This is a genomic window from Chryseobacterium carnipullorum (genome assembly GCF_003815695.1).
Classification (GTDB): Bacteria; Bacteroidota; Bacteroidia; order Flavobacteriales; family Weeksellaceae; genus Chryseobacterium; species Chryseobacterium carnipullorum.
This window is the reverse complement of record NZ_CP033920.1, coordinates 4,634,685-5,096,057: the sequence shown is the minus strand read 5'-3', so window position 1 is coordinate 5,096,057 and position 461,373 is coordinate 4,634,685. Positions and strand designations below refer to the sequence as shown.

The window sequence follows — 461,373 nt, the reverse complement described above, 5'->3', positions numbered from 1 at the left end:
GGAAATGCTGGTATTGCATCCCAAAAAGTTTTGGCTCCTTTAATGGTGACCAATTCCGGAATTATTACTAAAATTAAAGTCATTCCTTCCATTACTCATACGTATGTTAAAGATTTATCAGTAGGAATAGAGGGACCTATGGGTACATCAGCTCTTGTTTGGAACAGACAATGCACCAATCAGGATAATATCACCGCGACATTCAGTGATGCGGGATCTGCTGCTGTATGTGTTACTCCAATTCAGGGAGAAGTAAAGTCTAATGAATCACTAGGAATTTTTGTGGGACATCAGGCTCAGGGACAATGGAAATTATTTGCCTCAGATAATTACACCGGCGATGTTGGAAGTATTAATGGATGGTCCCTTCAGGTATGTACCCGCCAGACACAGGCTTTAGGGGTACAGGATGCCGTTTCTCCGCTGGCAGATGATATCAAAATTTATCCTAATCCAAGTGACGGTAACTTCTTCATTAAGTCCAGAAACTTAAAAGGAGAAGTAAAAGTAGGCATGTTTGATGCCAGTGGAAGATTGGTGTTTTCATCGGCTTATCAAAGTGAAGGAAACAATACAAAAGAGTTCAATGTTAACGTTCCAAAAGGAGTGTATGTCATCAGCATTAACTCTTCAAAAGGAGCTTATAACACGAAGCTTGTAATTAAATAAAAGCTTGTAATTTCTGAATACAGGACCTGTGAAAGCAGGTCCTTTTTTTATGCAGATTTGCGTTATGATTCTTTTTACAGTACTTTTATACATTAACTAAGATCTGTTTTATTATCAGTAATGAATTCTATCTCTGTCCTTCATATTGAGCTTTTCCAGTCCGGCAGGAATACCTCAGATTTTTATTTCAATAATATGAAAGAACATCTTGTTGTAGGACACTGGCATATTGAAAAGCCACACCGGCATGATTTCTATGCAGCTGTTCTTTTTACAAAAGGAAAAGGAACTCATGAAATAGATTTTCAGAAATATGATGTTTCTAAGGGAAGTCTTTTCTTTCTGTCTCCGGGGCAGATTCATAGCTGGGAACTTTCTGACGATATTGACGGATATATTTTTTTCTGCTCACAGGAGTTTTATGAGATGCATTATGTGAGCCAGAAACTGCGGAATTTTCCTTTTTTCGGTTCAGTCTCTTTTCCCAGAAAATTGCAGCTTGATGCTGATGAGCTGGAAAAAAACAACACGATATTTCAGGAATTGGGAAAAGAACATCAGTCTCAGAATGCGATGAAAGAAGGACTGATCCTTTCTTTTATGTCTCAGATTTTCATTAATGCTACCAGACTGTTTTCAAAAGATATTGATCTACGTTCTTCCTCTGCGAGTCTCTCTTATTTTAAACATTATCAGGAGTTTGAAAACCTTATAGAACAATATTTTAATGAGCAAAAATCCATTTCTTATTATGCGTCTTTACTCGGTATTACTCCAAAGCATCTGAACAGAATCGCTCAGACAGTTGTTCAAAAAACAGCGACCGATGTCATTACCGAAAGAGTAGTGCTGGAAGCTAAAAGAATGCTGATGTATCTGGATGAAAGTCTCGTGGAGATTGCTTTCAGACTTGGATACGAAGAATATTCCTACTTTGTAAGAGTATTCCGGAAAAGTTCCGGAATGACTCCTACTCAGTTTATGAGAAAATACAAGGTTTAAAATTATTTAAAAAAGATGGTAGAGGAAAGGCTGAAGATGGAAGTTACCGGAGTCTCTTATCTCATGTCTCAAATCTGACATCTCCAAATCTTGTCTCTTGCCTACAGCGTCAGTTTAAACGGTCCTTCAAATGTGGTGTCAAACGAGTCCAGCATTTCACCCTTCTCATCAAAAACGCCAATCACCATATTTTGCTTCGAAAACTTAATATCTTCTTCAGGGAAGCTGATATTGATATTTCCTTTCAGAATTTCATCACCTTTTAATATGATTTTCTCTGAACCAAAATACGTGATTTCTGCATTGGTTGGTGTCATTACTTTAATGGTCAATATCTTTTTCTCGTTGGATTTGTTTAAAAGGGTATAAATAAAAGTATTCGTTATCTTACCGTCTTTGACAAAAAAGGTAGAGCCTGCTGGTTTGATAAATTTTGCTTCCATAGATCCGCGGTCATACATTAAGAATCCTAAAAATCCGATCAGTAAAGCAAGAAATACAGTGGTAGCTTTCATTCTGGAGGTAAATTTGAAAGTTTCCTGATTTTCAATTTCGGCTTCCGTAGCATAGCGCACCAATCCTTTTGGAAGTCCCACTTTTTCCATTACCTCATCACAGGCATCAATACAGGCTGTACAGTTGACACATTCCAGCTGCTGTCCGTTTCTGATATCAATACCGGTAGGGCAGACTACAACACACTGATGACAGTCGATGCAGTCTCCTTTTCCTGCTGCTTTACGGTCTTCATTATTTCTCCATTTTGAGCGGCCTTCTCCTCTTTTGAAATCATAATATACATTAATAGTCTGTTTATCAATCAGTACTCCCTGAAGTCTTCCATATGGACACACCAATGTGCAGACCTGTTCGCGGAGCCATGCAAAAACAAAGTAGAAGGTCATCGTGAAAAATAACATGACAAGGAATTTCATGGAATGATGTTCAGGACCTTCAGCCATGATCCGGAATACTTCCTTGTAACCAACAATGTACATGAACATGAAATGGGCAATCGTTAATGAAATGAATGCAAAGGCAGACCATTTTAATAACCTTTTTCTGATTTTTTCGGCATCCCATTCCTGTCTGTCTAGTTTCATTTGTTTATTCCGGTCACCTTCAATCCAGTATTCAATTTTTCGGAATACCATTTCCATAAAAAGCGTTTGCGGACAAAGCCATCCGCAGAATATTCTTCCGAAAACTACCGTGAACAGCATCACAAAGATTACAGAGGTTACTGCTCCCAGCGCCAGGATAAAGAAATCCTGAAGATAAAAAGGTTGTCCGAGAATAAAGAATCTCCTGTCGATCACATTAATTAGCAGAAACGGATTACCGTTGATCTTTACAAATGGCAGTCCGAAAAATATAGCCAGCATAAGATAACTCGCGTAATTCCTGTAGTTGGTATATTTTCCTTTAGGTTTTCGGGGAAAGACCCATTTTCTTTTCCCCGTTTCATCCATGGTTCCCACTGAATTCCTAAACGTGTCGTTTTCTATTTCTACAAATTTGCTGCTGCCGGATTCTGCACTCATTGCGGTACTTTTGTTAAGTTAAAAAAAGTATTAAGGTGATATTTGAGGCCGGATCAAACTGTTTTTTCAGTCAGTTTTAAAAAGGAAAAAGGAGTATTGATCTTACCATGGCAAAGGTCAGGATAAAACCGTTTTTTAACTAATACCATCTGCTTCAAAAATAGGACAATTGAGACATTGGTTGTTTTTGCTTTTAATACATCAAAGTGAGAAAATATATTTGATTCTTAGAGGTGATGTTGTAACTTGCCATCATTAAAAGGTGAAGAATGAAAAATATATGCAGAATAAGCATGGTTGGTTTGGTTTTCGCATTGCTAAACTGTCAATCAGTAAATTACAACAAAATGTTTTATGAAGATGCACAGCCGAAGAAGATTTCGGACCGATTCACTTTTACAGAAGGACCGTCTTCGGATAAACAAGGGAATGTTTATTTTACTGACCAGCCTAACGACAAGATCTACTACTGGGACTGGAAAACCAATAAGGTGATAGAGTTTTTAGGAAAAACAGGCAGGGCAAACGGTACCCACTTCGATAAAGATGGAAATCTGATTACCTGCTCCGATGATCAGGGCGAGATCTGGAAAATTTCAAAAGATAAAAAAATAGAAGTTATTCTGAAAGGTTTTGAAGGAAAAAGACTCAACGGGCCCAATGATGTATGGAATGATTCATCCGGTGGAATGTATTTTACAGATCCTTTGTATGAAAGAGATTATTGGGTAGATTTTAAACAGGAAATTGCCCATAAAGGCCTTTATTACAGAACCAAAGAAGGAAAGACTGTTAGACTGGAAACCTTTACACAGCCGAACGGCATAGTAGGAAGTGAAATATTTAAGAAACTCTATATTTCAGATATTGATGCAGGAAAAACCTACGTATACGATATCCTTGGCGAAGGAAAACTTTCTGAAAGAAGACTGTTCTGTGAAATGGGTTCAGACGGTATGACTCTGGATAAACACGGAAACCTTTATTTAACAGGCAAGGGTGTGCATATTTTCAATCGTAAAGGAAAAAAGATGTATCATATTCCGATAGAGGAAGAATGGACCTCCAATGTGACTTTTGGAGGTGAAAATAATGATGTATTATTCATTACAGCCTCACAATCTGTTTATATGTTACGAACCAAAGTAAGAGGAGTGAAATAGGGTTGTTGAAATCATGATTGAATTGAAGCACTATTTGATCATGCCTTTATTTCAGAATTTTAATAGATCACGAATATGTTTGATATAAAAAAGAAGCCGTCTCACAACTGAGGCGGTTTTTTTCTTGTTAAAAAGTAAATAATTTTTATATATTTTGATTTGTTTTTTTTGTATATTTATTTGGTAATCAATTATATGTATGGCTTTTAAGCATTATAATCAAAATCAGCTGGTTTTATTTCCGCATACTTTTGACGATCTGATTCCTATGGATCATTCTGTACGGATTGTAAATGAAGTTTTAGATAAGATCAACATCAGCACCTTATTAGATGCATACCGCAAAGAAGGCAACCCTAGCTATCATCCCTTGATGATGCTCAAAGTGATGGTTTTTGCATATATGGAAAATATTTATTCCTCCCGTAAGATAGAAAAGGCCATGCGGGAAAATGTTTTGTTCATGTGGCTTTCCAATATGAATATTGCCGATCATAATACCATTGCCCGTTTTCGGAGCCAGAAACTGCAAACTGCATTTAAGGATGTCTTTACACAGGTGGTTTTGCTGTTGGCGGAAGAAGGTTTGATAACTTTAAAGCAAATCTATACCGACGGAACTAAGATTGAAGCGCAGGCAGGGCGCTATACCTTTGTGTGGGGGAAATCGATCAAAACCAACAAAGAAAAAATGCTAAAGCAGCTGGAAGAGTTATGGGAGTATGCCCAAAGCATCGCTTCGGATGAAGATAAAGATCCCGAACCTCCGGAGTTCAGAGAAATCAACAAAGAGAAAATCCAAAAAACGGTAGAAAGCATCAACCAGAAACTGAAAGGAAGTAAAATCGCTGATAAGAAAGGGGGAGCTAAAGCTAAAGCCAAGCTGAACTACATCAGGAATAATTTTGAAAAGAATCTTGATAAATACCAGCAGCAGGAAGAGATTCTCGCAGAGCGTGGCTCTTACAGCAAAACCGATACAGATGCTACTTTTATGCGGATGAAGGAAGATCACATGAAGAACGGACAGCTCAAGCCTGCTTACAATACGCAAATCTCCACCGAGAACCAGTTTATTCTGAATTATACGCTTCATCAAACCCCTGCCGATACTAATACTTTAGCTTCCCATCTGGAAAATTTTAAAGACAACATAGGCCAGGAAAAATTCTACGAAATAGAATCCCTTACCGCCGATGCAGGTTACGGAAGTGAAGAGAATTATGAGCTTTTAGAGAAACTTGAAATAGAGGCTTTTGTAAAGTACAATACGTTTGATAAAGAACAGGACGAAAACTATCAGAGTAAAAACAAAACCTTTAGCAAAGAGCATTTGCACTACAACCAGGAGAAAGACTTTTACGTTTGTCCAATGGGACAACGGATGGAAAAAACCCACGAAAGCAACAAAACTACCAAGACCGGTTTTGAGCAGACCTTATCGCATTACAAGGTCAAAAACTGCCAAGGGTGCCCATTAAGAAGCATGTGCCATCAATCCAAAGAAAACCGAAGCATAGAGAGAAATCACAATCTGGAACGTCATAAAGAACTCACACGAAAGCGACTGAAAAGTGAAGAAGGGATAGAAAAACGTAAAAAAAGATGTTACGATGTAGAGCCTGTGTTTGCCAACCTCAAACACAATCACCATTTTAAGCGATTTATGCTAAAATCACTAAAAAAAGTAGAAATTGAGTTCGGTTTACATGCTTTAGCACACAACTTAAGAAAGAAAGTGGCATAAAAAGGTACTCCAAATCAAAAAAATCATCCTAAAAAAATAATATTGACAGTTTATAAACAAAAACCGCCTCAAGGAAAATGAGACGGCTTCTTGTATTTTTAACGGTTTGCTTATTATTAATAGGCAACTTCCATTTTTACTTTTTTACCTTTCAGTTTTTCAGTGCTTAATTTCTTCAAAACAAAACTCACTTTATTTCTGGAAACCGCAACGTATGAAGTAGTATCTTTCACTTCAATAATTCCGATATCTTCTTTCTGTAATTCTCCTTTTTTGATAAGGTAGCCTACAATATCCACTTTATTGACTTTATCCTTTTTTCCCGCACTGATATAGATGGTCTGAAAAGGTGTTTTTTCAGGAACTGTATTAAAATCAGCAACACTTTCTTCCGGTGTATTGCTTTTAATGAATGGAAAATTTTCGTCTTCAGTCATGATCAGGTAGGCGAAACCTTTTGCATTCATTCTTGCTGTACGGCCATTTCTGTGAATAAAGGCATCTTCTTTTGAGGGAAGTTGATAATGGACGATAGATTCCACTTCAGGAACGTCAAGTCCACGTGAAGCCAGATCGGTAGTAATCAAAATTCTTGCAGAGTCATTTCTGAATTTCAGTAAGGCACGCTCTCTTTCGTCCTGTTCCATTCCCCCATGGAAAGTTTCTCTGTCGATTCCTTTGTCAGCCAGAAGGTCAGAAATACGGTCTACCGCTTCACGGTGGTTACAGAAAATCAGTGTTCTTTTATTTCCTATTTTACAGATCAAATGAAACAGAGTATCTAATTTTTCTTCAGAAATCGTCATTACTTTTCGCAATTGAATATCCGGTTTTGCGTCTCCTAACTTTAAGAAATCAATGATCTTCTCATTTTTCAATCCTGTGAACGTAGGAATTTCGTCCATAGCAGTTGCAGAAGTCAGAATCCTTTGGGACAGGCCTCTTAAAGAACCGGTAATGAATTCCATATCTTCATGAAAACCTAATTCCAAAGCTTTATCAAATTCATCTAAAACTAAAGTCTTGATCGTTTTAGGATCAAAATTGTCATTTCTTAAATGATAGGCAACTCTTCCGGGAGTTCCGATCAAAACCGCTGGAGCCTCAATTAAATTATTGACTTCAATTTTTTTATCATGTCCGCCATAACAAACAGAAACTTTAAAATCTGTCCCCATAGATTTGAAGACCTGCTCAATCTGTAATGCCAACTCTCTTGCAGGAACTAAAATAAGTGCCTGAATTCCTGAACTCTCTTTTTTCAGATTTCTAAGAACCGGAAATAAAAAAGCAAGGGTCTTCCCTGAACCCGTAGGAGACAGCAAAACAACATCGGTATTGTTCTCCGTAGTTTTATATGTAGATTTCTGCATCTGATTCATATCCTGAATCTGCAGTTTTTGATAAATTGATTCTAATTCCATGGTGCAAAGGTAAGAGATTTTGTTTTTTATTAAAATTTCAATCAATAATTATTTAAACTACGGTTTCCCATAATTTTTCATTACTGATTGATAATATTTTTGAAGCATAAATTTTTTTAAATATTATGCCATGAAGCTATATCAAACACTTGAAAATCAAATAAAAAAAGAATCCAATTATGTTTCCGACAATGGAGAAGTTAAAAAATGGGTGGTACTCAACAAAGCACAAAATTTTGATGAAGAATTGATTGAATTGTTATTACACGATTCAGATTTGAAAGAAAAATTTTTTATTATGGTAAAAGATGTTTTAGTATTTAAGCAAAATCTTTTCATCCAGTTTCTTGAACAGAAAAATTATCTCAACGACAGCTATACACAGTTTAAGAATAAAGTTGGGTTATCGATTGATGGTCAATATCTGAAACAGCGCAACGAAGTAGCGTTGGTTTGGCCATTTAAAGATTGTGTTCTGGAAGGGGGGCAGAGCCGTGAAGAGGATAAAAGAGAAGAAATTTTTTTTAATGAAACTTTAGCACAGGACGAGATTACCGAATTACTTGATCCGAAAGTTTTTACCAATGCCAAAGTATTTGATAAAGATGGCGAAAAGAGTTTTGATCAATTGAATAGAAATGAAAAAGGAACCATTACGGATAACCTTATTATCAAAGGAAATAATCTTTTGGCATTACACTCTCTAAAGAAAGAATTTACAGGAAAAGTGAAGTTGATTTATATTGATCCGCCTTATAATACTGGAAATGATGGTTTTAAATATAATGATACCTTTAATCATTCTACTTGGTTGACATTTATGAAAAATAGATTAAATGTTGCAAAAGATTTGTTAAGTGATGATGGGGTTATTTTTGTTCAATGTGATGATAATGAGCAGGCCTATCTTAAAATTTTAATGGATGAAATTTTTGGCAGAGATAATTTTATCAGCAATATAGTTTGGAAAGGCAGAGGAGGAAGACAAGATAGTAAGTTTATTGCACAAATTCATGAAACAATCGTTTCTTTTTCAAAGAATATTTCAAGATTAGAACTTTTTAAAGTTACGATTGAAGATAATTCTAAATATTCCTTACAAGATGAAAAAGGAAAGTATAAAGTTCAATTAATTAGAAAATGGGGAAGTAATAGCAGGAGAATTGATAGACCTAATTTATATTATGGTATAAATTTTAGAGATGAAATTATTTTTCCTATTCTTCCAGATGGAACAGATGGTTGTTGGAGATGGAGTGAGGTTAAACTTAAAAAAGCAATTGAAAATAATGAAGTGATTTTTGTTGAAAAAGAAGGCAGAAAGGAGTTGTATGAAAAAATATATGAAAGAGACGGAACAAAACAAGTGGTTTTTAATTCGTGGATTGAAGAATCTTTTTCTGGTCAAGGAGCTAAAACTCTTCAAAACTTATTCAACAAAAAAGTATTTGAATATCCTAAACCAGAGCAACTAATTGAAAAAATTATAGAAATTTCGACTTTGGAAAATGATATTGTTTTAGATTATCATTTCGGAAGCGGAACGACTGCTACAACTGCCCATAAAATGAATCGTCAATATATCGGAATTGAACAGATGGATTATATAGAAACCGTAGCTGTTGAACGTTTAAAGAAAGTAATCGATGGCGAACAAGGTGGCATTTCCAAATCCGTCAACTGGCAAGGCGGCGGTTCATTCATTTACCTCGAGCTCAAAAAATACAACCAGATCTTTATCGAGCAGATAGAAGAAGCTAAAGATTCTGAAAGTCTCTTGAAAATTTGGGAAGAAATGAAAACCAAATCCTTCCTCCATTACAATATTGATATCAAAAAACAAGAGCAATACCTCGAAGATTTTAAAGCATTACATCTGAAAGAGCAAAAACAGCATCTTTGTGAGCTGCTCAACAAAAACCAACTATATGTGAACCTCTCTTCACTTAACGACGAAAATTTTGAGTGTACACCGGAAGAAAAGAAAGTAACAAAAGATTTTTACCAAATAAAACACTAGCAAATGGCATTTCTATACGATACACTTTTACAGGAATTCGGAAAAAGAGCCATATCTCAGGTGACCGTTCCAACGCACATTTCAGGTAACTTGAAATTTGGCCAAAGACCTTATCAGCAAGAAGCATTTCAGCGTTTTATTCTCTGTCATTCAGAAAATTTTGTTGGGAAACCCAATAAACCACTTCATTTACTGTACAATATGGCAACAGGAAGCGGAAAAACTTTGGTAATGGCAGGTTTGATGCTTCAGTTGTATGAAAAAGGATACCGGAATTTTTTGTTTTTTGTGAACAGCAACAATATCATTCAAAAAACGAAAGATAATTTTCTCAATCCGCAAACCTCTAAATATCTGTTTAATGATAAAGTTGTCATCAATGGGAAAGAAGTCTTTCTGAAACAGATTCATAATTTTGATGAAGCCGATCATGAGAATATCAATATCAAATTTACAACCATCCAACAGTTGCATATTGATTTGAATAATACCAAAGAAAACAGCATTACTTACGAAGATTTTACAGATAAAAAAATAGTAATGATTGCCGATGAGGCGCATCACTTGAGCAGTGGTACAAAAGCTGGAAATCTTTTTGGAAGTTGGGAGGAAACTGTTTTAAAAATACTTCACCAGAATTTTGATAATATTTTGTTGGAGTTTACGGCAACGCTTGATTATGAAAGTCGTGAAATTATCAATAAATATAAAGATAAAGTAATTTATAAATATGACCTTTCACAGTTCAGAACAGACAAATTTTCTAAAGAAATCAATCTTGTCCGGTCCTTGTATGACGAAAAGGAACGGATCATTCAGGCATTGATTCTTAATTTATACCGTCAGGAATTGGCAACTACTAATAATATTAATTTAAAACCCGTTATTCTTTTTAAAGCGAAGAAAACGATTAAAGAATCGGAACAGAATAAAGACAATTTCCACAAACTCATTGATGATTTATCGGAGCAGATGATCGAAAAGATAAGGAAAACTTCTACGGTTCCCATTGTACAGAAGGCTTTTCAGTTTTTTGAAACCAAAAATATTTCATTGAATGAGGTAGCACAGCGAATTCATATCAATTTCCGGGAAGAAAATTGTCTGAGTGCGAATAACGATTCTGAGGCTGAGAAAAATCAGATTTTACTCAATACTTTAGAAGATGAAAATAACCCGATTCGTGCTGTATTTGCGGTCCAAAAACTGAATGAAGGCTGGGATGTTCTTAATTTATTTGATATTGTAAGGTTATATGAAGATCGTGACGGAAAGGATGGGAATCCAGGCAAAACAACGCTTTCGGAAGCTCAATTGATTGGGCGTGGAGCCAGATATTTTCCTTTTGCACTGGAACAAGGCGACGATAAGTTTGTCAGGAAATATGATGATGATGTTTCAAACGATTTAAAGATTTTAGAAGAATTATACTACCATACCAAAGAAGACAGCCGTTATATTTCAGAATTAAAAAAAGCATTGGTAGAAACAGGAATTTATGAAGATGATATCAATCTCGAAACCAAGAAACTTACCCTAAAGCCAATATTTAAAAATTCTGAATTATATAAGAAAGGGTATGTTTTTTCTAATAAAAAGCAGCCTAAAAATTTTGATAAAGTAAAATCGTTTATGGATTTGGGAGTTACCAAAACAAATTATCGACATCAGCTCTCTTCTGGAGGCGGAAGAGTTTCAAATGCGTTTTTTGAATTAGAAAGTCTCATCTCTTTTGATGAAGTAATAAAGCCTCAGGATATTCAACTTAAAGATATTCCAAAACATGTTATCGGATACGCATTAAGCAGGAATCCTTTTTATTATTTCGATAACCTTTCTCGGTACTTTCCTAATATCAGGTCACTTTCAGATTTTATTGAGGATAAAAATTATCTGAGTAACTTGGAAATTACATTTCTCGGAAGTTATAACCGTCTTCAGGAGATTTCGCATTTTGATTACCTTCAGGCATTGAATGGACTTCTGCAAAGTATAGAAGTTGAAATTAAAAATAACTCTACGGATTATGAAGGTTCAGAATATTATCCGCAACCTATTCATCAGGTATTCAGGGATAAGGAAATCAGGGTAAATAAATATAGCGAAAGAGCAAAAAGTCAATCAGAAACTAGCGATAGGTTTAGAGTCAATTTAGATAAAGAAGATTGGTTTTCTTTCAACGATAATTTTGGAACGATTGAAGAAAAGGCGTTTGTCTCATTGTTCTCCAGACGTTTTGAAGGTTTCAGTCACAAGTTTGAAAATATTCATCTCATTCGGAACGAAAGAGAAATTAAAATTTTTGATAAATACGGTCGTGCATTTGAACCTGATTTTTTACTGTTTTGTAGCGAACGAGCCAACAAACAGCTAACTTTTCAAGTATTTATAGAGCCAAAAGGAGCTCACCTGATAGGATATGACAAATGGAAAGAAGATTTTTTGAAGGTTATAGGAAACGAACAAAAATCTATCAAAATTTATACAGATACCTACAAAATTACGGCGGTTCCTTTCTATAATTATGGTAATGAAAATGAATTTAAGAAGGTTTTAGAAAGTACATTTGAAAAATAAATTTATTATACTTATCTTAAATAAATTTCATATCTTTGCACCCACTTTTGTGTGAAAGGTTTGATAAGGTAAATTATTAAAAATTAATTACTTCCGTATTTTTTAGATCCACATTCATTCAGACCATTAAAAAAGAAGGAATACAAATTTTATTAGAAAATGTCAAAAGAGACAAATTCAGCAGAGGTTTTATTAAACCAAAACGTAGCACCAGAACAATTTGATTGGGATTCTTTCGAATCAGGTCTTGATGCAGACGCAAGAAAAGAAAAAAGCGATTTAGAAGAAATCTACAATGGATCTCTTAGCAGTTTAAATGATAACGACGTTATCACTGGTAAAGTTGTAAGATTAACTGATAAAGAAGCTATCGTTGACATCGACTTCAAATCAGAAGGTGTTATTTCTCTTAACGAATTCCGTTACAACCCAGGCCTGAAAGTAGGTGATGATGTGGAAGTAATGGTAGACAGAAGAGAAGACAAAACTGGACAATTACAGTTATCTCACAGAAAAGCTAGAACGCTTAAAGCTTGGGATAGAGTAAACGAACTTCACGAAACTGGAGAAATCGTTAACGGTTTTGTTAAGTCTAGAACTAAAGGAGGTATGATCGTTGACGTTCACGGAATCGAAGCATTCTTACCAGGTTCTCAAATTGACGTTAAGCCAATTAAAGATTACGATCAGTTCGTAGGTAAAACTATGGAGTTCAAAGTTGTGAAAATCAACCCTGAGTTCAAAAACGTAGTAGTATCTCACAAAGCATTGATCGAAGCAGATATCGAAGGTCAGAAAAAAGAAATCATCGCTCAGCTTGAAAAAGGTCAGGTTCTTGAAGGTACTGTTAAGAATATTACTTCTTACGGGGTATTCATTGACTTAGGAGGTGTTGATGGATTGATCCACATTACAGATCTTTCTTGGTCTAGAGTGAACCACCCATCTGAAATCCTTGAGGACGGACAGACTGTAAAAGTTGTTATCCTTGATTTTGATGACGAGAAAACAAGAATCCAGTTAGGTATGAAGCAATTAGAAGCTCATCCTTGGGATGCTCTTTCTGCTGACATGAAAGTTGGAGATAAAGTAAAAGGAAAAGTAGTAGTTCTTGCTGACTATGGTGCATTCGTAGAAATCGCTCCAGGGGTAGAAGGATTAATCCACGTTTCTGAAATGTCTTGGTCTACTCACTTAAGATCTGCAGGTGATTTCGTGAAAGTAGGGGATGAAGTTGAAGCTGAAGTACTTACTTTAGACAGAGAAGACAGAAAAATCTCTTTAGGTATGAAACAATTATCTAAAGATCCATGGGAAAATATTGAAGCTAAGTATCCTGTAGGATCTCAGCATGTAGGAACGGTAAGAAACTTCACTAACTTTGGTGTATTCGTAGAGTTAGAAGAAGGTATCGACGGTTTGATCTACATCTCTGATCTTTCTTGGACTAAGAAAATCAAGCACCCATCTGAATTCTGTGCAGTAGGTGATAAATTAGATGTTATTGTTCTTGAATTAGATATTCAGGCTAGAAGATTATCTTTAGGTCACAAGCAATTAACTGAAAACCCTTGGGATAAATTCGAAACTAAATATGCTGAAGGTACAATCCACGCTGGTAAAGCTGTAGAAGTTCACGATAAAGGAGCTTCTGTGCAGTTTGAAGACGTTGAAGTAGAAGCTTTCTGCCCATCAAGATTATTAGAGAAAGAAGATGGATCTAAAATCAAGAAAGGGGAAGATGCTCAGTTCAAAGTAATCGAATTCAACAAGGAATTCAAGAGAGTAGTAGTTTCTCATACTGGAATCTTCAGAGACGAAGAAAAGAAAAATATGAAAGACTCTTCTTCTAGAAACGTATCTTCTTCTTCAAACAACGAAGAAAGATCAACTCTTGGAGATATCGATGCATTAGCAGAATTGAAAAGAAAAATGGAAGAAGGTAAATAATCTTTAACCCATTTGAATATAGGAAGCCGCTCGGAAGAGCGGCTTTTTTTGTTTCTGGGAAAAAGGGGATTTTGAGCGTAATCCTCTGATGGTATGTGGGTTGAGTTTCCTTCGTTTGTTATTTTTTTTATTTCTCATATAGTTTTATTGTGAATTGTTTTAATTTAATTGATTATTCTTAAATTATTTCATCAAATAGAGAAAAAAATATTATTTTTAGCCAACTAAATTTAAATAATAACCATGAAAAAAACATTCTTATTTTTCGTCGTGGCATTTATCATGTCATGGAATAATTTTAATGCCCAGCAATCCTCAGATTATATTATTATGCTCGATAATGGAGGATCTACGACTAATGATAGCTACGCTCACATGAAACGCGGCGCAGTTAAACTGATAGAGCAACTTTTAGCCTGTAATCCCAGAAACAGAGTGGCTGTTGTACAATACGGGGCAGGAATATACGGAGATCCCGCCGGAGCAAATAAAGCCTTGATTTACATTGAAAGTGATTTTACCAATGATGGTTTCATCGCACAAAACTTTAAAAGACGTCTTGATTTTGGGGATTATTTTAATGAATCCTTGGATCTGATTGGAACTGCTTTCAACGGAGCTTTTACGCCGGATATTGTAAGCAGTCAGAATACCTTAAATCTTAGTCAGCCTCTAAAGATTGTCATATTTACTGATGCAGAAAGGAATTCAGGAACCCCTAACGATTCATATCTTGTCAATTATAATAATACTGGCTTAAATAGCCCTTTGGCATTTGAGGATGTGGTGAAGTTTAAAGTTGACTATCAGACACAGTTTACAATGATTCATGCCAATACAGATACTCAGGCATTACAGGCGGCTGCATCTATTTCCAGTGCAGGTGGCTTATATAGTGGACCATTGGAAACCAATATTGCAGATCCTGATAACGGTGCTTTGTCAAGACTCTATTATAACAGACCCAATGGCTTTTCTGTAGGGCATACTGAAGTAGATTACTGGAAGGAGCTGGCAACCAATATCTGTGACCCAGGTAGCTTAGCGACTGTGAATTTCAGATATGAACCGGGAGAATGTATAGAGAGTACATCTGGTATTGGTGGGTATTACAACCTTCCTGCAGGAGCTACTTTGGTGAATTTTAAACTGGAGATAGTAAGTGTAGAGGATGGAACCGTGTTTCCAGTAACATTTAATCCTTCCTTTGGAGCCGGTAATTTTTTCAATTATTATTTTCAGCCGTCGGATTTTAATTATCCGGTAAATAATGGAGCAACAGGCGAGCAGAAGTTCAGATTGAGTATGGTGTATCTTCAAAACGGATCATATAAGATTGCGTACAGCTGGAATAACTATCCTTATTTTGATTACGATATCACAATGAAATGTCCTCCTGTGCCGAGAGCTGCGAAGCCATTGGCAGGAGAAAAGATCTTCAAACTGACACCCAATCCTACTACCGGACTGTTTAAAGTTATTTTGAAAAATAAACTTGAATCAGCAAGATTGGAAATCAGAGACTTGAGTGGAAATGCAGTGTACAGTAAAATGCTGCGTAATGAAAAAGAAATAGACATCGATATCAGTTCCCGAAAAGAAGGAGTTTATATTGTTAATGTTATAAATAATAAAAACGAAATCTATTCAGAAAAGATCATCAAAAAATAGAAAGGTTAAGCTGTCTTTTAAGGCAGCTTTTTTTATGAGACGATGTAGTACTGCCTGTTTGCATAAATGATAAAAATCCCTGTAATGAGATTTCTTTTGTGTAATTATTTTATTTTTCTAAATAATTTACCTAAAAAACGAATTAATTGTGAATTATTTGTACATTAGCGCCTTTATTAGTAAAAATGAAAAAGATAACTCTACCTCTTTTATTTGCTGTATTCGCAGTATTTCCTTCTAGTTTATTTGCACAAGATAACGAGAAGTTAGTTAAAGATTATATTTCTCAAAACAAGACAAGAGAATATAAGAAGAATGATCTTACCAATTTCGTCATTGATAATATTGATGCTTCAAAATCAATGAACGGAAATGTTGTAAAGTTTCAGCAGACTTATAATGGACTGCCTGTTTATGGTTCTGCAGGAACGGCCTTGATTCAGGATAGTAAAATTACGTATTATTCAGATAACTTTCTCAAGGACTATAAAGGGTCAACTTCCAATACTGTAGGAATAACAAAAGAGTCAGCGTTGCAGAAAATAGCTGCTGATTTAGGAACTGATGCTATTTCTGATCTTCCGATTTTTGCTTTTTTTGAAAAAGGATCTAATAAATTAACTGTTGCTAAACAGAGACTGGTATATACTACGGATGAAAGTCAAAACCTGAGATTGGCATATGAATTCTTATTACACGAGCCTAAAACAACAAATCACTGGAATATTCTTGTCGATGCGAATACAGGGAAGATTTTAAGTAAGCTTAATTTAAACCTTTCATGTAATTTCCACGATGAAGCGTATGCTCATGACGAAAATACAGTGGCTTCATTACCTCAGGCTGAAAGTGCTTACCGTATGAATACTGGCAATTTGGTTACTTTAGCACCAGACAATGCATCTTACAACGTTTTTCCTTTACCGATAGAAGCACCTACCTTTGGATCAAGAGCTATTGTAAATAATCCTTGGATTCTTTCCTCCTCTCCGGAAGGTTGGCACTCCAATGTCACAACACATTATACTATCACACGAGGAAACAACGTATATGCTTATGAGGATAAAGATGCCAATGAGCTAACTTTTGGGATCTCTCCGGATGGAGGAGCAGCCAGAAATTTCAATTTTCCTTATGATCCGAATGCTTTAACCTACAATAACTTATCTGCAGCTACGACGAATTTATTTTATATAAATAATATGATGCATGATGTTTTCTATAAATTCGGATTTACAGAATCAGCCAGAAACTTCCAGAGCAATAATTTTGGAAACGGTGGTCTGGATGATGATGAGGTTTTTGCACAGTCACAAGATGGAGGAGGTTTTAATAATGCCAATTTTGCATCTTATCAGGACAATTATAACCCGGTTATGCAAATGTATCTGTGGTTAGGTTCAAATCGTAAATTATTTTATAAAGCTCCATCTGATGCAGTTGGCCGTGTTGTAAATGCAGGGGTTGCTCAGTTTGGACCTGCCTTAAATGATGTTGGAATAACAGGAGATGTAAAGCTGGCAAGTATTATTGACGGATGTACAGCCTTACCGGCAGGTGAAATGGCAGGCAAAATAGGACTGATCGAAAGAGGTGGTGGAACCAATTGTGGTTTTACGGTGAAAGTGAAAAATGCACAGAATGCAGGAGCTATTGGCGCAATCATTTATAATAATACAGCCAATGGCGCTACCATTGGAAATATGGGAGGTACTGATGCTACAATAACAATACCTTCAATATTGATTACCAATGCTGAAGGAGAATTTATTAAAACAAAACTGGCTGCAGCTACCACGGTAAATGTAGACCTGAGAGCTGATACAAAATATGACGGAAGTTTCGATAACGGAATTGTTGCACACGAATATGGTCACGGAATCTCCAACAGAATGACAGGAACTGGTTATAACTGCTTAAATTCAAATGCAGATAAAGAACAGATGGGCGAAGGATGGTCTGATTTCTTTGCATTAATGCTGACCAACAGGCCTGGAGATAATGCGACGGTAGCCAGAGGAATTGGGACATATGCTAGCGGACAGACAACTACAGCCCTTGGAATCAGACCTGCCAAATATTCACCTGATTTTGCTGTGAACAACTATACCTATGGAAGAACCAATGGAATGGAGTACACCAATCAGAATGGAGTTTTGGTCCCGGATGTTCACTCTATCGGATTTGTATGGGCAACAATGCTTTGGGATCTGAACTGGAAATATGTTGAAAAATATGGCTATGCATCTGATGTAACTGCTAATGCGAATAGTGGAAGCGCAAGAGTGCTTCAGCTGGTAACAGACGCATTAAAACTGCAGACTTGTAATCCAACTTTCATTGATGGAAGAAATGCAATACTTCAGGCAGAATTGGCAACAACGGGAGGAGTAGATAAATGTATGATCTGGAGAGTTTTTGCTAAAAGAGGTTTGGGATCAGGTGCTACTGCAGGATCGATGACGAACATCAATGACCAGACAGAAAGCTTTACCCTTCCTGAAGGATGCTCTGCATTATCAACAGAAGAAGTAAAAACGGCTAAAAATAGTATTTCTATCTATCCGAATCCTGCTAGAGATGAGTTCTATATCAACTTCCCAAGCAGTACCATAGGAAAGGTAAGCCTTGAAATCTATGATATGTCAGGAAAGCTCGTTTCTTCAGAAGATAAAATTTCTCCTGCAGAGAAGAAAGCTGTCTCTACAAATAACTTAGTGAACGGAACCTATATGGTAAAAATAAAAGGCCTTGGTTTCGAAGCTTCATCCAAAGTAATCGTTAAGAAATAATTATTGACATCAATAATTTTTGAGAATCGCCGCAAGCTTGCTTGCGGCGATTTTATTTATCTATCATATTGACGTCTCCGGGTATTTCCATTATTATGTCGTAACTTTGCGGGCTGTAAAAAAAATTATGAAGAAGAAAAATATACTCAAGGGAGTGTTATTCGTAGGGATCGGGGCCAGTATATACGGAATGCTGGCTACATTTGTAAAAATGGCTTATCATGATGGTTATACCACCTCAGAAGTCACTACTTCTCAGTTTTTACTGGGCATTGTCGGACTTCTGATCCTGAATTTTATTCAGACGATCACATCAAAACAGAAACTTTCATCACCGAGTTCCAAAGAAGTGAAGATGCTGATGATCGCAGGGACATCTTTAGGCTGTACCAGTCTCTTTTATTATATTGCAGTTCAGTATATCAATGTTTCTATTGCCATTGTGCTGTTGATGCAGTCTGTCTGGTTTAGTGTAGTGGTAGAAAGTTTTATAGCAAAGAAATTACCAAATGCCAGAAAAGTGGTTTCTGTGATTATTGTATTGGTAGGAACTGTATTGGCTACCAATCTGATCAATATGGATATAGAATTAGACTGGCACGGAATTTTTTGGGGCCTGATGGCTGCCGCTTCATATACCATGACCATGTTTACCTCCAATACGTTGGCTACTCATCTTCCGGTATTCAGGAAAAGTATTGTCATGCTTTGTGGTGGATCAGTCGTGGTCTTTGCATTTTTGTTTTTTGCTCAGATCGGGCCTATGTATTTTGACGGTTTAAAATCATTATACCTTAATTTTACAGAAAATACAGAGCACATTCATTCCTTTAACTATTCCATATTCTGGACCTATGGATTTGTATTAGCTTTGTTTGGAACCATTGTTCCTCCGATCTTATTCAATATCGGTTTCCCGAATGCGGGACTGGGTTTGGGAAGTATTGTTTCATCATTGGAACTTCCGGTTTCAGTAACGATGGCTTTCGTTTTATTAGGGGAAAAAGTACTGCTCATCCAGTGGGGAGGAATTATTCTTATCCTTTTTGCTATTGTTCTGATGAATCTGCCTTCAAAAAAAGAATTGAAAGTAGTAGAAGCTGTTTAAAAAATAATCCATAAAATAATAGTAAAAACCGTTCCTTTTGGATCGGTTTTTTTAATTTTAGTCTTTAAATAAATTTTCACATGAAATATTTCAGAAAGGCAATTGTCGTGAGCATGCTCTCAGCTTTCCCGGTGTTCGTATTTTCACAGATAAAGCCATTGGATGCCATGTTGTCCAACTATCAGTATCCTTACGAAGTGCATTTTATTGATCTTAAGTCTCAAAATAACAATCTGAAGATGGCTTATATGGATGTACAACCCCAAAAGCCCAATGGAAAAACAATTATGCTTCTCCACGGGAAGAATTTTAACGGGGCTTATTGGGAAAAAACGGCAAAAGATCTTTCGGAAAAAGGATTCAGAGTCATTATTCCGGATCAGATAGGATTTGGAAAATCTTCAAAACCTCAAAGTTATCAGTTTTCTTTTTCGCAGCTGGCTGAAAATACAAAAGCTATATTGGATCAGTTGCAAATAGAAAAAACAATAGTTCTCGGGCATTCTATGGGCGGAATGGTGGCAACAAGATTTACCCTCCTGTATCCCGAAAAAGTACAGAAGCTTATTCTTGAAAATCCTATAGGTCTGGAAGATTATAAAGCTTTTGCGGGCTATCAAACTATAGATCAGGCCTATCAGTCGGAACTCAAAAATACGGCTGAAACCTATAAAAATTATCAGATGAAATTCTATTATGACAACAAATGGAAAGCTGAATATCAGCCCTGGCTTGACCTTATTGCCGGATGGACTTTACATAAAGAATATCCTCAGGTAGCATGGGATGCCGCCCTCACTTCAGATATGATCTATAACCAGCCTGTCTGTTATGAATTTAAAAATATAAAAACACCCACATTGCTTATCATCGGAACAAGAGACAGAACAGCAATAGGAAAAGACAGAGCGCTTCAGCCTAAGATGGGGCAGTATCAGGAATTGGGTAAAAAAACGCAACGTGAAATTGCAGGTTCAAAATTAGTGGAACTTGAAAATGTAGGGCATCTTCCCCATATAGAGGTGTATCCAAAGTTTTTTAGTGCGCTGTATGATTTTATTAAGTAACACCGTCATTTTATCAAAATAAAAAGAGACTACCTGAATTAGATAGTCTCTTTTTGTATGTATTGTTGTCTGAATTACTTTTTCTTGTAAGCAGCATCCTTGATTCTAGCTTTTTTACCTCTAAGGTCTCTGAAGTAATAAATTCTAGATCTTCTAACTCTACCTCTTCTGTCAACTTCAATTTTCTGAAGTGCAGGCATGTTGATAGGGAATACTCTTTCTACACCTACATCACCACTCATTTTTCTGATAGTAAATGTTTTGGTAGCTCCAGTACCTCTCAATTGGATAACGGTACCTTTGAAGAACTGAGTTCTTGTCTTTTGTCCTTCTTTAATTTCGTAATACACAGTAATTGTGTCTCCTGCTTTGAATTCAGGGAAATCTTTTTTAGTAATGTACTGATCTTGTACGTACTTTAATAAATCCATTTTTAATAAAATAAAATGTTAAAGCTAAGCAACTTACACGTTCTTCGTCAGAGGTTGAATAACAGGTCGCAAAGATACAAAATACTTTTTAATTCCACCAAATAATTACTGTACTAAAAACTATAATTTTTTCACCCCGAATCCGGCTTAAAGTTAACAGTTCCTTTAAATTCCCGACAGGCACAGTTTATATACGAAGTCTACTTTTGCCCGAAATTAAAAAATCAGCCTATTTCTTTTTTAATAGCCTGATTTACAAATCAAAATAAATCTATACAAAAGTAAACTATTATGAAACATTATTTCTTCTTTTTCTGTTTTGCCGTCCAGATGGCATTCGGGCAGGCCTTGTTTCCCTACCTGCAGAATCCGACGCCGAACTCGATGATTGTCAACTGGAAAACAGCTTCAGACAATGAAACAACCGTTATCTACGGAACATCTCCAACCAGTCTGAATGTAACGGTGACGGGAACAACCCATATTTTTTCCGATATCGGTTATAATAACAACTATTACTATCATACAGCAAAAGTGGCAGGACTTCAGCCGAACACCAAATACTATTATAAGATAAAGACCGGGACCAGCGAGTCATCGATCTATAACTTCAGAACACTTCCTCTGCCGGGACAACCTGCTACTGCAGATGGAAAAATACGTTTCCTGATCATGGGAGACAACCAGATCAAGGCAGAACCCAGGTATGATTCCCTTACTTTGAATGCTTTTAAAAAATTAAAGCAAAAGTTTGGAGCCGGCTCAGATCCTTCAGATAATATTGCCCTTACTTTTATGGTTGGAGATCAGGTGGATGTCGGTACGCTCGATCATTATGAGAACGTCCATTTTAAAAAGAACATCAAATTATCCCCTTATCTTCCTATTCAGACAACGGTAGGAAACCATGAGACCTACGGAACTCTTGGGATGAATTCCTACTATGCCCATTTCTATATTGATGAGATTAAATATAAAAATATCGCATCAGGAAATGAAAACTATTATGCACAGCAAGCAGGAAACGTTTTGTTTGTAAGCTTAAGTTCTGAACATACCGGTACTGCACAACAGACCTGGCTTTCTCAGATCCTGAACGAAGCCAACGGAGATCCTACTGTAGACTGGATCATTTCTTTAAGCCACAGACCGTATCAGGCAGAGCAGTATGTAGGCGATATTTCGACCTGGGTAAGAAACAATGCAGTGCCGTTGCTGACGACTTCCAATAAATATTTAATGCACGTTGGAGCTCACCATCACCTGTATCACAGAGGCCAGTTGAAAGAAACCCCTAATTACCAGATTATTTCCGGAGGAACGGCATGGGATCAGTATTGGGGAATGTCTAACGAAAAGGATTTTGATGATGTACAGAAAACCCTTACAGACTGGACTTACCAGATCGTGGAAGTAGATGTACAGACCGGAAAGGTAGATATAGAGTGCTACTCGATAGGAGGAGTCTATAATAGAAAATACAATGAACTGGTAGATACTTTCCACAGGTATAAAAATCAGCCAAAACCTTCAAAACCTAGTATTGCCAATACTTTTTCAGCTCCGGTAACATTACCTTTAACCCTGAACGGAAGTGCTTTTGCATCATCCAACGGAGAGCTCCTGAACACCACCCAGTTTCAGATCAGTAAAGCAGCTAATTTTTCAGTCATTGAAAAAGAATTCTACCGTGATTATGAAAACTGGTTCGGAAAAGACGGAAACGGAACTCCGGATCATACGAAAAACTTAAATGCAGGAATTGATATTACCAAGGCTACCATTGCGGCAAACTCTATTTCAAACGGAAATTATTATGTAAAAGTCCGCTACAGAGACAGAAACCTGGAATGGAGTGACTGGAGCGAGGTAAAACAGTTTGAGGTGACCGGAAGTGTAGTTTCAAACCCCACATTTACATTAGATAAAACAGAATACACACAAGCTGAACCCATCACGGCCACTTATACCGGAGGTCCCGGAAATCAGCAGGATTGGGTAGGAATCTATAAAAAAGGACAGACCCCTGCTACAACGACTTCCCAGGGATTTATTTATACGAATGGACAATCTGCAGGAACAGCCGTTTTCACCAATGGCCTGGCCAGTAAAGGCCAGTATTTTGCAGGTTTCTTCGCGAATAATGGGTATACTGAAATTACGGGTAGAAAAAACTTCTATGTAGGCCCGAAAGTACAGCTGCAGGCTACCGCAGACACTTATCCGGTAGGAGGAACAGTAGTCATCAATTACAGCAACGGACCGAATCTGGTGAAAGACTGGATCGGGGTTTATAAAATGGGACAGACTCCCGGAACCAATACGGCTATTCAATGGAGCTATGTAACAACGCCTTCAGGAACACTGAATTTTACAGGCCTTCCGAAAGGATATTATTATGCCCAGTATCTGCTTGAAGACGGGTATACAGGAATCGGAGATAAAGTATTCTTTAAAGTAGGGGATATTGTAACAGACCTATGGATCAACAAACCGGTCTATACATTAGGTGAAAATATTACCGCTTCATGGACGGATTCTCCTGGAATTATCAAAGACTGGCTGGGAATTTATCCTCAGAATATTCAGACTCCTGATGATAATTTTGTTTCTTATACGTATTTCGATGGAGTTACGCAGGGAACAAAAACAATCCAGGGAACAGCGCTTCCCGCCACTCCGGGGAACTACTATATGGTGATGTTTACCAATGACTCTTACACTGAAGTTTCAAACAGAAAACAATTCCAGGTGACCTCAGGATCACTGGGAACGGATGAAGTGAAGAGTACAGAAAAAAATGTGGTTTTATATCCGAATCCTACAAAACCGGGGGAACCTACCTTCATTAAGAGTGATTACCCGATTGAGAAAATAGAACTCGTTTCAGCATCAGGGCAGTTGTTGTATGAATCAAAAAATATCAACAACCAACGCTTTTCTCTGGTCAATGAAAACCTTCCGAAAGGCATATACTTCGTGAAAGTTCATACAAGAAAATTATTTACTTTAAAACTGGTAATACAGTAATATTGTAAAAACATATTTGGAAAAGCGGGAAAATTACTTCCCGCTTTTGTGATCATTCCCAATATATAGGAAACAAGAGCTTTAAAATAACTGGCGATCCTTGACTTATCGAAGAATTGTCCTACCGCCCAGGAAAAATAAACAAATACAATCACTGCAGCAATCTGCATTAAAGGATATTTCGTTACCCCTTCAAAAATGGCAAAAACAGAAAACATCAGCATTTCCATTCCCAGGATAAAACACAGGAGGATTAATATTTCAAAAAAATTGTAATCATATTTTTTGAAAAATATTTTTAACCAAAAAGCAATAAATCCGCCCATAATTATATTGGAATACCCATAATGACTTTGAACCCAATGATTGATGGTGTTGAGCTGCATCCCTTTTGCAGCATCTATTTTTATATAGCCTTCTTCGATATGAAAAAAATGACTGATAATCGTATAAATAAGGGATGTGACAATAATAAATAGTACAGGCTTGACAAGCCTGCTCCTGTTCTCACTGATAAAATTTCTGATGTTTTCTCCAGGTCTGATCAGTAATTCTCTTATGGTATATAAAATACCTCTGTCGAAATGTAAAACATGTTCAATTTCATGGAGGATATAATGTCCGTCGATCCGCTTAGGTTTGATATTTTGTTTACAGTTCGAGCAAAATTCTTCATTCATAGTAGTATAAGTTTTAAATGCAAAAAACGATAAATGATTTGAAATATGCTTTACACTTTTGTTTAGTTTTTGGTACTGAAAATGTCACAAAGCAAAAATCGGCCATGACAAACAACCGATTTTCTGCTAATATTTAGGTGATATATTTTTTAAAACTCGTAAAGAAGATCATCTTCCTGTAAAGTCGTACTCGAAGCATTATAAAGATCCTGTGGTTCGGTATCTGCAAGAATTTTTGAATCCTGAATAAGCTTTCCTTCTGCAGTATACACTTTTAAAAGAATCCATTTTCCGCTACGTTCCATTTCCTTTAAACCTGATTCTGTTTTATACTTTATTTTTCCACTCTGAAGGATTCCTTCTTTTACAACGGATTTATTCCCGGGCTTTCCTTTCACATACTGTACAATCTGCGCAGTGAAACCTTCTCCTTCTTCCAAAGGGTGGGTGTAGGTATAAGCAATTCCTCCTTTTTCATCATAAACAGTAGAATCATATCCCGTCTGCTTGGCATTCAGTTTTTTCTCTGATTTTATTTTTTCGTCTTCTCTGAAAGATTTTGAAAGGACTAAAATACCCTCTTTATACTGCTGTTCATTAAGTTCTTCAAACAAAGTTCCGGTGTAAGGCATATCATCTTTGTACGTTAGGGCTCCTTTAAGTCTTCCGTCCGGATGATAATATTTGATCTCCTGGATCATATCATCTTTTACTACTTTTTCAGAAGATAGTTTTCCGTCTTCATCAAAATATTTATTCAGTACAACCGAACCGTTTTTGTACACGTCAATCACACTGTAGCCGGAAAGATCATAATTAAACTGATAATCTTCACCATCCTGAGGCTTGTAATAGTTGGATTCCTTCTCGTAAACATAGGTTAAATTTCCTATTTTCTTACCTGTTTCATCATAGGTTGTCTTGTAGCCGTCTTTTTTGTTTTTCTTTTCTTCCTGGAGTATTTTACCGTTTTTTGAATAGATGATGCTCTCCTTTATTGTTCCGTCACTTTTCTGTTTCTCGATTTTGGATACCCTCATCGGATGATAATAATACTCAACGAGCAGATTGTCATCCGAACTGTTCGCATTGCTGGTACCAATATGTTTTCCCTTATCGCCGTAATATTTAGTTTCATACTTTCCTTTACTGTCTGTCGTGATCTCGTACCGTATTCCTTTAATATCCTCATCATAAGCTATTGTTTTGAAAGTATCAGAATTCTCATAAATCGTAACGCTGTTATAAAAAGAGGATAACTCCGGATCTTTATAGACGTACATTTTTCCCTTAAAGGTACCATCCGCTTTATACACAAGATCCTCCACAGGTCTTCCTTTCTCATCAAACGTCTGAGCCGGTCCTATTTGCTTTCCTCCGGAAAAGGTTGCGGTGCTTAAGATTTTACCTTCAGGACTGTACCAGATCACTTTACCTTCATAGACTTCGCTGCCAGGAATTGTATTGGATGCGAGACCCTCCATCTGAAGTTTGCCGTTTTTATAAAAATCTCTGATTAAAGTGAGTTTGCCTTTATTCTCTGTTTCACGGTAGAATTCCATTTTATCCTGAGTGGTTTTTTCCCAGTTTTCGTCAAAATAGACTTTTTCCTGTGCACCGACACTGATGCTGAGAATCAGGACCAAAATGGCTGACGTAAATAATTTTTTCATGTTTTATTAAAGTTTAAATGATTCGGTAATTAAAAATATAAAATAGGATTGGAAATACAGAAACGGTCGTAGAATACAGTCAGATTTTACAGGATCAAATATAAATCAATTTACTGAGAAATAGAAAGCGCTGACAGTATTTTGGATCCGTAAAAACCCGGAATTTTTCATGATTTGTCTTGTTGATTGTTCTTATGAAAAACAGTACGAATTCCGTTCTTAGGATATTTGATAAAATTTATTAAATTTAACGGACAGAAAAATCTAATATTTCATGATAGATAAAAGAGTAAAAAATGCGAAGGAAGCCATCGAAGGAATTCAGGATGGAATGACTTTAATGCTGGGCGGATTTGGTCTGTGCGGTATTCCTGAAAACTCAATCAATGCTTTGGTAGAGAGCGATGTGAAAGATGTAACGTGTATTTCAAACAATGCAGGGGTTGATGATTTCGGATTAGGATTACTGCTTCAGAAAAGACAGATCAAAAAAATGATCTCTTCGTATGTAGGAGAAAATGCAGAATTCGAAAGACAGATGTTGTCAGGAGAACTTGAAGTGGAACTTACCCCACAGGGAACTTTAGCGGAAAAATGCAGAGCGGCACAAGCTGGAATTCCTGCTTTTTATACACCTGCAGGTTACGGAACTGAAATTGCAGAAGGGAAAGAAGTGAAAGATTTTGACGGAAAGCCTCATATTCTGGAACATGCTTATAAAGCTGATTATTCTATTGTAAAAGCCTGGAAAGGAGATCATGTAGGAAACCTTATTTTTAAAGGTTCAGCAAGAAATTTCAACCATCCAATGGCCGGTGCTGCAAAAATTACCATCGCTGAAGTAGAAGAGCTCGTAGAACCGGGAGAATTAGACCCTAACGAAATCCATATTCCGGGGATCATGATCCAGAGAATTTTCCAGGGGGAGAATTTTGAAAAGAGAATTGAGCAGAGAACAGTGAGAACAAAAGAATAAAATTCCTGTTTTTAACCACAAAATTCACAAGAAATTGATCAGGTTTACTCCAATGAAAATCTTATATTTTCTAACAAAGGTAAGTGTGCTTGATCCTTACTCTTAATTGAATGTTTTAGGGTTAAAATTTGAATAAAAACAAAAGCGCTGAACGAAAGTTCAGCGCTTTATTTGTATTATGCTTCCGGTGAAATGAGCATTTTTCTTTCCCCGATCTGCTGTCGCCACATGGCGTAGTACAAGCCTTTTTCAGCAATCAGATTATCGTGAGATCCCATTTCTATTACTTGTCCGCGTTCAAGCACATAAATCCGGTCTGCATGCATGATTGTACTGAGACGATGCGCAATAAGAACCGTGATCTGTTCCTTTTCTTTTGAAATATTTTTAATCGTAGACGTGATTTCTTCCTCGGTAATACTGTCCAAAGCTGAGGTAGCTTCGTCAAAAATCAATAAATGAGGTTTTCTTAAAAGGGCTCTTGCGATGGCGATTCTTTGTTTTTCTCCGCCACTCAATTTCAGTCCGCCCTCACCAATCACCGTGTCTATCCCTTTTTCAGCTCTTTGTAACAATGCAGTACAGCTCGATTTTTGTAATGCAATTTCCAAATCCGATTCTGTAGCCTCAGGATTCACAAAAAGAAGATTTTCCTTAATGGTTCCTGCAAAAAGTTGGGTATCCTGAGTGACAAAACCAATTTGATTTCTCAGTTCATCAAAATCAAACTCTTTTCCATTAATGGTATTGAAGAAAACATTGCCTTCCTGAGGTCTGTACAGCCCAACCAGCAATTTAACCATTGTACTTTTCCCCGATCCGCTTGGTCCCACAAAAGCAATGGTTTCTCCGTTTTTAACATCAAAGGAGATATTATTCAGGGCTTTATATTGAGCAGACTGGTGTTTAAAAGAAACATGTCTAAACTCCAATTCTTCAATAGCCCCAATTTGTTTGGGATGAAGAGGCTTTTCTTCCACCTCTTTTTTCATTAACTGATCGAAATTCTGAAGAGAAGCTTCAGCCTCGCGATAAGAAATAATAATGTTCCCTATTTCCTGCATTGGTCCGAAAATAAAGAAACCATAAAACATCAGAGACAGATACTGACCCGGAGTGACAATATTTTTAAAAATCAGGAATAACAAGGTCATGGTAATGGTCTGTTGAAGAAAATTGACCATCGTTCCCTGAATAAAGCTTAATGAACGGATACTTTTGACTTTTCTCAGCTCAAGCCCCAGAATCTTATACGTATTATTATTTAGACGGATCACCTCTTGATTCGTTAACCCCAAACTTTTGACAATTTCTATATTTCTTAAACTTTCTGTAGTACTTCCGGCTAAAGCCGTCGTTTCTGAAACAATATTTTTCTGAATGCCTTTTATCCTTTTACTTAATAAATTAGTGATGAAGGCAACAAGAAAAATTCCGCAGATATAGACAGGCATGATTGACCAATGCAACCGAATGGCATATACAGACACGAAAATAATACTGACCAGGATTCCGAAGAAAATATTAATGAAACTGGTGATGAATTTTACAGTATCTTCTCTCACTTTTGTTAAAATTGATAAAGTTTCTCCACTTCTCTGATCCTCAAATTCCTGATAAGGCAGTGCCATTGAATGCTTTAACCCGTCTGTGAAAATTTTTGCACCAAACTTTTGTGTGATAACGCTTACCGCATAATCCTGAAAAGCCTTGGCAATTCTGCTTACCATTGCTGTTCCGATAAGTAATCCCAGAAAGTAAAAAACACCGTGATAAATTCCGCTTCCGTATAAATATTCATTCAGATTTCGGGGTAAGAGTTTTTCCTTATCAAAAAAATTGGGATGCGTAACCAGCTGATCCAGAATATTCCCTGTAATAGCCGGAGCAAATAAAGAAAAAACCTGATTAACGGTTGCCAGTAGTAAAGAAAGAGCAATGAGCCATTGGTAGGGCTTAAGGTATCTTAAAAGTATTTTCATTCTAATAAATAATGATGCAAAATTAGAGATATTATTTTGACTTACAGTATTAACCTGAGCTCTGGTTAAAAAAAATAATATAATGACGATAAAAGCTGATAGAAACGAGCGAAAGACGATATCCCTGGCAAGATCTTAAACCTTGTCAGAGATACTTCCTGTATGCTTTGCTTCGGTACATCATTACATTGTCCCGAAATCAGGGAAATCTTAATAATTTTCAGTAACAAAGGCCTTTTGTATTCAAGTGAAAAGATTTAAATTGCAGTTTAAGTTTTTATTATGCTTACAAAAGAACAAATTGCTAAAAGGATTTCAAAAGAACTGAAAGACCGTTATTATGTAAACCTGGGAATCGGAATCCCAACTTTGGTCGCTAACTACGTTCCAGAGGGTATTTCCGTAGAATTCCAGAGTGAAAACGGAGTTCTCGGGATGGGACCTTTCCCTTTCGAAGGTGAGGAGGATGCCGATATCATCAATGCCGGAAAACAGACCATTACTATTCTGCCTGGGGGGTCATTTTTCGACTCAGCCTTCAGTTTCGGGATGATCCGCGGTCAGAAAGTAGATCTTACCATTCTGGGAGCGATGGAAGTTTCAGAAAACGGAGATATTGCCAACTGGAAAATTCCCGGTAAAATGGTCAAAGGAATGGGCGGGGCGATGGACCTTGTAGCTTCTGCTGAAAATATCATCGTAGCCATGATGCACGTAAATAAAGCCGGAGAAAGCAAAATACTGAAAAAATGCAGCCTTCCGCTTACAGGGGTTAACTGCGTGAAAAGAGTAGTGACCGAACTGGCAGTGTTAGATGTAACTCCTGAAGGATTTAAACTAATAGAAAGAGCACCGGGGGTTTCAGTAGAACATATTGTAAAATCAACCGAAGCAGATCTCATCATCGATGGTGAAATTCCTGAAATGCAATTTTAATATAATTGAAGACGCTTCGTGAATTTCATTCATAAACCTTCAATCTATAAATCAGAATAACACTGCTGAAAACTGACTGTTAACGATGACAGATCGTACCGGAAATATCATGCTGAGCATAGTCGAAGCATATAAAATAATTTTCGTTTCAGAGCAAAAGAAAAGGCTGTTTCAGAAATTGAAACAGCCTTTTTTATATTTTAATGTCTGATAAATTTTAAACCTCCAATGAGAAGTCTCATATCCGACATCTATTTCGCATCCTGAGCGCCAAAAACCTTCTGTAAAATAGAAGTTGTTCTCATAGCCGGAGTATTTCTGATTCCGCTTTCTTTGTCCGCTACCATTTTGAAAACACCGTTGATGGTTTCTGTCGTCACATACTCATTAAGATCCGTTGTGACAGACTGTCCTGTAAACGTGTTGTATTTGGTGATCAGGTTTTTCCAGACGGTATCAGCACCTACTTTTCCCAACGAAGCTTTCACTTTAGGCTGGAAAGCTGTAAACAACTGGCTTTGCGTTTTGGTCTGTAGATAATTCGTAGCCGCATTGTCATTGCTTAATAATATATTTTTAGCATCAGTGATGGTCATGGAGGTGATCGCTTTTGTGAAAATAGGAGCAGCTTCGGTTACAGCATCCTCAGCAGCTCTGTTCAATAACTTTACCCCTTCATCCGCCAGGCTTCCCATTCCCAGAGAACGCAAAGTCGTATCAATCTTTCTTAATTTTTCAGGCATTAAAATTTTAACCGCTTCATTTTTAAAGAACCCATCTGTTAGTGCCAGTTTTTTTACCCCATCAGTAACTCCAAGACTTAAAGCTTCCTTTAATCCTGAAGAGATCTGTGTGGAAGTAAGATTTCCAAGGTTCACCGGAGATGTTTTGGCTGGAGTTGTGGTCGTACTGGTTGTCGTTGCAGAACTATTAGTTTTTGACGGATTGTCAAGATCAACCCCTGTTTTAGTTTTAACAGTAGATTTAATGATATCTAAGAGCTGTGCCTGCGAAGAAACTGAAAATAATAATCCTGCGGCCAGTAAAATGCTTTTTCTCATTGTATTTTTTTGCAAATTTAGATGTTTTATTATTTAATAGGTTAAATACGTAAAAGAGTTTTGGAAAATAATTATATTAGCTAACACCTTAATTATACTCAAATGCGACGTTTTCTTTTTGTATTTTCTGTTCTTTTTTTCAGTGTTTTTTCCGCTCAGACAAAACCAAATTTAGTTCCTTATCCCCAAAGTGTTGAGTTTTCAAAAGGAGAATTTATTTTAAGTAATACAACAGCTGTAAAAGGCAATGAAAAGTCTTTTGAGTATCAGTTTTTTCTTAAATCTTTAAATAAAAACTATCAGTTGGATCTGTCAAAAAATGAAAGAACTCATGGAACAGATGTCATTTTTGTATCTGTAGATAAGGACAAAAAAGAAGATTATGAAATTAATGTAGCAGAAAACTTTATGTCTGTGATTGGAAAGGATGATGCAGGGCTTTTTCACGGTATTCAAACGATGCTTCAACTTATTCAGAATTCTAAAGACGGTAAAATTCCTGCTGTAAAGATCAAGGATTATCCAAAATTTGCCTGGCGCGGAATGCATTTGGATGTCTGCCGCCATTTCTTTAACGTTGACGAAGTGAAGCAATACATCGATTATCTGGCCATGTACAAGCTGAATACTTTTCACTGGCACCTTACAGATGATCAGGGCTGGAGAATTGAAATTAAAAAATATCCAAAACTTACAGAGATCGGTTCAAAACGTAAAGAATCAATGGTGGGTGCGTATGTTGACAATACTTTTGACGGAAAACCTTACGGTCCCTATTTCTACACTCAGGAGCAGATCAGGGATGTCGTTAAATATGCCCAGCAAAGACATATCACTGTCGTTCCGGAAATTGAAATGCCGGGACATGCTTTAGCCGCTTTATCAGCATATCCGGAACTGGCCTGTACAAAAGGGCCATTTGAATCCGCTACAAAATGGGGTGTTTTTGATGATGTTTTTTGTCCGAAAGAAGAAACATTCACCTTTCTCGAAAATGTTCTCGATGAAGTCATGAAACTTTTCCCTTCCCAGTACATCCACATCGGCGGCGATGAATGTCCGAAAACAAGATGGAAAGAATGCGCCCACTGTCAGGAATTAATTAAGAAGAATAATCTGAAAGACGAACATGGCCTGCAAAGCTATTTCATTCACAGAATTGAAAAATATGTAAACAGTAAAGGCAGAAAGATCATCGGCTGGGACGAAATCCTTGAGGGAGGTCTTGCTCCAAACGCCGCTGTCATGAGCTGGACGGGTATAAATGGAGGAATAGAAGCCGCAAAATCAGGACATTTCGCAGTGATGACGCCTGGTGCGTATTGCTATTTTGATCATTATCAGGGAGATCCACAGTCGGAACCTAATGCTTTCGGAGGTTTTACACCTTTGGATAAAGTCTATTCGTATAATCCCGTTCCCTCAGAATTGAATCCGGAACAGGCAAAATACATTCTGGGGGTTCAGGCCAACTTATGGACGGAATATATTACAGATTTTAAGCAGGTACAGTACATGATATTCCCAAGACTCATGGCACTTTCCGAAGTAGGATGGGGAACAGCAGATCCTGAAAATTATAAAGAATTTGAAAGCAGGGTCATTGGCCAGTTCAAAATTTTGGATGGAATGAAGGTTAATTATGCAAAAAGCATTTACAATATCTCCGGAAAAGTAGTTCCTGCCAATGAAGGTATTGCTTATGAGCTCACCGTATCACAGGATCCGGCAGGGATAAGATATACCACTGACGGAACAGAACCTTCGCTGGATTCACAGGTCTATCAGAATCCTGTCAGAGTTAAAAAGTCGATGACGGTGAAATCCGCCTATTTTGAGGATGGAAAACTGAAAAGTGCAGTTTCTTCACAGGAATTTACAGTTTCCAAAACCACAGGAAAAAAAATCACATTAGAACAGCAACCAAGTGAAAACTATTCTTTCGGTGGTGCTTTTACCTTAGTAGACGGAATAATCGGGAATACAAGGCAGTTGGGTAAAACATGGCTGGGCTTTCAGGGTAAAGATGTTGTGGCAACTATTGATCTTGGTCAGAAAACAAGCTTCTCGGAAGTGTATTTTAATACCCTGGAAAATAAAGGAAGCTGGATTCATCTGGCAAAATCTGCACAAGTTTTTGTTTCCGATGATGGCAGGAATTTTAAAATGATTAAGGAGATCGGAACACAAGAAATTCAGGATTCAAAAGGAAAAATAACACTGAACGTAGGAAACCAGACCTCACAATACATTAAGCTGATCATTGAAAATGCAGGCATTATTCCTGCCGGAAATCCCGGTGCCGATTCAAAGGCCTGGCTTTTTGTAGATGAAATTGGTGTAAATTAGACTTAATAGATCAGACTTCATGCAGAACGATATCCTTTCCTCAGAATTAATTTGCCAATTCACCCAAACTTGTTGAAAAGCTCTACCAATATGGCATAGCCAAAACCTACTGTGAAGGAGACCGTATTCTGGATGAAAATGCTTCAATACGCTCTATCCCGATCATCATGAAAGGAATGATCAAAGTCATCAGAACAGAGGAAGACGGACGGGAGATTTCAAACAATTGGAAGAAGCCGGAAAACTAAAACTCGGCAGAAACCGGATTATCCTTCTATAAATAAACCTATAATTTCCCGTTCCCACGATAGTCATTCCCCTCCCGTGGAGGGGTGGCAAAAATTCTTTGAATTTTTGACGGGGTGGTTCAAAAAGAAAATAATTTTGAAACGCAAGAATAATCATCAGAAAATCCCTGATTTTCAAGAAACCAGAACTATTTTTCCTTTAAAACTTTTGTAAAAAAAAATCACCAAAAACACCTTATGTAACAAAAGTAGCTGTAAGTCTCCCCAGTTATTCCCATTTTTACTCAGAATTAAATTAAGACAAAATAAATGATTGACATTATAAAAGAACCATGGCCGTGGTATGTAGCCGGACCATTAATAGGACTTACCGTTCCTGCTTTGTTGATTCTGGGGAATAAATCCTTTGGAATCAGTTCTTCTTTAAGGCATATTTGTGCTGCATGCATTCCAGCTGGGATCAGCTTTTTCAAATATGACTGGAAAAAGGAAGCCTGGAATCTTTTTTTTGTACTGGGAATTTTCTTAGGAGGAATGATTGCCTCCCATTTTCTGCTCAATACCGCTGAAATTACCGTTAATCCCCAACTTAAAACCGAATTGGCAGGCTATGGAATTACTGATTACACCAATCTGGTGCCTGTACAGCTGATGAATTTTGAAAGTCTGCTGACCTTACGAGGATTTATAATGTTGATCGTGGGAGGATTTATGGTAGGCTTTGGAACAAGATACGCAGGCGGATGTACCAGTGGCCATGCCATTATGGGACTTTCCAATCTGCAATGGCCGTCACTGGTGGCAACAGTATGTTTTATGATTGGCGGTTTTATAATGGCGAATTTTATTTTGCCTATCATTCTTTCCCTTTAGTTCAATTTTAAACAGAATAATAATGACAGACCTTAAAGAAACCGATATTCATCAGGATACAGCCTGTACCAATGAAAGCAGTCTGAATCGTCCATGGTATTATTATATCAGATACCTTATGACCGGAATTATCTTCGGAATTGTTTTTGTGAAAGCTGAGGTCATCAGCTGGTTCAGAATACAGGAAATGTTTAGACTCCAGTCTTTCCATATGTACGGAATTATTGGGAGTGCCGTTTTCGTTGGAATGATTTCAGTATGGATAATTAAAAAATTCAGGATTAAAACATTAGATGGTGAATCTATCAATATACCCTTTAAAAAATTTAGTAAAGGCCAGATTTACGGTGGCTTGATCTTTGGTTTTGGTTGGGCAATGACAGGAGCGTGCCCCGGACCACTTTTTGCACAGATCGGAACTGGTGCATTGGCAGTGAGCATGACCCTTCTCAGTGCCATTGCAGGAACGTGGGTATATGGTTATGTAAGAGATAAGCTACCTCATTGATGATAAGAAAATAATATAAATACCATAGACCGCTTACCGTGGTCTTTTTTCTTTTCTGCTAGCGGGAAATTTGCTAATTTGGGAGGCAAATACATCTTACATGCAAAGTAGACGAAACTTCATCAAAAAAACGGCCGCTGCTTCTCTGGCACTTGCCGTAAACCCACTGGATCTCATCGCGAAAGATCTGCCTGATAATCATAATAGAGTAGGTAAGCCCATCGTTCTTTCCACCTGGAATTTCGGACTGAAAGCCAATGAAGAAGCATGGACTATTCTTGGAAAAGGCGGAAAAGCTCTTGATGCAGTAGAAAAAGGAGTTCGTCTTGTAGAGCTGGACCCAACTGAAAGAAGTGTAGGATACGGAGGGCGTCCGGACAGAGACGGAAGGGTGACTCTGGATGCCTGTATTATGGATGACAACTATAATATTGGTTCAGTGGCATGCTTGGAGCATATTAAAAACCCTATTTCCGTAGCAAGATCTGTTATGGAAAAAACGCCGCATGTGATGTTGGTAGGAGATGGAGCGCTTCAGTTTGCTTTATCACAGGGATTCAAAAAAGAAAACCTTCTTACTCCGGAATCAGAGAAAGAATGGAAAGAGTGGCTGAAAACCAGCGAATATAAACCTATTGCCAATATTGAAAATCATGATACTATAGGAATGATTGCTCTGGACGCCCAGGGAAATCTTTCCGGAGCCTGTACCACCAGTGGAATGGCGTTTAAAATGCATGGTAGAGTGGGAGATTCCCCAATCATTGGTGCAGGTTTATTTGTTGATAATGAAGTAGGAGCAGCCACAGCGACCGGACATGGTGAAGAAGTTATCCGTACCGTGGGGACCCATCTTGTGGTTGAATTGATGAGACAGGGCAGGAATCCTCAACAGGCCTGCAAAGAAGCCGTAGAAAGAATTGTCAATATTACTAAAAGAAGAAATAAAAATTTAAAAGATATCCAGGTTGGCTTTATCGCTTTGAATAAAAAAGGGGAGTACGGTTCTTACTGTATTCAGGACGGATTTAATTTTGCCGTTCATGATCAGAAGGGAAACCGTCTTGAAAAGCCGGAATTTGCCTTGAAATAAAAATATTTTTCTTACCATTCAATAAACAATAAATGTCAAAAATAGAAATAGCGTGTTTCAATCCTGAATCTGCAATCATAGCTTTTGAAAACGGAGCAGACCGAATAGAATTATGTGACGGATTAAGCGAAGGCGGAACAACTCCGGATTTTGAAACCTTAAAAGATCTCAGAGCAAAAATTAATATCCCAATTTTTGTAATGATCAGACCCAGAGGCGGTGATTTTACCTATTCAAACGCTGAGTTTGAACAAATGAAAACGGATTTGATCTATTTAAAATCGTTAGGGGTTGACGGTTTTGTTTTTGGTATTCTCGACGGAAATGATGAGGTAAACCTTGTGCAGAATAAAACATTAGTAGAATTGGCAAATCCTCTTCCATGTACCTTTCACCGGGCTTTTGACAGAGCTAAGGATCTTGAAAACGCTCTGGAAAAGGTAATCGGATGTGGTTTTAAAACCATTCTTACTTCAGGTCAGAAACCCAATGTTTCAGAAGGTAAAGAAAACCTGAAAAAACTCGTTGAACTTTCTGCGGGAAGGATCGGGATTTTGGTTGGAGGCGGACTTCGTTCATCCAATATTAAAGAGATCCGCGAATTCACCAATGCAGACTATTTTCATTCATCAGCGATTACAGATGGTGGCGCTTTTGCGAGCGCGGATGAGGTGGTTGCCTTGAAAAATAAATAAATTCGTTTTTTAAACGCAAAGTTTTTACGTAGATAACGGTGAGTTTTAAGGAAGACAAAGAATGCGACTTTGTCGCTGATGAAGTTGAATGGAGCGTCCTCTTAATCGAATCAATGCTAATTGATTCTTTCTTGGCAGGCTTAAAGTATGCCGTTTTAAAATTAATCTTTGTTATATTTTAAACGCAAAGTTTTTACGTAGATAACGGTGAATTTTAAGGAAGGCAAAGAATGCGACTTTGTCGCTGATGAAGTTGAATGGAGCGTTCGCTTAATCGAATCAATGCTAATTGATTCTTTCTTTGCAGGTTTAAAGTATGCCGTTTTAAAATTAATCTTTGTTATATTTTAAACGCAAAGTTTTTACGTAGATAACGGTGAATTTTAAAGAAGGCAAAGAATGCGACTCTGTCGCTGATGAAGTTGAATGCATGAGCGTCCGCTTAATCGAATCAATGCTAATTGATTCTTTCTTGGCAGGCTTAAAGTATGCAGTAGTAAAATAAGCCTTTGCGTCAAAAAATAATAAGAAACAAAATATAAAAACACAAATGAATGACAGAAAACGAATTGTCCTACAAGATAATAGGAGCCGCTATAGAAGTCCATAGAAATCTTGGTGTCGGATTATTGGAAAATGCCTATGAAGCAGCTCTTGCGTACGAATTGAAACAACAAGGAATGGATGTACAGCAACAGAAAGCTTTGTCTTTAAAGTATAAAGAAATTACAGTAGAAAATGCCTATAAAATTGATTTAATCGTGGAAAATAAGGTGATCATTGAAGTAAAAGCTGTTCTTGAACTGGATCCTGTTTTTTACTCACAGGTTTTGACCTATCTTAAACTGACTAATATCAGACTGGGACTTCTTATCAATTTCAACAGTGAACTTATCAAATACGGTATTCACAGAATTGTAAATAAACTTATTAATGAATAAATCGATCCTGCTAGCTTTCCTTTTGATCCAAACCATGATAACTGCACAAATGACAGAAAGAAGTTTGTCTTCAGAGAAATGGCAGTTCAAAAATACAAAAGAGCAGAAATGGTTGCCTGCAAAAATTCCGGGTACCGTTCATCTTGATCTGATGGACAATAAAATCATTCCCGATCCTTTCAAAGATGAGAATGAAAAAAAAGTACAGTGGATAGAAAATGAAGACTGGGAATATCAAACAACCTTTAAAGTTTCAGCAAATGAACTAAAAAATGATCATATTGATTTGATTTTTAATGGTCTCGATACCTTTTCCGAGATCTACCTGAATGGAAAACTGTTGAAGAAAACAGACAATATGTTCAGGAAATGGAATGTTCCTGTGAAAGAATTCCTGAAACAAGGGGACAATGACTTACAGATTAAATTCAAATCGGCCGTGAAACAAGGCAAGGAATTGGCGAAAAAAGTTCCGTTTGCTATGCCGGAATCACCCCGCAGCTTTGTAAGAAAGGCCCAATATCAGTTTGGTTGGGATTGGGGACCCAGACTGGTGACCGCAGGAATCTGGAAAGAGATACAATTGGAACTCTGGAATTTCGCGAAAATTGAGAACGTTAAATACCATCAGAACTTTTCAAATGAAGTTTTGGATTTTAATTTTGAAATTGAAATTAATGCACAGGAAGCCGGGGATTATCGTTTGAATATTAATCAATTGAACAAAACCATTGCTCTCAAAAAAGGAATCAATACAATTCGTGTTCCTTATAATGTGAGCGGTTTCAAACTCTGGCAACCCAACGGATGGGGAGAAGCCAATCTCCATGATTTTAAAATTGAACTTTCCAAAAACAGTAAAGCGTTAGATCAAAAGAATATAAAAGTTGGTCTTAGAACGGTAGAACTCGTTCAGGAAAAGGATGCTGCTGGAAAATCCTTCTACTTTAAAGTCAATGGCCAGCCATTGTATGCTAAAGGAACCAACTGGATTCCTGCTGATAGTTTTTCACCCAGAATAACCAAAGAAAAATACCGGAAGCTCATCAAAGATGCCAAAGACGCCCATATGAATATGATCCGTATCTGGGGCGGTGGAATCTATGAAGATGATGAATTTTATAAAGCCTGTGACGAAAACGGCATTTTAGTCTGGCAGGATTTTATGTTTGCCGGAAGCTTTTATCCGGCTGATGAAGCTTTTTTAAACAACGTAAAAGAAGAAGTAAAAGATCAGGTTAACCGACTGCAGAATCATCCCTCGATTACTTTGTGGTGTGGAAATAATGAAATTGATGAAGCGATTGTCAACTGGGGATATCAGAAGCAGTTCAAATACTCAAAAGATGACTCCCTTCAGGTCTGGAAAGACTATAAAAAATTGTTCCATGAAGTGATTCCCAATGCATTGAAGGAGAATCTTACTCCCGATAAAAATAGATACTGGCCGAGTTCGCCATCCATTGGATGGGGACATAAAGAAAGCCTTACAGAAGGAGACTCCCATTATTGGGGCGTTTGGTGGGGAGAACAGCCATTTGAGATCTATAACGAAAAGGTGGGCCGCTTCATGTCCGAATATGGTTTTCAGGGGATGCCAGGTCTTGAAGCTGTAAAATCCATGTTTTCGGGAACTCCTGATCTGAATCTTCAAAATCCAACGATTAAAGCCCATGAAAAACATAGCAGAGGCTGGGAGATCATCAATGAATATATCAAAAGAGATTATCCGCTTCCCGTAGATTTTGTAAAATACAATTACATTTCCCAATTGCTTCAGGCAAGAGGGATGAGAATCGCTGTAGAGGCCCATCGCCGTGCAAAACCTTTTAATATGGGAACTTTATACTGGCAGCTGAACGACTGCTGGCCTGTTGTTTCATGGTCTTCCATTGATTATTCAGGAAACTGGAAGGCGCTTCAATATCAGATGAAGAGAAGTTTTGAACAGCAGGTTATTCTGACGGAAGAAAAAGAAGGAATGTTAAACTTTTATGCGGTTAATGATGGACTGAATGATGTCAATAGGGTCAGCTTGAAAATCGAAGTTTTAAATTTTGAGGGAAAGGTTTTAAAAGAAATCAGAGGCGTTTCAAAAGAGCAAACATTGGGAAGCATTCTGAAATTTGATCCGGTTGAAATTAAAAATGTACTGAATGAATCCGATAGAAATACAATCTTTTTACAACTTACCCTGAAAGATAACGGTGGAAAAGTCATTGCGGCCAACCAGCATTTCTTTGCCAGGCCTAAAGATTTACAACTTTCAAAACCTGCCATTAAGATGAAAAGAGTGGCAGCAGATGAGATTGAAATTTCTACAGATGTTTTGGCAAAAGACGTCTATCTGATGGGAGATACGCATTATAGTGATAACTTCTTCGACCTCCTTCCCAATACCTCAAAAAAGATCAAACTTTCAAAACCTTTACAAAACATTGAAGTCATGAGTCTTTGGGATACGATGCAACATCAATAATGCGTCTGAAAAAGAAAAGCCTTCCACAACTACGGAAGGCTTCTTTTATATAAAATAATGTGGTGCTGTATGATTATTGAACATAGGCTACATAACTCTCATTAATGGCTCCGTTAGAGGTTTTCGCAAAGAATGAATAGTCGATCCAGAAATGTCCGCTGCTTCCCCATGACGGCCCCCATGAATTCTGAACCTTAAACGCCTGCTTGCTGTCGTCATACCCGACAACACAAATGGCATGTCCGCCATAATTCTGTCCCGAATGGGCTTTCCAGATCCATCCTGTACTTCCCATATTGTAAAAACTGTCATCCACGCTTACTGCAATAATGACAGGAAGATTCATGCTTAGTAAATTTTTTACCCCTGTGATATCCGTTTTATTGACGGTTCCCCAGCTCGTAAACTTATGCGTACTTGCTGCAGCCTTCTGTGTTGCATTAGGTTGTGTGGAACATCCGGCATCCGTATAAGGCATTTCATTCCAGCTGCAGACTCCCTGATTTTTTATCAGATTAAGTCCCGCAGTAACATAGGCCCCCTGAGCACATGTTCCCACTTTGATCTGGTTGTAAACATACTCAGGACTTCTGCTTTGAGTAACCCCTTTAAAGTTGCGTTCAAGTGAACTTGCCGCCGCGTACGCTGTGGCCCATGCAACGCAAGAACCTTCGGAGCCCTGATTTCCCACTGCTGAACTGGGAATCGTGTAGCTGCCTGGAAGAGCAACTTTAGCAGCATCCAGACTTTTTCCTTTAAATTTCAGTGTCAATGCCTCTATATCTGCTTTTTGATAAGAGTTAAACGTCTGCTCATCTACAAGTTTTGCTCCCAATGCATATTGCTTTTGGGGAGTAGGCTCAGGATTTGAAGTGGTGATGTCCTCATTGGAATTGCAGGAGGACAGGAATAGCACGCTTAGTGCTAAAGACATTAATTTACTTTTCATATTAAATATATTTTGTGGTTAGTAAATGTAATAATTTATTCAATATTTTGTGATTTATTTAGTAAAAAATATTAAAATTTAACATAAGTTCTTTAGTTTATTTTGTAATTAAAGGAGAATTAAATAGTATTAAAGTATTATGTTTATTGAATTATATGGATGCTATTCTCTCTGAAATTATTTTAAATAAAATTGTTTTTTTGAGTCTGTAAATAAAAAATCAACCGTAACTTCGTATCATATTTTAAAATAGTATGGTCAATTTTGTTCTGATTGCAGTATGCATTATAGCCGGAATGGTATTCAAAGCAACAAAATCTATCCATCCCGATGCTCATAAAGGCATCAATACCTGGATTCTCTATCTTGCGCTGCCCGCAGTGTCCTTTAAATACCTGCCCAAAGTAAAATGGACCACAGAAATGCTGTTTCCGATTGCAGCTACCTTCCTGATTTCCGTTTTCTGTTTCTTCTTTATGCTATTTTACAGTAAAAGCAAAGGCTATTCGAGGCGTTCAAGAAGTACATTGGAATTAACAAGTGGTTATAGTAATACTTCCTTTATAGGATTTCCGCTGATCAGTGCTTTTTACGGAGAAAGCCTTTTAAGTATTGCTATTATTTGTGATCAGACCATGTTTTTTGCCCTTTCTACCTTAGGAATCATTGCCGCAGTAAAAGGAGGAAGCAGATCCGGAAAAGTAAGTGCTCTGTTTATTCTTAAAAGAGTGATTACCTTTCCGCCACTGGTAGGCTGTATCGCAGCACTGACATTATCTCAGTTTATTGATTTTACAGCGGCTGAACCGTTTTTTGATAAACTGGCTGCCACGGTAAGTCCATTGGCATTATTCTCTGTAGGACTTCAGTTGAAATTCAACGGATGGAAAAAACTGATCCCGCAGATGTCTGCTTCCATGTTGTATAAATTGATCTTAGCTCCGGCAATCGTTTTAGGATTGGCACTGCTTCTCAATATAAAAGGAGATGTAGCGAAAATTACCGTGTTTGAAGCCGCTATGCCTACCGTGGTTACCTCAAGCATTATTGCAGAACAGTTCAGACTCAATACCAAGCTTACCAATCTCATCATTGGTTTCAGCATTATAGTGGGATTCCTTACTTCAGCAGGTTGGTATCACATCACCGAATGGCTTTTCTAAAATCAAAATTGAGTCAGATACTTATCATTCAGAGCGAAGCGAAAGTATCTCAAAAAGAGAATTGATTTTTTGATGCCAGGATTAATTTTAAGACCTTGTTTTTAGTTAAACAAAGAGTCAAACTAATGAGCCCTGATTTGATTAAGCCAACGTTTTATCAATAAAGCTTCATCAACAATGCAGCCAGACGCATTGCTTTCCTTAAAATTAAAAGCTTTCAACATCAGACTTTGCGTTTGAAAAACTACATCGTATTATATTTTGAAATAACCTCCCGCAGATTGCATAGATCTTGCAGAGATACACATTATTTTTAATCTGCTTAATTTGCTAAATCTGCGAGAAACAGAAAGCCTTCTGGTGCCATTTAAAATACGAGAAAAAGATTTTTTACTTTATTTAAGTTAACCTCACTACACCTCCTTACAATGACAGCATACAATCTCAATAAAAAATTGCAGTTCTCTAAAGAAAAATCTAATTTTACACTTTAAAAATTTCCCTTGCAGTACGCTCAAATCGTTTTACCACTTAATTTAAAAGGATCTTTCACGTATAAAGTTCCGGAAGAACTAATAACTGATATCCAGCCGGGAATGCGGGTATTGGTACCGTTTGGAGGGAAGAAAATCTATACAGGAATTGTTTTTGAACTTCACGACAATACACCTGAGAATTTTGTGGCTAAAGAAGTGATCAGTATTTTGGATGATCAACCCATCGTGCCTGAAGAACAGATCAATTTCTGGAACTGGCTTTCAGATTACTATCTGTGCAAATTGGGTGAGATCTACCGTTTTGCCTTTCCATCCTCTTTAAAACTGGAAAGTGAAACCTATCTCAAGTTAAAGCCCGGGATTACAGTTGATTTTGAAAATCTTGATGTCAATGAAATGTATTTGATCCAGGCGTTGGAAGTACGCCAGTTGATCAACCTTACCGATATTGAAGCCTTTGTTCCTAAAAAAGATATTATTAAAACCATCAATTCACTGATCGATTTGCAGTATATTGAAATTGATGAAAAAATTGATGAAAAATATAAAGCAAAAGAAGTAGCCTACATAAAAATCAAAGATGAGGTTTTAGGCAACCAGAACCTTACTGAAATTCTTCTGAAACTGAACAAGGCACCCAAGCAGAAAGACCTTTTTCTGGCGATTTTGGAAAAGCAGACGGAACATCCCGATATTCCTATAAAAAAGGCTGAACTTTTTGAGGATGGATATTTCGGCAGCTCCCATTTTAAACCACTTACCGATAAAAATCTTGTCGAGGAATATTACATGCAGAAAGACAGGATCGAAAGTTACGAAGGTGAAATTGAAGCGCTGGAAGAACTTTCCGAACAACAGAAGGAGGCCAAAGTTGAAATCGATGAAGCCTTTGATGAAGGTAAAAATGTATTGTTGCATGGCGTGACTTCCTCTGGAAAAACCCATATTTATTTAGAAAAAATAGAAGAATGTATTGAAGAAGGGAAAAATGTTCTCTTTCTGCTTCCTGAAATTTCGCTTACCAAACAGATTACCCAAAGATTAGAAAAGAAATATGGAAGACAGCTTGGTTTCTATCACCAGAAACTCACCGATTTTGAACGCGTAGAAGTCTGGAGGAGAATTAAGCAGAATGATATCAAAATCCTTATCGGAACACGGAATGCGTTGTTTCTGCCTTATCACAATCTCGGATTGATCGTGGTGGATGAAGAACATGATTCCGCTTACAGACCCAGAGAAGCTTCACCCAATTTTAGCGCAAAAGATGCAGCCCTGGTTTTGGGAAATCTTTACGGTGCCGGAGTCATTCTGGGGTCAGCCACTCCTTCTGTAGAAAGCTATTATAACGCCAGAAAAGACAAAATAAAATATATTTTCCTCAATGAGAGATTTGGGAATGTAGATCTACCTGAATACGAACTGATTAATTTTAAAGAAGCCCAGGAATCTAAAAAAGTTTCCGGTAATTTTTCTTTACAACTCATTGATGAGATCAAAAAAACACTTGATGAAAAAAATCAGGCCATCGTACTTCACAACCGTCGTGGCTATGCCAATGTAATCGAGTGTGAAAGTTGTGGCTATGTCAATTACTGTTCGAACTGCGATGTCGTGATGACCTATCACAAAGCAGCCAATGAAATGAAATGCCACTATTGCGGGCAGAGAGCATCAAAGCCCAAAAGCTGCCCGAAATGTCAGTCGGAAAAGCTGAATGAAAGAGGAGTAGGCGTAGAACAGATTCACGAGGAAGTTTCCAAGCTTTTTCCCGACAATGAAGTAGACCGGATGGATGTAGATTCCATGCGTAAGAAGTTTGCTTACGAAAAGCTCTACGAAAAGATAGAAGAAGGCGAAACAGATATTATCGTGGGAACACAGATGATTTCTAAGGGCCTTGATTTTGACCATATCGAACTGGTTACCATTCCCAAAGCTGATTCATTGCTGTATGTACAGGATTTCAGGGCTGAGGAAAGAGCGTACCAGCTGATCACTCAGGTTTCAGGAAGAGCAGGAAGGGTTTCTGGAAAAGGTAAAATTTTAATTCAAACCTATAATCCTGAGCATTCTGTTTTTCAGCTGATCAAGATGAATAATCCTGCCAAAATCTATAAATATATTCTTACGGAACGTCAGAAATTCCATTATCCGCCATTCACAAAACTTATCATGATCGAGCTTAAGCACAGAAAAGAGGATAAGGTGAACCGTGCTTCCCAGTTTTTAGGGTCTATTTTAAGAAAATATCTGCCGGATGAATGTGTTTTAGGACCGGAAAGGGCTCAGATTGCAAGGCTTAATAATCTCTACCAGTTTCAGATTATGCTCAAACTTCCGCGGGGGAAAAACTATGATCCGTTCAAGAAAATGGTTTTGTTAAGTTTGAATGAATTTGATGAAATTACTGCTTATCAAAGTATTAAAAAAGATGTTATTGTAGATTTTTAACAGTTTTTAACAAACTTTACGGTCTTTTATAAGACCTCGGTACCCCTTTATATGACAATAATTTCTACTTTTGGTCGTTGATTAAGTGTTTGGCTCTTTAATTGGATGATTTAACTTATCCTTTTTTACGGTGTCAAACTATTGAAACAAAAAAAAGATCGATGGTAAATTACAGAAAATATATTTCAAGTGCAGCGGTATTGGCTTCTGGTTTTTTCCTTGCTCAATCTACCGTTTCTACAGTTCTTTACTCACAGGCCTACGACAATCAAAGGAGTACTTTGAATTTGCCTTCTCCCGTTACTTCGGTAGCAGAGAAAACATTTTTGTCGGCCAAAGAGCTTGTAGACATTAATGTAAACACAATGATGACGGATCCTGTGCTGAAAAATGCAACCTGGGGATTCGTAGTGTATGATCCCAAAACGAAGAAGATCATCTCTTCGTACAACGAAAATACTCCTTTAGTTCCAGCTTCTACCACCAAATTATTAACAACAGAAACAGCTATGAACCTTTTAGGGGAGAACTACCGTTGGATGACGCAGCTGGAATATTCAGGGACTATTGATGAAAATGGAGTTTTAAATGGAAATTTGTATCTGATCGGCAGTGGTGATCCTTCCTTAGGAACCAATAAAGCCGGAGCATGGTCTTACAGAGACATTATTTCAGACTTCATGGGCGGACTTTCCCGCGAAGGTATCAAAAAGGTAAATGGTGATATTATCATTCAGACAGCGCTTTTCAAAGGCAATATTGCAATGCTTCCGGAAAATGTTGTATGGCTTGAAAACAATAATTACTATCTGCCCGTAGGAACTACCCGCGAGATCAATCCAGCCAACGAAAAACTGATCGTCAAAAAATCAGGTTTTACTTCTGATAAAAAGTATTTCTATGTTTCTCCTTACGTAAAACAGATGGTATATGCTGAAAAGTATGAAGGAAACGGAACTTTAACAACCAAACTTCCAGATGCTCCGGCATATCTTGCCAATACTTTAAGAACGACACTGGTAAAGAGCGGAATTGGAGTGACAGGAAAAGTAACCCCTAAAATGACGGATGCTACCCCTGAAACCAGAAAACTTGTTTCAGCATATAAATCTCCAACATTAGGTGATATTATATTTTATACCAACCAGCACAGTGACAACTCTTTGGCAGAAGCGCTCCTGAAAACGGTAGGCTTCCAGAAAATGGGAGATCAAACTTCAGAATCAGGAAGAGTAGTGGTAACAGAGCATCTTAAGAATGAAAGTTTCGACATGATCGGGCTGAATTATATGGATGGTAGCGGACTTTCAAGAAGCAATAATGTAACCCCGATTTCTCAGGTGAAGTTTTTGACCTCATTAATGGATGAGAAATATTATAAAACGTATTTAACATCACTTCCTGTAGGAGGGCAATCCGGAACATTGAAAAGAATGTTCATCGGAACCGGAAACGGACAGGTTTTTGCTAAAACAGGAACTTTAAATAAAGTAAAAACCTTAGCAGGATATCTGAAAACCAATTCAGGAAAGACACTGGTGTTTTCTTTAATGGTCAACAACTACGCAGGATCTGTAGACATGGTAAAGAAAAGAATGGAAAAAATTCTTGAGCCGGCTCTGGATCTTTAAAAAATAATAATTTCAACAGTATAAAAACCTTTTAATCCATGATTAGAAGGTTTTTTTTATCTTTGATTAAATCTAATATCCTGAATATGAGAAAATTTTATCTTTTAATTCTGGGGCTTTTCCTTTCCCAGCAGTTCTCCGGCCAGATACAGGAAAATATTGAAATGAAAGGACTCATTGCGAAAGAAATGAATACTTTTTCGAAGAAAATGATTGCCTACAACATCAATCCCAACACCTTAAACTATGATCTTCAGTATCAGAGAATGAATCTGAATCTTGATCCTGCAGTATATTATGTTTCAGGTTCAGTGACTTCTCATTTTAAGCCCAATCAGAATATGAGCAGCATTTACTTTGATCTGTCCAATGTTCTGGTAGTTTCACAGGTGCAGTATCATGGAGTTGATCTTACATTCCAACAGCTGGCGACCAAAGAAATCAAAATAGATTTTCCGGCCTCGATTCCTGCCAATACACTGGATTCATTAACGATCCATTACTCAGGAGCTCCTGTAACGGGAAATGGTTTCAATACGACCACCCAAAGCGGAATTCCTATCCTCTGTACTTTGAATGAGCCTTACTGGGCACAGGACTGGTTTCCCACCAAACAGAGTATGAATGACAAAATTGAAAGATTTGATTTCAAGATCACCACTCCTTCACAATATAATGTGGCAGCCAACGGAAAGCTGATGTCTGAAACTGCTCTTCCCGGCAGTCAGAAACTTACGTTCTGGAGAACAGCGTATCCTACCGCAGCCTATCTGATCGCACTCTCCATTACCAACTTTGTTAAGCTAAATGATACCATAGGCAATCCGCCATTTCCCTTTGTCAATTATGTATATCCCTCCACCAATGCCAATGCAACAAGCATGGCGAATATAGAATGGACCAAACAGGTCATGAATACTTTCGAGACCTATTTTGGTCCGTATCCTTTCCGTAATGAAAAATACGGGCATATGGAATTCAAATTCGGAGGTGGTATGGAGCATCAGACCATGTCGTCCATGGGAAGCTGGAGCAAAGGTCTTATTGCTCATGAGCTGGCCCATCAGTGGTTCGGCGATAAAGTGACATGCGGGGCATGGAATGATATCTGGCTGAATGAGGGGTTTGCCACGTTCGGAGCTACCCTCGCAAATGAAAAATTACTCATGACCAGTGCTGAATTTAAGAATTTTCTGCTGGGAGAGATCAATAATATCACTTCTGCTCCGGATGGACCTACCTACGTTCCGGATGCTGAACTTTCCAATGTAAGCAGGATATTCAACAACAGACTGACGTATGCAAAAGGGGCTTATATTTTAAGGATGATCAAGTGGATTCTTGGTGATACCGCTTTCTACCAGGCTTTAAAAGACTATCATGGCAGACCCGCTTTAGCCTATAACTATGTAAGAACGGTAGATTTCAATGCGTCACTGCTGCAGTCTACAGGAAAAGATTTTACAGGATTTTTTAATGATTGGCTGTATGGAGAAGGTTATCCGACTTATGCGACAAGATGGAGACAGACAGGAAATCAGATCCTTTTTAAGGTTTCACAGACGCAGAGCAGTCCTTCCGTAAGCTTTTTTGAAATGCCATTACCGATCAAGGTGAACGGAACGGGAGGACAGACTGCCCGTTTTGTGTTGAATCATACCGCTAATAATCAGAGTTTCGTGGAAACGGTTTCTTTCCCGGTCGCCAGTGTTGAATTCAATGATGAATACCAGATCCTGGAGAAAAACTCTACGGTTGTTCAGGATAATACATTAAGTGTGTCCTCTGTGGAAAAAGAAGGCTTTACGTTGTATCCGAATCCTGCAAAAAATGAATTATATCTGAAGGGAGTTTTGAAATCTGCCGGGTATTCAATTCATGCTCTGGACGGCCAATTAGTAATGAAAAATAAGTACCAGCCCGGGAAAGCCATAAGCATTTCAGAACTTGTTCCGGGAACTTATATTTTGAGTATTCAAGGTCAGCAGATCAAATTTATAAAATATTAAAAAATTACAATAATATAGGAATTATGTTTAATAATATCTAACTTACTGTTGCTATTTGTTAATTTAAATGTAGAGTTTCTGTAATTTTTGATTTAAAAAATTATGTATTATTGATAATATGATGAAATAAATATTATTATCATTATAAACTTTCATTGTTTTTTATATAAATATCTATATTTGCGAAAAATTAACCTTTTAATCATTGATTGAAAGGTTTTTATCTATATTTAGCGCATAATTTTATCGGATATGAAAACACTTTATCTTTTGATTCTGAGCCTCTTGCTTCCGCAGGTATTCTACAGCCAGAATAAACATGATCACAATATTGAAAAAAAAGGATTGGTTGCCAGGGAAATGAAATCCTTTTCTCAAAAAATGACGACCTATAATATAAGCCCCAATACTTTAAATTATGATCTTCAGTATCAGAGAATGGATATTGCGTTGGATCCTGCAGTGTATAATATTTCAGGTTCCGTAACCTCTCACTTTAAGCCCAATCAGAATATGAGCAGCATCTATTTTGATCTTACGGATGCTCTTACGGTTTCTCAGGTGAAATACCACGGCGCTAATTTAACGTTTCAGCAGCTTCCAACAGATGAAGTGAAAATAGATTTTCCTGCTTCTATTCCTGCCAATACACTTGATTCTCTGACGATTACTTATGCAGGAGCTCCTCCTACCGGGTACAATGCTTTTTTTAATGGCACTCAGGGCGGAGCGGCTGTTCTTTCTACGTTAAGTGAACCTTATGGCGCACAGGACTGGTTTCCTACCAAGCAGAGTCTTAATGATAAAATTGAAAGATTCGATTTTAAAATCACAACACCTTCACAATATAACGTTGCAGCGAATGGTAAGCTGATGTCTGAAACGATACTTCCCGGTTCCAAGAAACTTACTTTCTGGAGAACGGCTTATCCTACAGCAGCTTATCTGATTACCCTTTCCGTTACCAATTATACAAAAATCACCAGCACCATCGGAAATCCTCCTTTTCCGTTTGTGAATTATGTATTCCCGTCCACCAATTCCAATACAACAAGAATGGCTAATATTGAATGGACTAAACAAATCATGAATACGTTTGAAACCTATTTTGGACCCTACCCATTCCGTAATGAAAAATACGGACATCTGGAATTTCAGTGGGGTGGTGGCATGGAACACCAGACGATGTCTTCTATGGGGAGCTGGAGTAAGGATATTATTGCTCATGAGCTTGCTCATCAGTGGTTTGGCGACAAAGTTACCTGTGCCACGTGGAATGACATCTGGCTGAATGAAGGTTTTGCGACTTTCGGGGAACATGTAGCCAACGAAAAACTTCTGATGACGAATGCTGACTTTATGAATTATCTTGTGGGTCAGAAAAACTTAATTACAAGCAGTACAGGTGGTAGTACCTATGTTTCAGATGGAGAACTTTCCAATTCCAACCGTATCTTCAGCAGCAGGCTTTCCTATGCGAAAGGTGGATATATCGTAAGAATGATCAAATGGATATTGGGAGACGACGCTTTCTACCAGGCAGTGAAAGACTATCACGCAAGACCGAATTTAGCGTACGGCTATGCCAGTACTGCGGATTTTAAAGCTTCATTTCTTCAGTCGACCGGAAAAGATTTTACAGAGTTTTTTAATGACTGGTTATATGGACAAGGGTATCCTACGTATTCCATTAAATGGAGACAGACCGGAAATCAGATTTTGTTCAAAGCAGGACAGACTCAGAGCAATGCTTCTGTAAGCTTTTTTGAAATGCCGCTTCCGATCAAAGTAAACGGAACAGGAGGACAAACCGCTTATTTTGTTTTAAATCATACTTCTAATAATCAGGGATTCCTGGAAACAGTACCTTTTACGGTTGCCAGCGTTCAGTTTAATTATGAAAATCAGATTCTGGATAAAAACTCTACCGTGGTTCAGGATAATACATTGAGTGTCTCTTCTGTAGAGAAGGAAGACTTTGCCCTCTATCCAAACCCTGCAAAGAATGAAATGTACCTGAAAGGACTTGACAAGCCGGCTGATTATTCCATTCACTCTATCGATGGAAGACTGATCAGAAAAGAGGCATATCAACCTGGAAAAGCAATTGGAATTGCAGAGCTTGTTCCGGGAACTTACATCTTTACCGTTCAGGAGAAAAATATAAAGTTTATCAAACATTAAAAATACTTCCACTTAAACAGCAAAAACGGACCTAAGGACCGTTTTTGCTGTTTTCGGGCAAGAGCCGGATAAAAATTTGATTGGTAAAAACCAAATTGGATGAAGATGCTCACAAGCCAGAACAAGGCAAAAAAATTGGATAACAGAAATAGTGAGAACGTTCAGAGCATGTTATGGCATACAATAATTCCATCGTTAAAATAATTTATTGATTAAACATCTATTGAGGACGCTTTCAGATGATAAAGCTTTTTTGTTTTCTGGTAGCCCGTACAGCTCTTTTTCTGGCGGTTTTTACTTTGTACCTGAACCATTTTTCCTTAAAGATTTTGCGCATGATGTTGTCAAAATTCCTTGTCACCACCATGTTTTTGAAACCACGCCACTTCTCCAGAAGACTGGAAGGAAGAGCTCTTACAGAAACTGAATAGCCTTCGGTTTCGTATTGAATGTAATGCCACCATCCGGAAGGAATATAAAGAGTTTCGCCCGGATTAAGGACTGTTTCATAGCCGTCTAAATAAAGCAGTGCGGGAAATTCTCTGTAATCGGGATCTTTGATATTAGGCAAACTGTGGAAATTATAGGGAAGTTTGTACATCAGATCCGACTGCTCCCATGGGAAAAGCCAGATTCTTTTAATACCGTGAAACTGGGTAATAAACACATGGGACATATCGATATCAATATGATTTCTGGTGATCGAACCTTCACCACCAAAGAACATAAAAGGCAACCATTTGATGAGTTTGCCGTTGGTGACATCGTTATAGTGAAGATCATCTTTAAGCTCGGTTCTGATATTGAGGAGATTAAATAAAAAAAGCCTGTGTTCTGTAGGGGTCGTACTGATCAGATCAAGATATTTTGAAAATGTCGTCTGTCCGATAGGGCTGCTGGCCACTCTGTCCAGAGATTCCAGTTCACTTCCATAGATATTAACCTTGTGATCACCAGCTATTTCTTTGAAATATTCATAACTCCACTTTTTAAAAGCAGGACTTTCCGGATCGATAAAATCTTCCATGACTACAGGTAAGCGCGGCTTCATGTAATGGGTGTTGAAGTTTCTCGTACTTATTTTGCTTAGTTTTTCTATCGGAGTCAGTCTCATATTCCTGAAATTTAAAGGACAAATATAAATATTATCCTACTAAATTAGTGGACTAATAGTGTTAAAACTGAATTTGAATTCTATTTTTAGAATAAAACTCATAAAAGCTGATATTTTACCGCCTTTTTATTAAATTAGCGCATCTAAAAATTTACTAAAAAATGATCTCTGAAAAATATCTTCAACATTTACAGAACGAACTGCAAAACATTGAAAATGACGGTCTTTATAAAAGAGAAAGAATCATCACTTCCCAGCAGAGTGCGGAAATAGAAGCTAACGGAAAAAAGCTTTTGAACTTTTGTGCCAATAATTATCTGGGGTTGTCCAACAATCCGGAGGTGATGAAGGCCTCTCGGGACATGATAGAATCTCATGGTTACGGAATGTCATCTGTACGTTTCATCTGCGGAACCCAGGATATTCACAAACAACTGGAGAAAAAGATTGCTGATTTCTTAGGTCTTGAAGACACCATTTTATATGCTGCATGTTTTGATGCGAACGGAGGGGTTTTTGAACCTTTGTTTACTGAAGAAGATGCGATTATTTCAGATGAGCTGAATCACGCTTCAATCATTGACGGAGTACGTCTTTGTAAGTCAGCGAGATACCGATATAAAAACAATAATATGGCTGATCTGGAAGCACAGTTGATCGCTGCTTCTGAAAAAGATCACCGTTTCAAAATCATCGTTACAGACGGCGTTTTCTCTATGGATGGGATTGTAGCTGACCTGAAAGGTGTATGTGACCTTGCGGATAAATACAATGCTTTGGTGATGGTAGATGATTCTCACGCGACAGGTTTTATCGGAAAAACAGGCCGTGGAACCCATGAAGCCAATGAAGTAATGGGCAGAGTAGATATCATCACTTCAACTTTAGGAAAAGCTTTAGGAGGTGCTCTGGGAGGATTTACTTCCGGTAAAAAAGAGATCATCGATATGCTGAGACAGCGTTCACGTCCGTATTTATTCTCCAATTCACTGGCGCCGGGTATCGTAGGAGCTGCCCTTAAAGTTTTGGATATGATCTCCGATGATACTTCACTTCGTGACCAGGTTATGGAAAATGCGGAATATTTCAGAACAGAAATGATGGCAAAAGGATTTGATATTCCTGAAGGCGATGCCGCAATCGTTCCCGTGATGTTATATGACGCTCCTCTTGCTCAGAAAATGGCTGAAAAGCTTATGGATGAAGGGATTTATGTCATCGGATTCTTTTATCCTGTCGTACCTAAAGGAAAAGCGAGAATCAGAGTACAGCTTTCTGCAGCGCACACAAGAGCACACCTTGACAAAGCGATTGCTGCTTTTGAAAAAGTAGGAAAAGAACTTGGTGTTATTTCTTAATTCAACACCTAATCATTTAAAACAGGTTTTATGAAAAAATTACTCTTGATCATCGGTTTTGTATGTTTTCAGAGTTTCTCTGCACAGAGCATTATGGATTTCGATCTTAAAAATGTAGAACTGCAGGGGATGAAACCTGCGACAATAGATAAAGAAATGAAAGATATCGGGATTACAAAGATTCCTTTTGTGACGAGTGATCCCGATATTATTTCAAAAATAGAAGGCCCTGAAACGGCAGCGACCATCAAAAATTTCTACACTTTCACCTATAATAACCCAAAAGGAGATGACGGTGGCGTGATGGTGTATGAGTTTAAAACAAAACCCGATCTGGAGGTCTTTCTTGCGAAAAATTTTGAACAGTCCAACGCCCGGATTTTAGTGAAAGGATTGTTTTGCATTAACATCTGGAGCGACTACAGCCTGTATGTAAAAGGAAAAGAGAGCAGCGAAGATCATCTGAATAAACTGGAGAAATACTACGTCAATCTGGGCGCGAAAAGAGTAAAACTACAGGAAATGCAGCCCATCGACGCTACAGATCAATAATTTTTATATTCACTCATGCTTTATACCATAATCAAAGCACTGCATATCATCTTCATGGTAAGCTATTTTGCGGGAATTTTTTATCTCGTAAGAATTTTCGTTTACTATAAAGATACGGACGAGTTTGCAGAAGAAAAAAAGAAAATCCTCAGAGAGCAGTATACTTTCATGGCCAGAAGGCTGTGGAATATCATTACAGTTCCTGCTGGGATCATTATGGCAGTCTGCGGAATTGTCATGATTTTTCTGAATACAGGGTTGATGAAAATGCCGTGGTTTCATTTGAAGCTGACTTTCCTGATTGGTCTGGCTGCCTATCACTACTGGTGCTGGAAAAAAGTGCTTCAACTGAAGGAGCTGAACGGAGCAACAATCGAAACACCCAACATCAAACTTAGGCAGGCGAACGAAATCGCTACTTTCATTCTGTTTCTGGTGGTTTTCACAGTGATCCTGAAATCTTCCGTGATTGAATACTGGTGGCAATTAATTACCGGATTTTTCGTTCTTGTATTTCTGATCATGATGACAGTAAAACTCGTTAATAAAAATAAAAAAAACAAATAACTGTTGAAAGTAGAATGGGTACATGAATGCATTTTACTTTTTACATTGTACAGAAAAACTATGATTGCAATTTTAAAAAAGGAACTCTGGAGTTACTTTGGCAACTGGAGCGCGTGGGTCATTATCGGCGCATTCAGTTTGATAACGGCTCTTTTCCTGTTTTTTTTCGAGAATGATTCTAATATTTTCGATATAGGAATGGCTTCTCTGCAAAGCTATTTCGTACTGGTTCCATGGCTGCTGATGTTTATTATCCCAGCACTATCTATGAAAACTTTTGCGGAAGAGCAGCAGACGGGAACGCTGAACTGGCTTTTTTCACAGCCTTTAAAGGTTTCAGATCTGGTAGCAGGAAAATTTCTTTCGGTGTGGATCGTTGGGGTTTTATGTCTTATTCCCTCACTCATTTATCTTTATACCGTCTATGTTTTAGGGGTTCCGGCCGGAAATATTGACCTTGGAATGACCTTCGGAAGCTATATTGGTCTGATTGTTTTAATTGCTGCTTTTTCAGGAGTCGGGATTTTAGCTTCTTCAATTTCGCAGAACCAGATCATGGCTTACCTTTTAGGCGTTTTCATGTGTTTTATCATGTACTTCGGAATAGAGCAGCTGGCGAGCTATAAATTGTTGGGAGGGGCAGATTTTATTCTTCAGAATGTAGGATTTTATCAGCATTTTCTGGGCTTTACCAGAGGGCTTATCGATCTTACGGATGTGGCTTATTTTATTCTGATCATCGGTGCTACACTCTTATTGTCCAACCATTTTATCACTAAAAAGAAGTAGCATTATGAAGAAGTTCAATATCAAATCTCCATTAGGAATTTTCCTTATTGCAGTGGTTCCTTTGGTTATTCTGCTTGCCTATTCGGGAATCAGATTAGACTTAACAAAAGAAAAAAGATACACGCTTTCGGACAGTACGGTAAAAGTACTGGAGTCGATGAAAAAGCCGCTTACCGTAGATGTTTATCTTGAAGGTGACTTCCCGGCAAGCTTCAAGCAGCTTCAGAGCGAAACCAGATTTATGCTGGAAGAGTTCAGGAAGATCAATCCGAAGATCGATTTCAAATTCATCGATCCTATAAAAACAAAAATGTCTCAGGATACCCTGATGGCGATGGGGATGCAGCCTTCTGTTCTTCCGGATATCAAAGACGGGAAGATTTCACAGATCACGCTTTTCCCTTATGCCGTTATAAAATATGACAAAAGAGGCGTTTCTATTCCGTTGGTGGTACAGCAGGCAGGAATAGATGCAGATCAGCAGCTGACGAGATCTATAGAAGGTCTGGAGTACAGTCTGGTTTCCAATATCAAAAATATCGCAGCAGATAAAAGAAAGAAAGTAGGAATCCTGGTGAATCAGGATGAGCTTGGTCCTGAAGAGTTCCATGGTTTTATGCAATTGGCAATGGAAAATTATGATGCAGGTCCCGTGGTCCCAAAAAATCAGACAGAACTTACACTGGAGGATCTTCCTTTGCTAAAACAGATGAGCGCTCTGGTGATTGCAAAACCCAGAAAAGCATTTACAGATAATGAAAAGGTTATTCTTGACCAGTTTATTATGAATGGCGGGAAAACGCTTTGGATGATTGATGCAGTGAATGCTGAAATGGATACGCTGACAAGATCTCAGAAGGTAATGCCTTTCCCGGTAGATATCAATATGACGGATTTCTTTTTCAATTACGGAATCAGGATCAATCCGGCTTTGGTGAAAGATGTAAAGAAATTTGCACTATTGAAACTGGTTACCGGTGAAGTAGGAGGGAACCCTCAGTATACCAGCCTTCCGTGGCCGTATTTCCCACTGGGAATTTCGGAGAATGATAATCCGATCACGAAAAACATCAATCCTGTAAAATTTGAATTCCCGACTTCTATTGATACTTTGGGAGGAAGAAAAAATATTAAAACAAAGGTTCTTTTTGAATCCAGTGAACGAACGCTTCTTAAGCAGGTTCCCAATTATGTGGATCTTAAAGAAATTGCAAGCGTAGACAGCCTTGGCCAGATGGAAAAACCAAGTACGCCTAAAATTTTCGCTGTTGCGCTGGAAGGAAAATTTACTTCCGCCTATGCATCAAGAATTGAAAGAAAAGGATATCCGGGCTTCAAAAGCCAGAGTCCTGAAAATAAAATGATCGTGATTGCTGACGGAGATGTCGGAAGAAATAAAATGCATAAAGGTGAGCCGCTTCCGATGGGAATTGACCGTCTTACGAATCAGGAGTTCGGAAACGAGCAGTTCCTGAGAAATGCTTTAGATTATCTTCTGGACGACAGTAATCTGATGGCGCTCCGAAACAGAAATATTGAAGAAAGGCTTCTGGACAGAAACCGTATCACGGAAGAAAAAGCAAACTGGCAATGGCTGAATTTACTGCTGCCTTTAGTAGTGATTGGCCTGCTGGGAGGCCTGTTCTTCTGGATGAGGAAAAGAAAGTTTGGATAAAAATAAAAAAAGAGAAGCCGTAAGGTTTCTCTTTTTTGTTTATCGGGGAATATCAAATAAGGGTTGAATTTGATACTGATTTTTTACGTATTTGGATATTTAAACGGAAGATGGACGATGTCAATTACTTTTTCGCCACGGTTATTTTTCCCGGCTTCCCATTTAATATTGTACGTGGCTTTTTCAGCTGCTTTTTTTACTTCTGTATTGAATGCTTCATTCCCTCCGTAGGTGGAAACATTCACTACATTGCCTTCTGAATTCACCTTCAGGATGATTTTTGTTTTTAAATCCTTACCAAGATTTTTTAGAGCGCTGGCATCTAAATTCTTTTTGACATTGTCAATAAATGCCTTATTACCTTTAGGATACTGAGCGGGAAAAGCGACCATTGGAGGCGGAGGAACAGACAGGTCCTGAGGCTGCCGCGATTCAAATTTATCTTTTACCTTTTCTTCTTTTTTTACTTTTTGCGCATACCCAATTCCGAAGATCAGCATCAGGATGAGTAAGATAATTTTTTTCATAATAATTGTGATTGTTGTGGAAATGACAGAACTCAATAGGGAATTAAAAATAAGAGAAGAATGAATAGCCTTCTGAAAAACTATTCATTCTCATGCTTTTAATTAGCACCAAAATCCACCTCCGCAGGCGTAATTATGGCAGCTTGTTCCTCCTGTTGACGCAGGACACATTCCCCAGCCATAACTGCCGTCATCGTTGGCATGGCATAATTTCCATCCGTCACAAGGTGCTTCGATTGCTGCTGCTACTGCCCCGGATAATGATCTCATTTGGTCTCTTGAAAGTTTTTTTAAGTTTTTCATGGTATTTAGTTTTTTGGTTTTCCTACTCTTTTAAAGCTTTTCGGATTCCGCTTATCTAAATCCTAAGGTAGTGAATTTATGATTCCGTTTTTACTTTTTTTACAAAATTCATTAAATAAATTCTTATGTAAGGTGTTGTAGTGTAGTGTTTTATCGTGTTGATGGTGTTTTAGGTAGGTAATGATTAATTTGAAAAAAATAAATGAGGCAGCGGAATTTGCTGCTCGTTTTTGTAATGATTTTTTGGCAGGAAAAGGTGCAGTTTTTATTGAGGAACAGGAGTTTTGTATAGCCTGTAAAAAGAAAAACTACTGCTTTTTTGCAGTGGTTTATTATATATTCTGGTCAAGAGAATTATTTTACCTTTTAGACTTTAATTTCTTATTTTCTTCCTTTAAAGCTTCTATCTGCGCTTTTAAGACCTTGATATAATCCTGAAGATTTTCTACAATATCACCTGGAATATTATTATAGTGATTAAAGTTTCCGGAGTTATCATTATAAATTGGATTTTCATTATTTACAATGCCGGATTTTCTTTCTTCTTTGATCTCCTGTACCGGAACATCAAGTGCTTTGGCCAGCTTTTCCCATTCGTCATCATATATTCTGACATCACCGCTTTCCTTTCTGCAGTAGTTGGAAACATCGGTTGAGATGATTTTAGACATATAATCCTGAGTATATCCTCTTTGTTTTCTTAGATTTCGTAGCTTTTCCATAATGATATTTTATCTGTGTTTTGTACAAATATAAATAAAATGAGTCGAAATTTTTAAGGTTAGGAAATAATAAATTTAGCTTAGCTGAAATGGTTTTCTCAATTAAATAGCTTCCTGAATTCCACGGGCGACTGATTGATCTTTTGCTTAAATAACTTACTGAAGGATTGCGGATGCTCAAAACCCAGTTCATAAGCAATTTCACTTACCGAGAGGTGAGTGGTGCTGAGGTGTTCTTTGGCTTTTTCTATGAGTTTATTCTGGATGTGCTGCTGGGTGTTTTGCTGCGTATGAATGCGCAATAAAGATCCAAGATAGTTGGGCGAAATATTCATCTCTCCGGCAATGGCTTTTACCGAAGGAATTCCGCTTTCGATCAGGGTTCCACTGTCAAAATAACGCGAAAGGACCTCATCAAATCTTTCCAGAAGTTCGTGGCTGGATTTTTTTCTGGTGAAAAACTGGCGTTCATAAAATCGTTCAGAATAGATCAAAAGGAGCTCAAGCTGGGCGGCAATAAGTTCCTGCGAGAATTTATCGATGTTCGACTGGTATTCCCGTTCGATATTTTTCAGAATATCCACGACAATTTTTTCTTCTTTATCCGAAAGGAAAAGCGCTTCATTGATGTCATATTTGAAAAAGTCATAAGATTTTATCTTTTTCGCAAGTGCAGTATTCCACAGAAAATCGGGATGAATGACCAGCAGCCAGCCTGTGGGTTCCACTACCACTTCCGGTTTTATTTCCAGTTTCAGAAACTGTAGCGGGGAAACAAAGCACAAAACTCCGGAATCAAAATCATACTCCTGCTGGCCATAGTTGAATTTTGCATTCACGTTACGCTTCAGTCCGATGGAATAAAAATTCTGGATCCATTTCAGTTCAGTGTCATCCGTGGGGTAGTTCACCTTGCTGTAATCTATGAGGCTGATCAGCGGGTGATCAGGATTCGGAAGATTGCAGAAGGCGTGAAACTCAGAAATTGAATTAAAGCGGAATGGAGGTTTCATTATGCTAATTTAATTTTTTTTGTACAATACACTATGTTTGATGTGAAAAGTAGATCTGTTGTTGATTGAAGCAGTTAATAAAGGCTTCGACTCCACTCAGCCTGATACGCAAACTAGACATTGCTATGAGTAATAAAGCCGTGTAGAGCAGCATTGTCATCCTGATTGAAGTCGAAGGATTTTGGATTTAAAAAAACTATATCACCGTAGACATGGTCAGTGTTTCCCATTGTTTTGCATCAGCGGTAATGGTTTTCATTTTATGATCCAGAAATTCAGCAGTGCCGCTTCCCAATAAAAAGTGAACCGGTGGATTCTGTTCTTCACTGAGTGCGATCATTGCTGCGGCTCCTTTTTCCGGATCATTGGGCTGATTGCCGTTAATTTCATTCAGATGGGCATGCTCGGAACTTCTGGCTGTTTCATAAACCTGAATCGGATTGGCCGGTGTTTTTACGGAATCTTTACTTAAAAAATCTGTGCGGAAGTATCCCGGATACACTACCGTGGCATGAACTCCGAATTCTTTGATTTCTTCGGCTAAAGCTTCAGTAAGTCCGGCTACTGCAAATTTGGTTGCACAGTAAATTCCCCAGCCCGGAAAATTCCCGGCATAACCTCCGATAGACGAGATATTGAAGATGTGTCCGGATTTTTGCTCACGAAGATAGGGAACAGCATTTCTGATCACATTCAGGGTGCCGAATACATTGACATCGAAGTTGGCTCTGGCTTCCTGATCTGTAAGTTCTTCCAACGTACCAATCTGCCCATATCCTGCATTGTTGACCACCACATCAAGCTGACCAAAATGATCTATAGTTTTTGAAATCGCTGACTGCACCTCTTCGTTATTGGTTAAATTGAGTTCAATCGGTAAAAATACTTCAGATCTCTTTCCGATTTCTGCTATTAAGGATTGTACATTTCTGGAAGCTGCGGCTACCCGGTAGTTTTTTTCTAATAATTTTTTCACTAAGGCCTGTCCCAGGCCTTTTGAGGCTCCTGTTACGAACCATACTTTCTTTGTTTGCATTGCGTTGGTTTTTAATAATGATACAAAGATCGTGGGATTGGTAAGAGTGTACGTAGCCCAATCCATGAATGATGTAACCAGATCGTGGATTGGGATGATAAAGGAGAATTTTACCAAAAGGGAAAATCTTCATAAAGGCCTGTCCTTTTTTTTAAATTGAATAGGAATTGAAGTGGACAGTGATATTAGTATTTTTCAGGGTTTAACCGGATTTCTACTTAAAGGTCTTTGCTTTTTTTAATTAAATGTTATTGTATAATTTTCCTTGCCCATTAATATCAAAATAATATTCATCATGGTCGGCATTATCAATCTGACAAATAAAATAGTTAAAATTATATTTTATTTGAAATTCTTCTATCCAGTCTTTTAAATAGTCAAGGCTCATTTTAAAGTTAGATTCCTTCAAATCCTTTAAATCAAAGAAAAATAAGATTTCAATTTCGTCATTATTTCGTCCTAAATTAATAAATACCCTAGGAATAATTTTCCCCCTTATATCTAAAAAATCTGTACTCATCACCAAATCACAATAAGAATTTGAATTGATTACATTCATTATTTCATCGAAATCTTTGATTGAATTAATTTCAGAATCATTAAAACGAGCTTCTTTTGCAGTTAACAATAATTTTTTTAAAAAATTAAAATTCAAAGTAGGGTACAATCCTTTACATATTATTTCTATTAACCTATTTTTCATTTTATCGTGAAGGTTGTTCTGTTTTTAAGAAAATATTTCTGATTAATTGTACTATACTGGAAATGATCATCAGTTATTTTTATGCGTCTTCATTTTGGAGAGTTGCTGCCATCCAAACCGCGATATTTACTCTTCCAGTTGTAAAATGTTGGCTGGCTGATGCCGTTTTCTCGACAGATCTTTTGTCGCTTTCCCAGATTCATATTCTTTCAGAATATTGATAATCTGATATTCTGAAAATTTGCTCTTTTTCATAGTCTTCCAAATTTAAAAACTATATTTTTAAATGTTCCGGTTTTTGGGGAAGATTACACCCCTAAAAATGTAACATCTTAGAGGCATTATATTTTAAAATACTTTATTTATTAGTATTGTAACTTTTAAAAAATGTATAACTACCATTCTTCACCCTAAATATGTCAAAGCTTTTTGTGTTATATTCTTTGGAAATGGAATCACCAACTTTTAACGTATTGAAGCCTTTCCCTTTTTGAAGACTTTCCCTTTTTCAAACAGTTAATAAATATAAAATACACTCTAATACACTAAAACTTCTTTAGCATACAGCCAAGGACTAAGTCCATTTAACGATTTATGCGGATGATTACTGTTGTAATCGATCTGCCACTCATAAGCAATTGCATTTACTTCTATTAAAGATCCGAACAGATATGCATCTAAAACATCTTCTCTGAATGTGCGGTTTAAGCGTTCAATATATGCATTTTGTGCGGGCTTCCCCGGTTGTATATATTGCAATTCAATGTCATTATCTTTACAGAAGTCCACAAAAACCTTGGATAAAAACTCAGGACCGTTGTCGGATCTTATGCGCTTGGGCTTAGTTCTGTATGTGATTAATTCTTTTAATCTTTGTACCAATCTGACACCTGGAATTGAATAAAATGCTTCATTAACCAATGACTCCCTATTATAATCATCAATGACATTCAGAACCCTAAACCTTCGTCCATTAGACAAAGCATCGCTCATGAAGTCAATTGACCAGGTCTCATTGACTGCACCTGGGACAATCTTCTCTTTAATCCGACACGGAATACGACGTTTGCGCTTAACTCTTAGTTTTAAATTAATATTTCGATAAACACGGAGGACTCTTTTTCTGTTCCAAAGCAGACCTTCCAAACGTATCTTACCATAATAGGTTTCAAATCCCCTTGTAGGATACCTCGCTGCCAAATCCAGTAATTTTGAGATAACGGGTTGGTCGTCTTTTTTATGCCCATAATAATACATACTGCGGCTCATGCAGACGATCTTGCAAGCCCTATGAACACTGATTCCTGTTTCGCTAATAACCCCCTCTGCCAGTTCTTTTCGTTCACAGAGCTTTAAAGCTTTTTTTCAATGATATCCTTTAAGATACGATGATCCAGGCTCAGATCTGCAAACATGCGTTTAAGACGTACGTTTTCCTCCTGTAGAGCTTTAAGCTCCTTAAGATGCTGCGCATCCATTCCTCCATACTTTTGCTTCCATTGATAGAAAGTAGGTGCAGAAATCCCATGTTCTCGACAGATGTCTTTTGTCGCTTTCCCAGATTCATATTCTTTCAGAATATTGATAATCTGATGTTCTGAAAATTTGCTCTTTTTCATAATGTTTAACAAACTAAATTTAATAATTTTAATTGGTCTGAAAAACAGGGAAGTTTACCCATAGGCCATTAGCGCTCTCATATTTTTAGAACCGCTACCTGCATAAAACCACCATAAAGATGCCTGTGGCGCATTATATTCTTCTTCCTGTCCTGGAGCCTCTGCCTTTCTACCATCCGGATCAATAAACATGACAGGATTATTTAAAGCATAGTTATAGGGAGAGTACCTTCTCATTTGCTCTGCCAAAGGATCTATGACGCCCCATCTTCCCAGATCAGACATATAGAACCTGGCTCCATAATCATACATTCCTGTCTCTTGGAGTTCCTTTCCATTGTATTTATAGCTTTGCCAGCTTCCAAAACCTGAACTGTTGATTCCGTTTCCTCCGGTATGATTTAAACCAAAAGGGTAGTAGTTGTTGGTATCTAAAATTTCAGGAGCGCCTGCGCTGTTTCTGGCGAAACTTATTTAATTTAGATTAGGGTATTGATTTCAATACCCTAATTATTTATAATGCCTCCAAATTTAGAAAATAAAAAAAAATGTATAACTTGCTGTTATACAAAATATAACATTTTTATTTTTTATTATCTTCACCGTATATCTTTTTTAAATTTTCAATTTGCTTAGCTTTCTGTAGAGAATCTTCTCTTCTTTCTCTTGCTACAATCTCTGGAGTATAAGGACCAGTTTGATCTTTTCTAGCTTGTTGGTCCAAACAGTAGAATGAAAAAATAAAATTCGCAATTATTAAAAAAGTTACTCCAAAAACTACCCAACTTCCAATCATATTTTTCTTTTTGGATAATTTATCAAATTCCTGATTATATCTTTTCCATGTATCTAAGTAATCTAAGGAATAATAATTAAAACTGAGAATAATAATTAAAGGTATATATATAATTGGCATAAAGATCGATAGTTCTATTTTCGTTTTAGTTATAATAGAATAATAAATTCCTATTGATGAGACAAGCCAAATTTCTAAGGCTATCATTACTAATCCTGCTTTGAAATTGATTAGATGGTCTCCAAAAGGAGCAGATGCATATTGAATTGCTTTGTATATTTTATAGAAAAAATAATAATAAATTTTATTGAACATGATTTAAAATTTTTGTGAACCATATGGAGCTGTTATAAATCCAGGAATGATTGCTGCATTTTGAGATTGAATACTTTGGTAATCATTACCGTAACCTTCCCATCCTCCAGGATAAAAAGCATCTACCCCAAAATACAATAGTGCAGGTATAGTACCAGCTCCAGTTAAGCCATAAGCTCCAATTGTTGTATTTAATCCAGCCTTTGCAGGGTGTACTTTATTTTCAGAATCTGGATTGTAATAATAATTATAAACACCTATGCCATCCATAACAACACCAATACCAAAACTTGCTTTTCCTGCAAGGCTTCCAAATTTAGTAAATTTAGAAATAGGCAGAGATGCTTTTGTTGGCGGCATTTTTCCAAATAGACTAAGATTTCTTCCAGTTAAAGCATAATTTTCAGATAAACCTCTTCGGAGACCTTCTCCATACATTCGTTCTGAATTTAAACCTCCTTTTATACCAGCTAAAGCGGCTCCAGCACCAAAAAACCAGTTTCCTTTTCCTCCAGAGCCATACCAGTCACTATTTTCTATTAGTGAAATTTGCTTTTCAACGTTTTTCATAACTCTTTCAAACGCTATCAACATAGCATTCATAACAGCTTCAGAATTAAAGGTTCCTTTCTTGCCTGTTATAACAACTGGATCAAGATTAACATTCACACTACCATCATCATTAGAACTTGTTGTGGCAGATCCTGTATCACCACCTCCTGAAGAGTTTGAAGATGAAGATGAATTTGAAACTCCTCCTGAGCTTTCCATAATCTTCATTATGTTTTGAAATGATCCGACTCCATTATTCTGTGCAATAAAATCTATAAGAGCTGTAGTGTCTTTCTGTCCTCCTTGCATAAAGAAGCCCCAAAGTGATTTTGGATACATAACCGATGCTTCTTCAGCATCATGTGTCCGTGGCTTTCTACCATCCGGATCTATAAAACTTACCGGGTTGTTGAAGGCATAGTTATAGGGAGAGTACCTTCTCATTTGCTCTGCCAATGGATCTATTACACCCCATCTTCCTATATCACCCATGTACATCCTTGCTCCAAAATCACTCCAGCAAGTTTCTTTTTGGATTTCTTTTCCACCGAACTGTTAATTATAAGCAGGATTACCTACAAGTTGATTATAGCTATTATGCGTCATTTATCCTATAATCCATAAGTCTTTGTGCGATTTCAGAATGTGACATATTTTTATATGTATTAACATAGTCTGTTGCCATTTCCTGAACCATTTCTAAAGGGAATAACTCAATAAATTTTACGCCATCCTTCTCAAACATAAGTTTTCCATCTGTTTCTTCAATTCCAAAAATTGAAACTTCTGAATTTATATCTAATGAATCTTTTAAACAAGCAATAAATGCTTCTGATTCTCTATCTACATTAAGCTCAGTTAATAAATTATCAAGTTTTTCAGGACTAATTAAATAATCAATAAAGTTTATGAAGTTCATTTCTATTTTTATTTGTTAATATTATTTGTAACCACCTCCCCAAATAGACATTCCTCCTTTACCTCCAGGGTGTAAAGTATTCCAAAAAATACCTCCAGGTATATTTGGATGTTGACTTTTAGGAACCAACTGCATAACTCCTTCTCCAACATCATGATGCCATACCCAATTGGTTGGACTTTTCCCCAAAATAGTACCTGTCGATGATTTAGGAACAACTATTCCCAATTCAGACATAGCTTCCGCTGACATTCCTGCTTCTAAAGCGGTATTAGCTGTTTTAAAGTGCATATATGAACTCACGCCAGGATACATATCATCAGGTAATACCATTTCAAAGGCTGTAGAATAAAAGTTTCCGTTTGCAACTGCTTCTTCTGCGACTTCTACAGCACCTGCAGCATTTTTAAATGATCCATATCCTCCAAACATTAATCCGCCACCACTTCCTTCATCTCGCAGTATCTCCATATGAGAACTGTTTACATTTCTGGCAAATCTATCAAGCCAACTTTCTCCTGCGTGATATGATGGGTTATCTCTCCAACTTCTATACTGTTCTAATGGGCTTTCACCATTAGCGTTTACATTTGCATTTCTAATAAGTCCAAACAATGCTGTTTGTCCATAGCTCATCGAAACCCTCTCCACTTGCCCAACTTCTAGCCTTCCTGCTTTTTTCTTCCCCCCAAACAGCCAACTTATAAATCTTTCTATAACTCCGGGACCTGTGCTGCTTTTTGGAGTGGGGGCACTTCCTCCACCGCCACCTTCTGCAGAATTTACCAAGTTCTGAAATGATCCCACTCCATTATTCTGTGCAATAAAATCTATAAGAGCTGTAGTGTCTTTCTGTCCTCCTTGTATAAAGAAGCCCCAAAGTGATTTTGGATACATAACCGATGCTTCTTCAGCATCATGTGTCCGTGGCTTTCTACCATCCGGATCAATAAACATGACAGGATTGTTTAAAGCATAATTATAAGGAGAAAATCTTCTTGATGCTTCAGCTAAAGGATCAATTACGCCCCATCTTCCCAGATCAGACATATAGAACCTGGCTCCATAATCATACATTCCTGTCTCTTGGAGCTCCTTTCCATTGTATTTATAGCTTTGCCAGCTTCCAAAACCTGAACTGTTGATTCCGTTTCCTCCGGTATGATTTAAACCAAAAGGGTAGTAGTTGTTGGTATCTAAAATTTCAGGAGCGCCTGCGCTGTTTCTGGCGAAGCTGACCCTCGTATTGCCTAAGTGGTCTTTATACTGGTAAATATAACGGTTTTCTGTGAAACTGTAAAAACCTTCTGCTGTAGGCACAAAATCAAGCTTCCATTCCGGTGCTCCACCACCGGGAATTACCATTTTTTTATATGCCTGTTCTTCATAGGCTGATTCTGTTCGGCAGGTCAGACAAGGTTGCAGACCTCCTCCCAGATCGTTGTAACTGTACTGGAAGCCATCCAGATAGTCGGTTATACTGGTCGTATCTGAAGATCCTCTTCTGCTTGATGGTGCGAAATAAGTTTTTCTCAGCTTTGTTCCGTCTGCACGGTACAGATAATCAAGACTGTAGGAGTTGGTTCCTAAAATGGTAGTTTGTGTAATAGCGTAGTGATCAGGCAGATTCAGGAAGTTATAGCCAATACTTTGGATTCCCTTATCCTTCATGGTGGTCATATTGCCATTGACATCATAGTCGATCACATTATTTCCCCCTTCGTAGCCGGTATCGTTCATGGCATTTTCAATCACTTTATCCAGTCGGTTTCCGGTATATTCGTACACCAGATTATCAACCAGGGTAGAGGTGGTTCCAAAAACAGGGAAGGCATTTCTCTGCAGGGTTTTGATATTTCCATGCAAATCATAGGTGACGTATTCATTATAATTATTGTTATGCGGAACGGTAGATCCGGGCTCTGCATAAATAGCATCTTTCAGCCTGTTCAGAGGGTCGTATACATACGAATATCTTTTCAGGATGCCATCTGAAGCAGACTTCCAGTCTACTTCAGAAATATTCCCGTTGCTTTTCCCCGGAGCTACGTTGGCATATTCCGGATTCTGGTATTTTAATGAATACCCGAAAAGCCTGGTTCCCAGAGCAGCCGGATCATTGACCTTTGTAAGCGCCCCGCGGATGTCATACTGATAATCTATACTCTCCAAACCGCCACCTACTTTTTTATTGGAAAGCTGGGAAAGTTCATTATAGGTATTTTCTGTTAAAAGTTCTACAGGACCACTGTCTACCTGATGACGGTGTTTCATCATCCGGTTTTGGTTATCATACTCAAAACTCTGGGAGATTACCTTTTCTGTGTCTGTAGTAAGCCTTTTATGGTAGACTTTGGACTGTTTGGCGACTCCTGCAAAATCCAGTTCTGTTTCTGTTCGGGTATATCCACCCAGATGATTAATGGTATAGGTACCTACAGATCTTCCTTTTTTATCATAATACACATAACTTTTAGTCCAATTGTCGTCCTCCATATTTTTCACAAGACCTAGGGTAGGCATTGCCTGGGTATTCACTGAAGCGTTCTGGTTGTCAGTCATGATGGCCTGTCCCAATATTGTAGTAGGAAAAGCAGGATTAAAGCTGTAGTTTGGATAAGTATCGTAATAGTTAACACTTAGAATAGACTTTGTATCAGAGGGAAAATAATCGTTTGTATAATAAACAGTCATTCCACTTTGGGTAAAACCTCCGGTGTTCAAAGATTCTGTAATCACTAGATCTTTGATCAGATTTTGTAAAGTTATTCTTTCTCCACCTGTAATCATTCCTGTATAAATTACTCTTCCCCATTTATCATACTTGGTCAGAGTCCATTTATTTTGTGATTTCATAACAGCATCTTGGGCAAGAATCAGCCTGTCTGCTTTGTCGTAGACCATATATTCCCAACCTTTCCCCGGAACTTTTTTCTCCACGAGCCTTCCCAATCCGTCATAGCGGTACTGGTAGCACAGCTTATCCAGCAATGCCTGATCCGGAATGGTCTCCGATACTGCCAACGGTGGAATCACATAAGCCAGTTGTCCAAATTCATTGTAAAGATAGTAGGTGTCTACATTTTGCTGTCCATCATTTTTCCTCACCAGAATCGTCTGTCCTTCACCGTTCTGGAATTCTGTGGTGGTATTTCCATCCTGATCGGTAATAGAGGTTTTATTAAGCTGGTTGAGGGCATAACTTCCCGTTAAACCGATTGCAGAATTGGTTCTGCCTTCTGTCCAGTCGGTAGTGAGTACATATTTTTTTACTTCACCGTCAGCATTGGTATTATACGTCATATTAACAGGTTTCTGGGACCAAATGGTTCCAGCAGAAACCATTTGATTGACCCTGCCTGTGTAGATGTTGTCATAAATCTTTTCGGAATAGATCTTTTCATTTCCGTATCCTGCTGAAGAGGCATTGCCTAATGGATTGGTATAGATGGCTCCGTTCATCGTTCCGGCCTGAGGAACCGGAAGGTAGCTTTTGGCCTCCCTGCCTTTGGAATCATATTCTACAGGCATCACCACATCTCTTCCAAGAGGTGTTGCTTTAATGGCTACAGTCTGGATGGGTCTTCCTAATCCGTCAAAATATTGGACAGTTTCTGACTTTTTGATACAGTCTGCATCCAGACAGTTTTTGGTATAAACATAGTTCTCAGTGGTGCTGAGATTGGTTTGAGCAAAAACCGTGGTGAATGAAAAGAGAAAAGTGAAGAGTGAAAAATGATTTTTCATTTTTATTTTTTCACTTTTCATTCGGGTTTGGGTTTTTATTTTTTCATTAGGTGTAATCATTTGTTCAGTTTTAGTTTTGAGGTTTTAATGCTTGCTACCAGCATACTGACAAGCTCATGGCTTTGTTCCGAATATGTTCTAAAGCGATCATCACCCATATAATGGGTTTGGTGTAGAAGTTCAAGCCAGTAATGGGTTTCATTGGCTTCTTTTAATGCAATCGAAAGTTTACTGATAAAGTCCGGTTTGCTTTGGGCAAATTCTGCTTCTCTTATTAATGCTCCTACTGCTGTTCCGCGTCGAAGGAGTTGCTTAGACATGACGAATTCTTTATTTTCAGTCAATTTTTTATACAGTTCCACCATACCAATGCTGAAAGAAAAACTCTTATCTTTCAATACATTCTTACTTTTCATTTTTAATTCTTCATTCATCATTTTCATTAGTGTTTGTAGTTGTACTGGCTTTCCTGTAATGTTTTCCCTTCTGCATCGGTCACTTTCACCAACCTGTTAGCGTTATCATATACATTAATAGTTCTGATCCCGTTGGCTGAAATAGAATGGGTTACCCCTATCATAGGGTCATACGTTGTGGCTGTTACGCTGTAATTTTTCAGTGCAGGATCTTTTCTTAACGCTTCCAGGGCTTGCAGCAGGGCAGGTTCGGTTGCCGGGTTATCACGGTCTGCATTGGATGCCGCGATAGCAGCAGTCACCGTAGCAAGGGAAGCGATCTGGGAATAGGCTGCTCCTGAAATCACGGCAATAGGTTTGGTCTGGTAATATCCCCATATCGTTGTGGTAGGAATTCCATTTTTTCCGGTGATCTGGACAAGGTTTCCTTTGCTGTCGTACAGATCAAGCGTAGACGCAGTAAAAGGGCTTTGGGTCTGCATATTGTAACCAATCACAGAGGTAGGGTAGAGATGGGAAGAATCATCAAATTTGGTTTCCGCTTTCCCAACCAGCTTTCCGTTTCTTTTGGTAGAGGTTTCCAAAGGGATGTCTATCATGTTAGCAATGAGTAATTTCTGTACTCCTTTGTCTGCCGGATAAAGAAGTGTTTTTTCTACAACTGTGCCATCAGATAATATTTCCTTAGAAGAAGTCATATTATTGTACGTATCTTCAAAATTGCTTTCAGAGCTGGAAACCAGTTTTTTTGCCATCCCTGAAATATAGTTTTCTGTGGTAGATCCCTGTTTTGAGATTACAATCTTTTTTACAGGCACAGGAGGAGACAGATTCTCTAAAATATTAGCTAATGGAACTTCCTTAAACTGATAACTCATTTCTGTCTTTTGAAGCAGTTGACCTTCGCTATACGTTTCTTTCTTCTGAAGAAGGCCCATATCACGGAGGTAAGTATTCATTTGTTCATCCTGCCACAAATAGGAAGGAGTAATGCCGGGTGTAATATCATCCGGATTCTTAAAATAATATTTGGAATAGCTGCCGTTGATCATATCGGTCACCTTGATATTGGTATACCCGATAGGTTTCACTTCATTTCTGGATGCTTCCATGAAGTTTAGTTCCATACTTTGATCCAATATGGTTCCACTGGAACGGAGGGGATTGTCGAATAAGTTATATTCATACTTCGTATAGCTTAATGGAGAGGAAGCTCCGGAATTGAAGTTTTTAATGCTTTTGATTCGCAGGCCGTGTCCATAATCATTTTCATCAATACGTATTTTTTTAAATGCATAAAGCTCTATCGTTCCTTCACTTTTCCCCTGAAATGTAAAATTAAGGGTTCCTTCCCCCTCAAATGTCAACATCCCGTTCGGACAATATAAGTTGTTATTGTTACCGTAAGTATACGGCTGAGGTTCTACACCGTTGATATATATGGAATATTCAGGAGTTCCCGGTCTAACTGGGGGACCATAATGTAAAGCATCAATTTTTACCATGGCTACCCTATAGTCTGCCGGTAGGGTAAAAGGTGCAGGATATTCTCCGGGTTCGGTACGGTACGTTATGGTCTTAATTTTTTCAAAAGGATAATGATCATAATAATTAGATGGACTGGAATTGTTATAGGGCAATGCCTGGGATTCAAATTCATATTCTGTTCTTCCTCCCGAAGGAAGCGTAATGCTTTTTAAAGCTCCATAGCTACAGGCATCCGGGTTTCTTGCATCCGGTGAACGAAGAATACCACTGTCAAAATCACAAGCTTGGTATTCACTTGGATAACCAAAAGGATCTGTTCCTCCCGCATTTCCTTGGGAATTATATTCAAAAGAAAATTTCTGGATCTGGTTGCCGTTTTTATCAAGGTTAATGAGTCCCATCAATTGATCTCCGGGTCTTTCAAAAGCATATTGATTGACGACCGCATTTCGGGTATCTTTAAGAACAAGTTTATCCACAATATACCAGTCTCTGTCCTTTTCAGCACTTAGTAATGGAGCAGGTCCTGTGTGCCTGTAAAGGTATTCGATAGTTCCTTCACCAGGAACTGTAATTTTCTTAATCTTCTGCTGCTGTAATAATATAGCCTGACTAAACTGCTCTGTCGTCGTCTCATATTCAATAGTAGCGACTTCTTCATTTCTGATATTGAAGATCTTCGAAAGGAAAAAACCACTGTTAATCAATTTGGTAACCGGAGTGATCATTTGTTCCACATTCATTTTATTGATATTCAGCTTATCAAAAAGATAGGTATTACCCTTGGTATCGGTAATGGTAAAAGATTTGATTTTACCTTCCTTTGTATCTTTGGTTATGGTTATTTTATCATTCGACGGAGAAGCATGTACCGCTGTCAATTCATGGGTGGCATTATTATCTGTAATAAAGAATTTTCCCCCTCCCCCTGGATAATTGTACGAAAAAACATCAGAATCCACCTTGCCATTACTTGCTTTGTAATAATCTTCTGCCATACGGGTTTTGGCTCTTACAATACTTCCAATACTGGAAAGGTTCCAGCCCTGGCCTACATCACTTACTAAACTGAAGCGGGCAAGGCTTTCAGTGGTGTAATTGACAGACAGATTTATGCCAATACCTGTTGTGGGAACGTCCAGACCCATCAGCGGAAGACCTATATTAGGAATACCCTGGAATACATTGGCATCACCATTCGTGACATAGTCATATTTCTGAAGGCCTATTTTATCCTGTGCGGAAATGCTGATATTTCCTAAAAGAGCAGTTAATAAAAATGCACTAAGAATTATTTTTTTCATCTTTGTTTTATTTCTTGATTAGTTTTGCGTTGGCTGTTTTATTCGTATCCGTTTTTATCGTCACCAGATAAGCCCCCTGAATCAGATTCTGAGTATTAATTTTGGTCACCTTGTTTTTGGTTTTCACTGTCTGAAGCTGTCTTCCACCCATATCGTACAGCACTATATCAGCCTCTTTGAAATCGTAGCCTATTTCTACATAAGCATACTCTGATACCGGATTCGGATAGATCTTCATGTTTTGTTTCTCGATTAACTGATCGATTTGTTTGTCACCCAGCTTCACAATCTTCCAGTTTTCTTTTCCGAGTTCTTGAGCGCTTGTTCCTGCCAGAATAATGGAACCGTCCCGGTTGAGTTTTAAGTCTGAAAGTCTCTCCTCTCTCTGTCTCTTGTCTCCTGTCACATGTTTTCTCCACTGCTCATTTCCGTCCTGATTCAGATAGAGCATCCAGAAAGTTTCATCCTCTGCTTCAATCCGGCCTTCTGCCTGGGTGTATCCTCCTAGTAAAATCCCTTTGGTAAAGTCTTTATTCTTTTCTCTTTCATCCTGGCTCTGAATCACACTCATTCCCATTAAAATATCACGGTTCTTGAAATTGTAAGATTTTTGCCAGATCTCTTCGCCCCTTTCATTTAAAGAAATAAGCCATAGATCTGTTCCTTCTTCAATTCCAACGGTTTTATTTCCTGATCTTTCTGATCTTGATTCTCCACCGATGATGTAACCAGTCGAGGTTAAGGCCAGCGTTCTCAAGTGGTCATCGCCTTTTCCACCGAAGTTTTTTTCCCATTCTACCTTTCCGGTTTTATCAAGTTTTATTATCCAATAATCTCCTTCACCATAGTTTTCAGTTTTCTTGGAACCTCCAATATTGCTTCTTGAATAGATTCCCAGCAAAGCACCTCCATCTTTCGTAGGAATCATTTTCTCGACTTCATCCAGACCTTTTCCTCCTAAAATAGATTGTGAGAGTTCTTTTCCGTTCTTATCAAGTTTTACAATCAAAACATCCTTTGAACCATACCCGCTGGTTGCCTGAGGCTCTCGAAGGGAACTCTGTCTATTTCCGGCCACAAAAAATCCCAGATCAGTGGTTTGGATAACAGCTCTGGATTCTTCATCGGAAGAAGTTCCCAGGGTCTTTTGCCACAGTTCATCCCCGAATTCATTAAGCCTTATGAGCCAGATGTCTGATCCTCCTTTGGAATCCTCTTTTTTATCAAGACCTTTCCCTGAATACGAAGTGCCTGAGACTAAAAAACCTCCGTCCTGCGTAGCAACGGTTGCAGACAGATAGTCATGATTAGCTCCGGAGAAGTATTTTTCCCAAACCTGTTCGCCTTGCTGGTTGAGTTTTACCAAATGGAAATCGTAGCCATTGTTTTGCTTTTTTTCCGTTGAAAATTTCTGGGATTGGATCGAGCTTCCTGTAATTAGATACTGTTGATCAATGGTCGTAGTCACCTGGCTTAGAAAATCCTGTGTAGAAGATTGGATATCTTTCTGCCACAATACTTCCTGGGCAGAAAGCCCAAGGGTAGTGCATAGAATACATGCACCAAAGTAGAATTTATTCATCTGTTTGTGTATTTAAGTTAATGATAGTTTTTATATCTAAAACGCAAATTTAACAATATTTAACACATCTGCAAGTCTCAGACATAAGATTTAATGTGAATTTTACCACTTGCTGAGGTTGTTTGTCATGTGTTATTTCTTAATGATACAAAGATATTCCGGTAAGGCGACAGAACCTGACGTATTATCAGATTAGTAATTATTTTCTGATTTTTGAGATTCTGTAGTCTGGCGAAATGAAATTTCGAAATAGTATGTGATATCTTTATGCAAATGTGTGGGAAATGGTGCAAATTTTTTATTGATAAAAATGTATTATCTTGAATAATCTATAATATAAAAAAGAGAAGCCCGAAAGATTCTCTTTTATATAATATGTATTAAATTATCAGCTTTTATTCTTTAATAAATTACGAATCCCGTTCTCCTATTTTATAAAGGTAAAGCCCCTTTGCAAGAGTTTCTACATTTAAAGAAAAGGTATCATCCTGATTGGTGAATGTCTTTGATAAAATCAATTTCCCTGTGGTATCAAAAACATCTACTTTATCGGTGCTGTTTTTAGGATTTGCGATCTTCAAAACCGTTTTAGCAGGATTAGGAAATGCTATTAATTTATTTTTTAAAGTAGCAATTTCTTCAGTCGCAAGGGGAGAGGTAGGAAGCGAATAGATATATGTTATGTTGGTAGTACGGTTTAAGAGCTTTATTTCATTCAAGTTATGAGTAGGATTGTGGTATACCTCCATATCTGATGAATGATAGATGCCTGAAAAATCTTTTATAATAGTCTTGTCTTCATCAATGATCTGGACCTTGGAAGTCTCTGGGCCGATTATTGGAATCAAAAAAGAAAATAAATTCTATTTTATCATTGGTATTAAAGATATACTTATAAATTGGAAACCCCTGTTTCATTGTTCATATGTACGGTATCATAGCCAGAAGGAATAGTGATATTTAATGTCTTGATTAAAACAAAATTGGAGTTGTAGATTTTACGGGCTGATCCCAAATCTGGGTAATGTAAAAAAATTGGTTTCCACTTGTGAAAATCGTAGCGTCATCATTTTGTGGAAACAAGTGCTTTAATGTAAGTTGGCTGAAACGTAAAAGTATTTTTGAATTTTGGTTTTCATCACGGTGTTATAATAGTTTTTGGGTTTGCTAAAATAAAGAAAAAGCATTGATTTTATGTGCTAAAAGTACTAAACATATGTTTGTTAATTTTTTATTTAAAATTAAAAATTTTAGCGGGTAATAAAAAAAGAGAAGCCCTTGGTTTCTCTTTTTTGAAAAACTGTTATTTACCAGATAATAAAGAATTTAGCTTCTCTAAAACGGTATCTTTATACAGATCAAGTTTTGATGTTAGGTTAGTAACATATACCAAGTCGGAACTTTTTCCATCCTGGCCACCTACATAGGTTCTGAATTGATCACCTTTTACCGCATTATAAAATTCTTTTTGATTAAAAATCAACAGGGTATTGAGATTACTTTCAGTAAGATTCTTTTCATTCTGCAAAATAGAGTTTTTGACTTCACTATAATATCTGTTTTGCAGGTCTGCAATACGACTGTGTGAATAACTTATAGCATGATGGGTTTCAACAAATTTTTTTTCTTTTTTAGCCTGTCCGCTTATAAGGGATACAGAGCCGGCGATACATAAAAAACAGATTATTTTTTTCATGGTATTGACATTAATATTACTGGTTGTGATGCTATAATTCAGCTTAGCCAATTTATAAAAAAAAATCTATATAAGAATCCTTAACGTTCTAAAACAGGAATAATATGTTCCCAATTCAGTTGTTTTGCATAATCCAATGCTGTTTTTCCCATTTCAGATTTTATATTTCTGTCGGCTCCGGCATCCAGTATAATTTTTACAGAGGTCAGGTTTCCGGCAATGGTTTCTTTGTGAAGGAGAGTAAGGCCCTTTTCATCTGCATGCGTAATTTCATCAGGATAGTCCTTAATAAATTTAATAAATTCCCCTTCCATATTTTTGCTCATTGGATGTTCCACCAGATTTTCCGGTTTCTCTTCCTGGTCATTCACGACAGGGATCTTATTGAAATCTCCGAAATCAAGCTGCCACGCATCATCATGCTCTTTTCTTTCATCCTCAGGCATGTCAGCACGCATTTTATGAATGGTAAATCCACCATAAGCTCTTGGTATTACCTGTTCGGGAGATGAAAACAGTTTAGATAATCCTTTCGGTTTCTGTTCCGCAGGAGTGATGGCAAAAAGCCAGTCACTGATTTCGTTCAGTGGAATTTCAAAATAATCTCCGGGCTGTATATTGGTGAGATTGTTCGGTTCATTCATCAGGAATCCACTCACGGTATCACCATCAAAATCAATTTCATTGATCCACATGTGCTCTACCGTATTCTCTCCTGTTTCAGGATCTTCCTGACTGAATGAGGCTTTTACACAGGCAAGATCCAGCGCAGGTATAATCCTCCTGTTTTCCCAGGACTGCTCCCGCCAGAAATATTTGAACGTTTCTCTTGCTTTTTCATATGCTTCGATCATTTTAGGGTCTGTCCCATCAGTAAATATAAACGAATTCTCTTCCATTGTGATTGGGTTTGGTAAAGTTAGAATTTGATGTTGATAATGATGCCGGATTTAAAAGTGTTCTGTAACGCTTTTAAACCCGGCATTTTTTTATTTTGACTAAAATACAAAAAAATATAAACAGATGTTTGGTTTTTTCGGGAAATTTTCAATGTTTTCTATTCTTTATCGACCGTTTTGGGGAGTAGTGCTGCTGTTTTATAATAGCTTATATCGGTGTCTATATGATTCTGAAGATTCTTAAAAGTAGAATATTCATAATGTTCCCATTCCAGATCATTACCCGGATTGGGAGTTTTGTCTATGGCAAGTTCAAGCTTTCCGTCTTCCTGATAACTAAATTCAATGGCTGCATATTTTTCTCCGTTTTCATCAAGCGTATACCAGCATTTTGTGGTTCTTTCCGGTATGGGTTGTAATGTTTCATTATCAAGAATTTGCGAGCAGATAAAGTTTTCAGGATCATCGTGATAAAAAACAGTTTTTGAAATCAAAGGCTGCTCATCTACCGATAAAGAGTACATCTTGTTGGTGGCAATAATAAAGTCTCCCGCAGATTCTCTTATTTCAATATCGAAAAGGTCAGATTTTTCTTTCAGATAATTAACGATCTGTTCTTCATCTTCATCCGGGCTCATAAAATAATTAATGCTGTATATCTCATCTTCGGTAAGAAATTCGATTTCTTTAAGTACCTCAGTATCTTTGTCATAATAGTATAAATGATAGTCGTCCAATTTCTCAGCTTTCGCTTTTGAAATCACTTCTCCAAAAATGTTTTTATATACTTTTTTCATGTTTAGTGGTTTAATGTAAGGTTGTGTTATCATAGTGTTTGTACCAAAGTAAACTTGGGATGATCTTACCTATACTGAATTCCGCAGTCTTTAGATAAAATTATCATCCTTTGGTTAAAGTTGACTTCAGAAAAATATGCACAGTTTAATGCAGTATTTTTTCAGGATTATTTTCCTGAAGTTGAAAGCCGTTGATATGTACAGTTGTGAGAGAAATTCGTTGATAGTGGATACAATACCTCTATCTTTAGCGGAATCTTCATCCGCTGAAGGTATGATTAACGTTTTATTCTGGTAGTCTGTATAACATACCATTTGTACTTTTTCCCATAAGTATGGATGCTGTCCATCAGTTTAAAATTTTTACCTCTGTAATCAGTTTTCATGGGGTTGTTTTTTTGTGAGTTCAAATATATTTAAAATCAGAGAATTAAGGAATTATATCTGAATTTTTATAATAAGGATTTTTTGCTAAGAAGCCGGGACATAGTAAATCCATCTCAGAAGCATAAATATAGGGAATCTCCGGGTTACGATTTTCAATAGCGGAAAATTCACCTTTTTCATTGTATAAAAGTTCAAAATGGTAGGAGATCTGTTCATCGAAATAATACTTACGTACCACAACTTCGGATCCTCCTTTAAAATAATTTTCCTCCTTTTCATAGATCATCATTCCATTTTTGTCATAAAGGCAGGTAATATAGAATTCATCAGACTTTCCCTTTGTATAGCCTGCACTAAACTCTTTTCTGTATTCTCCGATATTCTCACCTCTGATCAGCGTAAAGTCTATTTCGCTGAATGTTTTTACAAGAGACAAAGCTATTTCCTGTTCAGATTCGTATTCTTTCAGATGATAGCAGAACTCCGTTCGGTCATCTAAAATGGTCCGGTCAAAAGGGGGTGAATGTATAAAATTTTTCCATAGTAAAAGGATTTCTGTGAATTCTGAAAAATGAATTTCCTGAAGATAAGATCTATTGATATCCGTATCTTCAAACACGACAGAAGTATCCGTGTACCTCATGGTAAGAAAATGAAGATAGATTTCTTCGCAGGATCCAGGATCATAGAAACCTTCTGAAATAATACAATCGATCTGGGTAATGATTTCATCGATAGCTTCTTCATCAGGGAAAGAGTTCAGAAAATATCCCAGAAAATCATTTTCAATACGGTGTATCGCTATTTTTTTATTAACCGTTTTGTCACCGGGAAAAGTGAACGGGCGGTTGACAAATAAAAGCTTATATTTCTCTAAAATATTGACATATTGAGTGGTCATACCTTAAAAACATTTAAAATGTATTCTAATTTTCAGTGATCATACAAAGGTAAAAACGGATTAAACGTCCTTGATAAAATCTTCATATTCATAATAAAACCGCTCAAAACCATCCATTTTTTCCCAGAAAAATTCGAAAATTTCCTGCCACGAATTTTTATTGAATATTGAAACATCATGTTTTTCAATCCAGATTTTACTGATTACTTTTCCATTGTCCAGCGTAAAATATTCATCTTTATGAAAATCTCCGATGAAATCCTGAAGAATATCTTCCAGAGACCAGATCTTTTCATAATAAGCATTCCGGAAAATTTCATCCTTCATTTCTATATCCAATGACACTTCCGCCTTTTTATTATCGGCATTAAATTTAAATGAAAAATCCTTGATCTTGGTATCATACAGGAGCCATTTTCTTGGAAAAGACTTTCCAAATGCCGTCCAAAACTCCTTTTTTAACTGCTGTGCTTCTTGTTTACTGAACATATGAACAAACTTAAGGATTTAATGGGAAAAGGGCAAAAAGGCACATACCATACCTGTGAATTTTACTGTTTTTATTTTTTTACCTTCTTTGCCGGTGAAACTACATTGATCTAATTCAAAGTATTTTCTTATTTTTGCTATAATGCTTTCAAAAAAATCTCAATATGCTTTTAAAGCGCTTTCGTACCTTGTAGAGAAAAGGAATGATGGCCCGGTCCTTATTTCCGAAATTGCGGAACATAAGAAGATCCCTTTAAAGTTTTTAGAAAATATTCTGCTGGAATTAAAAAAGGCGGATATCCTTGACAGTAAAAAAGGAAAGGGAGGAGGATACTTTCTTAGGGAAAATCCTGAAAATGTGAAACTTGCAAAAATTATCCGTTTGGTGAACGGGCCTATTGCCATGCTTCCATGTGTAAGCTTGAACTTCTATGAAAAATGCGATGACTGTAATGAAGACCATTGCGGGCTGCATGATGTACTGATAGAAGTCCGGGATGCATCGCTGAATATTCTGGAGAGTAAAACTTTAATGGATCTGGTCGACTGACCCGGTCCTTTTTTTTGAATAATTAGTCTACTCATTTGGTAGGATAATATTTTTATTTGATATTTGCAGTGCACCAAATGACTCAATCAAATTGAAAACTCTTCTCCTGAAGGCTTTTAAAGGTTCAGACCAATAGATAAAGGAAAGTATCTTATCTAAGAACCAGAATTGTAGATCAAGGGCTGTAATGATATTGTGATATGATAATTTCAAGAAAAATCCAGATAAGACTCAATGTATTCTTTATTACAGCGGCAATACTGCTGATTGCAATGGTATCCATGTACGAACTAGGTTATATGGATGAGCTGCTGAATATTTTAGCCAAAGACCATTATATTTTTTACTGGATGCTCCTGGTCGGTGTATTTGCAGAAATCGTAGCCGGATCCATGGGAATGGGATATGGGGTGATCTGTACGACCACCCTTTTGTTTCTGAATATTCCGCCTCATATCGTCAGTGCCAGTATCCATTCTGCAGAAAGTTTTACCACAGCTGCCGGAAGTTTGAGCCACATCAAACTGAAAAATGTAAGTAAAAGTCTGGTTAAAAAACTGGCCATTCCTGCCGTGATTGGAGCGGTCATCGGGGCATTAAGCCTTACGTATCTGGGAGAGTACTATGCGAAGATCACGAAAACACTTATTGCGTTCTACACTCTTTATCTGGGAATTCAGATCCTTTCCAACGCGTTTAAAAAGAAACAAAACAGGGCCATGAAAAGAAAGACTCATCTGACAAGGCTTGGTTTAATTGGTGGATTTATAGATTCATTTGCCGGAGGAGGCTGGGGACCACTGGTTACCGGAACCCTTATTAAAAATGCATTTACCCCAAGATTTGCAGTCGGCAGTTCTACTGTAGCCAAATTCATACTGACCATAACAGCGGCTGTTACTTTCTTCCTTACTTTGGGAATCCAGCACTGGAACATTATTCTTGGCCTTCTGATAGGCGGGATTATCACCGCTCCATTTTCTGCGATGCTCACGGCAAAGCTTCCTGTGAAGAAAATGTTTCTGGTCATCGGGATCCTTGTTATTGTCATGAGTTCTATAACTATTTATAAATCAGTTTTTAATTAAAACAAATGAAATTCGTGAAAAAATAAAAGCTTCAAAAACATTTTTAGCTTCGAAAATATTTACATTTACATCATTAAATAATAGACAATGAATTTACATGTAATAGCGCTTTTTAAGTTTAACGAAAACTATCTGATGGACGCTGTAGAATTGTTTCAAAATCTTGTAAAAGAGACGAGAAAAGAAGAAGGATGCCTTCAGTACGACCTGATCGAAGACAAAGACAATAAAGGAACTTTTTTTATGGTTGAACTTTGGGAAAGCGTTGAGCATCACAACAGACACAATGGACAGGATCATCTTCTGGATTTCCGTAAAGATGCTTCAAAAATCATGGAAAGTGCTGTAGAAGTGTATAAAGGGTTTAAAATTTATTAATTTTAAAGAGGTAAGCATTTAAAAATTTAAAGAGGCAGGGGTTACAAAAATTGTTATCTTTTAATTCTCTAATCTTTCAATCTTTGAATTAAAAATACCATATAAAAGGCGGTTTCAGAATTCTGAAACCGCCTTTTGATTAGAAAAAATAGAAAGTATTAAAATTTTGAGTTTATTTTACGATAAGTTTCTTTGTTTCCGTACTGCCGCCAAAAGTGATTTTTACCAGATAATTTCCTGCAGTAAGGTGGGATAAGTTAAGATCCTGCTTGTAGAAACCAGCCTGATTGGTCAGTTCTGCAGTATAGACTTTTTTTCCTGTAAGATCATAGACTTCTATGCTCCCTTTGTTGTTGGCTTTTTCTTTAACATCAAAAAGAACAGTTACTTTTTTGTCTGCCGTCGTTGGGTTGGGATAGATCCCGAAAGAAGCTTTTTTGCTTACTTCTGTAATTCCCAAAGTGGCGGTGATCTTTTTGTATTTGAAATACATGTCTCCTGTAGTAGCGCCTCCGTTGGTTGTGAAGTACATTCTGTAATAGTCATTCCCTTTTTTCACGTAATACACTACATTGTTGTAAACGTTTCCAATCCCTTTCCATGAATGACCTATCGTGGTAAGATTTGATGAGAAATTGGTGTCAGCAGGAGTCGTAAAAGTCGCTGTTTCCTGGGTTTCAGACTGCACTTTGGCTACTTTTACACTGGGTCCCTGAATAGCCCCGGTAAGAGGGTACATCATCATGTTGTTATAGAAAGTATAATATTTGGTAAACATAAGATCCCAGCCGCTTTTAGAAGGTTCCATGTTAGGAACTTTTGCTCCTGTCGTGAAGGAGAAGTAGTTAAAGTACGCATCATCCGATCCGTTGGCAAGGGTTCTGGTTTCAGTAGGGCCCCATGCTGTTCCGTTCCATTTTGAATATTTAAAAGTGTATCCTGCAAAAGCATCTTCAATAGCAAATTTTACGTAGGTATTGGAGGTGGTATATTTCAAAACAAAAATTGCTTTCCCTTCAATGTGGTGATTCAAGCTGTTATATACTCCCCAGCCCGTTGAAGGAAGAGTAGGATGGGTAACAGGCCCTTGTTCAAAAGCTCCCTGGCTTATGTCTGTCGCCTGATCGGGATTGTATAAAGGCTCACCCCAGCTTCCTATATTGCTGATGTTGATATTATCCCAATCTGCCATGTTGGTAGAAGCAGTATATACTTCGATACTCATCGCATCATTCACTCTCGAACCAAATGCAAAGTTGGAATTTCTGTAAAAAGCAACATCCCACGTATTGGCTGGCTGAGAAACCATATTACCGTTGGCAAGATTAAAAAACACACGATTCTGGTATGAAGGGCCCATCGTCATATTTGCCTGCATATATCCTAATGCATCAGTTTGTGCTAAAACAGTCTGTTGAACAGAAAGAGCAAGAACTGAAGCCAATAATAGTTTTGTTTTCATAACTGATTTTTTAAATTATTATTTAGAATGATTCTACAAAAGTATATAATTATTTTTAATCAGTCTAAATAAAAACATGACATTTGTCTTGTTTCATAATAATCGATCGAAAAAATAATTGTTTTCAGTACAAAAAAAGCCGGCTGGAAATCTTCCGGCCGGCTTTGTAAAGGGATATACAGTCTGATAAATCTTATTTTTTAATGAACTTAGATTGAACTGCTGATCCTTCAGCGGTTTCCACAAGCATATAATAAACTCCTTTCTGAAGAGTACTGATGTCAAATTTCTGTCCTTTTAATTTTCCTTCAGCTACTTTTTGTCCTGCTGCAGAGTAAATCTCAATATTTTTAGGTTCTGTTCTGGCGATAAATTCTAAAGCAGTATTGTCAGAATTTACAGCAAATTTAAAGTTCTCTTTTATTTTAGAAGTATCATTGACTGCCAATGAGGTACTTGGCTTATAGGCTACATCATCAATCTGGATAGCGACGTGCGTAGCCGTTGGAGTAAATTTAAAAACAATATAAGAACCTGTAGTCGAAGGAATATTAACACTGATGTTCTGAATAACTCCAATGGTCGTTACATTGATAGGAGTTCCTACCCCCACAAAAGTGGACATATCGCTAGGGCTTGTTGCTAATCCTATCTGAATCGTTCCGGGCCCTGGAGATGGAGATACCAACGTAGCTGTAAATGTCAAAACCTTATTTCCTGTTAGATTTTCAATCAGAGGAGTAACAAGATAAGAAGGAGTGGTCGCGTTATTACCCGCATAAGATTGGATAAATCTCTGTGTATTATCATTTTCCAGAGCAGCTACAATCATTCTTGGGGGTGCCGGTGGAAATGCACCTGTAATAGGAGCTACTACTGCGGACCAGCCTCCCTGAGGAAAAGTAGTCGTTCCGGTAGTAAAGTTGTTGAAATTTTCATTAAGCGTCGCTACTTGTGCATTCGCTGTAAAAGCCGTCAGCATTAATGTTCCTAAAAGTAGTTTTAATTTCATAACGTTATTTTTATTTAGAATTATTCTACAAAAATAAGTATTTATTTTTAACTATTCTAAATAAAGCATTATATTTGCCAAAATTTTTACTCTATGAAGAAGAAGGTGCTTTCCGTTCTGTCACTATCCATTGCCTTTTGGATGAACGCACAAGAAAAAGATTCTCTTACTAAAAATAAAATAGAGGAAGTTGTCATTACCGGGCAGTATACCCAGCAGTCCATCAACAAATCAATATATAAAGTTGATGTCATCGATGCCCAACAGATCAAAAATATGGCGGCAACCAATGTGGCAGATGTTCTTAATCAAAGTCTTAATATCCAGATTACGCCAGACACCCGTTCGGGTAATTCTACAGCCAATATGATGGGACTTGATGGAAATTATGTAAAAATATTAATTGATAATATTCCGGTAGTTGGAGATACAGGACTTGGAAGTAACATCGACCTTACCAAACTCTCTCTGAACAATATAGAAAGGATTGAGATTGTCAAGGGAAGCATGGGAGTGGAGTACGGGAATGGAGCAGTAGCAGGAGTAATCAATATTATTACAAGAAAAACAAGTGCAAAAAAGGTTGCAGTAAAAGCATCTCTTCAGGAAGAAACGGTAAGAAATAACTACGACCTTAAGAAAAAAGGAAACGGTAGACATATTCAGAACTTTAACGTAGATTATAATATAGATTCCAATTGGTTTGCGAATATCAGTTTCAACCATAATCAATTCATGGGATATGAAGGTGAGAGCAGAGGGTATAAATATTTCGGAACAGATCCTGAAATAAAAAGAGGCTATGAATGGAATCCGAAGGATCAATATGATGCTTCAGCATTGATAAGATACACCAAAAACAAAACTTCATTCTACTATAAGCTTTCTTATCTGAACGAAAAATTTAATTTTTACAATCCGGAAATGAGTAGAATTCCTCTGAACGACGGGCTGGGAGGTGTGGTGTATCAGAGCAGGGATAGAGAATACAATACCAACCGATGGATTCATCAGTTCAACATCCAGGCAAATTTAGGAAATATCCGCTATATGGGAGACTTTTCTTACCAGACGCAGGATAGAAAATACTTTGATTACAACTACGATATTCCTAACAGATCGGTTACAAGTAAGGATGAAAAAAGATCTTATTATCAAACCGATATCGTCTATTCAAGAGGAATGTTCAGTAATTTCCTGAACAATAAAACCTTTGATTTTCAGCTTGGTTATGAATTAGATTATACGAACGGTCAGGCAGCCCTTATTGCAGGACAGTTTTTTGGGGATTCTGTGAAAAGAAATATCTTCACTTACTCCAATTTCGTTTCAGGAGAATGGAACATTTCAGATCAATTCTCAGTAAGACCAGGAGCCCGACTTTCGGTCAGTGATAGGTTTGATAATCAGTTTAATTACTCTCTTTCCGCAAGACTTAAAACTTCTGAAAATTCAAATCTGAGAGCTGTTGCCGGTACGGCCAACCGTTTTCCTACCTACGACGAGCTGTTTACCTACTTTGTGAATATTAATCATGACCTTCAGGGAAATCCTGATCTGAATCCTGAAAAAGGTTTTTCGGCGGGTCTTTTCTGGGATCAGAATTTTTCGGCGGGTAACGATTGGAAAATAGCGTATGGCGTTAATGCACTTTACCTTGACGTACAGGACAGAATAGAAATGGTGATGGTGAAAAAACCTTCCACCTATAAATATATGAACCTCAATACTTATAGAAACATGCTTCTATCTGCTAACGTAGATTTTAGAAAAGACCAGTTAGCATTTTCTTTAAGAGGTTCGGTTAATGGGACTTCAGTATCAATGAATGAATTGGAGCACACTTCTCCTACAGATTTCCAATATCTTGTACAGGCAGGAGCATCGGCCAACTACAAACTGAAAAATTCAGGGACAGGCTTTTCATTGTATTATAAATATACAGGGCCTGGAAGAAATTATGTGCTGGAAAGTGATTCCGAAGGCTTCAGACTGGGTAAAACAGATGGTTTTCATATGATGGACTTCATTGTCAGTCAGCCTTTCTGGAAAGATCATCTGGAAGTTTCGGTGGGGGTTAAAAACATCTTCGATGTTACCAGTCTGAATTCTACAGCCAATGCAGGATCGGCTCACACTGCCGGGGCAGACCGTATTAATTTATATTACGGAAGAAGCTATTTTGCAAGATTAATCTATCAATTTTAAAACATAAGCGATCATTATGAACTATTTAAAAATTCTATCCCTTCTTTCTATTGTTGCTTTGCAGTCATGCCTTGCAGCAGATGAAGATCCGGTGCCGGTGGCTCCCCTTACAGGATCAATAGTAGATGTTGCCGTTGGAGGACCTACAGAACCTAATCAGGTGTGGATTGATTTAAGTGATTACCAGAATGCTGCCACCAATACCAGAACCAGCTGGGATCTTGGGTTTTACACAGGAGATGCATTCCGTGTAGTGATCAATGGATCTATAGCGATGACCGTTGCCAAAATTCCGAATGCTACAGATATCAATCTTGTAAAGGAATCAGACGTTACTGCATTGAAAGCAGAAGCTCAGGTTGGAACATTCAGTGTATCCAATATGCAGTATGTTGATAATCCAATTGGAAATTTCCTGACCCAAACCACAGGAATTGATGCCATTAAAGAAAATGATGCAGAGAACCCAATCTATCTCGTCAACTTAGGAAGAGATATTCCACCTTCAAATAACATCGGAGCCGGATCTGTCAGTTTATCCGGAGCTTCAAGAGGCTGGAAGAAAATTCAGATTTTACGTGCCCTGAACGGCTATAAAATAAGGTATGCTGATGTATCAGCAACGACTTATCAGGAATATGTTATTCCAAAAGATACCGAATATAATTTTAGCTATTTCAATCTTAAAACAGGTACTCCTGCTAAGGTACAGCCGAAAAAGAAAAAATGGGATCTGGCCTTTACAACGTTTACCAACGAAGTATTCTCTGCCCCCACTACAAGCGCTGGAAGCTATTTCTACGCTGATTTTATTATCACCAATACTTTAGACGGAGTTGGAGTATATCAGATCAATGCAGGAGGTAATCTTGAACAGGCTTATAATGCATTCAAATTAAGCGATGTAGATCAGTCTAAATTTATTTTTAATGATCAGCGTGCGCTTGGAGATAAATGGAGAACCACTACAGGAACGCCCGATATACCACAACCCTTTGTATACTCAGACCGTTTCTTTGTCTTAAAAGATGCAGAAGGATTTTATTTCAAACTGAGATTCAATGCCATGAAAGACAAAAATGGAAACAGAGGTTCTTCCAATTTCGAATTTGATCCTTTATAATCAATCTAATAATAGTATATCATGAAAAAAATTATCCTTGCAGCTTCCATTCTGATGGCAGTCTATTCATGCAAAAAAGAAGAAGGTGCTAAAAAAGAAAATACAACAGAAACATCTGCTGAAGCTCCGAAAAGCAACAACAAGATCGTTACATTGAGCGGTGGAGTTACAGAAATTGTAAGTGCACTGGGCCATGAAAAAGAAATTGTTGGAACAGATGTTACCAGTACGTATCCTGAAACATTAAAAACTACAGCCAAAGATCTTGGTCATGTAAGATCTATGACGATCGAGCCGATCATGGCGGTGAGTCCCACTTTAATTTTAGCTTCAGAAAAAGATATCAATCCTGAATTAATGGCTAAAATTAAGTCTTCAGGGATTAAAACTGAGGTTTTCAAGCAGGAATTTACGGTAGAAGGAACCAAAAAGCTTATTGCCGATGTAGCCAAAGCAGTAGGGAATACAGATTATCAGAAATTGAACGATAAAATCGATGCGGATTTAAAACAGGTTCAGCCCATTGCTAAAAAACCAAAAGTATTGTTCATCTACGCAAGAGGAAACATGCTGATGGTTTCAGGGACAAAAACTCCAATGGATGCTCTCATCACCCTTGCCGGTGGACAAAATGCAGTAACCGATTTCGAAGATTTCAAACCTTTGACACCGGAAGCAGTAGTAAAAGCTAATCCTGATGTTTTATTCTTCTTCTCAACAGGACTTCAGGGTGCCGGTGGAAATGAAGGAGCCCTTAAAATGCCGGGGGTAGCTCAGACGAACGCAGGTAAAAATAAGAAGATCATCGCAATGGACGGAGGATTGGTTTCAGGTTTTGGACCCAGACTAGGAGAAGCAGCAGTAGGATTAAACAAACTTTTAATTGAGAACACAAAGTAAATTATACTTTTATCTGACTATAGGTGCCGTACTGCTTGCGATCATAGCAGTACTGGCACTTAATACAGGAGTCTACGACTTTGGAGGAACATCACCCTTCAAAGTTTTATGGCAATACATAAAAGGTGATCCGGGCTTATCTTTAAGCGATCAATATGTAATTTGGGAAGTAAGAGCATCCAGAATTGTCATGGCTATTTTAATAGGAAGCATGCTCGCAGTTTCAGGGACGAGTCTGCAGGGATTATTTAAAAATCCTTTGGCAACCGGTGAAGCAATAGGTCTAACTTCCGGGGCAACATTACTTGCGGCAATTGCCATTGTTTTAGGAGGACATTTCAAGCAATATCTTCCTGAAGTGGTACAGTTTTCACTCGTAGGTATATCTGCTTTTGCAGGCGCCTTACTAGCCATGATGCTGGTATACAGGATTTCTACAAGCGCAGGGAAAACCAATGTTGTCATGATGCTGTTAAGCGGTGTCGCCATCACATCCATCGGCTTTTCGATTACAGGCTTTTTGATTTATATTTCAAAAGATGAACAGTTAAGAGACCTTACGTTCTGGAATATGGGAAGTCTTGCTGCAGCTACCTGGACAAAAAATATAATTTTGGCGGTAGTGATCGTTATTTCTTATGCGATCTTACTTCCGAAAGGAAAGGCACTGAACGCGATGATGTTAGGAGAAAGAGATGCTCAGCATTTAGGAATAAACGTTGAGAAACTGAAAAGGCAGATTGTGATTATCACCTCTTTGATGGTAGGAACCTGTGTGGCATTTTCAGGAACGATTGGTTTTGTAGGTCTTATTGTTCCTTATATTTTAAGGCTTTTATTTAAATCAAATTATGTGTTTATTTTACCATTATCCGCAGTTTTAGGAAGTATTTTACTGTTGATCGCCGATACCTTCAGCCGAAGTATTGTGGCACCATCAGAATTGCCGATCGGTATTTTGACTTCATTAATCGGAGGACCTGTTTTTATTGCTATTTTAATTAAATTTAAAAAATCACTCTAATGATAAAAGCACATCAGATCAATTATCTTCACAAGGATTTCCATATTCTTGAGGGCGTTGATGTCTCTTTAGGCTATGGGGAATTTTTAGCGATTGTTGGACCCAACGGAGCCGGAAAGTCAAGTCTGCTCAGTATTTTGGCTAATGAAATAAAACAGGGAAAACAGGAAATTTTATTCAAAGACCAGTCGATTGCAGAATGGGATGTGAAAGAATTATCTAAGCATAAGTCTAAATTTTCCCAGCACAATTCCAACGAGATTCCTCTCGACGTAAAAGACGTAGTCATGATGGGACGCTATCCGTACTTTGATTCACAGCCCCGTAAAGAAGATTTTGAGGCGATGAATACAATGATGAACGAAACAGATGTTGAGCATCTGAAAGACAGAGAATACAATACACTGTCCGGCGGTGAAAAACAACGGGTTCATCTTTCAAGAGTAATGGCCCAGCTGGAAAATAAAATCGCCCATAAACTGGTATTTCTGGATGAACCTCTGAATAATTTAGATGTAAAACATCAGTATAAAGCTTTGGAGATTATTAAAAACTTCACCAGGAAAGGCAATAGCGCGATCGTTGTGCTTCATGATCTTAATCTTGCAGCGCAGTTTGCAGATAAAATTTTATTAATGAAATCAGGAAAGGTATCTGCTTACGGAACACCGCAGGAAGTCTTTACCGCTGAAACAATCAGTGAGGCGTACAATTTTCCCTGCACCATTTGCGGACACCCTATTACCAATAACCCAATGATCATTTTTGGATAACCATGGAAAAAGATGAATTAAAAATCCTCGCGCAGAATCTCGCCAATCCACAGGGAAAAAAAGGAATAGAGATCGGTGAGATGATGAATGCCACCAACATCAGCATGACCTTAGAAAGCATCAAAACGCTTTTGATAGAAGATGATGAGTACATCCTTGAAATAGGACACGGAAATGCCGGACACCTTAAAAATATTTTAAGCAGAGCTCAAAATCTGAAATATACAGGCGTTGATATTTCTCAAACCATGCATGATGAAGCTAAAAGGCTGAATGAAGATTTTAAAAGCCAAGCTGATTTTGTATTGTATGAAGGAAAAGAACTTCCCTTTGAAGACCAAACTTTTGACAAAATATTTACGGTCAACACAGTCTATTTCTGGGAAAATCCGGTTGAGTTTCTCAATGAAATTCATAGAGTTTTAAAGAAGGACGGCATCTTCGTTCTTACTTTCGGACAGAGACAATTCATGGAAACACTACCGTTTACGGAATACAATTTCACTCTATACAGCAACTCTGAAATGGAAGAGCTGGTTTCTGAAAGCCACTTCAAGAGAATGAAAATTTCCGAGAAAGAAGAAGATATACAAAGCAAGTCAGGAAAAGAAACCATCCATAGAATTTATACAGTTTTAACCATAAAAAAATAAAATAATGAGCACGTTAGTGAATGACCTAAAGGAAAAATGGGAGGCTCTGAAGGCAGAAAATCCACATATCAGAATACGAAATGCAGCAGTACAGTTAGGCGTAAGCGAAGCTGAATTATTAGCCACCAGCATAGGAGAAGGCGTAACCGTTTTAAACCCTGAATTTCCGGCTATCCTTACCGAGGCAGAGAAACTAGGAAAGGTGATGGCGCTTACCCGTAATGACGAATGCGTGCACGAAAGAAAAGGAATTTATCAGAATGGAGACTTCAGCAGCCCGCATGCACAGCTTTTTGTAGGCGAAGATATTGACCTCAGAATATTCCTGAACCACTGGAAATCTGCATTCGCAGTTGTGGAAGGAGACAAAAAAAGCCTTCAGTTTTTCGGAAAAGACGGTCTGGCGCTTCATAAGATCTATCTGACAAAAAACAGTAACGAAGCCGCTTTTGATGCGATTGTAGAACAATTCAAAGCAGAAAATCAAAATGATGCTCTAGCAGTTGAGGTAGTAGCTCCAAAAGCACCAGAAAAGGCAGACTCTGAAATTGATGCTGAAGGATTCAAAAAAGCATGGACAGAATTAAAAGATACCCACGACTTTTTTATGATGACAAGAAAATTCGGGGTAAGCAGAACTCAGGCTTTAAGATTAGCACCGGAAGGATTTGCTCAAAAGATCGACAATGCTAAAGTGGTGAATGTTCTTGAAGATGCTTCAGAAAAGAATATTCCGATCATGGTATTCGTTGGAAACAGAGGAATTATCCAGATTCACACAGGAAACGTAAAAAAAACACTTTGGCACCAGCAGTGGTTCAATGTCATGGATCCTGACTTCAACTTACATTTAGATGTTACCAAAATTGCTGAAGCATGGATCGTAAAGAAACCTACTGAAGACGGAGAAGTTACAGCTATTGAAGTTTTCAACAAAGAAGGAGATTTTATCGTTCAGTTCTTTGGGAAGAGAAAACCGGGAATTCCTGAGCTGCAGGAGTGGAAAGATCTTGTAGCAGAATTAGAAAAATAATAATTAGGTGATTTTGAATGGGCCGTTTTGTTTTTTTATTCAAGGCGGTCTTTTTGTTTTGATGCAGATCGCTGGATTTGCTAAAGAATAAATCAATTGTAATTTTTTTAAACCACTAAAGTCACAAAAGTTTTTATTTAAACACTTTAGAGCACTTTAGTTTTAAAAGTTTTACCATCCTGAAAATAATAAGAGCACATAAGCTGAAAATCAAAGATTTTCATAGAACTTAAGTGTACTTCTTGTACGTAGTGTATTTAACTTTCGAAATAACTAAAGTGTTACAAGTCTTTTGTGACTTTTGTGGTTTAGAATCAACATAAAAAATGGTGATATTTGTAAAAAATCATTTGTGTAATTTGTGTTTAAATAAAATAAAAATGAAAAATATTTTCATAGCCATTTTACTGGCTGGTTTCTGTTCATTAAGGGGACAGGATTTCAAAGCTTACCAGTTTTATGACAAAAAAGGAAAAGGAGTAAAAACAGACCAGCTGATTAAAGAACTGACGGAATACGATGTCGTTTTCTTTGGTGAAAATCACAACAGCTCTATCAATCACTGGCTTCAGCTGAAACTGACAGAAGGTTTGTTTGAAAAGAAAAACGGTCAGATCATTCTGGGGGCGGAAATGTTTGAGAGAGACAATCAGGGTCAGCTGAATCAATATCTGGAAGGAAAATTTGATGCTAAGACATTCAAAGATTCAGCCCGTTTATGGAATAATTATGCGACGGATTATAAACCATTGGTAGATTTCGCTAAAGACAAAAAAGTGAAATTCATTGCCACCAATATTCCAAGGAGATATGCTTCCCAAACCGCAAAAGAGGGACTGCAATCTCTGAATGCATTAAGCGATAAAGAGAAAACCTATATTGCTCAGCTTCCTATTAAAGTAACTTTGGACACTCCGGGTTATCAGGAAATGAAAGCGATGATGGGAGACCATGCGGAAGGAACAAAAGTGATGAATTTCATTTCAGCACAGGCTACAAAAGACGCTACCATGGCTGAATCTATCCTGAAGAGTATGCAAACAGGAAAAACATTTATTCACTATAACGGAAACTATCACAGCAAAGAATTTGGTGGAATCTATTGGTATATTAAGCAGCAGAATCCGAATCTGAAAATGGCGGTGATCTCGGTTTTTGAATCTGAAGATCCGGAACTGAAAGTACCTGCTAAAGACTATATCCCTACAGATTTCAATCTAATCATTCCGACTGATATGACGAAAACATTTTAAAATTCAATAGAAACGGGCTTAGGTCCGTTTTTTTGTTTAAAATATTCTGGCGAGTTGTATAAAACTTCTATTCCACTTATCTGTTTAAAGGGACATTATCTATCTTTGTAACTCCAAATAATAAAAATGAAAAAAATACCTTTTCTGTTCATCCTTTTTATCGGTTTTATCAATGCGCAGAAACTGACTTCCCATGAGATTTCTCTGATCAACAACGGAGATGTCAATACGGCACTTCCTATTTATCAGACTACAGACGCCAATCAGCATAACACATTATTAAGCTTATCTTCAGAGATTAATCCTGTTGATCCGAATACCGCAGTTTTAGTGAAAAGAATGAAAGAATCCTTTTTGTCTACAGACGGTGGAGTAGGCATTGCAGCCCCTCAGGTAGGAATCAACCGCAAAATCATCTGGGTACAGCGTTTTGATAAAGAGGGAAATCCTCTGGAATACTTCATCAATCCTGTCATTGTCTGGAGATCAGAATTGCAGAATCTTGGCCCTGAAGGAGACTTATCCATTCCCGAATTCAGAGACCAGTTTTACAGAAGTAAAGTGATTCAGTTAGAATATGTGGATCTGAAAGGGCAGAAGTATTCAGAAATCGTAGAAGGTTTTACTGCGGTAATCTTTCAGCATGAAATTGACCATCTTTTTGGAATTTTAATTTCAGATAAAAAGGAAAAAGAAAAGAATGATTCCTATAAAAAAGTAGATGCTTTTAAGAAGAGTGATTCTGTAACGAGATAATGGTTTTGTCTGAATATCACTTCAATCTTTCGTTGCGTTTTTTATCCTGCTTTTTGAGTAGATTGGTTACTTTTTATTTCTTGTATACTTACATCTTGGAAAATTTATACATCCCAAGAAAACGCCATACTGACCTCTTCTCTCCATAAGATATCCACCACAGTTGGGGCATGAAATATTTTTATTCGTGTTGGAATTAGCTCGTAGTGCTTTATCTTTATTTCGACGGTTTATTTTTGCAGCCAGAATTTTTGCGACAATTTCTTGCTTAGTGTATTCGTTAATGTGATCGTGATCATACTTTTTAATTGTTTTGACCAACTTATTGATATAAACAACATCTGTATAGGTTTTGGTTTTAAGCGTTGCTCTTTTTGTAAAGGTAATGATGGAATAATACCTCAGATATTGATAATTTTTCAATACGTGTTTTAAAGCATAAATATGCCCTTGATTCTGTAAAATAGGGTTATAAAACTTACGTCTGTATTTATAAATAGCCTGAATCCAGGATTTATCTTTTTCATACCCTAAAATCCAACCTTTGTAATTCTTGGTTTCAATAACAAATATTCCATAATTTGAAACAATAATATGATCGATCTGTGAAGAGGAACCTTTAATCTTCAACTCAATATTATTCAGAACAGTATATTTTTCAGTATTCAGCCTTTTGAGAGCCTTTGAAGCTTTATTCTCACCAATATATCCTTTTATTTTTGGACTATAGTATTTAATTGCCAAGAATACAATCACTAAAAGACAAATAAGTAAAAAACTATGATCCATGATATTCATATCCTATTTCTGTTGATGTTTTTTGGTTTTATACTTGGATGAATGGAAAGTTGTTAGATGGATGTCATTAAGTTGACCAGGAAATTCCAGTCCTGTTTGCTCTGGTTATGATTTATAATATAAAATAAGGCCTGTTTTTTTGTTTTCCATAAGTAAAGAAAAAATCTGTCTCCAAAGAAACAGATTTTTTATTAAAAAGCAATTGATCTTAGTTATTCGTTACTGCAAGCTTCACTTCAATATTACCTCTTGTTGCATTAGAATAAGGGCAGATCTGGTGAGCCTGGTCTGTTAATGCCTGCGCTTCTTCAATAGATACGCCCGGAATATTAACATCCAATTCTACGGCTAATCCGAAACCTCCGTTGTCAAGTTGTCCAATGCTTACCTGAGCAATGACCGTTGTTTCTCCTGTTTTTGCTTTAGATAAACTGATTACTCGGTTAAGAGCACTGTCAAAACAAGCTGAATATCCTGCTGCAAAAAGCATTTCAGGATTCGCAAAGTCATCATTACCGCCACCAAGGGCTTTAGGCATTCTTACTTCAACATCCAAAACTCCGTTTTCACTTTTTACGTGTCCGTTTCTTCCTCCTTGTGCTGTTACTTTTGTTGTATATAACGTTTTCATTTATTTTTCTATTTTGTTTAATATTTTTAAGATGGTTTCTTTAAGGTGTAGCAGATCTTCTGTTTCTATCCCTATTTTAGTTTGAATTTTTCCCGGAATTTCACAGGCTTTCTGTTGAAGTTGTCTTCCTGACTCCGTTAGAAATACTTCGACCACTCTTTCGTCCTCTTTTTTTCTTTTTCTATCGATGATTCCTTTAGCCTCAAGCCTTTTCAGAAGAGGCGTTAAAGTTCCACTGTCCAGAAAAAGCTTTTCACCAATATGGTTCACTGCAAGACCGTCATTTTCCCATAACACCATCATCACAAGATATTGTGGATAGGTAATATCAATCTCATCCAGGAACGGACGGTAAAGTCCGGTAATCTCTTTCGCAATCACATAAAGCGGAAAGCAGATCTGGTTTGATAATTGTAACGATTTTGAATTTTCCATAAGATTGAAGATGAAAGAATAGAATGAGTATATTATTTTTTAATGATGAATTCCTCCATAGGAACTCTTACTTTCTTCATGGTAGAAAGCCAGTCATTCGCTGCATCTCTGTAACCAAGATATAACAGGCTTACGCTTTTTAATCCTAAGTCTTTAAGATTAAGAATTTCGTCAACTACTGCATTGCTGAAACCTTCTGCCGGTGTACTGTCGATTTTTAATTCTGCAGCCTGAGCCATCGCTAAACCTAATGCGATATAAGTCTGACGGGCCGTGTGAGCAAAATGCTCTTCAGGAGTCTGAGCACCATACATTTCCTTGATCTTATCAGTATAACTGCTGAAACGTCCTCTCGGTAAGTCTCTTACATCGGTATGATGATCATATACTTTATCAATTTTTTCATTAGAATAACTGTCCCATGCAGCAAATACCAAAACAAGTGAACTGTCTCTCATCACTTCGGGATTAAGGGCTCCCTGTACCATTTTTTCTTTTAATTCCTGGTTTTCTACCACCACAACTCTGAATGGCTGAAGCCCGGACGAAGTGGGAGCCAGTCTTGCAGCTTCCAGAATAGTGTTAAGATCTTGTTCTGATACTTTTTTTGAAGGATCATATGCTTTTACAGCATGTCTCCATTGTAGGTCTTCTATTAATGACATTTCTTTTATTTTAGATTATATTTATCTGTGTTTATCATTTCCGAAATTAAGTTCGCTCTAAATGACAACACAAATGTAGACTTATTTATATTGTGCGCAATTTAATTTTGATAGATTTAATTGATGGCAATAGTAGAGATTAACTAAATAATAAATATATTACTGATAATCAGTGTGTTGTTTGCCTTTTTTTTCTTTTACAGAGCTGAATTAAAAATCCCCATTATAAAAGCATAATGGGGATTTTAATGAGGTTCATCTGATTATTTTAGTCAGTTTTTTTCAGTGCAGTATATTTGAGCAAAAAAGAAACTATTTAGTTGAAGGAATTTCATTAATTTGCTTAATAATATTGGTGTTTTTTTCAATACCTATATGGTATGCTTTTCCTTTTTTATGGCTCTGACTTGTTTTTTCAAGAAGAGTTTTATAATCATCTGCTTTTTTAGACAGATAAAAAATCTGAGGACTTATGCCAATAGATACCCGAGTGAATTCTTCCGGTTTTTCCGGATCTTCTGCTACATTGGTGATAACTGAATGATTATACCAGGTCAGGTTCTGCGAACTTGAACTGCCGGAACAGGATGTGATCATAAATAAGATTAATAGGAGATAAGTCCAGACTTTCATAGAAAAAATATTTGATAAACAGCCCCTGCAGCTTTTGATGATAAAAAAATACAGGAGCTGTATAAGTTAGTTAGAATCCGCAGCCTCCAACGTTTGGAGCTGGTGAAGGAGAGCATCCTGAAAGTGATGAGAAGATATTCAGTACACAATTGGTGTTCACTAAATTGTTATCATACAGATAAGAGGCAGTAGGGCTTCTGTAATAGACATTTCCTGCTGTATTGGCATAAGAGGATACAGAGGCAGATCCGCAGCTTGTATTGATGCATGCATTTCTCCATGCGGTATCTGTAACAGGTCCGCTAGGGAAGAGCGATGGATCAATAATTCTTTTTTCAGTAACCCCTGAAGCATTTTTGTAGCTTACAAGGATTGCAACGTGATAGCTCCATGATACACAACAAGTTCCTGTTGATGCTCTCAGGTTTCCGTAAACAAACTGCTTCTCACAGTCGTAGCCATTGTTGATCAGGATTTGTCTCATTTTGTGAGCTCTTGCATAACATCCGTCTACAGGATATCTGAAGGTGATGCATGGTGAAGACGCCGTTGAAGTACCGCAAGCCTGGTTTTTAATCAGCGTAAACATGCTGTTGAGGGTAGCAATGTTAGGAAGAACGCTTGTTAACTTATTGGCTTCATTTTTAGCTTCTTTCGTAAAAACAGATTTGAAATAACGGATATCATCCTCGCTTCCTTTTTCTACTTTTGCAATTTCATGCGTGTTAGGCTTGATAAAAACCTGGATAGGAGATTCGTTTTTCAGCGCTTCTCTGATCAGGCTGATGTACTTTTCATTCTCTTTGGTAGGGGTAATTGTATAAAACTGTGCAGTAACAATAAATGATACTTTCAAAGTTCCATTTTCATCTTCTATCCCTACCGGAACCGTTTTCCCAAGATCCGTAAGATTTTTACTGATGGTTTCATTCTGACTCATTTGCTGTTCCGCGTTTGAATCATTACAGGCATTAAATGACAGGGCTGCCACAAATACCATCATTGATAACAGAAATTTTCTCATAATTTTCATAGTTTGGTGGTTAATAATAAAATATATTAAGTTTTTGGTGTGTTTTGCATTATTTTCAATGAAATACAGGGCGAAATAGTTCACTTTAATGTGATATTAAAAGTAAACAAAAATAAAATACCAACAAATTATTTTATGATAAAAAAATAAAAATTTTAACATATACTTAAACAAAACCAATGTTTTAGGGCTTTACAGTATGGGTTCGTTACCGATAGGTTAATAAAATTTCAGTAATGATAAAAAAAATCCCGCCATTTATTTGTGACAGAATATTTTTATAGTAGGAGCAAACTATCGATCAGTCTTTGCCCAATCGCTTCTTAAAATAAAATCTTTGATCAGAGTTTCATAATAATAGAATAGACGACTGTCTTCACTCATCTGATTTTCAAGAACAATAACACTTACATCCGAACCGGGAATGTATATGTTCAAAGAAGCGAAACCATCACCCAAACCGGTGTGCCCCAGATAAGAAATACCCTGGTCTTTAACGATCCGAATATTGTAACCATATCCCATCTTATCTTTTCCAAATACATCATGTTGTGACAGGATAGAAGAAGTCGTCATGAGCTGGTACGTTGTAGAATTTAAAATTTTTCCTTTATGAAGAAGGGAATTCCATAATGCCATATCTTCAGCGGTCGAAATTACACCGTCAGCAGGCATATTTTCATCATTGATAAATGAATTTTCTACGGGAGTGAAAACATGATCTTTATTCATATGGCCGGAAACCAGGTTTCTGCGGTTATTTTTTGAATAGCAGAAGGTATTGTTCAAATGAAGTTCTTTAAACAGATCGGTTGCCAATTGGATATAAGATTTACCTGAAACCTGTTCAATGATCTTTCCTAAAAGGATATTTGATAAATTACCATACTTAAATTCTGTACCGGGTTTAAAGAGCAATGGTTTTTCTGTATCCACAATTCCGTGGCTATGATTGAGTAGGTGGTGAACCGTGACCGAATCTGCCCATGGCTGTGTCAGAGAAGGAATATATTTTTTGATTGGAGCCTGAAGATTCACATTGCCTTTCTCAAACTGTTTTAGCAATAATACAGAAGTGATCTGTTTGGTATTGGACATGATTTCAAACTGATCCTTCATTTTTAAAGGGACTTTTGTTCTGCTGTCTTCAAAACCATAGGCTTTGGAGTATTTTATTTTTCCGTTTTGGGTAATCAGAACCACTCCGTTGAAAGGTCTTGGAGACGCAGGAGATTCTATTAAACTGTCGATCCGGCTTTTATAATCGTTTTTACTTTGGGCGCATGATTGAGTTGCCGTGAAAAGCATTCCCGCAGTGAAGAGAATTCTGATAAATGATTTCATTTGGTTTTTTAACTTAAAAATTACAGGTGATATAAAAAATTATAGAAGCATCAAAAATAAGTTTTAAAATAATACATTGAATGAAAATTTTGAATTTTAAGCGGTCACTTATAACTCGTCTATTGTTACAAATGAAAAAGACCGACTGTAGAATCACGGCCGGTCTTTATTTCTATTGTGGAGGTACTTATTTCTGAATAAGCTCAGCTCCGAAAACATCTGCAAAATGCCTTCTGATATTTGCTTTAAGATCTTCCACTTCCCCGGTGGTCAGTTCTCTTTCAAGTTCTCTTTTTACAGAAGTCACCTGTTTGTCTTTGATCCCGCAAGGAATAATGTATTCAAAATATCGCATATCGGTATTCACATTCAAAGCGAAACCATGAAGAGTTACCCATCGTGAAGCTTTTACCCCCATCGCACAGATTTTTCTGGCGTAAGGTTTTCCCACATCCAGCCATACTCCGGTTTCTCCCGGTGAACGTTCCCCTTTAAGACCAAAATCACCAATCGCTCTGATGATCACTTCTTCCAGATTTCTCATATACAAATGAATATCCGTAAAAAAGTTTTCAAGGTCCAGAATAGGGTAGCCCACAATCTGTCCGAAACCATGATACGTGATATCACCACCACGGTTAACTTTCACGAAAGTAGCATCAATCTCTTTCAGTTTGTCAATCCCGGCAAGCATATTTTCTTCGTGACCGCTTTTTCCTAAGGTATAAACATGAGGATGTTCTACCAACAAAAAATGATTAGGCGTTGTGATATGCTCTTCTGCAGGTAAATCACGGTTTTTTATTTTAGTATCAATGATATTTTTCATCAGACTCTCCTGATAATCCCAGGCGGGCTGATATTCTTTGATACCCAGATCTTCAAATTCTACCGATTTATTTTGATTTGTATTCATACGTTGCTGTCTGTTTTCTTAATGGACCAATGGAATTGCCATTTCCTGCCATTTTTTGGACATACAAATTTAGTGAATTTTAAGCTTTTATAGAATGGATAAAATCTATGGCAGCATTCTTCCAGTCTTTATGGTTTAACAGCGTATGAACGAAGGCTGTTCCTATAATTCCTCCGTCTGCTTTTTCGGTAACATTCTCAAAATCTTCTTTTGATTTAATTCCAAAACCAATCATCACAGGATTCTTAACAGGAAGGGAAGCAAGTCTTGACAGGTAGTTTTCATTTTTAAGAACGGCATTTTCATTTCCTGTGGTGGATGAAGAACTTACCGCATACAAAAATCCGGAACTTAAAGAATCCAGATACAGAATTCTTTCATCTGAAGTTTCAGGGGTCACCAGAAACGTAAAATTAAGGTTATACTTTTTTAAAATCGGCTGATAATTGCTTTCAAATTCAATTGGAGGAAGATCCGGAATGATCAGTCCTGAAACTCCACTTTCCGAACATTCACGGCAAAATTCTTCAAATCCGAAACTGAGCACAGGATTGATATATCCCATCAGAATTATGGGAATCTGTATTTTGTCTTTAACGGTTTTCAGCTGGGAAAAAAGTTTTTCAATCGTCATTCCGTTTTGTAAAGCCTGTTCATGAGCCTGCTGGATCACCGGACCATCTGCTACGGGATCTGAGTAAGGCATTCCGATTTCCATCATATCGGCACCGGATTGCTGGATCAGTTGTATAATATCAGCGGTATCTTCCAGTTGCGGAATTCCTGCTGTGAAGTATATGTTGAGTTTTTTCATTTTTTATTGTATTAATGTATAGAGTCAAAAGTACAAAGTATAATGTACAAAGTAATAGGTAGAGATACATGGTACATTTTACATCCGACATTTTACAGATTCTTCAAATACGTTTCCATATCCTTATCTCCACGTCCGCTCAGGCAGATCACGACAATATCATTTTCATTGAATCTCTTTTTATCTAAAACTGCCAGGGCGTGAGAACTTTCCAGCGCTGGAATAATTCCTTCCAGTTTCGTTAATTCAAAAGCAGATTGTAAGGCTTCCTCATCATTAATACTGAAAAATTCAGCTCTTTTTTCCTTAAATAAATGCGCATGAAATGGCCCGATTCCAGGATAATCAAGTCCTGCCGAAATAGAGTGGGGTTCAATCACCTGTCCGTCTCCGGTTTGCATCACAAGACTTTTGCTTCCATGCAGAACGCCTAAAGTACCAAGGAAGGTTGTAGCTGCGGATTTTCCGGAATTAACCCCCAGTCCACCGGCTTCTGCTGCAATTATTTTCACGTCTTTTTCTTCTACGAAATGGTAAAAAGTTCCTGCAGCATTACTTCCTCCTCCCACACAGGCAATAACATAATCAGGATTTTCTCTCCCTATTTTCTCTTTCAATTGTTCTCTGATCTCCTTTGAGATGATGCTTTGAAATCTGGCTACCAAATCAGGAAAAGGATGAGGCCCCACCACACTTCCGATGACGTAATGCGTCGTTACAGGATTATTGATCCAGTCTCTAAGCGCTTCGTTTACTGCATCTTTTAAAGTTTTGGAACCTGAGGTAGCAGGAATCACTTCTGCGCCAAGCATTTTCATTCTTGCTACATTCGGCGCCTGTCGCTGAATGTCTATTTCACCCATGTAAACAATGCATTCCAGCCCCAGTAATGCGCAGGCTGTAGCAGTGGCTACACCATGTTGTCCGGCTCCTGTTTCTGCAATAATTCTTGTCTTGCCGAGACGTTTGGCCAATAGCACCTGCCCCAAAGCGTTATTGATTTTATGGGCTCCGGTATGGTTGAGGTCTTCTCTTTTTAAATAAATCTGAGTATTGTACTTTTGACTTAAATTCCTTGCAAAGTAAAGCGGGGTAGCACGTCCTACATAGTTTTTAAGCAGGTCCTGATACTCATTCTGAAACTCTTCAGATTCTATGATCTGAAGATAGTTTTTCTGCAGTTCATCTACATTGGGATAAAGCATTTCAGGGATAAAAGCGCCTCCGAATTCACCGTAATATCCGTGTTCATCAGGGTTTTTATAATTCATTTTTTATTCTTTATTAATTAAATAAGCTTTTTTTTCAAAAAATGGGAAGGGTTCTTTGTACTTCCCAAAGGTTTAGAATATGTTCTGTTTCGTGATCTGTCAGTTCATCTGTTTTTTTAATTTGATATTTCATCGGTCAGACTGCTGATAAATTGAATATTATAATTTCGTTGCTGTCTTGTGATCAGTTTTTTATGATGCATGAATTCAATTTTACTGATCAGATCAATTAATGTCGCCGTATCTATTTTCGAGTCATACATGGTAACAGCAATTTCCAGATTGTCAATTAAAAAATAAGGATCTGAAACTTCATAAAGCAAAAATATCTTAGCATAAATCTTTCCAAGATCATATTTAACATGCTCTCGCACATGACTGTCCAAAAATTTGTCAGAAATAATGACCAGATAATAGCTGTTCCAGAGATTGATCCTTTCAAAGAAATACTGAATATCATTTTCATCAAAGCTTTTGATGATTCCAATGAATTCCTTTAGCGGTCCGTCCAGAGTCCAGTATTCCGTATCACTGTCATTTTGAGAAACAAAATTATACAGCGACTGGATTTTTTTATTTCCAAACTTGGGCGGAAATAAGGTTTTATAAAATGTTTTTTTTAACAGATGGATGTTCATCATCTTTATATGTGTAATTTTTTTTAAGAGAGTCCCAAAGGGACGATCTAACCTTCAGTAAAGGATTTTATCCTTATTCTTATCATTCTGCATCAAATTCAGTCCCAGATCTATTTTTCATTATATTCAACATCATGTTTTTTTTTTGTGTTTTTGTTTTTTAATGGGACTGCGTTCAATTTTTTGTTAAATCGTCCCTTTGGGACTCTTTCGAAATGAATTTTTTTATTTTTTCAAGGTCTTTATCTCCTGGTTTCAGCTCAAATTTTGAGTTGATATCGATAGCAAATGGCTGTTGGTTCAAAAGACAGATATTTTCAATGTTTTCCTCTGAAATTCCACCGCTCAGAAAATAGGGAAGTGGGATTTTGAATTCATTCAATAAGGTCCAGTCGAACTGTTTTCCGGTTCCTCCAAATGCTTTTCCGTCTGTGTCGAAGAGGAAATAATTGACCAATGAACGGTAAGAATTGAGCGTGCATTTTATTTTCTCCCGGGTTTCATCGTCATTGTTCCCAATTCTGATCACCTTTATAAGAGTAACGTCCGGCTGCAGTTTTTGTTTTAATTCAATCAGAAAATCTTCACTTTCATCGCCATGTAACTGAATTAATTTCAATCCCGCCTTTTCTGTGATATCCGTAATCTTCTCAATTCCGTCATTGACAAAAACCCCTGTTTTTCCCGGATGACCGATCTTCAAAATTTCCTCTAAACTCAATCTGTCCAGAACGTATCTTGGTGATTTTTCATAGAAGATGAAACCAAGAAAATCCGTTTCCATGGAAATCAATTCATGAATTTGATTTAATTGAGTCAATCCACAAACTTTTATTTTTGGCTGCTGATTTCTATTCATTGCTAGATTGATAAACTGTTACATTGCTACATTGGAAATAAATTCAGCGAATTTGTCTGCAGGATTTTCATTCTTCATAAAATATTCTCCCATCAGAAATCCGTCAAATCCTTTTTCCTTTAAATATTTAAAATCATCGATATGATAAATGCCGCTTTCTGCTACAGATAAAACCTCTTTTGGAAGCTGGTCTTTTAAAAGAACCGAATGCTGAAGATCAACTTTGAAATCTTTTAAATTTCTATTATTAATCCCTACAAGGTCAATTCTAGTATTGAAATGCTTCAGTTCTTCTTCTGTATGGATTTCCAGCAGAACCTCCATATCCAAATCATGCGCCAATTCTGTGAATTCCTGAACCTGATCCGGAGAAAGGCAGGCTGCAATCAGTAAAACAGCATCTGCACCTATACTTTTAGCTTCATAAAACTGGTATTCATCTACCATAAAATCTTTTCTAAGAATCGGAATATTGATGTGCTTTCTTACATTCAGAATATCATCAAAACTTCCTCCAAAAAAATCACGGTCGGTAAGGATTGAAATTCCTGATGCCCCAAAATTTTCGTAGGCAGAAGTCACTTCCAAAGGCTGAGCCCGATCATTGATAATCCCTTTTGAAGGAGATTGTCTTTTAAACTCAGCAATAATTCCGCTTTTATTTTTTAGAGATTCTTTCAGAGAAAAACTTTTTCTTCCAAAAAACTCAGAATTTTTTAGATTTTCAATTGAAATTTCTGCTTTTGAAATTGCAATCTCTTCTCTTTTTCTTTTAATAATTGTATCAAGTATTGTCATTTTTTTAAACTAGAAGTTAGATTGTAGACGTTAGAAATCAGAGGTGTCGGGAAATAGTTTAAAGATTACAATATCAACTGTTTATTAATGATTCAAGGCTTCTTAATGCTTTTCCACTCTCAAGACTTTCTTTGGCTGCTAAAACACAATCTTCGTAGCTTCCGAATTTTTTGGTATGGAACAGAGCTGTTGAGGAATTGGCAAGAACCACAGAATTTTGCTGTAATGAGCCATTTCCTTCGAGAATATTTCTGAATATTTTTGCAGACTCCTGCGGGGTTTCGCCTCCTAGTATACTTTCCGGATTTACAGAGTCAAATCCAAGATCTTCTGCTGAATAAATCTCTTCCCCGATTTTCGTAATGATCTTGCTGTCCTGAGTAAGGCTTATTTCATCATATCCGTCCAAACCATGAACCAGAATAAACTCCCGTTCTTCTTTTTGCAGAAGGTATTGATAGATCCTTGCAATTTCCATGTTATAGACTCCTATGACCGAATATTTTGGTTTGGCAGGATTTACCAATGGGCCCAGAAGATTGAAAAATGTTCTCAACCCCAAAGCCTTCCTTAAGGCACCCACAGACTGAAGGGCAGGATGAAAATAGGGAGCATGCAGAAAACAGATGTTGGCTTTCTCAAGATCCTCATTCAATTGGTCTGAATTATTTTTGAACTGATATCCCAGTTCTTCCATGACATTTGATGATCCTGTAGTAGCAGATGCTCCGTAATTTCCGTGTTTGGCAACTTTCTGACCAGCTCCGGCAACTACAAAGCTTGCCAGTGTTGAGATATTGATGGTGTTTTTCCCATCCCCTCCGGTACCAACAATATCCAAGGTATCTTCAGAGTTAAGATGTACAGGAACCGCCATCTGTAATAGAGCTTCCCTGAAGCCTTCCAATTCTTTTAAAGTAATATTCCGCATCAGAAAGACACTGATGAAAGCAGTAACCTCGGCGGTATTAAATTTATTCTGAGCAATCTCGATCATCGTTGCTTTTGCCTCAGATTTGGACAAAGTGTGGTGATTGAACAGGTATTGTAGTATTTCTTTCATTTGTGGCGTTTTTATGGTTGTCGGGTAATCGTTTTCTATTGGTTTCATAACTGATGGTCAACAAATTGAATTAAAGCTTCGGTGCTGAACTGAAATTGAGTTTCTCTTAATCTTTCGCTTGCCAGCTTTATTTTAATTAAGCAAAAAATTTCTGATAATCACTTCTCCATCAGGAGTTAAAATGCTTTCCGGGTGAAACTGAACTCCGTGTACATCATAAGTTTTGTGTTGCAGGGCCATGATCATTCCGTCCTTATCCACCGCTGTGATTTCAAGCTCTTCCGGGAAACCTTCCGGATTAACTGCCCAGCTGTGATATCTTCCTACTTGCATTCCTGAAGTCAGATTTTTGAAAATTTTAGTGTTTTCTTTAATCAATTCAGCAGAAGTGGCTACACCATGGAAAATTTCTGAAAGATTGATCAGGTTTCCTCCGAAAGCTTCTGCAATAGCCTGTTGTCCGAGACATACGCCCAGAATACTTTTAGTAGGAGCATATTCTTTAATCAGTTCCAGTAATATTCCAGCTTCTTCTGGAATTCCAGGACCTGGAGAAAGGATAATTTTGTCATATTTCCCGATCTCTTCCAACGTGATCTGATCATTTCTTACGACATCTACTTTTTGATTTAAAATTCTTTCAATGATTTGAACCAGATTATATGTAAAGCTGTCGTAGTTATCAAAGACCAGAACTTTAAGTTGAATAGATGTTGATGGTTGGTTTATATTGTTGCTCATTTTTTGTTTTTTTAATTGTTGGATAGTAATTGTTAATTGATCAGTTATTACTTTTAACTCATCACTATTTTGCCTGCTTTGTCTACCGCTTTTTTCAGTGCATTCAATTTGTTATTCACTTCCTGTAATTCATTTTCAGGGATAGATTTTGCCACTAATCCTGCTCCCGCCTGATAATAAAGGGTATTGTTTCTGCTTAGAAAGGTACGGATCATAATCGCCTGGTTGCACGTTCCGTTTAATCCGATCATCCCGATACATCCGCCATAATACCCGCGGGAATCTTTTTCATATTGATCGATAAGTTGAAGAGCTTTGTGCTTAGGTGCACCGCTTAGAGTTCCCTGAGGGAAAGTTGCAGACACCATGTCAAGAGGATTGATGTTTTCCGGAAGGTCAGCGGTCACTTCACTTACCATATGAATGACGTGGGAAAAGAGTTGGATCTCTTTAAGTTTGGTAACGGTTACATTTTTGCCTAATTTTCCAAGATCATTTCTGGCAAGGTCTACCAACATCGTGTGTTCCGCATTTTCTTTTGGATCATTTTTTAATGCTTCAATCGATTCAAGGTCAGTTTCCAGATGCCCGGTTCTCTTGAATGTTCCTGCAATAGGGTGGATGATTGCTTTATGATCTTTAATAATTAACTGGCTTTCAGGACTTGATCCGAATAATTTGTAGTTCCCATAATCAAAAAAGAAAAGATAAGGGGAAGGATTGATATTTCTAAGCGCGCGGTACACATTGAATTCGTCTCCTTTGAATTTCTGTTCAAATCGTCTGCTTAGGACCAGTTGGAAAACATCACCCCGCATACAGTGTTTCTGAGCAGTTTTTACCAGCTCAATATATTCTTCATCTGTAAGATTAGAAGTTTCATCGCCGGTTTTCTCGAAAGGGTAGACCGGAGTGTTTTGATTTCTGATCAGATTTTCAAGCAGATAAAGTTCGGACTTTAAACCGGGGATTTGATTTTCAATAATATGCATTTCATCATTGTAATGATTAATAGCAATAACATATTGGTATAATCTGTAACGGAGAATAGGAATTTCTACTTCAGGACTCTGTGGTTTTAAATGGATGCTTTCAAAGAACTGTACCGCTTCAAAACTAGTGTATCCAAAAAGGCTCTGAGCCGTCTGTTCAATAGGATCGTGAGTGGTTTCACATTCGAAAACACTTTGGAAATCATCAAAAATATCAGCAATATTACGTTCTCCGATCAGTTGTTTCACAGGATCTGAACCCGGGAGCTTGATTTCAAACTCGCTAAGGTTCTTCACTTCAATTCCTGCAACGGCATTCACGGCAATAAATGAAAAGTTATTGTCAATATTTTTAGAATCTGAACTTTCCAGAAGGATTGTATCCCGGAATCTGTCTCTGATCTGAAGATAGATATTCATCGGAGTATAAAGGTCTCCCAATGTTTTTTTAGAATCTGTCTTTATTTTAATTTTTTGAATGGACATCTTACTTGTATTTTTTTGTTTTGGATTAAATAAAAAAAAGGCTTCAACGGAATCCGTCAAAGCCTATATATTGTGTATTTTAATTATTCTGCTCTATCTTTAGCAACATGACAATACCTCCAGACCCGACGAAGAGTTTGAAAGCCACCACCAAATATTGTTGCTCATATTAAACATGGGACAAATGTAGAAATTTTTTTATTATTAAAACAAGAAAAATATAGAAAATTAAAAAACTTAAAACGAAAATCCTTTATTTAAGGTGTTTCAGCTCTGCTTTTAATTCTTTAATTTTTACTTTGTACTGTTCATTGTCATAGTTTTTTACATAATCTTCAAGGGCGGCAATATATTCTTCAGTAAATTCTTTATTCTTGCGATCTGCTTCATACTTAATTTTTGCAGAATTCACTGGAGCTAGTTTTTCATATTCTAATAAAATTTTCCCCTCTATAGATTGGTCATAAAGCATGACTATGTTTTTTTCATATCCGGGAATATATTTTACAGGAAGATCCTTTTGACTAGGGATTCTGATTGAATTTCTGATAGGGTAAATCGTCGCAGTAGTAGTGGAAAAAAAAGTTGTCGTGTATTTTCCATCCTGTTTCTTTACAATGGCTTCATAATCATGAATATACATGTCATTCAATGTGGAATTTGTTTCTACATCAGAAGTGATAATAGCGGTACTTTCAACGCCGTATTTGTTTAAAAACCAAGCGTTAAGGTATTGTCCTGCAAAACCATTCAGAATAGCTAAAGGGATGATAGGAGCAAGAAACCATGCTTTTTTGGTGACAAAAGAAAGCAGCCCGAAAAATATAAACAATAAGATCACCGTGTAAAAACCGTGATGGCTGGTGAAAAACAGAATTTTAGAGATCAATATCATAGCTTAAATTTAAAATTATTGATGCACATAATCATTATCTAATCATTAATTTTTCGGAAAAATATCAGTAATGGGAACATTTGTCATGAGTTTAAAAGCTTATTTTTTATATTTTTGTCTAAATTTTATAGAAAAAATAATGAGAAAAGTATTAGCAATTGCATTCATTGGAAGTTTATTAGTCGTAAACTGTTCTAAGAAACCAGATCAAACATTACAGGACAGCAACACGATGCTTGAAGAGCCTGAAACTACCACTGTAGTAGACTCAACAGCGAAGAAAGCTGCTCCGGCTGCTGCAACAACTCCTGCACCAGCTACTCCTGAAGCGGCTAAAACAGATTCTACTGCAGCAAAAAAATAATGAAAAAACTCCTTTTGGCAGGAGCTATGGGATTGTTAATCCTTTCCTGTTCTAAAAAAGAAAATACGGAGGCACAAGATGTACCCTCTGAAACATCCGCTGTTTCGGAGCCGGTAAAGACTAATCTTTCAGGTGATCAGATCATTGAAACATTAGACTGTTCAGGATGCCATGCTGTCAATGAGAGAATGATAGGACCTTCTTACAAAGAGATTGCAGAAAAATATTCTGATAAGGATATTGAAATGCTGGCCTCGAAGATTATAGAAGGCGGAAGCGGAGTTTGGGGAGGTGTTCCGATGGCTGCCCATCCACAGGTGTCTAAAGAAGATGCTAAAAAAATGGTAGAATATATTTTGAGTCAGAAAAAATAAATATGACTACTGAAAAATCAAGTCTGCACACAAGAAATCTGCATCGCAATCCCTATGATTTTGATCAGCTTATTTCTTGTGTGCCAGAACTGAAACACTATGTTTTTGTTAATGCTTACCAAACGGCTACCATTAATTTTAGCCTTCCGAAAGCGGTTAAGCTTCTTAATCATGCATTACTCTTACATTTTTATAACATTAAAAACTGGGATATCCCCGAAGCCAATCTTTGTCCTCCTATTCCGGGACGCGCAGATTATGTGCACTATATTGCAGATCTTTTAACAGAACATCAGAATAAAATCCCTACCGGAGCTTGTATATCAGGTTTGGATATCGGAACAGGGGCAAATCTTGTATATCCTTTACTGGCTCAAAGATCTTATGGCTGGAAAATGCTGGGAACAGATATTAATCAGAACTCATTGGAAAATGCACAACGTATTTTAGATCACAATACGGATTTATTGCCTTTTATTCAATTAAAACAGCAGCCTGATCCCAATCATATCTTCAAAAATATTATTGAGGATGGAGACCGTTTTGCCTTTTCAATGTGTAATCCTCCTTTCCATGATTCCGAAGAATCTGCTCTGAAAGGAAACCTTAGAAAGACAAAGAATATTAATAAATCAAAGGCTAAAAAGCCTTTACTTAATTTTGGCGGGCAACAGTCTGAATTATGGTGTGAAGGCGGTGAAATTGCTTTTATCTCTAAAATGATTCAGGAAAGTGCTCAGTATTCCTCACAGGTCCTTTGGTTTACCTGTTTAGTATCTAAAAAAGATAACCTATACAAACTCACCACACTTTTAAAGAAAGTCAAAGCCTTAGAGATCAAAACCATTGATATGGCTCAGGGCCAAAAAGTAAGCAGAATGCTGGCATGGTCGTTTATTCCTCAACGGGACCTGAAAGATTGGCTTTAAAATTCAATGATGAATTAAAAAAAAATCACGGCGAAGCATATTCACAATTGACCATTCACTTTTAACCTGCTAAGAAATAGACCGCATAGCAAATTCCCAATTCACGTTTCATCCGGTAGTAATATCCGCTAAACCATTCACTGCGAAGCAAATTCACAAATCATCATTGACAAATCACCAAAAATGCCTAAATTTGTACGCTTTTAGAAAAATAAGAAATGCAATTATCAGAACAAGAAATCATTAGAAGAGAAAAGCTGAATAAGCTTACTGAAATGGGAATTAACGCATTCCCTGCGGAAGAGTATACCATTACAGATACTACAGAATCTATAAAACAGGATTTTTCTGAGAATAAACAGGTGAAGATCGCTGGTAGATTGATGTCCCGCAGAATTCAGGGAAAGGCTTCTTTTGCTGAATTGCAGGACTCTAAGGGTAAGATCCAGGTTTATTTCAATAGAGACGAGATCTGTCCTGGTGATGATAAAGAATTGTACAATGAAGTGTATAAGCACCTTTTGGACATCGGGGATATTATTGGTATTGAAGGAACTTTATTCACTACTCAGGTAGGAGAGATGACGATTTTAGTAAAGAACTTTACGCTTCTTACTAAAGCGCTTCGTCCGCTTCCTCAGGCTAAAACTGATGAAAATGGAGTAGTACACGACGGATTTACAGATCCTGAACTGAGATACAGACAGCGTTATGTAGATTTAACGGTGAATCCGCAGGTGAAAGAGATCTTCGTAAAAAGAACAAAAATGTTCAATGCGATGAGAACTTTCTTCAATGACGCGGGATATTTTGAGGTAGAAACCCCTATTTTGCAGTCGATTCCAGGAGGAGCGGCAGCAAAACCGTTTATCACACACCATAATGCTTTAGATATTCCATTATATTTAAGAATCGCTAACGAACTATATCTGAAAAGACTGATCGTTGGAGGTTTTGACGGAGTTTATGAGTTCTCTAAAAACTTCAGAAATGAAGGGATGGACAGAACCCACAATCCTGAATTTACTGCGATGGAGATTTATGTAGCGTACAAAGACTACAACTGGATGATGGATTTCACGGAAAAACTTCTTGAATTCTGTGCGAATCAGGTGAATGGAAGTTCAGAATCTACTTTTGGAGAACATACCATCAACTGGAAAGCGCCTTATCCAAGAGTTTCCATGACAGAAGCCATTCAAAAATATACAGGTTTCGATATCACGGGTAAAACTGAACAGGAACTGTTTGATTTTGCTAAATCTATCGGAATTGACGTCAATGAAACGATGGGGAAAGGAAAATTAATTGATGAGATCTTCGGTGAAAAGTGTGAAGGAAACTTCATCCAGCCGACATTCATTACAGATTATCCGATCGAAATGTCTCCATTGACAAAGAAACACAGGAGCAAGGAAGGCTTAACAGAGCGTTTTGAATTAATGGTTTGCGGAAAGGAGATTGCCAACGCATATTCCGAGTTAAATGACCCTATTGATCAGAGAGAACGTTTTGAATCCCAAATGGCTTTATCTGAAAGAGGAGATGACGAAGCAATGTTCATCGACCAGGATTTCTTAAGAGCATTGGAATACGGTATGCCTCCAACTTCCGGATTAGGAATCGGGATGGACAGACTGATCATGTTCCTTACAAACAATGCATCGATCCAGGAAGTTTTATTCTTCCCTCAGATGAGACCGGAAAAAACGGTTCCTCAGATTGAATTGGGTGAAGATGAAAAAGTAATCCTTGAGATCCTTAATTCTCAGGAAGAGCCATTTACATTAGCTGAAGTAAAAGAAAGAAGCCAGTTATCCGGTAAAAAATGGGATAAAGCATCAAAGACTTTGACTAAAAATAATTTGGTAAAAGTGGATAAGATTGAGGATGTCCTTATGATTAAACTGGCTTAAAATAAAAAATATTTTAAGTTTAGAAAAGTGAACGTAAGTTAGCTTTTTTTTGTTCCCAACATAAAGAATTAATCTATATTTACATTCAATAAAAAACACAAATTTTGATGAAAAAAATTATTACAACAGGCTTCGCCTTTTTTTGTGCATTATGTTCCGCACAAATTACTCTTACAAAAGATGTAAGTTTCGGAAATAACGGGACTGTACAATTAGGAACAACCGATATTTCCAGTTACCATTTGTCTCATTACAATGCGCCTATATTTCAAGGTAATAAACTGTTTGTTAATCAACCAATTTATGATGCTTCTGGAAGTTTGGTTGGTCGAAAATTTTACAGACTTAACCATAATGGGAGCTTAGATGCAACATTTGGAACTAACGGAGAGGTTACCGTCCCAACAACAAATTATAATTCTAATAACTTCTATGCAGACACGAATAAATTTTACTTAGATTCCGGAGAAAAATATTTTTCTAACGGATTGCAAGATACAGGATTTGGAAATGTTAATACTCCTTTAGCTAACAATGATTTATCGCACTATAAAATAGTTCTTCCAGATGGTAAAATAATTGCAAGAAATCCGCAAAATATAAAAAAATATTTATCAACAGGAGCTCCAGATACAACTTATGGAAATAATGGAGTTGTAGCTCTTGATCCATCATTAGAGTTCACTTTAGACAAACCTGGTGGTCTTAAATATTTTGATCAAAATTTTTTGTATGAAGTTGTGTTAGATGTTGATAATCTACCTGCATACATTAGAAAAATAAATGTCACGACAGGTAATTTAGACTTGTCTTATGGGCAAAATGGGAATTCATATTTTTATGGCACTTTAACCTCTCCCATTTATTCTCTTGGAAGTGCATACGTGCCTCAAAGTAATGCCTTATTTATACATAATACCGACGGTACAATGAGTGGAGTTGGAATGGCTGGACAGCTTACTCGTACCAACGCTGCTGGTATTTTGGATACTAGTTTTGGTGTAAATGGAGTAATAAATTATCCTTCTTTTCATACATTTAATGGAGACGATTATATAGTTACAGTAAATGATCCTATATTATATGAAAATTATATTTTTATACTTTTTTCTAGTTTTGATAATGCAACTGGAGATCAAAAATTTGAACTTATGAGTTACGATTATTCAGGGAATCCAACTACAATTAATAATAATCTTCACCATATATTTCAAATTTTTTATAATACTAATAATTTTTATAAAAATTTGGTTTTAAAAGTTAAAGATAATTATTTATATGCCTTTGCTGAGAACAAGATTTCTAGATATATCATTTCCAATGCAACGCTTTCTACTTCAGAAAATATAGAAACAAAAGAATCGCTTCAGTTTATCAACCCTTTCCAAAACGAACTTAATTTCACCTCGAAAGAAAAAATAAAATCTATAGAGATTTACGACGAAACTGGACGTCTGGTTTTGGAAGGTAAAAATTCTACATTAGATACTTCTGCTTTAGAAAGGGGTGTTTACATGATTAAAATTACCATGGAATCCAACAAAGTAGTTTCTAAAAAAGGAATTAAAAATTAGGCAATAGGACATAGCTGTAAAAAATAAACCAATACAGAATCATTCTGTATTGGTTTATTTTTTATAATTGGATCGTTTATATCTTACGGTATCAAATACTCATTTTCTCTGCCTGCTAAACGAAGCCATCAGATAAAACAAAAACGGCAGAATAAACAGAGAACCAAGCATTAATGCCCATCCTAATGCATCAATTGTTTTTGGTGGCGCCCTATGTTCTAGTAATGAAAGATGTTGTCCATTTCCTAATAAAATAATATCAGGATTATGTTGATAGGTAGCGGCAACCAGGATCATTACCATCTGAAAGCCTGCCAGTGCTCTTACAGGAAGAAGTTTTCGCTGATGGAGGGCGCGAAGAATCAAGGCTAAAGCTACGGTAGCAAAAGAGATTGCCATGACCCCTAATGGTTTGGAAAATACCCACATCACAAGAGGAATGTCGGAGATATAAGCTGTAAAAAATACCAGCACCCCTGTGATCACTACAAAAACCATTGTCTGTCTCGATTTTTTGATCATCAATGTAAGGTCAGCTTTGTCACGGGTTTCTCTTAATGAAAAGATAGAGGCAAGGTAAGCGCATAACGCCACAGTAAACAGTCCAACCGAAACACCAAACCAGTTTAACCAGCTGAAAATATATAAGTCTACAAATCCTACAGCATCAGGATTGATGGAATGAGAAACCGTAGCGGCTGCAATCAATCCTAAGAAAAATGGAGTAAGCAGGCTTGCGTAGTAAAATATCTGTGTGTACACGACCTGCATATTATCTTTTACGGCATCATAATGCCTGAAGGTAAATGCGGTTCCTCTGGCAATAATGCCTAAAAGCATCAACACCAAGGGAATGTGAAGGTAGGTGGACATTGTTGTGTAGATCTCCGGAAATCCCACAAAAAGAATTACGATCGCAATAATCAGCCACATATGATTAGCTTCCCATACAGGCGCTATCGATTCATACATAAGCTCCTGGGTTTTGTGACGCGCTTTTTTATGCGTGAAAAGTTCTACTATTCCGGCTCCGAAATCAGCGCCGCCCAGAATGATATACAGGCAGATAGAAAGCCATAGAAAACCTATAACAACGTAGATCATGATTTTTTGTTTTTATCGTTAAACTGAGCGTCTGTAGGATCGTAAAGTTTCGGTACCATCTGAATCTGTCTCCTTAGAAGAAAGATAATAATCAGTGATAATGACACGAAAATAGCGGTGAAAAAGTAAAAAGAGTACTGAATTCCTGGCATAGGCGTCACCGCATCAATTGTTCTCATGACTCCATAGATGATCCATGGTTGTCTTCCCACCTCGGTCACCGTCCATCCTGCTTCCAGGGCAATATATCCAAAAGGCGTTGCAATCAGAAAAGTTTTTAAAAGCCAGTTTTTATTCAGCCATTCCTTTTTGAAGAAGAAAGAATAGAGATAGATACTTCCAATACAGATCATCACAACCCCGAAGAAGATCATGATCTGGAAAGCATAATGAACAACCGCTACCGGAGGCCATTCGTCTCTTGGGAAATCATTTAATCCCTTGACTTCATGATTGAAATCGTTGCTCACTAAAAAGCTTAATACTTTTGGAATTTTAATGGCATATTTCACTTCTCCTTTTTCCTGATCAGGAATCCCTCCGATAATAAAAGGTGCTCCTTTCTCCGTTTCAAAGTGGGCTTCCATTGCGGCAAGTTTAATCGGCTGTCTCTCAGCAACAGATTTTGCAGCCACATCACCACTTAAAGGCGCTCCAAACGCCCCGATTAAGGCAAATCCGGCCGCAATCCTGAACGCTTTCGTATGGAATTCCACATTCTTTTTCTTCATGATTAAAAAAGCGTGAACCCCTGCAACAACAAATCCTGTAGCGCAGAATGCCGCCACCGTCATATGAAGCGCCTGAGGAAACCAGGCATCGTTGAACATTGCTTTAATAGGATCTATATTAACATATTGTCCGTTGATATAATCAAATCCTGCAGGTGAATTCATCCACGCATTGGCAGCTACCACGAGAATACCCGAAGCCAGGCCGCTTAATCCCACAAGAAATCCGCAGAACCAATGGAACCATTTATTAAATTTATCCCAACCGTATAAAAAGAACCCGATGGCAATCGCTTCAATAAAAAATGCAGTTCCCTCTAAAGAAAACGGCATTCCGAAGATCGGTCCTGCATGTTTCATAAATCCCGGCCACAGAAGCCCAAGTTCGAACGAAAGCATCGTTCCTGAAACCGCACCGGTAGCAAAGAGGATCGCTACGCCTTTACTCCATGCCTTAGTAAGGCCTTTATATACTTCATTATTGGTTTTAAGATATTTCCAGTGGGCAAAGGCCATTAAGAACGGCATTACCATTCCCACACAGGCGAAAATGATATGAAAGCCCAGCGACAGGGCCATCTGCGCGCGGGCTGCAATAAAATCATCCATATTATCAACTTTTGAGTAAATAAATTTAAGCATAAAATACGGATGTATAATATGATTTAATACAGTTGACGTTTAAGAAATAGATCATAACTTTAAACCTTTTTGTGTGTTAGAAGTTCTTTATTTCTACTTTGAAATGGATTATTTTTAATGTCTTGCTGCAAAGGATATTTTACTTAAAATAAAGGATGTTTTAGAATATAATTTATTTTGAAGAGGAGTTTTATTTTTCTGCCCTAAAACTTTATATTTGTTATTATGATTGACACAGATATGCAAAATAAAAAAATACATCAGGGGAGAAATATCAAGCGTTTCAGAGAAATGCTCGGCATTAAGCAGGAAGCACTGGCTTTTGAACTGGGGGAGGACTGGAACCAGAAGATGATTTCACTCCTTGAGCAGAAGGAAACTGTAGAAGCCGATATTGTAGCAAAAGTTGCGGGTATTCTCAAAGTTCCTGCTGAAGCTATTGAGAATTTTGATGAAGAGCAAGCAATCAGTATAATTTCAAATACAGCCTCTTTTGATAATTGTCAGCAACCAGCTTTTTTTAATTTTCAACCTACATTCAATCCTATTGATAAAATTGTGGAATTATATGATGAAAAAATTGCTTTGTACGAAAGAATGCTGAAGGAGAAGGATGATATGTTCGGGAGACTTGAAAAATTGATCGAAAAGAAGTAAAGGTCACGATGATCATTTAAAATGATAAAAAATTGATCCTGAAAAACATAAAGTTCGTTGGTACAGGAACCATCAAAAATAGAGCAGGCCAAGGTCTGCTTTTTTATATTGAAAACAATCCTTTTTTGACATATTTTAACTTTCATAAGTCGAAAAAAATCACGATATTTGTAGGTCTTTGCATTAGGCAAAATTTATTAATTTTATATGAGTCAAAAACAATATACAGCTAGTAGTATCCAAGCCTTAGAAGGGATGGAACACGTTCGACTAAGACCATCAATGTACATTGGAGATGTAGGAGTAAGAGGTCTTCATCATTTGGTTTATGAAGTAGTAGATAACTCTATTGATGAGGCTTTGGCAGGGTATTGCGATACCATTCTGGTAACCATCCACGAAGGAGAAAGCATCTCTGTAAAAGATAACGGTAGAGGGATTCCTGTAGATTTTCACGAAAAAGAACAAAAATCGGCTCTAGAGGTTGTCATGACTAAAATTGGAGCAGGAGGAAAATTTGATAAAGATTCTTACAAAGTATCCGGAGGTCTTCACGGAGTGGGGGTATCGTGTGTGAACGCGCTTTCCACTTTATTGGTGGCTACAGTAAGCCTTAACGGTAAATTATATCAACAAAAATATTCAGAAGGTAAAGCCCTTGCAGATGTTGCGGAAATTGGAACTACCGACGAAAGAGGAACAGAAGTTTTCTTTCAGCCGGATGCTACCATCTTTCAGGAAACGGTTTATAACTATGATACCCTGGCTACAAGACTACGTGAACTGGCTTTCCTTAACAAAGGAATTACGATTACGCTAATTGATGAAAGAACACCTAACGATGACGGATCATTCCCAACGGAAGTTTTCCATTCTGAAGGTGGTTTGAAGGAATTTGTTGAATTTATCGACGGAAACAGAGAATCGATCATGGAGAATGTAATCTTCATGGAAGCAGAAAGAGATGATATTCCGGTAGAAGTTGCCATGCGTTACAACACGTCATTCAGCGAGAACCTTCACTCTTATGTAAACAATATCAACACGCATGAAGGGGGAACTCACCTTGCGGGTTTCAGACGTGCTTTGACAAGAACATTGAAAAAGTATGCTGATGATTTAGGAATTCCACAAAAAGAAAAGGTAGAAATTACAGGAGATGACTTCCGTGAAGGATTAACAGCTGTGATTTCTGTAAAAGTAATGGAGCCTCAATTTGAAGGACAGACCAAGACCAAATTAGGAAACTCTGAAGTTTCAGGGGCTGTAGATAAAATTGTAGGGGAAATGCTTTCTAATTTCTTAGAAGAAAACCCTAATGAAGCGAAAATTATTGTTCAAAAAGTAGTTTTAGCAGCAAAAGCAAGACAGGCAGCGAAGAAAGCCCGTGAAATGGTTCAGAGAAAATCTCCAATGGGAGGTTCCGGACTTCCGGGGAAACTATCTGACTGTTCATCCAAAGATCCGGCAGAATCTGAATTGTTCTTGGTAGAGGGAGATTCCGCAGGTGGTACGGCTAAGCAGGGTAGAGACAGACATTTCCAGGCTATTTTACCATTGAGAGGTAAAATTCTGAACGTTGAAAAATCAATGCTTCATAAAGTATATGACAACGAGGAAATTAAAAATATCTACACCGCTCTTGGAGTTTCTGTAGGAACTGAAGAAGACAGTAAGGCCCTGAATATGGCTAAACTGAGATATCATAAAGTAGTGATCATGACCGATGCCGATATTGACGGATCTCACATTTCGACTCTGATTCTTACGTTCTTCTTCAGATTTATGAAAGAACTTATTGAGAACGGATATATCTATATTGCTCAACCTCCTTTATATCTATTGAAGAAAGGAAACAAAAAAGTATATGCTTATAACGAAAAAGAGCGTGAAGAATTTACTTTAGAAATGGCTCCGGACGGAAAAGGAGTAGAGGTTCAGCGTTATAAGGGTCTTGGGGAAATGAATCCTGAACAGCTTTGGGAAACAACTCTAAATCCTGAACACAGAATCCTGAAACAGGTAACGATTGACAATGCCGTAGAGGCGGACAGTATATTCTCAATGTTGATGGGAGATGAGGTTCCACCAAGGAGAGAGTTTATCGAGAAAAATGCAAAATATGCTAAGATTGATGCATAATTGTTATTAAAAATATATTGAGAAAAGCTTCTATTTATTAGAAGCTTTTTTTATATTTGGTGCAAACCAATAAAAAATATTACAAACAGCCCCTTATGAAGGGGTTGATGCAATGTCCGGTGCCGCTGCTGCAAGACTGGGAATGGGCTCTATGATCTTCGGATTGCTCATCTATTTATTTTATGGATACTGTATGTATAAAATATTTCAGAAAGCGGGAAGAGAAGATGCATGGGCAGCTATTGTTCCGATCTATAATATCATTGTACTGCTGGATATTGTTAAAAAGCCGATCTGGTGGTTCATCTTATTCCTAATCCCTTTCGTTAACCTTTATGCCTCATGGGTGGTTAATGACAGATTAGCAAAAGCTTTTGGAAAAGATACCCCGGTTTATACCATTCTTTTGTTTTTCTTCGGCTTTATTTTCGTCCCGGTTCTTGCTTTCAGTAATGATAAATACGATAGTAGCAGAATCCCAAATGATCAGTAAGTAATAAAAAATAATACAAGACTTCAGCAATGGAGTCTTTTTTTGTGTTTTACTCTGTAGTTGAAAATAATTAATATCGTAATTCTGAAAAATGAATTTTATGAAAAAATTACAAAAAATCCTTATTTAGAGAGATATTATAGTGAAAATGTAATATAAAAATATTTTATTGGTGAAGCTTTTTCTGTGTCATAAGTATTTATATTAAAATAAAAAATTAACATTTATTAAGATTTTATTATTTTTGCTCAATTTTAATAACCATGATGAAAATTTTAGTTATAGGTGCTCTGTCTACTGCCTCTATATATTTCGCACAAACCTATCCGGTTTCGGCCATCCCTGAAAACTTAAAGAAAAATGCTGACGTGGTCATCAGAAAGGACTTTACAACAGTTCTAATCAATAAAATCGATGAAATTAAATACCAATATAATACAGTAACGACAGTTTTAAATAAAGATGGTGATTCTAAAGCACTCATTTATATCCCCTACAAAAAAGGAGATAACATTTCTGATGTGAAAGTTACTGTTTATGATGAATCCGGGAAAAAAGTAAAAAGTTTTTCAAAATCTGATTTTGGAGACTTTGCTAATAATGCTCAAGGCGTTTTTTATTCAGATAACAGGATTTTAGCATTGTCTTATACTTCCGCCTATTATCCGTACACCGTTGATTTTTCTTACCAAAGAACAGATGAGAATACCATTTTCATTCCTGATTTTGTGCCTTTTTCTTCTCCAAACGAATCTTTGGAAGAAGCCCAGTTTAAAATAATCAATAAATCCGGGATTGACCTCAGAACCAAAACCTATCCGTCAAAATATAATTACACCTCAGTTTCTATTGCAGATAATGGGAATGAAAAGACCTATTCCTACAAGAATGTTCCGGCTATTGATGATGTCCTTATGCTACCTAAGCCTGAAAAAATATTACCGAAAGTAAGTTTTGCTCTGGCTAAATTCAACCTGGAAGGTAAGCAGGGAACTCTGAACAACTGGACAGATTTTGGAACCTGGTATTATACTAATCTTGTGGAGCCGGTTTCTGCATCTACTCCTGCAATTAAAGCTGAGGTCGCTGCCTTGAAACTCGCAGGGTCAACAGAGGATAAAGTAAAGAAACTATATCAGTATATGCAGTCGAAAACCAGGTATATATTTGTAGGGCTGGGAATAGGAGGGTGGCTTCCTATGTTTCCTGAGGAAGTACAAAAAAAAGGGTATGGAGACTGTAAAGGACTGACCAATTATATGAAAACCTTGCTGAATGAGGCAGGAATTCCATCGCATTATTGTGTCATCAATTCAAGCTCATCCCAGATTTCCTTTGATCCGGACTTTCCATCGATGGGAGGAAATCATGCGATTCTGATGGTGCCCACTGAAAAAGGAAATATCTGGCTGGAAAATACGTCACAGCAGACTGCCTTTAACCATTTAGATTACTCGACTACGGATAGAAATGTTCTTGCTGTAACCAAAAAAGGAATTGAACTTATCAATACTCCAACATACACAGCCGAGCAAAATAGAGAAAAACAGATCTTAAAAATTAATCTTACGGAAGACAACAGCATCAATGGAGAAATTCAGTTTGCTTACACCGGAAGCCAGTACGATAATAATCTGCCTTATACTTATCTGTCGCCAAAAGAAAGAATTGAAGCAATGAAAAAGAGGTTTGATGTCCTGAATTTTGAAAAAGTGGAAATGAAAGACTTTGTCAACGATAAAGACCATGCAGTAGTAAAATTCACTATGGATTTTAAAGCTAATAATTATTCTAAAACAACAGGGGAGAATTTGATTTTTAGAGCGGTTCCCATTTTTACCAATAATTATTATAAATCAGATGAGAACAGAGAGTTGCCTTTTGAAGTGGGGCAATCCTTTGAAGATGAATATGAAATCGACTTTATCATTCCTAAGAACTATAAAATTGACGAGGTTCCGGAAAATGTGACCGTCAATTCTGAATTTGGAACCTATAAGCTTACTGTTCTGAAAAACGGAGAATCATTAAAAGTAACCCGATTCATTAAAGTAAACAAAGGAATATTTCCAAAAGAAAAGTATAACGACTATGTCAGCTTCAGAAAAAAGACCTTAAACGGTGATAACTCTAAAATCTTATTGACTAAAATTTAAGCATAATTATGAAAAAAATATTTTTAACAGCCTTCTTTTCAGGAGTTTTGATTGGTGTCAACGGTCAGAAACATGAATTTTTGGATCCTCCCAAATTTGACAATGCTGATTTGACGAAAACAAAGTCCTCTCTTGATGAGAATGCACCTGCAGAAATCATTTATAAATCTGTACATTTTGCGATTGATAATTCAACGGGAGATCTTCGCAAAAATGTTTTTTACAGAGTAAAGATTTATGATAAAGATAAAGCAGAAGACTGGTTGAATCTTGAGATTCCATTGCATAAAAACTCCGCTGGTGATGAAGAGCTTCTGAATAAGATGAAGGCTTTTGTATATAATCTTGAAAATGGTGCTGCAGCAGCAACAAAGGTTGATAAAAGCTCAAAATATAAGAGTAAAGAAAGCAAATATACAACCATAACGAAATTTGCTTTTCCTAATGTAAAAAACGGTTCCGTCATAGAATATCAATATGAAGTTTTATCTCCGTTTTTATATTCAATACCGCAGATTGTCATAGAATCTGATACCCCTTCAAAATATGTGGAATATATTCTGGATTCCCCTTCCTACGTGGCTTACAATGTAAATTATACAGGTTCATTAACTCCAAAATACAGGATGGTAGAGGACAAGACAATGTATGGAACCTTGTTTAAAACGTATAGATTCGCCTACGAAAACCTGAAAGGATTCAAAACGGAAAAATTTGTAAAGAATGACAGGAATTACCGTACAAAAATAAGTGCAGAACTTCATTCTTCCAATTTTGGACAGTTGAAGATGCATTCTTCTTCATGGGAGGAAATCAAAGAAAAACTCTATAAAGACGAAGATTTTGGCGACGAACTCAAAAAAACAAAACTGGCTAAAGAAAATATGCCTGCGACAGTTTCTGGGTTGAAATCTGACGCAGAAAAAGCAGACGCTATCTTTAATTATGTGAAAAATACATTCACCTGGAACAAAGACCGGGGAATCTATACCGAAAACGGAATCAAAAAACTATTAGAAACCAAAACAGGAAATGCTGCTGAAATCAACCTTTTCCTGATCATGATGCTCAGAGAAGCCGGATTAAAAGCAGAACCGCTTCTTATTTCTACAACAGACAACGGTTTGATCAACCTGGTTTCTCCAAGTATTGTAGGAATGAATTTTGTGATTGCGGCCGTTAAAATAAAGGAAGGATTCAACCTCTATGATGCCACCTCAAAACAGTCTTCTATGAATAATCTTCCCCCTAGAGACTGGAATCAGTACGGTGTGCTCATCGCTAAAGATAAAGCATTGTTAATGCAGATGGGAAATGCCACAACCAGTTTCAATTACCTTACCACAGAAGCAAAGATCAACGATGACGGCAGTATTTCCGGAACCTATTCAGATAAAGATACCGGTTCATACGCAATGGCTGTCAAAGAAAGTTATGATGAAAATGCTGAAAAATATAAAAAACAGTACAAAGAAAATTATTCAATAGATTTTACAGGAATTGATTCTAAAATTTTGGAAAACGGAGATTTTGAAAGTACGATGAAATTTTCCTCAGACAATCTGATTGATAAAGTAGGAAAGAAAATGATCATCAATCCTATGCTGTTTTTAAGCAAAAGTTCCAACGAATTTGATCAGGCAGATGAAAGAAAATATCCCATCGATTTTATTTCTTCATTTACTAAAGTTAAAAAAGTAATTTTGGAAATACCGGAAGGCTATGTGATAGAAACGATGCCTAAAAATAAAAAAATTGTTACAGATGATAAAGAAATTGAATACAGTTATGTTGCAGAGCAGAAAGGCAACAAACTTGAAGTCATTTCCACTATAAAAACGGCTAGTCCGGATTATCCTAAAGAATATTATCCTGCATTCAAACAGATTTGGGGAACCGCTTCAAAAAGTGAAAATCAGGTCATAAGTCTGGTTAGAAAATCATAAAAATCATTTAGAATTTCATATTAAAAAGAAAATTTGCAAAACCATTCATTTTTTGAATGGTTTTTGCATTACTATCAAAAATTAAAATTATTAAAAATACAATTGCCGTTCTGGCAGTTTCTTCTCTTATTGCTTTATCAGCATGTAAAAAAGGTGAAAATACTGCTGCTGCTACTGATAAAACAGAAGCCTTGCAGCCTGAAAAACTTGTGGTGGATTCCGTTAAAGTCAATGACTCTGTAAAAATAGCAGATTCTCTCACTGTACGTTTCACTTCCAAAATGCTCGTTTTTCCAACCCTTAAAGACAAGACTCTGCTCGACAGTATTTATTTTCATCATCAGGGAATCAAAGATTTTTCTAAAAAAGGAATCGAAGCTTATCTTGATAAGGATAAAAACGAATATTTCAAGTCCGTTAAAACAGACAGTAAAGACTGGCTTTCAGATATTTCATATGCCCAGAGCTGGTATGCAAATTCTCAAATGAATCTGGTCTCCACTGATCATGATTTTATGCACATCGAATATGTATCCAGTGCCTATCAAGGTGGAGCACATGATAATTTTGGATTTTCAGAAAGGGTTTTTGACCTTAAAAATAATAGAAAACTGGAGCTCAAAGACATTACTTCAATGCCAAAAGACAAACTTGAAGCTTTGCTGATGAAGAATCTCAATAAAGAAAATAGCGGAACAACAGACAGTGACGGGGATGTAAACAATTCTGAAATGCTTTTGGTAGACGTCATTCCGGCCACAAATAATTTTTATTTTGATCAGAAAAACCTGTATTTCCATTACAGTCCTTATGAGATCGCTGCTTTTGCTGCCGGAGACATTGTGATTCCGGTTTCGTGGGACGAACTGAAGGGCACACTGAAAGAAGAATTTAAAGAAAGAATGAAAATAAAGTAAATTAATGCTTCCGGATCAGGAAGCATTTTCTATTTTTGCGGTAATGGAAAAAGCAGCTTTTATCATTAATCCCTTTTCGGCCAAAAAAAATTATCAGCCGTTTCTTGACGAACTTAAAAAAAAGGTTGACAATCCTTTGTATTATATCTCTGAATCTATTCCGGGGACAGATGATTTTATTAAGGAACATTTTGACAAGGTAGATATCTTTGTGGCCATCGGTGGTGACGGAACGATCTCTACCGTAGCCAGGAAACTGATTAATACCGATAAAATTCTGGCCATATTTCCTGCGGGATCAGGGAATGGTTTTTCCAATGAGACTAAATTTAATAAGAATTTAGATGAGCTTCTGGAAAAGATTAAAGCCAAAGCATACAGAAAGATTGATACTTTTACTGTTAATGGGAGACTGTCGATCAACGTTTCAGGAACCGGATTTGATGGAAAAGTAGTCAAAGAGTTTGAAAAAACGAGCCGCGGATTCAAAAATTACATCAAAGTGTCCTTAAAGACATTCTTTAATTATAAACCCATCAAAGTTCAGTTTTTAGATGAAGCTTACCAGCAGTATAACGGAAGATATCTGATGTTGAATATTGCCAATACACGCCAGTTTGGAAATAATGCCTACATTGCTCCCAATGCAAGTAAAAGCGACGGGCTGGTAGATATGGTTCTGGTGAAAAAATTTCCGCTGACCTATTCAGCGCTTTTTGCTTTCAGGATGTTCACCAAAAGATTGAAGGATGATGAATATGTTACCTATCTTCCGGTTTCAGAAATTTCTTTTAAAGTAACCACCAAAAACTGGCATCTCGACGGTGAGTTTAATACAATAGAATCACCTGTGCATGTGAAAGTATTGCCTGCCAGTCTGAATATTTTAGTGTAGACTAAGGTCATTGCGAGGAGCAAAGCTCTGAAGCAATCTCAAAAAAAGGGAATCATTTTTATTAAAATAACAATTCCCATTCGGTTTTCTTTTGCCTTAAAATAAACTCTTTTTACGAGAAAACTTGAGCCTTTACGCTTAACCAAAGCTAAAATCAACCTTTAGATTTTCGGGAGAATTCTTCCAAAAGTATCAGACCTCCAGTTTCTTCTCAATTTCAGCAGGATGATCAAGACAATACTGTAACTGCTTTTTATCCAGTTGTTTTTCCCAGTTCGCTACGACTACCGTCGCTACAGAATTCCCGATCACATTGGTTAAAGCTCTGCATTCACTCATGAATTTATCGATTCCCAGAATCAAAGTCATCCCCGCGATCGGGATTTCAGGAACAACGGCTAATGTTGCTGCCAATGTCACGAATCCTGCTCCTGTAACTCCTGCGGCACCTTTTGAACTTAACATGGCGACCAAAAGCAGCATCAATTGTTTATCAAGAGGCAAATGGATATTCAGAGCCTGAGCGATAAATAAAGAAGCCAGAGTCATATAAATATTGGTACCGTCCAGATTAAATGAGTATCCGGTAGGAACTACAAGCCCTACAATAGCTCTTGAACAACCCGCTTTTTCAAGCTTTTCCATAATTCCCGGAAGTGCTGATTCTGACGAGCTTGTTCCTAAAACCAATAAAAGTTCCTCTTTCAGATAAAACATCAGCTTAAAAATACTGAATCCGTTATACCACGCTACCGATCCTAAAACGATGACCACAAACAGAATAGAAGTAATATAAAATGTTCCTACCAAAAAGATAAGATTCAATACCGAATGCAGACCATATTTACCGATAGTGAATGCCATCGCACCAAATGCGCCGATCGGTGCCAGCTTCATCAGCATATGAACAATTTTAAAGATCGGTGTAGAAAGATCCTGCAGGAAATCTGTTACTTTCTGGCTTTTTTCTTTGGTTAAAACCAGAGCAACACCCATCAGGATCGCAACCAAAAGAACCTGAAGTATATTTTCACCCACTAACGGACTGAATAAGGTTTCAGGGATGATATTCATGATAAAACCTGTCAGCGTAGTATCATGGGCTTTTTGCTGGTATTGCGAAACATCGCCGGATAGGGTAGCAGGGTCTACATTCAAGCCATGTCCGGGCTGTAAAAGGTTTCCTACAATCAATCCGATAATCAGAGCCAGAGTGGAAAACGTAAAGAAATAAATCATTGCCTTTACTGCGATACGACCTACTTTTTTAAGGTCAGTCATATGAGCAATTCCTAAGGTTAGGGTAATAAAGATCACCGGAGCAATGATCATTTTCACCAATTTAATGAATCCGTCGCCCAGTGGCTTCATTTTTTCACCCAGTTCAGGATAAAACCGTCCTAATAATATACCCGCTGTTATTGCAATAATCACCTGGAAATAAAGCTGCTGGTAGATTTTTTTCGTTTTCAATTTTTTTAATTTTAAAGACAGGAAATTAAGAATTTTTATCTTAACTCATGGTGAATGTCAGTTTAATTGAAGATTTTAGCAAAGAAAATGATAATAGTAAAAAGAGTTGTTAAAGTAGATTTTGTTAGCTATTAAGGTATATGATTAATATTTACAATTGTTATGGGTAGTGTGTAGAGATTTTTCCTGTAAAAATTAATTTTAGCTTAATTAATAAAAAATGCTTCGGCTTGGCTCAACATGGCAACTTTGATAATAAGGTGTATTATGCTGAGCGAAGTCGAAGCGCAGGTGTTAGAGTTTTATATCTCAATTACTCGACTGCAACAGAATCATCGCCACGGCCATCGGCCACCGCATGGATATTTCCATTGTCGTCCATCAGGATCAGTTCTGTTTTTCCGATGTATTTTATTTTTTCAATCACATAGTTTTTATTTTTAAGCGCTGTGATCGTACTTTCAGGAAAATTATTTTCTACCGTAATCTTTTCCGGAAGCCACTGATGGTGAAATTTTGGCGCATTGACGGAGATATTCGCATTCAGTTTAAAATCTACCACATTGACGATAGACTGGTAAACAGAAGTTGGAATCGTGGTTCCACCCGGTGTTCCAACGACCATATACGGTTTGCCATTTTTAAGCAGGATCGTTGGAGTCATCGAAGAAAGCATTCTTTTATTAGGCCTGATAGAATTGGCTTCTCCGCCTACAGCTCCAAACATGTTGGGAACTCCAGGTTTAATGGAAAAATCATCCATCTCATTATTAAGAAAGAATCCGGCTCCTGAAACCACCACTTTACTTCCGTAATATCCGTTGAGAGTAGTTGTTACAGAAGCGGTATTTCCATCTTTGTCTATCACAGAAATATGAGTAGTCTGTGTTGATTCATTCGGCTGCGAGATAATTTTTCCAACTTCAGAACTTGGCGTTGCTTTGCTGAAGCTGAAACTTTTCCATCTGCTTTTTAAATAAGCGTCAGAAGTAAGGTAAGCAGTTTTGTCTTCAATGAAATCGGGATCACCCATGTATTCTGCCCTGTCTGCAAACGCTCTTCTTTCAGCTTCAGTCATAATCTGTACAGCCTCCGTTGAGTTTTGCTGGTATTTTTCAAGATTTTCATAGCCCGCCATTGTCAGCATTTGGGCAAGTAATACTCCTCCGCTTGATGGAAGAGGCATGGTAACCACACGGTTTCCTTTATAATCAAATTCCAGCGGTTTCCTTTCTGCGGTCTTATAATTTTGAAGGTCATCCAGGGTAATGATTCCGTTGCCTTTTTTCATCTCAGAAACCATCAGATTGGCCGTTTTCCCTTCATAAAAACCCTTTTCTCCCTGTTTTTGAATTAATCTGAGTGTCGCAGCCAGTTCTTTCTGAATTAAAATATCGCCGGCTTTCCATGGGGTATCTTTTACAAAAGCGATGGAAGAGGTATTGTTTTTAAGGAATTTCTCTTTATGGGTATTCAGCATTTCGGCTTCCATTTCAGTGATGGCAAATCCTTTTTCCGCCAAATCAATCGCTGGCTGAATGATTTTGTCCATCGGAAGTTTACAATATTTCAGAGTGGCAAAAAAACCGGAAATACTTCCCGGAATACCTACAGCCAGTCTTCCATATTGAGAAAGATCCGTGTTCGCCTTTCCGTTTTTATCTACATACATATCCCGGGACGCCTTTTTCGGAGCTGTTTCCCTGTAGTCGAGTGTAAATTTTTCACCATTATTTTTAACCCCTACCAAAAAACCACCGCCACCGATATTTCCAGCCTGAGGATACACTACAGCGAGAGCGTACTGTGTAGCAACAACAGCATCGTAGGCATTTCCTCCCATTTTCATAATCTGTGTTCCGGCTTCGCTGGCAAGTGGATGGGCAGATACAACCACACCTTTATTTTTTACTTTTACTTCTTTTACAATATTGAAAGCCGTAAACTGAGCCCAGTAGGCATTACCTACCAACAGAACTGCCGCAATGAAAAACTTCTTCATAAGATTTTGTTTAACACAAAAATAGCTATTTTTTTAATGTAAACAGTTGCAGATTAATCGGGTGGAATATTTACGTCTGATAGTATTAATAGAGAAATAAAAGGTAAGGCAAGGTATGATTGAGAAGTTTTTATGGAATGATCATTATCATTGATTTCTTGTAAATAATACTTCTTTTCTGGCTGATGTGAATACCTGTTTTTTTAGCGCACCTTTTTTATTATGATAAGCTTGATTTTTTTACTTTTGTACAACTCTAAAAAAAATATCTAAAAATGGAATCCTATACGGAAAGAATACTGATTACAGGTGCTCTGGGACAGATCGGCACCGAGTTAACGAACAGACTTGTTGAAATTCACGGAGCTGACAATGTTGTAGCATCAGGACTGGACAGATGGCAGAAGGGAATTACGGCTGCAGGACATTATGAAAGAATGGATGTTACCAACACCCAGCTGGTAAGACAGGTTATTAAAGATTATGAGATCACCACAGTGTATCATTTGGCTTCTCTTTTATCAGGGACTTCGGAAAAACAGCCTGTTTTCGCGTGGAAACTTAATCTTGAGCCTCTTCTTCATTTTTGTGAAATGGCAAAGGAAGGGCTTCTTAAAAAGATCTTCTGGCCAAGTTCTATCGCTGTATTTGGGAAAGGAATTCCGAAACAAAATGTAGCGCAGGATGTTGTTTTAAATCCTACCACAGTGTATGGGATTTCTAAAATGGCTGGAGAAAAATGGTGTGAATACTATTTCGATAAATATGGAGTAGATGTAAGAAGCATCAGATATCCCGGACTTATTTCATGGAAGACCCCCGCAGGAGGTGGAACTACAGATTACGCCGTTGAGATTTTTTATGAAGCGATAGAGGAGGGGAAATATACAAGTTTCATTTCTGAAGATACAGGAATGCCGATGCTTTACATGGATGATGCCATCAATGCAACATTGAAATTAATGGAAGCTCCGAAGGAAAGTCTTACCGTACGTTCGTCTTATAATTTGGGAGGAATGTCATTTACTCCGAAAGAACTCGCAGAAGAAATCAAGAAAGAAATACCGGAATTTACGATCGATTATAAACCTGATTTCAGACAGGCGATTGCAGATTCATGGCCGGCTTCAATTGATGATTCTGTAGCAAAAAAAGACTGGGGACTCACCTACGATTTCGGAATTTCTGAAATGTCAAAAGACATGATCAAGAATCTTAAAGTGAAACTGAGTAAAAACTAATTACTTAAAGTTTAAGTTTAGATGTATTTTATTTTAACATCTGATTTTTAATTAATTAAATCTATTATCTAAAATTTAATTTAAATGATTTTACTAACTTTTAACATCGTTAATATTGAGGCTGAAGCCAAAAAAAGCCTACAGATTTCTGATGAAGAGAGACTGAAAGTCACCGAGGGCAATACCAAAGCCATTCTTCGGATTTTAGATATTCACGACATAAAAGCAAGTTTTTTTGTAGAGATTTCCATTGCAGAAAAACTTCAGAATTTAATAAAAGCAATTTCATCCAAAGGGCATGAAATTGCTTTTTATAATTTGAATTCAGATCTTCAGGATATTGAAGAAGTCAAAAAAAATATTCAGAGTCTTCTTGAAAAACAGGTAAGAGGAATCAGGCAAAAAGATTTCAAACTCGCTCCGGAAAATTTGAAATTGCTTGAGTTCAATTATGTGTCCAATATCGATCATGCAGATCTCCTTTTTCCATTCAAAAGACTGAAAAGAGATACAGAGATCAACGAACAAAATGGACTTAGTATTGTGCCTGAAAGTATCTCTCCTTATTTTCAATTACCGTATAATGATTTTATGTTTCAGATCCTGCCCATGAAATATTATAAGAATATGGTATTTGAAACATTGAAGAATGACGACTTTGTATTAATCTATATTAATTCTTGGCAGTTCACAGATTTTAAGAAATATCAGTTTGACGTGCCCTACTACAGAAGCTTGTTTTCGGGCAAAAAAATGGAGGACAAACTAGATGCCCTCCTTAGCTGGATCAACGAGAATGACATGGCCACTTCGCGTATGAAAGATTATATTTTTTAGCTTGCAGGTGATAGCTTGCAGATCATAGAGATTGCGACGCAGTTTGAAGCGCTGTCTTTTGATTGGGGATTCAGACGTTATTGATGTTGTTACTGGTGTCAATGGTGAATTTTGCTTCGCAAGTGAAAGATGAATTTTTAAGAATAAAGATGCTACTGGACTACTTGTAGCTTTTTAAAGAAAAAAACACTATCTTCAACAGTGATCAGCATTTATCTATTTCATTCTCAGACTCTAAACCCCTAAAACTTTCCGTGCCACGCAATTCGTAATTAGCTCAACTCAAAGAGCGTAATTTCCGGCAATACACCCACTCTTCCCGGATAGCCCAGAACTCCAAAACCTCTGTTGACATACAACATCTTTCCTTCACTCTCATAAAGATCTGCCCATTTTGGATAACGGTACTGTACCGGCGACCATTTGATGTTTTTCAGATCCAAACCGAACTGCATTCCATGGGTGTGTCCCGAAAGGGTCAGATGAATGTTCCCAGGGTGTTTTTTGACTACATAATCAAAATGGGTAGGGTCATGACTCATCAGGATTTTAGGAGCAGATTCCGGCACTCCTTTTAAAGCATCATCGATTTTTCCAAATTGAGGGAATGGTTTCAGTCCCCAGTTTTCGACACCGAGAATGTAGAGTTTTTCCCCATTTCTTTCGATGACTCTGTTTTCATTTCTCAACATATCAAATCCGGCCTGTTTTTCATATTCGATCAGCGTATCCAGGTTTTTCTTCTTAGCATCCGGTGAGGTCCATGTTACGTAATCACCATAATCATGATTTCCCAGGACTGCCAATTTTCCGTCTTTCGCTTTGATTTTTGAGAATAAAGGGATGAAAGGTTTGAATTCGTCCGATACATTATTCACCATGTCCCCGGTGAAAAGCACAAGGTCCGGATTTTGTTCATTAATCAAATCAATAGCGTGCTGAAGCTTGCTTGGATCTGAAAAACTACCGCTGTGAACATCGGAAATCTGGATCACTTTATATCCTTCAAAGCTTTTCGAAAGGCCTGGAATCTTTACTTTTATTCTTCTTACCGTGTGCCTGTACTTTCCAAACGTAATCCCGTCAATAAAAAGAGCAGAAAGAACACCGCCGAGGCCCAATCCTACAATACTCAGGAATTTTCTTCGCTCAGGGAAAAAGTTTTCTTTCGGTTGGGTAAATCCTATTAAATACCCTCCGGTTCTGAAAATATCATCAATTAATAAAAACAGAACTACGAAAATTTTAGGAAGAATGAAGATCAGAAACAACGAGATCATGATTTGAGCCCTCATGGTGCTCCTGTCTGATCGCTGGAAATGAGTTACTTCATAGGCGAAGATTCCGTAAACAGTGAAAGATAGCACCCAGTATCCGAGTCTTACCCAGAAGTTGTCGGTTAATGTTTTGATAGCCTGATAGATATATACCTCTAGAAAGAGGAAGATAGCGGCAATGATTAAAAAATTTCTCTGCATGATAAATCTAAAAAAAGCACAAAGAATATGTTTCCCTGTGCTTTATATTTTTTATTTATTAAATATTTTAAGGAAATCTGTAAACGATAGCATTGATGTTCATTCCGGCACCTACCGAAGTCATCACAATGTTACCTTTATCTTTAAACGTTTGACCCTCCATTTTTCCTTTAATGATTAAATCATACATCGTAGGAATGGTTGCTACAGAGGTATTTCCAAGGTTCTGAATGGTCATAGGAGAAATGGCATGGTCGTAATCTTTCACATCATAAAGCTTGTGAAGTCTTTCAATCATGGCATAATCCATTTTTGCATTGGCCTGGTGAATCAGGATCTTGTCAATGTCTTCCAGAGAAAGTTGGGCATCTTCAATGGTTTCCTTGATGGCTGAAGGAACATTTTTAAGCGCATATTCATAGATTTTTCGTCCCTGCATTCTTACATAAAGACGTCTCTGATCTACGTTGGCGTTAATAGAAGGTGCATTTTCAAGGTAATTGAGCTCAGGACCGTTATCACAGATCGTATTTCGGGAAATAATCCCTACATTTTCCTGGTCGGTAGCCTGTACAACAACTGCGCCGGCGCCGTCAGCAAAGATCATTCTGTTTCTGTCATGCGGGTCCGTAACACGGCTTAACGTTTCTGCTCCTACCACAAGAATGGTTTTGGCAGCTTTTGCTTTGATCAGATTGTCTGCAAGGATCATGGCTTCCACCCATCCCGGACATCCGAAGATCATATCATAAGTAATGCATTTTCTGTTTTTAATGCCCAGCTTATTTTTTACTCTCGCTGCCATATTCGGCATGAAATTCACATATCCGTCTACAGTAACTTCTCCAAAGTTGCTTGCGTAAATGATATAATCCAGTTCTTCGCCGTCTACTTTTGCATCCTCTAGGGCCGCTTTGGCAGCTTTAGAACCGATCTGTGAATTGGAAAGATCGTCTTCTATAAATCTTCTGTTTTCTATTTCTGTGATTTCTACAAACTTAGCGATGGTTTCTTCAGCAGGTTTTTCAATCTTAACTCCGTCTTCAGTGTAGAATTCAGAATCCATGAAATAATCTCTACCAATAACTCTGTTAGGAATATAGGATCCGGAACCTATAATGATCGTATTCGGCATTCGTTTAAATGATTTTTTAGAGATGCAAAGTTAATAATTAATATTAATAACGAAGAATTAAAAATATTATTAAATTTGCAAAAATTGTACTTTACAAGCGTATGAAAAACAACTCGTCCTTAAAAGGCTTACTTATTGCAGCTGTGGTGTTTATCGTTGCCTTTGGGGTCTACTTCTTTTTCTTAGCCAAGAAAAACTATTTTGTCGTAGACAATCCTACCCCCAATACTTATTATTTTAAGATCAATAACGGTTCCGAAGGAATTATATCAGCAGGACAGTACGTTCATGTAGATGTGAAAAAGGGCAAAAATTCGATCAAGGTTTTCGACCAGAATAAAAAAATGCTCTATGATTCTGCCTTTGAAGTGAATAAGATTCGTGGGCTGATTAACATCGCTCATCAGGATTATTATATTAATGATCAATATTATGGGTACAATCTTAAAAAAGATTCATTACTTTTGGCCCTGGACAAAATCACCATTGACGGAAAAGATTATTTCGGAGGCGCAAAACGCTTCAACAAGCTTTATACTGAGGATTTTTATTACAATGTAGATGAAGATTACGACAAGGTAATCAAAAACATCCAGCAGGTAGAATCAAGATCAAAGATCTTCAGAAAGCAGGATTTCCTAAATTATTACAAAGAATATTACAAGTTTTAAGTTTTGACAAAAGATATTACCAAAGTTACTCCCTATAATTCCGAGGCTACCAAGAAGAGCCAGGTAGAGGATATGTTCGACAATATTGCACCGAAGTATGACCTTCTGAATCATGTTTTATCTATGAAAATTGATGTTTTATGGAGAAATACATTGGTGAAAATGATGAAAAAAGACAACCCGCAGGAAGTGCTTGATGTGGCTACAGGAACGGGAGATTTGGCCATCACCATTGAAAAAGGAACCGATGCGAAAGTAATTGGTTTAGATTTATCACAACAAATGCTGAATGTTGGCGTTATTAAAATAAAAAAACTTAAATTAGACGGCAAAATTTCCATGCAAAAAGGAGATGCAGAAAATTTACCTTTCGAGGACAATAGATTCGATGCTGTTTCCGTTGCATTTGGAGTGAGGAATTTTGAAAACCTTACCAAAGGTTTGGCAGAATTAAGAAGAGTAGTTAAAGATAACAAGAGTGTTTATATACTGGAGTTTTCAAAGGTTGAGGGGTTCTTAGGTCCATTTTATATGTTTTATTTCAGAAACATATTACCTGCCATCGGCAGACTGGTTTCCAAAGATAATAGGGCGTATACATACCTTCCGGATTCTGTAAATGCTTTTCCTTTCGGGGAAAAGATGAAGCAAATTCTTTTAGATACAGGATTTAAGAAAGTAGAATATAAAAAGCTAAGTTTAGGTATAGCCACAATTTATAAAGCAACAAAGTAACCTATGAATAAATTTCTATTAAGAGCACTGGTTTTAGCCTCAGTTAATATTGCAGTTTTTGCAGATGCACAATTCAGAACCCGAAACAGAATGGATAAGTTGGAAGACTTTGACGAGCAGAAATTCAGTTGGGGTTTTTATCTGAACGGCAACAGGCTAGACTACCGTATCGTCCTTCATCCAAGATATGGTGCGGAAGGTAATCAGAATCTTGTTAAATCTAGAGAAAGCTACAGCTTCGGAGCGGGATTGATCGCCAAATGGAGACTGAATGACTATCTTGATTTAAGATTGGAGCCAGGCTTGCAATTTGCTCAAAGGCAGTTGACTTTTAATACCCAGTCTAATGACCAGTACGCTGCTGGAACATTGACTAATCCACCTTTCCTTCCAATTCCTTTAACGGAAAAAGACAAAGTAAGAGAGATCAAATCTACTCTGGTAGATGTTCCCGTTTTGCTGGAACTTCACGGCCAGAGATGGTACAATTCCAGACCTTACATTGCAGCAGGGGTGAATTATATCGTGAACCTTCAGTCCAATTCAGATTCGGAAGATGATAACTTGCAGCAGGTATTCAGATCTACGACGCATAACTTTGCATGGTCTGCTGAATTAGGAATCCAGTTTTATTTCAATAAATTCAAACTTACGCCAGCGGTAAGAGGAACATTCTTCATGAATAACGAGAAAGTAGCAGATAATGCCAACACTCCTCCTTACTGGGCCACAGCAATGTCTACTCTTCAGACCAGAGCGGTCATGTTTGTTTTGAAATTTGAATAACAAATCGCAGTAAAAATACAAAAGGAGGTGCTTATGCATCTCCTTTTTGCATACCTGATCAAAATATAGAGACTTTTATTTTTGTTACTGTTATTATTTTTTTACTTTTGCTATTAGTTAGAATATAGAAAACCTGAAATGCTTCAAGATTTAGAAAACAATTTTTCAGAATTAGAAAAAAAGATTTTGATTTTACAAAAGAATTATAAAAATCTTACTGAAAGATTATCAGAATTAAATAATGAGCATGAAGAACTGAAAATGAAATATGATGAGGAAAGAAGAAGAAATCAGGTATTAGCAGAAGAACAAAAAAATATAAAACTTTATTCAGCAATATCAGGGAATCCTGAACACAACAGATTAATGAAAAACCACATCAACCGATTGGTAAAAGAAATTGATTTCTGTATTGCACAGCTTCAAAACAGTGGATTATAATGGATGTAAGAAGAATAACCATCAACATTGCAGGAAGGGTATATCCGCTGAACGTACCGGCCGCAGAGGAAGAAACTCTGCGTAAAGTAGGAAAGCAGATTGAAAATATGATTAAAGATTTTGAACAGAACTTCGATGTAAGAGACAAGCAAGATGCTTTGGCCATGTGCGCCCTGAAACTGGGAACCAATGCTGAAGTAGTTTCTCTCAACTACGAAAAAAATATAAATTCTACCAACGAAAGATTAGTGAAGATTAATCAGTCGCTGAATGAAATTGGGAAATAGATTTTTTTCCCGAAAAACTGCCTACAATAATTCTAACACATTTAAGGTAAACTCAACGCTAAACAATTACCGAGCAAATGTCCGCTGAATGGCGTGCCGGGTCTCCCGGATTACAGACAGTGGAAATCAGTTCAAATCGTGTTGATTAGGAGTTTACTCTCAATCCCTGAATTGTTGTAGGTTTTTTTATTTAATAAGTGTAAGACAATTAAAACTCAATATATATTATGACAACAGCCATTATAGTCGGCGTTATTTGCTTAGTTGTAGGGGCGGTAATAGGGATACTTTTCTCTAAGAGCTCACTCAATACTAAGGCAAAATTTATTGTAGATGATGCAAAGAAAAATGCCGAAAACCTTATAGAAAAAGCGAATGTTCAAGCTGAATCCATAAAGAAAGAAAAGAACCTACAAGCCAAAGAAAAATTTTTGGAGCTGAAATCTCAGCATGATGCAGATATTCAATCCCGTGAGAGAAAAATGCAGGAGATCGAAAAAAGAACCAAAGATAAAGAACACAAGCTTAACGATGAGCTTAGCAAGACCGGAAAACTTGAAAAGGATCTTGACAAACAGATTGCAGATTACGCTAAGAAAAATGAAATCTTAGACAGAAAGCAGCAGGAACTGGAAGTGGCTACCACTAAAAAAGTGGAGATTTTGGAAAAAATCGCTAATTACACTGCAGAAGAAGCTAAAGCAGAATTGGTAGAAACCATGAAAGCAGAAGCTAAAACAAGAGCTCAGGCACACGTGCAGAGTATTATGGAAGAAGCCCAGTTGAATGCTAAGAACGAAGCCAGAAAAATCGTTGTTCAGACCATCCAGAGAATCGGGACAGAACAGGCTATCGAAAATTCAGTATCTGTTTTCAACATTGAATCTGACGAAGTAAAAGGAAGAATCATCGGTAGAGAAGGTAGAAATATCCGTGCGTTAGAAGCGATGACAGGTGTGGAAATTATCGTTGATGATACTCCTGAAGCTATTCTTCTTTCATGTTTCGATCCGGTAAGAAGAGAAATTGCAAGACTATCCCTTCACAGATTGGTAACGGACGGAAGAATCCACCCGGCAAGAATCGAAGAAGTTGTAGAAAAAACAAAAAAGCAAATCGAAGAAGAAATCATTGAAGTAGGTAAAAGAACGATCATTGATTTAGGAATCCACGGATTACACCCGGAACTGATCAAGATTGTCGGAAGAATGAAGTACCGTTCTTCTTACGGACAAAACCTATTACAGCACTCAAGAGAAGTAGCGAATATTGCTGCAACAATGGCTGCTGAATTAGGATTAAACGTAAAATTAGCGAAAAGAGCAGGTCTGTTACACGATATCGGTAAAGTGCCTGAGCAGGAATCTGAACTTCCTCACGCTTTACTGGGAATGCAGTGGGCTGAAAAATATGGTGAAAACGCAGAAGTTGTGAATGCAATCGGAGCTCACCACGACGAAATTGAAATGAAGTCATTATTATCACCGATCATCCAGGTTGCCGATGCGATCTCAGGAGCAAGACCGGGAGCAAGAAGACAGGTACTTGAATCCTATATCCAGAGACTGAAGGATCTTGAAGCTGCAGCATTAAGTTTCGATGGCGTATCAAGCGCTTATGCGATTCAGGCAGGTAGAGAACTTAGAGTAATGGTAGAAAGTGGAAAGGTAAATGATGAAGTAGCCAACCAGCTATCTTATGACATTTCTGAAAAAATACAGAATGAACTGACGTATCCGGGACAGGTAAAAGTAACGGTTATCAGAGAAACAAGAGCTGTGAATATTGCAAGATAATAACAGAATAAAGATATTGTATAAAAACCTTTCAAGAAATTGAAAGGTTTTTTTTTATATACTTTGTCTAGTCCTGAAATATCGATACACAAAAAAAGCATCGTTATGGAAGAACATTTAGAAACCCAGTACGTCAAGCGTACGCAGCGAGATTACAATTTGAGTTTGAAGCTTCAAATAGTAAGAGAAATAGAAGCGGGAAAATCAGGAATTACCGACTGTCGGAAAAAATACGGTATACAAGCACGCTCTACGATTGTTAGTTGGCTTAGAAAATATGGTAACTTTGATTGGGAAAATCAAAATTCATTTACCATGAAAAAGACTCCTGAACAGCGTATTATGGAATTGGAAGCTGAAGTTAAACTGCTGGAAAAGCAGAAAGCATTTTTAGAGAAACAGGCTTATATCGCGGATAAAAAGGTGATATTTTTCGATATGATGATTAATCTTGCTGAGAAAGAATATGATATTGATATCAGAAAAAACTTATCACCCGGACAATCACCAGCTTCCGCAGTGAAGAGAAAGAAACCTTAATCTTTACCTGCGAATTGTTCGGATTGGATAGACAAGTCTATTACAGAAGTATCAAGCGGTATGAAAACTCACAAACCAAAGCTTCAAAAGTGATAAAACTCGTAGAAGATATTCGCGTAAAAATGCCAAAATTAGGAGGCAGGAAGCTGTATTTTCTATTAAAGGGAACTTTAAGATCCCTGAAAATAGGCAGGGATAAGTTTTTTGATATTTTGAGAGCCAATCATTTGCTCATAATACCCAAGAGGAGCTATCATATCACAACGAATTCTCATCATCGATTCAGAAAGCATAAAAACCTGATTCTGGATTATAGTATAAACAAATCCAACCAGGTTTGGGTGGCAGATATTACTTATATCGGGAACAGAAAAAAGCCGAGTTATTTAAGTTTGATAACCGATGCCTATTCAAAGAAAATCGTTGGATATTATGTTGCAGACAACCTTAATACAGAAAGCAGTCTCGTAGCATTGAGAAAGGCATTAAAAAACAATAACATTGAAAAAGAACCACTGATTCATCATTCTGATAGAGGCTTACAATATTGCTCAAATGAGTATCAAAGGATTTTGAAAAAATATCAATTAAAATGCAGTATGACGCAGAATTCCGATCCTTATGAAAATGCTGTCGCAGAGAGAGTGAATGGTATTTTAAAACAAGAATTTGATATCGATAAATATGATATTGAAACTTCGCTCAGAAGAAAAATAGTAAATGAAGCTATTGGAATTTATAATGAATTACGACCTCATTTTTCGAATCATTATTTAACCCCAAATCAAATGCATCAACAAAAGAAAATCAAAATGAAAACTTATAAAAACAAAAACCAAAGCAAAAGGTAGTGTCTCACTAACTGTGTAAGTTGAAAAGTTATTCTGGAAAATTTTGAGCCCTTAGAGCTCAAAAAATTTTACGGAAATAACTTTTTATTATTTTTAACATTACATAGTTATGATTGACAAAGAAGATTTATTAAACAACAAGGATTTCTACAAATCCTTTAAGAATGGGGAAGATTTAACATCCTTCTTCAAAGAACTGCACAAAAAAGCCGTGGAGCATATGTTGGATGCAGAGCTGGACAGTCATCTGGATAACGAAAAGCATGGTAAAACAACTAATGGAAATTATCGAAACGGTCATGGAACCAAAAAGATAAAATCGTCTTTTGGGGAATCCGAGATTAAGGTTCCCAGAGATAGAGAAGGTAGTTTTGAGCCCGCATTAGTTCCCAAAAGGCACAACATTATCGATGGTTTAGAAAACATCATCATCTCATTCTATGCCAAAGGAATGAGCGTATCAGACATTGAGGAACAAATCCGTGAAATGTATGATTTTGAGGTTTCTACTTCTACCATATCACGAATAACCAATGCGGTTGCAAGTGAAGCAGTAAGTTGGCAGAACCGCCCGCTTGAAGATTTGTATCTCATTGTCTGGATGGATGGGATTGTTTTCAAAGTAAGGGAAAACTCCAAAGTCATTAATAAAACAGTTTATCTGGCTGTTGGATTAAGCCGTGACGGGAGAAAGGAAGTATTGGGAATGTGGCTTGGAAAAAATGAAAGCTCAGCATTCTGGATGAGTGTTCTCACAGATTTAAAAGCCCGTGGTGTGGAGGATATTCTCATCACCGCCACCGATAATTTAAACGGATTTACCCAGACGATCCGCTCTGTCTTTCCCGAATCTCAAACCCAGATTTGTGTTGTGCATCAGATCAGAAATGCCTGCAAATATGTGGTATGGAAGGACAGAAAAGAATTCTCTGCCGATATGAAGCATATTTACACCGCTCCAACAAAACAAGCAGCTGAACAAGCACTCAATGATTTTGCAGATAAATGGGAAAGTAAATATTCTTATGCTATCCAATCCTGGAGAAACAATTGGGATGAACTTACTGTATTTTTTGATTTTCCTTTAGAGATCCGAAAAATCATTTATACAACTAATTTAATTGAAAATCTAAACGGAAAAATCCGAAAATACACCAAAAACAAAATGTCTTTTCCTACCGATGATGCCGTAATGAAATCAGTGTATCTGGCATTAAAAGAAGCTACTAAAAAATGGACGATGCCTATCCAAAATTGGGGCATTGTTCTCAATCAATTTATCCTTATTTTTGAAAAAAGGCTCAGATTATAAAATCCAAGCCTAACTTTTTAACTTACACACTTTGTGGGATAGTGTCAAGCAAAAACAAATTTGCTCTGGTTTAATTATTATTTTTGTCCTTTAATCTGTATCAGATTTTCAGGACTAGTCACTTAGATGTTATTCTAAATTATACAGCAAGCTTTATAAATCTGAAATTTATCGCAAAAATTTTAAGATTTTAGACTTTTAATTTCTTCTTTTAGTTCTTCTACTTGCTTTTTTAGATGATCAATATATTCTTCCATATTTTTTAATAAAAATTCTGGAATATTATAATTGTTATTTATGTGGGGATAATAGCTTCCTGAACTATTATCATAATTATTAATAATACTTTGAGGTACATCATCCTCTTTAATATCTTCTACCGTTGTATCCAATGCTTTCGCCATACGTTCCCATTCTTCATCTGAGATTTTAATTTCTCCTTTTTCCCTTCTTTGATATTGAGATTGTGTCATATGCAATATTTTAGCCATGTTTTCTTGAGTATATTTTTCTTTACGGACCTTTATCAACTTATTTTTTATCATAATCATGTTTTTTGTTTTACAAATATATTATTTTATGGGCTGAAATTCACATAAAATTCACATAAAAACCTTGAGCTTATTTCAACAGTGCTTGATATATTTGTTATGTCAATAAGACACAAAACAATTAAAAAAAATTATTATGAAAAATTCTCAAAAAAAAGATGCTTTGATGATTAAGTTCCAAAATTCAAGAATTGAGAGAACTAAGCTTGACAGTATTAATGGTGGAAAGCTTATACGTACTGGTAGGTCAGATGTTCAAACTGGTTTAACATCTGATGGTAATCACGATAATAATACAACTCCTTCAGATGATTATTATAACGGTACTTTATAGAAATAACTAGAATTGTATAATTCATTAAAAAAGGATAGATTTTTTTTATCCTTTTTTATTTTTAGTACTTTCTAAATTTCGTTGTTTAATCCTGATTATCTAATGAAGTGGAAATCTTGTCCCATTGAACCCTTAATACTATTACAAAAAATGCGTTTAAAACATAATTATCTATTATTAATCCTTCCTCTTCTTCTTTTCTCTTGCAAAAAAAAAGAGCCTTACCTTGAAGTAAGAAAAACTTTAGAAAAAGTCTTAGCAGATGACCAAAAGTTTAGACAAGCAAACTATGATGAGACTAAACAAAACCCAATAGATAGGAAGAATATTAAAATCGTAACAAAGATTATCGACAGCTTGGGATGGTTAGGAAAAGATAAAATTGGAAATGATGCAAATCTTGCTCTATTTGCAGTTATTCAACATGCTGATCAACTATCAACAATGGAAAAATATCTACCTATATTAAAAGAAGCAGCAAAAAAAGGGGATGCTGAAAAAGAACAAGCGGCCTATCTGATTGATAGAGTTGAATTGTTAAATAATAGAAAACAGATCTATGGAACACAATATTCAATGAAAAAAAATGGAACTGCTTTTATAGAAAATCTTATTGATTCTGTAAATGTGAATACCAGAAGAAAGTCTATGGGTCTATATCCTATTGAAAAGTATATTAGAATGATAGATTCCTCAAACAATGTAGAGTACAAAAAAAACAGCAGATTGTAAAATGATAATTATTTATACTGAAGACAATGATATTACCACAAATATTGTAATGGACTGGCTTTCCTTTCTATATAATGGTGAAATAAAAAGAATTAATACTGATTTTTTTCAAATGCCAAAAAGTGAGGAATATTTTGTTGATATAAGTGAGAGTATTGATGTAAAAGCTATTTGGTATAGACGCCCTGGAAGAAGACCGCTTCCCATAAGAACCATCCCTCAAGATTTAATTACAGAAAAAATTGATAACAAAAAATTAGAAACATTATTATTGTATTCTGCCAATAAAGAAATTGAAAATATTAACGCTCATGATTTGGCAAACACATACAAAGCAAAGAATATGTTGGGAGGCCCTATGAAATATGAAGTTAATAAATTTCAGGTTTTAAAAATTGCAAAAAATATAGGTATAGACATCCCTAAATCTATTTTGACAAATAGTAAATCCAAATTAGTAGATTTTTTTAACGAGTGTAATAGTGAAATCATCTCTAAAATGCATGATATGTTGCTGTGCGATATATATGAGACACATTCTACCTATGCAACTTACACTGAAAAAATAGAACTAAGTTTTATTAATAATCTACCTGATTATTTCTTTATAGGGCACTTTCAGGAGAAATTAGAGAAAGAATACGAAATTAGAAGCTTTTATTTAGATGGAGAAATATTTTCAATGGCCATGTTTTCTCAAAAAAATAAACAAACTAGTGTAGATTTTAGAAGATATAATAGAGATAGCATGAACAGGCGTGTTACTTACAGGCTCCCTTCCGTTTTAGAAGATCAAATTCGAATGTTAATGCAAAAACTAAATTTAAATTGTGGTTCCATAGATATTGTAAAAACAAAAGATAGATATGTTTTTTTAGAAGTTAATCCCGTTGGTCAGTTTGGTTTTGTTACCGGTGCCTGTAATTATCATCTACATAAAAAGATCGCTGAATACTTAATACAATAAATAATGAAAAAAAAAGAATTTGTAACACTTTTTGTATCTGGAAGTTATAAATATCTCCCGATTAATTATCATTTAATTAGGAATGTTTATTATACAAAAGAAGAAGTAAAACGATTTAATTTGCATTACTCAGCACACAGTGACTTTCACCAGACTAAAACATTTGATATTTTTTATAATTATAAGCCAATACTAATTCTCTAATGAATAGATTTTTTAATTTATACTCAAATTGCATTCCAGTAAAGGGGATTGAAGAAAGTATAATTGTTGATTTACAGAATAATGAACATATCAATGTTCCGAACCTATTACTTGAAGTTCTAAAAAAAACTCGCACTAGTACAGTAAGCGAAACAAAAAATTTTTACAATAATGATTTAGACGAAGGTATAGATCATTATTTTAATTTTTTGAATGATATAGATTACGGTTTTTTCTTAGATAATGTTGAAAGTTTCCCAGAATTAAATTTAGAATGGTATTCTCCGTTAAGAGTTAATAGTGCAATCTTAGAAATTCACGAAGGCTGTAAATATGACTATAATTCTGCAATTGAAGAATTAAGTTCCTTAGCCTGTTCTACTATTCAAATAAGAATAAATAATTCAAATGTTAATAGCATATTCTCTAACATAATTGATGCAACACTAAAATCAAGGATTAGGAATGTTGAAATTTTTCTACCTGAAATATTATTTGAAAAGAAATTATTAAAATATCTAGATGATATTGAAAATAGAATTACCACATTTATAATTCATAGTGTTGCAGATGAAAATTTAACTAAAGACCTTTATAAAAATTTAAAATATTTTAAAAATAAAAAATTAATTTTCACATCAAAGATTATTAATAGTTCAACCTTAGATTCTATAAGAAAGGAAAATTTTATTATTAATATGGAATTTTTTACTGAATCTCAACATCATAATGTTGCTTTAAATATGAAGATTTGTATAGACAACGACGGGAATTTTAAAAATTTTTCAACACATAAAAATACTTTTGGGAATTTTAAAGATAAAAGCATTACACAATTGATTGAAGATTCTGATTTTACTAGGAAATGGTTTATTAACAATGATAGTATAGATATTTGCAAAGACTGTCAATTCCGCTATATCTGCTTTGACAATTCAGATATTGAATTTAATGGCTCTTCATGGAGAAAATTAAATCAATGTCCATTCGATCCATATACTAATAAATGGAAAACAGAATAAAGATATTCTATAAAAACCTTTCAAGAAATTGAAAGGTTTTTTATTTTTATCAAAACTTAAAAATGAAGGAACTGTCTTTGTCTTCAAAACTGAAGTACATCTTTTCAATCCCCGTTATCATTTCAGCCCTCGGCTATTTTGTAGATATCTATGATCTGCTTTTATTCGGTATCGTAAGAATTCCCAGTTTGAAGGCCTTGGGCCTGAATCCTGATGCAGACGGAACCTTTATTCTGAACTGTCAGATGGTAGGTCTTCTCATCGGAGGAATATTTTGGGGAATCTTTGGAGACAAAAAAGGGAGACTGTCCGTACTTTTCGGTTCCATTCTGGTCTATTCCCTGGCTAATATAGCCTGTGGATTTCTGCCTTATTTCCCAAAAGAGAATCTGGTCTATCAATATGCGGGTTTAAGGTTTATTGCCGGAATAGGACTGGCCGGAGAACTGGGAGCAGGAATTACGCTGGTTTCTGAAAGTCTGCCAAAGAGTCTGAGGGCGATAGGAACTTCCGTAGTAGCTGGTTTTGGGCTTATGGGTGCTGTTGTAGCCCAATTGACTGTTGAATTGGCTGGCGGATGGAATATTTCCTATATCATCGGAGGAATTATGGGGGTGATGCTTCTCCTGCTCAGAATAAGCGTATCCGAATCAGGTATTTATAAAAATATAGTCCATAAAAATGTTTCCAAAGGAAATTTTCTTTCCTTTTTTACCAATAAAGAACGTCTGGTCCGGTATCTCAAATGTATCGCAGTCGGATTGCCTACATGGTATTGTATAGGGATTCTGGCTGTTTTAGCCAATCAATTTGCTCCTGAATTGGGAATAAAGGATATCAACCCGGGAAAAGCTATTATGTGGGCTTATATAGGTATTTCTGTTGGCGACCTTATGAGTGGTTTTATTTCTCACGCACTGAAATCCCGTAAAATGGCAATTTTTTATATGTTGCTGTTTACCATTGTGGGAGTCGCTATTATGCTTTTCGGAAATACCGATACTGAAACAAAATACTATATGTTCTGTGTCTGGCTCGGCTTAGGAACAGGCTATTGGGCCATGTTTGTGACGCTGGCTGCCGAACAGTTCGGAACCAATATCAGAAATACAGCAACCACTACAGTTCCCAATATGGTAAGAGGTCTTGTACCCGTGATGATTCTGGCCTTTGATCTTTTGAAAAATAATTTTACGGTCATCATCAGTGCAGCCATTGTAGGTATTGTGGTGTTTGGGCTCGCTTTTTATTCATCGCTCACCATTTCGGAAACGCATGACAAAGATCTTGAATTTACTGAGTAATACAACGGTTTGATAGGAGTAGATATCTTTTTAAGTATAAGTAAATGAATAAATTAACATTTTATTGTGCTTTGAATAATTAGTAATTGTTTACTTTTGAAAGTAAAGGAATCTGATTCTATTGTTTAATTAAAATCAAAACATCATGTCACAGGAAATTTTAAAAAGAGCAAAAAAGTTAAAGAAAGAAGACCTTAAAAACATTGTTGGGGGAATCTCAGGAGTAACCACTCCGGATCTTTCAAAATGTGGCTGTAGCTGTACAGGAGCAGTGACGGGCCCGTCATATTGTGTAAAATACAAAAAATGTCTGCAGGTAATAACCTGTTAGCGAAAACATTTAAGTAAAACCTTTCGAGTCATTGAAAGGTTTTTTTTAAATTAAAACTTGAAAGTCCCGGAAACACTTCACAGCCTCTTTCAAGAGATCTGTTGTCATCCTCCCCAACGCTGGGTTACATAGCAGTTAAAAAATACCAGGTAATAAAACTGTTTAAGAAATACGATGTTCATCTATTGCGTTATGCTGCAATAAAAGCAATGAAACAGGACTATTATTAAAATTTTAATTAATTATGTTGCGAATAATTAATATTTGTTTAACTTTGGAAGGTAACTAAACGCTATTGTTTAATCTCAAAACTATAACACATGAACATTATGAAAAATGCTAAAAAACTAAAAAAAGCTGATCTTAAAAACATCTCAGGAGGAGGTTTAAATACTTCCGGGACAATCGAAAATCCTAATTTGTCTCTTTGCGGATGTAGTTGCTCAGGTTCCGTTACAGGACCATGGTACTGTGCACAGTACATTGCTTGCCCACAAGTGTATACTTGCAATCAGTCAGCAGTTTAAGAACTATTTCAGTCAGAAGAATAAACATTTCCACATTTAATACGCAAAAGCCTTTTGGACCTTCCAAAAGGTTTTTGTCATTTAACTGATGATATAAATAAGACTTCCTACGCTGATCGTAATCCATAAAATAACAGCAACAGCCAGAGGTTTAACACCTATCGTTTTTAAAGTCTGAACCGACAGTGTAGATCCTATAAAAAATAAAGTAAGATGGAGTCCGGATTTTGCCAAACCAGTCACATAATTGCTCAGATCATCAAAAACAGGGCAATAAGTATTGACAAGAATAGCGAGAATAAACCATCCTATAAACCAAGGAATTTTGATTTTCGATTCCTTATTTTTAAAAATAAACATCGTGATCACAGAAACCGGAATGATCCATAAAGCACGGGCCAGTTTTACCGTTGTCGCTATCTTTAGCGCTTCATTTCCGTATTTTCCGGCAGCACCTACTACAGAACTCGTATCATGAATGCCTACCGCACACCAAAGCCCAAACTGCTCCTGAGACAAATGAAGAACATGTCCGATCGCTGGATAAATAAACAGCGCAATGGAATTTAAGGTAAAAATAATAGCAAGTCCCAGTGAAATTTCCTTTGTAGTCGGTTTTATAATGGGAGAGATGGCGGCTATAGCACTTCCTCCGCAGATCGCTGTTCCTGCAGAGATCAGATAAGCTAATTTATTCTCTAGCTTAAATATTTTCCCTAAAATCGTACCCAGAACCATGACGATCAGTATACTGGCAACCGTTAAAAAGAAGCCCGTTTTTCCTGCCGTTAACGCTTCGTTCAGCTTAAGTCCGAAACCCAGCCCTACAATTGAAATCTGCAGCAGCAGGTGGATATATTGGTGAAGATTTTTTTCAAAAGGGTTGCCTATCAAAACAGCCAGGCCAAAGCCCATAATCAGGGCAACCGGAGAAGAAATGAATGAAGTAAGACATACCAGCGCAAGTATTATAAAAATAGTTTTCCGTATCGTTTCATTTTGGAGAAAGCCTGTCATATAATCAATTTTAGACTCCAAAATTCCGAAAAATAGTATTACGAAGTATATCGTATTTTATTATGATGGATAACTTTTAGTTATGGTTTAAGACCTGTAAGTTGCTGTTTTATCATAGGAGAATTTGAGTTTCTAAAGTTTTAGAGTAGATAAGTTTGGATTGGCCAGTTGCTAGTAGAAAATAATACTTTCTTTCGGTAAAAAGCTGTAAATAGTTCAGTAGTATCTTCACTCTTCATTTTTCACTCTTTACTCTTTTTTCTCCACTCTCAAAAATTCACGATTCACTTGCGAAGCAAAATTCACGATGTACATCAATCCTTTCTAAATTCCCGATCAAAAGACAGAATCTCAACCTGCGATCTGCAAACTCATCTCTAACTCCTCACAAATCTCAGAAAAAGCTTAATCATCTCCGATTGTTCTCCCTTTGGAAGAATAAAATGAAAATCTCTTTCAATACTGAAGTTTTTGATATCTACAATGGTAAGGGTATTGTTTTTTAATTCATTCAAAATGGTACTGATCGACAAAAAAGCCATACAATCTGAATGTAGGAGATAATTTTTAATGCTTTCACTGCTTCCCAGCTGCATGACCGTATTCAGTTCTGCAATATTGATTCCTTTTTCCTTTAAACGGTTTTGGATGAATTCCAGAGTTCCCGAGCCTTGTTCACGGAAGATCAGGTGTAAACCATAGAGATCTTTTAAACTTAATGTTTTATGAGCTAGTGGATGATCAGCCTTGGCTGCAAGAACGATTTCATCAGCTTTGAAAATTTTATAGTCAAAAAACGAAGACTGTGATTCTCCCTCAATAATTCCAAGGTCGATCTTTCCTTCCTTGAGCAATTCGGAAATAATTTCTGTATTGTGGGTGATCAGTTCGATCTTAATATCTTTATAATAGCTATTGAATTTGGCCAGTATCTCAGGTAAAACATATTGGGCGACACTGGTACTGGCTCCAATGATCAGTTTCCCCTTATGCTGTTCATTGATCTGGCTGATCTCAAATTCCAGATCCCGGTAGAGATGACGGATCTTTTCTGCATATTCATATAGAACCCGTCCGCTCTGGGTAAGCTGAACAGAAGTGCCTTTTCGGTCAAACAATTTTGTACTAAGTTGACTTTCAATTTCTTTGATGTGTTTGGTTACGGCCGGCTGTGAAATATGCAGTTCCTCAGAAGCTTTGGTAAAACTCAGTCTCGATGCAGCCCTATGGAAAACTTTTAATCTGTAGTCAAACATGGAAATAACTTATGATGAACAAACTTAATGAAATTATACGGGACGTGTTTTAGAATTTGAGAGTAGAGGATCGGTAAATTTAGTGGAGTGGAGTTTAGGGTAAAAATAACATCCTAAAATTTCATTAATCTAGAGCGCTTTGTTTCTCAACTTCTCAGACTTTATAGCCCTCAGACCCTCACAGATCCGAAATAGAGCTGTCCCGGTCACGTTCAAATCTTCTGTTTTTAGCTTCTCCTATCTTTTGTTTCGTGTAAATACTGGTATGGCCGGAAAGTAAATACGAAACTACGCAGGCAATCGCGATATACACCCCGGATTCAGCTCCGAATAATTCTATTCCCATCAGCAAACAGGCCAGCGGAGTATTGGTAGCTCCGGCAAAAACGGCTACAAAACCCATTCCGGCGAGCAGTCCGAATGGTAATGGAATAATGAGCGATAAAGCACTCCCAAGAGTCGCTCCAATAAAAAATAAAGGAGTTACTTCACCACCTTTGAATCCTGCAGAAAGGGTAACGATGGTAAAAATCATTTTTAGAGCGAAATCATACAACGGAAGCTGCTTTTCAAAAGATTCTACAATCACCGGAATTCCCAATCCGATATATCTTGTAGTTCCCATCGCAAAAACTGCCAGAGCAACGATAATTCCACCCACTACAGGACGGAATGGAGGATATTTGATTTTAGATTTAAAGACAGAACCTGTCCAGTGAATGATTCTACTGAAACCTGCCGCACAGATCCCGAAAGCAATTCCGGCCAGAATACTGTATAAAACTGGCAGAAATTCTATTTTGGGAACAAAATCGATAGAGTAGTGGGTATGTTTAACCTTCCAAAGGCTGGTGACCAAATCTGCAAAAATTGCCGAGGCAAATGCCGGAAAAATAGCATTATACCGTATTCTTCCGATCAGAAAAACCTCCAGTCCGAAAACAGCACCCGCCAAAGGTGTCCCGAAAATAGATCCAAAACCTGCTGCAATGGCGGCAATGAGTAGAATTCTTCTTTCATTCTTGTCAAGTTGCAGTGGTTTGCTAAGCTGATCTGCAATAGCTCCCGCCATCTGAAGTGCGGTTCCCTCACGTCCTGCAGAACCTCCAAAGAAATGCGTAATCATCGTACCCAGATAAACAAAGGGCGCCATTTTTAAGGGAATGATCTCTTTCGGGTCATGAATACTCTCAATCAGTACATTGTTTCCTGCCTCTACATCTTTTCCGTAGTAATAATACAAAAGACCAATAAAAAACCCGGCAACAGGGAGCAAGGCAATCAGCCAGATATGACTTTCCCTGAACTGAGTGGCCCATTCCAGAGACTGTAGAAATCCGGCAGAAGCCGTTCCTACCAAACCACCAATGATTATGCTGATGCACAACCATTTTAAAATATAGGGCAGAGCAGGGTACTTTCTAAAGAATATCTTAGTGTGAAAAGTTGTTTTTCTGCGAAGTGTCCATTGTTTTTTTGACATAATAATCCTGATCAGTTATTGGTTAATAATCTCTTAATCAGGCGTCATCAGCTTCTGTAAAGCGGTTGGGTAAGGAAGAGCACCATTTCCTTTGTATCGCAAATATAATTATTCTTTATGAATTTTAAACGAAAAAGTATTCCAGTTTTATAAAAACGGTTTCATTTCATCCTCAATCTGCGTTCTTAAGTCCATCAGACGTTTTGCGTACCGTTCCTGTTGTTTTTCCTCTTCAGTCTCAGGGACCCATACAGGGACCGGTAGTTTTTTGCCATTTTCATCTACCGCTACAAAAACAATGATGCAATGGGTCTTTTTGTCGAAAGTAGGTTGCTTCAGATTTCTTGAAAAAACATTGATCGAAATATGCATGCTTGATTTTCCGGTGTAGATCACCTGCGCATCTACCCGTACAACTTCCCCGATCTTGATCGGTTCATAAAAGCGGATTCCACCCACATAAACAGTGACAGAGTAATTTCCGCTCCATGTGGTGGCACATGCATAACCTGCCTGGTCGATCCATTTCATGACGCTTCCTCCATGTACATTTCCTCCATAATTCACGTCTGAAGGCTCCGAAATAAACTGAAAAGTAATAGGCTTGTTCTGCATCTTTATAAAATTTTAATAAAGTTATTTAATTATTTCCGGAATTTTGGATTAAATCCTACTTTTGAAAGACCAAACTTCAATGAAGAAGAAAATTTAACGAACAACAGATTTAAAAAATAACAATGAAGAAAGTATTTTATCTTAATACATGTGATACCTGCAGAAAAATTTTATCTCAATTTGATCTTAAAGACTGGGAACTTCGTGAGATTAAAAAAGAACCGGTTACGAGTGAGGAACTGGAAGCAATGTATAAAAAAACAAAGTCATACGAAGCTTTGTTCAGTAAGAAATCAACACAGATCAAATTAAGAGGTTTGGATGTAAAAACCCTTCAGGAGAAAGACTTTAAAGACCTTTTACTGGATCATTACACTTTTCTGAAACGTCCGGTTTTTATTACCGACAAAGAAATATTTATAGGAAATGATAAAAATAATGTGGAGGCTTTAAGAGAATTCTTTGGAGTAGAAGAATTGTGATTTATCGTGTAGACTGAATGTAGACAACTATAAGTTTAACAATGCTTCGGCTCCGCTCAGCATGACATTTCTATTATTCACTGTATTTAGGATAACGCCATACAGAGCAGAGTTGAAGCATTTCTTCTTTTAAATAATCTTCTTGATTTTTTTTATCAATATTTTGTGATTTATTTTAAAAGATTCATTATTAAATACTTATCTTTATAATAACCAAAAAATAATATCATGAAAAAAGACTTTTTAAAAACAAAGAATCTTAAAAGATCAGCATTAAAAGAAATTATGGGAGCAGGTAAAGTTCCGGTTGTCAATTGCTTCACACTTTGTGGACCCGGAGGCGGAGTTATTTCCAACAGACCTGGAATAGGGGATGCCTGCAATCCGGACAGATCTGTATGCTGTATTTGTTATTAACCACAAAAAATAGGCTGTAATTTTTTACAGCCTATTTTATTTGTATATCTTTTTTGAACGATTATATGAAAGGAGCTTTCACTACTTTTGCTGGAATGTTCTTGTTTCTTACCTGAATAAAGATTTCAGAACCCAGTTTGAAGTGAGGTTGGTCTACATAAGCCAGACCTAAACCGATCTTTTTCATTGGAGACTGTGTTCCAGAAGTTACTTTTCCAATCACATTTCCTTCTGCATCTACTACCGGATAATCATGTCTTGGAACCCCTTTATCCTGAAGCTCAAAACCTACCAGCTTTCTCGTAATGCCTTCCTCTTTTTGCTTCGCGAAAGTATCTTTCGAAACAAAATCTTTATCAAATTTCGTGATCCATCCCAATCCGGCTTCAATAGGAGAGGTCGTATCATCGATATCGTTTCCGTATAGACAGAATCCTTTTTCCAGTCTTAAAGTATCTCTTGCAGCAAGTCCGGCAGGAACAATTCCTTCCGCTTCACCTGCATTGATAATCGCATCCCAAAGCTGTTCAGCATTCTCATTGTTGAAGTAGATCTCAAATCCACCGCTTCCGGTGTAGCCTGTGTTTGAAATAATCACATTATTGACACCGGCAACGCTTCCCAATGCAAAATGATAGTAAGGAATCTCAGAAAGATTGGTTTCTGTAAGCTTCTGAAGGATTTCCGTAGCTCTTGGTCCCTGGATTGCCAATAATGACATTTCATCAGACGCATTCGTCATTTGAGCTCCGAAAGTGTTATATTTTGAAATATGATTCCAGTCTTTTTCGATATTGGATGCATTGACCACAACGAAATATTTATCATCTTCCATTTTGTAAACAATAAGGTCATCCACAATTCCTCCGTTCTCATTAGGAAGGCAAGAATATTGAGCTTTTCCGTTTTCCAGAGCATCTACATTGTTTGTCGTAACAAACTGTAAAAGATCTTTAGATCCCGGTCCTTCAATAAAAAACTGTCCCATGTGTGACACATCAAACAATCCTGCTTTCTCTCTTACTGCAAAATGCTCTTCCGTTACACCAGAATACTGTACAGGCATTTCAAAACCTGCAAAAGGTACGATTTTAGCGCCCAAAGAAACGTGTTTATCGTATAAGGCTGTTTTCTTCATATTTAATTTTTATTTCTTTATTTTAAAGCTGTTGAAAGTTTCGTTAAATAGGTTCATATAATTTCCGTTCCAGAACTTTTGGCCACAGTTGATGGAGACAAGATACAGATCTTTGTCTTTCTGAAATGCCCTGGTGATCCAGAACAGTTTTTCTTTTTCATCAAAATACTCGTAGAAATATTCTGTGTAGCCTTTTTTACCTTTGCTTTCCTTTATTTTATTCTCAGGTTCCTGGGACTGGTAAAGGGCAAGGATAAATTTTTTCATGTCTGCTTTCGGAAGTTCCAGACCATGGTATTCAGAAATGGTAATGGCTCCCACCTCGTTGGCAGGGAAAATATTGACAATCTCACTGTCATTGGTAGATCTCCATCCTTCCGGAACCTGAATAGAGTAGCCGGGACTGTCATATATTTTTGCTTTTTGGGCAAAAAATAAACTTGCCGATAAAAAAGCGGATACAAGCAGTATTTTTTTCATCAATTAAAAATGGTGTTTATATTCTTCAAGGATAATTTTGAACCACTCCGTAAAATTTCCTGGATTTTCAGCAATTTCCTGATCAAGATCCTGCATGGAAATAAATCGAACTTCTTCCACTTCTTCCTTATTCAGATTGAAATCAGATTCATCTTCATAGTGCCCTACAAATACGTGGTCGAGTTCGTGCTCCCAAAGACCGCCTCCTACATCTGCTTTATAGATAAAATAGAATTTTTCCGAAAGTTCAGATTGAATTCCCAGTTCTTCACGAAGCCTGCGTTGAGCACCTTCAAGATAAGTTTCCCCATCTTTTGGGTGAGAGCATACAGCATTGGTCCATTGATTGGGGGAATGGTATTTTCCTGATGCTCTTTTCTGAAGAAGCATCTCACCTTTGCTGTTGAACAAAAATACAGAAAATGCACGGTGCAGAAGACCGTTGATATGAGCCTGCTGCTTTTCCATAAGGCCCAAAACGTCATCTTCAGGATTTACTAAAACTACAAATTCTTCCATTTCTACAAATGTAAGCCTAATAAATGTATTTTGAAAATTTTTGGATAAACATCATAGGATATGCAATCACGGTACAAAAAACAGATAGAGCCGTCGTAAGCAGAAAGACGAAAGCCTGAAGGTAGAGTATTGTGCTGTGATCGTTGATTAAAAAACAATAAAATTGTATAACTTTGACCCTTAGGGGCTCGTAGCCTATTTTTTCAAGCCTTAGACTTCCTTACCTGTTTGCATAACTGAAATTTTCTCCTTTCTTACAGCAGATGATGTTACCCCAAAATGCTTTTTCAGAGATTTCAAAGAAAACAGTAGGATCAGCTTGGGAGATCAATTTTAAAAACATCATCTTAAAGCCTTCATTTTTTGTTAAACAGATAACATTAGAATTAACATATAAAACGGAATAAAATTAACCATATCTGCATTAATGATAAAGTATTGTTGATTTTATTCGTTAAACAGTATTTTTTATAGCGTATTTTTAATATAAACTAAATTTGATATGGAGGTTCAATCTAAAAATTGTAACTTTGCCATTCAAATTTTAATGATGGAGTTAGAATATAAAGAGCATATAAGTCCGATTCTTAAGGACGGGGTGAAAAATTACTTAATAGACATCGACGGTACCATTACAGAGGACGTTCCGAACGAAGAGCCAGAAAGAATGGTCACCTGTGAGCCTTACCCGGATGCACTTGAAACAGTCAACAAATGGTATGACGAAGGGCATCAGATCTGTTTCTTCACATCCAGAACAGAAAACCTGAAACAGATTACGATCGACTGGCTGGATAAGCACGGCTTCAAATACCACAGCGTACTCTGCGGAAAACCTAGAGGAGGTAACTATCACTGGATAGACAACCACTTGGTGAGAGCTACAAGGTACAAAGGCAGATTTACAGACCTTGTAGAAAAGCAGGTAACCATTGAAGTTTTCAAAGAAGATTAAGAAAACATATACGAAGATTTAAAAATTGAACAATGAAAGTGTACGCACTGAAAATTCTTTAATTTTTAAATCTTTTCACTTTTTAATATCAATTGTATTTATGAAAGTTTTAGCAAATGACGGTCTGGATCAATCTGGAATTGATGCCCTGACTGAGAAAGGGTTTGAAGTGATCACTGCAAAAGTTCCGCAGGAGTTTTTGGTAGATTACATTAATGAGCATAAGATCCGCACCCTCTTGGTAAGAAGTGCCACGCAGGTAAGAAAAGATATTATTGACGGATGCCCTTCGCTTGGGATTATTGGACGTGGTGGTGTAGGAATGGATAATATTGACGTGGACTATGCAAGAGAAAAAGGAATTCATGTGATCAATACACCCTCAGCTTCTTCAGAATCAGTTGCTGAACTTGTTTTTGCCCATTTATTTTCAGGAGCAAGATTTCTTCAGGATTCCAACAGAAAAATGCCGTTGGTAGGAGATACAGAATTCGCAGGTCTTAAAAAGGCCTATACTGCAGGTATCGAACTAAGAGGAAAAACCATTGGTATTGTTGGAATGGGAAGAATAGGACAGGAGGTTGCCAGAATTGCTCTGGGATTGGGAATGAGAGTGGTTGCTGCAGATAATAATGTGGGAAAGGCAAGCATCAAAGTAAAATTCTATAATAACCAGTTCATCAATGTGGATATTGAAACTGAACCGCTTCAGGAAGTTTTGAAACATTCAGATTTTATTACCCTGCACGTTCCGGCTCAGAAAGAAGGATATATGATCGGAAAAAATGAATTTGACATCATGAAAGACGGTGTTGCCGTAGTGAATTGTTCAAGAGGTGGAGTTATCGATGAGTCTGCCTTGATCGAAGCATTGGATTCAGGCAAAGTAAAATTTGCAGGATTAGATGTTTTCGTCAATGAGCCTACACCTTCCAAAGCTATATTGAACCATTCAAAGATCTCTCTGACTCCTCACACAGGAGCCTCTACTTTAGAAGCTCAGGACAGAATCGGACTTTCTCTGGCAGAACAGATTTCAAGTATTTTACAGATTCAGTAATCACTGAAACGGATAAAAATAATGAAGCACCTCAATTTGAGGTGCTTTTGTGTTATATATTATTTTTGCTTTTTAGAAGATCTCTGATTTCAGTCAGCAACTGTTGATCTGCAGTAGGTCCTGCCGGAGCTGCCTCATCTTTTTTAATGATTTTATTGGCTCCTTTAATAATCCAGAAAAGGACCAAAGCGATACACAGAAAACTGATCAAAGCAGAAAGGAAATTACCGTAAGTGACTCCATTCCATGAAAGTTTTGAAATGTTTTCTGCACCTGCTGCTTTCAATGCCGGATTCAGCAAAAGTGGAGTGATGACATCTTCTACCAATGAGGAAACAATTTTTCCAAAAGCCCCACCGATAATGACACCGACAGCCAGATCAAGTACATTACCCTTAAAAGCAAAGGCTTTAAATTCATTAACAAATCCCATAATTTATATTTTTTTTAATTAGTATACACACAAAAATATAATTAAAAAATGTAAAAAACGTTACTTTTTAGAGTTTTTTTATTCCATAATTATTGAATTATGGACTGTAATTAAGAGTTTTTTTAAGTAGAGTTAATATTTTTAATTAAATATTTATCACAGTAATAATTTGCATGCATTTGTATAACTAAGAATAGACCGTCAAAGAAATCTTTCGTAATTTGGTTAAAAGTTTCACACTATCTTATGAAAATATTTACCGCAGAACAAATACGCCGCTGGGACAGTTTTACGATTTCGCAAGAACCTGTTTCTTCAATACAGCTTATGGAGAGGGCTTCCGAGACTTTAGCAGGCTGGATTTCCGAAAACTGTAAAAACCATAAAAAAATTGCTATCTTCTGTGGTACCGGAAACAATGGCGGTGATGGACTTGCCGTGGCGAGAATCCTTTATACCAAAGGTTTCGATGTAGATATTTTTATAAAAAACATCAGAGGTAAATTATCAGATCAGGCGTCGGTCAATTTAAAAAGGCTCAGGGATTTTTCTGGAATTTCTATTAGAGAGTTTAAAGAAGCAGAACACTATAATTTTGATGCCAGGACCATTGTTATTGATGCTCTTTTTGGGACGGGGCTTTCACGACCCTTAGAAGGTATTTATACAGAATTGGTCGAACTGCTGAACGAGCAGGATTGTATTAAAATTGCAGTCGATATTCCTTCCGGTCTGCCTGCTGATAATATATTTGAAGATCATCCGGTTATTTTTCAGGCTCATTACACTCTGAGTTTTCAATCCTGGAAAAAGAGTTTTCTTCATCCTGAAACAGGGCCATATGCAGGAACTGTCATTATTCTCGATATAGGGCTTCATACGGGATACCTGGAAACAGAGAAGGCTGAAGATTTTACAGTTGATGACAAACTTATCGATCGTATTTTTAAACCAAGAAAAGACTTCTCTCATAAAGGAACTTATGGAAAAGTAACTATTGCAGGAGGAAGTTATGGTAAGATAGGAGCAGCAGTACTGGCTACAAAATCGGCTTTAAAAGTCGGAGCAGGACTTACTTTTACTTTGGCACCAGCGTGTGGGTATGAAATTCTGCAGATCTCATGTCCTGAAGCAATGTTTATAGAAAGCGGAACAAGATTTATAGAAAATTTCAAATCGGAAGACCATACAGTATATGGTATCGGACCCGGTTTGGGCACTCATGGAGAGACAGAAAAAGGCCTGCTGGATTTCTTAAAAGAATACACCCATCCTGTGGTCCTGGATGCTGATGCATTGAATATTCTTTCAAAAGATAGTAAAAATCTGAAACTGATTCCTCAACAGTCTGTCATAACGCCGCATCCTAAGGAATTTGAACGATTATTCGGAAGCACTGAAAATTCATTTGAAAGACTGGCGCTTGCCCGTGAAAAAGCTGCAGAATTTAATGTCTATATCGTTTTAAAAGACCATCACACCCAAATTGTGACTCCGGAAGGAAATGTATTTTACAATGTTACCGGAAATGCCGGGCTTGCCAAAGGTGGGAGCGGGGATATCCTTACAGGTATTCTTACTTCATTAATAGCGCAGGGATATACTCAGGAAGAGGCTTGTATTTTGGGAGTCTGGATTCATGGCCGGGCAGCTGATTTAGCAGCTGAGAAATGCTCTAAAGAATCGATGCTTCCTACAGATGTGATCAATGAATTTGGAGCTGTTTTCGAGGAATTGACCAAAAGAACCGCAATGAAATTATGATAAAGTAAAAAAGGCATATTAGACGGTCCAATTTATAAAAAGAAAAAGGGCAAATTCGCTTCTCCGCAAATTTGCCCTTTTATTTTATCATCTGTTATTACTCAGGTTTTTCATTTTCTGCCTGGGTAATCTTGAATTTTTTAGAAATAATCATGATAACCACACCTGCAATCATAAACGGAATAGAAAGTACCTGTCCCGTATTCAGTCCTCCGATACGGATAAACTCATCGCCCTGAGGTTCTTTCAGGAATTCAACAAAGAATCTTACCGCCCAAAGGATAATGAAGAATAATCCAAAAAGCCATCCCTGCTGATATTTTTTGTTTGTTTTTCTGTACAATATCCATAACAATACGAACAATAGAAAATAGCCCGCAGCCTCAAGAAGCTGACCAGGGTAGCGGGGAACTGTAGGCCCATATTCGCTGCTCTGCTGTGGGAAAAGAATGGCAAACGGAGAATTGGGGTCCACTGCTTTTCCTACAATCTCAGAATTGAAAAAATTACCGATTCTTACAAAGGCACCTCCTAAAGCAACCACAATTCCGATCCTGTCATACACCCAGAATGGATTTTTTTTAATAATCTTAAATGAATAATATAAAGTGGTAAAAATAAGTGCTATTGTTGCTCCATGACTGGCCAGCCCGGAGAATCCTGTAAATTTCAATCCGTTTTTAGTGCTTATCGGCAAAAATACACTCCAGAAATCTTCTTTAAAAAGCTCCGGCTGATAAAAGATAACATGCCCTAATCTGGCTCCTAAAATAGTTCCGATCAGCGTCCATGTGAAAAGAGGTTCCAGATATTTCTGATTAACATTATCGATTTTAAAGATTCTCAACATTAAAACGTAACCAAAACCAAAAGCAAAAACAAACATTAAGCTATAGAAATGTAATGTAACCGGCCCTAGCTGAATCCCTTTTGAAGGATCCCATATTTTGAAAGGTGTTTCCAGTGCAACATTGTCAGACTCTGTGATGGGTTTTGCTGATTTTACTGCATATTTAAAAGCTGTAATATTGTCCTGAGTAATTGGGCTGTCAATCAGTTTAAAATGTTTATCGAAAAACTGATATTTGAAAGTCTTGTATTTCGTTAGGATGAGCGTCCCTGAATCAAAGTGTGCCGGTTCAAAATTGGAATCATTGAAGATAACCAGGACATTATTGTTAGTGGTTTTTTCCGGAAAAGCGCTGAGATCAATGATCTCGGTAGTAGAATAGATTTTTACCGGAATTCCCGCTCCGTTTACTTTCAGAGTCCCGTCAGATAAACCTCCGGGATATTCCTGGGAAAAGGCAAACTGCGTGATCAATGCAAATACGACGAGATAAATTCTGAAAAATAAGTTACTCATTTCTATTGATTTAATACTTTGTTACTGATTTATTTTTTTTGGAGGAACAGGGTCATAGCCACTGCCTCCCCATGGATGACATTTTGAAATTCTTTTGATTCCCATCCACAATCCTTTGAAAATACCATGCACCTGAAGAGCTTCCACCATATAATGAGAGCAGGTAGGTTCGTAACGGCAGTTTTTAGGAAGTAGGGGCGAAATAAACCACTGGTAGAATTTTATCAAAATTACCAAGGGAAAACTAATGATTTTATTGAATGTAAGTTTCAAAACAATGCAAAAATAGGGTAAAAAAATTAAAATTAGTTTAATTTTGTTAGAAGTTTCAGAGATCAAAAAACTGAATCTGTTTACCGAAAAAATAAATTATCTTGAGCCAAAATACTCCATTAGCCGAAAAATTAAGACCCAAAACCCTGGATGAAGTTCTTGGACAGGAACATCTTACCGGAGAAAAAGGCACGATCAGAAAGATGATCGAAAATAATGCCCTGAACTCACTCATCCTTTGGGGACCTCCGGGGACAGGAAAAACAACATTAGCAGAAATTATTTCTGAAAAATCAGGCAGGAAGTTTTATAAACTCTCAGCAGTTTCTTCAGGGGTAAAAGATGTGCGTGACGTGATTGAAGATGCTAAAAAACAAAACCTGTTTTCAGGTAAATCTCCTATTTTATTCATCGATGAGATTCACCGTTTCAATAAATCCCAACAGGATTCCCTGCTTCATGCGGTTGAGAAGGGCTGGATAGTTTTAATAGGGGCTACCACAGAAAACCCCAGCTTTGAAGTTGTATCTGCCCTTTTATCAAGAAGTCAAGTGTATATTTTGAAAGCACTCAGCTATGAAAAGCTAGAAGAATTGATTGATACTGCTTTTCAACGATACAATAAAGATGAAGGGACTCATTTTAAAGTTGCAGAAAAGGAAGCATTGATCCAATATTCTGGAGGAGATGCAAGAAAGTTGATCAATTCTGTTGAATTGGTGCTTAACCAGTACATGAATTCAAATAAAGAAGAGATCAGCAACGCAGACGTTCTTGATATTTTGCAGGAAACAATGGCGCTCTATGATAAAAATGGAGAGCAGCATTATGATATTATTTCTGCCTTCATCAAATCTATGCGGGGCGGCGATCCGAATGGTGCGGTTTACTGGCTGGCAAGAATGATTGCAGGAGGGGAGGATATCAAGTTTATTGCCCGGAGAATGCTTATTCTGGCAGCAGAAGACATAGGCCTTGCTAATCCTAATGCTTTGGTGATCGCCAATAACTGTTTCCAGGCCATCAATGTGATTGGTAATCCGGAATCAAGAATAATTTTAAGTGAAACTGCAGTTTATCTGGCCGTTTCACCTAAGAGTAATTCAACCTATATGGCAATTAATGATGCCCTGGCTCTGGTAAAGCAGACCGGAAACCTTCCAGTGCCCCTGCATTTGAGGAATGCGCCTACCAAACTGATGAAAGATCTGGATTATGGTAAGGAGTATAAATATGCTCATTCGTACGAAGGAAACTTTGTAGATCAGGATTTTCTGCCTGAAGAAATTAAGCATGCGAAACTTTATCAGCCTGGCAACAATGCTACGGAAAAGAAAATTTACGAAGAGCTTAAGAAAAAATGGAATAACAGATATTAAAGACAAAAGGATACTTTTTAAAGTATCCTTTTATTATAATGTAATTCTCTGTAATTTACTTTAGGTTGCTTGAAGTCATGAATACGGTCTTTTTTCCGTTGTAATCCTTCACTTCAACGTTGCCCATCATATCGCCGTAGATTTTCATATCGGTATCCGGAAACTCGTAGCCTTCAATAATTACAGGAGTGTTTTCAGGAAGTCCGTATTGTTCATTCAGCTGAGCAAGAGAGATTCTGTCCAAACCTTCATAACCACTTTTGATTTTAAATTCCGTAAGGCCTTTTTCGGCTATAAAACCGTATTTTTTTAAACCCTGAGGCAGCCCGGCAGCACTTTTATAGGTGTTTGAGCTTTGAACGATCGCTTTTCTGGCATTGAACATGCCTACCGTCCCCACAATATCATTGGCAACAGCAAACTTGACAGAAGGATTCTTCTGAGCAGATAATACTGAAGATGATACTATTAAAAAAGAATAAAGTATTTTTTTCATAACCGGAATATGTAACTGTTAAAAACTGGATAAATATAATTAATTTTTATAAAATGTGAATGAATTTTTATGATATTTTAAATATTGATTAGAAATAAAAGGTTTTGTTGAAGTTTTTTAATTTTATAATAACATGGTTAACTATTTAATCATGCTTCCTTAGTTTTTCTTCTCCTCTTCCTTTTTATCAACCATATTTTTAATAATATTCTTCAGTCTCTGGAATGTAAATGAGCTGAGTAATAAAATCACTCCGAGGATAATAAATGCAGTGATTCTTGAGATATTATCCATCTGCCAAACATCATAGCTGTACAATTTGAGCACCATAATTCCAATCAGGATAAAACCTATTCTGCTGTATTCGGGAATATTCTTCTTTAAACTTACATAAATGAAGATGCTTGCCAGAACAGTCCAGATGATAGGAAGGTAAAGAATGGTAAAATGTTCTTTTATTTTGTAGATACTGGAAATATCAGTTGAAGAACTTAAGATATAGGTATTGTAGAATCCGTAGCTTATTCCAATAACAAGGGAAACTGAAATCGCCAGGTAAGAGGTCTTTGTTTTATAAAAGTCCTTCATAACAGCGGCATTCCATAAAATATAGACAAAAGGAATCCATTGCAGCAGGTGGATCGTATAGAAACCGAAGGTGAGTTGTTTACGTAAGACGACCGTCACAACTTCAGATGCTGCCAAGGAAGAATTGAAAGCAATCAGGATAAGAAACAGATAAATAAGACCGACTTGGATCCTTCCGTCAATATCAAGCTTTTTCCTCAATAAAATTAATATAAATAGATAGTAGATGCTAAACAGGAGTCCGATGCTCAACATCGCTGCCCATGGCATATCCGAGATATGATAAATGATTTCCAAAAGTAACGCAATATAGATAACCCCATAACTTACAACAGCGAAAACATTTTCGAAAAAATGATCGTCCTTTTTTCCTGGCTCACTGGTTTTTTTTAATAAAAAGAGATTAAGGACCGTGGTAGAAACAGTCACAAGACTCGTTAAAAAGACAGGGTTAAAAATAATACCCATATGCTCTTTATGAAAATATTCTGTCCACGTCATCATTTGTGCAATAATCATCAGTGGAAACAAAACGTAAAAACAGGTCTTGAAAATGGGGTGTCCGCTTTTTTTCCAGAGATAAACAAGAAGGGATGCTTCTATAGCCCAAACGCTTGTAATAAGATGAGTTTTGAACTGAAGCGCTACTGCAACGGTGACGAGACTGATCGTGAGCGCTGCAAAAATGGAATAACTGAAACCAAAACTTTTCTTCCCATATTCTCTTAATAAAAGCACACCGTTGCCTGCGGCGAAAACAAGCGGAAAAATAATAACCGGTTCATAGCTTAATGTTTTAAATGTATAAACGAGCCCGATAATACTTGAAAAATTAATTAAAACAAGCATTAAAGTATCCGAAGTTGAAAGTGTATTCTTTTTGATATAGTCCTGAAGCGCAAAAATGTAGAAAATAATATAACTGATGATATAAAAGACGATGCTCAGCAGCTCCGGCTTTTCAGAAGTCCAGTAAAAAAGATACATACTTGTGAAAATGTAAGCTGTCCACCCCACACTTTTCCAGTGTTTGAGTAACGAGGTGGCAAGCATGCCAATATTTAACAGCGTCAGATAGGTAAACAGGAAAAGATAGTTGCTTTTTCCCGTGCTGATCATCAAGGGAGCAAGGAAACCTCCAAGCATCGCAAAAATAATTAAGATCTCACTTTTGTAATAATGCGCAAGGGCGATGGAAATAATAGTAATCAAAGTCGTAATCACAAAAGCTGTATTCTGGGTAAACAAATGATATTCCTGAAACCCAATTGTAGCGGTGAAATATAAAACTGAAATTCCGCCACCCGTGATGATCGAGGCAAAAACAGCATAGTTTTTCCGTAGAAAATGTCCCAGCAGCATGATTCCCGTTCCTGCAACAAAACCTATTCCTGCTCTGGAAGTTTCTCCTATCCAGTTTTTGTCGATCGCATATTTTACAAAATAGCCCAATCCGAGAACAAGCGTGAAAATACCGACGATCGTAAGAATGTTTTGTTTCAAAAAGTCAAACACAGGTTCCAGCCAGTCTTTTTGTGGTGGTGAAGGTCTATTGTCTGCAAGGATTTTCTCATGCACATCAGGTTGTTGTGCTGTATTTTGAGTTTTGATTTCCTCTACAGGTTTTTGCTCATGTTGTAAAACTTGAATTTCTCTATCTTGTAAAGGTTGATTAATTTTAGTGGTAAGATCAGATACTTCCTTCTCCAGTCTTCTGATCTTGTTATTTAGATTATTGAAGATAAAAAAGATGATGGCTATGATGAACAGGACCAATAGAATTTCACTCATTCTCTAGTTTTTATCAAATATAAAATAAATGTTTGTAACACTTGCACTACAAAAAATTAATCCACCACATATTCTGTGATGGATTAATTGTGCAGAGTGATTAATTGTATCTTTTAATTAGAAACTTTATAAATGTAGAAAGAACCGATACTTGTTCCCAATAATCCGACATCAAGAGCAGAAGATCCGGTAAGTCCAAATGAGATTTTGTCTCCGGCCTGGAACGAGTACAATGAATTTAGGGTGCTTTCTGAAATGGTTAAACTTAAAACCAGCGGAACAGTCAGGCCACTGAATACACGGCTGTCAATAAGCGTTGCCACTCCTCCTCTGGTTCGCAGAATGCCAATCCCTGGGGTATTGGTCAGGATCGCGGCCTGAAGACCTGCTCCATAACGGAAAGTAAATCCTACATGGTAAACTCCGTTGGAAGGTATAGTAAAAGTGTTGTCAGTATCGGAGAATAATGCAGCAGATCCAACTGATCTCTCAGCGGCTAAAAAGTTAACGGCTCTAAACCCTGTCGGAAAAAGACCTAAACTCAAAAGAGTGATTCCTGTAGTTTTCTTAGCAGCATACACAGAAGTATTGGTTCCAGATGCGGCGGTTGCAGCATCAATAATAACCTGTGGGTCTACTTTAGCAACCTGAAATGTGCCGTCATTCACTGCCATAATGGTGTATCCTGGCAAAGCCGGCGTCATAGGCGTGTCACGAATCTTTAATGTTCCGTTGACGTCCAATGTGGCGGTCGGGTTAGGTGTATTAATACCAACTTGGGAAAATGCGCTAACCGTAGATAAGGCTAGAATTAGGGTGTAGATTTTAGTTTTCATGTGTAAGTTTTTTAATTAGTTTTCAAGATTTATAATGCAAAAACTATGCCTTATTTGTGATATATTTAACTAAATATTAATAATATTATGAATAATTTAAACAGATGTTTATTTTTTATTATTGATTATTTCGTAATATGGTTATGGGTCTTTATTTCGCAAATTAACTCTTGGGTGAAATTAAAAAAAATATTTATATATTTCCCAATTTTATGAATAATTAATATGCAAAGATTAGCATATTAATGTCATTAAATACGCCACATTGAATGTAAATTCTGTCCGAAATTCTTAAGGAGTGTTGAATGTAGGGTTGTAAATAAAAAAAAACACTGCTTTTTAGGGCAGTGTCATGAGGGTAAGATGAATATTTTTTAACTTTCCAGAAGGAATTCTTTGTAGTTTCCAAGAAAATCTACTCCGGCATTGATTGATTCAAGTTCCAGAATGGCATTGCCATGCAGGACATCTTCCCATTTTCCTACTACATTGATGAAGAAGAAATAGTTGCCAAGACCTGTTTTCAGCGTTCTGGATTCAATTTTGCTGAGGTTCATTTTTCGCCATGCAAAAACCGAAAGAACCTGGTGGAGTCCTCCCGCGTGATCTTCCGGAAGATTGATCAGCATACCTGATTTTTCTCCTAAAACTTCAAGATGGTCATTTTCGTATTTTGTTTGATTTTTAGAGATCACAATAAAACGGGTATGATTCTGTTCAAAATCCTGAATATTTCTGTTGACGATTTGAAGTCCGTATAAGTTAGCTGCAAACTGATTGGCGACGGCAGCAATCTTCAGATCCTTATTTTCAGAAACATATTTGGCAGCAGCGGCTGTGGATGAAAAATCCTGTCTTCCTACCTCTTTATAAGTGGTATCCAGAAAATGGAAGCTTTGCGCCAGTGCCTGAGGATGTGAATATATTTTTTCAATATCCTCCATGTGGTTCTCCGGATGGATCATCAGATGGTGGGCGATAGGCATTACTCCTTCTGCTTCTATTTTGATTGAGGGTGTTTTGTATAAATAGTCCAGCGTCATCGAAACTGTTCCTTCAATGGAGTTTTCCAGGGGTACCACTGCCTTTTCAGCTTCTCCGGTATCAACAGCATTAAAACAATCTAAAATATTTGCCTGCGGCAAAAGTTCTTCCCCCGGGAAAAGTTGGGTGGCCGCCAGCTGGGTGAAGCTTGCATGAGGCCCTAAAAATGCGATCTTCATACGTATTATATATATGGGTAGATAATATTGACAATTATTTAAGCTGCAAAGATGCAAATTAGTTTAAAAATAAACCTCTTTAATTGGATATATCGTTCCTTTACCATTTATTTGCCTGCAAACTGCTCGCTATAAACTCTTGCCTAAAATTTCCCCCTTGTTCCAGTTCTCTTCAATGAGCTTCATCAGAAAATCCGGACACTTGATAATTTTATTGGTTTTTGCATCCAGAAAAAATAGAGTAGTGGATGCTTCCGTGATCTTTTCTCCTTTTTCATTATAAATTTCGTAGTCAAATTCAATTCTTACCCCGGGAATTTTTTTTACATAGGTATGGATTTCCAGTTTTTGGTCATACAGGGCCGGGCGGATGTATTTAATTTTGTATTCCGAAACCGGAAGCCAAATTCCTTGGTTTTCAATTTCATCGTATGACATTCCGATGTTTCGGAAGAGTTCTACTCTGCCAATTTCCAGGTACTCTGCATAGTTCCCATAGTACACATATTTCATAGGGTCTGTTTCTCCGTAACGTACTCGTAATGAGTTAGTTGAATGTATCATTTTTAGTCTATATTTATGCATACAAATATATTTTTAAATAATCAATACCTGCAATATTTTTTTTTGAAAAGAAAAAATTGGACCTTTGTCTTCCTTCTACAAAAAGTACTAACAAAGAATAATCGGGGCATAAATATGGATGAAAATTTAATGATGATATGGCAGAAGTGCCTTCAGTTCATGCGGGATAATTTGAACGCAGCTGAAGATAATTCTGATCTTAAGAAGCTTGAAAAATCCTTCGACATGCTATTCGATAAGGTACAACCACTTTCTTTGGTTGCGAATAACCTTACGCTTATAGTGCCGAGCGATTTTTACAAGGAATATATTGAGGATAATTACCTGTCCCTGCTTTCTGCTGCCCTGAAGAAAAATCTTGGAAAAGGAGTTAAATTGTGGTACTCAGTAATGGAAAACAGGCCTACCGGAGAGGAAAAGCCAGTGACAATGAATATGAAGGGAAAAAGCGTTCCTACACCAAAAATGCAGGAAACAATGCCGCAGGGATTCTCTGCGAATATCGTCAACCCCTTTGTAGTTCCGGGAATAAGAAAAGTAAACATAGATTCGAACCTTAAGTCTGATTATTCTTTTGATAATTATATAGAAGGAGAGAGTAATAAATTCGCTGCTACCGTAGCAAGATCTATTGCTAAAAGACCGGGAGCAACAGCTTTCAACCCATTGTTCCTTCACGGAGGATACGGAGTGGGAAAGACTCACTTGGGACAGGCTGTAGGTCTAGAAGTAAAAAGCCAGTTTCCGGATAAAGTCGTTCTTTATCTGTCTTCTGAGAAGTTTATCCAGCAGTTTATTTCTGCTGCAAAAGCGCACAAGCAGACAGAGTTTGCCAACTTTTACCAGATGGTGGATGTATTGATCATTGATGATATTCAGTTCCTGTCAGGTAAATCTGCTACACAGGACAGTTTCTTCCACATATTTGATCATCTTCACCAGAACGGAAAACAGATCATCCTTACATCAGATAAGGCGCCTGCAGATATTATGGATATTCAGGAAAGGATTGTTTCCCGTTTCAAATGGGGACTTTCTGCCGAAATCAAATCTCCGGATCTTTCTACAAGAAGACAGATCATCGTAGATAAACTAAGCAGAGACGGAATTGTTCTTCCAGGAGATATGCTTGATTTCCTTGCCGCTGAAGCTAAAACCAACGTAAGAGAGCTTATCGGAGTTATTAACTCTGTAATCGCTTACTCTACCGTTTATAAAACAGACTTGAGTCTTGAATTACTGAAAGATACCATCAACAAGATTGCAGCAAACCAGAAGAAAGTCATCAATATTCCTTACATCCAGGAAGTGGTATGCGATTATTTTGGAATCAAAAAAGAACAGCTTCTTTCTAAAACCAGAAAAAGAGAAATTGCCCTTCCAAGACAATTGGCGATGTATTTTTCAAAAGAGCTGACCAATGCTACTTTTACAAAGATCGGTGAAGAAATGGGCGGAAAAGACCATTCAACGGTAATGTACGCTTGTGATACCATCAAAGATGTGTCAAAAATCGATAAAGAAGTTAAGAAGTATGTTAAAGATCTTGCAGAAAGAATTAAAAAATAAAAATAATTTAATCTGAATAAATTGAAATGGAGAATAGTTTTATTCTTCATTTTTTTATTTAGTTTTGTTGCTTATGAAAGCGATTAAAATCTGATAATAAGTACATCATTTAACCTTTCAATGATAATAAACGGATATGAAAATATTGATGGTCTGTCTCGGTAATATTTGCAGAAGTCCTTTAGCAGAAGGAATTATGAAGACAAAGCTTCCTGAAAACTTCTTTGTGGATTCAGCAGGAACAATTTCTATGCATGAAGGAAAACACCCGGATAAAAGAGCGATAAAAACAGCGTCAAACCATCATATTGATATTTCAAATCAAAAATCAAGACCGATTACCAAAGCTGATTTTGAAACGTTCGACAAAATCTACTGCATGGATGTTGATGTTTACGGGGATGTCATCTCGAAGACACGAAATGAAGATCAACGCCGGAAAGTATCATTATTTCTGGAGGCAGCGGGCAATCAGAAAAATGCTGAAGTTCCGGACCCTTACTGGGGCGATTTGAATGATTTTGAGGATGTTTTCCAGTTACTTGACAAAGGCTGTGATGCTATAAAGAATCAAATTCTATCATAAGTGAAGTCACTCATTTTTTTGCTTCTCCTAAGCTTTAATCTCTCTTTTGCTCAGACGCAGGATGAAATTAATCTTCGTCGTCTTGCCAATGAATATACCTCTTTATTGAATTCTGCAGGAAAAGAAGAACAGCTTTATAAAATGTTCTTCGGAGACGTTCAGGTAAGTGGTATTTTTACACAGAGAAGTTTTGCTAAACGCAGAGAGCGAATACCGGATGTTTCTCAAATCTATACTCAGGACTATAAGACTTTTATTTCTGGGTTTAAAAAATACCAGTCTGAAAATAAAACAGACCACGTTAAAATAATGACAGATGGAGAGATTGCCTCTGTAGTTTCAGATTACAGTTGTTTTTATAAAGACGTCATGGAACATTGGGGTAAAGAAATTCTTACCTTTGTTAAAATAAACGATGAATGGAAAATTTCAGCCATTACATTCTCCGTTGAACTCGCTCATCATTTCAAACAACCCTCTTTGCAAGAAAGAACTAAAAAACAATAAAATGCTTTTTTTACTCCCAGCCTATTTATCTGAAAACACTTCTATTACTCATTTTTCACCCGTTCTGAAAGAATATATTATGCAGACGGACTACTTCTTTGTTGAAAATGAAAAAACAGCCAGAAAGGTTGTTAAATTCTTTGCTCCCGAAAAAAAACAGTCCGATCTTAAATTGTTCTTACTGGACAAATACACTGAAAATGCAGACATCAAAGAAGCTCAGAATCTGATGCTGCAGGGACAGGATTTTGGATTGCTTTCTGAAGCTGGTCTGCCATGTATCGCAGATCCCGGAAACCTGATCGTGAAATGGTGTCATGAAAAAAATATCAGAGTAATCCCTGTTTCAGGGCCTTCGTCTATTATCCTGGCTTTAATTTCCAGTGGATTCAATGGTCAGGAATTTACCTTCCATGGTTATCTTCCGATTGATAAGGGAGAAAAGAAAAAACAGATTCAGCGCCTCGAAAGCCTGGTACAGCAAACCGGATATTCCCAGATCTTTATGGAAACGCCCTACAGGAATAATCCGCTTTTTGAAGACCTGACGAAGTTCCTATCTCCGAATACAAAACTCTGTATTGCAGCCAATATCAACGATCCTGAACACGAATTCATCCAGACCAAAACCATCAATGACTGGAAAAAAGCAAAACCTGAACTTCATAAAATTCCTGCTGTGTTTGTCCTTGGGAAATAAGCAGGGAAGTGCAGTATGGTAACACCAACAGTCAAATCGGTAACATTCCCCCTTTTTGTACGCTGGCCTGTAACTTTCCCCAAATATTATCACGATCAATATCAATAAAGTATAAGGCAAAAGGCGAATTCTTCCTTTTGCCTTTCTCTTTTGTGCCTTTATTATACCCATTGACATCATAATAACGTTTACAATGCTGAATTTAATTCATTTTCAGGGATGAAAATTATTCTCTTAAAACATTTAAAATGAGAGAATGTGTAAATATTAGCGGTTATGTTGTTGAATATTTAATATAATTGTCATTATTTAAATGAATTTTTTATTTAAGGAAGGTTTTTTAAGAGGTTTTTATTAATTTGGACACTGATCTGAGACGTTAAAATAAAACATGCACAGGTGTATATATGAACTAAATAGACTGGGATTCCCCAATAGCTTCAGGCACCTGATTAGATTTTTCCGGCAGATTGAGCAGAGAATAAACCAAACATCTTAAATAATTACATATGATTAAACTTAGAAATTTTTTCTCAGCAGTACTTTTTTTATGTACTCTGGTCTTTTCTTCAACTCATCTCTCAGCCCATGGTTATGTGATAAGTCCTGCCTCGAGAGGCTATCAGGGGAGTCTGGATAAGACTACACTCGGGTATAACACCGCATTGGGATTGTATGGCACTGTTATTAATGAGCCGGGATCTCTGGAAGCTAAAAAAGGATTTCCGGCACTCGGTCCGGCAGACGGAATGATCGCTTCTGCTAATGGAAGCATAGGAGGGAACACGATTCTGGATCTTCAAACCGCTGACCGATGGAAGAAAAGCAATATCACAACCGGTGTGAATACCTTTATCTGGAAGTATCTGGCTTATCACGCTACGGCGAAATGGCATTATTATATGACCAAACCAGGCTGGAATCCCAATCAGCCACTTGCCCGTCAGGATCTGGAGCTTATTGGTGAGGTTGTTCACAATGGTACACCTCCCCAAGATAATACACCGCATCACATCACCATTCCTGCTAATCGTCAGGGGTATCATGTTATTCTTGCCGTTTGGGACGTTGCAGATACGGCTAATGCATTTTATAATGTCATCGATGTGAACGTACAGTCCTCGGTAACCCCTGCACAACCTTCGATACCAACAGGATTAGCCAAAATAAGCGTAACGAGCTCTTCTGCAAAAATCGGATGGACAGCTCAGGCTGACGCGGCGTCTTATAATGTTTTCCGTAACGGACAAGCGCTACAGAACGTAAGTGTTCCGGAATTTCAAGATCAGGGTCTGGCCGCCAATACCAGTTATACTTACGAAATACAGGCGAAGGGCTCTACAGGTCTCACTTCACAAAAAAGTGCACCCCTTATTGTAAAAACAGATGACCAAAATACTCCTGAAAAACCTGTAGCGCCGTCCAATCTCCACTCGATGGGAGCCACTGAAAATTCTGTTTCACTGATGTGGATGCCTTCAACTCATACACAGGGCATCAAAAATTATCAGGTCTTTGAAAATGGAGCCCAGGTTGCAGAAACTACACAAACGAGTTTCGTACGCTCAGGTTTAATCCATGATACTGAATACCGATACACTGTGAAAGCTGTTGCCCAGAACGATCAAATCTCCGATGCCAGCAACGAATTGACAATCATAACTAAAAAAATAGAAGGAGGAAATGGACAAACGTACTGCGGAGCACAGCAATATAATCCCGCAAATGCCTATCCAACAGCTCAGACAACCGTATTTTATAACTGTAAAATCTGGAAAAACAAATGGTATGCAAATCCCAATGAAATTCCCGGAGCCAATATGGTTTGGGAAGAGATCAGCGCGTGTACTGAAGGGCCGGGTTGTCAGTCAGGCGGTACTATTACCTATTGCGGCTCAACGCTGTATAACCCTGCAAAGGCATATACTGCAGCCGGTGCAAAAGTTTTTTATGCCTGCAAAATTTGGGAAAACAAATGGTACGCTAATCCGGGAGAAACTCCTGGAGATAATGAGGTATGGAAAGTGGTAAGCCATTGCAATGAAGGTCCCGGTTGTACAGTTGGTGCAGCACGTAACGGTCAGGAAGACGGTTTATCGGTGATTGTCTCAGACCAACATATTAATTTTGCACCGGAAACCTACTATGGAAAAATCAGTGAAATGTCTCTGTTTAATACCCATGGACTTCAGGTGTTATCTTTAAGAAATCCTGCCAGGAACACTATAAATATAGGTTCTCTTCAGCCGGGAATTTATTTTGTGAAAATTGATTACAAAGATGGTGGAAGCGTAACTAAAACGATCAGGAAATAGTCAGGTATTGAAACTTGAATAAAAAATAATCAACAGAAGCCGTCTTCATAGTAAGGCGGCTTTGTTGATGCTAATCGATCAGTCAGCAGATTCAAAGAAGATGTTTTTTCAATTCTTTTAAACATTTAACAGCCCTTAACATCTGCTTTGCACCATTATTGATCTACATGGTTCATAACACCAAAAAAATAAATTATGTCAGACAAGAAATTAGCAGGACTTTGGATCGATACAGAAAAAGCAATAGTAGTAAAAAATCATGATGCTCAGAATGCATTTAAGTTTTTTCTTTGCAGCCCTGTAAAAGCTGAAATACAGCATGGGAATTCAAGTGAAAATGCAGCCAATAATGCAGAACGAACCAATAGGGTGAAATTCTTCAAAGAGATAGAACACCTATTAACAAATTCTCAGGAAGTTTATATTACAGGACCCGGAACGATTCAGGAAGAACTAAAAAAATATCTCCATGATACAGCTCAGTTTAAAAATCTAACGATAACCTTAGATACTGCACAGAAAATGTCGGATGAGCAGGTTCTCGAAACTGTAAAAGATTATTTCAATGCTTAAATTATAGATAATGCAGTAAAAATCCGGATATCACTGATATCCGGATTTTTATTATTTACCAAAAAACTTGCGCTATTTTTTTCTTCCCGTTCTCCATTTTCTCCATAGATAAATAAGGATAGGAATGAGCAATAGAAACGGCCAGAATGAAATAATTCCCAATAAAAAACTCACGAAACTGTTCCAACCTTCTGTCACAGAATCCGCAAAACGGCTTCCGAAACCAATTTTTGAAGTGGCAGAACTTCTTACTTTTTCTTTATATAAACTCAGGTTAAGGGTACTGTAATTCACCCGGTCATCGATGAAGCGTAGCCTGCCCTCTGCAACATCAATTTCATCCTCCAATTCACGGATGGTTTCCTGAATCTCGATCATGTCTTTTGTGGTAGAAGCACTTCTAAGCATATCGCGGTACTTTTCCAGATAAATCTTTTTATTGGCTAGCTTAACAGAGACATCAGTATATTCTTCGGTAACATCATCAGAGGAAATATTTTTCGACAAAACAGAGCCTACTCCTTCAGAAAATGAATTGATCAGTGCGTCAAAATTTTTATGAGGAATACGGATCACAAGATCCAGGTTATCATCTAAATCTGTATTTTGAAATTGTTCATTTTGAATATAGGCCTCATTTTTCTTCAGAATATCTGCCACCTGATTCTGGGCTTTTTTAATATCTCCCACCTGAATTCTCATATTCCCGTTTTTAATGACCTTTTTGGCAATCGTGTCCAGCTTTTTGGGGGCTATGGACGGTTGGGGAGACTTATTTTTATCGGGTAGCAATTTTTCAGATATAGAATTTGGCGGTGCCACCTGATAGACTTCTTCAGCCACTTTATCTTCTGACATCATTTTGATTGCAGGTGAGTTAGCAGCTTCCATTTCGGATTTATTGCATGCACTCATTAAAAGGAGTATACATAAAGGTAAAAATAATTTTATCATGAATATTTTTTAATGTACCTTATCAAAAATTATGCTTAAAGCTTTTTTTTATTCAAAATTGGTATCGTTTTATTGAAATGATTGGGATTTAATTATTTTGAATCAATTTAAAAACAATGTGAAATCTAAATTATTTTCTATTTTTAATGAATGAAAAAAAGTCTTTTAGTATTTGCGTTTTCTCCATTTTTGATGTTTGCTCAGGAAGTTCCGAAACTGACCGATGAGATGGCTCTCAAATTATTGGAAAAACCGCTTCACTGTATCAATCAGGAATATCCAAACAAAACAGCACATATCATCAACAATGCGGGTGAGGTTACTTTAACCCCAAAAGACCTTCATCCAAGTTTCTATGGCTGCTTCGACTGGCATAGCTCGGTACATGGACATTGGATGCTGGTGAGATTACTGAAGACAAAGCCTGATCTGGCCAATGCAAAAGACATTGAAAAAATTCTTGACATTTCTTTAAATAAAGAAAATCTGCAGGTTGAAGCCGATTATTTCACAAAATTTCAATTAACGACTACATTTGAAAGAACCTATGGTTGGGCCTGGTTGCTCAAACTTGATGAAGAGCTGACCACATGGGATCATCCCAAAGCTAAAATCTGGCATCAGAATCTAAAACCTTTAACCGATAAGATTTTACAATCATGGAAAGCTTATCTTCCTAAGCAAACCTATCCAAACAGAACCGGAGTACATCCCAATACGGCTTTTGGTTTGGCATTTGCGATCGATTGGGCTAAAGCCAACCATGATCAGGAATTCGAGAATCAACTTAAAGAAAAAGCAAAGTATTTTTATGGAAAAGATCAGAAAACACCAGCTTATCTGGAGCCGGACGGATCAGATTTTTTCTCGCCAAGCCTTGAAATTGCAGACCTCATGAGACGGGTACTGCCCCAGAAAGAATTTGTCCGGTGGCTGAATAATTTTTATGAGAAAAGAAGCCTGGATAATATTGAAAAAATACCTGTTGTAAGTGATCTGAGCGATTATCAGACGGTTCACCTTGTAGGTCTTTCTTTTTCCAAAGCATGGTGCATGAAAGGAATATCAAAAGCACTTCCTGACGGACATCCTTTGAAAAAGGACTTTAAGAGAACGGCCGATGTATTTTTAGCCAACGGGCTTCCTTTATTATTTCAGGGGAATTATGGCGGAGACCACTGGCTGGCGAGTTTTGCCGTTTATTCACTCGAAGACTAAAAGGTTGTAAGCACAGATTATATTGGTTACATTTGTCTTATGTCAGCCTTAGAAAAATTTGGTGTCGAAATTTTTACCCAACATAATATTTTCGAGAGAATTTCTGCGGATAAACCTTTCCGTCCGGAAAATCCTGCCTTTATTTTTATTAAGTCGGGAACTATAAAGCTGCGCCAGCATTTCAGCGATCTGGAACTTTCCGCCAATATGTTTATGGTAACCGACCCGCAAACGATTTATGAAATGGTTTCCGTAAGTGATGATTTTCAGTCCAGAATGGTTTCTTACAAAAGAGAATTTATTTCTGCTTTATCACTAAAATTCAACAGACTGATTACGTACAGGTATTTTCGCCAGCAGATGAACAAAGGAGTTCCTTTTCCCGAAAGCGAAATGGAAGTCGTGTGGAAAAGCGTTAATTTTCTAAAGTATATTCTGGATTCCGAGACCGAAATGCTGTATAAAAAGGAAATGATAGAACATCTTTTCTCTGTTTTCTGCTATCAAATGGCGGGGATTATTTCCAAGGAAGATAATAATTCCATGAATCAGATGTCCAGACAGGAAGAAATTGTATTTGTATTCCTTACAGATCTCGCGGAACATCATCTGACAGAGAAAACCGTTGAGTTTTATGCCGAACGGCAGTCGATTACAACCAGACATCTTTCCTCAGTCGTGAAATCTATTACCGGAAAGTCTGCCAGTCAGATCATCGCCCTCATCGTCATGAACGAGGCAAAGGTACTTTTGAACTCCTCTAATAAACCGGTTTCGGAGGTTTCTTCAATCCTTGGTTTCAGTGATCAATATGCATTTTCCCACTTTTTTAAAAAACATCTTGAAGTAAGTCCCAGACAGTACAGACATCAGTTTGAAAGTTAAAATCTTACATTTGAACATCTTTTTCCAAAATTCAAACATTTGATTGAATTGGTTGCTGCTGTAACTTTGCCTTTGTAAAACAAGGTAAAATGACAAATAATGTAAAAACAGCACTATCACTAGTGATAGCTCTATTCCCTGCGCTGTTTTTTTCTCAACAGATCAAACAGATGACCGCAGGTGAGGCCGCCGATATGGCAGTGAAAAACCACCAGCAGTTAAAAGTGGCTGTCCAGAATATTGACATTGCAAAACAAAGTACAACTATTGCAAAACTTCAGAAGCTTCCTAATATTACAGCTTCTACCAGTCAGTTCTATTTGGGTGACGCTGTAGCAATCGACAAAGATTTTTCGACCTCAACCAATATTCCGATGCCTCACTACGGAAGCTCCTATGCGGTACAAGCCACGCAACTGATCTTCAAAGGAGGTCTGGTGAACAGATCCATTGAAATGGCGGGTCTTCGTGAACAGCTTTCTGAACTGGATTTAGAAAAAAACAAGCTTGATGTAAAATTTCTCGTGATCTCCAATTATCTGGATGTCTATAAAATGGGCAATCAGGAAACTGTGTTTCAGAATAATAAAAAGCTGGCACAGGAACGTCTGAAAAATATTCAGAAGTTCTATCAGCAAGGAATGGTAACCCGTAACGAGGTCATCCGTGGAGAACTGGCGATCAAAAATCTGGATCAGGGAATCCTGACCCTGATGAATAATAAAAAAATTCTTAATTATAATTTAAACATTGCCTTAGGACTACCTTCTGAAACAGAGATTGTTCCTGTTGAAAGTTTAACGGACAAAGAATCAGTTATTGGCATGGATTATTACATAGAGCTTGCTCACGACAGTAATCCTCAGCTAAAATCTGCTAAGAAAAACATAGATGTTGCCGATAAAAATATCGAAATCATTAAAACAGATCAGATGCCAACGCTATCCGGGTTTGGAGGCTATACCTTACAGCGTCCGGTCATGACAAGAAATCCTGTTCTGGATATGTATTCGGGAGGATGGCAGGCTGGTGTTTCACTGAGTTACAATATTGATAATTTATACAAGACAAAAGAAAAGGTAAAGCTTGGTGAATTACAGAAAACACAGGCAGGTGACGCCGTGACGTTGGTTCAGCAGAATGTAGATATGGCAGTGAATGCAGCGTATGTGAAATACCAGGAATCGATCCAGCAGGCAGATATTCTGAATGATTCAAAAAGACTGGCAGAAGAGAACTACAAAATCACAGAAGCCAAATATTTGAATCAATTGGCTGTACAGGCTGAAATGATTGATGCGCAGAACCAGAAACTACAATCAGAGTTGGATTTTGCCAATGCTGAGATCAATGTATTGTATCAATATTACAACCTGCTGAAGGCTGCAGGAACGCTTTAATTTTAAAACTGAAAATCAAGACAATGGACAACAAGGAACAAACTACTCAAAATACTCAGGCCGCTCCCGCACAGTCAGGGGCAGCTGTTAAAAAGAAACAGAATAAAAAAAATAAAATCAGAGCCATCATTTCCAATACGATCGTTTTTCTGGTCATAGGATTCGGTCTTTTCTGGCTGGTCCGCGAATATTTTCACATCGGAGATAAGACCTATACGGAAGCAGCTCAGGTAGAGGAGTTCATCAACCCGATCAATACAAGGGTTTCGGCTTATATTAAAGACATAAAATTCATTGAGCATCAAAAGGTTAAAAAAGGTGACACCCTTGTGATTTTAGATCAGAATGAAATATTAACCCAGTTGGGTCAGGCGGAAGCTGCTTATCAGAATGCGATGGCACAAAGATCGGCCACAAGCTCATCTGTCAATACCGTTTCCAACAACGTGAGCGTGATGGAATCCAATATCGCAGGAGCAAAAGCAAGACTATGGAATGCTGAGCAGAATTTAAACCGATATAAAAACCTGCTGGCCGCAGAAGCAGTAACCAGACAGCAGTATGACCAGATCAAAACAGAGTACGATGCACAGAAAGCAGCCTATGAGACCTTAGTGAATCAGAAGCAGTCTGCCAATCTTTCTACCACTGAGGTGAAAAGTAAATTAGGAATCAATGATGCAGAAATAAAAAGAACAAAATCAGCCCTGGATATGGCTAAGATTAACCTTTCTTATACCGTGATCACAGCACCTTATGACGGAATTATGGGACGTAGAACCATTTCTGAAGGACAATTGATTCAACTAGGTCAACAGGTAGCCACCATCGTTCTGAATGGTCAGAAATGGGTAACTGCTAATTTTCTGGAAAGCCAGATGCCTCATGTGAAAATTGGGGAAAAGATGACAATGACTGCTGATGCGTTGGGAGGAAAGAAATTTGAAGGGATTGTCACTGCTGTTTCTGCAGCTACAGGATCAAGATATTCAAGTGTTCCTACAGATAACTCTACAGGTAACTTTATCAAAGTACAGCAAAGAATTCCTGTAAGAATAGAGTTCACGGCTTCCAATAAAAAAGAAGACCTGGAAAAACTAAGCGCGGGAATGAATATGAATGTAAATATTAACTAAGACAAAAGAGATCAGATCTCAGATTTCGGACATTGGATGTTGAATGAAGATGTGAAAACGGAGTTATAAAGTCTGTTATCTGTTATCTAAAATCTGAAATCTAGTATCTAAACAACATGTACAACAAAGGATTATATAGCGACTGGGTGCCCAAACCCATACAGATGCTGCTCATTGTGCTGCTATTGGCAGTAGTGATGCCGCTTGGTGGGGTCTATACCGGAAACATCAGTTATCTGGTGAGCGGGACAGGAGCGATGACAGAATATTTTATTTGGGCCAACTATGCTACCACAATAGGAATGGGGGCCTGTATGCCCATCGTTCTGAGAATGAAAATGCGCTTCAAGGTGCGGGATAAAATGACAGTACTTCTTGTGCTTCTGGGTTTGTTGAGCTATATCAATGGAACCACAATGCAACCTATGGTCTTTGTATTTACCGCCCTGTTTATCGGGTTTCTAAAGATGATGGTAACGATAGAGCTGTTTCTGCCGCTAATGATGATGATCGGAAACAGAGGAATGTTTTACGGCCTTTTTTACACCTTTGTTTTGGTGATGAACCAGGTGGCAGCTTATTATGCTGTGGTAGTTTCTATTCACTACAACTGGCAGCAATTTTATCTGATAGCGGCGGTATTATGTTTCATTCTCGCTCTGATACACTGGATTTTTATGCATGACAAGTACTTTGCATTAAAAGTTCCGCTGCATTATATCGACTGGATGAGCATTATGTTTTTCGTTTCTACATTTATGTTTTCTGCGTATGTTTTTTCTTTCGGGAAGCAGCAGGATTGGTGGAATTCGAAAAATATTATGAATGCGAGTATCGCTGCTTTCGTAAGCTTTGCTTTGCTGGTCGTTCGCCAGTTCACCTTAAAAAGACCTTACTTATCATTTAAGATATTTACAAAAAATAATGTGCAGCATGGACTGTTTATGCTTTTGTGGCTGGGAATGTTCTTAGGAACAACTTCACTTCAGAATACCTTTGCCGTAGGAGTTCTTGGGTATGATCAGCTGACCAATGCAGGACTGAATCTGCTTATGGTCCCCGGAATTATTCTGGCAGGAGGGATTGCTGTCGTTTGGTTTAAAAAAGAAATACCATTGAAAATGTACATCTTCTCGGGATTTTCGGCGATGATGGGATATGCATTGATTATGTACTTTTCGATGGTTTTAGAATTCAATTATGAGAACTGGTACCTTCCTATGTTTTTAAAAGGATACGGAATGTGCTCATTGTTTATTTCAGTATGGTTTTATACCCTGGACAAACTTGAAATGGATGATATGTTGGCTGCAATCGGGCTTGTTTTGGTGTGGAGAACGTTTCTGGCTGTAGGATTCTTTTCAGCATTGTATTCATGGTTTCAGTACCGTTTTCAGATTACAGCAGTAGGAGATCTTGCAGTGTACATCGACGGTATGACCGTTAGTCCTCAAACATTAGCTGCGAATATGAAAACAATTCAACTGAATGCCATCCTTGTTTCCGGCAAAAAGATCTTCGGATATATTATTTTGACAGGTTTTGGAGTATTGCTGTATGTAATGACGCATCATTTTGGAAGAGAAAGATTCCAGTATTTGAGGTTCATCAGAGTTCTGGGCGGTAAATCTGTGATTGCCAGAAGAAGACTTCGGGAAAGAAAAAAATTAGTTGAAGAAATAAAAGACGCAGCCGGGCCTGCGGTTTAAAGATACCTTGTTTTTCACGAGTAAAGCTCTGCTATATATTTTTAGTGGGGCTTTACTTTTTTTTAACTAATTATTTTTATTTAGACAAAATAAAATTAAATTTGTATGAATAAAAATTAGAATATATGACAAGAATTCAAACCGGACGAATTGTTGCAGAGCTAGTTAGAAAAGAATATATCACTGATCATTACATCAGAGTGTATCTGTATTCTCCCGAAGCTTATTTGTTTAAAAACACCACTATCGGTGATAATAATAAGATTGCCGTACCTCCTTTGGGCTTGGATGAGGTCCATTTCCCCACTCTGGATGAAAACCGTCAATGGGTATATCCTCCCAAAGAAGTGGCACCTGCCATAAGAACCTACACTCACAGAGGGATTGATCTTGAAAAGAATGAACTGATCATTGATTTTGTTGATCATGGTGATGGCGGCCCCGCATCAAAATGGGCCAGAGAAGCGGGACCAGGTTCCAAATTAGGAATCATGATGCGTACGCAGGCAAAAGAAATGTATCCAGAAGTTGAATGGTACCTGTTTGCGGGTGATGCTATAGCTATTCCGGTGTTGAGTGCTATGCTGGAAACCCTCCCGGAAACAGCAAAAGGAGTCTGCATTATCGAAGTTCACGGAAAAGAAGATGAACAAATTCTTCCGACTCAAGCTGATATTGAATTCAGGTGGCTTCATAACGCTACACCCCATATCAGCAGTGAAATGGCAGATACTGTAAAAAGTATTGCTATCCCCGAAACCACTAAATTCGGATATGTGGCAGCTGAGTTTTCAAGCGTCAAGGAAATCCGTACCTACCTCAGAAAAGAAAAAAACTGGACTGCTCAGGAGCTCAATGCTTACTCTTACTGGAAAGCGGGCGTAGCAGAGAATGAATCGGAAAAGGATAGACATAAAGAGAAGGATTCGATGGGGTAGGTTGCAGATACTAGGTTTTAGGTATTTTGCAGTATAAAACGATGTTCTTTGATTTGGATTTTACACGATATGGATGTAAATGGTGAATTTTGCTTTGCAAGTGAATGGTTAATTCAAGAGCAATAAGCAAGATGTATAAGTCAGAAGCGAGATCAGGCATAGATGTCAAACATGAGACGATTATTCATTAACTTAATGACTACAAACCAGCAACAGGCAAGTAAAAACGCTGTCACTCAAACTCTGCATCTCGAATCCCGAAATCTGCAACTTGCAATCAGAACCCGAAACTCTTATCTTTGCCACTTTTAAAGACCACAATGAAAGATTTAATGGGCAAAGCAATCTGGGATTATTTTCACAACGAGAATCCTGAGGATCTGCAGACAGAAACTTCAATCTCGGAACTGGATGAGCTTCCGGTAGACTATCTTTTCAGAGATTTTGAAGATATGAATGATATTGAGCAAAAAGCACTTGAACTTGCTCAGGGAAGAGTGCTGGACATTGGTGCTGGCGCAGGCTCCCATGCTTTGTATCTTCAGAATGAAAGAGATCTTGATGTTTTGGCACTGGATATTTCACCCAAATCTATTGAAGTCTGTAAATTGAGAGGGATCAAAAAAGCAGTATGTGTAAATATGCTGGATTTTTCTGCAGATCCCTTTGATACGGTTCTGCTTCTGATGAACGGAACCGGAGTTTTTGAAAGTCTTGAAAAAATTGACACCTATCTCAAAAAGCTGCATACTTTAGTGAATGAAGGCGGACAAATCCTTATCGACAGTACAGATATTCTGTACATGTTTGACCGTGATGAAGACGGAGGCGTTTATATTCCGGCAGGTGGCTATTATGGCGAACTGGATTATATCGTTCATTATAAAGGAGAATCTGAAAACCCAATCAAATGGCTTTATCTTGATTTTGCAACCCTGAAAAATGCGGCAGAAAATAACGGATTTGCCATAGAAAAAGTAATACAGGAGGAAGATTCTTACCTGGCAAAACTGACGAAAATATAAATAGTCCTTCGTCATGGCGAACACAGCGAAACAATCTTAATACTCTTAATCACTAAACTCTTTCTTAAGGGTTACTCTTTTAGACCATTAGATTAAAATTAAGTTTTTAAGATCATTAAGTTTAAACTGCGTTTTTTAAGGACGGAATAAAAAATACAAAAGACACATGAAAAAATCATGTGTCTTTTATTCTATCTGAAATGTAGGGTTTATCCTATCTCAATACCATTTTCTACATTGCTGTCATCCGGTGTTACGAAAGACAGTTTTCCGTCTGGTTTTGTCGTTAATAAGAACATTCCCTGAGATTCAATTCCTCTGATCTTTCTCGGAGCAAGGTTCAGTAAGATCATCACCTGTTTTCCAATCAGTTCTTCCGGTGTGAAGCTTTCTGCAACCCCTGAAACCACAGTTCTGATATCAACCCCGGTATCTACTTTAAACTTCAGTAATTTATCCGCTTTTTCAACTTTTTCAGCTTCTAAAATGGTGGCAGTTCTAAGGTCTATTTTCGTAAAATCATCAAAAGAAATTTCTTCTTTCATAGGGTTGGCGTTAGGGTTTGTTTTTTTATTGTTTTGTTTCGTTTGTTCAAGCTTTTCAATCTGAGCTTCGATGACACTGTTTTCAATTTTTGAGAAAAGAAGTGGAGCTTTTTCTACAATCTTATGTCCGGCTTTAATTAGAACTTTCGAATTTTCTAATAAAGTCCAATCAAGCTGTTCAGTATTAAATATATCGTAGATTTTTTGAGCCGTAAATGGAAGGAATGATTCGGCTAAATTTCCTAAAGCAACAGAAATTTGAGCCCCAATAAACAATGTATGTTTAGTTTTTTCAACATCAACTTTAATCGTTTTCCAAGGTTCTTCATTTTGAAGATATTGATTCCCAAATCTTGCTAAATTCATGAATGCTGATAAGGCATTTCTAAATTCATAATTTTCAAGAAAATTTCTTACCTCAGATGCTCTTTTGCTAATTTCTTCAAGTTCAGGAGCATTAATATCTCCTTCAGGAATTTTTCCTTCAAAGTCTTTATTAATTAAGACAGCAACTCTATTGATAAAGTTCCCGAAAATACCTACCAGTTCAGAATTATTTTTAGTCTGGAAATCTTTCCAGGTAAAATTATTATCCTTTGTTTCCGGAGCGGATGAAAGAAGCGCATATCTTAAAACATCCTGTTGTCCCGGGAATTCTTCTACATATTCATGAGCCCATACTGCCCAGTTTCTTGACGTTGAGATCTTATCGTTCTCAAGGTTTAAGAATTCAAAAGCAGGAACATTTTTCGGCATGATATAATTTCCGTGAGCCTTCATCATCGCAGGGAAAATAATACAGTGGAATACAATATTATCTTTTCCTATGAAATGAACAAGGTCGCTGCTTTCACTCTGCCAGTAATCTTTCCAGTCTTTTCCGTTTTTCTCTGCCCATTCCTTAGTGAAAGAAATATAACCAATTGGAGCATCAAACCAAACATAAAGCACTTTCCCTTCTGCATTCGGAAGCGGAACAGGAACTCCCCAGTTCAGGTCTCTGGTCATGGCACGTGGCTTAAGACCGTCGTTTAACCATGATTTAACCTGTCCGTATACGTTAGGTTTCCAGTCATCTTTATGACCTTCTATGATCCACTCGTTTAAGAAGTCTTCATATTCATTTAAAGGAAGGTACCAGTTTTTAGTGTCTTTCAAAATCGGAACATTTCCGCTTAACATCGATTTAGGATTGATCAGCTCTGAAGGTGACAGAGTAGAACCGCATTTTTCACACTGGTCTCCATAAGCATTCTCATTGCCACAGTTTGGGCAAGTCCCAACAATATATCGGTCTGCTAGGAATTCTCCGGCCTGCTCATCAAAATACTGCTCTGAAACTTCTTCCGTGAATTTCCCTTTATCATAAAGAACTTTGAAGAAATCCTGGCTCGTTTCATAATGCTTTTTAGACGTCGTTCTTGAATATTCATCAAATGAAATTCCAAGGTCCGAAAAAGATTTTTTAATGATCTCGTGGTACTTATCTACGATATCCTGAGGAGTTACTCCCTCTTTTTTTGCTCTGATGGTAATAGGAATTCCATGCTCATCCGATCCGCAGATAAACGCTACATCTTTTCCTAATCTTCTTTGAAATCTTGCGTAGACATCCGCAGGAATATATACACCTGCCAAATGTCCTATATGAACCGGTCCGTTTGCATAAGGCAAAGCTGCCGTAATCATCTTTCTGTTTGACATTTTATAGTAAAGTTTTAACTGCAAAGATAAGGATTATCTGCCGAAAATGCCGTAAGCTTCCTGTTTAATAAATTTTTTGATCTCCGGAAACGCTTGAATATTACATTTAGTTAAACAATTGTTTAACTTATTGTTAAGTTTTAATAGTGTTATGTTTTGCATATAGTAATGCAATGTTTTGTAAAACAGATATTTAATGTTTTATCGACCAATAATTTACGGAAAATTATCTTAATTTTTGATAATATTATAATAATTCTAATTTTTTTATAAATTGCAAAGCTGATCAGACAGCTTTACTTAAAAAACGAAACTAAAAAAACGATATTGTGAAAAATTTTACAACGGTATTAAAAATTGCACCTGCTTTTCTATTGGCGGGCTCAATGATACATGCACAGACCCAAGACTCTACAACCAAGGAGAAAAAAATCGAAGAGGTTGTATTGATTGGATACGGGAAGCAGAAGAAATCTGACCTTACAGGTTCTATTACTTCAGTAAGTTCCAAAGACTTCAACGGAGGAGCTGTTTCTGCAGGACAGTTAATCCAGGGTAAAACACCAGGGGTACAGATCACCAACAACAGTGGTGCTCCGGGGTCAGGAACCAAGATCAGGATCAGGGGTACTTCTTCTTTGAGTGGAGAAAACTCACCACTGATTGTCATTGACGGGGTTCCACAGGATTTTGTTGGAATGAATGGAGTATCAGATCCTTTATCATTAATTAATCCCAATGATATTGAAACATTTGACATCCTGAAAGATGCGTCTGCTACGGCAATTTATGGGAACAGGGCTTCCAATGGGGTTATTTTGATTACGACCAAAAAAGGAAGTGCAGGAAAATTTAAGATCAATTTCTCAACAGTAGCTTCTCTGTCTACTAAAATGGGGACTGTAGATGTATTGAATGCACAGGAGTTCAGAGATTTTGTCAATACCTATGCGCCTGCTAATTACAAAACAAAGCTGGGAAATGCAGATACCAACTGGCAGGATCAAATCTATCAGATGGGATGGGGAACAGATAATAATCTTGCCCTTGCCGGAGGAATTAAAGGTCTTCCTTACCGTTTATCTGTAGGCTATAACGAGCAAAATGGTATTGTAAGAACAAATTCATTCCGCAGAACTTCAGTAGGATTGAATTTAAATCCTAAATTCTTTGACAATCATTTATCTGTGAATGTGAATGCCAAAGGAACTTTCACCGATAACCGATTTGTAGATGGCGGAGTGATCAAGGCAGCAACCTATTTTGATCCTACACAGCCAATATATTCAGGGAATTCTAACTACGGAGGATATTATGAATGGCTGGATTCAGGATCTGCAACAGGATATAATGTGAATGCAAGCTCAAATCCCGTAGCCATGCTGGCTGGTGTGCGTGACGTATCATCAGTGACAAGAGGATTGGGAAATATTCAGTTGGATTATAAACTTCATTTTCTGCCTGATTTACATTTCAATGTAAATGCCGGATATGACTATACAAAGAGTGAAGGGCATAAATTTAAAGATGCTATTTATAGACAGGGTTATGGTGATAAAGGCAGCTCGAATTTCTATTCAATGGAAAAGAAGAATAAGCTTTTGGAAACCTATTTTAATTACGTTAAGAATATAACTGCTATCAATACAGGAGTGGATGTTACAGCCGGATATGCTTATCAGGATTTCCATACCATTATTCCTGGCGCTATTACTTACAAAGGAACCGGAATCAATGCGCAGGATCTAAATTTTGAAACACAAAACACGCTGATCTCTTTTTATGGAAGAGCCATTTTTACAGTGGCAAACAAATACATCATTTCAGGATCTGTACGTAAAGATGGTTCCTCAAGATTTTTCAACGGGACAAGAGATAATGTTTGGGGTGTATTTCCTGGAGTTTCTTTAGCCTGGAAGCTTAACGAAGAAAATTTCATCAAAAATATTTCAGCAATCAGCACACTAAAACTGAGAGCAGGATGGGGAAAAACAGGACAGCAAGAATTGCCGGCTCTGAATGGTAATAAACCCAATAACTATCCTGCATTCGCAGCTTATAATCCAAGTTATCCCGGAGCAGGTTACCAGTTTGGAAATGAATTTTATTTTATGTACAGACCTGCCAATTATAATCCAAACCTTACCTGGGAGACTACTGTTACTAAAAATATAGGATTGGATTATGGTTTTTCCAATAACAGAATTACCGGATCTATCGACCTTTTCAGAAAGGATACCAAAGATTTATTGGTATATGCTGACGAGCCTGCCGGAGGTTTAAGTAATGCCAGCTGGCAGAATGTTGGAGATATGAAGAATGAAGGGATTGAAGGAAGCATTACATTGGTTCCTGTTAAAAATGAAAGAACAACCTGGGAAGTAAGTTTTAATGCTACGCACTACAAACCTATAGTGACCAAACTGAAAGACAGAGCAGATGAATCATTCAATATGGAAGTTGGAGGCATTGAAGGAGGTTCGGGAAATAAGATACAGGCTCATGCAGTGGGATATGCACCCAATTCTTTCTGGGTATTTCAGCAGGTATATGATGCGAGCGGAAAACCTGTGGACGGAGCCTATGTTGACAGGAATGGAGATGGCGCGATTACGCCAAAAGATATGTATTATTATAAATCTACTACCCCGGATGCTATTTTAGGTTTTTCTACTAAGGTATCCCATAAAAACTGGGATTTTGCTTTGAGCGCCAGAGCGGTATTGGGAAATTATGTATACAATAACGCAGCATCAAACAGTTCATTGCAGTCTGCTTCTACCAATGAATATCTTCAGAACGTATTCTATACAGCACCGGAATATAAATTCTCTTTACCTCAATATAAATCAGATATTTATGTAGAGAATGCTTCGTTTTTAAGATTGGATAACATCAATGTTGGATATAATTTTGGAGAAATTTTCTCTAAAGGCAGTAATCTGAAAATATATGGTATGGCGCAGAATGTTTTCGTTATTACCAAATATACAGGCATAGATCCTGAGGTTTTTGGAGGAATAGACAACGGATACTATCAGATGCCCAGAATCTATTCTTTAGGCTTTAACTTTCAATTTTAAATAATAATTACGATGAAACTACATACAATCAAACTTAAAAATATAGTACTTCCTCTTTCTGCCGCGTTTTTGCTTTCTGCCGCGTCATGTGTCAGCGATCTTGAAAGAGAACCTATCACAGATGTTACTTCTGCAAGTATCTATAAAGACTTTTCGAACTATAAGAATATTCTGGCAAAACTTTATGGAGGTCTTGCTATGGGAGGACAGATCAGTGGAGACGGGGATCAGCCTGATAGTGATATCAATGGGATCAACGGAGGTTTTTCACAATATACAAGATTACTCTACAATCTGAATGTATTAACTACGGATGAGGCGGTGATCGGCTGGAACGATGGAAACCTGCACACCCTTCACAAAATGACATGGGATTCTTCCAATGAATTTATTGCGGCCATGTACTATAGAGTCTATACGGAAATTGCTTTCTGTAATGAATTCCTTAGAAATCTGACCGATGAAAAACTGGCGGCTAATAATATTACCGGTGACAATCTTGCTCAGGCAAAATTAATGAAAGCAGAAGCCCGTTTCCTAAGAGCTCAGTCTTATTATCATGCTATCGATATGTTTGGGAACGTTCCTTTCGTAGATGAAACATACCTGCCCGGATCTGCAAACCCACCTCAGAGAATTGAAAGAAAAGCATTATTTAATTTTATTGAGTCCGAATTGATCGCAGTGGCAGCAGAATTGAAAGACCCTAAAACCAATGAGTATGGAAGAGCAGATAAGGCTGCAGCCTGGTCATTGCTCGCGAAATTATATTTAAATGCAGAAGTATATACCGGAACCCAGAGAAATACGGATTGTATTACCTATTGTAACAAAGTTATTGCAGCGGGTTATTCTTTGAAGCCAAAATATGATGATCTATTCCTTGCAGATAACAATATCAATAATCCGGAGCAAATTTTAAGTGTCAATTTTGACGGGATCAACACACAAACCAACGGCGGTACAACGTATATGGTTCATGCCGCAGTTGGTGGGGATATGAAGGCTTCTGATTTTGGAATCAATGGAGGATGGAGTGGCCTCAGAACGACAAAAGCATTCGTCGCTCTTTTTCCAACCAATGGAAATGATAAAAGAGGAAGGTTCTTTACTGCGGGACAGAATTTAGAAATAAACGACCTGGGATCTTTTACTGATGGGTATGCATTTATCAAGTATAAAAATATCAAAAGCAACGGATCTGTTGGTGCTCATGATAACTGGGTGGAAGCTGATATTCCTTTGTACCGCTTGGCAGATATTTATCTGATGTATGCTGAAGCCGTTCTCAGAGGTGGTGGTGGTAGTCAGGCGACTGCTGTAAGCTACGTTAATCAGTTAAGAGAGCGTGCTTATGGTAATACGACCGGAAATGTAACCTCAATCAATCTGAATTTCATCTTAGATGAAAGAGCAAGAGAATTATCTTGGGAATCAACCAGAAGATCAGATCTGGTACGTTTCAACAAATATACTACCGGAGATTACTTATGGCCTTGGAAAGGAAATGTCAAAGATGGAAAAGCGGTGGAAAGCTTCAGAAACCTTTTCCCTATTCCGAATAAAGACATTATTGCGAATCCTAATCTGATCCAGAATCCTGGATACTAACGTTTAAATACTGTTGAAAATGAAAAATATATTCAGAATATTATCTCTTGCCCTATTGGGAATCCTGGTGATTTCCTGTGAAAAGGATGAAGACAGAGCAGTTATCAATGAAACGGTAACAGGTAAAGTATCTGCTGATAAAAGTATATTGACTCTCAATGAACTTACTGCAAATGATGCTGTTATCAATTTTACATGGACGAAACCCACATTTAATATTGCTGTAGTTCCAAGTCAGGAAATAGAATTTGGAATTAAAGGAGACAATTTTAAAAAAAGCGCTGCTATTGATTTTTCCAATGATGTCACTACAGGTTCTGCTACCCACGCCGCTGTGAATGCTGCCATGTTTAATATTGGAGCAACTCCGGATGTGGTCAATGATATTGAGGCAAGATTAAAAACATCTGTAGGATCAGCGTATTTTTATTCCAATGTAATAACGCTTAAAATAACCCCTTATACTCCAAATCCGGATCTCGTCTATCCTAAAATCAATGTGCCGGGTGCCTATGCAGGGGCAGCAGGTTATGCAAACTGGACTCCGGCTAATTCTCCTAACCTGTTTTCCCCTGAAAAAAATGACAGTTACAGAGGATTTATTTGGATTAGCAATCCAACAGGTGATAACGGGAAGTACAAATTTGCGATCAATCAGGATTGGCCGGGAAATAAAGGTGATGACGGAACAAAAACCGGAAAACTGGTTGCGGACGGGGCAGATATTGTGCCGGCTTCTGCAGGAACCTTCTACATGAAAGTTGATTGGGCTGCCAACACTTATTCTTCTGTGCTTGCCAATTTTGGAGTAATTGGTGATGCAACCCCTACAGGATGGGGGTCAGATACAGATTTTGTTTATAGTCCGGCTACAAAAACCTATGTCATCAACTCCATTATGCTGAGCAGTACCGGAGTGTTTAAATTCAGGGCTAATGATGATGGGGCAATGAAATTCCAGCCTAAAAAAGATGATCAGGCTTTGGTCTCAGGAAAAGCTGTACAAACCTATTTCAATGCTGAAAATACAGTAGAAGGAGATCCGGGTTATAAAGTATCCGAAGCAGGAAACTATAAAATAGAGTTGGATCTGCACAATTCAGCGTATTACAAATTAACTGTTACAAAGTTATAAAATATACCAATTAAGTTGATAAAGTGTTGCATTACCGCAGCACTTTATCTATTTTTAAGTTTATAAATAGTCATTATGAAGAAAATTACAGTTGGAGCAATGTTGCTCTCAATGATGTTCGTAGGGGTGAAAGCACAGTCTTTGAAATCACCGGATGGAAAATTTGAAATGAATTTTCAGCTGAAACAGGGAGTACCTTATTACAATCTGAAGTATAACGGAGCTGTGGTGGTGGAAGATTCTAAGTTAGGATTAAGATTATTTAAAGACTCAGCCATTAAATTCGCATCTGAAATTGCCAAAGCAGATGATGCCAAATTTGATTTGAACAACGGATTTACCAAAACAGATGAAAAACGTGACTCCAAAAACGAAACCTGGCAGCCGGTTCTGGGCGAAAAGAAAAATTATATCAACCATTACAACGAACTTGCGGTGACGCTGGATCAGTCTTCTACAAGCAGGAGTATTGTCGTAAAATTCAGACTGTTTAATGATGGCCTTGGATTCAGATATGAATTTCCACAGCAGAAAAACCTCAATTATTTCGTGATCAGGGAAGAAGATTCTGAAATTGATTTTCCAACCGATATGAAAGCCTGGTGGATCGTGGCAGATTACGATTCTCAGGAATACCAGTATCAGGAAACAAAAATTTCTGAAATTCCTGCACAATGGGACAAAGCATTTGATGCGAATGCTTCACAGGCGTTGGTGAAAAATGCAGTACAGTCTCCGTTAATGCTTAAAAAAGAAGGCAAAGATCCTTTATATGTCAATGTTGCAGAAGCAGCCGTTTTAGATTATCCCGCTTCCCATCTTGAAGTGGATGCTCAGAATTTTAAATTCAAAACCCATCTTACTGCCGACAGACAAGGAGCGAAAGGATATATTCAAACGCCTTCAGTAACGCCCTGGAGAACCATTATTGTTTCTCCAAAAGCAGAAGAGGTGATGGAGTCTAAAATGATTTTCAACCTCAATGAACCTACAAAATATACCGATACCTCTTATATTCATCCTACAAAATATATGGGCGTATGGTGGGAAATGATCATCGGAAAATCACAGTGGGCTTATTCTACAGCTGAAAACGTTCATCTGGATAAAACCGATTTTTCAAAGCTTACCCCGAACGGAAAACACGCTGCCAACAATACAAAAGTAAAAGAATACATCGATTTTGCCGCTGAAAATGGCTTCAAGGGATTATTGATCGAAGGTTGGAATATCGGTTGGGAAGACTGGTTCGGTCATTCAAAAGAATTTGTTTTTGATTTCATTACTCCATATCCAGATTTTGATATCAAAATGCTGAATGATTATGCCCATTCAAAAGGCATCAAGTTAATCATGCACCACGAAACTTCAGGTTCTGCCACCAATTACGAAAGATGGTCAGACAAAGCCTTCCAACTGATGAATAAATATGGCTACGATGCTGTAAAAACAGGGTATGTAGGTGACATTATTCCAAGAGGGGAACACCATTATTCTCAATGGACCATCAACCATTTTTACAGAATTGCTGAAAAAGCAAACGAATATAAGATCATGGTCAATTCCCATGAATCAGTTCGTCCTACTGGAGAAAGCCGTACCTATCCCAATTATATTTCTGCAGAAGCAGCCAGAGGAACCGAATATGAAGCATTTGGAGGAAACAAGCCGGATCACCAGACCGTTCTTCCTTTTACAAGATGGATGGGAGGATCTATGGACTATACACCCGGGATTTTCCAAACCAAACTGGACTATTATTTCCCTGGAGATAAACGTTTTGTAAAAACTACCCTGGCAAAACAGCTTGCGCTGTATGTAACAATGTATATGCCTCTTCAGATGGCAGCAGACCTTCCTGAGAACTATAAAAAACATATGGATGCATTCCAGTTCATTAAAGATGTTGCGGCAGACTGGGATGATACTAAAATTTTATCTGCTGAGCCTGGAGACTACGTGATCACGGCCAGAAAAGAAAAAGGAACTGAAAACTGGTTCGTTGGAGGTATTACTGATGAAAACAAGCGTGAATATACGGTAGATTTCTCTTTTCTTGATAAAGGAAAAAAATATGAAATAACAGTGTATGAGGATGGAAAAGATGCAGATTACATCGATAATCCTCAAAGCTATAACATCTACAAAAAACAGATCAACAGCAAATCTAAACTGAATTTCAAAATGGCCAGAAGCGGCGGTTTCGCTATTTCTGTTAAGCCTGTTAATTAATAGGTAAATTTATATGAATTATGCCCCGGCTCATTCTGTCTTAGGAAAAATGATTCGGGGCATTACTTTTTTATTGCACCCAATTGACCCTGCTTTTCAAAATATAATATTAAATTGAAATCAGATTTCGAATCATGAAAAAAATATTTGTAGTCATCGCGCTTTCAATAGCTGCCACAGCTTTTTCCCAAACAAAGCCTTTAGAAAAGGTGGAACCCGCCTTTTGGTGGAAAGGAATGAAAAATCCCGAACTTCAGATCCTGGTGTACGGAAAAGATATTGCCCGTAATGAAATTGAACTTTCAGATGGAATCAAAATAAAAAACATTCAGAAAGTTGAAAACCCCAATTATGTATTTGTTACGGTCGATACCCATGAGATCAATGTCCCCAAGTTTAAAATCAATCTTAAAAAAGGAAAAAAAAGCATCAGTTCCTATACCTATGAACTGAAAGAAAGAGCACCCGGATCTGCAGACCGTGAATCTTTTACCTCAAAAGATGTAATGTATCTTATTATGCCGGACCGTTTTGCCAACGGAGATCAAAAGAATGACTCCAGACCGGATCTTATTGAAAAAGCAGACCGAAGCTTGCCAAACGGAAGACATGGCGGCGATCTTCGGGGAATCATCAACAATCTTGATTATATCCAGAACCTCGGGGCAACTTCTGTCTGGCTTACACCCGTCAATGAAGACAATGAAAAAGTATATTCCTACCACGGATATGCCCAAACGGATTTGTATAAAATTGATGGTCGCTATGGCACCAACGAAGAATACCGCGAACTTTCACAAAAACTGAACCAACGCAATATGAAGCTGGTCATGGATTATGTGACCAATCACTGGGGAGTGTCCCACTGGATCATCAAAGACCTGCCTTCAAAAGACTGGATTCATTGGTTTGACGAAGGGAAAAATGGTTTTTACCGCTCCAATTACAAAACAACGACCCAGTTTGACACCAACGCCTCAGAAATTGATAAAAAATATGCACTCGATGGCTGGTTTGATACCACGATGCCTGATATCAATCAAAAGAATCCGCTGGTCTTAAAATATCTGACCCAGAATGCCATTTGGTGGATTGAGTATGCAGAATTAGGCGGTCTTCGTGTAGATACCTATCCATATAATGATAAAGAAGCCATGGCCAGCTGGGCAAAAGCAATTACCGATGAATATCCCAAATTCAATATAGTAGGTGAGACATGGCTGTATACAGCGGGGCAGATCTCTGCATGGCAGAAAAACTCTAAAACAGGAGAAGCAGCGAATTACAATTCAAACCTGCCTTCTGTGATGGATTTTATGCTCTTCGCCGATATGCCAAAAGCCCTTAAAGAAAAAGAAGGCTGGGATACTGGAATGATCAGACTTTACAATGTTTTTACCAGCGATTTCCTGTATCCGGATATCAATAATCTTCTGGTCTTTTTTGAAAATCACGACACCGAAAGATGGAATGAGATCTTCAATGCCGATCCTAAAGCCTATAAAATGGCATTAACCATGATTTCTACGGTCAGAGGAATTCCGCAAATCTATTATGGTTCTGAAATAGGCATGAAAGGCGATAAGAACAAAGGCGGTGATGCGGATATCCGCAGAGATTTTCCCGGAGGATGGACATCAGATTCAAATAATGCATTTAATCCGTCATCACAGACTCCGGAGCAAAAAGAATTTTATCAGTTTAGCCAGAAATTATTAAACTGGAGAAAAGGAAAAGAAGTGATTCACAGCGGGAAAACTAAAAATTACGTTCCTCAGGATGGGGTCTTTGTTTATTTCAGGTATGATGATAAGGACAAGGTAATGGTTATCATCAACAATAATGAAAAAGATCAGACGTTAGACTTAAAGCGTTTTGCTGAATCTTTGGACAACGTTACCAAAGGAAAAGACATTATTTCAGAAAAAGAATTTTCTATAGAAAAAAATCTTACGGTACCTTCAAAAACTCCAATGGTGATTGAACTCCAAAACTAAATTAATTATACAATGAAAAATATAACAATGATCTGCACGATGGTGCTATTGGTACTTGGTTTTACAGGAATGAATGCCCAATCTAATAGTGCTCAATCTGAAAAAAACAAAACAGAAATAGGAATCATGCTCGATGGTTTCAATACCGCTGCTGCAAAGGCTGATTTCAATACCTATTTCAATTATTTCGCAGATGAATCTACTTTTATTGGAACAGATGCCACCGAAGTCTGGGATAAAAAAGCCTTCATGGTTTGGGCGAAACCGCATTTTGACAAAAAGAAAACCTGGAATTTCACTGCTCTGAAAAGAAATATCTATTTCAGCAAAGATGGAAAACTGGCATGGTTTGATGAACTGTTGGATACCCAAATGAAAATATGCAGAGGTTCAGGAGTCGTTGAAAAAATAAACGGGAGCTGGAAGGTAAAACAATATGTGCTTTCCGTGACCGTTCCCAATGACGTTGTTGATAAAGTAGTTGCAGAAAAGACACCGATTGAGGAGGTATTAATTAAACAATTAAAAGCAAAATAATGGAGCCACCGCACAGTTCACTTTCAAGAAGAATAAAACCCAATCTTTCCATGCCTCAGATCATCAATATGAGTATGGGTTTTTTGGGAATCCAGATGGCTTTCGGTTTGCAAAATGGTAATGCCAGCAGAATTCTGGCCAATTTGGGCGCTGATGTTCATGAACTGTCATGGTTCTGGCTGGTAGCACCCATTACTGGACTTATTGTGCAACCGATCATCGGACACATGGGGGACAATACCTGGAGTCCTTTGGGAAGACGAAAACCGTATTTTTTAATTGGAGCGATCCTTTGCGCCCTGGGTCTCGTACTCCTTCCTAATGCCGCCACGGTGACCCATCTGTTTGCTGCTAACGCACTGCTTCTTGCTGTACTATTTCTGGCGATGATGGATGCTTCCGTTAATATTGCAATGGAACCTTTCCGGGCTTTGGTAGGAGATATGCTTCCCAAACATCAGGGAACCCTGGGCTTTTCTGTTCAGACTATTCTGATTGGGATAGGTGCAGTAGTCGGATCATATATCCCGAGTATACTGACTTCATTAGGCGTGTCCAATGAAGCACCTGAGGGCTTTGTAGCAGATAATGTGATCTACTCGTTTTATGTGGGAGCCGGTATATTGCTACTGACCATTTTGTATACTATTTTTATAACTAAAGAATATTCTCCGGAGGAATTTGCAGCTTTTGAAGACGGAAAAGAGGCCCCGCAGGAATCTTCCAAATTCACGGATATTTTTAAAGATTTTGCAGGCATTCCGGCACAGATGAAAAAACTGGGTGCTGTCCAGTTCTTCTCGTGGTTTGCATTGTTCACGATGTGGGTATTTACGACAAGTGCTTTAGCCACTCACCATTTTGGCCTTTCTCCTGAAGATACCCATTCCAAGGCATTCAATAATGCAGGAGATCTGACCGGGAAACTATTCGGAATGTATAATCTTTGGGCTATTCCCTTTGCATTTTTATTAACCCCGATCGCCAAAAAAATAGGAAAGAAACAAACCCATGCATTGGCCCTTTTGTGCGGCGGATTTGGTTTGATTTCCATGTATTTTATTAAAGACATTAATTTTCTATGGATTTCTATGATAGGCCTGGGATTCGCCTGGGCGAGTATTCTTGCCATGCCTTATGCAATGCTTATTGAAGTAATTCCACAAAGGAAAATGGGAGTATATATGGGAATCTTCAATTTCTTTATTGTTATTCCGCAAATTATCAATGGTTTGTTAGGAGGCCTCATTGTAAGCAATGTCTTTGGAAATCAGGCTATTGATTATGTTGTAGTTGGCGGTGTCTGTATGCTGATTGGAGCAGTCGTTACTATGATCTTCGTCAAATCAGAAGACGAAACCCCTAAGGAAATAGAAGGAGAGATCAAGCAGGTGCATTTTTAGGGAATAGAGGTTAGAAGATGGCAGATTTTCAACTAATAGATCACAGTAAAAATTCAATAGGAGCGGGCTTTAGCCCGCTTTGTTTTATTAACGGTATTTAAATCTACTTAATCTAAAAAATAGATTTCTACATCATCTATCCCCAAACAATTTTATCGAAGATAAAATTTTAGCATCTTAAAACAGAAGAATTAGGAATAAACTTGCACCTTTGCATTTAACCAAAATAATTACATTTCTCACCTCTGCCACAGCCAAAAATCCTTTCTTAACTTACATCAACACTTTAAAAGGCCTCCAGTCCCTACATTTGTACCATAAAATAATCACAGTATGAAAACAGTATATCATAAAGCAGATTCAAGAGGACACGCAGATCATGGTTGGCTAAATAGCTACCACACCTTCAGTTTTGCCAACTATCAAAACAAAGACAGAATGAATTTTGGTGTTTTAAGAGTATTGAACGACGATACCGTTTCACAGGGAATGGGATTTGGAACACATCCGCACAGGGATATGGAAATTATATCAATTCCCTTGGAAGGAGATCTGGAACATAAAGACTCAATGGGAACTACTGCTGTTATCAAAAAAGGAGAGATCCAGGTCATGAGCGCCGGAACCGGAGTAATGCATAGCGAGTACAATAAAAATAAAGACGAAGCAGTGAAGTTTCTGCAGATCTGGATTTTTCCTCGAGAAGTCAATGTGGAACCGAGATATGATCAGAAAAGCATCAAAGAAGGTGAAAAAATCAATGGATTCCAGCAGATTTTGTCTCCTGATAAAAATGATGACGGAGTTTGGATTCATCAGGATGCCTGGTTTAATTTGGCTAATTTCAAATCAGGAAACGGCAAAAATTATATGTTGAATAAAAAAGGAAATGGAGTTTATGCCTTCGTTTTAAAAGGAAGCGCCAAAGTAGGAGACCGGGTTTTGAATGAAAGAGACGGATTGGGCATATGGGATACTCAGAGCTTTAATATCGAAGCAGTAGATGACGCTGAGATCTTATTAATGGAAGTACCCATGGACTTGCCAGCTTATTTGAAATAATAATCAAAAACATTAAATAGATAAACAATAAATGAAAGTTTTAGCAATAGCAGGAAGCAATTCAGATGCTTCAATGAACAGACAGTTGGTAGCCTATGCATCATCTCTTTTTGACAATGCAGAAGTAGAAGTAATCGATTTGAACCCTTTCGAAATGCCCATTTATAAGCACGAAAGAGAATTGACCGGAGGTGTTCCTCAGGAAGCAAAAGATTTTGCCTCAAAAATTGATGGAGCTGATCTTCTTTTGGTGTCATTACCTGAGCACAACGGAACTTATTCTACAGCATTCAAAAATGTGTTCGACTGGGTATCCAGAATCAAAGACAGAACGGTATTTAATCAAGTGCCAATGTTATTAATGTCAACCTCTCCCGGAGGCAGAGGCGGAGCTGGCGTTTTAGAAGCTGCATCGAAGCGTTTTCCTTCCCATGGTGGAAATATTGTAGAAACTTTCTCACTTCCTTTCTTTAATGACAACTTTGATAAAGCTGCACAGAAGATTTCCAATGAAGAGAAAGACAATGAATTAAAGGATAAAATAAAGAAGATAGCAGCCATTGAAACCATCCTTGAAAAATAGAGTTTGAATATTAATTTAAAATTACTATTTTTGCAAAAAGAAAAAAGATGAAAATTCAGACCACTTTTAAAGAATGTTTCTCAGAGAAAGGGAAAACTGTGGACTCTGAAATTCTGAGATAAAATAACGGCCGATAATCTACCAAGATTGTCGGCTTTTTTATTTTCAAAAATCGATATAAAAAGTAATTATAGAAATAAAATGTACCAATATATCAATGTATCAATAGACCCGTTTTTTGGTTTTCCAAACAAAATGATTGTTACATTGTTAAACTGATACATTGCTACACTAATAAAATTATTAAACATGAGCAACACTTACAAATCAGCAGGCGTAGACAAAGAAGAAGGGTACAAAACAGTTGATAAGATCAAAAAAGCAGTAGGCGAAACCCATAACTCAAATGTATTGAACCATTTGGGGAGTTTTGGAGCTTTCTATGAGATCGGAGGATATAAAAATCCGGTGCTGGTTTCAGGGACAGATGGAGTAGGAACCAAACTGAAAGTAGCTTTGGATACTAAACAATATGATTCTATCGGGGTCGACTGTTTCGCAATGTGTGCCAATGACATCCTTTGCCATGGTGCAAAACCTTTATTCTTCTTAGATTATCTGGCTTGCGGAAAGCTGGATTCAGAAATTGCTGCTGAGATCGTTCTTGGAATGGTGAAAGCTTGTAAAGACAACAACTGTGCATTGATTGGCGGTGAAACTGCTGAAATGCCGGGAATGTACCAGCCGGGAGATTATGATGTTGCAGGATTCTGTGTAGGAATCGTTGAAAAAGATCAGATTATTGACGGTTCTACCATCAAAACAGGAAATAAAATCATTGCACTTCCAAGCTCAGGATTCCACTCCAACGGATTTTCACTGGTAAGAAAAGTATTCCCTAACTTCGAAGAAGAGTTTGAAGGAAAACCTTTATACGAAACCCTTTTAGTACCTACGAGATTATATTACAAAGACATCCATAAAGTATTGGAAGAAGTAAAAGTTTCCGGTATTGCCCACATTACAGGAGGAGGTCTTTATGAAAATGTTCCGAGAATTATTCCTGAAGGACTGTGTGCTTCTATCGATGCTGCCAAGATCAAAATTCCTAGCATTATGCTTGAACTGGAAAAAAGAGGAGGAGTATCCCGTGAAGAAATGTTCGGAACCTTCAATATGGGAGTAGGAATGATCATTGTTGCTGATCCAGATCACGCAGAAAAAGTATTGCACCTTTTAGATGATGCTTACGAAATTGGTGAGATCACGGAAGGAAGCGAGAAAATTAATTTAGCAATATAACAATCGATCAATGTACCAGTGTACCAATTAAACGCATTGTTACATTGTTAAACTGATACATTGTTACATTAACAACATGAAAAACATCGTTATACTCGTTTCAGGTTCCGGGACCAATCTGCAGAGAATCATAGATACCATTGACAGCGGAGAAATCCAGAATGCAAAAGTATCTCTGGTAGTGGCAGACAGAGAATGTTACGGACTTGAAAGAGCCAAAAATCATCATATAGACCATGTTCTGATTCCAAGAGGAAAGAACTTCAGCAATGAATTGGGACAGGTGATTCCGAAAGATACAGATTTAATCGTATTGGCAGGATTTTTATCCATTCTAAAACCTGAATTCTGTGTAAACTGGACCGGAAAGATTATTAATATCCATCCTGCACTGCTTCCTAAATTCGGAGGAAAAGGAATGTGGGGAATGCATGTTCACAATGCCGTTATTGAAGCCGGGGAAAAAGAAAGCGGCGCAACCGTTCATTTTGTAACTCCGGGAATTGATGAAGGGGAAGCGATTCTTCAAAAATCATTTGAAGTGACCGCAGAAGATACGCCGGAAACGATAGCAGAGAAAGTACATCATATTGAATATGAAATATTCCCAAAGGCAATCAATAAAGTTTTAGGAAACAATTCATAGAATCGAAATTCCCCTCCCTTGGAGGGGTGGCAAAAATTCTTTGAATTTTTGACGGGGTGGTTATAAAATATTTATCCTTTGCTGAGTGAAACGCCTCTGCGTTTGTTCAACTTGAAACAGATAAAACTTAGCTTGCTTAGCGCTAAAATAATGATGGCGACGACTTCGCGCAGCCTGACCAATAGAATAGCAACAGGTTTTTTTAATGTCTGATTGAGCGAATTTGAAATATATATTAAAAGAAAACACTTTGGATTTTTGATGAAAGAATTTCGAAAAAATTAAAAAAAATCTAAGTAAATAAAAGTAAGGCCGGGGGGTGAAAGACCGGGCTACAGTTTGAAATAGCTGTGAAAAGTAAAAAATTGAAAGTAAAATGAGTAAAAAGAGAGTTTTAATCAGTGTTTCTGACAAAAGCGGCCTGATCGAGTTCGCCCAGTTTTTGGAAGCCCAGAATTATGAGTTGATTTCTACGGGAGGAACGTTCAAGTATTTGAAAGATGCCGGTTTAAATCCGATTCAGATCGATGAGGTCACCAATTTCCCTGAAATGCTGGACGGAAGAGTGAAAACCCTTCACCCGAAAGTACACGGAGGTCTTTTAGCAGTACGTTCCAATGAAGAACACATGAAAACCGTTCAGGAACATGGAATTGATCTGATCGATATGGTGATCGTCAACCTTTACCCTTTCTTTGAAAATGTAAACAAAGACATTTCTTTACATGAGAAAGTAGAATTCATCGATATCGGAGGTCCTTCAATGCTTCGCTCTGCGGCTAAGAACTTCGATTCTGTTACCGTAATTACCGATGTAGAAGATTATGCAACGGTAAAACTTGAAATGGAACAGAACGGTGACACATACATCGAAACGCGTAAAAAGCTTGCTGGAAAAGTATTCAACCTTACTTCAGCTTATGACGGTGCTATTTCAAGAATGCTTTTAGATGAAGAATATCCTACGTATCTTAATGCTTCATATAAAAAAGCATCTGATCTAAGATATGGTGAGAACCCTCACCAAACGGCTGCTTATTACGTTTCTACTTTTGAGAACGGTGCGATGAAAGATTTCGAACAGCTGGGTGGTAAAGAACTTTCTTTCAACAACCTTCGTGATATGGACCTTTGCTGGAAAGTAGTAACCGAATTCAAAGAAGAAATGGCGTGCTGCGCAGTGAAACATTCTACACCTTGTGGCGTAGCGATCGGAACTTCAGCATTGGAAACCTACCAAAAAACTTTCGAATGTGATCCTGTTTCTATTTTTGGCGGAATTGTTGCAATGAACTACAAGATCGATGCAGCCACAGCCGAAGAACTGAACAAAACATTCCTTGAGATCGTAATGGCTCCGGAGTTTGATGAAGCAGCTCTTGACGTTTTAAGAAAAAAGAAAAACCTTAGAATAATAAAAATCGTTAATCCTGTTTCCGACAAGCAAACCTGGGTGAAAATTGACGGAGGTATCCTGGTTCAGGATAATGACTCCCATTTTTCAGACGATATTAAAGTGGTAACTGAGGTACAGCCTTCAGAAGAACAGAAAAAAGCCCTTCTTTTCTCTCAGAGAGTCGTGAAGTATGTAAAATCAAACGCGATTGTTGTTTCCAACGGTATTCAGGCCTTCGGAATCGGTGGCGGACAGGTCAACAGAATCTGGGCTACTGAACAAGCCATCGAAAGAGCAAAAGAAAAATTCACAGGAGATCTTGTACTGGCTTCGGACGCATTTTTCCCTTTCCGTGACGTGGTAGATTTCTGCGCTAAAGAAGGAATTAAAGCAATTATCCAGCCGGGTGGAAGTGTAAAAGATCAGGACAGCATTGAAGCTGCCAATGAGCACGGTATCCCAATGATGTTTACCGGGGTTAGACATTTTTTACATTAATTAAAATAGAATTAAAAAATAATTTGGGATTGTATTTATAGCATTCAAAATTATATATTTGTAAAATAGACTAGATAATAAATAAAGTATGAGAATATTAATCATAGGTGAAGGCGGTAGAGAATCTGCTTTAGCAGCAAAGCTTCAGAATGACCCAAGAATTTCTAAAATGTTTTTTGCTAACGGTAATGCTACTACCGATGTAATAGGGAAAAATGTTCATTTATCAGAGATTAAAGAACTGAGAGATTTTGCCATTAAAGAAAAGGTGGATCTTACGATTGTAGGTCCTGAAGCACCTCTTGTAGCAGGTCTGAAGGATGAATTCAAAAAGCACGATCTTAAAGTTTTCGGTCCGAACCAAAAAGTAGCGAGCCTGGAAGGAAGTAAGGCTTTCTCTAAGAAATTTATGCAGACCTATGATATCAAAACGGCTAAAGCGGTAGTATTTGATTCATACAACGATGCTAAAGAATATGTTCAGACACAGCAGTATCCTTTAGTGGTTAAGGCGAGTGGTCTTGCAGGCGGAAAAGGTGTTGTTATTTGCGACAATATTGAAGAAGCTGAGGCTACGATCCACGATTTCATGATCAGAAGAATTTATGGAGATGCTGGAATCCGTCTGGTTATTGAAGAATATTTAGAAGGTTTTGAAGCTTCAATCATTGCATTCTCAAACGGTGAAAAGATTTTCCCTTGTATTGCTGCAAAAGATTACAAAAAAGCTGGAAACGGTGACACAGGACCCAATACCGGTGGTATGGGATCTGTAGCGCCAAGCCCTGATTTTACTCAGGAGCACTATGCTGATTTTGAAAAAAATATCTTACAAACGACCATTAACGGTCTGAAAGGTGAAGGATTCAGCTTTAAAGGAATCATTTTCTTCGGATTAATGGTTACTAAGAACGGAACTTACCTTCTTGAATACAACATGAGATTCGGAGATCCTGAAACTCAGGTATTAATGGCATTAATGGAAAACAATCTTCTTGATGTGATCCAGGACTGTATGGATGGAAAAGATATCGAGCTTAAGTTTAAAGACGAAAAGGCAGTATGTCTTGTGATGTGTTCCGGAGGTTACCCAAGAAACATAGAAACAGGGTACGAAATTGTAGGAGAAGACAAAATGAAACATTCTAAACTTCTATACGCAGGTGCCATAAGAAAAGCTGACAAAGTAGTTTCTAACGGTGGAAGAGTTCTGAACATCGTTGCTACAGGAGCTACCTATGACGACGCCCGCAAAAAGGTATACGAAGATGCAGCCCACATTCATTTCGATTACGGCTTCTACAGAGAAGACATCGGAAAGTTTTAAAATAAATCACGAAAAAAGATTTGGAACCTTTCCAAGTCTTTTTTTGTAAAACAGTCAATATTAGATACCAGATGCAAGATCTCAGATTTCAGACACCCAAGTCTGATATCTGACATCTCAAATCTCATATCATTAATCAATCATCAATTATCATTTACAAAATGAACAACGGTATTATCATATTAGATTTCGGATCACAGTACAATCAGCTTATCGGAAGAAGAATCCGTGAGATGGGCGTATATTCTGAAATTCTTCCTTTCAATACACCTTTGCAGGATATTCTTGCCAAACAGCCCAAAGGAATTATCCTTTCCGGAGGACCAAGCTCTGTGAACGCAGAAAATGCTCACCTGGTAGAAAAAGAATTGTATGAACAAGGAATTCCTGTATTGGGAATTTGCTACGGAATGCAGCTTACCGCTCACCTTTTAGGAGGAAAAGTAAACAAAGGTGAAAAAGGAGAGTACGGAAAAGCTCATTTGGATATTATTAAAGAAAATGCTTTGTTAAAAGGAGTTATTCAGAATTCTATCGTATGGATGAGTCACTTTGACGAAGTAGGAGAATTACCTGCAGGGTTTGAATTAAACGCAAAATCAGGGGTCATTGCTTCTATCTCCAATGAAGACAAAAAGATATACTGCGTTCAGTTTCACCCGGAAGTTTCTCATACAGAAGAAGGAGGAAAAATGCTTGAAAACTTTGTTTTCCCAATCTGTAATGCTGAAAAAAACTGGAAACTGACGAACTACATCGAAAAAACAGTTGAAGAAATCCGTGAAAAAGTAGGAGACAGCAGAGTGATCCTTGGTCTTTCAGGAGGAGTTGACTCTTCTGTAGCAGCAGTTTTAATTCACAAAGCAATCGGTGATCAGCTGACTTGTATCTTCGTGGATACTGGTTTATTGAGAAAAGAAGAAGGCCAGAAAGTAATGGATAACTATGGAGAACATTTCCATATGAACATTAAAATGGTTGATGCTAAAGAAAGATTCCTTTCAAAATTAGCTGGAGTAGACGATCCGGAACAGAAAAGAAAAATCATCGGAAACGAGTTTATTCATGTTTTTGATGAAGAGTCTCATAAAATTGAAGGGGCTAAATTCTTAGCTCAGGGAACCATCTATCCTGATGTTATTGAAAGCCAGTCTGTGAACGGACCCTCTGCAGTGATCAAGTCTCACCACAACGTAGGAGGACTTCCTGAAGATATGGAATTCGAATTATTGGAGCCTCTAAGAGAGCTTTTCAAAGATGAGGTAAGAAAAGTAGGTGAGGAGCTAGGTATTCCACATCATTTGGTACACAGACACCCATTCCCGGGCCCTGGATTAGGAATCAGGGTATTGGGAGCTGTAGACGCTGAAAAAGTGAAAATCCTTCAGGAAGCTGATGATATTTTCATCGAAGAATTATACAAAAATGATCTTTACGAAAAAGTATCGCAGGCTTTTGTAGTCCTTCTTCCTGTAAAATCAGTAGGAGTAATGGGAGACGAAAGAACCTATGAGTACACTGCTGTAGTTCGTTCTGCCAACACCATCGACTTTATGACGGCAACCTGGAGCAGACTTCCTTACGAGTTCCTGGATACAGTATCCAGCAGAATCATCAACGAAGTAAGAGGAATCAACAGAGTAGCTTACGATATTTCAAGCAAACCGCCTGCAACGATTGAGTGGGAGTAATTTTCACTTAAATTAATATACATAGATCCTGCCTCTGGTGGACTGCCCCCAAAAAGTTAGACACTTTTTAGGGGCATTTTTTATGTATAGAAAAGAAAAATTTAGCGTTGCTTTCAAATTAGAATGTATTAAACTTCACAAAAATTCTCATCGTTCGATTGAATCTATAGCAACAGAGAAAGGATTTAATGAAAGCAATCTGCGCAAGTGGATCGGTTTTTATAACAAGTACGGAACCTTGGGACTACAACCAAGAAAAAACAGGAGCTACTCGTTGAATTTCAAGATTAAAGTTTTGAAAGCCATCGAAACAGAACATCTCTCACAAAGGGAAGCATGTATCCGATTCGATATCGCAGCGCAGTCTACTGTGTTGAGTTGGCAAAGGGATTATGAAAAAAGTGGTATTTTAGGGTTAAAGAATACCCCCAAAGGAAGACCCCGCATTATGAGCGATTACAAACGTAAGAAAAGAAAGTCCGATAAGCCATTAACCCGAGAAGAAGAACTTTTATTGGAAAACGAAAGGCTGCGGGCCGAAATTGATTTTCTAAAAAAGTTAGACGCCTTAACTCTCAAAAAGAACAAACAGAGGCCATCGAAGGATTAAGGCGAAAATATGATCTGTCGGTCCTTCTGGATTGTACAGGTATGGCCAGAAGCAGTTTCTATTACCATCAGAAAGTACTTAAGAAAAAGGATAAATATGGAGAGATAAAAGCTTTGATAAAACAGATTTATCATAGGCATAAAGGACGGTTGGGATACCGTCGTATCACTTTGGTCATGAAACAACAAGGAATTATAATCAATCATAAAACGGTATTGAGATTAATGAAGACCCTGGGATTGAAAAGTATCATTAGGGTTAAAAAATACAGATCTTACCGGGGAGAGCAAGGCAGGATAGCGCCAAATATTCTTGAGAGGAACTTTAAGGCAGATCTGCCCAACAGAAAATGGGCCACTGATGTGACAGAATTTAACGTCTCGGGCAGTAAATTATACCTTTCACCGATAATTGATCTGTACAACGGCGAGATCGTGAGTTACGATCTCTCGGAAAGACCTGTTTTTGCACAGGTCATAAATATGCTCAAAAAGGGGTTTAGAAAAATCAAGAATACTGAAAACCTCATTATCCACTCTGATCAAGGCTGGCAATATCAGATGAAAGCCTATCAGCATCTGTTAAAAGAAAAAGGAATTATCCAAAGTATGTCCCGCAAAGGAAACTGCCTGGATAATGCGGTAATAGAAAACTTCTTTGGGACTTTAAAATCTGAAATGTTCTACACTAAGAAATTTAAAACCATTGATGAACTCAAAAAGGAAATAAAGGAATATATTAATTACTACAACAACGACAGGATAAGACTTAATCTAAAAGGAAAGAGTCCGGTACAGTACCGAACTCTTTCATATAATAATATTGTTTAATTTTGTCTAAACTTTGGGGTGCAGTCTATGGGCGGGATTTTTTTATGACATTGAATTTAAAATTGTTTGATACACAATAGGATCAATATAATATTAATCATAATAAGTAGAAGATACAGTAGTTTCAATAATTTGTGTTGATCAACGATTAAATAATTAAGAAATACAGAAAATCCCGAAATAAAATAAATAAAATTTTTCCCATCACGGCTATTAAGATTTGAACTGAATAATAAATTTAAATGATGGGATACGTTACCTGCCGAAGCCCCGTATGAAAAATTCAACATTAAAATTATAATAATTGTTACAGAATGAATCAGACGATATATTTTCATTTTTGAGACTGTGTTTTCATAATAAATTTCTCTGCTGATTATTTTTTCCTAAATTTAAGTAAAATTACGTCAAATGCAAATAGAAACAAGAGCCCTGACCCTTCAGGATTATGATGAATTGGTAATAACGATGAAACGCGCGTATCCGCAGATGTCCGAATCTATTTGGTCTAAAAAGAGCATCGAAAAGCTCACCAGAATATTCCCTAAAGGTCAGATCTGTATCACCGTAGATGGAAAACTGGCTGCTGTAGCACTCTCCATTATTGTGAATTATGACGAATTCGGAGATGACCATACCTATGTAGATATTACAGGAAATTATACCTTCAATACCCATCTCTCCACAGGAAATGTACTTTATGGAATCGAGGTCTTTGTAGACCCTGAGTTTCGTGAATTGCGTCTCGGAAGAAGATTGTATGATGCCAGAAAAGAATTATGTGAACTGCTTAACCTGAAGTCCATCATTCTGGGCGGAAGAATTCCGAACTATCATAAATACAGTGATGAGCTTTCTCCAAGAGAATACATCAGAAGAGTGAGAGACAAGGAAATTTACGATCCCGTATTGTCATTCCAGCTTTCCAATAACTTCCTGCCTATAAAGATCCTTAAAAAATATCTTCCTGAGGATGAATCATCACTGGAAAATGCCGTTTTGTTGCAGTGGAACAATATCTACTACAGCAAAAAGCCCAATACCATGCAGGACAGCATTATCCGTTTGGGATTGGTGCAATGGCAGATGAGGCATTTTAAAAATATCGATGCTTTTTACGAACAGGTAGAGTTTTTTGTTAATGTAATGGGGGATTACAAATCCGATTTTGTCCTTTTCCCAGAGCTTTTCAATACTCCGCTGCTGGCCCCCTTCAATAAGCTTTCAGAAAGAGACAGTATGATAGAATTGGCTAAACTGAGTGAAGAAATCAAAAATAAAATTTCTGAACTGGCCATCAGCTACAACGTCAATATTATCTCAGGAAGTATGCCTGTTTTTGATACAGATACTAATGATTTGTATAATGTGAGCTACCTCTTGCACCGTGACGGCCGCATTGATGAATACCGTAAAGTGCACATCACGCCAAACGAAAGAAAATATTACGGGATGAAAGGCGGAAACGAAATCAGGGTTTTTGATACCGACTGCGGAAAAATTGGTCTGGTGATCTGCTATGACGTAGAATTTCCGGAACTGCCAAGGATTCTGGCAGATCAGGGGATGAAAATCCTTTTTGTGCCTTACCTTACCGATACCCAAAATGCCTATATCAGAGTACGTCATTGCGCAGCAGCAAGAGCTATCGAAAATGAATGTTATGTTGCTATAGCAGGATGTGTCGGCAACCTTCCGGGAGTCAACAATATGGATATCCAGTTTGGGCAGGCTGCTGTATTTACCCCTTCGGATTTTGCTTTTCCTTCCAATGCTGTGAAAGGTGAAGCTACTCCCAATACAGAAATGACCCTTATTGTGGATGTAGACCTTAATCTTCTGAAAGATCTCCATCATAACGGCTCTGTTCAGGTAATGAACGACCGTAGAAAAGACCTCTATGAAACCTACCTGAAGTAAAAATGTTATCATTTTAAATAAAAAATATCCTGTCCGGGTGGCAGGATATTTTTTTAATGTGTACAACCTTCCGGTATAAAAATAAAAAAAGAGCAGATTAGGTTCTGCTCTATAATAGTGATTTTATATTTCCTATAGATATTGCGGGCATACCACAGCAGGGCAGATCAGCCTTGGACATCTGGGTCTTCCGTCATCCGGACAGCACTTGTTTGAACAGTTACCGATAACGATGGCGCTTCCTGAAATTCTTTTTAATTGTTCTCTTGAAAGTTTGTTGTTGCGTAAATTTTTCATTTTGTAATATTTATAGGTTAGTCTGTAATTTGATGTTTATAAAGATAAAAAAATACTTTAAACAAGATGATAAAGAGATTTTTTTTTATTTGTATTTATTTTGTTATCTGGGTATTAGAAAAAATAATGAATTAAAATTGTTATTTTTTTTTCATGATATTCTTGAAATTTACTATCTTCACTGATCAATTTAAATAAAATATAATGACAGGAACAGTAAAATGGTTTAACGAAACAAAAGGTTTTGGTTTTATTACACCAGACGGAGGCGGAAACGATATTTTTTGCCATCATTCAGCCATTCAGTCTTCAGGCCTTAGATCTTTAAAAGAAGGACAGGCAGTAGAATTTGATATTAAAGAAGGTAAAAAAGGACCTGAAGCAGACAATGTTAGAATAGTAGGATAATAACTTATTAAGATATTGTTGAAATAAAGCTGCCATATTATGGCGGCTTTTTTTATGGCTTATCTCAGGCTGCAGATTGTTCTGTTGATCGCATTAGCATTGATTCAAATTCAAATAAAAATAGCAAAAGGAACAATTTTTGGAGTAATTTGCATCAACTATCTACAAATATATGTTTGACAAACAGCAAAGAAAACTGAAAAGATCAGCCAGACTTATTTCCGTACTCAGCAAATACGGATTTAAAGATATGCTGGCAAGAATGAATACAGGAAATAAACAGGAACCGGTTTCTGCCGGTCCCGATGAAGTTGTTTCAAAAGGCACTGTCTATGAAAGAATCAGACTGGTGCTGGAAGAATTGGGACCTACGTTTGTAAAACTGGGTCAGACATTCAGTAACAGGGAAGATCTGCTTCCACCCGAGCTTATTCAGGAATTACAAAAGCTTCAGGATAAGGTAGACATGGTAGAGATGGATGTAGAAGAAATTCTGGAAAACGAATTTAATATATCCGTCAAAGATCATTTTCTTGAAATACAGAAAGAACCTCTGGCAACGGCATCTATTGCTCAGGTATATAAAGCTGTTTTGCTGGATGGAAGTCCTGTTATCCTCAAACTTAAAAAAGCTGAGGTACAGACCCTTATTGAAGACGATTTGCTTCTCATCAAGGACCTTGAAAAATTGGTCTCTGCTTATTCTGAGATAGGAGAAAAACTAAATCTTAAACAGGCGATCTCTACTTTTGAAAAATCTTTGCTGGAAGAGGTCTCTCTGATCAACGAGAAAGAAAATATCCTGCATTTTGCCAGAAATTTCAAAAATAACAAAGAAACCTATGTGCCGAAAATCTATGAAGAATTTTCGAATAACAATATTCTTTGCATGGAATTTATCGACGGGATAAAAGTAACTGATAAAGCTGCTCTTTTAGCTCATGATATCGATCCCGTAAAAGTTTCTGAAGTGGGTTTAAGACTATTCGTATCCCAGATCCTGGATTACGGTTTTTTTCATGCTGATCCGCATGCGGGAAATATTTTAGTAAAAAAGAATGGAAAAATTGTCTTTATCGATTTTGGTGCTGTAGGAAAGATACAGCCTAATGATAAAGAAATCCTTGAAAATCTGATCGTAAGTTTTGTAGCTAAAAATCCTCATAAAATAGTCCGGTATCTCAAAAAAATGGCAGTCAGTTATGAAATTCCTGATGAAAGAAGATTTGAGAGCGATGTAGAAGATATTCTGAATTTTGTTCACAGCTCATCATTGCAGGACATCAACGTTCAGGTGATCATTAATAAAATGAAGGATATTCTAAAAGATAACAGGCTTTATATGCCGGATTATTTCTACCTTCTTTTTAAAGGAATCAGCCTGATAGAAGGAGTGGGAAGAACCATTAATCCGGATCTGGATATTGTGAAAAGCCTCCATCCGTACACCAGAAAAATAGTAACAAAAAAAATAAGTCCAAAGAATCTTTTAAAGACGGGAATGGACAGGATGCTGAATTTTACAGATAATGTAGATGAAATTCCTAAAGAACTCCGGTCTGTTCTTCAGAAACTGGATGACAATAAATTCACCATATCCAGCGAGATTAAAAATATTGAGAAGACGAACCAGCTGATCAAGTCTAGTATCATCAATTTAATTTTGGCCATGATCCTTGGTGCTAATATTATTGCTACCGCTATCGTATTTACTTCAGAATCGGGACCCAAAGTAGGAGAGATGTCTTTGGTTGCTGTTTTGGGATTTGTATTTTCTGTTATATTGGTATTGGTCATTTTATTAAGAATAACCAGGAAGTAAGAAGAGTTTAGACAGGAGACAAGACATAAGATACATCATATTTCTGACTTCAATCACTCTCTTTAACTTTTCATCTTCACTAACACTAAAACATACAAATAAAATAGAGCTTTCAATCACGAAACCCGAATCCCGGAAAAAAACTATTCTATGAAAAAACTAATCTTAATTGCTGTGACTTTAACCGGTTCATTATGCATGGCTCAGGAAACTGCTGAAAACGGTATTTTGGGCGACTTTGATGGCAATGGAACGAAAGAATATGCCTATACTAAAGTAAGAGACTGTACTGATGAATGTGACGGAAAGTGTGAAACAACCATTTATTTTAGCGACAAAAAGATAAAACCTTTTATGGTTTCCCCGGCTTATGACGGTACTTTATATAATCTGGGAGATCTTAATGAAGATGGAAAAGATGAACTTGGGTTTTATCCCGGATGGTGTACCAGCTGCTGGCGCGGTTTCCTTGTGTATACCTTAACTAAAACAGGGTGGAAGACTTTAGTTCCTTCTATTTCTACCCATTGTTCACAGTGGGAAGATGAAAAATTTCCGATCAAAAAGGATCCAAAGAAGAAAGGATATGTCATCATTACCTCCAGCCAATGGGAAGATGATGATATTAGAATTAAAAGCACAAGTGTAAAGGTGAATTGAGTTTCGTGTTACGAGATGCAAGATAGGAGAGTTAGAGTGTTTTAGAGTTGGAGTGTTGCTGATTTATTGTGTTAGTTGCTGGATGGAATGTCTGAAATCTGAAATCTGATGTCTACCATCTTGGTTCTTGGCTCTTGATTCTTGATTCTCACAACTTAAAATTCACCACCGACATTAAGTTTAACCTATAAATTTAAATACCTATCTTTGCATCATGGAAAAACTCACTTTTGCGGATTTTGACCTGCCGGTTAAAATTCTTGATGTTTTAGCGGATCTGGAATTATTCGAACCTACCCCTATTCAGGAAAAGAGCTTGGGCCCTATACTTTCCGGGAGAGATGTAATGGGAATCGCGCAAACCGGAACCGGGAAAACATTAGCCTATCTTCTGCCCGTTCTTAAAACATGGAAATACAACAAAGCAGGGAATCCAACTGTTTTGATTCTTGTTCCTACAAGAGAATTGGTAGTACAGGTAGCCGAAATTGTTGAGAAACTGACAGAAAATATTACCGCCAGGGTAATTGGAATATATGGAGGGAAAAATATCAATACGCAGAAACTGTTATTTAATGCAGGATGTGATATTTTGGTAGGAACTCCGGGAAGAGTAATGGACCTTGCCATTGACAATGCCATTTCATTGAAAGAAGTTCAGAAGCTGATCATTGATGAGTTTGATGAAATGCTGAACTTAGGTTTCAGACCACAGCTTACCCATATTTTTGAAATGATGAAGCCTAAGAGACAGAATATTCTTTTCTCGGCCACGATGACGGAAGCGGTAGATGAAATGCTGGACCAGTATTTTGCCAATCCGATTGAGCTTTCATTGGCTAAATCAGGAACACCTCTTGAAAAAATTGAACAAACTGGTTATAAAGTTGAAAACTTCAATACAAAAATCAATCTTCTTGAGCATTTATTGAAGAATAATGAAGACATGTCTAAAGTTTTGATTTTTACCAATAATAAGAAAAACTCTGACCTTCTTTTTGCTAAAATTGATGAACTTTTCCCTGAAGAATTTGATGTCATTCACTCAAATAAATCTCAGAACTACAGGCTTAAAGCCATGAAGAGGTTTGAAAATGAAGAGATCAGAGGATTGATTACTACCGATGTAATGGCCAGAGGTCTTGATATCTCAAATATCACCCATGTTATCAATTTTGAAACGCCTGAAATCCCTGAACAGTATATTCACAGAATAGGAAGAACGGGTAGGGCAGACAAAGACGGTAAGGCAATTACTTTCGCCACTAAAAAAGAAGAAACTTCTATTCTGGATATTGAAGTATTAATGGATAAGGATCTTAAGTTCCATGATTTCCCGGCAGAAGTGAAAATAAATCCTAAGAAAATCGCTTCCGAAGAAGATGTGATCATTATGAAGAATCCTGCACAGGTAAAACTGTACGAAGGAGGAGGAGCATTTCACGAGAAAAAGGATAAGAACAAAAAAGAAAACTGGGGTGGTCCTTCAAAAAGAAAAGCACCTAAGAAATTTGGAGCCAACAGAGCCCAACAGAAATCGATATCAGTATCAAAATCTACTAAGAAAAAGAAATAAAAAAAGCTCCCAAAATTTCGGGAGCTTTTTTGTTACAGCTTTTTCAGAAAGCCTTTACTATTTCATATAAGGTTGCATCACTTTTGCCCATATCGTATATCCTTCCGGAGTCAGGTGGAGCATATCTTCCACGAAAAGATCTCTTCTTACATTTCCACTGGAATCTTCCATAGCTTTTGTAATATCAATAAATTCTGCATTCGGCTCTTTTTTCATGAAAGCAGCGATCTTTTTATTCGTCTCCTTCATCTGTGGCCACAGAACTTCGCGGCTGGGAGAATATTTTATTGAAATAAAATCCACTTCAATGGTAGGAAACTTTTCACGAATCTTTTTGTAGAACGTTTTAAACCTGTTGACCACTACTTTGGCTTTCAGGTCATGATTGTCTGCAAAATCGTTATCACTACAATAGATAATGATCTGCTTAGGCTGATAAGGGCTTAAAAGATCATCGGCAAAATCATTCAGATCCGTCATTCTTGAGCCGCCAAAACCTCTGTTGATAATCGTTTTGCCAGGAAAATAGCTGGCGACGTCTGTCCATTTCGTAAAAGAAGAACTTCCTATCAGAAGAATGGCGTCTTTTGGAGGTGGATTTTCCTGATCAATTTTTTTGAAATTCTGAATGTCTTGCCAGAACATTGGCTTTTTTTCCTGTGAAAAGGACAGGGCGAAATACAGCAATAGAAATGCTGAAAGAATCTTCTTCATTGTAATCAAATTTTAAATGTCTTATAAAAGTAATAAAAAACTCCCGATAAAATCGAGAGTCTGTGTTTATCTTTTGTAGGTAACGTAGATCAGATCGTCGGTACCGTCATTGTTGAGATCCGATGCTGCGAACAGCTGTGCCAGTTTCAGATCCTGACTTGTCAGCACTTCCACTCTGTATAGTCTTTCAGTGTCATTGTCATTTTTAATGCTTAGCAGTTTAGACTCTTCAGTGTAGGTATATTTACCTTCTGTTTTTCCGGCTAGCTGGCATTCAAGCCCTACTGCGGAATAAAAAGTATTACTGGTGTAATAATCAGTTCTGAAGTACAGGATATTTTTAGCTTCACATTCAGAAGGAGTTTCAGTCTTAAGTACTGTTTTATTGTCTTTTCCGGAAATAGTTTGTATTTTACTAATCTTCCAGTCTCCGCTCATCATTTCCAATTCATAAGCTTCTATGTTGTCATCTTTACAGGAAGTTAGTGCCATAGCTGAAAAGGCAAATAAAAGTAGCTGTTTTTTCATTTTCACAAATTTAAGAATATGCTAAAATATAAATAAATTTGAAATATTTACAATGAAATCCTGCTTTTTTAAACGAATGTTTATAAATAACAGGATTTTATATGATGAATTTTTGAAAGCGATGCATTTTTATGGGAGTAAATAGTCTGTTGCAGGCAATAAGAATCATATCAAAGTTGGCATACTGAGGTCAATGATCAATTTTGCTTTGCAAGTAAACAGTCAATTTTACATGGCAACAGATAAGAATAAAGAGCCTGGGTGAAAGATGTCAGACACTAACTCACTAACTTCAAACCAGCAATTGACAATCCGTCAATAGATTGACTCTTAAACGCTCTAACCCCGATCAAACAAACCTAATAACTCATTTCCACAATCTTATAAGCATCCTGAGGCGTCAGTTTTTTATACTCACCCAGGCCGGACCATTTTCTGTCTGTAAATGCTTTTTCTACTCTTTCAGCGGTACCTTTGTAATCTTCTGTATATTCGGAAAGTTTAGTTTTGATATCCAGGCTGTGGAAGAATTCTTCCATCTTTTTGATTCCTGCTTCAGCTTTTTCTTCCAAAGTTCCGTCTTTGATTCCCCATACTCTTTCAGCATACTGGGCCAGTTTTCCTTTTTTGGTTTCAAAGTTATAACGGTAGTGAGAAGGAGCGATAACTGCTAAGGTTCTTGCATGATCAATTCCGAAATAAGCAGTCAGCTCATGCCCCATAGCGTGTACTGCCCAGTCTGTGATCACTCCTTTCTGGATCAGTCCGTTCAGAGCCATTGTACAGCACCACATAAAGTTTCCGGCAGCGTCATAATTAAAATCATCAGCCAAAACTTTTGGAGCTGTTTCCTGAAGGCTGATCAGGATACTTTCCGCAATTCTTTCCTGAAGATCTGCAGAGGAAGGGGCCGTCATATATTGTTCCAGTACGTGTGTGTAAGCATCTGTAATTCCGTTGACGATCTGGTTTTTAGGAATTGTTCTGATGACTTCCGGATCTAAAACAGAAAACTGAGGGAAAAGGCCCGGTCCGCCCGAAGATAATTTTTCATTGGTTTCTCTTCTTGAAATCACATAGCCTGAATTCATCTCAGAACCAGTTGCCGGAAGCGTCAGAATAGTTCCGAAAGGCATTCCTTCCCCTTCAAATGTTCTCACTGAATTTCTAAGGATTTCCCACGGCTCCCCATCATAATTGGCGGCTGCAGAAAGAAATTTAGTCCCATCAATCACCGATCCTCCACCTACAGCCAGAAGATAATTGATGTTTTTTTCTTTAATAAAGCTTAAAGCATTGATCAGTACTTCATACTCAGGATTCGCAGGAACACCTCCGAATTCATGTATATCATGATCTTTCAGCGCCTCCTTTACCTGATCGTAAACACCATTGTTCTTGATGCTTCCGCCTCCGTAAATCATTAATATTTTGGCGTCTTTTGGAACTTCACGGGAGATCTTGGCGATTTCACCTTTTCCAAAAAGTATTTTTGTGGGATTTTTAAATTCGAAATTAAGCATTGTTCTAAATTTATTTAATTCAAATTTACGCAAAGCAATGCGAAAACTGAGTTAATGAAATTTTAAAATTACTATCACCCTATTTTATAATAACAATTTAAATTTAATTCAGGTTGGGAATAAGATGTTTGGAAAGCGATAGGGGTATGATTAAATTCAGAAGCAAGACATCAGACATCAGATTTCAGACTGAGGACTTTGAACCGTTGTGGAATTTGAATGGTGAATTTTGCTTTGCAAGTGAATGGTGAATTTATATGGTAAATATGAGATCACGGATAATATTTATCCAATGCTGAACGGGTAACCTTTAGACTCTTTTGGAATGTGAATGGTGAGTTTTGCTTTGCAAGGGAATGATGAATTTATATGGTAAATATGAGATCACGGATAATATTTATCCAATGCTGAACAGATAAACTTAATAACAATCATTTGTCAACCAATCACTTAGAATTTTCTAACTGCCCTGAGAAAGAAAAATTTTAGCGTCCCGGATAAACTTTTCTTTGTCTTTTTTTATGTTTTCCACCAATTTCTTCCTTTCATCCGGAATACCCAGATATTTTTCACCCCAGAGATTAATTTCAACAATGATGGGAATCAGGTCAATCCCTTTTTCCGTAAGGTGATACAGAATTTTTAACTTGCTATCCGGGTGATCTTTTTTATCAATAATATCTGATTCCAGTAAATGCAGCAGCCTGGAAGCGAGAATATTGGTCGCGATCTTTTCATCTGCTTTCAGAAAATCTCCATACGTGCATTCTTTCTTTAACATAAGGTCGCGGATAATCAGCAGAGACCATTTATCCCCCCAGATTTCCAGGGAAGAACTGATAGGGCAGTCCGATCTTTTTTTGCTCATAGCCATATATTTTAAATAACACTTGCGAAATGCAAGTATTTGTTTTAATTTTACTTTCGTTTTGCAAGTAAATTTAACTATAAAAAATGAATAAATCAAATGGAGAATTTTGATATTGCCGTTATCGGATCAGGACCCGGCGGTTATGTAGCCGCGATAAGAAGTGCACAACTTGGATATAAAACAGTGATCATAGAAAAATATGATACTCTGGGAGGCACCTGTACCAATGTAGGATGTATTCCTACCAAAGCTTTACTGGACAGCTCCCATCATTATGCTGAGGCATCTCATCAGTTTCGAGATCATGGGATAAAGCTGGAAACTCTGGCTGTAGATTTCCCGCAGATGTACAAAAGAAAATCTGAAGTCGTATCCAAAAATACATCCGGGCTTGATTATCTGATGAGTAAAAATAAGATTACCCGTTTAAAAGGTACAGCGAGTTTTATCAATAATTCTCTGATCAAAGTTACTGATGGAGATCAGATTATTGAAATTAATGCCGGAAATTATATAATAGCAACAGGTTCCAAACCTTCATCCATACCCGGAGTAGAGATTGATAAAAAAAGGATTATTACCTCTACAGAAGCGCTGTCTTTAAAAGAACGTCCAAAATCCATGGTCATCATAGGAGGTGGAGTGATTGGAGTAGAAATGGCATCCATATTCAGTCGCATTGGAACTCAGGTGACGATTCTGGAATATGCCGATCATCTGATTGCCGGAATGGATCATGAGTTAGGCAAAAGCCTTCAGAAAACCATGAAAAAGGAAGGTGTTGACATCCGTTTGGGCCAGACTGTGTATAAGACGGAAACTTCAGGTTCCTCTGCCAAAGTGTTTTTTAAGGATAAAAATAATGAAGACCATGAACTTGAAGCGGAATACGTTTTGGTTGCGGTTGGAAGAAGCCCTTATACAAGTGGATTAGGACTTGAAAATACAGGAATACAGATGGATGACCGTGGATTTATAAAGGTTGACGAAAAGAGAAAGACTTCCGTTTCCCATATCTACGCAATAGGTGATGTGGTTGGAGGGGCAATGCTTGCTCATAAAGCTGAAGAGGAGGGCGTTCTTGTTGCAGAAACAATCAATGGGCAAAAACGTCATATCCATTATGACCGTATTCCTTCGGTGGTATATACCTGGCCGGAAGTGGCTTCTGTAGGATTTTCTGAAGAATATTTAAAGAAAAACAATATAAGCTATCATGTTGGGAAATTCCCCTTTTCTGCCAGTGCAAGAGCAAGAGCGTCCATGGATACAGAAGGTTTTGCAAAAGTCCTTGTCGATCCCAAATACGGTGAAATACTCGGCGTGCACATCATTGGAGCCAGAGCCGCAGATTTGATTGCTCAGGCTGTCATAGCGCAGGAATATGAAGTTACGGCAGAAGATATGTTCCGGATATCCTATGCGCATCCTACGTATTCAGAAGCGTTGAAAGAAGCTTATTTAATAGCTTCCGGCCAGGGAGCCATCAATATTTAATGAAAGAAAGAGGTTGTTTCAAAAGGTTGCAGGGAAATTTTTAATCTTTTGAAACAGCATTTTTATTTGTCAATAACCTGAGCTGAAGTATTGCAGTTCTCACCTTTAAAATAAACCCCATTATTTTTTGACTCCAGCCTGCCTGTTTTTCTATTGATTTTGATGACGTAGGATTCTTTAATTTCAGGACAGCCTTTAGGTTTTGAGACATACAGGGATATATAGTTGTCTTCAATTTTATAGGAACCTCCTGCCTTATTGCTGGTATCTATGGAAAAACCATACGTTTGGGCCAGTAAAATAGCTTCCGGAAGATTATCTACCGTTCCGATAAAGTCGCGTAGTTGCTGTTCACTGGAAAAATAGACAGACCTTTCTTTTTTACAGGCAAGGATATAGGAAAAGCATCTGTTGCCCATACATTGCTGGAAAAAACCTCTCTCAGGAATCGGCTCATTGATGGTCATAAAGTCCGGCATCTGGCTTTCATAGATCACTGCTTTTTCAGGGTCAGTGTCATTGGTAAGCACCCTCCAATAACCATAATCTTTATCAGGAATAATAAACGGGTATAAATATTCTGTGGTATCCAGAATATCCGGAATCTTCCTGTAGTCATCCGGAACTGCAGTCTGTGCAAAGAACAGATGGGATAGAAGCAGCGAAGTGATGACCATGAGTTTCATAAAGTAAATACTTTACGGCAAATTTACGAAAATGAATGATGATTTATTTTTTATCCTTTAAATAATTAGCAGCATTGGTATTATCGGGATTGAGAAGCAATGATTTTTTATAATTCATAATGGCTTCTTGTTTACGTCCCAGTGCATCTAATATTTCACCATAACTGTCAAAAACATTGGAACTGTTGGGAAATAATTCCGTATTCAATTTAAAAACAGCTAATGCTTCATTTTTAAGATCACGTCCCATCATCTGATAGCCCCATGAATTGATCTCATCCTCAGACACCTTAAAGCTTTTGTTTTTCTTTTTGATTTTCTGATAAACCAAAGCTACATTTTGATAACCGTCTGCACGAGTTTGTAAGTACAGCATTTTCATGTTGGGACTGAGCCCAAAACCATTTTCAGCTTTCATATCAGGAATATAGTAGCCTGCAATTTCATCAATGAACCATTCAGGATTTGAGCCTTGCAGATTAGTTAAAACGACAATAGACAGGTGATCCTGAGGATATACAAATAGGGCAGAGCGCATACCGCCCACAGGAGCAACAGCAGGATGTTCAGTTCGTACAACAGTCGGCCATCCCAGAGCATAACCATTCGTGAGTTTATTGAAACCACCTATATCACCGTTATTGAGTTTTATGGTCGTGAAAAGTTCTCTGATGCTTTTTTGATCCTTAAGCAGTTTGCCTTCCTGTAAAGCTAGTATCCATTTGCTTAAGTCTTCTGCTGAAGACAGAATTCCTGTAGCTGTCCGGAAAAAGAGTGGGAAGTGGCATAAGCGTTGTGAAGTTTTCCATCGTTGATCCAGTGGCCGTCGTTATTGATAATGGTAGAGTAGGCCCCTGCACTGTTCTCAATGATATCGTTGGAATCTCCAAATTGAGTGACCAGCAGTTTGGAAGGTTTGAATTGATTGTCTTCAATAAATTTTGTGAAATGAACTCCACTTAACTGCGTAATTATTTTTCCTAAGATAAAGTATCCGGTTTGGTTATAACTGAATTTTTCACCGGGTGAAAACTCCATCGGGAGGGTCTTGACGATTTCCCAGTTTTTACTTTCAATGCCTTCACCCAATACCTGTTCTTTTTCATCAATATTATTGGGAAGTCCTGAGGTATTACTCAGTAGCTGTCTAATGGTTATTTTTTTCCAGTTTTCAGGAATGTCAGTGATGTATTTTGAAATAGGATCATTGGTTTTTAATTTTCCCTGCTCCTGAAGCTGCATCACAGCAACCCCAACAAAAGCTTTTGTCATTGAATTGATAGAAAATACCGTATTGTTTTTTGTCGCGATCCCATGTTCTATATTGGCAAGTCCGTAATGACTCAGGTGATCAATTTTTTCATTTCTGATGACAGCCAATTGAAGCCCCGGGATTTTCAGTTCCTTCATTTTATGGGTGATGAAGGCATCAATGCTGTCAGAACGCTTTTGTGCAGTATAGTTTTGTATCAATAAAACGATAATAACAAGAAATGATTTCAATGAGGTTTTCATAAGGCAGTTTATTCTAAGACAGTGTAAGATAGCTTTTTATTACATTGGACCTGTTCTTTTTCAATCTGACCTTCATCTGCTGCGGATTAAATTCATCATGAAGACTATTGAAGTACGATTTTATAATATCCTTTTTCATCCGTTACGTTGATCCCTACCCCTGTAAACGTTAATTTATTGATCTCAAAACCATCACAACCTCCTTTAAACTCTGACGACTGTATTGAAAAATTAAAAGACTTAATATTAGAAGAGAAAATATAATTTTTTGTTCCATTATAAGCACCTACATTTTCTAAAATGATCAGATCTTCGGAGGTTTTAGTTAATTGTACCCCAACCTGATGGTCATCTTTAATAGAATAAGCGGTAAGGGTTCCATTCGTGATCAGATTTTCATCATTGGAATTCACCAATTTAAATGCTATAGTCTGAGGAGCATTGTAGCAATCATCACCACAGCCTGTGAAAATAAAGGTTATTAAAAGGAATATAAATAGATGTTTCATTGGATGTTGATTAATTTCTATGAAAGTAAAATTAATCATTAAACTGATTTAATTCAAAATTGTTATAAAATTGAATAGTAATAATTTAAAATCTTGTTGATATTGTATTTTTTGCAGTGATGTATTTGGAAGTCTGTCGAAATTATTATCTTTTAATCTCGTTTATTTTTAAATATGTTCCATGTTGAGAACCCTTGCCTATAAAGTAGCCTATTTCAGTCCTGTAAATTTCCATATTTATCTTAAGATAAAAGGGATTAGCTGTAGCGTTTTCTTTAATGGGAGTAGTTTTTAGAAAATAGTAAAATAATTTTATTTCCGGTAATGCATTTTTTGTCATTTATCAATTCATTTAATTCCAAAATCCGTTACATTTGTTATATGATACACGACGAACGAGCAGAAAAATTCAGGCAGATCGTGGAGAATAAGTTCCAGATCTACAATTCATTATTTATGAGCCTGCCTTATGATAAAATGACCAATATTGGGATGCTTCTTCCCTTCCTTTACGAGGAAAGCCGAAACGGATACGAAGAAGGAAAAACGCCTGAGGAGATTGTTGAAGAATTCTTTAAAAACCATACCGATCTTCAGACGGAAGAGCAGAAATTGGAACTGCTTTTTAAAGTCATACAATACATCGAAAGACAGGTGGTTTTGTTTGACAGTATTGAAGATGCTGCATTCCCCAATCTTCATTCCGAAAGCGACAGCGGAACAGTAACCAATCTTTTTGAAAGGTCGTACCAGGATCAAAAACTTGAAAAAGTCCGTGAAAAGCTGGAAGACTTTACGGTAAAAGTGGTGTTTACAGCACACCCCACCCAGTTTTATCCAAGCTCGGTACAAAGAATCATCCAGGATCTCAGAGGCGCTATTACCAGCGATTCTGTAACGCAGATTGATATGCTTCTGCAGCAGTTGGGAAAAACTCCTTTCGTGAATAAAGAGAAACCAACACCCATTGATGAGGCATTGAGCATTATTTCCTATTTGAGATATGTGTATTATGATACGATCGGGGAGCTGTTTACCAAGATTAAGAAGACATTTGGAAGCAGTCATTTTCATCTTCATGAAGATATTATTCAGCTTGGTTTCTGGCCGGGTGGCGACAGAGATGGAAATCCATTTGTGACCGCGGATGTTACCAAAAGAGTCGCGGAAGAACTCCGTTCTGCCATTCTGAAATCCTATTACAGCCATTTGAAATTTATCAGAAGAAGATTAAGTTTCAGAGGTGTTTCTGAAGTATTGACTCAGTTAAGCGATGACCTGTACAGAGCCATCTTTAATGGAGATATCATTACCGCAGAAGATATTCTTAAAAAGGCAGATGAAGCCGAAAAAATACTCGTGAATGAACACAATTCTCTGTTTTTAGATCTTCTGGCTAACTTTAGAGACCGGGTGAAAATTTTCGGAACTCACTTTGCAACGCTGGATATTCGCCAGGACAGCAGGATTCATCAGAAAGTCATTGATGATGTTTTTACAAAAGTATATGGAAATACAGAGGTTTCTCATGAAGAAAAATTCAATAAACTGATTCAGCTTGATGAAAAAGTCGATGCAAATCAGTTTGAAGATATCATCAAAGATACCTTATTGACAGTTTCGCAGATTGCTGAAATTCAGGATCTGAACGGACAGCGGGGCATGAACCGTTATATTATTTCAAATTCTGATGCTGTAAAAGATGTGATGAATGTCTATGCATTTTTTAAGATCTGTGGTTATCAGGAAGATCAGATCAAAATGGATATCGTTCCGCTTTTTGAAACGATGGAAGGTCTTGCCAATTCTGAACAGGTCATGAACGAACTTTACCAGAATCCTGTTTATAAAAAGCATCTTGAAAGCAGAGGGAATCAGCAGACCATCATGCTTGGCTTTTCAGATGGAACCAAAGACGGTGGATACCTGAAGGCAAACTGGGAAATTTATAAGGCTAAAGAGGTCTTAACTAAACTTTCCGTTCAAAATGGTATTAAAGTGGTATTCTTTGATGGTAGAGGAGGGCCACCCGCAAGAGGAGGAGGGAAAACCCACGATTTTTATGCTTCACAGGGAAATACGATTGCCAACAATAAAATTGAGCTGACTATTCAGGGACAGACCATCACCAGTATTTTCGGAAATAAAGAACAGGCCAAGTACAATTTTGAACAGCTATTAACTGCCGGGGTAGAAAATGATGTCTTTAAAAATTCTAAAAAAGACCTTACAGAAGAAGAAAGAAAATTGATTGCCGAGCTGGCTGATATCAGTTATAAAAAATATTCAGATCTGAAAGCTCACCCGATGTTTGTTCCTTACCTTCAGGAGATGAGTACACTCGAATATTATGGGAAGACCAATATTGGAAGCCGTCCATCCAAAAGAGGAAGCGGCAGTGAACTGAAATTTGAAGATCTCAGAGCCATTCCATTTGTAGGTTCTTGGGCACAGTTGAAACAGAATGTTCCCGGATTCTTCGGATTCGGATTTGCCATGCAGCAGATGAAAGAACAGGGCAGACTTGAAGAAGTAAAAGACTTGTATAAAGGTTCTGATTTCTTTAAAACTCTGGTTCTTAATTCAATGATGAGTATGAACAAATCTTATTTTCCTCTGACCTATTACATCAGGAATAATCCAAAATTTGGTGCATTCTGGAAGGTGCTTTTTGATGAATATACCCTTTCAAGAGATATTATGCTTGAACTTACAGGATTCAAAATGTTGCAGGAAGAAGATCCGCTTTCCAGAAAGTCCGTGAAGATCCGTGAAAAGATTGTCTTGCCATTATTAAGTATTCAGCAATATGCACTGATGAAAATCCAGAAAGGAGAAGGGAATAAAGAAGCTTATGAAAAGCTGGTGACCAGATCACTGTTTGGAAATATTAATGCGAGTAGAAACTCAGCATAAGTCCTTATAAAGAACGCCTCTCAATTTGAAAGGCGTTTTCTTTTAAATATACTATTCCTTTAAAAATTTTTCATAAAAGCTTTTGTCCTTCATCTGAATTTTAAGATAATAAGTTCCTTTGGGGAATTCTTCTACTTTTATAGATTTCTGGCCGATGTTTTTTCTGACCAATTTCCCAAGATTATCATAGACTTCCAGGGATAATACCTCACTTTCAGAAGCAATATTCAAAATGTTTTTAACAGGATTCGGGAAAATGGCAAATTTCTCTTTTTTCACTATTTCAGAAGTATTCAACACCTGATTATAGACACTTCCAAAGTTGAGAATACCGTAGCCCATCTGGTCTGTATGATTGGGATAAAGGGAAGCCGTTTGTCTTAATTTTGTTCTCATGAGCTCTCTGTTCATCGAAGGGAAAGCCTGAATAAAACATGCCACACCGCCAGCTGCAATAGGGGTTGCAATGGAAGTTCCATTGACAGAAGTTAATGTACTGTTGTTGACTGTTGCTGAAGCAGTTCCCCTTGCACTTCCGTCAGGTTTTACAATCCCCAGCGAATTGGGCCCATAAGAGGAGAACCCTGATGAATTCCCCGTGGCATCTACAGAACCTATACTAAAAACCTTAGCATTATCAGCCGGGGTCATGAGGTAATGCCATGCCTGCTGGCCTGCATTTCCTGCCGCAGCGAGAACGAAAATCCCTTTATTTGCCGCTATTTCAGCTGCTCTTGCGATGAAAGAAGTAGTTCCATTCATATCCGAGTAGGTATAACTGTATCTCGGGTCATCAAAAATATTATATCCCAGAGAAGCTGTGATAATATCAACCCCTTTTCTATCAGCTTCTTCGGCCGCTTCTATCCAGTATATTTCCTCTTCCGGAATCTCACCAACAGCATTTTCACTGCGGTACAGATAAAAATCAGCATCAGGCGCGGATCCTACAAACACATCTTTGATGTATCCACCGATAGCTCCCAATACTGCGGATCCGTGATTACTGATCGAGTTACTGTAGACATTATTGGTTTTGGTAACAAAGTCATAAACCGCTTTGATCTGATTATTAGTCCTCAGTCTGTCAAAAGCAGATCCTGTATCTACATAAGGAAATCCTGCATCTATAACAGCAATAGAAACTCCTGTTCCTGTAAAGCCTGCCAGATGAAGAGGCCTCACATTGATCTGGTCTATTTGGGCAGAACCTGAGCCATAATCAAAAACAGTCAGTGTTTTTTGACTGTCAGTAGTGGTGTTCCATTTATTCTGAATCGCTGTTTTAGGTATGGATGGGTTGTTTTTGGCAAAACGGCCCACGGAAGATACGTAAGGCTGTGTCTGTAATACTGCAATCTGTGCCGGAGTGGCATTCACGGCCGCTCCATTTAGCCATTTAGAATAATCAATGACGGTAAAACCAAGATTCTGAAGATTCTGGATATAGGATTGTTCAATTGGGGCATCCTGATCATTCAGCGGAATACCTAGTGAAGTACGTCTGTTAAGTGATTTTTGAGTCAGTTCTGAAAGAGGATTGGCATAAAAAGCAGCTTTATTCGGTTTGCCTGTAAAATAAACAAAAACAAGCTCTGTCTGTGCATTTGCTATAGAGTAACCCACTAAAAGACAAAAGAGTAAAAGTTTTTTCATGAAGTTATTTTTTATAAAGATAAAACAAAATGAATAAAATTTTTGAAAGGATTTTAAATTCCTTATTTTTACACAAATATTTATTTATGAAAAAAATTCAGATGGTTGACTTGCAAAGTCAGTATTACAAAATAAAGAATGATGTAGATAATGCAGTTTTAAATGTAATGGATTCTGCGGCTTTTATCAATGGCCCCGAAGTGAAGTCTTTCCAGAATGAATTGGAATCTTATTTAGATGTAAAGCATGTGATCCCGTGTGCTAACGGAACGGATGCTTTACAGATCGCGCTGATGGCTTTGGACCTTCAAGAAGGAGACGAAGTGATCACTGCTGATTTTACTTTTGCTGCTACAGTAGAAGTTATTCATCTGCTTAAACTGAAATCAGTCCTGGTAGATGTAGATTACGATACATTCACCATCTCTCCCGAAGAGATCAGAAAAGCAATCACACCCAAAACAAAAGCAATCATTCCGGTACATATCTTCGGACAGTGTGCCAATATGGAAGAAATTCTGAAAATTGCAGAAGAACATAACCTTTATGTCATTGAAGACAATGCACAGGCAATCGGAGCAGAATATACATTCGCAGACGGAACTCAAAAATATGCAGGAACAATGGCAACTGTGGGAACCACTTCATTTTTCCCTTCTAAAAATTTAGGTTGCTATGGGGATGGAGGTGCCATTTTCACCAATAATGATGAGCTTGCTCACCGTTTAAGAGGGATCGTCAATCATGGAATGTATGAAAGATACTATCACGATGAGGTAGGAGTGAATTCAAGATTAGACAGCATTCAGGCGGCGGTTTTAAGAAAAAAACTTCCACATCTGGATTCTTATAACGAAGCGAGAAGAAGAGCTGCAGATTATTATGATGAGGCTTTTTCAGGTCTTACCGATATCCTTACTCCAAAAAGGTCAGAAAATTCAACCCATGTATTCCATCAGTATACACTAAGAATTACAAACGGAAAACGTAACGAGCTTCAAAAGTTTCTTACAGAAAAAGATATTCCGGCCATGATCTATTATCCTGTAGCATTGAGAAAGCAGAAAGCGTATTATCAGGAAAGCAATGATGCCGATTTTGTGAATACTGATAAGCTTTTGGATCAGGTAATATCTCTTCCAATGCATACGGAATTAGATGAAGAGCAGCTGAAGTATATTACCGATGCAGTGCTTGAGTTTATGAAATAAAACCATGCTTCACGACGAAAGAATACTTAAGAATAAGTTTGCTTATTTTTTTACAATTGTTTTTATTTTAGGGTGGATTATTTATTATGGAGTATTCGTAATTAATGTTTTACTTAAAGGTTATAGATTAGTAGAAAAGTACATTCAATTTAGAATTCCGATCTATTTTTTAAATTTCATAGCATTTGTATTATTGATTGTGACATTTGTACATGTGTTCAAAGAATCAAAAAAAATGTTTATATATTTAAATATTACAGGTGTTTCAATTATAATTTTAGGTTTAATGAGCTTTTATATTAATTATGATGAGAAATGGGGAGCGTATATTTATTCTTTTTTATTTGGACTAACTTTATTTTTAATAGGACCGATATTACTTATAAATTACTTACGGCATACGCCTACAAAGAGCGAAATAAACAACATAGGCAAACACACAGATTAAAAAAAATATTAAAAAAAAATGGCAGTACTTGTTACAGGCGGGCTTGGATATATCGGTTCCCACACAGTAGTGGAGCTACTTAACGACGGTTTTGAAGTCGTTATTGTAGATGATTTATCCAACTCGGAAAGATTTATTTTAAAGAATATCGAAGAGATTACAGGCAAAAAGCCGTTTTTTTATCCTTTTGACTTAAGACGCAGAGAACTGCTTACTCAGGTTTTTGATGCGCATAAAATCGAAGGATGTCTTAATTTTGCAGCTTCTAAGGCGGTTGGAGAGAGTCAGTTAAAACCTGTTGATTATTATGAAAATAATTTATTTACCCTCATCAATGTTCTTCAGGAGTTTAAAGAAAGAGGAATCTCTAATTTCATTTTCAGTTCTTCCTGCACCGTATACGGCCAGGCAGAGACCATGCCGATTGATGAAAATACGCCTTTGAAACTTCCTGAAAGTGTTTATGGTAAAACAAAGCAAATGGGAGAGGAGATTTTAACAGATTTTGCAAAAGCATATAACAGAAGAATTTCTCTTTTGAGATATTTTAATCCGATCGGAGCCCATCCATCAGGAAAACTGGGAGAACTTCCGATTGGTGTTCCCAATAATCTCATCCCGTATGTTACTCAAACAGCAGCTGGGATTCGTGAGAAACTTAATATTTGGGGTGACGATTATGATACGGAAGATGGAACGGCAGTTCGGGATTATATTTATGTTGTAGATTTGGCTAAAGCTCATGTAAGTGCGCTTAAGAAATTAATGCAGAGTAATGAAGAGACCGTCATTGATATCTTCAATCTGGGAACAGGAAAAGGATCATCGGTATTAGAAGTCGTGAAAGCTTTTGAAACAGCTAATGATGTAAAAGTTCCCTATCAGATTTGTGAGAGGAGAGAAGGCGATATTACAGTTGCCTATGCCAATGCTGATAAAGCTGAAAAAGAACTCCACTGGAAGTCTGAGACCACATTGGAAGAATCATTGAGAACAGTATGGAAATGGCAGATGTATCTTGATGCACAAACGGTATAAAGGATATATTGAAAAAAGATAAAAACAAATCATCGAATCATCAAATCTTTTCCCCTCAATTTCTTTTTTTTAACACTTTTAAAAAGACAGATATTGTTTCGGAATTTTAATTGAAATTAATATGAAAACACAGAAAATAGGTATTACATTTTCCTCATTTGATTTGCTTCATGCGGGACATATTAAAATGCTTGAAGAAGCTAAAACAATATGCGATTATTTAATCGTAGGACTTCAGATTGATCCGTCTCACGATCGTCCAAACAAAAATAAACCGAGCCAGACTATTGTTGAGAGGTATATTCAGCTTAAGGCTGTCAATGCTGTTGACGAGATTATTCCTTATTATACGGAAGAAGATCTGTTGGATATTCTGAAGTCATTCGTGATTGATGTAAGAATCATCGGTGATGATTATATGGATAAAGATTTTACGGGTAAACAATATTGTGAGGAAAAAGGCATCGAGATCTTTTACAATAAAAGAGACCACAGGTTCTCAACCAGTGATCTTAGAAAAAGAATCTATGAAGCAGAAAAAGAAAAATACGAAAAGGCTGAAACCGTAAAATAAAAAAATCCCGAAAATATTTTCGGGATTTTTTGTGGTATTACATTGGACCTTGCTGGTCGTCTCCAGATGCATTGGAGTTAATATCTTTTTTCCTTTTAGGCTGTTCTACCTTCTCACCCTGTTTGAATCTGTAGGTAAGAGAAACGGAGAATTGCCTTGGTTGCCATTGCATATAAGAATCCCTTACACTATTAGCTGTATAAGTCGTAGATCTCATTGCTCGGGTATTAAAAATATCCTGAACGTTGAATGCTAAAGTTCCGTCACCTTTCCAAATGGTTTTAGAAGCACCGAGACTGATGGCATACATGTCTTTTCTATCCTGATAAGCCGTTTTCTGGCCCCCTCTGTAGAATCCTTGTAACTGGAAGCTGAATGTTTTATCCACTTTAATCGTTGAAGAAAGTCTTGCTCTTGTTGAAAAACCTTTACCATTAAAATCAGCAACCGCCTGAATAGGATTGCCATTTTTATCAAAGGTGTCATATAGTGTGCTTCCTTTCGTATTGTAACCAAAAAGATCTACATTTCCTAAGAATTTCAACCAACTTGTTGCATCCCAGTTGAAGTTTAAATCTAAACCGAAACGGTCATCTGTACCCAGGTTAATAGGTTTTGTATGAGATTCTATACGCTTTGGATTAATAATAACTCCATTTTCATCTGTAGCCAAAATATTATACACTAACATTTTTGTGTCATCAGTCTGATGTCTGTAATATAGCGTAGGGTTAATCGTAAATTTCTTTTTTGAAATACTGTACCCAAATTCAAAAGAGTCTACATAGGATGGATTAAGATCAATGTTTCCGTCAAAAATATTTTGGTTATCATTATAACTCGGGTTAGGAATCATAAAGAATGATCTTGGACGGTCTATTCTTCTTGTGTAGTTTAATAGCAACTGATTATCCTTAGCGAATTCATAACTTAAATATACGCTTGGGAATAAGTTATTGTAATTTTTAGTAGTTGCAGGTACACTTTTCTTAGGGTCAAGGCTGACGTAATTAATATCTACATTCGACAATTCGTCTCTTACACCTACCTGATACCCTAATTTTCCGATTTTACTTTTGAATTGTAAATAAAAAGCATTAAAAGTCTCCTTATAGGTTGCATCGTAAGTATATGGCTTAAGAAAATCTAATGGCTTTGTTGCGGTGCTTTCACGCACATCATTGCTATAATCATTGGTATTGATATCAATTCTATATCCTGCTTCTAATTTTGAATATTCACCAATAGGCAACTCATAATCAGCTTTACCAATAACAGATCTGTTCGTGGTATTTTGATTAATGATATCTTTCAAATTATCAATAGTATCATCAATATTGGTATCATTGTATGATCGGCTTCTTTGTAAACTTAATGATAATGATAAATTTTGTCCTTTATCATCAAATTTATGATCTAACCCAAAATCACCTTGAAAAGCGAGGTTGTTGTTTGTTCCGAAAGTACTTCTGTTTGATGTATAAAAAGGATTTTTAAAAGGAGTATAAAGATAATCAATATTTCCAAAATTTTCACTGTCAAAAGTTCTTACGGTTCCGGATGCATTTACTGAGGTTTTTTCAGAAATGTCATAAACGATACCTGCAGAAGCATTATAGTTGTTGTTTTTACTTTTAGTTTCAGAGTTCGTATTTCTTTGTACCAAATCATCATCTAATACGGCATTGTTAAAATAATCATCGTTTCTGCTGGTGTTTTTTGATTCCCTGTAACCACCTCCGCCATTGAGAAACCATGTAAAGTTTCCTTTTCTCCAGTTAAGGTTGGCATTCAGGTTGGTTTGAGGAAGATATCCTAAAGTTCCGATCACACTCCCGTTGAAACCTGTCTTCTTGGTTTTCTTTAAAATAATATTCAGAATACCCGCTGTACCGCTTGCTTCAAATTTAGAAGAAGGGTTGGTAATCACTTCAATTCTGTCGATCTGGTCTGCAGGAATACTCTGAAGCGCATTGGCACCATCATCTATCCCAAGCAGGGCAGAAGGTTTTCCATTGATCAGAAACCTTACATTGGAACTTCCCCTCATAGAAACTGTACCGTCAGTATCCACAGAAACGGAAGGAACGTTCGAAAGGACATCCTGAAGATTCCCTCCTTTACTTACAATATCCTGAGAAGGATCATACGTTCTTTTGTCCAACTCTACCTTATAGGGTTTTGTAGCTGCAGCAGTGATCACAACTCCCTGGATTTCCTGAGTTTTATTACCGGCAGTACTTGTTGACTCAGCCTCTATAGACAAAGCTCCGATGTTTCCCGCGCCTGCAATGCTTTTATTGATAGTGCTCTTTTTGTAGTCGATGGCTTCTACAATAATATCGTAATTTCCAGCTGCTAATTCCAGTTTGTACTGTCCTTTTTCGTCGGTCAGCACAGCATCGCTTAACGATTTGTTCGTTTTATTGCTGAACGTCACCGAAGCATAAGGAACCGGTTGGTTGTTTTTGTTGACAATCATTCCCGTGACACCTGCTTTCTCCTGACCAAAAGCCATTACAGCGGCTGAAAGTACAAAAGTAAGGGCTAGCGTTTTTTTTGTGAAAATGTTGACAATTTCCGTCTGATTCATAGGGTATTTTTTGTGTAAAATCGTAAAAGTATAACTGTTAATATTGTGAAATTATGAATTGGGTTAATTTTCAAAATATTAAAATTATGTATTGTTTATAGATGTATAAGTCGTATAAAAGTGTTAAAAGTTAATTATGAAATTGTTAAAATAAAGTTAAATTTGGTTTTTATTTAATATTTTTAGAATTTAACCAGTCCTGGTAAGCTTTTGCATTGATGGCATGCTCTTCTGCGCTGGCTGTAAATTTGTGATAACCAAACCTTGCAGGATCAGCACACATAAATATATAATTGTTGTGTTCTGCATTTAATACAGCATCTACTGAATTTTTGTCTACCACACAGATAGGTCCCGGAGGAATTCCTGCGTTCGCATATGTATTGTAAGGAGATGGTGTAGACAAATGTTTATAAAGTACTCTTTTGATCGGTTCTTTGAAATTAGTCTGCTTATTAATGGCATAAATTACCGTAGGATCGGACTGAAGCTTCATTCCTTTTCTATATCTGTTCAGATAGAGTCCTGCAATGGTTTTCATTTCATCTTTCTTGCCTCCCGATTCTTTATAAACAATAGAGGCCAGCGAATAGATCTGATCTCTGGTAAGCCCTGACTTTTGCTCCTGGTTTTTTCTTTCGCTGGTCCAGAATTCATTGTATTGTTCATCAAACTTCTTGAAAAACTCCCTGGGACTTACCGTCCAGAAAAAATTATAAGTATCGATGAAGAAATACTTTTTTAAATCCTCTGCATTTTTATATCCTTTTTCTACCGCTACCTGATTCAGATCATTCACAAAATGTAAAGAATCCAATTCAGTCTTTTTGGTTACTTTCCCGATCATCTGGTACATATCTCCGAAATCTCCGATTCTGAAACTGTTTTCAGCCTGATTTCCGGCCTTGATCATATTCACAAGTTTCGTGTTTCCTTCCCCCGATCGGAAATGGTAACGTCCCGGTTTAAAATATTTATCCAGATCTTTATCCCTGGCTACAGCCTCAAAAGCTTCCTTATCTTTTACATAGGGAGTCACGGAATCTAGAATTTGTTTGAAATCCGCTTTGTGGGGAATCAAAACGTAACCGTCTTTCTCCACATTGTTTCCATAATATTTATTATAAAATCTCAAACCAAAAAATCCTGCCGCCCCAAAAATAATGAGAGCGATAACGAGAACCGTTTTTTTCATTCTTAAAAAATTGATTAAAAGTTTGTTTTTAAATAAGATCTATTTTACCTCTAAAAACTTGCTTCGCAGGACCTTCCAACCAAATGTTTTGAAAAGAATTTCCGTTTTTCTCAGCATGAACCTTCAGATTTCCGCCTAAGGTTGTAACTTTTACAGAGATTAGATTATGTTTTTGCAGAAAAGTTAAAGCAGAAGCTGTAACTCCTGTTCCACAACTGAAAGTTTCGTCCTCAACGCCTCGTTCATAGGTTCTTACAAAGATTTCATCATCCGTAATTTTTTCAACAAAATTTACATTGATGCCTTTTTCTTTATACTTTTCTGAATTTCTTATGCTGTTTCCTTGTGCGAAAACATTGTAATTCACCAGATCTTCTACATATTTTACATAATGTGGAGATCCTGTATTCATCACCGTATCTTCTCCATCCATCGAAGTGGAGTCTACATCAATCATTTTTAATTTAATAACCCCATTATGGATCTCCGCTTCATGCTCTCCGTCAGTCGCAATGAATTTACATTTATCTTCAAATATATCAAGGAAGAAAGCAAAGGCTACCAGACATCTTCCGCCATTTCCACACATCGTGCTTTCGCCGCCATCTGAATTATAGTACACCATTTTGAAGTCATAATCCCCTTCGTTTTCCAAAAGGATGAGTCCGTCGGCGCCAATTCCAAAACGTCTGTCACATAGTTTTTCAATAAGATCTTTCTCCTTTGGAAATTGCAGATCCCGGTTGTCGATCATCACAAAATCATTTCCAGTCCCCTGATATTTATAAAATTCCATATTCTTTTAGTGTAAAATTAACGAGCAAAATTAATATATTTAAAATGAAAAACGAACAGTGTTAGCTGTTCGTTTTCTTATTTATAATCGTTTTATCTAAATCCACCTCCGCTGTTCTGCTGTCTTGTGGAACCGCTGTTCTGCTGGGTATTGGCTGGAGTACTTGTACTGCCTCTGAATCCGCCATTAGAAGATTCTGTTGATCGGGTTGTATTTCTGTTTTGGTTCTGATTAGACTGTTGTGTATTTCTGAAACCGCCACTGTTTTGATTATTCTGAGAGCCTTGGTTATTCTGATAATTTCCGCTTTGATTTCTGAAGCCTCCGCTGTTCTGGTTGCTCTGTGGTCTTTGGTTGTTATTAGAATTGCTGTTATTCGGGTTTCTGAATCCGTTACCATTACCATTGTTACTTCCATCTACAGGCTGACCTCTGAAGCCATTACTCGGTCTCTGTGAAGTTACCGTAGTTCTCCTTTCTACATATACTTTTCTTCGGTTGTTTCCTGAATTGTAGTAATAATAAGGAATACCGTTATCATAATAATAGTTGACGTCGTTTCTGTAATAGTAGCCGTCGTTTCCGTAATAACCACCATTCCCGTAATAACCGGAAGGAGCATAATAGGCTCCATTATTATAATATGGATCTCCATAGCCATTGTTCGAATAGCCATCGCTGTAAGCTAAACATGATGACAAACTCGCAATAGCAACGATGCTGAGTGCTATTTTAAATAAATTTTTCATGACTTTATTGTATATTTTTTTCTTTTAAACTTTTTTTCCAATTGAGGTATCCAAGGATAGCCATTATAGTAAATACCAAATATTGAACCGAAGTGATTCCAAGCTCCTTAAAAATCATCATTGGGATGCATATAAAATCTCCGATAATCCAGAAAATCCAGTTCTCAATGCGCTGTCTGGCCATCAGCCACATTCCCACTAAAAATATAGAAGTTGTGATCACATCCAGCCAATTGGCCCAATCCAGATGATACAGTCCTAAGTTGGCGCCATCCATAGAAAAGTGATTGTCTATATAAGGTTTGTAATAGTAGATAAGCGTAACAAGAGCTATACTTAGTACAAAAAGAAATCCCGCGAACATTCTTTCTCTTCTTGTAGCCCAGCTTACATCCACATGAATATGATCTTTAGAGTTCTTTGACCATAAGATCCAGCCATAAATGCTCATGGCGGTATAGTATACATTGATCATACAGTCTCCCAACAGACCGAAATTAAAAAGAATGTATACATAAATCAACGTAGATATGATGCCTGTAGGGTAAACCCAGATATTCTTTTTAATTGAAAAATAGACGCTCAAAATTCCGAAAACCGTACCAGTAGCTTCCAGCAGAATTTGTACAGCGCTGTAGTTTTCATACGGCTTTACAAAAAGATCATATAAATTCATGCGATCAAAAATAAACAAAAATTAACACTTTTGGAAATAAATTAAATAAAGTGTAAATCAGTTTTTTAAATATTTTAATGTAAAATAAATCACGAAAGTTTGTCAATAAACGTTAAGGTTTGTAAAATTTTTATATTTTCGTAAATCTTTAATTAAATAAAAAAACATGTCTAAAATTTGGGTTAAGAAACCAATGAGTGCTTATGAAGCTGATATCAAAAAGAGCCAGCTGAAACGCGTTCTGGGTAAATGGAGCCTTACTGCTATCGGGATCGGAGCAATTATCGGAGGAGGAATTTTTGTACTTACAGGAACCGGTGCATATTATAATGCCGGGCCTGCACTGGCACTTTCATTTGTTATTGCAGGGATTGCCTGTGTATTTGCAGCACTGTGTTATGCAGAGTTTGCTTCCATTCTTCCGGTAGAAGGTTCAGCATATGCCTACGCGTATGGAACAGTAGGGGAAATTTTTGCATGGATCATTGGCTGGGGACTGATATTAGAATATGCTATGGGATCTATGACCGTTGCCGTATCCTGGTCAGGATATTTTGCCAAGCTCCTCAAGATGTTTGGATTGCATTTGCCAGCCTATCTTACCTCAGACCCTCAGACTTATATTGCTGCAGGAAACTCAGGATTCTCAATGAATTTACCTGCGTTTTTGATCGTATTCTTTGTGATTTCTATTCTGGTAAGAGGAACGAAAGGTGCTGCTAAAGCGAATAATTTTATTGTAATACTTAAAGTTTCCGCGATTATCTTCGTGATCATTGCAGGAGCTTATATCATTTTAAATTCTGCTGATCCATTTAAAAACTGGATTCCTTTTATTCCTGAGCCTACAACCATTACAGAAAACGGAGTCTCACATTCCGCATATGGTCTCGCTGGAGTAGTAGCAGGAGCGTCCGCTATTTTCTTTGCTTATGTAGGTTTTGATGCCGTTTCTACTCAGGCAGGAGAGGCTATAAATCCTAAAAAAGACGTACCATTTGCCATCATCGCTTCATTGATTATCTGTACCCTTTTATATATTCTTGTTTCTCTGGTATTAACCGGAATGATGCATTATACAGACTTTAATCCTCTTGGAAAATATCCGGATGCGATCAAAGCTCCTGTTGCCTATGCATTTGATATTGCCGGATACGCCTGGGCTGGATACATTATTACCATTGCTGCTACGGTAGGATTAATTTCTGTATTGATGGTAATGATTATGGGACAGTCAAGAATTTTCTTAGGAATGTCTAAAGACGGGTTGATCCCGGCTACATTTTCAAAAGTAAACCCTAAAACAGGAGTGCCTACAAAAAACCTTCTTATTTTGGGAGTCGTTATTGCGATTGTTGCTTCTCTTACGCCTATTAACGATCTGGCACATATGACGAGTTTCGGAACTTTATTTGCCTTCACAATGGTATGTGTAGCCGTTTGGGTATTGAGAGTGAAAGAACCTAATTTGCAGAGAAACTTTAAAGTTCCTGCTTTACCGGTCATTGCATGTTGTGGGATCGCGATCAATGTTTATCTGATCTTTAACCTGAGCAAGGAAGCACAGATGTATTCTTTCGCCTGGCTGATCATCGGATTTTTTGTTTACTTCCTGTACAGTAAAAAACACTCTAAACTTCAGAAAGGAGAATATGGTGAGACTTTTAAAGCTGAACAGGAGCCTTTAGAAAAACCTGATTTAGATTAAAAAAATATACACTCAAAATCCGCAGTAATCTGCGGATTTTTTATTTTTGTTCATTATGAAAAAAACTTTTTCCATTTTATTTTTAAGTCTTGGACTGTTGGTGTTTTCACAGCAAATAGAAAGCTTTACCACGATTCTGAATGATAAGATAAGTATAAGAGCTCTTGAGGTTGATGGTGACAAGGTCTGGTATAGCGGAACAGATTCAAAGTTAGGGTTCGTTGATTTAAAAAAAATCAAAAATCAGAAACAAATCAGACTCTCTGAAATAAAGCTGCAGTTCAGAACTCTTGCTCAAGACAAAGATTCACTTTATGCTGTAAATATCGAAAGTCCGGCTTACTTTTATAAGATTGATAAGAAAAATTTAAAGTATCAACTTGTTTTTACTGATATGAGTAAGGCAGCATTTTATGATGCTTTTCATTTTGTGAATGAAAAACTGGCGTTCGCATTTAGTGATACAGATGATAATAGATTGAAACTTACTAGGTATAAAAATGGAGAATGGAGTTTTTTTGAAAATAAAGTAAAATTAAATCCTGGTGAAGCAGCATTTGCAGCCAGTAATACCAATATTGCTTCAACAAAAAAATATCTGTGGATCGCTACGGGAGGAAAATCTTCACGAATTTTAAGATTAAATTTTAAAACTGAAGAAATCGAAATCTTTAACACGCCTTTTATTCAGGGAGAGTCTTCTCAGGGAATGTATTCAATAGATTTTTACGATGATAAATTCGGCGTTGCAGTCGGGGGAGATTATACAAAACAAGAGGCCAATGTCGATAACATTGCAACAACAGATGACGGTGGGCAAACCTGGCAAATACAAGCTTCAGGAAAGAATGCAGGCTATACGACCTGTGTGAAAATAAAACCTGGTTCGAAGGGTAAAGAAATGATATCAGTAGGAGATCAACATATCAGCTATTCTTTTGATTCCGGGAAAACATGGAAGAAAATTTCCGATGAAAAAGGTTTTTTTGTTTGCCGTTGGATCAATGGAACTACCATTGTTTTTGCAGGAAAAGACAGGATTTCTGTGATGAAGTTGAAATTTTAGGCCTTTAAAAATAGTAATGGCAACGGCTTGAATATCGCGTCCACTAATTATATCAGAATTTTAAATCTTACAAATAGAATTTATCATTCTTTTAAAAATCCCAGTAAAGACCGTATTTAGACTCATTATAAAATACAGGCTAATATATTTCATGGTTTAAAATTCATAAGGAATGGTTAATTTTGTACGGTGAAATTTTTTAGGCTAAATTTCCTCCTTCGATAATATTTTAAATTTTGAAATGAATTCTTTAATAGATAAGTATAATATTCCCGGACCACGTTACACGTCTTATCCTACCGTTCCTTACTGGGATGAAACTACATTTTCGCCTGAAAAGTGGAAGGAGACGGTGATCAGGTCTTTTCATGAAAGTAATGCAGAGGAGGGGATTTCTATTTATATTCACCTGCCTTTCTGCGAGGCATTATGTACGTTCTGTGCCTGTCATAAGCGTATTACAAAACAACATAGCGTTGAAATTCCTTACCTCGAAAGTGTTTTAAAAGAGTGGAAACTTTATCTTGCTCTTTTTGAAGAAAGACCAAAGCTGAAAGAACTTCACCTGGGAGGGGGAACACCAACATTCTTTTCGCCCAAAAACCTGAAAACGTTACTGGAAGGAATCTTTGAAACGATAGACATTGCAGAGCATCCAGAGTTTTCTTTTGAAGGACACCCCAATAATACAACAAGAGATCATCTTCAGACTTTATATGATCTTGGATTCAGAAGAGTGAGTTTCGGAGTTCAGGATTACGATCCTAAAGTTCAGAAAGCAATCAACAGAATCCAGCCTTTTGATAATGTGAAAAATGTGACGGAATGGGCGAAGGAAATAGGGTACAGCGGAATCAGCCATGACCTGGTATTCGGACTTCCACACCAAACCTGGGATGCGATGGAACATACGATCAGAAAAACAATGGAACTGAAGCCGGACAGACTTGCCTTTTATTCTTACGCACACGTTCCGTGGGTAAAAGGAGTAGGACAAAGAGGTTTTGATGAAAATGACCTGCCAAGTGGTGAAGAAAAACGCCGTTTGTATGAAGATGGGAAAAAACTGCTTCAGGATTTAGGATACATTGAGGTGGGAATGGATCATTTTTCTCTGGAACACGATGATCTGTACCAATCTCTGATTCATAAAAAACTTCACAGGAATTTTATGGGTTATACCTCAAGCAATACCCAATTGATGGTAGGCCTCGGTATGTCTGCCATTTCAGATTCATGGTATGCGTTTGCCCAGAATGTCAAAACGGTGGAAGAATATCAGAAAATGGTAGAACAAGGAGAAATTCCTGTGGTAAAAGGTCATATTCTGAATGAAGAAGATCTTACCGTGAGAAGACATATCCTGAATCTCATGTGCCAGCTTGAAACCACATTTAATGATAAGAATTCATTCCCCGAACTGGAAAATGCATTTGAAATGCTGGAAGAAATGGAAAGGGATGAATTGGTGGAGATCTATGACAATCAGATTAAGATTACAGAAAAAGGAAGAGCATTTACGAGAAATGTCGCTATGGTTTTTGATCTCAGAATGATGAGGAACAAACCCGAAACGAGAATTTTCTCTATGACGATATAAAATAAAGCGGTTCAGGTTGAACCGCTTTTTTATTGAAAATGGATAGAATTTCTACAACTAATAGTTTCAGGATTGAGTAAAAGTGTTATTCAATAATAAGTTTCTGACTATAAGATTTTACATCTCCTGATTTGAGGATAAGATAATAAGCTCCGGCAGGAATTCCTGTAATATCTACACTGCCATCATTTTCGATTTTCACACTATCCAAAACGATTTTTCCTTCCGTGCTGATAATTCCGGCGGTACTTTTATTTTTGCCGTCTGCAAAACCTTCAATAAATACTTTTTCAGAAGCCGGATTAGGATAAACCCTGATGGAAGGCTGGCGGCTTGATTCTTCCGTTCCCAGAGTGCCGGTGGTGATTTTAAATATTTTTCCGCTTGTAACTGCAGCTACAAAAAGCTCTTTCTGAGAATTCTGTCCGAATGTAGAAAAATTGTTCCCCGTACTTGCAGGACTCCAAACGATAGAGTTATCTGGATTTAACATTCCAATCTGGGTAGAGCAGTAGTCTGCAAAGAAATATTTCCCTTGAAGGGAAGGATATTGCGTTCCCCTGTAGACATAACCTCCAGTGATAGAGCATTTTCCTCCGGAATGATCATAGACCGCTACCGGGAAAGTCATGGTGCCCATCGCAGCACATCCTGATGTATTGTAGGCATTATTGCCTTCATAACATCGCCATCCGTAATTGACTCCGGCTTGCGTAACAGGGATTTTATTAATTTCTTCAATGGCTCCCTGACCTACGTCTGCAATCATTGCATTTCCTGTGGTAGTATCAAATGAGAATTTCCAGGCATTTCTTAGTCCGTAGGCCCAGATTTCATCAGCTCCGTCAATTGCTCCGGCAAATGGATTTCCGGCAGGAATAGTATACGGTCCGGTTGCATTGACATCAATTCTTAGCATTTTTCCCAAAAGTGAATTTTTATTTTGAGAGTTGTTATTGGGATCTCCGCCACTTCCGCCATCTCCCGTAACAATCCAAAGATTTCCATCCGGAGCGAAATGAATACTTCCCCCATTGTGATTGTCAAAAGGCTTTGGAATGTTCAGTAAAATTTTTTCTGTAGCAGGATCTGCAATGTCCGGATTCGCAGGATTTACAGAATACCTTGCTACGACAATATTTCCCGCAGTGTTGTTATAATAAACAAAGAAATATCCATTCGTTGAATATTGCGGGTGAAAGGCAAGGCCCAAAAGACCTCTTTCTCCACCATACAAAACTTTGGAACTGATATTCATGAAATCAGCTCCGTTAATCGTTCCGTTGGGTTGAATAATTTTGATAATTCCGTTCTGCTGGACCACGAAAAGCCGGGCGTCATTGGCGTTCGTAATTTCGACGGGACTGGTAAGCCCGGAAGCAAATTCAACTAAATTAATGCTTTGAGCATTAGCAATTAAAGAAGAAAAGATGCTTAAGGTAAAAAATAGTTTTTTCATAATATTTTGATATTTAGTGTATTGATAAATGAATGAAAATTTTATACCAATCAGGATTTGAAAATTTCATTACGATATGTAAGAAAAATTATTAAATCTTAAATAGAAATTAAAACCCGGATATATCTGAAAATAAACCATTTCTGCTGTTAAAAAATTCATAAAATAATAATAAAATCATTATATTTGCCGACTTAATTTAACGTAGTTATAACAAAATGCAAGGAAAAGGACTTATTACAATTGTTGCTATTGTACTAGGGTTAATTTGCTTAAATGAGCTATTACCAACTTGGTACGCCAGCAAAATTGAAAGGCAGGCGACTGCTGTTGCAGGAGACAATCCGGAAAAGTATCAGAAAGAACTTTTAAGACTTTCTAAAGATACTTTGAACCTGGGATTCACAAAACTTTATTACACTAAAGCCAAAGACAAGGAAATGAAACTTGGTCTTGACTTGAAAGGTGGGATCAACGTTCTTTTGGAAATTAACCAAAGAGACTTGGTGAATGATTTAACTAATTATTCTACAAATCCTGTGCTTATCGAGGCTTTAAACAAGACAGATGAAGTTCAGAAGAATTCTACAAAATCTTATATTGATAATTTCTTTGATCAGTTCGAGGCGATCAATAAAGCGAAAGGAACCAACCTTAAGCTTGCCGATCCGGAACTTTTCGGAAATACCAATTTGTCAGAGATCAAGTACAATACTTCTGATGATCAGGTAAAAAGTATCATCAAAAGAAGAATTGATCTTTCTGTAGGTACAGCGTTCGAGGTCATCAGAACCAGAATCGATAAAATGGGTGCGGTGCAGCCAAACGTTCAGAGAGTACCGGGTACGGCAAGAATTTCTGTTGAAATGCCTGGTATGAAGGATATCGATAAAGTGAAGAAAATGCTTCAGACTTCCGCAAAACTTCAGTTCTGGGAAGTACAGCAGGTTCCTGAAATTGCCCCTTATTTCCAGACATTGACTACCATGGTGGCAATCAAAGGTGATTCTATGGGCGTTGCGAAGAATACCAACTTCATGAATCTTTTAAACCTAGACAAATTAAGATCAAACGGTGTTGCAAGCGTGAAACTTTCAGATACTGCTGCGGTAAACAAAATTTTGAGCAGCAAAGTAGGTCAGTCATTGCGTCCTGCCAACATTAAATATACTCAGTTCATGTGGGGTTACAAGCCTGAAGCTACAGATGCTCAAAGTTTAGTATTGTATGCGATCAGAGGTAACATCAACCAGAAAGCTCCGGTAGACGGTGCTGTTGAAACTGCAAGCATTGGCTATGATGAGCTAAGCAGAGTAGTAGTAGACATGCAAATGGATTCTAAAGGGGCTAAAGAATGGAAAACATTAACAGAGAAAAACGTAGGTAAGCCAGTAGCGGTAACGTTAGATGGCAGAGTATATACGGCACCAAATGTGGTGGGCGCTATTCCTAACGGTAGAACTCAGATCTCCGGTAACTTCTCTCAGGAAGAAGCTAAAGAGCTGGTAGACGTTTTAGGAGCGGGTAAATTACCGGCAGGAGCAAAAGTAGTTCAGGCTACAGTAGTAGGACCTTCATTAGGACAAGAGTCTATTGATGCAGGTGTTATTTCATTTGCCATTGCCTTCCTGATTATTATTGTTTATATCATTTTCTATTACGGTGGAGCAGGAATCTACGCAGTAATTGCAATGATTATTAACTTATTCTATATTTTCGGAATTATGGATTCCGGAGACTTTACTTTAACACTTCCTGGTATCGCCGGTATTGTTCTTACGATGGCCATGGCGGTCGATACGAACGTAATCATTTACGAAAGAACGAAGGAAGAATTATTCGCAGGAAAAAGCATTTTAGAAGCTTATAAAGATGGTTTCAAACATGCATTAAGTGCAATTGTTGATGGTCACTTAACAACTTTACTGACAGCGGGTGTACTTTTCTTATTCGGAACAGGACCTATTAAGGGATTTGCTTTGACTTTAGGAATTGGTATATTAATGACATTCTTTACTTCTGTATTGCTTTCAAGAGTAATGATCTTCTCAAGACTGAACAAAGGAAAACACCTTTCTGTTTGGACAGCTCCAACGAAGAACCTATTCAGAAATACCTGGATCGATTTTATCGGAAAGAGAAAATATGCCTATATCATTTCTGGTATTTTAACAGTGGTGTGTGTGGCATCTATCACTATGAATGGGTTCAAATACGGAATCGATTTTACGGGAGGTAGAAACTATGTGGTAAGATTTGATAAAGCTGTAAACGCTGAAGATGTTGAACAGAACTTAGTAAAAATATTCAAAACTGAAGATGGTAAAAACTCTTCTGTTGAAGCTAAGACTTTTGGAAATGACAGACAATTAAAGATTTCTACCGATTACCTTATCGAGGATGAATCTTTAAAAGCTGACCAAACGGTAGAACAGAAATTATACGAGGGATTAAAATCAAACTTACCTGCTAATACGACTTTGCGTGATTTCAAATCTGCAGACAAAGAACACGCAGGAATTATTTCTTCTGAGAAAGTAGGACCTACAGTAGCAGATGATATCCAGACTCACGGTATTCTTGCGGTAGTAGCTGCTTTGGCAGGAATCTTTATCTATATCTTGTTAAGATTTAGAAAATGGCAATTCTCACTGGGTGCTGTTGTGGCATTATTCCATGATGCGGTAATTATTTTAGGAGCTTATTCATTGCTTCATAAATTTATGCCGTTCAACATGGAGATCAATCAGGATTTCGTTGCAGCGATTCTTACCGTATTGGGGTATTCAATCAATGATACCGTTATTATCTTCGATAGAATCAGAGAGTATCTGAGAGAGAAAAAATCTCTTACATTGGCTGGATTATTTGATGACTCTATCTCTAGTACGCTAGGTAGAACCTTCAATACTTCATTCACAACAATCCTTGTAATTTTAGCCATCTTCATCTTCGGTGGAGACAACTTGAGAGGATTTATGTTTGCAATGCTGATTGGTATTGGATTTGGTACTTACTCATCTATCTTTATTGCATCGGCTATCGCGTATGACTTCCTTAAAACAGGAAAAGAAGACGAGGTGCACGGTAAAACGACAAGTACAAAAGAAGTACTTTCTTCAAAATAAGATTAACTACAATAAATAAGTAAAGGCCGCTTCGAAAGAAGCGGTCTTTTTTGTTACTTGTTCAGGATACAAGTTGTGAAGTTTCGTTTAATATATTAGTTTCCTGATTTAAAAATTTAATACTTAAAGTTCAAAGTTTGAATTTATATTTACAAGTCTGATGTCTGAAATATAAAATCTAATATCTGATATCTTACCATTGGTCTTTCAATTCTATTCCAAAGTCGAAATTTAGAACCATTATATTTCAGATTTGATTAATTTTGCAGCATTATGAAAAACTCAAATAAAAAAGCGGCCATCAGCTTTATATTTATAACCTTACTGATTGACATCACAGGGTGGGGAATCATTATTCCTGTTGTTCCCAAATTAATTGAGGAACTTATTCATGCCGATATCAGTGAAGCAGCGAAATATGGTGGCTGGCTTGGTTTTGCATATGCATTTACCCAGTTTATTTTTTCTCCTGTTGTGGGAAATCTGAGTGACAAATACGGAAGACGGCCTATTATTTTGATCTCTCTTTTTGGATTTGCTGTAGATTATATTTTCCTTGCCCTTGCGCCAACCATCTGGTGGCTCTTCCTCGGAAGGATTATTGCCGGGCTCACCGGAGCCAGTGTAACAACAGCAAGTGCCTACATTGCCGATATTTCCACAGATGAAGACAGAGCCAAAAATTTTGGTCTTATCGGTGCTGCATTCGGGCTTGGTTTTATTATAGGACCAGTGCTGGGGGGGCTTTTGGGACATTACGGAGCCAGGGTACCTTTCTATGCAGCAGCAGGTCTATGTCTTTTAAATTTCCTGTACGGGTATTTTGTTCTGCCGGAGAGTTTGGACAAAGATAAAAGAAGGGAATTCGACTGGAAACGTGCCAATCCTGTCGGTTCATTTAAATTTTTAGGTAAACATCCTGAAATTTCAGGATTGATCTTTGCTCTTATTTTAATTTATATTGCAGGACATGCGGTACAGAGTAACTGGAGTTTTTTCACGATGTATAAATTCAGCTGGACCGAAAGAATGGTCGGGATTTCATTAGGAGTCGTGGGTCTTTTGGTTGGTTTGGTTCAGGGAGTTCTGATCCGCTGGACAACTCCGAAGCTGGGAGAGCAGAAAAGTATTTATTACGGATTGGCTCTGTATGCATTGGGAATGTTGCTCTTTGCTTTTGCTTCGGAAGGCTGGATGATGTTTGTGTTTCTCATTCCTTACTGTTTGGGAGGAATTTGTGGACCGGCACTTCAATCGGTCATCACGAAAAGTGTTCCTTCCAATGAGCAGGGAGAACTTCAGGGCGCATTGACCAGTTTAATGAGTGCAACTTCCATCATCGGACCGCCATTGATGACCAATCTTTTTTACTATTTTACACATGATGAGGCACCGTTTGAGTTTTCAGGAGCACCGTTCTTTCTTGCATTTATTTTAATGGCTATAAGCGTGGTAATGACCTATAATGCCTTTAAGAAAGAGAATAAAAATGTGATCAAAAAACTGTAAATAGATAAATTATTCCGGGCCAGCTTTAACAGTTCTGTTTTTGGAAAAAATTAAAAAATAAAACAGGGAAGCCATAAATGCTTCCCTGTTTTATTGAAAAAATCTAATAATGTGTTGAAAATTTTTACGGATAAAGTGATTTGGTACCATTACTTACCACATTACTTCCCAGTCCCGAAAAAGATACAGAAAAGTTACTGCTGTTAAAGCTTAAGGAACCTGTAGGCGTACACAATCCAAGTGCATATCTGCATTGTCCGTAGGCACCGGTTCTCTTGGTTACTTTACTTTCACTTTTAGCTTTACCTAAGCTGATATTCCCCCAGTCGCTTACATCAACATTAGAAACGCTGGAACCCGAATAATAGATCGTGATCTTATATCCTATTTCACCTCTTTTAGAACCCCAAAGCCAATTGGCCGTCCACCATTCTTTAAACCATTTAGAAGATACTTTAGCCTGAGATTCATTAGAAGAAACCTCAGAATTTCCTCTTGCATCCATCATAACAAGTCCGGCAAATACATTATCCCAGATAATCCCGGACTCATTATAAAAGCAAAGAGACGTAAATGTTTCTCCTTTATAGTTCCACGAAATTTCAAGAAGATCAGTCCCTGTTTTGATCTGCTCAGAAGCTGATTCTTTAAGGCCTTTTTGAGCTTCTGTCAATTGATCTCCGGAAAACAATACTCCGATTTTTCCAACTTTTACGGTTTCAGGATCAAGGATATTTCCTTCAGCGACAAATTGTTCTTTGTCAGAAATCAACTCCTGAGAGATTTCAATCCCTTTCTGTGTAGAAAGTTTCCCTAAAATAGTAATGCCCGTGATCTGCAGATCATTTTTCAGATACTGTTCAAGGTTTTTCTTAGAATCACTGATCTGGATCTGTACATTCTCCGGAATCGTCTTCAATCCGGGGGTAATTTCCTTTTTCAGATCAGCTGATGATGACTTAGATACAGTAGAATCCTGAATCATTTCACTGTTGTCGTCCTGACATGCAGTAAGCGTTAATACCGATATCACGGCAAAAAGCTTGAAAGTAGTAACAAGTTTTTTCATAGTGCAATATTTAATGGTTTTGTGTCTACTAAATATAATAAAATTCATCATAAATCCCATTTATTTGAATTAAATATTTATGAACTGAATGTTATAGGGAAGTTAAAAGAGTAGAGAGCTAAGATCTCAGATTTCAGATATGAGATGTCAGACATCGGATAGTAGATATTGGGCCTTACATAATTCACTCCACAACAGGCAACGCTCCAACCCATTTACCCTCTCAATCAAGCCTTCCAGCCCGGAAAAGTCCTAAAATCTTAAAATTTGTTTAAAATTTTAGTTTACTGCGAAATAAATGTATAATCTTTCGTAATTTTACCTCATGGAATTAAGCATTGGAGAAATGGCACTGATCGCGATAGCGATTGTTGTATTATTCGGTCCGGATAAGCTTCCTCAGATAGCACGTGATTTAGGCTCAGGTGTAAGAAAAATGCGCGGCGCAGTGGAAGACATTAAAACTGAGATCATGAAGGAAACTGATAATCCGGTTTCTGAGATCAAGCGTGAAATTGAGAAGGTAAAAGATGCAGCAAAAGATTTCAATCCTATGAAGGATATTGAAAAAGATGTTGTAAAGGAACCTTTAGCAACTAATGAACCTCCAAAAATAAAGCCTGCCGACGATGAGACCTACGAAGGGCCTGTAAGCAGATAATTCATGGAGGAGATCATTCAGGAAGATAAAAAGGTATTTCTGTACCTTAATAATTTGGGCGATACTTCTTTCGACCAACTGTGGATGCTCATTTCCAGTACATGGATCTGGGTGCCTCTGTATATTATATTTCTTTACTTTTTATACAAAAATTACAAACTAAAATCTTTAGTTTTCATCCTTATATTTATTGCTCTGGGAGCTACCGTTTCAGATCAGCTCGCCAGTATTTTCAAATACGGCGTCGCCAGACTCAGACCATGTCATGATCCCAGTTTGGAACATTATATGAGGATTGTAAAATGTGGAGGACAATACGGGTTTTATTCTGCCCATGCTTCCAACACATTCTTTTTAGCCGCTTATTTAAGTATTTTATTGAAAAAGAAGCTCAATTGGTTTCCATATGCTATATTTGTATGGGCTGTAGTAGTTTCTTACAGCCGAATATATTTAGGAGTACATTTCCCGATAGATATTTTGGTGGGGGCGTTTGTTGGATCTTTATTGGGAGTGATATTTGGAGTACTCGCCAAAAAAGTCATCAACAAACAAACTATAACTTCATGAAAAAAACTTTATTACTCGCAGCATTAATATGCTCCTCATTCAGCCTTTACGCACAGGATAAGAAAATAGCCGAAGAATGCTTTAAAAAAGCAGACTATAAATGTGCAGAAGAACAATATACCAAACTGGCAGAAAAAGAACAGATTCAAAAGTATCAGTCTGAATATTACAACAGTCTTGGTACAGCTCAGAGAAGGTTAGGAAAGACTGCATTAGCTTTGAAATCTTATGAATTTGCTTTGAAAGCCAATCCTTTATCAGCTCCGGTATATGCTAATCTTGCTTCGCTCAACAGTCAGAAAGGAAACAAAACAAAAGCGTTGGAATACATTTCCAAAGGACTTTCGATTGATGCTGAAAATCCCGAATTTTACCTCACCCGCTCCAAGATCTACGACAGTCAGGGCAAAAAAGAGCTCGCGATTAAAGACCTTAAGCAGATCCTTACGTTTGCTCCGGATAATATTTATGCAAAAACAGGACTGGCAAATCTGAAGAAAAACAGCGGTGACCTGGACGGCGCTTTAAAAGATTACAACCAGCTGATTTCCGAGAAACCGGAATCACTTCTTTATAATGGAAGGGCAGACGTTTATTTCAAAATGAAAAAGCCTAAGGAAGCCCTTACAGACGTTAACAAAGCAATTTCCATCGATCCTAAATTTGCGCAGTCGTATGTTACCAAAGCACTGGTTTTATTTGATACGGCGAAACCTAAGGAAGCCTGTGAAAATCTTAATAAAGCAGTAAGTTTAGGCTATGAAAAAGCGGTGCTGGCAGATTATTATACGAAATGTACGGTAAAATAATCTTATTTTGATCGTCCGTTTTTTTGCGAAAACCAATTTTAACCATAAAACTAAATAGATTTTATTCTCAGTTTTAATTATTTTGAACCCCATAAAGATATAGAGATGTTGAATATTGTTCTTGTAGAACCCGAAATACCCAACAATACAGGTAATATAGGACGATTATGTGTAGGAACAGAGAGTAAATTGCACTTGGTTCACCCGTTTGGATTTGTGATCAATGATAAGAACCTGAAAAGATCCGGCCTGGATTATTGGGTGCATCTTGATGTTACCGAATATGCCAATGTGGAGGAGTGGATAAAAAGTATTCCTGATCCGTCGCGTGTTTTCTTAATGAGTTCCCATGCTGAAAAATCATATCTGGAAAACGATTTTCAGGATAGCGACTGGCTGGTTTTTGGAAAAGAGAGTGTGGGGTTGAGTAAGGATGTTCTGGATCAGTTCCAAAATCATTTGACCATTCCGATGTCCAAATTAATCCGAAGCTTTAATATTGCCAATTCTGTAGCATTTGTCATTGGTGAAGCCAAAAGGCAGATTGGTGTAAAGGGTTAGCAGTCAATTACGGTTTTGAAAACCGGGAATTTTAGTCATTATGATAGGGTTTCCCCTGTAAAATCTGATCAGCCCGGTACAGCTGTTCAACAATAAATAAACGGATCATCTGATGCGTGAATGTCATTTTAGATAATGACATTTTTTCGTTGGCTCTGTTATAAATCTCTTCTGAAAAACCATAGGCACCTCCAATCAGGATATGGACTTTTTTTACTGATGAATTCATCCAGTTATCAATTTTCTGGGCAAATTCGCGGCTGGTGAACTGTTTTCCTTTTTCGTCAAGAATTACCACCAGGTCATTTTTATCAATATGATTGAAGAACAGCTTTGCTTCTTCCTTCTTCAAAAGGTCCGGCGAAAGATTTTTTGCATTTTTCACATCAGGAATTTCAGTGATTTCAAAATTCCAGTGTTTGGGAAGTCTGGTAAGATAATAACTGATCAGAGAAGTAATCTCTTTGTCATCTGTTTTGCCGATACAAAGTAAGCCGATTCGCATGTATAGAAAATTTCAAAGGGCAAAGATACCAATTTTACAGGTGAAAATAAATGAATAAGGATGAAAGCCGGACCTGAAATGTTAAAATAGGGAGCACTTTTCATTTTCAAGGTTTTTAATATTTTGCTCATTTAATTTTAAAATCTGTTTATTTTGGATGGATTCTATTGGTTGAGCAGCCTATGAGCTCCTGATCTGTTCAATAATTGCCATTTTTTAGCCTGGCAGGTATGGGAAAAAGGATGGATAAAATGTTTATATTTGTACAAAGACTTAGGTAAAAGCGGTAATGTTTCTCCGGTTAAGGAGATAAAAATAGGCTGTTTTTTTAAGTGAAATGCACCAAATCGATGAGTATAAAAGTTCCCAGATTTATCTTGAAGATTCAAGAGTTTTTTGAAGGTATTCATATTCCTGTTTTAGGAATATCATTATGGCAGATGTTTCAGATCTATATTTCCGGCATTTTTAAAGGAAATATAGGGAGAAAAGCAGCCGCTATTTCCTGGAGCTTTACCATCAGTCTCTTTCCGTTTCTTCTCTTTCTTCTTTCCGTTTTGCCTTATATGCCGCATTATGACAAGCTGCAGTTTTATATTTTTGAAGTTCTGATGCACAACGTTTTTCCTTCTAATATGGAAAATGATGTGAGAGGCTATATTGAAACCAATATTATCCCGAATATGAAAGGGATCAGCAATCTGACAATCGTACTTGCCCTGGTTTTTGCAACCAACGGAACTTTTTCCCTTATCAATGGATTCAATGAAAATTCAGATGAAAAACTCACAGATGTAAAGGAATTCATTCTTTCCTTTTTTATCACCATAGGCTTTATTACCATTGTTTTTCTGGCACTTTTCGGAGTCTATTATGTGGAAGTTGTGATGAAACTTTTTACCCCAGCTTACGATATTTCGTGGCTCGTAAAAAACCTTTCCAAGATCATTGGATTTGTTTCTTTTCCACTTTTCTATTTTATTCTTCTCACGCTTTTTTACTGGTTGGGAACGGTAAAAATAGCAAGATTCAGACAGGCTGTTCCCGGAGCTATTTTAACCACAGTTTTATTTGTTCTCACCACGTTTATCTTTGCGATCTATGTGAAAGATATTGCGCGGTATAACGTACTTTACGGATCCATTGGAAGCATGATCCTGCTGATGGTTTGGGTGAATGTCAATGTGTATCTTCTCCTGTTCGGAAACGAACTGAACATGGCTCTCAGAAAGCTGAGGATAGAAAAACTGATGTCCGACGAAATCAAAAGAGAAGCCGTTCATTATCAAACAAGGATTACAGAACCCAATCTGGAAAGTGATGAGGAGCACAGAAGAAAGATAGAAGAAAAGAAAAGAGATTAATTTTCTATCTCGTTCATATCTTTTTTAGAACTCATACTTAATATGATAAATCCTAAGACTGCTGCCAAGAAAGACGCGATCAGAATCGCAAATTTAGCTTCGTCCTGAATGGGAATATCATCTTTAAAGGAAAGCAGCGCAATAAAAATAGACATGGTGAATCCTATTCCTGCCAGTAATCCAACACCGGCCATTTGGGTCCAGGTACTGTTTTGAGGCAGTGAGCTTAGTTTTAATTTGATAGCTATAAAAGAAAACAGATTGATCCCGACCAGTTTTCCTAACACCAGCCCGCAGATAATACCCAAACCTAACGTACTTGTAACTCCTGCTACCATTTCACTGGTAAAAGCAATATTGGTATTCGTTAAAGCAAATATCGGCATGATGAGAAAGCTTACCGGAAAATGAAGGCTATGCTCAAGTTTTTCAAGAGGGGAGATTTCTACAGTAGACACATTGGTAGGAATTGAGAAGGCCAGTAAAACTCCCGCTATTGTTGCATGGATTCCCGAATGATGCAGGAAATACCATAAGAACAATCCTGGAATAATATAAAAAATAAGTCGGGTAACTTTTAAAAAATTGAGTAAAAACAATAAGGCCGCTGTTCCAAAAGATAGCAACAGATAAGTCCAGTGAATCTGTTCGGTATAAAAAACAGCAATCACCAGAATGGCACCCAGATCATCTACAATAGCCAATGCTGCGAGAAATATTTTAATGGAGTTCGGAATCTTTTTGCCCAGCATCGAAATGATAGCCAATGAAAAAGCAATATCTGTAGCCATGGGAATTCCCCAGCCACTGCCATATTCTGTTCCGGAGTTGAAGAATGTATAGATGACGGCCGGAACGAGCATTCCTCCAACCGCTGCAAAAATAGGCAATGAAGCATTTTTGAAAGAAGAAAGTTCGCCTTCTACCATTTCTCTTTTGATCTCAAGCCCTACCAAAAGGAAGAAAACGGCCATCAGTCCGTCATTAATCCATATGCTGACAGGATAGGTAAGGTGGAAAAGGTGAGTGCCGACTTCTTTGTCTAAAAAGTTCTGAAAACCTTCGCCTGCAGACGAATTAGCGATTAATAATGAAACAAGGACACAGAAAATAAGTATAATTCCTGATGCCTGATTACTGCTGAAAAATTTTTTAAAATATAAGGATAAATTCATGTTTATGATTGTAATCGTCTCACAATGGAAACGCCGTCGATGCTTTTAAGTTTTTTAAATGTTTCTTCAAGCTGACCTTTGTTTTTAACTTCAAGATTGATATTTCCTGTAAAAATACCATTATTGGATTCTATAGACATGCTTTTCATATCCATTCCCATGCTTCCGCTGATCACGGTTGTAATATCGTTGATCATTCCCATTCTGTCAAGACCTTCAATTTCGATCTTCACTCTGTTCTTAAAGCTCTCTGCATTCACCCACTTGGCAGGGATTACACGGTAATCATACTGTGCTCTCAGATTGATGGCATTCGGGCAGTTGTCACTGTGGACTTTGATACCGTCAGAAATGGTAATAAATCCAAAAATTTTGTCACCGGGAATTACCGTACAGCATTTCGCATAGCTGTAGTTGAGCTTTTCCTCATCCTTCCCGAAAATAATCATGTCAAGGTTTTGCTCTTTCGGCTCCTCAAAATGCTGATTTTTTGTTGGCGATTTTCTGAATCTTGAAAGTAAGTTGTTGAATACATTTTTACTTTCTATATATTTTCTCAGACTGCTGACATCCAGTTCATTGCTCTGGAATTTCAGGAACAGATCCTGAGAGGTTTTTAAATTAAAGAATTTCTGAAGCTTGTTGATCTCTTCATCGTTAAAGTTGATCTTTGCATGTCGCAGTTTTCTCTGAAGAATTTCTTTTCCTTCTTCTACCAGCTGATTCTTCTGAGAATTCAGATAACTTTTAATCTTAGACTTCGCTTTGGAGGTTACTACAAACTCCAGCCAGTCAGACTTAGGTTTCTGGTTCTGTGAAGACAAAATATCGATCTGATCACCATTTTGGAGAACATATGAAATAGGGACCAGTTTTCCGTTGATTTTAGCGCCAAGACATTTCATTCCAAGATCAGAGTGAACGGAAAAAGCGAAATCCAGAGCTGTGGCATTGGTGGGAAGAATTTTAATTTCTCCTTTTGGAGTAAATACAAATACTTCTTTAGAATATAAATTGAGTTTAATATTATCTAATAGTTCAGAGGTAGAGAGGTTTTGCTGTTGTTCAAGAACTTCACGGATCTCAGTGACCCATTTTTCAAAATTCCGGTCATCGGAGCTCTGTTTGTAGCCTTCTTTATATTTGTAGTGGGCCGCAACTCCTTTTTCTGCAATTTCATCCATTCTCTCCGAACGGATCTGAACTTCTATCCATTTTTTATCTGGTCCAAGTACCGTTAAATGGAGACTTTCATACCCTGTAGAACGGGGCTGTGTGATCCAGTCTCTCATTCTTGAAGGGTTACTGTGGTAAACATCCGTTACAATGGAATAGATTTTCCAGGCTAAGAATTTTTCATTTTTAGCATCCGATTTATAGATAATCCTGATGGCATAATTGTCGAAGACTTCCTCAAAAGAAACGCCCTGTTTAAGCATTTTTCTGTAAATAGAGGAAATGGCTTTCGCACGGCCTTTGATCGTGAAATTTAAGCCTTCTTCTTTTAATCTTTCTGAAGCTTCAGTCTTAAATTCTTCAATGTATCGTTCCCGGCTTTCTTTGGCTAATTCCAACTTTTCCGTGATCTCATTGTACACTTCCGGATTGTTGTATTTTAACGAAAGATCTTCAAGCTCTGATTTAATGTTATAAAGTCCCAGACGGTGAGCCATCGGGGCATAAATATATACTGTTTCTGAAGCAATTTTTTTCTGCTTGTCCGGAGCCATGCTTTCCAGCGTTCTCATATTATGAAGACGGTCGGCAATTTTGATCAGAATAACTCTGAAATCTTCGGATAACGTCAGCAATAATTTCCTGTAGTTTTCAGACTGTACAGAAATATTCTGATGATTCATGATAGAGATCTTTGTGAGTCCGTTCACAATGTTGGCGATCTTTTCTCCAAAAATCTTTTTCAGATCTTCGTAGGTATAGTCCGAATCTTCTACAACGTCGTGCAACAGGGCACAGGCTATGGATGTAGCGCCAAGTCCGATCTCAGTTGCTACAATTTTAGCAACAGCAATGGGGTGGTAGATGTAAGGCTCGCCGGATTTTCTCCTTTGATCCTTATGGGCATCCAATGCAATATCAAATGCCTTCCGGATGAGTTTATTATTTTCCTCATCCAGAGTTCTGTAGGTGTTAGAAATCAAGTCCTTATATCGGGCAAGGATCTCTTTGTTTTCCTGTTCTAAATCGTAACTCATTTGTGTTAATGCCTATATTTAAACGAAAATACGAAAATTTTTAAACTTTTCATACATAAAAAATCCACAGAACGATCTGTGGATTTCCGGTTATTAGATTTTATGTTTTATCAGAATTTTACTTCTGAATCCATACCGCTGCTTGATGCCTTTATTTTTACATCGGGGCTGTTATGGATTTCTGCTCTGTTTCTGGCATCGATAAATTTTCTGATGTGATCATAATTGGCCTCTCCGATACCCATATTCTCGAATAAATAGGTCTTCAGTACTGAATTTTGGCTAAAAACATTCTTAGCACCGTCAGTTTGGTTATTATCTTTTACCGCAACACTCGCCAGATACTGAGAGGTACCAGAGTCGTTATTAACATATACTATGTAATCTGAATTTTCAAATCCTGAATTTTCCAGATCAGCTTCAAGCTTTTTGTAATCGCTGTGATGTGCAAATAATCCAGCTAATATATTTGACATAAGCAATGGTTTTTAAATTATACTTAAAGGTAATAAATATTTTTTAATATTGTTGGTAATAATTTATTAAAATTTACGTTTTACTATTTTGTCTATATTTTTATGTTAAAATGTTTGAGAATATCTATTGAACAGGAGTTTAAATTTGATGAATATGTACTACTCCATAAAGACCGATAATATCTATTCATTAATTTGCATTATCCGTGAAATCTACACGAATAAAATACACATTCTTAAGTATCATTATTTACAAAAAAAACGGACCGAAGCCCGTTTTTACAGTATTGTTCAAAAATCTAATCTATATCTTTTCATTCTTAATTTCCTCCACAATTTCAGGATTCAGTAAAGTAGAAATATCTCCAAAGTTGCTGAAATCTCCTTCTGCAATTTTTCTCAGGATTCTACGCATGATTTTCCCTGAACGTGTTTTGGGAAGCCCGGAAACAAACTGAATCTTATCCAGTTTGGCAATAGGTCCTATCTGATCTGAGATCAGCTGATTGATTTCCTTTTTAAGGTTTTCCTTGTCGCGGCCTTCTCCTGTTTCTTTCAAGATCACAAAACCATACAAGGCATTTCCTTTAATGTCGTGAGGATAACCCACAATCGCAGATTCTGCAACAGCAGGATGTTCGTTGATGCTGTCTTCAATAGGGGCTGTTCCTAAATTATGTCCGGAAACAATAATTACATCATCTACACGGCCCGTAATTCTGTAGTATCCTACTTCATCTCTCAATGCGCCGTCACCCGTAAAATATTTCCCCGGGAAAGCTGTAAAATAGGTTTCTTTATATCGCTGATGGTCGCCCCAGATAGTTCTGGCAATTCCCGGCCATGGAAAACGGATGCATAGATTTCCGGTTACCTGGTTTCCTGTAATTTCGTTGCGTTTATCATCCATTAATACAGGTTGAATTCCCGGAAGTGGAAGTGTGGCATAGGTAGGTTTGGTAGGGGTAACGAAAGGAAGCGGTGAGATCATGATTCCTCCTGTTTCTGTTTGCCACCAGGTATCAACGACCGGACATTTTTTCTTTCCGACATGGTCATTGAACCAGTGCCATGCTTCTTCATTGATGGGTTCACCCACAGAGCCAATCACTTTCAAAGTGCTGAGATCATGCTTGTCAACCCATTCCGAGCTTTCTTTGGCCAATGAACGGATGGCCGTCGGTGCGGTGTAGAACTGGGTAACCTTATGTTTTTCGATAACCTCCCAGAAACGGTCCGGTTCAGGATAAGTAGGCACCCCTTCAAAAATTACGGTGGTTGCTCCGTTAAGAAGGGGCCCGTACAGAATATAGGAATGTCCGGTAATCCAGCCGATATCTGCTGTACACCAGTAGATGTCGTTTTCCTTGTAGTTAAATACATTTTTAAAAGTATAGGCGGTATACACCATATAACCTGCGGAAGTGTGAAGCATTCCTTTGGGTTTCCCCGTAGAACCTGAGGTGTACAGGATAAAAAGCGGATCTTCAGCATCCATGATCACGGTAACGAAATCAGCGGAGGCTTTTTCATAAAGATCAGCCATCCAGTGATCTCTGCCTTCTTTCATTTTGATCTCGTTGTGGGTTCTTTTTACGACCAGAATAGATTCTATGCTTGGTGTTTTCTCCGCAGCTTCATCTACGATACTTTTTAGGTCCAGAACTTTGTTTCCTCTGTAGCTTCCATCTGACGTAATGATCATTTTAGCATGACAGTCGTTTACCCTTGAAGCTACTGCTGAAGCTGAAAATCCTGCGAAGATTACAGAATGCACTGCGCCCAATTTAGCACAGGCAAGCATCGTTATCGCTAGTTCCGGGATCATGGGAAGGTAAATGCAGACTCTGTCGCCTTTTTCAATTCCCATTTCACGCAAAACATTGGCAGTTTTATTGACGCGCGTGTATAATTCATTGTAGGAAATATGTTGTGCCTGTTCTTTAGGGTCGTTGGGCTCCCAAATGATCGCTGTTTTTTCTCCTCTTACTGCAAGATGTCTGTCGATACAGTTTTTAGTGATATTTAATTTCGCATTCTTAAACCAAGTGATTTTGGCTTCATTCATATCATACTTAACAACCTTGCTCCATCTTTGGTACCAGACAAAATTTTGATCAGCAATCTTATCCCAGAATTTTTTAGGATTTTTAATAGACTTTTTGTACTCTTCAAAATAATGTGGCAGATCTTCAATTAAGTAATTTCTCATATCCCTTCTTTTTTTGAAATTTGAATTTTATTAATATTAAATATATGTTTAATTTATGGCTTAAGCCCTGTATTCATTGATTTTTTCCTGAATTTCTTCAATGATTTTTTCGTCATCTATGGTAGACGGAATCTGAAAATCTTTCCTATCGAGTAATGTTCTGATCAATTTTCTTAAAATTTTTCCTGAACGTGTTTTAGGTAAACGTTTGACAACCATCGCGTTTTTTAGAAATGCCACGGCGCCTATTTTCTCCCGAACCATACGGATAATATCCTTTTCTACATCTTTTTCGGTTATAGGAGAGCCATTTTTTAACACAACCGCAGCAAAAGGAATCTGTCCTTTCAGCTCGTCATCGATGCCTACCACAGCGCATTCTGCAACGTCGGGATGTGACGACACAATTTCTTCCATTTCTGAAGTGGATAGTCGGTGTCCGGCTACATTGATGACATCGTCAACTCTTCCGGTAATGAAAATATAACCGTCCTCATCCTGAATGGCACCGTCTCCGGAAAAATAATACCCTTTGTATTGGGACAGATAGCTGCTCTGAAAACGTTCGTTGTCATTCCATATACCTAAAAGCGCGCCGGGAGGAAGTGGAAGTTTGATGATAAGGTAACCTTCCTGATGAGCATCAAGTTCATATCCATTTTCGTCAAAGATTTTAATGTCATATCCCGGAATAGGTTTTCCGGCAGACGCTCTTTTGATTTTATACTGATCATCTAAAGTCATTAGACCTAGCATGGGCCATCCGGATTCTGTCTGCCACCAGTGATCAATAGCCGGAACTCCAATATGTTCAGCAAACCAATCCAAAGTCGCCACGTCACATCGTTCACCAGCCAGAAACTGCTTTTTAAAGTGGGAGAGATCATATTTTTTAACTAATTCTCCGTTCGGATCTTCTTTTTTAATGGCTCTGATGGCGGTTGGTGCTGTAAACATGGTAGAAACTTTATATTCCGAAATAATCCTCCAGAATGTACCGGCGTCAGGGGTCATAATAGGTTTTCCTTCAAAAATAATTGTTGTATTCCGGTTGATCAGCGGTCCGTAGACGCTAAAACTGTGCCCGACTGCCCATCCGAAATCAGATGCTGCCCAATAGGTTTCGCCGGGTTCCACACCATAAATATATTTCATGGAAAACTTCAGCGCGGTTGCGTAGCCTCCGGTATCCCGTACAATTCCTTTTGGTTTTCCCGTGGTTCCTGACGTATAAAGCAAATACAAAGGATGAGTAGATTCTACTGAAATACAATCTGCAGGTTCTGATTTTTGAACTAATTCTTCATAATCAATGAGTCCCTCAAACATTTCGTGCTGATTATCTACTAATTGTCTGTTGTAAACAATAATATGGTCTACTTTATCCTGTGCCAGTTCAATAGCCTTTTCAACAAGCGGTAAATAGGGAATTCTTCTCGCTATTTCTACGCCTGCAGTAGCGGTGATTAATGCTTTTGGCTTACAGTCATCGATTCTCACGACCAGTTCATGCGGGGCAAAACCTCCAAAAACAACATTGTGAATCACTCCAATCCTTGCGCAGGCCAGCATCGCAAAAAGAGTTTGTGGAATCATAGGCATATAAATAACAGCGGTATCTCCTTTTTTTAAACCCAATGATACAAGTCCTCCGGCAAATTTTGAAATTTCTTCTTTAGCCTGATTAAAAGTGTATGTTTTCTTCTGATCTGTAACAGGAGAGTCATAAATAATAGCCGTCTGCTCCCCATAACCATCTTCAATATGCCGGTCAATACAGAGATGGCATATGTTGAGCTTTCCGTCGGCGTACCATTGCGGATAATCATTTTTATCTTGACAAAGAATCTGTTCCGGAAACTGAAACCAATCTATTTCTTTGGCTTGTTCTTTCCAGAAACGTTCTTTATCTTCTATACTTTGTTTAAACAGAATATCTGCGTCCATATTAATTTTTTTGTTTCATGTTTTTTTTGTTTTTGCGGAGAGACGAAAGGTCAGGGTTTTGTTTTCAATCTGCTGTCTCACATTTCAGTTGTAAGTCTGAATTCCCTATCCTTGGCAAGGTTCAAAACCTTGCCAAGGATTTCTTAAGTCTCAAGTCTCACATCACGTGTCTGAAATCTGATGTCTAGCATCTAAAATCTCCCTACCCAAACATCTCCTCAATCTGCTGCATCAGTTTTTTTATAGAGTATGGTTTTGTTACATAAGCATCGGCTCCCATTTCTATTCCTTTTTCAATGTCTCTGGGGTTGTTTTTAGCACTCAGAAATATGACTTTTGTGTCTTTCAGTTTTTCCTCTTTTTTAATGGCTTCCAAAGCGCTGTATCCATCCAGGTTGGGCATCATAATGTCGAGGAGGATGACGTCCGGAACCATGGTTTTAAGAAAATCAAGAACTTCTGTTCCGTCTCTGGCGATATACACATCATAGCCATTTTTCTTAAAACTGTATTCAAGCGATATTAATATCTTGTGTTCGTCATCGGCAATAATTATCTTTCTCATAGAATGTTATTGGTTGTGTTCAACTTCATTTTTTGTTATATTGTAGGGAATGTTTATTGTAAAGGTTACGCCAAGACCGCTGTTTTCTGCTCTTATCGTACCGCTGTGTGCCTGTACAATTTTCTTGGAAATAGCCAATCCGAGTCCGCTTCCTGTAGGTTTCAGAATGTTCTGATTTTTTGACTGATAAAATTTGTCAAAGATCATTTCCAGATCCTCTTCCGGAATATGCCTTCCGGTATTGAAAATCGTAATCATCAACTGACCGTCTTTTTCAGATAATTTCGTTTGTATGGTTCCCTGCTTATCTGTGAATTTTAAAGCATTTCCCAAAATATTCTGGAAAAGCTGGATCATTCTTGCTTCATCGTGCTCCAATACAGATTGATTCAGAAGATTCACTTCACTTAAATGAATATCTTTTTGCTGGATCAGATGGAGTAGTGGGTTTAAGGCTTTTTTATACGTTTCAAGAATGTTATTTTCTTTGATGTTTAAAGCAATTTCTCCATGTTGCAGTTGATCCAGATAGAGAATATCATTGATAATTTCACTCAGTCTGTCAGATTCTGTGATGATATTATTTAAAAATTCCTGTTTAATGTCCAGTGGAATGTCATCATCGTCCGCTAAAATTTCTCCTGCTGAACGGATAGAGGTGATAGGGGTCCTTAATTCATGGGCAACGGAATCTAAAAAGTCATCTTTCTGGCGGTCTTTAACGATCAGGTTTTCATTGGCTGTCCTCAGATCATCAGAAAGTTTTTGTAATTCTTCAGACTGTTCTGTCAGTTTTTTATTGAGTGTAATATTTTCTTTAGATTCCTCTAAAATATTTAAAACTTCCTTCAAAGATATTTTATCCTCTTTGGTCACCCCTTCAATCAGAATTTTTGCTGATGCAGTTCCAATTCTCCCTGCCAGAAGATTTTCAGAAAATTTGATAAACCTTGAATCTGCAGTTTCGGTTTTAGAATCGATATTATATTTCAAATTAAAAATCCTTAAAGCCTGCTCCGTTTTATTTTTACCCAAAAACCTTTCCAGAATGTTTTTAATGTCTGATACATAGGCGGTTCCGCGCCAGATGAATGCGTTCTCATGATTTTGGATGTGTTTATCAATATCTACATACAATTCTGCAAAATTTCTTTCCCTGTAATTTCCCTTCACGCTTACGGAAATAATAGTGAAAAGGGAGGTATTGACTAACGTCGACCAGAAGAAGATTTCCGGGATACTGCTTAAAAAAGAAATATTGAAAAATCCGAAAACGTCATATATTTCCCGGATAACTCCTTTGAATTCCTGATTATAAGAAAAATAATACTGGGGAATAATCAGCCCGAAGTAGCAGATTGCCAATCCTGCAAGAAGTCCTGCTACAGCACCCTTATAACTTCCTCTTCTCCAGAATATTGCTCCGAAAAAAGAAGGAGCCAGCTGGGCAATGACAACAAACGAGATCAAACCTACAGAATCCAGCGATGTTTTAAGAATGAAATATTTATAGAAGACAAACGCCATGATGATCAGAGCGAAGATGCTGAATTTTCTGATATTAGTAATATTTCTCGTATTCTGAACTTCATTGTCAGATTTGAATTTTCCCAATAAACCGTAAGGAATGATAAGGTTATTGGAAAGCATGATGGATAAAGTGATTGCAGAAATGATGATCATAGAAATACATGAACTCAAGCCGCCAAGGAATACAAAAACGGTAATTAAAGTATTGTCAAAATGTTGTGGAATCAGAATAGAGTAGAATTCCGGATTGACCTTCTGTCCGTCGAAAATAAGTCTTCCGCCCCATGCAATAGGAAAAATAAAAATAGTGAAGATCAGTAAATAAAGCGGAAAAAACCAGATGGCTGTTTTGATGTGCTTTTCCTGTCTGTTTTCGATGATGGCCGTATGAAACTGTCTTGGAAGAATGCAAATGGCTGTAGCGGAAATCATGCAGAGAACCATCCAGTTCATTGCGCCCTCGATTCCGTTGAATGTATTTTTTTCCTTGAAATCTTCAAATCGGCTGGCTTTCTCATAGATATCCGAAAAACCATCAAATACAAAGTAAATAACGAATATACCCAGAATAATGATGAAAAAAAGCTTCAAAAAACTCTCCAAAGCAATCGCTGAAATAATTCCTAACCGTTTTTCCGATGCATCCACATATCTGGTTCCATAATAGGAGGAGAACAGTGCAATCAGAATAACGACAAATGTTGCGTTGTCAGTCAGTATATTGCTGGACATTGAAGTTTCCGTCACCAAATGAAAGGTTTCGGAAATTGCTTTGATCTGAAGTCCTATATAAGGAACAATAGCCAGCAGGCAGACGATTGTGATTATCGCACTGAAACTTCTGCTGTTTCCATATCTTAAGGAAATAAAGTCCGCAAGACTACTGATTTTGTTGATTCTGGAAATTCTTATGATTTTCGTATTGATGTAGATCCATGCAGGAATGATCATAATCGGTCCGATGTAAATGGGAAGATAATTCAGTCCGCTTGTTGCTGCAACGCCGATACTTCCGTAATAGGTCCATGCTGTGCAGTACACGGCAAGAGACAAGGCGTAGATATACGGATTATTGATCCACCGCTTGCTCTTTTTCTTCTCTGCCAGATGGGCAACTAAGAACAAAAGAGCGAGATAGATTAAGACCACAAAAAATAATGCGAAGCTACTCATCATACTTTTTTATGATTACAAAAGAAATAATGATGGAGATCGTCCAGACCGCAAACAGGTAGATCAGAATCATCGGGTAGCCAAAAACATTTTTTTCACTGTTGAATAGCAGTGAAATAGGGATGCTGAAAGCCAACATCAGTCCGATGCTCAGGATAATCAGTTTTTGTTCGTGTCTTTTTTTCATATCTATAATAGTTCTTTACCAAAGCAGACAGCTTCTTCGCGCCCTACGTATATTCCGTAGTTTTCAATTATTTTATATCCGTTTTTAAGGTAAAATGACACAGCATTCTTATTGTTCTTTCGGGTTTCAAGGTAGATATATTGGTAATCTAATTGCTTAGCTGTAATTTCGAGTGCTGAGAGAATTTTCAGACCTAATCCTTTTCTTTTTTCTGTAGAGAACATTCTTTTAATTTCACAGGTCTGTGGAAAAAGTGGACGAATACCTCCACAAGCAACAGCATCTTCTCCACATACAGCAATGATGAATCGAGCTTTTTCTTGAGTAAAATCATCTAAATTGGCACTTTTAGCTCCGTCACTTCCAGAAATATCAATAAGAGAACTATTTAATTTATTGATTAAATTAATAACTCTTTTGTCTAGTGCTGGATGTCTAACTGCTTCAATTATGATACTCATTTTTATCTATAGGTAAATTTTTATATGCAGTATTTTCTTTTTAATTTAAAAATAATTGATGAATGACTTATAAAGCATTCATCAATTATCATTTGAAATATTTTAAATCTTATCGTCCGAATACTCTCCCGTCAGCGAATAATAGCCGAAAATGGCCAGTCCGCCAGAGATAATCGGCATCAGTACAAATAAGATGATGATTCCGAATACCAGATCTTCCTGCTTTCCTGAAGTAATTTTTGGAATTCCAAGAACCGTTGTTCCGAAATATCCTACCACCAGGGCTACTGCAATCCAGAGTATGCCTAATATTTTTTTGATTCCGTTCATTTTAGTAGTTTTAAAATTAGTGAAAAATTAAGTGATTTGCTATCTAATCGTGAATATTATTATTCTTATTTTTAAGATAAAATAATCCGATGATCAGACAGACTGCGGCAACTCCAATCGGATACCAGAGTCCTTCCAGGTACCAAGTTGGATGTCCTGCATCTTTTCCCTGAGTAACAAGATACGTGGCCACTGCCGGAAGAAGTCCCCCGAACACTCCGTTTCCGATATGATAAGGTAGTGACATCGAGGTATAACGGATCCTTACCGGGAACATTTCAACAAGAAAAGCAGCGATAGGGCCGTAAACCATGGTGACAAAAATCACCTGAATGAAAACCAGAAACACCAGATACCATCTTGTATCATTGCTTAGCGTGATTGATTTTGTGACTTTGGGTTCTTCCGCTTTACCGTCTTTCATCACAGGGCCAGTTGCAGACCAGTGTACAATGCTGTCTTTTTTAATGAAAGTCCCGTCTGTGTATGTAGTTTCTTTGTGAAAAGTAATTAAGCTGTCTGATGCAATGTCTTTATGAATGGCGGCACTTCTTGTCTCTTTGATTCCGTCGCTTGCAACCGTTTTAGCTTCAATATTGACACTTTTATACATGCTGTCATAAATCGGCCTGTAGGCTAGAATAGCAACCAGCATACCGGTCATCATGATTGCTTTTCGTCCGATTTTATCGGAGAGCCAGCCGAAAAATACGAAGAATGGGGTTCCCATTAATAGGGCAGTAGCCATTAAATAATCAACCTGCATGGAGTCTATATTCATTACTTTCTGCAGGAAGCTCATGGCGTAGAACTGTCCGGTATACCAGATAACCCCCTGTCCCATGGCAGCACCGAACAGTGCCAGTAAAACAAATTTGAAATTAAATTTATTCCCGAAACTCTCTTTTAATGGGTTTTTAGATGTTTTTCCTTCACTTTTAGCCTTTGCAAAAAGCGGAGATTCTTTCATATTTTTTCTGATGAAATAAGATACACCCACCATTAAAATTGAAATCCAGAAAGGAACTCTCCATCCCCAGGAATCAAATTCTGCAGCAGATAATGTGTTTTTAGTAATTAAAATCACGATTAATGAAATGAAAAGTCCTGCCGTAGCTGTCGTCTGAATCCATGATGTCCAGTATCCTCTTCTGTGTGGCTGAGCGTATTCTGCGACATAGGTTGCAGCACCTCCGTACTCTCCTCCCAACGCTAAACCTTGTAAAAGTCTTAAAATTAAAACTAAAACCGGTGCCATGAATCCGATGGTTTCGTATCCCGGAATACACCCGATCAGGAAAGTAGAGAACCCCATGATCAGAAGCGTCACAAGGAATGTGTATTTTCTTCCGATAATATCGCCTAATCTTCCGAAGAACAAAGCTCCGAAAGGTCTTACAACGAACCCGGCTGCAAAAGTAGCCAATGTAGATAAAAATGCTGCAGTAGGATTGTCAGCAGGGAAAAACTTCGTCGCTAAAACGATAGCTAAACTTCCAAAAATATAAAAGTCATACCATTCTATCAGAGTACCGAGGGATGAGGCAGTGATCACACTCCAGATGGTGCGGTTTTTCTGCCGTTCGGTCATATTCTCGTAGTTTTCGTGGTGATTGTCGCTCATGTTGAATTGATTTTTGATGTTAATGGATTAAGATATTGAGTTCATCCTGGGTTTAAAGGTAAATCTGGAACTGTACAATGAATTCACCTTTTGAGGAAGGGCTTTCCGTAGGGCTGGTATAAACCGGTCTTGTGGAATATTGCGTAGTAATCTTGGCATGATGGCCGTCTATAAACCAGTTGGTACCTACATCGAATTGTGAAGACGACTTGTCGAATGCTTCAAAACTTTTATGCGTGTACGCCGCGAAAGGCTGTATTCTGATCTTTGGTTTTTCGGCCTGGCTTGGAAGCAGTAATCCGGCTTGGGCGTACACTACATTGCCTGTTCCTATCATCGGTTGTAGATTCCCGGGACCCGCAATAGCTCTGCTTCCTGCAAAATTGGGATCATTGGCGGCAATATTCATCGTTCCCAGATTTCTTATGTAGTTAGGACCGAAATTGTAGTTATAATATCCGGCATAAGCAGAAACGGCCATTTTATTTTTCGCATTTCCCAAAGGAATATCAGCGAAAGCATCTACTGCTAAAAGAGTGATATCATGTTTTTCGATATTGGAATTCACTGAAGTCCTTGTTCCGTCGGCCTGATGGTAGAAACCTGCACCTACATTGAACACTTTCTTGGTTCCTAAATACGAGCCCACTTTGAAAGGAAGGGTATTGGATTCTTCATCAAGAAACTGGTATTCAACATAACCGGCTTTAGAAAAGCTTGGATTTCCATTGTTGTCAACAGCTGCAGCTCTTGAAGGATCTGTAACATTAACAGGGACCAGGTCTGTCGCGAAAGGTTTGTTTAAACTGAAACGGTATTCCAGTTTCCCATACTTTCCTTTAGCGAACATCCCGAGTTGTCTTGCGAATTGATCGGAATTATCAATTAAAGGCCATGAGAAAATAGGAGAGTCTACGGTAAGGAAATTCAGGGTAGATGCCATCGTCATACGGGAAAGTCCCATGTAGTAATGAAGGCCTGCTCCTAAAGATAAACTGAATTTTCCCGCTTCTCCGGGTAAAATAACTGCGTACTCATTCCATGCATCATGAAAAAAAAGCTGAGGTTTCTTGCCGTTTCCGTAACCTCCGGTTCCTGTGGTGCCCGTAGCTCCGCCGTTGATGAAGGTTTGATTATTGATCCCAAAGTGAGCAAGGATCATGTATCTTTTAGAGATTTGGGCATACATTAAAGCACGCAATCTTCTGTTTCCCAGGTTCCAGGAATTGTCGGCAGGTTCTCCGCCAACCATACTTCCCGGGTTCATTTGGGTGTTTCTGAGCCAGAACTGGTCCCATAATATAAATCTGATGTACTTATCTCCTTCAGGATTGAGGTTTAATTTTAATCCGCCTCCGTAATCAGGAGAACCCTGTCCGTATAAAGAACTGCTTATTAAGGCTAATCCAATAAATGAAAGTAATTTCTTCATAAATTATCAATTTTTGGCGTTGTTTTTTGTGAAAGCCAAATTGTAATTAATAATTTATTTACAAAAATTTAATATATATTAGTGGTAATGATATAGTTTTTTTGTAACCAACTGGTTTTTAGTTGAGAGTTACTAGATTTGAGTTATGGGTTTTAGTGTTAGAGAGCCTGAGTGTTGGAGAGTGAATGTGTCAGGAGAAAGTTGTGAGTTGAGTTTTGATTAATAAATGACAGGTGCTTGGTGGCTGAGGCTCCCGAAGCCACCACTCCTAATGTTTGAAATCTGAAATCTGATGTCTAGCATCTTGGCTCTTGGTTCTTGACTCTAATATCTCAGCTACTTCTTAAACCTCTCCCACTTAATCAGCATATACTTATCCGCAAACTGAGTAATGATAAGTCCGGAGTTTTTGATATTTTCTTCTTTTGCGATATATTCAATTAATTCGTTCTGTTTTAGAATTTTATAGACAGGGTGGAATTCGGAATGAGGAGGTCTTGTGATGTTGTATTTCTTGATCCAGGAGCTGATCGTGACGTGGGAGACCCCAATGATTCTTTCTATTTCACGGAAACTTAAGCCTTCAAGATATAGCTGAAGAGCTTTGGTGACATAGTAGTCATCGATCTGTTTTCCCATTTTTTTAACGGTAAAATAATACGTGCAGTCTTTGCAGAGAAAACGTTGTTTTTCGTTGATAATTCCGCTTTTGACAATCTTATCGCCGCCACATTTTGGACACTTGTTTTCCATAGCTATATGTTTTTAGCAAATATATAATAATTTAGCAAAGTTATATTTCTGAATAAAGATAAAATTACCTGTGTATTTAATTTAAACAAAAAAAATATCTTTTTAATTTGGTTTTTAAAGTTATTATGCTTTAAATTTGCCAAAAAAATTAGATAAATAAATGGAAATAGAAATTTCCTCATGCGAACATCTCATGTATGTGAGTGAAATACAGCAGGAAATGTATGATTCTGCACAGCGCAGAGGAACGGGGATCGCAAAACGTTCCATCGAATATTTAACGAAAAAGATTTCGGATGGTAATGCTGTGGTTGCCACTGAAAATGGCGAATGGGTTGGCTTCTGCTATATTGAGACATGGTCACATGGTCAGTTTGTAGCCAACTCAGGACTTATTGTATCTCCGAATTACAGAAACAGAGGAGTAGCCACTTTGATCAAGAATAAGGTTTTCCAGTTATCTAGAGAAAAATATCCCAATGCAAAGGTATTTGGGTTGACCACAGGACTTGCTGTCATGAAAATTAACAGTGATCTGGGTTACAAGCCGGTGATCTATTCTGAATTGACTCAGGATGAAGAATTTTGGAGCGGGTGTAAGAACTGTGTGAATTATGAGATTTTAATGAAAAAGGAACGTAAAAACTGTTTGTGTACAGCGATGCTTTTCGTTCCTGAAAATAATAATAAAGTGAACGGGACTGAAATTCAGCAGTCCGAAATTGATGAGTACAATGGAGAAAAAGAAAGTAATCTTAGCGTTTAGCGGAGGTTTGGATACCTCTTACTGTGCTAAATATCTTAGTGAAACACTGGGATATGAAGTATATGCAGTGACTGTAAATACCGGTGGTTTTTCTAAAGAAGAAGAAAAAGAACTGGAGAAAAAAGCCTTCCAACTTGGGGTGAAGGAATACAGGTGCGTGGATGCTCAGGAGGATTACTATAATTCTTGTGTGAAGTATCTGATCTTCGGAAATGTACTGAAAAACAACACTTATCCATTATCTGTAAGTGCTGAGCGTACGGTTCAGGCGAAGGAAATAGCAAAATATGCCATTGAGACAGGTGCTGATGCTATTGCTCACGGAAGTACGGGAGCTGGAAATGATCAGGTACGTTTTGATTTGATTTTCCAGGTGATGTGTCCGGAAGTAGAGATCATCACGCCGATCCGCGATATGAGTCTGTCCCGTGAAGAAGAAATTGAATTCCTGAAAAATCATGGGTATGAAATGGAGTTTCACAAAGCACAATATTCAGTCAATAAAGGCCTTTGGGGAACATCAGTTGGAGGAAAGGAAACATTAACATCCCGAAATTATCTTCCGGAAGAAGCTTTTCCATCGCAAATTAAAGAAACACTGCCTTCAGAACTCGAAATTGAGTTTAAAAACGGTGAGGTTGTAGCGGTAAACGGACAGAGTTTTGAACATTCTGTGAAGGCGATTCAAAAAATTGAAGAACTGGCTTCCGCTTATGGAATCGGTCGTGATATTCATGTTGGAGATACCATTGTGGGGATTAAAGGAAGAGTAGGATTTGAAGCAGCGGCTGCATCAGTGATCATCAAAGCGCATCATTTATTGGAAAAACATACGCTTTCAAAATACCAGCAGATGATGAAGTCCCAGCTTTCCGACTGGTATGGAAACTGGCTTCATGAAGCGCTTTTCTTAGATCCGGTGATGAGGAATATTGAGTCTTTCTTAACAGATTCTCAGGAAACAGTCAGCGGAAAAGTATTTGTAACCCTTCATCCGTACAGATTTATTTTAAATGGGATTGAATCCAAGCATGATCTGATGTCCGATAAATTCGGAAGCTATGGCGAAGCCAACAGAGCATGGACGGGACAAGATGTAAAAGGATATACAAAAATTGTAAGCAATTCCTTAAACATATACCATCAGATCAATTCAAAATAAAGAGTTCCAACGGAAAGGCTTATCCAGGATAGGACGCAGTCCTATCAATTATCAACATCATCATATCATTAAAATATGAAAAAAGTAGGAATTGTAGGTGCCAACGGCTACACAGGAAGCGAATTGATTCGTGTACTGGCTTTTCATCCCAATGTGTCATTGAGTTTTTTATATAGCCGTTCCAATCCGGGGACAAAAATTTCAGACTTGTACCCAGATTTAACGGCAGTTTGTGAGCAGGTTTTAACAGATAAACCTGAAGACGTAGATATTTTATTTCTGTGTCTTCCTCATAAAGAAAGTCAGAATTGGTTAAATCAAAACCCTGTTGAAGATGAGACCTTAGTCATTGATCTTGGAAATGATTTCCGTCTGGATGGAAATTTTGGAAATAGAAATTTTATCTACGGACTTCCTGAAATCAATAAAAAAAATCTGGCAGAAGCAAAAAGTATTGCCAATCCCGGATGTTTTGCAACGGCCATTCAGCTGGCTCTTTTTCCATTAGCGGAAAAGGGTTTATTGAATGAAGTGTATACAACAGGAATTACAGGTTCAACAGGGGCGGGTCAGTCTTTACAGGCAACGACTCATTTTACATGGAGAAATGATAATATTTCAGCATATAAAACTCTGACGCATCAGCATGTCGATGAGATTTTACATCAGTTAGTTTCATTGAATAATAAAGAGATCAGTCTGAATTTTGTTCCATGGAGAGGCGATTTTGCAAGAGGAATTTTTACAAGTTCTACAGTGAAAACGGAATTAGTACTTTCAGATATGGTTCAGTTGTATCAGGATTTTTATGAAAAGGAGCCTTTTGTAAAGGTAAGTGATAATGCAATTGATTTAAAGCAGGTTGTCAATACCAATCGCTGTGTGATTCACATAGAAAAGAGTGGAAATGTAGCGGTCATTCACTCAGCGATTGACAATTTGTTAAAAGGAGCTTCCGGACAGGCCGTTCAAAACATGAATATAGCAATGGGCTGGGAAGAGAATCTGGGGTTGAACTTAAAGCCGATAGCGTTTTAAAGTGAATAGTCAATAAATCAGTAGTGAATTTTTAAACTCAAAGTAAAACTGACTTAGGAAAATGAAGCGTTAAGAAAATTAATTCTGTGAACGTTAAGAAAATTCTACTGTTTGAAGCGCGAGATAAATATTAAGTCGAATAACAGATGCCGAATTCGCGCAAGTTTTAGAATTTTTAGAGAACAGAAATAATTTTTAGCGGAAGTTTCCAGGTCTTGAACTTTTGTTTCTTTTGTTTCAAGACAAAAGAAATTAATTAAAAACAAAAAAATGAATTTATTCAACGTATATCCATTATTCAATATAAATCCGGTAAAAGCCCAGGGCTCATTCCTTTGGGATGACAAAGGAGAAAAATATCTTGATTTTTACGGAGGTCACGCAGTGATTTCAATCGGACACAATCATCCGCACTATCAAACTCAATTAAAAGAGCAGTTAGAGAAAATCTCTTTCTATTCAAATTCTGTTCAGAATGAGTTGCAGACTGAATTGGCTGAAAAATTAGGCAAGCTTTCGGGGTATGAAGATTACAATCTGTTCCTGTGTAACTCAGGAGCGGAAGCTAATGAAAATGCACTAAAACTGGCGTCTTTCCATAACGGAAAAAGCAAAGTGCTTTATTTCTCAGGATCTTTCCATGGAAGAACTTCTGCAGCGGTTTCTGTGACGGATAATCCAAAAATTGTTGCTCCGGTTAATTTCTCTGAGAGGTTCATTAAATCTGATTGGAACAACATCAGGCAGCTTGAAGAAATCATTGAAATACAAGGAAATGAAATTTCATCGGTGATCATAGAAGGAATTCAGGGAGTTGGTGGAATCATGATCCCAACGTTTGAATTTTTATCCAAAATTAAAGAACTGTGTGAAAAATATGATGCAGCATTGATTCTTGATGAAGTTCAGTCAGGATACGGAAGAAGCGGATATTTCTTTGCTCATCAGGAATTTGGAATTGAACCGGATATGATCACGACAGCGAAAGGAATGGGAAATGGCTTCCCAATCGGTGGCGTTTTGATACATCCTAAGTTTCAGGCAAGCAATGGTTTGCTGGGAACAACTTTCGGAGGGAATCACTTAGCCTGTGCAGCAGCCATTGCGGTTTTGGATGTCATGAAAGAGGAAGATTTGATGACAAACGCTCAGAAAATGGGTAATTATATTGAAAACGAAATTAAAGATTTTCCGCATATCAAATCGATCCGAAGGAAAGGATTAATGATTGGAGTAGAGTTGGATCAGGACTGTGCAGAAGTGAGGAAAAGTCTATTGTATGATCATCACATTTTTACAGGAAATTCCAATGACAAAAGCGTATTGAGGATCCTTCCGGCTCTAAATATCAGCAAAGAAGAAACAGATCTTTTTGTCGGTGCTTTAAAAACAGTTTTAGATAAGATTTAAACCACAAAAATCATAAAAGATATAAACACTTAAGCAATGTAAAGAAACGACTAAGCGCTTAAGAAGAACATTTTAGTTTTCTGAAAATCTTTGATTTTCATCTTATGTGAACTTAAATAAGTATCATCATTTTAAACTTACTTATGTGTTCTAAAGTGTTTAAATAAAAGAAAACTTTTCTGCCTTTTGTGGTTAAAATTATCCAAGTAATTAAAAAAAATATCCAATGAAAAAATTCACCTCTGTAAGCGATGTAAAAAACTTACAGGAAATTATAAAAAAAGCGTTACAAATTAAAGAAAATCCTCATTCCGAAACAGAAAAAGGAAAAGGGAAAACAATAGGCCTAGTATTTCTAAATTCAAGTTTAAGAACCCGTTTAAGCAGTCAGATCGCTGCACAGAACTTAGGATTAAATGTCCTGACATTAAACGCAGCTCAGGAAGCCTGGAATCTGGAATTTGCGGATGGAGCCGTAATGAATGGCGATACCGTTGAGCACATCAAGGATGCGATAGAAGTACTCAATCAATATTGTGATATCATAGCAGTACGTTGTTTTGCAGGAATGAAATCTAAGGAAGATGACGTTAATGAAAGTATTTTAAGCCAGTTTGAGCAGCATGCAAAAGTGCCTGTTATTTCTCTGGAATCGGCAACGCGGCACCCATTGCAAAGTCTGGCAGATTGCATTACCATTACAGAAAACTGGAAAGAGGACCGCAAACCGAAAGTAGTTTTAACATGGGCACCACACATCAAGCCGATTGCTCAGGCTGTTGGAAATTCTTTTGCAGAATGGATGCAGGAAATGGATGTTGATTTTGTGATCGCTAATCCCGAAGGGTATGATCTCGATAAGAAATTTACAAAAGATAGTAAAGTGATCCATAACCAGGATGAAGCTTTAAAAGATGCGGATTTTATCTATGTCAAAAACTGGTCTTCCTTCGATGAATATGCAACAATGCCGGAAGTAAAAGAAAACTGGATGCTGACCGGAGAAAAACTGAAAAACACAAATAAGGGTAAAGTAATGCACTGCCTTCCTGTTCGCCGTAATGTAGAATTAAGTGATGAAGTCATGGACGGAGAAAACTCCATTATCTATCAGCAGGCCAAAAACAGAATTTTCTCTGCACAAGCCGTCTTCAGCGAAATTTTGAATGAAATAAATTCGTAAAGAGTCCTAGTGGAACGATGTAGAAAAGGATAGGATTTAGTCCTATCAATAAAAATATAAACCGATAAAGAGTTCCAACAGAACGATTTAACCCAAGATAGGATGAAATCCCGCCAATCAAAATGAAAGAAAAATTATACATCATAAAAATAGGAGGAGCCCTGATCGACGATTCAGAGTTGCTTAACCAATTTTTAGAGCAGTTTTCTGAAATTAAAGAAAAGAAAATTCTGGTTCACGGTGGCGGAAAATTAGCAACTACTTTGGCTGATAGGTTAGGCGTTGAACAAAAAATGATCAACGGACGAAGAATTACAGATAAAGATACGCTGGATATTGTGGCGATGGTGTACGCCGGAAGTATCAATAAAAATATTGTGGCAAAACTCCAGCAGAAAAAATGCCAGGCAATAGGCTTTTCCGGAGCTGATGCGAATTTGATTAAAGCCAAAAAAAGAGAACATCCCGAAATAGATTTTGGATTTGTGGGAGATATTGAGAAAAAAAGTGTGGACAGAAAATTGATCTCAAAGTTGATTAAACTTAAACTTGTCCCGGTTTTTTCAGCCATTACCCATGACAAAAAAGGAAATCTTTTTAATACCAATGCAGATACGATAGCTTCGGTCATTGCTCAGGCTTTATCTTCAAAATACGATGTAGAATTATTGTATTGTTTTGATAAAGAGGGAGTTTTGGAAAATATTGAAGACCCTGGATCAGTTATAAAAAGTGTATCTGCAGAAGAGTTTTCTGTTTTAAAAGAAGCGGGAAAACTTCATAAAGGAATTTTACCCAAACTTGAAAATGCTCTGGGAGCTGTAAAAAATAAAGTAAATAAGGTATTCTTAATTAAAGAAACCCAATTAAAAAATCATATAGAAAACCATCATGGAGGAACTGAAATCTGTTTATAGTAAAGAAGAGCTACTGAGTCAGGCAGTTGATTTGCTTAAAAAACTGATTGCCACTCCTTCATTCAGTAAAGATGAATACAATACGTCCGTAGAAATTGAGAACTTCTTCAAGAAAAATCAAATTCCTACGAAACGTTTTAAAAACAACATTTGGGCGGTCAGTAAAAACTTTGACGTATTGAAGCCATCCATTTTACTGAATACCCATCATGATACCGTAAAACCCAATAAGGCCTATACTTTAGACCCGTTTCTTCCGGTTGAGCAGGATGGAAAACTGTATGGATTGGGAAGCAATGATGCCGGAGCATCTCTCGTATCAATGGCTCAGGTTTTTGTACATTTTTATGAAAAAGAAGATTTAAAATATAATTTAGTTATTGCTTTTACGGCTGAGGAGGAGATTTCAGGATTTGATGGAATTGAGGCCTTGTTTCCACAGCTTCCGAACATCGAACTCGCCATTGTAGGAGAACCCACGCAGATGAATCTGGCGATCGCGGAAAAAGGACTTTTGGTGATAGACGGGGAAATGAAAGGAACTCCTTCTCACGCTGCTCATCCAAATGACGATAACGCTATTGTAAAATGTATGGAAGATATTCAGAATGTTCTGAATTTCAGGTTTTCGAAAGTTTCCGATTATTTAGGCGAAGTGAAAGTGACACTGTCAGGAATTCACGCAGGCGTTCAGCACAATGTAGTTCCGGAAGCCTGTACTTTTACTTTGGATGTCAGGGTTACCGATGAATATTCCAATAAGGAAGCTTTTGAAATCATCCAGGGACAAATGAAATCAACATTGACGGCCAGGTCTTTCAGATTGAATTCATCAAAAATAGAAATGGATCACCCTTTTGTAAAGGCAGGCTTGGAAATCGGAAGGACAACCTACGGTTCGCCAACATCATCCGATCAGGCCATTATTCCATGTACATCCGTGAAAATAGGTCCGGGCGACAGCAGGCGCTCTCACACAGCAGATGAATACATCTATATCAAAGAGATTGAGGAAGGAATCGGGATTTATATAAGGATCTTGGAAAAAGTTTTATAAAGACTTCATATGTCAGATGTCAGACACCAGGTTTTCAAAAGTCTGATATCTGATGTCTGAAATCTATTATCTAAAAAATAAAGTTTTAACCCCGCTCAGCAGGCAGATCAAAGTTCAGTTTTTAATAAGGATTTATGCAAAAAAGAAAATTAAAGACGAAGACTTTTCAATGTGGAGATGTTTTTTTATAGTTAAAGATGCTTCGCTGAGCAGGTTGAAACGAATTGAATAACATACAGAAAACCAGTATAAAATCATTTTTGATTACTATTCTGGTCAATTAATACAGGTCAGGACCTCCATTATGAGGGTCTTGGAAAAATAAATAATTACCTATGAAAAAGATATGGCAAAAGGATAACCTGGCCACCAATATATTAGTCAACAAATTCACCGTCGGGAAAGATCTTGACTTCGATGAGCGTTTAGCAAAATATGACGTTAAAGGTTCTATGGCGCATTGCCAGATGTTGGCAGAAACCGGAATTATATCCGGTGAAGAATCCAAACAGATGCTTTCTGTTTTAGCAGATATTTTAAAAGATATCGAAAGTGGAAATTTTGAGATTGATACAGACGCAGAAGATATCCATTCTCAGGTTGAATCCATTTTAATTGAAAAATTAGGCGATACCGGAAAGAAAATCCATACCGCAAGATCACGAAATGATCAGGTTTTACTGGATATTAAGCTCTATCTATTGGATGAAATTCGTGAAATTACAGCTTTGACGGACGAGTTTTTCCAAATTTTAATCAAACTCGCTGATCAGCATAAAAGTAAATTACTTCCCGGCTATACCCATCTTCAGATTGCCATGCCATCTTCGTTTGGATTATGGTTTGGAGCCTATGCTGAAGCATTGCTGGATGATGTTGAACTGTTGTTTTCGGTGAAGAACATTATCAATAAAAACCCTCTTGGTTCCGCTGCAGGTTATGGTTCTTCTTTCCCTATTGATCGGGAGAGTACCACGTATAACTTAGGTTTTCAGTCCATGAACTATAATTCTGTATACGCACAGATGACGCGTGGGAAATCTGAAAAAATGCTGTCTATGGCAATGGCTACTTTAGCGGGAACGCTTGGGAAATTTGCTTATGATGTCTGTTTATATTTAAGCCAGAACTTTGATTTTATAAGCTTTCCGAAGGAATTTACAACCGGAAGCAGCATTATGCCCCACAAAAAGAATCCGGATATTTTTGAACTGGTTCGTGCCCGATGCAACAGAATTCAGTCTTTACCGAATGAACTTATTTTACTGACAAACAATCTGCCGTCAGGGTACCACAGAGACGTACAGTTGACAAAGGAAATTCTTTTCCCTGGCATCGATTCCCTGAAAGAATGTCTGGAGATTTTAAGCTATACGCTTCCTAATATTCAGGTAAAAGATGGAATTCTGGAAGACGAGAAGTACAAATATCTTTTCAGTGTGGAAAAGATCAATGAAGAAGTGAAAAAGGGAAGTTCATTCCGTGATGCCTACGTGAAAGTAGGGCAGGAGATTGAAAATAATGAATTTGAGTTTGAAGTTGGAAATCTTCAGCATACCCATCAGGGAAGCATAGGAAATCTATGCCTGGATAAAATAGAATATCAGTTTAATAAGCTGAAGAATAAATTATTGGGTTGATTTTGAACCATTAAGATTATTGAAGCTTTTAAGTTGAGTTAAGAAAATCTACGATTTTTAAAAGCAGTTAGCTTGTTAGAATTCGCTAGCGAATCCTTAATCACTTAAAGAAATCTTAATGGTTTAATAAATTTAAAAGTAGTTATTCCAGATCAATTTTAAACTTAGTCGATTTTTTAACCTCGTGAAGCACGATAGAACTGTGGTACTGGCCGATATTAGGAATGTTTGAAATCACATTGACAGCGAAATCATTATAAGAATTGATGTCTTTTGCAATGATCTTAAGCATATAATCATACTCACCGGAAAGACTGATGATCTCTTGAACTTCATCATGTTTCATAATGTTTTTCTCAAAGGTTTCCAGTACTTTCTGCGACTGTTCCTTAAGGCGGACATTACAGTAAACCACGATATTCAAACCCAGTTTCTCACGGTTCAAAAGACCGACATATTTCTCAATGATGCCCTGTTTCTCCAGCTGTTTGATTCGTTCATAAGTAGGAGTAAACGTAAGACCTATCCTTTCTGAAATTTCTTTTACCGATAGCGTAGAGTCTTCCTGAATAATGCTGAGAATCATTTTGTCCTTTAAATCCATAGGGTGGGTTGAGTTTTAACAAAAATATCAATTATAAATGAAAATAAGGAAGGAATGCCGGTTTTAATTTATTTGGAACTTTAGTTTTGCAGATTCGTAAAAATAGTATATCTTTGCACCTAATGAATAAAAGAGCATTTATATCATTAGATTTACCGGGCGAAAGCGCCCTTTACGATATTTATTATTATTAAGCGAAGATCCTGTCTTCGCTTTTTTTATGCACAAAAATTAAGAATTATGTTTACGATCACAGAACTAAGTACCGAGAGAATCAACAGTATACTGACCGAAGCACTGGCTTTTGCCAACGGGAAAACTGCAAAAATTGAAGGAGAAGTTTTCTGCTCAAATCTTTTCTTTGAAGACAGTACAAGAACAAAGACAAGTTTTGATATCGCAGAAAGAAAGCTTGGCCTTCAGGTAGTACCTTTTGATGCTTCACACAGTTCTGTAAACAAAGGGGAGAGCCTTTATGATACCGTAAAAACGATTGAAAGTCTGGGAGTGAATCTGGTCGTTATCAGAGATAAGAAAGACCGGTATTTTGAAGAGTTAAACAATATTACTATTCCGGTAATCAACGGAGGAGACGGAACAGGAAACCATCCTTCCCAATGTATGCTGGATCTGATGACCATCTATCAGGAATTTGGAAAGTTCGAAGGACTAAAGATAGGAATTGTTGGAGATGTAAAACACAGCCGTGTGGCCAATTCAAATGCCGAAGCCTTAAGAAGACTGGGCGCTAAAGTATACTTCTCAGGACCCGAACACTGGTTTGATGAAGGCGCTTTGATTAACGGAACTTATTTGTCAGTAGATCAGCTTACTGCTGAGGTAGATGTTCTGATGCTGCTAAGGATTCAGCACGAAAGACACGATGCCCAGATGAGCTTCTCAGCTTCCGAATACCACAGAAAATATGGTTTGACGAAAGAAAGAGAAAAAGTAATGAAACAAGGAGCGATCATCATGCATCCCGCACCGATCAACAGAGGGGTTGAAATTGATACAGACCTCGTGGAATGCGAACGTTCAAGAGTGTTTAAGCAGATGCAGAACGGTGTCTTTGCAAGAATGGCTATTCTCAAAGAAGCATTGGAAAAACAAGGATATACCTTTAAATAGATAAAGGGTTTTGAGATCCGGATTTCCGGTCTTGAACCTACAAAAATTCCCCTCCCATGGAGGGGTGTCAAAAAAAAAGAATTTTTTTTGACGGGGTGGTTAAAAAGAAAAAATAAAACAGAACGAGGAAGTCTAACTTCTCAATTCTTAAATCTAATATCTAATTTTTAAAAATGAAGAAAAAATTAATACTGGAGTCCGGTGAAGTGTTTCATGGAGAAGGTTTCGGAGCAGAATTGGAAACTGCCGGAGAAGTAGTTTTCAATACCGGAATGACAGGGTATCAGGAGTTGATCTCAGATCCGTCATACTGCGGTCAGATTGTTTGCATGACCTATCCGCTTATCGGAAATTATGGTATTAACCGTGATGATTACGAAAGTATCGAGCCGGCTATTAAAGGACTTATCGTAAAAGAACTTTGCGATCTTCCTTCCAATTTCCGTACCCAGATGACTTTAGAAGAATTATTTAAAAGGAAAAACCTTTCAGGAATTTCAGGAATCGATACCAGAAGATTGACCAGAATTCTACGTAACTCCGGGGTGGTAAAAGGAAAGATTGTGAATGCAGACACTGATGAAAATGCAGTGGTAGAAGAATTGAAATCTACAACTTTTCCAACCAATCAGGTGGAAATGGTTTCTACAAAAACGTCTTATGCCAATCCTGGAAGAGGATTAAAAGTAGTATTGGTAGATTTTGGTTCCAAATTAGGAATCATCAGAGAATTGTCTCAGAGAAACTGTGATATCACCGTAGTTTCACAGGACACCACAGCAGAAGAGATCTTATTGATGGATCCGGATGGAATTATGCTTTCAAACGGTCCAGGTGACCCGGAAGACAACCCTCAGGCTTTAGAAATGATCCGCGGATTATTAGGAAAAGTTCCGATCTTCGGAATCTGCCTGGGACATCAGTTAATCGGTTTGGCTTGTGGTGCAAAAACGTTCAAACTGAAATTCGGACACAGAGGAGGAAACCACCCGGTACTGGATCTGGAGAAAAACAAAGTATCTATCACTTCTCAGAACCACGGCTATGCAGTAGATCAGGAAAGTCTTAAAAACACAGACTTAGTTGAAACCCACATCGCTCTAAACGACAGAACCAACGAAGGTCTGAAACACAAGATCCACCCTTGCTTCTCCGTTCAGTATCACCCGGAAGCAAGTCCCGGTCCTGAAGATGCAAACTATTTGTTTGATGAGTTCATCGATTTAATGGAGGGCTTCAAAAAATAAGAACCAAGAATCAAGATACAAGAACCAAGACGCAAAAACAAAATTAATAGACTACAGATGCACAACTTTGAGGAACTACTTTTTTGGCAAAAATCGATTGTACTGGCAAAAAATGTTTACATTATCTGTCAGGAGGTCAGTAACGATGAAAAGTTTGGTTTGATTTCTCAAATTAAAAGATCTGCAGTTTCTATTCCTTCAAATATTGCGGAAGGTTCTGGTAGAAATGGAAGTAAAGAATTTAATCATTTTCTAACAGTTGCTCTAGGTTCAGCTTTTGAACTGCATACACAGCTGATTTTGATTAGAGAATTAAATCTTTTACCTGAAGAAAAAATAAATGCTTTACTAAGTGAAGTTTCTGAAATTCAGAGAATGATTTATTCATTTAAAAATAATTTAAAATAAAAGTCTGGAATCTTGGCTCCTGGCTCTAGAATCTTGACTCTACAATAAAAAGAAAAATGGCAAAACGTACAGATATAAAAACAATTTTAGTAATCGGTTCAGGACCCATCATCATCGGTCAGGCAGCTGAATTTGATTACGCAGGAACGCAGGCTTGTTTGTCTTTGAGAGAGGAAGGCTACAAGGTGATTTTGATCAACTCAAACCCTGCAACCATCATGACGGACGTGGAAATCGCAGATAAAGTATATATCGAGCCGATTTCTCTTCAGTTTGTAAGCCACATTATCAGAAAAGAACGTCCTGATGCTTTGTTACCAACATTGGGAGGTCAGACAGGTCTGAATATGGCAGTAGAATTGGAAAAATCAGGAATTCTTGAAGAATGTAAAGTGGAAGTTTTAGGAACTACACTTTCTGCCATCAACAGAGCGGAAGACAGAGATCTTTTCCGTGAGTTGATGAGAGAACTGAACGAACCCGTTCCTGAATCAGATATCGTGACTACAGTAGAAGGAGCCATCCGTTTTGCTGAAGAAATCGGATATCCGGTGATTGTTCGTCCTGCCTTTACAATGGGAGGAACCGGAGGAGGTATTGCCTCTACCGAAGCTGAATTGAAAGAAATTGCTGAATTAGGATTGAAATACAGTCCGGTGACGCAATGTCTTATCGAAAGATCCATTGCAGGTTTCAAAGAAATTGAATACGAAGTAATGCGTGATGCCAACGACAACGCGATTGTGGTTTGTAACATGGAAAATATAGATCCGGTAGGCGTTCACACAGGGGATTCTATCGTAGTAGCCCCTTCTCAGACGCTTTCTGACAGAGAGTATCAGCTACTGAGAAACGCTTCTCTGAAGATCATCAGAGCCTTAGGAATTGAAGGAGGATGTAATGTTCAGCTGGCTTTAGACCCACATTCATTCAACTACTATATCATCGAGGTGAACCCTAGAGTTTCCCGTTCATCAGCACTGGCAAGTAAAGCGACAGGATATCCGATTGCGAAAATTGCAGCGAAGATCGCTGTAGGTTTAACATTGGATGAGATCATGAACCCTGTGACAGGAAAAACATACGCATGTTTTGAGCCTGCCCTTGACTATGTGGTAACGAAATTCCCAAGATTCCCATTCGATAAATTCGAAACGGCGGACAGGAGATTGTCTACCCAGATGAAAGCTACCGGAGAAGTAATGGCCATCGGAAGAAACTTCGAAGAATCTTTACAGAAAGCCGTTCGTTCTTTAGAAACAGGTTTAAGACACCTGGGATTAAAAACAAAACAGGCAGCCGCTTTAACGGATGAAGATATTGAAAGAAGAATCAGAGTTTGTGACGACGAAAGACTGTTCATTATTTGTGACGCTTTAAGAAGAGGGTACGATTGGGAACAAATTGTAGAATGGAGTAAGATTGATAAATTCTTCATCTGGAAATTAAAAAAACTTGTTGACTTTGAAAAAGTAATTGCAGCCAATAAATTCGATAAAGAAACTTTAATTCAGGCTAAAAAATTAGGGTTCTCAGATCAGAATATCGCTCATTTATGGGAATCCAAGCAAAGAGAAGTTTACAATTTCAGAAAAGAAAATGGGGTGATCCCTGTTTACAAGATGGTGGATACTTGTGCCGCAGAATTTGAAAGTGAAACTCCTTATTTTTACGGAACGTATGAAGAAGAAAATGAAAGTGTAGTAACCGACAAACAAAAAGTAATTGTTTTAGGTTCAGGACCTATCAGAATTGGTCAGGGAGTTGAATTTGACTACGCAACCGTTCACTCGGTTTGGGCGATCAAAGAGATGGGGTACGAAGCGATCATCATCAACAACAACCCGGAAACGGTTTCTACAGACTTCTCGATTTCAGATAAATTATACTTCGAACCTTTAACGGAAGAAGATGTAATGAACATCATCGATCTTGAAAAACCAACGGGAGTGGTGGTTCAGTTTGGAGGTCAGACCGCGATCAACTTAGCGGATAAACTGGCAAGCTACGGAGTGAAAATTCTGGGAACTTCATTAGAAGATTTAGACAGAGCTGAAAACAGAGATAAATTTGAAAAGGCCCTTCAGGAAATGGGAATTCCACAGCCTTTAGGAAAAACGTCAACCTCAAAAGAAGAAGCTATTGCAATTGCCAACGAAATCGGTTATCCGGTTTTGGTTCGTCCGAGTTATGTACTGGGAGGTAGAGCCATGGAAATTGTTTACACTGAAAGCGAATTGTCTCACTACATGGAATTTGCGGTAGATGCAAGCCCGGAACACCCGGTTTTGGTAGACCGTTATATAACCGGAAAAGAAGTTGAAGTAGATGCCATCTGCGACGGTGAAACGGTTATTATTCCTGGGATTATGGAACACATCGAAAGAGCGGGAGTTCACTCCGGAGACTCCATTGCTGTGTATCCGCCTCAGAATGTTTCTCAGGAGGAAATAGACACTTTGGTAGATTACACCCAGAGACTGGCCAAAGGATTGAATGTGATTGGTTTAATGAACATCCAGTACGTCCTTTTCGAAGGAAACGTATATGTGATCGAAGTGAATCCACGTTCATCAAGAACAGTTCCTTTCTTATCTAAAATTACTGAAGTGCCGATGGCGAATCTGGCAACAAAAGCAATATTAGGTCAGAAACTGAAAGATTTAGGATACAAAAACGGATTAGTTCCGAATAAAGAAGGCGTCTTCGTAAAAGTTCCCGTATTCTCATTCTCAAAATTAACGAAGGTTGATATCTCTCTGGGACCTGAAATGAAGTCTACAGGAGAAGTAATGGGGAAAGATACAACGCTGGAAAAAGCCCTGTATAAAGGATTGATCGCAGCAGGAAGAAAAGTTCCGATGCACGGGTCAATTTTGTTCACAGTTGCCGATAAACACAAGCAGGAAGCTGCAGATCTGGCAGCAAGATTTCACGAAGTTGGCTTCAGAATCTGGGCAACAGAAGGAACGGCTAAATTCTTTGAAGAAAAAGGAATTCCTTGTAAAATAGGATACAAGATCGGAGAAGATGATGTCAACCTGATCGACCTGATCCAGAAAGGAAAAGTACAATACGTAGTGAATACCATGACCAAAGGAAAGCAGGTAGAAAGAGACGGATTCCAGATCAGAAGAATGAGTGTGGAAAACGGCGTTCCTTGTTTAACATCCATGGACACGGTAGAAGCTATCCTGAAAGTTATTGAAAGCATGAGTTTCAAAATGGAGACGATGTAATTTCGGATTTAAATGATATATTTCAAACCCCGTAAGTTTTCTTGCGGGGTTTTTTGTTTGGTGAAAATTAAATTTTTGTTGATTAATGGAAATTTGTATACATTCGGAAAATGATACATTGATAGAACGAAAACGATGATGCAAAAACGGGGGTATCAAAAATTAACTTAATGCTTATCGAATACAATGAAATTTTTAAAATACCTATTACCAGTTTATAGTTTATGTATAATAGTATCCTGTAATAAAGGAACAGACAATATTCCCGAAATTTCAAAAGGGACATTAACAAAAGATTGGAAGTATCACAATGAGTCAATGAATTTCACCATTCAGCTTCCGAATAGTTGGAGCTTTATTGATAATGAAAATGGATTTTCTAAATTTATACCAATGAACCAAAATGCACCCGGTACGATTCTGACGGAAGGTAAAATCAAAATATCTAAAGAACTTAATATCACTCAGGAAGATGCTGTGTATCCCTTATTTTCAATTTCGAATAATAGTTTGGATGAGGTTAAATCAGGTTTAAGAAAAGGAGATCTTGTATTTGCCGTTGTCTCTTCTCCAAGTGAGAATGCTGAAAAAGACATTAAACTCATAAAAGAAGAACTGAAAAAACAGTTTGAATCTAATTCTGATTATCTAAAGCTTAATAAAGAAAATTTAGAAGCAACAAATAATTTACAGTTTGGAAAAAATGATAAAATCCCCTATCTAAAAGTATCAATTCCTGATATAAACGGAAATATAACGGGAAACAGAATGTATGCTTTGAAAAATTATGAAAGCTATAACCTGCTTATCATCATAACTTATACCACAGAAGAAGAATTACAGAATATACAATCTCTATTATCTGAAGTTGTATAATAATTGAAAACACGAATTTCAAAATGGAGACAATGTAATAATCGAAACCAGACGATATATTTCAAACCCCGTGAGTTTTCTTGCGGGGTTTATTCTTTCAAATAAATAAAAAATACTTGTCCGTTTTTCGGTTGTACTATGAATGGTGTCAATTTAAATTTGTAAAAAAAGGAAATGAATAATTTTAAATTGGAAGCATTGAATTATTTAGATTTTGAATATTTGAATGATTTATCAGAAACTGAACTCGCAGAGAATCATATTAAAAAAATAATAGCAGATAAATTCCCGGGATTTCCATGCAGGGTTACTTTGGAAGATGCTGCGATCGGGGAGACGGTTTTCCTCCTCAACTATGATTTTCACAATGTCAACTCTCCGTATCGGGCCAGCGGACCTGTTTTTGTACGGGCAAATCAATTAACAAAAAAGTATGCACAAAATGAAATTCCCGTAATGTTCAATCATAGATTACTTTCTATTCGAGGTTATAATAAAGAGGCAATGATGATTTTTGCTTATGTTTCTGAAGGTAGGTTTCTAAAAAACAAACTTTTGCAAATTCTGGAAAATCCTAAGATTGAATATATACATTTGCATAATGCAAAACCAGGATGTTTTAATTGTACCGTAAAAAGAATATAAAAATACTTGTCCGTTTTTCGGTTGCATAAAAATAAGATCCCCAGTACTTTTGATAAAAAAATAAGATGACAGCAATTCAGAGATTCAGAGCACTGCATGAGCAGGATGATCCACTATTAATAGGAAACGTTTGGGATGCCCAAAGCGCAAGAGTATATGAAAAACTGGGCTATCAGGCAGTAGCAACTTCAAGCTCGGCCGTGGCATTTACCCTGGGATATGAGGACGGTGAGAACATGAGTTTTGATGAATACTTTTATATCATTGAAAGAATTTTGAAATCTATATCAATTCCCTTGTCCGTAGATCTGGAAGGAGGATACGGGCAAACTGCGGAGGAGATTGTTCTAAACATTTCCAGACTGGCAAATGCTGGCGTTGTTGGGATCAATATCGAAGACAGTGTCATCATTGACGGAACCAGAAGACTATTAAGTACAGAGGATTTTTTTGAAAAATTAAATACCATTATTAAGAAACTTGAAAAACAGGATATTGAAATTTTCGTCAATGTAAGGATAGATCCATTTCTGTTAGGAGTAGAAAATGCAGTAGAAGAAAGCCTTCAGCGGATGAAAATCATTGAGGAAGTGGGAGCGGATGGGATTTTTGTTCCATGCATTACAGAAGTACAGGATATTGAACACGTTATTCATGCTGCGCAACTTCCGTTTAGTGTGATGTGTATGCCGGATCTTCCTGATTTTAAAACCCTTCAGGAATTGGGTGTAAAAAGAATCTCTTCCGGTAACTTTTTAAATGGGTATATTTACGATCAGTTGGAGACTGCTGTCCTGAAAATCAGTGCCGGACAAAATTTCTCACCAATTTTTATATCATGATGAAACTGACGGAAGATAGGATGTATCAGGCATCTTTAGACAAAGATTCCTCATTTGAAGGCAGCTATTGGATGGCGGTAAAAACCACAGGCATATTCTGCCGGCCGACCTGTACAGCCAGAAAACCCAAAAAAGAAAATGTAGAATTCTTTTTTGATCCCGAAAAAGCGATAGAAAAAGGCTACAGACCCTGTAAAATATGCAAACCTTTGGATAAACTGAATGAAACTCCGGCTTATATTCATGAATTATTGGAGGAATTACAAAAGGATGCATCCTTAAAAATCAAAGACTTAGATCTTGTGGAAAGAAATATTGAACCCGTAACTGTGCGCCGCTGGTTCCTGAAAAACCATGGAATGACGTTTCAGGCTTTCCAAAGACAATTCAGAATGAATAAAGCATTTAAGAAAATAAAAAACGGGGAACGCATCATAGAGGTAGCCCTGGAATCAGGTTACGAAAGTTTAAGCGGATTCAATGAGCGGTTCAAAGACATCATTGGGACCACTCCTAAAAATACAGGCCACCAGAAAATCATTGATCTGAAAAGAATAGAGACTCCATTGGGCCCTATGTTCGCCTGTGCCTGTGAAGAAGGAATCTGCCTGCTCGAATTTACAGACCGGAAAAATATAGACCAGCAGCTTACCCGGCTCTCCAAGACAATGAATGCAGAAATCGTTCAGGGTGGAAATAAGCACTTCAAACAGCTGGAAGAAGAGCTGAACCAATACTTTGAGCGAAAAAGGACCAAGTTTGAGGTACCTCTTTATATTACTGGAACGGATTTTCAGAAGAAAGTTTGGAAGCTTTTAACAGAGATCCCCACAGGAGAAACCCGCAGCTACAAACAACAATCAGAGTTTTTGGGTAACCCTAAAGCCGTGCGTGCTGTAGGAACGGCCAATGGAATCAATAAAATTGCCATCATTATTCCGTGTCACAGGGTGATAGGTTCAGATGGAGAACTGGTAGGCTATGCGGGAGGAATATGGAGAAAACAAAAACTGTTGGAATTGGAAGGGGCTATCTTATTTTAAATAGCTTCGCTAATTAATCTTATAATAAGGTTCCGAAAAATACTTACTCGGTTGGATATACGCTGTTTTTCGGTCTGCATCAAAGATCCAGTTGAATCTTCGCAACAGATCGGCACCAAAATAATTGACCGTCTGTTTTTTTAGGTCACCGATAAAAAATCCTGCTGAAACATCTTTTAGGACACTATTTCCCACTTTCAAAAAAGGAAGTATGCCCTGTTTGGTGATGATGCTTTTCCCGCTGGAGTTTTTTAATGTCTTTTCTCCTGTGATCTTCAGTTTTTTGTCCAGCTCTTTTTCGGCAGCGAAATCATTACTGTACAACAACCCTCCTGAATATCCGGATTGAAGGACAAAATAAGCTTCCTGTTGCTTATTTCCGTCAATAACGTTATCAGCTACAATATAAAAAGCTTCATGGTCATACATCGTGTTAATAGGTTGGAAGTCTTTTACGTCCGGTGTTTTGTCATAGACAATGAACTGATTATGGTCATAATCGATCTTAAATGCTTTTCCTCCAAACAGGACTGTTCCTATCTTTCCGTCAGCCTCGTGGCCAGCCAGCTGATTATCCGAAAAACGGACATTATTAAGAGTTAATTTTCCAATCTGTACCGTATTATTTTCGCTGATTTCCTCTTTATTGAAAATAATATGATCTGCTTTGCGCTGTCTTTCCGGAGAAATGGAAGCATCTTCCATAGCGATCTGGAACATCAGATCCAAAGAATCCTTTTTATTGACCAGTGTTTTCACAATGATATTATTATGTTTGGTGATTCTGAAAGGGATGGTTTGCTGTGCATGTATGTTGAAAAGACCCGCAGAAAAGAGGAGAATAAAGCTTGTTTTTTTGAACATTGTAAAGTGATTAGTGGTTAAAATCAGGAATTTTAAAATTACCTATTATCTTTGAAACAGCAAACAGGAATGTCAAATGATTCAAAAACTACTTAATAGTGGCCTTCATTGGAGGGAAAAAGAATTCAAAAGAAATGAATTTCTCAAGATGGCAGGAAGTACAGATACCGATATTTATTTTATAGAAAATGGAAGCATCAGGATCTATATGATGGATGAAAATGAAGAACGCATCATCCGCTTCGGATATACAGGAAATATTATTGTTTCACTGGATTCATTTTTGTCCGGAAAGCCTTCCGGTTTTTATATGCAGGCGATCAAAAAAACGACTGTAAGAGTAGCGCCTCAAAAAGATTTCTACCAATTTATTCAGTCAGGTGAAGAAAATCTTAAATTTTGGAACCGTATTTTGGAGGATCTTGTGTTGCAGCAAATTGAAAGAGAAAAAGACCTGCTGATCAATTCTCCACGAGAACGTTTTAACAGAGTATTGAAAAGAAGTCCGAAGCTTTTTCAGGAAGTTCCTAATAAATACATCGCCAATTACCTCAGAATGTCTCCGGAAACTTTGTCCAGGCTCAAAAAATCTTGAGTTCGGTCAAGATTTAAGAAAAAACGGATCCCGAAATTTGTATAAAAATCATCAATGAAAATTTCTACATCACAATTATTGAATGAATTGAAAATACAGGTTCAGGAACATAGTCATGTAGCGGAAAATCTTCTGCATGAGTCTGAGGCAAAACTCAATTCCAGAGCCTCACATGAAAGCTGGAGCGTATTGGAATGTCTTGAACATCTGAACCGGTACGGAAACTTTTATATCCCTGAGATCAGTCATAGAATCTCAGCTTCCCAAACTTCTCCTGCGCCAATTTTTAAATCAGGAATTTTAGGAAACTATTTTGCTCAATCGATGCTTCCCGGGGAAAAATTAAAGAAGATGAAAACTTTTAAAAGCATGAACCCTATTAACAGCCAACTGGATAAAAGGGTGGTGGAAGAGTTCATCAGACAACAGCAGCAATTACTGGAATTACTCGAAAAAGCAAGGAATATTGATCTTAGTAAAGTTAAAACTAATATCAGCATTTCAAAATTGGTCAAACTTAAATTGGGCGATACCTTTCGTTTTGTGATCTATCATAATGAGAGGCATATTCTTCAGACAAAAAAAATGATGAAGAATTTTTAAGTACAATTAATTATAGAATTTACTTACAGGTTGAATATAAAAGAGTAAATCACCGGAACTGAGTTTCAGGAGAAGGTTTGTCTGCTGTTGCGCGAGATTCCGATGGGAGAGACCAGAACCTACAAACAGCCATCTGAGTTTTCAGGAAATCCCAAGGAAATACGTACCGTAGGAACGGCGAAAGGTATTAATAAAATTGCTATTTTGATGCCCTGTCACCGGGGTCATTGGCTCAAACGGAGAGCTGGTGGGCTATGCAGGAGGATTCCGGAGAAAGCAAAAATTATTGGAATTAGAAAAGGCTATTTTATTTTGATTTTTGTAAATTTAGGCAAAAATTTACACGTGAAAAAGTTACTATTTGCACTTTGCCTATCAGCTTCGGCTTTAAGTTTTGCTCAGGATTACTCAGTACCGGCTGCAAGTCCGCGTCAGAAGGTAGAGCAGCAGTTTTCAATGTCTAAAATCAGCATCGATTACGGAAGACCGGGAGTGAAAGGACGTAAGATATTCGGAGAACTTGTTCCTTACGGACAGGTTTGGAGAGCAGGAGCGAACTCATCTACTAAAATCACATTCGGACAGTCTGTTAATTTCGGTGGAAAAATGGTTCCGGCAGGAACTTACGGTCTTTTCATCGTTCCTACAGAAAAAGAATGGAAGGTGATCCTGAATAAAGATTTCCAGCAGTGGGGCGCTTATACCTATGATCCAAAACAGGATGTGGTAGATATTACAGTACCTGTCAATAAACTGGCGGATAAGCAGGAATGGTTTGAAATTACTTTGAACCCTACCGACGAAAATTCAGGAAACTTAGTCATTAAGTGGGATATGGTTCAGGCAGAAGTGGCTCTGAAGCCAGCAAAACCTGATGCGGTAATCAAAATTTCAGATAAACTGAAAGAAATCAAGAAAATAGAATCTGACGCAGCAAAAGCAAAAAGCTAAGCAATGAAATTTTCAATCCAACCTGTTTTAGAAAATCAGGAATACCAATTAATCCCCTTACAGCAAGGGGATTTTGAGTCTGTATATGAAGTGGCTTCCGATCCGCGGGTTTGGGAGCAGCATCCCAACAAAGACCGCTACAAAAGAGAAGTTTTTGAAAGTTTTTTTCTGGGAGCGATGGAAAGCGGAGGCGCTTTTAAAATCATAGAAAAATCTTCCGGTGATGTTTTGGGAAGCACCCGGTTTTATAACTTTGATGAAGAGGAAAACCGTATTTTCATTGGCTATACCTTTTATGGAACAAAATCATGGGGTAAGGGAATTAATCCGCAGGTAAAGAAACTCATGCTCGATTATATCTTCCAGTTTGTAGATAAAGTGCATTTCCACATCGGTAAGGAGAATTTCCGCTCCCAAAAGGCTTTGGAAAGAATTGGCGGAGAGAAGATTGCAGAAGAGGAAGTCGCCTATTTCGCAGAGCCTACAAGAACCAATTTTGTGTATGAAATTAAAAAAGAGAATCGCTCATGAAAAAATATAAAATCCAGAAATCACCCTTTGTAGTTCCTACTACAGACGGAAAACTGATCGAAGAACATTGGGGAAACTCCACAGGAAACTCTAATGTATCCATTGCCCACATGGTGGCACCACCGGACTGGAGTGAGCCGCATCAGACTCCTGAATTTGATGAATTTACCCTTATTATTTCGGGAAAAAAGCAGTTTGAAATCGATGGAGAAATTGTCATTCTTGAAAAAGGACAGAGTATTCTGATAGAAAAAGGAGCAAGAGTGCGTTACAGCAACCCGTTCTCAGAACCTTGTGATTATGTTGCTATCTGTCTTCCTGCCTTTTCTATGGAATTGGTGAATAGGGAAGATTAAAAATATACCAATTAAAAATGTACCAATATAGCAGTGTAACAATGTACCAATGATATTTCTCGGTAAAACCATTGTTGCACTGCTGCATTGTTAAACTGTTACATTGCTAGATTGTTACACTGATACACTGTTACATTAAAATAAATGAAATTTATTTCAGTATTTCCTTCAAAAATAGCAGCGTATGATTCCACGCTCTTTTTGCCATCACTTCATTATAATCAGGTGATTTCGGATCGGTGAAGGTATGCTTTGAGTGAGCATAAGTGATGATCTGCCAGTCCGCATTGCCTTCGTTCATTTCTTTGATTAAATTATTATAATCTTCCGGAGTGACTCCCTGATCGTCCGCTGGATTTTCAACTAAAATCTTCGTGGAAATAGGTCCGTTTTTTCTGGTCTGATCTTTTCCGATGCTTCCATGAATAGAAACTGCTCCCACAACCGGAAGGCTTCCTCTTGCAGATTCTAAAGCACCCGTTCCTCCGAAACAATAGCCAATCACAGCAATTTTACTGGAAACGGCTCCATTCTTTTTCAATTGGTCCAGAGCCAGAGAAATACGCTTCTGGTAGGCCTCATAATTCTGTTTGTAGTATCCCGCAGTTTTACCGGCAGAAGCATTGTCTGTTGGAATATTTCCTTCTCCGTAAATGTCGGCAATAAAGGCAATATACCCTTGCTTTTCAAGTTCGGCAGCAGCGGTTTTAGCTTCGTCATCAATCCCTTTCCAGGCTGGAAGAATCAAAACACCGGGAAGTTTTTTTCCAGCGTTGGAAGTGACAAGGCCATTTAGTTTCTGTGTTCCGTCCTGATAGGAAACGGTTTTAAGTTTCTGGCTGAAAACGGTTTCTGTGCTCATTATACAAGCGGTTAATAAAAGGGTACGTATCATATTTTGTAATTTACTTAAAGGATCAAATGCATGCCTGTTTTCATGGCGAAGAGGTCATTTGTAATGCTTGACCGTTATCGGACATAAAAAATCCTCATCTAAATTACTGAAAATAACTGATCATGAGGATAAATATAAATGTTAAAACTGCAAGCCAATCAGAGCTTAACGCCTACGTTTTCGAGTTCCTGTTTCAGATCCGTATCTGGATTGATTTTGATGGTGATAAAGCCTAGCGACTTAGCCATTTCAATATTCTTAGGATTATCATCAATGAAAAGAGATTCACCGGCCTGGATATCATATCTTTCCAATAGTACATGCCAGATTTTCGGATCAGGTTTGATTAATTTTTCTGTTCCTGAAACTACGATTTTTCCATCAAAGATTTGAAAAAAGTCATAGTTTTCCAATGCGTACGGAAAAGTTTCTTCAGACCAGTTCGTCAATCCGAACAAGTGATACTCCGTATTTTTTAAACGTCTTAAAATCTCTACATTCTCGGGAATATCACTTTTCAGCATCACTGTCCAGTTGTCATAATAGGCTCTGAGTTCCTTTTCCCATTCAGGGAATTTTGTTACCTGGATATCAGTCCCTTCAGCAAGACTTCTTCCTTTGTCCTGTTGTTCGTTCCATTCAGACTGAGCAATGTTTTCCAGAAAGTATTCCATTTTTTCATCATCATTGAAATAATCTTTAAAGAAATATCTGGGATCCCAGTCCATTAGTACGCCGCCAAAATCGAAAATGATATTTTTAATTTCCATAGATGTTTTTAAACTTTTTTAATTTTATTTAACCACAAAAGTCGCAAAAGTTTTGATATTTAAACCCTTTAGAATACATAAATTTCAAAAGATTTTTATTCTGAAAACATTAAGTTCATATCAATAGAAAATCAAAAGAAATTATAAATCTTACCTATACTATTTAGCCATAAAAGTCCCAAAATTTTTTAATGTAAAACAGTTTAGATCAATTTGGATTTAAAAGTTTTACCATCTTGAAAATAATAAGCTCCCATAAAGAGAAAATCAGAGATTTTCATGAAAACTTAAGTGTACTTCTTATGCGTAATTTATTTAACTTAAATAACTAAAGTGTGCAAACAAAAGGCTTTTGTGACTTTTGTGGTGGATAGTTGTTCTGTTTTAAACCACCCCGTCAAAAATTCTTTGAATTTTCGCCACCCCTCCGGAGGAGGGGAATGGGAGAGAGACCCGGGAATTGGTGTTTGGATTAACGGGTTTTCTTATGGTTTTAAATTTTTGTGGTTGAAAATACTAAGCGTTTACTCAGGTTTATAAAACTGATACTGTTCGTTTTCGTAATAGGCATTGATATGATGAAGGCCATTCGTAAGGATAATTTCTTTCGCTCCGATAATGGAGTTATACCGTGCAGTCTGTTCAAATGTTTTCTCTGTCAGTTTGATCTGTGGGGCTTTGCATTCGATCAGGATGATAGGTTCGGTTTTCTCCGTCACCAGAAGGTCGATTCTTTTGGTGAGGCCGTTCAGAAGGATCTTTTTTTCAGTAATGAGGGCAGAGGCAGAATACCCTTTTACCGTAAGATAATAGTGGATCCAGTGCTGGCGCACCCATTCTTCAGGAGTGAGCAGAAGGTAAGTTTTGCGGACCAAGTCATAAATAAAAAACTTATCTTTGTCTTTCTTGAATTTAAAATCAAAAGTTTCCTGAAAATTCAGTTTTGGAAGTTCCATTAATAAGATGAAAGAATTAGATTTAATCCTCAAAAATATTAAAAATAAAGAAGTTTTACCTATTTATTTTTTCCACGGAGAAGAACCTTACTTTATTGATGCTGCTGTAAAAGTGCTTGAACACGACTTTCTGGAGGAAGATGAAAAAGCCTTTAACCAGACGGTGGTGTACGGAAAAGATACTTCTTATCATGAGATCCTTTCTCTGGCCAGACAGTTCCCGATGATGGGGGACAAGCAGCTGATCATCGTCAAGGAAGCTCAGGATCTGAAATTCAATGAGGAAGAAAACCGGGTGCTGGAAGCCTATGTGGACAATCCTGTTCCTTCTACGGTACTGGTTTTTGCCCATAAACACAAGAAACTGGACAGCAGAAAAAAAGCGACAAAAGCTTTAGACAAAGCCAAAGCCCTTTTCTTAAGTGAATCCGTGAGAGATTCCAACCTTCCCAAATGGATCGCTGATGAATGTACACAATTGAAAATCAAAACAGCCCCGAATATTGCCCACCTGCTTGCAGAATATCTCGGAAACGATCTTTCAAGAATTGCCAACGAACTGAACAAGCTAAAAATCATCCTTAAAGAAGGCGAAATCCTGGACGGAACGATCGTAGAAAATCATATCGGAATCAGTAAAGAATACAATGTTTTTGAGCTTCAGAAAGCTTTAGGAACCAAAAATGCAGATGCCGCTTTCAGGATCGCTCATTTTATGGGTAAAAATCCAAAGAACAACCCATTTGTCATGATGCTGGCCAATCTTTACAGTTATTTTTCCAATGTGATTATTTACCAGACGATGTCCGGACAGTCGCCGCAGGTTATCGCTTCACAAATGGGTGTCAATCCCTATTTTATCAAAGATTATGCGGAAAGTGCAAGACTGTATCCGCTGAAGCACGCGACCAGAGTAATTTCGATCTTAAGAGAATTTGATATGAAAGGAAAAGGCCTTGGAGCGGTTAATATGGGAGAAGCGGAACTCATCAAGGAATTGGTGTATAAGATCATCAATATTGATAAAATTAAAATGAAGGTGTAGGGAGTTTTGAGAGTATTAGAGTGAGAGTGTTTTAGGGTTTTATTTTTTTGTTACGATGAGAAAAAGTTTTTTCCTGATTGTTTTAGCTTTTGTTTTGATGCTTTTTGCAGCTCAGAATCTTTGGGGACAGACGATAAAAGGCCGTCATTATGAATTAACGATTGCACAGGATCAGAAAGCGGTCCTTATTTTATTTCCCTGCTTTCCCTGTACTATTGAACATACGAAAACTGAAGCCGGATTTTTAAAAGGCATCGAAAAGAAAGGGATTACCACGATTCTTTTAGACTATAATCAGAAATTATTTTTAACGGAATCTGAAAAACAGGAATACACAAAAACGTTACACAAAATATTTAAGCGCAATGAAATTTCCACAGATCATATATACATCGGAGGTTTTTCCGGGGGTGGAAATGTCGCACTTCTTCTGGCTACTTTTTTAATTAAAAATCATGATCCTATACAGCCCAAAGGTCTGCTGATCGTAGACTCTCCAATTGATCTTGAAAAGCTGTACGATAATGCTAGAAAAGATGTAGCCAAAAATGCTGATCCCGAAGCCGTAGAAGAAGCAAAGTTTTTGACTGAACTTCTGGAAAAAGAAATAGGAAAACCGGATATTAACCGTGAAAAATATAAAACGTTTTCACCCTATTTAATGTCTGCACCCGCTGATGAAGGTAATATCCAATATCTTAAGAATATTAAAACAAGATTTTACTGCGAACCAGACCTGAAATGGCAGCTGGAAAAGAAAAACAGAACCTACGAAGAACTTAATGCCTACGTACTGGAAAAAGCCAATCAAACATTACTGAAAGCAGGAAATAAACATACGGAACTCATCCAAACCCAAGACCGCGGAATTCGGGCAAACGGAACAAAACATCCGCATTCATGGAATATTGTGGATGGGAGTGAGCTGGTGAAGTGGATGGTGGAGTAGTTGGTGTGGAGGGTTTTAGAGTGAAAAGTGAAGAATGAAGAGTGAAAAATTATATTTCATTCCCCTTAACCCAGCGATCTATATCACTTTACCCAATCTCGCACTCAGTAAACCATTCATCGACAGTCCATATATTTCATATTGACAAGTATCATTAAAAATACTTTAATAAAACATTAAAAATTACGAAATTAGCGGACTGAATTAAAATCTTTTTGAACAAAGTAAATTATGGAACAAAACATTTTAGATTGTGTGATCGTTGGATCCGGGCCTTCTGGCTTTACAGCGGCTATTTATGCAGCAAGAGCAGACTTGAAACCAGAATTATATACAGGTTTGGAGCCGGGCGGACAATTAACCACAACTACGGAGGTTGATAACTTTCCAGGATATCCGGCAGGAATTACAGGACCTGAAATGATGATGGATCTTCAGAAGCAGGCGGAAAGATTTGAAACGAAAGTTCATTACGAAATGATCACCAAAGCTGAGTTCTCCAAAGAAGAAGGTGGTGTTCACAAATTATACGCAGGAAATAAAGAGATCTTCGCCAAAACGGTGATTATCTCTACCGGGGCTACGGCAAAATATCTGGGTCTTGATGACGAAAAGAAATATGCAGGAGGCGGTGTTTCAGCATGTGCTACGTGCGACGGATTCTTCTACAGAGGAAAGGATGTGGTAGTTGTAGGAGCGGGAGATACAGCGGCAGAAGAAGCTACTTATCTTGCGAAACTTACGAGAAAAGTAACGATGTTGGTAAGGAAAGACGTGTTCAGAGCTTCTAAGGCGATGATTCATAGAGTGGAAAACACACCGAACATTGAAGTGAAATTCAATCATGAGTTAATTGGGATTGAAGGAGAGAACAGCCTGGTAGAAAGAGCGATGATCATCAACAACCAGACTCAGGAAAAATCTTCAGTTGATGTAGACGGGATCTTCATCGCGATCGGTCACAAGCCGAATACCGATATCTTCGTGGGACAGATCGATCTTGATGAAAACGGATATATCCTTACTGAAAAAGGATCTACAAGAACCAATCTTCCGGGAGTATTTGCTGCTGGAGATGTTCAGGATCATATCTACAGACAGGCGATCACGGCTGCAGGAAGCGGATGTATGGCTGCGATGGATGCAGAGAAATATCTTGCTGAATTACATTAATATCCAGATTTTTACAATACAGAGCGTACCCACCGGGTACGCTTTTTTTATGTCACTTACTCCCGATTCTTCCCACAAAAATTATAACTGGCGAGCATCACATTCCCCTCCACTGGAGGGGTGTCGAAAATTCAAAGAATTTTTGACGGGGTGGTTTAAAACAGAACAAACATCCACCACAAAAGTCACAAAAGTTTTTAAACACTTTAGTTATTTTTAATTAAATACATTACGCAAAGAAGAACACTTAAGTTCTTATGAAAATCAAAGATTTCCTTCATTATAATAGTACATCTGTTAAACCCATTTTAGTTAGCAGGGATCTACATTCCCCTCTTTCGGAGGGGTGTCGAAAATTCAAAGAATTTTTGACGGGGTGGTTTAAACAGAACAAATATCCACCACAAAATTCACAAAAGCTTTTAAACACTTTAGTTATTTTAAGCTAAGAGATTACGCATAAGAAGTACACTTAAGTTTTCATGAAAATCAAAGATTTTCTTCATCATAATAGTACATCTGTTAAACCCATTTTAATGAGCAGGGATCTACATTCCCCTCTTTCGGAGGGGTGTCAAAAATTCAAAGAATTTTTGACGGGGTGGTTTAAAACAGAACAAATATCCACCACAAAAGTCACAAAAGTTTTTAAACACTTTAGTTATTTTAAGTTAAAAGATTGCGTACAAGAAGTACACTTAAGTTTTCAAGGAAATCTTTGATTTTCTGCTTTTGTATTTTTCTTATTTTCATGCTGATAAAACTTTTAAAACTAAAGTGCTTTAAAGTGTTTAAATAATTAAAAAGCTTTTGTGATTAAATAATAATACGGGGTAACGGCCACAAACAAAAAAACTGCTTCCGGTCTGGAGCAGTTTGGATATCATGATCTGTCGTACAGATTTATTTTCTGGATTTTAATCTTTTATTTTCCGCTTTTAGGGCTTCTATCTGCTCCTTCAGAAGGTTGATATATTCTTGCTGGTTTTCTAAGATATAATCAGGAATGTTGTAATTATTGTTAAGAATTGCAGTTCCAGAATTGGTAGATGAGTCATTAAAATTGACTGTATTTCCCGGTTTATCTTCTTTAATATCCTCTACTTTAACGTCCAGAGCTTTAGCCAGCTTTTCCCACTCATCATCAAATATTCTTACATCACCGCTTTCTTTACGGCTGTAGTTGGATACATCGGTAGCGATAATATTGGACATATACTCCTGCGTATAGCCTCTTTGTTTTCTTAGAGTTCTTAGCTTTTCCATAGGGTGTGGGTGTGTTTTGTACAAATATAGAAAATTCAGTTTTAAATTTTTATTAAAAAGAGAAAAATAGGAATAGCCTATATTCTTTGATAAATAAAACCCGTTGTGCATTTTAAAATATACTTGACTTTAGATTGTTGATTTTTTTGTTTAAATAGTTTTTATTAATAAATTGAACAATTGTAAGAGCTGTAATCTTTGCTAAACCGCATGAAGTTTGTAGCCAAAAAAAGACATTTGCTGTGATGCGCAAAAATCTCTGTTTGGATAACAATACTGTTCATCTTTACATATTTTATTCCGACACTTAAAAATAATTCCTATTTTTACAAGTGATTTTTAACCAAAAATGGTCAATCTATTTTGGAATATGAAACAAAAATAGAAATGAAAATAAAAAAAATATTATTTAGCATATTAACCGCTCTTGTTTTAATGATATCAATATTCCTTTATATGAATAAGGATAAATTTGTCTATGTAGGTTCAGTAGATATTATTGAAGTCGATTGCAGCAAAAAACGTCAAATCTTGAGCGAAGTTTTAGAAAGTGACCAAAGGATTAGAAAATCAAATGAACTCATCAAATACGCTAAAGAAGATCATAGGAATCAAGAATTAGTGATTAGCATTATTGAAAAGTGTGGTATGCCAACATTGAAGGAGGTGAGTCAAAAACAAATGGATGCAATCTGGTTGGGACTGCAACATAGTACTGAAGAAATCAGAAAAAAGTATTTTCCACAAATAGAAAAAGCGGTAAAAAATGGAGACTTATCTAAACAGCAATATGCATTGATGAAAGATAGGATGTTAATGGACGAAGGAAAACCCCAAATATATGGTTCACAAATAGAAAATGGTAAATTGTATAAATTAGAAAATCCTGAAACTGTAAACGAAAGAAGAAAAGAAATGGGATTGGAACCAATAGAGGATTATTTAAAGTATTTTAATATTCAGTTCAATCCGAATTAACAACACAACATATAATCACGTAGACGACTCCGGTCATAATTATTTGGAGTTTGTCTCTCACATAAATTTTATTAAAAAAAACATCAACCTAGAGCAGGATAATACAAGAAATTGTAAATAACCAATGGATAACTTCTTTTATCTTTTATTAAAACTCTTAAATTCTTTTGATTATACCTATCAAACAAGCTGTTAAAGAACGGCTGTTAGTGAACCCAATAAAAGCGCTCTTTCAATTACAAATACGCTTGACTTTTTTGGTGTAAAAATGTAGTTGCTAATGACCTTCATAGAACCTATTATAGAGCTTGAAAATCAAAATACAACGAAATTACACGATAGACACACTGATTCTATTTTTAAATAGAGAATATGAGTCATTTATTATCAAAAACAGCAATAGAGTGTTATTTAGTAAATTTCAATTTATAGTTTGCTGATCATAGGTAATAGAGTTATTTCCGTGACTTTAGTGTTGTTAAACTTTGATATTAAAGTAATTATTATTTAGTGTAAATACTGTAGAAACAAAAATTTTGTCATACGGTTATTTTTCCCTAGCTTCATTTTTAGTATAGTTTTGCTTTTCAGAAAAAACATGCCCCTACCTAATGTATAATCCCTAAATTGATCACCCAATCAAAAAATACCATGCACAACAAAATCATAAAAATAAAACACGTCACAGGAACCTACACCATTGATGTAAAGGAGGGAAAACTGAACGAAATGCAAACCCAGCTGGACAAATGCCTGAACGATGAACAAGGCGCCATTGTGGTGAAGGGAGAAAACGGAGATCAGTTTGTATATCCGTCGGATTTTCTGAAAAATAGTTTCATTTCTATAGTAGACAGGGAAGAGAAGAAGGAAAGCTAAACAAAACAAAAGTCCCAAACGTAGTACAAAGACTGTACTTTTAGTTCCGGAACGTAATATTAGGGATCTGTTTTAAAGAAATGAGTGAAAATAATTCGCCTGATTTTAAGCTTATTATTAAGTTTTGTTAAAATTTATCAGGGAAAAGTTTTGCAGAAATATAAAATCGTTTTATATTTGCACCACTGAAAACAACGGTATCACCGGGATTCAGGAGAGATGGCAGAGTGGTCGATTGCGATAGTCTTGAAAACTATTGACTGTAACAGGTCCGGGGGTTCGAATCCCTCTCTCTCCGCTAGTTGAGAAACTAAAATAAGCTAAAACGCTGTAAACATCAATGTTTACAGCGTTTTTTGTTTTGCGCTAGAGTCAAAAAAAAACAAAATAGGTCACGATTTTTATGACCTTTTTAGTGACCCATCCTGAAAATTTGAAAATGGGTCACGAAAAATTCAGGAAAACCCGACCAATAGGCAGTCTAACGATTGTACATCTTGCAGAAAGTGGTAACAAAAAGTAAATTATTAACAATTAAGGTTACCACACTATGAACAAAACATTCAACCTGTTATTCTTTATAAAAAAGAATAAAATCAGAACCAACGGAACCGCTCCCATCTACTTGCGAATCACGATAGATGGCAAGGCAGCGGACATTGCTGCTAAGAGATATATCGATCCCCAGAAATGGGATGGCAAAGCGCATAAGGCAATGGGTAACTCTCAGGAGGCTAAGACGCTTAATGTCTATCTTAAGACTTTAGAGCAACAGGTTTACGATTCACACTACGTAATGTTAAAAGAGGATAACAATGTAACGGCAGTTGGTTTAAAATCTAAACTGCTTGGAACTGATATCGAGCAAAGAATGCTCATTCCTATCTTTCAAGAGCATAATGATAAAGTAGAAGCCCTGGTCGGTCACGATTTTGCTCCCGGAACATTGGAGCGTTACAAAACATCATTAAAACATACACAGGAATTCATTAACTGGAAGTATAAAACTTCTGATATCGATATCAAGGCTATTGATCACGCTTTCATTATGGATTATGATTTCTGGCTTCGAAGTGTACGTAAATGCGGAAACAATACCGCGGTGAAATACATTAAGAATTTCAAAAAAATCATCAGGCTCTGTATGGCACACGGCTGGCTCAACAAAGACCCTTTTCTTGGCTATAAAGCAAAGCTCAAAGCTGTAGAACGACCGTTTCTCTCCAAAGAAGAAATCCAGACAATGTATGAAAAAGAATTTGTTTCCGATAGATTGACACAAGTAAGGGATGTTTTTCTTTTCTGCTGTTATACGGGTTTAGCTTATGTTGATGTGAAGAAATTGACAAAGTCTCATATCAATATCGGCATTGATGGCGACCAATGGATATTTACCCGTCGTCAAAAAACCGACACCTCAACCAGAGTTCCTTTACTGCCGCTAGCTAAAGAACTGGTTTTAAAATATGAGAACCATCCCCAATGTATAAACTTAAATGTTCTGTTTCCTGTTGTAAGTAATCAGACTATGAATTCTTATCTCAAAGAAATTGCGAGTGTTTGTGGAATCAATAAAGAGTTGACATTTCATATCGCAAGGCATACATTTGCTACTACAGTTACATTGTCTAATGGCGTTCCGATTGAAAGTGTAAGTAAAATGCTTGGTCACACGAATATCAAAACCACTCAACACTATGCTAAAATTTTGGATAAGAAAGTGAGCGATGATATGTCGGTTTTAAGAAGTAAACTTGAGGGCAGTGAGTTTAATTGAGATTAAAATAGTTATGGAGATATTAAATGTAATCCCGCCTTGGGACCAAGACGAGCGTATCTTCAAACACTTTTATAGATGATTTGGTTCGTTTGAGCCATATTAAACATGAATTACAAAACTCTTCATTAACAAGAAATTTCTTTTAGCTAACATTGATTGCAAATTAGCTTAAAAATTAATAAAAATCTTTATTGGAAAAATCAGTCTTCATTTGGCTTTGTTTATCTTATAGTCATAACCTTCGAAATATCTAAAGGATTTGCAGAGGATTAGAACAGATTCTGAGATAAAAATAAATTATCTGTCATCTAAAACTATGAAAAGTCTATAGAGGTCATTTGAAGACATTGATGATAGTATTGTTATTAGTAATTAATAAAATGTACAAAATTCATTAATTAATTAAAACGACAATTTTTTAGTAGATTTGTTTTATTTGCATTCGTGCAAGTAAAATATATAAAAACTAATAGTACTAAAAACTAAATTAACGAATGGAGAACCAAGTTTATTATGGGCAATACTCTCTGCAACATTGGATTGACTTAATATTGAAAGAAAATATTATGCTTCCTGTTTACCAGCGATTGTTCGTATGGGATGAAGAAAAAGTGAAAACACTTATCGAAACCTTCAAAAACAAGCAGTTTGTACCGCCAATTACTATCGGTGCATATAAAAATGCGAGTAGTGTAAATCAGAATTTAATTCTAGACGGTCAGCAACGACTTACAAGTGTTCTTCTTGCACATCTTGGTCTGTACCCGGATAAGGCTACATTCCGTGCAACCATGGATCAAATAAATCTAGTAGCAGACGAAAATGATGATGAAGATAACGATCCTGTAATTCTTGACAATATTCTTGAGTGGAACTTAAAAAAACTGGTTGAAAAAGGAAGAAATAAAATGGATATTCTTTCGCAAATAGTCGCTGGTAATTATAAAACTGTGAACTTTGGTATTGATGATAACTTTTTGAAAAATACATTTCTTGGTTTTTCATATTTAGTTCCACAAACAAATGACACACAGGAACAGCAAAAATATTACTCATCTGTATTTAGAAATATCAACGTTCAAGGTGAAAGATTGTTGGCACAAGAAAGCCGTGCCGCTTTATATTTCTTAAATGAAAATTTGGCAGGATTTTTTGACCCTGAGTTTGGCAAACATATTTCCGTCAAAGTAGTGAGTCAGGAAACAAAAGCTGATTTTGTTCGGTTTCTAGCTCTGTTGTCTCAGTATGCAAAAGATGGAAATAGCAATAGAATTGCTGCGGGATATAAGCCAAAAATGGAATCCTATTATGAAGATTATATTTATTCAGTTATTGGTTCGCGAACATCTTCACTATTCAAAAACTTTTCAGCGATTTTCCCTGATGAAAATTATAAACCAAGGCTTGAACGCTTAGAAAAAACTATTGATGATTTAGGTTTTCCAAAACAATTTCCATCGATTATAGATATGGACGTTTACCTTTTGGGTTTAATTCATGTAATTGTATTTGAAGACAAAAGTATTGATCTTACTCAAAAAGATCAATTAGAACAAGCAGTAAAAGATAAAATATCCCAACTTAAAGTCAACGAGGCACATAAAAAAGCACCAAGCGCACTAAAATATCTACAGGAGCGTATTCAATCTTCAATTGAAATCTATAATAATTATACAGACGATGAGTGAACATAAAGATTTTATCCTAATGCCTATTACCAAAATACTTCACGAAGTGATTTCTGCCAATTATGCTATAGGCAATGGTATGGAAACTTTTCCCTTAAGCGAACATATTTTCCAATCAACATTTTTAAGAATGACCGGCGCACAGGAGCAAAAAATGAAATGTATCTGTTGGGAAATAGCAACAATTGATTACGAATACAGATATTATAGATATAATCAAAACACATTGGGAGAATGTTCTTCATATGCAGAAAAAAAGTCAATTTTTAAAGACTTGTTGGATGCTATACATAAGTATGAACCTAATTATGATGTCTCAACAGCAATTGGCAAATCGAGCATAAGAATAAGTACGATTGATGATGTAAAGACTGTATTCGTAAATTCTAACTTATCAATATGGGCCCAAAGTAGTTTTCTTGATTTTAAAATGAATAATAATACTTGGATCAAAGAGATTCATTTTGCTGTCGGAGATAAACTATTTGAAAATGTTTTACAAGATAAGTATAGCTTGCTTTATAGACATAGAAATAGATGTGCACATAACACTTTTTCATATCAACAAAATCTTCCAACACTAGCAGCATTGCTAAATGAAAATCATCGGTATGATAATTATGTCATGAGGTTCGCCTTGCTTATTTTAATTGATAAAATTTTTATAGCACTATATCAAAAATATTTGATTGTAATTGAATAAAAATTAAATCTGCTTATTGACATAAAATATTGACCTCTCCAATAATTTTCGATATTTAGAAAGATATATATTTTAACAATTGATATATAAAACATTAAAATTGGTTAAGAAAAATCCTAACAGTTCCATTAGAAGTGGCTATAGATATGAAGATCTATATGTTTTGCAACTCTGTATAGAATGGCTTAGCGAGCCGCAAAAGTTCAAGAGTGTTAAGATACAATACGTACCTGAAGGAACAAAAGGCTTTGCTCTTGACGATGTAGTGGTAGAATTTCCAGACAATGCAAGTAGTTTTTACCAACTAAAATACAAGCAGAATCCAGATGTTGATTTCTGGACTTTTGATCATATTTTAGAGAAAGGATTAGTAAGATGGATCAGATCATTTCAAATGTTAAACGGACGACAAAACGATAAATTTTATTTGATTACTAATGGTTCTCCAGCTGCTGATGTTAAAAAGTGCCTGAATGGGAATTATCTTGATTACGAAAAGATAAGTCAACACTTCCCGGACATATTAGAAATATTGCGCTCACAAATATCTGAGGATAATTTATTAGAAAATTTTTTTTCAAACTTTAGATTTGTTTTTAATCATCCCAATAAAAATGAACTGGAAGTAAAATTAAGAACTACACTTTATGAAGATTTAAAAGTTACAAAGGCAGGAGTTGACAGTCTTTTGATTTATTTAGCTATACAAGGTTCAGAGCAATATCCAAAGGTTATTACTCTAAATGAAATACGTAAACATTTATCATGGGACAATCCCAGAGCATTAAATCAAAGTTTTCAAGTGCCGTCTGATTTCGAATTTTTCAGTCATCATACTCACCGACAAATACTTACTGAATTAAAATCTGCTACAGGTGGTACAAAGATAGTTGTCGGTAAGCCAGGAGCCGGAAAGAGCACATACTTATCAAAACTATTTGAGATATTAGTTGATGAGAAAGTGACCGTTTTTAGACATCATTATCATTTAAATCCAAAAGATCACACTCAATTTGAGAGATTAAATACAAATAGGGTTAAAGAAGCATTAAGAGCAGAGTTCAAAAAACTTAATTCAAAAGTTCTCGAAGAGCTAAGCTGGGAGAATACAGAACATACTCCGCTATGTGATTTTATTTCTAAAATTGCTTCCTACTATAAAGACAAAGGAAAAAGCTTTGTACTTATTATTGACGGTTTAGATCATGTAATAAGAGAAGGAAACAGCGAAGCGCAATTACAGCAATTTATTAATGAGATTTTTTTTCCTCAGGAAGGATATTGGCTAGTTTTTGGAACACAAGAGCTGGCAATAAAATGCATGCCGAATGCTGTGATTAAAGCTGCTCCTGAAGAGAAGTGGATTACTATAAAAGGTCTGAGCAAAATAAATGTAGGGAAAATTCTTTCATCCAAAATACATAAGATTACCAATAAAAAAGAAGCAATTGAAAAGCAAGTTCTCCAAAAGGTTTTTGAGATTACTTCTGGCAATCCATTACATCTGCGATATGTTATTGATGAGATCGTCAATATTGATGGCTTCATTTCCACATACGATTTGGAACGCATTCCTCCCTATAAGGGGGATATTGAGATTTATTATCAAGATCTGTGGAGGAATCTCTCTGATTTGGCCAAGACATTTTGTTTTGCAATTACTGCATTAGATTTTAAGTTACATAAAGAGCAACTGATAGAGCTTGGAGCCCACCTTGCATCATATCCAACAGAGATTACAAAATGTTTTAAAGAAATAAGGCATTTATTATCGTTCGAACTATCGGGAATTTCCGTTTATCACAACAGTTTTTCTGTGTTTATGGGGCATCAACCTGAAATAGAGGAGCAAAAGAAGCTATTGTATAAAAATATTAAAAAATGGCTTTCTGATTACGATGATGAAGACTTGAAATGGTCTGAATTGGCAAAAATCGAATATTATCTGGGCAATCCATCTTTATTATTAAATATTGATAAAGAATGGGTTATCAACAGCTATCTGCAATGTAGAGATGAACATCAAATTCAGAACTTACTGGATCTTGCGACCGAAGCAGCATTCCGTTTCAAGGATATTCGTAAAACAATCTTTTTCGGAAATATAAGCATGAAATTTGCTAATAGATCTTATAATCTTTGGGATGATAACTTAAAAAAGGTTTGGGTAACATCTTTTAGGACTAATCCAGAAATCTTCATAAAATACCCTGAATTTTCTCGACTTACCTATTACCAAGCTAAAGAGTTGCTTCTCGCTTTGAAAGACAGAGGAATGATTGAAGACATTCCGGAGGAAGCAATGGATAGATTCAATGTTTTATTTCAAGAAGATTACAGTGAATCTGACAACATTGCTAAAGCTTGTTTAGAAGTTTTGATGAATTTTGAAACTGTAAGTAATCAAAGGATTATTTCATTCCTCAATCAATTTCGAAAAGATGACACTTCGTCCCGTTATTACGGATACTTCGTAAGAAAAGCACTTGAAGATTCAGAGCGCTTTGGTTATAGATTAGATCCATTATTTAAATCCAAATTGACTGCACAGGAAAAGATGAGTATAGGTTCTGAACTGATTCACGATGATCTGAGAAATGGTACATCTATATGGAAACAGCACCTGGAAAATCTTCCAAGAATTGAAAATTATAATTCTATAATATATAATTATCTGATTAATGAGCGACAACCATCAGTTTTACAGCTTAAAAAAAGAGAAGATTTCTCAGTTAAGTACGATATTGCATCTGATTCCTTAGGTGCCAAAAAGGAATGTGTTGATCTTTTTTTCGATTCTTTATTTCTAACGCTCTCTAATCAAAAGGAACAGATTGGCCAATGGCTGGAACAAAAAAATATTGATAAGCAGAGTCAAGTACTGAAGTCAATAATTAAAATGGCTGAGAAATTGGGAGATTGTCACTTAAGTCATAAACGTATACAGATTACTGAAGTGATTGATTGCCTAAATGAAGTTGATGTATTGGACTTTTATAAAGATCACGATATTTTTGAATTGCAAAGATCAGTTATTCCAGGGATTATTACCGAAGTAATTTGGATGGCCCATGTTTTTAACCGACATAATAATTTTGATCCAGAAATTCAAATAAGTGAAATTAAGACTTTATCAAGTCATTCTTGGTATTATCAGTCAAATTTATATACACTTTTACATAGTCGCAGTGTTAAACTTTCTGAAGATGCATTTTCTTTTTTTGCAGGTCAAGAAATCGAAAAACTCAATGATGATCTTACCGAATACAAGGATAAAACCGAAAGGATGGCTAATCTTGCGATATTGGCAGCTGATCTCCAAAATCGCAAAATCCTTCCGACTTTACTTTATAGAGCTGCAGAAACACTACTGGCATATGGTAATCATAAAGACATGTTGCTATATGATATCCTCGTAGGTATTGAAAAACTAAACGTGATCGAGCCTAATTTCTCCAAGCAACTATTACAAAGTATTTCACCTTATGTCTATCATATTGAAAAATTAACGGATGGTGATGAAACAGGATCTTTTATTTATACTTATTCATCGCAGCTTGCAAGAGTCGATGTTCCTGCCCTATACAATTTTTACATATTAAGCCTTCATGAACGTAGTTACTATCTAGCCGAAAGTCTATTTTCTGATCTTCTTACAACCCTTGATTTTTCAGATTCAGTCTGTCAGGCGGTTGCATCTACAGCGGTAGGACATCATTCACATATCGAGCTGGAAAGAATAGCATCTGATAACATGGCAGCCTCTGAAATACTGGAAAATATACACCAATCTCTAGGTAAGATCGATTATAGCTATAATCAAGAAAAGGAAGATTATAAAAGTATAAGTGCTAAAGATAAGACTGAATTTGATTATAGCACTGTGGAGCCAGATAATCTTAAAAAGTATCTCGACGAGATGCCAGTCAGGAACATTTACAGAAACAATGATGGATTGATATTCCTACGAAATTGGTCAAAATTTTGGATAGAGAAAGATACGTCGGATAGGCAACTTTTAGTAAAATCAATAAAGCCGATCATTCAAGAAAGTTTTGAAGAGATAGACTACGAGTTCCTTGATTACTTATATTCCCACCTTATTAATATAGACAGGAATTTTGCTTTCCAATGTATTTGTTGGGCACAATCTAATAGTGGTTCTTGGACCAGTGATTACCACTCTAAACCTGAGCAGGCTAGAACCAGGTGGTTCAAAGTCATTAAAGAATTCCCATCTAGACTTCAAGAATTTTTTGATCTTAGCATCAACAATTCGGGACTAAAGTACAGTTCGACCAAAGAAAAAAATTACACTTTTTCTGCTCCCAAGGCTATTCAGTTTTATACTGATGCTGGACAGATTGAAAAAGCGAAAGACATTGCACGATGTTATGTTGAGCTACTGCCATCTCTTTTTCCTAATGTTAACTTACCAAATCCAGATTTCTATTTAAATCAGCAAAAGTTTGAACCTTTTGATCTTTTGATAAAGCGTTTCGAATGGATAAGCCCTCTCGTAAGAGAGCGAGCTGCAAAAGGCCTGGTCAAGATTCTAAGTGAAGACAATTCTGGATATTATCATCAAAAATACTTTACATGGTTGTCGGAACAGATGTTAGAATCAATGGCTTCTCAAGGATTGTTAATATTATTGTTATCTGTAAAAAAAGAAAATAGTAATTCTCGAAAATTTGTTAACAGTAAGAATCTTGGTAATTTGTTAAGTTTGCGTTGTATGGCTACTGATCTCCTTGCAGAATCTATAGGTAAGGAATTAAAACTAGCTTTTAAATTTTCTCAAATCAACTATGTTTCTATGACATTCAAACAAAATTCAAGGACGAAAAAGGACTTTGAGGAACTGATTGGTAGGAATCTTCCTATTGTATACTTGAATCACATCGAAAATCTTCAAAAAGATTGTCCTGTAAAAGTTTGGTCATGTTGGAATACATTATTCGATGACTATGTTGATGAATTAAATTTACAATATCAAAGAGATGACGAGACTTTTAATAATGATTTTAATAATGTTATGATTGGGAGGGCAACTATTTTTTCTGAGGTACTTCGATCAACATTTTTTAGGCTTCTGGATTATTTACTTAATCAAGGCTTTTTAGATTCACAGCAACATTATTTTTTAACCATCTCTAATTTTACCATAGAACCATCTATGTGGGCAATAGATTTATCAGTAAAACCATCATGGTGGCCTCGGCAAAACAATTCAAAGAAAATCAGGTATGACGAAGAACCTCCGGCTCTTGAATTAGATATATCTGAATTACTTGCGCATAAGGATAACCAGCAGATCCTATGCTTAAAAGCAATTATTCCTAATAAGGAAAACTTTTATCACAGCGATTATTATTATAGTCTCAATGTTTTACCTTTTGCATACAAAGGAAAGTGGTTGGAAAATGATGATGCAGCTGAAATTTATAATAGGTTAGATTTTGATGCCGGATTTTATTATCCAGAAATCACCGATTTACGAAACTTTGGTGTTTTCTCAAACAAACACAGGTATATAAGTGATGAGGAATCTTACCTTATGAAAGGTAATAGAATTATACCGCTAATGATTCCGATACGACCATTGAATACTAATATGCTGCAATATTACCGAGCATTCCATAGTTTTAAACTGCTGGCACCATTCATAAAACGAAAATTGAATCTTACTATATCAAAAGGTGTTTTACAGTATTCCGAAAACGATAGGGGAGTTGGCTTTTTTTATGACTTCTTAGATGGTCTTAGAGAAGCAACAGAAATGCCCGAGCTACTGCCGTACAATTCATTTACTTCTTTGGACAAAGAGTTCTTGTCGAAAATTCTGGGTCAAGAAAATATAAACTTAGGGTATGTGATAAAAAAGACGCTTTATAAAAAAGAAAAACATGGTCGGTCAGGAAGTTTTGATGAAAGCGAGGAGTTTAGCTGTTATTTCAGGGATAAAATATAGATTGATAATAATTATTTAAACAATGCGTACCAATTATGGAAGTGCATTTAAATCCAAATTAACAGTTTGAATAAATAATAATAAGGCAAAATTCTATAGATATAGTACCTGAAAAAATTGAAAAGCTTTTGAGATAGCATCGAAAACAGTGTTCTTCGTATTTTTTAATTTGATGAGTTAGTATCAATTTGAAGAAAATCTTATTTTTAGATAAAAACTGAGAGGATATTTGCTAGTTTTACGCTCCATCCCATAGCAAAAAAATATGAAGCCCTTAATATTAGACTATAAAATTATTCGTCCTGAGTTAAAATTTGCTACAAAATATAAATACGATCATTTCGAATCGCTGAGCGTAGTCGTCTTTAACGGTAAAAAAGTTCCGCTAATTAGTACTCCAGCTGATATTATTGTAAACTTGAACACTGTGACCAAAGTCAAGTCTGAAGCTGATAGTTCTCCTGTGTCTTTTGATCTTACCACAAGAACAAAGATAGGTGGAGAAAAAGATGATTACCATTTCGATTATGTAATGTACACCACTAAGACTCTTGTGAAATTAGAAAACGATGATACCCGTACTCCTTATAACCAATAAAGCAGACATTACTACAGATTTCGTAGTGAGAAGACTTAAAGAGAGCAATATAAAATTTTATAGGTTTAACACAGAAGATTTAGGTTGCAGCGTTGAAGTCAATTTTAATTTTGAGAGTGATAGCTTTAAAATTTTTGAACGGATGACTGGTATTGAAATAGATCTTCTAAATGTTAAAAGTGTATATTTCCGAAGACCAGAATTACCTGACGACAATCAGGAGCTCACTAATGCTGAAAGTCATTTCATTAGAAATGAAATCAGTTATACTTTAGAAGGCATTTATAAAATTCTGAATTCTGCATTTTGGCTAAATAATGTAAATGATATTAGAAATGCAGAGAATAAAATTTATCAACTCCGGGTTGCCAAGAGATTAGGTTTTAATATGACAGCGAGCTTGATAACTGTAAATTCCAGTGATATTGACCACCCAATTTCAATTCAAAGTGACCAGGTAATTTCGGTTTAAATTGACCACCCTTAATTTTGATAAAAACTCTTGTTTTTCATGTGTCAATTAGTATTCAAATATAATAAATAATTACTCCCTGTTAACTCCTCTCTTTTTTCTCATAGATTCCCCCTGGAGTTCCAGGCGGTGGGACTGATGGATAAGTCTGTCCAGAATAGCATCAGCAATGGTCTTTTCACCAATAATGTCATACCAGCCCTGCACCGGGATCTGCGATGTTACAATGATGGATCCGTTGTTGTGACGGTCTTCTATGATCTCCAGAAGGGTTATCCTGTTGGCACTGTCCAAAGCCTGAAGACCAAAATCATCAAGGATGATCACATCCTGTCTTTGTATTTTTGCAAGTTCGCGCAGGTATGACCCGTCTGCTTTTGCCATTTTTAGTTTGGCAAACAGCTTGGAAGTATTAAAATAATTGACCTTGAAGCCTTCGATACAGGCCTGATAGCCCAATGCGGTTCCCAGGTAACTTTTACCCACGCCTGTACTTCCTGTGATCAGGATGTTCTCGTTTTTCTCTACGAACTCACATCCTGCAAGACGCATTACCAGATTACGGTCGAGATTGCGGGTGTCATCGAAGTTGACACTTTCAATACTGGACTTGTAATGGAACTTTGCATTTTTGATGCTTCGCTCTATGCGCCTGTTGTGCCTCTCATCCCATTCGGCATCGATGAGCATCGATACAAACTGGTCGAGGGTATAATGGTCTGTCCTTCCGCTTTCAATAGCGGTCTTAAAGGCATTGTGCATGCCGTAAAGCTTCATTTGCTTCATTTTGCTCACTGTCGGTTCGTTCATAACTGTTGATATTTAATGATAATATTGTTTTCCTCTGATGTTGCCGTGATCAGGCAGTTCCTGCTCCTTTTCTTCTTTTTCCGGATCGATCATCTGATCCAGATTGTTCTCCAATATCTTCTGTACGGTCTTAAAGCTGTAGATCTTAAAATCCAATGCCCGTTTACAGGCATTTATTAATCGTTCCCTACCTACCTTCTTTTCGAAGTTCAGGATTCCCAGGCAGCTTTTGTAGGCCTGCTCGGGATGATTCCGACTGTCGATAATTTGGAGAATGTATTCTCCCACTGCAGTATCAATACTGTTTGCCCAATCGATAAAGCGGGAAGCACTCCATCCGGCAACGAACTGGTGGGTGCTGGCTAAATGTTCTGTAATGGTTGTGTAGACATAAGGCTTGTAATTGCGTCTGTGCATTGCGATTCTGTTGTATTTGTAGTAGATCTCCACTGTGGAAGATGTGTATAGGATCTTGATCTTCTTCTTGATATACTGATACGGAACACTGTAGTAGTTCTTGTCATGGCTCAGCTGTACGTGTCCATTCTGCATCACGGTTGCAAAGGATTGGTACCTGATCTCAAAACGATGCTCAGGCAGTGGGCGCAGCTGCTGCTTCTCGTCCTCTAAGAACAGCTCATACCGGGAGTAAGGACGTCCTGTGAGCTTGCGTTTGTTATGAGAGTCCAACAAATCCCATATCTCACTATTTAGTTCATCTAGACCGCAGGCTCCCTGTTGAAGGTTGGCGTAGATCCTTCTGTACAGGATCTTGACCGCTCCCTCTACCAAGGATTTATCTCTCGGCTTGTAAGCCCTGGCAGGCAGGATGGTCGTTTCATAATGTTCAGCCAGATCGGCAAGGGTCTCGTTGATGGTGGGTTCAAAACGGCTGCTTTTGATCACTGCGGATTTTAAATTATCAGGAACGATCGCTGCCGGTGTGCCCTCAAAAAAGCGGATGGCATTTTCTACAGAACGTACAAAATCTTCCTTTTGCTGACTCATAGAGGCTTCAGCATACGTGTACTGGCTGGCTCCCAATATGGCTACAAAAAACTGAACTTCTTTAAGCTCCCCACTTTCTTTATCAATAATGGAGAGTGTCTTTCCTGCATAATCGACATACATCTTATCACCGGATTTGTGATTCATATGCATCACCGGGTTCACACGCTTGCCCCAGATCTTGTAATGATGCCGGAACTGTGAACTCTGAAAACCATCAGGATACAGTACAAGATACTGCTCCCACATATGATTTACCGTGACACCTACCTTTTTGAGCTCACGTTCCATCTTGGGAAAAAAATCGTACAGGGATTGTAGTTTGGGGCTGATGGACTCCGCGGTGGTATTGGAAAACAAAAGTTCCAGCTCGGCGTCTGTCTTGGCATTGATCGCATCAAGGTTTAAGCCCAGGATCTCATATAATGAGATGTATTTTTTTACGGTATTTCTGGAAAGGGATAAATAGCTGCTTATAAATAACTTGCTCTTTCCAGTACTGTAGAATTTTATGACTTTTCTAATCTTACTCATGTCTGTTATTTTATTTGCCATAATCCGCTTTTTTTAACGAATGTATGACGCTAACATCATGAAAAAATCAAGTCGTTTTTATCTCAAATATAACCCAGATAATAGGTGGTCATTTTGGACCGGAAAGTGGTGGTCACTTTGCTCCGAAATCAGTGGTCAATTTACTCCGAAATTAGGTGGTCAATTTGACCGTTTTTTCCACTTTTCAGGCAGATCACTGGCTCAGGATTCTATCTTTACATATCTTCCATTGGAAGAGGCTAGATTAGAGCCCTACAAAATGCAGGTCACCTACAATAAAACCTCGCACCTGCTTTTTCCTTCTCCAATCCGATATGTCGACTTGGGGAGTGATCTTCTAATTGCTAACAAAGCAGAACCTATCGGAAATGTTCTTCGGATCAAATCGGCAGTCCGGGACTTCGAAGAAGAAACCAATTTCTCTGTGATCACTGAAGATGGAAAATTTTACAATTTCGATGTGTTTTACAGTTCATATCCTGATGCACTCAGCTATGACCTTTTAAAGATGCAGAGAAGCAATGAGCGCCAGTATATTGCGGATGTCCTGTTTGAAGATCTCAGGGGAAGTTCTTCCTCCCTGACAGAGCTCATCTTGGAAAACCTATATGCAAAAAGCAGAAGAACCATCAAACACATCACTTCCAGAAGCTATGGGATCCAGTTTTCAGTCCGGGCACTGCACGTCAATGACAGCAAATTCTACTTCACCTTACAGGTTAAAAACAGCAGCAATGTGGCGTATGACATTGATCTGATCAATTTCAAAATTATCGATAAAAAGAATTTAAAAAGAACGGTCATTCAGGATAAACTCTTAGAGCCGGTTCGGATCCATTTTCCGGTGATGACCGCAATTCATCATTCCGACATTTTAGGAATTTACTTGTTAGATCAATTTACCCTTTTGAAGGATCAGGTCTTGGAAATTGAAATTCTGGAAAAGAATGGCGGAAGGCATCAGAAGGTTCAGCTTGAAAATACCGATCTGATCAATGCCAGATTGATCAGCAGTTTAAACGTAAAAACAAAATAAGATGAATAGAATTTTTTTAACAACCGCATTACTATTTACAATAAGTATTCAATCATTTGCTCAGCAAATGATCCCTAAGCAAAAAGGATTCGAAATTTCATATTCAGTATTTCCACAATCTCCTGAAAGGCAAAATTACGCTTTAGGTGCAGGTGTTATTTCTTACACCAAAAACGGTAATTACCTCTTCAGATTGGCCGAATACAGCAGAAAGTATTACGAGTATGCCCATTACGATATCCCGATTGATACTTTCCTTTTCAATGGGGGTTACAGTCTCTATGTGTGGGGAGATCTGATGCGGAATGTCAATATCAATCTGGGTTTAGGAGGGCTTGTAGGTTATCAGCAGATCAATAGGAGAAATGAAACGATCTATGATGGCTCTATTATTAATGCAACCGAGAATTTTATTTATGGTGCAAGTGGTAAACTATCTTTAGAAAGTTATCTGACAGACCATTTGGTTTTTTTGGTCAATGGGCAGCTGCGCTATTTGCAGAACAGTCAGCTCGGTGAGTTTCACGCTTTGTTTGGTTTCGGAATGCGATTTAATTTTTAAAAATGTTTAAAATGAAAAATGTGATTAGCAATAAAGTCTTGACATTATTCAAGTATTCAATGATAGTTTTATTAATCAGCTTTGTATATAATTCCTGTCAGGACAACGATCTGGAAATTCAACAGGACTTTCCTTTTGAAGTCCAAATAATGCCAGTTCCTGGTAAAATAGCTGAGAATGAAACGGTAGAAATTCGTATTTCGCTTTTGACTCCGTCTAATTTTAATGGGACAACATACAATGTTCGCTACTTTCAATATGAAGGAGCTGGTCAACTTCAATATTACAGCGATCCACCATATCTACCGAATGACGAGTATCCATTGAAGCAAAAACAATTCAGACTTTACTATACATCTAAAGCTTCCGAATCCCATCAGTTCAGTATTTGGATCAAAGATAGTTTTGGAAATGAAAGAAGAGTGGATTTTGAATTTGACAATGCATCTTAAAATTTCTAATTCACTTTTAGCGGCTTGGTACAAAACCAAGCCGCTTTTTATGAGGACATTGAAAGCAAAATAAGGTCAGGATTGTACTGAGTGAAGTCTCAGCACCATTTTACAGGAGATTGCAAATAAAAATGAATTATTTGGGATCTAAAAGAAGACTATCGGGGTTTATCTACAATGTCATTTCACATTCTATAAAACAAAAATTGATTGATTGCAGCTTCTGCGATCTTTTTGCAGGAACAGGAATAGTGGGAAACTATTTCCATGACAAAGTTAAAAGTATCATTTACAACGATAGGGAATACTATAGCTTTGTTATTAACAGTGCATTCTTTAGCAAAGTATCAGAAGAGAAATACCGGGCAATGCTTACGGAACTAAATCAATTAGATGGCAGGGAAGGATTTATATTTAATCAATATTCGGAATGCGGAACAGCTGGTAGGTTATATTTTTCATCCGAAAATGGTCAAAAAATAGATGCCATAAGGATGGATATTGAACGACGATTTGAAAGTTTTGAGATAGATCAAGATTTCTATATCCTTTTATTGGCTACCTTGTTAAAAGCGGTTGATAAAGTTGCTAACACCGCCTCCGTGTACTGCGCTTACCTAAAGATACTAAAAATAACTGCCAATAGGAACTTACAATTACTTCCTCTCAAAAGAACTTCACTATCACATCCTGACTATCAAATATTTAATGAGGACAGCAACGAATTAATTACCCAAGTGAAAGGTGACATCCTGTATTTGGATCCTCCGTACAATGGCAGAGAATATGGTTCCTATTATCATTTGTTGAATACCATTGCTTTGTATGATATCGATTTTGAGCCTCGGGGAAAGGCTGGTTTGAGATCCTACAATACATCAAAGTTCTGTTTAAGATCAGAGGTTGAAAATGTGATGTTTGATCTTTTACAAAAATGCGATTTTCAGCATATTTTCTTAAGTTACAATAATGAAGGATTTCTATCACATCCTATCATTACGAAGATGATGAATGGTTTGGGAACTTATCGTTGTTCAACGATAGAATACAAGCGATTTCAAAGTAAGCAAGCAATGGGTACTGTAAGGACAGTAGAATATCTTCATCATTTAATAAAACATTAAATCTACACAGGCTCACAACTTTTATGAAGCAGGGAGGTTTTGTGAGGCATAACATAAGAGTTGTATCCCTACTTTTTGCGAAAAGACGTTTCCGACCACCGGAAGGAATTGTCTTTTCGCCCGAATTTGAAAATACACGACAATATTTGAATTGTCGTGTATTTTGTTTAATAATATGAATTCATTTATAAATGACCTTCGTCGGCAAATGATAAATGATCGGTTGATGTCAGAATGAAATAATCCAGTAATTTAAGGTTTAAAAATTCTGATGCGCTTTTAATGCTCTGCGTAATTTTCAGATCTTCGGCAGAAGGTTTCAAATTTCCGGAGGGATGATTGTGAGCGAGTATCACAGCTGAAGCATTACAAAGCAGTGCCACCTGCAAGATGATACGAACATCGACAACCGTGGAAGAAATTCCCGATTCAGAAATTTTTCTTATCCCTAAAACTTTGTGAGCCTGATTTAAATATAAGGCAAAAAATGATTCTCGGTAATCTATTTCATCACGGTCAAAGTGCTGACGGAATACATCCACTGCGTCCCGCGAACTACTAACTAATTTTTCAGAATTTCCTTTTCTGGAATAGCTTAATTTTATCTCGTTGACAATGTTATATTTCATAGGTTTTGCTCTCGTACGGCAGAGACTTAAATTTCCCGTACATAAATTTTAAAGCTAATAGTTAATTCATGATTAAGGTCTCTGCACCAGATCGGGCAAGATTTTCACACAGGTCAAAAGCTTTTTGAGCCTTTAAGTGTGCAGTTCCTCCCAAAACGATGGACTGTAGTTTGGCTTCATTATCCTTGTAATTTCTGACATTCTGAAAATATCCTGTAACAGCATTGTAAGCGCCAAACAAAGTTCCTTTGGTTGTATCCATTTGCTGGCTTTCGCTGATCATTGCGTAGGCAAATGCATCATCAACGGTGTTTTTAAAAACTGTTGAAACGTCATCGAAATTTCCTTTCTGCAAATGGTTTAAAGTTTCTTTGTTGGGGCAGAGTGCCAATTGGATCAGCTTTTTCATCTCATCATCACCGACCTTTATTTTTGCCCAATGGTTAAAGGTGCTTTCCAAGTCAGTACTCAATTTATTCGCTAATCCCATGACCTTGTGGGCATCTTCCAACCGTTGTTTTGCCCCTGCTGTATGTCTGATTCTCACAACATTGCTCATATTTCGCAATGAGGCATTCAAGGTGTTTTGACAAACAATGCGAACAGGGGTAAATGCGGCGGTGATGCTTCCGCTCCCGTCGTGGGATGTGGTAAGAAAAATATATTTCTCGATAATGTCGTCACCGTTGCCAACACGTATATAGTCGGGTAATTTTGCGGTAATAAAAATTCGCTCACCATTTCCCAAAGCTCCTGCAGTCTCGTATAAGATTCCATCTCCACCGCCTACAATAGAATCAAAAAATGAAAATGCTTCTCGGTTTTGTACGATATGATAATCTTTTCCGACTACGCCTAAAACCGTATTGTTATCGGTGCGGATATTAGCAAAATAGTTGGGGACTTCTAGTTCTGAATCAATCATTTCTATTCCTTCGGTACTTTCGATAATTCCTTCACCTTTTGTAAATAGGGGAGACTTTTCGACCTCGTAGTCAAGTCCTGCAAATTTGATGGCTTCTTCACTTGTCGGGTACTCCTGTACGATCTGCCCTAAGTTATGCCATGCTTTTTCCTTTATGCTGAAAAATGAATATTTTCCTGTTCTATTGTTGAAATTTAAATTATGTGCCATGATGTTAATATTTAATTGTTAGAGAATTCTGTTTGATGATTTTAAAATGGTAGGTCATCATCTTTTTCGCTGTCGTTGGAATTAGAATTAGAAATTTCCTTCTTATCTTTTTTATTCGATTCAGTAAACTTGTTTTCAGTTCGTTTACTACTGCTGTGAACTTTGATCTGTGAGGTGTGGAAATTCAGACCTGCATGGGGTTCTCCATCTTTTCCCAACCATGCAGAGGTGTAGGCTCTTCCGCTTAATTCTACCAAAGTGCCTTTTGTTAAAAAGTCTGCAACTTTTGGAGAGATCCAATAGGCGCATTCAAAATAGGTGGTCTGTTCGATCCGTTCGCCCTGTTTGTTGCGATAATTGTCATTCGTAGCAATTGAAAAATTAACTACCTGTTTTTCATTTGGCAAGTTGCGCACTTCCGCATCCCTTGTCAGTCTTCCGATAATGTTCATAACCGTAGGTTTTTAAAGATTGTACATTTTGATTTGTTCTCAATCTCTTATCCGTCCTTTCTCTGAAAGCCCCTTGGGCTTCGCTGAATATTTTTCAAAAGAAAAACCGGAAAAAAGAAAGCAGATAATTTTAGCGGGCAAGGGGGAAAGCCAAAAGGAAACGGAATAATTGGAGGGCACCTTCAGGGAGGAAACCGTTTATGCCGTAGTCTTTTGGCTGGGTGAAGAATAGGATGGCCGATATACCTTAGCTGCCTTTTTACCGGTTTATTATGGAAAATTTATAAAACTGAAATAAAACTAAAGTTTTTATAAAAAGGAATTATTTTATACCTTGTAGGTAGAATATATAAACTAACTACCACGATAATATCCTTTTTATATGCTTCCTGAAATTAACTATGAAAAACCTGATTTAGAGAGCACTCTACTTAAGCCTTTGAGTTTTTCTAATCAACCATTTTCTTATAATAACTTACCGAATTCACGCAGGTTTGAAGAGTTGTTATATGGCATTTTTAGTCTGAAAATTCAGTTTAGACTTCTTGAAGATTTTGATGATGTAAATTTGATGAGTGGTGTTAGGGATAAGGGCCGAGATTGTAACTTAATTAGAGGAGGGCGTAGTTACGGACTTATACAATGTAAGCAATATGGTAAAAATTATTCTAAAAATGATTTCGGACCGGAAATTGTCCGTTTTGTTTTATATAGTTTGGCAGACAAAGACAATAATTTAGTTGCCGATTATAATGATTTTACGTACTATATAGCTGTCAGTAATGGCTTTACTGATGATTGTTTAACATTTATTGACGACTTTTCAAATAATATTACCCAAGAAGAAAAATTGCATGAATGGGTGGATAAAAATTTAGAAATGCCAACTCTTTCATCTTTAAAAGATAATTTCGATTATGATTATTTTAGAAATGTTATTTCCAAAATAAAGGTGAAAAAAATTATACCTCAAGATTTAGATAATTATTTAAATCATGTAGGTTTTGCTCATTTGATCTCGGCTTTTTTTGAAGTTAGAACAGTAGTTGATAATTCTACTGTTGAAAATTTAATCAGCACATTAAAAAATGAGAGTAATTCTTATAGTCCTCAACAATTATTAGAACAATTGAACTTGGGTTCAACAAGACTGCAATCAGAAAAAAATACTTTTCAAAATATTAATAATATTCATATTGATAGGTCTGAAACAGCCGAATTGTTCGAATGGGCAAAAGAAAACGCCGAAAAAGATGAAAATGGAATTGTAAAAAATATTTGTTTACTGGCTGGTCAAGCAGGGTCGGGTAAAACTGTTGTGATAAAAGACCTTTACAATCTTTGTAAAGAGAGTAGTATTGCCGTGTTAGGTCTAAAAGCTGATAAACTATACTCAAATTCCATTGCGGATTTGCAAGAAAAATTAGGTTTTGATTTTCCAGTATATAACACTATCAAAGAATGTAAAAACCAATTTAAGAAGGTGGTCATTCTAATAGATCAAATTGACGCTCTTTCTCAATCTATGTCCTCTGACAGAAGTTTTTTGGAATTTTACAGAACATTTATTGAGTATTTTGCAAATGATGAACAAATTAAGTTTATTATCTCCGTTAGAAATAGTGATTTGAAATATGATCCATCTCTAAAAATTTATGAAGATGTAAAAACTATTTCAATGGGACTATTAAGCCATATAGAAGTTAAGGGATTACTAGAGAAAATGAATATTGAACCTAGTCTTTTGTCACAAAAACTTTTAGAGTTATTACGTATTCCAAATAACCTTAATGTTTTTTCTCAGGTTAGAACTAATAAAAGTATATATAGCGCAAATAATATTCTTGACTTGTATATGGAATTATGGAATCAGAAAGTTGTAAAAATATTACCATTATCTCCTGTCAACAGAAAGAATCTTAAGCAGTTTTTGTATGGACTGGCTAAAGATATGTTTGCAGAACAAAGGATTTCATTATCGTTATTAAAATATGAAGATCATGAAGAGGAAATTCGCTATTTAGAAAGCCAAATGCTAATTTCTATTGATAATAGACAGCTTCAGTTTTTCCATCAAACTTTCTACGATTTTGTTTTTGCCAAACAGTTTGTAGAGAATGGCAAAAGTATACTTAATTATATTGTAGAAGGTGGTCAATCCATTCACATAAGAGCCGCTATCAAAATGATTATGAGTTATCTAAGAGATTTTGATAGTGAAAAGTATCTACAAAGCTTGGAAGAAATATTTTTAAATGAATCTATTCTTTTCCATATTAAACATATTATAGTTGTTGCGATTGCCGAGCAACAAAATCCCACAGAAGAAGAATATAAATTAATTAAAGGCATTATAAACAGTTCATTTCATTGGCAAACTATTTTTTTTGATAACGCCTCTCCTATATCGTGGCTTATATTTGACATTGAAAATGATATTGTAAATATTTTGAATAAAGAGGGTTTGGGTGATTTTTCTTTGACCGATTTACTACCAGTACATTTTGAAAAATTAAAGAGATCTGCTGAGTCTTTCTTAAATAAAGCGATACAAGAAAACAATATCAAAGCCTGGGCAATATTAAATTTACTTCAAAATGAATTTCTGATATTAAATGCCTTATCCTGCGTTTCTGATTGGGAAAATAATAATTCACCCGCATATACTATTTTTGAAAGTATAGAAAAACCGCAAGAAGCCAATTCTTATTTTTATTTCACGATTTTGGACAGCATTGCTCAAAAAAATCCTGAATATGCATTTGAAAAGATTACGGAGGTATTATCAGAACAGATTAAAGAGAATGTAAATAATAATCAAAATAATTTGATACATTCTGAACTTATTAAAACACTTGCTAATAAAGTTCCTATCTTACTATTTGAGTTTGTTTTCAAACTTATAAATTCTCATTTGAATAACAATAACTCTCAGGAATGCAATAGGATAGCTGATGACTATCAATACAAATATGTAGATTTTGAGGAAGAAGATAACTTAAGAGGATCTGAATTTTTGTATCGTTTGGTGGCATTATGTCTTAATAAGATTGCTAAAAGGGACTATAATTATTTTACTAAATTTTTTAGAGATCAAAAAAACACTTCGTCATACGCAATAATGCGATTGCTTATACATGCAATTGAAAATAATATAGAGCATTATGCTACGGAGGTATATGAATTATTTATTGTTTTTAGTAACAGGGATATGCTTATGTTCTATGACGATTTGGAATTAGATATTAGAGAATTACTTCAAAAGGGATTTTTACTGTTTAGTGATAATCAAAAAAAATCAGCAATTGATATTATAAGTAATTTTAAATCTGGAAATGAAATCCGTATTTATAAAAATGATGATAAAAAAAGATTTTATTCGAATTGGGGGCGAAGTAAATATTATTTATTAAAGCGCCTTCCTCCTGCATCTTTAAAAGGAAAATTGAGACTTCAATTTTTAGAGCTAGAAAGAAGATTTGGTAAAGATATAAAGGATACAAGTCGAAGTCGAAATGTATTAGCAGGAATAGTTCAAAGTCCAATAGCAATTGAAAATTGTTACAAAATGAATGAAAAGCAATGGTTAAATGCTTTCAAACATTACAGTACTGAAAGAGATCATTTTGCAGAAGACTATCTTAAGGGTGGAAGACAGGAGTTGGCAACAGCATTTAAATCTACTGTCAAGCAGTTTCCAAATGAAGATAAATTAAGAATTATTGAAAAGTCGTTAAGTGATGATAGTATTCCACTTCTTTTTAGCATCTATGGTTTATCAGGATGGTGTGAAAGTGAAGCTGACTTATATATTGCAATTCCCTTAATAAAAACGTTGCTGTATAGAGATTTGGGCTATGATAAATATCTTCTCTTATATATTATTTCATCGTTAGTCTCTGAATTAAAAGAAGTTGATGCAGAGTTTGTAATTTATCTAATAAAAGAATCACTAGATTTTCAAAAAGGTGATAAAAATAACTTTGCAATTGCGGAAGATTCAGAAACATCTATTAATGGTCTTGTCGGCAAAGCAATAAACACTGACTATTCGACGGCAATTATAGCATTAATCAAAATTTCTGATAAGAGATATTCCGAAATGATATTCGATACAATAAAATATGTATTTGATTACGGTCCAATTGAGTCTCGAGCAGCGGTTTTATATAAATTTGCTTATCTGATTAACTTAGATAAAATAAAGGCTAAAATTTTTTTCATAGACTTTATTAATAGAGAAAAAAATATTTACGTTCTATCATCATCCATTTGGACGTTCAAATATATGAGATATCATTGTCTGGAAGACGTATTGCCAGGTTATAACGCACTTATTAATTCTAATCTTTTTGGAAAGGATGACAGTCAATCTTTTTTTCTCAGTATTTACGGTTTATATCTTGAAGGTAACAAGAAAATGCAACCTGTTATTTTAGATCTATTTGTAAAACAGAGAAAACACTTAAGTACTTTTCTAAGGGTAATTCTTAAGAATTATTATTTTAAGAGTGTAAATGCAATTGAGTTAAATAATGATTTGCTGGATAAATTACTAGATGCTGCCGGGGAAGAGAATGAAGAAGAATTGAATTGGAGTTTTTTAAATGCCGAACATTTAAAGTTATTAGATATTTATCCTTTCGTTAAACGCTTTGTAACATCTGACTTGTTTAAATTTTCCGATTATTTTGTCGACTACATGATATTACAACTGAAGTCATCTCCCTATAAATCCATAGAATTATTCCAACTAGCAATGAATAGTAAAAAAAATAATGAGAAAAATCTTTCTTATCGAATCGAAGAAAAATGTATAAAATTTATTGTCAATGCATACAATATGCTTAATCAGAATACAGAAGAGAATAAGCTAATAAAGATTTCAATTCTCAAGTTATTTGACAAACTATTATGCGATTACAGATTTACAAAGAGTACAGATATTATTCTTGAGGAATTATTGTAAGTAATATTTATTCATAAATTATTTATTTTTATTGAATGAAAGGAAAGTTGAATAGAGTTGGAATATTAAAGTTTTTAACGTATTAAAAATCTAATTTCAAGATGATTTTTTGTAAATTTATAAAGATAACAAAACATACAAATGTCATTACACAAACTTTACTTATTTTCAAAAAATACTGACGCCTCTTCAACTGAAATGGGTTTCCAATATCAGAAGCTGAAAACTTTAGAAACATGGTTAAGAAATAGAATCAATAAATTAGATGAAGTAATATATTGTGATTACGAAGATGACATTTTTCAAAGAGATTTAGATAAAGGTGCTTCAAAGTTTAGACAAGTAAAATTATACTCATCCAATTTTTCCTTCTCTAGAGAAGAAATACAGAAAAGTCTTTTTAATTTCTTTATGCTTTTTGTAAAAGCAGACTATAAGTTTGACGATGTAGAATTCTCGTTCGAAACAAACTCCGGTATAGGAAGAGAAGTTCGTGGAAATGATGCCGATTTACTACGTGAATGGGCAGAAAATCAGGTCGCAATGAGCGAACAATTAAAAATTTATTGCAGAGAAAAGGTAAAAGGTATTATTGATGAATACATAGCAGCTGATTTTAATAAAAACGTTTCGGATGCTAACCGGGCAAAATTTGAAGAAGCCCGAAAAATTTATGAGGAATTATCGGATGAAACTTGGGACATATTCATAGCTTCCATAAGATGGAAATTTGAAGTGGTGTCACAAGATGAAGCAATTCCTCTTCTATTGGGCAAGATTACGAAACTAATCCCAGATCTTCCATTGTCAATCGATCCTGAAAAAGCAACAACATATATTTCCCTGCTGCATTTTGAGATTGCAAATAGGACTGCCCAATCAAATGAAGAAGATAAAAAGCTAACAAATGATCTATTAGATATAGTCTTGCTTACCTCAGGATCTGAAGAAAATCGCTGGTACGGTGAAACATATGCGAAATGGTCCAATGTTAACGAAATAAAATATTTTACTGTCGGCGCTTTTTATGAAGTGGTTAGTGCAGCTCGGCATTGCCGTTGGGAGCTTGATGAAAGTGGTCATCACACTTTATGGCTCTCGCTTTTAAAAAAATATATAAACTTAGCGGATATTACTTTAGCTTGTCGTAGAAAGGCAATTTACGAGTTCCTTTTTCTAACATTCTCACCAAATTCTCAAACAGGATTGCCAAGAGAAATGATTGCTGGACATGAGGAATGGATTCGTTTTTATTTTAATGAACTTGAACATAGGAATTCACTTGCAGATTTCAAAGAAGATATTTTTCTCTTGCAGAGCATCGAAGGCATTCTTGCCATTGATAGCGAAACTTCTTTGACGCAAGCAGAGATCGAGGAATGGAAGAAAGTGATTGAGCATTTTATTGATGAAAAAATAAACACACCCAGAAACAATGATGAGTTGTGTTTATCTTATGAACTAAAAGGTGATTTTATTTTTAATTTTAACAGAACGACCCCGTTACGCGAAAATGTTAAGACTGCAATTGAAACTTATAGACAAATCTTACCTCTTCTAAATGAGGCATCAACTTACAGTATATCTGGTCTTAGTGATTATCTTATTGATATTTTAAAAATACTGATTAACGAAGATGTGGAAGATGAAGTAATTGATGATATCGAAAATTTCATTAATGAAATTGAAGAATATGCTGTTAAAACTGGAAAGCAGCATAATGCGGCTCATAACTTGGCCGAACGAGGTGCTTTGTATATGAAAAAAGGTTCTTTGAAAAATTTTTTGAAAGCTTTGGATTGCTTTCACAAAGCAAAAAAATTATGGTATTTACAGGATACAAAGGACGGGTATATTCTTTCATTAATAAATATTGCCCAAATATATTTAGCATTAGGGATGAATATAGCAGCAAAATATTATGGACTTTGTGGAGTTTGGGCATCTGTACATTTTGGTGATTATACTCTTTTAAAAAGAGTTAGTGATAGTTATGGAATTGTATTCAAGGCAGACTTTCGACAAGGCTCTTGGATGAGTGCACTTGACGATTTCAAACAGTATATATTTTCAAGGTTTGAGTTCAAGACAGATAATCTTGATGAAGATGATGTTTTTACAGAATTAACGACAGATTTAGCTTGTATACTGGCTGCAATGCCATTGCTGCATCCGGAAATGACTGCCTTTATTGGCTTTGTAAAAAATAATTTAAAAGATATATATACAAACTATATAAAATATTCTGAAGAAAAATTAGCTGCCATTTTTACAAAAGAGACGAGTTTAAATAGAATTTTAAAAGGAAAATTAACAAGTAATCCTCTAAATGATGTAGGTGCTAAAAGAAGAATTGTTTTTACAACCTCGGGAATTGATTGGGAGATTGGGTTTGAAAATACAGCAATTTTAAATTCAGTTTCAGAAGGTGTAGGAGCAATAATACAGATGCTTTTATGTGAAATAAATTTGTTTAATCATGATTTTCACTTTCTACAAATTCCGATAACTATCAATATAACTCTAAATACAGATGATAAACCAAGACTTACTCAAAGACTTTCACATGAAGATAGTGTTTGGGATCTAAGTATTCCTTCACTAACATCAAGCGAAGATGCTGCAATCAAGCTTCATAATGCACATCTTATAACTACTTTGAGAATTTTGTTGAGTAATATAAGTGTTTTACAAACAGATGAATTTAATAATGCTTTTGATGAAATGTTGAAAAAGAATATGATTGCCGATAAAATTCTTGGCACAAATACTTATGAAAAGGTTTATTTTAATTTGTTGACTGCAGAGGAGTTTAATGAATCCCGTAGAGGGGATTTTTCTTCATTAAATTTTTCAAATCAAAAAATTTCTGAAAATACATTAGAACTTTACGACGGTGTTAGTGAGAAATACAACAATGAACAGTCGTTAGAGCACATTAGATTTATGTATGAAAGTACTCAAAAGAGATTATCAGTTAGTTTAACAAAATGGATTGAAGATCCAAAGTTTATTGATTTGATTAAGGCTTTACGCATATCAGGTTGGCTTGACTGGCAAATTTTAGTTGCTTTACAAAATTATGTTATAGAAGCAAAGGTGAAAATAAATTTAAGAGCAACTCCTGAAACAGATCCGGTAAAACTCAATGATTTACATAATAAAGAATTTGCAAGACTTTCTGAACTAGATGAAAAAGATTGTTACATGAGAATTCCGGCGGAGTGGTTGCAAACGGATCTCTTTAATTTTCAACTTAAGAAAATACCTACTGATACTTTAGAATCTTTTGGTCTCCAGAATGGGATGAAACATCCAAACTTTAAAGGTGTTCAGTATTTTTTGACTAAACGTTTTAATTTTAATCTCGATGATAATTCAGATAATAATCCCTTACAAAATATATAATGATAAAGATGTAAGCCTCACTTACTATGATGATTTAGTAAATCAATATTTCACTTGGAAAACAGACTATGAGTATACCTAAGAACCATCACTATATTTCTCAGGCGCATATAAAAAATTTTTTTAATACCGAGAAAAACGAGATTCATCTTTTTGATAAAATCCAAAATCGGCACTTTAAAAAAAATACTACCAAGAGCATTTTTAGTGAAAAAAATTTGAATACCAAACGTTTAGAAGATAGCACATATGACTATTCTACAATCGAAGAAGAATTGAATCAAAACTTTGAAAAAGACTTCCCGAGTTGCGTTGAGATTGTAAAGAAATTTATTGAAACAAAAAATTTAAATGATGAGACACAAGAAGCATTACTATATCTAGCAGGTTATGGTCTGATCGCTGAATTAAGAACTCCTTTTCGTAAAAAACATACTGACGATACACTTAAAAACGGGATGAAGATTATTATGGAAATGGGAACTGATGAATTAAAGGCGGGATATAAAAGATTTTTCGGCTTTGACGATGAAGTAAAATATAGTAATAGTCTTAATTACATTGAATTTGCTAACAATGTAATCAAAGCCATGGGTGATCTTATTTTATCAATTGAAGTACCTCAAAATGAAAACGATTACTTTATATTGCCAGACTTTGGAGCTGCTACAGTGCGAGAACGTATAAATAACCATTTTAACCCTGATGCAAAGGAAATAGCTTATATCGGTTTACCGTTAACTAGTAAATTGTACTTACATTTCTGTTCGTCAAAACTTAAAATCCTACCTAAGCCACCTGGAATAAATTACGTTACTAGTGAGCAAGTTTATATGCTGAACAAGGCAAATTATGAATATGCGCAACGAACAATTGCCTGCGAGAATATAGAATATTTAAAAAGCCTTGTCGAAAAATTAATTCATCATTAATTATGAAAAAATATTTAAAACAAAATCGTTTTATTTCTGTTTTAGGTAAAGTGTAAACATTCAAGTTCTGCAATTTTATTCAAATCTTTCTACAAAAGTGTTCGAAAAATACAGCTCTGGGGTAGTTCATGATATTGATTTCTTCAAAATCACTGTAGATTGAAATTAGGAAAGGAGAGTATCCTATATTGAATTGAGGAAGTGATTAACTATGAAGAGGACTGCCAAATTATTCCATTAATAACTATGTCGTCCTATCAGAGATTTTCTGACTTATTTTTAAAGAAATTTCTTTATCGATCATTAAAAGTAAATGTTGATATAGAATTTTATCCTTAAAAAGATACAAATTAAAAATTAGTTATGGAAGTAAATATCATTACCAAAGAAGACCTTCAGGAGTTTAAATCTGAATTGCTTGAAGACATTAAAAATCTGTTTAGTATCAAAATTTCAGAGCAAAAATTGTGGTTGCGCTCGTCAGAAGTCAAAGAACTTCTGAAAATTTCCACAGGAACATTACAGAACCTTCGTGTCAGTGGAACTTTATCGTACACTCGTGTCGGAGGAACATTATACTACAGTAACAAAGACATTGAAAAAATGTTGAATAGTAAAGGGTAATTCTCTTCTTAAAAATAACAAAATGAATTACATCAAACATCTCACAGGTTTCTATGGAAAGGTAGCTCAGGACAATATGCTTAATCCTACACACATCAGCCTATACCTAGCTTTATTCCAATTCTGGAATTTCAACCGTTTCCGAAATCCGGTCAGTATTTCTCGGGATGAAGTGATGCGCATCAGTAAAATTCACTCAAAAGCCACCTACCACAAATGCCTTAAGAATCTGCATTCTTCGGGCTATATTGATTACCAGCCGTCCTATAATCCATTCAAAGGAAGTCAAGTTGTTATGCTGGATTTTGCGGGGGAATTAAAACCTCATCTGAAGCAACAAAAAATAAAAAAATAGATTGTACCATACTTATTGAAATCTATATATCGGGTATTGATTATTAACAAATAATTTCAAAATCATAAATACTGATTTTCCTAAATATATAATTTTGTAAGGGCTTGCAGCTAAGTATTAAATTATGAAACACCGTCTCGTAATTTAATACTTAGAGATGTTTGAAAGTGAGTAAATTTTCAAAAAAAATTTTGCAAATCCGAACGAAAATTTCTACTTTTACTACGTAAAATTTTTATATTGGATTTTACCGCTTTTTGCAAATGTCCTATTTAAGGCCCTTCACAAGATGCTACAGCGAAATGCTTATTAATAAAGGGATGAGGGAAGGTTACAAAATCCCTCTCTCTCCGCAAAAAAAGCCTTAGAAAATTTATTCTAAGGCTTTTTTATTCCTGAAATAAGATGTATTGATCTTATCTGGTATAGTCAAAATTGTAATCGATCTGGCGCTCATAAGCAATGGCATTTACTTCTATTAAAGCCCCGAACAGGTATGCATCCAAAACATCTTATCTGTAAGCGTTCAATATATGCATTTTGTGAAGGTTTTCCCAGTTGTATATATTGCAATTCAATATCATTATCTTTACAGAAGTCACAAAAACCTTGGATAAAAACTCAGGACCGTTGTCGATTATTATACGCTTGGGCTTAGGTCTATAGGTGATTAATTATTTTAATCTTTGTACCAATCGGATGCTTGGAATTGAGTAAAATGCTTCATTAATCAATGCCTCCCTATTGTAATCATCAATGATATTCAGAACCCTAAACCTTCGTCCATTAGATAAAGCATCACTCGTGAAGTCAATTGACCAGGTCTCATTGACTGTGCCTGGAACGATTAGCTTCTCTTTAATCCGACACGGAATACGACGTTTGCGCTTAACTCTTAGTTTTAAATTAATATTTCGATAAACACGAAGAACTCTTTTTCTGTTCCAAAGCACATCTTCCAAACGTATCTTACCGTAATAAGTTTCAAATCCCTTGTAGGATATCTCGCCGCCAAATCCAGTAATTTTGAAATAATGGGTTGGTCGTCTTTTTTATGCCCATAATAATACATACTCATTACTAAAGAAGTAGAAAGACGGTCTTTAGAAAATTATTTGTTTGATAATTTTATATTAAAAAAAACTCTTTTTTGAAACTTTAATTATATGTAGATGAACCGTAAATAAAAAAATAAATTGATGTACACATGATGTATATATGATGTATATATGGTGTATGTAGGTTTTATCGGAGAAACAAAATGATTAATAATTTTGAAGGGCAATAAATAAGAAATTTTAAAAGTATGATTATTAATACTATGTTGATTGGATTTGTGATCCTACTTTATTTTCTATTTGCTTACAGTCAGATGGAATTAGAGTCATTATTTTCTTCCGTCAATTATTTACAAAAACAATTAGAAAACAAAGTAAAATAAAAGAAATGAGAAAGTTAATTAACTTAATTGCAGTAACAGGGTTAATATCTACTGCTAATATAGTAAATGCACAACAAAAACTAGGTCACATTAATTCAGAAGAAATATTGATGAACTTACCTGAAGCCAAAGAGGCTCAAGTGACTTTACAAACTTTAGGAAAGCAAAAACAGGCTTATATTGATGGCATCATTAAAGAATATCAAACAAAAGCAGCAGCGATTCAGGCAAAAGAAAAAACTTTAAGCGAAACAAACAGAGAATCTCTTACTAAGGAATTAGAAAAAGCTTATGGAGAAATTCAGGAGTTAGGAAAACGTATTGAAGATACACGAAATAAAGCATCTCAAGATATTGCTGCTAAACAAAGTGAGCTACTTCAGCCTATTCAAGCTAAAGTTGCGGCAGCTATTTCATCTGTATCTAAAGATAAAAGTTTGGCTTACGTTTTTAATATCGCAAACGGACAAAGTGGAAGTGATTTAGTATTCTGGGAAGGAGGTGAAGATATTACTCCGATTGTAAAAACTAAATTAGGTATTACTACTATAAAAAAATGATATAATTAACTACAAGTTATCACTCGCGATTCTAGAAACACAAGGTAATACTAAAAATCAGTAAAGCCTAAGGAAACTTAGGCTTTAGTGCAAAAAAAAATTTATAACACTATGCAACAAATTTGGAGTTGCTGCATTTGAACAGACAGTAAGTTAAGAAAATTCATAAAATATCAAAGCCTCTTTGTTGTATTGCTGGAGGAAGGAGTCATTTATTTTTTGAATAATAGTTGAATTCAAAATAAGAATATTTTTTCCACATGATGTATACATGACGCATGCATGATGACTATCATTTAAGTCTGATTATTCCATTTTCCAATAAATTTACACTCGTAGAAATAGTAATTCTTTTTTACTTTATAAATTAATAAAAAATGAGGAAAACAATTTAAAACCTATTGTTTAAGTATTAACGAGTTTATATAATTTGACTTAAGTTCAATCTCAGCATCCTTGACATATTGTTTCTTTCAACAAATCAATACAGCTTCTCAGGTAACCTACTTGATGTTGTTACAAACCCATTAATCTATCTAAAAAGATGGCATTACCGTACCCAGACTTACCAGACAAGAGCTTACCAATAAAGGGAATACATTATATACTGATAGTGAAAAAGATACATTAATCTATATTACAGTAAAGATATCAGTAGGTTCAAGATCCCTGTCGTGGGTTTCCGAAGTGGTAAGTGAGAAATAAAATGCAAGCCCGAATACAACTACTCCCACTATGGCACTACTTTCCACAACTGGAAAATTCCTAAACTAAATACTAACCGTTAATTAAGGTTAGTAAACACACATTTTATGAAAAAAATTAGACTGTTACTATTACCAGTCTCTATACTTACATATGCTCAAAAAAGCGATAGCATAGAGATAAAAAGCTTGCCAAGTTCACAAGTTTACACCTTAAAAGATGGTTCCGTCAGAACCTACACAAAGCCCCGCCTTTTTGACTTTATTACCAAATTGCCTAAAAATTTCATTGATATCAACAAGGATTTTGTTGCGAAGGATCATGCGTATTATTTAGGTGGCGCAGTTGCCAGTACATTAATACTGCTACCTTTCGACCAGAAATTAATTGATAATTCCAGAGATCTGGCTGATCAATGGGGAATGAACGTGGATAATAATTACAGCACAGCGGCAGGTTTTATTAAAATGCCCAAGGATATTGGTTCAGGGCTGTATCTGATTGGAAATGGATCAACGATTGTTCTTTTGGGAATTGGTTTCGGAGCGTATGGGTTTATAAAAAATGACTACAGAGCTCAGGCCACTGCAAGTGGACTGATAGAAAGCTTAATACTTTCGGGAGTTTTTTCTCAAACTATCAAAAGAATCATGGGAAGAGAAAGTCCATTTATTGCTATAGAGAACAATCATCCTGGAGGTCATTGGACGCCATTTCCAAGTTTTTCAGCATTTGCGAAAGATACCCCCCATTATGATGCTATGCCATCTGGACATTTAACTACTTTCATGGCTGGTTTGACGGTGATTGCAGATAATTATCCTGATGCGAAATGGATAAAGCCGGTAGGTTATACATTGGCTGGTGCTTTATGCTTTCAGATGATGCAGAGCCGTGTTCACTGGGCATCAGATTACCCTCTAGCTTTGCTTATGGGATATTTTATTGGGAAAACGATTTCTAAAAGTAGATATTCACAGTCAGAGGCCAGTACTAAAGGTCGAGATTATAAGATGAGTTTTATGGCATCCCGTGATCTTGGATATAATATGTTAGGATTAAAAATTTCTTTTTAGTCTATGAAAAAACATATTTTGCATGTATTTATTTACATGTGTCCCTTTTTTATAGAGGCTCAAAATTCATTACCTATTGTTGATGTAAAACAGGACGACAGAAGGTTTAGTTACAAACAATTGATTTTACCGGCAGGTCTTATCACTGCTGGAGCGGTTTTAAAGATACCTTCGGTAGAAGATGACCTTCAAAAAAGTGTAAGAGGGGCTACCGGGGAAAAATTTAAAACCAAAATAGATGATTATACACAATATGTCCCTGTGATAGCAATATTTTCAGGAGATCTATTAGGGTTTAAAGCCAGGCATAATTACAAACAAAGAGCTTTCAATAGTATCATTTCATCCCTAATTACTGGAAGTGTTATCTATGTAGGCAAATCAGGTTTTAAAAGTCTAAGGCCTGATCATTCTACTAGTAATTCTTTTCCTTCAGGCCATTCAGCTTTAGCATTCAATCTGGCAACCTTACAGTTCTTAGAATATAAAGATTCCAATATTTGGTATGCTTCTTCGGGCTATATATTTGCTGCTGCTACAGCATGTTTGAGGGTTACTAACAATAGACATTGGGTTGGTGATGTATTAACTGGAGCTGGTTTGGGGATAGGAATTGCAGTTGTAGTAAACCATTGGGGTCCACTTTCAAAATTTACACATGGAGATATCTTTAATAAACGAATTTCTTTAATTGGATACCCTGTTATAGATAAAAATGCTTATGGTGCAGGAGTTGTAATTAGTATAAAATAAAAAATGGGATTTAAAGAACCTGTAATTAATTATGTAATAATATTTCCTTTAAATATTTCATCCTAATAAAATCTGGTATGGGATATTAATTATAACGGAATTTGATTTAGGAAATTATTTATATAAACAAAATATGCCTGATATTTAATCAATTTAATAGTTTTTTTCTAAAAATATTTTTATTTTAGCATTCAATGAAATACTTTAAATACTTATTTCAATTTTTATTTACTATTGGGATTTTTTTCTCATCTGTAATGCTATTTCCCCAAAACATTAAACATAAAGAGTATGATTCAATTCTTCTAAATAAACCCAGAGAAATGGGTAATAACAATATTCCCGTAGAAAAAATCATTCTTTGGAATAAGAAAATGCTTGAAAAAGTAAAAAAAGAGGATTATAAAAAAGGAATTATTTGGGTTTATACCAGTTTAGCTGATGAATATTTAGACGTCGGTAAGTCTGACGAGGCTGTAAAGTATCTTAATACTGCAAAAAAACTTTCTGATAAGTATTCCACAGATAATTTTACTGTAGGGAGTATATATCAAGTATATTCTAGAATGTATTATGAGTTAAATCTAAATGATATAGCTCTTAAGCATAATTCTAAAGCCATTTACTATGGAAAAAATATCGAAAACAGCTATGAAAAAAAGAAATTTTTGCAATACGCTTATGCAATAAGAGGAACCCTTTATTATAATGTTGAAAATAAGGACTCTGCAATAATCTATATAAAAAAAGCAAATCAAATAGATGAAAGTCCAGGTATTCTTTCTACGATAGCCAATCATTACCTCGATTATTCTCCAAACCAAGACTCTGCAAGAAAGTACCTCAATAAAGCAGTGCAAGTGATTAAAAAAAATGGCAAAAAAATTGATTCTCATCAAATTTCTGTTACCTATTATTATTATGGAATCTATTTTATGAGAGAAAAAGATTACGCTAATGCAGTACTATATTTAGAAAAATCACTTTTATACAATAAAACAGAAAATAACAAGGATCTGCTTCAAGATATTTATAAAAATTTGGCTTTGTGCTATAAAGGTTTAGGTGATAAAAATAAAGAAAATGAAAGTCTGGAAAATCTAATAAGAATAACAGATACAATTAGTGGATTGAATACAAAAACAGCAGAAATATCCATAAAAAATATCGAAGAGGAAAAAATTGAAGAAAAGAAAACACTAAAAAAAACAATACTAATATATAGTAGTATTGTGAGTTCTTTGAGTTTAGTATTGTTCATTTATTTGTATTATCAGAACAAGAGAAAAAAGAAACTGATATTAGAAAGCAAAGAAATAATTTCCCAAAAAGAAAGCGAAACTCTGAAACTGAAAAGCAGAATTGTAGATGCGCACGAAGAAATAATGCAGTTGGCAAAGACTAATGATATTGGATTTTTAGCAAAATTTCAGGAAGTTTACCCCAATGTTTCCCAGAAACTTTTGGAAATCAATCCGGCTTTAACTAAAGATAATCTTATATTCTGTGCTTTAATTTGGTTAGGATTTTCCTCAAAAGACATTGCCGAATTTACTTTTATGCAACATAGATCCGTACAAATAAAAAAAGGCAGATTGAGAAAAAAACTCAATCTTGGATCAGATGTAGATCTTTATCAATATATTAAGTCTTTGGTGAACAATTAGTTTACTTACATCTATTTTTTAATTAGATTGTGTGATTCTGTTTTAATTTATTTCAAATCTAATTTATGTTACAGCTAACATGCTTATAATTGTCTTGTATTTATGCGGTATTTGTTTCTTATCCTTTTAAGTGATCCTGATTATAAATTTACGTCTATAAAAGTAAAACTAGTGATGCACTATCATATTAAGTTAAAGACACAGTGTGGAAAGCTTAAAAACCAAAGGAAAAGGACTATCTATAAAAAATAGAAGAAGAAAAAACTGAAGAAAGGGGAGTACTGAATAGGGATGTGCAGCATGGTTTATAAGTTCAGTATCGCTCATTTATTCGTATCATCAGAATAAGAAAAAAAAAGAAGCTAATATGGAAGCTAAGAAATAATTTCCCGGAAATAAGACGAAATAAAGATATTGGACAGACGAATTGCAGTAATGCATGAAGATCTTAATTCAATGGGTTGTTCGAAAAATTTCATGAATTTCACCGTAATGTTTTCTTATACTTTGTGCTCTAATTTGGTTAGGTTTTTCTTCCAAAGGCATTGCTGAGTTTACTTTTATGCAACATAGATTCGTCCAAATCAAAAAAGTAGATTGAGAAAAAACTCAATCTTAGATCAGATATGAATCTTTATCATTTCTAAAATCTCTTGTGGAAAACTAATATTCTTCAATTTTTTTTTTGAAATCCTGATTTTTCTTTCATTTAAAATTCTGGTAATGAGTGTTTTGTTTGGGTGATGTATTTATGCTGTATCTGTTTTTTGCTCTTGTAAGTTGTTTCAGATATACATTTGTGTCTAGAAAAACAAAACACAAAAAAGATGTACTACTTGGACACAAATTTTCTTGTAAAAAATAGGAAGGTGATTTTTCGCCTGCATTTACTCATTTTATTTTTGATGCCTGTTTTCCTTTTAGCACAATTAGCACAAAAGCAAAATAATGGTATATATCTATCCAATGATATGGTTTCGTGTGACCAAAATTCTGGAGCTGTAGAAAACCAAAAATCCCCAATTTGCATTTCTGCAGCTTCTGTCTATACTAAAGGAAACATCAGCAAGGCTGAATTCATTGCACAATCAAAAACTCAGGATAAAAATAGTTCTTCTAAACGCCAAGAGTCGATAGCAAAAATAGTTCAAAGAAAAATACTAAAAGAACAAGAACATATGGCCAGACTTAGTACAGAAATAAAAATAAATCCTGCTCCTGAAAATAAGAAATTTATCAATTTTATCAGATCAACAGGGAATAGTGCTATGGCTACTGCAAGTTATTTTCTGAAGTTTTTAGAACTGAAGACATTTTAACTTTACTAAATCCAAATTAAAAATGAAAAACGTATTTATCATTTTCCTCGTCCTCTTGTTTTCCTGTAAAACAAATACCAACAAATCAGAGTCAATTACCTTCAAGGTTGCAAAAAACTATTTTGTAAAAAATGCCCAAGTGATAAACACACCTGCCGAAAAAGTCATTACATCCAAAAAAGAGTTTGATGAAATTTTTGGGACAGCAGCCCATATGGGAGAAAACGGAATGCCAACAGCAATTGATTTTTCTAAAGAGCAGGTAATCGCCATTATGCTTCCTGTAACCAATACTTCTACAGAAATTTTTCCAGTAAAGATAGTAAGGGCCAATCCTGATGATGCTGAATTCTATTATAAAATTAAATCCGGAGAGAAATTAAGCTATGATATTAAACCCAGATTATTACTAATTATTAGTAAAGAATACAAAATAATACATTTCAATAAGGAAGATTGATCTGATATCAATACAATTGAAATAAATTAAATGATTTCTTATGGAATTTGATAAATTATTGGATAGTTTTGAAAAGTTATGTCTCAGAATTTTAACGGATTTACTGCTTCTTCCCGGAACAGTTTTTACGCTGTTCAGGAACCCTAAACTGTGTTACGACCTGGCAGAAAAAGAGGTGCATGAAGACTCGGAGTTACAAGATGATGATATATTATCTCCTGTCCGGTTCAGTATCTATACTTCAGTGGCTACAAGTTTAATTATTTACGAAAATAACCAAATTGATTTTCCGATTGCGAAATTGCTTGGATCTTTAAACTTTACAGAAAAGGCTATTATTATATTTTTTTTTAACAATATGACTGCTATTATGATGAGCCTGATCATAACGTTGCTTAATAAAGAAAGAATATCCGGATTGGGCTTCAGGAAATATTTATTTGCTTTTTTATACACTTCTATTTATATGTTATTTCCAATTATTCTATTGTTTTTTGGAATGGCAGCAGCCGGTGGAAGCCTGAATTTAAAAACAACTGTTTTTGATGGCAGCAATTCCTCTACTATAAAAATTTTATCAATTTTTATAGTTTCATTCATTTTATTTATAATGGGTTTTTACAAACTGATAAGAGCCAATTACCATATTATAAAAGAGTCACTTTTTTCCCGGAAATACCTGATTGCTATAAATATATTGGCAATAACACTGGAAATAGGGTGCATTTTGTTCCTTCAATAACACAATTTTAAAAATATCGAATCAATGAAAAAAGAAACTATTCTTCCAATTGTCTTATTTCTAACAGGATTTAGCAATGCTTTTTTTTCGCAAGTAGGCATTAACAATACTACTCCCGATGCAACCCTTGATATAACGGCCAAGAATGTTACAGGTACAGCGTCAGCAGTAGATGGACTTCTTATTCCCAGAGTAGATAGGGAAAGAGCTCAGAGTATGACCGGAGTCCCGGTTTCAACACTGATTTATGTAAATAATATTGCTACTGGCACTCTGGCAGGAACGGCTTTGAATATTGATGCTGTCGGTTATTATTATTACAACGGCACTGTATGGACAAAGTTGAATATTCCCGTTAATATCTATAATGCTGATGGTACTTTGTTGACAAACAGAACTGTAACCATGGGAACAAATACATTGCAGTTTAGAAATGGTTCAAATTCCATTATATTCAGCAACGTTGGCACGCAAAGTTTTCTAACTGCATCGGGTGCGTCAAGAGGTGCAATCCGGGCTCAGGGCGGTTCTGCCATATTAGACATGTTTGTGGATAATGCCAATTCCGCACAATTGGCTGCGTCCGGTAATGCAGCCAGTTTGAATTTAATTACTCAATCTGCAAGTCCCATCATTTTCAGCACCAATAATGTACAGCAGGCTACTGTTAGCTCATCTGGTAATTTAGGGATTAACACAACCAATCCTACCCATAAACTTCATGTAGTACCTTCAGCTAGTACCGACCCCGTAAAAATTGAAGGATTAAGGATAGCTTCAGGAACTGACAACAATGTAGTGGTAGATTTATCTACAGGAGTATTAAAATATTCACCAACCGTTGCTCAGCCACTTTTCCACGCCAAACTGGCAGCCAATCAAACCAGTCTTACAGGAACCAATACGATATTGCTTGGAACTCCGGATGCTACATCTTCCCTATATAGTTATAATACATCTACCGGGGTGATGACATTCAACAGTGCCGGAAATTATTTGGTGCAGATGCAGATGAGTTTCAGAAATGTATCGGCAAATGAGCAGGTTATTATTGGGATACGGGATGCGGGTGGAGATTTTATAGGAAGGGGATCTACCCGAATTGCGACAACTATTCCAGTTACAGCAACAGTTGGGCAAATCCATAATTACACCACCGTTATCAGTGCTACAGCTGGTCAGCAGATTACTTTTGCAGCAAACGGTGCTAACACCTATGCGCTTCTGAGAGATGAAGTGGGTACTATTGGAACAGGAAATGTAAGCAATATAACGGTTATCAAATTATAAATATTTAATAACCTTGTTTTGTATGCAACGAATGATAAGTCAAAAGGCTTTTGTAGTGTTTATTTAGAGAAAAATTAACCTTTTATAATGGGTATCATCAGTGATGTAAAACCTGATGGTGCCCTTTCTATTAATGCTTATGAATTTCAATTTTAAAGAAATACACATTGGAGAGATAATCCGGTTGCGGATTGAGGAACTGAATATTGAAGAAGAAAGGATTCTCAGTTTTCTTAAGTGCGATCAGGGGTTTCTTATGAATGTGCTGTCTTCAGAAGATATATCTACAGCTACATTGTTAAGATTATCCAAACTACTCGAATATGATTTCTTCAGATTGTACTCTCACCATTTGATCCTGTTTTCCCCTCCGGCCTCAGCTGAAAAGGATAGATCCAATAGCGAAAAAATTGGACTTCCTCAGTTCCGGAAAAATATTTATACAAAAGATATAATCGATTTTATTCTGGAATTAGTAGAAAACGGGGAGAAAACTAAATTACAAATTATACAACAATACAAAATCCCTAAAACCACTTTATATAAATGGATAGTAAAATACAAAAAGTAGGTACAAAACCGGATTATCACAAAATTTATTCAGATATCATTCGATTAAGACATCCGGAAAAAAGGAAGTATTGTGAAGACATTCTCTCTAAAGTAAATCTTTCTGACTTAGACGTTATCAAGCTGAATGATATTGTTTTTTCTCAGCAAAAGAAAGAAAGCCAGATCTTTAACCAGATGCATCGTGCTTACAATGAGCAGGCAATTTTACAGATATTAAATTATCAGAAGAAGAACAAGTTAAACAATAGCCAATTGGCAGTTTATTTTAAACTCAGTAGAAATACAGTGGCAAAATGGAAAAAAATATATAAAATTATTTAAGAAATAATAAGATGGAAGAAGGAAATTAAATAATGAAGTCATTTAAACCTTTCCATAAAAAAAAGCTTGCTTTGGCGGAGATCGTTAACTGTATCTTATACAAACTTAAAACAGGAGTTCAATGGGAGTATTTCCCTGTAAAAAGTCTTTTTGAGGATAAAGTTTTGAGCTATCAAAGTGTTTTTTATCATTATCGTAAATGGTTCATAAGTAATGTTTGGGAAGATTGCTGGATACAATTATTATCCAAAAACAAATCAAAGCTTGAGATATCAAGTGGAGATTTAGACGGCAGCCATACCTATGCTTTACGAGGAGGAGAAGATGTAGCTTATCAAGGTCAAAAAAGAGAAAGACCAGTACGTACTGCACTTTACTTTACGGACAGGCAATGATTGCCTTTAGCAATGTCTGATTCTATTTCGGGAAATCATAATGACCTTTACCATATTGAGTCTTATTTTGATCAAATCACTCAAACATTAGAAAAAGCGAATATTCCGTTATCCCATATCCCAATTACGGGTTATTTTCCCCCGGTAGGACTATTTACCCATAGCTGAACATTCATCGTAACCAGATAGATCCCGTCAGCCGATACTTTAAAAGAATTGGAAGTAGACGAGCCGGTAAATAGGTTTTCGTTGTCTATGATTTCATTGGTTAAATTTCCTACAGGCATAGCCAGAGTATTGCCGGGTATTGTAAAGTCACTTGTCATTTGTACAGATATTTCCTGGGCTACTATAAACTGGCCGTTCACAGCTATTACAGTTCCTGTGGCATTCGGAACACCGGCTAGAGTCTGCCATGAAGGAGCTGCTCCGGGGCCATTGGATTTAAGAACCTGTCCTGCTGTTCCTGCCGATCCCGCAGTAGAGGCATTACCTCCCACATTGATTTCATTGGTAACCTGTAAGCCACCATTAACATGCAGAGCTCTTTGCGGTGTACTAGTTGCTACGCCTACATTTCCTCCCACCGGGTTTAATACTAAAGGAAGGCTTATGACTGAAGCTTTGTTCTGACTGGAGATATAGGATCCAAAAGGAGCATTGGTATAGGTTCCTAGGTCTAGGGCGTGGCTGGTATTTCCATCAATTCTCAATGTGGCATTGGTATTGGCTGTACCTAATGCTGAAGGCTGGGCATTTGTGCCGGCTACCACTAATTTATTAGTTGGTGTTGTGGTGCCGACTCCTACACGATCATTGGTAGCATCCACTGATAAGGTATTTCCATCTACAGAAAAAGCATTGGTTTGTGTGCCTGTAAATGCAAGGGTGTTAGCTCCCTGTATTACCGTTCTGTTACTTGCAAGAGTACCGTCTGCTGTATAGATATTAACCGGAGTAGTTCCGGCTGCGCCTCCATCAGTAGACCTCCAGGATGAATTGCTGAAAACAAATTCGAGTACTTTATCATTAGGTATAGTAATCCCATTCAGTGTTGCTCCAAATCCTCCGGTGGTGTTGTTAAAGACAATAAGACGTTGGCCATGGTTAGGAGCAGCAGGAGCCGAAATAGCTACTGCACCAGTAGCAGCTCCTGTAAGCTGTACCAAACTCACGTTAGCCGGAATAATAACGGCATTACCCGCAACAGCTACAGCGATTTCACGGTTGGTAATCGCTCCGTTCACATCCAATGTAGTACCGGGAGTGGTAAGACCCAGTCCCAGATTACCATTAGAAGTCATCACAGATCATCTTTGGCCTGAGAAGCAGTAGGCACCCGGTTGTCGGATTATTTTTTAACCCGTCAATGTTAAATACTCCCTGAGGATTACTTGTATTAATACCCACTTGTGATTTGGCCACTAGGGGAAAAGTGGTCAGCAAGCCTGCTAGTAATAATTCCTTTATAAAAAAGATATTAATTAATATCTTTTTTATAAAGGGTTCTTTTTTGTAAGAGATAAGAAGCTTGTGCTTAAGCTATTGTTTTTTATAAGTTTAATCTAATAGTGAAAACAATATGCGTTATTATGGAACAGGTGAAGCAGTTGCTGCTCCGGTACTGCTGCCCCCTAAATCATAAACAACATCTGAAAGTAGAGACATTTGTTCATTGGAAATAATTAACAATCTGACACCCCAAGAAAAATTGGAAACACCATTAGTCGTTGCATTGGGAACATCAGCATATATTCTCCAGGTACCATTTTGCTGGAAAGTATAAATATCCGGCACCTGAAAATCATAACCGGTAGAGCTATTTTTAAATCCTGAGGTTAGAGCGGAATGATTACTCGTATCAGACCCCACAACAATAGCAGTATATTTGTTTGTTGGTATTTTGGTGTCAAAATTAGACACAAAATCTCCATTAGGATTCGAGAACGCATAATACTTGAAATACATTTTTGAAACCGGTCCTACTTTCCCCCAGTTGAACTAAACCTCCGGTAGCTTTTCCCTTCGCTGTTTTATTAACTTTGGTAAAACAACAAAAAATCTTTAAAATGGCTACAAAAAAAAATCTCCGGAGGAGTTAAGGGTAAACAAAATTCTGAACCGCGCCTCGAGCGAAGTTAGTGGTTTTGCTGAACTGCTGCAACGCTTTGAGCGGAATATTTCTATCCTGGGCAGGAGCCCCAGAACCTTTGATAATTATTCCCGTCATGTGGCGGCCCTGGCGCTGCATTTTAAAACCCTGCCTACCGAGTTGGATCCCGAACAGGTCAAAGATTATCTTTTTGAACTGCAGCGGCGGAGCAGAACCCCTTCGCAATCGTATTTTAAGCATACTGTATACGGTCTTCGGTTCCTGCTGAAAACTGAGGGTTTGCCTTATAGTTTTCTGCACCTTCCCACCATTGCTAAAGTGAAGAAACTTCCTGTAATCCTGAGTCGGGAAGAGATCTGGCGTATGCTTCAGAGTGCCGAACTCCTGAAACATAAACTGCTCATCGGTCTGATATACGGCTGTGGACTGCGCTGCATGGAAGTAAGGAATATCGAACTTCAGCATCTGGATTTTGACCGGAAGATGTTGCATGTTGTTCAGGGTAAAGGGAGCAAAGACCGTTACGTTCCCTTGTCGGAACATTTGATCCGGGGACTGAAAACCTTCATCAGTATTGAGAATCCGGTTCAGTATTTATTCAATGGAAACCATAACAGGAATATTGAAGAGATTGATGCGCTCAGCACAGGGGCTTCACGGTCTGCCAGCAAAGATTTCGATTCCCGCTACAGCCAGCGCGGTGTGCAGTGGGTAATAAAAACCATTTCTAAAAAAGCCGGCATCACCAAAGACGTTCACACCCACACGTTGCGGCATTCTTATGCCACACACCTTTTGGAAGACGGCGTTCCGATCATCATGGTACAGAAACTTCTGGGTCATGAGCGTATTGAAAGTACAATGGAATATCTTCATGTGTGCCAGCTCTCGGACCAAAAACCGCACAGTCCTTTGGATACGGTATTTACTTTATGCAGCAGGAATGCAGGCCCGAAGTAAAGGTGCGAGTGTAGCAGAAGTTCTTCGCAAAATCAATTTATCATCCCAAAACTTCAGCGTTCATCAGGAAAAGACGCTTAGGGCATTGTCCAACTGCCGGACTTCTGCCTTGGGTGGTCATATTGATACGTGTGATGGTTGCGGAAATCTTTCCATCAGCTACAACTCCTGCCGTAACCGGCACTGTCCGCAGTGTCAGGGACACAAAAAGGAAGAATGGATCCAAAAGCGCGAACAGGACCTCTTGCCCTGCAGCTATTACCATGTGGTTTTTACCCTGCCGGAGGAGTTGAATGGGCTAGCAATATCCCAGCCCCAACTCATTTACAAAGCCTTATTTGAGGCCGCCTGGGCTACTTTAAACCAGTTCGGCAAAACCGAAGGCCTTCAGTTGGGAATGATTGCCATACTTCACACATGGGGACAAAATCTGAGCCTTCATCCGCATCTGCACTGCATTGTGCCGGGAGGTGGTCTCACGATGCAGGGAAAATGGAGAAAGAAAGTAAGGACGGATAAGTTTCTGTTTCCAGTAAAAGCGCTGAGCAAAGTCTTTCGGGCAAAGTTTGTGACTTCCTTAAGAGCCTGTGGAATTACTGACCGGGATTTAATGGAGAAACTCTTCACCAAGAACTGGGTCGTATATGCCAAGCGGCCTTTTGGCGGCCCGAAACAGGTGATCGAGTACTTGGGGAGATACACTCACAAAGTCGCCATCAGCAATCACCGCATAAAAGAAGTGACGGATCAGCAGGTCCGTTTTGAGTACAAAGATTACCGCAAAGGCGGCGAAAAAAAGGAAATGACTCTTGCAAACACGGAGTTTGTCCGGAGGTTTTCGATGCATATTTTACCGAAAAGATTTGTAAGGATCCGGCATTACGGCATCCTGAGCAGCAGCTGGAAGCGTGGGAAACTGCAGGCACTGCAATCCGATTTGAAAATCAGAGTTACTGCAGCAAAACCGAAAACTTTGCTCCGGAAATGTCGAAGTTGCAAGGAAGGAAACTTAGTCACTATAGCTGTTTTCGGGCAGCGCGGTCCGCCACCGGAATTTCTTTTCGTTATCCAACCATTGTCTGCAAAATAACCTTTGCGGGTAAGGGAATTTATATGCTGCAGCGAAGAAAAACCTGCAGAAAACCACTCATAAAGGCTACCAAATGCCACAAAAAAAAGCAGTCATTCCAAAAAACTGCTTTGTTACCCTAAATCCTAAAATCGAAAACTCCATAGACGGCCAAAAAAGCTCCCGGAGCTTCCGTTCAACGGGCTTTCATCTCGTGTCCTGCGGACAAAACGAAAGCTTAGTTATTAGGTGCTGCGGTTGTTCCTCCGTTATAATAAATTCCTTCTCCCTGAGGTGACATTGCGGTATTGTTGTTATACACCATAAGTCCGGTGGCTGGGGAAGGAACAGTACTGGCATCCGATGTGGATGACAGGGATACTCTTGGCAATAAAAGACCTTTATTGCTGGAAGTGAGATCCAGCAAAGCTGAATTATTAGGAACATTGGTGCCCACTCCCACATTTCCACCCACTGGGTTTAGCACTAAAGGCAGACCCGTGGAAGCAGTTTTGCTCTGACTGGAAATATAAGATCCAAAAGGAGAGTTTGCATAGGTTCCAAAGTCCAGAGCATGGTTGGTATTCCCGTCAATTCTAAGCGTAGCATTGGTATTGGCTGTGCCTAATGCTGAAGGCTGGGCATTTGTGCCGGCTACCACTAATTTATTAGTTGGTGTTGTGGTGCCGACTCCTACACGACCATTGGCTGCATCCACTGACAAGGTATTTCCGTTTACAGAAAAAGCATTGGTTTGTGTGCCTGTAAATGCAAGGGTGTTAGCTCCCTGTATTACCGTTCTGTTACTTGCAAGAGTACCGTCTGCTGTATAAATATTAACCGGAGCAGCTCCGGCTGCACCACCTTCCGTAGATCTCCATAATGAATTGCTGAAAACAAATTCCAGTGCTTTGCCATTAGGTACAGTAACCCCATTCAGTGTAGCATCAAATCCGCCCGTGGTATTGTTATAGACAATAAGACGTTGGCCAGGATTAGGAGCAGCAGGAGCCGAAATAGCTACTGCACCAGTAGCCGCTCCTGTAAGCTGTACCAAACTCACGTTAGCCGGAATAGTAACGGCATTACCCGCAACGGCTACAGCGGTTTCACGGTTGGTAATCGCCCCGTTTACATCCAATGCTGTGCCGGGAGTGGTGTTAACGCCTACATTTCCTCCCACCGGGTTTAATACTAAAGGAAGGCTTATGACTGAAGCTTTGTTCTGACTGGAGATATAGGATCCAAAAGGAGCATTGGTATAGGTTCCTAGGTCTAGGGCGTGGCTGGTATTTCCATCAATTCTCAATGTGGCATTGGTATTGGCTGTACCTAATGCTGAAGGCTGGGCATTTGTGCCGGCTACCACTAATTTATTAGTTGGTGTTGTGGTGCCGACTCCTACACGATCATTGGTAGCATCCACTGATAAGGTATTTCCATCTACAGAAAAAGCATTGGTTTGTGTGCCTGTAAATGCAAGGGTGTTAGCTCCCTGTATTACCGTTCTGTTACTTGCAAGAGTACCGTCTGCTGTATAGATATTAACCGGAGTAGTTCCGGCTGCGCCTCCATCAGTAGACCTCCAGGATGAATTGCTGAAAACAAATTCGAGTACTTTATCATTAGGTATAGTAATCCCATTCAGTGTTGCTCCAAATCCTCCGGTGGTGTTGTTAAAGACAATAAGACGTTGGCCATGGTTAGGAGCAGCAGGAGCCGAAATAGCTACTGCACCAGTAGCAGCTCCTGTAAGCTGTACCAAACTCACGTTAGCCGGAATAATAACGGCATTACCCGCAACAGCTACAGCGATTTCACGGTTGGTAATCGCTCCGTTCACATCCAATGTAGTACCGGGAGTGGTAAGACCCAGTCCCAGATTACCATTAGAAGTCATCACAGATCATCTTTGGCCTGAGAAGCAGTAGGCACCCGGTTGTCGGATTATTTTTTAACCCGTCAATGTTAAATACTCCCTGAGGATTACTTGTATTAATACCCACTTGTGATTTGGCCACTAGGGGAAAAGTGGTAAGCAAGCCTGCTAGTAATAATTCCTTTATAAAAAAGATATTAATTAATATCTTTTTTATAAAGGGTTCTTTTTTGTAAGAGATAAGAAGCTTGTGCTTAAGCTATTGTTTTTTATAAGTTTAATCTAATAGTGAAAACAATATGCGTTATTATGGAACAGGTGAAGCAGTTGCCGCTCCGGTACTGCTGCCCCCTAAATCATAAACAACATCTGAAAGTAGAGACATTTGTTCATTGGAAATAATTAACAATCTGACACCCCAAGAAAAATTGGAAACACCATTAGTCGTTGCATTGGGAACATCAGCATATATTCTCCAGGTACCATTTTGCTGGAAAGTATAAATATCCGGCACCTGAAAATCATAACCGGTAGAGCTATTTTTAAATCCTGAGGTTAGAGCGGAATGATTACTCGTATCAGACCCCACAACAATAGCAGTATATTTGTTTGTTGGTATTTTGGTGTCAAAATTAGACACAAAATCTCCATTAGGATTCGAGAACGCATAATACTTGAAATACATTTTTGAAACCGGTCCTACTTTCCCCCAGTTAGGTGCTGCGGTTGTTCCTCCGTTATAATAAATTCCTTCTCCCTGAGGTGACATTGCGGTATTGTTGTTATACACCATAAGTCCGGTGGCTGGGGAAGGAACAGTACTGGCATCCGATGTGGATGACAGGGATACTCTTGGCAATAAAAGACCTTTATTGCTGGAAGTGAGATCCAGCAAAGCTGAATTATTAGGAACATTGGTGCCCACTCCCACATTTCCACCCACTGGGTTTAGCACTAAAGGCAGACCCGTGGAAGCAGTTTTGCTCTGACTGGAAATATAAGATCCAAAAGGAGAGTTTGCATAGGTTCCAAAGTCCAGAGCATGGTTGGTATTCCCGTCAATTCTAAGCGTAGCATTGGTATTGGCTGTGCCTAATGCTGAAGGCTGGGCATTTGTGCCGGCTACCACTAATTTATTAGTTGGTGTTGTGGTGCCGACTCCTACACGACCATTGGCTGCATCCACTGACAAGGTATTTCCGTTTACAGAAAATGCATTGGTTTGTGTGCCTGTAAATGCCAGGGTGTTAGCTCCCTGTATTACCGTTCTGTTACTTGCAAGAGTACCGTCTGCTGTATAGATATTAACCGGAGCAGCTCCGGCTGCACCACCTTCCGTAGATCTCCATAATGAATTGCTGAAAACAAATTCCAGTGCTTTGCCATTAGGTACAGTAACCCCATTCAGTGTAGCATCAAATCCGCCCGTGGTATTGTTATAGACAATAAGACGTTGGCCAGGATTAGGAGCAGCAGGAGCCGAAATAGCTACTGCACCAGTAGCAGCTCCTGTAAGCTGTACCAAACTCACGTTAGCCGGAATAGCAACGGCATTACCTGCAACGGCTAAAGCGGTTTCACGGTTGGTAATCGCTCCGTTTACATCCAATGCTGTGCCGGGAGTTGTGTTAACGCCTACATTTCCTCCCACCGGGTTTAATACTAAAGGAAGGCTTGTGGCTGAAGCTTTGTTCTGACTGGAGATATAGGATCCAAAAGGAGCATTGGTATAGGTTCCTAAGTCTAGGGCGTGGCTGGTATTTCCATCAATTCTCAATGTGGCATTGGTATTGGCTGTACCTAATGCTGAAGGCTGGGCATTTGTGCCGGCTACCACTAATTTATTAGTTGGTGTTGTCGTGCCTACTCCTACACGATCATTGGCAGCATCCACTGATAAGGTATTTCCATCTACAGAAAAAGCATTGGTTTGTGTGCCTGTAAATGCAAGGGTGTTAGCTCCCTGTATTACCGTTCTGTTACTTGCAAGAGTACCGTCTGCTGTATAGATATTAACCGGAGTAGTTCCGGCTGCGCCTCCATCAGTAGACCTCCAGGATGAATTGCTGAAAACAAATTCGAGTACTTTACCATTAGGTATAGTAATCCCATTCAGTGTTGCTCCAAATCCTCCCGTGGTATTGTTATAGACAATAAGACGTTGGCCAGGGTTAGGAGCAGCAGGAGCCGAAATAGCTACTGCACCAGTAGCAGCTCCTGTAAGCTGTACCAAACTCACGTTAGCCGGAATAATAACGGCATTACCCGCAACAGCTACAGCGGTTTCACGATTGGTAATCGCTCCGTTCACATCCAATGTAGTACCGGGAGTGGTAAGACCCAGCCCCAGATTACCATTAGAAGTCATCACCAGATCATCTTTGGCCTGAGAAGCAGTAGGCACCCCGGTTGTCGGATTATTTTTTAACCCGTCAATGTTAAATACTCCCTGAGGATTACTTGTATTAATCCCCACTTGTGATTTGACCACGAGGGAAAAAGTGGTCAGCAAGCCTGCTAGTAATAATTCTTTTTTCATAAAGTATAATTAATTAATATCTTTCTTTTATTAATTGTGTCGGTATTGAAAATAATAGTATGTTTTAATTATTGTTTGAGGGTAGAACGACATCTCTGGACTTGAATAATTAAATTTGTTTTGCGGGTTATTACTTAAGTAAGAACAAAAGAAAAACTATGCTAGGTGTATTGTTACTTTTATATTTCCTCAAGCTTTAAATTATATTCCTTGAACAAAACTAAAACTTATTACAGATTAGTGTATGTATTGCACATACATCATAGATACATCACGTGTGCATTTTATATCTTATTTTATCATTGATGTGTGAAATAGTTAATTAATTACGCATTTTTTTCTATTTTGTATTCACAATTTTGGAGTATTGAATTTGGAATTCTTTAATCATCTTCAAAGGCTTTTTATTCTTTTTTATATGACAATGTAATAGTGTTATATAGAAGTGTAGTAAAATGATTCAACAAAAGGAAAAGGATCAATAATAATTTTAATAAGCGATTTTCTTATAAGTGAAGTCTTTAACAAAACCGCTATTAATGTGCATTAATGCATATATGATGTACTTGTGCTGTATGTAATTGTTGTTTATGTTCATGTTTTCTTCTTAAGATTGCAAAAAAATATGGTAACTGAGAATGTTATACTCAAGACATCTATTATATAAATAACACAGATATTATGAAAAAAGCAATTTTTCTACTTTTCATTATTTTTATTCATTCTTGTCAGACTAATAAAAATAATTCTACTTCAGTACTTCCTTATAAAGCTGTACATAATTATTTTGTAAAAAACAATTGCGAAATTCCGGACTTCGTAGAAAAAGTAATAACTACCAAGGATGAATTTAACAAGTTTTTTGATGAAGCAGCTTTTATGGGCAATAGCGGAAATCCAACACCTATAGATTTTTCAAAGGAAAATGTGATAGTTCTTTTACATCCGGAAACAGACAGGGCAGTTGAAATAATTCCGATAAAACTGGAAAAAACCCAAATGGGCGAAGTTATTTACCATTATCAGATGAAAACTGGAGAGAAAAGGTCTTTTACTGTCATCCCAAAACTAATTATCATTGTTAATAAAAATATAGAAAAGGTAACATTCAAAACTGAATAATTATATTTTATTGAAGAATAAATTATCATGTATAGGGTATTTTGTTCTGTTCTGTAACAGTCATATATTTTGTCTAATTAGAATATACTGATATGACATATTTATTGTGATTATTTTATTTTTATAAATATTCTATTATTATTAAATAATCTATTGTTGTAATGTGCTTTTTGAAAAAAATAAATAAAACACTTTGCTTCTCTTTCATAATTTGTTGTTCAAAATTATTTTCACAACAATCTGCAGAAAGAAATATTGATTCTCTATTGATAAAAACAAACGAAGTACTTCGGACAAGGATATCAGATGATGATCTTATCCGTTGGAATAAAGGAATCATAAAAGCAGCGACTCAAATTGGCTACCGGGAAGGAGAAGCAATGGGATATGTCAATATTGCCAACCGGTTTCTATTTAAGGGAGATTTAAAGAAAGGTTTAGAATATTTAAACAAAGCTGAAGATATATCGAAGAAATGCAGGGATAATTTTCTTTTTGGTAAAATAAATCAGGAGTACTGCCAGATCTATAATAAAATAAATGTGAACAGGTTGGCTTTGGATTACAATTCGAAAGCTATGAATTATGGTTTGAAGTTGAGAAAAGATAACCGTGACTGCCGCCTATTTTTACGTTACGTTTATTCAATCAGATCCATGTGTATGTACAAGATTAAACGACCTGACTCTGCAATTATTTACCTTCATAAATGCACAAAAATTGATCCGAATCCTCTTGATGTAGCTCATATTGGAAGACACTATACTGAATATGAAGTAAAGCCTGATTCCGCTGAATATTACTTTCGGTGGGCTTTTGAACTTTTAGAAACTAAGAGCTTCAAACATAACAAATTCCAGAGAGCTGTTGTTTTACAGGATTATGGATATTTTCTGCAAAGTCAGAAAAAAAATAATCAGGCCATTATCGCATTTAAAATGTCAACTGAGCTTGCAAAGCAGGTCAACAGACCAATGCTTATTCTTTATAATTACAATGAATTATCCAAACTTTATAAAAAAGAGCACAATCCCAATAAAGAAAATGAATATCTGAACAAAGCAAACTCATTAAAAGATAGCCTGGATCAAAACCAAAATCAAGCTGTAAGTCTTTCTATTAATAAACTGATCGAAGAAAAAGAAAAGGGATGGGCTGAACTTAAAACTGAAAGTACTACGGCTTTATGGTACGGAAGTGTTTTAATGCTGTTGAGTATTTTATTCATCCTTTATTTTTATATACGCATCAGAAAAAAGAGAACCAAACTGAAAGAAAGTGAAAAAATCATTCTTGAAATAGAAAAAGAAACAAAAAATTTAAAAAGGAAGTTGAGTGAAAATCACGAAAATATTATTCAGCTTGCCAGACATAACAGCATAGGATTCCTTCCTAAATTTCAGGAAGCATATCCGGAACTATGTTTAGAGTTGCTGAAAATTAATCCTAATCTTTCCAAATCCGATCTGTCCTTTTGCGCCATGATATGGCTCGGCTTTTCTTCTAAGGAAGTTGCTCAGTGTATCTCTATGGAACACAGATCTGCACAGACAAAAAAGTATAGGATACGAAAAAAACTGAATCTGGAACCCGAGACAGATCTATATTGTTTTTTCAGATCTATTTCAGAGCAATAGATAGGTCGACTGCGAATTGCTAATAAAAGGGCTAGTCCATTCTTCATCTTTTCTTTAAATACGATTACTAACATTGGAAATCATGATGATGATATTTTTTTATAATCAAAAAATTCTTTTTGATTGTGGAAGATAAATTGTATCATTTCAAAGACCCGTTTTTTTTCATTTATCAACAAAAATGCTGTGATCAGTATTAGCCAATACACTCATCTATTTTAGTGACATGATATAGTTTAAGAAGAAACTGATTTTTTAGATAATGCAAAGATTTTGATTTAAAACACTTAAGTGTTTTTGCTTTAAAGGGAGTCTGTAAATATCTGGTTTTTATTTTGTATATAATGGTAAAATATTTAAATATCCTGAAATATAGACATAATGCATAAGTGATGTATTAATAATGCATCTGTGTTGTAGGGGTAATTTGTAAGCTTTTCCTGTGAGTAATCTACTTTTGCGTCAAATTATTTTAACGAAATTTTCCAAAAAAGAGAAAGATTTTTATTATTAACCTAAATTCTAAATGATGAAAAAAAAATTATTACTGACAGGCTTTTTTATCACTTTTTCCCTAGTGGTCAAATCACAAGTGGGCATTAATACAGCTAATCCTCAGGGGATATTTAGTGTTGACGGGTTAAAAAACAATCCGTCAACAGGAACTCCCACAATAACTCAGGCTAAAGACGACTTAGTGATGACTTCCAACGGTAATCTAGGGCTGGGTCTTACCGCTCCCGGTACCACATTGGATGTGAATGGGGCAATTACTAATCGTGAAACTGCATTAATTGTTGCGGGTAATACGGTTACTATTCCTAGTAATGTGAGTTTGATACGGCTTACCGGTGCTGCAACAGCAGCAGTAGCTATTACGGCCCCTGCTGCCCCTAATGCGGGTCAGCGTCTTATTGTCTATAACAATACCACGGGCGGATTCGGTGCTACCCTGGACGGGATTACTGTTCCTAATGGTAAGGCGCTGGAATTTGTTTTCAGTAATTCATACTGGAGGTCTACTGATGGGGGGGGCGCGAGCGGGGCCTCACCGATTAATATTTATAATGCAGACGGTACCCTTACGGGAAACAGAGCAGTAACGCAGGGAGCTAATAACCTGGCATTTACAGGCACACAAACCAATGCATTTTCTGTAGACGGAAATACCTTTTCAGTGGATGCAGCCAATGATCGTGTCGGAATTGGGACCACCACTCCTTCAAGCAAATTACACGTAGAAGGCAGCCAGTTGCTTAATGCCGCCGTTACTACAGCTCAGACTAAAAATGCATTGGACATTAATATTGGGGAGGATGGTTATAGCTATGGTAACCGTGCAGAAAATTTCGGTATCAATATGAAGTCTTCTTCTTCTTCTTCTACAGGACCCATTTCACGTATTAACTTTGGTGATGTTTCTACAAGTAGTACAACAGGCAACCGTTATCTGTCTTTTAGTGTTGGTAGGACCTCTAACGAGTTGATGTATCTTACAGATGCTAATTCCGGAAGAGTGGGAATAGGAACGGTATCACCTACTAATAAACTCGTGGTGAAAGGTGCTAATGCACAACCTTCAGCGTTAGGTATAGAAGATACCAATGCCACATTGAGAGTTGATGGGAGTACCAGTCATGCCCTTGATTTTGGAACCTATACCAATGCTCCTTTTGGATCCTATATTTCAAGCCAGAATAAAACGTCTGCAACAGGTCTTCCTTTAGTATTAAACCCGGTAGGGGGGAATGTAGGTATTGCGACAGCTTCTCCGGGAACAACACTTGACGTGAACGGAGCGATTACCAACCGTGAAACAGTACTATCTGTATCAGGTAATGCAGTGGCTATTCCCCCTAATGTAAGCCAAGTGCGGATTACCGGTGCTGCTACAGCAAATGTATCTATTTCAGCACCTGTGGCTCCTAATGCAGGGCAGCGTCTTATTGTTTATAATAATACTACAGGTGGTTTTGGAACCACACTGGATGGGGTAACTGTTCCCAACGGTAACGTACTGGAATATGTTTTCAGTAATTCGTACTGGAGATCTACCGACGGAGGTACCGCTGGCGCAGTCCCACAAAATATTGGCGATGTTAAACCCAGTTTTTCAAATTCTGATCATAACGGTTGGGTAAAATTAGATGGAAGACCGCTAGGCAATCTGACCATTACCCAAAGAGGGGCGGCAAATTCTATAGGCTTTTCATCCTACCTTCCTAACGCCTCCAACTCTTACCTTGTACAAAATAATACTGCCCTAGGAAGTATAAGCAGTAACAACAATCGTACAATATCAAGGGGTCAATTGCCTGATTTTCAGCTTTCGGGTGCAACCAGCTCTGTAGCTCCGAGTATAAGGTATGATATTATTTATAATAATGGCAAACCATCAGACAACGTACAATCACGTACATTTTTAGCAGGAAAAATAGGTACTGGTTGGAGAGAGGAAAACAACCGTAATACTAATGTACTGGCTCAAGATCAGCACAACCATACATTTACCACTAATAGTGTAAACGGCGGTGTAGCACAGCAGTCCATCAATATACAACCTCAAAGTTTAAGTGTAAATATGTTCGTTTATTTAGGAAAATAAATTATTGTACATCATCAAAAAAAATTATAGAAATATCAAAAGGCTTACAGAAACCGGGATAGAAATATTCCGGGCTGTAATTTCCAAAATTTATTAAGTAATTTTATTTACTTCTTGCTCTATGGATGACAACCTTGCTCCATAGTTATCTTTTTTTACCAATATGACAGCAATGATCATGAGTCCAATCTTAACATTGCTTACTGCCAAATTATAAAAAAAATTTACCTAAACTACTCAAAATATTTTGGTTGTTGTATCTAATTTAACAACGGCACCAGAAATTGGAATTATTATGTTCTTTAAATAATCAGAAAAATAAAAAAAAAATAATTTTAATATGAAACCAATGATAAGTACATTTTTTCTTTCGGTATTTATGACTTTAACTGGATTTATCAGTGCTTTAGCACAAAAAATTTCGGACGGACAAACTGTTGATATCAATGGAATAAATGTCTCTATAGCAATTACAAATAAAGAAACGGTTGAAATTAAAGGAAAAAACTATGAAAGGTATAAAGTAACTGCAACTGCCAAGAATAATTCCGGCAAGTCATTTTACATCAGAGAAAGCAATTATCCGGAATATTTTAATAAAATACACGGCATTGAATTTAATTGCATTAATGCAACTGGATTAAGATTAACAGGAAAACAACTAGTACTTCGTCCCAAAACACATACTGTAAAAGCTACTATACAAACCTATGATCAATCTGGGAAATCGATAAGTAAATCCTATAATATCACGGCTGGTTATTATTTTGATCCGGAGGATACTTTACAAGGAAGTGATATATTCATCGTTCCGGCAGGAGAGAAACCAGATTTTTCTGTGACAAGCTCGCTATGATATTGGCATTATATTTAAATTCAAGGTCATTTACACTAAGTTTTTGTTGTGTACTATTGTCTTTTTTAATTGAATTTAAGCATTGTTTGATTTTTTACAGCCCAAATATTAATTAACCAATTAGCACATACATAACATGAAATTTTTGTATCTGTGTATATTTCTATATCCTTTTGCAATCAATTCCCAAACCGAAAAACCGATGAAAGAAAAATTTGAAAGAGATTCTTCTTATATTAAAAGTTTTTACGAAAAAGTAGTATTAAAAATAAATGCAGATGATAAAATCAACGAATTTCATGTAAAGAATAATAATATATTGCTAAACTTTGCACCTAACATCGCGTACAAGTACAATGTATCGGCTGAATATGATTTTTTTTCCCTCTCGATTGGTTTACCGAAAAGATGGACAGGTAATCAAACCGACAATGAAAAAAAGGGGAATACGGTAGGATTTGATGTCTCCTTTACCTTTTTTAAAAACCACTGGATGCAATCTGTATATTATGATCAAACGAAAGGATTCTACATAAAAAATACTCAGGATTTCTTACCTGTCTGGACAGATGATTTACCTTATGTACAGCTACCTGATTTTAAAGTCATGAAAGTTGGTGGAAGTACTTCCTATGTTGCGAATGCGAAAAAATTATCTTTCAGAGCGGTAAACAATCAGACAGAAATGCAGAAAAAGAATGCAGGGTCATTTATTTTTACGGCAAATTATAGTTATACCCAACTTGATAATAAGCAGGATGAGCAGAAAAGTAATCAAAGGAGGTACAATATAATTCCCGAAATATCTTACCAATATAATTGGGTTTTATTAAACAAAAATTTGTTACTGTCTGGTAAAGCTGGCAGTGGATATGGTTTGAGCTATGTTCAAGATAATTCCGACCAAAATAAAGCTTACGCAACAAGGATTTTAAATTTAAACCTAAATCTAAACCTCAATTATCAGTGGAAGAATTTCTTTATGGGCATTCAGCATCAAATTAATTTTCAGAATTATAAAGAAGATGAGTTTAAAGTGAACTATATGCTGCAGTATTCCAATTTATATATAGGATATCGATTTTATGCACCAAAAATCTTGCAGAAAAGCTCTTATTGGGTGAAAAATAAAATAAATTTTTTATGAAAAAGTCAATAATTAAGGTATAAAATCAGATCGTAACTTATTTAACAAAATTAACTAAGTATTTGTATAATTAAAAAAATAGGTAAGCTGTATGTAAATGCTATAATCTTCAATTAAGATAGGATTTCGATGGATTTTTACGAATCAACTTATTAGTAAGCTTTCTTCTGTTATAATGAAAAAATTAAATTAACGGTTAATTATAATGCAATATCTCAAATTACAGAAAGTAGTTTTTATTGATGTATTTCCTTGATATTGAACTGTAGAATAATCAAATAATTAATAATACAAATATTCCTTATGTACTATTTTTCTTGATCAATATCATGCCCATATGTTACAACAATTGGGGGACTGAGATTTAATAGTAACGATGCTGATTGAAGCCTATAATCGGTTACAATACCAAATTGCACCATGCGCAAAATAGATGCGGATTTTTTTGAGACTTTAGAACTGTTAAAGGCTCATGGATAGTACTTGTTTATTGGTGATTAGTATGTGCTTAGTTATAAATGTGACCTTCCAAAGTATAAACCTTTAAAATCAGATTCCGAGTACCTAACCGGGACTATGTGGAGAAACAAGTTAGTGAAAATGTTGACGGTGGTGGTGAGTTTTGTGAAAAACGGATTTCTGTAGGTACTTTACTTTGTCTATGCCGGATCAGTCTCAAGATGCTATTGATGGATCAGTATAAATAAAAATATAAATGAAAAAAAATATGTTCTCCAATTTTCCTTTATTAACCTCTGGTATAAAAGGATGGAAACTTGCAAAATTTGCATTTTCTGACGAAAAGAAAAAATACAGAATAAAACAGCAGTATAAAAGTTTTTTCCTGGCGATGTTCAATCCTTTTTTTGCTAAAAAGTGGTTTAATAAAATTAATTCTTCAGAATTTTCTGAAATCTTATTCTTTAGACCGAGGCTATTCCTAAAACCCTTTAAAGCATATATGTCAATTACTTGGACTAAAGAACAGAAAATGAAAGTTATTATTGATACCTATACCTTTCTTCTTTCAAAAAAAGGGAAAAGAAACTTAATTTCACAGGAAATAGTCATTTCAAAATTTTTGCTAAAAGATGGAACAGAAGCGAGGGTTATTATAGGGTATGATGATCGTTACAGAAAAGAAGGTGAGATTGTTATGTCATTATTTTGCGGGGAATTGCACGGTGTGATTTCTTCCATTGCATTTTCTTTTGAAGAACAATCTCCAGACCATTGGGTTTGTTGGATTGGCTGTTTACAGGGAAGGCCTCAGACAGAAGGAACTTATGTTACAAAAAAAGCTCAAAAACTGATGTATGGTATACGGCCAAAAGCTCTATTAGTTGAATTGCTTCAGAAATTAATTAATGATTTAGATATAAAGGAGATTTATGGAATAGGAGACGGAATACAGGCTCAGAAAAGAAAGCACTTTATTCATCTTCCACGGTTGCATACTATTGCATTTTCTTACGATGGTTTCTGGAATGAACTTGGAGGAGATTATCAGAAAGACGGGTGGTACAGACTACCTGTAAAAACTGTGCGTAAAGACATTAATAATATAAAATCTCATAAACGGGCTTATTACAAAAAAAGATATGAATTAGTCAATTTGATTTTATTAGATATAGAAGAATTTCTCTCTCGGTAGAAAAAGTACTGCATATCAATTTGTCACAAATAGTGATTGAAGTAGCAACCTTTGTTAGGACACGGTTCTTATACTCTTTATCTTTAAGAGTATGAAAAAGATCAGAAAAATTATAGTTTAGAGTTTAAGATCCAAACGGCAGCAGATATGGAAGTCCTCGGATGGCTAGAGAAACCTACAAGATATTTCGACGAATCTAATTAGAAGCAAAGGCAATGAGAGCCCCACGTCGTTTTGTTACCAAACTGATTTATTCGTATATGATGTACCTATGATGTATGTTATTTAAGCTTTATCACTCCATTTCCCCATAAATTTGTACTCGAAGAAATAGTAATTCTTTATTACTTTACAAAGAATGAGAAAAACAATTTAAAATCTATCTGTTTAAGTATTGATGAGTTTATACAATTTGATTTTAAATAATCACAGATTAAACCTTACATATATTCTCTTTCGAAAAACCATAAAACTTACAAAAACTTATATGATGAAAAAATCCATTTTTTTACTAATTTGTTTTATACCGATTCTTTTCTTTTCGCAAGTCGGTATCAATACAGCTTCCCCGACAACCACACTTGATGTCGCTGCAAGTCCATCTGATTTATCTAAAAAAGATGGCATTACCGTACCCAGACTTACCAGACAAGAGCTTACCAATAAAGGAAATGCATTATATACCGGAAGTGAAAAAGGTACTATGATCTATATTACGGACATCAGTGGGGGAGATACTGTTTCTACGAGAGCTAACATCACAACAGTAGGTTATTATTATTTTGATGGCAGTATCTGGCAAAAAATGAGTCCTGATATTTCAACTCCTATGCCTGCCTATTTTCGTGTCACTGCCGATATTCCAAGCTTTTTAACTGCACAGACTGCAGGCCAAGCTACAAGAGTATTCAATCTTGCACAAATTAAAAATGCCATACCTGGCCTTACTTATAATGCATCTAATTCTACCGTTGCGTTTCCTCCGGGTACATATCAGATTACATTAGTGTATGAAGCAATACATAATGCAACAGGCTGTAACATAAGTTCGTATTATGTTGATTTTCCTGAGGGAATTGGGGCTGGCGTTACAAGAGTACACAGTACAGCTAGCCACATCGAAGGAGCAAGTTCTAATCATGGTGGTAGTATTACCTATACAACAGTGTTTACGGGGAACAGAGCCTGGCGGGTGGAATTGGGGAGAGGACAGTCCGGAAACTGTTGGGGAGACGGGATGACTCTGAGGGGGCAATCTACTCACTTGCTGATTTTTAGAATTGGAGATTAGCACCTGGTATAGACAGATAATTTTCTTTCAACAGCAGATTTCTTAATCAGACCAATCGATTTTAAAATCAAATTCCTGATCTGACAGTAAAAAAATATTAAATACAAACATAAAAAAATCAAAAAATGAGAAAGTACATTTTAATTGTATGCCTTTCTTTAGCCGGCATATTTAAAGCTCAAACTTCAAAAGAATTAATTGGCAAATGGCAACTGGTAGAAACTCAGATTAACAGCCAGCCTAAGGATATAAAATCAATTTTTGGGAGTGATACGGTGTTTCAGGATTTCATGCAAAATTCAAGCTTTGAAGCAACAATCGGAAAAAAAAGGAATAAAGGAAAATGGGAATTAACAAAAGAAAATAATGTCCAGATTTTGAGTATAACAGTTGGAAAAAATATAACAAAATTTAATGTTGATTATTTCGATGAAAATAAAAGAACAATTTCTTTCATAAACAACGGAAACAACATTTCTTTAACTTATAAAAAAATCTAAGGAAAGCACCTCAAATAATAGAAAAACCGAGTCTAATTTAGACTGGGTTTTTCTATTATTATTTTGACGGAACAGTTTGGCAAAAATTTAGTTCTGGTGTTTCTGTATCGAAAGTTAAATCTGGCTTTTGGAATTGACCCACAGATACTTTAATTCGAAATGACTAATATTTAAAGATTGTTGAATTATGCTCGAAAACAGTTAATAAATTCTCTTCATCACAGCAACAAAAAAACCGTCCCAAAAATGAGACGGTCTGCTTGTAAAATATCAATATATTTAATTAATAGGCATAGAATTCAATTCCTTCAAATACATAACCAGATGGTTTTACACTTGATCTTGAATAATAATGATCTTTACCATTCCAATATCTGTAAATAGGAACAGTGTTAGGCTGCTGGGTTGCAAATGCGTTAAACTCAATTCCCTCTTCTACATACCCCTGGTAATACCCCGGAGTTCTTGTATAATAGTGATCTTTCCCGTTGTAATATCTGTAAATAGGAACAGTGTTTGGAGCTTTATATAAGAATGCATTGAACTCTATCCCTTCAAAATAATATCCGCTATAGCTTCCCGGAGTTTTTGTATAGTAATGATCTAATCCATTGTAATATCTGTAAATTGAAATAGTATTGAATTCAAGATAAACTTTATTATCGATAAGATATTGATCTACATACGCTTTAAGCTGAGCTTTTTTAGCTGCATCTTTCACCAGATCGTAAATAATCACCAATCCGTTGTTTCCAAAATCTACCAAAACTGAATTGCTTGCATTAGAGCTGTTCTGCCAGTTGGAAATATTAATTTTAGGATTGGTCTGATCAAGGTTCAGGTCTCCTACCAATCCTTTTGAAGGATCTCCTCCTCTGGTTTTATAGGCTAATTTTTTAGAATAGTTCATGGATGATTCAGCAGTATTCACATCATTGGTAACATCTACATCAAAAATATCTTTCATTCCTACTTTCACCCCGATTCTTGCAGCACGATCACGGCTTTGGCTTCTTGTTTCTGCCTGGAACAGAACATCCAGTTTAGCACCTGTATAGATATCGAGTGCTACGTGAGTTCCGTAGTCCTGTACAATCTGTTGTGGAGTTTTTGTCTGCAGATCCTGAACAAACTCAGGAGTAAGATAATCTCCCAACATATCTGTGGTTGCATTGAATCTTAATCTTTTCTGTTTGATCGTCAGGTTATAACTTCCGTAGATGTATTTTGCATCAAACTTATTGTTTGTGGTCACTGCTGAATTGAATCCTACTGAAAGTGTTTTCTTAAACAGTGGGATACCGGCAGTAACATTTACTTTGGTAGAAACCATTTTAGAATACGACTCTGCATTTTCACCATATTCTTCAACATATTCCTGTGAGAATGTATTTTCGCTCACTAACCTGTTTGCCTGTTCTGTTTTAAAACGATCAATATCGATCACTTTAAAACCCGCTGCAGTAGCATTGGCATATTCACCGGTAACATCATAACCATGCCCTAAGACATCATAAATTCCGTCTCCTGCAAATTTGGCAGCCGACAAACGATCGGCTTTTACTTCTGGAATGCCGGGCGTTACGTCAGTATTCAGCTCTTCTGTAGAACATGAACTCATGAAAAGCATCAGTAAACTACTGACGCAAAATAAAATTTGTTTTTTCATAATATTATTAAAAGTTTCCGGCAAATATAATATTCAACAGACAGGGAAAAAATAATCACGTAATGATATATGTCATTATTTAGTGAATTTAATATTTAGTTAAATTACTGAACCTGTTTAAACTTTTAAATTCTAAAATAAGGGTCACGAAAATCACGAGCGTGTTCAGTGTCTGAAAACGGCTACTCAATTTGATGACCAGTAATTGTGACTGATAAAAGGTAATAATAGGGGAAAGTTCACTTTGTTTTTTAAGAATACTCTTTTTTGAGACCTTTATCCAGAATCAAAGGGACAAATGGAAGGACAGAAGCTATCAGATACAGCATAATTCTTTTAAAACTCCATCTGTATTGTATTGCGGCTGCTACGAGAGCTACCATAAATATCAGAAACAAAACCCCATGGATCCATCCAAAATATTTTACTCCTTCCGGAATATTAAAAAAGTATTTTAAAGGCATGGCAATGAAGAGGAGAATCAGATAGGAAAAACCTTCAATTAAAGCTGTTTTACGGTATATATTGATCATCTGAATAATTATGCGGTCAAAAGATTATTTTCTCAGACAATAATAACTTATTCCATTGGAATGGACAACAGTGGAACGCTCCTGCGGGGATGATATTGGTTATTTATAGTAAGAAAAATGATTTGATCGTAATTTTACAATAGTATCCAAGAGCATTGAGATGACGCATTTTTAATGGCTGTCTCCGCGGGGAGGTAAGCCGGGAAGTTGAAGGAAAAGGTACTGATAATCGGTTCTGGTGACTTGTGAAGCAGTTTTATTTGATTTTAGCAACGATTACTGCAAGACGCTTTCAATATTTAATGGTATATTTGCAACTTATTTTTAATGGTATTGCAAAAGGTAAAAGGGGCATTAAGTGCTCGGCAGTAATTCTCCAAATCTCCGCAGAAAAAAACTCATTCCATTAGAAGGCTAATGGAACTTTTTTATGGAAAAAAGTCACGGATACAGGATGTAACTTTTTGGAAATCATATTAGGCAGGAACTACCAGAATCCGGAGATCAGGGAAATCTTGTTTTTTGAAGCACTTTGTAAAATTTGTTTTAATGCAAATGTTTATAAAAATGCTTTATATGTGAAGGAGAACAAAGGAGTCGGTAGAGCCGTTGACAAAACGTAAGGAAAAAACACCCGCTTAAAAGAATCAATGCAATTGACTCCCTCTTTGCAGCCTTTACAATAAGCAGGATCAGAATCAAACTTTGCATTAAAAAAGTATTCTGGTAACGGAAGATCCCAGCCTTGAACTTTGGGCCTTTTGTTTGACTACGTCGAATCTTTGATTTCAAGACAAAGAACCTGTAAAAATACACCTCATAAAATCACACCCCATAAAAAGTGCATCCATTGGACGCATAAGAAGAATCTGATCATCAGATTTTAATCGTTTGATCATTGAATATAATGAAGAAGAAGGAAAGAAATGAATACTAATTTTAAACACATACTCGCCCAGAAATCGATTTATATAGCCGCTATATCGGCCTGTTTCATTGCGGTCGTTGCCTTTGCGGTACTGAGTTTCCTCATTACCCGCGACAGCCGGAAAAACAATGAAGGTTTTGCCAAGAAAACCTTTTTTCAGAAATACGAAACGCTGGAAAAAGAATTCAGGAATATAGAAGAATACCAGTACCTGCTGCGGGCCCTCATCCGGAAAGACGGATTGAAAAACTATAAAGAGTATTCTTCCGTTTTAAACAATATGAACAGAAAAGGAAGCCTGTTGCCCTACAGCTGGTATTCCTATTATGATGCAGCTTCCGGAAAATCTGTAAGCAACAGTACTTTATCAGATGTGCTGACAAAGAAATCAGCAGACGTAAGGTATACCAAAATAGAAAACAACAGATCCGGACATTTCAGAGATTTCCTGACCACACGAAAAGACACAACCTATTGGGTAAGCTACGACTCACTGGTACTGCCCAGGAAAAATAGACTCTATTACGGTTCTGCGGTAAGCCTGAACGACCTTCACGAATATTTCTCCAATATCGATAAAAGCCTGAACAATTATGCCTATGTTTTTACCAAAGAAGGCATCTGCATTTCCCATCCTGAAAAGAAATATTTAGGCAGAAATATTTTCGATTTTACAGATGTTCAACCAAAAGATACCTTATGCAGTGCAACAAAATCCGGTTACACCGAAGGAACGGGCGTTTCGGAATATCTTAATCTGGAGGTAACCCGATTCGTAAAACCATTGAAAACTGATAATTTTGATGGCTACGCGGTGGTCAATCATGTGAATTTCCTGATCGATGAAAGCGTCAGCAATACAAAAATGTATACCGTCTATATATTTCTGGCGGCCTTGTTCCTTATTGTAGCCGTTTTCATCTTATTTCACAGGGCAGCCAACATAGCTTATAAAGAAAAAGAAAAGATACAGTCCGAAAAAAACTTGCTGTTGGTAGAGAATGAAAAAATGCACAGGGTAGAAGCCCTGCACCAGCTTCAGCAGCTTAAAAATAACATCAATCCGCACTTCCTCTTCAACTCGCTGAACTCTCTTTATATGCTCATCGGGATCAATAAAGATAATGCACAACGGTTCACCATGAATCTTTCCAGGATCTACAGATACCTTATCGTACCTCCACAGGAAAACATCGTCCCTGTAGCGCAGGAAATCAAGTTTATCCAGCAGTACATGGAGCTTTTGAAAAGTAGATTTGATGAAGAACTCACCTTTGATCTGATCGTTCATCATCCCAAAAGTCTGGAAAAGCGGATTCCGTATCTGTCTCTTCAGATGGTGGTAGAAAATGCTATAAAGCACAATATCGCTACCATAGATCATCCACTGGACATTCTCATCACTGTGGAAAGCGAAGAGATCAAAGTGAAGAATACCTGGCAGCCTAAAACGGGCGAAGATGTTCAGGGAGCCAAATTCGGAATTGACTATTTGAATCAGGTTTATGATTATTTTAAAAAGAATTCTGTTAATATTTCCGTAGATGGTGAATATTTCGTATGTATTTTACCATTATTAGAATAAAAAATGAAATCCATTCACTCCCGAAAAACTACCTCTCACTCCCTAATACTGTTGATATTATTTCTTTACGTATAGTTTTGCGAGCTGAAACTGAGATATCTAATAATTTGGAATGAATCGGACTATGGTAATGAAGAACTACAGACTGGCATTGTACTTAGGATTGGCATTAGCCTCACCGGCAGTACTGGCACAGAAAAAAGACACATTAAAAACAGATAAAGAAAAATCGGAAAAAACGGAGGGTTCATCAAAGAAAGCAAAGAAAATTGATGATCTGATTAAAAAAGGTACCTACAAAAAAGGCCTTTTCAATACCATCCAGGTAAAGACCGATGTTTATTTTGAAATTCCCGACAGTTTAATGGGACGTCAGTTTTTGGTGGTCAATAAACTGTCGCAGGTACCGATGCAGGTGAACGAAGCCGGGCTGAACAAAGGAATGAACTATGAAAACAAGGTCATTTCTTTCCACCGTGATGCAGTAGCTAAAAAAGTATGGGTGAAAACGTTGGTTCCACAGGTATCATCACCTAAAAACGATGTCATCACAAGATCTGTAAAAGATAACTTTTCAGAATCTGTGATCGAGGTTTTTGATATCGAAGCCCAGAATAATGACTCTACCTCTGTAGCCATTAAAGTCAATAAGATTTTTGACGGAAATCAGAAAAGCTTTAATGATGTTTTGGCTAATGTAGGGCTTGGAGGATCTGTAAAGTCCAACCTTTCCTACATCGAAGGCGTAAAAACCTTTCCTCAGAACCTGGTTGTAAAATCCCAGCTGACCACATCCGTGAATGAAGGTGGAGTAGATCTGCCGGTAACCCTTGGAGTCACTACCAATCTGGTATTGCTTTCCAAAATACCGATGCAGCCGAGAATTGGAGATGCAAGAGTGGGTTTTTTCAGTGAAAAACACTGGACATTCAACGACCGTCAGCAGAAAATGGATGAAAAACAGTTCATCACCAGATGGCGTTTGGAACCTAAAGATGAAGATAAAGAAAAGTACTTAAGAGGCGAGCTGGTAGAACCCAAAAAGCCCATTATCTATTATATAGACCCTGCAACGCCTATCCAGTGGCGGGAGAAAATCATTGCAGGAGTTTTCGACTGGCAGGCCGCTTTTGAAAAGGCAGGCTTTAAAAATGCGGTCATCGCAAAAATGCCTGATGAGAACGATAAAGACTTTGATATTGATGACGTAAGATATTCGGTGATTACCTACGTAGCTTCACCCAAATCGAATGCTATGGGACCTTCTGTGGTAGACCCAAGAAGCGGGGAAATCATTGAATCCGATATTATCTGGTGGCACAATGTGATGACTTCTCTTCAGGAATGGATGAGAATTCAGACAGGACCAATAGATCCTAAAGCCAGAGGAAATGTATTCAGCGATGAGCACATGGGCGAGGCGATCCGTTTTGTATCGTCACATGAAGTGGGACATACTTTTGGACTGAAGCATAACATGGGATCTTCCTTTGCCTTTCCTGTAGAATCGCTCCGTTCAAAAGAGTTTACAGATAAAATGGGCGGAACTGCACCTTCCATTATGGATTATGCAAGATACAACTACGTAGCACAGCCGGAAGATGGAGTTACTGCCATCACCCCGAAAATCGGTATTTACGACAAACATGCTATTGAATGGGGCTACCGTTGGTATCCTGATGCAGCATCAGAGAAAAAGGCGCTCAGAGATCTGATAGAAAAGCATGAAGATGACCCATTGTACTTCTATGGGGAGCAGCAGAGCTATCTGGAAACCATTGATCCGCGTTCGCAGTCTGAAGATTTGGGAGATGATGCAATGAAGGCCAGCGAATATGGAATGAAGAACTTAAGAATCGTTGTAGACAACCTTCTGAAGTGGACGTATGATGACGGAAAAACGTATACCGATGCAGGAAAACTGTACATGGGCGCTATCGGGCAATGGGATCTGTACACCGGTCATGTGATGGCGAATGTAGGAGGAATTTATCTGGACAACACCGTCTTTGGCAGCAAGAAGAAAGCCTATGAAGCAGTACCTGCAGAAATCCAGAAAAGAGCGGTGGATTATCTGATTAAAAATTCAGTCAATCTTCCGGAATGGTTATTCTTTAACCCGATTACGGAGAAAACCTATTCTGTGAAAAATTCCCCGATGGGACCCTTCGAGCAGACTCCGTACACATTGGCAAGAGGAATGCAGTATGCCAATATTTATTCCCTTCTGATGGATGACAGGCTCCTCAGAATGATTGAAAACCAGTTAAAGCATGAGGTGTCAGGGTCAAAAGAACAGATTTATACCGTAGAGGACCTGTTCGACCAGTTGAGAACCGCTGTTTTCAATAAAAAAGGAAGCCTGACGATTCTTGAAAAGATGACGCAGAAAAACTATGTAGATGCTTTGATCGTTTCCGTCAATAAATTATTTGAAAAAACAGCAGTAAAAGCTTTAAAAGTAGAGAATACACTGAACATTCCGATGATCTGTAATTTCCATGAACAAGACCATACGCTGAGGAATATCAACTACTCATCTATGAAAAGAGTATCTGAAGTCACGACTTATAAAAGAGCAGAACTACAGAAAATATTGAACGTATTAAATAGAAATAAAAACAAAGGAGAGGAAGCTTCCAGGGCTCATTATGCAGACTTGATCATCCGGATAGAAGAGGCTTTAAACAAATAATCAGCTATGAAAAAAACTCTAGTACTTTTACCTCTTTTGGCGGCTCAGATTGCATTGGCCCAGGAAAAGAAGACCATTACAGGAAAAATAGAAGACGGAAATACCTCCGCTATGATTTCCGGAGCATCTGTAAAAATAGAAACACAATCTGTTTCTACAAAGACCGACCTGGTAGGAATTATTGAAAGTGTATCGGTAGGTACAGTAACCGACAGTAACGGAAAATTTATCCTTGAAATTCCTGCAGACACCAGGTCTGTGCTGGTAAGTTACCCGGGCTATGAGTCCAGGGTCATTCAGATCAGTGAAGGCCAGACCAATTATACCGTAAGACTGATCCCTGAGGTATCAGACAAAAATAAAATCCAGGAAGTCATCATTACCGGATATCAGAAAATTGAAAAGCGTAAGCAGACTTCTGCTGTTGCCACGGTGAAGATGGATAACATCAACCAGGCTGGGGTAGCCAGTGTAGACCAGATGCTTTCTGGACAGGTTGCAGGGGTTGTGGTGACGCCTCAGACAGGATCTCCCGGAGGTCCCGCAAAAATCAGAATCAGAGGAACCGCTTCTCTTTCAGGTCCGCAGGATCCGTTATGGGTTGTAGACGGTCTTCCGTTGGAAGGAAATGATGTTCCTAATTTCAGCGATAAAGATAATATAGACCAGCTTCAGAATTTTTCTATCGCAGGTTTGAACCCTAATGATATTGAGGATATCACCATTTTAAAAGATGCTGCGGCTACCGCTATTTATGGAGCCAGAGCGGCCAATGGGGTGATCTCTATTACCACTAAAAAAGGGAAAAAAGGAACCATGAGAATCAATTTCTCAGCCGACACTTTCGTGACATCCCGCCCGGATTTTAACAAGCTTAATCTTCTGAATGCTTCTGAAAAAGTAGATCTGGAGTTAATGCTGGCAAGCCGTGCCGACCTTACTTATCGTGCCGATAAAGGGGAAGTGATGAGAATTCTAATGAAAAACGGACAGCTGGATGCGTACAGAAACGGAGGCTTAGGAGCATTGAATACGTTTACCCGTCAGCAGTTGGATGGGCTAAGAAGCAACAATACCGATTGGGGGAAACTTCTTTACAGAAACGCAATCAATAAGCAATATGGAGTAAGCATTTCAGGAGGAAGCGACCGTTCAGATTATTATTTCTCATTAGGATATTATGATGAAGAAGGAACAACCATCGGGACGGGTTTTAAAAGATATAACCTGACTTTAAAAAACAATTATAAACTAAGTGATAAGTTAAGTGCAGGAATCTCTGTTTTCGGAACACAAAGTGAGCGTGAATCATTTGTAACGGATGCTGATGCCTCCATCAACCCTATCAATTATTCAAGAAACGCCAATCCTTACCTGAGCCCGTTCAATCCGGACGGAAGCTACAGATATGACCAGGATATCGATGGTTTCTCTGACCGGTATATTCCTTTCAATTTCCTGGAAGAAAGGGAAAATACAAGTTATACCCTGAAGAACCGTTCTTTAAAAGCCATATTCGATTTAGAATATAAAATAACAAAAGATCTGAAGATTACTTCTCAGTTGGGGATGCAGTATGACAGCAACAAAACAGAGAAATTTGCAGCTCAGGATACCTACTTCACCCGAAAAATGAGAGAAGGAACCCGTTATTACAAAGATGGGACATTCCGCTATTTCCTGCCTGACGGTGGCGTAAAACAAAACTGGGATAACGACTTCTTTCAGTACAACTGGAAATTGCAGGGATCGTACAGCACAAAAATCAATTCTAGACATGAAATTGATTTGATGGCCGGAACAGAAATCCGTAAAACGGAAGACAATACGACATTAACCAGAGCTTTCGGTTATGACGATACAACAAGAAAAGCAACAGCCATCGTTTTCCCGAATTCCAATGATGCTTCGGACAGAAGATATGAAACCTACCGCGAAATGCCACCGGTTGAGAATGCGTATGCTTCCATGTTTGCGACGGCTTCCTATACTTTTGACCAGAAATATACCTTTTTCGGAAGTGTAAGATATGACGGGACCAATTTATTCGGGGTCAATAAAAAATACAAATACCTGCCGATATGGGCCGTTTCAGGTTCGTGGCTGGTAACGAAAGAAAACTTCATGAAGAACCTTACGGCTATTTCTAACCTTAGACTTAGAGCTTCTTATGGTCTTCAGGGAAATATAGACCGTAATACGTCACCGTTCTTTATCGGGGAGTACTATGATGCAACAATTCTTCCGGGATCTAAAGAAAATATCATCAACGTGATCAGCCCTCCAAACGATAAACTGCGTTGGGAAAAAACAACCAATGTCAACTTTGGACTTGACTTGGGAGTGCTTAAAAACCGCGTCAACTTTACAGCGGATATCTACAGCAGAAAAGGTACAGACATGATCAGTATGAAAGAAACACCGCTTGAAACCGGTTTTGAATATACGATGATGAACTGGGGAAGTTTGACCAATAAAGGTTTTGAATTGGCTTTATCGACCAGAAACATTGACAAGGAAAATTTCAAATGGAGTACGACGATTAACTTTGCCCACAACAAGAGCAACGTTCTTAGCGAACAGCCTCGTAACAATGCCTTACTTCCTTCAAGAGAAGGGCTTCCTGTAAATGCCATTTTTGCTTTGAGAACTGCAGGAATGGATGCAAACGGAAATCCAATGTTCTGGAAAGGAAATGAAAAAATATCAGCAGAAGATTTCTTCAAATTGTATGACGTGTATGCCGATTTCCTTCCGGGTCAGCTTGTAGATACCAAATTATCCAACGAGGAGCTTAGAAATCTTTTCACCTATGTAGGAGACAGAGATCCTAAATTTACAGGAGGAATTATCAATACATTTAAAGTACGCAATTTTGATCTGACTGTTTCTGCCGCTTTCAACTTCAAGCAGACGGTGATGAGGTCGCCATCTTACCGGGGAATGGATCTGGACAGGGGAAGAAATTACACAAAAGATATCTACGAGGCCGGAACTACACTTCCGGGAATCACCAGTCCTGATATGGAAAGCAATCCGGGATGGATGGCGAACAAATGGTTTGCCGATAACCGTTCCAACGCCTACAGCTTACTGGATGTGTGGGCAAAAGAGATCAGCTACGTAAGAATCAGCAGCATTCGTTTAGGCTATACACTCCCTAAAGAGTTTACCAGTCCGATGGGAATCAGCAGTCTGAGACTGAGCATCGAAGGACGTAACCTGTTTGTGTTCAGTAATGGGTACAAAGGATACTTTGATCCGGAAACCTACGGAAATATCTATGCACAACCCATTGCAAAATCAGTTACAGTAGGATTTAATGTTTCTTTTTAAAACTTGAGAAAAATGAGAAAAATTACAACAATCATTGCGATCGCAGCACTAAGCCTTTCCAGTATCGGATGTGATCGTTTTTTAGATATACAGCCTGAAGGGAAAATTATTCCTGTCAGTGTGGAAGATTACCGTAAAGTACTTACATCAGCCTATTCAAAATATCCGGTTCATAAATCTTTAACCGCTCTGCGTACAGATGAGATGAATATCGATGAAAATGTAAATGAATTTAATGTCTACCGTGAAATTGCGATGTGGAAAGATTCAAATACAGATCAGGCGACGGCAGAATTTCCGTGGGTAAGTTTTTATTCCGTGAATTTTTACCTGAATCAGATCATCAATGAAGGAAGCAAGACCATGGCAGATTCTCCTGAAAAACAGCAGATTCTTGCAGAAGCCTATGCACTTCGTGCCTATTTATACTTTGATATGGTCAACCTATACGGAAAACCATACAATAGTGCTACAGCAGCGACAGACAGAGGAGTGCCGGTCAGTCTTGAAATTGATCTTGAACAGGTATTGAAACCTTCTTCAGTACAGGAAGTCTATAACCAGGTGAATGCTGATATTGCAAAAGCAGAAGGACTTATGATAGAAGAGAAGCAGCCTTCCGGCATCAATTACAGATTCTCAAAAGTAGCATTGAAAGCATTTCAGGCGAGAACCGCTCTTTATCAGGGCGACTGGAACAAGGCTTTAAACTTTTCAGAGCAGGTGATGACCGCGAAAGGAGACTTAAGCAATTTAAATACTGCGACGACGGCACCTAACCATTATGCTTCAGTAGAATCTATTCTGGCTTTGGATAATGCATTCAACATTGCGGTGCAGAATGTTTCCTTTGCCTCTACAGAACTGACTTCAAAATATAATACGGCGACAGACAAAAGATTTGCACTTTATTTTCAAAAGAACGGCAGCAAATATAAAGTGATCAAAGGAGGAACCACAGATTTCAGAGTGTCTTTCAGAAGTGCGGAGATGTATTTTATAAAAGCTGAAGCATTATTAAAACTGAACAGACTGAGTGAAGCCAAAGATACATTGCTTAAAGTGGTAAAGAACAGATACACTCCGGAAGGATACACTGCAGTTCAAAACCAGATCAGTTCAATGAATGCTACAGAATTCATGACTTTTATACTCGATGAGAGGTTCAGGGAATTTGCATTGGAAGGACACCGCTGGTTTGATTTAAGAAGAGCCAATCAGAAAAAAATCATTCATAATGTGAACGGCACAGAGTATATTCTTCAGCAGAATGATGTGAGATATACCATAGAATTCCCAATGAGTGCCAAGAAGAATAATCCCCTTTTATAAACATTCATATTAACAACCCCTGAAACCGCTTGAACTTAATAGTTTTAGCGGTTTTTTTGTACTTTTGTCATGTTATGAAAATTGCCATTATAGAAGATGAGTTGCTGGCTGTTAATTATCTCAAAGATCTCTTGGATAAACAAAGCATAGTCCCTGTAACTGAGACGGTGGTTCTCCGTTCAAAAAAACAGGCCATAGACTTCTTCGAAAACCATTCAGCAGATCTTATCTTTATGGATATTCACCTCGGTGACGGAATGAGTCTGGAGATTTTTGAATATGTGGAGCTTTTTACACCCATCATTTTTATAACCGCTTTTGACGAATATGCCATGAGGGTTTTCAGGCATTTTACAATAGATTATCTTCTGAAACCTTTTGAAGAAGAGGATTTGCATCAGGCATTGCAGAAATTTATCTCCATACGGACTACTTTTGACCCCGAACCCGTTCTGAAGTCAATGTCCACCTTACATCAGGCCGACGGTCCGGACGTGATGAAACGTTTTATGGTACGGGATGGAAATAAGCTTAAATCAATAGATGAAGGAAATACCGCCTATTTTTTCGCCTCAGGAAAATACCTTTTTCTCACAACGAAGGATCATCAGACCTATATTTATGATGATACCATCAAAGATGTCATCCATAAACTGAACCCACAGCTGTTTTTCAAAATCAACCGTAAGTTTATCATCAATAAAAATGCAATTGTTGAGATCATCAAACATTCCAGCCAGAAAGTAGAACTTAAACTGTTTCCTGCTCCTGAAATCAATTCAGATGTATTTATCAGCAAAAGACAGATCACGGAATGTTTAAGCTGGCTGAAAAGCTGATTCATTACGGAGTATTTTCCCTTTTTTCTGAATAGATAACCGCCCACCGCTTTTTGACAAGTTTTTAATAATTAATGAATTCCTCAGGAACTCAATTGGGTTACTTAATTTACATACAATGAATATTTTACGAAAATTATTAAGCCATTGCCTGCCCATTTTTCAAAAAGATTATCTTTACTGCATCTCTATTGATAAATATACAATGAAGCGATTTTATTTTCTGATCATAGGTTTTCTGCTCCTTGCTCATGTCAATGCCAATGCACAGACCGACAGTGTTAAAAATTATGTAGTCAGCGCTCTTGACCTTATGAAGGCTAAATCTGTCAACAAACATCGGATCAACTGGGATTCCTTGTATACAGATTCCCGCAAAAAAGCTGAAAATATTCATACCATCAGAGAAACGTATCCACTTATAAAAGATATCCTTGGAGACCTGAAAGATGCCCACTCTAATTTTTTTCCACCAGAAATGGTTAAGGACTATACTCTTGGTTATAGAGCTACAGGGCAGGAATTCCCTGTTATTGAATCAAAAATGATTGAAAACCAGATCGCTTACATCAGACTTCCCGGTATTGCCTGTTATCATTTTGCCGAATGGGATGAGTTCGTCAACACCTTTTATAAGAAAATTGAAGAACTTAATGCCAAAAAGCCCAAAGGCTGGATATTGGATCTGAGAGATAATGGAGGTGGAATGTTTTACCCGATGTTTGCGGCTCTGTCGCCGATGCTGGATAAGCAAAACGTAATCGGTACCGTAGATGCAGAAGGGCAGTATGCTTTTTTTAAGTATAACACAAACGGAAACCTTTACGAAGGGAAGCCGCTTGCCCACCATTTTAATATTAAAAAAGTTCCTCAGCAGATCACAAAGCCGATTGTAGTGATGGTCAACAAGAAAACATCAAGTTCAGGAGAATTTTGCACGGTTGCTTTTGCAGGTCAGAAGAATGTAACGGTTATCGGACAGAATACAATGGGCCTTACGTCAGGAAATCAGGAATATAAACTTTCTGATGGAGCATTTCTTGTTTTGACTACAGGAAACATCATAGACAGAAATAAAAAAGAATACTCCAAAGTAGGAGAGGGCTTTTCGCCTCAGGTAAAGTTAAAAGATTTATCAGATACCGGATACATGAAAACAGCTACAGAGATATTGCTGAAAAAATAAACTTTAAATGATTCAGAAAATTCTCTGCGCGAAGTCGAAGACTTCGCGCAGAGAATTTTACCTTCTGTTGTTTCTTTACCGGATCAGTTGTTGAAAAGAAAAATCCGACTTTCGCATGTCAATTTCATTCCTTTCTGATGCCAGTTGTGCTTCCCGCACATAGATCAGCATTTCTTCTTCATAGCTTTTAATAGCAGACTCAAGCGATTTGTAACTTTCATGGGTAAGTTTTTCGGATAATATTAATGCATCCAAACAACCGTTATTGACGTCCACCGGAATGAATCTGAAACAGCAAGTGTGGATGTAATATAGTAGGGGTAATTAGTGTCTTATAAATAATAGTCCTTTGATTTTAAAAAGCTTTATAAATTTATTCAATACAAGATAAAACTTAACTATTTTTGACCAACTAATTTTCAATTTTCAACAAATAAATGATAATCAAAACTCCCTTTTATACTGCAATCATCATAGGAATGACGTGCATTTCCCTGACTGCACAGACAAAATCCCAATTAGACAACGAAATTTCCAAAGTAGAAGCGGGATTAATACCTGCCGTCCGTTTTCAGGGGGAACCTACCTGGACGCTGGAATCCAGAATGAAGCATTACAATGTTCCGGGAGTCAGCGTTGCTGTCATCAGGAATTCAAAAGTGATCTGGAGCAAAACCTACGGTTTCGCAGATGTAGAATCTAAAACTCCGGTCAATTCCAAAACACTTTTTCAGGCAGCATCCATGAGTAAGCCGGTAACTGCTTATGTCGCATTAACAGAAGTGGAAGCTGGAAAAATCAACCCGGATGCCGATGTCAATTCTTACCTCAAATCCTGGAAAGTTCCTGAAAACGAATTCACAAAGGAGAAAAAAGTCACGTTTAAAAATATAGTCAGTCATACCGCTGGTTTTACCGTAAGTGGATTCCCCGGATATGAAGCAGGAAAGCCTGTTCCTTCTCTAATTCAGGTGTTAAATGGTCAGAGTCCGTCCAATACCACCGCTATTTTTGTAGATAAAGTTCCCGGAACACCATTTCGGTATGCAGGTGGAGGATATTGTGTACTCCAACAGATGCTTATCGATTTGGAAGGGAAAGATTTTACCACCATTATGAAAGAAAAAGTACTTCTGCCACTGGATATGAAAAACAGTACTTTTTCTCAACCTTTATTCGATATTCAGTCCCAATTCTCTGCTACGGCATATAACCAGGATGGGGTAAAAGTTTCAGGGAAATCTCATACCTATCCCGAGCAGGCTGCCGCCGGATTATGGACTACAGCTGAAGATTATGCAAAGTTTGTCATTGATATTCAGAATACCCTGAGCGGAAAAAGCAGTACGATTATTTCACAAAAGATGGCTGAACAGTTTACGACTTCCTTTATTGATCCTTTTATGGGACTAGGAGTCTTTCTGGAAGACAGAAGAGGACATATGTATTTCAATCATGGTGGCTGGAATGAAGGGTTCTCCAGCAGATTTATTGCCAGCAAAACAAGTGGTGACGGGATTGTCGTGCTAACGAATACCAATAAACCTGACTTTGTAGAAGAACTTGTGCGTTCTGTGGCAGAAGTCTATCACTGGCCTTTATTTAATGGGCCGGTTCAGAAAATAGTACCGTTAAATCAGAATGATTTCAAAAATGCAGGACGTTATAGAAATGGGAAATATGGCTTTTCCAGAGTCTATAATGAAAACGGAAAGCTGATGAGTGTTTATAATGTAGAAACTCCGGTAGAAATGATCAAAGTCGGAGAAAATAAATACGCCTTTCGGGACTGGGATTTGACCGTAAAATTTGTAAAAAATGCCGATACCGGGAAAACAGATAGGGTACAGATCTATTCTAACGGGAAAATCAAATCTACAGAAGCGCAGATGAGTACAGACGATAAAACACCTCTGGAAATGGTATTGGAAGGAAATTTCGATAAAGGTCTGGAAGCTTATAAGAAGGCCAAAACTGAAGATGCAGATGATGATCTTCTCTCAGAAGGTTATCTGAATGGAGCAGGATACAAAATGCTTGGGAATAAAGAATTTACAAAAGCCATTGATATATTCCGGGTGAATGCTGCACTGTACCCTAAAAGTGAAAATGTCTACGACAGTTTGGGGGAGGCATATCTGAAGGCCGGACAGAAGGTTAAAGCCAAAGAGAGTTACCAGAAAATTCTGGAAATCAATCCCAAAAATGAAAATGCTGTGACGGTTTTAAAAACGTTATAAAAATAAACTGCTTTCATATCTTGAAGGCAGTTATTATTTTTAATAGGCCGCAGACCATAATGAAAGTTTCTATCCAACAAAATATAAAAGTGATCCATGAGTAAAAAAGATGAATACGGACTGGGCTTTGTAAAAATAACCTCAAACGGAAATACAGGATACAACTGCATTCGAAAAAATGGGGTTGTTGATCAGAATAACCTGCTTCAGTTTTTAAGTGATTTAGATATCCTCCGTACTGAGTTTCTTTTGAAGGAAATCAATGACTATCTCAATGATACTCCAAACCATGATTGACCATCTTATGATTCGCTGGTTTTAGAGCATATTAATCTGACACTTAACTACCCGGATTTTATAATTGATGAACAGCCTCACCCCTTTCCATTGGCTGACATCAGAGATTTATTGATGGAATGGCTTTATTTCCTGCGGTCTTAGTTGTTGGTGCCATCAAATTGACATTGATTAAGTGTGATTTTTATAAGAAATAGAGACTTTTTTTGATTATAAAAATAAATTTTAAATATTTCTTTTAAAAATTGATTTATAAGTGTATATGTGTGGTATGTGGGTATAAAATGATGAAAAAATAAATGTTTTTCGGAATTTTGTGAGTATTTTTGGCGTTACTAAAATATATAAACCACAAGTACTGATTCACCCTATGATCTTAATTGTTGATGACAACCAAAGTAATCTTTACTCATTAAAAAAACTGCTGGAATCTAAAGATTTTCAGGTAGATACAGCCGACTCAGGAGAAGAAGCACTAGGGAAAGCCATAAAAAATAATTATGCATTGATTATTTTGGATGTTCAAATGCCAGGGATGGACGGATTTGAAGTCGCTGAAACTCTTGCTGACTACAGCAAAACAAAAGAAGTTCCTATTATATTTTTATCGGCAGTAAGTACTGAGAAAAAATTTATAACCCGTGGTTATGCTTCAGGAGGAAAAGATTATGTCACAAAACCGGTAGATCCTGAAATTTTATTGCTTAAAGTTAAAACTTTTTACAATCTTCAGGAGCAAAGCCTTGCGATGAAAAAGACCCAGCAAAGTCTGGAACTGGAAGTGAAAGGCCGAAGAGAATCTCAGGTGACCATGAAGTCGCAGATTGATCATTTTCAGTTAATGCTGGAATCGCTGCCACAGATTGCATTTACACTCAATGGAGAAGGAAACATAGAGTTTGTCAACCTCAAATGGTACCAGTATTCAAAAACAGATATCGATTTTCCGGAAGTTCATCCGGATGATCTGGACATCAGAGAAGAATTTGAACGCTGCAGAAAAAAGAACAAAGCTCTGGAGCTGGAAGTCAGAATAAAAAATATAGATTCCGGTGACTACCGTTATCATCTTTTACGCGTAACTCCTGTGAATGATGGGAATGGCGTTAAAAACTGGGTGGGAACCTTTACAGACATCGACGACCAGAAGAAGGTGGAAAAGGAAAAAGATGAATTCCTGAGTATTGCAAGCCATGAACTCAAAACTCCTTTAACAAGTATAAAAGCCTATGTTCAGTTGCTGGACCGTAAATTAAAACTGGATAAAGAAAGTGCCGAATCCGGTTTTATGGGTAAAGTTCAGGATCAGATCGAAAAACTGAATACCTTAATCACCGATCTCCTTGATGTTTCTAAAATAGAAAACGGCAAACTTAAAATCAACAGAAAGCCAACCAGTCTTGAAAATGTGATCAGCAACGCTGTTGAAACCATTATACAGACTCATGATGAAAATAAAGTCAAGATAAAACGACACGGGATAGATCCTGAAATCCTTATTCCTTTTGATGAAATACGCATAGAGCAGGTGCTGATCAATTTCCTGACCAATGCCATCAAATATTCTCCTCAAAATAACCAGGTGATTATCACTGCATTTGTGGACGAAGAAAATCAGGAAGTAAAAGTGAGTGTCACCGACTTCGGAATAGGAATCCCGGACTTCAAGCAGGATGCTGTATTCCGCAAATTTTACAGGGTAGAAGAATCTTCTCTACAGTTCCAGGGAATGGGAATCGGTCTGTTTATCTGTTCGGAAATCATTAAACAGCATCACGGAACCATTGGAGTATCCAGTAAATTAGAGGAAGGTTCTACTTTCTATTTCACTTTACCTTTAAATTAACTACATGCCGAAAAAAATAATCAGAAATCTTCAGTTTGGGGTCGGGTTATCTTTACTGATCTTAATTGCCAGTTCTATTGCATCCTATCTCAGTATCCAAAGACAGATGGAGCATCGGGAAAGCCTTTCCAAAAGCCGGAAGTCAATAACGGCTGTAAAAGATGTTCTTGTCGCTTTACTGGATGCAGAAACAGGAAACAGAGGATATCAGCTTACAGGAAGAGACAACTTTCTGGAGCCTTATAACAGGAGCTTAAGCGAATATAAAAAAGCTTTTGAACGCGCAAGAGCTTTAGATATTTCAGATAAAAACCAGCTGGAACGCCTAAATGCTTTAGAAAAGAATGTGAACAGTAATATTGGGAATTTAAAGCAATTTGTTCAGAACAGAAGAAGGGGAATGGTCATGACGCAGGAGCAAATCCTGATGAGCAAAAGTTATATGGACAAATGCCGTCAGATCGTTCGCGATTTCGTGCAGTATGAAGAAGCCCAGCTTGAAATTAAAAATAAAGATCTCAACCGTTCCTCCGGGACAACCGTTATGTTTATTGTCTTTTCGGCAATAGCAGCGGTAGTCGTTACGATCTTTTTCTATATTAAACTAAGGTCAGATTTGATCCGTAGAGATAAATTAGAAAAAGAACTGAGAGCCAAAGACCTTGAAATAAGCAGAAGAGTAAGCGCTATTCAGCAGATTGCCAACAGAGTCGCTAATGGTGACTACAGTCAGAGGGCAGTAGATCATTCACAGGATGACCTCGGAGATCTGGTCGATTCCTTGAATCATATGACCGATTCACTGAAGAAATCTTTTGATAAAATCAACAAAAGTGACTGGCGCCAGAAAGGTCTCGCTTTACTGAATGAATCTTTAGTAGGAAATAAATCTGTAAAGGAAGTTGCTGATGCCTCTTTAAATCAGCTTGTTGAATACGGGAAATGCATCAATGGCGCGCTTTATCTTTTTGATGAAGGAATACTGAAGCTATGTACCGCTTTCGGTCTGGAAAGCACCATGAAAAAAACTTTCGAACCGGGAGAAGGAATGGTAGGTCAGGCCTTTACCAATGAAAAAATGCAGGTGTATAACAATCTTCATGAGGAAGATTTTATGGTAAGCTTCGCCAGCAGCAGAATAAAAATAAACGGAATATTGCTAATTCCAGTTCATGCAGACGGCCACTGTATCGGAATCCTTGAGTTGGGATCAACTTCAGATTTTGATCAGGACAGACTTGATTATTTTGCCGAAAGCAGCCGCAATATCGGTATTGCTTTAAATGCCGCAAAAGGGCGTGAAAAAGAGCAGCAATTGCTTGAAGAAACCCAGGCTCAATCTGAAGAATTGCAGGTACAGCATTCCGAATTGGAAAACCTGAATACAGAACTGGAAGCCCAGACCCAAAAATTGCAGGCTTCAGAAGAAGAACTGAAAGTGCAGCAGGAAGAGCTGATGCAGGCTAATGCCGAACTCGAAGAACGCTCAAGACTGCTGGAAGAAAGAAATCACATGATTGCTCAGAGAAACGGAGAGATTCAGAAAAAAGTAGAAGAACTTGCTTTAAGCACCAAATACAAATCTGAATTCCTGGCCAATATGTCCCACGAGCTGAGAACACCGCTGAACTCAATCTTACTACTTTCCAGACTGATGGCAGAAAACCCGGATGAAAACCTGAATGAAGATCAGGTAGAATCGGCAAAGGTGATTCAAAGTTCAGGAAGCAGCCTTCTGACCCTTATTGATGAGATCCTGGATCTTGCCAAAATAGAATCAGGTAAAATGACGCTTGAATATCAGGATGTTGTTGTGAATGATGTGATCAGAGATTTAAGAAGCCTGTTCAACCCGATTATTCAGGAAAAGAAGATCAATTTTGATATTCAGATAGAAGAAGGCCTTGAAAAAACTATTGAAACCGACAGACTCCGTGTGGATCAGGTATTGCGTAATCTCTTGTCCAATGCAATAAAGTTTACGACAGAAGGAAGTATTACTCTACATATTAAAAAAGATACCGGAAACAAAGATTTTATTGTTTTCAGTGTGAAAGATACCGGAATAGGAATGCCTGAAGAAAAACAGGCAATTATTTTTGAAGCCTTCCAGCAGGCAGACGGATCTACACGCCGTAGATTTGGGGGTACCGGGTTAGGGCTTTCCATTAGCCGTGAAATTGCAAGATTACTCGGAGGAGAATTAAGCCTGAAAAGTAAAGTGGATGAAGGAAGCGAATTTAGTCTTACTATCCCCGTAAAAGCGATATCTGAAACTATTCAGCCTGAGAACGACCAGAACCTGGTAGATATCATTCGTGAAGATGTTGAAGAAATCCAGAATATTCTGGAAGAAGCAGAAGCTAAAACAGCATTGCATTTGGAGACCTTAGAAATTCCTGAAGATGTAGACGATGACAGAGACGAGATAACTCCCGAGGATAAAGTGATCTTAATCGTAGAAGATGATATCAATTTTGCCAAAGCACTTCTCAAATACACCCGGATGAATCACTATAAGGGAGTTGTGGTGGTAAGAGGAGATTATGCACTGTCAGCAGCAGTTCAGTACCATCCGCAGGCTATTTTACTGGATGTTCAGCTTCCTGTAAAAGACGGCTGGAAAGTGATGGATGAGCTTAAGTCCAACTCTGCCACCAAACATATTCCGGTACATATGATGTCTGTTCTGCAGCTTGAAAAAGAAAGTTTGATGAAAGGGGCTATTGATTTCATTAATAAACCGCTCGCTCTGGATCAAATGACAGACGTCTTCAAGAAAATTGAGGATGCCCTTCAGATGTCGCCGCAAAAAGTTTTAATTGTAGAACATAATGCGAAGCACGCCAAAGCATTATCATATTATTTAAGTAATTTCAATATTTCTTTATCTGTAGAAAATAATGTGGAAGACAGTGTTAAAGCGTTAACTTCTGACCATATCGACTGTGTCATCCTGGATATCGGAGACTCAAGAAGCAGTGAATATAAAGTCGTTGAATCCATTAAAAGTTATGAAGGACTGGAAAATCTGCCCATCATTATCTTTACCGAACACAGTTTATCCAAATCTGAAGAGCTCAAGATCAAGCAATATGCAGACTCTATTGTTGTAAAAACGGCTCATTCTTATGAAAGAATTTTAGATGAAGTAGGTTTATTCTTACATTTGGTGGAAGAAAAAAACAACTCTGTAGAGACCGCAAGGAATAAGGTTTTAGGTTCTTTAACTGAAGTTTTGAGCGGAAAAAAAATATTGATTACCGATGATGATGTCCGTAATATTTTCTCTCTGACCAAAGCCTTGGAAAAATATAAGGTGGAAGTTGTTGTGGCGATGGATGGAAAACATGCCCTGCAGCAGATCAAAGAACATAAAGACATAGACGTTATTCTGATGGATATGATGATGCCGGAAATGGATGGCTACGAAACCATACGGGAGATCAGGAAAATGCCTGCATTGGCAAGGCTCCCTGTCATTGCGATCACAGCAAAATCCATGATCGGGGACCGTGAAAAATGTATAGAAGCGGGGGCTTCAGATTATATCTCAAAACCTGTAGATATCGATCAGCTGTTATCCTTACTCCGTGTCTGGTTATATGAAAGTTAAATGATGAATAAGAAGATTTTAATTGTGGACGATGATCCACGTAATATATTTGCACTGAAACTGACGCTGAAATCAAGAGGTTATCAGATTGAAAGTTGTACAATGGCCCAGGAAGCCATTCAGATTTTAAAAGAACAGGCAATAGACATCGTCCTTATGGATATGATGATGCCTGAAATGGATGGATATGAAGCCATCAGAATGATGAGAAATACACCATCCATGAGTGAAATTCCTGTGATTGCAGTGACCGCTCAGGCTATGCCGGAAGACCGTCAGAAATGCATTGATGCAGGAGCACAGGATTATGTTTCAAAACCAATTGATGTAGATCAGTTGATGACAGCCATCGAAAAATTTTCATAAATGCTGGAGCCGAGTATTGTAAAAGATGAAGAAGTAGAATACTTGATAAAAGATGTTTATGAGAGGTACGGCTATGATTTTTCAGAATATAGCAGAGCTTCTTTTAAACGTCGGGTTAACCGTATTTGCCTCATTGATAGATTTACCAGTTTTGCGGAACTTCGGTACACCGTTCTCAATGATCCGGAATACCTGAAACGCTTTGTAGAAGAAATTACAGTGAACGTGACCGAAATGTTTCGTGATCCTCACTTTTTTAAAGCGCTCAGAGAAAAGATTTTGCCGCAATTAGGAACATATCCGCTCATCAGAATATGGGTGGCAGGTTGTTCTACGGGAGAAGAAGCGTATTCAATGGCTATTTTGCTTAAAGAAGCCAACCTCTACCACAAATCACTCATTTATGGGACAGATCTGAATCCTTCGGTTTTGGAAACGGCGCGCTCAGGCGTTTTCCCCTTACAGCAAATGAAACTCTATTCAGAGAATTATATATTGTCAGGAGGGAAAAAAGATTTTTCAGATTATTATACTGCCAATTACGACAGTGTACAATTTGATAAGAGTTTAAAAGAAAAACTGATATTATCTACCCATAATTTAGTTTCAGACAGTTCTTTTAACAGTTTTCAACTCATCATTTGCAGAAATGTACTGATCTATTTCGACCGGGACCTGCAGGAACGTGTTTTTAAGCTTTTTGATAACAGTCTTGAAAACCTGGGCTATCTTGCTTTAGGTTCAAAAGAAACGCTGAGATTTTCAAAATTAGACAAAAATTATCATCAGATCGATGACCAGAGGATCTGGAAGAAAACGGAGCATATGTAACACAAACAGATGATGGAAACAAAAAACACAAAGACAGAATTGGTCGTGATAGGAGGATCCGCAGGAAGCCTGCAGGTTATTCTGGAAATGCTTAAAAATTTAAAAAATGAAATCAGTTTCCCGATTTTGCTGGTCGTTCATCGCAAAGCCTCTTCAACGAATGTTCTGCAGACCTTACTCCAGCAGTTCGTGACCATGGAAGTGATTGAGATCGATGACAAAACTGAAATTCAAAATAATAAACTGTATGTAGTCCCGGCCGATTATCACTTATTATTTGAAAATAAAAAAATGATGTCGCTGGATTTTTCAGAAAAGATGAACTACTCGCGTCCATCAATTGACGTCACATTCAAGTCTGCGGCCGAAGTATATGGAGAAACTCTGGTAGGCGTTTTGCTTTCAGGTGCCAATGCAGATGGAGTGGAAGGTTTGGGATTTATAAAAAAAAATAAGGGAAAAGTCTGGATTCAGGAGCCCGAAACGGCTGAGGTAGATTATATGCCCAGACATGCTGTAGAAGAAGTAGATTATGATTTAATCATTAAACCCAATAATCTGGCCGATTATATCAATCAACTATAAAATAAAACATTAAAACAACTTTAAGATTTAAATAGAACGAATATGAGTACAAAGAAAATTTTGATTTTTGATGATGATACAACTATTTTAGAGGTAATTACCATCATTTTCGAAGAGAATGGTTATCAGGTCGAAATTTCAGAAACCTCTCATGATATACTGGAAAAAGTTTCAAAGTTTCAGCCGGATGTTATTCTTATGGATAACTGGATCCCGAAGATCGGTGGAGTAGAGGCTACCAAACTTTTAAAAAGTCATGAAGAGTTCAGATCTATTCCTGTGATCTATGTAACGGCTAATAATGATATCGTGAGATTGGCAGAAGAAGCTCAGGCCGATGATTATGTGGCAAAACCATTTAACCTGGATGATCTGGAAGATAAAGTAGCCAAATATTTAAAATAACAGACTTACATTAAAAAGCAGTGATGCTTTTCGATATTTATAAGATATCCTTGCACAACTGTGTAGGGATATTTTATTTAAATAATCCTTCTGAAAGGCTGCCTCCTCATCTCTTCAAAATATCTGGTTCTCTCCCGGCGAAGATCCACTGTACATCTTCCGCTGTTGATTTCAGCAATCAGAGCAGATAAGAATAATTTCAACTGAGGATGAGACCGTATTTTATCTGTAAAAGTAGTAGCGATAATGATTTTTTTAGAAACGATATTCTGTGTAAAGATATATTCGCCTTCCAAATCAACATTCAAATAAAACTGATCTGTAATACTGAGTGATAAGTACCGATGGATCAGGTCGATATTTTGTAACATATTTTCCATCTTGGTGTATTTATATAATATGCATTAATATTCATGCCATAGTTATTCTTTTAATAATTTTTTAATGGATAATTTCTGAGAAGACAGATGCTTACTGAATATTTTAAAATTAATATTATATTGCTGTTTTAAAGAAAGTTTTCAAGAATGACCAATATCAATAAATCCTGAAGTATCTATGTTAAAAGATATCATTGCCAAAGACCTTACCATTGTTTTTTGCGGAATCAATCCGGGTTTGAAATCTGCAGAAGAAGGGTATCATTTTTCGGGAAGAAGCAACCGTTTCTGGAAAGTCATGCATCAGGCAGGATTTACACCCTACCAGATCGAGGCGGAGAATGACAGAAGTATTTTGGATTTCGGATATGGACTCACCACTGCCGTAGCAAGAGCAACATCCCGTGCTGACGAACTTTCAAAAGAAGAATTTGATCACTCCCTCGAGCTATTTAAAACAAAAATAACCCGTTTTCAGCCAAAATATATTGTATTTCTTGGAAAAGCCGCCTATCAGGCTTTCTCCCAAAAGAAGCAAATTCTATGGGGACCTCAGTCTGAAGATTTTTGTGGTTCCAGGGTTTGGGTGCTACCGAATACCAGTGGTTTGAACAGGGGATTTACTCTTGATGCTTTAGTTACATCCTATAGCGGACTTTATCATGAGATTCACAGTAATCAGATCTAGATTTTTCAATCAATTTTGTCATTTTTACCCATAAAAGAGGAATCTTATTCATCAATTTTCAAATGTATGTATTAGATTTCCTATTTTTGCCAAAATCCTATTATCCATGAAGAATGTCCTGAGCTGGATATTAATTGCATTTCTTACCATTTCTCTTTTGAATAACTGTTTCAGCAACAGTGTTCAGAAAGAAATCCGGGAGAAAGCCTCATTTCTTGCTGAACTGAGGACATTATATTCTTCAGGAGATGCTTCAAAATGGCCTAAACCGATCTTAGATCCTGATGCCAGACCCTACTTTTCTGAAATAGGACATCTTCCTGAAATTCAGTACCCCTCAGACAATCCGTATTCGGAAGACAAAGCTTTGCTGGGAAAAATACTTTTCTTCGATCCCCGTCTTTCCAAATCCGAGCAGATTGCCTGCGCTTCCTGCCACGATCCGGAATTGGGCTGGTGTGATAGCCGAACTTTCTCTTTCGGACACGACAGACAGCTTGGTACACGGAATGCCATGAGCATTCTGAATGTTGCCTATGCAAGGTCTTTATTCTGGGACGGACGCGCGGCATCTTTGGAAGAACAGTCCGAAATGCCAATTCGGGATGAAAGAGAAATGAATGGACACATTGATCTGGCAGCCGGGAAAATTGCGAAAATCAAAGGCTACGAATTATTATTTGAAAAAGCTTTTGGTGATAAAGCTGTTTCAAAAGACAGGATTTCCAAAGCAATTGCCGCTTTTGAAAGAACCGTTAAAAGCGGAACTTCCAGATTTGATCAGTTCATAGACGGAAAAGCAGAAGTGTATACGGATGATGAGCTGATGGGACTGCATCTTTTCCGCACCAAGGCGCAATGCATGAACTGCCACAGCTCAGGCTATTTTTCCAATAACCAGTTTGAAAATATCGGGACTTCTTTATTAGGTTCTAAAGAAGAAGATCTGGGCCGTTATCTCGTTACCAAAAAACCGGAAGATGCCGGAAAGTTTCGTGTGCCGGGACTCCGTGAAGTCACAAGAACAGGACCATGGATGCACAATGGCTCTATGGCGACTCTCACGGAAGTCATTCAGTTTTACAGCAGAGGAAATCCTGAACATTCTCAAAAACGGGAAACTGTTCATCAGGGTGTCACACTTTCCTCAGAAAAATCAGGTTTTGTAAGGCTGCTGGATCTTACCGATATAGAAATTGCCCAGCTGGAAGCATTCCTACGGACTTTATCTACGAAACCGGAAAGAGTTTTGCCCCCTGCATTGCCTCAGTAAAATAGTACTTATTATTCTGTAATTATTAAACATTCATTGACCGGAATGTAAAGGTTTTTTGCTACATTTATCTGTCATCAATCAGCAAATAAATACCAAGATATGAACATTCAGCTTTTTTCAAAAAATGCTTTAGTGGGAGCCGCTACCCAGGGAATAGGTTTAGGAATCGCTCTGGAACTGGCAAAATGCGGGGCAAACGTCACGATAATGGCCCGTAATGAAACGAAACTTAAAAAAGTGGTGTCGTCATTACCGGTTATCCATCCTGAGCAGAAACATCAATATCTGGTCGCAGATTTTTCCAATTTTGAAGAATACAGAAAAATTATTTCTAACTATTTCAGTCATCATTCTATAGATATCCTCGTCAACAATACAAACGGTCCGGAACCCGGATTAGCACTCGATAAAAATGCAGAAGACTATCAAAAAGCATTTGATCTCCTCTTTAAAACGGTCTGTGAAACTACGCTTCTTGCTTTACCTCACATGATCCAACAGAAAAATGGAAGGATCATAAATGTTTCTTCATTATCAGTAAAAGAACCCATCAGTAATTTATCCCTTTCTAATTCCATTCGGTCGGCGGTCATTGCATGGGCCAAGACTTTATCGAACGAAGTAGCACAACATCAGATCACAGTCAATAATATCTTAACCGGATATTTCGATACCGAACGTATTCAAAACCTGATCAGTCATGAATCAAAACAAACTGGAAAGTCTGAGGAAGCAATCAAAAAAGCAAGGGAAAATAAAATTCCAATGAAAAGACTCGGTAATACTGAAGAATACGGCTATCTGGCAGCTTTCCTCGCTTCAGAATATTCATCTTATCTTACCGGAACCAGTATTCCGTTGGACGGAGGATTGAATAATACGTATTAATTCAGAAGATTATTTATTTGAGGGTTTCTGGAAAAAAAATGTAAATAAATGATATGTGTTCATTTGATGAAGCGTACAGATACTACATTCGCTTATTCAGTGGTGTAGTCACACTTCTTTGCCCACCTTGAAACTATGCCGTTACCATTAAAAACGTTGCGTTTAAAAAGTAATTTTTATCTCAATGATCAGATTGACCGATTGAGCTATCGTAAATGAAATTAAAATAAAAATCGATCAAAAACCTCCGTCCTTAGGGCATTCGTTCTTTTCGGTTCCAATGTTTTTTCGTAGTTTCACTTTCCTTTAATAAAAATACCATCACAATCTACAATGAAAAGAAACTTTATCAACCAAAAAGAACTGTCCGATAAATTCTGGAATATTGAGTGCTCCGGAAAAATACAGACCATATCTTTTGGGAAAACCGGAACCAAAGGCCGCGAAACCGTTAAAGAATATGCAGATGAAAAAGAATGTCTTCAGGAGTCTGAAAAGCTTATTGCTCAAAAGATAAAAAAAGGCTATACCGAAATTCAGGAAAATGGTGAGATTCCCCAAAAGATAGAACTTTCAGAGAATGAAAAAGCAGATATTTATTTTTGGGATGCCATAGAGAAATCCAACAAATATAAAAAGGCCCATTGGAGCGAATATGATATTGATGAGCACATCGAAAATCTGACCGATCATTTGTCCAAATTTGGCAAAGAAAGAATGATTCTTTTCGAAAAAACGCTTCAGGAAAAATTAAGTGAATTGTACACTGCTGAAATTGCAGAACTCTCCATCATTCTTGAATGTGATTTTAAAAAGGAAAATGGAGTTTATATCTTTGATGATTATCTTTCTGATGATGGATTTATTTATTTCAGATGCTGGCTGCTGTTAAAAGGAAAAGAATTTTTTGAAGACATAAAAGCTGATATTCAGTCTTTTGTAAGCGGGAAATACAGTTTTGATGTGGCAGACTGCTGGGCAGAAGGATTGCTTTATGTGGCAGATGATGCGTATGCCCAGAATCATGAAGATGAAGAATCCATTATCAAAGACACGGTGTATGAATTATATCCTGAAAACGATTACGACGGTATGAATAGAAGCATGAGCCGGAAACCCAAAGGAGGAGCTGATTTGCATACAATGTATCCAAAGCTGGTGGAAGAAATAGGAGAATTGAGAAGTAAATAAATAATAAATCTGATGAATAGCCTTAAGAAATGAAAAATGCGGTTAAAGCTTTAAGAGAGAAAAAGAATATGACCCAGACTGAACTTGCAGAAAGTTCAGGAGTTTCTTTACGAACCGTTCAGCGAATTGAAGCAGGAAATATTCCAAAAGGATTTACCCTGAAAGCTATTGCCCGGACTTTAGAAACAGAACCTGAAAATCTGATTCTGGCAAGTGAAGAAAGCCCCAATGTTGACCGCGCAAAATTAATTAATCTTGCCTCTCTGATCGGCCTTATTATTCCCTATGGAGGAGTGATATTTCCCTTGATTTTAACCTATAAAACCAGAGACCCATTGAATAAAGAGCTTGGAAAAAAGATAGTAAGTATTCAGATTATTTTAGCAGGTATCGTTTCTGTTTTAATGATCACTAGTCCGTTTATTCAAAAGGCATTATCTCTAGAAATTCCTCTTTTTCTTGTCTTTTTAATAGCTTTTATATCGATTAAACTCTTCGTTGTTATCAGAAACGGAATAGGTCTCAATAAAAACAAAGATTTGTATATTCAATTGAAAACCAGTTTCTTATAATTAAAGGCGTAATAATGGCGTAAAGATGTCGTATTATTTTTGCAGGAAAATCAGATCATTATACTGAATCTTGCAGAAAATTTTGATATGAAAATCTTTAAGAAATTAATGTTATCTGTTGCCATATTGATAGCACTTTCCCTGATTGGGGGTTACCTTTATTTTGATCAAAAATTCACGCCGCCGCAAAATAATCTGAATGTTGCTGGAATTGCAGAAAATACTAATCTAAGCTGGGATCATACTGACGGGAACTCTCACGCCGCCGTCCTTTTACCTGTGAAGATCAAAGGAATTGACAAAGTTTTTTACATGCAGCTCGATTCCGGTTCTCCCACTACTTTGTTCTATAAAAAATCATTGGAGTCCATCAGGGCGAAATTTCAGAATAAAATTAAAATCAATGAAAAGCGGAATACAATTTCAACGCAGTTTAACATAGGAAATATGACAGTGACTTCCGATTTTGAATTATTAAATTATGGAAATACAGTAGATCTTAAAAATCCTTTGGGAAAAAATATCATTGGAACCATCGGAACCGACCTGTTTGAAAAACGTATTGTCCTTCTTGATTTTAAAAATGAAACGTGCTCCTTCGTAGAAAATACTGATGAAAAGGATTTTACAACATTTGACTTCAAAAAACGGAGAATCTTAATTCCCGGAACCATTGGAGATCAAAAACTGAAACTGCTTTACGATTCAGGCACCAGCGGCTACGAATTCCTTACCAACAAGGAAGAATGGCAAAAGTACAGACTCCCAAACGGTAGCATCAAAAAAGAAAAAGGAAATTCCTGGGGAAATGTATTAACGGTTATTTCTGCGCCTGCCGATCAGACCGTAAAAATAGGAAACAGTGAGCTTCAACTCTCAGAAGTGACCTATGTAGAAGGAACTTCACAAATGCAGAATCTTCTGATGAAAACTTCCGGAATGCAGGGAATGATTGGTAATAAACTTTTCCTGAACCATACCTTAATTATAGACTGTAAAAATGAAAAATTTAAAGTAAAATGATGTTTTTTTACAGCTTGATGTAATAATTCCCTAATCTGGGTTGTCTTACTATGTATTGAAATTACATCGTATATGAAGAACTGGTCTTTTAAAAAATGGAACACCGTTTTAGGATGGGTAATGTTCACGATCGCCCTGATTACTTATCTTTCCACCATGGAGCATTCTCTCAGTTTTTGGGATTGTGGTGAGTATATTTCCTCAGCCGTAAAGCTTGAAGTAACGCATGCTCCCGGAGCGGCTTTATTTCAGATTGTGGGTTCTGTGGCCAGTATATTTGCTTTCGGAAATGAAGAGAATTATGCTATTGTCATCAATGCTATGTCTTCATTGTTCAGTGCCTTTACTATTCTGTTTCTGTTCTGGACGATCACTCATTTTTTAAGGAGATTATTAAACAAAGACCTTGAAGAAATAACAAAGCACCAGGAAATCTCTATTCTTTTTGCAGGAGCGGTAGGAGCGTTGTGCTTCACCTTCTCAGATACCTTTTGGTTCTCTGCAGTAGAAGGAGAAGTATATTCCATGGCTTCTATGTTTATCGCATTACTGGTATGGCTTGTTACCAAATGGGAAAACGAATACAAAGCAGCAGATAACGAAAGATGGGTCATCCTTATTTTCTTTATCCTGGGGCTTTCCGTTGGAGTTCACATGATGTGTATGCTGGCAGTTCCGGCTGTTTGCCTGGTCTATTACGCCAGAAATTACAAATTTACCTGGAAAAACTTTATCTGGGCGAATGCCATCACACTGGGAATTTTGATTATCGTATTTAAAATTATATTCCCACTGATCATGACGATGTTCGGAAGACTGGAAATATTCTTTGTGAACGGACTTGGACTTCCTTTCCATTCAGGAACGATCGCCGCATTTATTCTGATGACAGGAGCTTCTTATTTCATCATTAAATATGCCCGGAAAGTCAAAAAAAAACTATATCAGACCATCGCATTATCTGTGGTGTATATGATCATTGGTTTTTCATGTTGGATGGTGATTCCTGTAAGAGCCAATGCCAATCCGCCCATGAATCTTAATGATCCTGATACCGCAATTGGTATGCTGGATTACTACAATAGAGAACAGTACGGAGACTGGCCTACCATCTACGGTCAAAACTATACCGCTTTCCTTGATGCGAACGGAATGGAGAAGAATGAAGACGGAAGTTTTAAAACTGAAAAGACAGGAGAAACCTTTGAAAAGGATGAAAAAACCGGAACCTACAGAAAAACCGGAGACCGGTTCCGTTATGTTTTCAGTAAATCTCAGGTGAGTCTGATGCCAAGAATGTTTAATCAGGACAAAGATGTGATGGCCAATTACATTTCAATGTACGGAGCTCCCGATTTCACCTTCAATGATGATAACGAAGAGGTGGCAGATAATCCTCAGGCCAAACAGATCTTTGATGAACTGAGAGGGAAGTATGAAGATAAATCAATCACCGCAGCCGATTACCTGAAAGTGAAACCATACAACCTGATCAATGTTCAGAAGCCTTCACTGGCGCAGAATATGGACTATTTCATTACATTTCAAAACGGGTATTATTTCGTTAGATACCTGATGTGGAACTTCGTGGGAAGACAGAACGACCTTGAGGGGAAAATGGAAAATACGAGAGGAAACTGGATCTCCGGAATTTCTTTCATCGATAATGCTTTACTGGGAAATCAGGATAAAATGCCTACCAAATTCAAAAATGAAAGTACGGTGAAGTTTTTCTTTTTACCCTTAATTTTAGGCCTGATGGGTTTCTTCTTTCAGTTGAACAGAGACTTTGGAAGATTTTATGCCCTCCTTTCCCTATTTATTTTGACCAGTTTAGGAATTGTTTTTTATACCGGAGTCAAACCTTTTGAAGTAAGGGAAAGAGATTACGCAATGGTAGGTTCCTTTTATGCATTTGCCATCTGGATCGGAATGGGAGCAGGCGCTATTTTATGGTTCCTTCAGTCTAAAGTAAAATCTAATGCAGCCAATATCGCGTTAGGCATTATTTTATTAGGAGTTCCTTTGATGATGGGTTTCCAGAATTATACACCGCATGACCGCAGCAAAAAATCGGCAGCGCGTGACTATGCTTACTCATTCCTCAAATCAGTGCCGAAAGATGATATTATTTTCATCTACGGTGATAACGATACTTTTCCTGTATGGGCTATCCAGGAAACGGAAAGATTCCGGGATGATGTGAAAACCGTGAATTTTACTCTTCTGGCAACGCCGTGGTATATCGATCAGGTCAAAAGGAAAACCTATAATGCGACAGGCATTCCTACCCAATTAACCCACGATGATTACAGAGACGGGGTGAATGACCAGATTTATCTGATGAAAAAAGAAGATTGGGAAGGCTTTTTCTCTATGTTAAAACAACAAGGCGTTCCTGATACAGAATTCCAGGCCTTCAGAAAGTTCCTCACTCAGGATACTCTCACTCTGAAGGAAGCGGTAAGCTTTTTAAAATTCAAATCTCCTGAAAAGGATGAGCTTCTGAAAATGTACTTCGGTGAAGAAAAGTATGCAGAATACAATATTCTTCCGGTAACCAAGTTTATTCTTCCTGTAAATAAAGAAAATGCTTTAAAAGCAGGAATCATCACCCAGGCAGATCTTCCGAATGTTGTTAATCAAATCATGATCACCTACAAAGGAAACACCCTTTACAAAAATAACCTGATGATGCTGGATATGTTTGCCAATTTCGATTGGAAACGTCCGATTAACTTTTCATCAGGAGGAGTCTATGACAGTGAAAATATTTTCTACCTCGATGAATATTTGCAGTTTGATGGCTTCAGCTACAGGTTGGTACCTATCCATACAGTTCCCAATACGGATGGCAATATGGGTAGAGTCAATGCAAATTCACTTTATGATGTGGTGAAAAATTTCAGATGGGGGAATTTTAAAGACCTTGGTATTCATTATGATGAGGCCGCTACTTCAAATATCATGGGCTATAGAATGACTGCCAGCAGAGCAGCTTCTGCATTGGCATTAAGCGGACAAAAAGGAAAAGCACTGGAGATACTGGATCTGGTTTCAAAAGAAATTCCGGCTGAAAAATACAATGATCCACGTTCATTAAGTTCGATGGTAACAGGATATATTATTGCAGGACAGGAGAAGAAAGGCCTTCAGCTGGCTGAAATTCTCAAAAAAGAGATCTTTGAAGAATACGATTATTACCTGAGCCTTTCCCCGGCATTCCAGAAACAATCGGCAAGACAGATGAGAGTGAAACCTATGGAATATTCTCTCGTGGTATCAGCAGTTACGGATGCTTACAAGAAACTGGGACAGAATGAAAAAGCATATAACTACCTCATAAAATCCATAGAGCCTGTTGATAAAAAATTCAATATTTTTATCACAGCACTTCAGCAAATGGGTAAAGAAAAGGCCATAAAAGAGTCTGAGGATATACAGAAAATCACTCCTTTCTACCAATATTTATTTGATGTAATGCAGCCTTTTGATTATACTTATTCTAAAAAGAAAGAAGATCAGATCACCAGGGCAATGATTAAAATAACTCAATAATTTACAAATCTTATTGTAAAATATAGCCAAAAGGCTTCAGATTAAAATTTGGAGCCTTTTTATTTTAAATCCCAGCCAAAAAAATAGTCGAATTCTGGCCGAACCGGTATCTTTTTTGTCATTGCAGACGGATCGTTTTATCGGTACATTTGTATCTACAGAATCGGTTATGAAAACAGCAGGTAAAATTAAAGGAACGAAAAATATAGTGCTTTTGGTACTGCCGCAGGTACAGCTGCTGGACATTGCAGGTCCATGTGATGTCTTTACATCAGCCAACCGTTTTATGATGAATGACCAGCGAGATTCTGAATACAGAATCTATCTGGTCTCCGGTACTGCAGAAAAAATATTGTATTCAAGTTCCGGGATGCCAATCACGTGCGGTCATACCATTTATGATATCGATTTTCCAGTTGATACCCTCTTGGTGGGAGGTACCGATCTTACTGTCCTGGATAATATCAATACAGATATTTACACTTTTCTCCGGAATATAATGGGGAAGGTAAGGCGTATGGGATCAGTCTGTACGGGTGCATTTGTACTGGCAGGGGCTGGACTTCTTAATGGAAAAAAGGTAACAACACACTGGAAATTTGCCGATATTTTACAAAAATCTTATCCTGAGCTTGAGGTGAATGTCAACCCCTTTTTTATTCATGATCAGCAGATATATACTTCAGGTGGTGTAACCTCTGGAATGGATCTCGCATTAGCATTGTTGGAAGAAGATTTTGGTCAGCCAACGGCATCAGAAGTGGCTCGTCATCTCGTTCTGTATTTGCGAAGGCCGGGAATTCAGACGCAATTTGGAAGTGCATTGCCGGATTATGATATGATGAGCCGATTCATCAAGGAAGTACGAAATCTGCTTAAACATAGACTTGGAGAGAACGTTTCAATTGAAGACATGTCAGAAGCCATGAACATGAGTGTACGGAATTTTTCAAGGGTATTTCTGAAAGAATCCGGCATCACTCCCGGTCGGTTCCTCGAAAAGATGAGGCTGGATCAGGCGAAAAATATGCTTGAATATACGGATATAAGTATCGATATGATCGCTGCTCAATGTGGTTTCGGAAGTGCAGTATCGCTCCGGAGACTTTTTATGAAACATATTTCTCTTTCTCCTTCACAATACAGAAAGGCGTTTAAAGGTACAGAATAATCATTTTACCTTTTTAATATTCAATGGCTGATCAGGCATGATCGGTATGGAGAAGTTTTGCCTTTATTTTAAATTTAATTTTAACTCTAATTATCACCTTATGAAAGATGTACGAAACACAAAAACAGTAAATGTCGCATTTTTAGTCTATGATCAGGTAGAAGTGCTGGATCTGAATGGTCCGCTGGATGTTTTTGTGAAAGCCAATGTTTTATATCCGGGAACTTATAATTGCTATACCGTCGGGACAACGAAAGATCCTGTGAGGGTAGAAGCTAATACCATGACGGTTATTCCAACGTATGATATCAAAAATTGCCTGAAACCTGATATGATTGTTGTTCCGGGAGCCAATCCGGAATATGTAATGGCGTATCTTCAGGATGATGATTTCCAGAATACAGTATTGAAATGGGTAAAAGACGAATATGACAGTGGAACAGTAGTTTTTACAATATGTACAGGAGGTATGTTGCTGTCAAAAACGGGTATACTTGCCGGTCATGATATTACCACGCATACGATGCTGCTGGATGCACTGGAAAAGTACAATCCGGAAAGCTCTGTTAAAAGGGGAGTTCGTTATGTCGATCAGGGACAATTGGTAACAACAGCAGGAATTACAGCAGGAATAGATGCTGCATTATACCTTATTGGAAAGCATCTGGGGCAGAAAGCTGTGGATGCTATCGTGAAAATTTTTGAATACCAGCATACGAATTCGGGGAAATAGGAGAGTCAATTAAGGAATAAAGACTGATGAAAAGACGATTATTATCTCTGTTTTCGATAGATTTGAAAGTTTTTCTCAGGTTTATTTTTCATTGCAGTAGATTATTTTTATTCATTTGCTATTTTCTTTTTTTGCTATTATTCCCTTTGCTGTGGCCTAATAGATGTGAATGCGGAGATTGTTCAAACTATAAAATGACCTGTTAAGATAACGTGCCTTTGAATGATGTCAAGTTCTTTCTTCTCTTTTTAGTGATTTTTTGTTTTGTATGTAAATTATTTTTTTATTTTTGTTTTGCAATTAAAATAATTAACAACCATGAAAAAATTAACAAAACTTAAATTTGATAAGAAAGTTATCAATGAGTTAACAAAAGTAGAGCAGAGCTCTGTAAAAGGAGGTGCAGCAGAAATTGAAGTTGGGGTTTCTAAAGATTTTGATACTCCAACATTTAATGACAAGTGTTTCGACGGAGGTTCCACAACTTTCAAGAAGGCATGTACATGGTGTGGATTCTTCCACAGTACTAAGTGGTAAAAAATAGCTAACCATTTGCTGCAGATGATTTGTTTTAATTAACAGATCATCTGTGTTTTTATATGCCATAGTGCAGGGGAATTCTTAGCTGTTAATTTTATGAAAATCAAAATTTTTTTGGGAATTCTGGTTTCGGTTTTGATCGGGATTTTCTTTTTCAGTACAAAAAAGAAACAAAAAGAGGGAAATATTCTGTTCTACAATACTATTGAAGGTGTTGGACGTGATTCTTCTGCTACAGGAAAAGAGAAAGAACTTCTGGAATTATGTAAGGTCTGGGGGGCTATTAAATACCATTCATCGGACCCTGATCTTCTTCAAACGATCGATTCATCTCTGATCAGGAATTATAATAAAATCATTGCGGGCGGCACTGATTTTAATACTACGATTTCTCAAATCATTCCATTATCCTCTACCAATAAAACTACTGCTGATAAGCATTATATTGGTTTTTTTCCGGATAAAAACTGGATTGAGAATTCTCCTTTCATCCATGAAAATGATAAGAAAAAATTAATACATTTCATTACACAATCTTACCATTATTCCGAATCAAAGCTTGTTACAGCAGAAGAAAATGGCGAACTCAACTTTGAAAATGATTCTCTGTTTTATGATGAATCAAAGACAACGCCGGCAAAACGTTTTCTCGCTTTGTGCAAACTTTGGAATATCGTTCGTTATTATTATCCTTACTTTCAGACCATTTCCGGTGCCTGGAACGATGTCTTTTTTGAAATGTTGCCTCTATTCATCAATGCTGAGAACGAACAGGAGTATTATTCAGCTGTACAGATTTTTGGTGCCCGGTTGAAAGATAGCCATGTTGCCGTTAAAATGGGAGATTCTGACGAATATGAGGGAAAGTATGTGGGAAATGTTGTTTTAAAAACATTGGAAGAAAGAACATTTGTTAAAGGTTATATTGTCAACTCAATCAAAAGTGCACTGCAAAAAGGGGATGAAATACTGAGCATTAACGGAAAGAATATTGTTGTGATTCAGGACAGTTTAAAAGAAAAAAACTCAGGTTCCAATGAAATTGTCTTACGCCGGGATATTAACAGGTTATTATTGCTCTCTAAAAAGAAAACAGCAGAACTACAGATAATCCGGAGGAACAAGATCATTAAAATCCACGAACAATTAACGTATATCAACACGGCTAGGGGAGCTGAAGAAAAAGAATATAAGTCTAATGCAGGTAAAGCAGTATCTGAAATCATAGACCGGAATATCGGATACATCAGGATCAATGATATTTTTTCTGGAAATTTCAGGGTGTCTTTTGAGAAAATCAGAAATAGCAAAGCGATCATATTTGATCTGCGCGCTTATCCCAATGAGATTGCGGTGGACTTCCTGAAATATTTTGATAACAGGCCGTTTCAAACTATGAATTTATACAGAGCAGATATTCATTATCCCGGAATGATGAGGACCATAGAGAACGAAATGCATATTCCGTCTTCTAAGAAAGATGCTTACAAAAGGCCCGTGGTTCTCTTGATCAACGAATATACCCAAAGCCAGGGCGAAAGCATGCTTCTGGCCATGAAATCAATAAAAAACTCAGTTACTTTAGGCGATTATACCGCAGGAACTAATGGAAATGTCATGGTGATCACCTTACCAGGAAAAACAAAAATTCGTATGAGTGGCATCGGTGTGCTTCTGCCGGACTATGCTGCTACCCAGAGAACGGGAATCAAACCTGATATTCTGGTTCAGGAAACTCCCGTTTCTTTATTGAAAGGTGAGGATATCCAGCTTAAAGCAGCTATTAATCATATCAATAAAAAACTATGAAAACCAAACGTATTATAACCCTTTTTTTGATAAGTTTCATCACCATCAATTTATTGATGTACTTAGACTATGAAACCGTTTCATTGATAGAAATATACAGAAATTCTGAATCCACTATGGAAGTAGCATTCGGAACGTTAATACTCTTTATTGTTCTTCTGGTGATCTATTATATTGCCTATCTGATCAGAAAAAAAATACTGCATGGAAAGACGAAATGAAATCAATCAACTGATCAAAATCTGTGAAAAGGAAATTAAAGAAGATATTGTGGACCTTGGGATCTTTACCGGATATCCGGGACTGGCTTTGTATTATTTTGAGAAACACAAGCTGTTTAATGATAATGATGCATTTAAAAAGTTTGAACATTATCTGGATAAATCTCTTAACGGATTGCAGGAAGACAAAGTTTTTTCCTTATGCTCCGGTTCTGTAGGCATCTATTATCTGATCTTTTATCTCACCAAAAACAAGTACTTTGATGATCCGATAGAGGAATCGTTTGAAGAATTTCCCGAATATGCAGATGAACTTCTGGAGTACTATGCCGGGAAAAGAAATTTTGATTACCTCCATGGCTTTATGGGTGTGCTGTTTCTTTGTCTTGAGTTATACTCTTTCAGTACAGATCAGGATTTTAAACATCAGATAAAAGAAAGGATCATCACGGTGGTTTATCTTCTTAAATCTTTGTCGGTACCGGTAGACGAAGACAAAATCGCCTGGATTTCAAAAGGACTTTACAGTAAAGTGGAAGGTTTTTCATTTGGTTTTGCGCATGGAATTCCCAGTATTATAAGCTTGCTCAGCAATGTATATACAGCAGGAATTGAAAAGGAAACCATTAAAGAAATGCTTGATAAATCCTACCGTTTCATAAGATCTGTACAGGGAGATTATGACGGATCCAGTTTCCCGAATTTCATTACTGTGCGAGATGGAGAACGCATAGCCACAGACAGCAGTCGTCTGGCCTGGTGTTATGGTGATCTGAGCGTAGGAATTGCCATGCTGCATTATGGTAAGGCATTGGGTAATCAGGAAAGTATTTCCGAAGCCGAAAAAATTTTGGTAAAAACCACAGAAAGAGAATATGGAAAAACCGGAGTTGTAGATGTATTCTTATGCCATGGAAGTTCAGGACTTATCATGATGTATCATTATCTGTACAGGGTTACCGGAAATGAAGCTTTTAAAAAAGCAACAGATTTCTGGACCCATGATACCCTTGCCATCGGCAATCATCCGGAAACAGGAATGAGAACCTGGCTTGGTAGTGAAGGCTGGATAGAGCAAGATACCATTTTGGAGGGACGCACAGGACTGTTACTTCAGCTGTATGCCATAACCCATGAAAACTATAAAAACCCACTAGAAAAACTATTTTTACTCGACCATGAACATTGAATTTATAGATAAAATAATCCTGAGAACACCCGTAGGATCTATTGATGATCTTAAACCTATCCGTGAGATTACAGAGATCTCTTCAGACGGGCTGAAATTTGTGGAAAAAACCTTTACAGGACATTTCAGGCTGGCCGTTTTGTATGCTACAAAAAATTTATTTGAAGAAATTACCAAAGCATTAGAAACCGGAGATCTTCCGGAAAAAATGTTTTTTAGCTACCTCAAATATTATGTACGTTACTGCTCCAGATCTACCCCTTTCGGACTATTTTCAACCTATGGTGTCTGTGATCTTAAAGAAGGAGGTGATCAATTTTCTGTGCAGATAGAGGAGAGCGAGATCCGCATGAGAATAAGCCTTAGCTACATTTATGAATTAAGCAGAGAGATCAACGGATGTAAAAACCTTTGGAAATACAGTTTTCTGTATCCCAATCAAACAGCTTATGCTATTGCTGATAATATACGGTATAATGAACTGTATATCAGGCCTCATTCTATGAACTACAGACTGTCATCCGTTGTTACCAACGATGTTTTGGAATCCATATTTTCAGAAACGGAACAAGGGATTTATTTTGAAGATCTTTCTTCAAAACTTCAGGAAGAGGGCTATGAAAGGGAAGAAGTAGAAGAATACCTTTATGAGCTGATTGAAAATAATGTAATGCTGATGGATATTTTTCCGTCACCCGCTACCAATAATTATGTAGAGGCTTTCATTGAAAAATTAAAAAAGATCAAAACCAACGGGGAGATCATTTTAATAAAAGAAAAAGAAACAACTGTTGATCAGATGATTAATGATGTCATTAAGCTTCAGGATAATTTGAAAACAGTCATCAAAGAATCAGATGCCGGCTCGTCTGAAAAGCTCGAGAACCTGCTTTTGAATGAGATGCAGAATATTGATGTTACCAGTTTCAGAGATGGGGAAGCAGAGATCAACAGCAAAGTTTTTCACAATGTCAGAAATACGCTTCAATCCCTGTCGAACCTGAATTCGAGAAGAAAAGAAAAAGATCCTTCACTGACCCAGTTTATTGATGAATTTAAAGATAAATACGGAGAATCTGAACTGCCTCTTTTACACGTGATCGATCCTGAGCTGGGTATCTTTACAGACCGGGTAAGCAGTATTTCCACACCATTTCTGGACGGAATCTTATTTCAGACCGGAGGAGGCAGAGATTATAAATTTACCGAAGTAGATGAATATCTGTTTAGTAAATATCAGCATGCCCTGCAATTTGGTAAAGATGAAATTGTCCTGACAAAAGAAGAGTGTTCAAAATTCAAACCTTCCTATTCAAGGGTTTTCAGTCAGACGCTCAACTGTAATATGACGCTTTTTAAAGATCAGCAGGATCATACAGTAACGGCGATTCACGGGGCATTCGGTTCCAGTGCGCTTAATAATATGGGAAGATTTACCCATGGTTCTGAAAAGTTGCAGAAGCTGGCGGAAAAGATTGTAGAAATAGAATATGCCAACCTCCATGAATCGGTAGAATATGCCGAAATCGTAGACCTTCCAAGTTTAAGACATGGAAATCTGGTCGTAAGAGAAAACTATCTGAAAGACGAAATTCTCATCAATATTCCGGCCCCTTCCGATACAAACAAAAATACGATAAAACTCTCTGATATCACAATTTCCATAAGAAGTGAAGAGGTCATTTTAAGAAATAAAAATACAGGGAAGATTATTGTTCCGCGTCTCAGTAATTCTCATAATTTCCAGCTGCAGAACTTGTCTCATATCTATCGGTTTCTCTCCCTGATCCAGGTTCAATGGGATTGCTCAATCAGTTTTTCATGGGGTTTTATAGATTCTTTTGCTAAATTTACTCCCCGTGTTAAAATTGAAAAAGTAATCGTCAAAGAGGCTGCCTGGAACCTGAACCAAACCGATCTGATATTTTTAAACGCAAAAGAAGAAGAACAGGTAACAGAGTTTAGAAAATTCAAAGAAGAATGGAAAATTCCTGACCATGTTTACCTGGTGGAAGGCGATAATAAACTTCTTTTTGATCTGTCTTCTGACATTTTTATCCGCCTTTTCATTTCTATGATCTCGAAAAAAGGAAAAATTACCTTAGTGGAAGATCTGGTTAAAGCAAAATCCAACGTTCTTGATGAAAACGGTAAGCCTTTTTACTCCGAGCCGATAATTCCTGTTATCATTCAGGATGAAAAACAGAATTTTCAGTTTAAAGACTTTTCTGAAAGCAAGGCTAAACTGTCGCCACTTTCCGAGTGTCTGTATATGAATATTTACACCGGTGAGCAACAAATGGATTCGTTGATTAGAAACGAACTTTTTGAACTAAACGGAAAGTTATTTGAGAAAAATCTCATCAGCAATTTTTTCTTTATAAGATACAATGAGAAGGGTAATCATATCAGACTAAGGTATTTTATTAAAAATTATGGAATATACAACGATCTTTTTGCTCATATCAGAGAGGCGATGGAAAACTACATCGAGCAGGATATCATTAAAGCATTTGAGATTACGACTTACAAAAGAGAATTGGAAAGATATGATTATGCAGGTATTGAATTTACCGAAATCTATTTCGGCAAAGAAAGTACAATGGTCATGCTCCTGCTGAGAGAACTTGAAGAAGTAAGTTTTGAAGACAGATGGCTGGCAGGTACAGTCTTTACAGATAAGTTGCTGGATAAATTTGCATATACTCTGGACGGAAAGCTTGAATTCTTTACCCAATTAAGCACTCAGTTTAATCAGGAATTTAATTCCAATAAAGCTTTGACAAAAGTCATAGCGACTAAATATAAAACATTTGAACAGTCAATTCATAGCTCTATAGGGTTGCAAAATAGTGAATTAACGAATATTTACAGACTATTTGATTCTTTCCTCAATTCATTCTCCCTTGATAATCTTTTGAGTGAAAAAGGGAGAGAAAACCGCGATAGTTATGTTGGAAGTTTAATTCATATGTTTTTTAATCGGCTTCTTGTTTCCCAACATAGAAAGCAAGAACTGGTCATCTACAATTTTATGCTTAAATACTATAAAACCCGGTTAAACAAAGCAACAGCAAAAAAGGAAATTCCTGTTTTATAAATCATTAAAATAATTGAAAAGGCCTCCGGATCAAGGGTTCGGAGGTCTTGTTTTTTAATGATTTTTATTGATTGGAATAATCATTCGTATGAAGAGAAAGTTGCGTATTTCCAATCATTTCTTTTTGTTCCACAGGGCCATTTACTTCTTTAAATCCGATTTTTCTGTACAGATGATATGCTTTTTCATTTTTATCCGTTACTTCAAGGAAAATATCGATACCGTTAAATCTTTTCTTACCTTCTTCAATAACAGCCTGAATGAGTCTAAAACCTATATTTTTCCCCTGAAAATTTTCTCTTATGTACATCTGATAGATATTGCCTTTCCCATTTTCATCCATCACAAAAGCGCAGATTCCAACCAGTTCTTCATCGGCAAATGCTCCGAGGACAAATCTGTCATGATTCTGGTCTTCGATATCACTTTCCAGCCGGAATTTTTCGATTTTCAGTGCTTCCTGGTAATTTGCTCCAAATGATTCAGGAAATTTCTTCAGACTTTCAAGCCTGATGATTCTATATTTTCTGCTTTCATGAGACATGAGAAGACGGTAGTCGATATTTATGGGAAATAAAATTTTAAATTAATATTTTTCGCTATATATGATTTAATTGTGAAAATATTTTCTAAATAAAATCATTCTTTTTAATGAAAAATAAATTCCAGCATTTTTCAATTAATATCGTAAACAAGGATGTTTCTAATGAATCGCTTGTTTTTGTGTATTTCATTCAATTTAGTAGTGAAATTTGTGTATATTTATAACAAACTAACAACTATTTCGTTAATATATTCAATATTGATTGGTTTTTTCAGTAAAAAACTGATAAGCAGCACCTAAAGATCAATATGTACCGAGGAAAATAACTGATAAATTATATATGTGTACCATCCTATTATGAAAAAGTTGATAGTCCGTATTCTACGGATGGTTATATTAGTTATTATTGTTTCATGCACTCAGACTTCTCCTTATAGTCAAACAGAAGATTTTGATCAGCCTTTGATAGAGCAGAATAATGAAATGAATTCTTCAGGTAATTTTGAAGCACTCGTTAAACTCAATGGAATATATTTTAAAAAAGCAGCAAAATCAGGATATGAAGAAGGTAAAGGGCTTTGTCTTCTTAATATTGCCAATGTGAATTCTACAGAAGGAAACTACGAAAGAGCGCACCTCCTTTTAGACAAAGCAGGAGAAAGTCTTAAACATTCAGAAAATAGCTTTCACCGGGCCAAATTTTATGACAGTTATGCTCACTATTATTCCCACCTCAAACAGTATGATAAGGCGGTCATTTATAGTGATTCAGCCTTGTATGCTTTAAAAAAAGCGCCGGATTCAAATCTTAAAAAAAAGCTACTGCCAAGAATTTATATCAACAGAGGAACCTATTTTGCATGGAAAGGGCAGCTGGGAAATTCATTGAAGAATTTTCATAAAGGAAATGTTTTAGAAAAATCAGCTTATTCTACCTGTATGATTGCCCAGTATCACCTGTATACCAACAAGCTGGATTCAGCCGGAATCTATGCTTTGCGCGCGGAAGAAATGATGAATCGTCAGAAAACACCCGATATTGAAAAGCTATGGATCTACTATACAATAGGATACTACAATAAGGAAATCAGACATAGTGATGAGGCAGAAAAAATGTTGAAAAAGGCATTGGAGATGAGTGTTAAAACACGACTGACCTATTCTTTCCAGATAAAAGACGTCTATAAAGCTTTATCAGAATTGTATAAGATGAAAAGAGATGATGAAAAATCATACTACTACTTATCCAGGTACCTGCAGGAAGACAACAGACTGAATGAATCCAGATTTGCAGCTATCAATAAAACAACAGACAGTTTTATATCAGAAGCCAAAAAAGAAGCGGACCAAAGGAAAAATGACTTATGGATCATAGGAATACTCTCTTTTGTAACCCTTTCTGTATCCGGATTATATGTCCGGAAAAAGATACAGCTTTTAAAATACAAGAAAAAAAGCCTGAAAACAGAAACTGACACCTTGAAAAGCCGTGTTTATGAAAAAAAACTTCAGGAAGTCATTGAACTCGCAAAGAAAAATGATTCTTCATTTCTGATGAAGTTTAAAGAACTGAATCCTGAATTTATTAAAAATCTTCTGGCCATTAATCCGGATCTTGAGAACTCTGAGCTGGCTTTCTGTGCCTTATTGAAACTTCATTTTACCTCAAAAGAAATTGCAGAGTACACCTTTGTTCAGCACAAATCCATTCAGCAGAAAAAGTACAGGATCAGAAAAAAATTGAACATAGAAGGGGATCAGGATATCTATGACTTCTTTGATCGTGTAGGAAAAAACTCCAATGAATGAATTTAGGAATAAACCTTACATTTGACAGCAGACTTTGAAATTTTCACTTACATTTAAAAATATAACTAAATATAATATAAAACGTACATGATACGCTGTTTTCTTTTCATTTTACTCTTTATTTTGACTTCATGTACTTATGATTTCCACAATAAGTATGAAAATGATTTTGATTCTCCTTTACTCACGCAAAATGAAAAATTTCGTCTTTCCGGCGATTACGAGTCTCTCGTAAAACTGAACAAAACGTATTATGAAAAAGCAGAAAAAATAGGGTATAATGAAGGAAAGGCATTGTGCTTTCTGAACTTGGCCAATGTAAATCTGCCTCTGGAAAACTATAAAAGAGCAGAGTTTTTTTTTGATAAGGCCAATAAAATACTGAAGGATTCAAAAAATAATATCCATAAAGCAAAATTCAATAATGATTACGGTAATTTTCAGGTCTATCTTAAACGGCTGGACAAGTCTTTTGAGTACAATACATTAGCAATGAATTATATAGAGAATACTAAGGAATCTTCTTTCCGGAATGATGTTCTCTTTAAGATTTACTATAAACGGGGGGATTATTTTTACCGTAAAAAGCAGTACAATCAAGCGCTGGAATATTTTCGTAAAGGAGGAAAATTAGATCAATCAGGAAGGACAGAATGTGCTATCGGAGATCTTTATTTATATGGATTCAAAAATATGGACTCAGCCCGGATCTACCTATCCAAAATTGCAGAATCGTGCAACAGACAGGGGAGAACAGATGGGGTGGCTCTTAATGCCAATACGGTTCTGGGAGAATATTATTTAATCACCAAACAATACGATAAAGCAGAGGAGTCGCTGTTGAAGGCGTTGGAAATCAATAATAAAACAAAGTTTGTCTTTGCCCAATATACCCAATATATTTATACAGATCTTAAATCGCTGTATGAAAGTAAAGGAGATAAAGAAAAAGCCCTTAAGTATTTACAGGCCTATACCCACGAGAGGAGCAGGTCCGATACTGCGTTGCTGGAAGCGATTAATGATGACATGGATAGTTTTATTGTGGAAACGGAAACAGATACTAAAAATCACAGGTATACTATCATGATAATTATCGTTGTTTCTGCATTGGTTTTCGCCCTGATTGGAATCTATGCCCGGAAAATCATAAAACAGCTGAGGAGCAGAAAAAAACAGCTTAAAGATGAAACGAAAGAACTGGAAAATAAAATATACAATACCAGTCAGCAAGATGTAATTGAGCTCGCAAGAAAAAATGATCCCACATTTTTAGATACTTTTAAGAAAGCTTATCCCGGCTTTATTGAAAAAGTACTGGGTATCAATCCCGATCTTGAAAATTCCGACCTTGTGTTTTGTGCCCTGCTGAAACTTCATTTCACTTCCAAGGAAATAGCCAACTACACTTGTGTACAGCCCAGATCCATCCAGCAAAAAAAATACAGACTTAGGAAAAAACTAAATATTCCAACGGAGACAGATACCTATCAGTTTTTTGACAGCCTGATCTGATTCGTTGAAGATATTCCGATCCTTCTTCCGGAAATTCAATTTAAGTATAGACAAGACTATTGTAAACAAAAAAAACTGCCTGATCATATCAGACAGCCCTCGAAATTTTTTTTTCCATCATAACTGAAAACCCAATTTCACCACTTATTGTTTATAGTTTCAAATTTGCGCTTTTTATTAGAAAGTGAGAAAAAATATTCTACTACACAGGTACTACATCGCGATTTTTTTTCATTAATTATCGATTTATACTTAATTTTTGACATCTGTGAATTTTAATTTTTTAGTGTCTATGTGTTTGATTTTTAGAGTTTTAATAAGCTATTCATGTTATGTTTTGCAGTCAGATATTATGATGAGACTAATAACTGATGAGAAAAATTATTCTTTTTATTTTGTAAACACGTACAAGATGGTATTTTGGAGTCGTACATAAGTAGAAGGCAGATTTTTGGTTCTCAATATTTTATATAAGAAATTTGAGAAGGATAATTTTTCAATTGTTCTCGTTAGTAAAAATTAGGAATAGCTGCCCGGCTTTGTCAGGCAGCTTTTTTATTCTATGACGTTCGGGTTATCTGGTTTTTTTAAGCTGAATGCTGACCGTTATTCAAAAATTTAGGTTTAATAAGGGTATCACTTATTGAGTTGATTTCATCATTATAATCAGCGTAGCTTCTGATCAGTTTCAAATTATGTTAAATAGATGAAAAATGATTTTAAAATTTAATTAATTGTAAATCAATACATTGTATTTAAGAAGTATCTGAGTAGTACCTGATTTTATACCTGTATTAAGACGATAGTGATATTTTTATTTCCCTAAATGAATTTTCATTAATTCATGAATTTATTTCAGATAAATCAATGAAGCACCATGATTTTGATACTAGTTTATATCAATTTATTGATAATCGATAATTAGTGAGGATTCAGTTAAATTAAATTAACTATTTATTAATCAGTTTTATGAAAAAAAGAATTCTATTAGTGAGTGTTTTGGCTGCCGGATTTACAGCTGCTTATGGTCAAAGGTGGGAACCTGTAGGGCAAAAAGCATCCGAAACCAGAAAAGAAGTAGAAGTAAAGCAAGCGTACAGAGTAGATCTTGCGACCCTTACCCATCTTTTGAAAGATGCAGTGGAAACAGGAAAAGGAGCAAAACCTGTCATTATTTCGTTACCTACAGCAGAAGGCAAGATTGAAAAATTTGCAGTATACAGCGATCCTGTTATGGAGAAGTCTATGGCAGACAGATATCAATTAGGCTCTTATGTAGGTGTTGGAATTGATGATCCATCTAAGTACTTAAGATTCAGTACTTCCCCGAAAGAAATACAGTCGATGGTAATTAAAGACGGCGTTTTTCAGTTTATCGAGCCGATAACGGCCGATAAGCAGACCTACGGTGTCTTTTATAAGACTAAGAGAAATGAAGGAGATCATGGTTTTGAATGCACATCGGAAGAAAAGAACTTTAAAGATATCAAGGGTTTGGAAGCTAATGGCAAAAAAAACCTTTCTAATGTAGGCATTACAAACAGACCTGCAAGTACAAAGTACAGAACCTACAGGTTGGCGCTAGCGGTGACAGGAGAGTACACTAAAAAATTTGATCCTGCCGGAGGAACTGTCAATACGGTAGCACAGATGAATGCTACCATGAGTCGTGTCAATGGAATTTTTGAAAAGGATTTTGGAATTAAACTGATCGTTCAGGACCTTCCCAATATTATTTACACCGATCCGGCAACAGATTTTTATACTCCACCAGCAGTAGATGGAGATCCTTCGTTAAACTTACAGTTGCAACAAACATTAACTAATATTGTTGGTAACGCCAATTATGATATGGGGCATGTCTTTAATGCTGCAGGAGGAAATGGTGATGCAGGTTCTATAGGTTCTACTTGTGTAGATCCTGCAACAGCAACGACTTTAGCAAAAGGATCTGCATTCACGCAGAGTGCAAACCCTACAGGAGATGCATTTGATATAGATTATGCAGCTCATGAAATGGGACACCAGCTAGGGGCTAATCATACATTCTCTCATGTTTCAGAAGGATCAGGTGTCAATGTAGAGCCAGGCGGAGGTACAACTATTATGGGATATGCCGGAATAACAGGGGATAATGTACAAAATGTTACGGATGCCTATTTACATTATTCCTCCATTAATCAGGTGTTAAACAGTCTGGATAATAAGTTAGCTTGCGGAACATCACAGGAGATTACAACGAACACGGCTCCTGTAATTTTACCGCTTACGGCTTATAGTATTCCTAAAGGGACTGCGTATTATCTTGATGCTAGTGCAACAGATACCGATCCTGTTAAATATACATGGGAGCAGTATGACAGTGTTGACTCTTACAATTCCATTTCCGGAGACAGCGGATGGGGGTACAGTGCACAGGGAGCCTTAACAAGATCTTATTTCGGAACAGCCAGCGGAAGGAGGTATTTCCCAAGCTTACCTTTAGTCATGAACGGAATTCTGACTAATAAAACAGTTCCGGGAGCTGCTACAACGCCAAATTGGGAAACCGTATCTTATGTTCCTAGGACCTTACATTATGCAGTGACGGTAAGAGATGAGAATGCCGTTAGACCTATGCTTTCTTCTTCTGAAACTACGGTTACCGTTGGAAATGACGGACCTTTCAAATTTTCAGGACTTACAGCCTCTTCAATGCTATATAATAACGCATCCAATACAATCTCATGGGATGTTGCCAATACCAATACAGCACCATATAATGCGCCTAATGTAAAAATTGAATATACTACAGATCTTGTCAACGGGGCCACGTGGACAGAATTGGTAGCCTCTACACCCAATACAGGAAGCTATACAGCACAAATGCCGGCTTCTTTAACGGGTGCTGTGAAATTAAGGATTTCTGCCATCGGAAACGTATTCTATGCAGTATCTCCACAAGTGACGGTAGGTGCAGCGCCTACGTCTACGACTGCAGCGCCTACAGGACTGACAGCTATAAAAACAGAAATTTTTAAAACTACAGCCAGAGTATCCTGGAATAGTGTTCCAGGGGCAACATATTCAATTAACTACAGAAAAGTAGGGACAACAAACTGGTCAAATGCAACCAGCCCTACCAACTCCGTAGTGCTGAGTGCTCTTGAAGATGAAACAAACTATGAAGTACAGGTTGCTGCAGTAGTAAACACGGTTCCGGGAGCATTCTCAAGTAATTATACCTTCAAGACTAAAGGACTTACAACAGGGGTTGATTACTGCTTAATGACAACTGGTGGAAATAGTTTTGCCAGCTTTAGCTATAACAGTTATAACAGTGGGATGGCTCAAATGAACATCTCTAATTTAGCCTTTTCAGATTTAACATATAAGAATATTTTCAGCACATACAGAGATTATACTGAAGATGCAACCAAGGTGATCAATTTGACAAAAGGAACACAATATACATTGTCTTATTTCAATATAGGTAACACTGAAGGTTATAATGACAATATGGAAGTGTGGATAGATTATAACAGGAATGGGGTATTTGAAGCTTCAGAGAAAGTTGGTTCTGTAACTACCGTTCCGCCGGATAATGGTCAATATCAGGGATCACTAACATTTACCGTTCCTGCGACAGCGTATTCCGGAGATAAACTGTTAAGAATGAGAGTGGCAAACACTTTCTTTAACAAAGCTACAGGGCCATGTGGCAGCCCATCGGTGGGAGTAACCTGAGGAGGAGTGATCTCACAAGGTTCATTTAAAGATTTTTCTGTAAAAATCACTAGCGGATTAGCCGTAAATGATGTAAACGGTCCGAAAACAACTGAAATTTCTATCTATCCAAACCCTGCAGATACTTTCGTGGAGGTGAAGAACCTAAAAGGAAAAGCTGATTACAGCATTTTCAGTGCAGACGGAAGACTGGTTCAGCAAGGTGAGATTGATGCTAACAACAGAATCAATGTGGCATCATTAATCAAAGGAATGTATGTGATCACGCTTAAAGATGACAAAAACACGTACAATACTAAACTTATCAAAAAATAAAATGAGATGCTTTATATTCTGAGGCAGATAATTCATCTGCCCTGAAATGAAGACCCTATTTCATGGTACCGTTTGTGTGAGGAAAGAGCCCGGAATATCCGGGCTCTTTCTATTTTTTAATTTCCTGATCAATCGGCTCCCACAGCTGAATCTTGTTGCCCTCAAGATCCAGAATATGAAGAAACTTTCCATAATCATAGGTTTCAATTTCGTCCAGAATGGTAACGTTTTCCTTTTTTAATTCCTCTGCCAGAGCCTCCAGGTTTTCCACTCTGTAATTGATCATAAAATCTTTGGGAGAAGGTTCAAAATAGGTTGTATTTTCAGCAAAAGGAGCCCACTGCGTCAGTCCTTTTTTAGTGGTGTCTTCACTTTCGCGCCATTCGAAGCTGGTTCCGTAGGGGCTCGTTTCAAGGCCAAGATGGGTTTTGTACCATTCATTGATGGCACCGGGATCTTTTGATTTGAAAAGGATCCCTCCAATTCCTGTTACTTTTTTCATGTCTATTTTTTTATCTTTAGAATACAGGATCTTATCCGGAAGTTGATCTAGGCTTCCGTCTGATTTCAAATATATGTAAAACTTTTCATTAGAATATCCCTTTCATTTTAAATGATCAGCTTTCTCTTGGCAATCATGTCATTTTTAATAGAATATGGGGGGGCTTCTGCGAAATAAATAATTCCGTGATTTGCATACAATATTCATCATTCTGCATACATTGGCTTCGTCATTTCTTCTGAATTTTGTACTTATAAAAATCAACGATATGAATTTGAATCAGATAAAATTAGGAAGCCAGGGCCTTACCATCCCCAATATAGGTTTAGGATGCATGGGGATGACAGGTTTTGAAGATGCCCATATGTATGGTGAAGCAGACGAAAAAGAAGCCATTGCTACGATTCACCGTTCCCTGGAACTGGGAGGTAACTTTCTCGATACTGCCGATCTTTACGGACCTTTTAAAAATGAGCAGCTGATCGCCAAAGCTATGGGGAATAGTCGGGATCAATATATCATTGCAACAAAATTCGGATGGGAAATAGATGATCATGATCAGGTGACCTGGGCGATCAACGGAACTAAAGACTATGTGAAAAAAGCAGTAGAAAGATCTCTTAAAAATTTAAAAACCGACTATATCGATCTCTACTACATGCATCGTCTCGATAAAAATACTCCGGTAGAAGAAACCGTGGGTGCGATGAGTGATCTTGTCAAAGAAGGGAAAGTAAGGTATATCGGTTTATCAGAAGTATCTTCAGAAACAGTGAGAAAAGCACATACTATACATCCCCTAACGGCTGTCCAGAGCGAATATTCTTTATTTGAAAGAACAGCAGAAGAAAAAGGAGTTCTGGCAACATTGAAAGAACTTGGAATTGGTTTTGTGGCCTATTCACCGCTGGGAAGAGGCTTTTTATCAGGACAGATCCGTTCCATCAATGATCTTCCGGAGAATGATTTCCGAAGAGCGATTCCCCGTTTTCAGGAAGCCTATTTTAATAAAAATATTGAGCTGGTGAAAGCTATCGAAAGCATGGCTGCAGAAAAGAACGTAACATCTTCACAACTGGCGCTGGCCTGGATTATCAGTAAAGGGATCGTTCCGATTCCCGGAACCAAACGCAGAAAATATGTAGAACAGAATATTGATGCCACCAAAATTCATTTACAGGAAGCTGACCTTTTAAAACTGGAAAGTATTGTACCTTTAGGAACTGATACGGGCGCTCCGTACGATGAGTTCAGTATGGGACTCTTGGATTAATTTTTTAATTGTAAACTATGAATACCATCCAGTCTGTTTCTGCTTTTCACCGTTTGCTGTCATTGCCTGAGCCCAAACATCCGCTCGTAAGCGTCATCAATTTATCCGAAAGTGTATTTCTGGAGGATGAGGTCTGGAAAGGTTTTGTGAACAGATTTTACTGTGTCGCACTAAAAAGAGAGGCAAAAGGCAAAGTAAGATATGGTCAGCAGCATTATGATTATGATAAAGGAGTTCTAAGTTTTACTGCACCCAACCAGGTGCAGTATCTCGACCTTCATACGATGGAATGCGGGGAAGGATATCTGTTGATCTTTCATGAGGATTTTATATTAAAACATCCTTTAGCTCATATTATTTCCGGTTATGGATTCTTTTCGTATGCGGTGAATGAAGCTTTGCATTTATCTGAAGATGAAGAAACGAACCTTATTGAAATATTTCATAAAATAGATAAGGAATGCCAGCATATTGACAAACATACCCAGGAAATTATTCTGTCGCAGATTGATCTTTTGCTTAATTATTCCAATCGTTTCTATGAGCGGCAGTTTATTACCCGAAAAAGCAATAATCAACAATTGCTGGCCAGATTTGAAAAATTTGTAAATGATTATTATGACCAGGAGCGGTCCGCAGAAAAAGGAATCTTAACCGTTCACCTTATTGCAGAAGCGATGCACCTTTCGCCTAATTATTTAAGCGATCTTTTACGGTTCCACACAGGAATGAATACCCAGCAGCATATTCATGAAAAACTGATCACCAAGGCTAAAGAAAAACTTTCCGCTACCGAATTGTCAGTCGGTGAAATTGCCTACAGTTTAGGATTCGAGCATGCCCAGTCTTTCAGTACTTTATTTAAAAAGAAAACCAGAATGGCTCCCTTAGAATTCAGGGCGGGATTTCGGTTGAGCTGATTCCCAAAGATATTTTGTCCGAATTTTCTGAAATGCTTACATTTGAGTTTCTCCTGCATGGATTAACCTGATTATTTATGAAACAAAATAACTTACGCTTACTCCAATTTACAGGGTTTGCCTTACTTCTTATTCTGATCTGTAGCTGTTCAAAAGAAGAAAAAAAACTGATCGTAAAGAAAATAAATTCCACTGGCACTTATTCAGTGAAACTTAATGGCTGCTGAAAAATTCAAGCATGGTGGCTAAAGCTGTTTCAGAATGCATCTTGTCCCCGTTTTCCAAAGACTCTTTAATGGCTTTGGTGGCTCTTTGGCGCATCTGAGTTTCATAATGGGAAATAGCTTCGTAAAGGGTACTGAACTCATCAGAAGTCAGACATCGGCTGAGTTCCAGAGCATCAAGCATCGCCATATTGGCACCTTCTCCCGCAAACGGCGGCATTACATGAGCAGCATCACCAAGCAAAGTCAGATGAGACTGAGTTTCCCATCCCTGATCCAAAGGCATATAATAAATGGGACGGGGAATAAAGGGAACAGAAGCATTTTCAAACAGTTCATACCAGATCGTACTCCATCCGCAATATTCCTTTTTAAACCATTCCAGGACCTGTTTTCCGTCAGAAAAATCCAGACCACTCTTTGCTGCCCAGTTTTCATCGGTCCTGAAACTGGCATAAAATCCAAGATCACCACTCCCTTTCTGGCCAAGAAGAAGGTTTTTGTCATTTCCAAAGGCCATTATTTTACCGTCTTTGATCAGTTCTTTGATATGGGGAGCTGCTGTTTCGGCGTTGGAAACATTCCCCTCAAGCATTAAAATTCCCGAATAAATCGGTCTCAGATCGGTAAGATAAGGACGGATCTTTGAGTGGGCTCCATCCGCGGCAATCACAAGATCAGCATACGCTGAAGATCCGTTTTTAAAATGAAGTAACCAGCCGTTATTTTGTTTCTCCATCGAAATAAAATGACTGTCCCAGACTACAGTTTCAGGCTCTAAAGAGTCCAGCAGCATATTTCTCAATGGACCACGGTCTATTTCAGGACGGAAATCTTCATTCCCGAAATCTTTATCAGGTTTTGTTTCATAATCACTGAATACGATCTCTGCCTGTTCATTTACGATCAGTATCTTGTCTGCACCGGGACGGTAATTCTTTTTAAATTCATCCAGCAGATCTGCAGCGCGCAATGCATCCATACCTGATCCTTCATGCATATCAAGAGGGGAACCCTGTACTCTTGCATATGGATTAAGATCTCTTTCATATACTTTTACATCTGCCTGATGAATTTGTAAAAGTCTTGCAAGCGTCAGTCCTCCCGGACCACCACCTATTATCGCTATTGATTGATTATCTATTACCATTGTTATTTAATTTACTGATGCAAAATTATTTTTGTTTCAATACAGATAATAGTATAAATCGGTCATTTTTATTTTGGGATAATTCTTTCGGAGGTACACCGGAAAATTTTTTTATTTCTTTGATGAAATGATTCTGATCCGCAAAATTGAGCTCGGGAAATAATTTGCCCTCTGCGATATGCTCCAAGGATGCTCTGAAACGGAGAATAGTGCAATAAGCCTTTAGAGAGAGTCCAAACTGCTGATTGAAGTAGCGGTTGATCTGTCTGCTGCTCCAGCCTGTGCTGTCTGAGAGTTCCTTCACGCTCATCTCGCCGTTTGAGGAGTAGATGAGATCGAAAAGCTTTCGTTTTCTTTCATCAACTGTTTCAGGCAAAAGTTCTGTTATTTTTCGTGATATTTTTTGGGCAAATAAATCAAGATCGATGAGATCGTTAACAGAAAGATTCCAAAAATCATCAGGGAGAGTCCGTGCAGTATTCAGAAGATCTGCAATAGAAGTATGCAGAATATATTCAACGGCTAAAGGTCGGAAGCTGATGACAAAAGCAAGGGTGCCGGAAGGAATGGTTCTCTGCTCAGGCTCAGTTTCCAATCCGATGAGAAAAGTAGCGAAAGGTTCATCTTTTCCATTTTGCATGAAAAACAGATCGACTCTTCCATCAGGCATCACAACAACTTCTTTTGCTTGATCAGAAGGATTATGAAAAATCCCGATATTTTCTACAAAGCAGTCCAGTGACGGATCCGGCTTGATGAACTGACAGTAGAATTCATGTTCCATAAAAATGTCCCTCTTTTATTTCAAAATAGAAAATTACAAAAAAATGTGATGAAATCATATGAACTCCTTAAGATGATGATTTTTAATTAAAATTCATTTAAATCTTTATAATGTGAATAATTAAGTCTTAAAATTTGGAAAATAGGCAAATAACTGATAATTTAGTAATAAATCACAAGTATGAAATTTTGGCTTTCACTAGGTCTCCTTCTACTCACTATTACGAACCTGGCAGGGCAGGTTATTGATAAAGAAAAACTTTTGGACTACTATGAAGCCCAGAGTTATACTGAGGCTGCGCAATATCTGCAGAGTATTTATCCTCAAGATACAAAAGATATAAAAGCATTAATGCAAATGGCTTACTGCCATATGATGTCCGGAAAACTTCCGGAAGCAGAGCAATATTATCTGAAACTTAATGCTTTGGAACCGGGCAGTATTCCTCTTTTATTCAGCTTAGCCAATATCAATTCAAGGAGAGGAAATGCTGCGAGATCCAAAAACTATCTTCTGGAAATTATTCAGCTTGATAGTCTTAATTTCGGCGCTTATAAACAATTGGCGGGTTTGGGAGATATCCCTGAGATTAAACTAAAATATCTTAAAAAAGCGAATTCTTTACGCAATACTGATCCAGATATCGCCTACGATCTTTCGATGGCTTATCGCGAGCAGAAACAATATCAGAAAGCTTATGACATCCTCAAAACGGCTATTGATGCAGACCGTGACAACTTTACACTCCGGCAGGCACAGCTTCCTTTGGCGAATCAGTTGGGTAAATATAAAGAGGTTATTGAAACCGGAGAGAAGCTGATGATGATCAATACAGATGTGAATGTGATGAATGAAATGGGACAGGCGTATTTTTATTTAAAAGAGTATCAGAAATGTGCTGCTATTTTCAAAACATTGGAAGATCTTGGTGTTCAGAATGAGGGAACTTTGTATTTTATGGCTCTGAGCTACCGTGAACTGAAAGAATATGATAAAGCCACTGAATATGCGAAAAAAACCATAGATGAGGGAATATCAGATCATACCACGCTTTATTATACTGCGCTGGCAGGGATTTACGAACAGAAAAATCAGTTTTCAGAAGCTTTGGAGGCATATAAAAGAGGTCTTACGTTCACTGCCAGCAGTACTGTTTATTACCGTTTAGGTCTTCTCTATGATCTTAATTTGAAGCAATCTAAAAATGCGCTCATTTACTATCATCTGTATCTGAAAAATAAACCTGATCCGGAGAAAGAAAAAGAGCAGATTACGTATACAAAAGAAAGAATTAAAGCGCTTACATCAAAAATATAGTTCATTAGCTCAATAAATTATTTTAGTTTTACAGTAAGGTAAAACCCCCGGTATGAAATTGAAATTAGGCATTCTGGATCAGTCTCCGACCATTGAAGGAGGAAGTGCTTTGCAGGCATTGAATAACAGTATTGATCTTGCTGTATTGGCCGATAAAGCAGGGTTTCATAGGGTGGTTTATTCGGAACATCATGGGGTGGAAGCCTATGGAAGTTCAAGTCCTGAAATTCTGTCTGCCGTTGTCTTAAGCAAAACCCGGCGCATCAAAGTAGGAACCGGAGGGATCATGATGAAAAATTATTCAGCCTACAAGATCGCAGAATGGACTAAGATGCTGGAAAGTCTTTACCCCGGACGTTTTATTCTGGGTTTAGGAAAAGCTCCCGGCGGATTAAAAGATGCCGTTACCGCACTGAATAATCACAGACCTGTAATTTTAGCCAGCCAGGAAACGAAATTGGAAGAGATCATCCGATACATCAAAGAAGAAAAAGGAATCTACGACGGTCTTATTGCCCAACCTAAAAATCTCACGCACCTTCCTGAAATCCTTTGGTTAGGCTCCGGAGTTCAATCTGCCACGGAAGCGGCTGAACATGGCGTAGGTTATTCGTATGCTGATTTTATGAGAGGTGATCATGCAACTGAAAGTACCGAAACCTATTTAAACAAATTTGACCGAAATCAATACAGTCCGGATCCTTCACTGCAAGTGGCTGTTGCGGTATCTGTAGCAGAAGATCTCTCATCAGCTCAATATAATGCGTATGGAATGGCCTATCAGTTTTTGCAGGCAAGACATATTCAGTCCCCGGAAGCACTTCTTCCCCCGGAAACAGTTGAACAGAGAATATTGGGAAGTGAAGATGAAGAAGAATTCTTTAAGATCCTGGAACATATCATTACAGATACTCCGGAGAATATTTCAGCGAGACTTCAGGAAAAAGCTGAGGAGTATCATACGGATGAATTAATCATCCTCTGTAATATGTTTAAAGAAACAGACCGCATAGATACCTATAAAAGTATTATATTGGCGAACTGATAATCACATATCCCTCATGAGCTACAATATCCAGTTATTCAGCATTAAAACAAAAGAAAAAGAGAAGGCCGCCGATGACGACAGCTTTTTTGACCGTGAAGAAAACCTTGTCCCATTCACCGGAGCGCAAATGGCGGGATTGAAAGAACGCCTTTTACAATCTAAATATGCATTGGTAAGAGATGATGAAACGGGAACTCATTTCAGCCATCCTGATGAAGATTTTGGAAGCGCCTTACTTACTGATAAAAGCCTTTATTTCAATGCAAATTTGAGTGAAAGTTCCATCTTTGAAGTAGAAATGACGGCTTCTGAATTTACCGATACCGGGGAATTTGCAAAATATGACCCTCAGAATGAAGGCTGGGAGGAGTTCTAAATACTGAGACTTCAAAATATAACCTTAATGAACGACCATCAAAAACATCCAGGCCAAATATTCCTTTTAGCTATCATTCCTTTTGGATCAATTAAAAAAAAGTGTTTACTTTTTGTCAGATAGTTTGTTAAAATTCTGTAGGGTTTCTATAACTCCTTCAGGATTTTCATTCTCAAAAATACCTGACCGGTAAACCCTTTCAAAGGTTTCAGCGGTTCCGGAAGCGATGATATGTGGGAGGTTTTCACTTTTCAGCATATCGGCCAGACCTTTCATTTCATCAATTCTTCTCAGGATATGCTGTGGATAGGTAGGGGTTGTTTTCATGAGATCCTGATAAGTTCCGGGAAGAAATTCCTGAAGACTTTCATTCAGTTCATCCAGGATTCCGAAATGAGCTGCTGCTGTCATGGTTTCAAAGAAGAGAGCATTCATTCCTTTATTTACCATCGAAAACAAAAGTTTGTACGCTGATGCCGCCTCTGTTTTTTCACCAGCATCCTTAATTTTAAAAACGGGAGCAAACAACTTAATAAAAATAGATCTGTAGATACCACTCACCACTAAAACAGCATGGTCTGGAACATCCTTGGAGGCGCCCATCACAGCTCCGTTGACAAAAGGAACATCGATAGCCGAAAATAACTGTTCCATAGATAAGGAAAGGGCAGGAGTATTGGAATTTAAATCCACATAAAGAGGACGGTTGGAAGTTGTTTTCAGACAGGAAATAACAGTTTCTGCCATTTTAAGGCTTCCTTCCGGGCTGGTAAGCGAAAGAATAACATCTGCCTGCTCAACAGTATTCTGAAGAGACTGGGTATCCGTAATTCCTGAATTTCGTATATTGTCTAAGGTCCGTGCTGATCTTCCTTCGCCTGCCGTAATGACTTTAAAATTATGGTTTATAAGTGCTTTGGCAATTTGGGTTCCCATATCTCCGGGGAAAAGAACTGCAATGACGGGGTGAGTTTTCAATATTGATAATTTTTTAAAAGGATGAATAGTTTTACAATACAAATCTCCTCATTTTTTTTAAGCGGTTGCGCCTATTGTTTCGATGGTGATTATTGATAAAACCGATTAATAAAGGAAAGTGTTCGGGATTTTGCTTAATTTTGATTCTTGTTGCCACACTTTTATGATCATGAATAAGTCTTCAATTAATCACTACTTCCATTCTTTATTCGACATCAAAGAAGAGGTGGTTGGAAAAATCACAGAAACCTTTAGTTCCTTCGGGCTCAAAGCGAATGAAGTTGTCCTGCATAAAGATGAGGTCAGTACCAGGACTTTTTTTCTGGAAAAAGGCTACGTCCGTTCCTTTATTCTGAATGAGGACAATGAAGAAATCACGACTAATATCTATGTCGCACCCTGCTTTGTCAATGACTTTCTGTCCTTCTTTAGACAGCAGCCCGCCAAGGAAACCTACCAGACCATAACGGCCTGTTCTTTTTGGGAAACAGGATTAGAAAATGTACAGCACAATTTTCATAATATTCCTGAATTCAGGGAGTTCAGCAGACTTCTTTTTGTTCTTAATTACCACAGCATTCACGACCGGCTGATCGAAATGGCCAGTCAGAAAGCTTCTACGAGATATTTTAATCTGATGAAAAAGCATCCCGAGATTTTCCAGCATGTTCCTTTGAAAATTATTGCGTCCTACTTAGGAATCAAAGACAGTTCATTGAGCCGTATCAGAAGGGATATAAATAAAATGTAATCGTAAGTGTTTGAGGGTTGGAGTGTTTTTGGGTTTTAGAGTTTTGAGATACGAGTGGTATTGATTTGCAGGTTAAAATAATAGGGCTAATTAAATTGTTGCTACTGGTAGCTGGTTTGTAGGATATATTCGTAATCTCAGTCTAAACTTTGTCTGAAATCTGAGTCTTACATTTTTTGGCTCTTAAATCTTACAGCTAATTTCTTCGCATTTGTCAAGTGATAGAATCAAATTTCAATCTCATCTTTGTTAAAAATAAATTTATGACTAAGAAACATATTGTTGTGGTTGGATTGGGTGGAGTAGGCGGATATTTCGGTTTTAAAATCAACCAGAAAAATGAGTCCTCGCAGAAGTATAAAATCAGTTTCGTAGCAAGAGGAGAAACGTATCAGAAGGTAAAAGAAAACGGACTGGTTCTTATCTCGCCTGAACATCCTGTGGATCATACGCGCCCCGATGCTGTAGAGCAGAATATCAGCGATGTGAAAAATGCAGACTTAGTATTCATCTGTGTCAAAGAATATGATCTTGAAAATATTTGCCGACAGCTCAAAGAGGTGATCAGCACTGAAACCGTGCTGCTTCCCATGATGAATGGGGCGGATATTTATGAAAGAATCAGAACAATAATTCCTGATAACGTTATACTTCCAACCTGTCTGTATGTAGCTTCCCATATCAAAGAAAAGGGAATCGTAGGACATAAAGGAAAAGCGGGAAAAATGATTGTAGGAAGAGACCCTCAGCACTTCTCTGCTGAGGTGGACTGGATTGCAGATCTGTTGAAAGAAAGTAAAATTGAATTCGATTTTAAAGACAATTCTCTGACAGACATCTGGACCAAATATATTTTTATCGCCAGTTTCGGATTGGTAACGGCCAAACATAATTCTTCCATCGGAACAGTATGTGAGAATGATGAACAAAAACAGGAAGCCTCTGAAATCATGAAAGAAATAAAAATGATTGCTGACAAGAAAGGGATCGCTTTAGACGAAGATATTATTCAGAAAACCTTTGAAAAAGCCTCTGCATTTCCCTTCGAAACTCCCACTTCGTTGCAGTTAGATGTCAATTCCGGAAAAGGAAACAACGAACTCGAATTATTGGGGGGTGCCGTTTTGAATTTCGGTAAAGAGCTGGGGATACACACTCCTTTTACTCAAAAGATGTATAACGGGGTAAAAGTTAAATAGTTTTTGGAAAAGCCAGAAGAAAAATTTTACAGAAGCGGCGGATTAAAAATCCGCCGCTTCTAATTTTAACCACCAGCAAAATATTCTCACAGATTTTGCAAACCAATTTGTGATCGTTTGTGCAAAATATTTGTGGGATGAGTGTTTAAAACTAAGATTCCGTTAATGGTGTAAAAACTCCTGCCGTCCGAATAAAATATCATCGGTTTCACGATGTTCCGGATCGTCCACACAACAGTCTACAGGACAAACTGTTTTACATTGAGGTTCTTCATGGAAACCTTTGCATTCCGTACATTTTCCAGGGACAATATAGTACACATCATCAGCATAAGCTTGTTGATACGCTCCGGCATCAGCCTCAGTTCCATCCGGAAAAACAACCTTACCGGAAAGTTTGGTTTTATCCTGCCAGCGCCAGTCAACAGCGCCTTCATAGATCGCTGAATTAGGGCACTCAGGTTCACACGCTCCACAGTTGATGCAGTCATCTGTTATTGTAATAGCCATACTTATTTTAGTTTTAGAAGTTTGCTTAAAAAAAAGGGATTTCTTTTGACCAGTGATGGTTTCGGAAATCCCTCCGTCTAAACATAACTTAAATGAAAAAAAACATTGGGCTGCAAGCATTGATCGGTTCATCACTCAGGCAGCTTTCTTTTATTTTTTAGGAATTAATCGTGTGCAATTTCTATGGAAAGACCATCCATTGCTGCCGTCAGGTGAATCTGGCAAGCCAGCCTGCTGGAAGGCAGAGTCGTAAAGAGTTCAGATAGAAGAGCCTCTTCAATGTCTCCTTTTTCCGGCAGCACCGAAGTTTCATTCAAAATATAACAGTGACAGGTGGCACACATCGCCATTCCTCCACACATCGCTTCCATAGGCAACTCATAAGCTTTACAAATGTCTTTCAGGCTTAGCCCCATTTCCAGTGGGCAGATCAGCTCATGAATATTTCCGTCCTGATCCTTTACCCTTATTGTAATTTCTTCCTTCATGATCATCAGTCAATTCCAGTTATTTAATAATTTTACTTTCCTTTTACTATGCTTTTCGTTGTAGCAATATTGATCAGTTTATCGAATTTATCAGAGTAAAGGGAAGATATTTTTGTTGGGTCTTCATGATCAAACAATGCGGTTCTGATCACAGGAACACTGAAAGGAACCGGCCAGGCCCGAAGAGATTTGGCTACAGCATCCATCGTATGAATTCCCTGCATGGCATGAAGGCCATCTGCCCAGCATACAAGTCCAATCATTTTATCCGTCAGGTACGGCTGATAATGCCCGGAAGTTACTTCAAGCCAGTCCAGACAGTTTTTCATCACTCCGGGAATGCTTCCATGATACAATGGGGCAAGCCAGAAATGAATGTCAGCCTCCAGAAATAGTTGCGTCATCCGTTCTACTGCTAACGGTGTTTTTGTAAGAGTCACGTCAAAAAGAGGAATTCCCGAATCTGCCAGGCTAAAGATTTCAGTTTCAAATCCTGATTTTTCAACTCTTTCTGCAAAGTATTGTGAAATCTTTCCCGATGTTGACTCCGATCTTCTTTCCAGGGAGCCGTTGAATATAATTGCTTTCATTGTTTTTAACTTTTAAAAATGACTTTCGGTAATCCTATTTCACCATACATGAGACTTTTAACTAAAGGTTTAAGAAGCCCGGCCGCTAACAAATACAAAGCAGGATCATGATCTGCTCTTGCCCTTACCACAACTTTCTGATCTTTAAAACATTTTAAATCCGCATACATGAGACGGCGCTTCCAGAGATTGAGAAGGACCGTTTCAGCATTATTTAAATCGGCATAGACAACATAGGGAGCCAATTTTTCCATAAGCATCATCAATGCCCAGGGCGGAATAATAGCATCCACCGAGCACACAATGGCGACAGCTTTTTCATTGTATACAGAAAAATCCACGGCAGCAATTGATTCTTTAAACTCCTTTTCCTTCACAATCAGTCCCATAAAAAGATGGTCTTTGATATCCAGCTCCACGATCTCTGTAGTAGGTTTATAGTTTAAAAGATCAAGGGCAATAATTCCTGAAGCTTCTGCTTTATTGATGAAAATTTTCTGATTCATAATTGATTTTTAATCAATGTTTTAATAGACTATCTGATTTTTGATAAGGCTTCTTCGTATTTTTTTTCTACGGCTGACCAATCCAGAACTGACCAGAATGAATCGAGGTAATCTGCTCTTTTATTCTGATAAGCCAGGTAATAAGCGTGCTCCCAGACATCTATTCCAAGGATGGGGAAACCTCTGTTGACCGATTGGGTATCCATCATCGGATTGTCCTGATTCGCTGTTGAAGTGATCGCCAGTGAACCACTGAATTTGACCAATAACCAGACCCATCCGGAACCGAACTGTCCGAGACCGGCTTTTTTCATTTCAGCTTTAAAATCTTCAAGACTTCCAAAACTGGTATTGATGGCTTCTGCCAGTTTTCCTTCAGGATTTAATTTCGGCTGTGGAGAAAGAATCTCCCAAAACAGAGAATGGTTGAAGTGTCCGCCACCATTGTTTCTGACCGCCGGGCTGTATTCACTGATCCTTTGAAGAATGGAATCCAGATCGGTAGAAGTTTCTCCGGCTGACTGTAAAGCTGCATTCAGATTGTCTACATACGCCTGATGATGACGCTGATGATGAATGGTCATTGTTTCTTTATCTATAAAGGGTTCCAGTGCATCATAAGCATAAGGAAGCTGAGGCAGTGTCAATGAGTTCATTATTTTATTTTTTTTGATTAATGTGTTTCAAAGGTAATCATATATTTTAATAAAACAACTTTATGGTTGTTTTATTTAATCAATGAGATATTCATTAATAATCTGATTATTATTGAATTAATCATTAAAATTGGAAATTATAGAAAATGACTATATTTGTTGTAGGAAATAAAACAACATAAATATTGCCAAATGAAGAAACCGGCAGCAGACCGTATCCTGATGTTTTTAAAGATGAGAGGAGAGGCCACCTCACTTTTGATCTCTAAAGAACTCTCTATTACAAAAGAGGGTGCGCGAAAGCATTTACTGAACCTGGCCGAAGAAGGGCTGATCACATCTGTTTCGAAAAGTGAAGGGGTAGGGCGCCCATCTACCTATTATACCCTTACAGAAAAAGGATTATCCCAGTTTCCGGATTCCCATGCTGATGTCACGGTACAGATTCTGCGCTCTGTAAAAAATCTTCTGGGAGACAATGCATTGGATCTTTTGATCAATGACAGGGAGAAAACGACTTATCAACGGTATGAAAAAGCTTTAATCAATGCAGAATCACTCGAGCAACGTCTGGACGTATTGGTAAAAGTCCGCAGTGAAGAAGGATACATGGCGGAATGGACCAAAGAAGATGGTGCGTATTTCCTCATCGAAAATCATTGTCCGATCTGTGCCGCTGCCGCAGAATGTCAGGGGTTTTGCCGGGCCGAACTATCCAATTTCCAAAACCTCATCGGTAAAGCGTATCAGGTAGAAAGGGTGAATCATATTTTGTCCGGCGGGCAGCGGTGTGTGTATAAAATTACTTAGATAAAATTACTTAGATAAAATTACTTAGATAAAAGATAAAAGATAAAAGATAAAAGATAAAAGATAAAAGATAAAAGATAAAAGATAAAAGATAAAAGATCTTGTCGTTAAATATCTGTAAAAAGAATCACACTTGTATTTTGTGAAAAATAGTCATTCCAGGTTCCATGATCATATCCACTTCTCAATAAGGTGCAGCCAAAATGCCTTATCCTGATGAATCACAAAGACTGCTGAAGATTGGCGGTGCGTTACCAAATCGCCTGTAGTCTGAATCTCAACATAAGAGGCAAGTCCATGACTTTCTGTAGATTGAACCTCTATATTGTCAAGAACAATACTTCGGTCGGGAAATTGACCATAAGCTCCCGGGAGCCATTCTGAAAATGCAGCTAACGTAATTGTGTTATTGTTACCGCTGATCATTTTAAAATCTGAATTAAAACCAGACAGAAGCTTTTTATAAAGACTCTCCTGATCTTCTTTTCCCCGAAACCAGGCTTCGATATCTCTGTGAAATTCCTTAATTTCTTTAATGATTTTTTCGTCGTTATTCATAGGTTTAAATATATAATGTTTTGATTGAATGAGTAGTGAAATTTAGTTTTTGTTGTATTTCACCAGTTTTTTATTGATAAAGATTCCAGTGATCTGAGCCGCTGCTATTAAGAAAACGGCCAGAGCAAAAGCTTTTGGAAACCCAATCATTGATAAAGTACTGAAAAATACAGTTCCGATAATCGTACCCCCGGTTACACTGCCTATTTGTATACTGATGCTGATCAGACCTGAGGCCTGGCCTGCTTTTTCTTTATCAATCAGGCCAATTGTTTTCCGCATCATCACGGGCATGATCACCCCATGACCCAATCCTGCCAAAAACAAACTGATATTCAGGAATATTGAAGGCCTTTCATCAAGAAAAATGAATAATGAAGTCAGAGTAAATCCAATGATCAAAAGACTCAAACCTATAGAGATCAGAATAGATGAAGACAGCTTTATCCTTGACACAAGCAGCGGTCCGAGAAAAAAGGCGAGTCCGTACGGAATAATAGCAAGACCTGTTTCTACCGGATTCCAGTGCAAAAACTGCTGCAGATAGTAAGGATAACAGATAAACAGTCCCGATGTAAAATTATAAAAGAAGATGATGATAAGGCATAAAACAAAGGGAGGCTGCTGCAAAAGACCAGGATCTATCAGTACAGGCTTGTTTTTTTCCAGTGATTGAACTTCATATCTGTAAAAAACGACCAATAATAAAATTCCTGCGAAGAGGATCGCAAAAATCCACCAGGCCCAATCGTATTTTCTTCCAAAAATAATGGGACATATGATCATCATCAGAGAAGTGACGAGCAGTAATGCTCCTGTAAAATCAATATTTTGTCTTTGTTCCTCCCGGTTATTGTCCATAGTAAAATGAATACCAACGATACAGAGCAGGGTAACAGGTACATTCACCAGAAATACCAGTTCCCAGGAAAAGGCTGTCCAGTGAAGATTGAGCAGAAATCCACCCAGCAATTGTCCCGCTACAGAAGCCAGACCGAAAACAGAACTGAATATACTGACCGCTTTAGGTTGCTCGCTGCTCTTAAACAGTACCCTGACAGACGCCAGAACCTGAGGAGCCAGAAAAGAAGCTCCAATTCCCTGAAACAGCCGGGCAGCGATAAGAAAATTAATATCCGGAGAAAGAGCACATGCAAGGGAGGACAATAAAAAGAGGTACAATCCGACGGTAAATATTTTCTTCCGTCCATACAGTTCTCCTAAACGCCCTCCACAAACCACAAGTGCTGCATACGTGAGTCCGTAAATGGCAACCACCATCTGCAGCTGATGATCACTTGCATTGAAAGCCTTTTTAATGGAAGGAAGCGCCATGTTGACAATAAAATAATCCAGTGGGGAAAGAAAAGCTCCGGCAGTAAGATAACCAAGAGCCTGCCATCGTTTAGGATAGATGTTCATGTTTTTTTTTGCAAAATTAACCGCTTATTGTACCTGTAAAATTGTACTTTTGGAGGAAAAATAAGTACCGAAACATGAAGTTGTTACCCGTTGAGCGTATCGATGTAAAGGAAATCAAGCTTTATCATGAGGAAATTGATCTCAAGACCAAAACCTTTCTTTCACTGGTTTATGTTCTGAGAGGCCATGGAAAACTTACCTATGACGAACGGACCATTACTTTTAAGGAATCTAAGCTTTTTATTATTCCCCAACACCAGCGGTATCGTTTTAAAAGTGAAAATGCAGAATTGGTTGTGATTCAATGCCCCATCGAATTCATTGATAAAATAAGGTTGGAAGCCGACCGTATAGAAAGTTGCGAAAACCTTCACAAACTGCAGTACATCAGCAATAATTACCATGCACAGGCCGGATGTGTTTTCCGTAATAAAGATGATGAACGGTTTGCAGAAGTCCTTATTGTACAGATTGCCAGAGAGTACAGGAATAAAACCAACGACTATCTGATTATCCGGAACTGTATTTCCATTCTTCTTAATCTTATTGCCCGGAATATCATTGAAAGTGAAACTTCCGATCTGCAACAAAACAGAAAGGCTTTCTCTGTCATGAAGATCATTACCTATATCCAGGAACATGTAAAAGATAAAGAAAAGACCAGAATTCATGCAATAGCAGACCATTTCGGGATTTCCAGAAATTATTTCGGAGAATACTTCAAGCAGCATACAGGTATTTCTTACCAGGACTATCTGCTGGATTACCGTCTGAAACTGGTGGAAACTTATCTCAAATACAGCAGTGTCCGCCTCAGTGAAATCGCATATGAGCTTCAGTTCAGTGATGAAAGCCATCTGTCCAAACTTTTTAAAAAGCACCGGAATATGACCCCAAAAGAATACAGGAAGAGTGTTTCGGCCGAAACAGATCGGGAAGATATTTAGGCTTTGGTGTGCTAAGATGAAGGAAGATAGAAGTGATGTAGGACTGCCGATAAATATATTTCATTAAAATTTGTTTTTCCCAACTTCATAGCTTCCTTATTCAGATACTTTTCTATCCTAAGAACTTAATATTTCGTCAATATTTCCATCAGCATCAGGATCGACACCAGTTTTTTAGAAGACTGGTATTCCGGGTTCAGCTGATCCCGTATTTCCCCTAAAGCTTTGCTTAATTTATTACTTACCGTTTTGTTGCTGATGCCCAAAGCTTCTGCCGTTTCATCCACAGACATATTTCTTCTGATTCTCATATCGTACACAGTCTGCTCTGTGGAAGGAAGCTTTGAAACCACCTCATCAATCATGGATAGCAGAGTAGAGATCTCATTCTCTTCAAGAATTTCAAAATATTCTGTATCAGAAATATCCATTTCTCCTGAAGGATCAAATTCGTCAATACTAATGGTAGACGGTATCTTTTTAGAACTGTTATAATGATCGATAATCCTGTAATGCAGGTATCTCAGCAGATATCCTTTTGCACTCTCTGAATCATCGGTCTGGATGGAAGCCGTATCCTCCAGAATTTTGATCCACAGGTTTTGAAGCAGTTCTTCAGACATTTCTTTGTCTCTGGTCCTCATGAAAACAAAGCGGTAAAGACTATCCCAATACCGCTCATAAAGCAGCATGAATGCAGGACGGTCGCCTGATCTTATTTTCTTTAATATCGTGTAGTCGGTTGGTTTCATATTGGTACCGCAAAATTACCTAAAGGAAAATTAACTTTTTATGAACTTTGGGGACTTCAAGATTAATTATTTCTGAAAAAAATCCCCATAATGTGAATCAAATGTTGATAAAACAACCAATCTGCTTAAAATTATTAACAAGCTGGTTGTAATATGAATACAATATTAAGAACTGCCTGGGGAAGTTTTTCATTTTCACAGTCTTATAGATAGAAGTATCTGTGAATACCATGAAATATTTTATGAAAAGCCAACCCTATAAGAATACTGCAGCTTTTGTTTTTAAGCTCTGGCAAAGAGAAGTTTCCGAAGAAAAAATCTCAGAAAAAGAAGATGAATTATTAAATCAATGGAAAAATCAGGCAGAAAAAGATCTGGATAAAATCCATATGACACAATCTAAAGAAAGAGTTTTGTCTGCCCTGGAATTGTATTTTAGCAAACCGGTAAAACCGACCCCCATTTATCAGTTGAAAAGATACGCTTACACAGCCGCCGCTGTGGTGATACTTCTGTTGTCGGTAGGAGGAATTCTTACCTATACTACTTTATTTAAGCCTGATACTTACACCGCAGATACAGGAAACCGTAAAGTTTATCTGGCAGACGGTTCTGTAGTGACCTTACTGAAAGGTGCAGAACTTACCATTGACAAATCATTTCCCGGTTCCACAAGGATTGTGGATCTGAAAGGAGATGCCGTATTTTCCGTGGCAAAATCAAAAACACATCCGTTTATTGTCCGGGCAGATGGTTTCAGTACCAGAGTATTGGGAACCGTTTTTAAGATCTCCCAGTCCGGGAAAGATAAGTCTGTACATCTTTACGAAGGAAAAGTGGCCGTATCCTCGGCCGGAACGGAAGTTTCTTACCTGAAACCTAATCAGAAATGGACGAATTTCGGGATAGCCCATACCGCAGCAGTCCTGTCACTCACTCCGGAAAATAAATCCGGGAAACAGAAATCTGAGCTGGTCTCATTAAGCTTCAATGATGTTTCATTCAGAGAAGTAGCAGAGGTGATGCAGGCGAACTATAAAATCAAGATTGTATACCCGAAAGAGATGGCAGATAAAAGAATTACAGCGGACTTTACCGGAGGTGCTGCTGATGACAATATGGAAGCACTGGCATTTATACTGGGACTGGAAGTGCATAAAGAAGACCATATCTACACCTTGAAAAAATAAAATTATCCTACAAAATCAACCCTACAAAATAAAACTTTTAATAAGAGAACTTGAACATATGAAAAGATTGAAATGCGGTCTTACCGTTGCGGCAGTATTTTTTACGGTAGCAGCCGAAGCACAGGAACTGGTCCAGAAAGTATCATTCACTGTCCCGGCAAGCAGACCTCTCATTGAGGTGCTGGAAGATTTTGCCGGAAAAACGGGAATGCGGCTGGCTTATTCTAAAATGGATATCAAAGAACTGAAGGTGAAAGGCGTAAAATGTGAGAATACTTCTGTAAACAACTGCCTTAAAGATATTATAAGCGGACTTCCTGTAGCATTTCGTCTCCGTGGGGACCTGATTTCAATAAAATATGAAGGAAACGGCATCTCGGTTATCGGTAACGGAAAAATCTCAGGAAAAATAGTAGATGAAGTGGGGAATCCTGTTGCCGGAGCTGAAGTTACAGTAGCAAAGAAAACCATATTAACGGATAATAACGGTGATTTTGTAGTGGAAGTTCCTTCAGGAGTCTATACCCTTACCGTAAAAGCATCAAAATACAGCCCATTGAGGGTAGAAAAGCTTTCAGTCAATAACAATGAAACCAGTACGGTGTCATTTGCCATGAAGCAAGCATCGGATAAGATAACGGATATTAAAGAAGTAGTCCTTACCGCAACCCGAAAGGCAGATACCCAGGCAGGACTCCTTGCCCAGCAGAAAAAGGCAGCTCAGATGAGTGACGGAATTTCTGCCGAACAGATTGCAAAAACTCCCGATAATGATGTGGGAGGAACATTGAAAAGAGTAACCGGAATTACAACGATCGACAACAAATATGTAGTGGTACGATCTATGGGAGAGCGTTGGAATACGGCAGCGATGGACGGAATCAATCTTCCAAGTACAGAAGCGTACAACCAGAATTTCTCATTTGATATTATTCCCACAGCGATGGTGGAAAGTATTGTGGTAAGCAAAACGGCAACACCGGATATGAACGCCAGTTTTGCAGGAGGTTATGTAGAAGTGAGAACCAAAGATATTCCCAATGAAAATTTTACGACCGTAAGTGTAGGAACTTCCTATAATGATCAGTCGGCTTTTAAAGAATTTCTTACCCGTAAGCAGGGAAAATATGATTATTTCGGATATGACGACGGAACCAGAGATTTTCCTAAAGGTATGGAAGCTACAGACTGGAACAATCCGCTGTTTTTTGAACAGTCGAAAAGATTTACCAACGACAATTTCAGTACTTTCAAAACGAAAGCCGATATGGGATCCAATCTTCAGTTGGCTCTCGGAAGGACCTTTGCCCTTGACAATAACAACAAGTGGGGATTTGCCGGAGCATTTACGGTAAGAAACGAACAGAATAAACTGGATATTGACCATACAGGAAGAGGAAACTGGCTGGATACAACCGCTCCCTATGATCCTAACTGGCAGGCGAATGGAACGGATCCTATTGTATTTTATCATTTTAAAAATAAAGGAGCTTCCTATAATTACAATTCCACACTGGCGGGAATGCTGAATTTCGGATTACAGTTGGGGAAAAACAGAATTTCCTTCCGTAACTCATATACCCATATCTATGACAATACCCTGACCCGTATCACAGGTTGGAACGAATATACAGGAGGTAGCGGAATGGCTGCCAATGCTGAAGCTTCCTATAATTATTTCTACAACGGAATTATTCCGAATAATGATCCTGCACAGATTAAAAATCTGGACAAACCTTATACAGACAATACCAATTATCCTATTTACCAGACGCTTTTGCAGAATAAACTGGAAGGAAATCATAAAATACGAAATGTTGACATCAACTGGTTTGCTGCAAGAACAGGCGTGAAATCTGACACCAAAGACTATACGCAGTACCTGAGCCAGTATGATTTCGTGGGAAGCGAGATTCTTACGTATCATATGGTCTACAATTCAGCATCTAATTTTTACAGAGGATATATCGCCAATAAAGAAACGGATTATAACTACGGAACTTCCCTGAAATGGAATATAGACACAGGGAATTTTAAAACTGACATAAAGGCAGGCTACGCCGGTGTTATAAAAAATAATACCAATCAACAGCAGAAATTCTTTCTTAGGGTGGATGAAAACAGAGATGTTCCCAGTAGTGAAAAAGGGTTTATGTCGCTATATGGTTCTTTGAATCAGTGGTTTGATGGATCTAAATATGTTCCGGGAGGAATAGGCTGGCAAACAAAACCGATGTACAAAAATGACAAGTATGAAGGGAAGGTGACCCAGAATGCATTTTATGTCATGTTTGACAACAGATGGAGAAATAAACTCAGGTTGGTATGGGGAGTCCGTGCTGAGTATTTTAAGTATGACCTGATCTCCCAGCAAATGGATGATTCGGATAATCAAACTGTTAAAAAAGCACCTATTGATGATCAACCATGGCAGTGGATGCCCTCCGTTAATTTAACGTACAGTCCTACAAATAAGATCAATGTAAGACTGGCTTATAATAAAACCGTTATTCGTCCTCAATTCAACGAAAGAACCGGACTTCCTTATTTTGATCCGGTAGCTAATGGATTGATTTACAATACAGAAATGACCTCATCGGTAGTCAATAATTATGATTTTAAATTGGAATGGTTTCCCGGTCTGGGTGAAATATTCTCTGCCGGATTGTATTATAAAGATATCGACAGACCTATTGAGCGTGAAGGCCGTCTTTCGAACGAAGGAAATCTCTTTCTCTACAATGGGAATTCTAAAAATGCAAAGCTGAAAGGATTAGAAGTGGAAGTACGGAAAAACCTCGGATTTATTGCCGATGGCTCTTTGCTGGAAAAACTTTTTGTAAGCGGAAATTTCACCTACAATACAACCAAGGTAATTGCTTTTAAAGATCAGTATAAAACAGGGGAGGATAGTGAGACCTATGAAGTGGAAAGGCCACTGTACGGACAAACTCCTTATGCCTATAATTTAGGCCTGACGTTTGACGGAAGCCGCCTGGGAGCCAGTTTTTTATACAATGCCAAAGGTGACCAGTACATCACGGTAGGTTATGACTATAACGGAGAAGAAATACAGCGTCCCTACGCCGTTGCAGATGCCCAGATTTCCTATAAATTCTTAAGAAACAGAAACCTGGAAGTTAAATTCAATGTAAGAAACCTTTTCAACAGGGTGAAAGAGTTTTATAACAATTTCAATTCCTATTCCGTGCCCAACGGATCCGGAGGAAGCACCATATCAACAGACCGGGAGGCATGGCAGCTGCTTCCGGGAGCTACGGACAAATATGACAAGAATATTGATAAGATCACATTCCGCGCATACAGCGGAAGGATATTCGGGGTCAGTGTGAACTATACGTTTTAAAAGATTATAAAAAACAGAATAAAGAGCTCATTAATGCCATGTACAGGTTTCGGAAACCTGAGGACGATCCGGATCAATACTGATGATGCGCACAGCAGTACCGGATCAGATCAAAAGCCGGCCGCTGTTATTTTTTCCCGGACAGCAGCGGAAAATCAGGGAACCCCTGCAAGACAGCCCCTCCTGAAATGCAGAGTAATGATCACAACCAAATCGCAGGAATATAGAGGCGGATGTTCCTAAATATTAAAAAATTCGGACATAAAAATAATATGACCGGGTCTGCTAAAAATTATAACAATGAAAAAACTAACTTTAATTGCTGTTGCAGCATTATCTCTTACTGCTTGTCAAAACGATAGCCTTGCAGATTCTTCTACTCCGTTTGAAATGAAGCCTGCTTCTGCCGAGTATATTACAGCTTCTTCTCTTCCTGTAACTACGGTAAGCGGTGATATCACTTCAAATACAACATGGAGTGGTGTTGTAGAACTTAACGGTATTGTAACGGTGAAGAACGGGGCTACATTAACTATTCAGCCTGGAACTTTCATTAAAGCAAAACCAAACGCATCCAATACGGCTACAGGAGTTTTAGTTATCTCTAAAACAGGTAAAATCAATGCTACCGGTACAGAATCTCAGCCCATTATTTTTACAAGTTATAAACTGTTAGATGGAGATGAAAATACAACGGCTGCTCCCGGAGATTTCGGTGGTGTGATTATTTTAGGTGATGCACCTGCCAACACGCCTGATACAAAGACGATTGAAGGATTAACAGGTTCTGATTTTTATTACGGAGGTTCCAATGCAGCTCACAACGGAGGGACATTGAAATATGTTCGTATTGAATTTGCAGGATTTGATCTTTTAGCACCAAACTCAGGAAACGAGATCAACGGTCTTACTTTAGGAGGAGTTGGAAACGGGACTACTGTAGACCACATCCAGGTTTCTTATGGTAAAGATGATTCTTTCGAATTTTTCGGAGGTACAGTAAATGCTTCTAACCTGGTTTCTTTTGCCGCGGATGATGATAACTTTGACTTTGATAACGGATACACAGGAACCATTACCAATGCACTTGCTTTAGCAGATACCAACTCTACACACAGTTTAAGTGGTGGTGTTTCTGATACCAACGGTATTGAGCTGGATAATAATGCAACAGGTACTGCTACACCGCTGATCACCAATCCTGTCATCAACAATCTGACCATTATAGGATCACGTACAAATGTGTTGTATACCTCATCAACTCCTTCCGGATCTTTTTATGAAAACGGTATTCACATCAGAAGAAACGGGAAATTAACTTTGAATAATGCCGTAGTGACAGGATATCCTGTTGGAATCAAAGTGGAAGGAACAGGTTCTGAACTTACTTCAGCGTCTAACCTGAGCTCAATTCAGGTACACGGATTTGCAACTTCTGTTACAGGTACAGGTACATCAGGAATTCCTGCCGCCAGCCTATTGACAGGAACTACCGCTTCATCCTGGGGGATGAGCCAGCCGTTCTTCAACGAAGGACCATGGAACGTTTCTCCTAGAAATGGTGGAAACTTCCAGGGAGCATGGACGAAATATGACTTCTCTATTCAGGAATAATACCTAAAATGCAGGGGAAGCTTCCCATGTCTTTCCCTGCTTTTTATTTTTTCTAAATCTCTAATAATCTGTATTATGAAAAAACTATTTTTATTATCTATTGTATTGGTATCACAGGCTGCAGCAGCGCAGTTTCAGGTATGGAGCAATTCTTTTGATACGCCCGCTGATCTTCAGGGTTGGACAACTTATGACCTTAACAACAACGGAAACGGATGGGTACAGGGACAAAATATCTACTTCAACGGTACCGCACTTACGTATGGTACTTCAGGGACTCTCCGTTATTCAGTAAGTTTAGTTCCCACGGGTAATGCTCCAAGTTTTGGTACGGAAAACGACTGGATCATTTCTCCACAGATCAGTCTGGAAGGAGCATCCGGAACCATCAGTCTGGCAGCCTATATCGGAAGACAGAGAACCACACACCTTAATTTCGGACGTGATTTGTTTATTTATGTAAGCACTCCTCAGAAGCCCGTTCCTACATTGGCAGATTTTCAGGCAATGACCGTAGACGGAAATGGAAATGATGTTGCAAGTCCCTACCGAATTATTGCCGGAACGCTTAGCAATCCTTTCCCGAACGATCTGACTCAGTTTAAAGAAAATCTTATTGATATTTCTGCTTTTGCCGGTAAAAAAATATATATCGGACTGTGGTCTAACCGAAAATCGACCGGAAACAATCTGCAGAATATTAACATTGATGAAATGGCGATTTATGCTTCAACATTTTTGGGAACAAAGGATGTGAAGAAGAAAGAAAACCTAACTAAGATAACAGAAAACCCCGTGAATGAATTCCTTCAGCTTCAACTGAATCCAGGTTGTAATGAAAATAAGACGGAGGTGAATATTTATAATATGAACGGACAGAAAGTGCTTTCAGTGTCTTACAATAGATCTGTGAATGTCGCTTCATTGGAGGCTGGAATGTATATCGCAGAAGTTTCTGACGGAAAAATAACGGAAAGACTGAAGTTTATTAAAAAATAATCAGAAGTCACGATTCAACTACCTACAGAAGATTCTGCAGGAATTAACCATGAAAAATTTAATTGATCAAAGCTGATTTGAAGCTTCCCCGCAGAGAATTTTTGATCATCAACATATCCAACTTAGTTTTATTATAATTATTCTATTGTCCCGTTATCCAAGGGCGGGACAATATTTCTAAGTTAGATTTTTTAATTTAAAATAATAGAAATGAATAAGTTCATTGCCCTTTTATCTTGTATCCTATTGGTTTCCTGTGCAGACAGCAGCATTATGCAGCCATTTGACAAATCACAGAAACCTGCCGAAGTTACCATTAAAGGATATTCAAAGCCGGACATTATCCAGCTGAGACTTAACGGAACTCCGGTATCCATCAACGGAAATACTTCTTATACCAATACAATAGAAACCCAGCTTAATTTTGTTCTTGATGAGGGAGAAACAGACAGGCTGGCGATCTATAATAATGAAACGGGTGCTGAGGTAGCCCATTATAATATAACCTACGACAATATCAATGACTACAAAACCCTTAATTTTTTTAATCTTCCGGGGATCTTTCTTCAGGCTTCTGCAGTAAAACCACAGGTCAATCTGGGGAAAGTGGGATTTGAATTTATTTTCCCGAATCTTGGTGAGTATTCCGGGTCCAAACTATCCGGTGTGAAAGGAGTTCTGAAAAGAGAAAATGGAGTAGTACTTGCCGAATTCGGAAATATCGGAAAGAGAAGCTTTACGGAGGTTAAAATATATAACTATTTCAGTAATACAGCCCCGGTTTACCTTGAATTATATAAATCAGGCACTTCCACTCCTTATACCGGATCTGAAGTCATCAAAGTAAAAATAAAACAGGATATAGGAGCTAATCTGATTGTTCTTCAGGAAAAAATGGAAAATGGAGCACTCACAGTGAAAGGAGAGATCGATGTAGCGGATTATCTGTAATACAAGTCAGCGTCTATGAAAAGATATTTTAATTTTCAGTTACTGCTGCTCTTTGCAATTTCCCTCTGTATTGGATCATGTAATCCTAATGATGATGAGGGCGGTCCGGTTTTTCCGGAAGGAAGTACAGAGTCTGTCAATCTTTGGGTACAGGACAGTATGAGGCGGTACTATTACTGGGCAGATCAGATGCCTGCGAAACCGGATTACCATCTTCCGGTGAAAGATTTTTTTAAAAGTCTGCTGTCTTCTCAGGACCGTTTTTCATTTGCTTTAGATACTCAGGATCCTTCTTCCTATCCGCGTTCTGTCCGCAATAGGTATGGCTTCGATTATGCCGTGATCCAATTGGCTAATGGAGATGTTGTCACGACCGTGAAGCTTGTGATGAAGAATTCTCCTGCTTTCAATTCCGGTTTGCAGAGAGGAATGATGATTACAAAGATTAATGGCAAAGCTATTACGGCAGCTAATGCAGAAGCATTAACGTCATCGATTAAAGATCAGACGGTCATCGAACTTACGGTAGGAAACTGGAAAAATGGATCTGTTGCGGATGAAAAGAACATTATGGTGTATTATGGGTATTCTTTTGAACAGCCTTTGGAATCCAAAATATTTGAAAAAAACGGTAAAAAAACTGGCTATCTCTATATCTATGATTTTCCGGATGGAATGACGCCTGCTCTTAGGCAAAAATTTGCTGAATTTAAAGCGACCGGAGTACAGGACCTGATTCTGGATCTCCGCTATAATTATGGTGGTTCCGTATCATCAGCTGCGGCGCTCTGTTCATTGATCCCTGCTGGTATTACAGTCTCTTCACCCTTCATCGTGTACAAAGGAAATAAAAACGGAGGCGAAGTAAAACGTACCTTTGCGCAACAGATCAGTTATGATTCTAACGCCCTTGATTTCAGTGTTCTTCGGACTAATGCCCTGGGTCTGAATAAAGTATATGTTCTCACTTCCAGCAGTACAGCATCTGCGTCAGAAATCGTGATCAATAACCTTAAACCTTATCTGCAGGTCGTTCAGGTAGGAGAGGTGACGCTTGGTAAAGATATGGCCGGATTTCTTGTGGAAGATAAAAGAAAACCCAAAAAGATCTCATGGCAGCTTCATCCCGTTATTTATAAAGTTTTTAATGCCAATGGGGAAGGAGCCTACAGCAATGGAATCTCTCCACAGATTGCAGCCAGTGAATATACAAAACTGCCATTGCTTCCGTTAGGAGATTCAGAAGAATCCCTTATTTCATCAGCCCTCAATAGCATTTATTCTAAATCAGCAGGTACAAATGCTTGGGAACCCGGCGTAAAGGTTTTATTTCAGAGCGATACGCCTTTTGCCGCCATCGGAAAGTGATTTTCTTTTTAAACTTTAATGCGTAAACCAAAAACCATGCAGGGAATAGAACCTAAATTTCACAGCAGCCTTACAGACCGGATGGACTATTACCGAGTTCTGTTGAAAAAGAACGCCGTAGATTCTGATATTCAGCCTTCTGATATGATTTCGAGAATCTCGGAATTAGGCAAGTTATATGAAGATTATCTGGCCAATAAGAAGCAGCTGGAAAAAAGCATTAAAAATTACCGGCAATACCATAACGATCTGCGTAAACAGCTGACTTTGCGGGTACGGGAGCTCAGAAGAAAAACGAGACAGAAATAGTACGGGTATCCATAAAATCTTAGATATTTGTGGAAAATATATTGTTCGTCACAAAAGAGCGTTGATCATTATTTGCTCAAACAGATCCAGCTGATGGAACAAATTCTCGTGTCATACTTTTTTTAAACATTAAAATAAATGAGGAGGTAAGGTTCGTTAAGAAAAAATCAAATGATTGTGTCTTAAAGCGGAACTAAATATTTACTATTCTTAAAAACTTAACAGAATCTTAATGGTTTGAATTTCTCCTCTCGCAGATAATACGGATCAGGCAGCTGACCAAAAGTAAAAATTTTTATTATCTTCACCATCTGCGTGATATTTTAAAGTTGGATGATCTGTATCCATTTCCTTCATCAGAATCAATGAAATTGATTTCACCTTTACTTACTTTTATATAGGATACTCATTTTCTCTGCTTTAAAAAAAAATTATCTACTCCTTAGGTTTTGCCATTGATCCATTATATCGGTTCAATATTCTGCAACAATTTCCCTTTTTTTAAGGGAAAGAATTTGCTATGCCCTTAATCGGATATTGATGGTCAATTTCCAATCGTGTTTATGCTTTTGAATTTAAACCTGTTCCATCCTAAAAGTTCTTAATTACGTGAATTATTGAATTTTTTAATGAAAATAATTCTTTGCAAAAATCTCTTTGAAGTACGTTTTTTGTTTATGATTCCAGGATGAAAATAAATATTATATTGACCTTTTAAAATCAACTAAACTTTAAAAAAATAATACGACCTGATTTGTCGTCTACCGATTATATCTTTGTTATAGTAATACTTAACAGTACATAAAAACACACGGGCAAGTGACAAAAATAAGGTTAAATCTCATTGAAGAGATATTGAAGGAGTGTTGAAAATTGTTAAATTTGCGCAACTTTTATTAAAACTAACATAAACTCAAAATACACAAACGAATGAAGAAATTCTACTTTGGTGCATGTATTCTATGCACTGTCCTGGGGCTTTCTGGTCAGGAAATATTATGGCAGAAAGATATCAAATCCTCTACTCAGGACTTTCTAAGCCAGATTACCACAACTATTGATCAGCAATATCTTATTTCGGGAAGCAGTATTCAAAGCGATAAGCTTCAGGCTGGAGGCAATAAACAAAATAATGGGTATGATTTTCACTTCATTAAACTCAATCAGCAAGGCGAACAGGTTTGGGAGAAATATTTCTCCGGAGCTAATCATGATTATTTATCAGCATCGGTTGCTACGCAGGACGGAGGTTTTTTAGTTTCAGGTACTTCGTATTCCGGAAAAGGTCTTGATAAAAAAGAAGAATCAAAAGGTGGATCAGACATTTGGTTAATCAGATTAAATGAATTCGGAGACGAACTTTGGCAAAAAACACTGGGGTCAACATCTGATGAAGAAGCAAGATCAGTCATTCAGACTACAGATTTAGGATTTTTTGTGGCTGGAAATAGACAGAGTTCCCTTCGAGAACCTCAGGGAACCATCGATTATGGTTCAAAGGATGTTTTGATTGTAAAACTTGATAAGAATGGAAAAGAGTTATCTCAATCTATTTTAGGGGGAAAAGGATTGGATGAAGTAGAAAAAATGATTCCTACGAAAGATGGAGGTGCTTTGCTGGGAATCTATTCAAGAAGCAACATTGGAGGTTCCAAGAAAACGGAAAACTTTGGCGAAGGAGATTATTGGGTCATAAAACTTTCAAAAGATGGAAAAGTAGAATGGGAAAAGAACTTTGGAGGAAAGGGTGATGATCATATCAGAACATTGGCTTTGACTTCAACGGGATTTTTGATCGGTGGAGAATCCAGATCTGAAAGATCAGGCAATAAAACCGTCGGAATTGAAGAAGGAACGGATCTATGGCTTATTTCTTTAAACGAAAGAGGTGAAGAGATCTGGCAGAAGTCTTTCAATTTCAAAAACAGAGACATCCTGATGGGAATGAGCGTACTTCATTCGGCAGATGACAAATCTTCAAAAGGAATCCTCTTAGGAGGTTATACACAGGCAGAAGGAAGGATTGAAACAGATGACGAAACGTTCTGGATGTTGTATCTGAATCAGGACGGAAATGAGCAGTGGAGAAAACATGTGACAGGAGATAAGAGACAGAAAGAGGAGAGACTGTCAGACTTAAAACTCAACCGGGACGGTTCCATCATTCTGGCAGGAACCAGTGCAGAAGAATTGGGAAAAGAAAACTGGAAAATTGTGAAGCTTGGCGACAAACAAATCGATCAGTTAATCGAGAAACAAAACATCAAGATCTATCCGAATCCGGTATCGGATTACGCTTATGTAGAAATTGGCTTTGATTTTAAAGAAGCTGATATTGTATTGTATGATATGGGCGGAAGACAGCTTCAGACGGTAAAAACCAAAAACAAGGTGACCAAAATTAATACCCAGAATCTGATTCAGGGGGCTTATCTGGTGACGATAAAAACGGATACGAATAAAACTGCGAATGCTAAATTGATTAAAAAATAAACACGAATGAAAAAAACTTTAACATTGGCTGGAATTATCCTTTCAGCCTTATGGTATAGTCAAAGTAATAATCAGGATTATACTACAAATACAAATGATGCCGGAAAACACATTCCTAAAATTTCACCAACAACTCCTGAGTCATTTAAATTCAGTCAATATGGAAATATTCCCATTGGATTGTTTACGGGAGCTCCGAATATCAATATTCCCATTACAGAATTATCAGTAAGTGGAACAAGTGTTCCTATTTCTTTAAATTACTCTTCAAATGGTATTAATGTAGATGAGATGAATGGGGCAGTTGGATTAGGCTGGACTTTTATTTCAGGCGGAGTAATTACAAGAACAATCAGAGATAAACCTGATGAAGAGAGCAACTATAACAGTGGTGATGTTCCTCTGTTAGAAAATTCGTCCGCACAAATGACAGAATATCTGAAATTTTGTGAAGTAGATAATTTTGATTCTGAGCCAGACTTATACACTGCTAATTTCGCTGGAAACCATGTGAAATTTCTGATCAGCAAAACCGGAAATATCTTTATGATTGACCAGAAGGACTACAAAATAAAGAGGAATGATGGTGGGAATTTATTTTCCATTATTCTGGACAACGGAGTACGGTATAATTTTAATGCTGTAGAACATATTCTTAACAGAACTTTGAATGTAGGAGGACATCAACCTCCTTCACAATATCCGCAATCATGGTATCTTACCTCAGTTGTTACAACCGGAGGGCAAACGCTCACCCTTGAATATCAGGATGTAAGCTATACCAATACTCTTTCACAATCTCAAAGTATGTCCTACACAACGGGACCACAACAAAAATATGGAGATATTGGATCAGGACCCAATGGAGGAAATTCCTGTCCTTTGATAAATTATATATTGCCACAGGATAATATAGGTCTCATTGCGGATTCAGAACAGGAAGTATCAGGTAAACAAATCAAAAAGATCTATGATTCTGATAATAATTCAATTATTTTCACCTATTCTACTCAGAACAAAGACTATTCAAAGCTTACCGGCATTAAAAAGTATCACAATGATTTGGTTACAGAAGATTTTACTTTTAATTATCTCGCTACAAATTCTTTAAGATTATTTCTGACGGAGATCCGTAATAATAAAACTCAATCTTCTCATAAATTTGCATATTATAATCCTGAAAACTTTCCAGCAAGGCTAAGCTTTTCCAGAGATATGTGGGGGTATTATAATGGTAAAAGCAACAGTAATCTTGTTCCTCAGATTTTTAATAGTGGTAATACTTCTGCTCCACAATATAATGGCGCCGATCAAAGTATTGAGCCTGGTGTTGGATACTATGGGCTGTTGAAAAACATAACTTACCCTACAGGCGGAAATACACTATTAAATTATGAGAATCATAAAAAGAAAGATAATGTCCTGGTTCCTGCGACTAAGGCGAATATAGGAATTTCAGTTTTTAATCCTCTTGGTACTTATGAATCAAAAAAAGAAACGATTATAACTCCACAAAAAACCGGACTTGTTCAAATTGGATTATCAAGTTATTTGTATTCATATGGTACTTGTAAAAACAGCCCTACTTTACAAACAGGAAAGCAAAAAGCAAGTGTAGAAGTAGTAGATCAGGCTGGGAATTTTCTAACTTTATCAGAATATAGCCCACTATACAATACTTATTTTCCTCTTGGAACCTCAACTGAAGCATCTGTAAACACAAGTAAAAAAGTTTTTGTAAATGTTGAAAAGAATCAAACTGTTAAAGTCGTTTTAACCTCATTATTTGCTTGTGCAGATTCTTATGCTTCCATAACCTATTATAATAAAGATGATGAGACGGTTATGCAGGATGTATTATTGGGAGGATATAGAATTTCCTCAACTGTTGATGCTTCAACTGACGGGCTTCCCATTACAAGAAAATATAATTATGTAAATGATAGCGGAGAATATTCTATTCATCAAACACGAGAGCCTTTATTCAAAGAAAACAGAACCGCAGGTTCTGTATGTGTAGGAGGAGCTTTGACATCGGTAGCGCCCATTATTCTTAATTATACGGCAATAACTTCATCGAATATAGGTAGATTGTTTTCTTTTAATCCTAATATATTTTATGACACTGTTGAAGAACAAATAGAAGGAAAAGGTAAAACAGTGCATTATTTTAATTCAAATACAGATTATTGGGGAAATCCAATTAAGGGAAGCTCAATTATATCTGCTCCGTGGACCAATTCAGGCTGGAATAATGGTAAAGAAATTATGACCGTTTATAAAGACAATACCAATACAACTTTAAAAAAGATTGAATATAATTTCATAGAAGATGCGTCAAGAACTTCTTATATGGGAGCAATCAGCCGACGTAAAATATTCGAGCCAGTTTTAAATGACGGCACCTGGAATAATTTTGAGAATTTGGATGCGGTATATTATAAAAACATAAGTCGTTTTACCTATTTAAAAAGTCAGAAAATAACTGATTATTTTAACGGAATTCCTTTAAAAACGGAAACAGAGTATTTTTATAATAATCCTGCTCATTATCAACTTAACAAACAAAAAAATACTTCTCCTGATGGAACCGTTAATGAAACCTCTTACCAGTACGCTCAGGAAAAGGCAAATCAGCTGATGATCAGTAAGAATATGATTGGCATTCCTTTAGAAACTTCTACCACTCAAACCATAGGAAATACTACAAAAACACTATCAAGGACAGAATCACTTTATCCAAAGACTACTACCGAGATCACCAACAATAATTCTTCTCTGGTTCTTCCGTTGTCTGTACTTTCCTATGAGGTTCAGAACAATACGCCGTCTACTGAAGTTACGTACGATAAATATGACAACAAGGGAAATCTGCAGCAGTATACCGCCAGAAACGGTATCTCGACAACCATCATCTGGGGATATAATCAGACCCAACCTATTGCTAAAATAGAAGGAGCCAAGCTTTCAGACATTCCTCAGGCACTCATCGATAGTATTGTCAATGCATCTGTTAATGATGGTCAGCTGGGTACTGATGCATCAGAGCAATCATTGATCTCTGCTTTAGATGTATTTAGAAATAACGCTGCATTATCAGCGTATCAAATCAGTACGTACAGCTATGATCCGTTAATCGGAGTAAAAAGCATCACTCCTCCATCCGGCATCAGAGAATTCTACATTTATGATACCGCCAACCGACTGAAAGAAGTAAGGGAAAACAGCCCGACGGGTAAGATCCTGAAGGAATATAAATACAACTACAAAAACTAACACAGACATGAAAAAAATAATCATTCCTATCGGGTTGTTGCTGATCACTCAGTCAGCAAAGGCCCAGCTTACCCAGGGAGAAAACTATGTGTATTCCAAAACCTATCTCGATTATAACGGAACCAACCCCACAAAGTCTTCAGAAACCGTACAGTATTTTGATGGTCTGGGAAGGCCCAAACAAATTGTCAATGTAAAAGCCTCCCCTCTAGGCAGAGATGTGGTTACCCATATTGAATACGATGCATTCGGAAGACAGGTAAAAGACTACTTGCCTGTTCCGCAATCCGGAACCTTGAATGGTGCGATTGTTCCGACTCCATTGGCTAATGCTACCCAACCTAACATCTATGGTTCTGAAAAAATATATGCGGAAAAAGTACTGGAAAACTCTCCACTTGACAGAATCCAGCAGCAGATCCAGGTAGGAAATGACTGGGCTGGTAAACCTGTAAAATTTGATTATGCAACGAATATTGGTGAAGATTACGTTAGAAAATATAAAACCACTACCACCTGGATTGATGGCAGGACAGAAACACAGGTAGAGCTTCCTCAGTATTTCGAGCCTTCTCAACTGTATAAAAATACCGTCACTGATGAAGACGGCAACAAAACCATAGAGTTTAAAAATGGGAAAGGACAGCTTTTGCTTGTCCGAAAAGTAGTAAGTTCTACAGAAAATGCCGATACGTATTATGTTTATAATGAATATGATCAGCTGGCGTATGTTATTCCTCCTTTGATCTCTACATGGAGTACTTTAGATCAAACTACCTTAGATAATTTGTTTTATCAATATCGGTATGACGGCAGAAACCGTTTGGTAGAAAAGAAACTTCCCGGTAAGGGATGGGAATATATGGTATATGATAAGCAGGACAGATTGGTTTTAACTCAAGATGCTAATTTACGAGCACAAGGCAAATGGCTTTTTACCAAATATGATCAGTTTTCAAGACCTATTTACACAGGAATACTGGACAGTCCTCCAGGAACAATTCAACAGGTAGCAGCAGTGGAGGGTTTTGGCTCAGCTAACGAAACAAGAACAACTTCTAGTTGGAATAATAGTGGAATAGATGTTTTTTATTCCAAAAATGGATCTTATCCAGGGGCAAATTTTAAAGTATTATCCGTCAACTATTATGACACTGTTCCCGGATACGATTTCAATCCCTCTTTTCCATCAGTCATTCAGGGAGAGCCTATTTTAACAGCAACTCCAGCCGATGGAAAAAGCACTAAAGGCCTTCCAGTCATGAGTCTTGTCAAGAATATTGAAGACGATAACTGGACCAAAAACTACACCTATTATGATGGTAAAGGACGAGCGATTGGCAGTCATTCCATCAATCATCTGGGAGGCTATACCAAAACAGAATCCAAACTGGATTTTTCGGGAGTTGCACAGACTGTCATTACGAAACACAAAAGACTGACTACAGATACAGAAAGAGTCATTACCGAAAACTTCATCTATGATCAGCAGAACAGACTTCTGGTCCACAAACACCAGGTAGACAGCAATCCTGAAGAAATTCTTGCCCAGAATAAGTACAATGAACTTTCTCAGCTTGAAAACAAGAAAGTCGGGGGAATCAGCATTGGATCACCGCTTCAAAGCATGGATTATCAATACAATATTCGGGGCTGGATGACCAGGATCAATGATCCGGACAACCTTAACGGAAAACTATTCGGATACTCCATGAGATACCAGGATCCCGCTATTCCTGGTACATCAGTTCCCCAATATGGAGGAAATATTGCAGAAGTACACTGGAGAACCGCTGATGATGTTTACAAAGCATACCATTATGTCTATGATAAGCTGAACAGACTGACAGATGCCATTTACAGAGAAGCCTACACGACGGCTCCCAATAATAATTTCTTTAATGAAAACTTGACGTATGACCTCAATGGGAATATCACTACGCTACACAGAAACGGAAAAGCGCCTGCAGGAACAGCACAGCTTGTCGACAATCTTACCTATCATTATACAGGAAACCGCCTGAACCAGGTTGTTGAAAGTTCTTTAAATGACGCAGGATATGAAGGTGGAAACAATATGATTGATTATGACCTGAACGGGAATATGACCACGATGAAAGATAAAGGGATACAGGATATTGTTTACAATTATCTTAACCTGCCCAATACTTTTACGATCACCCAGACCGATCCATTCCTGGGACAGACCATCAATGCTAGCTTGGGGTATCTGTATCGTGCAGACGGAACAAAACTTCGTAAAAACTATATCAAGCAAGGCAGAAGAGGGTCACCTGGTACCACTCATAGTACAGATTATCTGGATGGCTTCCAGTATAGCTATTTTGAAGGAGGTGGTATATGTTTAACTTGTAGAACAGAGACCGCTTTTGAAGAACAGGCTTATAAAAACATCAATGATGTTCTTGTTATCGGAGGTCCCCCTGAATGGAAACTGGATTTTGTGCCTACTTCAGAAGGATTTTACAGTTTCACAGAAAACCGTTATATTTACCAGTACAGAGATCACCTTGGCAATGCCAGGGTAAGTTTTGCGAAAAACAGCGAAGGCATTCTGGAAGTTACGGATACCAATAACTATTATCCATTTGGATTAAATCATATTCAGGGAATGCTTAGTAATTCAAAGTTGGGAAGCTATTACAGTTATAAGTACAATGGCAAGGAACTGCAAGAGACCGGAATGTATGATTATGGAGCGAGATTTTATATGCCGGATATCGGAAGATGGGGTGTGGTGGATCCGCTGGCGGAAACTTCCAGACGTTGGTCGACTTATAATTACGCTTATAATAATCCTATACGTTTTATTGATCCAGATGGAAGACAAGGAACAGACTGGTTTTGGGACAGTAATAAAAAAACATTTACCTATGATGCTTCACTGACTTCAGAGGAACAGTTTAATACTCTGAAAGACCAAGGTTTAGTACAAGGAAAATATTTAGGAAAGGAAGGTAAGTTTGATGTGACTTATGGCGATGAAACGATAGGTAAAGTTGCACTTTATAGCGATGGTGATTGGTTAAATATGTCTTCAGGAGATGCAAATAGTTTTGAATATCACACCTCTGATGGTCCTGAAAGTATGAGAGGACAATTTTTCACCAATATAGAATCCAGCAGAAACTGGGGTGTACAAGTTTTAGACAAGCCTTTTACTATAGGCGTAGGTGGAGAACTTACAGTTGGTGCAGGAGCAGGATTTGAACTTGGATACTTTAGTGGTAATTATGACAGTTCAGTTTATTTAAATCTCTATAAATCTGCGGGATTGAATGTAGGTATTGGTGGAGCTTATAATGAATATACAACTCAAAACGGATACGCCCCTTTAACAACGGATAATTTAGGAGGTAACTATTGGAATATTCAGGGAGGAGTTGGCCCAATTTCAGGAAACTATGGACAAACGGCAAAAGATGCTGATGGTAGAAATGTTTCTATAGGAGGAGCAAGTGTTTCTTCTGGCATTTTGAATTTTATCAAAAGACCTAAATTATCTATAGGAGGTAGCGTACAGGCTGGAACAACATATATTAACCCAAGTAAAAGAATTAGAGAAAGTGGTAAGTAGAGATTTAGGATTTAAAATACCCGGAGCAATAGCTTTCTGTTTGGTTGTTGTTGGATATTTCTTTTATAGAGAATATCAGCAGAAGCAGCCAGAAATAGTTCGTCAAAATATTTCAAACAAGAATTTCTCAGGCATTGTGGATAGTACATTTACTGTTCATATGAATCACGAATTGACGACAATAATATTCAAGAATAAAAAAACAATAAGCGGATTACAACAGCAATACCACTATATGTTAAAAAAAAACGACAGTATAGTTAAGCGTAAAGGCGAAGACAGCATTTATATATACAGAGATGGAGAAGTAAAAGCTTACAAATATTAGATATTGACATAAAAGCCACTCATTGAGTGGCTTTTATATTACATAATGCTTTGCAATTTAGTTTTTTTAAGGAACGCATCAAGGAGAGCGAAGACGTGTTGTCTGTCGTTCTCTTTTAGTTTTTGGATGTCGAGGATTTTGGAGACGATATTTTTTTCCAAAAGAATATCCGTAGACCCGCTCTACGAAGTTTGTAACTTCGTAGCAGATAATAAAAGAACCTCGCAAATTGCGAAGTTTTTTGTGTTCTATGACGTTTTTATATTAGAAAATTATAGAAACGATCCCTTCTGCAGGAACCACACAGCTTGCTGATGATCTTACGTATCATACACAGGAGGTAAACTTCCCTGTTTTTCAGACCAATTAAAATTATTAAATTTAGTTTGTTAAACATTATGAAAAAGAGCAAATTTTCAGAACATCAGATTATCAATATTCTGAAAGAATATGAATCTGGGAAAGCGACAAAAGACATCTGTCGAGAACATGGGATTTCTGCACCTACTTTCTATCAATGGAAGCAAAAGTATGGAGGAATGGATGCGCAGCATCTTAAGGAGCTTAAAGCTCTACAGGAGGAAAACGTACGTCTTAAACGCATGTTTGCAGATCTGAGCCTGGATCATCGTATCTTAAAGGATATCATTGAAAAAAAGCTTTAAAGCTCTGTGAACGAAAAGAACTGGCAGAGGGGGTTATTAGCGAAACAGGAATCAGTGTTCATAGGGCTTGCAAGATCGTCTGCATGAGCCGCAGTATGTATTATTATGGGCATAAAAAAGACGACCAACCCGTTATCTCAAAATTACTGGATTTGGCAGCGAGGTATCCTACAAGGGGATTTGAAACCTATTATGGTAAGATACGTTTGGAAGGTCTGCTTTGGAACAGAAAAAGAGTCCTCCGTGTTTATCGAAATATTAATTTAAAACTAAGAGTTAAGCGCAAACGTCGTATTCCGTGTCGGATTAAAGAGAAGCTGATTGTCCCAGGTGCAGTCAATGAGACATGGTCAATTGACTTCATGAGCGATGCTTTGTCTAATGGACGAAGGTTTAGGGTTCTGAATGTCATTGATGATTATAATAGGGAGTCATTGGTTAATGAAGCATTTTATTCAATTCCAGGTGTCAGATTGGTACAAAGATTAAAAGAATTAATCACATACAGAACTAAGCCCAAGCGCATAAGATCCGACAACGGTCCTGAGTTTTTATCCAAGGTTTTTGTGGACTTCTGTAAAGATAATGACATTGAATTGCAATATATACAACCGGGGAAGCCCGCACAAAATGCATATATTGAACGCTTAAACCGCACATTCAGAGAAGATGTTTTAGATGCATATCTGTTCGGATCTTTAATAGAAGTAAATGCAATTGCTTATGAGTGGCAGATCGATTACAACAGTAATCATCCGCATAAATCGTTAAATGGACTTAGTCCTTGGCTGTATGCTAAAGAAGTTTTACTGTATTAGAGTGTATTTTATATTTATTAACTGTTTGAAAAGGGGAAAGTCTTCACAAGAAACTGGTTTTTATAGTTTTAAATGGAGAAATTATATGCCGGATGTCGGGAGATTCTTTAATGTGGATCCGCTCGCAGAAATATATACTCATAATAGTCCTTACGCATTTTCTGAAAACAGAGTTATTGATGCTAGAGAATTGGAGGGTTTAGAAGCTATAGATACTAATGTTCTTGCTCCTAATTCAACACATAAGAGTATTGATAATGATTTAAGTAAGAGGCTGGTAGATATTGTTAAAAATGAAATTAATGAACGAAAATAAGTTAAAAATGAAAAGGTTAACAAAAATAATTTGACACTATCCCACAAAGTGTGTAAGTTAAAAAGTTAGGCTTGGATTTTATAATCTGAGCCTTTTTTCAAAAATAAGGATAAATTGATTGAGAACAATGCCCCAATTTTGGATAGGCATCGTCCATTTTTTAGTAGCTTCTTTTAATGCCAGATACACTGATTTCATTACGGCATCATCAGTAGGAAAAGACATTTTGTTTTTGGTGTATTTTCGGATTTTTCCGTTTAGATTTTCAATTAAATTAGTTGTATAAATGATTTTTCGGATCTCTAAAGGAAAATCAAAAAATACAGTAAGTTCATCCCAATTGTTTCTCCAGGATTGGATAGCATAAGAATATTTACTTTCCCATTTATCTGCAAAATCATTGAGTGCTTGTTCAGCTGCTTGTTTTGTTGGAGCGGTGTAAATATGCTTCATATCGGCAGAGAATTCTTTTCTGTCCTTCCATACCACATATTTGCAGGCATTTCTGATCTGATGCACAACACAAATCTGGGTTTGAGATTCGGGAAAGACAGAGCGGATCGTCTGGGTAAATCCGTTTAAATTATCGGTGGCGGTGATGAGAATATCCTCCACACCACGGGCTTTTAAATCTGTGAGAACACTCATCCAGAATGCTGAGCTTTCATTTTTTCCAAGCCACATTCCCAATACTTCCTTTCTCCCGTCACGGCTTAATCCAACAGCCAGATAAACTGTTTTATTAATGACTTTGGAGTTTTCCCTTACTTTGAAAACAATCCCATCCATCCAGACAATGAGATACAAATCTTCAAGCGGGCGGTTCTGCCAACTTACTGCTTCACTTGCAACCGCATTGGTTATTCGTGATATGGTAGAAGTAGAAACCTCAAAATCATACATTTCACGGATTTGTTCCTCAATGTCTGATACGCTCATTCCTTTGGCATAGAATGAGATGATGATGTTTTCTAAACCATCGATAATGTTGTGCCTTTTGGGAACTAATGCGGGCTCAAAACTACCTTCTCTATCTCTGGGAACCTTAATCTCGGATTCCCCAAAAGACGATTTTATCTTTTTGGTTCCATGACCGTTTCGATAATTTCCATTAGTTGTTTTACCATGCTTTTCGTTATCCAGATGACTGTCCAGCTCTGCATCCAACATATGCTCCACGGCTTTTTTGTGCAGTTCTTTGAAGAAGGATGTTAAATCTTCCCCATTCTTAAAGGATTTGTAGAAATCCTTGTTGTTTAATAAATCTTCTTTGTCAATCATAACTATGTAATGTTAAAAATAATAAAAAGTTATTTCCGTAAAATTTTTTGAGCTCTAAGGGCTCAAAATTTTCCAGAATAACTTTTCAACTTACACAGTTAGTGAGACACTACCAATAATTTTAATTATTTCAGTAATTTATACAGCATTATTTTTATACTTTCAATATGATTATTTTTTTAAGTTATCTCCAATAATAGTTTTTTTACTAATAATTAATTTTTATATGATTTATAAATATGATAGTAAAGTGCTAAATTATATTTATAATGTCTTATTAATTGTTTTTTTAATAATTTGTTTCTCTTTTGGAGCTATCTTAAGACAAGATTGGTAGAGATTTGATATTTAAAAGTTTTTTTGCGTCCTGCTTTTGATATCTAATAAAATAAATAAACCGCTGATTTGCAGTGGTTTATTTATTTCCTAAGAGTTTTTTCACTTCAGCCATCATCTCAACCTTTTCCTCCCTCAAACGCTCCCATAGAAAAATTATTGAGCAGTTTGCTGAGCCTTTTTTATCCTTTCCTCAATAACCCTCCAGTCATAAAAATGGAAAACCTTCCCATTACTCATGGCGACAAATAACCCTTTGGGAAACTTAGGTCCTAAGTTGACATTCGTCACCTCTGAACCATCACTCTCACTTGTAGATACCGGGATCTCTGCAATTTTGCCTTTGGCCGGATCTTCTCTCAGATACACATTAAACGTATCTTTCTGTTGATTCGAAACCAGAATATAACCAGTTTGAGGAGATGTAGGGTAGATGGAGATGCCTTCTACGTCAGATTTAAAATCACCCCTTCCGAAAACAAGAATTTCCTCATTTCCTTTGGCCGGATCTGCATAATACTGATGCACTCCAAATTGTTCATCAGAGTAATAAATATAGCCAAGTTCATCGTCTACAGCAATACTTTCAATCTCTTTCAATCCGCTGTATTTTCCGAATTTCCGGACCACTTCACCTGTTATTTTCCCCTCTTTTTCAGACAGTTGATACTGCCACAAATAGCCTTCTGCCGGACCGGATTTTCGTCCCACAACAGCATACATTTCACCGGTTGTCGGATTTTTGTACATCGAAATGCCCATAGGACCACGGTCCGTTTCACCGTCAAACACTGTAAAAGCGCCTACTTCTTTCAGATCAGGGAGACTGTACAGTTTGACCGTATTTGTTTCCCTTTCCGTAACAGCGGCAATATCTGTTGGCTTTCCGTTCAGCATAAAACCATACTCAAGATCTACATTGTTCGGGCGTTTTAATCCCGAAACCTTGCGGATGATCTTTCCGTTCAGGTCAAAGGCATAAAGTCCACCGTCTGAATCTTTATCAGTCCCGATCACAATGCTTTTGGAAGCATCTGCCGGATTGATCCATATCGCAGGATCATCCGTGTCATGGACTACCGTTTCGGTAATCAACGAAGGTGTTATTTTTTTTCCTAATGATTGCGTGCCGCAGCTTACCACAAAAGGTAAAACTGAAACAGCCAGTATAAATGGTGTCTTTTTCATGTTTTTAAAAATCAAATTTCACTCCTAAAGTGAACCGGGGTCTGTAATATTCTACCTGGGCAGTTCTGCTCTGGATTCCCTGGTAATAACGTAACGGTTGATTCGTTAAGTTATTGGCTTCTGCAAAAATCCTCAGTTGGCTGGTAATCTTGTACGATGCATTGGCATCAAGGAAAACCTGTTTGTCATAATAACGGTCTTCAAATGCTTTTCCACCCAATTCATCAATATAATGAGAAGCGTAATTCATAGAAACTCTTGCTGAGAAACGCTTGTCTTCCCATGAAAGCGATCCGTTGAACATATGAGGAGCCGAGCCCGGAAGTCCTACATCCGTTCTTTCTATACCGTCTTCATTCGTAATCCCTTTCGCTTTTGACTTCGTATAAGTATAGTTAATATAGACGCCAAGACCTTTCCAGAAAGCTCCCGGAATAAAGTCCAGCTGTCTCTGAAGAGCCACTTCAAAACCGTAAATGTCTACATTGTCACCATTACGCTGCTGGTTAAATCTCCAGTTATCTGCTCCCGCAGGAATAGGGTTGGACTGTCCTCCAAAATCATTGGCAAAATCATCAGAAGTATAATTTCTTCTCGAATACGTATAAATAAAATCCTTCAGGTTCTTATAAAAAACACCTCCGGAAAGAATACCCACAGACTTAAAATACTTCTCCGCCATAAAATCAAAATTATAAGCATACGTTGCCTTTAAATCAGGATTTCCTGCCGCGATGGTTTCATCTGCTGAAATAACGTTAAGATAAGGAACCAGTGAATAGTAATTCGGGCGTGCTAAAGCTGTTGTAAAAGCTGCACGAAGAACAAGATCCTGAACCGGAACATATTTAAACGATAGATTCGGAAGGACATTAGTGTACGTATTGGTACGGTTGATCTTTCCTGCCAGATCCTCCTCATCCAATACATAATTTCCCGTATAGTCAATTTTTGTTGTTTCAAAACGCGCTCCCACGATCATCGAGAATTTATCACTGAAATCCTGATCCCATCGTATATAGCCGGCATAAATGTTTTCTTTCGCCGTATAATTGCTCGAAAGGAACTCTTCCGGTTTAGATTCACCTTGAAATAAATTCGGATTAAAAAGATCCAGACCGCCCATGTAAGAAGGATTGACGAAAGTTCCCGGCACATAATTCCCGGGCTGGAAATTGTGCCCGTCGAAATGAACGGTCGGAACAGACAGCAGACTTCCCATATCGTTTAAAGGTTCAAAAGCATAATAATCATTGTTTCGCTCCTTTTGCTTTAACCGTACACGAATTCCTGTACGGAGTCTTCCTTTGTGGTTTTCAATCACAGAAAAAGGAAAACGGACATTTATCTTTCCTCCAAATTCCTTTTCCTGGGTAAAACTGTTTGAATCTGAAAGGTCACTGAGTTGATAAACCCCTAGATTATCTGCCGAAAGGGGAGTGATCATTGGCCTTCCCGGATCACTCAGATCTGAAGAGAAATTCATCTTTCCGTTTTCAAACTCTATAATACGTTCGTGAGGTTTCTTTTCGCTTGCCATAGCATAGTTGATCGACCAGTCAAGATCGACCTTTGAGCCCAGAAGATGTTCCCCGCGTACAGCATAATTCTGCACTTTCTGCCTTTCAAGACGCGTATTGTCATTATCAGAATCTCCACCCTTATTCTGTCTCGTAATGCTTCCTTTCCAGCCCGTGATTGCCGTTTCATCATCATTATAAACAGGTTTTACTTTATATCCCAAAGCAAATCTGTTTTCCTTATCCGTTCTGAAATTGTACATTGCCGAAGCGTAGATCTTGTTTTTGGAATTAAATTCGTAATCCATATTCAGGTCAAAACTGTGTCTGATCCGGTGTTCATTATAATAACGAACTCCCATTTTACTGATGTAAGCAGTTTGAGCGGCATCGTTAGCAAGACTCCAGGTAGGCTCTATATTGTCTGAACCAAAATTATTATTGTTATAGGAAAAGCTGAAAACAGCGCCTAGTTTCTTGTTTAAAAAACGATTTCCATAGACGAATCCGGCGGTATAATTTCCCTTTTCACGAATCGGATTATAGCCTCCGGCTAATGTTGCAGAAATTCTCTGTCCGTTAGGTGACGCTCTGGTGATCAGGTTCACCGAACCCCCGATGGCATCGGCATCCATATCGGGAGTCAGTGTTTTGTTAACCTCGATCGTCGAAATCATATCAGATGGAATAAGATCCATCTGAACATTCCGGTTATCCCCTTCAGCAGAAGGAATCCGGTCTCCGTTTAAGGTTACAGAATTAAGATTGGGAGCCAGACCACGGATGATAAGATTCCTTGCTTCACCCTGGTCATTTTGTATAGTGATTCCCGGGACACGCTTCAATGCATCACCGATATTGGCATCCGGAAAACGCCCGATCTGATCAGCTGAAATTACATTCGTAATATTGGCGTTGTTTTTCTGTTTGTTCAGTGCTCTTGCCTGATTTTTTAATGCAGACCCTCTTACAACGACTTCAGCAATCGTAGTTTCCTTTCTGGTGAACAGAATATTCTGTTTCGTATTTTTTTCAGCTTCCACCGTGACATTGTATTCACGTGTCCCGTAGCCCATATAATCCACTTTCATCGTATAATTTCCGGGAGGAACATTCAGGAAAACAAAATTCCCGTGATCATCAGAGGTCGTATAGATATTTCCCGGTGCAAGAGAAATCTTGGCACCCGGAAGAGACAATTGAGTATCATCATTAATATTTCCTGAAACAGTACCGGTTTGGGCATAGAAAAATAGAGAGGCACAGAATAAAACGGATGTAAAAATTTTCTTCACTTTATTACTTATATTAAATCTGAGCAAAATTAAACGTCTGTTTGGAACACAAACTGAAATTAAGATTATGATTGTTTTAAGGATTTGTTAACAGTTTGAGTGCACAAGTCCCATAATTCAGCTAAACCCTATTAAGAAATCATACCCTCATTGTAAATTTCAAGCATTGAAAAGATCATGGCGGAACCAACTATTACCATAAAAAAATCTACTAATAAAAATGAGATCAGCAGTATCTATTGAAAAATCTCATTATCTTATAAATATAATTTCATCAGGTGGATTATTACTTATACCAACTTGGGAATGTGATATATAGATTGATTTGAGGGTTTTTTCTAAAGCTAAATAATCCTATCTTTGTGAATAAACTAAAACCTATGTTGAAATCTATTGTATTTACTTTAGTTCTCTTTTGCTTTTCTCAAGCCAATGCGCAGCTTAATGAAGTAAATAATGTAAAAGTCAAATACATCAACTGGCTCACAGATAATACGATCACTACCTACTCAAATCCAAGCGTAAAAGGACTGTACGACCGCTATATCCAGTTTGGCAATACGGCAGAAACCAATTTGGTGAATAATTACAATTTTTCTTCTCCCGGACCTGTATGGAATATGACCAATGGAACAGATCATGGAGCGATGGTAACCTTGGTCAACAATCATTTATTCTATCTGGTGATGTCTTACCATTTAAAAGGTCCTCTCATCAACGGACAGCCTTCGAATCCAAAATACCACAGCACCGCCCTGAAAGACTTGATTTTAAAGGTTTTCAAATATATAAAAGACAAAGGAATCAACAGTACCACTGATTTTAATTTTAGTTTAAATGCATCACAGGAAACGGTTAATATCAATAATTCCGGTTTCGGTCTGCGATGTTTTACCTACGCTGCCTGCGTGCTTTTAATGAAGGAAGAATTAGGGCAGACCGGAGAATTTTCTCACCATATGGGCGTTCTGGGTAATATTACTTCTTTTTTGGATCCGGATAATCCAAACTTTCATTTTACAAACCCAGGTTTTAATACTGATGTAGTAAGAGCATTGATAGAAACCCGCTTATGCTACGTCCTGGGACAGGAAGATGCAGATCCTGATAAATTGGCAAATATGGAGTTTCTTATTGATTTCACCGATAATGCCCTTTTGATTGGAAACGGATGGGCAGATTTTATAAAACCCGACTTTACCACTTATCACCACAGAGGTGCTTATGCCAACAGCTATGGAGGAGATGCCCTTTTTTCCATGGCGATCATGAACTATATTCTTAAAGGTTCTGCCTACGAATTGAAGCCTGTTTCTCAGACTCATCTGAAAAAAGCTTTAATGGCTTATCAGAAATTCAGTGCAGATTTTGAGATGCCACGAGGGCTGGCCGGACGATTTCCTAATTCAACAACCCCTCTGTTAGACTACCGGTATGCGTTTGCCTTATTATATGCAGCAGATCCTGTAGCTAATGCAGATGCAGGGCAGTTTTTTAAAAGAATCTATACGATGCCTCAGTCAGGATTTAGCCGGAACATAAGTGTTAAAAATCCTGTGATGGCAGGACAGATTGCGGTCAATATCAATACGGCACTTACTCCCGATTTTCCTATTACACAAGGACATTTTGGATTTCCTTACGGAGGACTGAATGTCCATAAGTATAATGGTTATCAGATTTCTGTAAAAGGAACCAGCAAACATATCTGGCATTATGAAAACAGTGCATCAGAGAATCGTTTTGGAAGATATACTTCAGCCGGGGCCATGGAAATTTTATCTGCAGGTTCTCCCAAAACACGCCTTTCCAATGGTTTGGGAGTCGCGAATGCGCAGGGTGGACTGACGGATGACGGCTGGGACTGGACGCATATACCGGGTGTTACTGCTGCATTTGTTCCGATGAACGAGCTTACATCAGGAGCCGGCAGGGAATTTAATGGCAGGAATTTCCTTGCTCACGCTTCTCTGGATGACAATGGCGTTTTTGCGATGGATTATAAGGATGTCAATTCTGTCACAGGAATGTCTGCCTTGAAGACCGTATTTTTCTTCAAAGATAAAGTGTTAAGCTTAGGTTCTGATATTAAAGACACCGGAGGAACACGCCCGGTACACACCACTGTTTTCCAGACCGGACTGCCTGATGTTTCTACTGCTACAGTCATCAATGGCACAACTCAGACGGGCTTAAATGTAAATTTTTCACAAAACACTGGCAGTGTATGGGCTACCGATGCAGTAGGGAATGGCTTTGTTATTCCTGCCGGATCCTACACCGGATCGGTGGTGGTCAAAAGAAGCACCCAGCAATCGCGCAACTATTCCAATACAGCAGATACACAGGGAAACTATTCAACAGCTTATATAGATCATGGAACAGCACCTGCTGCGGGCAGATATCGTTATGGAATTCTTCTTCAGGGAGGGACTGCCAGAACACAGGATTTTGCAGATCATCTGGCAGATTATTTCGAAGTTATCCAGCAGAATAGCCAGGCACATGTTGTTAAATTTGTACAGGATCAAATCTATAATTACGTGATTTTTGATGCGGCATCTGTTTTCCAGTCAGATGTCTTAGTTTCTGTGGATAAACCGTCTGTTGTAATGACTCAGAGTAGCAATGCAGGAAATAAGCTTAAAGTGAGCCTTACCAATCCTAATCTTGGGCTTTTGAATGATAATGAGTCGTATACCTATTCACAGATCACGGGAACAGCTTCCCGTCTCTACCGTGTACCTCAGATAAATCCTGTAAAACTGACGCTGGCAGGAAAGTGGAAGCTGGAAAATCCGATAAATACGATCACAACTGTAATAACAGGAAATAAAACGGAAGTAACTTTTAATACCATCAATGGAATTACGATCCAGACAAGTCTTATTCCGGAAACATTTTTGAGCATTTCGGACCGGGAATCTATAAAAACCAAAGAGTTGTTTAGCGTTTATCCAAATCCGGCTAAAGACCATGTGCATATTGTGCTGAAAAAGAACAACATCGAAAATATTAAAATAGTGAACAGCGCAGGAAATGATATGACTTCAAGGATTGCCGTCGAAAAGAGAATTGGTTCTTTGGATATTAATCTAGGTCATGTTGAAAAGGGAGTTTATATGATATGCATCGATGGGCAATGTAAGAAAGTCATCAAGGAGTAAACTTATTAAGATTGTGTGCTCATAATCGTTGTCATTTCTGAAACAATATTCTCCATGGTAGTGAAAGATGTATTTGCTATTTTTTGTAGTTTAGATGTTGTCAATAACTTAACTCAATTTCATGAAAAATCAACTACTGTTTCTGCCATTATTGCTAGGCATTTTTTCATGCGGTGGACATAAAAATGATTCACTGAAAAAAGAAGATCAGGAAGCGCTGTCTATTGAAGATATACCGAATAAAGATACTGTCTATGATACCATCAAGACCCAGAATATTGATGATAATACGAAGCTGATCATCTACTTGAATGGAGAACTGAAAAAATCAGGTTTTAGTTTTGAGCCAAGAGAAAAACACAGCATCTCTTACAACAACTGTGAGGAAAACAGCATAAAGATAATCGCAGGAGATGGAATCAGAGAATACTTTGCAAGAAGTAATAAACCGGAAAAGGGAACTAAGGATTTTTATCCGGATTTCGTGATCCGGGTATATGAATTTAATTCTGAGACAGAGGCTGAGATAAATTTTAAGAAACTCAGCGGAGCACTGTATTCAAAGGGTAAACATTGTAATGGGAAAGCTCCCGAAAATCTTGTAATAAATGGCAGGGAAGTGTACGGCCTTTCAACCCGTGCAGAAATGTTCAGATCGTATATAGAAAAGTATAGCAAAATAATAAGAAACTATCATTAAGTCTTATTTTATCTTTCCAGTTTGTGTTTTTTAATGAAATAATCTCCTGAAGTCGCCATATTTGAATTTTTTTTGGCAATTTTATGCATTCAAATCTACAGAGAACCCAATAATCTTTTGAAAAAGCTACTTAACCATTTAAAATTCAGATTTTACCAGATATTCAGAATCTTTAACCTTGATATGAGGATAAGTTTGCCTTTTCTGCTCGTATTCGTGGTTTTGCTCGCTGTAAAACTGCCTTCATATCATTATTATCCGGCTCTTTTTTTTATGGCAGCACTGGTGCTTCATTGCAGCAGAAAAGATATTCCTTTTTTGAAGAAAGTATTTGAAAAAAGCTGGCGAGCAGTTATCGTACTGGAATCGGCACTTATTTATACGGTTCTATTATTGGGAAATATTCATTATAAGGTAGAGGAAGCGGGTCTGTGCTTCTATATTCTCATTTTATTATTTGCATTTTTTTTTCCGAAAACCAAAATTGATCCTGCCCTGAAATGGAATTTCATACCGGATGATTTATTTGAGTGGAAAACTTTTCTGAGAAAGAATACATGGGTTTCAGTAATGGGATATGGTATCGTTCTGATGTCATCGTATCATCCCGGATTTCTGATTGTTGTTGGGCTTTTTCTGATAGACTTTATTTCAGACATCTATGAGCCTTATGAAAGCAAAGAGATGCTTGAAATGTACTTTAAAAAACTAAGTTTGCAGGAAAAGCTCAGAAAAAATGCTTTGTTTTTCAATGCTTTGCTGCTGCCTGTTGATGTTCTATTTCTTATCATCAATCCGTACGATAGTCTTTATTTGCTGTATTATTCTACATTCATGAATCTGTATTTTCTCCTGATCATTACCAGAAAATATAAGCTTTACCATTATAAAGAAAAAAGAGGCTATTACAATATCAGCGTGTATCTTGAGTATATTTTCTATAGCATAACGGTAATTCCTGCCTTGTTTGTTTTAAAAAATCAGTTGAAAAATGCAAAAAAAAATATAAGAACCTATGTTGGAGATTAAAAATTTGCAGGTTGAGTTCAGGAACCAGAAAGTGCTTAATGGCGTGGATCTGTCGTTGAAACAAGGAAGCATCATCGGAATTCTTGGAAAGAACGGGGCCGGAAAAACGACGTTATTCGATACCTTATATCAGAATAATTCATTCTCAGGAAATATTAACTGGCAAGGAAAATCCTTAAAACGAAGCTTGGTTTCTTATCTCGAAACTGAAAATTATTTTTATCCCTACATCACAGGACAGGAGTATTTATCTTATTTTTCAGGTCAAAATGAAAGTGATGTTAAAGAAGTTACGGAGAAATTCCATCTTCCCCTAGAAAAATATGTACAGTATTATTCCAGTGGAATGAAGAAAAAACTGGCCCTGATTGGGATGCTGATGTTGGATAAACCAGTGAATATCCTTGATGAGCCGTTTAACGGAGTAGATTTTGAGGGCGTTCATATTCTCTACGATATTATTAAGCAACTTAAATCAGAAAATAAAGTAGTGATCATCAGTTCACACATCATTGAGACCCTATTTCATACCTGCGATAAAATAGCGGTGCTGAAGAACGGAAGAATTGAAAAAATATATGAAAAGGAGGAATTCAATGGATTGAATACATTAAAGTTCTAATTTTTTCTCATCGTAATTTTTTTGGGTAGTATCAATTATTGAATTTAAAAAGAGATGAACCATACATTTTCAAAAGAATTAATAGAACTGGCCAAAAAAGACCTTTCCGTCAGAGATAGGCTGTTGTCAGAGGGGCTGCTTTCCGGAGGTTATCATCCTGAAATGGAAATGATCCACAGAAAGAATGCGGAACGGCTTCGGGAAATCATTAAGGAAACCGGATTTCCAACAGTTTCAATGGTAGGGGCGGAAGGCAGTAACGCAGCATGGCTCATTATTCAACATTCGATTGGCGAACCTGAATTTATGAAAAAGTGCTATAAGATGATGATTGAATACAGCAATGATATCAATCCCTCAAATATAGCCTATCTGTACGACAGAATCCAGGTTTTCCAGAGCAAACCGCAACGGTATGGAACACAGTTGACATCGGAAGGCATTCCTTATCCTGTAGAAAACAAAACATATCTTAATGAAGAACGCTTAAAAATGAATCTAAAGCCTCTTTCCTGGGAAGACATCAATAGGATTTCCGGTGTGGAAAGTATTTCTGAAATCGATGGGAAAGATGAGGATTATAACGCATGGAGAGTTAAAACAGGATGGTTTTCTGTTTAATCAGGTATGCGACAGGGTAGGAATCATCAATTTTTGTTTTTCAAAAAGATCTTTGTCCGGAGAAAATCATATAACTACTTCAGTGCAGGAAATATCATTAAAAGCAGCTATCCGAATTTTGAATAAAATCAATGAGCATATTTCGAAAAAAGAATTTCATCAACATAAACAGAATGGGAAATGGGAGTAAAGATATTAATGGAAGCTTTCAGGCAGGGAAGGTTGGGAATATTTCTTATGTTTTTTAAGTTTCACGAAAGTAATGATAAAAAA

Annotated in this window: 392 protein-coding genes, 1 tRNA gene, 4 pseudogenes and 1 riboswitch (1 of these 398 cut by a window edge); of the genes and pseudogenes, 253 read left to right on the top strand and 144 right to left on the bottom strand. The window is 37.2% G+C overall.

The features are described from left to right. Both EG346_RS23090 and EG346_RS23085 read left to right on the top strand, forming a co-directional pair. Positions 1-669: the 3' end of a reprolysin-like metallopeptidase gene (locus EG346_RS23090; protein ID WP_123882121.1), read on the top strand. 2,007 nt of this gene lie to the left of the window's left edge; only the last 669 of its 2,676 coding nucleotides appear in the window; the start codon falls outside the window, past its left edge; the stop codon is at positions 667-669. A 120-nt stretch (positions 670-789) separates the two neighbouring features. Continuing rightward, entirely contained in the window at positions 790-1,671 is an 882-nt protein-coding gene (locus EG346_RS23085; protein ID WP_123882118.1) for an AraC family transcriptional regulator, read from the top strand. A 101-nt stretch (positions 1,672-1,772) separates the two neighbouring features. Here the strand turns inward: EG346_RS23085 and ccoG are convergent, their stop codons facing one another. Continuing rightward, the gene (gene ccoG, locus EG346_RS23080) at positions 1,773-3,215 is read right to left on the bottom strand and encodes a cytochrome c oxidase accessory protein CcoG (RefSeq protein WP_123882115.1); all 1,443 of its coding nucleotides are present in this window, start codon (positions 3,213-3,215) and stop codon (positions 1,773-1,775) included. 269 nt (positions 3,216-3,484) lie between these two features. Between ccoG and EG346_RS23075 the strand changes: the two genes are divergently transcribed. Both EG346_RS23075 and EG346_RS23070 read left to right on the top strand, forming a co-directional pair. Next, positions 3,485-4,378 (top strand): SMP-30/gluconolactonase/LRE family protein, encoded by an 894-nt coding sequence (locus tag EG346_RS23075; RefSeq protein WP_123882112.1) that lies wholly within the window; start codon positions 3,485-3,487, stop codon positions 4,376-4,378. Between the two features lie 199 nt (positions 4,379-4,577). After that, positions 4,578-6,125 (top strand): IS1182 family transposase, encoded by a 1,548-nt coding sequence (locus EG346_RS23070; RefSeq protein ID WP_123882109.1) that lies wholly within the window; start codon positions 4,578-4,580, stop codon positions 6,123-6,125. A 116-nt stretch (positions 6,126-6,241) separates the two neighbouring features. On the opposite strand, the gene EG346_RS23065 is transcribed toward EG346_RS23070, so the two are convergent. Continuing rightward, complete coding sequence (locus EG346_RS23065) at positions 6,242-7,549, bottom strand: DEAD/DEAH box helicase (protein ID WP_073335053.1); 1,308 nt, start codon at positions 7,547-7,549, stop codon at positions 6,242-6,244. Positions 7,550-7,760: 211 nt separating this feature from the next. Between EG346_RS23065 and EG346_RS23060 the strand changes: the two genes are divergently transcribed. From EG346_RS23060 to EG346_RS23030, 7 genes are all read left to right on the top strand, one after another. Next, positions 7,761-9,569, top strand: coding sequence for a DNA methyltransferase (locus EG346_RS23060; protein WP_228426367.1), 1,809 nt, complete (start codon positions 7,761-7,763; stop codon positions 9,567-9,569). A gap of 3 nt (positions 9,570-9,572) precedes the next feature. After that, on the top strand, positions 9,573-12,146 hold the full coding sequence (locus EG346_RS23055) for a DEAD/DEAH box helicase family protein (protein WP_123882103.1): 2,574 nt from the start codon (positions 9,573-9,575) through the stop codon (positions 12,144-12,146). A gap of 159 nt (positions 12,147-12,305) precedes the next feature. Next, entirely contained in the window at positions 12,306-14,096 is a 1,791-nt protein-coding gene (gene rpsA, locus EG346_RS23050) for a 30S ribosomal protein S1 (RefSeq protein ID WP_073335052.1), read from the top strand. A gap of 243 nt (positions 14,097-14,339) precedes the next feature. Then, positions 14,340-15,767, top strand: a complete 1,428-nt coding sequence (locus EG346_RS23045) for a T9SS type A sorting domain-containing protein (protein ID WP_123882100.1) — start codon at positions 14,340-14,342, stop codon at positions 15,765-15,767. Positions 15,768-15,952: 185 nt separating this feature from the next. Beyond that, a complete protein-coding gene (locus tag EG346_RS23040; RefSeq protein ID WP_123882097.1) occupies positions 15,953-18,559 on the top strand; it encodes a T9SS-dependent M36 family metallopeptidase in 2,607 nt (868 codons plus the stop codon). Between the two features lie 127 nt (positions 18,560-18,686). Then, the gene (locus tag EG346_RS23035) at positions 18,687-19,667 is read left to right on the top strand and encodes an EamA family transporter (RefSeq protein ID WP_123882094.1); all 981 of its coding nucleotides are present in this window, start codon (positions 18,687-18,689) and stop codon (positions 19,665-19,667) included. 80 nt (positions 19,668-19,747) lie between these two features. Next, a complete protein-coding gene (locus EG346_RS23030; protein ID WP_123882091.1) occupies positions 19,748-20,734 on the top strand; it encodes an alpha/beta fold hydrolase in 987 nt (328 codons plus the stop codon). A 74-nt stretch (positions 20,735-20,808) separates the two neighbouring features. On the opposite strand, the gene rplS is transcribed toward EG346_RS23030, so the two are convergent. Next, positions 20,809-21,165, bottom strand: coding sequence for a 50S ribosomal protein L19 (rplS, locus tag EG346_RS23025; protein WP_034704964.1), 357 nt, complete (start codon positions 21,163-21,165; stop codon positions 20,809-20,811). A 291-nt stretch (positions 21,166-21,456) separates the two neighbouring features. Between rplS and EG346_RS23020 the strand changes: the two genes are divergently transcribed. Continuing rightward, entirely contained in the window at positions 21,457-24,195 is a 2,739-nt protein-coding gene (locus EG346_RS23020) for a fibronectin type III domain-containing protein (RefSeq protein ID WP_123882088.1), read from the top strand. Here EG346_RS23020 and EG346_RS23015 read toward each other — a convergent pair. Beyond that, positions 24,153-24,875 (bottom strand): DUF3667 domain-containing protein, encoded by a 723-nt coding sequence (locus EG346_RS23015; RefSeq protein ID WP_123882085.1) that lies wholly within the window; start codon positions 24,873-24,875, stop codon positions 24,153-24,155. The two genes, EG346_RS23020 and EG346_RS23015, sit on opposite strands and share 43 nt — an antisense overlap. A gap of 149 nt (positions 24,876-25,024) precedes the next feature. Then, the gene (locus tag EG346_RS23010; RefSeq protein WP_123882082.1) at positions 25,025-26,548 is read right to left on the bottom strand and encodes a membrane-binding protein; all 1,524 of its coding nucleotides are present in this window, start codon (positions 26,546-26,548) and stop codon (positions 25,025-25,027) included. 274 nt (positions 26,549-26,822) lie between these two features. On the opposite strand from EG346_RS23010, the gene EG346_RS23005 reads away from it, so the two are divergent. Beyond that, the gene (locus tag EG346_RS23005; RefSeq protein WP_073335044.1) at positions 26,823-27,524 is read left to right on the top strand and encodes a CoA transferase subunit A; all 702 of its coding nucleotides are present in this window, start codon (positions 26,823-26,825) and stop codon (positions 27,522-27,524) included. 176 nt (positions 27,525-27,700) lie between these two features. Here EG346_RS23005 and EG346_RS23000 read toward each other — a convergent pair whose 3' ends face one another. Beyond that, positions 27,701-29,506 (bottom strand): ABC transporter ATP-binding protein, encoded by a 1,806-nt coding sequence (locus EG346_RS23000; protein ID WP_073335043.1) that lies wholly within the window; start codon positions 29,504-29,506, stop codon positions 27,701-27,703. A 282-nt stretch (positions 29,507-29,788) separates the two neighbouring features. Here EG346_RS23000 and EG346_RS22995 point away from each other — a divergent pair, with 282 nt between their 5' ends. After that, complete coding sequence (locus EG346_RS22995; protein ID WP_073335042.1) at positions 29,789-30,442, top strand: CoA transferase subunit B; 654 nt, start codon at positions 29,789-29,791, stop codon at positions 30,440-30,442. Between the two features lie 251 nt (positions 30,443-30,693). Here the strand turns inward: EG346_RS22995 and EG346_RS22990 are convergent, their stop codons facing one another. Next, the gene (locus EG346_RS22990) at positions 30,694-31,503 is read right to left on the bottom strand and encodes a DUF4197 domain-containing protein (protein WP_073335041.1); all 810 of its coding nucleotides are present in this window, start codon (positions 31,501-31,503) and stop codon (positions 30,694-30,696) included. 102 nt (positions 31,504-31,605) lie between these two features. Here EG346_RS22990 and EG346_RS22985 point away from each other — a divergent pair, with 102 nt between their 5' ends. From EG346_RS22985 to EG346_RS22955, 7 genes are all read left to right on the top strand, one after another. After that, positions 31,606-33,852 carry a glycoside hydrolase family 20 protein gene (locus tag EG346_RS22985; RefSeq protein WP_123882079.1) on the top strand — a complete coding sequence of 749 codons (2,247 nt, stop codon included), beginning with the start codon at positions 31,606-31,608 and terminating at the stop codon, positions 33,850-33,852. Positions 33,853-34,409: 557 nt separating this feature from the next. After that, positions 34,410-34,973 carry a YeeE/YedE family protein gene (locus EG346_RS22980; protein ID WP_123882076.1) on the top strand — a complete coding sequence of 188 codons (564 nt, stop codon included), beginning with the start codon at positions 34,410-34,412 and terminating at the stop codon, positions 34,971-34,973. A gap of 22 nt (positions 34,974-34,995) precedes the next feature. Then, the gene (locus EG346_RS22975) at positions 34,996-35,481 is read left to right on the top strand and encodes a DUF6691 family protein (RefSeq protein WP_123882073.1); all 486 of its coding nucleotides are present in this window, start codon (positions 34,996-34,998) and stop codon (positions 35,479-35,481) included. A 100-nt stretch (positions 35,482-35,581) separates the two neighbouring features. Further along, positions 35,582-36,574 (top strand): isoaspartyl peptidase/L-asparaginase family protein, encoded by a 993-nt coding sequence (locus EG346_RS22970; protein WP_073335036.1) that lies wholly within the window; start codon positions 35,582-35,584, stop codon positions 36,572-36,574. Positions 36,575-36,606: 32 nt separating this feature from the next. Beyond that, a complete protein-coding gene (locus EG346_RS22965; RefSeq protein ID WP_123882070.1) occupies positions 36,607-37,269 on the top strand; it encodes a copper homeostasis protein CutC in 663 nt (220 codons plus the stop codon). Between the two features lie 554 nt (positions 37,270-37,823). After that, positions 37,824-38,210, top strand: coding sequence for a GxxExxY protein (locus tag EG346_RS22960; RefSeq protein ID WP_123882066.1), 387 nt, complete (start codon positions 37,824-37,826; stop codon positions 38,208-38,210). Further along, entirely contained in the window at positions 38,203-40,689 is a 2,487-nt protein-coding gene (locus EG346_RS22955) for a beta-mannosidase (RefSeq protein ID WP_123882063.1), read from the top strand. The genes EG346_RS22960 and EG346_RS22955 overlap by 8 nt, the downstream gene beginning before the upstream one ends. A 73-nt stretch (positions 40,690-40,762) precedes the next feature. Here the strand turns inward: EG346_RS22955 and EG346_RS22950 are convergent, their stop codons facing one another. Continuing rightward, positions 40,763-41,638 (bottom strand): C1 family peptidase, encoded by an 876-nt coding sequence (locus EG346_RS22950; RefSeq protein WP_123882060.1) that lies wholly within the window; start codon positions 41,636-41,638, stop codon positions 40,763-40,765. Positions 41,639-41,892: 254 nt separating this feature from the next. Here EG346_RS22950 and EG346_RS22945 point away from each other — a divergent pair, with 254 nt between their 5' ends. The 5 genes from EG346_RS22945 (at position 41,893) to EG346_RS22925 (ending at position 51,576) form a co-directional block, all read left to right on the top strand. Further along, positions 41,893-42,801 carry an AEC family transporter gene (locus EG346_RS22945; protein WP_123882057.1) on the top strand — a complete coding sequence of 303 codons (909 nt, stop codon included), beginning with the start codon at positions 41,893-41,895 and terminating at the stop codon, positions 42,799-42,801. Between the two features lie 503 nt (positions 42,802-43,304). Further along, complete coding sequence (gene priA, locus EG346_RS22940; protein WP_123882054.1) at positions 43,305-45,752, top strand: replication restart helicase PriA; 2,448 nt, start codon at positions 43,305-43,307, stop codon at positions 45,750-45,752. Between the two features lie 161 nt (positions 45,753-45,913). Beyond that, on the top strand, positions 45,914-47,383 hold the full coding sequence (gene dacB / locus EG346_RS22935) for a D-alanyl-D-alanine carboxypeptidase/D-alanyl-D-alanine endopeptidase (RefSeq protein ID WP_123882050.1): 1,470 nt from the start codon (positions 45,914-45,916) through the stop codon (positions 47,381-47,383). 86 nt (positions 47,384-47,469) lie between these two features. Further along, positions 47,470-49,392: a M1 family metallopeptidase gene (locus tag EG346_RS22930; protein WP_123882047.1), complete on the top strand. Its 1,923-nt coding sequence runs from the start codon at positions 47,470-47,472 to the stop codon at positions 49,390-49,392. Positions 49,393-49,644: 252 nt separating this feature from the next. Then, positions 49,645-51,576 (top strand): M1 family metallopeptidase, encoded by a 1,932-nt coding sequence (locus tag EG346_RS22925; protein WP_123882044.1) that lies wholly within the window; start codon positions 49,645-49,647, stop codon positions 51,574-51,576. Between the two features lie 235 nt (positions 51,577-51,811). Here EG346_RS22925 and EG346_RS22920 read toward each other — a convergent pair whose 3' ends face one another. Then, on the bottom strand, positions 51,812-52,690 hold the full coding sequence (locus EG346_RS22920; protein ID WP_123882041.1) for a cupin-like domain-containing protein: 879 nt from the start codon (positions 52,688-52,690) through the stop codon (positions 51,812-51,814). A gap of 161 nt (positions 52,691-52,851) precedes the next feature. Here EG346_RS22920 and kbl point away from each other — a divergent pair, with 161 nt between their 5' ends. From kbl to gldG, 5 genes are read left to right on the top strand one after another with little or no spacing between them, the layout of a single operon-like run. After that, entirely contained in the window at positions 52,852-54,048 is a 1,197-nt protein-coding gene (kbl, locus tag EG346_RS22915) for a glycine C-acetyltransferase (RefSeq protein WP_123882037.1), read from the top strand. Between the two features lie 30 nt (positions 54,049-54,078). Further along, the gene (locus EG346_RS22910) at positions 54,079-54,600 is read left to right on the top strand and encodes a hypothetical protein (protein WP_123882034.1); all 522 of its coding nucleotides are present in this window, start codon (positions 54,079-54,081) and stop codon (positions 54,598-54,600) included. A gap of 15 nt (positions 54,601-54,615) precedes the next feature. After that, positions 54,616-55,167 (top strand): CopD family protein, encoded by a 552-nt coding sequence (locus EG346_RS22905; protein ID WP_123882031.1) that lies wholly within the window; start codon positions 54,616-54,618, stop codon positions 55,165-55,167. Between the two features lie 60 nt (positions 55,168-55,227). Beyond that, positions 55,228-55,956, top strand: a complete 729-nt coding sequence (locus EG346_RS22900) for an ABC transporter permease (RefSeq protein ID WP_123882026.1) — start codon at positions 55,228-55,230, stop codon at positions 55,954-55,956. Positions 55,957-55,960: 4 nt separating this feature from the next. Then, on the top strand, positions 55,961-57,631 hold the full coding sequence (gene gldG / locus EG346_RS22895; protein ID WP_123882023.1) for a gliding motility-associated ABC transporter substrate-binding protein GldG: 1,671 nt from the start codon (positions 55,961-55,963) through the stop codon (positions 57,629-57,631). Positions 57,632-57,714: 83 nt separating this feature from the next. On the opposite strand, the gene EG346_RS22890 is transcribed toward gldG, so the two are convergent. The 23 genes and pseudogenes from EG346_RS22890 to EG346_RS22785 form a co-directional block, all read right to left on the bottom strand. Next, positions 57,715-58,158 carry a hypothetical protein gene (locus EG346_RS22890; protein WP_123882020.1) on the bottom strand — a complete coding sequence of 148 codons (444 nt, stop codon included), beginning with the start codon at positions 58,156-58,158 and terminating at the stop codon, positions 57,715-57,717. A gap of 102 nt (positions 58,159-58,260) precedes the next feature. Then, on the bottom strand, positions 58,261-58,461 hold the full coding sequence (locus EG346_RS22885) for a bacteriocin-like protein (RefSeq protein WP_073335020.1): 201 nt from the start codon (positions 58,459-58,461) through the stop codon (positions 58,261-58,263). A gap of 359 nt (positions 58,462-58,820) precedes the next feature. After that, positions 58,821-59,183 (bottom strand): helix-turn-helix domain-containing protein, encoded by a 363-nt coding sequence (locus EG346_RS22880; RefSeq protein WP_073335019.1) that lies wholly within the window; start codon positions 59,181-59,183, stop codon positions 58,821-58,823. A 98-nt stretch (positions 59,184-59,281) separates the two neighbouring features. Beyond that, the gene (locus tag EG346_RS22875; RefSeq protein ID WP_123882017.1) at positions 59,282-60,196 is read right to left on the bottom strand and encodes a helix-turn-helix domain-containing protein; all 915 of its coding nucleotides are present in this window, start codon (positions 60,194-60,196) and stop codon (positions 59,282-59,284) included. A gap of 196 nt (positions 60,197-60,392) precedes the next feature. Then, entirely contained in the window at positions 60,393-61,232 is an 840-nt protein-coding gene (locus tag EG346_RS22870) for an SDR family NAD(P)-dependent oxidoreductase (RefSeq protein WP_123882014.1), read from the bottom strand. 241 nt (positions 61,233-61,473) lie between these two features. Then, positions 61,474-61,935: a Cdi1I family immunity protein gene (locus tag EG346_RS22865; protein ID WP_123882011.1), complete on the bottom strand. Its 462-nt coding sequence runs from the start codon at positions 61,933-61,935 to the stop codon at positions 61,474-61,476. 89 nt (positions 61,936-62,024) lie between these two features. Continuing rightward, positions 62,025-62,138, bottom strand: a complete 114-nt coding sequence (locus EG346_RS25505; protein WP_123882008.1) for a transposase — start codon at positions 62,136-62,138, stop codon at positions 62,025-62,027. Between the two features lie 334 nt (positions 62,139-62,472). Continuing rightward, positions 62,473-63,204 (bottom strand): integrase core domain-containing protein, encoded by a 732-nt coding sequence (locus EG346_RS22855; protein WP_262511601.1) that lies wholly within the window; start codon positions 63,202-63,204, stop codon positions 62,473-62,475. An 83-nt stretch (positions 63,205-63,287) separates the two neighbouring features. Beyond that, entirely contained in the window at positions 63,288-63,554 is a 267-nt protein-coding gene (locus EG346_RS25230) for a transposase (RefSeq protein WP_073337027.1), read from the bottom strand. Positions 63,555-63,608: 54 nt separating this feature from the next. Beyond that, complete coding sequence (locus tag EG346_RS22850) at positions 63,609-63,992, bottom strand: RHS repeat-associated core domain-containing protein (protein ID WP_317048637.1); 384 nt, start codon at positions 63,990-63,992, stop codon at positions 63,609-63,611. A gap of 145 nt (positions 63,993-64,137) precedes the next feature. After that, complete coding sequence (locus EG346_RS22845; protein ID WP_123881999.1) at positions 64,138-64,665, bottom strand: hypothetical protein; 528 nt, start codon at positions 64,663-64,665, stop codon at positions 64,138-64,140. A gap of 3 nt (positions 64,666-64,668) precedes the next feature. After that, positions 64,669-65,760, bottom strand: a pseudogene (locus EG346_RS22840) (RHS repeat domain-containing protein); the annotation flags it as partial. A 52-nt stretch (positions 65,761-65,812) separates the two neighbouring features. Further along, a complete protein-coding gene (locus EG346_RS22835) occupies positions 65,813-66,136 on the bottom strand; it encodes a hypothetical protein (protein WP_123881993.1) in 324 nt (107 codons plus the stop codon). 21 nt (positions 66,137-66,157) lie between these two features. Then, the gene (locus EG346_RS22830) at positions 66,158-69,883 is read right to left on the bottom strand and encodes a DUF6443 domain-containing protein (RefSeq protein WP_164466274.1); all 3,726 of its coding nucleotides are present in this window, start codon (positions 69,881-69,883) and stop codon (positions 66,158-66,160) included. Between the two features lie 56 nt (positions 69,884-69,939). Beyond that, entirely contained in the window at positions 69,940-70,320 is a 381-nt protein-coding gene (locus EG346_RS22825) for a four helix bundle protein (protein WP_228429361.1), read from the bottom strand. A 5-nt stretch (positions 70,321-70,325) separates the two neighbouring features. Continuing rightward, on the bottom strand, positions 70,326-73,091 hold the full coding sequence (locus EG346_RS22820; protein ID WP_123881990.1) for a hypothetical protein: 2,766 nt from the start codon (positions 73,089-73,091) through the stop codon (positions 70,326-70,328). 7 nt (positions 73,092-73,098) lie between these two features. After that, positions 73,099-74,673, bottom strand: coding sequence for a T9SS type A sorting domain-containing protein (locus EG346_RS22815; RefSeq protein WP_123881976.1), 1,575 nt, complete (start codon positions 74,671-74,673; stop codon positions 73,099-73,101). Between the two features lie 410 nt (positions 74,674-75,083). Beyond that, complete coding sequence (locus EG346_RS22810) at positions 75,084-75,521, bottom strand: T9SS type A sorting domain-containing protein (protein WP_123881973.1); 438 nt, start codon at positions 75,519-75,521, stop codon at positions 75,084-75,086. A 455-nt stretch (positions 75,522-75,976) separates the two neighbouring features. Then, positions 75,977-76,369: a hypothetical protein gene (locus tag EG346_RS22805; RefSeq protein WP_123881970.1), complete on the bottom strand. Its 393-nt coding sequence runs from the start codon at positions 76,367-76,369 to the stop codon at positions 75,977-75,979. An 80-nt stretch (positions 76,370-76,449) separates the two neighbouring features. Beyond that, positions 76,450-77,268 (bottom strand): DUF2314 domain-containing protein, encoded by an 819-nt coding sequence (locus EG346_RS22800; RefSeq protein WP_123881967.1) that lies wholly within the window; start codon positions 77,266-77,268, stop codon positions 76,450-76,452. Positions 77,269-77,426: 158 nt separating this feature from the next. Beyond that, positions 77,427-78,065, bottom strand: coding sequence for a hypothetical protein (locus EG346_RS22795; protein ID WP_123881964.1), 639 nt, complete (start codon positions 78,063-78,065; stop codon positions 77,427-77,429). A gap of 430 nt (positions 78,066-78,495) precedes the next feature. Beyond that, the gene (locus EG346_RS22790) at positions 78,496-79,353 is read right to left on the bottom strand and encodes a hypothetical protein (protein WP_123881961.1); all 858 of its coding nucleotides are present in this window, start codon (positions 79,351-79,353) and stop codon (positions 78,496-78,498) included. Positions 79,354-79,413: 60 nt separating this feature from the next. Continuing rightward, on the bottom strand, positions 79,414-79,842 hold the full coding sequence (locus EG346_RS22785; protein ID WP_073335015.1) for a DUF4268 domain-containing protein: 429 nt from the start codon (positions 79,840-79,842) through the stop codon (positions 79,414-79,416). Positions 79,843-79,984: 142 nt separating this feature from the next. Between EG346_RS22785 and EG346_RS22780 the strand changes: the two genes are divergently transcribed. From EG346_RS22780 to EG346_RS22770, 3 genes are all read left to right on the top strand, one after another. Then, positions 79,985-80,392: an RrF2 family transcriptional regulator gene (locus tag EG346_RS22780; protein WP_073335014.1), complete on the top strand. Its 408-nt coding sequence runs from the start codon at positions 79,985-79,987 to the stop codon at positions 80,390-80,392. Positions 80,393-80,592: 200 nt separating this feature from the next. Then, on the top strand, positions 80,593-81,480 hold the full coding sequence (locus EG346_RS22775; RefSeq protein WP_123881958.1) for a sulfite exporter TauE/SafE family protein: 888 nt from the start codon (positions 80,593-80,595) through the stop codon (positions 81,478-81,480). A gap of 87 nt (positions 81,481-81,567) precedes the next feature. After that, on the top strand, positions 81,568-81,858 hold the full coding sequence (locus tag EG346_RS22770) for a putative quinol monooxygenase (RefSeq protein ID WP_073335012.1): 291 nt from the start codon (positions 81,568-81,570) through the stop codon (positions 81,856-81,858). A 172-nt stretch (positions 81,859-82,030) separates the two neighbouring features. Here EG346_RS22770 and EG346_RS22765 read toward each other — a convergent pair whose 3' ends face one another. Both EG346_RS22765 and EG346_RS22760 read right to left on the bottom strand, forming a co-directional pair. Next, entirely contained in the window at positions 82,031-83,320 is a 1,290-nt protein-coding gene (locus EG346_RS22765; protein WP_123881955.1) for a T9SS type A sorting domain-containing protein, read from the bottom strand. Positions 83,321-83,513: 193 nt separating this feature from the next. Next, positions 83,514-84,332 (bottom strand): T9SS type A sorting domain-containing protein, encoded by an 819-nt coding sequence (locus tag EG346_RS22760; RefSeq protein ID WP_073335010.1) that lies wholly within the window; start codon positions 84,330-84,332, stop codon positions 83,514-83,516. Between the two features lie 93 nt (positions 84,333-84,425). Between EG346_RS22760 and EG346_RS22755 the strand changes: the two genes are divergently transcribed. The 9 genes from EG346_RS22755 (at position 84,426) to EG346_RS22715 (ending at position 94,055) form a co-directional block, all read left to right on the top strand. After that, positions 84,426-86,540, top strand: a complete 2,115-nt coding sequence (locus EG346_RS22755) for a TonB-dependent receptor plug domain-containing protein (RefSeq protein ID WP_123881952.1) — start codon at positions 84,426-84,428, stop codon at positions 86,538-86,540. Positions 86,541-86,556: 16 nt separating this feature from the next. Beyond that, the gene (locus EG346_RS22750) at positions 86,557-87,663 is read left to right on the top strand and encodes an HmuY family protein (protein ID WP_164466272.1); all 1,107 of its coding nucleotides are present in this window, start codon (positions 86,557-86,559) and stop codon (positions 87,661-87,663) included. Positions 87,664-87,684: 21 nt separating this feature from the next. After that, a complete protein-coding gene (locus tag EG346_RS22745) occupies positions 87,685-88,563 on the top strand; it encodes a heme/hemin ABC transporter substrate-binding protein (RefSeq protein WP_123881946.1) in 879 nt (292 codons plus the stop codon). Beyond that, on the top strand, positions 88,547-89,587 hold the full coding sequence (locus EG346_RS22740; RefSeq protein ID WP_073335006.1) for a FecCD family ABC transporter permease: 1,041 nt from the start codon (positions 88,547-88,549) through the stop codon (positions 89,585-89,587). The genes EG346_RS22745 and EG346_RS22740 overlap by 17 nt, the downstream gene beginning before the upstream one ends. Continuing rightward, positions 89,587-90,360, top strand: a complete 774-nt coding sequence (locus EG346_RS22735; RefSeq protein ID WP_123881943.1) for a heme ABC transporter ATP-binding protein — start codon at positions 89,587-89,589, stop codon at positions 90,358-90,360. Before EG346_RS22740 ends, EG346_RS22735 begins: the two co-directional genes overlap by 1 nt. A gap of 2 nt (positions 90,361-90,362) precedes the next feature. Then, the gene (locus EG346_RS22730; protein ID WP_123881940.1) at positions 90,363-91,013 is read left to right on the top strand and encodes a class I SAM-dependent methyltransferase; all 651 of its coding nucleotides are present in this window, start codon (positions 90,363-90,365) and stop codon (positions 91,011-91,013) included. Between the two features lie 4 nt (positions 91,014-91,017). Beyond that, entirely contained in the window at positions 91,018-92,046 is a 1,029-nt protein-coding gene (locus EG346_RS22725) for a hemin-degrading factor (protein WP_123881937.1), read from the top strand. A gap of 380 nt (positions 92,047-92,426) precedes the next feature. Next, a complete protein-coding gene (locus tag EG346_RS22720) occupies positions 92,427-93,299 on the top strand; it encodes a ChaN family lipoprotein (RefSeq protein ID WP_123881934.1) in 873 nt (290 codons plus the stop codon). A gap of 126 nt (positions 93,300-93,425) precedes the next feature. Continuing rightward, positions 93,426-94,055 (top strand): peptide deformylase, encoded by a 630-nt coding sequence (locus EG346_RS22715; RefSeq protein ID WP_123881931.1) that lies wholly within the window; start codon positions 93,426-93,428, stop codon positions 94,053-94,055. A 66-nt stretch (positions 94,056-94,121) separates the two neighbouring features. On the opposite strand, the gene EG346_RS22710 is transcribed toward EG346_RS22715, so the two are convergent. The 17 genes from EG346_RS22710 to EG346_RS22630 form a co-directional block, all read right to left on the bottom strand. Beyond that, complete coding sequence (locus tag EG346_RS22710) at positions 94,122-94,799, bottom strand: NERD domain-containing protein (RefSeq protein ID WP_228429359.1); 678 nt, start codon at positions 94,797-94,799, stop codon at positions 94,122-94,124. A gap of 262 nt (positions 94,800-95,061) precedes the next feature. Further along, positions 95,062-95,484, bottom strand: coding sequence for an organic hydroperoxide resistance protein (locus tag EG346_RS22705; RefSeq protein WP_073335000.1), 423 nt, complete (start codon positions 95,482-95,484; stop codon positions 95,062-95,064). Next, positions 95,485-95,919 carry a MarR family winged helix-turn-helix transcriptional regulator gene (locus EG346_RS22700; RefSeq protein ID WP_073334999.1) on the bottom strand — a complete coding sequence of 145 codons (435 nt, stop codon included), beginning with the start codon at positions 95,917-95,919 and terminating at the stop codon, positions 95,485-95,487. A gap of 32 nt (positions 95,920-95,951) precedes the next feature. Next, a complete protein-coding gene (locus EG346_RS22695) occupies positions 95,952-96,584 on the bottom strand; it encodes an NAD(P)H-dependent oxidoreductase (protein ID WP_123881925.1) in 633 nt (210 codons plus the stop codon). Positions 96,585-96,896: 312 nt separating this feature from the next. Beyond that, positions 96,897-97,181 (bottom strand): hypothetical protein, encoded by a 285-nt coding sequence (locus tag EG346_RS22690; protein WP_073334997.1) that lies wholly within the window; start codon positions 97,179-97,181, stop codon positions 96,897-96,899. 106 nt (positions 97,182-97,287) lie between these two features. Further along, complete coding sequence (locus tag EG346_RS22685) at positions 97,288-98,241, bottom strand: protein-glutamine glutaminase (protein WP_123881922.1); 954 nt, start codon at positions 98,239-98,241, stop codon at positions 97,288-97,290. A gap of 303 nt (positions 98,242-98,544) precedes the next feature. Further along, the gene (locus tag EG346_RS22680) at positions 98,545-99,594 is read right to left on the bottom strand and encodes a serine hydrolase domain-containing protein (RefSeq protein WP_123881919.1); all 1,050 of its coding nucleotides are present in this window, start codon (positions 99,592-99,594) and stop codon (positions 98,545-98,547) included. Between the two features lie 187 nt (positions 99,595-99,781). Further along, positions 99,782-100,510 carry a lipoyl(octanoyl) transferase LipB gene (gene lipB / locus EG346_RS22675; RefSeq protein WP_073334994.1) on the bottom strand — a complete coding sequence of 243 codons (729 nt, stop codon included), beginning with the start codon at positions 100,508-100,510 and terminating at the stop codon, positions 99,782-99,784. Positions 100,511-100,589: 79 nt separating this feature from the next. After that, on the bottom strand, positions 100,590-101,324 hold the full coding sequence (trpA, locus tag EG346_RS22670) for a tryptophan synthase subunit alpha (protein ID WP_073334993.1): 735 nt from the start codon (positions 101,322-101,324) through the stop codon (positions 100,590-100,592). A gap of 92 nt (positions 101,325-101,416) precedes the next feature. After that, on the bottom strand, positions 101,417-102,595 hold the full coding sequence (gene trpB / locus EG346_RS22665; protein WP_123881916.1) for a tryptophan synthase subunit beta: 1,179 nt from the start codon (positions 102,593-102,595) through the stop codon (positions 101,417-101,419). Positions 102,596-102,711: 116 nt separating this feature from the next. Next, entirely contained in the window at positions 102,712-103,236 is a 525-nt protein-coding gene (locus EG346_RS22660) for a hypothetical protein (protein WP_123881913.1), read from the bottom strand. 172 nt (positions 103,237-103,408) lie between these two features. Continuing rightward, complete coding sequence (locus EG346_RS22655; protein WP_123881910.1) at positions 103,409-104,092, bottom strand: phosphoribosylanthranilate isomerase; 684 nt, start codon at positions 104,090-104,092, stop codon at positions 103,409-103,411. Positions 104,093-104,110: 18 nt separating this feature from the next. Beyond that, positions 104,111-104,890, bottom strand: a complete 780-nt coding sequence (gene trpC, locus EG346_RS22650) for an indole-3-glycerol phosphate synthase TrpC (RefSeq protein WP_123881907.1) — start codon at positions 104,888-104,890, stop codon at positions 104,111-104,113. A 73-nt stretch (positions 104,891-104,963) separates the two neighbouring features. After that, on the bottom strand, positions 104,964-105,953 hold the full coding sequence (gene trpD, locus EG346_RS22645) for an anthranilate phosphoribosyltransferase (RefSeq protein WP_123881904.1): 990 nt from the start codon (positions 105,951-105,953) through the stop codon (positions 104,964-104,966). A gap of 132 nt (positions 105,954-106,085) precedes the next feature. Continuing rightward, positions 106,086-106,694, bottom strand: coding sequence for an anthranilate synthase component II (locus tag EG346_RS22640; RefSeq protein WP_123881901.1), 609 nt, complete (start codon positions 106,692-106,694; stop codon positions 106,086-106,088). 53 nt (positions 106,695-106,747) lie between these two features. After that, positions 106,748-108,172: an anthranilate synthase component I family protein gene (locus EG346_RS22635; protein ID WP_123881897.1), complete on the bottom strand. Its 1,425-nt coding sequence runs from the start codon at positions 108,170-108,172 to the stop codon at positions 106,748-106,750. A 253-nt stretch (positions 108,173-108,425) separates the two neighbouring features. Further along, positions 108,426-109,067 carry a hypothetical protein gene (locus EG346_RS22630; protein ID WP_123881894.1) on the bottom strand — a complete coding sequence of 214 codons (642 nt, stop codon included), beginning with the start codon at positions 109,065-109,067 and terminating at the stop codon, positions 108,426-108,428. Positions 109,068-109,206: 139 nt separating this feature from the next. On the opposite strand from EG346_RS22630, the gene EG346_RS22625 reads away from it, so the two are divergent. From EG346_RS22625 to EG346_RS22605, 5 genes are all read left to right on the top strand, one after another. Then, on the top strand, positions 109,207-109,431 hold the full coding sequence (locus EG346_RS22625) for a hypothetical protein (protein ID WP_123881891.1): 225 nt from the start codon (positions 109,207-109,209) through the stop codon (positions 109,429-109,431). Next, a complete protein-coding gene (locus tag EG346_RS22620) occupies positions 109,431-109,805 on the top strand; it encodes a c-type cytochrome (protein WP_123881888.1) in 375 nt (124 codons plus the stop codon). Before EG346_RS22625 ends, EG346_RS22620 begins: the two co-directional genes overlap by 1 nt. A 2-nt stretch (positions 109,806-109,807) precedes the next feature. Further along, entirely contained in the window at positions 109,808-110,734 is a 927-nt protein-coding gene (gene rlmF / locus EG346_RS22615) for a 23S rRNA (adenine(1618)-N(6))-methyltransferase RlmF (RefSeq protein WP_123881885.1), read from the top strand. Positions 110,735-110,952: 218 nt separating this feature from the next. Then, positions 110,953-112,650: a lysine--tRNA ligase gene (gene lysS / locus EG346_RS22610; RefSeq protein ID WP_123881882.1), complete on the top strand. Its 1,698-nt coding sequence runs from the start codon at positions 110,953-110,955 to the stop codon at positions 112,648-112,650. Between the two features lie 107 nt (positions 112,651-112,757). Then, positions 112,758-114,224 (top strand): T9SS type A sorting domain-containing protein, encoded by a 1,467-nt coding sequence (locus EG346_RS22605; RefSeq protein ID WP_123881879.1) that lies wholly within the window; start codon positions 112,758-112,760, stop codon positions 114,222-114,224. A gap of 99 nt (positions 114,225-114,323) precedes the next feature. On the opposite strand, the gene EG346_RS22600 is transcribed toward EG346_RS22605, so the two are convergent. Both EG346_RS22600 and EG346_RS22595 read right to left on the bottom strand, forming a co-directional pair. Beyond that, on the bottom strand, positions 114,324-115,328 hold the full coding sequence (locus EG346_RS22600) for a cytochrome d ubiquinol oxidase subunit II (protein WP_073334981.1): 1,005 nt from the start codon (positions 115,326-115,328) through the stop codon (positions 114,324-114,326). Then, positions 115,325-116,668 (bottom strand): cytochrome ubiquinol oxidase subunit I, encoded by a 1,344-nt coding sequence (locus EG346_RS22595; RefSeq protein ID WP_123882868.1) that lies wholly within the window; start codon positions 116,666-116,668, stop codon positions 115,325-115,327. The genes EG346_RS22600 and EG346_RS22595 overlap by 4 nt, the downstream gene beginning before the upstream one ends. A gap of 258 nt (positions 116,669-116,926) precedes the next feature. On the opposite strand from EG346_RS22595, the gene EG346_RS22590 reads away from it, so the two are divergent. The 7 genes from EG346_RS22590 (at position 116,927) to EG346_RS22560 (ending at position 125,907) form a co-directional block, all read left to right on the top strand. After that, a complete protein-coding gene (locus tag EG346_RS22590; RefSeq protein WP_123881876.1) occupies positions 116,927-117,358 on the top strand; it encodes a helix-turn-helix transcriptional regulator in 432 nt (143 codons plus the stop codon). 207 nt (positions 117,359-117,565) lie between these two features. Then, positions 117,566-119,500 (top strand): DNA topoisomerase (ATP-hydrolyzing) subunit B, encoded by a 1,935-nt coding sequence (gene gyrB, locus EG346_RS22585; RefSeq protein ID WP_073334979.1) that lies wholly within the window; start codon positions 117,566-117,568, stop codon positions 119,498-119,500. Positions 119,501-119,612: 112 nt separating this feature from the next. After that, entirely contained in the window at positions 119,613-119,993 is a 381-nt protein-coding gene (locus EG346_RS22580; RefSeq protein WP_123881873.1) for a DUF5684 domain-containing protein, read from the top strand. Between the two features lie 263 nt (positions 119,994-120,256). Then, positions 120,257-122,149: a DUF3858 domain-containing protein gene (locus EG346_RS22575; protein ID WP_123881870.1), complete on the top strand. Its 1,893-nt coding sequence runs from the start codon at positions 120,257-120,259 to the stop codon at positions 122,147-122,149. Positions 122,150-122,157: 8 nt separating this feature from the next. Next, complete coding sequence (locus EG346_RS22570; RefSeq protein ID WP_123881867.1) at positions 122,158-124,095, top strand: transglutaminase-like domain-containing protein; 1,938 nt, start codon at positions 122,158-122,160, stop codon at positions 124,093-124,095. Positions 124,096-124,151: 56 nt separating this feature from the next. Continuing rightward, positions 124,152-125,012, top strand: coding sequence for an RsiV family protein (locus EG346_RS22565; RefSeq protein ID WP_228429357.1), 861 nt, complete (start codon positions 124,152-124,154; stop codon positions 125,010-125,012). Positions 125,013-125,055: 43 nt separating this feature from the next. After that, positions 125,056-125,907: a diacylglycerol/lipid kinase family protein gene (locus EG346_RS22560; protein ID WP_073335083.1), complete on the top strand. Its 852-nt coding sequence runs from the start codon at positions 125,056-125,058 to the stop codon at positions 125,905-125,907. A gap of 192 nt (positions 125,908-126,099) precedes the next feature. On the opposite strand, the gene EG346_RS22555 is transcribed toward EG346_RS22560, so the two are convergent. After that, a complete protein-coding gene (locus EG346_RS22555) occupies positions 126,100-127,380 on the bottom strand; it encodes a dicarboxylate/amino acid:cation symporter (RefSeq protein WP_123881864.1) in 1,281 nt (426 codons plus the stop codon). Positions 127,381-127,693: 313 nt separating this feature from the next. Then, positions 127,694-129,382 carry a gamma-glutamyltransferase gene (gene ggt, locus EG346_RS22550; protein ID WP_123881861.1) on the bottom strand — a complete coding sequence of 563 codons (1,689 nt, stop codon included), beginning with the start codon at positions 129,380-129,382 and terminating at the stop codon, positions 127,694-127,696. Positions 129,383-129,657: 275 nt separating this feature from the next. Here ggt and EG346_RS22545 point away from each other — a divergent pair, with 275 nt between their 5' ends. Continuing rightward, a complete protein-coding gene (locus tag EG346_RS22545; RefSeq protein ID WP_123881858.1) occupies positions 129,658-130,623 on the top strand; it encodes an NAD-dependent epimerase/dehydratase family protein in 966 nt (321 codons plus the stop codon). 84 nt (positions 130,624-130,707) lie between these two features. After that, on the top strand, positions 130,708-131,460 hold the full coding sequence (locus tag EG346_RS22540) for a polysaccharide deacetylase family protein (protein ID WP_073334972.1): 753 nt from the start codon (positions 130,708-130,710) through the stop codon (positions 131,458-131,460). Positions 131,461-131,732: 272 nt separating this feature from the next. Here EG346_RS22540 and EG346_RS22535 read toward each other — a convergent pair whose 3' ends face one another. Together EG346_RS22535 and EG346_RS22530 are read right to left on the bottom strand one after the other, a co-directional pair. Further along, the gene (locus EG346_RS22535) at positions 131,733-132,938 is read right to left on the bottom strand and encodes a metallophosphoesterase (RefSeq protein WP_123881855.1); all 1,206 of its coding nucleotides are present in this window, start codon (positions 132,936-132,938) and stop codon (positions 131,733-131,735) included. A 67-nt stretch (positions 132,939-133,005) separates the two neighbouring features. Next, the gene (locus EG346_RS22530; protein ID WP_073334970.1) at positions 133,006-134,073 is read right to left on the bottom strand and encodes a 3-oxoacyl-ACP synthase III family protein; all 1,068 of its coding nucleotides are present in this window, start codon (positions 134,071-134,073) and stop codon (positions 133,006-133,008) included. Between the two features lie 101 nt (positions 134,074-134,174). Here EG346_RS22530 and EG346_RS22525 point away from each other — a divergent pair, with 101 nt between their 5' ends. The 9 genes from EG346_RS22525 (at position 134,175) to EG346_RS22490 (ending at position 141,492) form a co-directional block, all read left to right on the top strand. Then, a complete protein-coding gene (locus EG346_RS22525; RefSeq protein WP_073334969.1) occupies positions 134,175-134,744 on the top strand; it encodes a hypothetical protein in 570 nt (189 codons plus the stop codon). A gap of 3 nt (positions 134,745-134,747) precedes the next feature. Then, a complete protein-coding gene (gene ubiE, locus EG346_RS22520) occupies positions 134,748-135,479 on the top strand; it encodes a bifunctional demethylmenaquinone methyltransferase/2-methoxy-6-polyprenyl-1,4-benzoquinol methylase UbiE (protein ID WP_034743381.1) in 732 nt (243 codons plus the stop codon). A gap of 3 nt (positions 135,480-135,482) precedes the next feature. After that, the gene (gene porT / locus EG346_RS22515; RefSeq protein ID WP_073334968.1) at positions 135,483-136,265 is read left to right on the top strand and encodes a type IX secretion/gliding motility protein PorT/SprT; all 783 of its coding nucleotides are present in this window, start codon (positions 135,483-135,485) and stop codon (positions 136,263-136,265) included. A 138-nt stretch (positions 136,266-136,403) separates the two neighbouring features. Next, the gene (locus EG346_RS22510) at positions 136,404-136,706 is read left to right on the top strand and encodes a hypothetical protein (protein WP_123881852.1); all 303 of its coding nucleotides are present in this window, start codon (positions 136,404-136,406) and stop codon (positions 136,704-136,706) included. Further along, positions 136,706-136,993, top strand: a complete 288-nt coding sequence (locus EG346_RS22505) for a cell division protein ZapA (RefSeq protein WP_034743389.1) — start codon at positions 136,706-136,708, stop codon at positions 136,991-136,993. The genes EG346_RS22510 and EG346_RS22505 overlap by 1 nt, the downstream gene beginning before the upstream one ends. 227 nt (positions 136,994-137,220) lie before the next feature. Continuing rightward, positions 137,221-138,789 (top strand): ribonuclease Y, encoded by a 1,569-nt coding sequence (gene rny, locus EG346_RS22500; protein ID WP_123881849.1) that lies wholly within the window; start codon positions 137,221-137,223, stop codon positions 138,787-138,789. A gap of 105 nt (positions 138,790-138,894) precedes the next feature. Beyond that, entirely contained in the window at positions 138,895-139,329 is a 435-nt protein-coding gene (locus EG346_RS25225; protein ID WP_228426343.1) for a hypothetical protein, read from the top strand. Between the two features lie 23 nt (positions 139,330-139,352). After that, entirely contained in the window at positions 139,353-140,180 is an 828-nt protein-coding gene (locus EG346_RS22495; protein ID WP_262706580.1) for an IS3 family transposase, read from the top strand. A 109-nt stretch (positions 140,181-140,289) separates the two neighbouring features. After that, positions 140,290-141,492 (top strand): IS256 family transposase, encoded by a 1,203-nt coding sequence (locus EG346_RS22490; RefSeq protein WP_123878212.1) that lies wholly within the window; start codon positions 140,290-140,292, stop codon positions 141,490-141,492. Between the two features lie 182 nt (positions 141,493-141,674). Here the strand turns inward: EG346_RS22490 and EG346_RS22485 are convergent, their stop codons facing one another. Beyond that, on the bottom strand, positions 141,675-142,037 hold the full coding sequence (locus EG346_RS22485; protein WP_123881846.1) for a helix-turn-helix transcriptional regulator: 363 nt from the start codon (positions 142,035-142,037) through the stop codon (positions 141,675-141,677). 142 nt (positions 142,038-142,179) lie between these two features. Here EG346_RS22485 and EG346_RS22480 point away from each other — a divergent pair, with 142 nt between their 5' ends. The 7 genes from EG346_RS22480 (at position 142,180) to EG346_RS22450 (ending at position 147,464) form a co-directional block, all read left to right on the top strand. Next, positions 142,180-142,377, top strand: coding sequence for a hypothetical protein (locus EG346_RS22480; protein ID WP_123881843.1), 198 nt, complete (start codon positions 142,180-142,182; stop codon positions 142,375-142,377). Between the two features lie 150 nt (positions 142,378-142,527). After that, positions 142,528-143,109 carry a DUF6624 domain-containing protein gene (locus tag EG346_RS22475; RefSeq protein ID WP_123881840.1) on the top strand — a complete coding sequence of 194 codons (582 nt, stop codon included), beginning with the start codon at positions 142,528-142,530 and terminating at the stop codon, positions 143,107-143,109. 1 nt (position 143,110) lies between these two features. Then, positions 143,111-144,076, top strand: a complete 966-nt coding sequence (gwsG, locus tag EG346_RS22470) for a grasp-with-spasm system ATP-grasp peptide maturase (protein WP_123881837.1) — start codon at positions 143,111-143,113, stop codon at positions 144,074-144,076. Positions 144,077-144,279: 203 nt separating this feature from the next. After that, entirely contained in the window at positions 144,280-145,302 is a 1,023-nt protein-coding gene (gwsS, locus tag EG346_RS22465; RefSeq protein ID WP_123881834.1) for a grasp-with-spasm system SPASM domain peptide maturase, read from the top strand. A gap of 62 nt (positions 145,303-145,364) precedes the next feature. Next, the gene (locus EG346_RS22460) at positions 145,365-146,606 is read left to right on the top strand and encodes an MFS transporter (protein WP_123881831.1); all 1,242 of its coding nucleotides are present in this window, start codon (positions 145,365-145,367) and stop codon (positions 146,604-146,606) included. A gap of 145 nt (positions 146,607-146,751) precedes the next feature. After that, positions 146,752-146,937, top strand: a complete 186-nt coding sequence (locus EG346_RS22455; protein WP_123881828.1) for a hypothetical protein — start codon at positions 146,752-146,754, stop codon at positions 146,935-146,937. 320 nt (positions 146,938-147,257) lie between these two features. Continuing rightward, positions 147,258-147,464, top strand: a complete 207-nt coding sequence (locus EG346_RS22450; protein ID WP_073334963.1) for a hypothetical protein — start codon at positions 147,258-147,260, stop codon at positions 147,462-147,464. An 81-nt stretch (positions 147,465-147,545) separates the two neighbouring features. On the opposite strand, the gene EG346_RS22445 is transcribed toward EG346_RS22450, so the two are convergent. From EG346_RS22445 to EG346_RS22430, 4 genes are all read right to left on the bottom strand, one after another. Further along, complete coding sequence (locus EG346_RS22445) at positions 147,546-148,481, bottom strand: YeiH family protein (protein ID WP_123881825.1); 936 nt, start codon at positions 148,479-148,481, stop codon at positions 147,546-147,548. A 377-nt stretch (positions 148,482-148,858) separates the two neighbouring features. Further along, on the bottom strand, positions 148,859-149,737 hold the full coding sequence (locus EG346_RS22440) for a LysR substrate-binding domain-containing protein (RefSeq protein WP_123881821.1): 879 nt from the start codon (positions 149,735-149,737) through the stop codon (positions 148,859-148,861). A 178-nt stretch (positions 149,738-149,915) separates the two neighbouring features. Next, positions 149,916-151,220: a chloride channel protein gene (locus EG346_RS22435; RefSeq protein ID WP_181876089.1), complete on the bottom strand. Its 1,305-nt coding sequence runs from the start codon at positions 151,218-151,220 to the stop codon at positions 149,916-149,918. Positions 151,221-151,251: 31 nt separating this feature from the next. Further along, positions 151,252-151,319, bottom strand: a riboswitch (Fluoride riboswitch). Positions 151,320-151,367: 48 nt separating this feature from the next. After that, complete coding sequence (locus EG346_RS22430; protein WP_073334960.1) at positions 151,368-151,835, bottom strand: acyl-CoA thioesterase; 468 nt, start codon at positions 151,833-151,835, stop codon at positions 151,368-151,370. Between the two features lie 122 nt (positions 151,836-151,957). On the opposite strand from EG346_RS22430, the gene EG346_RS22425 reads away from it, so the two are divergent. Together EG346_RS22425 and EG346_RS22420 are read left to right on the top strand one after the other, a co-directional pair. Continuing rightward, the gene (locus EG346_RS22425; protein WP_123881818.1) at positions 151,958-152,317 is read left to right on the top strand and encodes an arsenate reductase family protein; all 360 of its coding nucleotides are present in this window, start codon (positions 151,958-151,960) and stop codon (positions 152,315-152,317) included. A 228-nt stretch (positions 152,318-152,545) separates the two neighbouring features. Continuing rightward, positions 152,546-152,734 (top strand): hypothetical protein, encoded by a 189-nt coding sequence (locus EG346_RS22420; RefSeq protein WP_123881815.1) that lies wholly within the window; start codon positions 152,546-152,548, stop codon positions 152,732-152,734. 61 nt (positions 152,735-152,795) lie between these two features. Here the strand turns inward: EG346_RS22420 and gcvT are convergent, their stop codons facing one another. From gcvT to idi, 3 genes are read right to left on the bottom strand one after another with little or no spacing between them, the layout of a single operon-like run. After that, entirely contained in the window at positions 152,796-153,872 is a 1,077-nt protein-coding gene (gcvT, locus tag EG346_RS22415; RefSeq protein WP_123881812.1) for a glycine cleavage system aminomethyltransferase GcvT, read from the bottom strand. A gap of 9 nt (positions 153,873-153,881) precedes the next feature. After that, positions 153,882-154,352, bottom strand: a complete 471-nt coding sequence (locus EG346_RS22410; protein ID WP_228426339.1) for a hypothetical protein — start codon at positions 154,350-154,352, stop codon at positions 153,882-153,884. Between the two features lie 3 nt (positions 154,353-154,355). Next, the gene (gene idi / locus EG346_RS22405; RefSeq protein ID WP_123881805.1) at positions 154,356-154,871 is read right to left on the bottom strand and encodes an isopentenyl-diphosphate Delta-isomerase; all 516 of its coding nucleotides are present in this window, start codon (positions 154,869-154,871) and stop codon (positions 154,356-154,358) included. A 550-nt stretch (positions 154,872-155,421) separates the two neighbouring features. Between idi and EG346_RS22400 the strand changes: the two genes are divergently transcribed. Together EG346_RS22400 and EG346_RS22395 are read left to right on the top strand one after the other, a co-directional pair. After that, the gene (locus EG346_RS22400; protein WP_073335081.1) at positions 155,422-155,826 is read left to right on the top strand and encodes an LNS2 domain-containing protein; all 405 of its coding nucleotides are present in this window, start codon (positions 155,422-155,424) and stop codon (positions 155,824-155,826) included. 100 nt (positions 155,827-155,926) lie between these two features. Continuing rightward, the gene (locus EG346_RS22395; protein ID WP_123881802.1) at positions 155,927-156,886 is read left to right on the top strand and encodes a D-2-hydroxyacid dehydrogenase; all 960 of its coding nucleotides are present in this window, start codon (positions 155,927-155,929) and stop codon (positions 156,884-156,886) included. Positions 156,887-156,938: 52 nt separating this feature from the next. Here the strand turns inward: EG346_RS22395 and mscL are convergent, their stop codons facing one another. Beyond that, positions 156,939-157,319 carry a large conductance mechanosensitive channel protein MscL gene (mscL, locus tag EG346_RS22390; RefSeq protein WP_073334952.1) on the bottom strand — a complete coding sequence of 127 codons (381 nt, stop codon included), beginning with the start codon at positions 157,317-157,319 and terminating at the stop codon, positions 156,939-156,941. 246 nt (positions 157,320-157,565) lie between these two features. Between mscL and EG346_RS22385 the strand changes: the two genes are divergently transcribed. Then, positions 157,566-159,083 carry an NAD(P)H-hydrate dehydratase gene (locus EG346_RS22385; RefSeq protein ID WP_123881799.1) on the top strand — a complete coding sequence of 506 codons (1,518 nt, stop codon included), beginning with the start codon at positions 157,566-157,568 and terminating at the stop codon, positions 159,081-159,083. 97 nt (positions 159,084-159,180) lie between these two features. On the opposite strand, the gene lgt is transcribed toward EG346_RS22385, so the two are convergent. Together lgt and yidD are read right to left on the bottom strand one after the other, a co-directional pair. Then, positions 159,181-160,047: a prolipoprotein diacylglyceryl transferase gene (gene lgt / locus EG346_RS22380; protein WP_073335080.1), complete on the bottom strand. Its 867-nt coding sequence runs from the start codon at positions 160,045-160,047 to the stop codon at positions 159,181-159,183. Between the two features lie 423 nt (positions 160,048-160,470). Then, positions 160,471-160,722, bottom strand: a complete 252-nt coding sequence (yidD, locus tag EG346_RS22375) for a membrane protein insertion efficiency factor YidD (RefSeq protein ID WP_181876088.1) — start codon at positions 160,720-160,722, stop codon at positions 160,471-160,473. Between the two features lie 101 nt (positions 160,723-160,823). Here yidD and EG346_RS22370 point away from each other — a divergent pair, with 101 nt between their 5' ends. Next, positions 160,824-162,101, top strand: a complete 1,278-nt coding sequence (locus EG346_RS22370; RefSeq protein ID WP_073334949.1) for a replication-associated recombination protein A — start codon at positions 160,824-160,826, stop codon at positions 162,099-162,101. Between the two features lie 55 nt (positions 162,102-162,156). Here EG346_RS22370 and EG346_RS22365 read toward each other — a convergent pair whose 3' ends face one another. From EG346_RS22365 to EG346_RS22345, 5 genes are all read right to left on the bottom strand, one after another. After that, positions 162,157-162,597 (bottom strand): hypothetical protein, encoded by a 441-nt coding sequence (locus EG346_RS22365; RefSeq protein ID WP_123881796.1) that lies wholly within the window; start codon positions 162,595-162,597, stop codon positions 162,157-162,159. 159 nt (positions 162,598-162,756) lie between these two features. After that, entirely contained in the window at positions 162,757-164,976 is a 2,220-nt protein-coding gene (locus EG346_RS22360; protein WP_123881793.1) for a DUF2339 domain-containing protein, read from the bottom strand. Between the two features lie 113 nt (positions 164,977-165,089). Further along, positions 165,090-165,812, bottom strand: coding sequence for a hypothetical protein (locus EG346_RS22355; protein ID WP_123881790.1), 723 nt, complete (start codon positions 165,810-165,812; stop codon positions 165,090-165,092). A gap of 374 nt (positions 165,813-166,186) precedes the next feature. Continuing rightward, positions 166,187-167,035 (bottom strand): prephenate dehydratase, encoded by an 849-nt coding sequence (gene pheA / locus EG346_RS22350; RefSeq protein WP_073334945.1) that lies wholly within the window; start codon positions 167,033-167,035, stop codon positions 166,187-166,189. A gap of 129 nt (positions 167,036-167,164) precedes the next feature. Further along, positions 167,165-167,599, bottom strand: a complete 435-nt coding sequence (locus tag EG346_RS22345) for an acyl-CoA thioesterase (RefSeq protein ID WP_073334944.1) — start codon at positions 167,597-167,599, stop codon at positions 167,165-167,167. A 135-nt stretch (positions 167,600-167,734) separates the two neighbouring features. On the opposite strand from EG346_RS22345, the gene dnaA reads away from it, so the two are divergent. From dnaA to EG346_RS22315, 6 genes are all read left to right on the top strand, one after another. Then, complete coding sequence (gene dnaA, locus EG346_RS22340; RefSeq protein ID WP_073334943.1) at positions 167,735-169,189, top strand: chromosomal replication initiator protein DnaA; 1,455 nt, start codon at positions 167,735-167,737, stop codon at positions 169,187-169,189. Positions 169,190-169,325: 136 nt separating this feature from the next. Beyond that, positions 169,326-169,775 (top strand): low molecular weight protein-tyrosine-phosphatase, encoded by a 450-nt coding sequence (locus EG346_RS22335; RefSeq protein ID WP_123881787.1) that lies wholly within the window; start codon positions 169,326-169,328, stop codon positions 169,773-169,775. Further along, positions 169,776-170,282 carry a nuclear transport factor 2 family protein gene (locus EG346_RS22330; protein WP_123881784.1) on the top strand — a complete coding sequence of 169 codons (507 nt, stop codon included), beginning with the start codon at positions 169,776-169,778 and terminating at the stop codon, positions 170,280-170,282. Between the two features lies 1 nt (position 170,283). Beyond that, on the top strand, positions 170,284-170,982 hold the full coding sequence (locus EG346_RS22325; protein WP_073334940.1) for an SAM-dependent methyltransferase: 699 nt from the start codon (positions 170,284-170,286) through the stop codon (positions 170,980-170,982). Between the two features lie 509 nt (positions 170,983-171,491). After that, on the top strand, positions 171,492-173,297 hold the full coding sequence (locus EG346_RS22320) for a lytic polysaccharide monooxygenase (protein ID WP_123881781.1): 1,806 nt from the start codon (positions 171,492-171,494) through the stop codon (positions 173,295-173,297). Between the two features lie 195 nt (positions 173,298-173,492). Then, positions 173,493-173,870, top strand: coding sequence for a hypothetical protein (locus tag EG346_RS22315; protein ID WP_073334938.1), 378 nt, complete (start codon positions 173,493-173,495; stop codon positions 173,868-173,870). Between the two features lie 72 nt (positions 173,871-173,942). On the opposite strand, the gene EG346_RS22310 is transcribed toward EG346_RS22315, so the two are convergent. Further along, positions 173,943-174,824, bottom strand: a complete 882-nt coding sequence (locus EG346_RS22310; protein WP_073336793.1) for a DUF4349 domain-containing protein — start codon at positions 174,822-174,824, stop codon at positions 173,943-173,945. A 150-nt stretch (positions 174,825-174,974) separates the two neighbouring features. On the opposite strand from EG346_RS22310, the gene EG346_RS22305 reads away from it, so the two are divergent. The 7 genes from EG346_RS22305 to EG346_RS22275 all read left to right on the top strand — a co-directional run bounded on the left by EG346_RS22305 (position 174,975) and on the right by EG346_RS22275 (position 183,135). After that, positions 174,975-176,042, top strand: coding sequence for a DUF2891 domain-containing protein (locus EG346_RS22305; protein WP_123881778.1), 1,068 nt, complete (start codon positions 174,975-174,977; stop codon positions 176,040-176,042). A 39-nt stretch (positions 176,043-176,081) separates the two neighbouring features. Continuing rightward, on the top strand, positions 176,082-176,927 hold the full coding sequence (locus tag EG346_RS22300) for a helix-turn-helix domain-containing protein (protein ID WP_123881775.1): 846 nt from the start codon (positions 176,082-176,084) through the stop codon (positions 176,925-176,927). Between the two features lie 89 nt (positions 176,928-177,016). Beyond that, a complete protein-coding gene (locus EG346_RS22295; protein WP_123881772.1) occupies positions 177,017-178,327 on the top strand; it encodes a TolC family protein in 1,311 nt (436 codons plus the stop codon). Between the two features lie 23 nt (positions 178,328-178,350). Then, complete coding sequence (locus tag EG346_RS22290) at positions 178,351-179,463, top strand: HlyD family secretion protein (RefSeq protein ID WP_123881769.1); 1,113 nt, start codon at positions 178,351-178,353, stop codon at positions 179,461-179,463. Positions 179,464-179,579: 116 nt separating this feature from the next. Then, a complete protein-coding gene (locus tag EG346_RS22285; RefSeq protein ID WP_123881765.1) occupies positions 179,580-181,172 on the top strand; it encodes an MFS transporter in 1,593 nt (530 codons plus the stop codon). A 125-nt stretch (positions 181,173-181,297) separates the two neighbouring features. Next, positions 181,298-182,110, top strand: a complete 813-nt coding sequence (locus EG346_RS22280) for a siderophore-interacting protein (protein WP_123881762.1) — start codon at positions 181,298-181,300, stop codon at positions 182,108-182,110. 320 nt (positions 182,111-182,430) lie between these two features. Beyond that, positions 182,431-183,135, top strand: a complete 705-nt coding sequence (locus EG346_RS22275) for a class I SAM-dependent methyltransferase (protein ID WP_123881759.1) — start codon at positions 182,431-182,433, stop codon at positions 183,133-183,135. 209 nt (positions 183,136-183,344) lie between these two features. Here the strand turns inward: EG346_RS22275 and metG are convergent, their stop codons facing one another. Beyond that, the gene (gene metG / locus EG346_RS22270) at positions 183,345-185,384 is read right to left on the bottom strand and encodes a methionine--tRNA ligase (RefSeq protein WP_123881756.1); all 2,040 of its coding nucleotides are present in this window, start codon (positions 185,382-185,384) and stop codon (positions 183,345-183,347) included. Positions 185,385-185,713: 329 nt separating this feature from the next. On the opposite strand from metG, the gene EG346_RS22265 reads away from it, so the two are divergent. The 17 genes from EG346_RS22265 (at position 185,714) to EG346_RS22185 (ending at position 209,247) form a co-directional block, all read left to right on the top strand. Then, positions 185,714-188,467: a SusC/RagA family TonB-linked outer membrane protein gene (locus tag EG346_RS22265; protein ID WP_123881752.1), complete on the top strand. Its 2,754-nt coding sequence runs from the start codon at positions 185,714-185,716 to the stop codon at positions 188,465-188,467. A 12-nt stretch (positions 188,468-188,479) separates the two neighbouring features. Next, on the top strand, positions 188,480-190,078 hold the full coding sequence (locus EG346_RS22260) for a RagB/SusD family nutrient uptake outer membrane protein (protein WP_181876087.1): 1,599 nt from the start codon (positions 188,480-188,482) through the stop codon (positions 190,076-190,078). Positions 190,079-190,097: 19 nt separating this feature from the next. Continuing rightward, positions 190,098-191,213 carry a SusE domain-containing protein gene (locus tag EG346_RS22255; protein ID WP_123881750.1) on the top strand — a complete coding sequence of 372 codons (1,116 nt, stop codon included), beginning with the start codon at positions 190,098-190,100 and terminating at the stop codon, positions 191,211-191,213. 75 nt (positions 191,214-191,288) lie between these two features. After that, complete coding sequence (locus EG346_RS22250) at positions 191,289-193,445, top strand: glycoside hydrolase family 97 protein (protein ID WP_123881747.1); 2,157 nt, start codon at positions 191,289-191,291, stop codon at positions 193,443-193,445. A gap of 134 nt (positions 193,446-193,579) precedes the next feature. Then, entirely contained in the window at positions 193,580-195,442 is a 1,863-nt protein-coding gene (locus tag EG346_RS22245; RefSeq protein WP_123881744.1) for a glycoside hydrolase family 13 protein, read from the top strand. A gap of 12 nt (positions 195,443-195,454) precedes the next feature. Continuing rightward, entirely contained in the window at positions 195,455-195,979 is a 525-nt protein-coding gene (locus EG346_RS22240; protein WP_181876086.1) for a nuclear transport factor 2 family protein, read from the top strand. Further along, the gene (locus EG346_RS22235; RefSeq protein ID WP_123881742.1) at positions 195,979-197,382 is read left to right on the top strand and encodes an MFS transporter; all 1,404 of its coding nucleotides are present in this window, start codon (positions 195,979-195,981) and stop codon (positions 197,380-197,382) included. Before EG346_RS22240 ends, EG346_RS22235 begins: the two co-directional genes overlap by 1 nt. Before the next feature lie 333 nt (positions 197,383-197,715). After that, the gene (locus EG346_RS22230) at positions 197,716-198,444 is read left to right on the top strand and encodes a pirin family protein (RefSeq protein ID WP_073336820.1); all 729 of its coding nucleotides are present in this window, start codon (positions 197,716-197,718) and stop codon (positions 198,442-198,444) included. A gap of 31 nt (positions 198,445-198,475) precedes the next feature. Further along, on the top strand, positions 198,476-199,027 hold the full coding sequence (locus tag EG346_RS22225; protein ID WP_123881739.1) for an NADPH-dependent FMN reductase: 552 nt from the start codon (positions 198,476-198,478) through the stop codon (positions 199,025-199,027). A gap of 309 nt (positions 199,028-199,336) precedes the next feature. Beyond that, positions 199,337-200,329 (top strand): phosphoribosylformylglycinamidine cyclo-ligase, encoded by a 993-nt coding sequence (purM, locus tag EG346_RS22220; RefSeq protein ID WP_123881736.1) that lies wholly within the window; start codon positions 199,337-199,339, stop codon positions 200,327-200,329. Positions 200,330-200,405: 76 nt separating this feature from the next. Then, on the top strand, positions 200,406-200,975 hold the full coding sequence (gene purN / locus EG346_RS22215) for a phosphoribosylglycinamide formyltransferase (RefSeq protein ID WP_123881733.1): 570 nt from the start codon (positions 200,406-200,408) through the stop codon (positions 200,973-200,975). Positions 200,976-201,351: 376 nt separating this feature from the next. Further along, entirely contained in the window at positions 201,352-202,869 is a 1,518-nt protein-coding gene (gene purH / locus EG346_RS22210; protein WP_123881730.1) for a bifunctional phosphoribosylaminoimidazolecarboxamide formyltransferase/IMP cyclohydrolase, read from the top strand. A gap of 88 nt (positions 202,870-202,957) precedes the next feature. Then, positions 202,958-204,196: a phosphoribosylamine--glycine ligase gene (purD, locus tag EG346_RS22205; protein WP_123881727.1), complete on the top strand. Its 1,239-nt coding sequence runs from the start codon at positions 202,958-202,960 to the stop codon at positions 204,194-204,196. A gap of 161 nt (positions 204,197-204,357) precedes the next feature. Then, positions 204,358-205,887: a glutamine-hydrolyzing GMP synthase gene (gene guaA / locus EG346_RS22200; RefSeq protein ID WP_123881724.1), complete on the top strand. Its 1,530-nt coding sequence runs from the start codon at positions 204,358-204,360 to the stop codon at positions 205,885-205,887. 82 nt (positions 205,888-205,969) lie between these two features. Further along, the gene (locus tag EG346_RS22195; RefSeq protein ID WP_073337025.1) at positions 205,970-206,497 is read left to right on the top strand and encodes a helix-turn-helix domain-containing protein; all 528 of its coding nucleotides are present in this window, start codon (positions 205,970-205,972) and stop codon (positions 206,495-206,497) included. Next, the gene (locus EG346_RS22190; RefSeq protein WP_123877197.1) at positions 206,485-207,327 is read left to right on the top strand and encodes an IS3 family transposase; all 843 of its coding nucleotides are present in this window, start codon (positions 206,485-206,487) and stop codon (positions 207,325-207,327) included. Before EG346_RS22195 ends, EG346_RS22190 begins: the two co-directional genes overlap by 13 nt. Before the next feature lie 411 nt (positions 207,328-207,738). After that, a complete protein-coding gene (locus tag EG346_RS22185) occupies positions 207,739-209,247 on the top strand; it encodes a carbon-nitrogen hydrolase family protein (RefSeq protein ID WP_073336873.1) in 1,509 nt (502 codons plus the stop codon). Positions 209,248-209,379: 132 nt separating this feature from the next. On the opposite strand, the gene EG346_RS24945 is transcribed toward EG346_RS22185, so the two are convergent. Beyond that, complete coding sequence (locus tag EG346_RS24945) at positions 209,380-209,544, bottom strand: hypothetical protein (RefSeq protein ID WP_164466269.1); 165 nt, start codon at positions 209,542-209,544, stop codon at positions 209,380-209,382. A 201-nt stretch (positions 209,545-209,745) separates the two neighbouring features. Between EG346_RS24945 and EG346_RS22180 the strand changes: the two genes are divergently transcribed. From EG346_RS22180 to EG346_RS22165, 4 genes are all read left to right on the top strand, one after another. Next, complete coding sequence (locus tag EG346_RS22180) at positions 209,746-209,952, top strand: cold-shock protein (RefSeq protein ID WP_073336871.1); 207 nt, start codon at positions 209,746-209,748, stop codon at positions 209,950-209,952. Positions 209,953-210,124: 172 nt separating this feature from the next. Continuing rightward, the gene (locus tag EG346_RS22175) at positions 210,125-211,774 is read left to right on the top strand and encodes an ABC1 kinase family protein (RefSeq protein ID WP_123881721.1); all 1,650 of its coding nucleotides are present in this window, start codon (positions 210,125-210,127) and stop codon (positions 211,772-211,774) included. Positions 211,775-211,924: 150 nt separating this feature from the next. Continuing rightward, complete coding sequence (locus tag EG346_RS22170) at positions 211,925-212,434, top strand: hypothetical protein (RefSeq protein ID WP_228426331.1); 510 nt, start codon at positions 211,925-211,927, stop codon at positions 212,432-212,434. 214 nt (positions 212,435-212,648) lie between these two features. Then, positions 212,649-214,010, top strand: a complete 1,362-nt coding sequence (locus EG346_RS22165) for a DEAD/DEAH box helicase (RefSeq protein WP_073336865.1) — start codon at positions 212,649-212,651, stop codon at positions 214,008-214,010. Between the two features lie 57 nt (positions 214,011-214,067). Here the strand turns inward: EG346_RS22165 and EG346_RS22160 are convergent, their stop codons facing one another. The 4 genes from EG346_RS22160 to EG346_RS22145 form a co-directional block, all read right to left on the bottom strand. Next, positions 214,068-214,724, bottom strand: coding sequence for a GDSL-type esterase/lipase family protein (locus EG346_RS22160; protein WP_123881718.1), 657 nt, complete (start codon positions 214,722-214,724; stop codon positions 214,068-214,070). Positions 214,725-214,790: 66 nt separating this feature from the next. Then, on the bottom strand, positions 214,791-215,252 hold the full coding sequence (locus EG346_RS22155; RefSeq protein WP_123881715.1) for a lipocalin-like domain-containing protein: 462 nt from the start codon (positions 215,250-215,252) through the stop codon (positions 214,791-214,793). Positions 215,253-215,611: 359 nt separating this feature from the next. Then, positions 215,612-216,775: an iron-containing alcohol dehydrogenase gene (locus EG346_RS22150; protein WP_073336860.1), complete on the bottom strand. Its 1,164-nt coding sequence runs from the start codon at positions 216,773-216,775 to the stop codon at positions 215,612-215,614. A 460-nt stretch (positions 216,776-217,235) separates the two neighbouring features. Further along, entirely contained in the window at positions 217,236-217,643 is a 408-nt protein-coding gene (locus EG346_RS22145) for a winged helix-turn-helix transcriptional regulator (RefSeq protein WP_317048614.1), read from the bottom strand. 99 nt (positions 217,644-217,742) lie between these two features. Between EG346_RS22145 and lpdA the strand changes: the two genes are divergently transcribed. Beyond that, complete coding sequence (gene lpdA, locus EG346_RS22140) at positions 217,743-219,143, top strand: dihydrolipoyl dehydrogenase (protein WP_123881709.1); 1,401 nt, start codon at positions 217,743-217,745, stop codon at positions 219,141-219,143. 62 nt (positions 219,144-219,205) lie between these two features. On the opposite strand, the gene EG346_RS22135 is transcribed toward lpdA, so the two are convergent. The 5 genes from EG346_RS22135 to EG346_RS22115 all read right to left on the bottom strand — a co-directional run bounded on the left by EG346_RS22135 (position 219,206) and on the right by EG346_RS22115 (position 222,193). Beyond that, a complete protein-coding gene (locus EG346_RS22135; protein ID WP_123881706.1) occupies positions 219,206-219,829 on the bottom strand; it encodes a hypothetical protein in 624 nt (207 codons plus the stop codon). A gap of 43 nt (positions 219,830-219,872) precedes the next feature. Then, on the bottom strand, positions 219,873-220,547 hold the full coding sequence (locus EG346_RS25410) for a hypothetical protein (RefSeq protein ID WP_262511664.1): 675 nt from the start codon (positions 220,545-220,547) through the stop codon (positions 219,873-219,875). Between the two features lie 8 nt (positions 220,548-220,555). Then, positions 220,556-221,344: a serine hydrolase domain-containing protein gene (locus EG346_RS25405; protein ID WP_123881700.1), complete on the bottom strand. Its 789-nt coding sequence runs from the start codon at positions 221,342-221,344 to the stop codon at positions 220,556-220,558. Positions 221,345-221,448: 104 nt separating this feature from the next. Then, positions 221,449-221,853: a hypothetical protein gene (locus EG346_RS22120; protein ID WP_123881697.1), complete on the bottom strand. Its 405-nt coding sequence runs from the start codon at positions 221,851-221,853 to the stop codon at positions 221,449-221,451. A gap of 145 nt (positions 221,854-221,998) precedes the next feature. After that, on the bottom strand, positions 221,999-222,193 hold the full coding sequence (locus EG346_RS22115) for a hypothetical protein (protein WP_073336848.1): 195 nt from the start codon (positions 222,191-222,193) through the stop codon (positions 221,999-222,001). A gap of 41 nt (positions 222,194-222,234) precedes the next feature. Between EG346_RS22115 and EG346_RS22110 the strand changes: the two genes are divergently transcribed. Further along, complete coding sequence (locus EG346_RS22110; protein WP_123881694.1) at positions 222,235-224,769, top strand: phosphoenolpyruvate carboxylase; 2,535 nt, start codon at positions 222,235-222,237, stop codon at positions 224,767-224,769. Positions 224,770-224,820: 51 nt separating this feature from the next. Here EG346_RS22110 and EG346_RS22105 read toward each other — a convergent pair whose 3' ends face one another. Continuing rightward, a complete protein-coding gene (locus EG346_RS22105; RefSeq protein ID WP_123881691.1) occupies positions 224,821-226,425 on the bottom strand; it encodes a S8/S53 family peptidase in 1,605 nt (534 codons plus the stop codon). Between the two features lie 86 nt (positions 226,426-226,511). Between EG346_RS22105 and EG346_RS22100 the strand changes: the two genes are divergently transcribed. The 3 genes from EG346_RS22100 to EG346_RS22090 all read left to right on the top strand — a co-directional run bounded on the left by EG346_RS22100 (position 226,512) and on the right by EG346_RS22090 (position 229,696). Next, positions 226,512-227,636, top strand: coding sequence for a DegT/DnrJ/EryC1/StrS family aminotransferase (locus EG346_RS22100; RefSeq protein ID WP_123881688.1), 1,125 nt, complete (start codon positions 226,512-226,514; stop codon positions 227,634-227,636). Between the two features lie 466 nt (positions 227,637-228,102). After that, on the top strand, positions 228,103-229,122 hold the full coding sequence (gene galE, locus EG346_RS22095) for a UDP-glucose 4-epimerase GalE (RefSeq protein ID WP_073336840.1): 1,020 nt from the start codon (positions 228,103-228,105) through the stop codon (positions 229,120-229,122). 121 nt (positions 229,123-229,243) lie between these two features. Then, positions 229,244-229,696, top strand: coding sequence for an adenylyltransferase/cytidyltransferase family protein (locus tag EG346_RS22090; RefSeq protein WP_073336838.1), 453 nt, complete (start codon positions 229,244-229,246; stop codon positions 229,694-229,696). 37 nt (positions 229,697-229,733) lie between these two features. Here the strand turns inward: EG346_RS22090 and EG346_RS22085 are convergent, their stop codons facing one another. From EG346_RS22085 to pnuC, 5 genes are all read right to left on the bottom strand, one after another. Continuing rightward, complete coding sequence (locus EG346_RS22085; RefSeq protein ID WP_123881686.1) at positions 229,734-232,289, bottom strand: TonB-dependent receptor domain-containing protein; 2,556 nt, start codon at positions 232,287-232,289, stop codon at positions 229,734-229,736. Between the two features lie 169 nt (positions 232,290-232,458). Further along, entirely contained in the window at positions 232,459-233,484 is a 1,026-nt protein-coding gene (gene mltG, locus EG346_RS22080; RefSeq protein ID WP_123881683.1) for an endolytic transglycosylase MltG, read from the bottom strand. A gap of 28 nt (positions 233,485-233,512) precedes the next feature. Further along, positions 233,513-234,280 (bottom strand): diaminopimelate epimerase, encoded by a 768-nt coding sequence (gene dapF, locus EG346_RS22075; RefSeq protein ID WP_073334789.1) that lies wholly within the window; start codon positions 234,278-234,280, stop codon positions 233,513-233,515. Positions 234,281-234,372: 92 nt separating this feature from the next. After that, positions 234,373-235,029, bottom strand: a complete 657-nt coding sequence (locus tag EG346_RS22070) for a hypothetical protein (protein WP_123881680.1) — start codon at positions 235,027-235,029, stop codon at positions 234,373-234,375. Positions 235,030-235,033: 4 nt separating this feature from the next. After that, the gene (gene pnuC / locus EG346_RS22065; protein WP_123881677.1) at positions 235,034-235,705 is read right to left on the bottom strand and encodes a nicotinamide riboside transporter PnuC; all 672 of its coding nucleotides are present in this window, start codon (positions 235,703-235,705) and stop codon (positions 235,034-235,036) included. Positions 235,706-235,871: 166 nt separating this feature from the next. On the opposite strand from pnuC, the gene EG346_RS22060 reads away from it, so the two are divergent. From EG346_RS22060 to hemN, 3 genes are all read left to right on the top strand, one after another. Beyond that, entirely contained in the window at positions 235,872-237,413 is a 1,542-nt protein-coding gene (locus EG346_RS22060) for an APC family permease (RefSeq protein ID WP_073334792.1), read from the top strand. Between the two features lie 55 nt (positions 237,414-237,468). Beyond that, positions 237,469-238,479: a WD40/YVTN/BNR-like repeat-containing protein gene (locus EG346_RS22055; RefSeq protein WP_123881674.1), complete on the top strand. Its 1,011-nt coding sequence runs from the start codon at positions 237,469-237,471 to the stop codon at positions 238,477-238,479. A 241-nt stretch (positions 238,480-238,720) separates the two neighbouring features. Further along, complete coding sequence (gene hemN, locus EG346_RS22050) at positions 238,721-240,079, top strand: oxygen-independent coproporphyrinogen III oxidase (RefSeq protein ID WP_123881670.1); 1,359 nt, start codon at positions 238,721-238,723, stop codon at positions 240,077-240,079. An 85-nt stretch (positions 240,080-240,164) separates the two neighbouring features. Here the strand turns inward: hemN and EG346_RS22045 are convergent, their stop codons facing one another. Continuing rightward, a complete protein-coding gene (locus EG346_RS22045) occupies positions 240,165-241,538 on the bottom strand; it encodes a PQQ-dependent sugar dehydrogenase (RefSeq protein WP_123881667.1) in 1,374 nt (457 codons plus the stop codon). Between the two features lie 218 nt (positions 241,539-241,756). On the opposite strand from EG346_RS22045, the gene secD reads away from it, so the two are divergent. Both secD and EG346_RS22035 read left to right on the top strand, forming a co-directional pair. Continuing rightward, a complete protein-coding gene (gene secD, locus EG346_RS22040) occupies positions 241,757-244,666 on the top strand; it encodes a protein translocase subunit SecD (protein WP_123881664.1) in 2,910 nt (969 codons plus the stop codon). Between the two features lie 273 nt (positions 244,667-244,939). Next, positions 244,940-246,175: a TCR/Tet family MFS transporter gene (locus EG346_RS22035; protein WP_073334797.1), complete on the top strand. Its 1,236-nt coding sequence runs from the start codon at positions 244,940-244,942 to the stop codon at positions 246,173-246,175. A 124-nt stretch (positions 246,176-246,299) separates the two neighbouring features. Here the strand turns inward: EG346_RS22035 and EG346_RS22030 are convergent, their stop codons facing one another. Next, a complete protein-coding gene (locus tag EG346_RS22030; protein ID WP_123881661.1) occupies positions 246,300-247,244 on the bottom strand; it encodes a hypothetical protein in 945 nt (314 codons plus the stop codon). A 325-nt stretch (positions 247,245-247,569) separates the two neighbouring features. On the opposite strand from EG346_RS22030, the gene EG346_RS22025 reads away from it, so the two are divergent. The 4 genes from EG346_RS22025 (at position 247,570) to EG346_RS22010 (ending at position 249,845) form a co-directional block, all read left to right on the top strand. Next, the gene (locus EG346_RS22025; protein WP_073334799.1) at positions 247,570-247,905 is read left to right on the top strand and encodes a Sec-independent protein translocase subunit TatA/TatB; all 336 of its coding nucleotides are present in this window, start codon (positions 247,570-247,572) and stop codon (positions 247,903-247,905) included. A gap of 3 nt (positions 247,906-247,908) precedes the next feature. Next, entirely contained in the window at positions 247,909-248,475 is a 567-nt protein-coding gene (locus EG346_RS22020) for a phosphatase PAP2 family protein (RefSeq protein ID WP_073334800.1), read from the top strand. After that, the gene (locus tag EG346_RS22015; protein WP_123881658.1) at positions 248,472-249,284 is read left to right on the top strand and encodes a tetratricopeptide repeat protein; all 813 of its coding nucleotides are present in this window, start codon (positions 248,472-248,474) and stop codon (positions 249,282-249,284) included. Before EG346_RS22020 ends, EG346_RS22015 begins: the two co-directional genes overlap by 4 nt. A 105-nt stretch (positions 249,285-249,389) precedes the next feature. After that, the gene (locus EG346_RS22010; RefSeq protein WP_123881655.1) at positions 249,390-249,845 is read left to right on the top strand and encodes a tRNA (cytidine(34)-2'-O)-methyltransferase; all 456 of its coding nucleotides are present in this window, start codon (positions 249,390-249,392) and stop codon (positions 249,843-249,845) included. Positions 249,846-249,876: 31 nt separating this feature from the next. On the opposite strand, the gene EG346_RS22005 is transcribed toward EG346_RS22010, so the two are convergent. Beyond that, positions 249,877-250,350: a 23S rRNA (pseudouridine(1915)-N(3))-methyltransferase RlmH gene (locus EG346_RS22005; RefSeq protein ID WP_073334803.1), complete on the bottom strand. Its 474-nt coding sequence runs from the start codon at positions 250,348-250,350 to the stop codon at positions 249,877-249,879. 350 nt (positions 250,351-250,700) lie between these two features. Between EG346_RS22005 and EG346_RS22000 the strand changes: the two genes are divergently transcribed. Then, positions 250,701-251,714, top strand: coding sequence for a YihY/virulence factor BrkB family protein (locus tag EG346_RS22000; protein WP_083564087.1), 1,014 nt, complete (start codon positions 250,701-250,703; stop codon positions 251,712-251,714). Here the strand turns inward: EG346_RS22000 and nhaA are convergent. The 13 genes and pseudogenes from nhaA to EG346_RS21935 all read right to left on the bottom strand — a co-directional run bounded on the left by nhaA (position 251,711) and on the right by EG346_RS21935 (position 267,792). After that, entirely contained in the window at positions 251,711-252,889 is a 1,179-nt protein-coding gene (gene nhaA, locus EG346_RS21995; RefSeq protein ID WP_073334804.1) for a Na+/H+ antiporter NhaA, read from the bottom strand. The two genes, EG346_RS22000 and nhaA, sit on opposite strands and share 4 nt — an antisense overlap. Before the next feature lie 2 nt (positions 252,890-252,891). After that, on the bottom strand, positions 252,892-255,102 hold the full coding sequence (locus EG346_RS21990; RefSeq protein WP_073334805.1) for a RelA/SpoT family protein: 2,211 nt from the start codon (positions 255,100-255,102) through the stop codon (positions 252,892-252,894). 110 nt (positions 255,103-255,212) lie between these two features. Beyond that, positions 255,213-255,578: a hypothetical protein gene (locus tag EG346_RS21985; protein WP_123881652.1), complete on the bottom strand. Its 366-nt coding sequence runs from the start codon at positions 255,576-255,578 to the stop codon at positions 255,213-255,215. A gap of 304 nt (positions 255,579-255,882) precedes the next feature. Further along, positions 255,883-257,793, bottom strand: a pseudogene (gene acs / locus EG346_RS21980) (acetate--CoA ligase); the annotation flags it as partial. Between the two features lie 57 nt (positions 257,794-257,850). After that, complete coding sequence (locus tag EG346_RS21975) at positions 257,851-259,737, bottom strand: AMP-binding protein (protein WP_123881649.1); 1,887 nt, start codon at positions 259,735-259,737, stop codon at positions 257,851-257,853. 202 nt (positions 259,738-259,939) lie between these two features. Next, positions 259,940-260,302 (bottom strand): response regulator transcription factor, encoded by a 363-nt coding sequence (locus EG346_RS21970; protein WP_123881645.1) that lies wholly within the window; start codon positions 260,300-260,302, stop codon positions 259,940-259,942. A gap of 6 nt (positions 260,303-260,308) precedes the next feature. Next, the gene (locus tag EG346_RS21965) at positions 260,309-263,005 is read right to left on the bottom strand and encodes an ATP-binding protein (RefSeq protein WP_164466363.1); all 2,697 of its coding nucleotides are present in this window, start codon (positions 263,003-263,005) and stop codon (positions 260,309-260,311) included. Further along, positions 262,998-263,192: a hypothetical protein gene (locus EG346_RS21960; RefSeq protein WP_123881639.1), complete on the bottom strand. Its 195-nt coding sequence runs from the start codon at positions 263,190-263,192 to the stop codon at positions 262,998-263,000. Before EG346_RS21960 ends, EG346_RS21965 begins: the two co-directional genes overlap by 8 nt. A gap of 2 nt (positions 263,193-263,194) precedes the next feature. Further along, positions 263,195-263,653, bottom strand: a complete 459-nt coding sequence (locus tag EG346_RS21955) for a GNAT family N-acetyltransferase (protein WP_123881636.1) — start codon at positions 263,651-263,653, stop codon at positions 263,195-263,197. Positions 263,654-263,755: 102 nt separating this feature from the next. Beyond that, positions 263,756-263,983 (bottom strand): DUF6814 family protein, encoded by a 228-nt coding sequence (locus tag EG346_RS21950; RefSeq protein WP_073334813.1) that lies wholly within the window; start codon positions 263,981-263,983, stop codon positions 263,756-263,758. Between the two features lie 43 nt (positions 263,984-264,026). Beyond that, the gene (locus EG346_RS21945; RefSeq protein WP_123881633.1) at positions 264,027-265,607 is read right to left on the bottom strand and encodes an MFS transporter; all 1,581 of its coding nucleotides are present in this window, start codon (positions 265,605-265,607) and stop codon (positions 264,027-264,029) included. Positions 265,608-265,659: 52 nt separating this feature from the next. Next, on the bottom strand, positions 265,660-267,039 hold the full coding sequence (locus EG346_RS21940; protein ID WP_123881630.1) for a porin: 1,380 nt from the start codon (positions 267,037-267,039) through the stop codon (positions 265,660-265,662). A gap of 336 nt (positions 267,040-267,375) precedes the next feature. Further along, on the bottom strand, positions 267,376-267,792 hold the full coding sequence (locus tag EG346_RS21935; RefSeq protein WP_073334816.1) for an IS1/IS1595 family N-terminal zinc-binding domain-containing protein: 417 nt from the start codon (positions 267,790-267,792) through the stop codon (positions 267,376-267,378). A 160-nt stretch (positions 267,793-267,952) separates the two neighbouring features. On the opposite strand from EG346_RS21935, the gene EG346_RS21930 reads away from it, so the two are divergent. The 8 genes from EG346_RS21930 (at position 267,953) to argH (ending at position 276,965) form a co-directional block, all read left to right on the top strand. Further along, positions 267,953-268,558: a GNAT family N-acetyltransferase gene (locus EG346_RS21930; RefSeq protein ID WP_083564089.1), complete on the top strand. Its 606-nt coding sequence runs from the start codon at positions 267,953-267,955 to the stop codon at positions 268,556-268,558. Next, on the top strand, positions 268,527-269,720 hold the full coding sequence (argG, locus tag EG346_RS21925; protein ID WP_123881627.1) for an argininosuccinate synthase: 1,194 nt from the start codon (positions 268,527-268,529) through the stop codon (positions 269,718-269,720). The genes EG346_RS21930 and argG overlap by 32 nt, the downstream gene beginning before the upstream one ends. A 75-nt stretch (positions 269,721-269,795) precedes the next feature. Next, positions 269,796-270,758: an N-acetyl-gamma-glutamyl-phosphate reductase gene (argC, locus tag EG346_RS21920; RefSeq protein ID WP_123881624.1), complete on the top strand. Its 963-nt coding sequence runs from the start codon at positions 269,796-269,798 to the stop codon at positions 270,756-270,758. 270 nt (positions 270,759-271,028) lie between these two features. Next, on the top strand, positions 271,029-272,168 hold the full coding sequence (locus EG346_RS21915) for an aspartate aminotransferase family protein (RefSeq protein ID WP_123881621.1): 1,140 nt from the start codon (positions 271,029-271,031) through the stop codon (positions 272,166-272,168). Between the two features lie 226 nt (positions 272,169-272,394). Then, positions 272,395-273,351 carry an N-acetylornithine carbamoyltransferase gene (locus EG346_RS21910; RefSeq protein ID WP_123881618.1) on the top strand — a complete coding sequence of 319 codons (957 nt, stop codon included), beginning with the start codon at positions 272,395-272,397 and terminating at the stop codon, positions 273,349-273,351. A gap of 122 nt (positions 273,352-273,473) precedes the next feature. Next, on the top strand, positions 273,474-274,268 hold the full coding sequence (gene argB, locus EG346_RS21905; protein WP_123881615.1) for an acetylglutamate kinase: 795 nt from the start codon (positions 273,474-273,476) through the stop codon (positions 274,266-274,268). Then, the gene (locus EG346_RS21900; RefSeq protein ID WP_123881612.1) at positions 274,243-275,325 is read left to right on the top strand and encodes a M20 family metallo-hydrolase; all 1,083 of its coding nucleotides are present in this window, start codon (positions 274,243-274,245) and stop codon (positions 275,323-275,325) included. The genes argB and EG346_RS21900 overlap by 26 nt, the downstream gene beginning before the upstream one ends. Positions 275,326-275,660: 335 nt before the next feature. After that, positions 275,661-276,965, top strand: coding sequence for an argininosuccinate lyase (argH, locus tag EG346_RS21895; RefSeq protein WP_123881609.1), 1,305 nt, complete (start codon positions 275,661-275,663; stop codon positions 276,963-276,965). 142 nt (positions 276,966-277,107) lie between these two features. Here argH and EG346_RS21890 read toward each other — a convergent pair whose 3' ends face one another. Further along, complete coding sequence (locus EG346_RS21890; RefSeq protein ID WP_073334824.1) at positions 277,108-277,569, bottom strand: Lrp/AsnC family transcriptional regulator; 462 nt, start codon at positions 277,567-277,569, stop codon at positions 277,108-277,110. A 240-nt stretch (positions 277,570-277,809) separates the two neighbouring features. On the opposite strand from EG346_RS21890, the gene EG346_RS21885 reads away from it, so the two are divergent. The 8 genes from EG346_RS21885 (at position 277,810) to EG346_RS21850 (ending at position 287,000) form a co-directional block, all read left to right on the top strand. After that, complete coding sequence (locus EG346_RS21885) at positions 277,810-278,700, top strand: aspartate carbamoyltransferase catalytic subunit (RefSeq protein ID WP_073334825.1); 891 nt, start codon at positions 277,810-277,812, stop codon at positions 278,698-278,700. A gap of 173 nt (positions 278,701-278,873) precedes the next feature. Continuing rightward, positions 278,874-279,947: a carbamoyl phosphate synthase small subunit gene (locus tag EG346_RS21880; protein ID WP_073334826.1), complete on the top strand. Its 1,074-nt coding sequence runs from the start codon at positions 278,874-278,876 to the stop codon at positions 279,945-279,947. 57 nt (positions 279,948-280,004) lie between these two features. Continuing rightward, the gene (locus tag EG346_RS21875) at positions 280,005-280,355 is read left to right on the top strand and encodes a four helix bundle protein (protein WP_123881606.1); all 351 of its coding nucleotides are present in this window, start codon (positions 280,005-280,007) and stop codon (positions 280,353-280,355) included. Between the two features lie 56 nt (positions 280,356-280,411). Next, positions 280,412-283,594: a carbamoyl-phosphate synthase large subunit gene (carB, locus tag EG346_RS21870; protein WP_073334828.1), complete on the top strand. Its 3,183-nt coding sequence runs from the start codon at positions 280,412-280,414 to the stop codon at positions 283,592-283,594. A 186-nt stretch (positions 283,595-283,780) separates the two neighbouring features. Continuing rightward, entirely contained in the window at positions 283,781-284,470 is a 690-nt protein-coding gene (locus EG346_RS21865; RefSeq protein ID WP_123881603.1) for a hypothetical protein, read from the top strand. Positions 284,471-284,644: 174 nt separating this feature from the next. Continuing rightward, positions 284,645-285,115 carry a DUF1203 domain-containing protein gene (locus EG346_RS21860; protein WP_123881600.1) on the top strand — a complete coding sequence of 157 codons (471 nt, stop codon included), beginning with the start codon at positions 284,645-284,647 and terminating at the stop codon, positions 285,113-285,115. 65 nt (positions 285,116-285,180) lie between these two features. Further along, positions 285,181-285,957: an isocitrate lyase/PEP mutase family protein gene (locus EG346_RS21855; RefSeq protein ID WP_123881597.1), complete on the top strand. Its 777-nt coding sequence runs from the start codon at positions 285,181-285,183 to the stop codon at positions 285,955-285,957. After that, the gene (locus EG346_RS21850; protein ID WP_228426325.1) at positions 285,954-287,000 is read left to right on the top strand and encodes a bifunctional transcriptional activator/DNA repair enzyme AdaA; all 1,047 of its coding nucleotides are present in this window, start codon (positions 285,954-285,956) and stop codon (positions 286,998-287,000) included. Before EG346_RS21855 ends, EG346_RS21850 begins: the two co-directional genes overlap by 4 nt. 9 nt (positions 287,001-287,009) lie before the next feature. Here the strand turns inward: EG346_RS21850 and EG346_RS21845 are convergent, their stop codons facing one another. Next, the gene (locus tag EG346_RS21845) at positions 287,010-287,864 is read right to left on the bottom strand and encodes a hypothetical protein (protein WP_123881594.1); all 855 of its coding nucleotides are present in this window, start codon (positions 287,862-287,864) and stop codon (positions 287,010-287,012) included. 76 nt (positions 287,865-287,940) lie between these two features. On the opposite strand from EG346_RS21845, the gene EG346_RS21840 reads away from it, so the two are divergent. From EG346_RS21840 to EG346_RS21815, 6 genes and pseudogenes are all read left to right on the top strand, one after another. Then, the gene (locus tag EG346_RS21840) at positions 287,941-288,459 is read left to right on the top strand and encodes a Crp/Fnr family transcriptional regulator (RefSeq protein ID WP_123881591.1); all 519 of its coding nucleotides are present in this window, start codon (positions 287,941-287,943) and stop codon (positions 288,457-288,459) included. A gap of 54 nt (positions 288,460-288,513) precedes the next feature. Next, a complete protein-coding gene (locus tag EG346_RS21835; RefSeq protein WP_123881588.1) occupies positions 288,514-289,062 on the top strand; it encodes a DinB family protein in 549 nt (182 codons plus the stop codon). A gap of 102 nt (positions 289,063-289,164) precedes the next feature. After that, positions 289,165-289,224 (top strand): annotated as a pseudogene (locus tag EG346_RS25400) (methylated-DNA--[protein]-cysteine S-methyltransferase); the annotation flags it as partial. 183 nt (positions 289,225-289,407) lie between these two features. Then, positions 289,408-290,013 carry a DUF2911 domain-containing protein gene (locus EG346_RS21825; protein ID WP_073334924.1) on the top strand — a complete coding sequence of 202 codons (606 nt, stop codon included), beginning with the start codon at positions 289,408-289,410 and terminating at the stop codon, positions 290,011-290,013. Between the two features lie 3 nt (positions 290,014-290,016). Further along, positions 290,017-290,544: a GNAT family N-acetyltransferase gene (locus EG346_RS21820; protein WP_123881585.1), complete on the top strand. Its 528-nt coding sequence runs from the start codon at positions 290,017-290,019 to the stop codon at positions 290,542-290,544. Then, a complete protein-coding gene (locus tag EG346_RS21815) occupies positions 290,541-290,900 on the top strand; it encodes a cupin domain-containing protein (RefSeq protein WP_123881583.1) in 360 nt (119 codons plus the stop codon). The genes EG346_RS21820 and EG346_RS21815 overlap by 4 nt, the downstream gene beginning before the upstream one ends. Positions 290,901-291,051: 151 nt before the next feature. Here EG346_RS21815 and EG346_RS21810 read toward each other — a convergent pair whose 3' ends face one another. The 3 genes from EG346_RS21810 to EG346_RS21800 all read right to left on the bottom strand — a co-directional run bounded on the left by EG346_RS21810 (position 291,052) and on the right by EG346_RS21800 (position 293,521). Next, positions 291,052-291,795, bottom strand: coding sequence for a dienelactone hydrolase family protein (locus tag EG346_RS21810; RefSeq protein WP_123881580.1), 744 nt, complete (start codon positions 291,793-291,795; stop codon positions 291,052-291,054). Between the two features lie 158 nt (positions 291,796-291,953). Then, entirely contained in the window at positions 291,954-292,565 is a 612-nt protein-coding gene (locus EG346_RS21805; RefSeq protein ID WP_123881578.1) for an HAD family hydrolase, read from the bottom strand. 524 nt (positions 292,566-293,089) lie between these two features. Continuing rightward, positions 293,090-293,521 (bottom strand): type I restriction enzyme HsdR N-terminal domain-containing protein, encoded by a 432-nt coding sequence (locus EG346_RS21800; RefSeq protein WP_123881575.1) that lies wholly within the window; start codon positions 293,519-293,521, stop codon positions 293,090-293,092. Positions 293,522-293,528: 7 nt separating this feature from the next. Between EG346_RS21800 and holA the strand changes: the two genes are divergently transcribed. From holA to trxB, 3 genes are all read left to right on the top strand, one after another. Beyond that, positions 293,529-294,566: a DNA polymerase III subunit delta gene (gene holA / locus EG346_RS21795; RefSeq protein ID WP_123881572.1), complete on the top strand. Its 1,038-nt coding sequence runs from the start codon at positions 293,529-293,531 to the stop codon at positions 294,564-294,566. Between the two features lie 55 nt (positions 294,567-294,621). Further along, the gene (locus EG346_RS21790) at positions 294,622-295,515 is read left to right on the top strand and encodes an alpha/beta hydrolase family protein (protein WP_123881569.1); all 894 of its coding nucleotides are present in this window, start codon (positions 294,622-294,624) and stop codon (positions 295,513-295,515) included. A gap of 231 nt (positions 295,516-295,746) precedes the next feature. Beyond that, positions 295,747-296,688, top strand: coding sequence for a thioredoxin-disulfide reductase (trxB, locus tag EG346_RS21785; protein ID WP_073334843.1), 942 nt, complete (start codon positions 295,747-295,749; stop codon positions 296,686-296,688). 903 nt (positions 296,689-297,591) lie between these two features. Here trxB and EG346_RS21780 read toward each other — a convergent pair. Continuing rightward, positions 297,592-297,954 carry a helix-turn-helix domain-containing protein gene (locus tag EG346_RS21780; protein ID WP_073334844.1) on the bottom strand — a complete coding sequence of 121 codons (363 nt, stop codon included), beginning with the start codon at positions 297,952-297,954 and terminating at the stop codon, positions 297,592-297,594. Between the two features lie 204 nt (positions 297,955-298,158). Further along, positions 298,159-298,257: pseudogene (locus EG346_RS25540) on the bottom strand (IS982 family transposase); the annotation flags it as partial. 84 nt (positions 298,258-298,341) lie between these two features. Here EG346_RS25540 and EG346_RS21775 point away from each other — a divergent pair. The 9 genes from EG346_RS21775 (at position 298,342) to EG346_RS21735 (ending at position 311,026) form a co-directional block, all read left to right on the top strand. Next, positions 298,342-298,932 carry a DUF6624 domain-containing protein gene (locus tag EG346_RS21775; RefSeq protein ID WP_123881566.1) on the top strand — a complete coding sequence of 197 codons (591 nt, stop codon included), beginning with the start codon at positions 298,342-298,344 and terminating at the stop codon, positions 298,930-298,932. A 651-nt stretch (positions 298,933-299,583) separates the two neighbouring features. Beyond that, the gene (locus tag EG346_RS21770) at positions 299,584-299,811 is read left to right on the top strand and encodes a glyceraldehyde-3-phosphate dehydrogenase (RefSeq protein ID WP_123881563.1); all 228 of its coding nucleotides are present in this window, start codon (positions 299,584-299,586) and stop codon (positions 299,809-299,811) included. Positions 299,812-300,024: 213 nt separating this feature from the next. Continuing rightward, positions 300,025-300,109, top strand: a tRNA-Ser gene (locus EG346_RS21765). 252 nt (positions 300,110-300,361) lie between these two features. Next, positions 300,362-301,588, top strand: a complete 1,227-nt coding sequence (locus EG346_RS21760) for a site-specific integrase (protein WP_123881561.1) — start codon at positions 300,362-300,364, stop codon at positions 301,586-301,588. A 497-nt stretch (positions 301,589-302,085) separates the two neighbouring features. Further along, positions 302,086-303,279 carry a DUF262 domain-containing protein gene (locus EG346_RS21755; RefSeq protein ID WP_123881558.1) on the top strand — a complete coding sequence of 398 codons (1,194 nt, stop codon included), beginning with the start codon at positions 302,086-302,088 and terminating at the stop codon, positions 303,277-303,279. Next, positions 303,272-303,982: a hypothetical protein gene (locus EG346_RS21750; protein WP_228426323.1), complete on the top strand. Its 711-nt coding sequence runs from the start codon at positions 303,272-303,274 to the stop codon at positions 303,980-303,982. The genes EG346_RS21755 and EG346_RS21750 overlap by 8 nt, the downstream gene beginning before the upstream one ends. A 100-nt stretch (positions 303,983-304,082) precedes the next feature. Further along, positions 304,083-309,956 (top strand): ATP-binding protein, encoded by a 5,874-nt coding sequence (locus EG346_RS21745; protein WP_123881555.1) that lies wholly within the window; start codon positions 304,083-304,085, stop codon positions 309,954-309,956. A 265-nt stretch (positions 309,957-310,221) separates the two neighbouring features. After that, positions 310,222-310,554, top strand: coding sequence for a hypothetical protein (locus tag EG346_RS21740; protein WP_123881552.1), 333 nt, complete (start codon positions 310,222-310,224; stop codon positions 310,552-310,554). Next, positions 310,526-311,026 carry an MvdC/MvdD family ATP grasp protein gene (locus EG346_RS21735; protein ID WP_123881549.1) on the top strand — a complete coding sequence of 167 codons (501 nt, stop codon included), beginning with the start codon at positions 310,526-310,528 and terminating at the stop codon, positions 311,024-311,026. Before EG346_RS21740 ends, EG346_RS21735 begins: the two co-directional genes overlap by 29 nt. Before the next feature lie 72 nt (positions 311,027-311,098). Here EG346_RS21735 and istB read toward each other — a convergent pair whose 3' ends face one another. Further along, a complete protein-coding gene (gene istB, locus EG346_RS21730) occupies positions 311,099-311,836 on the bottom strand; it encodes an IS21-like element helper ATPase IstB (RefSeq protein WP_066679763.1) in 738 nt (245 codons plus the stop codon). A gap of 12 nt (positions 311,837-311,848) precedes the next feature. Then, positions 311,849-313,399, bottom strand: coding sequence for an IS21 family transposase (gene istA, locus EG346_RS21725; RefSeq protein WP_123881547.1), 1,551 nt, complete (start codon positions 313,397-313,399; stop codon positions 311,849-311,851). A 37-nt stretch (positions 313,400-313,436) separates the two neighbouring features. Between istA and traN the strand changes: the two genes are divergently transcribed. The 4 genes from traN (at position 313,437) to EG346_RS21705 (ending at position 316,573) form a co-directional block, all read left to right on the top strand. After that, positions 313,437-314,435, top strand: a complete 999-nt coding sequence (traN, locus tag EG346_RS21720; RefSeq protein ID WP_123881544.1) for a conjugative transposon protein TraN — start codon at positions 313,437-313,439, stop codon at positions 314,433-314,435. Position 314,436: 1 nt separating this feature from the next. After that, a complete protein-coding gene (locus EG346_RS21715) occupies positions 314,437-314,997 on the top strand; it encodes a conjugal transfer protein TraO (protein WP_123881541.1) in 561 nt (186 codons plus the stop codon). A gap of 59 nt (positions 314,998-315,056) precedes the next feature. Further along, positions 315,057-315,449, top strand: coding sequence for a TraQ conjugal transfer family protein (locus EG346_RS21710; protein ID WP_228426321.1), 393 nt, complete (start codon positions 315,057-315,059; stop codon positions 315,447-315,449). Positions 315,450-315,580: 131 nt separating this feature from the next. Continuing rightward, entirely contained in the window at positions 315,581-316,573 is a 993-nt protein-coding gene (locus EG346_RS21705; protein WP_123881535.1) for a DNA adenine methylase, read from the top strand. A gap of 185 nt (positions 316,574-316,758) precedes the next feature. Here EG346_RS21705 and EG346_RS21700 read toward each other — a convergent pair whose 3' ends face one another. From EG346_RS21700 to EG346_RS21690, 3 genes are all read right to left on the bottom strand, one after another. Beyond that, entirely contained in the window at positions 316,759-317,202 is a 444-nt protein-coding gene (locus EG346_RS21700) for a JAB domain-containing protein (RefSeq protein ID WP_123881532.1), read from the bottom strand. Between the two features lie 61 nt (positions 317,203-317,263). Further along, positions 317,264-318,337 carry a DUF932 domain-containing protein gene (locus tag EG346_RS21695; RefSeq protein WP_123881530.1) on the bottom strand — a complete coding sequence of 358 codons (1,074 nt, stop codon included), beginning with the start codon at positions 318,335-318,337 and terminating at the stop codon, positions 317,264-317,266. Between the two features lie 41 nt (positions 318,338-318,378). Then, the gene (locus EG346_RS21690; protein WP_123881527.1) at positions 318,379-318,789 is read right to left on the bottom strand and encodes a single-stranded DNA-binding protein; all 411 of its coding nucleotides are present in this window, start codon (positions 318,787-318,789) and stop codon (positions 318,379-318,381) included. Between the two features lie 382 nt (positions 318,790-319,171). On the opposite strand from EG346_RS21690, the gene EG346_RS21685 reads away from it, so the two are divergent. The 5 genes from EG346_RS21685 (at position 319,172) to EG346_RS21665 (ending at position 329,077) form a co-directional block, all read left to right on the top strand. Further along, positions 319,172-323,758, top strand: coding sequence for an AAA family ATPase (locus tag EG346_RS21685; protein ID WP_123881524.1), 4,587 nt, complete (start codon positions 319,172-319,174; stop codon positions 323,756-323,758). A gap of 141 nt (positions 323,759-323,899) precedes the next feature. After that, on the top strand, positions 323,900-327,166 hold the full coding sequence (locus EG346_RS21680; RefSeq protein ID WP_123881521.1) for a hypothetical protein: 3,267 nt from the start codon (positions 323,900-323,902) through the stop codon (positions 327,164-327,166). 68 nt (positions 327,167-327,234) lie between these two features. Next, positions 327,235-328,098 carry a DUF4238 domain-containing protein gene (locus EG346_RS21675; protein WP_123881518.1) on the top strand — a complete coding sequence of 288 codons (864 nt, stop codon included), beginning with the start codon at positions 327,235-327,237 and terminating at the stop codon, positions 328,096-328,098. Between the two features lie 363 nt (positions 328,099-328,461). After that, positions 328,462-328,722 (top strand): helix-turn-helix domain-containing protein, encoded by a 261-nt coding sequence (locus EG346_RS21670; RefSeq protein WP_123881515.1) that lies wholly within the window; start codon positions 328,462-328,464, stop codon positions 328,720-328,722. 22 nt (positions 328,723-328,744) lie between these two features. Further along, entirely contained in the window at positions 328,745-329,077 is a 333-nt protein-coding gene (locus EG346_RS21665; protein WP_228426319.1) for a hypothetical protein, read from the top strand. A 901-nt stretch (positions 329,078-329,978) separates the two neighbouring features. Here the strand turns inward: EG346_RS21665 and EG346_RS24940 are convergent. Next, positions 329,979-330,155, bottom strand: coding sequence for a hypothetical protein (locus EG346_RS24940; RefSeq protein WP_164466262.1), 177 nt, complete (start codon positions 330,153-330,155; stop codon positions 329,979-329,981). Between the two features lie 368 nt (positions 330,156-330,523). Here EG346_RS24940 and EG346_RS21660 point away from each other — a divergent pair, with 368 nt between their 5' ends. The 11 genes from EG346_RS21660 to EG346_RS21610 all read left to right on the top strand — a co-directional run bounded on the left by EG346_RS21660 (position 330,524) and on the right by EG346_RS21610 (position 340,379). Beyond that, entirely contained in the window at positions 330,524-331,078 is a 555-nt protein-coding gene (locus EG346_RS21660) for an OmpH/Skp family outer membrane protein (protein WP_073334847.1), read from the top strand. An 893-nt stretch (positions 331,079-331,971) separates the two neighbouring features. Further along, positions 331,972-332,859, top strand: coding sequence for a phosphatase PAP2 family protein (locus EG346_RS21655; protein WP_228429355.1), 888 nt, complete (start codon positions 331,972-331,974; stop codon positions 332,857-332,859). 3 nt (positions 332,860-332,862) lie between these two features. After that, entirely contained in the window at positions 332,863-333,612 is a 750-nt protein-coding gene (locus EG346_RS21650; protein WP_123881509.1) for a phosphatase PAP2 family protein, read from the top strand. 194 nt (positions 333,613-333,806) lie between these two features. Next, entirely contained in the window at positions 333,807-335,279 is a 1,473-nt protein-coding gene (locus EG346_RS21645) for a tetratricopeptide repeat protein (RefSeq protein ID WP_123881507.1), read from the top strand. Positions 335,280-336,115: 836 nt separating this feature from the next. Beyond that, positions 336,116-336,598 (top strand): hypothetical protein, encoded by a 483-nt coding sequence (locus tag EG346_RS21640; RefSeq protein WP_123881504.1) that lies wholly within the window; start codon positions 336,116-336,118, stop codon positions 336,596-336,598. A 22-nt stretch (positions 336,599-336,620) separates the two neighbouring features. Next, positions 336,621-337,058, top strand: coding sequence for a hypothetical protein (locus EG346_RS21635; RefSeq protein WP_123881501.1), 438 nt, complete (start codon positions 336,621-336,623; stop codon positions 337,056-337,058). Between the two features lie 40 nt (positions 337,059-337,098). Continuing rightward, positions 337,099-337,800: a hypothetical protein gene (locus tag EG346_RS21630; RefSeq protein ID WP_073334853.1), complete on the top strand. Its 702-nt coding sequence runs from the start codon at positions 337,099-337,101 to the stop codon at positions 337,798-337,800. A 24-nt stretch (positions 337,801-337,824) separates the two neighbouring features. Continuing rightward, positions 337,825-339,090, top strand: a complete 1,266-nt coding sequence (locus EG346_RS21625; RefSeq protein ID WP_123881498.1) for a phage tail-like protein — start codon at positions 337,825-337,827, stop codon at positions 339,088-339,090. A gap of 139 nt (positions 339,091-339,229) precedes the next feature. Then, the gene (locus EG346_RS21620; protein WP_073334926.1) at positions 339,230-339,661 is read left to right on the top strand and encodes a transposase; all 432 of its coding nucleotides are present in this window, start codon (positions 339,230-339,232) and stop codon (positions 339,659-339,661) included. Then, entirely contained in the window at positions 339,637-339,984 is a 348-nt protein-coding gene (locus tag EG346_RS21615) for a helix-turn-helix domain-containing protein (protein ID WP_123881495.1), read from the top strand. The genes EG346_RS21620 and EG346_RS21615 overlap by 25 nt, the downstream gene beginning before the upstream one ends. A 32-nt stretch (positions 339,985-340,016) precedes the next feature. After that, positions 340,017-340,379: a transposase gene (locus EG346_RS21610; RefSeq protein WP_123881492.1), complete on the top strand. Its 363-nt coding sequence runs from the start codon at positions 340,017-340,019 to the stop codon at positions 340,377-340,379. Positions 340,380-340,510: 131 nt separating this feature from the next. Here the strand turns inward: EG346_RS21610 and EG346_RS21605 are convergent, their stop codons facing one another. Together EG346_RS21605 and EG346_RS21600 are read right to left on the bottom strand one after the other, a co-directional pair. Continuing rightward, complete coding sequence (locus tag EG346_RS21605) at positions 340,511-341,683, bottom strand: hypothetical protein (RefSeq protein WP_123881490.1); 1,173 nt, start codon at positions 341,681-341,683, stop codon at positions 340,511-340,513. A gap of 286 nt (positions 341,684-341,969) precedes the next feature. Further along, positions 341,970-342,347 carry a hypothetical protein gene (locus EG346_RS21600; protein WP_123881488.1) on the bottom strand — a complete coding sequence of 126 codons (378 nt, stop codon included), beginning with the start codon at positions 342,345-342,347 and terminating at the stop codon, positions 341,970-341,972. A gap of 145 nt (positions 342,348-342,492) precedes the next feature. On the opposite strand from EG346_RS21600, the gene EG346_RS21595 reads away from it, so the two are divergent. Together EG346_RS21595 and EG346_RS21590 are read left to right on the top strand one after the other, a co-directional pair. Then, positions 342,493-343,452, top strand: coding sequence for a tyrosine-type recombinase/integrase (locus tag EG346_RS21595; protein ID WP_394343284.1), 960 nt, complete (start codon positions 342,493-342,495; stop codon positions 343,450-343,452). After that, positions 343,436-344,542, top strand: coding sequence for an IS91 family transposase (locus EG346_RS21590; RefSeq protein WP_079467321.1), 1,107 nt, complete (start codon positions 343,436-343,438; stop codon positions 344,540-344,542). The genes EG346_RS21595 and EG346_RS21590 overlap by 17 nt, the downstream gene beginning before the upstream one ends. 217 nt (positions 344,543-344,759) lie before the next feature. Here the strand turns inward: EG346_RS21590 and EG346_RS21585 are convergent, their stop codons facing one another. Continuing rightward, positions 344,760-346,421 (bottom strand): beta strand repeat-containing protein, encoded by a 1,662-nt coding sequence (locus tag EG346_RS21585; RefSeq protein WP_123881486.1) that lies wholly within the window; start codon positions 346,419-346,421, stop codon positions 344,760-344,762. A 286-nt stretch (positions 346,422-346,707) separates the two neighbouring features. Further along, positions 346,708-348,939 (bottom strand): beta strand repeat-containing protein, encoded by a 2,232-nt coding sequence (locus EG346_RS21580; RefSeq protein ID WP_123881484.1) that lies wholly within the window; start codon positions 348,937-348,939, stop codon positions 346,708-346,710. Between the two features lie 681 nt (positions 348,940-349,620). Between EG346_RS21580 and EG346_RS21575 the strand changes: the two genes are divergently transcribed. The 8 genes from EG346_RS21575 to EG346_RS21540 all read left to right on the top strand — a co-directional run bounded on the left by EG346_RS21575 (position 349,621) and on the right by EG346_RS21540 (position 359,751). After that, entirely contained in the window at positions 349,621-350,061 is a 441-nt protein-coding gene (locus EG346_RS21575; RefSeq protein ID WP_123881482.1) for a hypothetical protein, read from the top strand. A gap of 266 nt (positions 350,062-350,327) precedes the next feature. Then, a complete protein-coding gene (locus EG346_RS21570; RefSeq protein WP_123881480.1) occupies positions 350,328-351,698 on the top strand; it encodes a tetratricopeptide repeat protein in 1,371 nt (456 codons plus the stop codon). 529 nt (positions 351,699-352,227) lie between these two features. Then, positions 352,228-354,303, top strand: a complete 2,076-nt coding sequence (locus tag EG346_RS21565; RefSeq protein WP_123881478.1) for a hypothetical protein — start codon at positions 352,228-352,230, stop codon at positions 354,301-354,303. Positions 354,304-354,643: 340 nt separating this feature from the next. Then, positions 354,644-355,159 (top strand): hypothetical protein, encoded by a 516-nt coding sequence (locus tag EG346_RS21560; RefSeq protein WP_123881476.1) that lies wholly within the window; start codon positions 354,644-354,646, stop codon positions 355,157-355,159. Positions 355,160-355,361: 202 nt separating this feature from the next. Continuing rightward, the gene (locus tag EG346_RS21555; RefSeq protein ID WP_164466257.1) at positions 355,362-356,306 is read left to right on the top strand and encodes a DUF4421 family protein; all 945 of its coding nucleotides are present in this window, start codon (positions 355,362-355,364) and stop codon (positions 356,304-356,306) included. Between the two features lie 715 nt (positions 356,307-357,021). Then, positions 357,022-357,960: a DUF535 family protein gene (locus EG346_RS21550; RefSeq protein WP_123881472.1), complete on the top strand. Its 939-nt coding sequence runs from the start codon at positions 357,022-357,024 to the stop codon at positions 357,958-357,960. A 490-nt stretch (positions 357,961-358,450) separates the two neighbouring features. After that, complete coding sequence (locus EG346_RS21545) at positions 358,451-359,251, top strand: phage tail-like protein (protein ID WP_123881469.1); 801 nt, start codon at positions 358,451-358,453, stop codon at positions 359,249-359,251. A 125-nt stretch (positions 359,252-359,376) separates the two neighbouring features. Then, positions 359,377-359,751 (top strand): hypothetical protein, encoded by a 375-nt coding sequence (locus EG346_RS21540; RefSeq protein ID WP_123881467.1) that lies wholly within the window; start codon positions 359,377-359,379, stop codon positions 359,749-359,751. Positions 359,752-360,034: 283 nt separating this feature from the next. Here EG346_RS21540 and EG346_RS21535 read toward each other — a convergent pair whose 3' ends face one another. Together EG346_RS21535 and EG346_RS21530 are read right to left on the bottom strand one after the other, a co-directional pair. Beyond that, on the bottom strand, positions 360,035-361,420 hold the full coding sequence (locus tag EG346_RS21535) for an MAC/perforin domain-containing protein (RefSeq protein WP_123881465.1): 1,386 nt from the start codon (positions 361,418-361,420) through the stop codon (positions 360,035-360,037). A gap of 251 nt (positions 361,421-361,671) precedes the next feature. Beyond that, a complete protein-coding gene (locus tag EG346_RS21530; protein WP_123881463.1) occupies positions 361,672-361,953 on the bottom strand; it encodes a DUF3817 domain-containing protein in 282 nt (93 codons plus the stop codon). Positions 361,954-362,879: 926 nt separating this feature from the next. Between EG346_RS21530 and EG346_RS21525 the strand changes: the two genes are divergently transcribed. The 6 genes from EG346_RS21525 (at position 362,880) to EG346_RS21500 (ending at position 373,854) form a co-directional block, all read left to right on the top strand. Then, positions 362,880-364,466, top strand: coding sequence for a sensor histidine kinase (locus EG346_RS21525; RefSeq protein ID WP_123881461.1), 1,587 nt, complete (start codon positions 362,880-362,882; stop codon positions 364,464-364,466). A gap of 112 nt (positions 364,467-364,578) precedes the next feature. Then, positions 364,579-367,161 (top strand): zinc-dependent metalloprotease, encoded by a 2,583-nt coding sequence (locus tag EG346_RS21520; RefSeq protein WP_123881459.1) that lies wholly within the window; start codon positions 364,579-364,581, stop codon positions 367,159-367,161. 6 nt (positions 367,162-367,167) lie between these two features. Next, entirely contained in the window at positions 367,168-370,497 is a 3,330-nt protein-coding gene (locus EG346_RS21515; protein ID WP_123881457.1) for a SusC/RagA family TonB-linked outer membrane protein, read from the top strand. Positions 370,498-370,509: 12 nt separating this feature from the next. Next, positions 370,510-371,829 (top strand): RagB/SusD family nutrient uptake outer membrane protein, encoded by a 1,320-nt coding sequence (locus EG346_RS21510; RefSeq protein WP_073334871.1) that lies wholly within the window; start codon positions 370,510-370,512, stop codon positions 371,827-371,829. Between the two features lie 74 nt (positions 371,830-371,903). Further along, complete coding sequence (locus tag EG346_RS21505; protein ID WP_073334872.1) at positions 371,904-372,668, top strand: LytR/AlgR family response regulator transcription factor; 765 nt, start codon at positions 371,904-371,906, stop codon at positions 372,666-372,668. A gap of 118 nt (positions 372,669-372,786) precedes the next feature. Continuing rightward, positions 372,787-373,854, top strand: a complete 1,068-nt coding sequence (locus tag EG346_RS21500; protein ID WP_123881455.1) for a S41 family peptidase — start codon at positions 372,787-372,789, stop codon at positions 373,852-373,854. A gap of 75 nt (positions 373,855-373,929) precedes the next feature. On the opposite strand, the gene EG346_RS21495 is transcribed toward EG346_RS21500, so the two are convergent. Then, on the bottom strand, positions 373,930-374,109 hold the full coding sequence (locus EG346_RS21495) for a hypothetical protein (protein WP_123881453.1): 180 nt from the start codon (positions 374,107-374,109) through the stop codon (positions 373,930-373,932). A 182-nt stretch (positions 374,110-374,291) separates the two neighbouring features. Between EG346_RS21495 and EG346_RS21490 the strand changes: the two genes are divergently transcribed. The 8 genes from EG346_RS21490 to EG346_RS21455 all read left to right on the top strand — a co-directional run bounded on the left by EG346_RS21490 (position 374,292) and on the right by EG346_RS21455 (position 384,040). After that, positions 374,292-376,094, top strand: a complete 1,803-nt coding sequence (locus EG346_RS21490) for a serine hydrolase domain-containing protein (protein WP_123881451.1) — start codon at positions 374,292-374,294, stop codon at positions 376,092-376,094. 96 nt (positions 376,095-376,190) lie between these two features. After that, positions 376,191-376,391 carry a hypothetical protein gene (locus EG346_RS21485; protein WP_123881449.1) on the top strand — a complete coding sequence of 67 codons (201 nt, stop codon included), beginning with the start codon at positions 376,191-376,193 and terminating at the stop codon, positions 376,389-376,391. Positions 376,392-376,761: 370 nt separating this feature from the next. Then, positions 376,762-378,237 carry a hybrid sensor histidine kinase/response regulator gene (locus EG346_RS21480; RefSeq protein WP_073334877.1) on the top strand — a complete coding sequence of 492 codons (1,476 nt, stop codon included), beginning with the start codon at positions 376,762-376,764 and terminating at the stop codon, positions 378,235-378,237. Between the two features lie 4 nt (positions 378,238-378,241). After that, positions 378,242-381,853, top strand: a complete 3,612-nt coding sequence (locus EG346_RS21475) for a response regulator (protein ID WP_123881447.1) — start codon at positions 378,242-378,244, stop codon at positions 381,851-381,853. Beyond that, positions 381,854-382,219, top strand: a complete 366-nt coding sequence (locus EG346_RS21470) for a response regulator (protein WP_164466256.1) — start codon at positions 381,854-381,856, stop codon at positions 382,217-382,219. Further along, a complete protein-coding gene (locus EG346_RS21465) occupies positions 382,220-383,050 on the top strand; it encodes a CheR family methyltransferase (RefSeq protein ID WP_073334880.1) in 831 nt (276 codons plus the stop codon). A gap of 9 nt (positions 383,051-383,059) precedes the next feature. Then, positions 383,060-383,635, top strand: coding sequence for a chemotaxis protein CheB (locus EG346_RS21460; RefSeq protein ID WP_181876083.1), 576 nt, complete (start codon positions 383,060-383,062; stop codon positions 383,633-383,635). A gap of 42 nt (positions 383,636-383,677) precedes the next feature. Next, complete coding sequence (locus tag EG346_RS21455) at positions 383,678-384,040, top strand: response regulator (protein WP_073334882.1); 363 nt, start codon at positions 383,678-383,680, stop codon at positions 384,038-384,040. A 77-nt stretch (positions 384,041-384,117) separates the two neighbouring features. Here the strand turns inward: EG346_RS21455 and EG346_RS21450 are convergent, their stop codons facing one another. Next, complete coding sequence (locus tag EG346_RS21450; protein WP_123881445.1) at positions 384,118-384,420, bottom strand: hypothetical protein; 303 nt, start codon at positions 384,418-384,420, stop codon at positions 384,118-384,120. Positions 384,421-384,598: 178 nt separating this feature from the next. On the opposite strand from EG346_RS21450, the gene mug reads away from it, so the two are divergent. The 14 genes from mug to EG346_RS21380 all read left to right on the top strand — a co-directional run bounded on the left by mug (position 384,599) and on the right by EG346_RS21380 (position 402,379). Next, complete coding sequence (gene mug / locus EG346_RS21445) at positions 384,599-385,108, top strand: G/U mismatch-specific DNA glycosylase (RefSeq protein WP_123881443.1); 510 nt, start codon at positions 384,599-384,601, stop codon at positions 385,106-385,108. 106 nt (positions 385,109-385,214) lie between these two features. Further along, positions 385,215-386,381 (top strand): cytochrome-c peroxidase, encoded by a 1,167-nt coding sequence (locus EG346_RS21440; RefSeq protein ID WP_123881441.1) that lies wholly within the window; start codon positions 385,215-385,217, stop codon positions 386,379-386,381. Between the two features lie 102 nt (positions 386,382-386,483). Then, the gene (locus tag EG346_RS21435) at positions 386,484-387,272 is read left to right on the top strand and encodes an SDR family oxidoreductase (RefSeq protein WP_123881439.1); all 789 of its coding nucleotides are present in this window, start codon (positions 386,484-386,486) and stop codon (positions 387,270-387,272) included. 333 nt (positions 387,273-387,605) lie between these two features. Further along, entirely contained in the window at positions 387,606-388,463 is an 858-nt protein-coding gene (locus EG346_RS21430) for a DUF4240 domain-containing protein (RefSeq protein ID WP_123881437.1), read from the top strand. A 29-nt stretch (positions 388,464-388,492) separates the two neighbouring features. Continuing rightward, positions 388,493-389,035, top strand: coding sequence for a type II toxin-antitoxin system RelB family anti-toxin (locus tag EG346_RS21425; protein WP_073334888.1), 543 nt, complete (start codon positions 388,493-388,495; stop codon positions 389,033-389,035). An 87-nt stretch (positions 389,036-389,122) separates the two neighbouring features. Then, the gene (locus tag EG346_RS21420) at positions 389,123-390,058 is read left to right on the top strand and encodes a hypothetical protein (protein WP_123881436.1); all 936 of its coding nucleotides are present in this window, start codon (positions 389,123-389,125) and stop codon (positions 390,056-390,058) included. A gap of 72 nt (positions 390,059-390,130) precedes the next feature. Next, entirely contained in the window at positions 390,131-393,616 is a 3,486-nt protein-coding gene (locus tag EG346_RS21415) for a glycosyltransferase family 117 protein (protein ID WP_123881434.1), read from the top strand. Between the two features lie 169 nt (positions 393,617-393,785). Continuing rightward, positions 393,786-394,787 carry a GlxA family transcriptional regulator gene (locus EG346_RS21410; protein WP_123881432.1) on the top strand — a complete coding sequence of 334 codons (1,002 nt, stop codon included), beginning with the start codon at positions 393,786-393,788 and terminating at the stop codon, positions 394,785-394,787. A 100-nt stretch (positions 394,788-394,887) separates the two neighbouring features. Continuing rightward, positions 394,888-395,520, top strand: coding sequence for a DJ-1/PfpI family protein (locus tag EG346_RS21405; protein WP_123881431.1), 633 nt, complete (start codon positions 394,888-394,890; stop codon positions 395,518-395,520). Positions 395,521-395,838: 318 nt separating this feature from the next. Further along, a complete protein-coding gene (locus tag EG346_RS21400; protein ID WP_073334891.1) occupies positions 395,839-396,057 on the top strand; it encodes a hypothetical protein in 219 nt (72 codons plus the stop codon). 99 nt (positions 396,058-396,156) lie between these two features. Next, positions 396,157-397,869: a S41 family peptidase gene (locus EG346_RS21395; RefSeq protein WP_123881429.1), complete on the top strand. Its 1,713-nt coding sequence runs from the start codon at positions 396,157-396,159 to the stop codon at positions 397,867-397,869. After that, positions 397,866-398,090 carry a hypothetical protein gene (locus EG346_RS21390; protein WP_073334893.1) on the top strand — a complete coding sequence of 75 codons (225 nt, stop codon included), beginning with the start codon at positions 397,866-397,868 and terminating at the stop codon, positions 398,088-398,090. The genes EG346_RS21395 and EG346_RS21390 overlap by 4 nt, the downstream gene beginning before the upstream one ends. After that, positions 398,074-399,279, top strand: coding sequence for a lanthionine synthetase C family protein (locus tag EG346_RS21385; RefSeq protein WP_123881427.1), 1,206 nt, complete (start codon positions 398,074-398,076; stop codon positions 399,277-399,279). Before EG346_RS21390 ends, EG346_RS21385 begins: the two co-directional genes overlap by 17 nt. Next, positions 399,269-402,379 carry a lantibiotic dehydratase gene (locus tag EG346_RS21380; RefSeq protein ID WP_123881425.1) on the top strand — a complete coding sequence of 1,037 codons (3,111 nt, stop codon included), beginning with the start codon at positions 399,269-399,271 and terminating at the stop codon, positions 402,377-402,379. Before EG346_RS21385 ends, EG346_RS21380 begins: the two co-directional genes overlap by 11 nt. Before the next feature lie 64 nt (positions 402,380-402,443). Here EG346_RS21380 and EG346_RS21375 read toward each other — a convergent pair whose 3' ends face one another. After that, the gene (locus EG346_RS21375) at positions 402,444-402,923 is read right to left on the bottom strand and encodes a GNAT family N-acetyltransferase (protein WP_228426305.1); all 480 of its coding nucleotides are present in this window, start codon (positions 402,921-402,923) and stop codon (positions 402,444-402,446) included. A 357-nt stretch (positions 402,924-403,280) separates the two neighbouring features. Between EG346_RS21375 and EG346_RS21370 the strand changes: the two genes are divergently transcribed. From EG346_RS21370 to EG346_RS21355, 4 genes are all read left to right on the top strand, one after another. After that, on the top strand, positions 403,281-404,732 hold the full coding sequence (locus EG346_RS21370) for a tetratricopeptide repeat protein (RefSeq protein WP_123881421.1): 1,452 nt from the start codon (positions 403,281-403,283) through the stop codon (positions 404,730-404,732). An 87-nt stretch (positions 404,733-404,819) separates the two neighbouring features. Further along, a complete protein-coding gene (locus tag EG346_RS21365) occupies positions 404,820-406,247 on the top strand; it encodes a tetratricopeptide repeat protein (RefSeq protein WP_123881419.1) in 1,428 nt (475 codons plus the stop codon). A 969-nt stretch (positions 406,248-407,216) separates the two neighbouring features. Further along, positions 407,217-409,973: a reprolysin-like metallopeptidase gene (locus EG346_RS21360; RefSeq protein ID WP_123881417.1), complete on the top strand. Its 2,757-nt coding sequence runs from the start codon at positions 407,217-407,219 to the stop codon at positions 409,971-409,973. A gap of 6 nt (positions 409,974-409,979) precedes the next feature. Further along, positions 409,980-410,288 carry a T9SS type A sorting domain-containing protein gene (locus tag EG346_RS21355; protein ID WP_123881415.1) on the top strand — a complete coding sequence of 103 codons (309 nt, stop codon included), beginning with the start codon at positions 409,980-409,982 and terminating at the stop codon, positions 410,286-410,288. 109 nt (positions 410,289-410,397) lie between these two features. Here the strand turns inward: EG346_RS21355 and EG346_RS21350 are convergent, their stop codons facing one another. Next, positions 410,398-410,790: a VOC family protein gene (locus tag EG346_RS21350; protein WP_123881413.1), complete on the bottom strand. Its 393-nt coding sequence runs from the start codon at positions 410,788-410,790 to the stop codon at positions 410,398-410,400. A 268-nt stretch (positions 410,791-411,058) separates the two neighbouring features. Between EG346_RS21350 and EG346_RS21345 the strand changes: the two genes are divergently transcribed. Together EG346_RS21345 and EG346_RS21340 are read left to right on the top strand one after the other, a co-directional pair. Then, positions 411,059-412,063, top strand: a complete 1,005-nt coding sequence (locus EG346_RS21345; RefSeq protein WP_123881411.1) for an aldo/keto reductase — start codon at positions 411,059-411,061, stop codon at positions 412,061-412,063. Between the two features lie 17 nt (positions 412,064-412,080). Then, entirely contained in the window at positions 412,081-412,983 is a 903-nt protein-coding gene (locus tag EG346_RS21340; RefSeq protein ID WP_123881409.1) for a helix-turn-helix domain-containing protein, read from the top strand. A 213-nt stretch (positions 412,984-413,196) separates the two neighbouring features. Here EG346_RS21340 and EG346_RS21335 read toward each other — a convergent pair whose 3' ends face one another. Together EG346_RS21335 and EG346_RS21330 are read right to left on the bottom strand one after the other, a co-directional pair. Next, positions 413,197-414,357 (bottom strand): FAD-dependent oxidoreductase, encoded by a 1,161-nt coding sequence (locus tag EG346_RS21335; RefSeq protein ID WP_123881407.1) that lies wholly within the window; start codon positions 414,355-414,357, stop codon positions 413,197-413,199. Between the two features lie 25 nt (positions 414,358-414,382). Beyond that, complete coding sequence (locus EG346_RS21330) at positions 414,383-415,141, bottom strand: helix-turn-helix domain-containing protein (protein WP_123881405.1); 759 nt, start codon at positions 415,139-415,141, stop codon at positions 414,383-414,385. 180 nt (positions 415,142-415,321) lie between these two features. On the opposite strand from EG346_RS21330, the gene EG346_RS21325 reads away from it, so the two are divergent. The 3 genes from EG346_RS21325 to EG346_RS21315 are packed head-to-tail and all read left to right on the top strand — an operon-like array spanning position 415,322 to position 417,882. Further along, complete coding sequence (locus EG346_RS21325; protein WP_123881403.1) at positions 415,322-416,458, top strand: tetratricopeptide repeat protein; 1,137 nt, start codon at positions 415,322-415,324, stop codon at positions 416,456-416,458. Between the two features lie 52 nt (positions 416,459-416,510). Then, positions 416,511-417,503: an MsnO8 family LLM class oxidoreductase gene (locus EG346_RS21320; RefSeq protein WP_123881401.1), complete on the top strand. Its 993-nt coding sequence runs from the start codon at positions 416,511-416,513 to the stop codon at positions 417,501-417,503. A gap of 16 nt (positions 417,504-417,519) precedes the next feature. Beyond that, positions 417,520-417,882, top strand: coding sequence for a hypothetical protein (locus EG346_RS21315; protein WP_123881399.1), 363 nt, complete (start codon positions 417,520-417,522; stop codon positions 417,880-417,882). 105 nt (positions 417,883-417,987) lie between these two features. Here EG346_RS21315 and EG346_RS21310 read toward each other — a convergent pair whose 3' ends face one another. Next, positions 417,988-418,860, bottom strand: a complete 873-nt coding sequence (locus tag EG346_RS21310) for an NAD(P)-dependent oxidoreductase (protein WP_123881397.1) — start codon at positions 418,858-418,860, stop codon at positions 417,988-417,990. A gap of 169 nt (positions 418,861-419,029) precedes the next feature. Between EG346_RS21310 and EG346_RS21305 the strand changes: the two genes are divergently transcribed. Beyond that, entirely contained in the window at positions 419,030-419,611 is a 582-nt protein-coding gene (locus tag EG346_RS21305; protein ID WP_073334933.1) for a Crp/Fnr family transcriptional regulator, read from the top strand. Positions 419,612-419,874: 263 nt separating this feature from the next. Then, positions 419,875-420,810 (top strand): ketopantoate reductase family protein, encoded by a 936-nt coding sequence (locus EG346_RS21300; protein ID WP_123881395.1) that lies wholly within the window; start codon positions 419,875-419,877, stop codon positions 420,808-420,810. Positions 420,811-420,972: 162 nt separating this feature from the next. Here EG346_RS21300 and EG346_RS21295 read toward each other — a convergent pair whose 3' ends face one another. The 5 genes from EG346_RS21295 to EG346_RS21275 all read right to left on the bottom strand — a co-directional run bounded on the left by EG346_RS21295 (position 420,973) and on the right by EG346_RS21275 (position 423,560). Further along, positions 420,973-421,320: a 4Fe-4S dicluster domain-containing protein gene (locus EG346_RS21295; protein ID WP_123881393.1), complete on the bottom strand. Its 348-nt coding sequence runs from the start codon at positions 421,318-421,320 to the stop codon at positions 420,973-420,975. A 164-nt stretch (positions 421,321-421,484) separates the two neighbouring features. After that, positions 421,485-421,808, bottom strand: a complete 324-nt coding sequence (locus tag EG346_RS21290; RefSeq protein WP_123881391.1) for a 2Fe-2S iron-sulfur cluster-binding protein — start codon at positions 421,806-421,808, stop codon at positions 421,485-421,487. Between the two features lie 32 nt (positions 421,809-421,840). Further along, complete coding sequence (locus tag EG346_RS21285) at positions 421,841-422,398, bottom strand: NADPH-dependent FMN reductase (RefSeq protein WP_123881389.1); 558 nt, start codon at positions 422,396-422,398, stop codon at positions 421,841-421,843. 5 nt (positions 422,399-422,403) lie between these two features. Next, on the bottom strand, positions 422,404-422,904 hold the full coding sequence (locus EG346_RS21280) for a DUF2480 family protein (RefSeq protein ID WP_123881387.1): 501 nt from the start codon (positions 422,902-422,904) through the stop codon (positions 422,404-422,406). Between the two features lie 29 nt (positions 422,905-422,933). Then, positions 422,934-423,560 (bottom strand): superoxide dismutase, encoded by a 627-nt coding sequence (locus tag EG346_RS21275; RefSeq protein ID WP_076510554.1) that lies wholly within the window; start codon positions 423,558-423,560, stop codon positions 422,934-422,936. A gap of 192 nt (positions 423,561-423,752) precedes the next feature. Here EG346_RS21275 and EG346_RS21270 point away from each other — a divergent pair, with 192 nt between their 5' ends. Continuing rightward, the gene (locus EG346_RS21270; protein ID WP_123881385.1) at positions 423,753-424,370 is read left to right on the top strand and encodes a helix-turn-helix transcriptional regulator; all 618 of its coding nucleotides are present in this window, start codon (positions 423,753-423,755) and stop codon (positions 424,368-424,370) included. A gap of 171 nt (positions 424,371-424,541) precedes the next feature. On the opposite strand, the gene EG346_RS21265 is transcribed toward EG346_RS21270, so the two are convergent. Together EG346_RS21265 and EG346_RS21260 are read right to left on the bottom strand one after the other, a co-directional pair. Beyond that, positions 424,542-424,928 (bottom strand): hypothetical protein, encoded by a 387-nt coding sequence (locus EG346_RS21265; protein WP_123881383.1) that lies wholly within the window; start codon positions 424,926-424,928, stop codon positions 424,542-424,544. A 42-nt stretch (positions 424,929-424,970) separates the two neighbouring features. Then, positions 424,971-426,350 (bottom strand): MFS transporter, encoded by a 1,380-nt coding sequence (locus EG346_RS21260; protein ID WP_123881381.1) that lies wholly within the window; start codon positions 426,348-426,350, stop codon positions 424,971-424,973. 74 nt (positions 426,351-426,424) lie between these two features. Here EG346_RS21260 and EG346_RS21255 point away from each other — a divergent pair, with 74 nt between their 5' ends. Further along, positions 426,425-427,297, top strand: coding sequence for an AraC family transcriptional regulator (locus EG346_RS21255; RefSeq protein WP_123881379.1), 873 nt, complete (start codon positions 426,425-426,427; stop codon positions 427,295-427,297). A 125-nt stretch (positions 427,298-427,422) separates the two neighbouring features. Here the strand turns inward: EG346_RS21255 and EG346_RS21250 are convergent, their stop codons facing one another. After that, a complete protein-coding gene (locus EG346_RS21250; RefSeq protein WP_123881378.1) occupies positions 427,423-428,049 on the bottom strand; it encodes an RNA polymerase sigma factor in 627 nt (208 codons plus the stop codon). Between the two features lie 242 nt (positions 428,050-428,291). Between EG346_RS21250 and EG346_RS21245 the strand changes: the two genes are divergently transcribed. The 15 genes from EG346_RS21245 to EG346_RS21180 all read left to right on the top strand — a co-directional run bounded on the left by EG346_RS21245 (position 428,292) and on the right by EG346_RS21180 (position 449,341). Further along, positions 428,292-429,239: a FecR family protein gene (locus EG346_RS21245; protein ID WP_228426291.1), complete on the top strand. Its 948-nt coding sequence runs from the start codon at positions 428,292-428,294 to the stop codon at positions 429,237-429,239. Positions 429,240-429,297: 58 nt separating this feature from the next. After that, positions 429,298-432,606, top strand: coding sequence for a TonB-dependent receptor (locus EG346_RS21240; protein ID WP_123881374.1), 3,309 nt, complete (start codon positions 429,298-429,300; stop codon positions 432,604-432,606). Positions 432,607-432,639: 33 nt separating this feature from the next. Continuing rightward, positions 432,640-432,849, top strand: coding sequence for a hypothetical protein (locus EG346_RS21235; protein ID WP_073334916.1), 210 nt, complete (start codon positions 432,640-432,642; stop codon positions 432,847-432,849). Between the two features lie 57 nt (positions 432,850-432,906). Further along, positions 432,907-434,220 carry a beta-helix domain-containing protein gene (locus EG346_RS21230; protein WP_123881372.1) on the top strand — a complete coding sequence of 438 codons (1,314 nt, stop codon included), beginning with the start codon at positions 432,907-432,909 and terminating at the stop codon, positions 434,218-434,220. Positions 434,221-434,295: 75 nt separating this feature from the next. Beyond that, positions 434,296-435,219, top strand: coding sequence for a T9SS-dependent choice-of-anchor J family protein (locus EG346_RS21225; RefSeq protein ID WP_123881370.1), 924 nt, complete (start codon positions 434,296-434,298; stop codon positions 435,217-435,219). A gap of 210 nt (positions 435,220-435,429) precedes the next feature. Further along, a complete protein-coding gene (locus tag EG346_RS21220; protein WP_228426283.1) occupies positions 435,430-436,170 on the top strand; it encodes a hypothetical protein in 741 nt (246 codons plus the stop codon). A 15-nt stretch (positions 436,171-436,185) separates the two neighbouring features. Then, on the top strand, positions 436,186-437,538 hold the full coding sequence (locus EG346_RS21215; RefSeq protein WP_123881368.1) for a S41 family peptidase: 1,353 nt from the start codon (positions 436,186-436,188) through the stop codon (positions 437,536-437,538). Between the two features lie 18 nt (positions 437,539-437,556). Beyond that, positions 437,557-437,847: a hypothetical protein gene (locus EG346_RS21210; RefSeq protein WP_123881366.1), complete on the top strand. Its 291-nt coding sequence runs from the start codon at positions 437,557-437,559 to the stop codon at positions 437,845-437,847. A 930-nt stretch (positions 437,848-438,777) separates the two neighbouring features. Beyond that, positions 438,778-440,340, top strand: coding sequence for a T9SS type A sorting domain-containing protein (locus EG346_RS21205; RefSeq protein ID WP_123881364.1), 1,563 nt, complete (start codon positions 438,778-438,780; stop codon positions 440,338-440,340). Positions 440,341-440,346: 6 nt separating this feature from the next. Further along, positions 440,347-443,616, top strand: a complete 3,270-nt coding sequence (locus EG346_RS21200) for a hypothetical protein (RefSeq protein WP_123881362.1) — start codon at positions 440,347-440,349, stop codon at positions 443,614-443,616. 7 nt (positions 443,617-443,623) lie between these two features. Beyond that, entirely contained in the window at positions 443,624-447,214 is a 3,591-nt protein-coding gene (locus EG346_RS21195; protein ID WP_123881360.1) for a DUF6443 domain-containing protein, read from the top strand. Beyond that, a complete protein-coding gene (locus tag EG346_RS21190) occupies positions 447,204-447,542 on the top strand; it encodes a hypothetical protein (RefSeq protein ID WP_123881357.1) in 339 nt (112 codons plus the stop codon). Before EG346_RS21195 ends, EG346_RS21190 begins: the two co-directional genes overlap by 11 nt. 398 nt (positions 447,543-447,940) lie before the next feature. Beyond that, positions 447,941-448,207, top strand: a complete 267-nt coding sequence (locus EG346_RS25210) for a transposase (protein WP_073337027.1) — start codon at positions 447,941-447,943, stop codon at positions 448,205-448,207. An 83-nt stretch (positions 448,208-448,290) separates the two neighbouring features. Next, the gene (locus EG346_RS21185; protein ID WP_262511592.1) at positions 448,291-449,025 is read left to right on the top strand and encodes an integrase core domain-containing protein; all 735 of its coding nucleotides are present in this window, start codon (positions 448,291-448,293) and stop codon (positions 449,023-449,025) included. Beyond that, positions 448,979-449,341 (top strand): hypothetical protein, encoded by a 363-nt coding sequence (locus tag EG346_RS21180; RefSeq protein ID WP_123881353.1) that lies wholly within the window; start codon positions 448,979-448,981, stop codon positions 449,339-449,341. Before EG346_RS21185 ends, EG346_RS21180 begins: the two co-directional genes overlap by 47 nt. 78 nt (positions 449,342-449,419) lie before the next feature. Here EG346_RS21180 and EG346_RS21175 read toward each other — a convergent pair whose 3' ends face one another. From EG346_RS21175 to EG346_RS21165, 3 genes are all read right to left on the bottom strand, one after another. Continuing rightward, complete coding sequence (locus EG346_RS21175; protein ID WP_123878212.1) at positions 449,420-450,622, bottom strand: IS256 family transposase; 1,203 nt, start codon at positions 450,620-450,622, stop codon at positions 449,420-449,422. A gap of 492 nt (positions 450,623-451,114) precedes the next feature. Then, the gene (locus EG346_RS21170; protein WP_123881351.1) at positions 451,115-452,146 is read right to left on the bottom strand and encodes a phytase; all 1,032 of its coding nucleotides are present in this window, start codon (positions 452,144-452,146) and stop codon (positions 451,115-451,117) included. Between the two features lie 4 nt (positions 452,147-452,150). Next, positions 452,151-454,961 (bottom strand): TonB-dependent receptor, encoded by a 2,811-nt coding sequence (locus tag EG346_RS21165; protein WP_123881349.1) that lies wholly within the window; start codon positions 454,959-454,961, stop codon positions 452,151-452,153. A gap of 380 nt (positions 454,962-455,341) precedes the next feature. On the opposite strand from EG346_RS21165, the gene EG346_RS21160 reads away from it, so the two are divergent. The 5 genes from EG346_RS21160 (at position 455,342) to EG346_RS21140 (ending at position 461,100) form a co-directional block, all read left to right on the top strand. After that, entirely contained in the window at positions 455,342-458,128 is a 2,787-nt protein-coding gene (locus EG346_RS21160; protein WP_123881347.1) for a polysaccharide lyase family 8 super-sandwich domain-containing protein, read from the top strand. Between the two features lie 121 nt (positions 458,129-458,249). Continuing rightward, complete coding sequence (locus EG346_RS21155) at positions 458,250-458,828, top strand: hypothetical protein (protein ID WP_123881345.1); 579 nt, start codon at positions 458,250-458,252, stop codon at positions 458,826-458,828. Between the two features lie 117 nt (positions 458,829-458,945). Then, positions 458,946-459,857 (top strand): hypothetical protein, encoded by a 912-nt coding sequence (locus EG346_RS21150; protein ID WP_123881343.1) that lies wholly within the window; start codon positions 458,946-458,948, stop codon positions 459,855-459,857. Further along, on the top strand, positions 459,844-460,479 hold the full coding sequence (locus EG346_RS21145) for an ABC transporter ATP-binding protein (RefSeq protein ID WP_123881341.1): 636 nt from the start codon (positions 459,844-459,846) through the stop codon (positions 460,477-460,479). The genes EG346_RS21150 and EG346_RS21145 overlap by 14 nt, the downstream gene beginning before the upstream one ends. 54 nt (positions 460,480-460,533) lie before the next feature. Then, positions 460,534-461,100 (top strand): DUF6624 domain-containing protein, encoded by a 567-nt coding sequence (locus EG346_RS21140; protein WP_073335966.1) that lies wholly within the window; start codon positions 460,534-460,536, stop codon positions 461,098-461,100. Positions 461,101-461,373 lie beyond the last annotated feature (273 nt).

Bases quoted from the DNA above. Each gene is read 5' to 3' on its own strand.
- pheA (WP_073334945.1), bottom strand. From the start codon at position 167,035: ATGAAGATCGCATTTTTAGGGCCTCATGCAAGCTTCACCCAGCTGGCG.
- EG346_RS21415 (WP_123881434.1), top strand. From the start codon at position 390,131: ATGAAGAACTGGTCTTTTAAAAAATGGAACACCGTTTTAGGATGGGTA.
- EG346_RS22870 (WP_123882014.1), bottom strand. From the start codon at position 61,232: ATGCAAACAAAGAAAGTATGGTTCGTAACAGGAGCCTCAAAAGGCCTG.
- EG346_RS21675 (WP_123881518.1), top strand. From the start codon at position 327,235: ATGAGTATACCTAAGAACCATCACTATATTTCTCAGGCGCATATAAAA.
- EG346_RS21610 (WP_123881492.1), top strand. From the start codon at position 340,017: ATGAAGTCATTTAAACCTTTCCATAAAAAAAAGCTTGCTTTGGCGGAG.
- EG346_RS21195 (WP_123881360.1), top strand. From the start codon at position 443,624: ATGAAAAAAATAATCATTCCTATCGGGTTGTTGCTGATCACTCAGTCA.
- EG346_RS22765 (WP_123881955.1), bottom strand. From the start codon at position 83,320: ATGAAAACAAAACTATTATTGGCTTCAGTTCTTGCTCTTTCTGTTCAA.
- gwsG (WP_123881837.1), top strand. From the start codon at position 143,111: ATGATAATTATTTATACTGAAGACAATGATATTACCACAAATATTGTA.
- EG346_RS21565 (WP_123881478.1), top strand. From the start codon at position 352,228: ATGAAAAAAAAATTATTACTGACAGGCTTTTTTATCACTTTTTCCCTA.
- trpB (WP_123881916.1), bottom strand. From the start codon at position 102,595: ATGAATTATAAAAACCCTGATGAACACGGATATTACGGTGAATTCGGA.
- EG346_RS22545 (WP_123881858.1), top strand. From the start codon at position 129,658: ATGGAATCCTATACGGAAAGAATACTGATTACAGGTGCTCTGGGACAG.
- EG346_RS22305 (WP_123881778.1), top strand. From the start codon at position 174,975: ATGAAAAAAAGTCTTTTAGTATTTGCGTTTTCTCCATTTTTGATGTTT.
- dnaA (WP_073334943.1), top strand. From the start codon at position 167,735: ATGGATGAAAATTTAATGATGATATGGCAGAAGTGCCTTCAGTTCATG.
- EG346_RS22975 (WP_123882073.1), top strand. From the start codon at position 34,996: ATGACAGACCTTAAAGAAACCGATATTCATCAGGATACAGCCTGTACC.
- EG346_RS22805 (WP_123881970.1), bottom strand. From the start codon at position 76,369: ATGAAAAAAATAATCTGTTTTTTATGTATCGCCGGCTCTGTATCCCTT.
- EG346_RS21200 (WP_123881362.1), top strand. From the start codon at position 440,347: ATGAAAAAAACTTTAACATTGGCTGGAATTATCCTTTCAGCCTTATGG.
- EG346_RS22425 (WP_123881818.1), top strand. From the start codon at position 151,958: ATGAAGAAAGTATTTTATCTTAATACATGTGATACCTGCAGAAAAATT.
- EG346_RS21500 (WP_123881455.1), top strand. From the start codon at position 372,787: ATGAATATTTTACGAAAATTATTAAGCCATTGCCTGCCCATTTTTCAA.
- EG346_RS25405 (WP_123881700.1), bottom strand. From the start codon at position 221,344: ATGAAAACCTCATTGAAATCATTTCTTGTTATTATCGTTTTATTGATA.
- EG346_RS21990 (WP_073334805.1), bottom strand. From the start codon at position 255,102: ATGAGTTACGATTTAGAACAGGAAAACAAAGAGATCCTTGCCCGATAT.
- dapF (WP_073334789.1), bottom strand. From the start codon at position 234,280: ATGGAATTTTATAAATATCAGGGGACTGGAAATGATTTTGTGATGATC.
- EG346_RS22980 (WP_123882076.1), top strand. From the start codon at position 34,410: ATGATTGACATTATAAAAGAACCATGGCCGTGGTATGTAGCCGGACCA.
- EG346_RS23005 (WP_073335044.1), top strand. From the start codon at position 26,823: ATGATAGATAAAAGAGTAAAAAATGCGAAGGAAGCCATCGAAGGAATT.
- EG346_RS22715 (WP_123881931.1), top strand. From the start codon at position 93,426: ATGAAAAAAATACCTTTTCTGTTCATCCTTTTTATCGGTTTTATCAAT.
- EG346_RS21930 (WP_083564089.1), top strand. From the start codon at position 267,953: ATGGAAATAGAAATTTCCTCATGCGAACATCTCATGTATGTGAGTGAA.
- mltG (WP_123881683.1), bottom strand. From the start codon at position 233,484: ATGAAAAAAACGGTTCTCGTTATCGCTCTCATTATTTTTGGGGCGGCA.
- EG346_RS21455 (WP_073334882.1), top strand. From the start codon at position 383,678: ATGAGTACAAAGAAAATTTTGATTTTTGATGATGATACAACTATTTTA.
- EG346_RS22490 (WP_123878212.1), top strand. From the start codon at position 140,290: ATGATTGACAAAGAAGATTTATTAAACAACAAGGATTTCTACAAATCC.
- EG346_RS21155 (WP_123881345.1), top strand. From the start codon at position 458,250: ATGAAAAATCAACTACTGTTTCTGCCATTATTGCTAGGCATTTTTTCA.
- EG346_RS21740 (WP_123881552.1), top strand. From the start codon at position 310,222: ATGAAGCCCTTAATATTAGACTATAAAATTATTCGTCCTGAGTTAAAA.
- EG346_RS21860 (WP_123881600.1), top strand. From the start codon at position 284,645: ATGAATAATTTTAAATTGGAAGCATTGAATTATTTAGATTTTGAATAT.
- EG346_RS22735 (WP_123881943.1), top strand. From the start codon at position 89,587: ATGATAAAAGCACATCAGATCAATTATCTTCACAAGGATTTCCATATT.
- EG346_RS21425 (WP_073334888.1), top strand. From the start codon at position 388,493: ATGAAAAATGCGGTTAAAGCTTTAAGAGAGAAAAAGAATATGACCCAG.
- EG346_RS21970 (WP_123881645.1), bottom strand. From the start codon at position 260,302: ATGAGAAAGATAATTATTGCCGATGACGAACACAAGATATTAATATCG.
- EG346_RS22635 (WP_123881897.1), bottom strand. From the start codon at position 108,172: ATGTCCATTCAAAAAATTAAAATAAAGACAGATTCTAAAAAAACATTG.
- EG346_RS21465 (WP_073334880.1), top strand. From the start codon at position 382,220: ATGCTGGAGCCGAGTATTGTAAAAGATGAAGAAGTAGAATACTTGATA.
- EG346_RS22505 (WP_034743389.1), top strand. From the start codon at position 136,706: ATGGATGTAAGAAGAATAACCATCAACATTGCAGGAAGGGTATATCCG.
- EG346_RS21690 (WP_123881527.1), bottom strand. From the start codon at position 318,789: ATGAACATTATCGGAAGACTGACAAGGGATGCGGAAGTGCGCAACTTG.
- EG346_RS21865 (WP_123881603.1), top strand. From the start codon at position 283,781: ATGAAATTTTTAAAATACCTATTACCAGTTTATAGTTTATGTATAATA.
- EG346_RS21780 (WP_073334844.1), bottom strand. From the start codon at position 297,954: ATGGAAAAGCTAAGAACTCTAAGAAAACAAAGAGGCTATACGCAGGAG.
- EG346_RS22460 (WP_123881831.1), top strand. From the start codon at position 145,365: ATGAAGGAACTGTCTTTGTCTTCAAAACTGAAGTACATCTTTTCAATC.
- EG346_RS22945 (WP_123882057.1), top strand. From the start codon at position 41,893: ATGGTCAATTTTGTTCTGATTGCAGTATGCATTATAGCCGGAATGGTA.
- EG346_RS21185 (WP_262511592.1), top strand. From the start codon at position 448,291: ATGAGCCGCAGTATGTATTATTATGGGCATAAAAAAGACGACCAACCC.
- EG346_RS22440 (WP_123881821.1), bottom strand. From the start codon at position 149,737: ATGTTTGACTACAGATTAAAAGTTTTCCATAGGGCTGCATCGAGACTG.
- EG346_RS22300 (WP_123881775.1), top strand. From the start codon at position 176,082: ATGTCAGCCTTAGAAAAATTTGGTGTCGAAATTTTTACCCAACATAAT.
- EG346_RS22920 (WP_123882041.1), bottom strand. From the start codon at position 52,690: ATGAGACTGACTCCGATAGAAAAACTAAGCAAAATAAGTACGAGAAAC.
- EG346_RS22315 (WP_073334938.1), top strand. From the start codon at position 173,493: ATGTCAGACAAGAAATTAGCAGGACTTTGGATCGATACAGAAAAAGCA.
- EG346_RS21715 (WP_123881541.1), top strand. From the start codon at position 314,437: ATGAATAGAATTTTTTTAACAACCGCATTACTATTTACAATAAGTATT.
- EG346_RS25505 (WP_123882008.1), bottom strand. From the start codon at position 62,138: ATGAATCTGGGAAAGCGACAAAAGATCTGTCGAGAAAACGGCATCAGC.
- EG346_RS22830 (WP_164466274.1), bottom strand. From the start codon at position 69,883: ATGAAAAATCATTTTTCACTCTTCACTTTTCTCTTTTCATTCACCACG.
- EG346_RS22660 (WP_123881913.1), bottom strand. From the start codon at position 103,236: ATGATGAACATCCATCTGTTAAAAAAAACATTTTATAAAACCTTATTT.
- EG346_RS21580 (WP_123881484.1), bottom strand. From the start codon at position 348,939: ATGAAAAAAGAATTATTACTAGCAGGCTTGCTGACCACTTTTTCCCTC.
- EG346_RS22285 (WP_123881765.1), top strand. From the start codon at position 179,580: ATGTACAACAAAGGATTATATAGCGACTGGGTGCCCAAACCCATACAG.
- EG346_RS22800 (WP_123881967.1), bottom strand. From the start codon at position 77,268: ATGGAAGAGAATTCGTTTATATTTACTGATGGGACAGACCCTAAAATG.
- mug (WP_123881443.1), top strand. From the start codon at position 384,599: ATGTTAAAAGATATCATTGCCAAAGACCTTACCATTGTTTTTTGCGGA.
- EG346_RS22885 (WP_073335020.1), bottom strand. From the start codon at position 58,461: ATGAAAAACTTAAAAAAACTTTCAAGAGACCAAATGAGATCATTATCC.
- EG346_RS21525 (WP_123881461.1), top strand. From the start codon at position 362,880: ATGAATACTAATTTTAAACACATACTCGCCCAGAAATCGATTTATATA.
- EG346_RS21475 (WP_123881447.1), top strand. From the start codon at position 378,242: ATGCCGAAAAAAATAATCAGAAATCTTCAGTTTGGGGTCGGGTTATCT.
- EG346_RS22565 (WP_228429357.1), top strand. From the start codon at position 124,152: ATGGTTTTTGCATTACTATCAAAAATTAAAATTATTAAAAATACAATT.
- EG346_RS21245 (WP_228426291.1), top strand. From the start codon at position 428,292: ATGAAAAGCCAACCCTATAAGAATACTGCAGCTTTTGTTTTTAAGCTC.
- EG346_RS21265 (WP_123881383.1), bottom strand. From the start codon at position 424,928: ATGAATAACGACGAAAAAATCATTAAAGAAATTAAGGAATTTCACAGA.
- EG346_RS21575 (WP_123881482.1), top strand. From the start codon at position 349,621: ATGAAAAAAGCAATTTTTCTACTTTTCATTATTTTTATTCATTCTTGT.
- EG346_RS22990 (WP_073335041.1), bottom strand. From the start codon at position 31,503: ATGAGAAAAAGCATTTTACTGGCCGCAGGATTATTATTTTCAGTTTCT.
- EG346_RS22245 (WP_123881744.1), top strand. From the start codon at position 193,580: ATGAAAAAAATATTTGTAGTCATCGCGCTTTCAATAGCTGCCACAGCT.
- EG346_RS21685 (WP_123881524.1), top strand. From the start codon at position 319,172: ATGCTTCCTGAAATTAACTATGAAAAACCTGATTTAGAGAGCACTCTA.
- EG346_RS22890 (WP_123882020.1), bottom strand. From the start codon at position 58,158: ATGAAAAAAATTATCTTACTCATCCTGATGCTGATCTTCGGAATTGGG.
- EG346_RS21405 (WP_123881431.1), top strand. From the start codon at position 394,888: ATGAAAGATGTACGAAACACAAAAACAGTAAATGTCGCATTTTTAGTC.
- EG346_RS21695 (WP_123881530.1), bottom strand. From the start codon at position 318,337: ATGGCACATAATTTAAATTTCAACAATAGAACAGGAAAATATTCATTT.
- EG346_RS21615 (WP_123881495.1), top strand. From the start codon at position 339,637: ATGGATAGTAAAATACAAAAAGTAGGTACAAAACCGGATTATCACAAA.
- EG346_RS21945 (WP_123881633.1), bottom strand. From the start codon at position 265,607: ATGAGCGACAATCACCACGAAAACTACGAGAATATGACCGAACGGCAG.
- EG346_RS22430 (WP_073334960.1), bottom strand. From the start codon at position 151,835: ATGCAGAACAAGCCTATTACTTTTCAGTTTATTTCGGAGCCTTCAGAC.
- EG346_RS22985 (WP_123882079.1), top strand. From the start codon at position 31,606: ATGCGACGTTTTCTTTTTGTATTTTCTGTTCTTTTTTTCAGTGTTTTT.
- EG346_RS22725 (WP_123881937.1), top strand. From the start codon at position 91,018: ATGAGCACGTTAGTGAATGACCTAAAGGAAAAATGGGAGGCTCTGAAG.
- EG346_RS21845 (WP_123881594.1), bottom strand. From the start codon at position 287,864: ATGTTCAAAAAAACAAGCTTTATTCTCCTCTTTTCTGCGGGTCTTTTC.
- EG346_RS22025 (WP_073334799.1), top strand. From the start codon at position 247,570: ATGGAATTAAGCATTGGAGAAATGGCACTGATCGCGATAGCGATTGTT.
- EG346_RS22970 (WP_073335036.1), top strand. From the start codon at position 35,582: ATGCAAAGTAGACGAAACTTCATCAAAAAAACGGCCGCTGCTTCTCTG.
- EG346_RS23035 (WP_123882094.1), top strand. From the start codon at position 18,687: ATGAAGAAGAAAAATATACTCAAGGGAGTGTTATTCGTAGGGATCGGG.
- EG346_RS22060 (WP_073334792.1), top strand. From the start codon at position 235,872: ATGTCTAAAATTTGGGTTAAGAAACCAATGAGTGCTTATGAAGCTGAT.
- EG346_RS22260 (WP_181876087.1), top strand. From the start codon at position 188,480: ATGAAACTACATACAATCAAACTTAAAAATATAGTACTTCCTCTTTCT.
- EG346_RS21645 (WP_123881507.1), top strand. From the start codon at position 333,807: ATGAAATACTTTAAATACTTATTTCAATTTTTATTTACTATTGGGATT.
- EG346_RS21910 (WP_123881618.1), top strand. From the start codon at position 272,395: ATGAAAAAATTCACCTCTGTAAGCGATGTAAAAAACTTACAGGAAATT.
- EG346_RS22170 (WP_228426331.1), top strand. From the start codon at position 211,925: ATGAAAAAACTAATCTTAATTGCTGTGACTTTAACCGGTTCATTATGC.
- EG346_RS25230 (WP_073337027.1), bottom strand. From the start codon at position 63,554: ATGAAAAAGAGCAAATTTTCAGAACATCAGATTATCAATATTCTGAAA.
- EG346_RS21350 (WP_123881413.1), bottom strand. From the start codon at position 410,790: ATGAAAAAAGTAACAGGAATTGGAGGGATCCTTTTCAAATCAAAAGAT.
- EG346_RS22580 (WP_123881873.1), top strand. From the start codon at position 119,613: ATGTCCGGTGCCGCTGCTGCAAGACTGGGAATGGGCTCTATGATCTTC.
- EG346_RS22320 (WP_123881781.1), top strand. From the start codon at position 171,492: ATGATTAAACTTAGAAATTTTTTCTCAGCAGTACTTTTTTTATGTACT.
- EG346_RS22995 (WP_073335042.1), top strand. From the start codon at position 29,789: ATGCTTACAAAAGAACAAATTGCTAAAAGGATTTCAAAAGAACTGAAA.
- EG346_RS22255 (WP_123881750.1), top strand. From the start codon at position 190,098: ATGAAAAATATATTCAGAATATTATCTCTTGCCCTATTGGGAATCCTG.
- EG346_RS22000 (WP_083564087.1), top strand. From the start codon at position 250,701: ATGAGTATAAAAGTTCCCAGATTTATCTTGAAGATTCAAGAGTTTTTT.
- EG346_RS21210 (WP_123881366.1), top strand. From the start codon at position 437,557: ATGCGTAAACCAAAAACCATGCAGGGAATAGAACCTAAATTTCACAGC.
- EG346_RS22290 (WP_123881769.1), top strand. From the start codon at position 178,351: ATGGACAACAAGGAACAAACTACTCAAAATACTCAGGCCGCTCCCGCA.
- EG346_RS23070 (WP_123882109.1), top strand. From the start codon at position 4,578: ATGGCTTTTAAGCATTATAATCAAAATCAGCTGGTTTTATTTCCGCAT.
- EG346_RS25225 (WP_228426343.1), top strand. From the start codon at position 138,895: ATGGAAGAACATTTAGAAACCCAGTACGTCAAGCGTACGCAGCGAGAT.
- EG346_RS21520 (WP_123881459.1), top strand. From the start codon at position 364,579: ATGAATCGGACTATGGTAATGAAGAACTACAGACTGGCATTGTACTTA.
- EG346_RS21450 (WP_123881445.1), bottom strand. From the start codon at position 384,420: ATGGAAAATATGTTACAAAATATCGACCTGATCCATCGGTACTTATCA.
- galE (WP_073336840.1), top strand. From the start codon at position 228,103: ATGGCAGTACTTGTTACAGGCGGGCTTGGATATATCGGTTCCCACACA.
- EG346_RS21545 (WP_123881469.1), top strand. From the start codon at position 358,451: ATGAAAAAATCCATTTTTTTACTAATTTGTTTTATACCGATTCTTTTC.
- EG346_RS21170 (WP_123881351.1), bottom strand. From the start codon at position 452,146: ATGAAAAAGACACCATTTATACTGGCTGTTTCAGTTTTACCTTTTGTG.
- EG346_RS22485 (WP_123881846.1), bottom strand. From the start codon at position 142,037: ATGATAAAAAATAAGTTGATAAAGGTCCGTAAAGAAAAATATACTCAA.
- EG346_RS22015 (WP_123881658.1), top strand. From the start codon at position 248,472: ATGAAAAAAACTTTATTACTCGCAGCATTAATATGCTCCTCATTCAGC.
- EG346_RS22690 (WP_073334997.1), bottom strand. From the start codon at position 97,181: ATGATCACATCCTGTTCCGGCAGTTCAAGTTCGCAGAACCTGACCTGG.
- EG346_RS22115 (WP_073336848.1), bottom strand. From the start codon at position 222,193: ATGACAAAAAATGCATTACCGGAAATAAAATTATTTTACTATTTTCTA.
- EG346_RS22150 (WP_073336860.1), bottom strand. From the start codon at position 216,775: ATGCTTAATTTCGAATTTAAAAATCCCACAAAAATACTTTTTGGAAAA.
- EG346_RS22540 (WP_073334972.1), top strand. From the start codon at position 130,708: ATGATTTTACTAACTTTTAACATCGTTAATATTGAGGCTGAAGCCAAA.
- EG346_RS21250 (WP_123881378.1), bottom strand. From the start codon at position 428,049: ATGAAACCAACCGACTACACGATATTAAAGAAAATAAGATCAGGCGAC.
- EG346_RS22815 (WP_123881976.1), bottom strand. From the start codon at position 74,673: ATGAATAAATTCTACTTTGGTGCATGTATTCTATGCACTACCCTTGGG.
- EG346_RS21665 (WP_228426319.1), top strand. From the start codon at position 328,745: ATGAATTACATCAAACATCTCACAGGTTTCTATGGAAAGGTAGCTCAG.
- EG346_RS22085 (WP_123881686.1), bottom strand. From the start codon at position 232,289: ATGAATCAGACGGAAATTGTCAACATTTTCACAAAAAAAACGCTAGCC.
- EG346_RS21505 (WP_073334872.1), top strand. From the start codon at position 371,904: ATGAAAATTGCCATTATAGAAGATGAGTTGCTGGCTGTTAATTATCTC.
- EG346_RS22195 (WP_073337025.1), top strand. From the start codon at position 205,970: ATGTATAGAAAAGAAAAATTTAGCGTTGCTTTCAAATTAGAATGTATT.
- EG346_RS22510 (WP_123881852.1), top strand. From the start codon at position 136,404: ATGCTTCAAGATTTAGAAAACAATTTTTCAGAATTAGAAAAAAAGATT.
- EG346_RS22755 (WP_123881952.1), top strand. From the start codon at position 84,426: ATGAAGAAGAAGGTGCTTTCCGTTCTGTCACTATCCATTGCCTTTTGG.
- EG346_RS22105 (WP_123881691.1), bottom strand. From the start codon at position 226,425: ATGAAAAAACTTTTACTCTTTTGTCTTTTAGTGGGTTACTCTATAGCA.
- EG346_RS22630 (WP_123881894.1), bottom strand. From the start codon at position 109,067: ATGATATTGATCTCTAAAATTCTGTTTTTCACCAGCCATCACGGTTTT.
- EG346_RS23085 (WP_123882118.1), top strand. From the start codon at position 790: ATGAATTCTATCTCTGTCCTTCATATTGAGCTTTTCCAGTCCGGCAGG.
- lipB (WP_073334994.1), bottom strand. From the start codon at position 100,510: ATGAATACAAATCAAAATAAATCGGTAGAATTTGAAGATCTGGGTATC.
- EG346_RS21510 (WP_073334871.1), top strand. From the start codon at position 370,510: ATGAGAAAAATTACAACAATCATTGCGATCGCAGCACTAAGCCTTTCC.
- EG346_RS22640 (WP_123881901.1), bottom strand. From the start codon at position 106,694: ATGAGCAACAATATAAACCAACCATCAACATCTATTCAACTTAAAGTT.
- EG346_RS22325 (WP_073334940.1), top strand. From the start codon at position 170,284: ATGCTTTTTTTACTCCCAGCCTATTTATCTGAAAACACTTCTATTACT.
- EG346_RS22030 (WP_123881661.1), bottom strand. From the start codon at position 247,244: ATGAAAAAACTTGTTACTACTTTCAAGCTTTTTGCCGTGATATCGGTA.
- EG346_RS21365 (WP_123881419.1), top strand. From the start codon at position 404,820: ATGATACGCTGTTTTCTTTTCATTTTACTCTTTATTTTGACTTCATGT.
- EG346_RS24940 (WP_164466262.1), bottom strand. From the start codon at position 330,155: ATGAGTATGTATTATTATGGGCATAAAAAAGACGACCAACCCATTATT.
- EG346_RS21435 (WP_123881439.1), top strand. From the start codon at position 386,484: ATGAACATTCAGCTTTTTTCAAAAAATGCTTTAGTGGGAGCCGCTACC.
- argB (WP_123881615.1), top strand. From the start codon at position 273,474: ATGAAAGAAAAATTATACATCATAAAAATAGGAGGAGCCCTGATCGAC.
- EG346_RS23030 (WP_123882091.1), top strand. From the start codon at position 19,748: ATGAAATATTTCAGAAAGGCAATTGTCGTGAGCATGCTCTCAGCTTTC.
- EG346_RS22695 (WP_123881925.1), bottom strand. From the start codon at position 96,584: ATGTCATTAATAGAAGACCTACAATGGAGACATGCTGTAAAAGCATAT.
- EG346_RS21360 (WP_123881417.1), top strand. From the start codon at position 407,217: ATGAAAAAAAGAATTCTATTAGTGAGTGTTTTGGCTGCCGGATTTACA.
- EG346_RS21485 (WP_123881449.1), top strand. From the start codon at position 376,191: ATGAGTAAAAAAGATGAATACGGACTGGGCTTTGTAAAAATAACCTCA.
- EG346_RS22625 (WP_123881891.1), top strand. From the start codon at position 109,207: ATGAGAAAAGTATTAGCAATTGCATTCATTGGAAGTTTATTAGTCGTA.
- EG346_RS22445 (WP_123881825.1), bottom strand. From the start codon at position 148,481: ATGACAGGCTTTCTCCAAAATGAAACGATACGGAAAACTATTTTTATA.
- EG346_RS21335 (WP_123881407.1), bottom strand. From the start codon at position 414,357: ATGGTAATAGATAATCAATCAATAGCGATAATAGGTGGTGGTCCGGGA.
- EG346_RS22145 (WP_317048614.1), bottom strand. From the start codon at position 217,643: ATGAGCAAAAAAAGATCGGACTGCCCTATCAGTTCTTCCCTGGAAATC.
- EG346_RS22160 (WP_123881718.1), bottom strand. From the start codon at position 214,724: ATGAAGAAGATTCTTTCAGCATTTCTATTGCTGTATTTCGCCCTGTCC.
- EG346_RS22110 (WP_123881694.1), top strand. From the start codon at position 222,235: ATGATACACGACGAACGAGCAGAAAAATTCAGGCAGATCGTGGAGAAT.
- EG346_RS21285 (WP_123881389.1), bottom strand. From the start codon at position 422,398: ATGAAAGCAATTATATTCAACGGCTCCCTGGAAAGAAGATCGGAGTCA.
- EG346_RS22020 (WP_073334800.1), top strand. From the start codon at position 247,909: ATGGAGGAGATCATTCAGGAAGATAAAAAGGTATTTCTGTACCTTAAT.
- EG346_RS22045 (WP_123881667.1), bottom strand. From the start codon at position 241,538: ATGAAAAAACTATTTTTTACCTTAAGCATCTTTTCTTCTTTAATTGCT.
- EG346_RS21705 (WP_123881535.1), top strand. From the start codon at position 315,581: ATGAATTATTTGGGATCTAAAAGAAGACTATCGGGGTTTATCTACAAT.
- EG346_RS23040 (WP_123882097.1), top strand. From the start codon at position 15,953: ATGAAAAAGATAACTCTACCTCTTTTATTTGCTGTATTCGCAGTATTT.
- EG346_RS21735 (WP_123881549.1), top strand. From the start codon at position 310,526: ATGATACCCGTACTCCTTATAACCAATAAAGCAGACATTACTACAGAT.
- EG346_RS21710 (WP_228426321.1), top strand. From the start codon at position 315,057: ATGATAGTTTTATTAATCAGCTTTGTATATAATTCCTGTCAGGACAAC.
- EG346_RS21400 (WP_073334891.1), top strand. From the start codon at position 395,839: ATGAAAAAATTAACAAAACTTAAATTTGATAAGAAAGTTATCAATGAG.
- EG346_RS21890 (WP_073334824.1), bottom strand. From the start codon at position 277,569: ATGGATTTAAAGGACAAAATGATTCTCAGCATTATTCAGGAAGACTCT.
- EG346_RS22120 (WP_123881697.1), bottom strand. From the start codon at position 221,853: ATGAAACATCTATTTATATTCCTTTTAATAACCTTTATTTTCACAGGC.
- EG346_RS22250 (WP_123881747.1), top strand. From the start codon at position 191,289: ATGAAGAAAATTACAGTTGGAGCAATGTTGCTCTCAATGATGTTCGTA.
- EG346_RS22235 (WP_123881742.1), top strand. From the start codon at position 195,979: ATGGAGCCACCGCACAGTTCACTTTCAAGAAGAATAAAACCCAATCTT.
- EG346_RS22335 (WP_123881787.1), top strand. From the start codon at position 169,326: ATGAAAATATTGATGGTCTGTCTCGGTAATATTTGCAGAAGTCCTTTA.
- EG346_RS23055 (WP_123882103.1), top strand. From the start codon at position 9,573: ATGGCATTTCTATACGATACACTTTTACAGGAATTCGGAAAAAGAGCC.
- EG346_RS21300 (WP_123881395.1), top strand. From the start codon at position 419,875: ATGACTAAGAAACATATTGTTGTGGTTGGATTGGGTGGAGTAGGCGGA.
- EG346_RS21965 (WP_164466363.1), bottom strand. From the start codon at position 263,005: ATGAGTAGCTTCGCATTATTTTTTGTGGTCTTAATCTATCTCGCTCTT.
- EG346_RS22395 (WP_123881802.1), top strand. From the start codon at position 155,927: ATGAAAGTTTTAGCAAATGACGGTCTGGATCAATCTGGAATTGATGCC.
- EG346_RS22410 (WP_228426339.1), bottom strand. From the start codon at position 154,352: ATGAAAAAAATACTGCTTGTATCCGCTTTTTTATCGGCAAGTTTATTT.
- EG346_RS21935 (WP_073334816.1), bottom strand. From the start codon at position 267,792: ATGGAAAACAAGTGTCCAAAATGTGGCGGCGATAAGATTGTCAAAAGC.
- EG346_RS21875 (WP_123881606.1), top strand. From the start codon at position 280,005: ATGCACAACTTTGAGGAACTACTTTTTTGGCAAAAATCGATTGTACTG.
- EG346_RS22455 (WP_123881828.1), top strand. From the start codon at position 146,752: ATGTCACAGGAAATTTTAAAAAGAGCAAAAAAGTTAAAGAAAGAAGAC.
- purH (WP_123881730.1), top strand. From the start codon at position 201,352: ATGAGTAAAAAGAGAGTTTTAATCAGTGTTTCTGACAAAAGCGGCCTG.
- purD (WP_123881727.1), top strand. From the start codon at position 202,958: ATGAGAATATTAATCATAGGTGAAGGCGGTAGAGAATCTGCTTTAGCA.
- EG346_RS22605 (WP_123881879.1), top strand. From the start codon at position 112,758: ATGAAAAAAATTATTACAACAGGCTTCGCCTTTTTTTGTGCATTATGT.
- EG346_RS21940 (WP_123881630.1), bottom strand. From the start codon at position 267,039: ATGAAGAAATTACTTTCATTTATTGGATTAGCCTTAATAAGCAGTTCT.
- dacB (WP_123882050.1), top strand. From the start codon at position 45,914: ATGGTAAATTACAGAAAATATATTTCAAGTGCAGCGGTATTGGCTTCT.
- rlmF (WP_123881885.1), top strand. From the start codon at position 109,808: ATGACTACTGAAAAATCAAGTCTGCACACAAGAAATCTGCATCGCAAT.
- EG346_RS21380 (WP_123881425.1), top strand. From the start codon at position 399,269: ATGAACATTGAATTTATAGATAAAATAATCCTGAGAACACCCGTAGGA.
- EG346_RS21590 (WP_079467321.1), top strand. From the start codon at position 343,436: ATGCAGGCCCGAAGTAAAGGTGCGAGTGTAGCAGAAGTTCTTCGCAAA.
- EG346_RS22745 (WP_123881946.1), top strand. From the start codon at position 87,685: ATGAAAAAAATTATCCTTGCAGCTTCCATTCTGATGGCAGTCTATTCA.
- EG346_RS21660 (WP_073334847.1), top strand. From the start codon at position 330,524: ATGAGAAAGTTAATTAACTTAATTGCAGTAACAGGGTTAATATCTACT.
- argH (WP_123881609.1), top strand. From the start codon at position 275,661: ATGAAAAAGATATGGCAAAAGGATAACCTGGCCACCAATATATTAGTC.
- EG346_RS21515 (WP_123881457.1), top strand. From the start codon at position 367,168: ATGAAAAAAACTCTAGTACTTTTACCTCTTTTGGCGGCTCAGATTGCA.
- EG346_RS22855 (WP_262511601.1), bottom strand. From the start codon at position 63,204: ATGAGCCGCAGTATGTATTATTATGGGCATAAAAAAGACGACCAACCC.
- EG346_RS22655 (WP_123881910.1), bottom strand. From the start codon at position 104,092: ATGAATAGAAATCAGCAGCCAAAAATAAAAGTTTGTGGATTGACTCAA.
- EG346_RS22835 (WP_123881993.1), bottom strand. From the start codon at position 66,136: ATGAACTTCATAAACTTTATTGATTATTTAATTAGTCCTGAAAAACTT.
- EG346_RS21145 (WP_123881341.1), top strand. From the start codon at position 459,844: ATGTTGGAGATTAAAAATTTGCAGGTTGAGTTCAGGAACCAGAAAGTG.
- EG346_RS22010 (WP_123881655.1), top strand. From the start codon at position 249,390: ATGTTGAATATTGTTCTTGTAGAACCCGAAATACCCAACAATACAGGT.
- pnuC (WP_123881677.1), bottom strand. From the start codon at position 235,705: ATGAATTTATATGATCTTTTTGTAAAGCCGTATGAAAACTACAGCGCT.
- EG346_RS21975 (WP_123881649.1), bottom strand. From the start codon at position 259,737: ATGGACGCAGATATTCTGTTTAAACAAAGTATAGAAGATAAAGAACGT.
- EG346_RS21460 (WP_181876083.1), top strand. From the start codon at position 383,060: ATGATGGAAACAAAAAACACAAAGACAGAATTGGTCGTGATAGGAGGA.
- guaA (WP_123881724.1), top strand. From the start codon at position 204,358: ATGAACAACGGTATTATCATATTAGATTTCGGATCACAGTACAATCAG.
- EG346_RS22155 (WP_123881715.1), bottom strand. From the start codon at position 215,252: ATGAAAAAACAGCTACTTTTATTTGCCTTTTCAGCTATGGCACTAACT.
- EG346_RS21960 (WP_123881639.1), bottom strand. From the start codon at position 263,192: ATGAAAAAAAGACACGAACAAAAACTGATTATCCTGAGCATCGGACTG.
- EG346_RS21330 (WP_123881405.1), bottom strand. From the start codon at position 415,141: ATGGAACATGAATTCTACTGTCAGTTCATCAAGCCGGATCCGTCACTG.
- EG346_RS22590 (WP_123881876.1), top strand. From the start codon at position 116,927: ATGATTGACACAGATATGCAAAATAAAAAAATACATCAGGGGAGAAAT.
- EG346_RS23075 (WP_123882112.1), top strand. From the start codon at position 3,485: ATGAAAAATATATGCAGAATAAGCATGGTTGGTTTGGTTTTCGCATTG.
- gldG (WP_123882023.1), top strand. From the start codon at position 55,961: ATGAAGAAGTTCAATATCAAATCTCCATTAGGAATTTTCCTTATTGCA.
- secD (WP_123881664.1), top strand. From the start codon at position 241,757: ATGCAAGGAAAAGGACTTATTACAATTGTTGCTATTGTACTAGGGTTA.
- EG346_RS22575 (WP_123881870.1), top strand. From the start codon at position 120,257: ATGATGAAAATTTTAGTTATAGGTGCTCTGTCTACTGCCTCTATATAT.
- EG346_RS22385 (WP_123881799.1), top strand. From the start codon at position 157,566: ATGAAAATATTTACCGCAGAACAAATACGCCGCTGGGACAGTTTTACG.
- EG346_RS21700 (WP_123881532.1), bottom strand. From the start codon at position 317,202: ATGAAATATAACATTGTCAACGAGATAAAATTAAGCTATTCCAGAAAA.
- EG346_RS22925 (WP_123882044.1), top strand. From the start codon at position 49,645: ATGAAAACACTTTATCTTTTGATTCTGAGCCTCTTGCTTCCGCAGGTA.
- ggt (WP_123881861.1), bottom strand. From the start codon at position 129,382: ATGAAGAAGTTTTTCATTGCGGCAGTTCTGTTGGTAGGTAATGCCTAC.
- EG346_RS21540 (WP_123881467.1), top strand. From the start codon at position 359,377: ATGAGAAAGTACATTTTAATTGTATGCCTTTCTTTAGCCGGCATATTT.
- EG346_RS21625 (WP_123881498.1), top strand. From the start codon at position 337,825: ATGAAAAAAGAAACTATTCTTCCAATTGTCTTATTTCTAACAGGATTT.
- EG346_RS21275 (WP_076510554.1), bottom strand. From the start codon at position 423,560: ATGAACTCATTGACACTGCCTCAGCTTCCTTATGCTTATGATGCACTG.
- gwsS (WP_123881834.1), top strand. From the start codon at position 144,280: ATGAATAGATTTTTTAATTTATACTCAAATTGCATTCCAGTAAAGGGG.
- EG346_RS22185 (WP_073336873.1), top strand. From the start codon at position 207,739: ATGCAAATAGAAACAAGAGCCCTGACCCTTCAGGATTATGATGAATTG.
- EG346_RS22240 (WP_181876086.1), top strand. From the start codon at position 195,455: ATGAAAAATATAACAATGATCTGCACGATGGTGCTATTGGTACTTGGT.
- EG346_RS21160 (WP_123881347.1), top strand. From the start codon at position 455,342: ATGTTGAAATCTATTGTATTTACTTTAGTTCTCTTTTGCTTTTCTCAA.
- lysS (WP_123881882.1), top strand. From the start codon at position 110,953: ATGCAATTATCAGAACAAGAAATCATTAGAAGAGAAAAGCTGAATAAG.
- EG346_RS21370 (WP_123881421.1), top strand. From the start codon at position 403,281: ATGAAAAAGTTGATAGTCCGTATTCTACGGATGGTTATATTAGTTATT.
- EG346_RS22560 (WP_073335083.1), top strand. From the start codon at position 125,056: ATGGAAAAAGCAGCTTTTATCATTAATCCCTTTTCGGCCAAAAAAAAT.
- EG346_RS22525 (WP_073334969.1), top strand. From the start codon at position 134,175: ATGAAAAACAACTCGTCCTTAAAAGGCTTACTTATTGCAGCTGTGGTG.
- EG346_RS22225 (WP_123881739.1), top strand. From the start codon at position 198,476: ATGAAAGTTTTAGCAATAGCAGGAAGCAATTCAGATGCTTCAATGAAC.
- EG346_RS22685 (WP_123881922.1), bottom strand. From the start codon at position 98,241: ATGAGAAAATTTCTGTTATCAATGATGGTATTTGTGGCAGCCCTGTCA.
- EG346_RS22570 (WP_123881867.1), top strand. From the start codon at position 122,158: ATGAAAAAAATATTTTTAACAGCCTTCTTTTCAGGAGTTTTGATTGGT.
- EG346_RS21305 (WP_073334933.1), top strand. From the start codon at position 419,030: ATGAATAAGTCTTCAATTAATCACTACTTCCATTCTTTATTCGACATC.
- EG346_RS21270 (WP_123881385.1), top strand. From the start codon at position 423,753: ATGAAGAAACCGGCAGCAGACCGTATCCTGATGTTTTTAAAGATGAGA.
- EG346_RS21320 (WP_123881401.1), top strand. From the start codon at position 416,511: ATGAAATTGAAATTAGGCATTCTGGATCAGTCTCCGACCATTGAAGGA.
- EG346_RS21585 (WP_123881486.1), bottom strand. From the start codon at position 346,421: ATGACTTCTAATGGTAATCTGGGACTGGGTCTTACCACTCCCGGTACT.
- EG346_RS21840 (WP_123881591.1), top strand. From the start codon at position 287,941: ATGATTCAAAAACTACTTAATAGTGGCCTTCATTGGAGGGAAAAAGAA.
- EG346_RS21820 (WP_123881585.1), top strand. From the start codon at position 290,017: ATGAAATTTTCAATCCAACCTGTTTTAGAAAATCAGGAATACCAATTA.
- idi (WP_123881805.1), bottom strand. From the start codon at position 154,871: ATGGAAGAATTTGTAGTTTTAGTAAATCCTGAAGATGACGTTTTGGGC.
- istA (WP_123881547.1), bottom strand. From the start codon at position 313,399: ATGGCAAATAAAATAACAGACATGAGTAAGATTAGAAAAGTCATAAAA.
- metG (WP_123881756.1), bottom strand. From the start codon at position 185,384: ATGTCAAACAGAAAGATGATTACGGCAGCTTTGCCTTATGCAAACGGA.
- EG346_RS22365 (WP_123881796.1), bottom strand. From the start codon at position 162,597: ATGAAAAAAATACTTTATTCTTTTTTAATAGTATCATCTTCAGTATTA.
- EG346_RS22165 (WP_073336865.1), top strand. From the start codon at position 212,649: ATGGAAAAACTCACTTTTGCGGATTTTGACCTGCCGGTTAAAATTCTT.
- EG346_RS22900 (WP_123882026.1), top strand. From the start codon at position 55,228: ATGATTGCAATTTTAAAAAAGGAACTCTGGAGTTACTTTGGCAACTGG.
- EG346_RS21630 (WP_073334853.1), top strand. From the start codon at position 337,099: ATGGAATTTGATAAATTATTGGATAGTTTTGAAAAGTTATGTCTCAGA.
- EG346_RS22960 (WP_123882066.1), top strand. From the start codon at position 37,824: ATGACAGAAAACGAATTGTCCTACAAGATAATAGGAGCCGCTATAGAA.
- trpA (WP_073334993.1), bottom strand. From the start codon at position 101,324: ATGAAAAAACTCAACATATACTTCACAGCAGGAATTCCGCAACTGGAA.
- EG346_RS21680 (WP_123881521.1), top strand. From the start codon at position 323,900: ATGTCATTACACAAACTTTACTTATTTTCAAAAAATACTGACGCCTCT.
- EG346_RS21470 (WP_164466256.1), top strand. From the start codon at position 381,854: ATGATGAATAAGAAGATTTTAATTGTGGACGATGATCCACGTAATATA.
- gyrB (WP_073334979.1), top strand. From the start codon at position 117,566: ATGAGTCAAAAACAATATACAGCTAGTAGTATCCAAGCCTTAGAAGGG.
- EG346_RS22820 (WP_123881990.1), bottom strand. From the start codon at position 73,091: ATGAAAAAAATAATTCTTAGTGCATTTTTATTAACTGCTCTTTTAGGA.
- nhaA (WP_073334804.1), bottom strand. From the start codon at position 252,889: ATGAATTTATCCTTATATTTTAAAAAATTTTTCAGCAGTAATCAGGCA.
- EG346_RS22930 (WP_123882047.1), top strand. From the start codon at position 47,470: ATGAGAAAATTTTATCTTTTAATTCTGGGGCTTTTCCTTTCCCAGCAG.
- EG346_RS22775 (WP_123881958.1), top strand. From the start codon at position 80,593: ATGATAATTTCAAGAAAAATCCAGATAAGACTCAATGTATTCTTTATT.
- EG346_RS24945 (WP_164466269.1), bottom strand. From the start codon at position 209,544: ATGAAAAATTTACGCAACAACAAACTTTCAAGAGAACAATTAAAAAGA.
- EG346_RS21280 (WP_123881387.1), bottom strand. From the start codon at position 422,904: ATGAATCAGAAAATTTTCATCAATAAAGCAGAAGCTTCAGGAATTATT.
- EG346_RS21420 (WP_123881436.1), top strand. From the start codon at position 389,123: ATGAAAATCTTTAAGAAATTAATGTTATCTGTTGCCATATTGATAGCA.
- trxB (WP_073334843.1), top strand. From the start codon at position 295,747: ATGGAACAAAACATTTTAGATTGTGTGATCGTTGGATCCGGGCCTTCT.
- EG346_RS25210 (WP_073337027.1), top strand. From the start codon at position 447,941: ATGAAAAAGAGCAAATTTTCAGAACATCAGATTATCAATATTCTGAAA.
- EG346_RS22345 (WP_073334944.1), bottom strand. From the start codon at position 167,599: ATGATACATTCAACTAACTCATTACGAGTACGTTACGGAGAAACAGAC.
- EG346_RS22420 (WP_123881815.1), top strand. From the start codon at position 152,546: ATGAAAAAAGACTTTTTAAAAACAAAGAATCTTAAAAGATCAGCATTA.
- EG346_RS22355 (WP_123881790.1), bottom strand. From the start codon at position 165,812: ATGAAAACTAAAATCTACACCCTAATTCTAGCCTTATCTACGGTTAGC.
- EG346_RS23000 (WP_073335043.1), bottom strand. From the start codon at position 29,506: ATGAAAATACTTTTAAGATACCTTAAGCCCTACCAATGGCTCATTGCT.
- EG346_RS21260 (WP_123881381.1), bottom strand. From the start codon at position 426,350: ATGAACATCTATCCTAAACGATGGCAGGCTCTTGGTTATCTTACTGCC.
- traN (WP_123881544.1), top strand. From the start codon at position 313,437: ATGAAAAAATCAAGTCGTTTTTATCTCAAATATAACCCAGATAATAGG.
- EG346_RS21390 (WP_073334893.1), top strand. From the start codon at position 397,866: ATGAAAACCAAACGTATTATAACCCTTTTTTTGATAAGTTTCATCACC.
- EG346_RS21800 (WP_123881575.1), bottom strand. From the start codon at position 293,521: ATGGAACTTCCAAAACTGAATTTTCAGGAAACTTTTGATTTTAAATTC.
- EG346_RS21885 (WP_073334825.1), top strand. From the start codon at position 277,810: ATGTTTACGATCACAGAACTAAGTACCGAGAGAATCAACAGTATACTG.
- EG346_RS22880 (WP_073335019.1), bottom strand. From the start codon at position 59,183: ATGGAAAAGCTACGAAATCTAAGAAAACAAAGAGGATATACTCAGGAT.
- EG346_RS22595 (WP_123882868.1), bottom strand. From the start codon at position 116,668: ATGGATGATTTTATTGCAGCCCGCGCGCAGATGGCCCTGTCGCTGGGC.
- EG346_RS21240 (WP_123881374.1), top strand. From the start codon at position 429,298: ATGAAAAGATTGAAATGCGGTCTTACCGTTGCGGCAGTATTTTTTACG.
- EG346_RS21205 (WP_123881364.1), top strand. From the start codon at position 438,778: ATGAAGAAATTCTACTTTGGTGCATGTATTCTATGCACTGTCCTGGGG.
- EG346_RS21850 (WP_228426325.1), top strand. From the start codon at position 285,954: ATGATGAAACTGACGGAAGATAGGATGTATCAGGCATCTTTAGACAAA.
- EG346_RS21620 (WP_073334926.1), top strand. From the start codon at position 339,230: ATGAATTTCAATTTTAAAGAAATACACATTGGAGAGATAATCCGGTTG.
- EG346_RS21775 (WP_123881566.1), top strand. From the start codon at position 298,342: ATGAAAATAAAAAAAATATTATTTAGCATATTAACCGCTCTTGTTTTA.
- EG346_RS22720 (WP_123881934.1), top strand. From the start codon at position 92,427: ATGAAAAATATTTTCATAGCCATTTTACTGGCTGGTTTCTGTTCATTA.
- EG346_RS23010 (WP_123882082.1), bottom strand. From the start codon at position 26,548: ATGAAAAAATTATTTACGTCAGCCATTTTGGTCCTGATTCTCAGCATC.
- EG346_RS21345 (WP_123881411.1), top strand. From the start codon at position 411,059: ATGAATTTGAATCAGATAAAATTAGGAAGCCAGGGCCTTACCATCCCC.
- EG346_RS21670 (WP_123881515.1), top strand. From the start codon at position 328,462: ATGGAAGTAAATATCATTACCAAAGAAGACCTTCAGGAGTTTAAATCT.
- EG346_RS22780 (WP_073335014.1), top strand. From the start codon at position 79,985: ATGCTTTCAAAAAAATCTCAATATGCTTTTAAAGCGCTTTCGTACCTT.
- lpdA (WP_123881709.1), top strand. From the start codon at position 217,743: ATGGAGAATTTTGATATTGCCGTTATCGGATCAGGACCCGGCGGTTAT.
- EG346_RS22310 (WP_073336793.1), bottom strand. From the start codon at position 174,824: ATGATAAAATTATTTTTACCTTTATGTATACTCCTTTTAATGAGTGCA.
- EG346_RS21375 (WP_228426305.1), bottom strand. From the start codon at position 402,923: ATGTCTCATGAAAGCAGAAAATATAGAATCATCAGGCTTGAAAGTCTG.
- EG346_RS21295 (WP_123881393.1), bottom strand. From the start codon at position 421,320: ATGGCTATTACAATAACAGATGACTGCATCAACTGTGGAGCGTGTGAA.
- EG346_RS22700 (WP_073334999.1), bottom strand. From the start codon at position 95,919: ATGGAAAATTCAAAATCGTTACAATTATCAAACCAGATCTGCTTTCCG.
- EG346_RS21650 (WP_123881509.1), top strand. From the start codon at position 332,863: ATGAAAAAACATATTTTGCATGTATTTATTTACATGTGTCCCTTTTTT.
- EG346_RS21880 (WP_073334826.1), top strand. From the start codon at position 278,874: ATGAAGAAAAAATTAATACTGGAGTCCGGTGAAGTGTTTCATGGAGAA.
- EG346_RS21555 (WP_164466257.1), top strand. From the start codon at position 355,362: ATGAAAGAAAAATTTGAAAGAGATTCTTCTTATATTAAAAGTTTTTAC.
- EG346_RS22680 (WP_123881919.1), bottom strand. From the start codon at position 99,594: ATGAAATCATTTATCAGAATTCTCTTCACTGCGGGAATGCTTTTCACG.
- porT (WP_073334968.1), top strand. From the start codon at position 135,483: ATGAATAAATTTCTATTAAGAGCACTGGTTTTAGCCTCAGTTAATATT.
- EG346_RS22480 (WP_123881843.1), top strand. From the start codon at position 142,180: ATGAAAAATTCTCAAAAAAAAGATGCTTTGATGATTAAGTTCCAAAAT.
- istB (WP_066679763.1), bottom strand. From the start codon at position 311,836: ATGAACGAACCGACAGTGAGCAAAATGAAGCAAATGAAGCTTTACGGC.
- EG346_RS21835 (WP_123881588.1), top strand. From the start codon at position 288,514: ATGAAAATTTCTACATCACAATTATTGAATGAATTGAAAATACAGGTT.
- EG346_RS22530 (WP_073334970.1), bottom strand. From the start codon at position 134,073: ATGCCGAATACGATCATTATAGGTTCCGGATCCTATATTCCTAACAGA.
- EG346_RS22450 (WP_073334963.1), top strand. From the start codon at position 147,258: ATGAACATTATGAAAAATGCTAAAAAACTAAAAAAAGCTGATCTTAAA.
- EG346_RS22965 (WP_123882070.1), top strand. From the start codon at position 36,607: ATGTCAAAAATAGAAATAGCGTGTTTCAATCCTGAATCTGCAATCATA.
- rny (WP_123881849.1), top strand. From the start codon at position 137,221: ATGACAACAGCCATTATAGTCGGCGTTATTTGCTTAGTTGTAGGGGCG.
- ccoG (WP_123882115.1), bottom strand. From the start codon at position 3,215: ATGAGTGCAGAATCCGGCAGCAGCAAATTTGTAGAAATAGAAAACGAC.
- EG346_RS21140 (WP_073335966.1), top strand. From the start codon at position 460,534: ATGAACCATACATTTTCAAAAGAATTAATAGAACTGGCCAAAAAAGAC.
- hemN (WP_123881670.1), top strand. From the start codon at position 238,721: ATGAATTCTTTAATAGATAAGTATAATATTCCCGGACCACGTTACACG.
- EG346_RS22730 (WP_123881940.1), top strand. From the start codon at position 90,363: ATGGAAAAAGATGAATTAAAAATCCTCGCGCAGAATCTCGCCAATCCA.
- EG346_RS22845 (WP_123881999.1), bottom strand. From the start codon at position 64,665: ATGTTCAATAAAATTTATTATTATTTTTTCTATAAAATATACAAAGCA.
- EG346_RS22435 (WP_181876089.1), bottom strand. From the start codon at position 151,220: ATGTCAAAAAAACAATGGACACTTCGCAGAAAAACAACTTTTCACACT.
- EG346_RS21175 (WP_123878212.1), bottom strand. From the start codon at position 450,622: ATGATTGACAAAGAAGATTTATTAAACAACAAGGATTTCTACAAATCC.
- EG346_RS21230 (WP_123881372.1), top strand. From the start codon at position 432,907: ATGAAAAAACTAACTTTAATTGCTGTTGCAGCATTATCTCTTACTGCT.
- EG346_RS22135 (WP_123881706.1), bottom strand. From the start codon at position 219,829: ATGAAACTCATGGTCATCACTTCGCTGCTTCTATCCCATCTGTTCTTT.
- EG346_RS21915 (WP_123881621.1), top strand. From the start codon at position 271,029: ATGAATTTATTCAACGTATATCCATTATTCAATATAAATCCGGTAAAA.
- EG346_RS22070 (WP_123881680.1), bottom strand. From the start codon at position 235,029: ATGAAAAATTTATTTAAAATAGCACTCAGCATCGTTGCTATTGCGAGT.
- mscL (WP_073334952.1), bottom strand. From the start codon at position 157,319: ATGGGATTTGTTAATGAATTTAAAGCCTTTGCTTTTAAGGGTAATGTA.
- EG346_RS21635 (WP_123881501.1), top strand. From the start codon at position 336,621: ATGAAAAACGTATTTATCATTTTCCTCGTCCTCTTGTTTTCCTGTAAA.
- trpD (WP_123881904.1), bottom strand. From the start codon at position 105,953: ATGAAAGAAATACTACAATACCTGTTCAATCACCACACTTTGTCCAAA.
- EG346_RS21750 (WP_228426323.1), top strand. From the start codon at position 303,272: ATGAGTGAACATAAAGATTTTATCCTAATGCCTATTACCAAAATACTT.
- EG346_RS22055 (WP_123881674.1), top strand. From the start codon at position 237,469: ATGAAAAAAACTTTTTCCATTTTATTTTTAAGTCTTGGACTGTTGGTG.
- EG346_RS22760 (WP_073335010.1), bottom strand. From the start codon at position 84,332: ATGAAATTAAAACTACTTTTAGGAACATTAATGCTGACGGCTTTTACA.
- EG346_RS22280 (WP_123881762.1), top strand. From the start codon at position 181,298: ATGACAAGAATTCAAACCGGACGAATTGTTGCAGAGCTAGTTAGAAAA.
- purN (WP_123881733.1), top strand. From the start codon at position 200,406: ATGAAAAACATCGTTATACTCGTTTCAGGTTCCGGGACCAATCTGCAG.
- trpC (WP_123881907.1), bottom strand. From the start codon at position 104,890: ATGACAATACTTGATACAATTATTAAAAGAAAAAGAGAAGAGATTGCA.
- EG346_RS22295 (WP_123881772.1), top strand. From the start codon at position 177,017: ATGACAAATAATGTAAAAACAGCACTATCACTAGTGATAGCTCTATTC.
- EG346_RS21315 (WP_123881399.1), top strand. From the start codon at position 417,520: ATGAGCTACAATATCCAGTTATTCAGCATTAAAACAAAAGAAAAAGAG.
- EG346_RS21440 (WP_123881441.1), top strand. From the start codon at position 385,215: ATGAAGAATGTCCTGAGCTGGATATTAATTGCATTTCTTACCATTTCT.
- EG346_RS21985 (WP_123881652.1), bottom strand. From the start codon at position 255,578: ATGTCAAATATATTAGCTGGATTATTTGCACATCACAGCGATTACAAA.
- EG346_RS21550 (WP_123881472.1), top strand. From the start codon at position 357,022: ATGAAAAAAAATATGTTCTCCAATTTTCCTTTATTAACCTCTGGTATA.
- EG346_RS22620 (WP_123881888.1), top strand. From the start codon at position 109,431: ATGAAAAAACTCCTTTTGGCAGGAGCTATGGGATTGTTAATCCTTTCC.
- EG346_RS22705 (WP_073335000.1), bottom strand. From the start codon at position 95,484: ATGAAAACGTTATATACAACAAAAGTAACAGCACAAGGAGGAAGAAAC.
- EG346_RS23015 (WP_123882085.1), bottom strand. From the start codon at position 24,875: ATGAATGAAGAATTTTGCTCGAACTGTAAACAAAATATCAAACCTAAG.
- EG346_RS22005 (WP_073334803.1), bottom strand. From the start codon at position 250,350: ATGCGAATCGGCTTACTTTGTATCGGCAAAACAGATGACAAAGAGATT.
- EG346_RS22750 (WP_164466272.1), top strand. From the start codon at position 86,557: ATGAACTATTTAAAAATTCTATCCCTTCTTTCTATTGTTGCTTTGCAG.
- EG346_RS21220 (WP_228426283.1), top strand. From the start codon at position 435,430: ATGAATAAGTTCATTGCCCTTTTATCTTGTATCCTATTGGTTTCCTGT.
- EG346_RS22955 (WP_123882063.1), top strand. From the start codon at position 38,203: ATGAATAAATCGATCCTGCTAGCTTTCCTTTTGATCCAAACCATGATA.
- gcvT (WP_123881812.1), bottom strand. From the start codon at position 153,872: ATGAAGAAAACAGCCTTATACGATAAACACGTTTCTTTGGGCGCTAAA.
- EG346_RS21600 (WP_123881488.1), bottom strand. From the start codon at position 342,347: ATGTATTTCAAGTATTATGCGTTCTCGAATCCTAATGGAGATTTTGTG.
- EG346_RS22535 (WP_123881855.1), bottom strand. From the start codon at position 132,938: ATGCAGAGAAATTTTTTAATCATTGCCGCTATCTTCCTCTTTCTAGAG.
- purM (WP_123881736.1), top strand. From the start codon at position 199,337: ATGAGCAACACTTACAAATCAGCAGGCGTAGACAAAGAAGAAGGGTAC.
- EG346_RS23020 (WP_123882088.1), top strand. From the start codon at position 21,457: ATGAAACATTATTTCTTCTTTTTCTGTTTTGCCGTCCAGATGGCATTC.
- EG346_RS21410 (WP_123881432.1), top strand. From the start codon at position 393,786: ATGAAAACAGCAGGTAAAATTAAAGGAACGAAAAATATAGTGCTTTTG.
- EG346_RS21605 (WP_123881490.1), bottom strand. From the start codon at position 341,683: ATGACTTCTAATGGTAATCTGGGACTGGGTCTTACCACTCCCGGTACT.
- EG346_RS21430 (WP_123881437.1), top strand. From the start codon at position 387,606: ATGAAAAGAAACTTTATCAACCAAAAAGAACTGTCCGATAAATTCTGG.
- EG346_RS21760 (WP_123881561.1), top strand. From the start codon at position 300,362: ATGAACAAAACATTCAACCTGTTATTCTTTATAAAAAAGAATAAAATC.
- rpsA (WP_073335052.1), top strand. From the start codon at position 12,306: ATGTCAAAAGAGACAAATTCAGCAGAGGTTTTATTAAACCAAAACGTA.
- argG (WP_123881627.1), top strand. From the start codon at position 268,527: ATGGAGAAAAAGAAAGTAATCTTAGCGTTTAGCGGAGGTTTGGATACC.
- EG346_RS21225 (WP_123881370.1), top strand. From the start codon at position 434,296: ATGAAAAAACTATTTTTATTATCTATTGTATTGGTATCACAGGCTGCA.
- EG346_RS21215 (WP_123881368.1), top strand. From the start codon at position 436,186: ATGAAAAGATATTTTAATTTTCAGTTACTGCTGCTCTTTGCAATTTCC.
- EG346_RS22950 (WP_123882060.1), bottom strand. From the start codon at position 41,638: ATGAAAAGTAAATTAATGTCTTTAGCACTAAGCGTGCTATTCCTGTCC.
- EG346_RS21815 (WP_123881583.1), top strand. From the start codon at position 290,541: ATGAAAAAATATAAAATCCAGAAATCACCCTTTGTAGTTCCTACTACA.
- EG346_RS22825 (WP_228429361.1), bottom strand. From the start codon at position 70,320: ATGATGAATGAAGAATTAAAAATGAAAAGTAAGAATGTATTGAAAGAT.
- EG346_RS21770 (WP_123881563.1), top strand. From the start codon at position 299,584: ATGCACAACAAAATCATAAAAATAAAACACGTCACAGGAACCTACACC.
- holA (WP_123881572.1), top strand. From the start codon at position 293,529: ATGAAAGAATTAGATTTAATCCTCAAAAATATTAAAAATAAAGAAGTT.
- EG346_RS22230 (WP_073336820.1), top strand. From the start codon at position 197,716: ATGAAAACAGTATATCATAAAGCAGATTCAAGAGGACACGCAGATCAT.
- EG346_RS22400 (WP_073335081.1), top strand. From the start codon at position 155,422: ATGGAGTTAGAATATAAAGAGCATATAAGTCCGATTCTTAAGGACGGG.
- EG346_RS21855 (WP_123881597.1), top strand. From the start codon at position 285,181: ATGACAGCAATTCAGAGATTCAGAGCACTGCATGAGCAGGATGATCCA.
- EG346_RS21395 (WP_123881429.1), top strand. From the start codon at position 396,157: ATGAAAATCAAAATTTTTTTGGGAATTCTGGTTTCGGTTTTGATCGGG.
- kbl (WP_123882037.1), top strand. From the start codon at position 52,852: ATGATCTCTGAAAAATATCTTCAACATTTACAGAACGAACTGCAAAAC.
- EG346_RS22770 (WP_073335012.1), top strand. From the start codon at position 81,568: ATGAATTTACATGTAATAGCGCTTTTTAAGTTTAACGAAAACTATCTG.
- EG346_RS21755 (WP_123881558.1), top strand. From the start codon at position 302,086: ATGGAGAACCAAGTTTATTATGGGCAATACTCTCTGCAACATTGGATT.
- carB (WP_073334828.1), top strand. From the start codon at position 280,412: ATGGCAAAACGTACAGATATAAAAACAATTTTAGTAATCGGTTCAGGA.
- EG346_RS21490 (WP_123881451.1), top strand. From the start codon at position 374,292: ATGATAATCAAAACTCCCTTTTATACTGCAATCATCATAGGAATGACG.
- EG346_RS22905 (WP_123882031.1), top strand. From the start codon at position 54,616: ATGCTTTATACCATAATCAAAGCACTGCATATCATCTTCATGGTAAGC.
- EG346_RS21955 (WP_123881636.1), bottom strand. From the start codon at position 263,653: ATGAGTATCATAATTGAAGCAGTTAGACATCCAGCACTAGACAAAAGA.
- EG346_RS22910 (WP_123882034.1), top strand. From the start codon at position 54,079: ATGAAAAAATTACTCTTGATCATCGGTTTTGTATGTTTTCAGAGTTTC.
- EG346_RS23065 (WP_073335053.1), bottom strand. From the start codon at position 7,549: ATGGAATTAGAATCAATTTATCAAAAACTGCAGATTCAGGATATGAAT.
- EG346_RS23045 (WP_123882100.1), top strand. From the start codon at position 14,340: ATGAAAAAAACATTCTTATTTTTCGTCGTGGCATTTATCATGTCATGG.
- EG346_RS22090 (WP_073336838.1), top strand. From the start codon at position 229,244: ATGAAAACACAGAAAATAGGTATTACATTTTCCTCATTTGATTTGCTT.
- EG346_RS21560 (WP_123881476.1), top strand. From the start codon at position 354,644: ATGAAACCAATGATAAGTACATTTTTTCTTTCGGTATTTATGACTTTA.
- EG346_RS22475 (WP_123881840.1), top strand. From the start codon at position 142,528: ATGCGTTTAAAACATAATTATCTATTATTAATCCTTCCTCTTCTTCTT.
- EG346_RS22795 (WP_123881964.1), bottom strand. From the start codon at position 78,065: ATGAAAAAAGTATATAAAAACATTTTTGGAGAAGTGATTTCAAAAGCG.
- EG346_RS22865 (WP_123882011.1), bottom strand. From the start codon at position 61,935: ATGAAAAATAGGTTAATAGAAATAATATGTAAAGGATTGTACCCTACT.
- EG346_RS21340 (WP_123881409.1), top strand. From the start codon at position 412,081: ATGAATACCATCCAGTCTGTTTCTGCTTTTCACCGTTTGCTGTCATTG.
- EG346_RS21255 (WP_123881379.1), top strand. From the start codon at position 426,425: ATGAAGTTGTTACCCGTTGAGCGTATCGATGTAAAGGAAATCAAGCTT.
- EG346_RS21805 (WP_123881578.1), bottom strand. From the start codon at position 292,565: ATGGAAATTAAAAATATCATTTTCGATTTTGGCGGCGTACTAATGGAC.
- EG346_RS21180 (WP_123881353.1), top strand. From the start codon at position 448,979: ATGGACTTAGTCCTTGGCTGTATGCTAAAGAAGTTTTACTGTATTAGA.
- EG346_RS22275 (WP_123881759.1), top strand. From the start codon at position 182,431: ATGAAAGATTTAATGGGCAAAGCAATCTGGGATTATTTTCACAACGAG.
- EG346_RS22790 (WP_123881961.1), bottom strand. From the start codon at position 79,353: ATGACCACTCAATATGTCAATATTTTAGAGAAATATAAGCTTTTATTT.
- EG346_RS21480 (WP_073334877.1), top strand. From the start codon at position 376,762: ATGATCTTAATTGTTGATGACAACCAAAGTAATCTTTACTCATTAAAA.
- EG346_RS21810 (WP_123881580.1), bottom strand. From the start codon at position 291,795: ATGATACGTACCCTTTTATTAACCGCTTGTATAATGAGCACAGAAACC.
- rplS (WP_034704964.1), bottom strand. From the start codon at position 21,165: ATGGATTTATTAAAGTACGTACAAGATCAGTACATTACTAAAAAAGAT.
- EG346_RS22875 (WP_123882017.1), bottom strand. From the start codon at position 60,196: ATGAAACCTCCATTCCGCTTTAATTCAATTTCTGAGTTTCACGCCTTC.
- EG346_RS22100 (WP_123881688.1), top strand. From the start codon at position 226,512: ATGAAAAAAATTCAGATGGTTGACTTGCAAAGTCAGTATTACAAAATA.
- EG346_RS21325 (WP_123881403.1), top strand. From the start codon at position 415,322: ATGAAATTTTGGCTTTCACTAGGTCTCCTTCTACTCACTATTACGAAC.
- EG346_RS22175 (WP_123881721.1), top strand. From the start codon at position 210,125: ATGTTTGACAAACAGCAAAGAAAACTGAAAAGATCAGCCAGACTTATT.
- EG346_RS21900 (WP_123881612.1), top strand. From the start codon at position 274,243: ATGGAGGAACTGAAATCTGTTTATAGTAAAGAAGAGCTACTGAGTCAG.
- EG346_RS22360 (WP_123881793.1), bottom strand. From the start codon at position 164,976: ATGAGTGAAATTCTATTGGTCCTGTTCATCATAGCCATCATCTTTTTT.
- EG346_RS21790 (WP_123881569.1), top strand. From the start codon at position 294,622: ATGAGAAAAAGTTTTTTCCTGATTGTTTTAGCTTTTGTTTTGATGCTT.
- EG346_RS21290 (WP_123881391.1), bottom strand. From the start codon at position 421,808: ATGAAGGAAGAAATTACAATAAGGGTAAAGGATCAGGACGGAAATATT.
- EG346_RS21235 (WP_073334916.1), top strand. From the start codon at position 432,640: ATGCCATGTACAGGTTTCGGAAACCTGAGGACGATCCGGATCAATACT.
- EG346_RS22785 (WP_073335015.1), bottom strand. From the start codon at position 79,842: ATGTTCAGTAAACAAGAAGCACAGCAGTTAAAAAAGGAGTTTTGGACG.
- EG346_RS21385 (WP_123881427.1), top strand. From the start codon at position 398,074: ATGGAAAGACGAAATGAAATCAATCAACTGATCAAAATCTGTGAAAAG.
- EG346_RS21535 (WP_123881465.1), bottom strand. From the start codon at position 361,420: ATGAAAAAACAAATTTTATTTTGCGTCAGTAGTTTACTGATGCTTTTC.
- EG346_RS22035 (WP_073334797.1), top strand. From the start codon at position 244,940: ATGAAAAACTCAAATAAAAAAGCGGCCATCAGCTTTATATTTATAACC.
- argC (WP_123881624.1), top strand. From the start codon at position 269,796: ATGAAAAAAGTAGGAATTGTAGGTGCCAACGGCTACACAGGAAGCGAA.
- EG346_RS21530 (WP_123881463.1), bottom strand. From the start codon at position 361,953: ATGATCAATATATACCGTAAAACAGCTTTAATTGAAGGTTTTTCCTAT.
- EG346_RS22600 (WP_073334981.1), bottom strand. From the start codon at position 115,328: ATGATCTACGTTGTTATAGGTTTTCTATGGCTTTCTATCTGCCTGTAT.
- EG346_RS21950 (WP_073334813.1), bottom strand. From the start codon at position 263,983: ATGAACGGAATCAAAAAAATATTAGGCATACTCTGGATTGCAGTAGCC.